General features: G+C 54.7%; 402 protein-coding genes, 1 tRNA gene, 12 pseudogenes and 1 other annotated feature (1 of these 416 running past the window's edge). Of the genes and pseudogenes, 223 read left to right on the forward strand and 192 right to left on the reverse strand.

All coding sequences use genetic code 11. The features are described 5' to 3' along the window. Together thpD and HALO_RS00840 are read left to right on the forward strand one after the other, a co-directional pair. Positions 1–220: the final stretch of an ectoine hydroxylase gene (gene thpD / locus HALO_RS00835; RefSeq protein ID WP_050712843.1), read on the forward strand. Its footprint begins 692 nt before the window's first position; only the last 220 of its 912 coding nucleotides appear in the window; its start codon lies off the left edge, out of view; its stop codon occupies positions 218–220. 5 nt (positions 221–225) lie between these two features. Beyond that, positions 226–1,221 (forward strand): 2-hydroxyacid dehydrogenase, encoded by a 996-nt coding sequence (locus HALO_RS00840; RefSeq protein ID WP_035581986.1) that lies wholly within the window; start codon positions 226–228, stop codon positions 1,219–1,221. A 97-nt stretch (positions 1,222–1,318) separates the two neighbouring features. Here the strand turns inward: HALO_RS00840 and trmB are convergent, their stop codons facing one another. Genes trmB through thiS form a run of 3 tightly spaced genes read right to left on the reverse strand, consistent with a single transcriptional unit; the run spans position 1,319 to position 3,116 of the window. Further along, complete coding sequence (trmB, locus tag HALO_RS00845) at positions 1,319–2,089, reverse strand: tRNA (guanosine(46)-N7)-methyltransferase TrmB (RefSeq protein ID WP_050712844.1); 771 nt, start codon at positions 2,087–2,089, stop codon at positions 1,319–1,321. A gap of 15 nt (positions 2,090–2,104) precedes the next feature. Next, entirely contained in the window at positions 2,105–2,899 is a 795-nt protein-coding gene (locus tag HALO_RS00850; RefSeq protein ID WP_035581983.1) for a thiazole synthase, read from the reverse strand. A 10-nt stretch (positions 2,900–2,909) separates the two neighbouring features. After that, a complete protein-coding gene (thiS, locus tag HALO_RS00855) occupies positions 2,910–3,116 on the reverse strand; it encodes a sulfur carrier protein ThiS (protein WP_022521266.1) in 207 nt (68 codons plus the stop codon). A gap of 137 nt (positions 3,117–3,253) precedes the next feature. On the opposite strand from thiS, the gene HALO_RS00860 reads away from it, so the two are divergent. Together HALO_RS00860 and HALO_RS00865 are read left to right on the forward strand one after the other, a co-directional pair. After that, on the forward strand, positions 3,254–3,634 hold the full coding sequence (locus tag HALO_RS00860) for a DUF423 domain-containing protein (protein WP_035581980.1): 381 nt from the start codon (positions 3,254–3,256) through the stop codon (positions 3,632–3,634). A gap of 66 nt (positions 3,635–3,700) precedes the next feature. Further along, entirely contained in the window at positions 3,701–4,816 is a 1,116-nt protein-coding gene (locus tag HALO_RS00865; protein WP_035581978.1) for a metallophosphoesterase, read from the forward strand. On the opposite strand, the gene HALO_RS00870 is transcribed toward HALO_RS00865, so the two are convergent. After that, complete coding sequence (locus HALO_RS00870) at positions 4,797–5,090, reverse strand: NTP transferase domain-containing protein (RefSeq protein ID WP_231896785.1); 294 nt, start codon at positions 5,088–5,090, stop codon at positions 4,797–4,799. The two genes, HALO_RS00865 and HALO_RS00870, sit on opposite strands and share 20 nt — an antisense overlap. Further along, a complete protein-coding gene (locus HALO_RS00875) occupies positions 5,080–6,105 on the reverse strand; it encodes an XdhC family protein (protein ID WP_231896786.1) in 1,026 nt (341 codons plus the stop codon). Before HALO_RS00875 ends, HALO_RS00870 begins: the two co-directional genes overlap by 11 nt. A 171-nt stretch (positions 6,106–6,276) precedes the next feature. Between HALO_RS00875 and HALO_RS00880 the strand changes: the two genes are divergently transcribed. From HALO_RS00880 to paoC, 3 genes are read left to right on the forward strand one after another with little or no spacing between them, the layout of a single operon-like run. Then, positions 6,277–6,837 (forward strand): 2Fe-2S iron-sulfur cluster-binding protein, encoded by a 561-nt coding sequence (locus HALO_RS00880; protein ID WP_092490793.1) that lies wholly within the window; start codon positions 6,277–6,279, stop codon positions 6,835–6,837. Continuing rightward, positions 6,834–7,784 (forward strand): FAD binding domain-containing protein, encoded by a 951-nt coding sequence (locus HALO_RS00885; protein ID WP_035581974.1) that lies wholly within the window; start codon positions 6,834–6,836, stop codon positions 7,782–7,784. Before HALO_RS00880 ends, HALO_RS00885 begins: the two co-directional genes overlap by 4 nt. Positions 7,785–7,787: 3 nt before the next feature. Next, positions 7,788–9,971 (forward strand): aldehyde oxidoreductase molybdenum-binding subunit PaoC, encoded by a 2,184-nt coding sequence (gene paoC / locus HALO_RS00890; RefSeq protein ID WP_050712846.1) that lies wholly within the window; start codon positions 7,788–7,790, stop codon positions 9,969–9,971. A gap of 115 nt (positions 9,972–10,086) precedes the next feature. Here the strand turns inward: paoC and HALO_RS00895 are convergent, their stop codons facing one another. Together HALO_RS00895 and HALO_RS00905 are read right to left on the reverse strand one after the other, a co-directional pair. Further along, positions 10,087–10,842: a glutaredoxin gene (locus HALO_RS00895; protein WP_050712847.1), complete on the reverse strand. Its 756-nt coding sequence runs from the start codon at positions 10,840–10,842 to the stop codon at positions 10,087–10,089. 546 nt (positions 10,843–11,388) lie between these two features. Further along, entirely contained in the window at positions 11,389–12,579 is a 1,191-nt protein-coding gene (locus HALO_RS00905) for a glycosyltransferase family 9 protein (protein ID WP_035581963.1), read from the reverse strand. A 291-nt stretch (positions 12,580–12,870) separates the two neighbouring features. Between HALO_RS00905 and HALO_RS00910 the strand changes: the two genes are divergently transcribed. Both HALO_RS00910 and HALO_RS00915 read left to right on the forward strand, forming a co-directional pair. Beyond that, the gene (locus HALO_RS00910; RefSeq protein WP_035581962.1) at positions 12,871–13,533 is read left to right on the forward strand and encodes a response regulator; all 663 of its coding nucleotides are present in this window, start codon (positions 12,871–12,873) and stop codon (positions 13,531–13,533) included. Beyond that, positions 13,530–14,942 carry an ATP-binding protein gene (locus HALO_RS00915; RefSeq protein WP_035581959.1) on the forward strand — a complete coding sequence of 471 codons (1,413 nt, stop codon included), beginning with the start codon at positions 13,530–13,532 and terminating at the stop codon, positions 14,940–14,942. Before HALO_RS00910 ends, HALO_RS00915 begins: the two co-directional genes overlap by 4 nt. Positions 14,943–14,967: 25 nt before the next feature. Here HALO_RS00915 and HALO_RS22995 read toward each other — a convergent pair whose 3' ends face one another. From HALO_RS22995 to HALO_RS00940, 6 genes are all read right to left on the reverse strand, one after another. After that, positions 14,968–15,162, reverse strand: a complete 195-nt coding sequence (locus HALO_RS22995) for a hypothetical protein (RefSeq protein ID WP_157693146.1) — start codon at positions 15,160–15,162, stop codon at positions 14,968–14,970. Positions 15,163–15,171: 9 nt separating this feature from the next. Then, positions 15,172–15,942: a copper resistance protein B gene (locus tag HALO_RS00920; RefSeq protein ID WP_050712848.1), complete on the reverse strand. Its 771-nt coding sequence runs from the start codon at positions 15,940–15,942 to the stop codon at positions 15,172–15,174. A gap of 9 nt (positions 15,943–15,951) precedes the next feature. Further along, positions 15,952–17,799 carry a copper resistance system multicopper oxidase gene (locus HALO_RS00925; RefSeq protein WP_050712849.1) on the reverse strand — a complete coding sequence of 616 codons (1,848 nt, stop codon included), beginning with the start codon at positions 17,797–17,799 and terminating at the stop codon, positions 15,952–15,954. A 68-nt stretch (positions 17,800–17,867) separates the two neighbouring features. Further along, positions 17,868–19,202, reverse strand: coding sequence for an ATP-binding protein (locus HALO_RS00930; RefSeq protein WP_050712850.1), 1,335 nt, complete (start codon positions 19,200–19,202; stop codon positions 17,868–17,870). Then, on the reverse strand, positions 19,189–19,854 hold the full coding sequence (locus HALO_RS00935; protein WP_035581950.1) for a response regulator transcription factor: 666 nt from the start codon (positions 19,852–19,854) through the stop codon (positions 19,189–19,191). The genes HALO_RS00930 and HALO_RS00935 overlap by 14 nt, the downstream gene beginning before the upstream one ends. Before the next feature lie 14 nt (positions 19,855–19,868). Further along, a complete protein-coding gene (locus HALO_RS00940) occupies positions 19,869–20,366 on the reverse strand; it encodes a cupredoxin domain-containing protein (protein ID WP_035583658.1) in 498 nt (165 codons plus the stop codon). Positions 20,367–20,561: 195 nt separating this feature from the next. On the opposite strand from HALO_RS00940, the gene HALO_RS23000 reads away from it, so the two are divergent. Continuing rightward, on the forward strand, positions 20,562–20,711 hold the full coding sequence (locus HALO_RS23000; RefSeq protein WP_157693147.1) for a hypothetical protein: 150 nt from the start codon (positions 20,562–20,564) through the stop codon (positions 20,709–20,711). Then, entirely contained in the window at positions 20,708–21,151 is a 444-nt protein-coding gene (locus tag HALO_RS00945) for a DUF411 domain-containing protein (protein ID WP_035581948.1), read from the forward strand. The genes HALO_RS23000 and HALO_RS00945 overlap by 4 nt, the downstream gene beginning before the upstream one ends. Positions 21,152–21,163: 12 nt before the next feature. On the opposite strand, the gene HALO_RS00950 is transcribed toward HALO_RS00945, so the two are convergent. Then, entirely contained in the window at positions 21,164–21,580 is a 417-nt protein-coding gene (locus HALO_RS00950) for a PaaI family thioesterase (protein WP_035581946.1), read from the reverse strand. Positions 21,581–21,648: 68 nt separating this feature from the next. Continuing rightward, positions 21,649–23,823, reverse strand: a complete 2,175-nt coding sequence (locus tag HALO_RS00955) for a malate synthase G (RefSeq protein WP_050712851.1) — start codon at positions 23,821–23,823, stop codon at positions 21,649–21,651. A gap of 232 nt (positions 23,824–24,055) precedes the next feature. Between HALO_RS00955 and HALO_RS00960 the strand changes: the two genes are divergently transcribed. Next, positions 24,056–25,027: an alpha/beta hydrolase gene (locus HALO_RS00960; protein WP_050712852.1), complete on the forward strand. Its 972-nt coding sequence runs from the start codon at positions 24,056–24,058 to the stop codon at positions 25,025–25,027. 165 nt (positions 25,028–25,192) lie between these two features. Here HALO_RS00960 and HALO_RS00965 read toward each other — a convergent pair whose 3' ends face one another. Continuing rightward, entirely contained in the window at positions 25,193–26,503 is a 1,311-nt protein-coding gene (locus HALO_RS00965; RefSeq protein WP_050712853.1) for an esterase-like activity of phytase family protein, read from the reverse strand. Between the two features lie 219 nt (positions 26,504–26,722). On the opposite strand from HALO_RS00965, the gene HALO_RS00970 reads away from it, so the two are divergent. Beyond that, positions 26,723–27,301, forward strand: coding sequence for an NADPH-dependent FMN reductase (locus tag HALO_RS00970; RefSeq protein WP_035581937.1), 579 nt, complete (start codon positions 26,723–26,725; stop codon positions 27,299–27,301). A 22-nt stretch (positions 27,302–27,323) separates the two neighbouring features. Here the strand turns inward: HALO_RS00970 and HALO_RS00975 are convergent. Further along, positions 27,324–27,986: pseudogene (locus HALO_RS00975) on the reverse strand (ATP-binding protein); the annotation flags it as partial. A 141-nt stretch (positions 27,987–28,127) separates the two neighbouring features. On the opposite strand from HALO_RS00975, the gene HALO_RS00980 reads away from it, so the two are divergent. The 5 genes from HALO_RS00980 to HALO_RS01000 all read left to right on the forward strand — a co-directional run bounded on the left by HALO_RS00980 (position 28,128) and on the right by HALO_RS01000 (position 34,118). Continuing rightward, positions 28,128–28,808, forward strand: a complete 681-nt coding sequence (locus tag HALO_RS00980) for a heteromeric transposase endonuclease subunit TnsA (RefSeq protein ID WP_050712855.1) — start codon at positions 28,128–28,130, stop codon at positions 28,806–28,808. Then, positions 28,801–30,729, forward strand: a complete 1,929-nt coding sequence (locus HALO_RS00985) for a Mu transposase C-terminal domain-containing protein (RefSeq protein WP_050712856.1) — start codon at positions 28,801–28,803, stop codon at positions 30,727–30,729. The genes HALO_RS00980 and HALO_RS00985 overlap by 8 nt, the downstream gene beginning before the upstream one ends. Further along, positions 30,726–31,610: a TniB family NTP-binding protein gene (locus HALO_RS00990; RefSeq protein WP_050712857.1), complete on the forward strand. Its 885-nt coding sequence runs from the start codon at positions 30,726–30,728 to the stop codon at positions 31,608–31,610. The genes HALO_RS00985 and HALO_RS00990 overlap by 4 nt, the downstream gene beginning before the upstream one ends. After that, positions 31,610–32,698, forward strand: a complete 1,089-nt coding sequence (locus tag HALO_RS23695) for a TniQ family protein (protein ID WP_092490795.1) — start codon at positions 31,610–31,612, stop codon at positions 32,696–32,698. Before HALO_RS00990 ends, HALO_RS23695 begins: the two co-directional genes overlap by 1 nt. A 514-nt stretch (positions 32,699–33,212) precedes the next feature. Continuing rightward, the gene (locus tag HALO_RS01000; RefSeq protein WP_016916423.1) at positions 33,213–34,118 is read left to right on the forward strand and encodes a hypothetical protein; all 906 of its coding nucleotides are present in this window, start codon (positions 33,213–33,215) and stop codon (positions 34,116–34,118) included. Between the two features lie 126 nt (positions 34,119–34,244). On the opposite strand, the gene HALO_RS01005 is transcribed toward HALO_RS01000, so the two are convergent. Genes HALO_RS01005 through HALO_RS01020 form a run of 4 tightly spaced genes read right to left on the reverse strand, consistent with a single transcriptional unit; the run spans position 34,245 to position 39,565 of the window. Continuing rightward, a complete protein-coding gene (locus tag HALO_RS01005) occupies positions 34,245–35,288 on the reverse strand; it encodes a L,D-transpeptidase family protein (protein WP_016916424.1) in 1,044 nt (347 codons plus the stop codon). A gap of 53 nt (positions 35,289–35,341) precedes the next feature. Beyond that, positions 35,342–36,874 carry an apolipoprotein N-acyltransferase gene (gene lnt / locus HALO_RS01010; RefSeq protein WP_050712859.1) on the reverse strand — a complete coding sequence of 511 codons (1,533 nt, stop codon included), beginning with the start codon at positions 36,872–36,874 and terminating at the stop codon, positions 35,342–35,344. 4 nt (positions 36,875–36,878) lie between these two features. Continuing rightward, positions 36,879–37,382 (reverse strand): signal peptidase II, encoded by a 504-nt coding sequence (gene lspA / locus HALO_RS01015; protein WP_016916426.1) that lies wholly within the window; start codon positions 37,380–37,382, stop codon positions 36,879–36,881. Continuing rightward, on the reverse strand, positions 37,379–39,565 hold the full coding sequence (locus tag HALO_RS01020; RefSeq protein ID WP_050712860.1) for a heavy metal translocating P-type ATPase: 2,187 nt from the start codon (positions 39,563–39,565) through the stop codon (positions 37,379–37,381). The genes lspA and HALO_RS01020 overlap by 4 nt, the downstream gene beginning before the upstream one ends. An 86-nt stretch (positions 39,566–39,651) precedes the next feature. Between HALO_RS01020 and HALO_RS01025 the strand changes: the two genes are divergently transcribed. Continuing rightward, complete coding sequence (locus HALO_RS01025) at positions 39,652–40,110, forward strand: MerR family transcriptional regulator (protein ID WP_092490796.1); 459 nt, start codon at positions 39,652–39,654, stop codon at positions 40,108–40,110. A gap of 28 nt (positions 40,111–40,138) precedes the next feature. Here the strand turns inward: HALO_RS01025 and HALO_RS01030 are convergent, their stop codons facing one another. The 4 genes from HALO_RS01030 to HALO_RS01045 all read right to left on the reverse strand — a co-directional run bounded on the left by HALO_RS01030 (position 40,139) and on the right by HALO_RS01045 (position 43,727). Continuing rightward, the gene (locus HALO_RS01030) at positions 40,139–40,921 is read right to left on the reverse strand and encodes a ZIP family metal transporter (protein WP_027965781.1); all 783 of its coding nucleotides are present in this window, start codon (positions 40,919–40,921) and stop codon (positions 40,139–40,141) included. Between the two features lie 111 nt (positions 40,922–41,032). Continuing rightward, the gene (locus tag HALO_RS01035; protein WP_050712861.1) at positions 41,033–42,022 is read right to left on the reverse strand and encodes a M23 family metallopeptidase; all 990 of its coding nucleotides are present in this window, start codon (positions 42,020–42,022) and stop codon (positions 41,033–41,035) included. Next, on the reverse strand, positions 42,022–42,699 hold the full coding sequence (locus HALO_RS01040) for a DsbA family protein (RefSeq protein WP_022521292.1): 678 nt from the start codon (positions 42,697–42,699) through the stop codon (positions 42,022–42,024). The genes HALO_RS01035 and HALO_RS01040 overlap by 1 nt, the downstream gene beginning before the upstream one ends. 113 nt (positions 42,700–42,812) lie before the next feature. Further along, positions 42,813–43,727 (reverse strand): cation diffusion facilitator family transporter, encoded by a 915-nt coding sequence (locus tag HALO_RS01045; RefSeq protein WP_050712862.1) that lies wholly within the window; start codon positions 43,725–43,727, stop codon positions 42,813–42,815. Positions 43,728–43,932: 205 nt separating this feature from the next. Here HALO_RS01045 and HALO_RS01050 point away from each other — a divergent pair, with 205 nt between their 5' ends. Continuing rightward, the gene (locus HALO_RS01050) at positions 43,933–44,853 is read left to right on the forward strand and encodes a bile acid:sodium symporter family protein (protein ID WP_050712863.1); all 921 of its coding nucleotides are present in this window, start codon (positions 43,933–43,935) and stop codon (positions 44,851–44,853) included. Between the two features lie 110 nt (positions 44,854–44,963). Here HALO_RS01050 and HALO_RS01055 read toward each other — a convergent pair whose 3' ends face one another. Then, positions 44,964–46,733, reverse strand: a complete 1,770-nt coding sequence (locus tag HALO_RS01055) for a hypothetical protein (RefSeq protein ID WP_128082404.1) — start codon at positions 46,731–46,733, stop codon at positions 44,964–44,966. An 80-nt stretch (positions 46,734–46,813) separates the two neighbouring features. Beyond that, a pseudogene (locus HALO_RS01060) lies at positions 46,814–47,026 on the reverse strand (ATP-binding protein); the annotation flags it as partial. Between the two features lie 64 nt (positions 47,027–47,090). Here HALO_RS01060 and HALO_RS01065 point away from each other — a divergent pair. Then, on the forward strand, positions 47,091–48,632 hold the full coding sequence (locus HALO_RS01065; protein WP_050712865.1) for a recombinase family protein: 1,542 nt from the start codon (positions 47,091–47,093) through the stop codon (positions 48,630–48,632). Between the two features lie 621 nt (positions 48,633–49,253). Here the strand turns inward: HALO_RS01065 and HALO_RS01070 are convergent. From HALO_RS01070 to HALO_RS01115, 10 genes and pseudogenes are all read right to left on the reverse strand, one after another. Further along, on the reverse strand, positions 49,254–49,508 hold the full coding sequence (locus HALO_RS01070; RefSeq protein WP_035581936.1) for a hypothetical protein: 255 nt from the start codon (positions 49,506–49,508) through the stop codon (positions 49,254–49,256). A 560-nt stretch (positions 49,509–50,068) separates the two neighbouring features. Further along, a complete protein-coding gene (locus HALO_RS01075) occupies positions 50,069–50,638 on the reverse strand; it encodes a recombinase family protein (RefSeq protein WP_050712866.1) in 570 nt (189 codons plus the stop codon). A gap of 181 nt (positions 50,639–50,819) precedes the next feature. Continuing rightward, on the reverse strand, positions 50,820–51,416 hold the full coding sequence (locus HALO_RS01080) for a hypothetical protein (protein WP_152561143.1): 597 nt from the start codon (positions 51,414–51,416) through the stop codon (positions 50,820–50,822). Positions 51,417–51,428: 12 nt separating this feature from the next. Next, positions 51,429–51,713, reverse strand: a complete 285-nt coding sequence (locus tag HALO_RS01085) for a hypothetical protein (protein ID WP_035581929.1) — start codon at positions 51,711–51,713, stop codon at positions 51,429–51,431. 130 nt (positions 51,714–51,843) lie between these two features. Then, positions 51,844–52,491: pseudogene (locus tag HALO_RS01090) on the reverse strand (magnesium chelatase domain-containing protein); the annotation flags it as partial. A gap of 119 nt (positions 52,492–52,610) precedes the next feature. Further along, a complete protein-coding gene (locus tag HALO_RS01095) occupies positions 52,611–53,507 on the reverse strand; it encodes an ABC transporter substrate-binding protein (RefSeq protein ID WP_035581926.1) in 897 nt (298 codons plus the stop codon). A gap of 173 nt (positions 53,508–53,680) precedes the next feature. Continuing rightward, positions 53,681–55,801 (reverse strand): TonB-dependent siderophore receptor, encoded by a 2,121-nt coding sequence (locus HALO_RS01100; protein ID WP_050712867.1) that lies wholly within the window; start codon positions 55,799–55,801, stop codon positions 53,681–53,683. Between the two features lie 153 nt (positions 55,802–55,954). Beyond that, positions 55,955–56,938 (reverse strand): helix-turn-helix transcriptional regulator, encoded by a 984-nt coding sequence (locus HALO_RS01105; protein ID WP_035581921.1) that lies wholly within the window; start codon positions 56,936–56,938, stop codon positions 55,955–55,957. 61 nt (positions 56,939–56,999) lie between these two features. Continuing rightward, a complete protein-coding gene (locus HALO_RS01110; RefSeq protein ID WP_231896787.1) occupies positions 57,000–59,153 on the reverse strand; it encodes a TonB-dependent receptor in 2,154 nt (717 codons plus the stop codon). A gap of 167 nt (positions 59,154–59,320) precedes the next feature. Beyond that, on the reverse strand, positions 59,321–59,653 hold the full coding sequence (locus tag HALO_RS01115; RefSeq protein ID WP_035581918.1) for an accessory factor UbiK family protein: 333 nt from the start codon (positions 59,651–59,653) through the stop codon (positions 59,321–59,323). Positions 59,654–60,011: 358 nt separating this feature from the next. Here HALO_RS01115 and HALO_RS01120 point away from each other — a divergent pair, with 358 nt between their 5' ends. From HALO_RS01120 to glnK, 3 genes are all read left to right on the forward strand, one after another. Further along, positions 60,012–60,350 carry a P-II family nitrogen regulator gene (locus HALO_RS01120; protein ID WP_050712868.1) on the forward strand — a complete coding sequence of 113 codons (339 nt, stop codon included), beginning with the start codon at positions 60,012–60,014 and terminating at the stop codon, positions 60,348–60,350. 45 nt (positions 60,351–60,395) lie between these two features. Next, entirely contained in the window at positions 60,396–61,643 is a 1,248-nt protein-coding gene (locus tag HALO_RS01125; RefSeq protein WP_035581916.1) for an ammonium transporter, read from the forward strand. A 190-nt stretch (positions 61,644–61,833) separates the two neighbouring features. Beyond that, positions 61,834–62,172: a P-II family nitrogen regulator gene (glnK, locus tag HALO_RS01130; protein WP_007112362.1), complete on the forward strand. Its 339-nt coding sequence runs from the start codon at positions 61,834–61,836 to the stop codon at positions 62,170–62,172. 153 nt (positions 62,173–62,325) lie between these two features. Here the strand turns inward: glnK and HALO_RS01135 are convergent, their stop codons facing one another. Continuing rightward, the gene (locus HALO_RS01135; RefSeq protein ID WP_035581911.1) at positions 62,326–63,102 is read right to left on the reverse strand and encodes a ferredoxin--NADP reductase; all 777 of its coding nucleotides are present in this window, start codon (positions 63,100–63,102) and stop codon (positions 62,326–62,328) included. Between the two features lie 179 nt (positions 63,103–63,281). Here HALO_RS01135 and HALO_RS01140 point away from each other — a divergent pair, with 179 nt between their 5' ends. Then, the gene (locus tag HALO_RS01140; protein ID WP_009286188.1) at positions 63,282–64,208 is read left to right on the forward strand and encodes a LysR family transcriptional regulator; all 927 of its coding nucleotides are present in this window, start codon (positions 63,282–63,284) and stop codon (positions 64,206–64,208) included. A 4-nt stretch (positions 64,209–64,212) separates the two neighbouring features. Here HALO_RS01140 and HALO_RS01145 read toward each other — a convergent pair whose 3' ends face one another. The 6 genes from HALO_RS01145 to phnD form a co-directional block, all read right to left on the reverse strand. Then, on the reverse strand, positions 64,213–66,072 hold the full coding sequence (locus HALO_RS01145; protein ID WP_035581909.1) for a methyl-accepting chemotaxis protein: 1,860 nt from the start codon (positions 66,070–66,072) through the stop codon (positions 64,213–64,215). Positions 66,073–66,197: 125 nt separating this feature from the next. After that, positions 66,198–66,626: a host attachment protein gene (locus HALO_RS01150; RefSeq protein ID WP_035581907.1), complete on the reverse strand. Its 429-nt coding sequence runs from the start codon at positions 66,624–66,626 to the stop codon at positions 66,198–66,200. 91 nt (positions 66,627–66,717) lie between these two features. Next, entirely contained in the window at positions 66,718–67,527 is an 810-nt protein-coding gene (phnE, locus tag HALO_RS01155; protein WP_050712869.1) for a phosphonate ABC transporter, permease protein PhnE, read from the reverse strand. After that, entirely contained in the window at positions 67,521–68,333 is an 813-nt protein-coding gene (gene phnE, locus HALO_RS01160; RefSeq protein ID WP_035581902.1) for a phosphonate ABC transporter, permease protein PhnE, read from the reverse strand. The genes phnE (HALO_RS01155) and phnE (HALO_RS01160) overlap by 7 nt, the downstream gene beginning before the upstream one ends. Then, positions 68,320–69,117, reverse strand: coding sequence for a phosphonate ABC transporter ATP-binding protein (gene phnC / locus HALO_RS01165; protein WP_035581900.1), 798 nt, complete (start codon positions 69,115–69,117; stop codon positions 68,320–68,322). Before phnC ends, phnE (HALO_RS01160) begins: the two co-directional genes overlap by 14 nt. 57 nt (positions 69,118–69,174) lie before the next feature. Then, on the reverse strand, positions 69,175–70,167 hold the full coding sequence (phnD, locus tag HALO_RS01170; RefSeq protein WP_035581898.1) for a phosphate/phosphite/phosphonate ABC transporter substrate-binding protein: 993 nt from the start codon (positions 70,165–70,167) through the stop codon (positions 69,175–69,177). 173 nt (positions 70,168–70,340) lie between these two features. Between phnD and HALO_RS01175 the strand changes: the two genes are divergently transcribed. Then, the gene (locus tag HALO_RS01175; RefSeq protein ID WP_035581896.1) at positions 70,341–70,940 is read left to right on the forward strand and encodes a histidine phosphatase family protein; all 600 of its coding nucleotides are present in this window, start codon (positions 70,341–70,343) and stop codon (positions 70,938–70,940) included. Between the two features lie 53 nt (positions 70,941–70,993). Next, positions 70,994–72,451, forward strand: coding sequence for a sensor domain-containing diguanylate cyclase (locus tag HALO_RS01180; RefSeq protein ID WP_050712870.1), 1,458 nt, complete (start codon positions 70,994–70,996; stop codon positions 72,449–72,451). 29 nt (positions 72,452–72,480) lie between these two features. On the opposite strand, the gene HALO_RS01185 is transcribed toward HALO_RS01180, so the two are convergent. The 7 genes from HALO_RS01185 to hemE all read right to left on the reverse strand — a co-directional run bounded on the left by HALO_RS01185 (position 72,481) and on the right by hemE (position 79,492). After that, complete coding sequence (locus tag HALO_RS01185; RefSeq protein WP_035581893.1) at positions 72,481–72,873, reverse strand: RidA family protein; 393 nt, start codon at positions 72,871–72,873, stop codon at positions 72,481–72,483. A 125-nt stretch (positions 72,874–72,998) separates the two neighbouring features. Then, positions 72,999–73,775, reverse strand: coding sequence for an amino acid ABC transporter ATP-binding protein (locus HALO_RS01190; RefSeq protein WP_197671965.1), 777 nt, complete (start codon positions 73,773–73,775; stop codon positions 72,999–73,001). Positions 73,776–73,835: 60 nt separating this feature from the next. After that, positions 73,836–74,936 (reverse strand): amino acid ABC transporter permease, encoded by a 1,101-nt coding sequence (locus HALO_RS01195; RefSeq protein ID WP_050712871.1) that lies wholly within the window; start codon positions 74,934–74,936, stop codon positions 73,836–73,838. A gap of 15 nt (positions 74,937–74,951) precedes the next feature. Further along, the gene (locus HALO_RS01200; RefSeq protein WP_035581889.1) at positions 74,952–76,142 is read right to left on the reverse strand and encodes an amino acid ABC transporter permease; all 1,191 of its coding nucleotides are present in this window, start codon (positions 76,140–76,142) and stop codon (positions 74,952–74,954) included. Positions 76,143–76,229: 87 nt separating this feature from the next. Next, positions 76,230–77,255: an amino acid ABC transporter substrate-binding protein gene (locus HALO_RS01205; protein WP_035581887.1), complete on the reverse strand. Its 1,026-nt coding sequence runs from the start codon at positions 77,253–77,255 to the stop codon at positions 76,230–76,232. 258 nt (positions 77,256–77,513) lie between these two features. Beyond that, positions 77,514–78,380 (reverse strand): polyamine aminopropyltransferase, encoded by an 867-nt coding sequence (gene speE / locus HALO_RS01210; RefSeq protein WP_050712872.1) that lies wholly within the window; start codon positions 78,378–78,380, stop codon positions 77,514–77,516. Continuing rightward, positions 78,380–79,492 carry a uroporphyrinogen decarboxylase gene (hemE, locus tag HALO_RS01215; protein ID WP_035581883.1) on the reverse strand — a complete coding sequence of 371 codons (1,113 nt, stop codon included), beginning with the start codon at positions 79,490–79,492 and terminating at the stop codon, positions 78,380–78,382. The genes speE and hemE overlap by 1 nt, the downstream gene beginning before the upstream one ends. 262 nt (positions 79,493–79,754) lie before the next feature. On the opposite strand from hemE, the gene ribA reads away from it, so the two are divergent. The 3 genes from ribA (at position 79,755) to cheZ (ending at position 82,020) form a co-directional block, all read left to right on the forward strand. Then, complete coding sequence (gene ribA / locus HALO_RS01220; protein ID WP_050712873.1) at positions 79,755–80,390, forward strand: GTP cyclohydrolase II; 636 nt, start codon at positions 79,755–79,757, stop codon at positions 80,388–80,390. A 44-nt stretch (positions 80,391–80,434) separates the two neighbouring features. Then, positions 80,435–81,109 (forward strand): PAQR family membrane homeostasis protein TrhA, encoded by a 675-nt coding sequence (gene trhA, locus HALO_RS01225; RefSeq protein WP_035581881.1) that lies wholly within the window; start codon positions 80,435–80,437, stop codon positions 81,107–81,109. Positions 81,110–81,333: 224 nt separating this feature from the next. Then, positions 81,334–82,020: a protein phosphatase CheZ gene (gene cheZ / locus HALO_RS01230; RefSeq protein WP_050712874.1), complete on the forward strand. Its 687-nt coding sequence runs from the start codon at positions 81,334–81,336 to the stop codon at positions 82,018–82,020. Between the two features lie 85 nt (positions 82,021–82,105). Here cheZ and HALO_RS01235 read toward each other — a convergent pair whose 3' ends face one another. The 5 genes from HALO_RS01235 to HALO_RS01255 all read right to left on the reverse strand — a co-directional run bounded on the left by HALO_RS01235 (position 82,106) and on the right by HALO_RS01255 (position 86,715). Continuing rightward, positions 82,106–82,729 carry a glutathione S-transferase family protein gene (locus HALO_RS01235; protein ID WP_035581879.1) on the reverse strand — a complete coding sequence of 208 codons (624 nt, stop codon included), beginning with the start codon at positions 82,727–82,729 and terminating at the stop codon, positions 82,106–82,108. Positions 82,730–82,813: 84 nt separating this feature from the next. Next, positions 82,814–83,578: a co-chaperone DjlA gene (gene djlA, locus HALO_RS01240; RefSeq protein ID WP_035583646.1), complete on the reverse strand. Its 765-nt coding sequence runs from the start codon at positions 83,576–83,578 to the stop codon at positions 82,814–82,816. A 31-nt stretch (positions 83,579–83,609) separates the two neighbouring features. Beyond that, the gene (gene dxs / locus HALO_RS01245) at positions 83,610–85,535 is read right to left on the reverse strand and encodes a 1-deoxy-D-xylulose-5-phosphate synthase (protein ID WP_050712875.1); all 1,926 of its coding nucleotides are present in this window, start codon (positions 85,533–85,535) and stop codon (positions 83,610–83,612) included. A 2-nt stretch (positions 85,536–85,537) separates the two neighbouring features. Next, entirely contained in the window at positions 85,538–86,431 is an 894-nt protein-coding gene (ispA, locus tag HALO_RS01250; protein ID WP_035581876.1) for a (2E,6E)-farnesyl diphosphate synthase, read from the reverse strand. Continuing rightward, complete coding sequence (locus HALO_RS01255) at positions 86,425–86,715, reverse strand: exodeoxyribonuclease VII small subunit (RefSeq protein ID WP_035581875.1); 291 nt, start codon at positions 86,713–86,715, stop codon at positions 86,425–86,427. The genes ispA and HALO_RS01255 overlap by 7 nt, the downstream gene beginning before the upstream one ends. Before the next feature lie 237 nt (positions 86,716–86,952). Between HALO_RS01255 and serA the strand changes: the two genes are divergently transcribed. After that, on the forward strand, positions 86,953–88,197 hold the full coding sequence (serA, locus tag HALO_RS01260; protein ID WP_050712876.1) for a phosphoglycerate dehydrogenase: 1,245 nt from the start codon (positions 86,953–86,955) through the stop codon (positions 88,195–88,197). A 71-nt stretch (positions 88,198–88,268) separates the two neighbouring features. On the opposite strand, the gene HALO_RS01265 is transcribed toward serA, so the two are convergent. Beyond that, positions 88,269–88,958, reverse strand: coding sequence for a pirin family protein (locus HALO_RS01265; RefSeq protein ID WP_035581873.1), 690 nt, complete (start codon positions 88,956–88,958; stop codon positions 88,269–88,271). A 183-nt stretch (positions 88,959–89,141) separates the two neighbouring features. Here HALO_RS01265 and trhO point away from each other — a divergent pair, with 183 nt between their 5' ends. From trhO to ybiO, 5 genes are all read left to right on the forward strand, one after another. Continuing rightward, positions 89,142–90,104 (forward strand): oxygen-dependent tRNA uridine(34) hydroxylase TrhO, encoded by a 963-nt coding sequence (trhO, locus tag HALO_RS01270; protein WP_035581872.1) that lies wholly within the window; start codon positions 89,142–89,144, stop codon positions 90,102–90,104. A gap of 70 nt (positions 90,105–90,174) precedes the next feature. Next, entirely contained in the window at positions 90,175–90,981 is an 807-nt protein-coding gene (locus HALO_RS01275) for an enoyl-CoA hydratase (protein ID WP_050712877.1), read from the forward strand. Between the two features lie 164 nt (positions 90,982–91,145). Continuing rightward, positions 91,146–91,967 (forward strand): IclR family transcriptional regulator domain-containing protein, encoded by an 822-nt coding sequence (locus HALO_RS01280; RefSeq protein ID WP_035581870.1) that lies wholly within the window; start codon positions 91,146–91,148, stop codon positions 91,965–91,967. Between the two features lie 17 nt (positions 91,968–91,984). Then, entirely contained in the window at positions 91,985–92,416 is a 432-nt protein-coding gene (locus HALO_RS01285; RefSeq protein ID WP_035581868.1) for a YqaA family protein, read from the forward strand. A gap of 171 nt (positions 92,417–92,587) precedes the next feature. After that, complete coding sequence (gene ybiO, locus HALO_RS01290; RefSeq protein ID WP_050712878.1) at positions 92,588–94,987, forward strand: mechanosensitive channel protein; 2,400 nt, start codon at positions 92,588–92,590, stop codon at positions 94,985–94,987. 89 nt (positions 94,988–95,076) lie between these two features. Here ybiO and HALO_RS01295 read toward each other — a convergent pair whose 3' ends face one another. Further along, positions 95,077–95,823, reverse strand: coding sequence for an SDR family NAD(P)-dependent oxidoreductase (locus tag HALO_RS01295; protein ID WP_050712879.1), 747 nt, complete (start codon positions 95,821–95,823; stop codon positions 95,077–95,079). A 165-nt stretch (positions 95,824–95,988) separates the two neighbouring features. Between HALO_RS01295 and folK the strand changes: the two genes are divergently transcribed. Both folK and HALO_RS01305 read left to right on the forward strand, forming a co-directional pair. Next, positions 95,989–96,435 (forward strand): 2-amino-4-hydroxy-6-hydroxymethyldihydropteridine diphosphokinase, encoded by a 447-nt coding sequence (gene folK, locus HALO_RS01300; RefSeq protein WP_050712880.1) that lies wholly within the window; start codon positions 95,989–95,991, stop codon positions 96,433–96,435. Between the two features lie 72 nt (positions 96,436–96,507). After that, complete coding sequence (locus HALO_RS01305; protein ID WP_035581862.1) at positions 96,508–97,329, forward strand: flagellin N-terminal helical domain-containing protein; 822 nt, start codon at positions 96,508–96,510, stop codon at positions 97,327–97,329. A 28-nt stretch (positions 97,330–97,357) separates the two neighbouring features. Here HALO_RS01305 and HALO_RS01310 read toward each other — a convergent pair. Beyond that, positions 97,358–98,925, reverse strand: a pseudogene (locus tag HALO_RS01310) (BCCT family transporter). Between the two features lie 385 nt (positions 98,926–99,310). On the opposite strand from HALO_RS01310, the gene HALO_RS01315 reads away from it, so the two are divergent. The 3 genes from HALO_RS01315 to HALO_RS01325 all read left to right on the forward strand — a co-directional run bounded on the left by HALO_RS01315 (position 99,311) and on the right by HALO_RS01325 (position 101,977). After that, positions 99,311–100,354: an ABC transporter substrate-binding protein gene (locus tag HALO_RS01315; RefSeq protein WP_035581860.1), complete on the forward strand. Its 1,044-nt coding sequence runs from the start codon at positions 99,311–99,313 to the stop codon at positions 100,352–100,354. A gap of 2 nt (positions 100,355–100,356) precedes the next feature. After that, the gene (locus HALO_RS01320; protein ID WP_050712881.1) at positions 100,357–101,139 is read left to right on the forward strand and encodes an ABC transporter ATP-binding protein; all 783 of its coding nucleotides are present in this window, start codon (positions 100,357–100,359) and stop codon (positions 101,137–101,139) included. Positions 101,140–101,206: 67 nt separating this feature from the next. Next, positions 101,207–101,977 carry an ABC transporter permease gene (locus HALO_RS01325; RefSeq protein WP_035581856.1) on the forward strand — a complete coding sequence of 257 codons (771 nt, stop codon included), beginning with the start codon at positions 101,207–101,209 and terminating at the stop codon, positions 101,975–101,977. Between the two features lie 13 nt (positions 101,978–101,990). On the opposite strand, the gene HALO_RS01330 is transcribed toward HALO_RS01325, so the two are convergent. Further along, positions 101,991–102,713, reverse strand: a complete 723-nt coding sequence (locus HALO_RS01330; RefSeq protein WP_050712882.1) for a DUF481 domain-containing protein — start codon at positions 102,711–102,713, stop codon at positions 101,991–101,993. A 147-nt stretch (positions 102,714–102,860) separates the two neighbouring features. On the opposite strand from HALO_RS01330, the gene HALO_RS01335 reads away from it, so the two are divergent. The 10 genes from HALO_RS01335 to urtE all read left to right on the forward strand — a co-directional run bounded on the left by HALO_RS01335 (position 102,861) and on the right by urtE (position 114,932). Continuing rightward, complete coding sequence (locus HALO_RS01335) at positions 102,861–104,615, forward strand: ATP-binding protein (RefSeq protein ID WP_050712883.1); 1,755 nt, start codon at positions 102,861–102,863, stop codon at positions 104,613–104,615. Between the two features lie 11 nt (positions 104,616–104,626). Continuing rightward, the gene (locus HALO_RS01340) at positions 104,627–105,370 is read left to right on the forward strand and encodes a response regulator (RefSeq protein WP_050712884.1); all 744 of its coding nucleotides are present in this window, start codon (positions 104,627–104,629) and stop codon (positions 105,368–105,370) included. A gap of 190 nt (positions 105,371–105,560) precedes the next feature. Next, positions 105,561–106,559 (forward strand): tripartite tricarboxylate transporter substrate binding protein, encoded by a 999-nt coding sequence (locus tag HALO_RS01345; RefSeq protein ID WP_050712885.1) that lies wholly within the window; start codon positions 105,561–105,563, stop codon positions 106,557–106,559. A gap of 107 nt (positions 106,560–106,666) precedes the next feature. Then, the gene (locus tag HALO_RS01350; RefSeq protein ID WP_035581842.1) at positions 106,667–107,149 is read left to right on the forward strand and encodes a tripartite tricarboxylate transporter TctB family protein; all 483 of its coding nucleotides are present in this window, start codon (positions 106,667–106,669) and stop codon (positions 107,147–107,149) included. A gap of 54 nt (positions 107,150–107,203) precedes the next feature. Then, positions 107,204–108,706 carry a tripartite tricarboxylate transporter permease gene (locus tag HALO_RS01355; RefSeq protein WP_050712886.1) on the forward strand — a complete coding sequence of 501 codons (1,503 nt, stop codon included), beginning with the start codon at positions 107,204–107,206 and terminating at the stop codon, positions 108,704–108,706. Positions 108,707–109,135: 429 nt separating this feature from the next. Then, entirely contained in the window at positions 109,136–110,497 is a 1,362-nt protein-coding gene (gene urtA, locus HALO_RS01360) for an urea ABC transporter substrate-binding protein (protein WP_050712887.1), read from the forward strand. Between the two features lie 105 nt (positions 110,498–110,602). Beyond that, the gene (urtB, locus tag HALO_RS01365) at positions 110,603–112,216 is read left to right on the forward strand and encodes an urea ABC transporter permease subunit UrtB (RefSeq protein ID WP_050712888.1); all 1,614 of its coding nucleotides are present in this window, start codon (positions 110,603–110,605) and stop codon (positions 112,214–112,216) included. Between the two features lie 3 nt (positions 112,217–112,219). Next, positions 112,220–113,392, forward strand: a complete 1,173-nt coding sequence (urtC, locus tag HALO_RS01370; RefSeq protein WP_050712889.1) for an urea ABC transporter permease subunit UrtC — start codon at positions 112,220–112,222, stop codon at positions 113,390–113,392. Next, positions 113,389–114,225, forward strand: a complete 837-nt coding sequence (gene urtD / locus HALO_RS01375; RefSeq protein WP_035581829.1) for an urea ABC transporter ATP-binding protein UrtD — start codon at positions 113,389–113,391, stop codon at positions 114,223–114,225. Before urtC ends, urtD begins: the two co-directional genes overlap by 4 nt. Beyond that, complete coding sequence (urtE, locus tag HALO_RS01380) at positions 114,225–114,932, forward strand: urea ABC transporter ATP-binding subunit UrtE (protein WP_050712890.1); 708 nt, start codon at positions 114,225–114,227, stop codon at positions 114,930–114,932. Before urtD ends, urtE begins: the two co-directional genes overlap by 1 nt. Positions 114,933–115,029: 97 nt before the next feature. Here the strand turns inward: urtE and HALO_RS01385 are convergent, their stop codons facing one another. Genes HALO_RS01385 through HALO_RS01400 form a run of 4 tightly spaced genes read right to left on the reverse strand, consistent with a single transcriptional unit; the run spans position 115,030 to position 118,830 of the window. Beyond that, positions 115,030–115,950 carry a metal ABC transporter permease gene (locus HALO_RS01385; RefSeq protein ID WP_050712891.1) on the reverse strand — a complete coding sequence of 307 codons (921 nt, stop codon included), beginning with the start codon at positions 115,948–115,950 and terminating at the stop codon, positions 115,030–115,032. Beyond that, the gene (locus tag HALO_RS01390; RefSeq protein ID WP_035581820.1) at positions 115,947–117,053 is read right to left on the reverse strand and encodes a metal ABC transporter permease; all 1,107 of its coding nucleotides are present in this window, start codon (positions 117,051–117,053) and stop codon (positions 115,947–115,949) included. The genes HALO_RS01385 and HALO_RS01390 overlap by 4 nt, the downstream gene beginning before the upstream one ends. Positions 117,054–117,056: 3 nt before the next feature. Further along, the gene (locus HALO_RS01395) at positions 117,057–117,839 is read right to left on the reverse strand and encodes a metal ABC transporter ATP-binding protein (RefSeq protein WP_050712892.1); all 783 of its coding nucleotides are present in this window, start codon (positions 117,837–117,839) and stop codon (positions 117,057–117,059) included. A 22-nt stretch (positions 117,840–117,861) separates the two neighbouring features. Then, positions 117,862–118,830: a metal ABC transporter solute-binding protein, Zn/Mn family gene (locus HALO_RS01400; RefSeq protein ID WP_035581816.1), complete on the reverse strand. Its 969-nt coding sequence runs from the start codon at positions 118,828–118,830 to the stop codon at positions 117,862–117,864. Positions 118,831–119,209: 379 nt separating this feature from the next. Here HALO_RS01400 and HALO_RS01405 point away from each other — a divergent pair, with 379 nt between their 5' ends. From HALO_RS01405 to ureG, 8 genes are all read left to right on the forward strand, one after another. Beyond that, complete coding sequence (locus tag HALO_RS01405; RefSeq protein ID WP_050712893.1) at positions 119,210–120,601, forward strand: diguanylate cyclase; 1,392 nt, start codon at positions 119,210–119,212, stop codon at positions 120,599–120,601. 201 nt (positions 120,602–120,802) lie between these two features. Beyond that, positions 120,803–121,687 (forward strand): urease accessory protein UreD, encoded by an 885-nt coding sequence (locus HALO_RS01410; RefSeq protein ID WP_035581812.1) that lies wholly within the window; start codon positions 120,803–120,805, stop codon positions 121,685–121,687. Between the two features lie 37 nt (positions 121,688–121,724). After that, positions 121,725–122,027 carry an urease subunit gamma gene (gene ureA / locus HALO_RS01415; RefSeq protein ID WP_050712894.1) on the forward strand — a complete coding sequence of 101 codons (303 nt, stop codon included), beginning with the start codon at positions 121,725–121,727 and terminating at the stop codon, positions 122,025–122,027. A gap of 153 nt (positions 122,028–122,180) precedes the next feature. Next, positions 122,181–122,501, forward strand: coding sequence for an urease subunit beta (locus tag HALO_RS01420; RefSeq protein WP_035581808.1), 321 nt, complete (start codon positions 122,181–122,183; stop codon positions 122,499–122,501). Continuing rightward, entirely contained in the window at positions 122,498–124,213 is a 1,716-nt protein-coding gene (ureC, locus tag HALO_RS01425) for an urease subunit alpha (protein ID WP_050712895.1), read from the forward strand. Before HALO_RS01420 ends, ureC begins: the two co-directional genes overlap by 4 nt. Positions 124,214–124,368: 155 nt before the next feature. Next, positions 124,369–124,902 (forward strand): urease accessory protein UreE, encoded by a 534-nt coding sequence (ureE, locus tag HALO_RS01430; RefSeq protein WP_035581804.1) that lies wholly within the window; start codon positions 124,369–124,371, stop codon positions 124,900–124,902. Beyond that, positions 124,892–125,605 (forward strand): urease accessory protein UreF, encoded by a 714-nt coding sequence (locus HALO_RS01435; RefSeq protein ID WP_035581801.1) that lies wholly within the window; start codon positions 124,892–124,894, stop codon positions 125,603–125,605. Before ureE ends, HALO_RS01435 begins: the two co-directional genes overlap by 11 nt. Before the next feature lie 12 nt (positions 125,606–125,617). Continuing rightward, entirely contained in the window at positions 125,618–126,274 is a 657-nt protein-coding gene (gene ureG, locus HALO_RS01440) for an urease accessory protein UreG (protein WP_035581799.1), read from the forward strand. An 84-nt stretch (positions 126,275–126,358) separates the two neighbouring features. On the opposite strand, the gene HALO_RS01445 is transcribed toward ureG, so the two are convergent. Together HALO_RS01445 and HALO_RS01450 are read right to left on the reverse strand one after the other, a co-directional pair. Beyond that, entirely contained in the window at positions 126,359–127,123 is a 765-nt protein-coding gene (locus HALO_RS01445) for an SDR family oxidoreductase (RefSeq protein ID WP_050712896.1), read from the reverse strand. Between the two features lie 69 nt (positions 127,124–127,192). Then, positions 127,193–128,119: a YihY/virulence factor BrkB family protein gene (locus HALO_RS01450; protein ID WP_035581793.1), complete on the reverse strand. Its 927-nt coding sequence runs from the start codon at positions 128,117–128,119 to the stop codon at positions 127,193–127,195. A 387-nt stretch (positions 128,120–128,506) separates the two neighbouring features. On the opposite strand from HALO_RS01450, the gene HALO_RS01455 reads away from it, so the two are divergent. After that, the gene (locus HALO_RS01455; RefSeq protein ID WP_050712897.1) at positions 128,507–130,294 is read left to right on the forward strand and encodes a methyl-accepting chemotaxis protein; all 1,788 of its coding nucleotides are present in this window, start codon (positions 128,507–128,509) and stop codon (positions 130,292–130,294) included. A gap of 100 nt (positions 130,295–130,394) precedes the next feature. On the opposite strand, the gene HALO_RS01460 is transcribed toward HALO_RS01455, so the two are convergent. Genes HALO_RS01460 through HALO_RS01480 form a run of 5 tightly spaced genes read right to left on the reverse strand, consistent with a single transcriptional unit; the run spans position 130,395 to position 136,411 of the window. Further along, positions 130,395–130,640, reverse strand: coding sequence for a formate dehydrogenase subunit delta (locus HALO_RS01460; RefSeq protein WP_035581789.1), 246 nt, complete (start codon positions 130,638–130,640; stop codon positions 130,395–130,397). Positions 130,641–130,651: 11 nt separating this feature from the next. Further along, positions 130,652–131,479 (reverse strand): formate dehydrogenase accessory sulfurtransferase FdhD, encoded by an 828-nt coding sequence (gene fdhD / locus HALO_RS01465; protein ID WP_035581787.1) that lies wholly within the window; start codon positions 131,477–131,479, stop codon positions 130,652–130,654. Next, entirely contained in the window at positions 131,476–134,367 is a 2,892-nt protein-coding gene (gene fdhF, locus HALO_RS01470) for a formate dehydrogenase subunit alpha (protein WP_050712898.1), read from the reverse strand. The genes fdhD and fdhF (HALO_RS01470) overlap by 4 nt, the downstream gene beginning before the upstream one ends. After that, positions 134,364–135,920: a formate dehydrogenase beta subunit gene (locus HALO_RS01475; RefSeq protein ID WP_050712899.1), complete on the reverse strand. Its 1,557-nt coding sequence runs from the start codon at positions 135,918–135,920 to the stop codon at positions 134,364–134,366. Before HALO_RS01475 ends, fdhF (HALO_RS01470) begins: the two co-directional genes overlap by 4 nt. After that, entirely contained in the window at positions 135,917–136,411 is a 495-nt protein-coding gene (locus tag HALO_RS01480; protein ID WP_050712900.1) for a formate dehydrogenase subunit gamma, read from the reverse strand. Before HALO_RS01480 ends, HALO_RS01475 begins: the two co-directional genes overlap by 4 nt. 129 nt (positions 136,412–136,540) lie before the next feature. On the opposite strand from HALO_RS01480, the gene HALO_RS01485 reads away from it, so the two are divergent. Further along, positions 136,541–137,596, forward strand: a complete 1,056-nt coding sequence (locus HALO_RS01485) for a substrate-binding domain-containing protein (RefSeq protein ID WP_035581779.1) — start codon at positions 136,541–136,543, stop codon at positions 137,594–137,596. A gap of 247 nt (positions 137,597–137,843) precedes the next feature. Here HALO_RS01485 and HALO_RS01490 read toward each other — a convergent pair whose 3' ends face one another. The 3 genes from HALO_RS01490 to dctP form a co-directional block, all read right to left on the reverse strand. Beyond that, on the reverse strand, positions 137,844–139,127 hold the full coding sequence (locus tag HALO_RS01490) for a TRAP transporter large permease (RefSeq protein ID WP_035581777.1): 1,284 nt from the start codon (positions 139,125–139,127) through the stop codon (positions 137,844–137,846). Next, positions 139,124–139,630, reverse strand: coding sequence for a TRAP transporter small permease (locus HALO_RS01495; RefSeq protein WP_035581775.1), 507 nt, complete (start codon positions 139,628–139,630; stop codon positions 139,124–139,126). Before HALO_RS01495 ends, HALO_RS01490 begins: the two co-directional genes overlap by 4 nt. A gap of 62 nt (positions 139,631–139,692) precedes the next feature. Beyond that, positions 139,693–140,718: a TRAP transporter substrate-binding protein DctP gene (gene dctP / locus HALO_RS01500; protein WP_035581773.1), complete on the reverse strand. Its 1,026-nt coding sequence runs from the start codon at positions 140,716–140,718 to the stop codon at positions 139,693–139,695. 554 nt (positions 140,719–141,272) lie between these two features. On the opposite strand from dctP, the gene HALO_RS01505 reads away from it, so the two are divergent. Beyond that, positions 141,273–142,325: a GlxA family transcriptional regulator gene (locus HALO_RS01505; RefSeq protein WP_035581771.1), complete on the forward strand. Its 1,053-nt coding sequence runs from the start codon at positions 141,273–141,275 to the stop codon at positions 142,323–142,325. Between the two features lie 99 nt (positions 142,326–142,424). On the opposite strand, the gene HALO_RS01510 is transcribed toward HALO_RS01505, so the two are convergent. Genes HALO_RS01510 through HALO_RS01520 form a run of 3 tightly spaced genes read right to left on the reverse strand, consistent with a single transcriptional unit; the run spans position 142,425 to position 145,204 of the window. Next, entirely contained in the window at positions 142,425–143,687 is a 1,263-nt protein-coding gene (locus HALO_RS01510; protein WP_050712901.1) for a TRAP transporter large permease, read from the reverse strand. Next, positions 143,684–144,208 (reverse strand): TRAP transporter small permease, encoded by a 525-nt coding sequence (locus HALO_RS01515; RefSeq protein WP_035581766.1) that lies wholly within the window; start codon positions 144,206–144,208, stop codon positions 143,684–143,686. Before HALO_RS01515 ends, HALO_RS01510 begins: the two co-directional genes overlap by 4 nt. Then, the gene (locus tag HALO_RS01520; protein ID WP_050712902.1) at positions 144,209–145,204 is read right to left on the reverse strand and encodes a TRAP transporter substrate-binding protein; all 996 of its coding nucleotides are present in this window, start codon (positions 145,202–145,204) and stop codon (positions 144,209–144,211) included. It lies immediately after the preceding gene. Between the two features lie 144 nt (positions 145,205–145,348). On the opposite strand from HALO_RS01520, the gene HALO_RS01525 reads away from it, so the two are divergent. Beyond that, positions 145,349–145,425: transfer RNA gene (locus HALO_RS01525), tRNA-Arg, on the forward strand. Between the two features lie 869 nt (positions 145,426–146,294). On the opposite strand, the pseudogene HALO_RS01530 reads toward HALO_RS01525, so the two are convergent. After that, positions 146,295–147,178 (reverse strand): annotated as a pseudogene (locus HALO_RS01530) (DMT family transporter). A 217-nt stretch (positions 147,179–147,395) separates the two neighbouring features. On the opposite strand from HALO_RS01530, the gene dsbD reads away from it, so the two are divergent. Genes dsbD through dsbG form a run of 3 tightly spaced genes read left to right on the forward strand, consistent with a single transcriptional unit; the run spans position 147,396 to position 150,932 of the window. Next, positions 147,396–149,303, forward strand: coding sequence for a protein-disulfide reductase DsbD (dsbD, locus tag HALO_RS01535; RefSeq protein WP_231896788.1), 1,908 nt, complete (start codon positions 147,396–147,398; stop codon positions 149,301–149,303). Further along, positions 149,300–150,124 (forward strand): TlpA disulfide reductase family protein, encoded by an 825-nt coding sequence (locus tag HALO_RS01540; protein ID WP_050712903.1) that lies wholly within the window; start codon positions 149,300–149,302, stop codon positions 150,122–150,124. The genes dsbD and HALO_RS01540 overlap by 4 nt, the downstream gene beginning before the upstream one ends. A 25-nt stretch (positions 150,125–150,149) precedes the next feature. Next, the gene (dsbG, locus tag HALO_RS01545) at positions 150,150–150,932 is read left to right on the forward strand and encodes a thiol:disulfide interchange protein DsbG (RefSeq protein ID WP_231896789.1); all 783 of its coding nucleotides are present in this window, start codon (positions 150,150–150,152) and stop codon (positions 150,930–150,932) included. Between the two features lie 10 nt (positions 150,933–150,942). On the opposite strand, the gene HALO_RS01550 is transcribed toward dsbG, so the two are convergent. Together HALO_RS01550 and HALO_RS01555 are read right to left on the reverse strand one after the other, a co-directional pair. Continuing rightward, a complete protein-coding gene (locus HALO_RS01550; protein ID WP_050712904.1) occupies positions 150,943–152,250 on the reverse strand; it encodes an ATP-binding protein in 1,308 nt (435 codons plus the stop codon). After that, complete coding sequence (locus HALO_RS01555) at positions 152,247–152,924, reverse strand: response regulator (RefSeq protein ID WP_039857579.1); 678 nt, start codon at positions 152,922–152,924, stop codon at positions 152,247–152,249. Before HALO_RS01555 ends, HALO_RS01550 begins: the two co-directional genes overlap by 4 nt. Positions 152,925–153,277: 353 nt before the next feature. Between HALO_RS01555 and HALO_RS01560 the strand changes: the two genes are divergently transcribed. Continuing rightward, positions 153,278–154,114 (forward strand): L,D-transpeptidase family protein, encoded by an 837-nt coding sequence (locus HALO_RS01560; protein ID WP_331710099.1) that lies wholly within the window; start codon positions 153,278–153,280, stop codon positions 154,112–154,114. A 689-nt stretch (positions 154,115–154,803) separates the two neighbouring features. Here HALO_RS01560 and HALO_RS01565 read toward each other — a convergent pair. Continuing rightward, positions 154,804–156,123: an IS1380 family transposase gene (locus tag HALO_RS01565; RefSeq protein ID WP_050712906.1), complete on the reverse strand. Its 1,320-nt coding sequence runs from the start codon at positions 156,121–156,123 to the stop codon at positions 154,804–154,806. A 64-nt stretch (positions 156,124–156,187) separates the two neighbouring features. Then, positions 156,188–156,811 (reverse strand): GntR family transcriptional regulator, encoded by a 624-nt coding sequence (locus HALO_RS01570; RefSeq protein WP_050712907.1) that lies wholly within the window; start codon positions 156,809–156,811, stop codon positions 156,188–156,190. Positions 156,812–156,946: 135 nt separating this feature from the next. Here HALO_RS01570 and HALO_RS01575 point away from each other — a divergent pair, with 135 nt between their 5' ends. Both HALO_RS01575 and gabT read left to right on the forward strand, forming a co-directional pair. Then, complete coding sequence (locus tag HALO_RS01575) at positions 156,947–158,401, forward strand: NAD-dependent succinate-semialdehyde dehydrogenase (RefSeq protein WP_050712908.1); 1,455 nt, start codon at positions 156,947–156,949, stop codon at positions 158,399–158,401. Positions 158,402–158,520: 119 nt separating this feature from the next. Continuing rightward, a pseudogene (gene gabT / locus HALO_RS01580) lies at positions 158,521–159,808 on the forward strand (4-aminobutyrate--2-oxoglutarate transaminase). A gap of 279 nt (positions 159,809–160,087) precedes the next feature. Here the strand turns inward: gabT and HALO_RS23005 are convergent. Beyond that, positions 160,088–160,252 (reverse strand): hypothetical protein, encoded by a 165-nt coding sequence (locus tag HALO_RS23005; RefSeq protein ID WP_157693149.1) that lies wholly within the window; start codon positions 160,250–160,252, stop codon positions 160,088–160,090. A gap of 55 nt (positions 160,253–160,307) precedes the next feature. On the opposite strand from HALO_RS23005, the gene HALO_RS01585 reads away from it, so the two are divergent. Continuing rightward, the gene (locus tag HALO_RS01585) at positions 160,308–161,396 is read left to right on the forward strand and encodes a flavin monoamine oxidase family protein (RefSeq protein WP_050712909.1); all 1,089 of its coding nucleotides are present in this window, start codon (positions 160,308–160,310) and stop codon (positions 161,394–161,396) included. A 20-nt stretch (positions 161,397–161,416) separates the two neighbouring features. Here the strand turns inward: HALO_RS01585 and HALO_RS01590 are convergent, their stop codons facing one another. Then, positions 161,417–162,304 carry a LysR family transcriptional regulator gene (locus tag HALO_RS01590; protein ID WP_050712910.1) on the reverse strand — a complete coding sequence of 296 codons (888 nt, stop codon included), beginning with the start codon at positions 162,302–162,304 and terminating at the stop codon, positions 161,417–161,419. A 129-nt stretch (positions 162,305–162,433) separates the two neighbouring features. Here HALO_RS01590 and HALO_RS01595 point away from each other — a divergent pair, with 129 nt between their 5' ends. The 5 genes and pseudogenes from HALO_RS01595 to HALO_RS01610 all read left to right on the forward strand — a co-directional run bounded on the left by HALO_RS01595 (position 162,434) and on the right by HALO_RS01610 (position 169,429). Beyond that, positions 162,434–164,029: an NADH-quinone oxidoreductase subunit L gene (locus HALO_RS01595; protein WP_092490800.1), complete on the forward strand. Its 1,596-nt coding sequence runs from the start codon at positions 162,434–162,436 to the stop codon at positions 164,027–164,029. Beyond that, positions 164,026–166,404, forward strand: coding sequence for a putative inorganic carbon transporter subunit DabA (locus HALO_RS01600; protein ID WP_050712911.1), 2,379 nt, complete (start codon positions 164,026–164,028; stop codon positions 166,402–166,404). Before HALO_RS01595 ends, HALO_RS01600 begins: the two co-directional genes overlap by 4 nt. 274 nt (positions 166,405–166,678) lie before the next feature. After that, complete coding sequence (locus tag HALO_RS01605) at positions 166,679–167,857, forward strand: M20 metallopeptidase family protein (RefSeq protein WP_050712912.1); 1,179 nt, start codon at positions 166,679–166,681, stop codon at positions 167,855–167,857. A gap of 65 nt (positions 167,858–167,922) precedes the next feature. Then, a pseudogene (locus HALO_RS23595) lies at positions 167,923–168,186 on the forward strand (AbgT family transporter); the annotation flags it as partial. Between the two features lie 97 nt (positions 168,187–168,283). Beyond that, positions 168,284–169,429, forward strand: coding sequence for an AbgT family transporter (locus HALO_RS01610; RefSeq protein WP_269449318.1), 1,146 nt, complete (start codon positions 168,284–168,286; stop codon positions 169,427–169,429). A gap of 2 nt (positions 169,430–169,431) precedes the next feature. Here HALO_RS01610 and HALO_RS01615 read toward each other — a convergent pair whose 3' ends face one another. The 9 genes and pseudogenes from HALO_RS01615 to HALO_RS23700 all read right to left on the reverse strand — a co-directional run. Next, positions 169,432–170,328 (reverse strand): LysR family transcriptional regulator, encoded by an 897-nt coding sequence (locus HALO_RS01615; protein ID WP_050712913.1) that lies wholly within the window; start codon positions 170,326–170,328, stop codon positions 169,432–169,434. Between the two features lie 142 nt (positions 170,329–170,470). Beyond that, positions 170,471–171,187, reverse strand: coding sequence for a response regulator transcription factor (locus HALO_RS01620; protein ID WP_050712914.1), 717 nt, complete (start codon positions 171,185–171,187; stop codon positions 170,471–170,473). A gap of 64 nt (positions 171,188–171,251) precedes the next feature. Beyond that, positions 171,252–171,605, reverse strand: a complete 354-nt coding sequence (locus HALO_RS01625; RefSeq protein WP_050712915.1) for an Hpt domain-containing protein — start codon at positions 171,603–171,605, stop codon at positions 171,252–171,254. Positions 171,606–171,834: 229 nt separating this feature from the next. Next, a complete protein-coding gene (locus tag HALO_RS01630; RefSeq protein ID WP_050712916.1) occupies positions 171,835–173,154 on the reverse strand; it encodes an IS1380 family transposase in 1,320 nt (439 codons plus the stop codon). 453 nt (positions 173,155–173,607) lie between these two features. After that, entirely contained in the window at positions 173,608–176,703 is a 3,096-nt protein-coding gene (locus HALO_RS01635; RefSeq protein ID WP_050712917.1) for a molybdopterin dinucleotide binding domain-containing protein, read from the reverse strand. Next, positions 176,696–177,925, reverse strand: coding sequence for an NrfD/PsrC family molybdoenzyme membrane anchor subunit (gene nrfD, locus HALO_RS01640; RefSeq protein WP_039857574.1), 1,230 nt, complete (start codon positions 177,923–177,925; stop codon positions 176,696–176,698). The genes HALO_RS01635 and nrfD overlap by 8 nt, the downstream gene beginning before the upstream one ends. After that, complete coding sequence (gene dsrO / locus HALO_RS01645) at positions 177,909–178,685, reverse strand: sulfate reduction electron transfer complex DsrMKJOP subunit DsrO (protein ID WP_039857572.1); 777 nt, start codon at positions 178,683–178,685, stop codon at positions 177,909–177,911. Before dsrO ends, nrfD begins: the two co-directional genes overlap by 17 nt. A 292-nt stretch (positions 178,686–178,977) precedes the next feature. Further along, positions 178,978–179,052 (reverse strand): YgaP family membrane protein, encoded by a 75-nt coding sequence (locus tag HALO_RS23655; RefSeq protein ID WP_083868688.1) that lies wholly within the window; start codon positions 179,050–179,052, stop codon positions 178,978–178,980. A 4-nt stretch (positions 179,053–179,056) separates the two neighbouring features. Then, positions 179,057–179,275: pseudogene (locus HALO_RS23700) on the reverse strand (transposase); the annotation flags it as partial. A gap of 167 nt (positions 179,276–179,442) precedes the next feature. On the opposite strand from HALO_RS23700, the gene HALO_RS01655 reads away from it, so the two are divergent. The 6 genes from HALO_RS01655 (at position 179,443) to HALO_RS01680 (ending at position 184,074) form a co-directional block, all read left to right on the forward strand. Continuing rightward, positions 179,443–180,357 (forward strand): MBL fold metallo-hydrolase, encoded by a 915-nt coding sequence (locus tag HALO_RS01655; RefSeq protein WP_050712918.1) that lies wholly within the window; start codon positions 179,443–179,445, stop codon positions 180,355–180,357. Between the two features lie 20 nt (positions 180,358–180,377). Then, complete coding sequence (locus tag HALO_RS01660; RefSeq protein WP_039857569.1) at positions 180,378–180,824, forward strand: TIGR01244 family sulfur transferase; 447 nt, start codon at positions 180,378–180,380, stop codon at positions 180,822–180,824. Between the two features lie 7 nt (positions 180,825–180,831). Further along, on the forward strand, positions 180,832–182,598 hold the full coding sequence (locus HALO_RS01665; RefSeq protein ID WP_050712919.1) for a SulP family inorganic anion transporter: 1,767 nt from the start codon (positions 180,832–180,834) through the stop codon (positions 182,596–182,598). Positions 182,599–182,603: 5 nt separating this feature from the next. After that, a complete protein-coding gene (locus HALO_RS01670) occupies positions 182,604–183,065 on the forward strand; it encodes a YeeE/YedE family protein (protein ID WP_039857566.1) in 462 nt (153 codons plus the stop codon). Beyond that, entirely contained in the window at positions 183,062–183,475 is a 414-nt protein-coding gene (locus HALO_RS01675; protein WP_039857564.1) for a DUF6691 family protein, read from the forward strand. Before HALO_RS01670 ends, HALO_RS01675 begins: the two co-directional genes overlap by 4 nt. 137 nt (positions 183,476–183,612) lie before the next feature. Beyond that, the gene (locus tag HALO_RS01680; RefSeq protein WP_039857563.1) at positions 183,613–184,074 is read left to right on the forward strand and encodes a DUF2892 domain-containing protein; all 462 of its coding nucleotides are present in this window, start codon (positions 183,613–183,615) and stop codon (positions 184,072–184,074) included. Between the two features lie 812 nt (positions 184,075–184,886). On the opposite strand, the gene HALO_RS01685 is transcribed toward HALO_RS01680, so the two are convergent. Next, complete coding sequence (locus tag HALO_RS01685; protein ID WP_039857561.1) at positions 184,887–185,222, reverse strand: hypothetical protein; 336 nt, start codon at positions 185,220–185,222, stop codon at positions 184,887–184,889. A 120-nt stretch (positions 185,223–185,342) separates the two neighbouring features. Between HALO_RS01685 and hsdR the strand changes: the two genes are divergently transcribed. From hsdR to HALO_RS23290, 7 genes are all read left to right on the forward strand, one after another. Beyond that, complete coding sequence (gene hsdR, locus HALO_RS01690; protein ID WP_050712920.1) at positions 185,343–187,787, forward strand: EcoAI/FtnUII family type I restriction enzme subunit R; 2,445 nt, start codon at positions 185,343–185,345, stop codon at positions 187,785–187,787. A 90-nt stretch (positions 187,788–187,877) separates the two neighbouring features. After that, positions 187,878–189,374 carry a type I restriction-modification system subunit M gene (locus tag HALO_RS01695; protein WP_050712921.1) on the forward strand — a complete coding sequence of 499 codons (1,497 nt, stop codon included), beginning with the start codon at positions 187,878–187,880 and terminating at the stop codon, positions 189,372–189,374. 155 nt (positions 189,375–189,529) lie between these two features. Further along, entirely contained in the window at positions 189,530–191,080 is a 1,551-nt protein-coding gene (locus HALO_RS01700; RefSeq protein ID WP_172821647.1) for a restriction endonuclease subunit S, read from the forward strand. Continuing rightward, positions 191,077–192,090, forward strand: coding sequence for an Abi family protein (locus HALO_RS01705; protein ID WP_009286131.1), 1,014 nt, complete (start codon positions 191,077–191,079; stop codon positions 192,088–192,090). Before HALO_RS01700 ends, HALO_RS01705 begins: the two co-directional genes overlap by 4 nt. A gap of 122 nt (positions 192,091–192,212) precedes the next feature. Beyond that, positions 192,213–192,341 carry a hypothetical protein gene (locus HALO_RS23600; protein WP_269449319.1) on the forward strand — a complete coding sequence of 43 codons (129 nt, stop codon included), beginning with the start codon at positions 192,213–192,215 and terminating at the stop codon, positions 192,339–192,341. Next, entirely contained in the window at positions 192,320–193,027 is a 708-nt protein-coding gene (locus HALO_RS23285) for a hypothetical protein (protein WP_009286130.1), read from the forward strand. Before HALO_RS23600 ends, HALO_RS23285 begins: the two co-directional genes overlap by 22 nt. Further along, positions 192,979–193,320 carry a hypothetical protein gene (locus HALO_RS23290; RefSeq protein WP_197671966.1) on the forward strand — a complete coding sequence of 114 codons (342 nt, stop codon included), beginning with the start codon at positions 192,979–192,981 and terminating at the stop codon, positions 193,318–193,320. Before HALO_RS23285 ends, HALO_RS23290 begins: the two co-directional genes overlap by 49 nt. 248 nt (positions 193,321–193,568) lie before the next feature. On the opposite strand, the gene HALO_RS01715 is transcribed toward HALO_RS23290, so the two are convergent. Further along, on the reverse strand, positions 193,569–193,814 hold the full coding sequence (locus HALO_RS01715; RefSeq protein ID WP_039858018.1) for a helix-turn-helix domain-containing protein: 246 nt from the start codon (positions 193,812–193,814) through the stop codon (positions 193,569–193,571). A gap of 151 nt (positions 193,815–193,965) precedes the next feature. Between HALO_RS01715 and HALO_RS01720 the strand changes: the two genes are divergently transcribed. From HALO_RS01720 to HALO_RS01735, 4 genes are read left to right on the forward strand one after another with little or no spacing between them, the layout of a single operon-like run. Further along, entirely contained in the window at positions 193,966–194,205 is a 240-nt protein-coding gene (locus HALO_RS01720; protein WP_231896791.1) for a hypothetical protein, read from the forward strand. Further along, positions 194,198–195,361: a site-specific integrase gene (locus tag HALO_RS01725; RefSeq protein ID WP_039857559.1), complete on the forward strand. Its 1,164-nt coding sequence runs from the start codon at positions 194,198–194,200 to the stop codon at positions 195,359–195,361. Before HALO_RS01720 ends, HALO_RS01725 begins: the two co-directional genes overlap by 8 nt. 9 nt (positions 195,362–195,370) lie before the next feature. Next, positions 195,371–195,691: a hypothetical protein gene (locus HALO_RS01730; RefSeq protein WP_050712923.1), complete on the forward strand. Its 321-nt coding sequence runs from the start codon at positions 195,371–195,373 to the stop codon at positions 195,689–195,691. Further along, positions 195,682–195,966 carry a hypothetical protein gene (locus HALO_RS01735; protein ID WP_039857557.1) on the forward strand — a complete coding sequence of 95 codons (285 nt, stop codon included), beginning with the start codon at positions 195,682–195,684 and terminating at the stop codon, positions 195,964–195,966. Before HALO_RS01730 ends, HALO_RS01735 begins: the two co-directional genes overlap by 10 nt. Positions 195,967–196,052: 86 nt before the next feature. Here HALO_RS01735 and HALO_RS01740 read toward each other — a convergent pair whose 3' ends face one another. The 3 genes from HALO_RS01740 to HALO_RS23010 are packed head-to-tail and all read right to left on the reverse strand — an operon-like array spanning position 196,053 to position 202,221. Next, positions 196,053–199,337 carry a tyrosine-type recombinase/integrase gene (locus tag HALO_RS01740; RefSeq protein WP_231896792.1) on the reverse strand — a complete coding sequence of 1,095 codons (3,285 nt, stop codon included), beginning with the start codon at positions 199,335–199,337 and terminating at the stop codon, positions 196,053–196,055. Beyond that, a complete protein-coding gene (locus HALO_RS01745; RefSeq protein ID WP_009286127.1) occupies positions 199,334–201,718 on the reverse strand; it encodes a DNA breaking-rejoining enzyme, catalytic core in 2,385 nt (794 codons plus the stop codon). The genes HALO_RS01740 and HALO_RS01745 overlap by 4 nt, the downstream gene beginning before the upstream one ends. Before the next feature lie 20 nt (positions 201,719–201,738). Then, positions 201,739–202,221, reverse strand: coding sequence for a hypothetical protein (locus tag HALO_RS23010; RefSeq protein WP_152419212.1), 483 nt, complete (start codon positions 202,219–202,221; stop codon positions 201,739–201,741). Between the two features lie 550 nt (positions 202,222–202,771). Between HALO_RS23010 and HALO_RS01750 the strand changes: the two genes are divergently transcribed. The 3 genes from HALO_RS01750 (at position 202,772) to HALO_RS01760 (ending at position 205,130) form a co-directional block, all read left to right on the forward strand. Beyond that, the gene (locus HALO_RS01750) at positions 202,772–203,137 is read left to right on the forward strand and encodes a hypothetical protein (protein WP_050712925.1); all 366 of its coding nucleotides are present in this window, start codon (positions 202,772–202,774) and stop codon (positions 203,135–203,137) included. An 840-nt stretch (positions 203,138–203,977) separates the two neighbouring features. Then, positions 203,978–204,184, forward strand: a complete 207-nt coding sequence (locus HALO_RS01755; protein ID WP_039857552.1) for a hypothetical protein — start codon at positions 203,978–203,980, stop codon at positions 204,182–204,184. A 676-nt stretch (positions 204,185–204,860) separates the two neighbouring features. Then, a complete protein-coding gene (locus HALO_RS01760; protein ID WP_050712926.1) occupies positions 204,861–205,130 on the forward strand; it encodes an MbcA/ParS/Xre antitoxin family protein in 270 nt (89 codons plus the stop codon). Between the two features lie 299 nt (positions 205,131–205,429). Here the strand turns inward: HALO_RS01760 and HALO_RS01765 are convergent, their stop codons facing one another. Then, positions 205,430–206,845, reverse strand: coding sequence for an amidase (locus HALO_RS01765; protein ID WP_009286126.1), 1,416 nt, complete (start codon positions 206,843–206,845; stop codon positions 205,430–205,432). Between the two features lie 187 nt (positions 206,846–207,032). Here HALO_RS01765 and HALO_RS01770 point away from each other — a divergent pair, with 187 nt between their 5' ends. From HALO_RS01770 to HALO_RS01790, 5 genes are read left to right on the forward strand one after another with little or no spacing between them, the layout of a single operon-like run. Continuing rightward, the gene (locus HALO_RS01770) at positions 207,033–208,217 is read left to right on the forward strand and encodes an ABC transporter substrate-binding protein (protein WP_050712927.1); all 1,185 of its coding nucleotides are present in this window, start codon (positions 207,033–207,035) and stop codon (positions 208,215–208,217) included. 33 nt (positions 208,218–208,250) lie between these two features. Then, the gene (locus HALO_RS01775; protein WP_231896793.1) at positions 208,251–209,138 is read left to right on the forward strand and encodes a branched-chain amino acid ABC transporter permease; all 888 of its coding nucleotides are present in this window, start codon (positions 208,251–208,253) and stop codon (positions 209,136–209,138) included. After that, entirely contained in the window at positions 209,135–210,088 is a 954-nt protein-coding gene (locus HALO_RS01780) for a branched-chain amino acid ABC transporter permease (protein WP_050712928.1), read from the forward strand. Before HALO_RS01775 ends, HALO_RS01780 begins: the two co-directional genes overlap by 4 nt. Further along, positions 210,066–210,782: an ABC transporter ATP-binding protein gene (locus tag HALO_RS01785; RefSeq protein ID WP_039857548.1), complete on the forward strand. Its 717-nt coding sequence runs from the start codon at positions 210,066–210,068 to the stop codon at positions 210,780–210,782. The genes HALO_RS01780 and HALO_RS01785 overlap by 23 nt, the downstream gene beginning before the upstream one ends. Further along, the gene (locus tag HALO_RS01790) at positions 210,782–211,507 is read left to right on the forward strand and encodes an ABC transporter ATP-binding protein (RefSeq protein WP_050712929.1); all 726 of its coding nucleotides are present in this window, start codon (positions 210,782–210,784) and stop codon (positions 211,505–211,507) included. Before HALO_RS01785 ends, HALO_RS01790 begins: the two co-directional genes overlap by 1 nt. 559 nt (positions 211,508–212,066) lie before the next feature. Here HALO_RS01790 and HALO_RS01795 read toward each other — a convergent pair. The 4 genes from HALO_RS01795 to HALO_RS01810 all read right to left on the reverse strand — a co-directional run bounded on the left by HALO_RS01795 (position 212,067) and on the right by HALO_RS01810 (position 217,094). Next, entirely contained in the window at positions 212,067–212,552 is a 486-nt protein-coding gene (locus HALO_RS01795) for a MarR family winged helix-turn-helix transcriptional regulator (protein ID WP_050712930.1), read from the reverse strand. Positions 212,553–212,603: 51 nt separating this feature from the next. Next, the gene (locus tag HALO_RS01800; protein WP_092490801.1) at positions 212,604–213,791 is read right to left on the reverse strand and encodes a Gfo/Idh/MocA family oxidoreductase; all 1,188 of its coding nucleotides are present in this window, start codon (positions 213,789–213,791) and stop codon (positions 212,604–212,606) included. A 15-nt stretch (positions 213,792–213,806) separates the two neighbouring features. Next, the gene (locus HALO_RS01805) at positions 213,807–214,796 is read right to left on the reverse strand and encodes a PDR/VanB family oxidoreductase (RefSeq protein ID WP_009286122.1); all 990 of its coding nucleotides are present in this window, start codon (positions 214,794–214,796) and stop codon (positions 213,807–213,809) included. A 1,081-nt stretch (positions 214,797–215,877) separates the two neighbouring features. Beyond that, positions 215,878–217,094, reverse strand: a protein-coding gene (locus HALO_RS01810; RefSeq protein WP_092490802.1) for an IS3 family transposase whose coding sequence is annotated in 2 segments (ribosomal slippage) — positions 215,878–216,809 and positions 216,809–217,094 — 1,218 coding nt in all. Because the reading frame shifts where the segments join, the coding sequence is not laid out codon by codon here. Then, positions 216,703–216,819, reverse strand: a sequence feature (AL1L pseudoknot). It overlaps the preceding gene by 117 nt. A 273-nt stretch (positions 217,095–217,367) precedes the next feature. Between HALO_RS01810 and HALO_RS01815 the strand changes: the two genes are divergently transcribed. From HALO_RS01815 to HALO_RS01835, 5 genes are all read left to right on the forward strand, one after another. Further along, the gene (locus tag HALO_RS01815) at positions 217,368–218,666 is read left to right on the forward strand and encodes a Rieske 2Fe-2S domain-containing protein (protein WP_050712932.1); all 1,299 of its coding nucleotides are present in this window, start codon (positions 217,368–217,370) and stop codon (positions 218,664–218,666) included. Between the two features lie 35 nt (positions 218,667–218,701). Then, positions 218,702–219,754 (forward strand): ABC transporter substrate-binding protein, encoded by a 1,053-nt coding sequence (locus HALO_RS01820; RefSeq protein WP_197671967.1) that lies wholly within the window; start codon positions 218,702–218,704, stop codon positions 219,752–219,754. A gap of 99 nt (positions 219,755–219,853) precedes the next feature. Continuing rightward, positions 219,854–220,849 carry a TAXI family TRAP transporter solute-binding subunit gene (locus HALO_RS01825; RefSeq protein ID WP_009286120.1) on the forward strand — a complete coding sequence of 332 codons (996 nt, stop codon included), beginning with the start codon at positions 219,854–219,856 and terminating at the stop codon, positions 220,847–220,849. 36 nt (positions 220,850–220,885) lie between these two features. After that, positions 220,886–222,799, forward strand: coding sequence for a TRAP transporter permease (locus tag HALO_RS01830; RefSeq protein ID WP_050712934.1), 1,914 nt, complete (start codon positions 220,886–220,888; stop codon positions 222,797–222,799). A gap of 84 nt (positions 222,800–222,883) precedes the next feature. Beyond that, positions 222,884–223,780 (forward strand): DMT family transporter, encoded by an 897-nt coding sequence (locus tag HALO_RS01835; RefSeq protein WP_009286118.1) that lies wholly within the window; start codon positions 222,884–222,886, stop codon positions 223,778–223,780. 169 nt (positions 223,781–223,949) lie between these two features. Here HALO_RS01835 and HALO_RS01840 read toward each other — a convergent pair. The 4 genes and pseudogenes from HALO_RS01840 to HALO_RS01855 form a co-directional block, all read right to left on the reverse strand. Continuing rightward, positions 223,950–224,997, reverse strand: a pseudogene (locus tag HALO_RS01840) (IS3 family transposase); the annotation flags it as partial. Positions 224,998–225,217: 220 nt separating this feature from the next. Continuing rightward, the gene (locus HALO_RS01845; RefSeq protein ID WP_009286117.1) at positions 225,218–227,152 is read right to left on the reverse strand and encodes a TRAP transporter permease; all 1,935 of its coding nucleotides are present in this window, start codon (positions 227,150–227,152) and stop codon (positions 225,218–225,220) included. Between the two features lie 4 nt (positions 227,153–227,156). Then, positions 227,157–228,113 carry a TAXI family TRAP transporter solute-binding subunit gene (locus HALO_RS01850; protein WP_009286116.1) on the reverse strand — a complete coding sequence of 319 codons (957 nt, stop codon included), beginning with the start codon at positions 228,111–228,113 and terminating at the stop codon, positions 227,157–227,159. A gap of 76 nt (positions 228,114–228,189) precedes the next feature. Continuing rightward, positions 228,190–228,936 carry a class II aldolase/adducin family protein gene (locus HALO_RS01855; RefSeq protein WP_197671968.1) on the reverse strand — a complete coding sequence of 249 codons (747 nt, stop codon included), beginning with the start codon at positions 228,934–228,936 and terminating at the stop codon, positions 228,190–228,192. 118 nt (positions 228,937–229,054) lie between these two features. On the opposite strand from HALO_RS01855, the gene HALO_RS01860 reads away from it, so the two are divergent. After that, positions 229,055–229,969 carry a LysR family transcriptional regulator gene (locus HALO_RS01860; RefSeq protein WP_009286115.1) on the forward strand — a complete coding sequence of 305 codons (915 nt, stop codon included), beginning with the start codon at positions 229,055–229,057 and terminating at the stop codon, positions 229,967–229,969. Here HALO_RS01860 and HALO_RS01865 read toward each other — a convergent pair. Together HALO_RS01865 and HALO_RS01870 are read right to left on the reverse strand one after the other, a co-directional pair. After that, entirely contained in the window at positions 229,966–231,708 is a 1,743-nt protein-coding gene (locus HALO_RS01865) for a thiamine pyrophosphate-binding protein (protein ID WP_050712935.1), read from the reverse strand. The genes HALO_RS01860 and HALO_RS01865 overlap by 4 nt on opposite strands. A 9-nt stretch (positions 231,709–231,717) precedes the next feature. After that, complete coding sequence (locus HALO_RS01870; RefSeq protein ID WP_050712936.1) at positions 231,718–233,175, reverse strand: aldehyde dehydrogenase family protein; 1,458 nt, start codon at positions 233,173–233,175, stop codon at positions 231,718–231,720. A 342-nt stretch (positions 233,176–233,517) separates the two neighbouring features. On the opposite strand from HALO_RS01870, the gene HALO_RS01875 reads away from it, so the two are divergent. Further along, on the forward strand, positions 233,518–235,467 hold the full coding sequence (locus tag HALO_RS01875) for an FAD-binding monooxygenase (protein ID WP_050712937.1): 1,950 nt from the start codon (positions 233,518–233,520) through the stop codon (positions 235,465–235,467). 159 nt (positions 235,468–235,626) lie between these two features. Beyond that, entirely contained in the window at positions 235,627–236,127 is a 501-nt protein-coding gene (locus HALO_RS01880; RefSeq protein ID WP_050712938.1) for a MarR family winged helix-turn-helix transcriptional regulator, read from the forward strand. A 394-nt stretch (positions 236,128–236,521) separates the two neighbouring features. Here HALO_RS01880 and HALO_RS01885 read toward each other — a convergent pair whose 3' ends face one another. After that, complete coding sequence (locus HALO_RS01885) at positions 236,522–237,424, reverse strand: LysR family transcriptional regulator (RefSeq protein ID WP_050712939.1); 903 nt, start codon at positions 237,422–237,424, stop codon at positions 236,522–236,524. 111 nt (positions 237,425–237,535) lie between these two features. On the opposite strand from HALO_RS01885, the gene HALO_RS01890 reads away from it, so the two are divergent. The 10 genes from HALO_RS01890 to HALO_RS01935 all read left to right on the forward strand — a co-directional run bounded on the left by HALO_RS01890 (position 237,536) and on the right by HALO_RS01935 (position 249,135). Continuing rightward, entirely contained in the window at positions 237,536–238,294 is a 759-nt protein-coding gene (locus tag HALO_RS01890) for a 5-oxoprolinase subunit PxpA (RefSeq protein ID WP_050712940.1), read from the forward strand. Positions 238,295–238,365: 71 nt separating this feature from the next. Continuing rightward, a complete protein-coding gene (locus HALO_RS01895; RefSeq protein ID WP_050712941.1) occupies positions 238,366–238,614 on the forward strand; it encodes an acetyl-CoA carboxylase in 249 nt (82 codons plus the stop codon). After that, a complete protein-coding gene (locus HALO_RS01900) occupies positions 238,611–239,999 on the forward strand; it encodes an acetyl-CoA carboxylase biotin carboxylase subunit (protein WP_039857529.1) in 1,389 nt (462 codons plus the stop codon). Before HALO_RS01895 ends, HALO_RS01900 begins: the two co-directional genes overlap by 4 nt. Next, positions 239,989–240,885, forward strand: coding sequence for a 5-oxoprolinase subunit B family protein (locus HALO_RS01905; RefSeq protein WP_197671969.1), 897 nt, complete (start codon positions 239,989–239,991; stop codon positions 240,883–240,885). The genes HALO_RS01900 and HALO_RS01905 overlap by 11 nt, the downstream gene beginning before the upstream one ends. After that, a complete protein-coding gene (locus HALO_RS01910; RefSeq protein WP_039857528.1) occupies positions 240,875–241,846 on the forward strand; it encodes a biotin-dependent carboxyltransferase family protein in 972 nt (323 codons plus the stop codon). Before HALO_RS01905 ends, HALO_RS01910 begins: the two co-directional genes overlap by 11 nt. A 237-nt stretch (positions 241,847–242,083) precedes the next feature. Beyond that, positions 242,084–243,433: a purine-cytosine permease family protein gene (locus HALO_RS01915; protein ID WP_050712942.1), complete on the forward strand. Its 1,350-nt coding sequence runs from the start codon at positions 242,084–242,086 to the stop codon at positions 243,431–243,433. A 267-nt stretch (positions 243,434–243,700) separates the two neighbouring features. Further along, positions 243,701–245,746 carry a hydantoinase/oxoprolinase family protein gene (locus HALO_RS01920; RefSeq protein WP_050712943.1) on the forward strand — a complete coding sequence of 682 codons (2,046 nt, stop codon included), beginning with the start codon at positions 243,701–243,703 and terminating at the stop codon, positions 245,744–245,746. Then, positions 245,743–247,716, forward strand: coding sequence for a hydantoinase B/oxoprolinase family protein (locus tag HALO_RS01925; protein ID WP_050712944.1), 1,974 nt, complete (start codon positions 245,743–245,745; stop codon positions 247,714–247,716). The genes HALO_RS01920 and HALO_RS01925 overlap by 4 nt, the downstream gene beginning before the upstream one ends. A gap of 113 nt (positions 247,717–247,829) precedes the next feature. Then, positions 247,830–248,819: a helix-turn-helix domain-containing protein gene (locus tag HALO_RS01930; RefSeq protein ID WP_050712945.1), complete on the forward strand. Its 990-nt coding sequence runs from the start codon at positions 247,830–247,832 to the stop codon at positions 248,817–248,819. Between the two features lie 28 nt (positions 248,820–248,847). Beyond that, positions 248,848–249,135 carry a cupin domain-containing protein gene (locus HALO_RS01935; protein ID WP_039857523.1) on the forward strand — a complete coding sequence of 96 codons (288 nt, stop codon included), beginning with the start codon at positions 248,848–248,850 and terminating at the stop codon, positions 249,133–249,135. Positions 249,136–249,197: 62 nt separating this feature from the next. Here HALO_RS01935 and HALO_RS23430 read toward each other — a convergent pair. The 14 genes and pseudogenes from HALO_RS23430 to HALO_RS02010 form a co-directional block, all read right to left on the reverse strand. Then, positions 249,198–249,493, reverse strand: a pseudogene (locus HALO_RS23430) (transposase); the annotation flags it as partial. Between the two features lie 985 nt (positions 249,494–250,478). Continuing rightward, positions 250,479–250,763, reverse strand: coding sequence for a hypothetical protein (locus HALO_RS01945; protein ID WP_035581547.1), 285 nt, complete (start codon positions 250,761–250,763; stop codon positions 250,479–250,481). Between the two features lie 205 nt (positions 250,764–250,968). After that, positions 250,969–251,367, reverse strand: a complete 399-nt coding sequence (locus HALO_RS01950) for an SMI1/KNR4 family protein (protein ID WP_035581545.1) — start codon at positions 251,365–251,367, stop codon at positions 250,969–250,971. After that, a complete protein-coding gene (locus tag HALO_RS01955; RefSeq protein WP_050712946.1) occupies positions 251,367–252,101 on the reverse strand; it encodes an HNH/ENDO VII family nuclease in 735 nt (244 codons plus the stop codon). The genes HALO_RS01950 and HALO_RS01955 overlap by 1 nt, the downstream gene beginning before the upstream one ends. Then, positions 252,098–255,280: an ATP-binding protein gene (locus tag HALO_RS01960; RefSeq protein WP_050712947.1), complete on the reverse strand. Its 3,183-nt coding sequence runs from the start codon at positions 255,278–255,280 to the stop codon at positions 252,098–252,100. The genes HALO_RS01955 and HALO_RS01960 overlap by 4 nt, the downstream gene beginning before the upstream one ends. 4 nt (positions 255,281–255,284) lie before the next feature. Further along, a complete protein-coding gene (locus tag HALO_RS01965; protein ID WP_035581543.1) occupies positions 255,285–255,923 on the reverse strand; it encodes a hypothetical protein in 639 nt (212 codons plus the stop codon). Continuing rightward, entirely contained in the window at positions 255,913–257,910 is a 1,998-nt protein-coding gene (locus HALO_RS01970; protein ID WP_157693150.1) for a dynamin family protein, read from the reverse strand. The genes HALO_RS01965 and HALO_RS01970 overlap by 11 nt, the downstream gene beginning before the upstream one ends. Before the next feature lie 355 nt (positions 257,911–258,265). Further along, the gene (locus HALO_RS01975; protein ID WP_231896794.1) at positions 258,266–258,433 is read right to left on the reverse strand and encodes a hypothetical protein; all 168 of its coding nucleotides are present in this window, start codon (positions 258,431–258,433) and stop codon (positions 258,266–258,268) included. A 40-nt stretch (positions 258,434–258,473) separates the two neighbouring features. Beyond that, on the reverse strand, positions 258,474–259,508 hold the full coding sequence (locus HALO_RS01980) for a helix-turn-helix transcriptional regulator (RefSeq protein WP_035581540.1): 1,035 nt from the start codon (positions 259,506–259,508) through the stop codon (positions 258,474–258,476). Positions 259,509–259,548: 40 nt separating this feature from the next. Beyond that, complete coding sequence (locus HALO_RS01985) at positions 259,549–260,163, reverse strand: DUF2201 family putative metallopeptidase (RefSeq protein ID WP_035581538.1); 615 nt, start codon at positions 260,161–260,163, stop codon at positions 259,549–259,551. A gap of 1,038 nt (positions 260,164–261,201) precedes the next feature. Continuing rightward, positions 261,202–261,759, reverse strand: coding sequence for a hypothetical protein (locus tag HALO_RS01990; RefSeq protein ID WP_035581535.1), 558 nt, complete (start codon positions 261,757–261,759; stop codon positions 261,202–261,204). Positions 261,760–261,874: 115 nt separating this feature from the next. Further along, entirely contained in the window at positions 261,875–262,723 is an 849-nt protein-coding gene (locus HALO_RS01995) for a hypothetical protein (RefSeq protein ID WP_035581533.1), read from the reverse strand. A gap of 93 nt (positions 262,724–262,816) precedes the next feature. Further along, positions 262,817–263,440, reverse strand: a complete 624-nt coding sequence (locus HALO_RS02000; protein ID WP_035581531.1) for a HEPN domain-containing protein — start codon at positions 263,438–263,440, stop codon at positions 262,817–262,819. Between the two features lie 959 nt (positions 263,441–264,399). Continuing rightward, positions 264,400–266,574, reverse strand: coding sequence for a TonB-dependent receptor (locus HALO_RS02010; protein ID WP_050712949.1), 2,175 nt, complete (start codon positions 266,572–266,574; stop codon positions 264,400–264,402). A gap of 247 nt (positions 266,575–266,821) precedes the next feature. Between HALO_RS02010 and HALO_RS02015 the strand changes: the two genes are divergently transcribed. Beyond that, positions 266,822–267,679: an ABC transporter substrate-binding protein gene (locus tag HALO_RS02015; RefSeq protein ID WP_050712950.1), complete on the forward strand. Its 858-nt coding sequence runs from the start codon at positions 266,822–266,824 to the stop codon at positions 267,677–267,679. Between the two features lie 59 nt (positions 267,680–267,738). Here HALO_RS02015 and HALO_RS02020 read toward each other — a convergent pair whose 3' ends face one another. Genes HALO_RS02020 through HALO_RS02040 form a run of 5 tightly spaced genes read right to left on the reverse strand, consistent with a single transcriptional unit; the run spans position 267,739 to position 273,320 of the window. Then, positions 267,739–268,962: an ABC transporter substrate-binding protein gene (locus HALO_RS02020; RefSeq protein WP_092490803.1), complete on the reverse strand. Its 1,224-nt coding sequence runs from the start codon at positions 268,960–268,962 to the stop codon at positions 267,739–267,741. Further along, on the reverse strand, positions 268,955–269,998 hold the full coding sequence (locus HALO_RS02025; RefSeq protein WP_050712951.1) for a CobW family GTP-binding protein: 1,044 nt from the start codon (positions 269,996–269,998) through the stop codon (positions 268,955–268,957). Before HALO_RS02025 ends, HALO_RS02020 begins: the two co-directional genes overlap by 8 nt. A gap of 41 nt (positions 269,999–270,039) precedes the next feature. Continuing rightward, positions 270,040–270,342, reverse strand: a complete 303-nt coding sequence (locus tag HALO_RS02030) for a hypothetical protein (protein ID WP_035581522.1) — start codon at positions 270,340–270,342, stop codon at positions 270,040–270,042. Positions 270,343–270,381: 39 nt separating this feature from the next. Beyond that, positions 270,382–271,746, reverse strand: coding sequence for an amidase family protein (locus HALO_RS02035; RefSeq protein WP_050712952.1), 1,365 nt, complete (start codon positions 271,744–271,746; stop codon positions 270,382–270,384). 53 nt (positions 271,747–271,799) lie between these two features. Next, positions 271,800–273,320: an NCS1 family transporter gene (locus tag HALO_RS02040; RefSeq protein ID WP_050712953.1), complete on the reverse strand. Its 1,521-nt coding sequence runs from the start codon at positions 273,318–273,320 to the stop codon at positions 271,800–271,802. Between the two features lie 346 nt (positions 273,321–273,666). On the opposite strand from HALO_RS02040, the gene HALO_RS02045 reads away from it, so the two are divergent. From HALO_RS02045 to HALO_RS02070, 6 genes are all read left to right on the forward strand, one after another. Beyond that, entirely contained in the window at positions 273,667–274,698 is a 1,032-nt protein-coding gene (locus HALO_RS02045; protein WP_197671970.1) for a GntR family transcriptional regulator, read from the forward strand. A gap of 429 nt (positions 274,699–275,127) precedes the next feature. Next, on the forward strand, positions 275,128–276,009 hold the full coding sequence (locus HALO_RS02050; RefSeq protein WP_027957865.1) for a polysaccharide deacetylase family protein: 882 nt from the start codon (positions 275,128–275,130) through the stop codon (positions 276,007–276,009). A gap of 55 nt (positions 276,010–276,064) precedes the next feature. Further along, on the forward strand, positions 276,065–277,423 hold the full coding sequence (locus tag HALO_RS02055) for an MFS transporter (protein ID WP_050712954.1): 1,359 nt from the start codon (positions 276,065–276,067) through the stop codon (positions 277,421–277,423). Further along, positions 277,420–278,208, forward strand: coding sequence for an SDR family NAD(P)-dependent oxidoreductase (locus HALO_RS02060; RefSeq protein WP_050712955.1), 789 nt, complete (start codon positions 277,420–277,422; stop codon positions 278,206–278,208). The genes HALO_RS02055 and HALO_RS02060 overlap by 4 nt, the downstream gene beginning before the upstream one ends. A gap of 63 nt (positions 278,209–278,271) precedes the next feature. Next, positions 278,272–279,012, forward strand: coding sequence for an SDR family NAD(P)-dependent oxidoreductase (locus HALO_RS02065; protein WP_035581516.1), 741 nt, complete (start codon positions 278,272–278,274; stop codon positions 279,010–279,012). 18 nt (positions 279,013–279,030) lie between these two features. After that, positions 279,031–279,828, forward strand: a complete 798-nt coding sequence (locus tag HALO_RS02070; RefSeq protein WP_035581514.1) for a hypothetical protein — start codon at positions 279,031–279,033, stop codon at positions 279,826–279,828. Positions 279,829–279,870: 42 nt separating this feature from the next. On the opposite strand, the gene HALO_RS02075 is transcribed toward HALO_RS02070, so the two are convergent. The 6 genes from HALO_RS02075 to HALO_RS02100 form a co-directional block, all read right to left on the reverse strand. Further along, entirely contained in the window at positions 279,871–280,803 is a 933-nt protein-coding gene (locus HALO_RS02075) for a hydroxymethylglutaryl-CoA lyase (protein ID WP_035581512.1), read from the reverse strand. A 77-nt stretch (positions 280,804–280,880) separates the two neighbouring features. Next, positions 280,881–281,393: a TRAP transporter small permease gene (locus HALO_RS02080; RefSeq protein ID WP_035581511.1), complete on the reverse strand. Its 513-nt coding sequence runs from the start codon at positions 281,391–281,393 to the stop codon at positions 280,881–280,883. Positions 281,394–281,404: 11 nt separating this feature from the next. Next, positions 281,405–282,451 carry a TRAP transporter substrate-binding protein gene (locus HALO_RS02085; RefSeq protein WP_050712956.1) on the reverse strand — a complete coding sequence of 349 codons (1,047 nt, stop codon included), beginning with the start codon at positions 282,449–282,451 and terminating at the stop codon, positions 281,405–281,407. A gap of 110 nt (positions 282,452–282,561) precedes the next feature. After that, positions 282,562–283,851, reverse strand: coding sequence for a TRAP transporter large permease (locus tag HALO_RS02090; protein WP_172821648.1), 1,290 nt, complete (start codon positions 283,849–283,851; stop codon positions 282,562–282,564). A 13-nt stretch (positions 283,852–283,864) separates the two neighbouring features. Then, complete coding sequence (locus tag HALO_RS02095) at positions 283,865–285,082, reverse strand: CaiB/BaiF CoA transferase family protein (RefSeq protein WP_050712958.1); 1,218 nt, start codon at positions 285,080–285,082, stop codon at positions 283,865–283,867. Between the two features lie 39 nt (positions 285,083–285,121). Next, positions 285,122–285,814: a GntR family transcriptional regulator gene (locus HALO_RS02100; protein ID WP_050712959.1), complete on the reverse strand. Its 693-nt coding sequence runs from the start codon at positions 285,812–285,814 to the stop codon at positions 285,122–285,124. 260 nt (positions 285,815–286,074) lie between these two features. On the opposite strand from HALO_RS02100, the pseudogene HALO_RS02105 reads away from it, so the two are divergent. Together HALO_RS02105 and HALO_RS23175 are read left to right on the forward strand one after the other, a co-directional pair. Beyond that, positions 286,075–286,368 (forward strand): annotated as a pseudogene (locus tag HALO_RS02105) (IS30 family transposase); the annotation flags it as partial. 37 nt (positions 286,369–286,405) lie between these two features. Next, positions 286,406–286,582, forward strand: coding sequence for a hypothetical protein (locus HALO_RS23175; protein WP_172821649.1), 177 nt, complete (start codon positions 286,406–286,408; stop codon positions 286,580–286,582). 72 nt (positions 286,583–286,654) lie between these two features. On the opposite strand, the gene HALO_RS02110 is transcribed toward HALO_RS23175, so the two are convergent. The 4 genes from HALO_RS02110 to HALO_RS02125 form a co-directional block, all read right to left on the reverse strand. Beyond that, complete coding sequence (locus HALO_RS02110) at positions 286,655–288,277, reverse strand: BCCT family transporter (RefSeq protein ID WP_035581503.1); 1,623 nt, start codon at positions 288,275–288,277, stop codon at positions 286,655–286,657. 352 nt (positions 288,278–288,629) lie between these two features. Beyond that, a complete protein-coding gene (locus HALO_RS23015) occupies positions 288,630–288,851 on the reverse strand; it encodes a hypothetical protein (RefSeq protein WP_152561139.1) in 222 nt (73 codons plus the stop codon). 18 nt (positions 288,852–288,869) lie between these two features. Beyond that, positions 288,870–289,289, reverse strand: coding sequence for a hypothetical protein (locus tag HALO_RS02115; protein WP_035581501.1), 420 nt, complete (start codon positions 289,287–289,289; stop codon positions 288,870–288,872). Between the two features lie 645 nt (positions 289,290–289,934). Then, on the reverse strand, positions 289,935–290,789 hold the full coding sequence (locus HALO_RS02125) for a sensor domain-containing diguanylate cyclase (RefSeq protein ID WP_050712960.1): 855 nt from the start codon (positions 290,787–290,789) through the stop codon (positions 289,935–289,937). A 228-nt stretch (positions 290,790–291,017) separates the two neighbouring features. Between HALO_RS02125 and HALO_RS02130 the strand changes: the two genes are divergently transcribed. The 10 genes from HALO_RS02130 (at position 291,018) to HALO_RS02165 (ending at position 298,475) form a co-directional block, all read left to right on the forward strand. After that, entirely contained in the window at positions 291,018–291,305 is a 288-nt protein-coding gene (locus HALO_RS02130; RefSeq protein ID WP_231896795.1) for a cation transporter dimerization domain-containing protein, read from the forward strand. Between the two features lie 101 nt (positions 291,306–291,406). Then, positions 291,407–292,084 carry a DsbA family protein gene (locus tag HALO_RS02135; protein WP_035581494.1) on the forward strand — a complete coding sequence of 226 codons (678 nt, stop codon included), beginning with the start codon at positions 291,407–291,409 and terminating at the stop codon, positions 292,082–292,084. Then, positions 292,081–292,221, forward strand: coding sequence for a hypothetical protein (locus tag HALO_RS23180; protein ID WP_157738118.1), 141 nt, complete (start codon positions 292,081–292,083; stop codon positions 292,219–292,221). Before HALO_RS02135 ends, HALO_RS23180 begins: the two co-directional genes overlap by 4 nt. A 182-nt stretch (positions 292,222–292,403) precedes the next feature. Then, positions 292,404–292,571 (forward strand): hypothetical protein, encoded by a 168-nt coding sequence (locus tag HALO_RS23185; RefSeq protein WP_172821650.1) that lies wholly within the window; start codon positions 292,404–292,406, stop codon positions 292,569–292,571. A gap of 169 nt (positions 292,572–292,740) precedes the next feature. Further along, complete coding sequence (locus HALO_RS02140) at positions 292,741–293,697, forward strand: SctD/MshK family protein (protein ID WP_050712961.1); 957 nt, start codon at positions 292,741–292,743, stop codon at positions 293,695–293,697. Between the two features lie 16 nt (positions 293,698–293,713). Further along, positions 293,714–294,127, forward strand: coding sequence for a hypothetical protein (locus HALO_RS02145; RefSeq protein WP_035581490.1), 414 nt, complete (start codon positions 293,714–293,716; stop codon positions 294,125–294,127). Continuing rightward, entirely contained in the window at positions 294,124–294,486 is a 363-nt protein-coding gene (locus HALO_RS23020; protein WP_035581488.1) for a tetratricopeptide repeat protein, read from the forward strand. The genes HALO_RS02145 and HALO_RS23020 overlap by 4 nt, the downstream gene beginning before the upstream one ends. Further along, the gene (gene sctV, locus HALO_RS02155) at positions 294,483–296,651 is read left to right on the forward strand and encodes a type III secretion system export apparatus subunit SctV (RefSeq protein WP_035581486.1); all 2,169 of its coding nucleotides are present in this window, start codon (positions 294,483–294,485) and stop codon (positions 296,649–296,651) included. Before HALO_RS23020 ends, sctV begins: the two co-directional genes overlap by 4 nt. Positions 296,652–296,730: 79 nt before the next feature. Then, on the forward strand, positions 296,731–298,026 hold the full coding sequence (locus tag HALO_RS02160) for a type II and III secretion system protein family protein (RefSeq protein ID WP_050712962.1): 1,296 nt from the start codon (positions 296,731–296,733) through the stop codon (positions 298,024–298,026). Positions 298,027–298,043: 17 nt separating this feature from the next. Next, a complete protein-coding gene (locus tag HALO_RS02165; protein WP_050712963.1) occupies positions 298,044–298,475 on the forward strand; it encodes a hypothetical protein in 432 nt (143 codons plus the stop codon). A 5-nt stretch (positions 298,476–298,480) separates the two neighbouring features. Here the strand turns inward: HALO_RS02165 and HALO_RS02170 are convergent, their stop codons facing one another. Then, positions 298,481–299,296, reverse strand: a complete 816-nt coding sequence (locus HALO_RS02170; RefSeq protein WP_050712964.1) for a tetratricopeptide repeat protein — start codon at positions 299,294–299,296, stop codon at positions 298,481–298,483. 169 nt (positions 299,297–299,465) lie between these two features. On the opposite strand from HALO_RS02170, the gene HALO_RS02175 reads away from it, so the two are divergent. From HALO_RS02175 to HALO_RS02250, 16 genes are all read left to right on the forward strand, one after another. Continuing rightward, complete coding sequence (locus tag HALO_RS02175; protein WP_152561138.1) at positions 299,466–300,053, forward strand: type III secretion protein; 588 nt, start codon at positions 299,466–299,468, stop codon at positions 300,051–300,053. 34 nt (positions 300,054–300,087) lie between these two features. Continuing rightward, positions 300,088–300,279: a hypothetical protein gene (locus tag HALO_RS02180; RefSeq protein WP_035537911.1), complete on the forward strand. Its 192-nt coding sequence runs from the start codon at positions 300,088–300,090 to the stop codon at positions 300,277–300,279. Positions 300,280–300,356: 77 nt separating this feature from the next. Then, entirely contained in the window at positions 300,357–300,791 is a 435-nt protein-coding gene (locus HALO_RS02185) for a hypothetical protein (protein WP_035581483.1), read from the forward strand. A gap of 3 nt (positions 300,792–300,794) precedes the next feature. Further along, a complete protein-coding gene (sctJ, locus tag HALO_RS02190) occupies positions 300,795–301,619 on the forward strand; it encodes a type III secretion system inner membrane ring lipoprotein SctJ (RefSeq protein ID WP_081899104.1) in 825 nt (274 codons plus the stop codon). Between the two features lie 9 nt (positions 301,620–301,628). After that, on the forward strand, positions 301,629–302,288 hold the full coding sequence (locus tag HALO_RS02195) for a hypothetical protein (protein ID WP_035581480.1): 660 nt from the start codon (positions 301,629–301,631) through the stop codon (positions 302,286–302,288). Then, the gene (locus HALO_RS02200) at positions 302,285–302,872 is read left to right on the forward strand and encodes a FliH/SctL family protein (protein ID WP_035581478.1); all 588 of its coding nucleotides are present in this window, start codon (positions 302,285–302,287) and stop codon (positions 302,870–302,872) included. The genes HALO_RS02195 and HALO_RS02200 overlap by 4 nt, the downstream gene beginning before the upstream one ends. Continuing rightward, on the forward strand, positions 302,869–304,206 hold the full coding sequence (locus HALO_RS02205; RefSeq protein WP_035581476.1) for a FliI/YscN family ATPase: 1,338 nt from the start codon (positions 302,869–302,871) through the stop codon (positions 304,204–304,206). Before HALO_RS02200 ends, HALO_RS02205 begins: the two co-directional genes overlap by 4 nt. Beyond that, on the forward strand, positions 304,203–304,685 hold the full coding sequence (locus HALO_RS02210; protein WP_035581474.1) for a hypothetical protein: 483 nt from the start codon (positions 304,203–304,205) through the stop codon (positions 304,683–304,685). The genes HALO_RS02205 and HALO_RS02210 overlap by 4 nt, the downstream gene beginning before the upstream one ends. Beyond that, the gene (gene sctQ, locus HALO_RS02215) at positions 304,682–305,761 is read left to right on the forward strand and encodes a type III secretion system cytoplasmic ring protein SctQ (protein WP_035581472.1); all 1,080 of its coding nucleotides are present in this window, start codon (positions 304,682–304,684) and stop codon (positions 305,759–305,761) included. Before HALO_RS02210 ends, sctQ begins: the two co-directional genes overlap by 4 nt. Continuing rightward, positions 305,754–306,413 carry a type III secretion system export apparatus subunit SctR gene (gene sctR, locus HALO_RS02220; RefSeq protein ID WP_050712966.1) on the forward strand — a complete coding sequence of 220 codons (660 nt, stop codon included), beginning with the start codon at positions 305,754–305,756 and terminating at the stop codon, positions 306,411–306,413. The genes sctQ and sctR overlap by 8 nt, the downstream gene beginning before the upstream one ends. 1 nt (position 306,414) lies before the next feature. Continuing rightward, a complete protein-coding gene (gene sctS / locus HALO_RS02225; RefSeq protein WP_035581470.1) occupies positions 306,415–306,684 on the forward strand; it encodes a type III secretion system export apparatus subunit SctS in 270 nt (89 codons plus the stop codon). Positions 306,685–306,702: 18 nt separating this feature from the next. Next, on the forward strand, positions 306,703–307,530 hold the full coding sequence (gene sctT / locus HALO_RS02230; RefSeq protein WP_050712967.1) for a type III secretion system export apparatus subunit SctT: 828 nt from the start codon (positions 306,703–306,705) through the stop codon (positions 307,528–307,530). 163 nt (positions 307,531–307,693) lie between these two features. After that, entirely contained in the window at positions 307,694–311,257 is a 3,564-nt protein-coding gene (locus HALO_RS02235) for a hypothetical protein (protein ID WP_035581466.1), read from the forward strand. 15 nt (positions 311,258–311,272) lie between these two features. Continuing rightward, positions 311,273–312,322 (forward strand): EscU/YscU/HrcU family type III secretion system export apparatus switch protein, encoded by a 1,050-nt coding sequence (locus HALO_RS02240; protein ID WP_050712968.1) that lies wholly within the window; start codon positions 311,273–311,275, stop codon positions 312,320–312,322. 110 nt (positions 312,323–312,432) lie between these two features. After that, on the forward strand, positions 312,433–312,897 hold the full coding sequence (locus HALO_RS02245; protein WP_035581462.1) for a hypothetical protein: 465 nt from the start codon (positions 312,433–312,435) through the stop codon (positions 312,895–312,897). Between the two features lie 352 nt (positions 312,898–313,249). Next, entirely contained in the window at positions 313,250–313,735 is a 486-nt protein-coding gene (locus HALO_RS02250) for a flavin reductase family protein (protein WP_035581461.1), read from the forward strand. Here HALO_RS02250 and HALO_RS02255 read toward each other — a convergent pair. The 6 genes from HALO_RS02255 to HALO_RS02280 all read right to left on the reverse strand — a co-directional run bounded on the left by HALO_RS02255 (position 313,732) and on the right by HALO_RS02280 (position 318,874). After that, complete coding sequence (locus HALO_RS02255; protein WP_050712969.1) at positions 313,732–314,520, reverse strand: SDR family oxidoreductase; 789 nt, start codon at positions 314,518–314,520, stop codon at positions 313,732–313,734. The two genes, HALO_RS02250 and HALO_RS02255, sit on opposite strands and share 4 nt — an antisense overlap. A 55-nt stretch (positions 314,521–314,575) precedes the next feature. After that, a complete protein-coding gene (locus tag HALO_RS02260) occupies positions 314,576–315,274 on the reverse strand; it encodes an SDR family NAD(P)-dependent oxidoreductase (protein ID WP_050712970.1) in 699 nt (232 codons plus the stop codon). Between the two features lie 33 nt (positions 315,275–315,307). Next, entirely contained in the window at positions 315,308–316,813 is a 1,506-nt protein-coding gene (locus tag HALO_RS02265; RefSeq protein WP_035581456.1) for a tripartite tricarboxylate transporter permease, read from the reverse strand. After that, positions 316,813–317,283, reverse strand: a complete 471-nt coding sequence (locus HALO_RS02270; protein WP_081899103.1) for a tripartite tricarboxylate transporter TctB family protein — start codon at positions 317,281–317,283, stop codon at positions 316,813–316,815. The genes HALO_RS02265 and HALO_RS02270 overlap by 1 nt, the downstream gene beginning before the upstream one ends. Positions 317,284–317,287: 4 nt before the next feature. Continuing rightward, on the reverse strand, positions 317,288–318,262 hold the full coding sequence (locus HALO_RS02275; protein WP_035581452.1) for a Bug family tripartite tricarboxylate transporter substrate binding protein: 975 nt from the start codon (positions 318,260–318,262) through the stop codon (positions 317,288–317,290). Between the two features lie 87 nt (positions 318,263–318,349). After that, positions 318,350–318,874, reverse strand: a complete 525-nt coding sequence (locus HALO_RS02280; protein WP_050712972.1) for a 2,4'-dihydroxyacetophenone dioxygenase family protein — start codon at positions 318,872–318,874, stop codon at positions 318,350–318,352. Between the two features lie 137 nt (positions 318,875–319,011). Here HALO_RS02280 and HALO_RS02285 point away from each other — a divergent pair, with 137 nt between their 5' ends. Then, a complete protein-coding gene (locus HALO_RS02285) occupies positions 319,012–319,794 on the forward strand; it encodes an IclR family transcriptional regulator (RefSeq protein ID WP_035581448.1) in 783 nt (260 codons plus the stop codon). Between the two features lie 494 nt (positions 319,795–320,288). On the opposite strand, the gene rnk is transcribed toward HALO_RS02285, so the two are convergent. From rnk to HALO_RS02300, 3 genes are all read right to left on the reverse strand, one after another. Beyond that, entirely contained in the window at positions 320,289–320,702 is a 414-nt protein-coding gene (rnk, locus tag HALO_RS02290; protein ID WP_035581445.1) for a nucleoside diphosphate kinase regulator, read from the reverse strand. A 109-nt stretch (positions 320,703–320,811) separates the two neighbouring features. Next, positions 320,812–322,164 (reverse strand): NADP-specific glutamate dehydrogenase, encoded by a 1,353-nt coding sequence (gdhA, locus tag HALO_RS02295; protein WP_050712973.1) that lies wholly within the window; start codon positions 322,162–322,164, stop codon positions 320,812–320,814. Positions 322,165–322,496: 332 nt separating this feature from the next. Continuing rightward, the gene (locus HALO_RS02300; RefSeq protein ID WP_035581441.1) at positions 322,497–322,973 is read right to left on the reverse strand and encodes a LabA-like NYN domain-containing protein; all 477 of its coding nucleotides are present in this window, start codon (positions 322,971–322,973) and stop codon (positions 322,497–322,499) included. Between the two features lie 231 nt (positions 322,974–323,204). Between HALO_RS02300 and HALO_RS02305 the strand changes: the two genes are divergently transcribed. Then, positions 323,205–324,527 (forward strand): MFS transporter, encoded by a 1,323-nt coding sequence (locus HALO_RS02305; protein ID WP_035581439.1) that lies wholly within the window; start codon positions 323,205–323,207, stop codon positions 324,525–324,527. Between the two features lie 191 nt (positions 324,528–324,718). Then, positions 324,719–326,866 carry a 5-histidylcysteine sulfoxide synthase gene (ovoA, locus tag HALO_RS02310; protein ID WP_035581437.1) on the forward strand — a complete coding sequence of 716 codons (2,148 nt, stop codon included), beginning with the start codon at positions 324,719–324,721 and terminating at the stop codon, positions 326,864–326,866. A 28-nt stretch (positions 326,867–326,894) separates the two neighbouring features. Here ovoA and HALO_RS02315 read toward each other — a convergent pair whose 3' ends face one another. Next, positions 326,895–327,983: an ADP-ribosylglycohydrolase family protein gene (locus tag HALO_RS02315; protein WP_035581435.1), complete on the reverse strand. Its 1,089-nt coding sequence runs from the start codon at positions 327,981–327,983 to the stop codon at positions 326,895–326,897. Between the two features lie 99 nt (positions 327,984–328,082). Between HALO_RS02315 and HALO_RS02320 the strand changes: the two genes are divergently transcribed. Both HALO_RS02320 and HALO_RS02325 read left to right on the forward strand, forming a co-directional pair. Next, positions 328,083–328,313 (forward strand): hypothetical protein, encoded by a 231-nt coding sequence (locus tag HALO_RS02320; RefSeq protein WP_035581433.1) that lies wholly within the window; start codon positions 328,083–328,085, stop codon positions 328,311–328,313. A 126-nt stretch (positions 328,314–328,439) separates the two neighbouring features. Beyond that, a complete protein-coding gene (locus HALO_RS02325) occupies positions 328,440–330,188 on the forward strand; it encodes a sensor domain-containing phosphodiesterase (RefSeq protein WP_035581431.1) in 1,749 nt (582 codons plus the stop codon). Between the two features lie 48 nt (positions 330,189–330,236). Here HALO_RS02325 and HALO_RS02330 read toward each other — a convergent pair whose 3' ends face one another. Together HALO_RS02330 and HALO_RS02335 are read right to left on the reverse strand one after the other, a co-directional pair. Further along, positions 330,237–330,800 carry a flavin reductase family protein gene (locus HALO_RS02330; RefSeq protein ID WP_035581429.1) on the reverse strand — a complete coding sequence of 188 codons (564 nt, stop codon included), beginning with the start codon at positions 330,798–330,800 and terminating at the stop codon, positions 330,237–330,239. Between the two features lie 22 nt (positions 330,801–330,822). After that, complete coding sequence (locus tag HALO_RS02335; RefSeq protein WP_035581427.1) at positions 330,823–331,443, reverse strand: LysE family translocator; 621 nt, start codon at positions 331,441–331,443, stop codon at positions 330,823–330,825. Positions 331,444–331,637: 194 nt separating this feature from the next. Between HALO_RS02335 and HALO_RS02340 the strand changes: the two genes are divergently transcribed. Further along, a complete protein-coding gene (locus tag HALO_RS02340; RefSeq protein WP_035581425.1) occupies positions 331,638–331,883 on the forward strand; it encodes a hypothetical protein in 246 nt (81 codons plus the stop codon). Between the two features lie 168 nt (positions 331,884–332,051). Here HALO_RS02340 and mapR read toward each other — a convergent pair whose 3' ends face one another. Then, positions 332,052–333,461, reverse strand: coding sequence for a GntR family transcriptional regulator MpaR (gene mapR, locus HALO_RS02345; RefSeq protein WP_035581422.1), 1,410 nt, complete (start codon positions 333,459–333,461; stop codon positions 332,052–332,054). 219 nt (positions 333,462–333,680) lie between these two features. Between mapR and ccoG the strand changes: the two genes are divergently transcribed. The 8 genes from ccoG (at position 333,681) to etfB (ending at position 344,898) form a co-directional block, all read left to right on the forward strand. Continuing rightward, positions 333,681–335,132 (forward strand): cytochrome c oxidase accessory protein CcoG, encoded by a 1,452-nt coding sequence (ccoG, locus tag HALO_RS02350; RefSeq protein WP_035581420.1) that lies wholly within the window; start codon positions 333,681–333,683, stop codon positions 335,130–335,132. A 291-nt stretch (positions 335,133–335,423) separates the two neighbouring features. Next, a complete protein-coding gene (locus HALO_RS02355) occupies positions 335,424–336,566 on the forward strand; it encodes a GlxA family transcriptional regulator (protein ID WP_035581418.1) in 1,143 nt (380 codons plus the stop codon). Positions 336,567–336,801: 235 nt separating this feature from the next. Beyond that, positions 336,802–337,779: a dipeptidase gene (locus tag HALO_RS02360; RefSeq protein ID WP_050712974.1), complete on the forward strand. Its 978-nt coding sequence runs from the start codon at positions 336,802–336,804 to the stop codon at positions 337,777–337,779. A 229-nt stretch (positions 337,780–338,008) separates the two neighbouring features. Continuing rightward, positions 338,009–338,554 (forward strand): DUF5943 domain-containing protein, encoded by a 546-nt coding sequence (locus HALO_RS02365; protein ID WP_050712975.1) that lies wholly within the window; start codon positions 338,009–338,011, stop codon positions 338,552–338,554. Between the two features lie 24 nt (positions 338,555–338,578). Continuing rightward, a complete protein-coding gene (dgcA, locus tag HALO_RS02370) occupies positions 338,579–340,663 on the forward strand; it encodes a dimethylglycine demethylation protein DgcA (protein WP_050712976.1) in 2,085 nt (694 codons plus the stop codon). 83 nt (positions 340,664–340,746) lie between these two features. After that, positions 340,747–342,765: a (Fe-S)-binding protein gene (locus tag HALO_RS02375; RefSeq protein ID WP_035581411.1), complete on the forward strand. Its 2,019-nt coding sequence runs from the start codon at positions 340,747–340,749 to the stop codon at positions 342,763–342,765. Then, positions 342,762–344,066, forward strand: a complete 1,305-nt coding sequence (gene etfA, locus HALO_RS02380; protein ID WP_050712977.1) for an electron transfer flavoprotein subunit alpha — start codon at positions 342,762–342,764, stop codon at positions 344,064–344,066. Before HALO_RS02375 ends, etfA begins: the two co-directional genes overlap by 4 nt. After that, complete coding sequence (gene etfB / locus HALO_RS02385; protein WP_035581407.1) at positions 344,056–344,898, forward strand: electron transfer flavoprotein subunit beta; 843 nt, start codon at positions 344,056–344,058, stop codon at positions 344,896–344,898. The genes etfA and etfB overlap by 11 nt, the downstream gene beginning before the upstream one ends. 61 nt (positions 344,899–344,959) lie before the next feature. Here etfB and HALO_RS02390 read toward each other — a convergent pair whose 3' ends face one another. Both HALO_RS02390 and HALO_RS02395 read right to left on the reverse strand, forming a co-directional pair. Further along, a complete protein-coding gene (locus HALO_RS02390; protein ID WP_050712978.1) occupies positions 344,960–345,847 on the reverse strand; it encodes a DMT family transporter in 888 nt (295 codons plus the stop codon). A gap of 66 nt (positions 345,848–345,913) precedes the next feature. Then, positions 345,914–347,494 carry a BCCT family transporter gene (locus tag HALO_RS02395; protein ID WP_050712979.1) on the reverse strand — a complete coding sequence of 527 codons (1,581 nt, stop codon included), beginning with the start codon at positions 347,492–347,494 and terminating at the stop codon, positions 345,914–345,916. A gap of 244 nt (positions 347,495–347,738) precedes the next feature. On the opposite strand from HALO_RS02395, the gene fdhA reads away from it, so the two are divergent. From fdhA to fdhF (HALO_RS02410), 3 genes are all read left to right on the forward strand, one after another. Further along, positions 347,739–348,929, forward strand: coding sequence for a formaldehyde dehydrogenase, glutathione-independent (gene fdhA / locus HALO_RS02400; RefSeq protein ID WP_050712980.1), 1,191 nt, complete (start codon positions 347,739–347,741; stop codon positions 348,927–348,929). 124 nt (positions 348,930–349,053) lie between these two features. Continuing rightward, positions 349,054–350,772, forward strand: a complete 1,719-nt coding sequence (locus HALO_RS02405; RefSeq protein ID WP_035581402.1) for an NAD(P)H-dependent oxidoreductase subunit E — start codon at positions 349,054–349,056, stop codon at positions 350,770–350,772. A gap of 11 nt (positions 350,773–350,783) precedes the next feature. After that, positions 350,784–353,669, forward strand: coding sequence for a formate dehydrogenase subunit alpha (gene fdhF, locus HALO_RS02410; RefSeq protein WP_231896796.1), 2,886 nt, complete (start codon positions 350,784–350,786; stop codon positions 353,667–353,669). On the opposite strand, the gene HALO_RS02415 is transcribed toward fdhF (HALO_RS02410), so the two are convergent. The 3 genes from HALO_RS02415 to HALO_RS02425 form a co-directional block, all read right to left on the reverse strand. Then, positions 353,666–355,702 (reverse strand): oxidoreductase, encoded by a 2,037-nt coding sequence (locus HALO_RS02415; protein WP_035581400.1) that lies wholly within the window; start codon positions 355,700–355,702, stop codon positions 353,666–353,668. The genes fdhF (HALO_RS02410) and HALO_RS02415 overlap by 4 nt on opposite strands. A 157-nt stretch (positions 355,703–355,859) precedes the next feature. After that, positions 355,860–356,495 carry a TetR/AcrR family transcriptional regulator gene (locus HALO_RS02420; RefSeq protein WP_035581398.1) on the reverse strand — a complete coding sequence of 212 codons (636 nt, stop codon included), beginning with the start codon at positions 356,493–356,495 and terminating at the stop codon, positions 355,860–355,862. Between the two features lie 133 nt (positions 356,496–356,628). After that, the gene (locus HALO_RS02425; protein WP_035581396.1) at positions 356,629–357,915 is read right to left on the reverse strand and encodes an aromatic ring-hydroxylating oxygenase subunit alpha; all 1,287 of its coding nucleotides are present in this window, start codon (positions 357,913–357,915) and stop codon (positions 356,629–356,631) included. 354 nt (positions 357,916–358,269) lie between these two features. Here HALO_RS02425 and HALO_RS02430 point away from each other — a divergent pair, with 354 nt between their 5' ends. From HALO_RS02430 to HALO_RS02465, 8 genes are all read left to right on the forward strand, one after another. Then, positions 358,270–359,376 carry a hybrid-cluster NAD(P)-dependent oxidoreductase gene (locus HALO_RS02430; RefSeq protein ID WP_050714112.1) on the forward strand — a complete coding sequence of 369 codons (1,107 nt, stop codon included), beginning with the start codon at positions 358,270–358,272 and terminating at the stop codon, positions 359,374–359,376. A gap of 259 nt (positions 359,377–359,635) precedes the next feature. Beyond that, complete coding sequence (gene glyA, locus HALO_RS02435) at positions 359,636–360,946, forward strand: serine hydroxymethyltransferase (protein ID WP_050712981.1); 1,311 nt, start codon at positions 359,636–359,638, stop codon at positions 360,944–360,946. Between the two features lie 12 nt (positions 360,947–360,958). Further along, the gene (locus tag HALO_RS02440; RefSeq protein WP_050712982.1) at positions 360,959–362,209 is read left to right on the forward strand and encodes a sarcosine oxidase subunit beta family protein; all 1,251 of its coding nucleotides are present in this window, start codon (positions 360,959–360,961) and stop codon (positions 362,207–362,209) included. Positions 362,210–362,231: 22 nt separating this feature from the next. Then, positions 362,232–362,573 carry a sarcosine oxidase subunit delta gene (locus tag HALO_RS02445; protein ID WP_035581389.1) on the forward strand — a complete coding sequence of 114 codons (342 nt, stop codon included), beginning with the start codon at positions 362,232–362,234 and terminating at the stop codon, positions 362,571–362,573. Then, on the forward strand, positions 362,570–365,629 hold the full coding sequence (locus HALO_RS02450) for a sarcosine oxidase subunit alpha family protein (RefSeq protein WP_035581387.1): 3,060 nt from the start codon (positions 362,570–362,572) through the stop codon (positions 365,627–365,629). Before HALO_RS02445 ends, HALO_RS02450 begins: the two co-directional genes overlap by 4 nt. Next, positions 365,622–366,254 carry a sarcosine oxidase subunit gamma gene (locus tag HALO_RS02455; RefSeq protein ID WP_035581385.1) on the forward strand — a complete coding sequence of 211 codons (633 nt, stop codon included), beginning with the start codon at positions 365,622–365,624 and terminating at the stop codon, positions 366,252–366,254. The genes HALO_RS02450 and HALO_RS02455 overlap by 8 nt, the downstream gene beginning before the upstream one ends. 62 nt (positions 366,255–366,316) lie before the next feature. Further along, complete coding sequence (purU, locus tag HALO_RS02460; protein WP_035581384.1) at positions 366,317–367,183, forward strand: formyltetrahydrofolate deformylase; 867 nt, start codon at positions 366,317–366,319, stop codon at positions 367,181–367,183. Between the two features lie 312 nt (positions 367,184–367,495). Continuing rightward, positions 367,496–368,878, forward strand: coding sequence for an L-serine ammonia-lyase (locus tag HALO_RS02465; RefSeq protein ID WP_035581382.1), 1,383 nt, complete (start codon positions 367,496–367,498; stop codon positions 368,876–368,878). A 61-nt stretch (positions 368,879–368,939) separates the two neighbouring features. On the opposite strand, the gene HALO_RS02470 is transcribed toward HALO_RS02465, so the two are convergent. From HALO_RS02470 to HALO_RS02500, 7 genes are read right to left on the reverse strand one after another with little or no spacing between them, the layout of a single operon-like run. Continuing rightward, positions 368,940–370,223, reverse strand: coding sequence for an MSMEG_0569 family flavin-dependent oxidoreductase (locus HALO_RS02470; RefSeq protein ID WP_035581380.1), 1,284 nt, complete (start codon positions 370,221–370,223; stop codon positions 368,940–368,942). Between the two features lie 41 nt (positions 370,224–370,264). Further along, a complete protein-coding gene (locus tag HALO_RS02475) occupies positions 370,265–370,549 on the reverse strand; it encodes an MSMEG_0570 family nitrogen starvation response protein (protein WP_035581378.1) in 285 nt (94 codons plus the stop codon). A 2-nt stretch (positions 370,550–370,551) separates the two neighbouring features. Then, positions 370,552–371,553: a sll0787 family AIR synthase-like protein gene (locus tag HALO_RS02480; RefSeq protein ID WP_035581376.1), complete on the reverse strand. Its 1,002-nt coding sequence runs from the start codon at positions 371,551–371,553 to the stop codon at positions 370,552–370,554. After that, the gene (locus tag HALO_RS02485) at positions 371,550–372,158 is read right to left on the reverse strand and encodes an MSMEG_0567/Sll0786 family nitrogen starvation N-acetyltransferase (protein WP_035581374.1); all 609 of its coding nucleotides are present in this window, start codon (positions 372,156–372,158) and stop codon (positions 371,550–371,552) included. The genes HALO_RS02480 and HALO_RS02485 overlap by 4 nt, the downstream gene beginning before the upstream one ends. A gap of 33 nt (positions 372,159–372,191) precedes the next feature. Then, complete coding sequence (locus tag HALO_RS02490) at positions 372,192–373,286, reverse strand: MSMEG_0568 family radical SAM protein (protein WP_035581372.1); 1,095 nt, start codon at positions 373,284–373,286, stop codon at positions 372,192–372,194. Beyond that, on the reverse strand, positions 373,279–374,271 hold the full coding sequence (locus HALO_RS02495) for a Nit6803 family nitrilase (RefSeq protein ID WP_231896797.1): 993 nt from the start codon (positions 374,269–374,271) through the stop codon (positions 373,279–373,281). The genes HALO_RS02490 and HALO_RS02495 overlap by 8 nt, the downstream gene beginning before the upstream one ends. A gap of 14 nt (positions 374,272–374,285) precedes the next feature. Beyond that, entirely contained in the window at positions 374,286–374,768 is a 483-nt protein-coding gene (locus tag HALO_RS02500) for an MSMEG_0572/Sll0783 family nitrogen starvation response protein (RefSeq protein WP_022521498.1), read from the reverse strand. A gap of 359 nt (positions 374,769–375,127) precedes the next feature. Between HALO_RS02500 and HALO_RS02505 the strand changes: the two genes are divergently transcribed. Continuing rightward, positions 375,128–376,525, forward strand: coding sequence for an aminotransferase-like domain-containing protein (locus HALO_RS02505; protein WP_022521499.1), 1,398 nt, complete (start codon positions 375,128–375,130; stop codon positions 376,523–376,525). Positions 376,526–376,820: 295 nt separating this feature from the next. Then, positions 376,821–377,462 (forward strand): hypothetical protein, encoded by a 642-nt coding sequence (locus tag HALO_RS02510; RefSeq protein ID WP_035581369.1) that lies wholly within the window; start codon positions 376,821–376,823, stop codon positions 377,460–377,462. Here HALO_RS02510 and HALO_RS02515 read toward each other — a convergent pair. Continuing rightward, complete coding sequence (locus HALO_RS02515; protein WP_050712983.1) at positions 377,459–378,526, reverse strand: zinc ABC transporter substrate-binding protein; 1,068 nt, start codon at positions 378,524–378,526, stop codon at positions 377,459–377,461. The two genes, HALO_RS02510 and HALO_RS02515, sit on opposite strands and share 4 nt — an antisense overlap. Positions 378,527–378,644: 118 nt before the next feature. Here HALO_RS02515 and HALO_RS02520 point away from each other — a divergent pair, with 118 nt between their 5' ends. From HALO_RS02520 to HALO_RS02535, 4 genes are all read left to right on the forward strand, one after another. After that, positions 378,645–379,388 carry a metal ABC transporter ATP-binding protein gene (locus HALO_RS02520; protein ID WP_050712984.1) on the forward strand — a complete coding sequence of 248 codons (744 nt, stop codon included), beginning with the start codon at positions 378,645–378,647 and terminating at the stop codon, positions 379,386–379,388. Next, complete coding sequence (locus HALO_RS02525; RefSeq protein WP_035581362.1) at positions 379,378–380,211, forward strand: metal ABC transporter permease; 834 nt, start codon at positions 379,378–379,380, stop codon at positions 380,209–380,211. Before HALO_RS02520 ends, HALO_RS02525 begins: the two co-directional genes overlap by 11 nt. Positions 380,212–380,271: 60 nt before the next feature. Continuing rightward, on the forward strand, positions 380,272–381,174 hold the full coding sequence (gene folE2 / locus HALO_RS02530; RefSeq protein ID WP_035581359.1) for a GTP cyclohydrolase FolE2: 903 nt from the start codon (positions 380,272–380,274) through the stop codon (positions 381,172–381,174). 111 nt (positions 381,175–381,285) lie between these two features. Further along, positions 381,286–382,560 (forward strand): O-acetylhomoserine aminocarboxypropyltransferase/cysteine synthase family protein, encoded by a 1,275-nt coding sequence (locus HALO_RS02535; RefSeq protein ID WP_050712985.1) that lies wholly within the window; start codon positions 381,286–381,288, stop codon positions 382,558–382,560. A gap of 59 nt (positions 382,561–382,619) precedes the next feature. Here HALO_RS02535 and speB read toward each other — a convergent pair whose 3' ends face one another. After that, a complete protein-coding gene (speB, locus tag HALO_RS02540; protein ID WP_050714115.1) occupies positions 382,620–383,522 on the reverse strand; it encodes an agmatinase in 903 nt (300 codons plus the stop codon). A gap of 174 nt (positions 383,523–383,696) precedes the next feature. On the opposite strand from speB, the gene HALO_RS02545 reads away from it, so the two are divergent. The 6 genes from HALO_RS02545 (at position 383,697) to katG (ending at position 393,162) form a co-directional block, all read left to right on the forward strand. Then, on the forward strand, positions 383,697–384,620 hold the full coding sequence (locus HALO_RS02545) for a LysR family transcriptional regulator (RefSeq protein ID WP_050712986.1): 924 nt from the start codon (positions 383,697–383,699) through the stop codon (positions 384,618–384,620). 190 nt (positions 384,621–384,810) lie between these two features. Beyond that, positions 384,811–386,382: a Re/Si-specific NAD(P)(+) transhydrogenase subunit alpha gene (locus HALO_RS02550; protein WP_050712987.1), complete on the forward strand. Its 1,572-nt coding sequence runs from the start codon at positions 384,811–384,813 to the stop codon at positions 386,380–386,382. A gap of 16 nt (positions 386,383–386,398) precedes the next feature. Then, positions 386,399–387,841, forward strand: a complete 1,443-nt coding sequence (locus HALO_RS02555) for an NAD(P)(+) transhydrogenase (Re/Si-specific) subunit beta (protein ID WP_035581351.1) — start codon at positions 386,399–386,401, stop codon at positions 387,839–387,841. A gap of 146 nt (positions 387,842–387,987) precedes the next feature. Beyond that, the gene (locus HALO_RS02560; protein WP_035581350.1) at positions 387,988–389,754 is read left to right on the forward strand and encodes an ABC transporter transmembrane domain-containing protein; all 1,767 of its coding nucleotides are present in this window, start codon (positions 387,988–387,990) and stop codon (positions 389,752–389,754) included. Between the two features lie 28 nt (positions 389,755–389,782). Next, entirely contained in the window at positions 389,783–390,781 is a 999-nt protein-coding gene (locus tag HALO_RS02565) for an aldo/keto reductase (protein ID WP_035581348.1), read from the forward strand. Between the two features lie 227 nt (positions 390,782–391,008). Then, entirely contained in the window at positions 391,009–393,162 is a 2,154-nt protein-coding gene (gene katG, locus HALO_RS02570; RefSeq protein ID WP_050712988.1) for a catalase/peroxidase HPI, read from the forward strand. A 191-nt stretch (positions 393,163–393,353) separates the two neighbouring features. Here katG and htc1 read toward each other — a convergent pair whose 3' ends face one another. The 4 genes from htc1 to HALO_RS02590 form a co-directional block, all read right to left on the reverse strand. Further along, entirely contained in the window at positions 393,354–395,339 is a 1,986-nt protein-coding gene (gene htc1, locus HALO_RS02575; protein WP_050712989.1) for a methyl-accepting chemotaxis protein Htc1, read from the reverse strand. A 234-nt stretch (positions 395,340–395,573) separates the two neighbouring features. Continuing rightward, positions 395,574–396,185 carry a nucleotidyltransferase family protein gene (locus HALO_RS02580; protein ID WP_035581339.1) on the reverse strand — a complete coding sequence of 204 codons (612 nt, stop codon included), beginning with the start codon at positions 396,183–396,185 and terminating at the stop codon, positions 395,574–395,576. Then, positions 396,175–397,143 carry an XdhC family protein gene (locus tag HALO_RS02585; protein WP_035581338.1) on the reverse strand — a complete coding sequence of 323 codons (969 nt, stop codon included), beginning with the start codon at positions 397,141–397,143 and terminating at the stop codon, positions 396,175–396,177. Before HALO_RS02585 ends, HALO_RS02580 begins: the two co-directional genes overlap by 11 nt. Beyond that, a complete protein-coding gene (locus HALO_RS02590) occupies positions 397,143–399,413 on the reverse strand; it encodes a xanthine dehydrogenase family protein molybdopterin-binding subunit (RefSeq protein WP_050712990.1) in 2,271 nt (756 codons plus the stop codon). Before HALO_RS02590 ends, HALO_RS02585 begins: the two co-directional genes overlap by 1 nt. Positions 399,414–399,622: 209 nt before the next feature. Between HALO_RS02590 and HALO_RS02595 the strand changes: the two genes are divergently transcribed. Continuing rightward, the gene (locus HALO_RS02595) at positions 399,623–400,102 is read left to right on the forward strand and encodes a MarR family winged helix-turn-helix transcriptional regulator (protein ID WP_035581334.1); all 480 of its coding nucleotides are present in this window, start codon (positions 399,623–399,625) and stop codon (positions 400,100–400,102) included. Between the two features lie 44 nt (positions 400,103–400,146). Here the strand turns inward: HALO_RS02595 and HALO_RS02600 are convergent, their stop codons facing one another. The 4 genes from HALO_RS02600 to HALO_RS02615 are packed head-to-tail and all read right to left on the reverse strand — an operon-like array spanning position 400,147 to position 403,630. Next, on the reverse strand, positions 400,147–400,812 hold the full coding sequence (locus HALO_RS02600) for an N-carbamoylsarcosine amidohydrolase (protein ID WP_027957174.1): 666 nt from the start codon (positions 400,810–400,812) through the stop codon (positions 400,147–400,149). A 50-nt stretch (positions 400,813–400,862) separates the two neighbouring features. After that, positions 400,863–401,639 (reverse strand): maleate cis-trans isomerase family protein, encoded by a 777-nt coding sequence (locus HALO_RS02605; protein ID WP_009286021.1) that lies wholly within the window; start codon positions 401,637–401,639, stop codon positions 400,863–400,865. A 15-nt stretch (positions 401,640–401,654) separates the two neighbouring features. Beyond that, on the reverse strand, positions 401,655–402,473 hold the full coding sequence (locus HALO_RS02610; RefSeq protein WP_050712991.1) for an alpha/beta fold hydrolase: 819 nt from the start codon (positions 402,471–402,473) through the stop codon (positions 401,655–401,657). Next, positions 402,470–403,630: an FAD-dependent monooxygenase gene (locus HALO_RS02615; RefSeq protein ID WP_035581328.1), complete on the reverse strand. Its 1,161-nt coding sequence runs from the start codon at positions 403,628–403,630 to the stop codon at positions 402,470–402,472. The genes HALO_RS02610 and HALO_RS02615 overlap by 4 nt, the downstream gene beginning before the upstream one ends. Positions 403,631–404,094: 464 nt before the next feature. Here HALO_RS02615 and HALO_RS02620 point away from each other — a divergent pair, with 464 nt between their 5' ends. From HALO_RS02620 to HALO_RS02640, 5 genes are all read left to right on the forward strand, one after another. Further along, positions 404,095–404,583 carry a (2Fe-2S)-binding protein gene (locus HALO_RS02620; RefSeq protein WP_050712992.1) on the forward strand — a complete coding sequence of 163 codons (489 nt, stop codon included), beginning with the start codon at positions 404,095–404,097 and terminating at the stop codon, positions 404,581–404,583. Then, the gene (locus HALO_RS02625) at positions 404,576–407,584 is read left to right on the forward strand and encodes a c-type cytochrome (protein ID WP_231896798.1); all 3,009 of its coding nucleotides are present in this window, start codon (positions 404,576–404,578) and stop codon (positions 407,582–407,584) included. The genes HALO_RS02620 and HALO_RS02625 overlap by 8 nt, the downstream gene beginning before the upstream one ends. 21 nt (positions 407,585–407,605) lie before the next feature. Continuing rightward, the gene (locus HALO_RS02630; protein WP_035581314.1) at positions 407,606–407,794 is read left to right on the forward strand and encodes a hypothetical protein; all 189 of its coding nucleotides are present in this window, start codon (positions 407,606–407,608) and stop codon (positions 407,792–407,794) included. Then, the gene (locus tag HALO_RS02635) at positions 407,787–409,295 is read left to right on the forward strand and encodes a sodium:solute symporter family protein (protein ID WP_022521541.1); all 1,509 of its coding nucleotides are present in this window, start codon (positions 407,787–407,789) and stop codon (positions 409,293–409,295) included. The genes HALO_RS02630 and HALO_RS02635 overlap by 8 nt, the downstream gene beginning before the upstream one ends. Positions 409,296–409,424: 129 nt before the next feature. Continuing rightward, the gene (locus tag HALO_RS02640) at positions 409,425–410,456 is read left to right on the forward strand and encodes a leucyl aminopeptidase (protein ID WP_050712994.1); all 1,032 of its coding nucleotides are present in this window, start codon (positions 409,425–409,427) and stop codon (positions 410,454–410,456) included. 53 nt (positions 410,457–410,509) lie between these two features. Here HALO_RS02640 and HALO_RS02645 read toward each other — a convergent pair whose 3' ends face one another. Genes HALO_RS02645 through HALO_RS02655 form a run of 3 tightly spaced genes read right to left on the reverse strand, consistent with a single transcriptional unit; the run spans position 410,510 to position 412,922 of the window. Then, entirely contained in the window at positions 410,510–411,460 is a 951-nt protein-coding gene (locus HALO_RS02645) for a biotin-dependent carboxyltransferase family protein (RefSeq protein ID WP_092490807.1), read from the reverse strand. Continuing rightward, positions 411,457–412,161: a 5-oxoprolinase subunit PxpB gene (gene pxpB / locus HALO_RS02650; RefSeq protein ID WP_050714116.1), complete on the reverse strand. Its 705-nt coding sequence runs from the start codon at positions 412,159–412,161 to the stop codon at positions 411,457–411,459. The genes HALO_RS02645 and pxpB overlap by 4 nt, the downstream gene beginning before the upstream one ends. Before the next feature lie 8 nt (positions 412,162–412,169). Beyond that, the gene (locus HALO_RS02655; protein ID WP_035581307.1) at positions 412,170–412,922 is read right to left on the reverse strand and encodes a 5-oxoprolinase subunit PxpA; all 753 of its coding nucleotides are present in this window, start codon (positions 412,920–412,922) and stop codon (positions 412,170–412,172) included. Positions 412,923–413,269: 347 nt separating this feature from the next. On the opposite strand from HALO_RS02655, the gene HALO_RS02660 reads away from it, so the two are divergent. The 4 genes from HALO_RS02660 to HALO_RS02675 all read left to right on the forward strand — a co-directional run bounded on the left by HALO_RS02660 (position 413,270) and on the right by HALO_RS02675 (position 417,410). After that, positions 413,270–414,250, forward strand: a complete 981-nt coding sequence (locus HALO_RS02660) for a LysR family transcriptional regulator (RefSeq protein ID WP_050712995.1) — start codon at positions 413,270–413,272, stop codon at positions 414,248–414,250. A 56-nt stretch (positions 414,251–414,306) separates the two neighbouring features. Next, positions 414,307–415,290 carry a TRAP transporter substrate-binding protein gene (locus tag HALO_RS02665; RefSeq protein ID WP_050712996.1) on the forward strand — a complete coding sequence of 328 codons (984 nt, stop codon included), beginning with the start codon at positions 414,307–414,309 and terminating at the stop codon, positions 415,288–415,290. Positions 415,291–415,446: 156 nt separating this feature from the next. After that, positions 415,447–416,028, forward strand: coding sequence for a TRAP transporter small permease (locus HALO_RS02670; RefSeq protein ID WP_035581296.1), 582 nt, complete (start codon positions 415,447–415,449; stop codon positions 416,026–416,028). A 77-nt stretch (positions 416,029–416,105) separates the two neighbouring features. Beyond that, on the forward strand, positions 416,106–417,410 hold the full coding sequence (locus tag HALO_RS02675) for a TRAP transporter large permease (protein WP_035581294.1): 1,305 nt from the start codon (positions 416,106–416,108) through the stop codon (positions 417,408–417,410). 89 nt (positions 417,411–417,499) lie between these two features. Here HALO_RS02675 and HALO_RS02680 read toward each other — a convergent pair whose 3' ends face one another. Further along, positions 417,500–418,618: an HDOD domain-containing protein gene (locus tag HALO_RS02680; RefSeq protein WP_231896799.1), complete on the reverse strand. Its 1,119-nt coding sequence runs from the start codon at positions 418,616–418,618 to the stop codon at positions 417,500–417,502. 196 nt (positions 418,619–418,814) lie between these two features. On the opposite strand from HALO_RS02680, the gene HALO_RS02685 reads away from it, so the two are divergent. The 9 genes from HALO_RS02685 to HALO_RS02725 all read left to right on the forward strand — a co-directional run bounded on the left by HALO_RS02685 (position 418,815) and on the right by HALO_RS02725 (position 429,945). Beyond that, a complete protein-coding gene (locus HALO_RS02685; RefSeq protein ID WP_050712998.1) occupies positions 418,815–421,490 on the forward strand; it encodes a bifunctional diguanylate cyclase/phosphodiesterase in 2,676 nt (891 codons plus the stop codon). 79 nt (positions 421,491–421,569) lie between these two features. Then, positions 421,570–422,295 (forward strand): HAD family hydrolase, encoded by a 726-nt coding sequence (locus HALO_RS02690; protein ID WP_035581285.1) that lies wholly within the window; start codon positions 421,570–421,572, stop codon positions 422,293–422,295. Next, positions 422,288–422,998, forward strand: a complete 711-nt coding sequence (locus HALO_RS02695) for a UTRA domain-containing protein (protein WP_050712999.1) — start codon at positions 422,288–422,290, stop codon at positions 422,996–422,998. Before HALO_RS02690 ends, HALO_RS02695 begins: the two co-directional genes overlap by 8 nt. A gap of 116 nt (positions 422,999–423,114) precedes the next feature. After that, positions 423,115–424,152, forward strand: coding sequence for a putative 2-aminoethylphosphonate ABC transporter substrate-binding protein (locus HALO_RS02700; RefSeq protein ID WP_050713000.1), 1,038 nt, complete (start codon positions 423,115–423,117; stop codon positions 424,150–424,152). 46 nt (positions 424,153–424,198) lie between these two features. Further along, entirely contained in the window at positions 424,199–425,323 is a 1,125-nt protein-coding gene (locus HALO_RS02705; RefSeq protein ID WP_081899102.1) for a putative 2-aminoethylphosphonate ABC transporter ATP-binding protein, read from the forward strand. Next, positions 425,320–427,014 carry a putative 2-aminoethylphosphonate ABC transporter permease subunit gene (locus HALO_RS02710; RefSeq protein ID WP_035581279.1) on the forward strand — a complete coding sequence of 565 codons (1,695 nt, stop codon included), beginning with the start codon at positions 425,320–425,322 and terminating at the stop codon, positions 427,012–427,014. Before HALO_RS02705 ends, HALO_RS02710 begins: the two co-directional genes overlap by 4 nt. 74 nt (positions 427,015–427,088) lie before the next feature. After that, a complete protein-coding gene (locus tag HALO_RS02715) occupies positions 427,089–428,237 on the forward strand; it encodes a 2-aminoethylphosphonate--pyruvate transaminase (RefSeq protein WP_035581276.1) in 1,149 nt (382 codons plus the stop codon). After that, positions 428,237–429,055, forward strand: coding sequence for a phosphonoacetaldehyde hydrolase (gene phnX, locus HALO_RS02720; protein WP_035581273.1), 819 nt, complete (start codon positions 428,237–428,239; stop codon positions 429,053–429,055). The genes HALO_RS02715 and phnX overlap by 1 nt, the downstream gene beginning before the upstream one ends. Next, a complete protein-coding gene (locus HALO_RS02725; RefSeq protein ID WP_035581272.1) occupies positions 429,052–429,945 on the forward strand; it encodes an EamA family transporter in 894 nt (297 codons plus the stop codon). The genes phnX and HALO_RS02725 overlap by 4 nt, the downstream gene beginning before the upstream one ends. Before the next feature lie 11 nt (positions 429,946–429,956). Here HALO_RS02725 and HALO_RS02730 read toward each other — a convergent pair whose 3' ends face one another. The 4 genes from HALO_RS02730 to HALO_RS02745 form a co-directional block, all read right to left on the reverse strand. Further along, a complete protein-coding gene (locus tag HALO_RS02730) occupies positions 429,957–430,748 on the reverse strand; it encodes a sulfite exporter TauE/SafE family protein (RefSeq protein WP_231896800.1) in 792 nt (263 codons plus the stop codon). Positions 430,749–430,802: 54 nt separating this feature from the next. Beyond that, positions 430,803–431,609, reverse strand: coding sequence for a 5-deoxy-glucuronate isomerase (iolB, locus tag HALO_RS02735; protein ID WP_035581269.1), 807 nt, complete (start codon positions 431,607–431,609; stop codon positions 430,803–430,805). Positions 431,610–431,695: 86 nt separating this feature from the next. Beyond that, a complete protein-coding gene (gene iolG / locus HALO_RS02740; RefSeq protein ID WP_035581267.1) occupies positions 431,696–432,691 on the reverse strand; it encodes an inositol 2-dehydrogenase in 996 nt (331 codons plus the stop codon). 43 nt (positions 432,692–432,734) lie between these two features. Next, entirely contained in the window at positions 432,735–433,598 is an 864-nt protein-coding gene (locus tag HALO_RS02745) for a MurR/RpiR family transcriptional regulator (RefSeq protein WP_035581265.1), read from the reverse strand. Between the two features lie 238 nt (positions 433,599–433,836). On the opposite strand from HALO_RS02745, the gene HALO_RS02750 reads away from it, so the two are divergent. From HALO_RS02750 to HALO_RS23190, 10 genes and pseudogenes are all read left to right on the forward strand, one after another. Further along, complete coding sequence (locus tag HALO_RS02750) at positions 433,837–434,787, forward strand: sugar ABC transporter substrate-binding protein (protein ID WP_050713001.1); 951 nt, start codon at positions 433,837–433,839, stop codon at positions 434,785–434,787. A gap of 54 nt (positions 434,788–434,841) precedes the next feature. Next, positions 434,842–435,972 (forward strand): ABC transporter permease, encoded by a 1,131-nt coding sequence (locus HALO_RS02755; RefSeq protein WP_035581260.1) that lies wholly within the window; start codon positions 434,842–434,844, stop codon positions 435,970–435,972. Position 435,973: 1 nt separating this feature from the next. Then, positions 435,974–436,864 (forward strand): ATP-binding cassette domain-containing protein, encoded by an 891-nt coding sequence (locus tag HALO_RS02760; RefSeq protein WP_035581258.1) that lies wholly within the window; start codon positions 435,974–435,976, stop codon positions 436,862–436,864. Positions 436,865–436,873: 9 nt separating this feature from the next. Next, positions 436,874–437,671: a TIM barrel protein gene (locus tag HALO_RS02765; RefSeq protein ID WP_035581256.1), complete on the forward strand. Its 798-nt coding sequence runs from the start codon at positions 436,874–436,876 to the stop codon at positions 437,669–437,671. Between the two features lie 100 nt (positions 437,672–437,771). After that, positions 437,772–439,730, forward strand: a complete 1,959-nt coding sequence (locus HALO_RS02770; protein WP_050713002.1) for a bifunctional 5-dehydro-2-deoxygluconokinase/5-dehydro-2-deoxyphosphogluconate aldolase — start codon at positions 437,772–437,774, stop codon at positions 439,728–439,730. A gap of 1 nt (position 439,731) precedes the next feature. Next, positions 439,732–441,579, forward strand: a complete 1,848-nt coding sequence (gene iolD / locus HALO_RS02775; RefSeq protein ID WP_050713003.1) for a 3D-(3,5/4)-trihydroxycyclohexane-1,2-dione acylhydrolase (decyclizing) — start codon at positions 439,732–439,734, stop codon at positions 441,577–441,579. Between the two features lie 31 nt (positions 441,580–441,610). After that, a complete protein-coding gene (gene iolE / locus HALO_RS02780; RefSeq protein ID WP_035581250.1) occupies positions 441,611–442,513 on the forward strand; it encodes a myo-inosose-2 dehydratase in 903 nt (300 codons plus the stop codon). 28 nt (positions 442,514–442,541) lie between these two features. After that, a complete protein-coding gene (locus tag HALO_RS02785) occupies positions 442,542–444,044 on the forward strand; it encodes a CoA-acylating methylmalonate-semialdehyde dehydrogenase (RefSeq protein ID WP_035581246.1) in 1,503 nt (500 codons plus the stop codon). A 74-nt stretch (positions 444,045–444,118) separates the two neighbouring features. Next, positions 444,119–445,240 (forward strand): Gfo/Idh/MocA family protein, encoded by a 1,122-nt coding sequence (locus tag HALO_RS02790; protein WP_035581243.1) that lies wholly within the window; start codon positions 444,119–444,121, stop codon positions 445,238–445,240. Between the two features lie 34 nt (positions 445,241–445,274). After that, a pseudogene (locus tag HALO_RS23190) lies at positions 445,275–445,397 on the forward strand (IS30 family transposase); the annotation flags it as partial. Between the two features lie 72 nt (positions 445,398–445,469). On the opposite strand, the gene HALO_RS02795 reads toward HALO_RS23190, so the two are convergent. Then, the gene (locus tag HALO_RS02795) at positions 445,470–446,483 is read right to left on the reverse strand and encodes a zinc-dependent alcohol dehydrogenase family protein (RefSeq protein WP_035581240.1); all 1,014 of its coding nucleotides are present in this window, start codon (positions 446,481–446,483) and stop codon (positions 445,470–445,472) included. 177 nt (positions 446,484–446,660) lie between these two features. Between HALO_RS02795 and HALO_RS02800 the strand changes: the two genes are divergently transcribed. After that, positions 446,661–447,038 (forward strand): winged helix-turn-helix transcriptional regulator, encoded by a 378-nt coding sequence (locus HALO_RS02800; RefSeq protein WP_035581237.1) that lies wholly within the window; start codon positions 446,661–446,663, stop codon positions 447,036–447,038. A 186-nt stretch (positions 447,039–447,224) separates the two neighbouring features. Here HALO_RS02800 and fabF read toward each other — a convergent pair whose 3' ends face one another. The 5 genes from fabF to HALO_RS02825 all read right to left on the reverse strand — a co-directional run bounded on the left by fabF (position 447,225) and on the right by HALO_RS02825 (position 455,148). Then, positions 447,225–448,490, reverse strand: coding sequence for a beta-ketoacyl-ACP synthase II (fabF, locus tag HALO_RS02805; RefSeq protein WP_035581235.1), 1,266 nt, complete (start codon positions 448,488–448,490; stop codon positions 447,225–447,227). Between the two features lie 214 nt (positions 448,491–448,704). Continuing rightward, positions 448,705–450,210, reverse strand: coding sequence for a dihydrolipoyl dehydrogenase (gene lpdA / locus HALO_RS02810; protein WP_092490808.1), 1,506 nt, complete (start codon positions 450,208–450,210; stop codon positions 448,705–448,707). A 53-nt stretch (positions 450,211–450,263) separates the two neighbouring features. Beyond that, positions 450,264–453,317 (reverse strand): efflux RND transporter permease subunit, encoded by a 3,054-nt coding sequence (locus HALO_RS02815; protein ID WP_035581233.1) that lies wholly within the window; start codon positions 453,315–453,317, stop codon positions 450,264–450,266. Further along, positions 453,314–454,450 (reverse strand): efflux RND transporter periplasmic adaptor subunit, encoded by a 1,137-nt coding sequence (locus tag HALO_RS02820; protein ID WP_035581229.1) that lies wholly within the window; start codon positions 454,448–454,450, stop codon positions 453,314–453,316. The genes HALO_RS02815 and HALO_RS02820 overlap by 4 nt, the downstream gene beginning before the upstream one ends. A gap of 80 nt (positions 454,451–454,530) precedes the next feature. Beyond that, on the reverse strand, positions 454,531–455,148 hold the full coding sequence (locus HALO_RS02825; RefSeq protein WP_035581226.1) for a TetR/AcrR family transcriptional regulator: 618 nt from the start codon (positions 455,146–455,148) through the stop codon (positions 454,531–454,533). A 90-nt stretch (positions 455,149–455,238) separates the two neighbouring features. On the opposite strand from HALO_RS02825, the gene HALO_RS02830 reads away from it, so the two are divergent. Genes HALO_RS02830 through HALO_RS02840 form a run of 3 tightly spaced genes read left to right on the forward strand, consistent with a single transcriptional unit; the run spans position 455,239 to position 458,145 of the window. Continuing rightward, the gene (locus tag HALO_RS02830; protein ID WP_035581223.1) at positions 455,239–456,738 is read left to right on the forward strand and encodes an efflux transporter outer membrane subunit; all 1,500 of its coding nucleotides are present in this window, start codon (positions 455,239–455,241) and stop codon (positions 456,736–456,738) included. A gap of 15 nt (positions 456,739–456,753) precedes the next feature. Further along, positions 456,754–457,539, forward strand: a complete 786-nt coding sequence (locus tag HALO_RS02835) for an SDR family NAD(P)-dependent oxidoreductase (RefSeq protein WP_035581219.1) — start codon at positions 456,754–456,756, stop codon at positions 457,537–457,539. 51 nt (positions 457,540–457,590) lie between these two features. After that, a complete protein-coding gene (locus HALO_RS02840) occupies positions 457,591–458,145 on the forward strand; it encodes a PaaI family thioesterase (protein WP_035581217.1) in 555 nt (184 codons plus the stop codon). Positions 458,146–458,410: 265 nt separating this feature from the next. Here the strand turns inward: HALO_RS02840 and mgtE are convergent, their stop codons facing one another. The 3 genes from mgtE to HALO_RS02855 form a co-directional block, all read right to left on the reverse strand. Further along, on the reverse strand, positions 458,411–459,766 hold the full coding sequence (gene mgtE / locus HALO_RS02845; protein ID WP_035581214.1) for a magnesium transporter: 1,356 nt from the start codon (positions 459,764–459,766) through the stop codon (positions 458,411–458,413). Between the two features lie 68 nt (positions 459,767–459,834). Beyond that, positions 459,835–460,176 carry a DUF6482 family protein gene (locus tag HALO_RS02850; protein WP_035581211.1) on the reverse strand — a complete coding sequence of 114 codons (342 nt, stop codon included), beginning with the start codon at positions 460,174–460,176 and terminating at the stop codon, positions 459,835–459,837. A 129-nt stretch (positions 460,177–460,305) separates the two neighbouring features. Beyond that, positions 460,306–461,322: a 1-aminocyclopropane-1-carboxylate deaminase gene (locus HALO_RS02855; RefSeq protein ID WP_035581208.1), complete on the reverse strand. Its 1,017-nt coding sequence runs from the start codon at positions 461,320–461,322 to the stop codon at positions 460,306–460,308. Between the last annotated feature and the right edge of the window lie 51 nt (positions 461,323–461,373).

The raw sequence follows: 461,373 nt of genomic DNA on the forward strand, positions 1-461,373 counted from the left end.
CGAAGCTCCCAAGGGGCCTGCCGGTTCGCTGGTGATCTTTGAATGCAATACCATGCACGGCTCGAACATAAATATGTCTTGCTGGCCGAGAAGTAATCTGTTCTTTGTTTACAACAGTGTTGAAAACACGCTGCACGACCCTTACTGCGGTAACCGGCCCAGGCCGGAATTTCTAGCTAATCGTTCGGATTGGGAGCCGCTAAAACCGCTCAACGAGTAAAGCCCATGCGCATCGCCGTGTTTAGTGCTAAACCCTACGACCGCACTTTTCTTACACGCGCCAACTCGGGGCAACGCCACCACTTAAGCTTTTTTGAGGCGCGTTTAACTGAAGACACGGCGACCTTAGCCAACGGTTTTGACGCGATTTGCGCCTTCGTGAATGACTGCCTTGATGCCGCCGTGTTAGAGCAACTGCATAACGGTGGCACAAGATTAGTGGCGCTGCGTTCGGCGGGCTTCAACCATGTTGATTTGGCTGCCGCCGAACGGTTAGGCATCACAGTGGTACGGGTGCCTGCCTACTCCCCCCACGCAGTGGCAGAACACGCGGTCGCCCTAGTGCTGAGCCTTAATCGCATGACTTATCGCGCTTACAACCGTGTGCGGGAGGGTAATTTTGCCCTGGATGGCCTGCTGGGGTTCGACCTGCACGGTAAAACGGTAGGCATTATTGGAACTGGGCATATTGGGCTGATTTTTGCCGATATTATGCACGGCTTTGGTTGCCGGGTAGTGGCCAGCGACCCGTTTCCCAGCCCGGATGCTAAATCCTTTGTTGAGTACGTGCCGCTAGCAACGCTGTTTGCCAGCGCCGACATTATCTCGCTGCACTGCCCGTTGACGCCTGAGACTCACCATTTGATTGATGCCGATGCCATCGCGCAAATGAAGGAAGGCGTCATGCTGATCAATACCGGCCGCGGAAGGGTGGTCGATACCCAAGCCGTCATAGCAGGCCTGAAAAGCGGCAAAATCGGCCGCTTAGGGCTGGATGTCTATGAAGAGGAAGAGCAGCTGTTCTTCGAAGACCTCTCTCAAGGCGTGATTAACGATGACCAGTTTATGCGCCTGACGACCTTCCATAATGTACTGATCACCGGACACCAAGCCTTCTTCACCGCCGAAGCGCTAACCAATATCGCCGAGACGACGTTGGCTAATATTGACGCTTTTGAAAGTGGGATGGGAGAGATTTATCGGGTCGTTTTAGCGAAATAACACTGCTCTAAATCTACTCAGCGACGGATTGATGAAGACCGTCGCGAGCATTGTGATGAGAGTGCTATAGCTAACTAGCACCAATTGGCAGAACGGTTCAGCCTTCCCGCTGATAAATCAAATCCCAAACCCCATGGCCGAGTTTCTCGCCGCGGGCTTCAAACTTGGTCAATGGGCGGAACGCCGGGCGCGGCACATACGGGGCGGTTTCCGCGCTGGCGGTATTGGCATAGCCGGGGGCCGCTTCCATTACCTCGGCCATCCACTCTGCGTAGGCTTCCCAGTCGGTGGCCATATGGAAGGTGCCGCCAGGCATCAGGCGAGTGCGGATCAACTCAACAAAGGCAGGCTGTACGATGCGCCGTTTGTGGTGCTTCTTCTTCGGCCAGGGGTCGGGGAAGAATAGCTGTAGCGTGGTTAGCGAGCCTTCGGGCAGGCACTGCTCAAGCACTGCCAGGGCGTCCTCGCGGTAAACGCGCAGGTTAGTCAGGCCGCGCTTATCAACTTCATCGAGCAGTTTGCCAACGCCAGGAGCGTGGACTTCGATGCCGATAAAGTCGGTGTCTGGGTGAGTCTCGGCCTGTTCTATCAGCGAGKTGCCCATGCCAAAACCGATTTCCACTACCCGCGGTGCCTGACGGCCAAACAGCGCGTCCAAATCTTGGCGGCCGTCTGCGATGGTCAGGCCAAAACGCGGCCAAATATCTTCTAAGCCACGGTTTTGCGCCTGGGTCATACGGCCCGCGCGGATCACATAGCTTTTAATGCCGCGGCGATGCAGCGGTGCATCCGTACCTTCCGGCCCTGTGGTGGCGTTGCTTTCGGGCGCGGCGTGACGTTCGGGTACGCTATCGTTGGGTTCAGTCATGGGGTCTCGAATCAATTAACCGTTAATACGGCCAGCGAAAGGTGAAGAAGGATCGGCGGATTGGCGGCGCGGCATACGGCCGGCTAGAAACGCATCGCGGCCGGCTTCCACGGCCAGCTTCATGGCGTTGGCCATGCGCAGCGGCTCGCGGGCGTGGGCAATGGCTGTATTGAGCAGTACACCGTCACAGCCTAGCTCCATCGCCATGGCAGCGTCTGACGCCGTACCAATGCCCGCATCCACTAGTACCGGTACCTTGCTCTGTTCAACAATCAAGCGCACGTTGTGTGGGTTTTGAATGCCGTGGCCAGAMCCGATCAGCGAGCCCAGCGGCATGATGGCGCAGCAGCCCATGGCTTCCAGCTCGCGTGCCACAATGGGATCGTCGCTGGTGTACACCATGACGTCAAAACCGTCAGCCAGCAGCGTTTCCGCAGCTTTGAGCGTCTCAACCACATTGGGGTAGAGCGTGTGGTCGTCGCCGAGGACTTCCAGCTTGACCAGGTTGTGGCCGTCGAGCAGCTCGCGGGCCAAACGGCAGGTGCGCACGGCATCTTTAGCGGTGTAGCACCCGGCGGTATTGGGCAGCAGGGTGTAGCGCTCGGGGGAGATGGCGTCTAATAGGTTGGGCGCGTCGGCGTCCTGACCTAAATTAGTGCGGCGTACGGCAAACGTGACGATTTCAGCGCCGCTTTGGGCAATGGCGGCGCCGGTTTCGGTAAAGTCTTTGTACTTGCCTGTGCCAACCAGCAGGCGCGAGTGAAAATCGCGCCCAGCAATGGTTAACGGTGTATCAGTTAGTTGGGTCATAGTATTTCCTTTAGCCGCCGCCAATCGCGTGGACAACCTCTACGTGGTCGCCATCGACCAAGCGGGTGTCGGCGTGTTGGCTGCGGGGGACGATCTCTTCGTTAATTTCGACGGCGATACGACGACCACTAAGGCCCAGCTGTTCAACTAAGTCAGCGGCGGTGAGGCCGGTGGACAGCGTATGGGGTTCACCGTTTAGACGTATCTGGATAGACATAAATAGGCGCGTCTCATTCGTCGTGGCAGTTCGTGCTCTCAGGTATTCTCTATTGTAGCGGTTTCGCGCCGCGCAAGGTAAGCCGTAGCAGCAATCAGCGTGATGGGTATCAACCATAATCGGAGCAGGAGAGCAGCGTGCAGCGGACAGATAAAGTGTGGTGGTGCGTAGCGGCGCTGTCTGGCGCCATAATGGTGATGCTGGGTGCCTACGCGGCCCACGGCTTAGCCGCGCACACGACTGAGGCGATGGTAAGTGCCGTGGAAACCGGCGTGCGTTACCAAGCGTGGCACACGCTAGCCATGATGATCGTACTGGTGTGGCGTCAAGTAAATCCGCTAGCGGGTCAGCGTTGGGTGTTGGCGCTGTGGACGCTGGGGGTTGTGGGCTTTTCCGGCTCGCTCTACTTAATGGCCTTGGCGGGGCTAAGTCTGGGTATTGTGACGCCGATTGGCGGCGTGTTGCTTATGGCCGGGTGGCTGGCGCTAGCTGTCGTAGTACTCATAGCCAAGGAATAAGCACCATCCCCTAGGCCGAAAATACGCGTGGCTGTGCCGCGGTTCTCCCATTTTACGAGCATCTCTATGTTTCATTTTGTCGTTGCAATACCCTGCCTAATTGTCATTTTCCGCTATTTAATACCCCTTAAGTGGCCGCTCTGGTTTAAGTTCCTGCTCAGCGCTGTGCTGCTGTTTGTTGCTCAGCACCATTTGTTGACGTTACTGGCATTTGGCTCGATGTTTTCTCCCGAGGTGCCAAGAGTCATCGTGCTGGCCGTTAATTGGATTTTCGGCACGATGCTGTTTCTAGCGGTACTCCAGATAGCCGTTGATCTGATAGTGCTTATGTTGATGGTGTTTAAGCGGCGGCGTATCGCCATCCCTCCTGTGCTGCGTTACAGCATGGGAGCATTGGCGTTAGGCGTGGCTGCTTTCGCTGTCAGCCAAGCAGCGCGGGTTCCTGCGGTTAAGGATATCGAGGTGGCCATTCAAGGGCTTCCAGCGGAGTTTGATGGGTATGAGATTGTGCAGTTAACCGATCTGCACATCAGCCGGCTGTTTGAAGCTCCTTGGGTTGAAGCGGTGGTAGCGCAGGCCAATGCGCTTGAGCCAAATTTAATTGTCATCACCGGCGACCTGATCGATGGCGACCTTGATGTGCGTCGCACAGATGTGGCGCCGCTTCAAGCGCTCTCAGCGCCAGACGGTGTCTACACCATTCCGGGTAATCATGAGTACTATTTTGGTTACCCGCAGTGGATAGAGCATTACCAGACGCTCGGCATGCAGGTATTGGCGAATCAACACGTGGCAATTGAAAACGAGGGGGCGAATTTAGTTCTGGCGGGGGTTACAGACTTTACAGCAGGCAGGCACGCTTTTCCTGCGCCAAATGTAGAGGAGGCGATAGCAGGGGCGCCGGATGACGCACCGATTATTATGTTGGATCATCAGCCCCGAAACGCAGCTGTTGCGGCCGCCGCCGGGGTGGATCTTCAGCTTTCCGGGCATACCCACGGGGGGATGATCGTGGGCTTTGATCGGCTCGTTGCCCGTGCCAATAATGGGTTTGTGTCTGGTTTTTATGATGTCCAGGAAATGGCGCTTTACGTGAATAACGGCACAGGATTATGGCCAGGGTTTGCGCTACGCCTCGGCAAACCATCAGAGTTAACCCGCATTACGCTTCGTCAGGGGTAGCGTTGGGTGCCGCCTCGGCGAGGCTTGCCCCCAGCCCAAGATGCGCCTGATGAAGCCGAATCAGGGGCGTGTTGTCTGCAAGGCCTAGCAACGTCGCATCATCCTCTTCACGTATCGCCACGCGCAGTAACGGAAAGGCTTGCTCCGCATTCGCGACAGAGGCGGCCAACAGCGAGCGTCCGTCGACTAAGGGGGCGCAGCGCTTGTCACTTTCGCCAAAGCGGCGTGAGTAGCCAGCGGCCATCACCAAGGCGACGACATTACTAGAGCTCATGGAGTGCTTTTCCGTGCTGCACCCGTACGATATCCGCCATGATCGAGAGGGCAATTTCCGCTGGGGTCTTGCTTCCTAATGCTAGACCAATCGGCATATGCAGTCGGTCGACTTGCTCTTCGGTCAGCCCCCCTGAGCGAATCAGCCGCTCTACCCGTTCCGCTGAGGTGCGTCTTGATCCCATCACGCCTATATAAAACGCGGGCGTGCGCACCGCTTCCATCATGGCTAAGTCATCAATACGCGGGTCATGGCTGAGCGCAACAATGGCGGTGGCGCCGTGGCAGCCGTTGGCAGTTAGATATAGGGAAGGAAGTTGCGTCTTGACCGTAACCCCCGCAACGCCAAACGCTTGGCAGGCGGCCTCGTCGGGGTCGCAGACAATCACCTCAAACCCTAACGTGGCGGCAAACGAGGCGCAGGCGCTGGAAACGGGCGAAATGCCGGCGATGATTAGCCGCCGCGCGGGCGCAAGCCGCATGCTTACCCGATCTGGTGTGCCCTCTTCACGGGGCCAGATCACGCGAGGCCCCAGCGTGGCATCGTCGGTAAAGTAGCGGGTGCCCGTCTGAATATCGACATGGCGCATCAGCTGGTGATGGCCTTCAAGCGTCGCCTTCAGCGTGCCAAGGTGCTCCCGTATCTCCTGCGTGGCGGGTAGGCGCTCAACCAGCACCTCAAGAATGCCGCCGCAGGGCAGCGTGATATGCCCGGCCTGCGTATTGTCTGCATCGCCGTAGCGTATAACGACCATTGGGTTTTCAAACTGCCCCTCTGCTAGGCGCTTGATGAAATCATCCYCCACACAGCCGCCAGAAAGCGACCCCAGGTGGCTGCCGTCCCTGATTACCGCCATCCAGGCGCCGGGGGCGCGGGGCGATGAGCCAAACGTGGCGAGCACGGTGCACAGCCAGACCGTTTCGCCCTCCCGGGACCAGGTAAGCGCTTGATCGATAACCTGCAAGTCCAAATGCTGCATTTCAAACGATTCCAGTAGTGAGCAAGCGGCATCCATTGCCTCGCTTGCATGGATAGACGTGTCATAGCGTAGCGCACCTGAGGTATGTAGAGGCTTTGTTTTACAGGGGTTGGTCAGAGATTTGGGCTGCCTGGGGTAATCGTGACTATGCTAAAGGTCTTATGGCACTAAATAAGCGATAGCAACGCGCAAGGAAGGCATATAGCAATGAACTCCTCTAATAATGTCGAAAGACACCCCAAGACCGAGAACCCTGATAGCAGCACCTTTACACTGACCGTCAATGGTGAACACCATCCGTTAACGCTGGATAACCGCACAACGCTTTTGGATGCCCTGCGTGAGCACCTGCAACTTACAGGCTCCAAGAAAGGCTGTGACCACGGTCAATGTGGTGCCTGCACGGTGCTGGTGAACGGCGAACGCATCAACGCCTGCTTGTCTCTTGCGGTGATGCATGAAGGCGATGATATTGCGACTATCGAAGGGGTGGCTGAGGKCGACCATCTTGATCCCATGCAGCAAGCCTTTGTCGATCATGACGCTTTCCAGTGCGGCTACTGCACGCCGGGGCAAATCTGCTCGGCCAAGGCAGTGCTTGACGAGATCCAGGCGGGGCTGCCAAGCCACGTTACCAACGATCTGAATGCGCCTATTGAGATAAGCGATGCGGAAATTCGCGAGCGGATGTCGGGCAACCTTTGCCGCTGCGGCGCCTACGCCAACATTCTCAAGGCCATTAACCAGGTGGCGGAGGCGCGCTCATGAAAGCTTTTTCTTATGAACGCGTCAGCGACCCGGCCCAGGCGGCAGCGCGTGCGGCGGAAGTGCCGGGCGCCAAGTTTATTGCGGGCGGTACTAACCTGCTGGATCTGATGAAGCATGAGATCGAAACCCCCGGGCACCTGATCGACGTATCGGGCACGGGTCTTGACGATATTACCCCGACGGATGAGGGCGGCCTGCGCATTGGTGCGCTGGTCAGCAACACCGCGCTCTCGGCGGATGCCCGGATCCGCAAGGATTACGCGGTGTTGAGTCGGGCGCTTGTCTCGGGTGCTTCGGGCCAGCTGCGCAATAAAGCCACGACCGGCGGCAATCTTTTACAGCGCACGCGCTGCCCCTATTTTTATGACACTGGTATGCCCTGCAACAAACGTTCGCCTGGGGCTGGCTGTGCAGCACTGGGTGATGGCGCAACGTCGCGTCAACTGGGCGTCATCGGCACGTCAGACGCGTGCATTGCCACGCACCCTTCGGATATGGCCGTTGCCCTGCGCGTGCTGGATGCCGAAGTGGAAACCGTGACGTCATCGGGTGAAACGCGCCGCCTGACGCTGGATGAGTTTTACCAGTTGCCCGGAGATACCCCGGAGATAGAGAACGCGCTGCAAGCAGGTGAAATGATCACCGCCGTGCGGCTACCGCCCCCTGTTAAAGGTCGCCATGCCTACTACAAGGTGCGCGACCGGGCTTCTTACGCCTTTGCGCTGGTATCCGTTGCGCTGATTCAAGCCCCCGATGGCACCGGGCGTGTGGCACTGGGGGGCGTGGCGCCCAAGCCTTGGCGCCGTGCTGAAGCCGATGCGCTGTTACCCCAGGGCGCATCCGCCGTCATGGCCCGCTTACTGGACGGGGCTCGTCCAACGCATGAGAACGCCTACAAGCTTACCCTCGCAGAGCGAACGCTCGCCGCGCTGCTGGCTCAGGAGTGACCCATGGATTTTAATCAATCAACGGAAGATAACCTGTTCGACCGTGCCCGTATTATCGGCAAGCCGCATGTACGAATCGACGGGCTCCTTAAGGTAACCGGCAGCGCGCCCTACGCTTACGAGCGGCATGCCGTCGTGGCCAACCAGCTGGTGGGTTATCCCGTGGGCGCAACAACTGCCCGGGGAAAAATCACCCATATGGACGCCTCGGCCGCCCGCGCCGCTCCCGGCGTAGCCGCCGTTATCACCACTCTGGAGTTTGAGCCGCTGGCGCGTGCCGACAGCAATGTGGCCCACCTGTTCGGGGGGGCCACCGTTGAGCACTACCACCAAGCGATTGCTGTAGTGGTCGCCGACACCTTGGAGCAGGCGCGTGGTGCGGCGTCATTGATCGACGTGCGCTACGAAGAGGCGCCGGGGGTGTTCGATCTTGAAGATGCCTGGACGCGTCTGCAAAACACTGGTGAGCCGATCGCCAACGTAGGCGATGTGGATGGTGCGTTTGACGCCGCACCGGTGACGCTGGATGAAACCTACCGCACTGCTTCGCAAAGCCACGCCATGATGGAGCCTCACTCTTCCATTGTTGACTGGTCAGACGGCGGGCAGATGACGGTATGGACCTCGAACCAGATGATCGAATGGACGCGCCAGGCGCTCGCTACCMCCTTTGATATCGACGCCGACAGAATCCGCCTGGAAAGCCCTTACGTGGGCGGTGGCTTTGGCGGCAAGCTGTGGCTACGCGCCGATGCGGTGCTGGCGGCGCTTGGCTCGCGCGCGACCGGCCAGCCGGTCAAGGTGGCTCTGCCGCGGCCAATGATCTTCAACAACGCCACGCACCGCTCCGGCACCATTCAGCGCCTGCGCATCGCGGCCGGGTCAGATGGCAAGATTACCGCCTTCGACCATGCCGCCGTTTCCCATACGCTGCCCGGCGGCAGCGGTGAAGATGCGGTCAATCAGACTCGTTGCTTCTACGCGGGCGAAAATCGTCGCATGGCCCACCATCCTATCGATATGGGCCTTCCTGAATCGGCGGATATGCGTGCCCCTGGCGAAGCCTCGGGGCTCGCGGTGCTGGAGATCGCCATGGACGAGATGGCGGAGAAGCTCGGCATGGACCCGGTGGAGTTCAGAGTTCTCAACGACACCCAGGTCAATCCCGAAGAGCCATCAAAGCCCTTCAGCGAACGCCACTTTGTGGAGTGCCTGCGAAAGGGCGCCGACACCTTCGGCTGGGCTGAACGTAATCATAAACCGGGCGGCCAGCGCGAAGGCCAGTGGTTGATTGGCCACGGTATGGCCGGTGCCTMCCGCGGTGCGCCCMCCCTGACCTCGGGCGCGCGGGTGCGCTTGCAGAATGGGCGACTGATTGTAGAAACCGATATGACCGATATCGGCACCGGTTCCTACACCATCCTGACCCAGACAGCCGCAGAAACCATGGGCATGGAGATGCAGGACGTAGAGGTACGCCTTGGCAATAGCGCCTACCCGACCTCCTCCGGCTCAGGCGGGCAGTTTGGAGCAGCGAGCTCTACCGCTGGCGTTTACGCCGCCTGTGTAGCGCTTCAGGCGAAGATCGCCAAGCACCTGAACGTTGACGAGGCGCGCTTTGAAAATGGCCGCGTTGCCGCCGGGCAGATAGATCTGGCGCTGGCCGACGTGGCCGATGGCGAAGAGATTATGGCTGAAGATTCGATCAACTTTGGCGACTTTAAGGACAAGCTGGAGATTGGCACCTTCGCGGCACACTTTGTTGAGGTGGCCGTGCATGCCTATACCGGGGAAACCCGCGTGCGGCGTATGCTGGCCGTGTGCGATGCAGGGCGCATCCTCAACCCCATCACGGCGCGCAGCCAGGTGATTGGCGGTATGACCATGGGCGTGGGGGCTGCCTTGACCGAGGGCATGAGCGTGGATACCGAGCGCGGTTTCTTCGTTAACCACGACTTGGCAGGCTACGAAGTGGCGGTGCATGCGGATATCCCCGAGCAGGAGGTCATCTTTTTAGACACCACCGATGCTGCTTCATCGCCGCTAAAAGCAAAAGGTGTTGGGGAACTGGGCATCTGTGGCGTAGCCGCCGCGATTGCCAACGCGATCTACAATGCTACTGGTGTTCGGGTGCGCGAATACCCGATGACATTGGATCGAATAATTGCCCAGTTACCTGCCGCGTAAAACCTCAGGGATGTGGCTGCTAGTCTGAACTCTATGCCGAGGGTCGGAAGCATTTGGATCCTCGGCACGATCCTAAGACCTTTTTATGCCACGCGTTGCTCTGCCATTTTGCTATTTATGACAACAACATCCGTAGCGGCATCCACAGCCCCATGGCGATCATTACCAGGTTTTCGGTTAGCGACACAAAACCCAACGGCACATTGCTGTTACCGCCGACGCAGGCGCATTTAAGCTCACGCTTGTCGATATACACGGCTTTAAACACGGAGACCGCCCCCACCGTACCGACAAACAGCGCCAGCGGCGCGGCCAGCCACATCAACGCCCCGGCCAGCATTAAAATACCTGCAAGCGTCTCGGCGTAGGGGTAAAAATAGCTATAGGGGACGTAGCGTTGAGCTAACAGGTCGTAATTCAAAAACATACTGCTAAAACTTTCGACATCTTGCAGTTTCTGCAATCCCAGCAGCACCATGGCCGTAGCAACGGCATACTCCGGCATGCGTGCAGTGAACAGTGTGCCCTGGGACGCCCAACTAATCGCCAAACCGATCAGTAGCGCAGTAGCAAAAATGGCAATTACCGGCCGATAAGTGGTTTCTTTTGCATTGGGAMCACTCATTCCCAGATGCTCACGCAGCTCTTCGTAGCCGCCGATGCGTTGGTCACCGATGAACACCTGAGGCGTAGTGTCGACATTTTCCTGTTGCTTGAACGCGTCGATCTCATCGCGGGACGTTAAGGTGTGGTCGTCGACCTTAAAGCCCTTGCGTTTGAGTAGATCAACCGTCTTCAGGCCAAACGGGCACAGATGCTCGGCGGKTTTCATCCGGTAAACCCGCGCGCTTTGCTGTGTTGATGATGCCATGGCAACCTCCCTTTTTTGCCTTATCAAGGCTAACAGCGTAGTACCTGGGGTCGCCTATAGGTCAAGTGTTGGTATATTTTCCATAGCCGAATAAATCAGGTAGTGGCCTTCGCAACGAGCGATTAGGCTAAAAGATATAAAACAACCAAAGTCCCCACGCCTGCCATACCTATCGCGTCCAGCGTATCTAAAACCTCGCGCTCTTCAGGATGAAGGAGGTGACACATAGCGGTTCTTGCACTGCTTAACCTTAATAGTTGAGAGGTACTGCTGATCCCCATGCTGAAAGTAGCGATAATGATTTCGATGGTCTCTAACCCAAATAGCACAAGGAAAATGGTTAACAAGGTAGTTAAAAATAGGCATAGCCGAAAAGAAAACCATTGCCAGTCAATGAGACTCTTATTACCAAGCGGCATCCAACTATCAGAAGCGATCTTTTTTGTTGATAAGAGCGATATGCACATTCCGATGCACCCGAATCGTGATGAGGTTGAACCTATCTTGTCACCGAATACTTAACGAACAGTTATGTGCTTTCATTCATTAGCTGGCGTACGTATGGGTTGTATTAGGGGAAGGTGTTAGGCACTGTTTTGGTTGGCCTGCTGCCGAGTTCGCATGAACGGGTGTCGTTGAGGCTCGACCCTCAAGATTAGCTTGTATGGCTTCTACTATGGTGCTGATCTCTGGACGCCACAGGATCGTGTCATAGGGTTCTCGTGGTACGAAGGCGAGTGATTTTTTCTGACGTACCAGGGAAATGGTGGCGACATCGAGTGCTGCTGCTAAGTGCATCGGCCCTGAGTCGGGTGTCACGAGTAAACTCGCACGCTCTAAAACCGCAGCAAAGTGACGGATAGGAAGCGGTGGGCATAAGCTGCCATACTGCGATGACATCAAGCGCTGCTCAATCGGTGCTAGAAGCCTAAACTCCTCCGGCCCAAGGAAAACGACATAACGTATTTTGCAGGCTTCCATGGCATCGATGAGCATTAGCCAAAATGCCAACGGCCAACGTTTGTTTTGATGCCCGCCTACGAAGATCGCAATAAAGTCTGTATCTGATGAGTGGTCGCTATGCAGACTGAATAGCTGTCGTATCTTCGTGATGGCTTGATAGCGTTCCTGCTCCGTTAGCTGGAGCAGTGGCCGATTACGGCAAGTAACGCCAAGCGGGCGTGTCAAATTGACGATGGCATCATAGGCGTGTGATGACTTACCTTCAGCCTCAATGCTGTACCACCGCTGGTGACCTTTGCGCGACCCCATGCTGTACCGCGCCCCTATTAACCGGGTCACTATAAAGCCGCTCGTTGATCCTCCGCTCACTTGTACCGCCAGGTCATAGCGTTGTGCTCGTAAGCGGCGTAATAGTGTCACACACTGCCAGGGACGGAGAATGGCGGCTCTCGACAGTAAATGGAAATGATCAACAGGACGTTGCTGCAATAGTGGCCATGTTTTATCAGTTGCTAAATAGTCTATGCGCGCGGAAGGAAAGCGTTTACGAAAAGCATCGATGACCGGGGTGCTGATTAGTGCGTTGCCCAGACGAAAATTGGGGCGAATAATTAAAATTTTCTCTATGCCCACAAGGCTATCGATGGTTTCTGGTGCCGGTGCTTTGAGGATATAGCGTATGCCCCCCAGTAAATATCGCTTCATTCTTTTTTCTAAAAAACGGGCCATTATTTTTAAATAATAGTTTGTTCTAATAAGTGTTAGTAAGTGCATACTATGGCGCTCTGTTCAATTAATAGACAATGTTCTGCCCATGGCAGCGACAAGGCAGATTCAAAATGACCGCCATTGAAGGCGCTGCTTTGGCTTTGCCCATGGCGAAAGAGGCAGCTTGAGCCTAAATAACTTAAAGAAGAGTTAAGCTGCGTAAGAGGTTTGCAAAAAAGGTGGCTGGCTTACTGGTTGAGTTCAGATGCGTATGCTTTTTGGGGAATAAGTTGCCGTATTTAAGAAAAGCTTAAGTTTTGGTAGCGAAGATAGCGGTTTGTAGTTTGAGGGAGCAGCATGCGCGCACTGCTGATAGAAGATGATCCCCTGCTTGGGGATGGCATTAAAACGGCACTGGAACGCGAGGGGTACACGGTCGATTGGTTTATGCTTGGCCGCGAGGCAATCCGCGCTATCGGAAGCGAGACCTTCAGTGTGATTATTTTGGATCTTGGTCTGCCTGATATGGACGGCATGCGGGTACTGCAGTTACTCCGTCAGCAATCCACTCTACCTATTCTGATTTTGACGGCCCGCGATGCGATGGAAGACCGTATTGGTGGTTTAGATGCGGGGGCGGATGACTATGTACTCAAGCCATTTAATTTGCAGGAGTTACTTGCCCGTTTGCGTGTCGTAATGCGACGCGCTGAGGGACGCGCCTCGCAGATATTGACGCTGGGGGCACTGAGTATTGATGAGGCTCGTCATGTGGTGAGTTGGCGAGGCAAAGACGTAAAGTTGGGCCGACGGGAGTATGCCTTGTTGTTAGAGCTAGCTAGGCATCCCGACAGAGTGCTATCTCGTCCACGTTTAGAAAGTTTGCTTTACGGCTGGGGCGATGAGATAGAGTCCAATGCGGTGGAAGTTCACATTCATCATCTGCGTAAAAAACTTGAAAAACATGTGATCATTAATGTGCGCGGAATTGGCTACCGGCTGGATAGCCAAGCACGATGATATCGATACGGCGTTATCTACTTCGTACCCTGGCCATTACCATGGTTGTCGCCGGGGGAGTCGCGGTTACCGCGGCCTACTTAATTACGGATCACGAGCTAGAAGAAATTCTCGATACACAGCTTAGTCTGCATAGCCGGATTGTGGCTGGCCAACTCGATCCCAACGCGACCATTGACGACTATGCTCGACTGGCTTCGCGTATGGGCCTTCCAGAACATCCGGCTCAGCTATATCGCGACGGTAGCACAGTGCCCGACAGCAGCTTTGAATCAGGTATCAAGCTTTACCACGAGGAAGAGCTTAAATTAGTACTGGGTTTTTGGAATGCCGATGGCTCACCCAGGCTTCTAGGGGGCAAATGGAATGATGCCGGGCCTTTCCCCGCGCCTTTAGAAGAGGGGTTTCGCTGGGAAAGCTACGATGGTCATCGTTGGCGAGTGTTCAGCATGTTCGATGTTGCCAGCGATACCTGGATCAGCATGGGGCTGCGAGGTTCGTTTCATGATGAAGTGGTGGAGCGCATCACCTGGAACAATTTATTGCCGATGCTCTTTTTGCTGCCACTCCTCCTTTGGCTGATGAGTCGTATTATTCGGCGAGGTATTGCGCCCATTCAAGCGCTTTCCAACCAGGTACAAGGCCGCTCCGCCCACGACCTGCGTAAAATTGATGACCCGGTTCCTCAAGAGCTTAATGAATTACGCCAATCGCTAAACGACTTTATCGCCCGGTTGAAAGCAACGTTAGAGCGCGAGAGGCGCTTTACAGCAGATGCGGCCCATGAGTTACGCACGCCCTTAGCAGCGCTAAGAATTCACCTAGATAACGCGCAGGCGGGGGGAGAGCAATCACTACAAAAGGCTTATGTCGGGGTGGAACGGCTTCAGCGTGTGGTAGAACAGCTGCTTATTTTAGCGCGTTTGGATCAAGTGGCCACAACCTCACCAGCGACAATCGATCTTTACCCGATTATTGCTGAATTGGTAGCCGAGCTGTGGCCCCTCGCTGAAGAGCGAGATCAGCACCTGAGGCTAACAGGGTTAACCCGGCTGGAGGTTCGCGCCGACGAAGTCGAAGTGGGGATTCTCTTTCGTAACCTACTGGATAACGCCTTGCGCTATACCCCGGAAGGCGGTCATGTAGAGGTAGAGTTGGCACTTTGGGAGGGAGCGCCTCAACTTATTGTGAGAGACACTGGCCCTGGACTGCCTGAGACACTACTGGATAAAGTCACTGAACGCTTTAGGCGCGCGTCTGGTCAGGGCACTACTGGCAGCGGATTGGGTTTGTCGATTGTTTCGGAGTTGGCTCAGCGCCAGGATGCACGCCTTACACTTAGTAACCGCATGCCCAATGGGCTAGCGGTAAGCGTTACGTGGGAACAAAACCAGCAACAAGCTCACTGATTAGCTTGCTTGGCTTGTCTTCGGATCAAGACCTCGAATCTAACAGCACTTCCACCGTTAGATGCACCAGAGAACCGCACTGTTGTTGAATGCTCTGCCGGTAAATGTCAGGCGATTCTGGGGTGCCCGGCAACAGTGCGGCAATCGCTGCATTGAGGTTGGGCCAATCGATCCAATGTGTAAGCTCGCCCCTGCGCAGACTGCGAAGGGGCAGTCGCACTTATCTTCGTTAAAACATCAGCTTCACACCAGCAACGACCCCCGCGTCTTCCGTGTTATCGCCGCTAGCGCGGGAGAGATCCGCCGTGTCGCCATACTCTTTCTCCCAATAAGCACCGACGTAGGGGGCGAAGCGGCGGGTGMCTTCATAGCCTAGCCGCAGGCCAGCACGAACCGAGTTAAGCCCTTCACCGACGCCAAATTCTTCCACTTCACTGGCGGCCACGGCGATTTCGGTGCGCGGCTGTAGGTAGAGCCGCTGTGTGAGTCGCAGATCGTATTCGCCCTCAAAACTGGCAGCCACGTCGCCATCTTCACTCACTTGCATGGCAACGTCGGTTTCAATGCCGTAGGGCATCACACCTTGCAGGCCGACCACCCCATAGGTGCGTTCGGCGTGGTCATCGGAGAACACACCGCCTTGATAACCGATACCCCCTTGTAACTCCCAAAAATCTGCCACTAGGCGGCTATAGAGTAGTTCCAGGGACTCGAACTCAGCATCTTCACCGTCGCCCTGGACGTTTTCGCCCTCTGACTTCAGGTAAACGCGGTTGATATCACCGCCGTACCAGCCTTGAAAGTCCCATACCACAGCGTCTTGGCCTTTGTCGGGCACGGTGTATTCAAGCCGGTCGAACAGCCCCATGCCCATGTTGTGTTCCATCGTGGGCGCTGGCCAGTTGTCTGGAGCCGCATAGCCATCGTCGGCCTGAGCGGTAGTAGCGGCGGCCACGCCGAGGGCCACGCTGGCGAGGGTTAAGTAGTGCTTGGTTTTCATACTGCCTCCTTAAGAAACCTGAACAACGCGGAACATGCCGGCATCCATGTGATAGAGAAGGTGGCAGTGGAACGCCCAACTGCCCTCGGCGTCTGCGGTGATCAGCGCAGACACGCGCTCGCCGGGCTTCACATTCAGGGTGTGTTTGCGCGGAATCAATTCACCCTGGCCGTTTTCCAGCTCCATCCACATGCCGTGGAGATGAATGGGGTGCTCCATCATGGTGTCGTTGACGAGGATGAGGCGCAGCCGCTCATCTTTCACAAAGTGAATAGGGCCGGTCACTTCGCTAAACTTCTTACCGTCGAACGACCACATGTAGCGTTCCATGTTGCCGGTCAGGTGCAGTTCAAGCTCACGGCCTGGTTCGCGGCGGTCAGGCCATGGCGTGAAGGCTTTAAGATCGCGGTAGACGAGTACTCGACGTTCGTTGGGGTCGATGCCTATGCCTGCCTGGTCGTAGCGAGAACCGGGCTGGGCTTCACCGGCAACGAGCAAGCCATTTTCGCCGATTTTCGCCTGCTCGCCCGACATGCCGCCCATATTAGAGTGATCCATACCCGCCATGTTGGAGTGATCCATGCCTTGCATATTCGACATGCCAGAATGATCCATCCCCGCCATATTGGAGTGATCCATACCTTCCATATTKGACATGCCTGAGTGGTCCATCCCTGCCATATTGGAGTGATCCATACCGCCCATACCGTGGGCAGCCATGGCTTCCATRCCGCGGTCKGCAATTTGACGGCGTTCAGGAATSTCSGCCTGCATGCCTTCACGYGGWGCYAGSGTRGCGCGKGCRTAGCCGCTGCGATCCATGGACTCGGCGAAGATGGTGTATGCCCGGTCGTCTTCAGGTGAAACAAGCACATCGTAGGTTTCCGCCACGCCAATGCGGAATTCATCAACGGGAACGGGTTGCACCGGCTGGCCATCAGCGGCTACCACGGTCATCTTCAGGCCGGGTATACGGACATCGAAGAATGACATGGCTGAGCCATTAATCACGCGTAGCCGTATCCGCTCTCCTGCCTTGAACAGCGCGTTCCAGTTTTCCTGGGGGGRGTGGCCGTTGAGCAGGTAGGTATAAGTGCTGCCAGTGACATCGGCGATATCCCGGGAGCTCATACGCATTTGGGCCCACATGCCGCGCATTTCGGCGGTTTGTGCGAAACCTTTTTCGCGAACATCGGCGAAGAAGTCAGCAATCGTGCGCTCTTGGAGGTTGTAGTAGCCTTCCATGGTTTTCAGATTACGGAACACCGACATGGGGTCTTCAAAGGTCCAGTCGGTGAGCAGTAGCACGTGCTCTCGGTCGTAGCGGAATGGCTCGCGTTCGGCGGCGTCAATAATTAACGGCCCCGCATGGCCAAGCTGTTCCTGCATACCTGAGTGGCTGTGGTACCAGTAGGTACCGTTCTGACGAACAGGAAAGCGATAGGTAAAGGTTTCACCAGGGGCGATACCTGCAAAGCTAACCCCAGGCACGCCATCCATTTCCGGCGGTAGGATGAGGCCATGCCAGTGGATAGAGGTGGGCTCATCCAGCAGGTTAGTGACGCGAAGCACTGCGTCCTGCCCCTCTTGCAAGCGAATCATCGGGCCTGGGCTGGTGCCATTGATGGTGATGGGGGTCGCATCTTGACCATCAATAGGGTGTGACTCGCGGCGAATGGCTAGCGATACCTCGGGGCCTTCTTCGACGCCCTGCGCATAGACATTGGTGCGGCCCCAGGGGGTTGCCCAGGCGGGGGTTAGTCCCATTGCGGCAGCGGAACCTAAGCCTAAGGCAGCGCCGCCTTTTAGGATCTGTCGGCGAGAGAGCGGGTGAGAAATGATGCTTGAGCGTGCCATGTGGAACTCCCATCAATGATGAATGGCACCATCTTGATGGAAGAAGCTGAAACAAAGCTGAATAGTGATTAATTAGCCATTTCACCCGCCAGTGGCAGGATAATCGTAACGCGCAAGCCTCCCAGTGGGCTGCGTTCAAAATGCGAGTGTCCTGAGTAGCGGGCAATTAGCTGCGCAAGAATCGAAAGGCCTAAGCCATAGCCGGGACGGMGTTCATCCAGCCGTGTGCCMCGCTCACCCAAACGCGAAAGATCCTCTTCTGCAACGCCGAGTCCGTCATCATCAATGGTGAGCGTGAGTGTGGTAGCGGAGACGGCAATATCGCAATGAACGCGCCTACTCGCCCATTTGCCAGCGTTATCGAGCACGATGCCTACTATTTCAGAAAAGTCGTGAGCCTCAATAGGCACTTGGTCTTTCTCGTGTGCCGAGTGGGTGAGGTTGAACATACGCTCAGGGTAAAGGCTGCGGAACATCTCGATGAGTCGTGAACTATCTCGCGTGACGTTGGCCATTCGACCCGCGTTAGGGCCTGCAATACGCGAACGACGCAGCTCCGCATCTAACTGGGCGTTAATAGCCTCAATACGGCTGAGCAGTTTCTGTCGTCGGTTTTCATCAATAGGCCGGTTGCCGCGCAGTACTTGGGTAACCGCTGCCAACGGAGTTTTTAAGGCATGGGAAAGGTTGGCGAATGACTCTCGAGAGCGCTGTAGACGCAGGTCGATGTCATCCATGAAGCGGTTAAGCTGTGCGACCAGGGCGTCCAGCTCGGCTGGCGCGGTTAGCGAAAGGCGCTCGCGCTCCCCCGCTTGCAGTTCGGCCAATTGCCCACGCAGTTGCCATAAAGGCGTCAGGCTACGGTTAACGGCCAGCATGTTGAGCGTGATTAGCATTACTAAAAGCCCTGCGGCAATGCCGCCTACCCACCAGTGCAGTGTAGCCAGGCCTGCTTCAACCTGGGAAAAATCCTCCCCCACCAGTAATACGCCGTTAGAACCCTGCCACTCAAAATGGCGGCGGTAGACCAGCAAGTGCTGATCGCCCTGTTTAACATCTAAAAGAGCATCGCCGTTTTCTTCCAGCAGCGGCGCCAACTGTTGCTGCCATTGGGGATTAGAGGCGCTCACCGAGCCGTTAAGGCGCAGCACGTATAAATGGTGAAAGACTTGATAGCCACGGCTAACCGAGTCAAGCGCGGCAGGCATGGCGGCTTCMCCTTGCTCAAGCTGGGTGACGGCATGGTCGGCTTCGCGCTGGAGACGCTCACTCAAGAAATCCCGAGCAAGGTTCTGCAGCAATATTCCATGTAGTAGCCAGGTCGTCATCACCACGAATAGCGCCACGCCACCTAGCCAGGCGAGTAGTCGAAAACGTAAGCTGCGCCGATCAATGTGAAGCAAAGTAATACCCCTGACCGCGGCGAGTTTGGATAATTGATTTGCCTAGATAACGGCGCAGACGAGCGACATAGACTTCGACCAGGTTGGGCGCGGCAGCATCCTGCTCCAAGGCATACAGCTGCTCTAGTAGCTGCTCTTTAGAATGAATGCGATCCGGATGCAGCATTAAATAGCGCAGTAGTCGAAACTCAGTCGCCGTGAGCGAGCGCCACGCTTCCCCTTCTTTGAAAACCCGTTGGCCTCCCCCATCCAACGATACGCCGTTAAGCGTGACCACCTGCGATAACTGACCAGACTGCCTACGCAGTAGGGCCTTCAAGCGGGCCATGAGCTCGGCTTCATGGAAGGGTTTGGTCAGATAATCATCGGCTCCTGTTTCAAGACCAATGACTTTATCTTCCCAGGTGTCGCGGGCCGTCAGAATCAAAATAGGGGTGGCGCGTTTTTGCTTGCGCCACTGGGCGAGCAGATCCAGCCCCGAGCCATCGGGCAAGCCGATATCCAAGATAGCCAGCTCGTAATGCTCGGTTGCCATAAGCGACTTGGCCGCTTTCAATGAAGCGGCCAAATCAACCAGGTAACCGTTGTCTTTAAGACTCTCTGCCAAGCTTTCTGCTAGCAGGTCATCATCTTCGAGTAGCAACAGTTTCATGGGTAAACATCAGGTTAGAAAGAAAAATTGCCGTACATGCCGGATTCGTAATGGCCGGGGATGTTACAGGCATACTCTAGCTGGTTAGCATTATCAGGAACACTCCATAGTAGAGTCCCTGTCTCACCAGGCGCAATGGTGACGCCTGCCATGCTCATGTTGGCCATATCGTGGCTTTCACCGTGTGCCATATTAGACATATCGTGGTCACCATTGGCCATATCTAGCATCATTTGACGATGCTCTTCCTGGGCTTCTTTACTGCCAATCACAAATTCATGCTCTAAATTACCGGTGTTGGTGATTTCAAATCTAACCACCTCCCCAGCAGCCAGCTCTAGCTCTTCAGGGTCGAACCACATATCGCCAGCCTCAAGGCTGATCGTGCGGTCGACGTCAGCCTCGGTTAGGTTATTGCCACCACCGCCGTGGCCGGGTGCAGCCAGCGCCGCGCCCGTGATCAGACTTAATGAAAGGGCAAACAAAGACGTTGTTAAAAGAGTGTAGCGCATGGTCATTTACCTCAGAGGTTATTGTCACCCGTTCTTTATACGGTGTTAACCTGAAACGAGCCTGAMCCCAGCGGTCAAAACATGATCTGTAGCAACCTTACTGTTGTCCGCAAGGTTGCAAGGCTTGACCTGAGGGTAGCCCCAGAGTTGTAAGCTTAAAGCGTTATTGCTAGCTGACTTGGTAGGAGGCTTACCATGATGAACGCAGATTGTTTTGCTTTTATGAGTTCGATGGGTTGGTTGGCTTGGTTAATGCCGCTAACTTTTTTACTGTTGATAGGGCTGGTTATTGCCTCGCTGGGCAAGTATTTGTTTAGCCACACACCTCAAGGAGACCGCTCATGAAGCGTTTTACCGCTACGGTTTTATCTAGTGCTTTACTCCTAGGAGCCGCCTCGGCTCAGGCTGCGTTGCCGGATGAAGCCACGCTGTACAAGAATCCGCAGTGCGGCTGCTGTGACGAGTACGCCCGCCACCTTGAAGAGCAGGGTGTGGATGTAACGATCGTTGATGACGTTGAGCTAAGTGAGATCAAACAGCAGGCAGGCGTCCCCTATGGTTTAGGGTCGTGCCATACCATCGAAATAGGCGACTACTGGATTGAAGGCCATGTGCCGATGGAAGCGGTTACCAAGCTGTTTGAAGAGCAGCCTGACATAGATGGCATTGGCCTGGCGGGGATGCCCATCGGTACGCCGGGTATGCCGGGGCCTCAGAGTGAGCCCTATAACGTTTACGCCTTTAGCGACCAGCAAGATGAGCCGTTTATGACGTTGGCACCGTAAGTGGCGTTCGCTTCAAGTCTTATCCGGCAGCGCATAGCTGGCGGTGACGTGCACCACGGGGCGCGTTTCATCGCTGGCTGAGAATAGCTGTACTTCGCCCACCGCTAAGCGGCGGCCGAGTTTGATCAGCTTGGCGTGGGCGATAATGTCGTGATCGCCGGAGGCTGCGCGGAGGAAGTGGCAGTTTAAATCGCTGGTCACCGCCATCGGCTCTGGGCCAATTTGCGCTAAAATAGCCACGTACATAGCCACATCCGCAAAGCCCATCATGGTGGGCCCGGAAACCCGCGGGCCGGGTCGCAGGTGCTCGTTGCCTATCTTCAAGCGCAGGGTGGCCGTCATTTCACCCACGCTCTCTATCTTACCCATCCGCTGTGGAAACACTTCGTCTAAAAAGTGTTCGATTTGCTCGGCAGTCATGACGGTCATTGTTTTTTTCCTTTCATAAAAAAGCCCCGAGGCATAAGCCTCGAGGCTGATTACACCGTAAAACGATCTTACTTCGCTTTATGCACCTGGCGCCACTCGTGCAGTAGCGGCTCGGTGTAGCCGGAAGGCTGGACGCGGCCTTTGAAGATCAGGTCGGAGGCGGCTTTGAAAGCGGTGGAGCCTTCAAAATCGGCGCTCATGGCGGTGTAGGTGGGGTCGCCTGCGTTCTGCTCATCCACTACCTTGGCCATGCGCTTGAGGGTCTCTTCCACCCGCGGTGCATCGACAATGCCGTGGAGCAGCCAGTTAGCAATGTGCTGGCTGGAGATACGCAGCGTGGCGCGGTCTTCCATCAAGCCCACATTGTGGATATCCGGCACTTTCGAACAGCCCACGCCGTGCTCTACCCAGCGTACTACGTAGCCGAGAATACCCTGGCAGTTGTTATCCAGCTCCTGCTGCTTCTCTTCATCGGACCAGTTGGCGTTTTCCGCCACCGGCACGGTGAGTAGGTCATCCAGGTAGTCAGGTTCACCTAAACCTTCCAGCTCGCGCTGAACGTCGGTGACGTTGACCTGATGGTAGTGCAGTGCGTGCAGCGCCGCCGCCGTAGGAGAGGGCACCCAAGCAGTGTTGGCACCCGCTTTCGGGTGGCCAATTTTCTGCTCCAGCATATTGTGCATCAGGTCAGGCATGGCCCACATGCCTTTACCGATCTGAGCGCGTCCACGTAGGCCGCAAGCAAGACCCACTTGCACGTTGCTCTTCTCGTAGGCCTGAATCCACGCGGCGCCTTTCATATCGCCCTTGCGTACCATGGGCCCGGCTTCCATGGCGGTATGCATTTCGTCGCCGGTACGGTCGAGGAAGCCGGTATTGATAAACGCCACCCGTGAAGCGGCCTCGGCAATACACGCCTTGAGGTTAACCGTGGTGCGGCGCTCTTCGTCCATGATGCCCATTTTCAGGGTATCGCGGCTCATGCCTAGAATATCTTCGACGCGTCCAAACAGTTCGTTGGCGAAGGCGACTTCTTTAGGGCCGTGCATCTTCGGCTTGACGATATACACAGAGCCGGTGCGCGAATTGCGCGGCTGGTCMGCGTCTTTCTTGAGGTCGTGCAGCGCGAGCAGCGAGGTGRCCACCGCATCCAGGATACCTTCCGGTAACTCGTTGCCTTTCTCATCCAAAATCGCTGGTGTGGTCATTAAGTGACCCACATTACGCACGAACATCAGCGAACGGCCGGGTAGCGTGACGCTGCTGCCATCGGTGGTTTGCCAGGTGCGGTCGGCGTTAAGTTTACGAGTAAACGTCTTGCCGCCTTTTTCGATTTTCTCTTCCAGATCGCCCTTCATTAGACCCAGCCAGTTGCTGTAAACACCGACCTTGTCTTCTGAGTCCACGGCGGCAACGGAGTCTTCGCAATCCATGATCGCGGTTAGAGCTGCTTCTACCACGACATCTTTAACGCCTGCCGGGTCGGTTTTGCCGATGGAGTCGCTGGGGTCAATCTGAATTTCCAGGTGCAGACCGTTGTTACCCAGCAGAATCGCGTCGGGTTTGGCCGCTTCGCCGCTAAAACCAATCAACTTGCCGGAATCCTTAAGGCCGGTTTCACGACCGCCTTCCAGCGTCACTACCAAGTGCTCGTCACGAATGGCGTAGTTCACCGCATCACGGTGCGAACCAGTCGCCAGCGGTGCCGCGCGGTCAAGCACGCCCCGGGCGTAGGCAATCACTTTGGCGCCGCGCTTCGGGTTGAAACTGGTGCCTTTTTCGGCGCCGTCGTCTTCGGAAATGGCATCGGTACCGTACAGGGCGTCGTAAAGGCTGCCCCAGCGGGCGTTCGCCGCATTCAGCGCATAGCGTGCGTTGCTAACCGGTACGACCAACTGCGGGCCTGCCTGAACGGCGACTTCCCGGTCAACGTTGGCGGTGGTCGCTTTGACGTTAGCCGGCGCTTCTGCCAAGTAGCCAACCTCTTTTAAGAAGCGGCGGTATCCCGGCATATCGGTCACCGGGCCGGGGTTTTCCCGGTGCCATACGTCGAGTTTCTCTTGCAGCGTGTCGCGCTCTTCAAGTAATTGACGGTTTTTCGGGGTCAAATCATGAAACAGGGCATCCACACCGGCCCAAAAGGCATTTTCATCAACGCCTGTTCCCGGTAGCGCCTGCTCATTGATAAAACGATCTAAATCGGCTGCCACCTGTAAACGGTGGCGCGTGATACGCTCGCTCATGGGGTTTCTCCTGTGAGGATGCCCGTGGGCACTCTGTTCTTTAGAACATGGTTGGCCACGGGCAGATTAAAATGCATTTATGGAAAATAATTCCACACCTGCTCGGGCATGTAAACAGCGTAGACCCTAATGCGCTAAAATGCTCGACCAAATGACTAGGCATTAGGTGTTGGGAGCGCGACCCATCTGCCGCGCCTAGGCCAACGGACAATGGCGTTATGGAGAAACAACGATGCGTGATTTCCAACATCTGGAAGGCTTGTTTCGCCACGCCTCGGGCGATACCGCCCTTAGCCGCTTGTTGCCAGGGGAAATATTGGCAGACGCCMTGCAAGGCTATTTCCACCACTATGGCTTAGAAGCACTGCTGTTAGATACCAGTGAAGTGCACGCAGGCTTTATCGATACGGGACGCTTTGCGCTGTGGTGCCAGGTGTGGAGCCCCTCGCAGCCAGTGGGTACTGCCTTTGTGGTGCACGGCTATTTTGATCATATGGGGTTATATCGCCATTTGCTTGAACGCCTGCTGGCTAAGGGCTGGCGGGTGGTGCTGTGGGATCTTCCCGGTCACGGCCTTTCCAGCGGGGCGCGGGCGGAAATAGAAGACTTCGATGATTATCAACACTGTCTGGCCCATCTGCAGACGACCCTAAAGAGCCAAGGCATGGCGCCTGAGCCGTGGTTAGGCGTGGGCCAGAGTACCGGTGGGGCGATTCTGGCCACCGATGCGCTCACTCGCCGTGAGGCTTCCGGCTGGTCAGGTTTGGTGCTGCTGGCGCCCCTGGTGCGGCCTTGGGGATGGAGCCAAACAAGCTGGTTGCACTTGATTGCCAGCCCGTTCTTAAAAGAGTTGCCGCGCAAATATCGACCTAACTCCACCGACGAGCAGTTCACCGAGTTTCTACGCGAAGGTGACCCGCTGCAGCCCGAGCGATTAAGCGTTGCCTGGGTAAGTGCGATGCGCCGCTGGATGCCCCGGCTGCTGGCGCAGGAGCCCAACCCACTGCCTACCCTGATACTCCAGGGCGAGCAGGATTTGACCGTCGATTGGGAGTGGAATTTAGCGATTCTGGCGAAGAAGTTTCCCAATGCCGAAATTCATCGCCACCCGGAAGCTCGCCACCACTTGGTGAATGAGGCAGACCCCATCCGTGAAGTGCTGTTTGAAGCGCTGGATGCGTTTGTAGACAGCTTTTGTAAGTAGTTTTTGTAAGTAGTTTTTGTAATTCGTTTTTGTGAGGGATTGTTGCCAAAAGGGGGTATAAAACACATTGGTGAGATGAATTCCTAGACGTCACGAGCACTGAATAAATTCCGCTATGGATTTATTCAGTGCTTTCACCTTCCGATGTGCACGTTTCCCCGTATATTACTGAGCGTTCAAGAATGCCTCCACATCGAGCAGTATCAGCTCATTATCATCGGCGCGCCCCTGCTGGCGGCCAATAGAAAACGGGTAGTTATTGTCGTTGGCGACCACGATGGTGCGCTCATCGACACGATCCACGTTCTCAATGGTCACAAAGGGAAAGTTAAAGGTGCCGTTGATCGTGCCCCGCGGTGCAAGGCCCTCTGGATCCTGGATGTCCATCAAGTCGATATAGGCGATTTTCTCAAGCACACCCTGCTCGTCCGTACGTTCGAGATCGACGAGATAGATGCGTTTGAATTCGGCAGGATTGTCTGCCCACTCTTCTCGCGGGTCGCCCTGGSGGCTATCACGCTCGATGATTAAGCCGCGAGTTCCGCCAATGAGGTTGAAATCGCCGATGGCGTGATCCGCTGATTCCAAGGGGTAGTAGCGGGTTGTGTCGCCCCATTCGCCGGTTTTAGTGTTGAGCTCGAACATTCTTAATACGGGGGTGCCATCAATCGTTTCCGGGGCGTTGGCGTTGCTATCCCAGATGGGCTTTTCCAGTAAGGGGTAGAGGGTTGTTTGGTCTTCGGAGAGCGCCATGCCCTCATAACCACCGGAGCGAAACACTCTCACATCATCAGCGAGAGGCGCGCCAGGGTTCGGGGTGAGGGCAAAGGCATTGTCGGGGGAGCGCATCAGCGTCCCACCAGGATTGGTGGCCAGCACTTGCAGCACTTCGCCCTGATTATCGACCTGGATAATCCACGGGCCAAACTCATCGCCAATCCAGTAGCTATCGCCCACCGGCTGTATCGATTCAATATCGAAATCAGCCCCGGTTAAAAAACGACCAGGAGTGGCTTCATTCATAATCGGGAAGGGCACCTTGCGGTTTGGATCCGAGAGTTGAACGGTTTCCTCAATGATGACACGCCCAGTGTCCCAGTCGGTCTTTATGATGTTAAACATCAGAATGACGTCGGAGGAGTTCGCCTTGGAGCCAAAGCCGTTATCGGTCAACACCAGGAAACGGTCATCGCCAAGCGAGCGAATACCAGAAAAACCCTGCAGAGGCTGGCTGGGGAAGGGTAGCGCTAAGCCGGTGGCTTGCATATTCGTATATAACTGCTCAACACGGCCCTCTTGGCCAGTAAAACGGCCGGAGACGTTGTAATGCTCAGCGGCGCCGGAAGGAGCCGCCACAAAGGTGCTGCCGGGTAGCTGGGCATGGCCGGACAATGTGGCGGGAAAGCTCTGCTGGGCGTGTGCCGCACTGGTAAACGCAAAGGCGAGTAGAGCAGTCGCTAGTAACGGCTTTGTCATCACTATTTCACCATTTAGGAAGAAAAATTAGAGCAGGTGCAGCTTTTGCTAATTTTCATCCGTAATAGTGATAGTTGAATGACAAAGAGCAGACGTTTTAATGGCAGCAGGGTTTCACGTCGAGTCTGGCCCTGAGTCGTAAAATACGTCTTGCTCAACAGGCGTAAATATTAATAAATAGTGTGGCTTTCAAATACATTATTCAAAGAGGAAATGACAATGGGATCATCGGTCAAAAAGGTACTGGTCTTTGCAGGCAGTGCCCGAGAAGCGTCACTGAACAAGCAGCTAGCCAAGCTGGCCGCCAAGCGTATTGAGGCGCTTGGCGGGGAAGCAACCTTTATCGATTTAAAAGATTACCCCTGCCCACTGTTTGATGAGGATATCGAAGCCCAGGGCGTGCCGGAGAATGTGCTGAAGCTGCGTGAGATTCTGGCGGATCACCAAGCGGTGATGATCGCTTCGCCGGAGTACAACGGCTTTATCACGCCGCTGCTGAAAAACACGCTGGACTGGCTATCACGTCCCTATCAGGATACGCCGGGGCTCAAGTTATTTGCCGGTAAGTGGGCAGCGCTGGTATCGGCTTCCCCTGGTGGGCTAGGSGGCATCCGTGCGCTGCCCCTTGGTCAGCAACTGTTAGCCAATCTGGGGCTGATCGTGCTGCCACAGCCATTGTCGCTGGCGAAAGCGGGCAGCGCCTTCAATGATAGTGGCGCGTTACACGATGAAACCACGGGGCAGAAGCTGGATGCGCTGTGTCAGCGCCTAGTGAACTCATTGGCCTCCACCCACTAACCGTCCAGTGGCTTTCGGGGGCTTACGCCCCCTTTAGCATCCGATCCAGCTGTCGGTAGCCAATTGCTTCAATCAGGTGCGGTTGGGTGGGCTTGGGTTCGCCCTGAAGGTCGGCAAGGGTAAGGGCTACGCGCAGTACGCGATGATAGGCGCGGGCGGAGAGCTTGAGCTTTTCCAGCACGCCCGCCAGCCAAGCGCGCTCTTCATCGTTAAGCGCGCAGGCGGCTTCCAGGGCTTTGCCGCTTAGCTGGCTATTCAGCGCGCCACGGGCCATTTGGCGTTCTCGGGCGGCCATCACCCGCTCGCGCACTGCTTCTGACGACTCGCCTTGGGTTTGTGCGGTGAGCTGCTCTGGCGGCAGCGCGGGCACTTCCACTTGTAGATCGATACGGTCTAGCAATGGCCCGGAAAGCCGTGCTTGATAACGCTGGATTTGGCTGGCGGTACACTGACAGCGCTGGCGTGGGTCGCCCAAGTGGCCGCAGGGGCAGGGATTCATTGCGGCTACCAATTGAAACTGAGCTGGGTATCGGCGTTCATGGCTGGCGCGAGCTAAATGAATTTCTCCAGTTTCTAGCGGTTGCCGAAGTACCTCTAGCACGTGGCGGGAAAACTCCGGCAGTTCGTCCAAGAACAGTACGCCGTGGTGAGCAAGGGATATCTCGCCGGGTTTGGGTTTTGAACCGCTGTCATTTTCAGCAATTAGTGCGACCCTCAGGGCGTAATATCGGGCTATTATGGTAGTCTGTACAGGATTGAGTGCGACAGAATTAATAGCAATTGATGCGACAGGTCTTGTTTTATTCAACATTTGGTGCGACTGCCCATGCCACTGCCTACATCCGTTCGTAAAATCGGCCCTACCCGACGAAGTGTGTCTGGCTACTATGCCTTTCGCGGGGAGGAGTCTATTGCGTTCGAGTCGACGCTCGAACGTGATTTCCTCATCAAGGCTGACTTTGATGTGAGCGTCCTTGGTGTGATATCCCAGCCGTGCGAGATCCCGTTTCATCATCCCGTGACCGGTAGGCGCTACACCTACACACCTGACTATTTGGTTTATTACCGTCTCGGTAACCGTCATTACAGGGATTACCCAAAACCTCTCCTGGTGGAGGKCAAACCACGGGAAAAGTGGCAAGCACATTGGCGTGAATGGTCGCCTAAATGGAAGGCGGCGATACGGCATGCCAACAATGAGGGCTGGGCGTTTCGCATTCATGATGAAAGCCGCATTCGTGATAAGACCTTGGACAACATTACCTTCCTAGCGCGCTACAAGCGGATGGTGTTTCCCTCTGTCGAAAGCCAGGCAGTCCTCAACACGGTGAGGGAAATGGGGGTGGCGACCTTGGATTACCTGCTTTCTCGGCACTTTATGGGCGATATTTACCGGGCAGAGGGGATTGCGCATTTATGGCATCTACTGGCGACTCGGCAGTTAGATTGCGATATGGCCCAATCCTTCAGTCCTCTATCGGAGGTATGGGTACCCGATTATGAATAACCATCGTGGCAGCGCAACTGAACCCAATAACGGCGTCGCCCAAACACGCCAACACTTGCAGATTATGGTGGGTGAGCAGGTTCAGAAAGATGGCACCGTTTACCGAATTTCCCAGGTGCTCGATTTTGAGACAGTCATTGGCATTGCCGTTGAGTCCGGGCGTAGTTGCCCGCTTCGCATCAAAGAACTAGCGCCTCTCAATAGCGGGTCCGTATCCCCTGAGCAGGATATGTCCGAGATTGGGGATGCCGATTGGCGGGAGGCCGAGCATCGCTTTTCCATCATTAAGCCCTTGGTGGATCGCCATACGGTGGGGCGGGATGCAGCGGAGGAGCGTGCGAAACAAACGGGGGTTGATACGGCTACGATCTACCGTTGGTTGAAGCGGTATAAAGCGACGGGCTCGGTGCTCGCATTGATTCCTCAAAAGCCAGGGTGGAAGAAGGGAAAGTCGCGTATTCCCGCGCATGCCGAGGCAGTGATTCAGGAAGTCATCAAAGAGGTGTATTTGACGCTGCAGCGTCCGTCCGCACAAAAAGCGGTACAGGAAGTCATGCGGCGCTGCCATGAACGGCGCATCGACCCGCCGAGCCCTGGTACCGTTCGTGCTCGTCTGCGTGATATCCCAGAGCGTGACCGGTTGCGTGGCCATGGTTTTAGAGACAAAGCCATTAACAAGTTCCAGCCGGCTGCCGGAAAATTTCCCAATGCGGACTATCCGTTAGCCGTTATGCAGATTGACCACACGCCTGCCGATATTATTTTGGTCGATGACGTGTATCGCAAGCCGATTGGTCGCCCATGGATTACGTTGGCCATGGACGTGTTTACTCGCATGGTCACGGGGTATTACTTGTCGTTTGACCCGCCCTCTGAAACATCTGTCGGCATGTGTGTGGCGCACTCCATGCTTCCTAAAGATGAGTGGTTGCTMCTGCATAATGTGGAGGCTGAGTGGCCGGTATGGGGCACACCCGCCACGATTCATGTCGATAACGGCCCAGATTTTCGCTCTGAGACGTTTCGGCGCTCATGCCTAGCCTATGGGGTCAACCTTGAGTTTCGGCCTGTTAAGCAGCCTCGTTATGGTGGCCACATTGAGCGGGTACTGGGCTCTCTTCTAAAGGAAATCCATAACCTGCCTGGGACGACCTTCTCCTCCATTAAAGAGAAAGAGGGATACGATCCAGAGAAGCACGCGGCCATGACGAAAAGCGAGTTTGAAGAGTGGCTGGTGACGTTGATTTGCAAGGTTTACCACCAGCGCCTTCATTCTGGGATTGGTATGTCGCCGATGAAAAAGTGGGAAATTGGTGTGTTTGGCAATGCGGATGTGCAGGGAGTGGGATTAGCGCCGAGGCCTGCTGACAGGCTCTCTGTATTGCTCGATTTTTTGCCCAGCTTTCAGCGTACGATCCAGACCTTTGGTGTGACCATCGATGGCATAAACTATTACGATGAAGCGCTAAGACCTTGGATCAATGCCAAAGATCCAGACATGCCAGACAAGAAACGCACCTTTGTTTTCCGGCGCGACCCTCGCGACATTAGTGTCATTTGGTTCAAAGACCCGGAGCTCGGGCACTATTTTCGCGTGCCCTTTGCCAATCTTGCCCTCCCCYCGATGAGTGTTTGGGAGTATGCCCAAGCTAAAGCGCGCCTTCGGCAGGAAGGAAGAAACTCGGTCAATGAGACTGAAATTCTACGCGCTATTAGTGAGCTGCGAACCCATGTGGAGGAGTCGCAAGCACGTACTAAGCGAAGKCGCCGTCAGGCACAACGACGTAAAGAGCATGAGAAGAAGGTGACGCCTGCAGATCCCCTTTTACATGCGCCCTCAACTGCGGCCCCTAAAGAGACACCCGCTCAAGGGGACGGTCTTTTAACGGGTGATATCGATGTGAACTGGGACATAGCATGAGCACACACCTTCATCCTGATCTTCGTCACGTCTTGGGGCTGTCCGCTAAAGAGCGAATGGAGTTTATGGATCAACCGCGCTGGTTGGGCTATCCATTGGCCAATCGTGTCATTGAGGTCATGCGTGGGTTGATGGAGAAGCCCAGTCGTCCTCGTATGCCTAACCTCTTGCTCGTGGGTGACTCCAACAACGGAAAGACAACCATCGTTCAACGGTTTCGTAAGCAGTACGGTGAAGGCTACGTGAATGAAGACGTAGAGCCCGTGAAGCCTGTTGTTGTCACTCAGGCTCCCCCGAGTGCCGATGAGAAAAGTCTGTATATCGCAGTGCTAGAGAGKTTCTGGGCTCCCTACCGGCCTACAGATCCTGTTCCCAAGCTGCGCTACCAGGTGATTCATCAACTGCGTGCTTGCCATACGCGCTTACTGATCATCGATGAGTTTCACTCTCTGTTAACCGGTGGTGCTGTTAAGCAGCGCGAAACGATGAATGCCATTAAGCTTTTATGCAATGAGCTAATGATTCCCATCGTTGGTGTGGGGACGCAAGATGCTGTGCGTGTGCTGCATTCAGACCCACAGCATGCGAGTCGCTTTGATGTGGTCGCGTTACCAAAGTGGGAGCTCAATCAGGAGTTTCAGAAGCTGCTCGCTGGCTTTGAGAAGATATTACCTCTCAAACATCCTTCCCAACTGCATGAGCCCCAATTGGCGACCCAGCTCCACGCGATTTCTGGCGGTAATTTGGGTGACCTGCACCGGCTGCTGATTGAGTGTGCAAATGCCGCTATTTTGTCTGGAGCTGAGTGCATCGATGAGAAAATTATTCAGAGTAAATCATGGGTGCGGCCCACCCGTGGCATTAGGGAAGTGATGCTGTAATGACCTGGGCGCTGAGTGTGCCCCTGCTGCCTGAGGAGTCCCTTTCATCATGGCTCGTTCGGGCGGCGTTGCGACAGGGGTGTGATCCTTTGKCGCTCACCGGGGCTATTTGGCCAACATGGCGTATATGGACGAGGGACATTGATAGGGAAATACCCCTCGCAAGAATGCGCCCATTAGTGAATGCCTCGGGGATATCTTCCGCTAAGTTTCAGAAAGCGGGGATGCGGGACGATTGTGAGAAAGTGGTCGGTTACTCGTTACCGGAAACCCGGACTTGGCCCTGGTTGTTGGCACTCGGCAGCCGAAATCGAACCCGCCATGGAGGACAACAGGTATGCACGTTGTGCTTGGCAGAGGACTCAACCCCCTACTTGCGCCGGCACTGGCGATTCGCTTGGCACACTGGGTGCCGCTTTCATGGGGTGCAGCTGGTAGATGAGTGCCCAGCATGCAAGGCCCCTATAGAGCCCCATCGCCTGACAGCGGAAGATCAACATTTAGCTCAATGCAGCCGGTGTCATAACGATTTTAGAAAGGCGGTATGCACGTCGCCTTTACCTGAAGCGTTCAGTGTTCAAGTGATGGCTGATCGTGTGTTAGAAMAGGATAAGGTGACGTTTAGGCAGGCCTCTATCGCACCCGCCGATTGGKTTTCTATGGTGGCCTTTTTTATTGGCGTTATACGGCGTGCAAGTCGGCGGCCTGTGTCACCCCTGGCCGATGCGCTTCTTTCATTGGGCATTTCGGTTACGGATTGCCGAATGCCTGTGTCTGGCCTGGCGTTTGAGCTGCTGGCTGTCAGCGAGCGTAGTGCCTTATTGGTAGCGTTGGAACGCTTGCTCAGTATGGGCCTTGAAGAAACGTTCAGCGTTCTGGTCGCGTGCAATGTCAAAACGAGCGCGCTTCATGATCCCCGAAGGTCGCCCCCCGTTGTGTTGTTGCCGCTGCTATCACGGTTATCTCACCACCCTCATGGGCCGCATCGCCGCCGTGTTCCCCCGGCTTGTCGCCCCATGTCGGAACGCGCTGTTAGAGCCTCATGGGCGCGTTTAAAACGCAGAATGAAAGCGGAGCCAACCTCTTGAATCAACACCAAACGGTCGACTGCGATGAGTGTGGCCGAGAAGTCTCCAAATTGTGGCGACGCCATAAAGGGCACGGCTACTAACTTGCTATGCTCGTGTGTTTAAGCGGCGGATGTGCCCACGATGTGGTGAGTTAGCCCGTCTGCCTAAGAATGACCCAGACGCCGTCTGTCGTCAGTGCAACGTTGACAAACCGTGTGCACGATGTGGAAAAGCCAGTTCAGACTACAACATCGGCAAGGTCACTCCCTACGGCCCTGTCTGTATCGCCTGCGCTCCCTATTTCAAAGAACCAGAGCCCTGCGAGGCGTGTGGGAAAGCATCTCAACGTCTTACCCGAGTGGCGCGTATGGGGCATGATCATCGCTTATGTCCACGCTGTTCGACAGCAGACCACGGTACCTGTTCTGCATGTCGTCGACATCGTTTATTGGTGGTGGCACCCAACGGGGATGCGTTGTGCAAAGCCTGTAATGAGCAAGGGGAAATTGCCTGCCCATCGTGTGGTAATCCCATGCCAGCGGGTCGAGGTGATGCCTGTGAGCCCTGCTATTGGACGCGAACATGCCGTAAACGCATCACCATTGGCCAAGCCGGTATCACTACCAAAGCGTTAAGTGAGGCCTTTGGGGAATTTGGTGAATGGCTGATTCGTATCACTGGGCCGCATAAGGCTGCCCTCAAGATCAATCATTTCTTCTCGTTCTTCCTTGAGCTCGACCAGGCATGGTCACGGATACCGAGCTATTCGGAGCTACTTCATCACTTCGGGGCGGAGGGCTTGCGGCGTGTGAGGCTTCCCATGCGATGGTTGCATGAAGAGCAAGGGGTAGAGCCGGATCACCAAGCAAAGCGGATCGACTCAGAGAAAAGACGTATTCAAGCGTGTCTCAGTTCTATGCCGTTCGCTTCGCTATCAGACCAAGTGCTGCAAGCCTATTGGCTGCAATTGGAAACCCGTATAGAGGCGGGCAAAACGTCCCACACCTCCGCACGACTTGCACTAAGAGCGGCAGCCGCATTGCTMCTCGCTACTGACCGGGAGGGGCAGCGACTGCCTCAACAGGGCGATGTGGACAACTATTTGCATGCGGTGCCCGGACAAGCAGCCTCGGTCACGGGGTTTACTAATTTCTTAAATCGCCAACATGCCACCACGTTGGCTCCTCGGGTGGATGTAAAACGGGCAAGAAAGCGGCGAAAAGAAACACTAGCCCGCACCCTGATGACGATGGCCCGGTGTGCTGATCAAGGAGAGGCCTGGAGGGAGGCATGGATCGTTGCTGCCATGGAGTATTTCCATGACACAAAATTAACGCAGAAAATGCTTCGACAACAGACCGTAGAGCGGACGACAGACGGGATACAGGTGGTAGTGGGTGGCGTTACCTACTGGCTGCCTCTGGATATTGAGTGCTAAGACACTGATAGCGCGCAGTCACTTGGAGGGCCCCGCGACTCTGTAGGCGAATGTCGCCCCGCCGTTTGGACGGGGCTATGGCTCTCTACCTATATGCCAGGGCTCAACGGGGTGCCAAAAGGCGTGTCATGACCGTTGAGATGACGTCAAAACCAGGTCTTCATAAATGCCCTTGATAGCCTTCTCTTCTGGGCTGTGGCGCTGTGGCTCCTGTTCCTGCTTTGGATGTAGTGGGGTTATAAGCCCGTTAGAGAGTGACAGGACATCGCTGAGCTGCTCGTAATCGAGGTTTACGTTATCGACATTGTATTGGTTAAGGCGTGTCATGGTCTCTGTGAGTGCGGTCATACTGTGCTCTTCTTCTCCAAGCGGCGGAAAGGCTTGAATCAGCGGCTGACCGCCTTCCCAACCTATCTTGATCGGCTGATTGATGATGTTGACTTGGGTGCCGGGTGGAATGCGGTCAAATATAGATTCGATGTCTTTGGGTAACATGCGGATACAACCTCGGCTTGCGCGCATGCCAATGCCATCGGGCTGGTTGGTGCCGTGAATCAAATAGCCATCGAAGCCTAGGATGATGGCATGGTCTCCTAGCGGGTTATCGGGGCCGGGCGGTACAACGCTTGGTGCGGTTTCGCCGCGTGCTTCCGCTTCACGTTTTACCGACTCAGGCGGGTACCATGCGGGGTTTTTAATGTTCATGGTGGTCTCGGTCACACCAAGGGGTGTATCAAACCCTTCGCGACCGATGCCGATAGGATAGGTCTCAACGCGCGGTGTCTCACCGGTTTTGACATCTGGGTAGTAGTAAAGCCGCAGCTCGGCGATATTGATGACGACCCCAGTACGCTCGACATTCGGCAGGATGAAGCGTCCTGGAATGGTTACTTCAGTACCCACTCCGGGCACCCAAATACTGACCTCTGGGTTAGCACGTACAATCTCCTGGTAGCCAAGGTTGTGACGTCTGGCAATATCAATCAGAGTATCCTCGTAATTCTTCACGATGAAGGTGTCAGCCTCTCCGATAATATTGCCTTCCTCAGGTAGCGGGTAATGCCCCTTGGGCCATTCCGTCTCCTGGGCAGTGGAAGGTTGTGCCGCCATGGCGACAGGGAGCCATGCCAGAAACGAAACCATCACACTCACGATGAAGCCGATCTGCATTGGCCATGGGAGGAATCTCTTAAGTATTGCTGCGTTCTTTGCCAAGAGCATCGCTAGGTTCCTTTTTCATCTAATGCGTCGTTTTTTGATCGAGATAAGTTCAGTTGTAACCCGAGCAGTGTCAGCACCGCAGCGAGTATCCAAGCGGGGCCACTACCGGTGCGTGTGAAAGGAGTTAGGCCCTGCATCGGGGTCACCTCGCCCGTTAAACTGGCCTGTTCAAACTGTGGGGCACGGGCTGTGACGTGACCTTGTGAATCGATGATGGCCGTCACGCCATTACTGGTAGCTCGAAGTAGGTGACGACCATTTTCTAAGGCACGTAGACGCGCCATTTGAAGATGTTGGTGTGGGCCAATGGAGCGCCCAAACCACGTATCGTTGGAAACCGTTAATAGCAGCTCGGCATTACGCGCCTGTTGGGCGACATGGTCGGCAAAAATGATTTCGTAACAAATGGCATTGCCAATGGKGGCTCCAGCCACGTGTAACGGAGCCTGTTCGCCTGACCCTGGGGTCAGGCGAGGTACTGGCAAGTCGAAAAAAGCAAGGGTGCCAGCGAGGAGACTTTGGAATGGCAAATACTCGCCAAAGGGCACCAAGTGCGCCTTCTGGTATTCGCCCTGCACATCATTTAGCCCTATGACGCTGTTATAAGAGCGCCCTTCACTGTCGCGTTGCAAAATGCCGGTCAACAAGGCGGTGTCAGGCCCCAGGTCGGACGCTACTTGCTCAAGTATTTGCTGTGCTTCCTGCTCAAGCATGGGAAGGGCTGCCTCAGGCCAAACGATGAGATCGATATCCCTTGCTTGCTCCCGTGTCATCGTCGTGTAGATACTGATCGCTTCGCGCTGCCCTTGGGCAGTCCACTTAATGCGCTGGTCAAGATTCCCTTGCAGCAATGCCACCCGGATGGGCTTGCCAGCCGGGGTTGTCCATTGGGCGGGCAATAGGAATGGAACGATCCACAAGGCGGCCATTGGGACAAGGAAACTCCAGCGGCGACGCAGTACCTCTACCCCTAACGTACCTGTCAGCGCGGTCATGAGTGACAGCAAGTACACACCACCAACGGGCGCCCATGGGGCTAGTGGAGAATCAATCTGAGAGGTGCCCAGCAATAACCAGGGAAAGCCGGTGAGCATCCAAGTGCGTAGCCATTCGCTCACCACCCACATACCGGCAAAGCTAAGAAAGGCGAACCGTGGCCCCGTGATGCGTCGATAGAGCCCAAAGGGGACTGCAAAGAAGAGCGCCAGGACGCTGACAAAAAGAGTGGTGAGGAGCATCGCCACCAAGGCCCCGGTGCCACTGAAATCGTGAATAGCAACGAAGACCCACGACGTGCCTGAACCGAACAGGCCTACCCCATAGCACCACCCACGCAGGGTGGCCATGGCGGGCGTTAGCGACGCTATTCTCCAATAGACCAGTGCCACGCTCACTGGGCCAAGCCACCATAGGGAAAAGGGGGCGGCACTCAAGGTGGTCAGCACCCCAGCGGCGAGCGCTACAACGCAATCGACTATTGGTGAGGAGCGCCCAGCAAAAAGCGTATATTCTTTATCTTTATCGACCACATCCATAGCGTTACTCAGAGCGCTTAAAAGCAGGACTTTCACGCCATAACGCCACCGCGAACATCAATACACCGGCAAATAGCGCGATATCGGCCATGTTAAAGGCGGGCCAATGCCATTCGCCCCAGTAAATGTCCAGATAGTCGACGACGTACCCTCGCGCTAAGCGATCAACAGTATTACCGAGCGCGCCGCCAAGAATCAGGCTGTACGCACAGGCCTCCAAGCGCGACAGGGGTTTGCATAGCTGCACAACCAATACGACGACCACCACCAACGCTAAACCAAGAAAGAGGTAGCGCTGCCAACCCCCTGCTTCTGCGAGAAAGCTGAAAGCGGCTCCTGTGTTCCCGGTATAAACCCAGTTAAAAAACGGCGTTAGCGGAATGACTTGGCCAAACGACATCTGGGCATGCACAATTTCCTTGACCAGTTGATCGGCTAGAGCCATCACGCAAGCTAATGTGAACCATGGCCAGCGACGTGAAGGGCTATCGTTTGGCGCTGTTCTCATGACGTTGTTTTTCCTTGTGACAGGCCTGTCATTGCGGTACTGGGCGAAAAGCGGKAACCCAGCAGTCGCATGGCGTTCAACGTCACCAGGACGGTAGCACCGGTATCGGCCATCACCGCAATCCACATGCCGGTAATACCCAGCGCCGTTGTAACTAGGAAAATGGCTTTTAAGCCAAGGGCGAGAACAACGTTGGTTTTCACATTGCGCAGCGTGGCACGAGAGAGGTCTATCAGCTCAGCGATGCCGGTAACGCGGTTCTTGAGCAAGGCTGCATCGGCGGTTTCCAACGCCACATCCGTGCCACCCCCCATCGCGATACCCACATCTGCTGCCGCGAGTGCCGGTGCATCGTTGATGCCATCGCCTACTTTACCGATGGGGCCACGGCCTGCCGCTTGCCAGTCTCGAACATACGCTGCCTTGTCTTCAGGCATTAGTTCGCCGTACGCTTCAATGCCTAAGCGACCCCCCGTGGCAGCGACGGTGCGGGCATTATCACCGCTGAGCATGACCGCCTGTACGCCTAAACGGGATAGCGCCGCTAGGCCTTCCATGGCATCTTCGCGTGGCTCATCGCGAACCGCGATCAAGCCCAGTAAACGCTCGCCTTCGACGAGGAGAGCGAGGCTCTTACCGGCTTCTTCTAACGCGACAATCCGAGCACTGAGACTTTCCTCAAGGATGACTTTCTCGTGAAGGTGACGAGGCGTCATTAAGCTCAGCTCGCGACCCTCCACCTGGCCGGAAACACCGCGCCCCGCCAGAGCGCGGCCGCCGGTGACGGTGGGGAGGTTGATGCCCGACTGTCGGGCATGCTCAACGATAGCCGTGGCGATAGGGTGACTGGAATCCCGCTCTATTGCGGCGGCGAGCCGCAATACGCTGTTATCGTCTTCCTCAGCAATCCAAGACTCCACATCTGTGACTCTTGGGGTACCCGCAGTGAGGGTGCCCGTTTTATCTAATGCCACCAAGCGAAGCTTACCTAACTGTTCAAGAACGGCTCCCCCTTTGATCAGTAGTCCGCGCCGAGCTCCCGCCGAGAGACCGGCGGCGATGGCGGCAGGGGTGGAAATGACTAACGCGCAGGGGCATGCGATTAACAGCAATGCTAACGCACGGTAAATCGACTCCGACCATGCCATGGTCGATACCAGCGGTGGCACTATCGCCATCAGTAGGGCGAGTAAGACGACGGCGGGCATATAGTAATACGCAAAACGATCAATAAAGCGTGCTATCGGTGCCTTGGCGGCCTGTGCTTCTTCAACCAGACGAATAACGCGTGCGATCGTATTGTCATCAGCGCCTCGTGTTACCTCCACCTCCAGGGCGGCATCAAGATTCACTGTGCCAGCAAAAATGTCATCACCAGGCGCTCGCGAACGAGGTATGGACTCGCCGTTTACCGGCGACTCGTCAATGTCGGAGGTGCCCACCAGGATGCGTCCATCGCAGGGTACGCGATCACCGGGCCGCACCAGCACACGCTGACCGGGTTTAAGTGACTCCGCCGAGACATCACGCAGATGGCCGTTGTCCATCAGCCTCGCCGTTGAGGGTGTTAAGTTTGCCAAGGCTGAGATACTGCGGCGCGCCCGTGACGCAGCTACCCCTTCGAGTAGCTCACCTACGGCGAACAAGAACACGACCATCGCAGCTTCAGCAGCAGCATTGATGGCCAATGCGCCAACCGCAGCGATGCACATCAGCATCTCGATGGTAAAGGGGTTGCGCATTTTGAGGGCGCCCCAGGCACTCTGCGCAATGGGCATTAAGCCGACCAGCGTGGCCAGAATGAACGGCACATTACCCAGCGCAGGCCATGCTAAACGAAGCGCGAAGGCTACGATCAGCAGATTTCCCGTGATAATGACCAAGCGCCCTTTAGCGGTTTGCCACCAAGAGGATGAAGCACCAGATGCGCGTGTTTGGCCAGCAGGGGAAGTCACTTGATAGCCTAGTTCGTTCAGGATGCCCTCAATGGTCTGTTGCGAGGGGCCTCCATGATCGCGCTGGTGAATCTTCACCGATCCTGTGACGGAGCTTGCCGTGACTTCCTCAATGCCGTCCAGCCGCTCTAGCGCCGACACAACCTTGCGCTCACAACCGCCGCAGTCCATGCCTTCAACACGCAGTGTCAAGACGGTAGGCGCTGTCGCCTGCGTTGATGTTTTCATGGTGCCTCTTCTCCCAATGAGCTATGGTTTTGAAGTGTAAACCTTGTAGCAACTACAGCTTCAAGCCCTGCGTAAGGAGTTTTACCATGTCGATGATGGGGCAAAGTATCAGCATTGGTGAGTTAGCACGACGAGCCGATTGCAAACCTGAAACGGTTCGCTATTACGAGCGTATTGGGCTGTTGCGCGATGCGACACGAACCGGCGGAGGACAGCGCCGCTATGGAGACGACGCTGTGCGGCGCTTGACCTTTATTCGTCATGCCCGTGACTTTGGCTTTTCGGTGGAGTCAGTGCGAGAGCTTTTGGCCATGTCAGATCAACCTGATATGCCTTGCCAAGAAGTCGATGCCATCGCCACGCATCACCTAAAGAAAGTGGAGTCCCGCCTTCAACGACTGTCCATACTGCGTGAGGAGCTTCAACGGATGGTCACACAGTGTGCCGGTGGTAAAGKGGAAAGCTGCCGAATCATTGAGGTCATCAGTGATCATCAGCTCTGTATCACTGAAAAATCGCACGGAGGGGCTCACGACTTGGGTTAGCACTAACGCTACGCCCCACGCCCAATGGTTAGCCCAGCGAAACATCCAAAAACAGCATGAGTACCAATCCGATGGAGAGGCCCAGCGTGGCCTTTTTTTGGTGCCCGCTCCGATGAGTTTCGGGAATAATCTCATGACTGATCACATACAACATCGCCCCCGCTGCAAAGGCCAACCCCCAGGGCAGTAGCGCTTGTGACATGCTGATGACTCCAGCGCCTAATAAGCCACCCAACGGCTCAACAAGCCCCGTAAGGGCGGCAATCGTCCATGACCGCCAACGTGAATAGCCCACGCTTAGCAGTGATACTGCTACGGCCAGTCCTTCTGGGGCATTCTGAAGTCCAATGCCAATCGCTAGCGGCATGCCTCCTTCGCTTCCCCCTGCGCCAAAGGCCACGCCAACGGCCAGCCCTTCTGGCAGGTTGTGTATCGTAATGGCAATAATAAACAACCAGATACGGCGTAGTGAGGCAGCCTCTGGCCCTTCTCGCCCCTGTTCGAAGTGCTCATGAGGTAAGAGCTCGTTCAGTAGTGCGACCATTCCAATCCCTAGCAAAATGGCCGCACAAGCAATGGCAGCAGGTACCACGCTACCGCCATAACGCAGCTCCGAGGCTTCTAAGGAGGGTATGATCAGTGAGAAGAAAGAGGCCGCTAGCATGACACCAGCGGCGAACCCCAACGCTAAATCGCGAACACCACGATTCGGTGTTTTGGTAAACAAGACAGGAAGCGCCCCTACAGCCGTCATCAAGCCCGCCGCAAGGCTTGCCAATACCCCCATGGTGACGGGAGAAACCTCTTCCATACCGATTACCTGTGTTGTGATAGATGAGTGATTACACGGCTTGGGTTCCATAACGAGACAAGCGCACGTTCACGTTACTAACCCCCATGCAACGTTGTTAAGCACGAGTGGTTACGGCTCGTTAAACGAGATCAAGTCATAAAGTGACGCCGTACCGATAGCTTKTTCTAAGCGATCTCTTGCCTCGTAAAGTGACGCTTGATATTCACTTTGAGTCGGCTGTTCGCCTAGCATGATGCGTTGACCTTGACCAAGGGGGTCAACAGGCTGGTTATTGACTCTCACTTCGTAATGTAGGTTGGGCCCCGTGGCGACCCCAGAGGCACCTACCTCTCCGAGCGACTCTCCCGCATTGACTAAATCCCCAACCACTAGCTGTGGGGAAAATCGGCTAAGGTGTGTGTAGCGACTGATTGCCCCTGTGTCGTGCTCCACCTCGATCACCTGCCCATATCCCCCTTGGCGACCCATAAAGGATACGCGCCCAGGTGCGGTGGCAATGACCGGCGTTCCTGTCGGCGCAGCCAAGTCAATTCCATTATGAGGACGCATCCCTCCATACACAGGATGTCGCCGATTCCCAAAGCGAGACGTTAAGCGGGCACTAAGCACGGGCAACCGCAACGTGCCTAGCAGGGTGTCGCTTTTGAAAAGAGCTACGTCCCCCTTTTGGGTGACCGGCCATATGACCTCCAAGGGCTCTGCCTGATCAGGCAGAGCGGCATAACTGAGGCGTGGTGGCCCAACACGGGCGCCGTCCTGGCGTCGATCTTCCTCCCACACTAATTGAATACGTTCACTGCCAGAAAACTCCAGCGGCGCTGCGATAAACTCGCTGAGCAGTGTTTCCAGTTTAGTGGCGAAACGCGTTGGGACACCTTCTGCTGCCAAGGCCTCGTAGAGGGTGGTATCAATGACGACATCACGCCCAAAGGTTAGGKTATCAACGCTATCGAGCGGTAATGTGCCTTCTTGCTCGCTAGCCGCCTGTAACTTGACAGGGCTAAGTTCAGACGGAGGCAATGACAGATGCGTTTGCCAATTGGCTTCGGCTAGCAAGGGGTAAAAGCCCACCAAGCCTAGTAACCACCAGCGCTGCATCACTGGCCATCCTCTTCCCCAGAGATCTCCGCTACTTCACTCTCGACGGCATCAATCAGCTCTTGCATACCAAAGGGGTCTAAAGGCTCGCCATTGACAAAAAAGGTAGGTGTTTGGCGAATCTGATTGGCTCTGACATCCGCCATGTCTTGGTCAATCACCGCCTGCACCTCAGCAGAAGTCAGTTGCTCTTCGGCAGCCGCTAAATCAAGGCCTCCTTGGCTCGCGATATCGAGGATAGCGGATTCATCAAAACTGCCATGTGAAGCCCATTGATCCTGGCGAGCCAGCAGCCTCTCCAGTACCGGTTCAAAGACGCCCTGACGACGAGCAACTTCTAATACCCGAATGGCCTTGTCCGATACGTCGCCGTGGAAAGGAGTGTAGCGCACGATGAGCCGCACTTTTTCTGGGTAGGTTTCCAGAATACTTTTTGTCAGGGGATAGAAAGCACGGCAGGCTTCGCAAGCCGGATCGAAGAATTCCACAATCGTCACCGGCGCGTCTTCTCGTCCCAAGATGGGGGAGTGTGAACGCACCAAGGAGTCCTCGGCCTGGACACCGCTCTCTTTTGCTGCCTGAGCTTGCATGTCTAAGAGGGCAGGCTTCGATACGGCGACGATCGCAGCGGTCAGCATTAACGTACCGGCCAATATAAAAGACGCTTTTTTGAACATGTTTCTCTCTCTGTCTCAACGATGGGGTGGAAAAGTAGGGTTGAAAAATAAGCCAATCGCTATGGGAGTAAGCTGCTCGCTATCTACCTGAGCTGGGAGCCGGCCTCGGTCTGTCACTCATGCCCATATAGATTGGCATTTTGATGCGCGTGGTCACTATGCTCAAACTCTAGGCTGGAATGAGCAATACTGAAGCGCATTTTAAGCTGCTCCTTGATCTCTGCTTTGACGGATTCAAGCKGCTGCCAGCCGGTTTCTGTCAGAACCACGTGGCAGTCAAGGGCTGCCATGTTTTCCTGCATCTGCCATAGATGCACATGGTGAATATCCTGGACTCCCTCGATATCTCGTACGGTCTCAACGACTGCCTGCCCGTCAATGTCCGGGGGAGATCCCAGCATTAGCGTACGGATAGGGCCGCCAATTTCAGAGAAGGCTAGGTAAAGAATATATAGCGCAATCCCTATCGTGATCGCGGGGTCTACCCAGCGCATGTCGTACAGTAAAATAAGCGAACCACCGATAATCACGGCGATGGAGGCAAACGCATCCGATAAGTTATGCAGAAAAAGGGCGCGGATATTGACACTCTCTTTTTGCATTGACCACGTGAGCATGGCGGTAAGGGCATCGACGACGAGCGCGACGCCACCAATAATCACGATCGTCCATCCCTCTATCTCAGGGGGATCGACCATCCGCATAGCGCCTTCGTAAATCAGGTAGACACCGACAATAATGAGGGKGGTGTAATTGATGAGTGCTGCCACTATCTCGATGCGGCCATAGCCAAAGGTCATATGCACATCGGCAGGCCGYCTGGCGATTTTACGAGCAGCAAAGGCAATGACTAATGCTGCCATGTCAGAAAAGTTATGTAACGCATCAGCGATCAGCGATAGGCTCCCCGCCATAATGCCACCGACGATTTGAGCGATGGTTAAGAGCCCATTGGCCCAAATGGAGATGCTGACGCGCCGGTCGCCAGAGGCAGGATCAATGTGGGGATGATCATGATGATGTCCCATCTGTTACCTTCTCTCGAATTATCTGTTCTTGGTACTATAAAACCTCTAGCAACTAAAGCTTCAACCCTTGAGCATTATCTATTTGCATCGCTGGATTGGGAAGCACGTCCCTAGCTACCAAGCGAGCCATGGCGCGCTGGGCCGAAGGTGATCATGTTTTAGGTGCGGGGCTCAATCCACTTCAACCGGTAACGTCTAATCCACCATGGGTAGATTCATTTATTTTGTCGAGGCGCACCTTGTCTGGTTTGTAATCGTCGTCGCGGGGGGAGGCTTACTCTTTCCGGCCACCGGAATAATGCTTAAGTTCGCGATTGGGCCATTACTGGCATTACTGATGTTGATTATCAGCCTCACATTCGATGCGCATGCAGTGCGCATCGTGTTCCGAAAGCCGTCACGGCAGTTGTTGGCATTGGGGCTGGTCTATGGGCCTATGTCGATTGCCGGGTGGCTAACGGGCCGTCTATTTTTTGGAAGCGGCCCGCTGGCTGCTGGCCAAACCTTGCTCGGCACGCTGCCGACAGATGTGTCCTCTCCTCTTTTGGTACTGATGGCAAAAGGCAATGTGGCGCTTGCCGCTGTTTTCAACGCAGTCAATACCGCGTTATGTCCGTTTATTGTTCCCTTCCTGTTTTTATGGCTCACCGGCCTTCAGTTAGACGTGCCGCTTGGATCAATTATTCTTGAATTAACACTAATCGTGCTTCTTCCTACCGTGATTGGGGTCAGCTTGCGTACAAAGTTCTCGGCTTTCTTTGCACGGCATGATTCAGCGTATGCAGGGATAGGGTCGATTCTGTATCTGCTGATCCTACTCGCCGTGGTCGGGCCGAATGCCACCACGATCATTGGCTATGGCTGGTATGCGTTTGTGATTGCGGGCGCGGCCCTGTGCCTCAATTTKATTGGGTACCTGGTAGGTATGTCCTCACGGTTACTCACCTCTGATCGCAAAGAGGTGATTACCTATCTTTTCACGGTCAGTAAAAAGGAATTCAGCATCGCTGCAGCGTTTGTCGCTGTTTCCGGCTTGCCATCAGAGATCGCGATTCCAGCCGCTTTTTTTGCCGTGATTCAAATGATCACTTCGCCCATCGCAGCGAAGATCCTCGCCCGCCACTGAAGGGATGGCCGTATCGGCTCTTCGTCAGAAGAGCAACCTGCACACGGGGTGTACAGGTTGCTCTTAGCGACAAAACAGACACCGCTACTCATAAAGGTGGCAAATAGTACCTATGCTAAGTCACTGCGACCAATACTGACCTTGCTAAAAGCATTTAACACAGAGGCTTCGCAGGGTATCTGTTCCTTTTTGGATTTAGGGTGCTTGAACGTATCGGCGAATCCTGGGCAGTGACCAACTAGTTTTTGGACAACACCTTCTACGTGCCGCACGTTAGACAGCACTTGGCGTAACCACTGCTCGAAGCTGCCTTGGTGGCTCAGCGTGAAGACTAAACCTTTATAGGAAGGAGGCTTGGATGCCTCCTCGCTACCGCCAGCTCTGGGTTTTGGAGGGCGTCGTTGGATCTCCATGAGATAGAGCGTTTGATCTAACACATGCACCCGAACGACGAGCACCCCGCGAGGTACCTTGGTCTGAGTATCAATGTAAACCCAATTAGCGACTGACGTTTCCACCTCCTCGTCTATTTCGAAAGGTTCGAGGCTGATCAACCGAGGGTCGGGGGAAGTGCTAAAGCCGTCTTCAAAGGTAAACCAGCTAACGCCACGAATCGTTTCGGGATAGGCCGATTGCAAATAGAGAAGCGCATTCCACATATCACGTAGAAAGCCCTGTGATTCCAGTGTAATAGGAGCATGAATAGAGGCCTGTCCGACCCCTTTTCCTGATCCATGCGGCTCCCCAGTGGAGAAAATAGTTTCGTCACCCGGAACGGGGACGCCTCGTGTATCGGGCACATTTTTTCGAGTATATCGTTTATCCAAGACGGCGCGAGGCTTACCTAAAATAACGAATTCGTCCTCAGGAAGGTCTAGCCAAGAAGAGCCATGGTCGGGCTCTTCATCATCCGTCAGGTCAATGACATCGGGGATGTCTTGAAGCTGATGATAGGGAAATTGAGTGGGAGCATCATCGCCATCGGTGGCTGGTACTGTCGTTGACTTCTCTCTTTCGCGGTGGATCGTGGCACCATCGGGCTGCGTACAGCCTAATATCTGCAAGCCTAGGAATGTGTTGCCACCATCAATTGGAACGCCAGAAACAGAGATTTCCCCGCTGCCTTGAAACCATGGGGTGGCTTTTAAAAGCATCTCATCTGGCGTGGAGCTGGTTTCAAATTGTGAATATATATATTTTGCAGCGCGCTTGGCATACGGATCGTACAACATATGCGCGAGCAAAATGGCATCGTGTTTATGAACATGATAGGTAAATTTGACAGGCCACGTACCTGGGGATGCAGGCGCATCAAGCGGTCGATAAAGACGTTTTTTGACTTCTTCCCAAGGGTAAGTGGCGAGCACTCGCTTGATTTCAGAAGATCGGCCGTAAACGCGAATAAAAAATTCTGTGCAAGGGATGAGCAAGTGTTTGCCATCTGGAAGGTCAAATTCAATCAGGTATGTTTTGTGCTGATTTTTCTGGGGTAAGTAGTTCGAGTCATGAAAAGCGGTATAGAGGCTTCGTCCTGATTGTCGTAAATCATCTAAGGTGACAATTCGCCAGCCGCCTGGAGAAAAAGAAACGGAGAATTTTCTTTCCTCGTAGGCAATACGCGAGCTACTCACGCCCTTTTCCCATACTGACCCTATTCTCAATAGCCCAAGATGCGTTAAGACAGTCTCACGTCTCATCACGCCTCCTAAGTTATTTTCATGGTCGATGGTTCTTAAGAAGATATGGATTTTAGGGACGCTTCGTAAGCGATTGTTCTTAAATATAGGCCCGTACCACCAAACGACCAAGCGCTCTGCCTCGTTTTTTAGGGTGCCATCATGGAAGCTAAAGGTTCTGGATTGTTTAAGAGAAACGGTCACAAAGGCGCACTCTATGTAAACTCAACATAGAGATTGTCGCAGCAATTATTGTTTAGTCGCAACAATTGTTGGAAATGACAACCGCCACCGACTAAGGCCGCAGCGCTGGCGCTGTGATGGGGTTGCCTAAACGGCCTTTTACCCCAGTCCGCTTCCAGCGGTAATCCGCAAACCGAGCGCACGGCGGCGACTTCCAAAGCATCCTCCTCAGAAAGCGGCGGCAGAATSCCCGGCAGGCGGCTGGCCAGCATGGTTTTGCCGGTGCCCGGCGGGCCGGCAAATAACAGGTTGTGTTATTGAAGACCCACAAGCTATGCTGACGCTTCTAAACGGATACAGACAGTGAGAGCCAGAGACATGGAGAACCAGCAGCAAAGGCCAAAGGCGTACAGCTACCTTCGTTTCTCTACCCCTGAGCAGAGGCAGGGAGACAGCACTAGGAGGCAAGCACAGCTAGCACGAGATTACGCCGAGAACCATGGACTGGAGCTGGACGAACACAGCTTTGACGACTTCGGGCTGTCTGCGTACCAAGGCCGGAACCAAGAGACAGGCAAGCTACGCCTATTCCTCCGTGCTGTGGAAGATGGGAATATAGCATCGGGCTCTTATCTGCTGGTTGAGTCGCTGGACAGGATTTCCCGGCAGTCTGCTAGGAAGGCATCAAACTTGCTGGGTGAAATCTGCGACATGGGCATAACGGTAGTCACCCTGTTCGATGGCAAGGCTTATGATGCCGACAGCCTAGACAGTGACCCGGTGGCCTTCATTATGGCTATCCTGATCTTTCAGCGCGCTCATGAGGAGTCGGCAACCAAGGCTTACCGCCTTCGCTCGGTCTGGCAAGAGAAGCGAAAGAAGATAGCATCTGGAGAGCCTGTCCGGCTGACATCTCGCGGCCCTCAATGGCTTCGGCCTGCTGGCGATGGAGTCTCCTTCGAGATCATTCCAGAAAGGGGGGAGGTAGTCCGACGTATCTTCAAGGCAGCTTTGGAAGGAGTAGGTAAGAAGGCCATTGCTGAAAGGCTGAACTCCGAAGGCGTACCTGTATTTGGTCGCGGTAAGTACTGGCACTCTAGTTATGTTGCCAAGATACTAAGTAACCCTGCTACTTATGGCACCCTTACACCTTTTACCAGTAGACCAGAGAGAAAGTCTGACAGAGAAGCCTGTGATCCTATAGAGGGTTATTATCCTCCTGTCATCGACAAAGAGACCTTCGCGAACTTCCAGTCTTTACTGAGCAGCAAGTCACCAAGGAGAGGAAGGCACTCCGATAGTCAGGTGCAGAACATATTAGGAGGACTGGCTACCTGTCCTCTATGTGACAGCACTATGGCTAGGGTATCCAAGAATAAGGCGAAGGGCTGGGTCTACCTTGCATGTCAGAGAGCAAGGCAGGGGGCAGGCTGTAAGTACAATTCTGTTCGCTATGACAGTGTTGAGCCAGTGATCCACAGTAAGATAAATAGACTCATAGATGCCTGCCCTTCTGGCGATGATTCATTAGATGAAAAGATCACTGAAGCCAAGCAACAACTTGAGTCCAATGAACASAGTGTTGAAAGAATAATGCTTACAATAGAGCAAGGCATGCTCACTGAGGACACACCTTTCGTAAAGAAACAGCTTTACAAGCACAAGAGCGAAGAGGACAAAGCAAAGGCTAGGCTTACCGAGCTGTACCAGCAACGGAACATGCTAAGCACTGAGTTAGCTAGGCATCGTGCAGAGAGTCTAAGAACTGCTGTGCTTGAGCATCCAGAAGACAAGACACTGATTAACACAAAGATGCGCGAATGCTTCTCCAAGGTGGTTGTAGATTTCGAGTCTGCTAAGCTGGTATTCCACTGGAAGCAAGGAGGCTGGACTTCCTTAAGGTACAAGGCTAGTAAATGACAGCAAGGCTGGGCTGGCTAGGACAGATACCAAGGGATGCAAGCCAGCTAGCAAGACCGACTAGTCATACCCCCCTTTGCTTTCATCGAGCCTAGGGCAACGGGGAAGAGAGCACCTTCAGGAAGCGAAGATACCTACACAGGATTTCTTACAGGATTTTGCATCTGGTATCTTTAACTGCAAGTCCTTGCGTCCCTGCTGGCGCAACTGCTAGGCCTGCACAGCCTCTCTGCTGGACGATCTACCCTTTATGCGCCCATCTATACTGCTATGTTCTGTACAGGCTGAGGAGGGTGCACAGGGCATATAGTGCTTGTAGCCTACTTCCTGTATTCCTTTTGAGTTGTTGATAGGCATTATCATCTAAGCGCCAGCATACCTAGCCTGTGCTTGAAATCCACAGGGCATAGCCCCTGCAAGTGCTGTACTTTTCAAGGAGAGCCGCCTTCCTGAGCTACCGGATAGGGTTACTGAGTCCTGATAGGGCTATTCCACATGTCGATAATAATTCTCATCTAGGCAAAAGGAAGCCCCACCAATTAAGGCAGGGCTGAGAGATTCTGTGCCAGTCGGTACAAGCGCTTGCAGGCTTTTATAGGTCGGTACACACTGGCAGGCCTACTAGGCCGGGGTAATGTCACTTGTACTGTCACCGCCAGCTAATACCCATGTATCCGTACTTGCTGAGCCAGTAGCGATGTACAGGGCGTAGTCGTCACCAACGACACCAGCACCGTCTTGCTTGCCAGACAGGTAAGCCTGATTGACCGGATGGCTTGAATCACTGAGGTCTACTATAGCTATCTTGGTGTACGGGAAGGCAGTAGCAGTAGTATCGAATGACTTGTTCTTAGTTAGATCACCAGTTAATGGCATGGTTATTCCTCCTTGGTTGATGCAAAGCTATTCAAAGCTGTTAAGGCTGACACGACCTGACAACCAGAAGGAAAGGGCTACCTTCGACATATAGCCCATTTCTTACCTTTGGTTATACCAAAGTGGCAAGACTAGAACTTCCTTGGACGTTACAGGACATCCCTTTTCTAAGGAGAGAAAAGGTAAAGGTTCCTATAATTCTATAATGAGTTGCATCAGGATGGATTTTATGGTAATTGCAAAAGCACCCCCTGTGACGTCCTAGTATTCCTGTGACGTCCTAGTAATCCTAGGACACCCTATGTTGTCTACCGGAGGTAGGAAGTAGGGCTGGCATCGCTCCAATGATCTAGGGACAAGCCCCTGAGTCATCATCGCTTCTATAGTCCGGGTTAACCCTGCATCGCCCAGAGCGCCTGCACAGGCTCCCTAAGGGACTGCACTGCCATAAGTGCTACCCGTGCTGCATCAAGGCTTGCAATGCTCTGAGAGGCGCACAGAGCTTTATGAGAAGGGTGAGGGCTACTAGGACTATACCCTGCCCTCGATAGCTTATGCTCTTAGCTGGCCTCCTTCACTGCCTGACAGGCTCGTTTKACCGATGCCGGGGAGATACCGAAGTGCAGGGCTGTAGCCTTGATGCTGGCGCTGTTCTCCTGACGCCACAGAGCTACATCGCTGTCATTGATGATCTTCTCTCTTCCTAGAGCCTTGCCCTCTGCCTTGGCTCTTTTGATGCCCTGCATCTGACGTTCCTTGATGTTGGAACGCTCTAGCTCTGCCATAGCAGACAGCATAGTTAGCATGGCCTTGCCCATCGGTGTACTCATGTCGAAGCCTTCACGGAGAGACAGGACAGCCACTCCCTTAGAACCAAGAGCCTCGACAGTCTCCAGAACGTCAATGGTGTTACGGCCTAGTCGGTCGATGGCGTACACGATGACGGTATCCCCCTCTCTGACATAGCCCAGTAGCTCACTGAGGCCTTTCCTACCCTTGGCCTTGATGGCCCCTGAGGKGGCTTCATCGCAGAACCAACGGTCTACCTTATGACGTTCCTCGATACAGGCACGCTGGGTACCAGTTGACTGGTCTTCTGTGCTGACCCTGACATAAGCAATGCAAGCCATGATTTCTTTCTCCTAGGTGGCTCAATAAGCATGGCTCATAATATGAGGGGTGGCTCAAAGCAAGTCAACAGTAATGATCCACTCTGAGCGCCAGCCACTTGCATAGCTCACAGGGTACACCTTGCGAGCTGCCCAACACTCTAGAACTGAAAGCTATATGCATCCTTTTTATCTATCAGCTTCAATAGGAATATCCAATGCCATCATCACGACCGAACTCATCCATAAGCCTACAATCGTTCCAGTTATGACTCCCACTGCCCACAAGCTTATCATCATAAAAGTCAGCTGTAGTTTCTTCTAGAGTTGGTGCACCTCCCTCTTCCGCAACAATTTTCCAAGACCCGTGAGTAAAGAAATCACCAACAAATCTAAGCAGACCGCTTTCTTTAGTAGCATCTACATCTATATCAATGTTGAGAACTTCTAAGTCTTCGTTTCTCATAGCAGAAACACTTATGACACTATCCCCACCTTGAGACTCATCCATCAGAGATAGTCTACTTTCATCGTCGTGCCAATGGTGAGGCTCATCAGTAGTAGCCGAGTAACGGAGGTGACTTAACTCATAACCATCCCACTTCAAATAAATAAATTCATTCCACTCGCTTTCAATACTACCCAAAGATCTTTTAAATGGGCCCTCAGAGCACCTAATAGAAAAATAGGGATATTCCACCACCTTCCAAGAGTCGTCTTCATTTGCAACTACACTGCTCGCCACCAGGAAAAGCTGAAAAAGACAAACAGCCATTAATAAATGTAGAAATCTATGCACCTCAAACCCTCCTCACTCACTTTCCTTAAATTTCTTAATTTTAGCTTTCTCTTCCAATGCCTTTCTTTGCATATATAAGGTAAAAATATTGTCTCTTTTATACTTAGCCTTATCTTCTTTACTCCTCACTTTTGAAGAAGCTAAAGCAGCGATACTCAAGACTGGAAGAAGGAGAAGCAAGGCCATAAACACTTGGTTTTCTATACTCCTACCAAACCCACGATCAACTAATTCAATTAAGACAAACCCTAGGAGTGCGAAGTTTGCAATAAAAGCCATCCCTCTAATAATTACCATTTCTGGCTTCCCTTTCCGTATATTTTTGCATGTTCGTTGTGAGCGCCTTCAGTATGGCACCGACTGTACTAGCATACCAATAGACCACGTATCTCTTTGATTCTTATATAGGTCTCTAAATCCATGACGTTAACAGGTTATGGCCACCGGCCGCTGCGACTTCCAGCGCCCGGCGGGCCTGCTGCTGGCCGCGCACATCGGCGAGGTCTTCCACTGGGGCGGTGGTTTTCACCGAGGCGCTGAGCTTGTGTGGGGGTATCTTCTCTTGGTCGAGTAAGTGAGCCACTACCTGCCAGAGAGTATCGGCAGGCAGCACCGGCAAATCGCCTGCCAGGGCGGCCTCATCTGCGCAGTCGCGGGGAATGATCAGTGCTTTTTTCGCCCGCCGGGTGGCTAGAGCAAAAGGCAGTATGCCCGGCACCGCGCGCAGCTTGCCATCCAGGGCCAGCTCACCAGCACACTCCATGCCCTCTAGCGCTTCCACGGGAATTTGCCCGGAGGCGGCGAGGATGCCCAGGGCAATGGGCAGATCAAAACGGCCACCCTCTTTAGGCAGGTCAGCGGGGGCGAGGTTTAAGGTAATTCGGCGGGTATTGGGAAAATCAAAGCCCGCATTCACTAGCGCACTGCGCACCCGTTCGCGGCTCTCTTTTACTGCCGTTTCCGGCAAGCCCACTAGCGTTAGGCCCGGCAAACCGTTGGCCAGATGCACCTCAACATGCACCGCCGGTGCATCTAAACCTACGCCTGCACGCGTGGATACGATGGCTAGCGTCATTGCACTCCCTCGCTGTTGTTTGCTAAGAGCTCTAACCCCAATGTAAGCGAACTCTACTTTACCTTAAGTGCCTAACCTATCGTAATTAAGAACGCTTTGGTAGCTTCACGCTCTTCTACTCATTGCCTTCGATGGGTAACCGCTGGCGCTGCCTCTAGCGCCATCGTCAGCTCACGGGCAAAGCGCTGGGCGGAGGGAAGTGCGCCGAAGCTCCACACCGGCGGCAGGCGAACTCCCCTGTCGTGCCTGACGCTGGGGAGCTGCTGCCATAGGCCGCTTTTTGCCAACTGCTCTTCGACCCCAGCGGGCAGTGGGTCGATGATCACCAGCGTTGCTTCTGGGTAGCGTGCCAGCGCTTCAATCCCTACCAGCGCAAATCCCCAGGCATTCGTGGATTGATCCCAGGCATTGGGGAGGTCGAGCTGCTCCAGCACGGCGTTATATAAGCTGTTCTCCCCAAACACGCGCACGTGGCGGGCATCCATAAACTGCACCATCAGCAGCGGTGAGATTTCGGATTGTGAGAGGGGCCGGGATTCACGCAGTGTGGTCATCAAGGCTTGGGTGTCTTCAATAAGCTGCTCGGCCTGGGACTGGTGCTCGGTTAGCTCACCCAGCTCACGGGTCAGGGTTTGCATCTCCTGCCAGGTATCGGCGCCAGGGGAGTAGAGCGAGAACAAAGTGACCGGCGCAATTTTCTCCAAGCGTGGCGTTAAACCCGCGAACATGGGCGAAATCAGCGTCTGCTCTGGTGGCACCTGGGCTAGCAGCTCCAGGTTGGGCTGGGTGCGCAGCCCCATATCGCTAACATTATCAGGAATGCGCGGTTCGCCTACCCAGGCACGGTAGTCACTCTGCTGGGCGACGCTGCTTACAGGCGCGTCAATAGCCAGCAAGGTTTCGGCGATCGTCCAGTCGACCGTGGCCCACTGGGCCTGGGCGTTAGAAATGCTCAGCAGGCAGGCGGCAAACAGCCCGCAGCGCGCGAGCAAACAGAACAGGGAGGTGTGGCGCATGGTGGTGAGAGGCCATCCGGAAAAATAAGAGATACATTTAAACGATAATATTTATTGTTTGCAAACGGGCATTTAAGTAAAAAATGCCCAGGCGTAGTGGCCTGGGCAGGTGAGATCACGATTACTTAACGATGCTTAGCATAAGGACTTGTAAAGAGCCTTAGAATCGGCGCTTAGAAACGGTAGTGAACGCTGGCGGKTACGCCGCGCTCGGCACCGAAGTAGCAGTACTCCAGGGAGTTGCAGGAGGCCACGTACTCTTTGTCCAACAGGTTGTTCACGTTTAAGCGTGTTTCGACGCCTTCAACGCCGAGTTGGGTTAGGTCGTAGCCAATGGTGGCATCCACCAGGGTATAGTCGGGCACGGTTTCGGTGTTGGCCCGGTCTGCGGCGATATCTGCGTAGTGGCGTACGCCCACACCCATATCTACGCCGTTTAGCCAGCCCTTGTTGGCCTGGTAGTGGCCCCATAGCTGCACTTGATGGCGAGGGGCGTAAATCGCGTTGTTGCCCTGGTTACCATCATCGCTTTTGGCGTAGGTGATGTCGGTGAAGCTATAGCCTGCCTGAAGCGAGAGGGTATCCGTTAGCTGGGTTTGCGCTTCCAGCTCCAGCCCTTGGGATTCGATCTCCCCCACGGCGCGGTAAGGATCGGTGGGCTGCTCTTTGGTCGCCACATTCTCCTGGCTGATATGGAAAAGTGCCGCGCTGTACTGGCTGGCGCTGCCGTGAGGCTGAACCTTCAAGCCCGCTTCCCACTGTTCACCTTCCATTGGGGATAGCAAATCGCCGCTTTCATCCACGAAGCTGGTGGGGGTGAAGGCGGTGGAGTAGCTCAGGKAGGGAGCAACGCCGTTATCAAACAGGTAGACCACCCCGGCGCGGCTACTGAACTGGGTATCGCTGAGGGAGCTGATGTCACCGCTATCGCGGTTGGCGTTGTCGATATTGACCCAGTCGTAACGGCCGCCCAGGGTGAAGCGCCAGTTATCCATGGCTATCTGGTCCTGCAGGTAGACACCGGTCTGGTCGATCTCATGGCGTTCGCGCACGGGGGCGTAAAACTCGATGGGGTCGCTGCCATAAACCGGGTCAAACGCATTGAGCGGCTGGAAATACCCCGTGGGCCACGACACGTCGTTTTTCCGCTGCTGGTAATCTGCCCCGAACAGTAGGGTGTGATCCATAAAGCCACTGCTGATGTTCGCTTCCAGCTGGTTGTCGAGGGTCCAGGCCTCCAGCGATTCATTGCTGCCGGAGTAGTAGCGGGTGAGTTCGTCAGAGTCCGGTGATACCCAGCCATAGCCGTAGACCTGATTGAGCACTACGTCTGAATTGAGATAGCGCATCAATTGACGGCCGGTCACCTGGTCGTTGAAGCGGTGTTCCAGGCTGTAGCCGAACATGCGCTGGGTGCGCTCGTAGGTGTCGTAATCCTCTTCACCATCAAAGAAGTTGTTGCTGATCTTGCGGCCATTATGGGCGACCACGGCCCCCTCATAGGGTACGCCGGAGTGGTAACCGCCTTCGGGTTCATCCTGTAGGTAGGCTTCTAAGGTGAGGCTGGTGTCATCGGTGATATCCCAGGTGAGCCGGGGCGCAATGGCATAGCGTTCCTCTTCTGCCGGGCCAAACTGGGTATCCGCGGCGCTGGCAATACCGGTCAGGCGAAAGGCCACCCGTTGCTCTTCGCCAATAGGCCCGGTGAGGTCAAAAGCGGCGCTGCGTTGGTTGTTATTACCCACTCGAAAGCGCAGTTCCCCGCCCTGTTCAAATTCCGGACGCTTACTGTTTAAGGCGACCACACCGCCAGGGGAGGCGCGCCCATAGAGCACCGAGGCGGGCCCGCGGACGACTTCTATGCTGTCCAAAAACCACGGATCGATGCGCATACTGCTATGGGAGTTGGCATCGCCCATGACTTTCAGGCCATCCAGGAAGGTATTGCTCAAGCTACCGTCAGAAAAACCGCGCAGTACCAGGTAGTCGAAGCGATTGGAGGCGCCTACCTGATTGCTGTAAACACCGGGCGTGTAGTCGGTGGCGCGCTGCACGGTACTTACGCCGCGGTTATCCATCTGTTCGCGGGTAATGGTGGATACGCTCTGGGGGATTTCGATCGTCGGCGTTTCTACCTTGGTGGCAGCCTGCTGGGCGGTGACGGTGACCGTTTCCAGTTCGGTACTTTCCTGAGCGTACAGCGGGGAAACGGCCAGTGAGGCGATAATGGCGGCTCTGATTGGAGAGCGTAAAAAGTGTGGCGAGCGTAGCAAGCGATGATGGGGGATGAGCATGGGGAGCACCTGCAATAAGAATCAATTAACCAAAGTGTTAATGAGAATTATTGCGCTTATTCGCCTGTGAAAGGTATGTGCAATGATAAAAGGCGTATGCGCGCTGCCAAAAAGCGTCAATCAAAGGAACTTACCGCTGCTACAGCAGCGACCTTAGTGGCGGTTGTGCACCTCATGGGGCGCGATACCAAAGGCGCGCTTAAAAGCGGTGGCAAAGTTGGTGGCGTGGCGATAACCGCAGGCGTGAGCGGTTTGCTGCACGCTGTAACCTTTGCGCAAGTACGCCTGCGCTTGGGCCAGACGGCAACGGCGTAGATAGTCGAATATTGAGCAGCCGTAACAGCGCTGAAACTTGCTGCGTAGGCTACTAGGGCTCATGGCGGCGTTGCTGGCCAACTGCTCCAGCCGATACGCCTGGTTGGGGTACTCTTCGAGCTGCTGGCGCAAGCGTTCCAGGCATTGTTGGTCGCGATGGGAGAGACCCGATGGGAAGCTGACTGCTTGCTCTTCGTCGTTGGGCGAAAGGCAAGCGGCAGGCAGCCCATGTGCTAACAACTGTAGCGCTAGACCCTGCCATAACAGGCGCTGCCGCTCTGCAGGCCAGTTCGAAGCCAGTGCCGTCTCCAGGCTATGGTGAAGGAGCTGCGGTACTTTCCAGATATGCAGCATGGGGGCTGCTGGAGGCGCAACGTTGATGGGCAAGGAAGAGAGAGGCCCGGTGGAAGCGAGTATCGATATATTCAGGATGCGCAAACGCTGTGGTGCGGGCTGGAAGACCTCAAGCCCGGTCTGCTCGTTGAAATGCGCGCTGAAGGCGTCGCCAGCCTGCAACTGAAACGACTGGTGACCGAGTCCCACTTGGATACGGCCCTCAAGGATGACACTGAGAAACCACGCAGCGGAACGCCGGGAGGTGGAGGCGTAGGCGTGCAGGACGTCAAGGTCCGAGTGGGTCACCCGCAGCGAGGGGTTTATCTCGACATCCATCACCCGACCGCGGGCCACGCACGGCGCTGGCTGGGCGCGGTCGGGCGCTTCGGGAAAGCGGTAGTCAATCCCGAAGCGCTGACCAAGCGCCAGCAGGTCATGGGTGGTGAGTGGCGCGCCATAGGACGTTATCGAGTCTGGTGCTGCCATTCCCACTTCCATTACCATTATCTCGCCCTTGCTCGGTTATCAGCGGTTAGTGAACCAGTGCTCAGTAAGCCATCGACCAGTTCAGGGTGTAAGTACGCCCGCGGCCCTGGTAGTCGTAGAGGTATTCTGGGCCGTAGTAGGGTGAATAAAACATCGCGGCTCGCTGGCCCCAAACGGTGGAGTACTGATCATCCAGCAGGTTCTGCACGCCCAGGCTTAGGGTGCCGAAGTCTGTGTCTTGACTGAGCGATAAATCGAGGGTGGTATTGCCATCGATCTCGCGGTCGGCATCGTCTTTCAGGTCGAAGTTATGGTTGGCCTGCAAGCGCGCCGAGCGAACATAATCTGTCCAGCCGATAAAGGCGGTGGCAGAAGAGAGCGATGCATAGCGGGCGTCACGCTTCTCCCAGTCACCCTGATCGTTTTCTTGCTCAGAACGCACCAAGTGCAGCGTGCCCCCGGCCTCCAGGCCATTATCGAAGTAACGGGTCACGGCGGTTTCCAGGCCGAAGTCGCGTTTCTTTTCGTCCACTACGCTAACGCTTAGATCCTCGGCGTTCTCAACTGCTTTGTCCGACCAAGCGTAGTAAAGCGCCGTTTGGGCCGTCCAATTGCCCCCTTGGTAGCGCCAGCCGAGCTCTACCTGGTCCGTCTCGATGGCAGACAGGGGGTTATTGTCGACACTCACCTCAGGGCTCTTGCCGTAGTACTTGGCGGGATCTGGCAGTTCGAAGCCCTGACTAAACTGCAGCCAGTTCTGGTGACCGTTGCGGTGATCATAGAGGGCGCTGGCATTGAAGAGGGTTGCTTCGTAGTCATTTTCGCCGCCAGGGATCCCCTGGAACTCATCCACTTGGACATCCATGTGCTGCTGACGTACACCGGCAGAGAGTTTGAGTCCCTGAGTGGCTTGCCAGTCGCTCTKCACAAAGCCTGACAGCCCGTCCACCTGATAACCGGGGTAGCGAGGCTCAACTCCCGATGCCTGCTGAACCAGGCCGCCGGAGGCGTCCGAGATGTCGGTATCGAACAGCATCTGGCTGGCATCGAAGGTTTCTCGATCCATATCGAGGCCGTAGGTTAGCGAAACGTCGTCACCCAGGCGCGACTCGAAGAGCGCTTTAATGCCACTTAAATCGGTGTTTTGTTGCGATGCGCGAAATTGCAGGCCGTCGTCGACAGGGTAGGGAAAGGCCTGGAAGCTGGATTCCTCCTCGCGGTGAAACGCCTGTAAGTAGAAATTTTGCCCCCATAGGTTGGCGTGATGATAGTTGACGTTGACCAACTTGCGGTCGGTTTCTGGGTCGCGTTCTGAACGGTAACCGTCGCGAATCTCGGCATTGTTCAAGTTGGGAGTCGCCGCGTCGAGGTTGGGAAAGKAAACGCCGCGATCMCCCTCGTAGCCGGAACGATACAGCTGGGCGCCCAGCTCCAGGCTCTGTTCATCGCTCAATTGGAAGGAGAGGTTGCCCAGTACATCAATGCTGCGATTATCCTGCAGGTCGGTTTGGGCGATATCGGGGAAGATCTCTTGGCCGCTGCCGTCATACTGGCGGCCATTATCCCCAATGGCAGTGCCCAGGTAGCCTTGAACCCGCTCGTTGCCGCCGCTGATCGATTGCGACAGGCGCCGATCCATATCATCGCTGTTGTTGAAGCCGGTGGTGATGCCGGCTTCGGTGCGCCAGTTAAGGCCTTCTTCGCCCTTGCGGGTAATGATATTGATCAACCCCCCGGTAGCGCCGCCGCCATAAAGACTGCTGGCGCCGGAGAGGACTTCCACCCGCTCAATGTTAAAGGGGTCGATGGCGTCGAATTGGCGTGAAAGCCCGCGGGAACTGTTCAGCGACACACCGTCGATAAGCACCTGCACACCACGACCGCGCATATTTTGCCCATAATTGGTGCGCCCTTGCGGTGCCAGATCTAGCCCCGGAACCAGACGCCCCAATGCCGTCTTGAGGTCTGCACCATTGCGGGTCTGTTGTTGCAGCATCTCTTTGTCAATTACCCATACCGCACCGGGGATTTGGCTGATCTGGGTGGGCGTACGAGACCCCACGACCACCATGGTGTCGCCTGCGCCCGCCCCAGAGGAGGCGTTTTGGGCGAAAATGCTGTTGGAGAAACCCAGTAACAGGCCGGTGCCAATAAGCGCAGCAGTTGAAGACGGTGACTTGGGAAAAGGCGATGTTGAAAAGGGCAGCGCGTACATGGTGAACAATCCGCGAACAGTGAGGAGKTAGGAGGCGGAGAGTATCACCAGGAAACACAAAGTCAACGATAGTGATTCGTGTTTATGCGGAGGTCAATGTTTGCTGATAATTGCAGCAATAGGCCATTGCCCTATTGCTGCTTATGAAGCCAAAACGTTAAGCAGGCTTATTCTTTTTGCTCTGTACCTGTATCTGGTTCGGGAGTAGACACCGGCGGCACTTCTGCTTCTACCGGTGTGGCAGTGGAGGTCGTTGACGCTTCAACGGCGGCTTCAAGGTTGGCGACCTGGCGCTCTAATGCCTCTACCCGAGACCGAGTGCGCTGCAGTACGTCCATTAAAATGTCGAAATCTTCCCGTGAGACAAGCTCCAGGCGATCAAATGCGCCGCGCACGACTTGCTGCACGCCCTTTTGAATATCTTCCGGTGCCTGGGAGGCGTTTTGTAAACGGTCGCCAATCTGCTGGGCCAGTCGGCTAATGCGGTCTTGAGGCGCCATCGCTGCTCTCTCCTTAATAACTCGCTAAATGAACATCTATAAAAATTGCTTACCGGTAAGGATACGCAACAGTTGGCGAATTCGCATGCGCCGCGTGCATTTCCTGTTAAGCGCGTGGTTTGCATCGAAATAGAGCAGGCGACTTTTGCTTACGCTCTTTTTTGGTGCAATAGCCGTGCTGAGAGAATGAGTTTGCCCAGATTTAGCGCTGTAGTGCGCTTCAATTGTTGGCTAATAAGCTGACTTATAAGAAAAAAAAGTCAGCTGGCACAGTATGCGCATTATCGGTTCAGGTGCTTATTCTGGCGGCTGTGCCGCTACCAATCTAGCAGGACTTATCCAGCAGGGGAGATCCGGGATGAAACTCATCACCGCTATCATCAAGCCATTTAAGCTCGACGACGTCCGTGAGGCATTAGCCGACAACGGCGTTCAGGGCATTACGGTCACTGAAGTTAAAGGTTTTGGCCGTCAGAAAGGGCATACCGAGTTGTATCGTGGCGCGGAATACGTCGTCGACTTTCTACCCAAGGTAAAAGTGGAAGTGGCCGTGGACGATGCTCGCCTAGAGAGCGKGCTAGATGCTATTTGCAGTGCGGCTAATAGCGGCAAGATCGGTGACGGCAAGGTGTTTGTGACACCGCTTGAAGACGTTATTCGGATTCGGACAGGCGAACGCGGTGCAGACGCCGTTTAAAGCTGTTTTTTCGGATCATTTCTATAGTTCAACGGGGAACTTACAATGAATGAGTTGACTGATCTGAGCTACGCGCTCGATACGTTCTACTTTCTAATATGTGGTGTGCTCGTCATGTGGATGGCCGCTGGCTTCTCCATGCTAGAAGCGGGCTTAGTACGCTCCAAGAACACCGCTGAAATCCTCACTAAAAACATCGCGCTGTTTGCGATTGCCTGCACCATGTATCTATTGGTGGGCTACTACATCATGTACTCCAGCAGCGCGGGCGGCTTCCTACCCAACCTGGGTTTCCTGATTGGCGCTGAAAACAGCGTGGATGCGGTGACCGCAGGTGGCGACGACGCACCTTACTACTCCATGCGTTCCGACTTCTTCTTCCAGGTAGTTTTCGTTGCGACCGCTATGTCGATTGTGTCGGGCGCGGTTGCCGAGCGTATGAAACTTTGGGCGTTTCTKGCCTTTGCTGTGGTCATGACCGCGGTTATCTACCCGGTGTCTGGCTACTGGACCTGGGGCGGCGGTTGGTTGTCTGAAGTGGGCTACTCTGACTACGCGGGTTCAGGCATTGTGCACCTTGCCGGTGCGGCTGCAGCGCTAGCAGGTGTGATTGTGCTGGGCCCACGTAAAGGTAAATACGGTAAAGATGGCTCAATCCACGCTATTCCAGGCGCCAACATGCCGTTGGCAACGCTGGGTACTTTCATCCTGTGGATGGGGTGGTTCGGTTTCAACGGCGGTTCTGAGCTCAAGCTGGCGGCGGTTGATTCTGCTAACAATGTGGCGCAAGTGTTTGTGAATACCAACGCTGCGGCGGCAGGTGGTGTGATTGCCGCACTGATTCTGGCCAAACTGTGGTTCCGTAAAGCCGACCTGACCATGGCGTTGAACGGTGCACTTGCTGGTCTTGTAGCGATTACGGCTGATCCGCTCTCTCCGACCGCACTGGGTGCCACTATTATTGGCGCGGTTGGCGGCATCATCGTAGTGGCTGCCATCGTGACGCTGGATAAAGTGAAACTGGATGACCCGGTCGGTGCGATCTCAGTACACGGTGTTGTGGGTATCTGGGGTGTGCTGGCGGTGCCATTGACCAACGACGGTGCATCATTTGGTGCTCAGATCATCGGTATCGTAGGTATCTTCGCTTGGGTTTTCCTGGCAAGCCTGGTGGTATGGCTGATCTTGAAAGCCATCATGGGCATCCGGGTTAGCGAAGAAGAAGAGTACGAAGGCGTGGATATCGCCGAGTGCGGTCTTGAAGCCTATCCCGAATTCGGCATTAAGAAATAAACAGCGGTATGAAGAAATAACTTAATGCTGATCAAGTGAGCTGGCGTGCTCCTTACGGCCTCCCCTTAGTGGGAGGCTTTTTTATTCTCTGCCAATAGCGGTGTATGCTGGTAGTTAGCGGTCATCGGTTGCGACACGCGCAGCCATGCAACCCGACCCCATCATGGCCACCCAGTTAGAGGATATGGTAATGAAATTGATCACAGCTATTATCAAGCCGTTTAAGCTCGACGATGTGCGCGAGTCGCTCTCTGATATCGGTGTACAGGGTATTACGGTGACGGAAGTGAAGGGCTTTGGGCGCCAGAAAGGGCATACCGAGCTGTATCGCGGTGCTGAGTATGTGGTGGACTTCCTGCCTAAAGTGAAGCTGGAAGTTGCTGTGGACGACGATATGGCCGAGCAGGTGATTGATGCCATCACCCAGGTAGCTAACACCGGTAAAATCGGCGACGGCAAAATCTTTGTGATGCCGCTAGAGCAGGTGATCCGTATCCGTACCGGCGAAACGGGCAAAGATGCGGTTTAGGTTTGTGAATTGTGAATTGTAAGGCGTAAGTCGCACAAAGCCCCTGTGGATCATCTCCAGCAGGGGCTTTGTATTAGTGATACATCACTATAGCGGCTAAAATTTTTCCACTCACCACTCACCACTCACCACTCACCACTCACCACTCACCACTCACTTCTCGACAAACGCACGCTCGATGACGTAGTCGCCTGGCTCGCCCATGCGCGGCGAGATGTTCAGGCCCAGCTCGTCGAGCAGTGCGCTGGTATCGTCCAGCATGGCGGGGCTGCCGCAGATCATCGCACGGTCTTGGCGCGGGTCGATGGGCGGCAGGCCAGTGTCTTCAAACAGCTTGCCCGTACGAATATGGTCGGTCAGGCGCCCCATGGTATGGAACTCTTCCCGGGTAACGGTCGGGTAGTAGACCAGCTTTTCAGCGATGTCTTCACCCAGGTACTCATGGGCTGGCAGCTCTTTGGTGATAAAGTCGGCGTAGGCTAATTCAGAGACTTCGCGCACACCGTGAACCAGCACGATTTTCTCAAAGCGCTCGTAGACTTCCGGGTCTTGGATCAAGCTCATAAACGGTGCCAGGCCGGTGCCGGTTGAAAGCATGTAAAGGTTACGACCCGGCAGTAGATCATCGCATACCAGCGTGCCAGTGGGCTTGCGGCTAACCATAATCTGGTCGCCCACTTTCAGGTGCTGAAGGCGCGAAGTGAGCGGGCCATCGGGCACTTTAATGCTGAAGAACTCCAGGTGGTCTTCGTAGTTGGGACTGGCAATAGAGTAAGCGCGCATCAGCGGTTTGCCATTCACTTCCAAACCAATCATCACAAACTGGCCGGTTTTGAAGCGCAGGCTACGCTCGCGGGTAGTGCGGAAGCTAAACAGGGTCTCGTTCCAGTGATGAACGCTAAGCACTTCTTCCAGAGCAAACTTACTCATGCCATTGTCTCCATTAGCCGATGCTGGCGCTGATCGCATCGGTCATATTCTTAAAAAGAATAAAAATGATTAAATCTGTTGCCAGCAAGTCTAAGCAAAGGGTGGTATATCTGTTAAGCGAATTATATTGATAACGGTTATCTGAAAAATAGATATAGATCAAATAAAGGTCAGACGCTATGCACTATACTCTGCGGCAGTTGGAAGTCTTTGTGGCGGTCGCCCAGCACGAGAGCGTCTCCCATGCGGCGCGGGCGTTGGCCATGTCGCAATCAGCGACCAGCACGGCGCTTGCGGAGCTTGAGCGGCAGTTCGACTGCCAACTGCTGGACCGCATCGGCAAGCGCTTAAAACTCAACGCCTTGGGTTTTCAGCTGTTGCCCAAAGCGGTCGCGTTGCTTGACCGTGGTGAAGAGATCGAAGAGCTTCTACGTGGGCAGAAAGGGGTGGGGTCGCTGGATGTCGGCGCCACGCTGACCATCGGTAACTATTTGGCCACACTGCTTATCAGCGACTTTATGCAGCGCCACCCCGGTAGCCGGGTGCGCTTGGCAGTGCGCAATACGCGCCATATTATCGAAGGCGTGCGCCAGCACTCGCTGGATCTGGGGTTGATTGAAGGGCAGTGCGACGATGACATGATCATCAGCCAGCCCTGGGTGGAAGATGAGCTGTGCGTGTTTTGCTCGCCACGCCATCCGCTGGCGGGCCGTGAGCATCTTGAGTTAGAACAGTTGCTGCGTGAGGATTGGATTATGCGCGAAGAGGGCTCTGGCACGCGCATGACCCTGGAGCACGCCGCCCGCCACCGCCGAAGCCGGTTTAACACCCTGCTGGAACTAGAGCATACGGAAGGTATTAAGCGTGCTGTGGAGTCAGGGCTTGGGATTGGCTGTGTCTCGCGTTTGGCGCTGCGTGATGCCTTCCGGCGCGGCAGCTTGGTGCCGCTGCCCACGCCGGAGTTGGATCTAAAGCGTCAGTTCACGTTTATCTGGCACCGGCATAAATACCTCACCACTGGCGTGCGCGAGTTCCTGCGGCTGTGCCGTGAAATGACCGCAGGAGCCAAGCGCAGCGACGATATTGCGCTGCCGCCAATTCCTTAAGCGGTTAAAATGATGGTAACGCCTTGGCCGATTTTGAGGTTAGAGGCGCGGGCGGATGTTGAGACAGCTTGAAGCTGCTAATCGTGCCTGCCAGGTGGTCGGCCTGCTCTTTTAGCTGCTCGGCAGCGGTTGTGGACTCTTCGACCATGGCCGCGTTTTCCTGGGTCATGCGATCCAGTTCTGCGACGGCAATATTGACCTGATTAATGCCATCACTCTGCTCGCTGGTGGCCGCATTGATTTCTTCCAGCACGTCGGTCACACGGGTAATGTGCGCCACGATATCCTGCATAGTGTTTCCGGCATTACGCACCAAGTTGGTGCCGTTATTCACTTTGCTTTGTGAGTCTTCAATCAGTTTTTGAATATCGTTGGCGGCATCACTGCTACGCCCAGCCAGCTTGCGTACCTCATCGGCCACCACGGCAAAACCACGGCCATGCTCGCCAGCCCGAGCGGCTTCCACTGAGGCGTTAAGCGCCAGCAGGTTGGTCTGAAACGAAATACTGTTCATCAAGGTGACAATCTCACCGATCTTATCCGAAGCGTGGGTAATGTCTTCCATGGTGGTCACCACATTTGCGACAACCTTCCCACCTTCGTTGGCTACCTCTGAGGCGGTTTGGGAGAGCTTGTTGGCTTCTTTTGCGGAGGCCGCCGTGTGTTGAACCGTGCTGGTGATTTCCTCGATCGATGCAGAGGTCTGCTGCAGGCTAGCGGCAGCGTTATCGGTACGACGAGACAAATCCTGACCACCCATGGCGATCTCGTTGGCCGCGTGGTGAACCGACTCGCTGCTGGTGCGTACATCGATTAATACGGCCTCCATTTTACCTACGAAACGGTTGAAGGCCTTGGCAATTTGAGTGACTTCATCATTACCCTCTTCGGGCAAGCGTCGGGTTAAATCGCCCTCTCCCGAGGCGATATCATCCATCGCATTACGAACTCCCAGCAAGCGGCGTAGCAGCAGAGAAAGCAGCAAACCGAAGACCACTGCCGTGATTGCGGCCACAATCAGTAGCGTGACTATCGATGTAGTGGCGATGGCGCGCAGGCCCGCTGTTGCCTCGTGTTCGTCCAGTGCCACAATCAACTGCCAGCCACTGCTACCACCCACGTTATTGCCCATTAGCAACGTATCGCTGTTTTGCAGTGAAAGTGATTGGGGTTCATCGGCTTGGGCGATTTCGCTAAGTCGGGTGTTGGTCAGTTCATCGCTCAAACGTGTGGAAGGTTCGAGCGTCATGTCAGCGTCAGGATGCGCGATCAGGGTGCCGTCTTCTGTGGTTAAAAAACCAAAACTGGAAGGCGTAGGGGCAATGCCGGTAACAATTTCGATCACATCCTCGATGGTAATATCCGCACCAATGACTGCGGCCAGCTGCCCATTACGGTAGAAAGGGCGTGCAAAGGTAACGATTAAGCCCCCCGTTTGGGCATCCGTGTAAGGTGCCGTAATAATGGTCTCTTGCGCTTCGGCTGCGCCTTGGTACCAGGGCCGCTGACGCGGGTCGTAATCGCTGGGGGGCTGCCATCCATCGGAAAAAATAGCGTCTGGTGTGGAAGGGTAAGCAATGTAGGCTGTCATAAAGCTGCCTGAGCCAGCCAGTTGGCGTAGTGCGGCAAGTGGGTCATCGCTATTGGCTGCATCATCCATGCTGGAAAGCATGGTATAGCGTGCGTTAAACCACTCGTTGATAGCTTGCGTATTACCGTTAACCACGGCGCTAAGATTGCGCGTTATTTGCTGGCTATTATGGTGTTTTACGGTGGTGTAACTGGCAATGCCGTTAATCACTAGGGCGAGGGTAATCGCCACTAGAGCGGCTAATAGTATGCGTGCTCGGAGGGAAGATAACATGGTCGCTCTCGACGTCGAAGTGCATGTCGGTACTCAGGGGGAAGTACCGTTTATAATAGCTTCTAAATTATCGGCGAGAGCGACCATTACTTTAGGATAATTAATAGGTTATAAGGTTAAAACGACTAGCGTAAATCGCTCACGGCAGTTTGAATATCTGCCAGCGAGGCTTTACTTAGGTCTTTCGAAAGGGAGTGAATGACTAGTTTTTGCGTGGGGCCATCGAGTTTGTCACGTAGCAGGCCCAAAAATTTGGGTGGCGCTACCATGATTAGCTTCTCCATGCTGTTACCTACTCGCGCGCTATAAAGACGCTGAGCGACTTCTTTCGCGAACAGCTCGTTTTCATGTTTAGTGGCAGTTCCCTCTTCGCCTGCCGAGCGTGCCGTGCTGGACATCGACTCGTGCACATCGCCTCGGCCGTCGGTGATCAAGTCACCTTCATGCAGTCGCCCTTCTGCGTGAACCAGACTCTCCTGCTCCGCCAGCGTTAAGGCATCACGAGTAAAGATACGTGCGCGAGCGGCGTCGGCTACCACGATATAGGTTGTCATCGCTGTGCATACTCCATGTCGTTGATGGTTCATTAACCATGGCAAGCGTTTGGCGTTAGGTCAAACACTTGCCACGGTTTAAGCCACGGGGTTAAAGCACCTTACTGCGCAGCAGGCTGGTAATGGCTTCGCCGATCAATACCAACACAATGATAGCGATCAAAATGGTCGCCACGGTTGGCCAGGCGAAGGTATCAATCGCACCCTGTAGGATGACCCCAATACCCCCGGCGCCCACTAAACCAAGCACGGTCGATTCGCGGATATTGATATCCCAGCGTAGGATGACAATGGCAAAAAAGGCCGGCATCACTTGCGGCACAATCGCGTAGGCGACCMCCTTGGCCTTGGAGGCCCCGGTGGCTTCCATCGCTTCCACTGGGTTACGGTCAATCTCTTCAATCGCCTCTCCCATCAGCTTGCCGATAAAGCCAATCGAGCGAAATACGATGGCGAGGATACCCGCTAGTACCCCAGGGCCGAAAATCGCCACGAACAGTAGCGCCCAAATAATCGTGTTGACTGAACGGCTGGAGACCAGAATGAAGCGCCCCAACCATAGGCAAGCACGGTTAGGCGTGGTGTTCTGAGCCGCAATATAGGCTACCGGTAGCGCCAAAAATATCGTCAGAAAGGTGGCTAGAGTGGCGATATGCACGGTCTCAATCAGTGCGGCGATAATACCGTTAAGCCCCGCTGCACTGGGTGGCCACATGCGAGCCCCAAGCCCGGAGATCTGATTCGGTGCATCCCATACCCAGGGCCAGAAGATATCAATGTCGCGCACCGCCCATACCACCACGATCAATGTGACTAAAAGTACGGCATAACGGATCAGGCGCTGTGTGCGGTCGTAGCGTTGCCAGACCCGGTCGGCGAGTTGCTGTGCGTGATCTACCATATTTTTTTCCTTACCCAACCGCTGATACCTTCGCTGAGCAAAATGACCGCGATGATAATAAGTAGAATCGCAAAGGCGAAGTCGTAGTCGTAGCGGCCAAAGGCGTTCATCAGCGTGCCGCCAATGCCGCCCGCCCCAACAATCCCGACCACTGCGGAAGCGCGCAGGTTGCTGTCCAGTTGGTACATGGAAAGCCCGACCTGGCGAGGCAATATCTGTGGAAATACAGCGTAATACAGAATTGCCACATAACCCGCGCCAGCGGCTTTCATCGCTTCCACTTGCCCCCAGTTAATCTCTTCGATTTCTTCGGCAAGCAGTTTGCCGACGAAGCCGATTGAGTAGAGCGTTAGGGTAAGAATACCCGCTAAGGGGCCAAAGCCCACGGCGGCCACAAACAGAATCGCCACAATCACCGGGTGGAAACTGCGCGATATGATAATCACCGCCCGGCCAATAATATAAATTGGCATGGGAGCAATATTACGCGCAGCCATCACAGCAAATGGAATCGACAGAAAGACCCCCAGTAGCGTCGCCAAAATGGCGATTTGGAAGCTCTCTTTAAAGCCTGTTAACAGTAGCTCGTAGCGCTCCAGATTGGGCGGGAAGCCGCCGCTAAAAATACGTGCGGCGCGGGGCAAACCTTCAGAGATACGCGCCCAGTTGAACGGCAGTGATCCGAACGCCCAGACCAAATAGGCCCCTGCGACGATAATCAGCCCGTAGCGCAGTAGCGGGTTGGCAATAAACGGCGGCTTTTTCCAAGTACGGAGTGCTGTGGAATGAGCGTCAGGTGGAGTCATGGGTGTGCTCCTCCGCTGGTGTATCCGTGATTGCATCGTCCGGTGCGTCAATCCCCCCGTAGATGGCATCCAGCGCGTCTTTATTGAAGTCCTTGGGTAGGCCATCAAAGATCATCTTGCCGTGGCGTAGGCCTACAATGCGCTCGGTATAGGTTTTGGCCTGAGCGACGTTGTGGATATTAATCAGCACCGGCAGCGAGAGCTCGCTGGCCAGGCTTTGCAGCAGAATCATGATCTGCTCAGAGGTGCGAGGGTCAAGCGAGGCGGTGGGCTCATCGGCAAGCAGCACCTCAGGCTCTTGCATCAAGGCGCGCACCACACCTACCCTCTGGCGCTCGCCACCGGAAAGCTCATCAGCGCGCTTGTTGGCGTAGTGAGCGATGCCCACGCGCTCCATCAGCACGAACGCACGCTCAATATCAGCCTGGGGGTAGCGGCGTGAAATCGCCTGATACAGGTTTACGTAGCCTAGCCGCCCGGCGAGCACGTTCTCCATGACGGTTAAGCGATCCAGCAGGTTAAAACCTTGGAATACCATGCCGATTTTGCGTCGCGCGCGGCGTAATTCAGCGCCTTTAAGGTTAACCAGCTCATTGCCATTGAGTTTGATAGAGCCGGACGTTGGTTCTACCAAGCGGTTAATGCACCTCAGCATGGTGCTTTTACCAGCGCCTGAAGCGCCTACGATAGAAACAACGCTGTTTCCCTCTACCCTGAGGTCGAGCCCTTTCAGCACGGCTTCATCGTGGCCATAGCGTTTGACCAGATTGGTAATTTCCAGCATGTGTTCGCTTCCATCGTCGAGAAAATAATCGCACCGCCGAAAGCGGTGCGCTACGTTTTACTCTTCCAAGTTTTCGGGCGTATAGCTCACGTCATTGGCTGCTTGGATGGTGCGAATCACCTGCCAGTTATCTTGGTAGTTGATGGGTATGAATTTTTCGACGCCTTCAAACTCTTCACCTAGCTCGGTGCCAACAAAATCAAAGCTGAAAAAGGCCTCTTCGATTTTTTCGACCAGATCTGGGTGTAAGTTGTGCGCGTAGTTATACGAGGTAGTCGGGAAACGGTCTGATTCGTAGATCAGGCGCACGTCTTCTTCATCGTAAAGACCGCGTGCCGCCATCCGTTCGACCACTTCGGAAGCGACCGGAGCAGCATCGTAATCTTGGGCCACGACGCCCAGCATGGATTGGTCGTGGCTACCTGAGTAGACCACTTCGTAATCCTCGTCGGGGGTAATGCCGAGTTCAGGCAGCAATGCGCGGGGGGCTAAGTTGCCCGAGTTAGAGGTGGGTGAGGTGTGAGCAACGCGTTTGCCTTTGAGATCCTCAACCTCATGAATGTCAGAGTCAACGTGGGTAAACAGTTGCAGTGTATAGCCAAATTGACCGTCATCAGAACCCATTAACGCAAACGGCACTGCACCGGCCAAGTTCACCGCAAACGGCGTGGGGCCAGTGGAGAAACCGGCGATATGCAGCCGCCCGCTGCGCATCGCTTCTACTTGGGCAGCGTTAGACTGCACTGCAAAGAAGCGCACATCGCGCTCGGTAACTTCAGACAAATGATCGATAAAGGGCTGCCAGATATCTGAATAGATCGCCGGGTCTTCGACCGGGGTGTAAGCAAAGATAAGGGTGTCGGGGTTGTCCCACTCGGATTCATCGGCGGGGCGGTCAGCGACCATGTCACCGTTTTCATCGCAATAAATGGTATCTAAGTCACCACGTTCACATTCCGCATAAGCGTGGGAAGAGAGCAGAGCGAGCGGTAGCAGAGATGCAGCGGTAAGCATCGCAAGCGGGCGCTTGCGGAAGAGCGAAGTTGCCATGGTAAGCCTCGTTTGTGCGTTATTGTTGTGTTCTTTCTATGCATCGAGCTGTGTTGCCTTTGCTGCGTTTTGCCACTACTGAAAACAAAAAATGTTTCGTAAGTGGACATTCCGCGTCCAGGATGGTTATTTTCGAAAGCAGACACCTTCAATCTAGGGTTTGTGACAAACTTATGTCAAATACTTTACGGCCACTCTCCGACCATTGGCGCAACCGCTATTTACTAATGCGCCACGGCCATAGCCAAGCCAATCAGCAGGGCGTGATTGTTAGCTCGCCGGAGCGCGGTGTGGCGGACTTCGGCCTTTCCGAGCTGGGCGAGCAACAGCTTGTCCAGAGGGTGGCCGACTGGCAGTGGCCGACACCAACGCTTGTCGTACACTCGGATTTTCTGCGCACGACGCAAACGGCTGCCCACATCGCCGCCGCGTTTGGACTCACCCCAAGCGTAGAGACGCGCTTGCGAGAGCGTTATTTTGGCGAGTTTGAGGGGCAGAGTGATGATCGCTACTCCAGCATATGGGCGTTAGACGCTGAAGATGCCGAGCACACTCACCATCGGGTAGAAGCAGTAAGCGCGGTAGCCACGCGTATGCAGGCAGTGATTGATGGGTGGGAGCAAAAGGCCAGCGGTGAAACCATTGTGCTGGTCAGCCACGGCGATCCGCTACAGATTCTGCTTACCGCGCTGGCGGGGAAGTCGCTGGCGACCCATCGTGAGCAAACCCCGTTAGCGCCCGCGAGCATCACGCTTTATGGGAGTAGCGTGTAATCCCCTAAGGAGACTGTGTGGTAACCTCAAAGAAAAAGTAAAGGGACCCTACTATGCCTGCTCCTTTCTCGCCGGATGCGCCGAGCCTGCTAAAAGCCCTCTCTATAGGCAGCAGTGCCCTAATTGACGAGCATTTTTGGAGCGATGGCGTCGATCAACTACTGGCAGCGCTAGGKGAAGCGTCGGGTGTCAATCGCGTGTGGATATTTCAAACCATAGAACGCAACCCAAGCGGTGTCCTGCAGGATTTTGTTTTTGAGTGGGCATCCTCATCGCACTATCGTGAGCGAACGCAAAAACGCTTTCGCTTTTTTACCACGCTGATCGATGATGACGAATATGAGGAAATGGTCAATCGTCGCGAGCGAGGTGAGTCGCACACCTGTATTACCTCGCGGGTGGCTCTTGGTACGCTGCGCGACAATTTAGAAAGCCAGTCGATTCAGTCGATGGTCACCGTGCCCATTATGGTGGATGGCCAGTGGTGGGGCACGCTGGGCTTTGACGACTGTGAGCGAGAAGTCGATTGGGAAGGTGCTGGGCTGCAAGCGCTAGTGATCGGCGCTGAGCTGATCGCCTCGGCTATTTATCGTCAGCAGCTTACCCGCAGGCAGCGTCAGGTTGATCTACTGCAGCAGGTCGCCGCCTGTGGTACCTGGGAGATCAATGCGCGCAGCGGTGCTACCTGGTGCTCTTCGGCGTTGCTGCTCTCGCTGGGTTATCCTGGCGATTACGCTAGGCTCCCGTTGCGTCGCTTGCTGGCGCATGCCATGCCCGCCGACCGGTTACGCGTGTTTGGATTGATACGCGAGTGCCAGCAGCGCCTGCAAACCCAATGCCGTATTGATGTGCAGCTCAGGGTAGCGTCGGGTCATTGGCGCTGGCATGAACTGGTGATGGAGRGCTACTACACCGCTGATGGGTATTTGGCGCGGATCGGCGGCTTGGTCATCGACATTAGCCAACGCAAAAAAATCGAAGAGCAGGCCTGGGTGGCCGCGGAGTTCGATGCCCTGACCGGCACGCGTAACCGGCGTGGTTTGGCTAATCACTTAGCGCAACTCCATGAGTGTCAGGCAGAGGCTACCCATTATGTACTGATGATTGATATTGATTACTTCAAGCATATCAATGATCGCTACGGCCACCCTGCGGGGGACGCCCTGTTAGTGGAAATGGCTAAGCGTGTCCATGAGGTTCTGCGTCCTGAGGATTGCTTAGCGAGACTAGGCGGAGAAGAGTTTGCCGTTACGGCGGGTGAGTTATCCCACCAGCAGGTGGTGCAACTGGGTGAGCGTATTCGCGAACGCATCGCCCAGCAGCCGTTTTACCTGACGGCGGGGGATTTGCAAACGCCGACGATAGTGACGCTCACTGTGAGCATTGGCATTGCGCCGCTGACGCTCTCCAGTGATTTAGACCACAGTCAGGCAGTGGCTGTCGCCCAGGCCGACCAAGCCCTCTATGCGGCCAAAGAAGCGGGGCGCAATCGCGTCGTGGCGTACTGGTAAGCTTGAAAACAACGACTGGTAAGCGCTATCTATGTCTGAGACGGCGGAATCCAGGCGATCATATCGACTTCCACATCGGCGCCGCCCGCTAAGCCGGTCACCCCAATGCAGGTGCGGGTAGGTAACGGCTGTGGGAAGTAGCTGGCGTAGACCTTATTCACCTCCTCAAAGTGGCCCATATTGGTAATAAATACCCGAGACTGAACCACATATTCGAAGGCGCTGCCGACTTCTTCCAACACAATCGCCAGATTCTGCATCACCCGGTGGGTCTGTTCGGTGAAGGTACCCAAGAGCATCTCGTTAGTTTCTGGCACCGTCGGCATTTGCCCGGTGATAAACACCAAGTCGCCTACGCGACAGGCGTGGGAAAACGGGGCGATGGGCTGGGGTGCGCGGTCAATAAACAGCTTTTCAATCATACGTTTATCCTTTTTTGGCTGTTTTTAATAGCTGTTATTTTTAAAGCCTATTCAACATCATGGGCCTCAAGTGAGGCCCATGATGACGTACTTATCCACAGCTACTTTTCTGCTGGGGCTGTGTATTAATGCCCCAGAATCTGGCTTAGGAACAGCTGAGTACGCTCGGATTGTGGGTTATTGAAGAAGGGCTCCGGTGCGTTCTCTTCAATGATCTGCCCCTGATCCATAAAGATCACCCGGTCAGCCACTTTCTTGGCGAAGCCCATTTCGTGGGTGACACAGATCATGGTCATGCCTTCTTCCGCTAGCTCGACCATAACGTCGAGTACTTCCTTGATCATCTCGGGGTCGAGTGCGGAGGTGGGCTCATCGAACAGCATGACGTCGGGGTGCATGCAGAGTGAGCGGGCAATGGCCACGCGCTGTTGCTGACCGCCTGAGAGCTGCCCTGGGTACTTGGTCGCCTGTTCGGCAATGCGTACGCGCTCCAGATACTCCATGGCCAGGGCTTCGGCCTCTTTGCGGGGCTTCTTTTGCACCCACATTGGCGCGATACAGCAGTTCTCCAGCACCGTTAAGTGAGGGAATAGGTTGAAGTGTTGAAACACCATGCCAACGCTGCGACGAATCTGCTCAATGCGCTTAACGTCTTGGGTCAGCGGTACACCGCCCACCACGATTTCACCTTTTTGGTGCTCTTCAAGGTGGTTAATGCAGCGAATCAGCGTTGATTTACCCGAACCCGAAGGGCCACAAACCACGATCCTCTCGCCGCGTTTTACCTCCAGGTAAATATCACGCAGTACGTGAAAGTCGCCGTACCACTTGTTTACGTTGCGCATCTCGACCATCAGGTCAGAAGTACTGGTGCCAGCGGTGTTGGTGGCTGCTTGTGTCATGTTGAAGTCCTACTCAAAACGTAAAGAGATTCGGCAATCGTACATAAGCGAGTACTTGAACTAGTGCTTATGGCCGGTATTTAACTTGCGTTCCAGGTACTGGCTGTAGCGCGACATGCTGAAACAGAAAATCCAGAATATGAACGCGGCAAATACATACCCCTCAATAGAGAAGCCCAGCCAGCGCGAGTCGGAAAGCGCCGCTTGCACAATGCCCAACAGGTCAAACAGCCCGATGATCATCACCAGGGTGGTGTCTTTAAATAGCGAGATAAACGTATTGACGATACCCGGAATCATCATTTTCAGCGCCTGGGGCATCACGATTAATCCCATACGCTTCCAGTACGTCATACCCAGCGCCGCAGCGGCTTCGTCCTGACCTTTGGGAATGGCCTGTAAGCCACCGCGAATAACCTCGGCCATATAGGCACTCTGGAACAGTGTGAGGCCGATCAAGGCGCGTACCAGGCGATCCACGCTGAGTTCTGAAGGCAGGAACAGCGGCAACATCACCGAGGCCATAAACAGAATGGTGATGAGTGGCACGCCACGCCAGAACTCTATAAAAATCACGCAGAAGGTTTTGACGATGGGCATGTTCGAACGACGCCCAAGGGCGAGCACGATGCMAATCGGCAGTGCGCMAATCATGCCCACGCTGGCCAGTAGCAGGGTCAGCATTAAGCCGCCCCAGCGGTGGGTGGAAACCCGCGGCAAATCAAAGTAGCCGCCGTGTAGTAGCACGTAGGCGATCACCGGGAATATCAGTAAGGCAAACACCACTACCCACCGCTTGAAGGGTAGGCGGGGAATCACCATCCAAGCGATAATCGCTGCAAACATGCCAAACACGATATTGGCGCGCCAATACTCCTCACTGGGGTAAAGGCCGTACATAAACTGGGAAAACCGCGCGTTGACGAATACCCAGCAGGCACCCACTCGTGAGCAATCTTCACGGCTATCGCCCACCCAGTCGGCATCAATAAATGCCCACTGAACCGTTGGCACCACCAGCAGGTACAGTACATACAGGCCCAACAACGTGAAGATGCTGTTGATTGGGCCGTTAAACAGATTGCCGCGCAGCCAGGCAACCGGGCCAATGGTGCCTTTAGGGGCCGGGCGCTGAGGTATGGTTTCTTTGTTGTGAATCATGGGGTCGCCTCCGGCCTAGCGTTCGACCAGCGCAACGCGAGCGTTGAACCAGTTCATAAACATGGACACCAGCAAGCTGATGATCAGATATACCGCCATGGTCATGGCAATCACTTCGATTGCCTGACCGGTCTGGTTGAGCGTGGTGCCGGCAAAAACCGAGACTAAGTCGGGGTAGCCGATGGCGGTGGCCAGTGACGAGTTTTTAATCAGGTTAAGATATTGGCTGGTGAGCGGCGGAATGATGACGCGCATGGCCTGGGGGATGACCACCAAACGTAGGACTAATTTGCGCGGCAAGCTCAATGCCTGGGCAGCTTCCGTTTGGCCATGGGGAATAGCCTGGATGCCCGAGCGCACAATTTCCGCAATGAAAGAAGCAGTATAGATAGACAGCGCCAGCCACAGGGCCAAAAATTCGGGGATGATGGTAATACCACCGCCGAAGTTAAAGCCGCGCAGTACCGGCATCTCCCAGGTGACCGGGACTCCAGTGGCCACCAATATCAGCAGCGGCAGGCCAAAAATAATCACTAGCGACATCCAGAAAACCGGTAGACGTTTACCGGTGGCCTCGTGGCGACGCTTATTCCAGATAACCAGTGCAATGCTGGCAATGATTGCCACCACAAAGGTGAGAGGGATCAATCCAAACCCTGACTCGAAAAGCGGTTGAGGTAAGTACAGCCCGCGAACATTGAGGAAAATGGCTTCGCCAAACGCCATACTTTCCCTGGCACTGGGTAAGGTACGCAGCACAGCGAAGTACCAGAAGAAGATTTGCAGCAGCAGCGGGATATTGCGAAACGTTTCGATATAGGCGTTGGCAAGACGAGCGATCAGCCAATTGGGCGATAGCCGCGCGATACCGACGATAAAACCAATAATCGAGGCAGCTAACACCCCCAATCCACCGACGAGCAGTGTATTGAGCAAGCCAATTACAAAGGTGCGGCCGTAGGTACTTTGGGAGGAGTACTCGATTAAGCTTTGTCCAATACCAAAGCCGGCTGTGTTGCCCAGGAAGCCGAAGCCTGTGGTGATGCCGCGGGCGTTCAGGTTGGCTTGGGTATTGCCGATAATATAGATCAGGAAAGCCGCTACAACGGCGACTAAAATGAGCTGGAAAATAAGTGCGCGCTTAGCGCGGTCTCGCCAAAACGGCGGCTTGTGGCCGGCGGGGCGAACGTTAGGTCTTACAGACATGGATGGCGTCTCCGCTATACGGAAGGTCAATCAGATGGCCCGCCATCCCCTGAAAACAGGGTGGCGGGCCGGGGTCAAGCGAGACGCTTAGCGAATCGGCGGTGCGTACTGAATGCCACCTTCGGTCCAGAGCTCGTTAATACCGCGCTCAATTTCCAGCGGTGAATCCATACCTACGTTACGGTCAAACGTTTGGCCGTAGTTACCAACTTGGCTGATGATGTTGTAAGCCCAGTCAGCTTCTAAGCCCATCTCTTCGCCATAGTTGCCGTCTTGACCCAGCAAACGAGCGATATTGGGATCTTCTGACTCAAGCATGTCGTCGACGTTATCGCTGTCTACGCCGTACTCTTCAGCGTTGATCATGGCGAACAGCGACCATTTCACAATGTTGAACCAGGTGTCGTCGCCTTGACGAACCACAGGGCCTAGTGGCTCTTTGGAAATAACGTCAGACAGAATCATCGATGCTTCAGGATCATCTAGCTGAATACGTAGCGCTGCCAGCTGAGAGGTATCAGACGTTAGCACGTCACAGCGGCCGGCTTGATAGCCACCCACGGTTTGCTCAGAGGTATCAAATACGATCGGGTTGAATTCCATGTCGTTAGCACGGAAGTAGTCAGCCAGGTTCAGCTCGGTAGTGGTGCCAGACTGAATGCAGATGGAGGCGCCGTCGAGTTCATCAGCACCGGTAATACCCAGGTCACGGGATACCATGAAGCCCTGGCCGTCGTAAAAAGTAACCCCGGTGAAGTTCAGGCCCAGAGTAGTATCGCGGGTAGTGGTCCAAGTGGTATTACGTGATAGAACGTCGACTTCACCTGATTGCAGGGCGGTGAAGCGCTCCACGGCGTTGAGTGAAATATAGTTGACGGCTTCTGAGTCGCCGAGTACCGCTGCCGCTACAGCGCGGCATACATCAACGTCGATACCTTGCCAGTTACCGTCGTCGTCCGGAGCTGAGAAGCCCGGCAAACCATCGCTCACACCACACTGAACGGCGCCACGCTCAATGGTATCTTCCAGGGTGTCGGCTTGAGCAGTCGCCATTCCCGCCAGGCTAAGTGAGCCAGCGGACGCTAGAAGCGCTAGGTGTTTTTTATTGAACATTTAGTTTCCCTCGAAGTTCTTGAAATTGGTTATTGAAATCAGTGATTGAAATCTTTGTGCATGCCGTAGCATGTAACTAAACCTAGCAAGGAAGATGCCAACAAGGGTACAGGCGTTAATTCAGCGCTTTTCAACGCTACTCAACGAATTCGAGACGAAGGTATAGGTGCAAGAATGGTAATTGCCCACCCCGCTTTGCACCTTTATAGGGCAAGCTGAGGTGGGCGGTGACTAAAGGCGGGCAAAGCGATAGTGCGTTTACTCGGTCGCAAAGGCCTTGCGCATAAACGGCGGTAGGGCGAGAGCGCCACGATGGGCTTCAACGCTGTAGTACTCAAGCGGCAGGTCGTGGCCGGCGGCTGCCTGCTCGCGGAAGGTATTCACGTCGGTGGCTTTACCCGCCAATGTCACGCTCCACCAGCCTGAGGGATAAACCGGCTGCGGGAAGGGTAGCGTTGCAACGCTGTCAAAACCGGCTTTCAACATGTCGTTGCGCAGCTCACGGATGATTGTGCCGCTGTGGTAAAGCGGTGATTCGCTCTGCTGCACCATGACGCCGCCGCTTTTCAAAATACGGTGGCAGCGCTTTAAAAAGTCGGTTTTAAATAGTCCTTCAGCAGGCCCAACCGGGTCGGTGGAATCGATAATCAGCACATCGATGCTCTCATCAGGTGCATCGTCCACCCACTTGACGCCATCGGCGAACAGCAACTCGGCGCGCGGGTCGTGATTCGATTCTACCAACGACGGGAAGAAACGCTCAGACGCCTTGGTAACTTCTTCATCGATATCAATCTGAGTAACTTTCTCAACGCCTGGGTGGCGCAGCACCTCTTTTAAGGTGCCGCAGTCGCCGCCGCCGATGATCACTACCCGCTTGGGGTCTTGATGGGKGAACAGCGCCGGATGGGCGATCATCTCGTGGTAGAGAAAATTATCGCGATCGGTCAGCATCACGCAGCCATCCAGCACCATTAAGTTGCCGTAGGTCTCAGTGGCGTAGACCTCCAAATGCTGGTATTGGCTCTGTACATCCAGCAGCTTTGCAGAGATTTTCAGTGAGAAAGCGCTGCCGTGGCTATCAAAGACTTCGGTAAACCACTGGTCGTCGCGTAATTCGCTCATCAATTGGCTCCTGAATGCGGTGTATGGGTGTGCGTCGGTATATCCCGGTGATACTGCGGGCTTAGCTCGTGCAGCGCCTCCATAAAGGCGGTGACGTTATCGGGATTGGTAAACTGGCTGATACCGTGGCCTAGGTTAAACACGTGACCAGAGCCGTGGCCGTAGCTTTCCAGCACCCGGGCCACTTCGGCGCGGATGGCGGAGGGGCGGGCAAACAGCACATTAGGGTCCAGGTTACCCTGTAGCGCTACTTTATGGCCGACTCGGGCGCGAGCGTCTGAAAGCTCGGTGGACCAGTCGATACCCAGCGCATCGGCACCAGCGCAGGCAATATGCTCAAGCCACTGGCCGCCATTCTTGGTGAACAAAATCACAGGTACCCGACGACCATCGTGCTCGCGAATCAGCCCGGAAACGATCTGCTCCATATAGCGCAGCGAGAACTCAAGGTAAGCCGGGGTAGAAAGCGCGCCGCCCCAGGTATCGAAAATTTGCACCGCCTGGGCGCCGGCACGAATCTGCGCGTTCAGGTAGTCGGTTACCGCATGCGCCAGCGTATCCAGCAACTGGTGCATGGTGTCCGGCGTATCGTAAAGCATGGTTTTCAGATGGCGGAAGTCTTTGCTGGAGCTGCCTTCGACCATATACGTCGCTAGCGTCCAGGGGCTGCCGGAGAAACCAATCAGCGGCATACGGCCATTCAACTCCCGGCGAATGGTCGACACTGCGCGCATCACGTAATCCAGGTCGCGCTCGGCGTCGGGGACGCTGAGTGCGGCGACCTCTTCTGGGGTGCGCACGGTTTTGCGGAATTTAGGGCCTTCGCCGGTTTCAAAATAGAGACCCAAGCCCATGGCATCAGGGATAGTTAAAATATCTGAAAACAGAATCGCCGCATCTAGCGGGTAGCGCTCTAGAGGCTGCAGGGTAACTTCGCAGGCCAGGTCATGGTTGCGGCACAAATCCATAAAGCTGCCTGCATCGGCCCGTCTGGCGCGGTATTCCGGCAGGTAGCGGCCCGCTTGACGCATCATCCACACCGGGGTGCGGTCGACGGGCTGGCGCGCTAGCGCACGAAGGAATCGATCATTTTGCAAAGGTGTAGTGGTCATAGGCACTTGCTCTTAAGAAATTTGCCCGCATCGTACTTAAAGCCGTATCGGGTATCGTATGTGCGCAATTGTACTTGAAGATAGCCGCTAGGGCGGCGTACTGGATGGCAAAAATCGTCGCACCCAGTCAATTTTTCTCGCCTAATTAGCCGATTTTAGCTTCTTTGCCAACGTGAGGCGTGCGCCGCTTCCTGTTAGAATACTGGCCCACTTTGCCAACACTGGTGTGGTTAACTGGTTTGGTCAATCAGCGAGGTAACCTGTGACCATTCGCTTCATTGCCGCTTCCCGGCTGCCCACGCCCTGGGCAACATTTACTATGCATGGCTTCGAAGATGAGGCCACCGGCAAGGATCATATCGCCCTAACGCTGGGTGATGTGACCGGCGACGAGCCTGTGTTGGGGCGGGTGCACTCCGAGTGTTTGACCGGCGATGCGCTGTTTTCCATGCGCTGCGACTGCGGCTACCAACTGCAGGAAGCGCTTAAACGTATCGCTGAAGAGGGCCGCGGCGTGCTGTTTTACCTGCGCCAAGAAGGACGCGGTATTGGTCTGTTAAACAAAATTCGCGCTTATCACCTGCAGGATCAAGGCGCCGACACGGTCGAGGCTAACGAGCAGCTCGGTTTTGGCGCCGACATGCGCCGCTACGATCTGTGCGTGCCAATGCTCAACCATCTGGGGGTGACATCGCTTAGGTTAATGACCAATAMCCCGCGCAAGGTGGATGCCCTCACCCGCGATGGCGTGAATGTGGTCGAGCGCCTACCGATCACCACCGGCCTGAATCCCCATAACGAGCAGTATCTGTCTACCAAAGCAGGCAAGCTCGGCCATATGATGGCGTTGGATGATTTCACCCACGCCAGCGATGTGGATATTGAGCGTAAGGGGTGATAGAAGGAGTGCTATTAGGAGGAGTTCGTAAGGAGCGCTCTAAAATGAAAACCGCATGTGAAGAGCAGGGCGAATTTAGCGTTGTCGAAGAGTGGCTGCACAGTATCACCCACGGTATCGGTGCTGTGCTCAGTCTGGTGGGGATGGTGGTACTGCTGGTGGCCGCGAGCTACGCCGCCCATGTAGACCCTTGGAAAATTGTTAGCCTGAGCCTTTACGGCACCACGCTCGTCCTGCTTTATACCGCCTCGACCCTTTACCACGGCATCCCTCATCGGCGCTGGAAGCAGCGTTTTCAGCTACTCGATCACTGTGCGATTTATTTACTCATCGCGGGTACTTACACACCTTTCTTACTCGTCAATATGCGCGGCACTACAGGCTGGGTTTTGTTTGCCGCCGTGTGGTCGCTGGCGTTGGTGGGGATCGCCTGCATACTGCTATGGCCCCAGCGCTTTTCGGTATTACGCGTGGCGATTTATCTGCTTATGGGCTGGATGATCGTGCTGGCGTCAGGAGAGATGGCGGCGAGTTTATCGAAAACTGGCATCATCCTACTGGCCGCAGGGGGCATCACTTATACGCTAGGGGTGATCTTCTACGCCGTGCGTGCTATTCCCTACAACCATGCGATCTGGCACCTGTTTGTGGTTGCCGGCAGCATCTGTCACTACTTTGCCGTTTATAGTGCCGTTTTGCCCCATGCTTCGCCTGTGTAGTCGCTAAGCCCCCTTGGGAACGCTATCAGTGACAGAAACGTAAGCGATCTCTTACAAAATTGAGTGAGTAACATGAATTGGTGGTTAATAGCTTGCCTTTACCGCTAATCGACACTTGAACAAGCAGGCATAATGTTGGCTTTATACGTTTGTATATGTATAGATAGCGACTGTAAAAAGTAAACAAGCCACATTCAATAAGATTTTCCAACAAGAGGATTGTCATGAGCACTGTTAACAACGCCCACGACACGACCATGCCGTCGGTACTGGGCAAAAAAGACAGTACTGATGAGATGGTGCATCGCATTGGCCACTTAACGCGCCTGCTGCGGGACAGCATGAAAGAGCTGGGCTTAGATCAGCAGATTACCCAGGCGGCGCAAGCGATACCGGATGCCAATGACCGGCTTAACTACGTTGCCTCAATGACGGAGCAGGCCGCAGAACGGGCATTGAACGCCGTTGAGCGGGCGCAGCCGGTGCAAGATAGCCTTGAAGAAGAAGGCGCGGCTCTTAATAAGCGCTGGCAGGCAGCGGCAGCTAAGCTCGCCGCGGTAGAGGGTGATCCTCAGCTTGTCGAGGATACGCAGCGCTTTTTGAGCGATAAGCTGCCCACAGCAACCGGGGCGACGCAAAAAGAACTGCTTGAAATTATGATGGCTCAGGACTTCCAGGATCTCACTGGCCAGGTGATCAAGAAAATGATCGAAGTCATCAAGCTAATCGAAGAGCAGCTTGTTCAGGTGTTAGTGGATAATGTGCCTAACGTCMCCGATGGCGTTAAGCTTGAAGATGACCGCGATGAGCATGCCAAACTGCGTAATGGGCCACAGGTGGGCAAAGACAAAACAGATGTGGCAACAGGGCAGGATCAAGTAGACGATCTACTTGATGAGCTTGGTTTTTAAGGGCGCTTAGCCTGGAACAGCAAGGAACCGTTGCCTCGCATAACTAGCAACGGTCTTGCAGGCGCTTAGGTGCCGTTTGTTTTGATTAGCCCTTCGCTGCCGCCTGCTCTTTTTCCATTGCCTTTGCCATCGCGGCACGCTGAATATGGCGTGCGCGATAGGCCATCAGCGGTTCGGGTAAGCGGTGCTTCATGCCAATCGCCCAAGACAAGGTATGGGTTAAAAACAGATCCACGAGAGTAAAGGTATTCCCCACCAAGGTTTCTTGACCGTTATAGCGGCGCTCCAGGGCACTTAACGCACGCTGAAACTCCCAGGCACAAACCGGTAGCACAGCGGGAACGCGCTTATCTGCAGGTAGGGCAAATTTATGCTTGGCCTGGTTCCATAACGGCTGTTCAACTTCGGTGACGATAAAGCTGAGCCACTGGTCAACCTGAGCGCGGGCGGCAGGGTCGCTGGGGAGTAACGTGCCATCACCGTACTGCTCCGCTAGGTAACGGCAAATCGGCGCCGACTCAAATAGCGTTAGTGCTCCATCTTCAAGAACTGGCACCTTGCCATCCGGGTGACGCGCCAAATGCGCGGCTGTTTGCCCCTCGCCTGTATCCAGCGCCACATGCTGGCACTGATACTCTAGGCCTAACTCTTCAAGCGTCCATGCCGCTCGCAGCGATCGGGATTGGGGGAAAGTGTACAGCGTGATCATGGCATGCTCCCTCTTGTCAGCAACAATTGCAGCGTCAATCTAGCGGGGCGTTAGCGACGCTGTCGATTTTTATATGCACCATTCTTAAGTGCTACCCCGCGCCTCACGAATCCGCTCGTAAGCGTTGCCGATTTCGCTGGTGCGCGCCTGGGCGACGTCGCGCATGCTTTCGGGCAGGCCTTTGCCAGCCAGTTTGTCGGGGTGGTTTTGGCTCATCAGGCGGCGGTAGGCTTTTTTGATCTCGCTGTCGCTGGCATCTTCAGAAACCCCTAGCACGCGGTAAGCGTCTTTAAGCGCTTCTTCGCTGGCGCCTTGGGAGTTGGCGGCGGCGCCGTGCAGCATCGCTTCGATCTGCTGCACTTCAGCGTCGCTGCAGCCTACACCGCGGGCAACGCGCAAAATCATCTCGTGCTCGGCGGGGTGAAGCACGCCATCAGCAGCGATAGCCGTGAGCTGAACCTGGATAAATACCTGGCGCAGAACCGGCTGGCGCTGAGTGAGGCGGTTAACGTTGGCCAGCTCCGCCTCCAGATTAAAGTCATCGGCGCGGCCACGCTCGAAGGCGGCGCGAGCCTTGGCGCGCTGTTCGCCCTGGAGGTGCATTTGATCAAACAGCTTTTCGGCAACGTCCAACTCGCCGTCGGTCACTTTACCGTCGGCTTGGCATAAGCAGCCCATCACCGAGAAAATCGACTCCAGAAAGCCTTCCTGGATGCGCATCCGCGCGATATTCAGGCGGCGGCTAAGCCGTTTACCTAGCCACCAGCCCAGGCCACCGCCAATCAGGAGGCCCACAGGGCCGCCAAATGCAAGCCCGATCAGGCCGAAAATAACAATAAGCAATAGCATAGCAATCTCAAAGTAGTTTAAAAGTAATGGCTTATGGCAGCCGGGCACGAATGGCGCGCTCGATGCCTTCGATGTCCAATTGGCAGTCGGTAAGCAGCTGTGCAGGCGTGCCGTGCTCTACAAAGGCGTCCGGCAGGCCGAGGTTAAGGACCTCTACCTGAACGCCTTCGGCGTGGAGCAGCTCATTCACGGCGCTACCTGCGCCACCGGCAACCACGTTCTCTTCCAGGGTCACCAATAGTTCGTGCTCGTCGGCAGCGTGCAGCACCGCATCGCGATCCAACGGCTTAATGGAGCGCATATTGATGTGGGTCGCATTGAGTCGTTCGGCGACTTCAGCGGCGGCACTGTTGAGACTGCCAAAGGCGAGTAGCGCAATACGCACGCCGTCGTTGGCGGCATGGCGGCGTACCTCCGCTTTACCTATGGTCAGCGGCTCAAGGTGTGTGGGAATGTCTACGCCTGGGCCAGTACCGCGGGGGTAGCGCACCGCGGCGGGGCCGGGGTGATGATAGGCCGCACTCAGCATGGCGCGGCACTCGGCTTCATCCGCCGGGGCCAGAATCACCATGCCGGGCACGCAACGCAGAAAGGAGAGATCCATGCTGCCGTGGTGCGTGGGGCCGTCTTCGCCCACTAAACCCGCGCGATCAATCGCAAAAGTGACGTCCAGATTCTGCACGGCGACGTCATGAATAAGCTGGTCGTAGCCGCGCTGCAAAAAGGTGGAGTAAATCGCCACCACCGGCTTCATGTCTTCGCAGGCCATCCCCGCTGCCAATGTCACCGCATGCTGCTCGGCGATTGCCACATCAAAATAGCGTTGCGGGTACTCTTTAGAGAAGCGAATCAGGTCGGAGCCTTCGCGCATGGCGGGGGTGATGCCCATTAGGCGCGGGKCGGTGGCCGCCATGTCGCMCAGCCAGTCGCCAAACACGTTGCAGTATTTTTTCTTGGCGGCAGCTGCTTTGATGATGGGCTTTTTGGCGCCGCCGGTGKGGGCAACAGCGCTGGGTTTTTCCAGCTTGGTGATGGCGTGGTAGCCAATCTGATCCGCCTCGGCGGGTAGGAAGCCTTTGCCTTTCACCGTTTTGATATGCAGAAACTGCGGGCCGTCGAGGTCACGTAGGTTCTCCAGCGTCTCGGTCAGTGCATCGAGATCGTGGCCATCAATGGGGCCTACGTAGTTAAAGCCCATCTCTTCAAACAGTGTGGCGGGGCTGACCATGCCTTTCATATGCTCTTCGGTGCGCCGAGCAAGCTCTAACGCGCCAGGCAGATGCGAAAGCACTTTTTTGCCCTCTTCGCGTATTTTGAGGTAGGGCTTGCTGGAGAGCACCCGGGCAAGGTAGGTCGCCATGCCGCCGACGTTTTCGGAAATCGACATTTCATTGTCGTTGAGCACTACCAGTAGGTTGGCATCTACGTGGCCCGCGTGGGCGAGGGCTTCAAAGGCCATGCCGGCGGTGAGTGCACCGTCGCCAATAATCGCGCAAACGCGGCGCTTATTGCCCTGTGCCTTGGCTGCCAGTGCCATCCCTAGCGCCGCCGAAATCGAGGTGCTGGAGTGACCGACGCCGAAGGTGTCGTACTCGGACTCGGCACGGCGGGGAAACGCCGCCAAGCCGCCATGCTGGCGAATACTCAACATCGTTTCGCGGCGGCCGGTAAGAATCTTGTGTGGATACGCTTGATGGCCAACGTCCCAGACTAAACGGTCGTGGGGCGTATTAAAGGCATGGTGCAGGGCAACGCTCAACTCGACCACGCCGAGCCCGGCGCCAAAGTGGCCGCCGGAAACGCCCACGCTATACAGCAGGTAGGCGCGCAGCTCGTCGGCCAGTTGGTCGAGCTGTTGGGTATTCATGGCCCGCAGGGCGGCGGGGTGATCAAAAGAGKCAAGCAGCGGCGTCGCTGGGCGCTCGCGGGGAATCTCGTCGAACAGCTTCATGGGCATCTTTAGTGGTCGCGCTCGATCATATAGTGGGCTAAGTCGGCCAGCGGTGCGGCACGTTCGCCCAGTGGGGCGAGCGCGGCAATGGCCTCGTCAATCAGGCTGTGCGCTTTGCGTTGAGCGCCCTCTAATCCCAGCAGGCTGGGGTAGGTAGGCTTCGCGCGTGCGGCATCGGCGCCTGACGTTTTGCCTAGGGTAACGGTATCGCCGGTCACATCCAGGATGTCGTCGTGAATCTGAAAGGCTAGTCCAATGGCGCGAGCGTAGCGAGTAAGCGCATTTAAACGGGGGTCATCGTCGGCGACCGCAACCAGGCCACCCAGACGCACGGCGGCGACAATCAGAGCGCCGGTTTTATGAGCGTGCATGTGTGCAAGAGCGTCGACATCCGGGTGGCCGCCGACGGCGTCTAAATCCAGCGCTTGCCCGGCCACCATGCCATCCCGGCCAGAAGCCGCCGCCAAGGTGTGCACCAAATGGCCCAGCCGTGGATGAGCGTTGCTGGCCAGCACTTCAAACGCCAGTGCCTGCAGGGCATCGCCGGCGAGAATCGCGCTCGCTTCATCAAAGGCTTTATGCACCGTGGGCTGACCACGGCGCAGGTCGTCGTCATCCATAGCGGGTAAATCATCATGGATCAACGAATAGGCGTGGATTAACTCAATGGCGGCGGCGGGGGCGTCCAGGGCGTCGTCGTTAGCCCCTAGCGCGTGCCCAGCCATATACACCAGCAGCGGGCGCAGGCGTTTGCCACCGGCCAGCAGGCCATGGCGCATGGCGGCTTCAAGCCTGGGCGCTACCGCTGGGCGGCTATCAAACAGTGCCGCTAGCGTAGCGTCCACGCGGGCATTGCTGGTCTGGCGCAGGGTGGCAAGCTGGCTAGGCTGCATGGCTACCATGGGGGCGTCTCCTTGCTTTCATCCTCGGCCGCATCCTTGGGGTCGTCGGGGCCAGCGAAGGGCGCTACATTTAAACGCCCTTCGCTGTCTTCACTCAGCGCCCGCACCTTAAGTTCGGCGCTATCCAGACGCTGCTGGGCATCGCGGGTTAGCCGCACGCCCTGTTCAAACGCGGTCAGTGCATCTTCCAATGAGAGCTCGCCTGACTCAAGACGTTCAACGATGGATTCAAGTTGCTCAACCGTCGCGGCAAAGTCCTGCGGGGGTGGTGTCGTGTCGCTCATTGGGGGTGCCTACAAACCGGTATTTTTTAAAATAAGCCCACAGTATACACCGAGGCTGGGGGGCGGCGTCTGCCCTCTTCAATACAGCTTGTTGCGCGACTTGCGGTTCATTCATCGTCAGCACGCAGACTTTTCATCATTCACACCCGGCCTGAACGACGCGGGCTGTGCTACGATATGCGCCTCCCGTGAACCGATACACGGCGCATGCCGCCGACCATAGAGGTTGATTCAGCCATGGCCAAAACGTCCCTGGACAAGAGCAAGATCAAGATCCTGCTACTCGAGGGCGTCCACCAAAGTGCGGTGGACAATTTTCACAACGCCGGTTATGAAAATATCGAGCACCTGCCCACATCGCTTGATGAAGAGGCGCTGATCGACAAGATCCGCGATGTTCACTTCATCGGTATTCGTTCCCGCACCCAGTTGACGGAGCGCGTGTTCGAGGCGGCGGAGAAGCTGGTAGGCGTTGGCTGTTTCTGTATCGGCACCAATCAGGTCGATTTAACCGCTGCGCTTACCCGCGGCATCGCGGTATTTAACGCGCCGTACTCTAATACTCGCTCAGTGGCCGAGCTGGTGCTGGCAGAAGCGATTATGCTGCTGCGCGGTATCCCTGAGAAAAACGCCCGCGCCCATCAGGGCGGCTGGCTGAAGTCCGCGAAAAACTCTCATGAAGCGCGCGGTAAAACCCTGGGTATCGTTGGCTACGGCAGCATCGGTGCGCAGCTTTCGGTACTGGCCGAATCGCTGGGCTTTAACGTCATTTACTATGATGTCATCGCCAAGCTGGGCATGGGTAATGCTAACCAGGTGGGAAGCCTTGAAGAGCTGCTGGGCCGCGCTGATGTCGTCAGCCTGCACGTGCCCGATCTTGCCTCTACCCGCTGGATGATCGGTGCCAAACAGATTGCCGCCATGAAGCCCGGCGCGATCTTTATCAATGCCTCCCGCGGTAGCGTCGTTGAAATCGAACCGCTGGCCGAAGCGCTTAAAGCGGGCAATCTCAACGGCGCGGCGGTAGMCGTCTTCCCGGTCGAGCCGAAAGGCAACGACGAAGAGTTTGAGAGCCCGCTACGCGGCCTGGAGAACGTGATTCTGACGCCGCATATCGGTGGCTCTACCCTGGAAGCCCAGGAGAACATCGGTATCGAAGTGTCAGAAAAACTGATCACTTACTCCGACAACGGCACCACCGTGACCTCGGTCAACTTCCCCGAGGTGGCGCTGCCCGCTCACCCGGACAAGCATCGTTTGCTGCATATTCACGACAACGTGCCGGGGGTGCTGTCGCAGATTAACCGTGTGCTGTCTGAAAACGGCATTAACATCTCTGGTCAGTACCTGCAGACCAACGAGAAAGTCGGCTATGTGGTCATCGATGTGGATAAAGCCTACGGCCCTCAGGCGCTGGAAGCGTTGAAGCAGGTCGAGCACACGCTGAAAATTCGTGCGCTCTATTCGGCGCAGAATAGCTAAAACGCTGTTAGCAACAAAAGCGGTAAAAAACGGCGCCTCTTAGGAGGCGCCGTTTTAGTGAGTGCAGGTGATCAAGCAAGGTCAAACAGCAGCACTTCGCCGGCTTCTTTACCCGTCAGATTGAAGGCCTCTTCCGGCTGAAACGCTGCGGCATCGCCTGCGCTCAGTGTCTCGCCGTTAACCTCCATTTCGCCGTTCACTACATGCAGCCAGGCGTAGCGCGAAGGGGGTGGTGCTATCTGTTCGCCCGCGCTAAACAGGCCTGAGTACAGGTTTAGGTCCTGGTTAATACTCACAGACCCATCGCGCCCTTCTTGAGAAGCCACCAGCCGCCACTGGCCTTGACGCTCGGCGGTAGGAAACGCTTTCTGCTCATAGCTGGGCGTGATACCGAGCTGCTTGGGTTCAATCCAGATCTGCAGGAAGTGCAGCCCGTTCTCCTTCGAGTGATTGAACTCGCTGTGCAGCACGCCGGTGCCCGCCGACATGCGCTGCACATCGCCTGGGCGCATCACTTCGCCGTTGCCCATGTTGTCTTTGTGCTCCATTTCACCTTCAAGCACATAGGAGATAATCTCCATATCCCGGTGAGGGTGGGCGCCGAAGCCGTGGCCACCCGCCACGCGGTCTTCATTGATGACGCGCAGGGCGCGGAATCCCATATGCTTGGGATCCATATAGTTGGCAAATGAAAAGGTATGAAAAGAGCGTAGCCAGCCGTGGTCAGCAAAGCCCCGCTCATTAGAACGACGAATAATCATGGTGTTCTCCGCGAGTTGCGTGAGTGAATAGTGACAATATACGCCTCACAGCGGCTGCGTGGGGTGAAGCTTTCAGTACGGTTCTGTCGAATAAATCGACGTTTTCCGGCGCGGATTGCGCTAAAATGTGCGCGTCTTTTAACCCGGTCCGCCCTTTACGAGGGTGACTACCAGGAGCTTTACATGTCAGTACCCACTGCTATGCCTAACCCAGTGCCACCCATCGTGGTCGCAGCGCTGTACAAATTTGTCACCTTGAACGACTTCGAAGCGCTGCGCGAGCCGCTGCGCCAAACCATGCTGGATAACGGCGTGAAAGGCACCTTGCTGCTCGCCAAAGAGGGTATCAATGGCACGGTGGCGGGCAGCCGCGAGGGCATTGACGGATTATTGGCATGGCTCACCGCCGACCCGCGTCTCGCTGATATTGACCATAAAGAGTCCTACTGCGAAGAAACGCCGTTCTACCGCACCAAGGTCAAACTCAAAAAAGAGATCGTCACCCTCGGCGTGCCCGATATCGACCCCAACGACACCGTAGGCACCTACGTTGAGCCGGAAAATTGGAACGACATCATTGCCGACCCGGAAGTGCTGGTGATCGATACCCGCAACGATTACGAAGTGGCGATTGGCAGCTTCGAGCGGGCGATCGATCCTAAAACCACCACTTTCCGTGAGTTTCCCGAGTACGTGCGCGAGCACTACGACCCGGAAAAACATAAAAAAGTGGCGATGTTCTGCACCGGCGGCATCCGCTGTGAAAAAGCCTCCAGCTTTATGCTTAAAGAGGGCTTTGAAGAGGTCTACCACCTGAAAGGCGGCGTGCTGAACTACCTGGAAAAAGTACCGGAAGAGCAGTCGCTATGGAAAGGTGAGTGTTTTGTGTTCGATAACCGGGTCACGGTGCGCCACGATTTGAGCAAAGGTGAGTTCGAACAGTGCCACGCTTGCCGCATGCCCATCTCCGCAGAAGATATGCAGTCTTCTGCGTACGAACCGGGCATTAGCTGCCCCCACTGCATCGATTCGCTGCCGGAGAAGACTCGCGCGGCGGCCCGCGAACGCCAACGTCAAATTGATCTAGCGAAACAGCGCGGCGAACCGCATCCGCTAGGCCGCGATACCCGGCTAATGAAAAAATGAGACAGCACATTGTAAGTTGATCGTGTGCGCTAGACTGATGGGCAACGTGTTACTCACCCAGGAGTTCACCATGCCCATTACACCTGAAAGCCTATCTACACCTTCCACTATCCTGCAGCGTCTTGMCCACCAAGGCGTTGTGACGCTGACGATGAACACTCCAGAGCGCTTTAACGCGCTCTCGGAAGCCATGCTGGAAGCGCTTCACGATGCGTTAGCCGATATTGCCGACGATAGCAGTGTGCGCTGTGTGATCATTGCCGCCGAAGGGAAAGCCTTCTGCGCCGGGCATGACCTGAAGCAGATGCGCGCCCACCCCGATAAAGCCTACTACCAAGCGCTGTTTACCCGCTGTAGCGAAGTGATGCAGGCCATTGTGCATTTGCCGGTGCCAGTGATTGCCAAAGTGCAAGGTATCGCCACCGCCGCGGGCTGCCAACTCGTCGCGAGCTGTGATCTTGCCGTCGCCGCGCGCAGCGCCCGCTTTGCTGTTTCGGGTATCAATGTTGGCCTGTTTTGCTCCACCCCGGCGGTAGCGCTCTCTCGCAACGTTGCCCGTAAGCGTGCCATGGAGATGCTGCTTACCGGCGAATTTGTCAGCGCCGAGCTGGCCGCCGAGTGGGGCTTGGTTAACCGCGTGGCAGAAGACGATGCACTGGATGAGGCAATTCAAGAGCTGACGGCCAGTATTTGCGCTAAAAGCGCCGTTGCGGTGCGTACCGGAAAAGCCATGTTTGCCCACCAGCTTTCCATGCCGCTCGACGAAGCCTACGCCTTTGCCGGGGAAACCATGGCCTGCAATATGTTAGCCGAGGATGTGAGCGAGGGGATTGATGCGTTTATCGCCAAGCGGCCACCGCACTGGCGGCATCGCTGACGTACCATCGCTGAATGAATGGAATTCGTTTCCGTAAACGCGACAATCGCCGTGCTGTCACGTTATCCTGACGCCCTTTGTGTTTTAGGGAAGGCGCCGTCAGCAAGGGCGCTTTCAGTAAGTAGTAGGAGCGCTTTTGGGAGCGTCTTTTAGGAGAAAGCCAGGTGAGTGAAGCCAAACGCAGGACGGTCGGTCGTCCGGCGAGTACCGCCAAAGCTAGCGGAGGCCATAGCCAGTCGCTGGTACGTGGCTTAACGCTGTTGGAGTACCTAGCGGCCAGCCCGCTTGGGTTAGCCCTTTCAGAAGTGGCAGAGATGGCCGAATTGGCGCCGTCGACCACCCATCGGCTGTTGCAAGCCTTGCAGAGCCAGGGATTTGTGACCCAGGAGAACGAGCAGGGTCTGTGGCGTATTGATGTCAAAACCTTCCGTATCGGCAATAGCTTTCTTGAAGCCCGCGACGTGGTGGCCACTAGCCGTCCCTTTCTGCGCCGTTTAACCGCGGAAACCGGCGAGACCGCTAATTTAGGTATTCGCGATGGGGCGACCGCGGTGTTTCTCGCTCAGCACGAATCCCCGCAAATGATGCGCATGATTACTCGCCTAGGCTCCCGCGCGCCGCTGCATGCCTCTGGGGTAGGTAAAGCGCTGCTGGCGTGGATGCCCGATGACCAGCGCGCTCAATTGCTGGATGGCCAAGCGCTTGCCAGAGTGACAGAAAATACGCTCTATCAACCCGATACCTTACAAGAGGAAACGGAGCAGATTCGCGTCCAAGGCTTTGCCTGCGATCGGGAAGAGCATGCCGTTGGCCTGCACTGCGTGGCCGCCTGTGTGTTCGATGAGCACGGCGCGCCGCTGGCGGCGATTTCGGTTTCAGGGCCCGTAGCGCGAATTCCGGAAGCGCGTTTACTAACCCTGGGGGCGCTGGTGCGCCAAATGGCCGATGAAATAACCCAGCAGTTGGGTGGGCAGGTGCCACGTTAACGTGGGTCGCTGAGGTTATGGTAAGCCTGTTTTTTGTCGCCCTGGTCAGCGCAACGCTGCTACCCGGCGGGTCGGAAGTGTGGCTCGCTCGGCTGTGGTGTCTCGGCGAGCCGCCCTTGGGGCTGTGGTTGGTGGCCACGGCGGGCAACACCCTCGGCAGCATGATCAACGTCGCCATGGGGCGCTACGCACGCCAGTTTCAAGGCCGCCGCTGGTTCCCCGCATCGCCACGCAGCTTGGCGCGCGCAGAGGGCTGGTATCACCGCTTTGGCGAACTGAGCCTGCTGATTTCCTGGGCACCGATTATTGGTGACCCGCTTACCGTGCTGGCCGGTGTATTCCGGCTGCCCTGGTGGCGGGCGCTGGCTTGGATCGTAGTCGCCAAAGGCGCGCGTTACGCAGTAGTTATACTGCTGGCACAGCAGTGGCTATTGCCGCTGTGCCAGTAAAACGCCTTATGAATCAAGTCATGTTAACCTGTACAACTTTTTAACAAGCTGCCTTGTTAGTATAAAGTGTCCGTGTAAAGTGTAAGCAATATCGGGAGCCTAATGTTAGCTTGCGTAAAATCAGGCAGCCGTTAGATTGAACACAACACTCACCAAAAAGGAGGTTGAGGTGTGAAGCCACTTCGTTTATTACCCTGGCTAGGTGTCTGGCTGTTGGCAATGATTGCCATCATGGCCACGCCAGCAATGGCGCAGAGCACGCCGAGTGAATCGGCTAGCGCGGAAAGCTCAGAAACAACAACAGAGGCGGCGCCTACTTCTTACGAGGCCTTGGCAAACCTGTTGGCAGATGAGCAGTCACGACAAGAATTGATTGAGATATTGCGTAATCAGGCCTCGGCGCTACCCGACGGCGTCGCCAGCGACCTCTCGCCAGAAGCCGCCGCTCAGGGCAGTGAGATAGCGCCTGAAGATGTCTCATTGCCGCGCCAGTTAGCTGAACTCACCAGTCGTGTAGTCAGCGATGTGGGGGGGCAGTTTGAGCAAGTGGTTAGCATCGTGGGTGGTCTGTTCTCTGGTGGGGAGGCAGACAGTGTCTTTGATATGGCAGCGTTCATCAGTGCGGCGATCAATCTGGGTATCGTCATTGTCGCCACCTTTGCGATGTTTATGCTTTTCCGGCGCGTCGCCAAGCCGCTGTTTACCAAAATCAGTGGCTGGTCCCTACATGGCAATAATTTAACACCTGTCCTGCGCTTKATTGCCTGCGTAGCGATTGCGGCGGTCATCGATATACTGCTCGTCGGTTTGGCCTATGTGGGCGGTAATTTGGTGGCAACGTTTGCGGTTGGGGAAACCGGCGAGCTTTCGACCCGCGCCTCGCTGTTTCTAAATGCGTTCTTAATTATTGAACTGCTTAAAGCCGCTGTGCGGATGCTGTTCTCGTCGCGCTACGAAGGGCTGCGTCTACTGCCTATTTCTGCTCAAGAAGCGTCTTACTGGAACCGCTGGTTAGCGCGTTTGATCGGCATGGTCGGTTACGGCTTGATGGTGGTCGTACCGCTGGTCAACTTCTATGTGGCGGCCTCGCTGGGTCAAGCCGTTGGCACGCTGATTATGCTGTTGGCGTTTATCTACGCGGTGGTTGTGGTGCTGAGAAACCGCACCCGCCTGCGCGATAACCTGAACGAAATGGCGGCAAAAACAACCTTAACCGCCAGCCGCGTCTCGCTGCAGCTGTTTGCGCGCACCTGGCATTTGTTTGCGCTGCTGTATTTCTTGATCGTGTTTGTACTGACGCTAACCCGCCCCGGCGATGCGTTGCCGTTTGTGATGTACGCCACCCTCAAGTCGCTGGCCGCGATTGTGGTTGGGCTGTTGGTATCGTCTTTTCTTACCCAGACGATTGGTCGCCGTATCACGCTGTCGGACGACCTGCGGCGCAAGCTGCCCCTGCTTGAGAAGCGCTTGAACAGCTATGTGCCTAATGCGCTACGCGTGCTGCGTACGATCATTCTGATTGTCGTTATCATGGTGGTGCTGAACGCTTGGGGCGCCTTTGATCTCGCTGCCTGGTACGCCTCTGAAGGCGGTGCCACGCTGGTTGGTAATCTCTCCAGCGTTACGGTGATTTTGATTGTGGCGCTAGCCGTTTGGCTGGGTCTGGCGAGCCTGATTGAGCACAAGCTCAACCCGGAGACCGGCTACGGCGAACCGTCGGCACGAGCGAAAACCTTGCTCAGCCTGTTCCGCAATGCGCTGGCAATCGCCATGGTGACCATTACCGGCATGATCGTGCTGTCGGAAATTGGCATCAATATTGGCCCGCTGATTGCCGGTGCCGGTGTGTTGGGTCTGGCGATTGGTTTTGGCGCCCAGAAGCTGGTGCAGGATGTGATCACTGGGGTGTTTATTCAGGTAGAAAATGCCATGAACACCGGCGATGTAGTCACCGTAGGCGGCGTGACGGGAACCGCCGAACGGCTCAGTATCCGCTCGGTGGGGATTCGCGATCTATCCGGCACCTACCACATCGTACCGTTCTCGAGTGTCGACACGGTGTCTAACTACATGCGCGAGTACGGCAACCATGTGGGCGAGTACGGCATTGGCTACAGCGAAAGCATCGATGAAGCCATTGAGCAGCTCAAGCTGGCCTTTGAGGACCTCAAAGCGAGCGAAGAACATGGTACCAAGCTGCTAGCCGACCTGACCGTGGCGGGTGTGACCGCACTGGCGGATAGCTCTGTGAATATCCGGGTGGTCATCAAAACCACGCCCGGTGACCAGTGGGCCGTTGGCCGTGCCTACAACCGCTTGGTGAAACTGCGCTTTGATGAGGCGGGTATCGAAATCCCCTTCCCGCACACGACGCTCTACTTTGGCGATAATAAAAATGGTAATCCMCCGCCTGCCCATGTGCGGGTACTGGAATCGACCGCTAAAGAGAAGAAAGTGGAGGAGTCCGCGGTAGTGACACCGGCGGCTAAGAGCGACACCCCGCAAGGGGTGCAGCAAACCAGCGAGCCGGATCACCTGAAGCCCGACCACGATGATGTCGATGAAACCTAATATATCGACGTCATGATGTGGTTGTTATCAAAAGCTGCAGCGGGGCCGCCTTCGGGCGGCCCCGCTGCGTTTCAAGAGGGTTGTTTTATTTAATGGCTATAGTTTTCTGAGTGCCGACCTTCCAGATTGATGGACTCACCGCCATCCACAAACAGAATTTGCCCCGCCACAAAGGGGTTGTCCAATAAATAGTGCAAAGCTTGTACAAGATGCTCGGGAGCGCCCTGGCGCTTTAGCGGAATGCCATCAATACGCCACTCAATATAGTCGCTGGTGCGCTGGGAGGCAGGCAGCACAACGCCAGGGGCGATGCCATTAATGCGAATGCGCGGGGCGAACTCCAGTGCTGCCATGCGGGTCATCTCCGCCAGGCTGTTTTTCGACAGCAGATACGCTGCGTAGGGGTACTGGTGATAGGCCACCTTGTTATCGATGATATTGATCACCTGACCCTCTTGTACCGCCTCGGCAAAGTGGCGTGTGAGCAGCAGTGGGGKAAACATATTGACCCGAAACTGAGTCTCCAACATCGTCAGTTCGGTCGCCGCAATCGGCGCTGGCTCATAGGCGGAAGCGCTGTTTAGCAGCAGGCTAAGCCCAGGAAAACGGCGCTTCGCTGACTGAATAAAGCCGTTTAAGTCGTCGTGTAAAAAGTCGCAGGAAAATATTTCACACTCCCGCCCTTTGACGCGGATACCGCTGGCGACCTCTTCAGCCTCCTCCCGCGAGCGATTAACGTGTAGAGCAATGTCGTAACCCGCATCGGCCAGGGCTTCGGAAAAGTAGCGTCCCAAACGGGTGGCACCGCCGGTTATCAGAGCAGCTTGTTGGTGCATACAGCGTTCCCTATTATTTTATTGGTATAGGAAGACTTTCTGCGTGAGTGCAGCGTTTGTCAATAACTTATACAGAGCTTACGCAAAGCGCTAGATTAGAGAGGTTAAAAGAAGTGTCCTATGCCAGGGCGGTTCTAAAGACGTCACTTTGAACAGGATGTCGCTATGCCACCACCGACGTTGTCTGCCCCATACTCTGCCGCGCTCCATGAGTGCTTAATCTCTCTAGGTTCTAACATCGATCCCGACCACTATGTGGTTCAAGCGCTTGATATTATTAGTCGAGAGTGCAATTTATTAGCCCGTTCCAAAACGATTCGCACCAGTCCGGTGGGGTATCAGCAGCAGCCCGACTTTCTAAATGCCGCCCTGTTGGTGAGCACACCGCTTGAGCGTGAAGCGTTTCGCACTTACCTCAAAGGGGTGGAAGATCGTCTGGGGCGTGTTCGGGGGGCGATTAAATCGGGACCGCGTACGATGGATCTGGACATTGTGGCCTGGGATGGGGAGGTCGTTGATGACGGCTACTTTAAGCACGACTATGTGAAAAAGCCCGTCGACGAAGTGCTGGCGAGCAGTGGTCGCCGTCTTGAACTTCAAAAGTATTCATGATTTTGGCGTTTAGGCCGATAGTAACGTTGTAGCCGCCGTCCATCGGCGCGCTAACTTCCCTGGAGGCGTGCGTTGCTCAGCCTAAATACCAATTTAATGTCGCTAACCGTGCAGAACAATCTGCGTGGCAGTCAGCAGGCCATGCAGACCGCGATGCAGCGCCTCTCTTCTGGGCTGCGCATTAATAGTGCCAAAGATGACGCCGCTGGTCAGGCGATAGCCAATCGCATGACGTCACAAATTAAAGGCATGACCCAGGCGATCCGCAACACCAATGATGGCATCTCCATGGTGCAGACGGCGGAAGGCTCACTCAATCAGATTAACGATAACCTCCAGCGCATCCGTGAGCTGAGCGTACAAGCGGCTAACGGCACCAACTCTTCTAATGATCTTGCTTCGATCCAAGCCGAGATTGGCCAGCGCATGGAAGAGATTGACCGCGTTGCCGGGCAGAGTAAGTTCAACGGTATTGGGCTGTTGAACGACACTCAGTCATTGAATATCCAGGTGGGCGCGAACGCGGGTGATAGCATTGCCGTTCGCTTTGATGCCATGAATTTACAGGGGTTGGGGCTGGAAGGCCTAACTGTATTGGACGATGGCACTGGGACTGGCAACCCTATCGATATGGTGGATGACGCGATCAAACGGTTAGATCAACAGCGCAGCTATTTGGGCGCCGTGCAGAACCGCTTTGAAAGTGTGATTGATGGGCTTAATAACAGCATTGTTAATACCTCCGATGCCCGGTCGCGTATCCAGGATGCCGATTACGCTAAGGAAGTTTCCAACCTTATTCGCGCGCAGATCCTTCAGCAGGCAGGCATTGCTATGTTGGCCCAGGCCAACCAGCAGCCGCAAATGATTTTGCGCCTGCTGGAAAGTCTATAGGGTAGGCAGAAGCTATAGCGCACCGCGTTTAATCAATAATGCCCTGTTCCCGGGCCATGGCGTAGGCCGCTTTAGGGCCATCCCACAGTGAGGGCAATAGAATAAACGACACCGGGATGGCGGTTATCACAATAAATTGTTGAAGGGCCGAAATTTGGCCAGCGCCCATATATAACAGCACCGCCGCCATAATCGCCATGGCGATTCCCCAGAAGGCGCGAATATAAGGGCTTGGATCGTCGTGGCCCGCCCCCACAACCGCAATGGCGTAGCTCATCGAGTCACCGGTGGTAGCGACGAATATCGTTGTCAGCACTAAAATGGCTAGCGCATCCAGGCGCCGCCCGGCAATGCCTGGGCCACCGTCAGGGTTGCGACATCAAACTGGAAGTTATTAAGCGCCTCGGTTAGCTCAATGGCGCCCGTCATTTGGTAGTAAATACCTGAGCCACCGAGCAGGGTAAACCACACGGTGGTGGCAATGGGAGCGAGAACCGCTACTGCGACGATCATCTCGCGGATGCTGCGGCCGCGGGAAATMCGCGCCACAAAGATCGCCACCAGTGGGCCAAATCCGATAAACCACGCAAAGAAGAATACCGTCCACCACTGCATCCACCAGGCGGGAGCGGTTTCTGCTGTGATGGTCGCCATGGGGAAGAAATCGTTAATATAGACGCCCATACTGGCTACGTAGCTGTTGAATAAAAACAGCGTCGGGCCAAACACCATAATCACGGCACCCACGGCGAGGGCCAGGAATACATTGAAACGGCTAAGTATCTGCATACCTTTATGTACGCCGCTCATCGCTGATAGCACGTACATACTGGCTAACACGGCCAAGATGACCAATTTACTGGTGTAGCTGTTGGGCAGGCCGAACMCTTCATGCAGGCCAAAACTGACCTGAGTCGCTAAAAAACCAATCGGGCCCACGGTACCGGCCACGACGGCGATGACACAGCACGCATCAATGATCCCACCCAAGGGCCCACGCATTAGTCGCTCTCCCAATAGTGGATAGAGCAGGGTGCGTGGTTTCAACGGCTGGCCTTTCTCATAGTGAGCATGGGCAAGCACGATAGCGGTTAACGATCCTAATACCGCCCAGCCAATAAACCCCCAGTGCATAAACGACTGCCCCAAGGCGTTGGAAACGGCTTCTGGCGTGCCTGCTTCGCTATTAAAAGCAGGCGGCGTTACGAGGAAATGGTAGACCGGTTCCCCGGCGGCAAAAAACACCCCGCCTCCCGCCAGCAGCGTGCACAGAATGATCGACAGCCATTTAAATGTGCTCATTTCTGGTGCATCTAAATTGCCGATTTTGGCTTTTGCAGCCGGTGTGACCGCCAAACCCATCGCGATAAAGAAGGTAAGTAGCAGCAGCAGTTGGAAGTAACTACCCAAGGCTAATGCCGTCCAAGCAAAGCCTTTACTGATCGATTCAGCGACCAGCGTTACGTCGTAAAGCGATAGCGCCAAAAAGGCAACGATAAAGCCGATGCTCAAGATTAAAACAATAGGATCGCCGAGCGAAAGCCGCCCAGAACTGTAAGTGTCAGGGGCTTCGCCGGTAGAGGCGGGGTGATTCATGTTGAATACCTTGTAGGGGCAGGGCTGGCTAAAACAGCAGCCTATCAACGCCTTGTGTTAAGCGGCGATGTGCTGATTAATGTGCCAAATAACGGATAAAAAAAAGCGCCATTCAATGAATGGCGCAAGGACAGGAAACTGAGCATAGTATACCGCCAATTTAGACTAACGTCTAACATGATTTATCTTGGTGCGTTGGCAGGGTGCAAATGCACCATTTTGGATAAATTAAGTTACGAGTGGCAGCCGAAAAAATTGTCTAACAGTTTGATAAACCATTAAAAAACTCAAAATGGCAGCATTGCTGCAAAGCTAAAGCATATTTTGTATACAAGGTATGCTCACAATGACGACGCCCGCTTCAAGACTAAATTTTTCGACTGCAATGCCCGTTTTTTCGACTCTGCGCTGGCTAACGGGCTGCGCTGTCGCGTTGGTTTTAATACCGGCTGTCAGCCATGCCGATGACACTCCAATACGTTTCCAGTTGGACTGGCGCTTTGAAGGGCCTTCCGCGCCGTTTTTAATGGCCGCTGAAAAAGGCTACTTCGCCGAAGAGGGGCTGGACGTTCAGATCGATTCGGGCAGCGGCTCAGCGGGCGCGATTAACCGCGTGGCGTCCGGGGCCTACGAAATGGGCTTTGGCGATCTTAATGCGCTGGTCGAATTTCTCGCCGAAAACCCCGATGGCCCCGGCATTCAGGGCGTCTATATCGTCTACGACGGCACCCCAGCGGCGGTGTTCGCCCGTAAAGAGAGCGGTATCGAAAGCCCGGCTGATTTAGCCGGTAAAACCATCGCGGCGCCCGCCTTTGACACCGGTTACCGCGCCTGGGGCGTGTTTGCCGCCGCTAATGACATGGAAGCCGACGCAGTAGAGTGGCAGAACGTCGACCCCACGCTGCGTGAAACGCTGCTCACTCGTGGCGATGTGGACGCGATCACCGGCTTTTACTTTACTAGCCTGCTCAATCTTGAAGAGCGCGGTATGAGTGAAGATGAACTGACGATTATGCCGTTCCCCGACTATGGCGTGCCGCTCTACGGTAACGCGATTATTGCCAGCGAATCCTTCGCCGAATCTAATCCAGACGCCGTGCAGGGCTTTCTGCGCGCCTTCAATAGGGCCCTGGGCGAGACCATTGCCGACCCAGAAGCTGCCATTGAGTACGTCAAAAACCGTGACGGTTTGATCGACGTAGAGATGGAAACCCGGCGTTTGAAGCTCGCTCTGGAGAGCGTCGTGGATACCCCTGATGCCCGTGAGAATGGCGTAGGCGGGGTGGATGAAACGCGCCTGCAGGAAGCCATTCAGCTTGTTGCCGACGCCTATGACTTACCCTCTGTGCCGTCTCCAGACCAGGTGTTTAATGCAAACTACTTACCACCCCAGGAAGAGCGCATGCTGTTTTCGGCAGAGGACGAATAAGCATGTCGGCAGCGTTCGTCACCTTCGATGACGTTAGCCTTGCCTACGATGGATCAGGCAACGCCATTGAAGATATCAACCTGAGCATCCACGAAGGCGAGTTTGTCGCCTTCGTGGGGCCTTCAGGGTGCGGAAAGTCGACCTTTATGAAACTCTGCACCGGTTTGCATGCGCCCACGACCGGGGCTGTTCAGGTGGATGGAGAGCCGGTCACCGGGCCGCTGAAGATCTCTGGCATGGCGTTTCAAAACGCCAACCTGCTGCCCTGGCGCACTACCTTGGATAACGTCTTGCTGCCGCTGGAAATCGTCAAACCTTACCGCCATCAGTTTCGTAAGCGGCGCGCAGAGTTTGTCGGCTGGGCGCGCAAGCTGCTCAAGACCGTTGGGCTTGAAGGCTACGAAGAGCAGTACCCGTGGCAGCTTTCCGGCGGCATGCAGCAGCGGGCGTCGATCTGCCGGGCGCTGATTCMCCAGCCGCGTTTACTAATGCTGGATGAACCCTTCGGTGCGCTGGATGCCTTTACCCGCGAAGAGCTGTGGTGTGTGCTGCGTGACCTGTGGGAGGCGCAGCGTTTTACGGTAGTGCTGGTGACCCACGACCTGCGCGAGGCAGCGTTTCTGGCCGATACCGTCTACATCATGAGCCGCCGCCCAGGCCGAGTAATCGAGCGCCGCCAAATCGAGCTGCCGCGACCCCGCGCACTGGAAACCACCTACCAAAAMCCCTTTATAGATTTGGTTCAGGAGCTACGGGCACAAATTGGCGAAGTACGTAGTACTTGATAAGAGTCCGGGGCACTTGATACCTGCACTTAATAAAAGCTCTCAGCACCTGATTAAAGGCGCTTACATGATTAAAAATAGCAAACTGATTGAAAGGCTCGCGCCGTGGATCGCGGTGGTGGCACTGGTCATCATCTGGGAAGTCACGGTGCGGGTGTTTGATGTGCCCAGCTTTATCTTCCCGAGTGCATTGGAAACCGCCCAGGCGCTGGTAACGTATTCCGGGCCTATCGCTATGCACTCCTGGCAAACCTTCTGGACCACGCTGATTGGCTTTGGCCTGGGTGTGGCCGTGGGGCTGGTGTTGGGCTTTATTATCGGCTCGTCACGCTTTCTGTATAACGCCTGCTACCCGCTGCTGGTGGGCTTTAATGCTATTCCTAAGGTCGCCTTTGTACCCATTCTAGTGGTCTGGTTTGGGATTGGCTCGGTACCGGCGATTCTCACCGCCTTTTTAATCTGCTTCTTCCCGATTGTGGTCAACGTGGCCACCGGTTTGGCCACGCTAGAGCCTGAAATGGAGGATGTGCTGCGGGTGCTGGGCGCGCGGCGTATGGATGTGTTGCTGAAAGTCGGCCTGCCGCGCTCGCTGCCCTACTTCTTTGCTTCACTGAAAGTCGCCATTACCCTGGCGTTTGTAGGCACGGTGGTGTCAGAAACCGTCGCTTCGAACCAGGGCATTGGCTATCTGATGATGAGCGCTGGCTCGCAAATGCGCATGGGGCTGGTCTTTGCCGGGCTGCTGGTGATCAGCGCCATGGCCATGGTGATGTACGAGCTGTTTGCGCAGTTGGAAAAGCGTATGACCGGATGGGCGCACCGGGGGCAGAATCGCTAAGCCAGTATTGGACTTACCAACGATAGAGCAGCGAAGCGCTAGTGGTGCTGTCGGTGCGCGCACTGGTGTCATCGGGCGGCTGGGAATTGTGCTTTATTTCGTGGGATAAGCGCAGCGACAGCTTCGAGTTAAGCCGGGCAGTAAGCGCCGTTAGCGAGCGGGAGGTGGTGTTCTGGTTGGTATACTCTACCGACATTTCCTGCTGAATATCGGCGTAGCTGGAAAACCCCCAGCGATAATCCAGCGCGGTGTAGGTCACCATCAAGCGTTCATCGTCGTACTCGCGTAGCCGGTCATGACGATAGCCAGGGCCCGCTTCTAACGACAGGGTGTGGGTGTCGTTCTCCAGAATCTGGCGCCCGTACCCCCCAATCGCGGACAGCTGCTGGTCATAACCGGCAAAACGATCCTTCTCCCAGCGAGCAAAGCCAAATAGATAGTGTGGGCCGTCTAGCTCATAGCGCTCGCGTCCGGCGACCAGGTACTGCTCGGCGCTGGTTTCGTTATCTTTACTCACCGTGCGCACTTCACCGCGCAGTGAGTAGGTAAAATTACCGGTTAACCATGTCAGCAGCGTTTTGCCGATCAGCGTTTGGCTATTGGTATTGCCCGAAAGGTGAGTAAAGCCCAGCTCGGCATCGCCACTGAACACCGGCGCATCTTCCTGGGGAGGCGGTGGGGCGTAAAACGGGTTGGCATAGGCAGCGCTTAACCACAGCGGCCAGCAGGCCAGCATAATAATCCATCTAACGATTGCCACTACATCCCTCCTTGGTTTAGGCCGAGGACTATTATATCAGCGAACGATCACATGAGTGATGGCAATTAACGTCGTTTGCTGGCGCGTGCCATAATGGTGCGGTCACGCATTTTGAGTCTACCTATGAGCGTTTCTCGCCCCCGAACATTAGCCGATCTGCAGCGCTGGCGTCGAACCCGCGCAAGGCGCAGTTGGTATAAGCGCAGCTTTCGCCTGCAGGTGATGCTGTTGGTCGGGCTGCTATTAGCGGGCATGCTACTGGCACAGGGCACCTATCTCAATCACCGCAAGGCGGAAATTATTAGCCAGCAGATGGGCGAACGAGCGCTGGCGGTGGCCAAAACGGTGGCCTCGATGCCGCAAATTATTAATGCCTTTGCGATCCCCGACCCCGCTTTCATTATTCAGCCCCTAGCGGAGCGAATTCGCCATGAAACCGGTGCTCGCTACGTCGTTGTGGGCAATGCCCGAAGTATTCGCTACTCTCACCCGGTGCCCGAGCGGATAGGTAAGCCAATGGKAGGCGGGGATAATGATCAGGCGCTGATTCATGGTCAATTTTATGTCTCAGAAGCAACCGGCTCATTGGGTACTGCCATTCGTGGCAAAGCGCCCATTTGGGACGAAGAGGGCAATATCATTGGCTTGGTCTCCGTCGGTTTTATGATGGATCGCGTGGCCATGGACGTAGCCCGCTACAACAGCTTTGGCTGGGCGCTGGTGGCGCTGATGATTTGTCTCGGCTTTGCCGGTGCCTACTGGCTATCGCAGCACCTCAAGAAGGTTATTCTAGGCTTGGAGCCCTACGAAATTGCCCGCTTGGCCATGGAGAAAGAGGCCATTTTGCAGTCGATCCACGAGGGCATTCTGGCGGTTAATCGTGAAGGGCATATTACCCTGGTGAATCAGCAGGCGCGGCGCTTTCTCAACTTAGACGATGAGCATGTGCTGCTGGGGCAGCCCATCCGTGAGGTGGTGCCCAATTCGCGGCTACTGGAGGTGCTCCGGCGCGGCGAACAGGAGTTCGACCAGGAGATGTGGCTGGGCGATCACCCGGTGGTGGTCAACCGCGTGCCGATTCTGCACGAGGGAGAAATTGAGGGCGCCGTGGCGACCTTCCGCAGCCGCCGCGAGATCGTTGATCTCTCCCACGCGCTAACCCAGGCCAGCCGCGACGTGGATATGCTGCGCGCTCAGGCCCATGAGTTTTCCAATAAGCTCTACACCATCTCTGGGTTACTGCAATTAGAGCGCATCGAGGAAGCCTTGGCGCTGATCCATCAGGAAACCGAGCGTGCCCAGGCGCAGATGAGCTTTTTAATGCGCAATGTAGCCGACGCCGTGCTTAGCGGCACCCTGCTGGGTAAACTCACCCGCGCCCGGGAACTGGGCGTGACGCTGGAAATCGATGAGCAAAGCTCGCTCTCCTGCCCGCTAACACCCACCGGGCAAGAGGTGATGATGAGCGTGGTGGGTAACCTGCTGGACAACGCCTGCCACGCAGCGCTGAATGGGCCGACTAACGAGCCCAAAGTACGTCTGTTTTTTACTGATTTGGGCGAGCAGCTGTTGATCGAAGTGGAGGRCAACGGGCCCGGAGTGCCTGCCCAGTTCGCTGAGTCGATTTTCCAGGAAGGCTTTTCGACCAAAACGGGCAAGCACCAGGGCATTGGCCTGGCGCTGGTGGCCAGGCTCTGCCGTCAGCACGGCGGCGCCGTGACTCTGGAAGAGAGTGAACTAGGCGGGGCGTGCTTTATCGCGGTGCTCGATCGCTCGCTCTGCGCGCAGCCAGACCAGCATCAGTCTCAACAACGCTATCAACAGCGCTCTCAACAACAATTCCAAAGCAGTACCAAAAACAGTGACCACGACAGCTAGGGAGGCAGGCAATGTCTGATGGGCAGTACGGTATTTTGGTCGTTGAAGACGATTTTCGCATTGCCGATATTCACAGGGCCTTTATTGAACAGAGCGATGGCTTTTATGTGGTTGGCATGGCGCGCAATGGCAGTGAGGCCAAGGCCATCATGGCCGAGCAGGCCGCTAGCATCCATTTGATTTTGCTCGATGCCTACCTGCCTGATGTTGAAGGCTTGGAGCTGCTATGGGCGATTCGCCGCGACTATGTGCATGTGGATATCGTCATGGTTACCGCCGCACGAGAAGTGGAAACCATCAGCGAGGCGCTGCGTGGTGGGGTGTTTGACTMCCTTATTAAGCCCATTGAAGCCACACGCATGACCCAAATGCTGACCCGCTTTCGTCGCGAGCGTGAAGCCTTGGCCAACCGTGCCGAGATGAACCAAGACGAACTGGATACCGTGCTGGCGCGCTTACAGCCCGGCGATCCGTCGCGGGCTAAATCGCATGCTCAGTCTCAAGCCCTGCCCAAGGGCATTGATCGGCTGACGTTGCGCCGGGTAATTGATGCCCTGGCAGACGCCTCTGACTCCCTTACCGCCATGCAGATGGCGCGCACCATGGGTGCCAGCCGCTCTACCGCGCGACGCTATTTAGAGTTTTTGGTCGCCGAGCAGGCAGTCAGTGCCGAGCTGGGCTATGGTGATGTAGGGCGGCCCGAGCGTCGCTATCGGCTGTKGGRGGCGGCACACAAGTGGCTAGACTCTCTATAAGTGCATGCTATAAGTAGCCAGTGTGAACAAAATGAACAAAATGCCCATAAAGAACTTTTTGTCTTTTATGCGCACAAGCTTGTCGGTCAGGGGCATGGTCTTCTAACGTTCGCGGCGTGCAGTCTCACAATAAGAAGCTCTACATAGCAACATCATCACACAACAACACTGATACGTGGAGAACGCCATCATGACCTCGCTTACCCTCAAGCGTTTATCTGTAGTTGCGCTACCCCTCGCCGCTTTTGCCGCCATGACGACCGCCGCACAGGCGCAAGAGTGGACGCCGAGCCGCTCCATCGAATTCGTCGCACCGGCTAACCCCGGCGGTGGTTGGGACACCCTCGTGCGCACCATGTCACGGGTGATTCAGCAAGAAGAAATGGCCGATGAGAGCTTTGCTGCGATCAACGTTCCCGGTGGCGGTGGTGCCGTGGCCTGGGCGCAAGTGGCGCGCGATGAAGGCAACCCGCACAAGCTATTTGCCACCAGCCCGCCGATGATTCTGGTGCCGCTGGCAGGCGCCTCGCGCTATGACCACACCGACTTTACCCCGGTCGCGCGGATTAACACCGACTACTCAATCATTCTGGTCGCGGCGGACTCCGAGTATCAAGATCTTGAAGATCTGCTCACCGCGCTGAAAGAAGACCCCAGCCTGAGCGTGGGTGGCGGCAGTGCCCCAGGCTCCATGGATCATATCGCCATTGCAGGCCTTGCCTCGGCGGCGGGTATGGAAGCCTCAGCAGTCAACTACATCCCGTTCTCGGGTGGCGGCGACGCCATGACTAACCTGATGGGCGGCCACATCGAAGCCGTTGTCGGCGGTGCCGGTGAAGCGGTTGGCCAATTAGGCGAAGGCAGCCAGCTGCGTGCGCTAGGCGTCTCTTCTGAAGAGCGTTTGGGTGGCGGTTTGAGCGAAGTGCCGACGTATCAAGAGCAGGGCTTCGACTACACCTTCGATATCTGGCGCGGCGTGATGGGCGCTCCCGGTATGCCTGAAGAAGCAGTCACCTACTACGAAGATCTGTTCGCCGAAATGTTGGAAACTGACGCATGGCGCGAAGCAAGCGACCAGCTGGGCTGGATCGACGCCTATCAAAACAGCGAAGAATTTGGCGCCTTTCTGGATCAGCAGCAAGAGCAGTTCAGCGATGTGCTGAGCGAGCTTGKCCTACTGCGCCAGTAATCCCACTCCTGTATCACCCAGCCGCCCAAGCGCGGCTGGGAGTCTCCGGTCGTTAACCACGTGTTGTTAACCGCTGGAGGCGTGTTGGCTCCTTCGGAGAGACTCCTATGACTCGTTTAAATACCAATCAGTGGTTAGCACTGGTATTTGCGGTATTCGCTACTGGCTATATCGCGATGGCGTGGCAAATCCCTACTTTCCCCCTGCCGCGTCCGGTCGACTCTGACCTTTTTCCTAAAGTATTAGGCTTCGCGCTACTGATCCTGTCGGTGTTTCTGTTTTTCGAGAAACCTACTCCGATAGCCGGTGCCGATGAGATAGATCATGAGGCCACCCAAGGCCCAAGGCTGTTTACGCCATGGGCGCGGGTCATCGTGACCTCGCTAGCGATTGCCGCCTATGCGTTTTTGCTGGTACCGCTAGGGTTTGTACTCGCTTCAACGCTGCTCTGCGTTGGTCTGACGGCCTACTACGGTTATCGCCGCCATGGGGTCAACCTCGCTACGTCGCTGGGGGTAGTGCTGGCGCTCTACCTGACCATGACGAAGGTGATGGATGTTTACCTGCCCACTGGCGTGCTGCCCTTCTAAACAAAGCCTTGTTAGCAGGTCTTTCCGCTAGCAGTTCTTGAGAGAGTAATTCCCATGGATGCCTTCAATAATTTGATGTACGGCTTTGGCATCGCGCTTGAGCCAATCAATATTGCCTACGTATTTGCCGGCGTATTTGCTGGCACCATTATCGGCATGCTGCCGGGTCTGGGCCCTATCAGTGCACTTGCCTTGATGATTCCTATCACCTTTGCCATGGAGCCTTCATCGGGCTTGATCCTGATGGCCGGGGTTTACTACGGCGCCATCTTTGGTGGCTCCACGTCGTCGATCCTGCTTAACGCCCCTGGCGTGGCGGGTACCGTGGCGACCTCCTTTGACGGCTACCCGATGGCTAAAAAAGGTCAGGCGGGTAAAGCGCTGGCGATTGCCGCCTACGCTTCCTTTATCGGTGGTACCATTTCCGTTATTTTCTTGATGCTGATTGCCCCGCTGCTGTCGAAAGTAGCCGTGAGCTTTGGCCCTTCTGAGTATTTCGCCTTAATGGTGCTGGGCTTAACCGCTGTCGTTTCGCTGTCGGATAAGTCCCTGGTTAAAGGGCTAATTGCCGCCGTGGTGGGGGTGATTATTTCTATTATCGGTATCGACATGCAGACCGGTACTGAGCGCTTTACTTTCGGTTCAGTGCAGTTGCTGGATGGCATCGACTTCCTGGTCGTAGCCCTGGGTATTTTCGCCCTTGCCGAAGTCTTTTACATGCTGCTGCGTGGCGGCGGTGGCAAAGAAATGCCGCGCAATGAGATTGGCTCGCTGAAATTGTCACGTAGCGAAGTGAAAGAAATCGCTGGCCCTATTGGTCGTAGTTCGATATTGGGTTTCTTCACCGGGGTACTGCCAGGCGCGGGCGCGACCATCGGTTCGTTCCTGGGTTACAGCATGGAAAAGCGCATTGCCAAAGATGGTCACACCTTTGGGCAGGGCAATATCAAAGGCGTGGCGGCGCCGGAAGCAGCCAACAACGCTGCCTGTACGGGCTCCTTTGTACCGCTGCTGACGTTGGGTGTGCCGGGTTCAGGCACTACCGCTGTCCTGCTAGGCGCGTTGCTTGTCATGGGGGTTAACCCCGGCCCGATGATGCTAACTGAGCGCCCGGACGTGTTTTGGGGCGTGGTTGCCAGTATGTATATCGGCAATATCTTCCTGCTGGCACTTAACCTGCCGCTGATTCCCTATATCGCTAAAATTCTCGATATGCCTCGCCCATTGCTGCTATCGCTGATTCTGATCTTCTGCATGATCGGTGTTTACGGCATGAGCTTCAGCGTATTTGATCTGCTGCTACTGCTTGGCTTCGGCTTKGTGGGCCTGGGCATGCGCCTGTTTGGCTTCCCCGCGGCGCCGCTGATTCTAGCGCTGATTCTGGGCAACATCATGGAAGAGTCCATGCGCCGCGCACTGCAGATTTCCGGTGGTGACTGGATGACCTTTATCGACAAGCCCATCTCCCTTGGTTTGCTGGTCGTCGCTCTGCTGTCGCTTGGTCTGCCGTTGCTGAAAAAACGTCGTAAGAAAGTCCCACCCGACGTGGCTGTTTAACGCCTCGATTTGAAGGGTGAATAGCGAGGAGCCTTGGTGATGCCAAGGCTCCTTTTTTAACTGCTTTTTAACTGACAACAAAGAGTGAGGTTGTAACTAATAAGTAAGTGTTACGTTACTGATCTGTATTCAAAAAGCTCAAGTACTTAGTTGGTGCACTGTATCTTGTTGGTGCATTGTGAGGGTGCCTTAGCCGCGTTCTTGCGCTTTATTTTGGTGCATTCGGTGAATGTTGAGATTTTCTGATGATTATTAAGTGGCTGATTAAAGAGCTATAAGACAACTTTGTGTCAATCTGGCGCATCCCTTGCAGGTGTTAATGGCTAGTGGACGTATTGGGGASCTAACACAACAACCCCAAGTGCGAAGCCAATCATCAAGCCTCGGTCATAACAAACCMCAGCCATAAGGGGTGCAAGGAGATTAACAATGAACACACTCAAACGCTCGACACACTCCCGCCCATTCCTATCACGTGGCCGTTTCGCGACCGCTTTACTCACCGCTGCCATCATGAGTGCTAGCACCCAGGCCGCCGCCCAGGACGATGACCCGATCAAAGTCGGTATCCTGCACTCTCTCTCCGGCACCATGGCGATTAGTGAGACCGTCCTCAAAGACACCGTCGAAATGCTTATCGAGCAGCAGAACGAAGCCGGTGGTTTGCTGGGCCGTCAGTTAGAGGCCGTGGTGGTCGACCCGGCGTCTAACTGGCCGCTGTTTGCTGAACGCGCCCGGGAGCTACTAGACCAGGAAGAAGTGGACGTTATTTTCGGCAACTGGACGTCGGTTTCGCGTAAATCCGTTCTGCCCGTCGTAGAAGAACTCAACGGCCTGCTGTTCTACCCGGTGCAGTATGAAGGCGAAGAGTCTTCTGAAAACGTCTTCTACACCGGCGCAGCGCCTAACCAGCAGGCGATCCCTGCGGTTGAATACCTTATCAACGAAGTCGGTATCGAGCGCTTTGCGCTGGTGGGTACCGACTATGTCTACCCGCGTACCACCAACCGTATCCTTGAAGCCTTCCTCAAGGACGAACACGGCATCGCGGAAGAGGACATCATGGTTAACTACACGCCGTTCGGTCACTCCGATTGGCAAAACATCGTGGCGGAAATTCGCCGCTTCGGTGAAGAGGKTAAACCGACCGCCGTAATCTCGACGGTTAACGGCGACGCTAACGTGCCGTTCTATACCGAGCTCTCCAACCAGGGTATCGACGCTGCCGATATTCCGGTCATCGCCTTCTCCGTGGGCGAGCAGGAGCTTACCGGTATTGATACCGGGCCGCTGGTAGGCCACTTGGCGGCATGGAACTACTTCATGAGCGTCGATAACGATGACAACTACGACTTTATCGATGCCTGGATTGAGTACACCGGCGACGATATGGCGGTGACCAACGACCCAATGGAAGCGCACTACATTGGTTTCAACATGTGGGCCGAAGCGGTTCGCAAGGCGGGCACGACAGACGTCGATACGGTGAAAGACGCCATTATCGGTGTGACCGTACCTAACCTCTCCGGCGGTTATGCGGCGATGATGCCCAACCACCACATCACCAAGCCGGTGCTGATCGGTGAGATTCAGGACAACGGTCAGTTCGATATCGTTTGGCAGACGCCGTCTACCGTGGCCGGCGACGCCTGGTCTGACTACCTGCCTGGCTCCCGTGACCTGATTGCCGATTGGCGCAAGCCGATGGAGTGCGGCAACTTCAACGTCGTGAACGGCTCGTGCGGTGGCAGCACCGCAGCAGAAGAAGCCGAAGCGGCGCTCGCTGAGTAAAAGCTCCTGTAGTGAGTAATACTGATCCCTCGTCCCTAGGCTGAAGCCCAAGTGGCGAGGGAGCACGCTAACTCCCCCTCTTTAGATAACCAAAGGAAGAACCCCATGAGGCGTTTCCTTTCCTTAGGGCTGCTGTGCCTACTGTTGTTAAGCATCACAGTGACCGCCCAAGCACAAACGAGCTCCACGAATACTGCCGACGATGACGCCGCGCTCGAGTTGTTAGAGGCGCTGGACGTTGAGTCTTACGCTGACAAAGGCGACGCGATCACCGCCATTTTGCAAAGCGATGACGAACGCGCCCGAGACTGGCTGCAGGCTTTGCTGGATGGCCGCTTGCAGCGTACCGAAGATGGCCGGTTCGTGCTGGTGCTCGAGAACCGCGGCCGCGACTGGCCGGTGGCCGATGTACTGACCGGCGAAGCGCTGGGCGAGATGTCCCGTCGTGATCTGGAGCGTATCGGCATCAACAACAACCTGCGTAATCAACTGCGTAGTGCCATCGCGGTAGTTGMCCTCTACTCGCCTAACGTTGAACGCCGCCGCACCTCGGCCGAGCGCCTGTTAGGTGAAGTAGATGGTGAGCTGGTGCCCACCCTTGACGACCTGATCGAACAGGAAGAGGACGAGCAGGTGCGCTACCGGCTGACTCAGGCCGTGGCGATCTACCGTGCCGAAGCGGGCGAAATGGCTGGGGTCGAAGCGCTGGACGGCAGCCTTCACCCCCGCTCCCGCGTGGCGTTGAGCCGGGCAGCCACTGGGGATGATCCCGTCGTCGCCAACGCCGCTGCCGCTTCCCTGTTGGGTATCGAGCAGCAGCTCAAAATCAATCGTGGTCTGGAAACGCTCTATTTCGGCTTGAGCCTCGGCTCAGTGCTGGTGCTAGCGGCCATTGGCCTGGCGATCACCTTCGGGGTCATGGGCGTGATCAACATGGCCCATGGCGAGCTGATGATGCTGGGCGCCTACACCACCTGGGCGATGCAGCAGCTGCTGCCCGGCCAGCCTGGGCTGGCGTTGATTCTATCGATTCCCGCGGGCTTTATGGTCGCCGCTTTGGCTGGTGTGGCGATCGAGCGCGGCGTGATCCAGTTCCTCAAAGGCCGCCCGCTTGAGACGCTGCTGGCGACCTTTGGTATCAGCCTGATTCTTCAGCAACTGGTGCGCACGGTGATTTCACCGCTTAACCGTACCGTCATCACGCCTGAGTGGATGAGTGGCTCATTGGTGGTGAACGATGCGCTGTCGCTAACGCTCAACCGCATGTACGTACTCGGCTTTGCGCTGGTGGTGTTTGCCGGGCTGATGCTGATCATGCGTCGCACGCGGCTGGGGCTTGAGGTGCGCGCCGTGACCCAAAACCGCGCCATGGCACGCTCCATGGGCATTCGTGCCACTCGTGTGGATATCATGACCTTTGCGCTGGGCTCCGGTGTGGCCGGGCTTGCAGGTGTCGCGCTCTCCCAGCTCACCAACGTCGGCCCTAACCTGGGGCAGAACTACATCATCGACTCCTTCATGGTGGTGGTGTTCGGCGGCGTGGGCAACCTGTGGGGCACGCTGGTTGCTGGCCTATCGCTGGGGGTGATCAACCAGGTGCTGGAACCCTGGGCAGGCGCGGTATTGGCCAAAATTATCGTGCTGGTGTTTATCATCCTATTCATTCAGAAACGCCCGCGTGGACTCTTCCCGCAGAAGGGCCGGGCTGCGGAGGGCTAAGCGATGTCTTTAACGACCGAATCATCGACGAATTTTTGGCTAACACGACCCTTCAGCGAGCGCTCCACGCAGATTTTTCTCGGCGTGCTACTGGCCGCGCTGGTACTGGTCACCATCTTGCACGTAGCGGTGCCGCCGGAGAACCCGCTACATGTGGGGGCTTACACGGTCAATCTGTTTGGTAAGTACTTAAGCTACGCGCTGCTGGCCGTGGCGGTGGATCTAGTGTGGGGCTATCTGGGTATTTTAAGCCTCGGCCACGGCGCCTTCTTCGCCATCGGCGGCTACGCCATGGGCATGTACCTGATGCGCCAGATTGGCGATCGCGGTACCTACGGCCATCCGGTACTGCCCGACTTTATGGTGTTCCTCAACTGGGACAGCTTGCCGTGGTTCTGGCACGGCTTCGATATGGCCTGGTTTGCCTTCGCCATGGTGCTGCTGGCGCCGGGGCTGCTGGCGCTGGTGTTCGGCTTTTTKGCCTTCCGCTCACGGGTCACCGGTGTATATCTGTCGATTATCACTCAGGCACTGACCTTTGCCTTGATGCTGGCTTTCTTCCGCAACGAGATGGGCTTCGGCGGTAATAACGGCCTGACTGACTTCCGCGAGATCGTCGGTTTTGACCTGCGCAGCGATGCCACGCGCCTAGGGTTGTTCCTGGCCACCGGCGTTGCGCTGGCGCTGGGATATATCCTGTGCCGTGCGATTGTGACCAGCAAGTTGGGGCGGGTGAGCGTGGCCACCCGCGACGCCGAAGCGCGTACGCGCTTTCTCGGCTACCGGGTCGAGCGCTTTCAGCTGTTTGTGTTTGTGGTCTCGGCGATGCTCGCAGGCCTGGCGGGCGCGCTCTACGTGCCGCAAGTGGGGATTATCAACCCCAGTGAATTCTCGCCGATTTTCTCCATCGAGATTGTGCTGTGGGTAGCGTTGGGCGGTCGCGCCACGCTATATGGCGCGGTGATAGGCGCCATTTTAGTTAACTACGCCAAAACCATCTTTACCGGCGTAATGCCCGATGCCTGGCTGTTTGCCCTGGGCGCGATGTTCGTACTGGTCACGGTGTTTCTGCCCAAAGGGGTGGCGGGGCTGTTTCGCTACCTCAAGCGTCGCAAGCGCGAGGAACAAACGACGGATCCTGACCATCAACAGACGTCCAAGGAGGCCTCCGCATGAGCTTTCTGCAATCGCTGACACAGCGTGACCGGGTGTTCGATTTTATGGCGCCCCAAGCCTCGCCGGTGGACGTTCGCCATGGGCCGATTCTTTACATGGAAGATGTCACCGTGAGCTTCGATGGTTTTAAAGCCATCAATAACCTCAACCTAACCATCAACGACGGTGAGCTGCGCTGCATTATCGGCCCCAACGGGGCGGGTAAAACCACCATGATGGATATTATTACCGGTAAAACCCGGCCCACCAGCGGCAGTGTATGGTTCGGGAGCCGCCATAACCTGCTGCACATGAACGAGCCCGATATTGCCAGCCTGGGCATTGGCCGCAAGTTTCAAAAGCCCACGGTTTTCGAAGCGTTGTCGGTATTTGAAAACCTGGAGCTGGCCATGGCGGCGGACAAGCGGATTTTTCCTACCCTGACTGCCCGCATGACCGGCGAGATCAAAGACCGCATCGATGAAGTACTGGAAACCATTGGCCTGACAGCACTGCGCCATCAACCTGCAGGCATTCTTTCCCACGGCCAAAAGCAGTGGCTGGAGATCGGCATGCTGCTAATGCAGCGCCCGCGTCTACTGCTGGTGGATGAACCGGTGGCGGGCATGACCGAGCAGGAGATGGAGCGCACGGCCGAGTTGCTCACCGGGCTGGCCGGTAAACAGTCCGTGGTGGTGGTCGAGCACGATATGGGTTTCGTGCGTTCGATTGCCCGCCAGGTGACGGTCTTGCACCAGGGCAGCGTGCTGGCGGAAGGCACCATGGATCAAGTCTCCAGCGACCCTAAAGTAATCGAGGTCTACCTGGGTGCCGATGACGAGGAGGCTGCCTGATGCTAGCCATTGAAAAGCTCAACCAGTTCTACGGCGAAAGCCACACCCTCTGGGATCTGGATCTTGAGGTGCCCGCCGGTCAGTGTACCTGCGTGATGGGACGCAACGGCGTGGGTAAAMCCACGCTGCTGAAAGCCGTGATGGGTGAAGTGGCCGTCAAAAGTGGCGAGCTGCGCTACACCGCCGAGACCGGCGAGATCGAGCTGACTAAAAAAGCCGTTGAGGCGCGCTCGCGGTTGGGAATTGGCTACGTGCCCCAAGGGCGGCAGATATTTCCGCTGCTGACCGTAGAGGAGAACCTGCGCACCGGCCTTGCCGCCCGCAGTGACGGGCTAAAAAAGATTCCCGAGCGGGTCTATGAACTGTTCCCCGTGCTCAAGGAGATGAAACACCGCCGTGGCGGCGACCTTTCCGGTGGGCAACAGCAGCAGCTGGCGATTGGCCGTGCGCTGGTCATCGAACCCAAACTGCTCATTTTGGACGAACCGGGGGAGGGCATTCAGCCCAATATCGTCGCTCAAATCGGCCAGGTGATTCGTCAGTTGATCAACGAGGATGGCCTTACGGTACTACTGGTGGAGCAGAAGCTGCCCTTTGCCCGCAAGTACGCCGACCGCTTTGTGATCATGGATCGCGGCCGCCCGGTGGCCAAAGGGAAGATCAGCGAGCTCTCCAATGAGCTGATCAAGCAGCATCTGACGGTGTAAGTTATCCACACCCGGTTACCGCCTGCCCGGCCAAGCGGTTGTCGAAAGGCGGTCGCTTTTTTGCGCGCGGATGAGCGGTGTTTCCAAAAGCTGGGCTTCAAACGCTGGGCGGCGGTTCCACCGGCGCCCAGCGTGCCCGTTGGCGTTTGACCAGTTGGGTAATCACGCCGTAGCGTGGCCCTGCCAGAAAGGCGAGCATCAGGAATACGCCGGTCATGACGGCCATCATGCCGCCAATGGAGACGTTGAGATACACTGCGAGGTAGTAGCCAGAAATACTCGAGGCGATAGAAATTAGCGCACCGATGATAAACATCATCCACAGCCGGTCGGTCAGCAAATAGGCGGCGGAGGCGGRAACAATGGCAAAGGCGATAAACAGCACCGCGCCTACCGCATCAAAGGCCGCCACGGCAGTAGAGCTTGTTAGCATTAGCAGCACATAGAAAAGAATCGAGGGCATAAAACCGAACGTTTTGGCCAGCGCCGGATCGAAGGTGGCCAGCTTCAGCTCCTTATAAAAGAGTCCGATAAACGCGTAGTTGAGCACCGTCATCACGCTCATCGATACCAGCGCCTGGGGGATGGGCAGGCCGAAGATGTCGAGTGTATCCAGCCAGACAAAACCGATCTCCCCGAGCAGCACGGTATGTGTGTCGATATGCACATCATTGGCATAAATATTMAACAGCAGCACGCCGATAGAAAACAGCGCAGGGAAGACCAAGCCGATAGCGGTATCCTGCTTGACCCGTTTGGTGCTCGCTAAGGCTTCGGTGAGCAGGACGGTTAACAGCCCGGTGAAGGCGGCCCCGATCAGTTGTACCGGCCCGCTCTGTTGCTTGGTCAGCAGCCAGACGATGACGATGCCAAACACAATCGAATGGCTGATTGCGTCGGATAACATGCTGTTGCCGCGCAGCACTAAAAAGGTACCCACCGCCGAGGAGGCGATGCCTACCATCGCGCCCACTAGCATAATGGGCAGGGCAGTTGTGGTCAGTAGCTCTGCCATCATGATGCTAATTCCTCAAAAGCCGCGATCACTCTTCTAGCCTCCGCCTGGCCCTGTGCCGTTAGCCCCCAGCCGTCGTCGCTTGGGGTGGCACCGCGTGGAGAGCGGGTTAGGTAGCCTTGCTGCTTAAGCTTGTTGAGCATCCTGCGTGAACCGAGCGTTGAAGGGGCGCATGAGGGGTCACCCGAGTGTTTATATAGCGTATAAAGTAGCTGCTGTTTCTGCAGCGCTGACTTCTGGCGATAGTGCTTTATCACGCCCCACAGCAGGCCACGGCCGGGCGCCAAGGCCAACGATATAAGCACAATGACGGTTGCGGTAAGGACAATCAGCGGGCCGGTTGCCAGGCCACGCGATAGGGTGCTGATGGTCGCCCCTGAAACACCACTGACAATACCGACGCCTGCGGCGATGGTGAGCATGCCGCCTAGGTGGCGGCTCCACTGTCGCGCGGCGGCCGCGGGTGCCACGATCATGGCGGCCATCAAAATCACACCGACCATCTGCAGGCCGACGACGACCGCTAGCGCAACCATAGCGGTGAGCGATGCTTCAATCACGGTGATAGGCATGCCGAGTGTGCGGGCGTACTCCGCATCAAAGGTGACCAGCTTGGCCTGTTTCCAGAAGACGGCAAGCAGTAGCAGCGTGACCAGCGTAATGCTGCCCATCACCCATAAATCGGAGCGCAGCGTCGCGGCGGCCTGGCCGAAAAGAAAGGCCTCAAGACCGCCCTGGGAGGCGTTATTGGTACTCTGGATATAGGTGAGCAGAACGATGCCCACGGCAAAAAAGATACTGAGGCAGGCGCCCAGGGCTGCGTCCGTTTTCAGGCGACTTAAGCGCGTCAGCATCAGCATAATCAGCGCGGCGGCGGAGCCGGTGATCAGTGAACCAATAATAATTCCGCCAATATCCCGGCTGCCGGTGATGATAAAGCTTAAACAGATGCCGGGAAGGGCTGCGTGGGAAATCGCGTCTCCCAGCAGGCTTTGGCGACGCAGCACCGCAAAACAGCCCAGCGGGCCGCTGATCAGCCCCAGCAGCGAGGCGCCAATGACTACATTCTGAAAGGTGTAGTCAGATAAAAGCTCAAGCCACACCATGGGTTACTTCACCTTTGAGGCGGCGAACATTAACGATTCATTGTCGTTAAKTAGCGCGATTTGGCCGCCGTAAGCCTGGCGCAGGKGATCGATCTTGAACACCTCCTCGGCCTTGCCGCTGGCGATGACTCGCACGTTGAGTAGCAGTAGCCAGTCAAAGTAGGTGCGAACCGTTTGCAGATCGTGGTGTACCACAATCAGCGTCTTACCCGCGTCGCGCAGGCGGCGCAGGATATCGATAATGGCCCGCTCGGTGGTGGCATCGACGCCAGCCATGGGTTCATCAAGAAAATACACATCGGCTTGCTGCACCAGCGCACGGGCCAAAAATACGCGCTGCTGCTGGCCACCTGAGAGCTGGCTAATCTGGCGCTCAGCCAAGGCACTCATACCGACCATTTCAAGTGCTTCCTGCGCCTCGTGGCGCTCTTTTCGTCCCGGTCTTTTGAGCCAACCTAAACGCCCGTAAAGCCCCATGGTGACCACATCCAGTGCAGTGGTGGGGAAATCCCAGTCAACGCTTGAGCGCTGGGGCACGTAGCCCACTCGTTTACGCTGCGTGGCGTAAGGTCGCCCATGCACCATCACCTCTCCTGACAGCGACGGCACCAGCCCCAGGAGGCTTTTGATCAACGTGCTCTTGCCCGCCCCGTTAGGGCCGACAATGCCCGCCATGACACCGGCGGGGATATCCAGATCGATATCCCAAAGCACGGGCTGGTTATGGTAGCTCACCGKCAGGTTTTTAATGCTCAGTGCGGTGTCTGTAAGGTTGGATGTCGCCATGGATCACTGCCTTATCGAATGCTTATTGAGCGAGTTGCCACTCGCTGGCCCAGTCATCTAGTGCCTTTGGCAGCGGGGCCAAGGAACCGCCTAGCGCCTCGACAATGTGCTGGGTGTTACGGTAGATCATGCCCATATAGGTACCATCTACCGTGCCTTCATCGCCCATGGCGTCGGAATAAAGCTGGCCGCCGATGGTCACATCATGGCCGCGCTGCCTTGCAGCATCGATCACTGCCTGAATGGTGCGTGGGTTGATGGTGCTCTCGACAAATATGGCGGGCACGTTACGGGCAACAACGCTATCCGCCATGCTGCGAATATCGGCGATCCCGGTTTCGGTTTCGGTACTGATGCCCTGAATCCCTTCCACCTCAATGTCATAGGCACGGCCAAAGTAGCTGAACGCGTCGTGGGCGGTGACGAGAATACGCTGCTCTTCGGGGATGCTGGCAATGCTCTCTTTAACCCACTCATGCAAGGCTAGCAACTGAGCCTGATAACGCTCGGTATTGGTTTCAATCGTCGTGGCGCACTCAGGGCGTGCTTCGCTCAATGCATCGCTCAGGGTGGGCAGTGTTTGGGCCCATAAAGAGACATCCATCCACAGGTGAGGGTCGACTCCGTAGACATCCTGAGCGGTGATCAACGACGCCGGATCAATGGAAGCGGGCGCCACGGCAAGCGTGGGTGTTCGTGCCGAGAAATTCTCCAGCACACTCCCCAGCTGCCCTTCCAATGAGTAGCCTGAATAGAGAATGTGTTCGGCGCCCCGCAGCAAGGCCACGTCGCTAGCGCTTGCCTGATACAGATGGGGGTCTACGCCGGGGCCCATCATGGCTTCCACATTAACGCATTCGCCGCCTACCTCCTGCGCTACATCGGCAATCATCCCAATCGTTGCCACCACGTTTAAGGGCGTTTCATCGGCAGTTGCCAACGCACTAAAAGGCAGCGTTCCCAATAGAATCACGGCATATTTTGTTGCCATTATTTAGCTCCAGACTCGTCATGAGGTAGATGGGTTGAAGTTGCTTTGTGTAAACTGGTTGTCCTAGGGAAAGAAGTATAGCCTTGGCTAAGTTTGTGGCGCTATTGATGAAATGTCAAGTGGATAAAAGACGCTGAGGTGGGCTGAAAGGGGAACCTGAGTTATGGCGGAAGTAAGCTGTAAGGCATCAACAGGCCTTGGTTATGTTTTGGAGCGTCACTCGCTTACCGATTGGCCCTATAGTATGGCGAGGCACCGCTGCCGCGCCGCCATGCGAGCCGCTTGTGGGTTTATTCGCTAAAACCCTGTTCTGTGTTCGGTTGAAGGCGATTTTTTGCCTGTAACATTGATTGTTTTAGCAATAAGAAGCAGGTGGGGTATGCGCTATAAAGATAAACATCAGCTCGCCGCCGAGTGGCAGACGTTATTAGAGCGCACGCCTAGGCCACTGCGCCAGGCGGTGGAAACACTGGTAACGCAGCATTGTGGCTACTTTGCCGACCACTTTTACAGCGTAATGCTGGAAGACCCGCATGCCTCGCTGTTTCTCTCCAACGAACAAGTGGAGCAGCGTTTAAACCCCTCAATGCGGCGTTGGCTGAAGGCCATGTTTGCCGTTGAGCATGTCGATTTTGAAGCCTTGGTTGAGCAGCAGGAGAAAGTAGGGCAGGTGCATGCTCGCATCGATATTCCGGTCAATCTGGTGCTTAGCGGGGCGCGACAGCTTAAGCAGGCGTTGTATCGGCAGCTTAGTGCTTCGTTCAAAAGCCCGCTCTCCCCGGGGGAKGCCTCGGTGTATGTCTCCGAGCATATTGATATGGCCATGGAAATCATGAGCCACGCTTACTCAGTGGCCAGTGACCGTAATGCGCGCACCGAAGAGGCGTACAAGCTATTTTCCCTTACTCAAAGCATTGGTGATGAGCGTGAGCGCCAGCGTTCGGCGCTGCTGAACTGGGAAAACGCACTGATGTTTGCCGTCGCCGCCCAGCAGGATATCGCCACGCTGCCGAAGTTAGCCAATTCCGACTTTGGTTTGTGGTACTTCCATAAAGCGTGCCATGCGTTTGAGGGTGCGCCAGAGATTGCCACTATTTCACGGCATATTCAGCAGGTGGATCGTGAGTGGCTGGAGGTCCTGCTACATGAAGAGGCTAGCCAACGGCTTAAGGCGCTGGGCGAGATTCGAGACGCCGCCCGCACGGTGTTGATGCTGCTTGACGATGTGTTGGAGCGCGCCTCTGGTTTAGATGCTGGTCGCGATAGCCTAACCCGGTTGCTTAACCGTAAGTTTCTATCGGTGGTGCTTAGCCGTGAAATCGATATTGCCCGCCACTCGGAGCACTGCTTTGCGCTGTTGATGGTAGACATCGACCACTTTAAATCGATCAACGATACCCATGGCCACGACGCCGGCGACACCGTGCTGCAGCAGGTGGCAAGCATCCTTGACCGCTCCACTCGCGGGGGTGATTACGTGTTCCGCATGGGGGGGGAAGAGTTTTTAATCGTGCTAGTGGATACCGATCATGACGGCAGCCGCTTATTTGCTGAGCGTTTGCGTCAGGCGGTGGCTAAAGAGCCGATGCTCGCGGGCGCCGATACGTTGCTTAATGTGACGATTAGCGTGGGCGTTACGCTCCACGATGGCCACCCCGACTATAATCACTCTTTACAGCGGGCTGACCAAGCGCTTTATCAAGCAAAGCGCGGCGGGCGGAATCGAGTTGTGGTGCATGAGGGTGTGGAGAGTGAGCATAAGTTGGGTTGAGTTTAAATCAGGAGTGACTGCATTTATTTGGTGCATTCAGGGTCTGGCGTGGTTCTATTTTGGTGCGAATGGGCGTGTGGCGCTGCAAGCTACTTGCGTTAATCCCTACCATTGATCGCCCTGTAGGGTTTTTCACCATTTTGGCGCATTAATTGCTTCTAGTAAGTTAACGGCTTAGTGAAAAGGAAGCGATAGCGACCCATGATTCTGTGCGATCTCGCAAAACCGCAAGTTGCCTCTGGCCACCGCTTCGATGCAGGCCGCCACTGGGCGGCTTCGTTGGCGCTACGCTTTGCCAACCGCGACGGCGCCACCCGCATGGTGCAGGCGCGCCACTCGGGGCCACTACGGGTGCAGCGCCCGTTTTATCCGGAAGGCCGCGGTGAGGCCTGCCATGTCTATGTGCTTCACCCGCCGGGCGGCCTAGTCAGTGGCGATGCGCTCTCCATTAGCGCCCATGTCGAGAGTGGTGCCCATGTGCTGCTCACCACCCCCGCCGCTAATAAACTCTATAAAGCCGACAGCCAGGGCGTTGCCTGGACCCAGCATACCCGGTTGAGCGTTGAAGATGGCGCGGTCCTGGAATGGCTGCCTCAGGAGACCATCGCCTTTGATGGCTCCAAAGGCGAGCAGCGCACCCAGATTGACCTTCACGGCAGCTCCCGCTGCCTGGGTTGGGAAGTGATGGCATTGGGCCGCCCAGCCAGCGAGTTACCTTACATCTCTGGGCGTATTGAGCAGCACTTTCGCTTAACCCTGGACGGCAAGCCGCTGTGGCTAGAGCGCCAGCCGCTGGATCCGCTTCACCCACGTTTCGCGGGTCGCTGGGGCCAAGGCGGCGCCACGGTGCAAGCCACGCTGTGGGCGGTGGGCATTAGCGACGCACCTGCGGCTATTGAGGCCCTGCGTGAAGCGCTGCCGGATAACCCGCGCTGGGCGGTCACCGTTCGCCATGGCGTAGTGTTGCTGCGCTATCTGGGTAACTCGCGTAACGAAGCCTGGGCGCTGTGTGAACAGGCCTGGCACCTGCTGCGCCCTCGTTGGATCGACCGCGCCGCGCATACACCAAGAATTTGGCTAACCTAATAGGCATCACTGTGATGCACTGCTGGAGACACGTTCCATGGAATTAACCCCGAGAGACAAAGACAAGCTACTGCTGTTCTCCGCCGCCCAACTGGCGGAGCGCCGCAAGKCGCGTGGTTTAAAGCTCAACTACCCGGAAGCGGTGGCGCTGATCAGCTTCGAGATTATGGAAGGCGCCCGGGATGGCCGCAGCGTGGCGGAATTAATGAGCTATGGCCGCGAGATCCTGAGCCGTGAGGATGTGATGGACGGCGTCGCCGAAATGGTCGACGAAGTGCAGGTGGAAGCCACTTTCCCCGACGGCACCAAGCTGGTCACTGTGCATACGCCTATTGTGTGAGGGGTTAAGTGTGAGGAGTGAGGGGTGAGGAGTGAGGGGTGAGGAGTGAATAGTTAGGGGTGAGTAGTAGTGGGTTACGCACCCCTCACACCTCTCTCTTTACACCTCACACCTCTCGGCTAACACCTCACAAAAAAACAAAGGAGCAACCAAATGATTCCTGGTGAATATCAGTTAAAACAAGGKGATATCGAGCTTTGTGTGGGGCGGGAGCGCATCACGGTTGAGGTGGGCAATACCGGCGACCGGCCGATACAAATTGGCTCCCACTACCACTTTGCCGAAGCCAACCCCGCACTGACCTTTGACCGCGCCAAGGCGCGGGGTTACCGCTTAGATGTGGCCGCAGGCACGGCGATTCGCTTTGAGCCCGGCCAGACCCGCGAAGTCACGTTGATTCCCTTTGTCGGCAAGCGCGAAATTTACGGCTTTCGCGGCGATGTGATGGGCGCGCTGGATGGAGGTAAACAATGAAACCCGTTAACAAGATCAGTCGGCAAGCCTATGCCGATATGTACGGCCCCACGGTGGGCGACCGCGTGCGCCTGGGCGATACCGAGCTTTGGATTGAAGTCGAAAAAGACGCCACCCACTACGGCGATGAAGTGAAATTCGGCGGCGGCAAAGTCATACGGGATGGCATGGGCCAAAGCCAGCGCGCTGACGACACGGTCATGGATACGGTGATTACCAACGCACTGATTTTAGACTGGKGGGGTATCGTCAAAGCCGACGTGGGCATTCAAAACGGCCGCATCGCCGCGATTGGCAAAGCGGGCAATCCTGACGTACAGCCCGATGTTGAGATCGTGATTGGCCCCGGCACCGAAATTATCTCCGGCGAAGGCAAGATATTGACCGCGGGCGGCATTGATTCTCACATTCACTTTATCTGCCCCCAGCAGGTCGAAGAAGCGCTGATGAGCGGCGTCACCACCATGCTCGGCGGCGGCACCGGCCCGGCCACCGGTACCAACGCAACCACCTGTACCCCCGGCGCTTGGCACATCGGTAAGATGCTGCAAGCGGTGGACGATATGCCCATGAATATCGGCTTTCTAGGCAAAGGCAACGCCAGCCTGCCCGAGTCTCTGGAGCTCCAGCTCCAAGCAGGCGCCATGGGCCTCAAATTGCACGAAGATTGGGGCACCACGCCTGCCTCGATCAATAACTGCCTTAACGTCGCCGATGCCTATGATGTGCAGGTGGCGATCCACACCGACACCCTAAACGAATCGGGCTTTGTGGAAGACACCCTGGCCGCGTTCAAAGAGCGCTGCATTCATACCTACCACACCGAGGGGGCAGGCGGCGGCCACGCGCCGGATATCCTAACCGCCTGTGCCAAACCGTACGTGCTGCCGTCGTCCACCAACCCAACGCGGCCCTACACGGTCAACACCATCGACGAACACCTCGATATGCTGATGGTGTGTCATCACCTCGACCCCAATATTCCCGAAGACGTGGCCTTCGCCGACTCGCGCATTCGCCGCGAAACCATCGCCGCGGAAGATATTCTCCACGACCTGGGCGTGATCTCGATGATCGCTTCAGACTCCCAAGCCATGGGGCGGGTAGGTGAAGTGGTCTGCCGTACTTGGCAAACCGCGCATAAAATGAAGGTGCAGCGCGGCCTGCTGCCGGAAGATGAAGCCCTGGGCGCCGATAACTTCCGCGCCAAGCGCTATATCGCCAAGTACACCATCAACCCGGCGATCACCCACGGGATCGCTCATGAAGTGGGTTCGATAGAAGTCGGTAAGCTGGCGGATCTGGTGCTGTGGAAACCGGCTTTCTTTGGCGTAAAACCAGCCATGATGATCAAAGGCGGCATGATTGCGGCGGCCCCCATGGGCGATCCTAATGCCTCGATTCCGACTCCCCAGCCCGTGCACTACCGCTATATGTTTGGTGCTTTCGGCCGTGCGGCCAGCCAAACCCGGCTCAGCTTTGTCAGCCAGGCCGCGCTGGATGCGGGCATCAAAGAGAAACTGGGGCTAAATAGCGAACTCGCGGCGTGCAAAAACGTGCGCCAAGTGCGCAAGCAGGATATGAAGCTGAACGATGCCTGCCCCGATTTGACCGTCGACCCGCAGACTTATGAAGTGCGCTGCGATGGCGAAATTTTAACCTGCGAGCCTGCTACCGAGCTGCCACTGGCCCAGCGTTATCATTTGTTTTAATTGAGCTATTTCATTTAGGTAGAGGTGACGGGGGTAGGTCGTAGAGAGGGTCTTTTGCCATGGATGGCAAAAGTAGCGTACAGGGAGGTATTCACAGCGCCCTCTCGTAGACCTACCCTCGGCACAGCCTCCTAGATAGCGAAAGGACGGTAGAGATGCTGAAACTGATAGAACGTTTAGGGCCAGTGGAGGAAAGCGCGGCGAGCGACACACTCACGCTGCCCTTTGAGCTACGTATTCGCGGGCGCTTAAAAGCCCAAAGCGATAGCGGTCGCGAGTTGGGGTTGTTTCTGGATCGCGGCCCGGTGCTGCGCAGCGGCGAAGGCCTTAAGGCCGAAAGTGGTGAGATAGTACGCGTCTGCGCCGCAGTAGAACCGGTGGTTACCGCGCGAGTAAGTACTGGCTTACCGCTGGCGCGGCTGGCCTACCACCTGGGCAATCGCCACGTGCAGCTGGCGCTGGGTGAAGACGAAAAGGGCGCCTGGGTGCGCTTCCCGCCGGATCACGTGCTAGAAGAACTCGCCGAACTGCTGGGGGCCAAACTGGAGCACCACAACGCCACCTTCGACCCCGAGCCGGGCGCCTATAACCAAGTAGGTGGCGGGCACTCTCATTCACACGGTCATGGCCATTCGCACGATCATTCACACGACCACGACCACTCACATGAGCATCACCATGCCCACTGAGGTAACTGCGCAAAACAGCCAAAGCGATGAACTGGCGCTGCTAGGCTTGATGCAACTGGTCAGCCCTGCGCTGCCCATCGGCGCTTTTGCGTTTTCCCAAGGCTTGGAAAGCGCTTTTGAACTTGACTGGGTACGCGATGAAGCAAGCCTTGCCGAGTGGCTAAGCGGTGTATTGGAGGATGGCTTAACCCGTTGCGAGTTACCCGTGTTGGCGCGGCTGCATCAAGCCATTGGCGAAGGCGACATCGATACGATTGCCCAGTGGGACGAGTGGCTGGCCGCCACCCGGGAAACCGCCGAGCTGGCCGCGGAAGATAGCCGCCTGGGCGCCTCGCTTAAGCGCCTGTTGAAAAGCCTAGACTTGATGCCAAGTGAGGACTTACTACTGCCCTTGCTTCCGCCTCATGCTGGCTATGTGACACTCTTTGCCTATACGGCGCACACTCGCGGCGTATCCGTTAGACAAACCTTGCTGGGCTTTGCCTGGGCGTGGCTGGAGAACCAGCTGGCGGTGGCCTGCAAGGCCCTGCCGCTAGGCCACACCGCCGCCCAGCGCGTTATAGAACAGCTGCGGCCAGCGTTAGTGGCTGCCGTTGACCAAGCGCTGACATTAGATGACGACGAGCTAGGGCCCGTGCTGCCCGGCTTAGCCCTGGCAAGCGCCCTACACGAAACCCAGTATTCACGACTGTTTAGAAGTTAGGAGATATTCATCATGACGCACTGTTTACGTATTGGCGTGGGCGGCCCGGTGGGTTCCGGCAAAACCGCGCTACTCAAGCAGCTCTGTTCAGCACTGCGGGATTACTACGATATCGCTGTGGTCACCAACGACATCTACACCCGCGAAGACGCCGACTTTTTGCTCAAGCACGATGCGCTGCCGGCGGATCGTATTCTAGGCGTAGAGACCGGCGGCTGCCCGCATACGGCGATTCGCGAAGACGCCTCGATGAACCTGGCGGCCATCGACGAGCTACAGGCGCGACATCCCAAGCTGGAACTGGTCATGGTGGAGTCCGGCGGCGATAACCTCTCGGCAACCTTTAGCCCTGAACTTTCCGACCTAACCCTCTACGTCATCGACGTTTCTGCCGGGGACAAAATTCCCCGCAAAGGCGGCCCCGGTATCACCAAGTCAGACCTGCTGATTATCAATAAGATGGATATCGCCGAGCAGGTGCATGCGTCGTTAGACATCATGGCGCGGGACTCCAAAAAGATGCGCGGCGAACGGCCCTTTGTGTTTGCCAATCTTTATGACGGCGTGGGGCTCGAGGAGATCATCCGCTTTATTCTCGATAAAGGCATGCTAGAGGAGCGGCGCCCACAGGCTGATACCGTGGCTTCCGCGGATACAAGTGCCATCTAGGAAGTTCTCGGTGTACAAAGGCCGCCAAATGTTGGGCGGCCTTTTAGTGGTAGCTGGCTGACTGATGCACTAAGCGCCGTGGCGTTAAATAACGGCCAACATGCCGCCGTCGACATAAATGATCTGTCCATTAACGTAGCTTGACGCCGGAGAGGCGAGGTAAACCACGGTGCCGACAAGGKCTTCAGGCACTCCCCAGCGTTTGGAAGGGGTGCGATTAATCAGCCAGTCATTGAATTTTGGGTCATCGGCCAGCGGCTTGGTCATTTCCGTGATCATGTAACCTGGGCCGATAGCGTTGGTCTGAATGTCATGCTCGGCCCATTCTGCTGCCATGGATTGGGTCAATAAACGCACCCCGCCTTTGGAAGCTGTATAAGCCCCCACGGTTGACCGCGCGACAGAGCTCATCAGTGACCCAATGTTAATGATTTTGCCGCCCTTGCCGCGTTCAATCATTTGCCTGGCAACATTACGTCCCAGTAGAAACGTGCTGGTCAAGTTAGTGTTAATGACTTTATCCCATTGGTCGAGTTCGACCTCAAGCAGAGGGCGACGGAGCTGCATGCCAGCATTATTGACCAGTATATCGATACTGATCCCATCGTCTTTCAGCGCTTTAAGTGCCTGCTCAATGGCGGCTTCGTCGGCAACATCAAACGATGTCGTAAGCACTTGATGGCCCTCCTCGGAGAGCGCGTGCCGTGCGGCTTCTAGTTTGTCATGATTGCGCCCATGGATAATGATTTGAGCGCCTGACTGCGCCAGCCCGCGCGCCATCGCAAGCCCTAACCCGCCAGATGAACCGGTAATTAGCGCCGTGCGGCCTGTTAGATCGAACAACGTCATCGTTCTCACCCCCTATATCATGGTTTTGCGATAAGCGTCTAAAGACTAGCTCAGCCACGCTCGGGTTGCTCAATCCACCCGCGTAATCGGCTGACGATTGGGGTCGACGTACCATGGAAGGCCAAGGCGGGTATTGCGCTCCAGCTCGGCAATCACCTGGGCGCCCAGCAGTAAAATGACGGCCCCCACTTCCAGGCTGATCAGTACGATCACCAGCGCCGCCAGCGAACCGTAGACGGCGTTCACGAACGACAGGTTGGCGAAATAGTAGACCAGTAACAGCCGAACCCCCTCCCACATGAGTGCCGCAACGAAACCGCCTACGATTGCCCGGCGTAAAGCGATGCGCACCACCGGCAGCACTTTGTAGATAGCGCTGAAGAGCAGAAATACGCCGATAAAGCTGGCGAGGTTAAGCACCGGTTCTGACAACCCAGCCAATGGCAGCTCTCGGTCGAAAATGGCCATGACCAGCGCATTCAGCGAACTGGCCAGGGTCACCACCAGTGTGAGCACCATCAGCGCCGCCCCGAGTACCACCATAAAGGCGTAGGGCAGCATCACCGATACCCAGGCGCTGCGCTTGATGTGCGGGCTATCCGGGGCATGGAATATGATCGCTAAAGCATCTTCCAGCATACGAAAGGCGAATGAGCTGAACAGTAACAGAATGGGGAAACTCAGAATGCCGATGACATCCCGGGAGTCCAGGAGGCTGCGCACGGCCTCAACCAAGACTTCGGCGTGGGCGGGTGCCATATGGCGTGCTTGTATCGACAGCACATTGAGAAGGTGCTGCTGATCCACCACCTGGGTTAATAGCACAACCAGCACGGCAAAAAGCGGCACAATAGAGAGCAGAATATTGTAGCCCACGCCACCTGCAAGCAGGATGCCGTGATTTTTCAGGAAATTGCGTAATACACGCCAGGCAAAATGAGCCAACCGGGGGAGCAGGAGCAAGACAGCGCTAAAAAATGAGTGGTTTCGAACCATGCTTGCCGTCCTCCTTGTACMCTAGCGACATGATACGCCCAAGGAGACGGCAAATAACAATCGGCAAGAACGATTACAAAGTACGAGGAAGGCACATAAAACAAAAAGGTCGCCCTGACCAGGCGGTAGGGAGGTCAGGGCAACCGAAGATTGTGGTTTAGCATCGTGCTAAAACGGGCCATCCCTGGCCACCACATCCCCACCTTGGACGTTTATTTCATGCATAACCTTAACTTAGGTTATGAACCTAACTATTAATTGCTAATTATTTGAATATTAAGTTAAAAAAACCAAAAGCTGGTTAAAGTTTGCTCATTTTAGGTCGATAAGCCCCTTATAACTATTAAAAACTTTTCCCTCAAGACAGACTCTGGAACTTGCTCACAAATGACTACTTCTTCTCCCAAACGAGCCCTGGGTTTACAGACCAAGGTGCTGATGCTTGTACTGCTCCCCCTTCTGTTAGTAACGGTTACGCTGGTTGGCTTTAAAGCCTATAGCAACATCCAAGACACCCGTAACGTACTGGCAGAACAGCGTGAAATGCTTATTGAAGAGCGCCGCCATGGGGTACGCAACATTGTCCAGATGGCGACTTCTGCCATCGAGCCCATTTACGAACAAGCCGGTGCCAACGATGAGGCCGCCAAGCAGCAGGTAGCTGAGCTGGTGCGTTCGATGCGCTTTGAAGACAACAACTACATATTCATCTACGACTATGACGGTAACAATATCGTCACGGCGCCTGCACCGGAGCGTGAAGGCACCAACATGATCGACGCGCAAACCCCCGATGGCACCTACCTGATTCGCGAGATCATTAAGGTCGCCCAGAGTGGCGGTGGCTTCTACAGCTATATGTGGGATTACCCAGGTACCGACAGAATAGAACCCAAGCACTCCTTCGTTGACCGCCTTGAAAAATGGGACTGGCTCATTGGTGCTGGCGTTTACGTTACCGATGCTGACGATGCCATTGCCGAACTTGAAGCCGCGGCTGCCGCCGATTTGCGCCAGGGCATTATATTTGCCTCCTTGTTGGGTCTGGGTCTATTTGTTGTGATTGCACTGATCGCGTATGGCCTGGTGCGTCGCACGCTGGGGCCGATCAAGCGCACTACCGCGGCGATGCAAGACATCGCTCAGGGCCGCGGTGATTTAACCCGTCGCTTGGCCGTTGAAAGCGGTGACGAAATTGGCGAGCTTAGCGTTCAATTCAACGCCTTTGTAGCGCGCATGCAGAACACTCTGCGCGATGTGCGCAGCAGCACAATGAGCGTGCACCAGGCGGCGGGAGAGATCTCACAAAGCTCTGATGAGCTTGCCACCCGTACCGAGCAGGCGGCGGCCAATCTCCAGGAAACCTCGGCTTCCATGGAAGAGATCACTTCGACTGTCAACCACAGCGCCGACAACGCCCAGCAGGCCAATACGCTGGTGCTTTCCACCGCCGACGTAGCCCGTGAAGGCGAGACCTCAATGGGGCAGGTCGAAAGCACCATGCGCGATATCAACGACTCCGCATCGCGCATCAGCGACATCATCACCATGATCGACGCGATTGCCTTCCAGACCAATATTCTGGCGCTTAACGCCTCGGTGGAAGCCGCACGGGCGGGCGAGCATGGCCGCGGCTTTGCCGTGGTGGCGCAAGAGGTACGGGTGCTGGCCAGCCGTTCGAGCGATGCTTCCAAAGAGATTCGTGCGCTTATCGATACGTCCGTTCAGCACACTGAATCGGGCGCGAAGCTGGTGCGTAGCGCGGGCGACACCATGCGCGAGATTGTCTCCAGCGTGGCGAAAGTCACCGATGTGATCGGTGAGATCACCGCGGGCGCTAAAGAGCAGAGCAGCGGTAKCGGCCAGATCAACACCGCCGTGGCCGAAATGGACACCATGACCCAGCAGAACGCTGCCATGGTGCAAGAATCGACCACCGCCGCTGCCAATATGCGCCGCCATGCAGAGCATCTTAATCAGCTAATCAACTCCTTTGTACTCGGCGAAGATGAGCCCACGCAGCAGCAGGCGCTGGCCTCTCCGGCCCCTCAGCAGCGTGGTGGTGATAAAGGCCTGAAACGCCCCGCGCTTTCATCGCAAGCCTCGTCACAGCCATCATCCAAGCCTTCACCGGCAACGGCAAAGCACGCTGCAGATGAGTGGGAAGAGTTCTAACGTTGATGAACAGTGTTGGTGATACCTGCAGTTATGAGCGATGGGTATAAAAACGGGGCTTGCCAGATGGCAAGCCCCGTTGCGTTAACACCTGTGATGTTTATCCGCTATGGCGCCTGGCCAATCTTTCCGCCAGCAAGGTGACGGCTCGCTTTGCCAGTGGTGAAAGCGCGGTATCCTCGCGCTCCAGCGTGGCTATTAGGCGATGCTTCATAGACCGTGCCCAGAAGGTCTCCAAGTGGCGGCAGGTGGCCGCGGCTGCCGTGTCCTCATCGCGACCGCCACCTAGGTTAGCGGCGATCTGGTTGGTCATGTGAATCAGGTGAGTATCTTGGCTCAACGACATTGCGTGCCTCCTTAGCCATGGGCCATCGCCGCCGACGTGGGGCGATGGTAAATCAAGTGGCGGCCGGGCCGCGCAAAGCCTGCCAGTAGCAGTCCCGATGTCTGGGCCTGCTCTAGTGCAAGCGCTGTGGCCGCCGAGACCGCCACCAGGGCGCCAATGCCGACACTGGCACATTTGTGCACCATTTCGTAGCTGGCGCGACTGGTGACCAGCGCAAATCCTTCTCCGAGTGGCAGGGCCTCGCGGGCAAGGGCACCAATCAATTTGTCCAGAGCGTTATGGCGTCCAACATCCTCGCGGAGCCGTTGGATGCGCCCCTGGGCATCGCACCAAGCGGCACCGTGGCTAGCGCCAGTGGCTGCCAGCAGTGGCTGGTGGGCGGCCAGTTCCTGCAGGGAGCGCTGAATGGCGGCATCGCTAAGCGAAGGTGCCACGACAGAGGGGATCGGACGAATGGCCTGTTCCAGGGCTTCGGTGCCGCACAGGCCGCAGCCGGTTCGCCCCGTCAGGCTGCGCCGCCGTTGTTTGAGCTCAGCCATCCGCTGGCTGGCAATGGTGAGGTGAACGGTGAGGCCTTGGGGCGCTTCGTGGATATCGAGGTCATAGCACTCATCGGTATTTGCCAGAATGCCTTCGGAAAGGCTGAAGCCGAGGGCAAAATCCTCAAGGTCGGCGGGGCTTGCCATCATCACTGCATGGGAGATGCCGTTGTAGACCAGTGCCACCGGCTTTTCCAAGGCCAGTAGATCCTCTTGGGTATCGGTGTGCCAGCCGTTAGCGCCACGGCGCACCTCCACCGGCTGGCGCGCTACCGCGTCGCGCGTGTGGTGGGTGCTCATGGCGCCTCCTGATGAGCGTTGGCCMGGTGGTCACGCTGGACGAGGTCGAAAGTGCTAAAGCGCTGCTGCCAGGCAGAGGGTTGGCTGACTTTTTCCACCTGTACCGCCGTGACCTTATACTCTGGACAGTTGGTGGCCCAGTCCGAGTTGTCCGTCGTGATGACGTTGGCGCCGCTGCCAGGATGGTGGAAGGTGGTGTAAACCACCCCCGGCTGCATACGCTCGCTGAGCCGGGCGCGTAGTACTGTCTGGCCCGAGCGACTGGTGATGCCTAGCCAGTCGCCGTCGCGGATGCCGCGCAGCTCGGCGTCAGAAGGGTGTAGCTCCAGCACGTCCTCGTCGTGCCAGCGCTGGTTGTCGGTGCGCCGGGTCTGAGCTCCCACATTGTACTGACTAAGGATCCGTCCGGTGGTGAGCAGTAGTGGGAAGCGGCGGTTAGCGCGCTCTTCAGTGGCCACGTACTCGGTAATCGCAAAGCGGCCCAGGCCAATGGGGAAGTCAACCTCGTGCATGGTCGGCATGCCCAGCGGGTACTCGGCGTTGCAGGGCCACTGCAGGCTGCCGCGCTCCTCCAGCTTGGCGTAGCTGACGCCCGCGAAGCTTGGCGTCAACTGGGCGATCTCGTCCATGATCTCGGAGGGATGGGTATAGTGCATCGGGTAGCCCAGCGCATTGGCCAGATCCTGGGTGACTTCCCAGTCTTCCTTGCCGGCTACTGGTGGTGTCACCTTGCGTACCCGGTTGATGCGCCGCTCGGCGTTGGTGAAGGTGCCGTTCTTCTCCAGGAAGCTTGAACCCGGCAGCAGCACGTGGGCGAACTTGGCCGTTTCGTTGAGGAATATATCCTGCACGATCAGGCAGTCCAGCGACGTGAGCGCCGCCTCAACGTGCTGGGTGTTGGGGTCGGATTGGGCGATATCTTCGCCTTGCACGTAAAGCGCTTTAAAGGTGCCTTCGATGGCGGCATCGAACATGTTGGGAATACGTAGCCCCGGCTCGTCATCGAGCTTCACGCCCCACACGGCCTCGAAGCGGCCACGGGCAATCGGGTCGGCCACGTGCTGGTAGCCCGGCAGCTCGTGGGGGAAGGAGCCCATGTCGCAGGAGCCCTGGACGTTGTTCTGGCCGCGCAGCGGGTTCACGCCCACGCCTTCGCGGCCAATGTTGCCGGTGGCCAGGGCCAGATTGGCAATCCCCATCACCATGGTGGAGCCCTGGCTGTGCTCGGTCACCCCCAGCCCGTAGTAGATCGCGCCGTTGCCCGCCGTGGCGTAGGTGCGCGCCGCCTGGCGCACGGCCTCGGCGGGTACGCCGGTAATCGCTTCGGTGGCTTCCGGGGAGTGGCGTGCTTCGCCGATAAAGTTGCGCCAGGCTTGGTACGCCTCACTGTCGCAGCGCTTGGCGACGAACGCCTTGTCTTCCAAACCTTCCGTCACCACCACGTGCCCCAGCGCGTTGACCAGCGCCACGTTGGTGCCCGGGCGCAGCGGCAGATGTTGGGCCTCGCTCATGTGCGGGGTCTTTAAAAGGTCGATGCGGCGAGGGTCGGCGACGATCAGTTTCGCCCCCTGGCGCAGGCGCTTGCGCATCAGCGAACCAAACACCGGGTGAGCGTCAGTAGGGTTGGCGCCGATCACGATAATGGCGTCCGCCTTCATCACCGAATCAAACGTCTGGGTACCGGCGGATTCGCCCAGCGTGGTTTTCAGGCCGTAGCCGGTGGGCGAGTGGCAGACCCGCGCGCAGGTGTCGGTGTTGTTATTGCCGAACGCCGCGCGAATCAGCTTCTGCACCAGATAGGTCTCTTCGTTGGTGCAGCGCGATGAGGTAATACCGCCGATGCTCTCGCGGCCGTGCTCGGCCTGAATCGCCTTGAGACGGTTCGCGGCAAAGCCGATCGCCTCCTCCCAGCTGACTTCGCGCCAGGGCTGGTCGATGCTGTCGCGAATCATCGGCGTGGTCAGGCGATCCGGGTGGGTGGCGTAGCCGAAGGCAAAGCGCCCCTTTACGCAGGAGTGGCCGTGGTTAGCATCGCCGCCCTTGTAGGGCACCATGCGCACCAGCTGGTCGCCCTTCATCTGGGCTTCAAACGAGCAGCCCACGCCACAGTAGGCGCAGGTGGTGACCACGCTATGATCCGGCACGCCGTGGTCGATCACGCTTTTTTCCATCAGCGTGGCCGTGGGGCAGGCCTGCACGCAGGCCCCGCAGGAGACACAGTCCGAGTCCATGAAGGCGTCGTTCTGGCCCGCCGACACCTTGGAGTCGAACCCGCGGCCATCGATGGTTAGCGCGAAAGTACCCTGGACTTCGTCGCAGGCGCGCACGCAGCGTGAACAGAGGATGCACTTGCTGGGATCGAAGCTGAAGTAGGGGTTAGAGTCGTCCTTGACGGATTTCAGGTGGTTCTCGCCCTCAAAACCGTAGCGTACTTCGCGCAGGCCCACGCTACCGGCCATGTCCTGCAGTTCGCAGTCGCCGTTGGCGGGGCAGGTCAGGCAGTCCAGTGGGTGGTCGGAGATGTAGAGCTCCATCACGTTGCGGCGCAGCTTGGCCAGCCGCTCGTTCTGGGTGGTCACCTTCATGCCTTCCACGACCGGTGTGGKGCAAGCCGCAGGCAGACCCCGGCGCCCCTCCACCTGCACCGCGCACAGTCGGCAGGAGCCGAAGGGCTCCAGGCTGTCGGTGGCGCACAGCTTGGGAATGTTGATATCCGCCAGCGCCGCCGCGCGCAGTACCGAGGTGCCTTCCGGCACGCTGATCGTCACGCCGTCGATATCAAGGCTCACCGAGGCAGTGCCGACGGTCTGAGCAGGGAAGGGCGTGCCGAGGTCTTTGCTATGCCCGGCGTTGCTGGCATGCTGGCTGGGGTCGAAGTGCTGAATCATGATCTGTCTCCGTTCGCCGCTCGCTGGAAATCGTCGGGGAAGTGTTTCAGGGCGCTCTGCACCGGGAAGGGGGTCATGCCGCCCATGGCGCAGAGCGAACCGTCGACCATCGTTTCGCAAAGATCGCTCAGCAGGGCGAGGTTGGCCTCGCGATTGTCGTTGGCGCGAATGCGGTCAATCACCTCCACGCCACGGGTCGAGCCGATACGACAGGGCGTGCACTTGCCGCAGGACTCCACCTTGCAGAACTCCATCGAAAAGCGCGCCTGCTCGGCCATATCGACGCTGTCGTCGAACATCACTACGCCGCCGTGGCCCACCCCTGCGCCGACCTCGGCGAAGGTTTCGTAATCCAGCGGCATGTCCCATTGGCTTTCGGGCAGGTAGGCGCATAGTGGCCCGCCCACCTGCACGGCACGTAGCGGGCGGCCGCTGGCCGTGCCGCCGCCGAAGTCTTCCATCAGCGTGCGCAGCGTAGTGCCAAAGGCGAGCTCCACCAGACCGCCACGCTTGACGTTGCCCGCCAGCTGCAGCGCCAGGGTGCCCCGGGAGCGGCCCATGCCGTGGTTGGCGTAGGCCTCGGCTCCTTCGGCCAGAATGAACGGTACGGCGGCCAGGGAGAGCACGTTATTGACTACGGTGGGGCGGCCAAACAGCCCCTCGATGGCAGGCAGCGGCGGCTTGAAGCGCACCAAGCCCCGCTTGCCCTCCAGGCTTTCCAGAAGCGACGTCTCTTCGCCGCAAATGTACGCTCCGGCGCCCAGACGCACTTCCAGATGAAAGGTTCTGCCGCTGCCGCGGAGGTCGTCGCCGAGATACCCGGCCTGTTCGGCGCGGCGGATGGCCTCGTCGAGGATCTCTTTCGCTAGCGGATACTCCGAGCGCAGGKAGATATAGCCTTGGGTGGCGCCCACCGCGAGGCCGGCAATCGCCATGCCCTCGATCAGCATGTAGGGGTCGCACTCCATCMCCAGACGGTCGGCGAAGGTGCCGGAGTCGCCCTCATCGGCATTGCAGACGATGTACTTCTGTTCTGCTGGCGTATCGAGCACCGTCTGCCACTTGATGCCGGTAGGGAATGCCGCCCCGCCGCGTCCGCGAAGCCCCGAGGCTTTGACTTCCTCGACGATATCCTGGGGCTCGCGTTGCAAGGCAGCCTCCAAGCCGCAAAAACCGTTATGGGCGCGATAATCCTCAATCGATAACGGGTCAGTGATGCCGATACGCGCGAAGGTGAGGCGCTGCTGGCGGGCGAGGTAGTCAATCTCTTCCGTGGGGCCCAGTGCCAGTGGGTGGCTGACGCTGCCTTCCAGCAGGCCGCTATCGAGCAGCGCGGTGACATCGCTGGGGGCTACCGGGCCGTAGGCGAACCGGCCGATGGGGGTGTCGACTTCCACCAGCGGCTCAAGCCAGCTCAGCCCGCGGGAGCCGTTGCGTACCAGGGTGATTGACTGGCCGCTTGCGGCTGCCTCCCTCTCCAGTCGGCTGGCGATCGTATCAGCGCCCAGCGAGAGCGCGGTAGTATCGCGAGGCACATAAACGCGAATGCTCATCCCACCACCTCCAGCGGCCGGGTTTGTAGCTCATCCATCAATTCATCGAAGGCTTCCAGAGTGACGCGGCCGCGTATGCTGTCGTCCACGCGAATCGACGGGCCACAGGCGCAGTTGCCCAGGCAGTAAACGGCTTCGAGGGTGATTTCGCGATCCGGCGTGGTTTGGTGGTAGTCGACCCCCAAACGCGCTTTTGCGTGGGCTTCGAGCTGGCGCGCCCCTACCGACTGACACGCCTCGGCGCGGCAGATCTGCACGACGTGGCGCCCCGGCGGCGTGGTGCGAAAGTGGTGGTAGAAACTGATGACGCCATGCACCTCGGCACGTGTTTGGTGGAGGGCATCGGCGATGATGGGTACCGCTGCCTCTGGGATGAAGCCGATGCGATCCTGAAGGGCGTGGAGGATCGGCAGTAGGGCGCCGGGCTTGTGCTTCAGGGCGTCGMCCTCGGTTTGAATAGCCTGCGGCGCCCACTCCTGGGAATGGTTCATGGTGCCTTCCTCACGACTGCTTATTATGTTTTAAATATGCACTACTTTTCATATTTAAAAAGTCGTGCATCACGGTTAAGACAAAGCTAGCATCAAGTTATCGACTTAAAAATATGAAATAGTGTGCCTATGAAACGAATCAAGGTAACGCCCACCTGGTGCTTTAGCGATGAAGAGGGGCACCGTCTCGATACCAACCTTCTGCGCCTGCTGGGGGCGGTTCATCGCCATGGAAAGTTGACCCATGCCGCCCAGGAAGCGGGGATTTCCTATCGTCACGCGTGGAATTTACTGCGCCAGGGCGGGGAGTTTTTTGGTGTCACTTTGGTAGCAATGGCGCGTGGGCGAGGGGCGCGGTTATCGCCGCTGGGTGAGAAGCTGCTGTGGGCTGAACAGCGCGCCACCGCTCGGTTAAGCCCGCAGCTTGATAGCCTGAGCTCCGAGCTGAATCTTGCCATTCAGCAGCACCAGGAAGGCGTGCACCCCGTTCTTCGCCTCCACGCCAGCCACGGGTTTGCGATAGAGCTGCTGCCACAGCATTTGGGCGAGCTGCAGCTTGACCTGCAGTACTGCAGCCCGCTGGAAGCACTGGCGGCCCTTAACCGCAATGGCTGCGACCTGGCGGGCTGCCATCTGCCCAGGGGGGCAGTGGGTGAAAAGGCACGGCGCAAATACCGCCGCCTGCTCAAACCCCGCTATCATCGGCTGATAGGATTTATCGCCCGCCAGCAGGGGCTAATGGTGGCGCCGGGTAACCCGCTGGGCATTGATGGCGTTGCCGCACTGGCTGACAGGCCGGTCACGTTTATCAACCGGCAGGCGTCGTCGGGAACCCGGGAACTGCTGGATAGCTTGCTGGCCGAGGCAAGCATTGCTACATCCAAAGTGAACGGTTACGAGATTGAGGAGTACACCCACTCAGCGGTAGCGGCCTATGTGGCAGCGGGAATGGCGGATGCAGGTTTTGGTGTCGAGGCCGCTGCGCAGCGGTTTGGGCTTGATTTTGTGCCGCTGGCCACCGAAGACTATCTGTTGGCCTGCCACAGCCGCTCCCTGAAAGAGCCTAAATTTGCCGACTTTTTGCAAGCGCTGCGCAGCAACTCATTCCAGGAGGCGGTTCAGCGCCTGCCGGGTTATAGCCCCAGCCAGTGTGGCAGCGTGATCGAGATTGGCAGTTTTTTATAAGGTCGGCGCTGGTTGGAAGAGCGCCTCCCACTAACCATCCGATCAGCTCAGCCACCGCGGGACGCAAACGACCAATAGCAGCACGCCGATCAAGCCCAGTAATACGGCGCGGGTCTGGGTGATGCGCGCCAGGAGTAGCTACGTCGGTAGGGGGCTCATGAGTATGGCATTTAAACTACTATAGGCTCTCTCTTTAGCTAGAGAGGGCCTATAGTTCAGCAATATCATTTAGTGGGTTGAGGTTGTTCTAAAAGGTAGTGACCCACAAAATGATATTAGGGAATAGCGTAAAGACTCCTATGGCGCCCAGTAAAATAAGCCAGTAAGGAAAGGAGGCCTTTGCGGCAGATGTTAAATTAACTTCATTTTTAGAAATGGATGATAGAACAAAGAGGTTGAGTCCTACGGGCGGCGTTATCATACCGATCTCTATAAGTAGCGTGACAATAATACCGAACCAGATGGGGTCGAACCCTAAGCTTGTGATCATCGGGAAGGTGATAGGAAGTGTCATGAGTAGCAGTGATATTCCATCAAAGAAACACCCTAGCACGATATAGACGATGACGATCATCAGCAGTATGCCATACGGGCCTAGCCCAAAGTTGCCAATCGTTTCGACTGCAGTGCGGGGAATGCCTAGTAGGCTGACGGCTTGAGAAAGGATCACTGTACCAATCAAAATCATACCGATAGCGGTAAACATGATCGAGGCGTGCTTAAACGCCTGCCATAGTCTTTTGAAGGTTAAATCGCCCCATGTTAAACCTAAAACGATACTGGCCACTACGCCCAAAGCCGCCGACTCCGTAGGCGTCGCGATCCCCAGGTAAATGGTTCCCAGCACGAAGAAAATAAGTACGGGAAGAGGCCATATCTCCTTGAGCCCCGTTATTACGTGCTTGAAGGTCACTTTCTCTTTAAACGTAGGGGTTACTGATTCGCCAATTTTAGAACGGATCATAATCCATGTGGAAAAGGCGGCAGCAATGAGTAAGCCTGGCAGCATGCCAGCGATAAAGAGTTGGCCGATAGAGACGTTTTGAGTCGCTCCGTAGATGATTAATGCCAAACTGGGGGGAATGAGAAGCCCAAGGGTGCCCCCTGCAGCTAACGTGCCCACCACTACACTTGGTTTATACCCACGTTTTGTCAGTTCAGGATAGCCAACTGCGCCTATGGCGGCTGCGGTAGAGGTGCTTGACCCGCTAACTGCACCAAACAGCGTGCAGACGGCGATGTTGGTATGGAGTAATTGCCCTGGAACACGCGCGAACAGAGGGGTTAGGCCGTTATAGACGCGTTTTGACACGCCGCTTGCGAGAAGTATTTCACCTAAAAATATGAAAAGAGGAACAGCGCTTAGCGTAAAATCCGTTAGCATGTTCCAAGTTGCGTTAATCGCCAAGGGGGTGGCTCCGTTAGCTTGAAAGTGAAGCAGGAGTAAACCCGTAAGCCCCAGCGCCGCCCCTAGGATTGCGCCACTGGTTAAAAATAGAACTAACGCTCCGCTCAAGAATAACCAGCTCATATCGCATCCTCCACTGAAGCAACATCTGTCGTGGGCTGTCTAAAACCATGGCTGAGCTGAACCAAGATGCACAGCAACATGGAAAAAGGCATGATGGCCATCCACGGCCATAAGAGAATGCTACTGATATCCGTACGCGAATTGAGCGAGAACGAGAAGTTCATGAAATTCCAGGACTCAAAGGCGAAGATGACGCAGAACGTGAGTAATACGACGACGCCTATAAAGTCCATTATCCTCGCGATACCTGCTGGCATCAGGTTGACGAGTATCTCTATGCGTATGTGGCGGCCCTTATTGAGCACATAAGGTAGACAAAGAAAGGTCAATGTTAAGAACAGCAGCCCCGCCAACTCATCGGAAAAACGCAAAGGATGACCGCCCAGATAACGCATCAAGGTGCTGACGAATATCAGTGCCGTCATTGCGATACCGCTCATGACGCCCAATAGAAAGAAGGCGTAGGCGGTATGGTTCAGTACAGTGTTGATTTTTCTCATCATCACGACTAGCTCCAAAAAGAAAGAGCCAATATGTATTGGCTCTCGATTGGKTTATGTACCTATTACTCTTCGGAGATCGCTTGAGTGACTGTTTCGTAGTAGCGTGTGCCGTCCTCGCCTGCGTTTTCCGCCATGGCTTGCCACGCCTGCCAAGCGGCGTCTACAAAGGTTTCAACGTCATCATCTGAGAAGTCGGGAAGCATGGTGATTCCCAACTCTTTACGCTCTTGACGCGCCTGCGCTTCGCGCTCTGGATCAACAGCAGTGGCGCGGGTCTCGTTCCAAATCTCTTCACCGGCTTCTTCCAGAGCCTGAAGTTGGTTGTCGTTGAGGCGGGATAGCGCTCGTTCACTGATACCAAAGAGCCATGGGGAGGCTGCCCAAGGGTGTAAGTAAGACTCGTACTCGGTGACTTCTTGAAGCGAAACGGTGGGGGCTACGGTAGATAAGTAATAGGCACAATCTACAACGCCTGTTTGAAGTGCCATATACATATCGTTTTGCGGAATGACTTGAGCTGAAATGCCCAATAATTCAAAAGTATCCACAAGGTGTCTGGACCAGACGCGGACTTTTTTATCCTCTAGGTCTGCCAAGGAGTTTACCGGCTCTTTGCAGTGCAAACCTACATCGAAAATAGGAGCAACGACGCCACCAACGATTTGAATATCCCAATCTGAAAAGCCGTCTTCATAGAGTTCCCTGATTACATCAAGAATTTCGTCATGTTGGGAAGATTCCGTAATGGCGCCCTGAGCATATACAGATGCCAAGGCTGGCGCATCACGCGTGTAATATTCACCATACAGTAGTGCCATATCTACCATGCCCTGCTGCAATACTCTCAGCATGTCGGCTTCTTTAAGGCCTAAGGCGCCTGCATGGTAGACTTCGATATCAAGCTCGCCATCTGACTTTTCACTCACTAAGCTAGCGAATCTGTTGATCTGCTCTGCTTCAGGGCGAGATTGTGAAAGCCCGCTATGGAATTTCAACGAGATGTTTTCTGCCTGGACACTCCCCATGGTTGTTAAGGACAAAAGAGTCGCAGCGCCCAAAGTAACTTTTTTGCTTTTAGGATTATTCATAAGTTTATTTCTCAGAGGAGGGGAAGTGGATTTTCATCTTGAATCAGTTACTACTTTCGAAAAGGTATTTTTTGCGACACTAAGGGCCTAAATAGCGACATTTGATGAACTTTTAAAAAGTACGTGGCGGTGGGTATGTTTTTGTTATCTGGCGAAGTAAGGCGAGAGGAAGGTTCGCGCCGCGGGACGCTAGAGGCTAAGGTTGTGTTAGTAGTAGGCTCATGAGTGAAAATGACAAAGCCATCTCTACTCAGTGCGATATCGAAAAGTCCAGTGAAAGCCGACTGATGTAATACTCCATTGGCTAGTAAGGCTGAAATTCGTACTTTTACTATAAGGTTTTTAAATAATATAACTATTTTTTTCTCTTTAACCAGTCATGTAGGGTTTGTGTAAGTTGTTCAACTTGACACAAGGTCGGGCAGGTTTTACATGATTGAGTTTGAGGTCTTGTGGTGTTGGTGAGTTTTAATAATACTGATTTTAATGTCTTGTTTTTAAAATGGCGCGATTTTTGCTTAAAATAACTATAGTTCAAAAAATTGAGGTTCATCATGAAGGATAGATTCTCAAGCATATTGAAAAATAAAAACATGGCTTATATTTCTTCGACTGACTCTTCAGGGAAGCCTAAGATAACAAAAAAAGTAGCTTTTATACTGCTAGAGAATTTTTCAATGATGGCTTTCACTGGCGCTGTGGATGCACTTGTTACAACGAATTTAATGCAATCTACTACGATGTATGAGGTCTTGGTGGTGGGTAGCGAGGCACCTGCAACGGTTTCTGACTTAGGTATTGAGGTGGCCACGGATTATTCGTTAGACAAATTCGATGCTACAAGCCTCAATATTGATGTGTTGATTGTATGCGGTGGCCTGCGTGTACTTCCTAAAACAACCCTCCTACTGCGCAGCAAACTGAGGCATGCTGACAACAAAGACGTGATGTTAGGAGGATTATGGAACGGTGCCTATTTCCTTGCAGAGGCGGGATTATTGAACGGCTACCAGTGTGCTTATCATCCTGATGGCCGCGCGATGATGGCAGAGCAGTTCTGGGATGTATCGGTATCTAGCCGTAGCTTTATTGTGGATCGTAATCGTATCAGCTGTGCCGGGGCGAGTAGCTCATTGAGCATGATGCTTGAAGTAGTCAGAACTGATTGTGGCAATGAGGTGGTCAGTGCAGTTGAAGAGATGCTTAGCTGTGATAAGGGCTTAGACTCCCCAGATATTTCAACGATAGGTGTCGATCAAAACCTCACTCTGCCAGAAAAATTGAAAATATCGCTGCAATTGATGAAAAATAATATTGAAGAGCCTTTATCCATATCCGAAATAGCTAATTGGGTTAATATTTCGAGACGTCAGTTAGAACGTATGTTTGGTAATTACGTTAATGCTAGCCCTTCTCGATACTATATGGAACTTCGTCTAACGCGTGCGCGACAGCTTCTTCAGCAAACTAACAAGCCCGTTGCCGAAGTGGCAGTTGCCACCGGTTTTGTGAGTATCTCTCATTTTCGCAGCTGTTTTTTCCAGCTCTTTGAAGTAACACCGGGACAGTTTCGAAAGTCGTGCCAAGCTGGCGAACATTCAATGTGAACTTCTTATTTGAATTCACGATGAATGCACTGAGACTAGATAAGCGCCACCTTAAAAAGAGAGCCAATAAGGCTCTCTTTAAAAAGTGCAAACGCTGGTTTAACCACCTGACCAACCCAACATAATCGGCACGTAAACCACTAACAGCAGCACCCCGATCAGCCCCAGCAGGTAAGGGATGATCGCGCGGGTAATGCGCTCCAGCGGCAGCTGGGTGATTGATGAAGCCACATAGAGGTTGATCGCCACCGGCGGGGTAATCATGCCGATGGAGAGCCCCACCACGATAATCAAACCAAAGTGAATCGGATCAATCTCCAACTGCAGCACCAGCGGTAGCAGCACCGGTGTGAGGATAATCAGCGCACTGGCGGTTTCGATAAACACTCCGGTGAGCAAAATAATCCCCACGATCAGCAGCATGATCACGTAAGGGTTGGTAGAGAGCGACAGCACTGCCTGGGCAATCGCCCCCGGCACCTGCCAGCTTGAGAGCGTCCAGCTCAACACCGCCGACATGGCAATCACCAGCATAATCACCGCGGTGGTCATCGCTGAACGGATCAGCAGCTTATAAACCTGCGGCAGCGTCAGGTCACGATACACAAACAGCGACACCAGCATGGCGTAGTTCACCGCCACCACGGCGGCCTCTGAAGGCGTGAAGATCCCCGAGAAAATACCCCCAAGGATAATCACCGGCGTCATCAGCCCCCAGCTGGCATCTTTAAAGGTCGCCCAGATGGTCGCCAGCGACAGCGGCGTGCCCTTGGGGTACTGGCGCTTATACGCCTGAGCAATGGCAATGGCCATTAACCCTAGCCCCATCGCTAAGCCCGGCAAAAAGCCGTTTAAAAACAGCTTGGAAACCGACTGCTGGGCGATCACCGCGTAGATGATCATCGGCACCGAGGGCGGAATCACCACACCGATGGTGCCGCTGGCGGCGATCAAGCTGGCTGCCGATGCCGGGTCATAGCCTTTACGCTTGAGCTCCGGCACCAGACTGGAACCCACCGCTGCGGTGGTCGCGGCGCCAGAGCCGGAGATTGCCGCAAAGAACATGCCCGCCATCACCGAGACCACCGATAGCCCGCCGCGCATAAAGCCGACTAACGAATCGGCAAAGCTGACCAGCTTTTCGCTCACCTTACCCTGGGCCATTAAATCCCCAGCGAGGATAAACATCGGGATCGCGCCCAGGGCAAAGGAGTTAATGCCTTGGAACATCTGCTGGGTGACCACCATCAGCGGCACGCCGGATTGATAGAGCGCATAGAGCGTGCTGGCGCCAATCGCAAAGGCAATCGGCACGCCCAGCAGCATAAACAGGAAGAACAGCCCAAACAGCAGCAGCGTCATAGCGACTCCTCCTGGGGCTGGGAGGTTTCGCCGTTAATCAGCAGTTCGATGATATCGACCAGCGCGTACCAGGCCATAATCGCCGCACAGATCGGCATCACCGCGTAGACGTAGGTCATTGAAAGCCGCAGCGAGGCGGATTTCTGAAAGCTCTGTACCTGCATATAGCGGTAGCCGATAACGATCAGCGCGATCATAAACGCCAGCACGATCAGCAGGGCGGCAATGCGGGCGATTTGGCGCAGGCGGCCGGGCAGGGCATCCACCACAAAGGTCACGGCAATGTGCCGCCCGCGCTGAAACGCCAGCGTGCCGGCCAAAAAGGTGATCCACACCAGCAGAAAGCGGGCGACCTCCTCAGTCCAGCCCACCGCGCTGAACAGCACCCGGGAGACGATCTGCAGGGTAATCACCCCAATCAGCGCCGCCATGCCCGCAAAGACCACGGGCTGGATGATCGCATCCAGCCCGCGCTCAATTCGCCGCAGCAGCCTTAACAGCGGTTGAGTCAGTGTGGTCACTTACTTAAGCGCCTCCTGAATACGCGGCAGGTAATCACCGAACTGTTCGCCGTACTTCTCATACACCGGCGCAACGGCAGATTGGAAGGCTTCCATATCTGGATCGTCGTTGATCTCCATGCCCGCATCGCGCAGGGCCTGCAACTGTTCGCTTTCCATCTCTGCGTTCACCTGGCGCTCATGCTCCGCTGCTTCCTGGGCTGCCGCTAGGAGTACCTCTTGGGCGTTTTCAGGCAGCTGGTTCCAGGCGGGCATACCCATCACAAAAATTGCTGGGGCGTAGGTGTGGCGGGAGAGGGTCATGTAGTTCTGGGTTTCATCCAGGTTGAACGAGTGAATCACGTTCACCGGGTTCTCCTGGCCGTCGATAGTGCCCTGCTGCATGGCGGTGAGCGCTTCAGTCCACGCCATGGGAATCGCGTTGGCGCCCAGCTCGCGGAAGGTGTCGGTGTAGACCGGGTTCTCCATTACGCGGATGCGTAGGCCGTCCAGATCTTCCGGCGAGTTTACGGCACGCTCGCTGTTGGTCAGGTTGCGGAAACCGCGCTCGGCGTAGGCCATGCCTTTTAGGTTCACCTCAGAAAGCTTATCGAGCAACTCCTGGCCGATCGGGCCATCGAGCACTTCGTAAGCGGCTTCCGGGGAGGGGAACAGGAACGGCAGTTCAAATACCGCCATCTCTTCGACAAAGTTGGCGACTGGCCCGKTGGTGATCACGCCCATATCCACGGTGCCGATCTGCATGCCTTCCAGCAGCGTGCGTTCGTCACCCAAGGTGGCGTTGGGGTAAATTTCGATATCCACCTTGCCGTCGGTGCGCTCTTCTACCAGCTCTTCAAATTTGGTGGCGGCAATGTGGAAACCATCCTGCTCGTTGACCACGTGGGCCAAGCGCAGAGTAACCGGATCCATATCAGCAAAATCAGCGGCGTTCGCGGCGCTTACCAGCGCCAGTGAGATGCCCAGTGCCAGCGTGCTACGTGCAAATGTTTTCATATTATTGTGTTCCCAATGGACTAAGGTGCAGAAGTGCTCCCAAAGCATGCACCACACCAGGGAAAACGGTCAATTGACTAAAGGTACTCAAGCGCCATACGGCTGGACACAGCGCCCCTGCACAGTTACGATACGCACACACAAGCGCCCGTAGCTCAGTTGGATAGAGTATCGGCCTCCGAAGCCGAGGGTCGCAGGKTCAAATCCTGCCGGGCGCGCCATAATTTCAAGGGCTTACGTTAATGCGTAGGCCCTTATTTTTTGTCTGTGACCACCCTGTGACCAAATCGTGGCCACAATCTCTTAATTACCTTATTAATACACTTATTCAGTTATGACCTTTGGCTTTTACTTGTCACAAGAGTGGTCACACGCTTTATTGGCGCATCCCAACCCATTTCGCTAATGTTGATTGGCCTTTATTCGTTGGACTTGCAATAAGGCGCTATCAAATAGCATATCCACGGAGGCTGAAGAGGTGGCTAGTGAAATCGCGACGGCAGCTTCGTCACGAAACTGATGACAGACCGAGCTATTGTCATCGAGATATTGCCACCAGTGCAAAATGTCATGTTTAGCCTTTTGCATTACCTGAGCGGCAGGCGGTCGATCCGATTTGGATTGATTGGCTTTTTCAATGGCAGGTATGTCTGGCGCTGACTCACCAGTTGGCGAACCTGCTGTTTATCACTATGACTTTCCTGTCACTGCTAGGCAAGATGCAATGTACAGGTATCGTAGGAGTACGCCGTCGCAGTTGGAAATTGAGCAGCCGTTATGCCAAAGCTTTGGTAAGCAATAATCAGCCAATATTTTTACCATACCAGTTTCCTGCACGTTTGGTGTTGGGTGGAACTGAAAACTTCATCTATCGGCCAATAGCGGAAATTTAGTAAGTTTTGATATAATGGGTAGTTTGAGCGGTTTGGCTACTCCGCGCCTTCTGTAATATTTAGTTAGGCAAATATCAAATAAGCCAAGAAAAAACTCGTTACCTTTCTCTGTTCACCCTTCGCAAGTCGTCAATACCTACAGATAGCTGTAATCACAGCGTTGGATCCTAGATCAGAACGATAACCAGCTAGTGATTCTATCCGGAGGGTGGCCGTCCAGAGCTTGAAAAGACGCTCAGCGCGGTCACTGTGACTAATATCAGTCCCATACCCAGAATTTGCGGCCCTACCAGGGTTTCGCTTAACACCACGACGCCGAACAGCGTCGCGGTGACCGGTTCGACCATTGCGACAACGGAGGCCACGGCCGGGGCAGTATGKTTCAAACCAATGATATAAAGAACAAAAGACAAACCTGCGCCGAGTACACCGAGTACTGCGAATAGCGGCCAATCCGGCGTGCTCAGGACAGCAACCGTCTGGCCAACATCACTCGGCCAGATAAGAATACTGGCAAGTACCATAAGCGCGATAGAGAGAATAGCCTGCGGGCTACCGTGTGGCGCCGCATACTTGAAGCCGAAAATGAATATTGCGTAGGACAGTCCGGCAAGCAGACCAGCACCTACACCCATCGCCGTAACGCCACTCGCACCGACGTCATAAATCAGTGTAAGCAATACGACACCAAGAATCACTACTGCGATCGCGGCCCACTTCAGCGGCGTGGGACTTTCGAGCCTTAGAGCGAAGGATACGAGATATACGAAGACTGGGGCGCTGTACATCAATGTAGCCGCAACAGCAACGCTACCGTGCGCAATGCTTAAGAAATAGAACGAGAAGTTACCCCCTACGCCGACACCGGCGATGACTGACCAGAACCATAACCGGCGTTTTGTCAGGCCACTACTGTGTGGACGCAGTATTAGCCAGATGAGGACGCACAGTAGTCCGATCGCACCCGGTAGAAGGAAACCACGAACGCGTCCCAACCGTCGGCTATAAGGATTCCGCCGATCCCGCCAGATAACCCCCAGAAAAGCGCCGCCAGCACCACAAAAATTGTACTCGCACCCATCCTGTAACCTCGCTTCTCGTGTTGAACTAACATCGTTGACGGCGGGGAAGGGCGTCATGGGACCCTGCTCCGGGCCGCTGAAAGCAGTGCGTCGGTCACTGCCCGAGTATCAGGTAGGGCCGTCTGTACGCCAGCCAAGCCACTAGGCAGGAAAACCTTCATTTTCAGTTAATCCCCATAAGCCATCCTATCCAGCATCGAATCAGGAGTGCTGGAAATGCGAGCTATGAACAGGCCGATACAAGAGGCCATGTGCTTTAGGCTGGTGCAGTGGGTACTATTACTGGGGTTGCTAAGCGTTACCACAGTAGCCACTGCACAATCTTTTTTTGGCCAGCAGGAGAGCGTTCTTCCTCCAGAGCAAGTCTTCAAGCCAACACTTAGCCATGATGGCGAATCTCTGGAGATTGATTGGCAAATCGAGCCCGACTACTACCTTTACCGCCACCGTTTTTCTGCCGAAGCCGAAGGGCGTGAGCTATCGCTGAATATCCCTGACGGGGAAACTATTGAGGACGAGTATTTTGGTCGCTCTGAGGTCTATCGTCATTCGTTGAGTATGACTACTCAGCCTGGCAACGTTGAGACGATCACTCTTCGCTGGCAGGGCTGCGCCGATGCGGGCCTTTGCTATCCACCTCAGGAACAGACCTTTGACTTAGCGTCTGCTGGCCAGGACATATCCAAAACCGACGAACCATCGGATGCCACGAACGAATCCTCATTTGAAGAAAACCCTACTTCTGACCCAGAAATTACGATGGCAGAAGACCAGCAACTGGCGGCGCAACTGGCCGGAGGTAATTGGTTCTGGACGCTGGCGGCATTCTTCGGCATGGGGCTGTTACTGACGTTCACGCCTTGTGTGTTGCCGATGATACCGATCCTTTCGAGCTTGATCGCGGGGCGACGAGAGGTGGGCGAGAGCCACCGAGCGGCAGGCTTCGTGATGTCTACTGCCTTCGTCCTGCCCATGGCGGCCACCTATGCGTTACTCGGCGTGGCCGCTGCCATGGCAGGCGCCAATCTACAGATGCTGTTTCAGAACGTCTGGTTTATCGGCCTGTTCTCGCTACTGTTTATCGTTCTCGCCTTGGCCATGTTCGGCTTATTCGAATTAGAGCTGCCGAGAGCGCTTCGCCAGCGGCTTGATTCAGGCATGTCGCGTCAACGTGGTGGTCGCTTGAAAGGGGTTGCCATCATGGGCGTGCTCTCTGCACTGCTGGTGGGTCCCTGCATGACCGCGCCGTTAGCGGGAGCGCTACTGTTCATCGCTGATAGTGGCAACCCCTGGTTGGGCGGCGCAGCCCTGTTATCGCTTGGACTCGGAATGGGCCTACCACTAATCCTGATCGGCACCGTGGGTAGCCAGCTTCTACCTAAGCCGGGTGCCTGGATGATTCGCATCAGAGCGCTTTTCGGCTTTGTATTACTGGGGATGGCGATTTGGTTTGTGGCTCGCGTAATACCTGATGCCATCGTTCTCGGCCTTTGGGGCGCCCTAGCACTTAGCTTTGCGATATCCCTCATGACGCTTGCTCGTAACAACGGCCATAGTAGCATCACGCCTCAAATCTTGACCGCCAGTGCAGCGAGCATAGCCATATGGAGCGCGCTAATGTTAATCGGTGCTGCCGGCGGTGCCTCTGATCCCTGGCGTCCGCTAGCGATTTTTACATCCACTAATGGAGGTTCAAACACAGCAGATTCGGTGTTAAACGATGAACAACCGCTTACCTTTGATGAGGTTGAAGATCTAGCCACGCTAGACGCCCGTATTGCCCAGACCGGGGTTAGCGGCCAGATGACGCTCGTCGAATTTACGGCCGACTGGTGCATCTCTTGTAAGGTGATCGAACAGGAAGTTTTCGCTGACCCCACTGTTCAAGCCGAACTGGAGAATGKGCAACGATTGAGCATCGACGTAACTAACTACGACGCATCTGACAAGGAGATCATGGAGCACTTTGGCATCGTTGGGCCGCCAACGCTAATGTGGTTCGGCTCTGACGGCCACGAGCGGCGCAGTGCGCGCATTATCGGCGAGCTAGACGCTGACACATTTCTGGAGCGCTTCGATCAAGCCAAACAAACCGGCAGTAGTACCACTGGAGGTGGTTCATGAGTCCCCTGGATCGCMGCCTCGCCATCGGCCCGTTAGGCCTAAGCGTGGGGCAACTTTTGCTATTGCTTTCGATAGTTGTCGCACTGATCGTCGGAGGTTTGATAGGCCGCCGTCGAAATGTCAGCGTGGGCGATGGCATCTTCAATGCCGTGTTCTTCGGTGTAATCGGGGCGCGACTCATTTTTATCGTCCAATATGGTGAAAGCTACGACACGTTCTGGTCGTGGCTCGACATACGCGATCGCGGTTTCGAGCCGCTAGCGGGCCTTGTCGTCGCCTTGGTTTATCTTGTCTGGCGGCTATGGCGCCAACCTCGTGAGCGTAGACCGCTCGGGATAGCCGTAATATCAGGGGCGCTGACCTGGTCGCTGACGGCGGGGGCACTGGCACTCATGGTATCTCAAGGTGCTAGCATTCCTCCGACGCCGTTAACCACGCTTGAGAATGACGAAGTGACACTTCCCACTATGCTAAGCGAAGCTGATCGCCCCATGGTGGTCAATCTTTGGGCCAGCTGGTGCCCGCCGTGTCGTCGCGAAATGCCTGTATTTGAGCAGGCTCAACAAGAGCGAGACGACGTGACGTTCGTGTTCGTCAATCAGGGCGAGAACCTCAGCACCGTTAACGCCTTTTTACAGCAAGAGTCACTCGCGCTCGATAATGTCTACCTTGATCGGAACAATGCGCTCGGCCACGAAGTGGGCGCTATGGCCATGCCCACAACGCTTTATTACAACGCCGATGGCACGCTTATAGATACTCACTTTGGTGAGCTCTCTCGCGCCACCCTCAACCGCAGCCTTGAGCGTTTCAGCCCCTAACTGACTCACTACGGAGATGACACACATGTTCGCTTTCTACCCCTGTATGACAACGCTACGCCTTACACTAACTCTTGGGGCTAGCGTCGCTCTGGCAACAAGCCTGCATGCGACTGCGGATGAGTGGCCTGCCCCTATTCAAGAGCTCGAACAGCAAGGCCTTACGATTCATGGTGAATTCGATGCACCTGACGGACTTACTGGGTATGCCGGTAGTGCTCGTGGTCAGACTGTCGCAGCATACCTCMCCTCAGGAGGCGAGCATGCTGTAATAGGTACGCTGATTAATGCCGAGGGTCAGGACGTATCAGCTGAGCGGCTAGAGCAGCTCGTCAACGGCCCAAGAAACGCCGAGCTATGGCAAGAAATGGCTGATCAACACTGGGTGCGCGATGGCGATAAAGAGGCACCCCGCATCGTATATACATTTAGTGACCCCAACTGTCCTTACTGCCGACAACTGTGGGAAGACGCCCAACCCTGGGTAGAAAGTGGCGAAGTTCAGATTCGTCATTTGATGGTAGGTATTCTCAAAGCAGACAGCCCTGAAAAGGCAGCCGCGATACTCAATGCGGATAATCCTGGCGAAGCGCTGGCTGAGCATTACCGCAACGGTGCCATGCCCGAAAATCAAGGTGATGACCAAAGCGAGCAGTGGGTTAGTGAAAACACCCAGCTAATGCGCGATGGCCAACTCTTCGCAACGCCAGCGACCTTTTATCAGGATGATAACGGTGACGTGCACAGTGTGATGGGTGCTCCCTCGCCAGAAAAGCTTCGAGCCATTATGGGGAGTGACACACCTTGACCTAAACGGTTCAACCCGAAGGCAATTGAAGCGTCACCTTTAGCCCAACACCATTGCCAGACGCGAACGTCACCCGGCCTCCTGCCCGGGTGACAATCGCCTCGACGATCGAAAGACCCAAACCACTGCCTTTAGGATGATCTCCCCGGTGAAAGCGCTCCGTCAGTCGAGAGAGGTGTTCGGAAGCAATGGTTTCACCTTGACTAGTAATATCGATGACTGCCATTCCCTCTGATTCCTGTACGGAAATCTCTATCGGCGCACCGAGTGCGCCGTGACGCATCGCATTTTCGAGCAGGTTGCGTAGAACCGTCACTAGAAGCGACTCAGTTAGGGCGACATGTACTTGGTTAACGCCTTGGGGATAATGACAATGATCGCGGCTACCGGTTTCAGTCATCGCAGTCACCAGTGCCCCCCCAAGAGGAGTAGGGTCAGGACGACGGGCAAGTGTGATGTCCTCMCTTTCCATTCTCGCCAATAGCAAAAGCTGACCAAGCGTTTTCGTTAGTCGATCTACCCCAGCTTCAGCTTGCTGCATCGCTTCGTACTGCTGGTGACCGTCAACACGCCTCGCGATTTGCAGATGTGTGCGAATGGCAGTTAACGGTGTTCGAAGTTCGTGGGCGGCATCGTCGGTAAAGCGCTGCTCCAATTCGAGCATACGACGCGTTCGTGCCAGTAGCGTATTGAAACTATCGATCAGCGGGCGGATTTCACCAGGCAACCCATGAAGAGGTAGTGCCGAAAGGTCATTGTGTTCGCGCAGGATAAGTCGTTGTTGTAACTTGGCAAGCGGCGAAAGTCCTCGTGTTACCCCCCACCATAGCGCAACAAGACTGCCCACCAGCGCCAGTAGAAATGGGTAAAGCGCGGCCCGGCGAACCTGCTGCAGCAGTGCTTCTCTCTCTTTCAGACGATCTGCCACCGTAATACGCTTGTCGTTATCAACTAACGTGTAAACTCGCCAGCGCTGCCCGTTGTGCTCGCGATAACGATACCCCTCAGCCTCGACAGCAAGTACATCGTTCATCTCAGGGTGCGTACCCGCCACCACTTGGCCACGAAGTGACGATACCCGACAAGCAAGACCATCGAGTGAGGGAATAGCTGACGTTCCATCTTCTTCACTGTTCCAAGACGTTGTAGGCACGCGATCCAACAAACCAGCCACCATTCGCGCCGATTGCGCCAGACGCTGGTCAAGTGAATGCTCAAGCTGGGTCGACAGGTCGCGCATTGACCATGCTGCCGTAATACCCCACAGCAGCGTTAACGTAATTCCAAGTGTAGCAACCAGACGTAAGCGCAGATTCATGAGGTCGCATCACTGTTGTATTTGCCAAGTCGATAACCCACACCTCGCACGGTTTCGATCACGTTGCGCCCCAGCTTGCGACGCAGTTGGTAGATGTGCACATTAAGCGCATTGCTTTCGATCTCATCATCAATACCGTAAAGGCAGTCCTTCAATTGATCGGCGCTCAGAATTCGCCCGCGAGCTCGAATCAGTGCTTCCAGCAGCATTAACTCGCGTCGTAATAGGACGACGGGTTCTCCATCAAGCGTGACGCTACGTGTAACGGGGTCTAATGCCAGGCTACCGTGACGAATGGCGTGATCCACTTGCCCTGCCGAACGGCGTAAAAGCGATTGGAGCCGGGCCGTTAACTCGTCAAGATCAAACGGCTTGATCAAATAGTCGTCTGCGCCTCCCTGAAGGCCCTCGACGCGGTTCGCTACCGCATCTCGAGCCGTTAGCATCAGCACTGGCGTCGCCACGCTCGCATGACGCCAATGCTTCAATAACGTCAAGCCATCTCCATCGGGCAACCGACGGTCGAGAATAACAGCATCGTAGTTAATTGTGGCTAGCGCACCTTTCGCAGCATCCAGGGTGGTGACGGTATCAACCACAAAGCCGCTCAGCGCCAATCCTGCTTCGACGCCAGCCGCTACCGGGGCATCATCTTCGACCAGTAATACCCGCATACTTACTCCGCAAAGGCATAGAAAGTGTTTTCTATCAGCAGTATGCCATTCGGGGATGAAGTTAATATGAGGCAGCCTCCATTTTACAGCCGACAGATCGAAACTGTTCAAACCATCAACTAGACGGCATCACTCAACGCGAACAGCCGCCATTATCAGCGCTTCATTTACAGTTAATGTTCATCATGCCTAATGAGTTTTTAGTCGTATAGTGAGTAACGTTTCTTATGAGCTCTTGCTTTGTAAAAACTACATGCGGTGGTCGTCTGCTTCGCTGCGCATTCATGATGGCATTGTGGCTTATTTCATTATCGGCTGTAGCCGAGACATCACGACCACTAGGGCATTMCCCTTTGCCTGAAGCCGGTAACATCGTGGGTGAGACCTACACTGTCAGTGTAGAGGACGAGGCGGATATCCTGCTCGATATTGCTCACACACACGGTGTCGGCTACGAAGAAATTCGAAGGGCCAATCCTGACATCAGTCTTTGGGTTCCTGGGAAAGGAACGCAGGTTCAGATTCCGGCGCAGCACATACTGCCAGATGTGGAGCGTAAGGGAGTGGTTATCAATATCGCGGAGCTGCGGCTTTACTACTATCCCGAGGTGCAAGATGGAGAAACACCTCGCGTCGAGACCTACCCCATTGGCATTGGCCGCGATGGATTCGATACACCATTGGGGATTACTAAAACCACTATGCGCCTTGAGGATCCCGCTTGGTATCCACCCGAATCCGTTCGTCAGGAAGCGGCTGAACGCGGCGACCCACCGCCTGACGKTGTTCCGCCAGGGCCCGACAATCCCCTCGGTCAGCACGCCATCTTATTGGATATTCCTGGTTATTTAATTCATGGCACGAACCAACCAGATGGCATTGGCATGCGCGCCAGTCGAGGTTGTATCCGTATGCACCCCGACGATATTAAAGCCGTATTTGAGCAAATACCCAACGGTACCCAGGTCAATATTATCGATGAGCCGATCAAGCTTGGCTGGGACGCCGACCACTTGCCGTACTTGCAGGCATTTACTTCGCGTAATGAACAAGAAACGAGCATAAGCGACTTGCTGAATATCGTTAACAAAGCTGACGAACTGCCGGAACAAAAGCGCTCAAACATTGATTATGAAGTGATGCAGAAAGCGCTTAAAAGAGGTAGTGGACGTATAGAGCCGCTAATTTAACCCACTTTTTAGTAAATTTTAGCGGTTGTTATGGGTTCAATGTGGCCAAGGGCTTTCATAAGTGATGCCGTCACGTCCGTCGCAGGGTTTACTGTATCCTGGGATTCCCCTGCCATCCATACAAGGCATCATTTACAGCGTTCTTCAGGAATAAATGGGGCATTCAAAGGGAATAAAGTATGGTGGTAAGCAGCGAGAAACTCTTTGCAGAGTGTTAGTTAAAATTAGGCTTTAAGACAGATCATCGCGTGTAATTTCAACTTTGCTAAATGCATTAAGCACGGAGGCCTCACAAGGTACACTCTCATTGTTTGATTTAGGATGTTTGAAAGGATCGGCAAGCTCTAGGCTATGGCTAGTCAATTTTTGAACGACMCCTTGGACGAGCCGAACGCTCCAAAGCCCTAGAGAAGTCACAGTAGCCAGCCCAGCACTGTAACCAGCTCGCTGACTATTCGTGCTGGCTGCTTATGGGAGTCTGGGCTGGATGAGCCGTGTACTTAAAGATGGTTCCCTATCTAGCCCGGATGTTGCATCGGGTTGGTCAGCAGCACCCAAATGCCAGGTTTGGTGGCGATGATGCCGCCCAGAGCTGGAAGTTGGCTATATATTGATCAATTTCCTGAGCTCAAGGCGCATTTCCCCCTACCCCCATGTGTTTTCTGTGCCGGGGACAGCACGCCGCGGCGCTATCCCGGCACCAGCTTGCTGGCCAGCTTCAGGAAGAGGTCCTGCTCCGGGTACTGGCTGCTCAACATCAGCCGAATCGTGCGCGTGTTGCGGGTGATGACAGCGCCGATCTTCAGCAGCTTCAGGCGGAGGGTGTTGACCTGGGCCTGGGCGAAGGCGGTGCGCTTGAGGTAGACCCGGCGCAGCCGCTCCAGCAGCAGGTAGGCCAACCCCGACAGCAGCAGTCGGTACTGGTTGGGCCACCATTCGTGGCAGCTGGTGCGGTCGGAGAACAGGAACTGCTGCTCCTTGATACGGTTCTCCATCTCGCCCCGAGCACAGTAGCGGTGGTCATAGAGCCACTCGGCGCTGCAGCCGCGCAGGCTGGTGACCACATAGCGGGTGTTGAAGCCACGCCGGCTGGTCTCGGACTTGACGATGACCTTTCGTCGACGCTCCTTCCAGCTCTTGGCAGCGTACTCGATGAAGCCGAAGACACGCTCCTTCTCCCAGGTCTTCTCGAAGCGGATGGCCGACGCGTAGTCGATGTTCAGAGCCAGCTTGGCCAAGCGCTTGTTGCCGGCGAGGCCGATGATGTAATCGACGCCGTGGCGGTCACACCAGTTGAGGATCAGTGGACGGCAGAAGCCGCTGTCGCCTCGGAAGACGATCTTCACCTCAGGCCACGCCTGGCGCAGCCGCCGGACCAACAGGGCGAGGATGGCACCGGCGTGGTGAGCGGCATCCAGCGAGGCCGGACGCAGATAGCTGACCAGCAGCTGGTCGCCACAGAATACGAACAGCGGCAGGAAGATGTAGTGGTTGTAGTAGCCGTTGAAGTGCCGCCCGAGCTGCTGGCCATGCACCCGATCGTCGGTGGCATCGAAGTCGAGGTAGAGCGGTTTCTTGGGTGGCCGCCGGAACGAGCGGATGAACTGCTCGATCATCTCTTCGTGGATGGTGATCGCCCAGTCCCGGTCGGCTTGCTGCTCGAAGCGGCACAAGGTGGACTGACTGGCCAGCACGCCATCGGTATCGACGGCGGTCTGCAGGGCGATATCGTGACGCAGGGCCTGGTGGTCATTGAGATCCTCATAGCCCAGCGCCAGGCCGAACACGCGCTGCCGGACCAGGGTTTCGGTGCGATGCAGGCAGCGCTGAGCGTCGCGCTCGTCGCTGAGCCGGCGAGCGACGGCGCGGGTCAGGCCCATCTCGCGATCGAGCTGCCGCAGCAGCAGGATACCGCCGTCGGAAGKGAGATCACCGCCATCGAAACGGGCGATGACCTGACGGCCTTTGCAGCGTGGAAAGGAAGCGGACGGCGTGGTACATTTTGTCATGGCGGCTGAGGCGGTTGGTTCTTGTGTAGGAGCTTGAATTATAACCGATTTTCAGCCGCCTTTTTCATGTCTTATGCAATATCCAGGCTAGCGCGCATAGCTCAATACCGTTGTGGGTGCCGTCAGTAATAATAATTTGGTCAGTATCGCAGGCTAGGCGGCGCCAGCGCCACAGGAAATCCCGAATAGCGCGCTTGAGTGGTCCATACCCCCCGCCGGAGTATGACAGTAGCAATACGTTGCGCGGTACGGTGACACTGGCGTATAGCTCTCGCCATTTGGCCATGGGGAACTGTGTGATATCTGGAATGCCGGGCATAAAAGCGCCGCTTTGAATGGTGCTGGCGCTGTGCGCTTTAAGAATTTTATTTGCCCGTAACGATAGCTGCGCGGTATCTAACGAACGAGTAGGGCGGGTTGAAGCGGGGCGCCGCGTCCAGGTGCCTTGGCCCTGACCTGTGATGACGAAGCCCTCTTCGATGAGTACCCGCATGGCTTGCGCCAAGGTGTCTCGTGCGACGCCCAAGTAGCTGCATAGGATACGGTGGGCCGGAAGTCTGCTGCCTTCTGGCCAGTCATTAAGTATCGCCAGCCGGAGCGCCTGTTCGATTCGTACACTTTTACCCAGCCGCTCCGGTTGAAGGCTGAAATACTCCAGCAAGGGAGCAAGAGGCAGCGTATCAGGCATGGTTTGCCCCTTTCAAAAGAAAAAGATTATGCCGTGGACCGAACACATTGGTCCAATCGGCCTGAAAATTGGTCCATAGGGCGTCACCACAAGTGATGCTAGCGTGCCCGCTGATAATAATATCAGGAGGCCGCCATGACACTGTTCAACGCATTATTGACTGAGGGGACTGCCGCTGCGCTGATAGGCGGACGCTGGCACATCGGTACGACGCATTTTCCGGTCACCAATCCAGCAACCGGTGAGCTGCTGGCTCACGTGGCCGACTTGGGGGAGCAAGAAGCGCGTGACGCTGTTGCCGCCGCCCACGCTGCGTGGAGTGGCTGGAAAACGATGCCCGCCAAACAGCGCGCATCCATCATGCGGGCTTGGTTTGAACGTGTCCATGACCATGCCGAAGAACTCGCTGAGCTGATGACCCTAGAGCAGGGTAAACCGCTGACTGAAGCTCGGGGTGAGGTGGTTTACGGCGCCAGCTTTATCGAGTTCTTCGCGGAAGAGGCCAAGCGCATGTCCGGTGAAACGCTGCCGACACACGCCGCTGACAAACGCCTGTTGGTGCTACGTGAACCGGTTGGGGTTGTGGCAGCCATCACGCCCTGGAACTTCCCTATGGCGATGATCACACGTAAGTGTGCCCCCGCCATTGCTGCTGGCTGCAGCGTGGTGATTAAACCCGCCGAGGCGACACCGCTAACGGCCCTTGCTCTGGCTAAGCTGGCAGAAGACGCCGGTATGCCCGCAGGCGTTATCAACGTGGTGACCGCGTCGACACCTGCCGCTATAGGCGAAGTGCTAACTACTGACCCACGCGTTCGTAAGGTGTCGTTCACTGGTTCCACCCCCGTGGGTAAGATGCTGCTCGCGCAGTGCGCCAGCACGGTTAAAAAAGTCTCCATGGAGCTTGGCGGTAACGCACCCTTTATTGTGTTTGACGATGCCGATATAGACGCAGCGGTTGCAGGGGCAATTGCCTCTAAGTACCGCAACGCGGGACAAACCTGTGTATGTACTAACCGCTTCTTGGTTCAGGACGGTATTTATGACGCCTTTGTTGACGCGCTAGCTGAGAAAGKGAAGGTATTAACCGTGGGTGACGGGCGCGAGCCAGGCACGCTGATTGGACCACTGATTAATCAGGCGGCAGTCGACAAAGTGCAGCGCCATGTGGATGACGCGATTGCCAAAGGAGGCCGCTTAGTCTGTGGTGGCCATGCCCATGAACTGGGCCATAGTTTCTATGCCCCTACGCTGATTGCCGAGGCGACGCCTGATATGTGTGTCGCAAGCGAGGAAACCTTTGGCCCCTTAGCACCGGTGTTCCGCTTTAAAGATGAACATGAAGCGATCGCCATGGCTAACGACACGCCCTTTGGCTTGGCAGCCTATTTCTACGCCCGCGATTACCGCCGCATTTGGCGAGTGATGGAAGGCCTTGAGTACGGCATGGTGGGCGTTAATGAGGGGCTGATCTCAACAGAAGTCGCACCGTTTGGCGGCGTTAAAGAGTCGGGTCTTGGACGTGAGGGCTCTCACTACGGCCTGGAAGACTTTACCGAGCTTAAATACGTTTGCATGGGTGGGCTCTAATGTAGCGCGCTGCACCTACTCGTTTTCATTCTTTTTTCACGCTGTTAACGCGCTATGCCATTAGCCCGAGTTAGCAGCCTGTTTCTTAGCTTATAACATCAGCTAGTTAGGATTTTGTCATGACCCATAACTTCACCAATGCTGAGCTAAATGCGCTCAAACAACGTTATGTTGCCAACGGTGCGGCAACCCCAACCGAGCAGTTTGTCGCTCGCGCCGAAAATGCCGAGCTGTGGGATGAGGATGGCCGCCGCTGGATTGATTTTGCGGGGGGCATTGGTGTTTTAAACCTTGGACATCGCCATCCTCGTATCGTCAAGGCCGTACAGGAGCAGTTAGAGCGCGTAATGCACACGTGTTCGGMGGTAATTTCATATGCACCGTATGTTCAGCTGTGCCAGCGGCTATGCGAGAAAGCGCCGGTGAAAGGGCCCGATCGTAAAGCGATGCTTGTTAACACAGGCGCCGAAGCTTTAGAAAACGCAGTTAAAATTGCGCGTGCAGCGACCGGCCGTTCAGGGGTTATCACTTTTGACGGCGCCTTCCATGGCCGTACTATGCTCACGCTTGCAATGACCGGCAAAGTGTTGCCGTATAAAAACGATTTTGGCCCCATGCCGGGCGACGTTTACCGTGCTCCTTACCCTAATCCCTTGCACGGAATTAGCGACGAAATGGCGCTTGACGCAATAGAAAAGCTGTTCAAAACGGATATTCCCGCGCACCGAGTAGCGGCAATTGTCATTGAGCCAGTTCAAGGTGAAGGTGGTTTTTATATTGCCTCTCCCAGCTACTTAAAAGCATTACGTGAACTGTGCGACCGCCATGGCATCTTGTTAATTATTGATGAAGTTCAGTCGGGTTTTGCTCTAGGGCAAACTGTTTGCCCTAGAGCATAGTGGTATCGAAGCGGATCTGTTGACTACCGCTAAGTCGTTGGCGAACGGCATGCCGCTCTCCGCGATTGTTGGTACCGCCAAGGTCATGGATGCTTCTGGCCCCGGCTCGCTGGGCGGTACCTATAGCGGTAATCCGCTTTCCTGCGCCGCAGCGCTAGCGGTGTTGGATACGATTGAGGAGGAAAATATCCTGGCTCGTAGCACCCAAATGGGCCGTCTACTCGCTGAGCGCTTTGCTGTCTGGCAGCAGCGCTTTGAGATGGTGAGCCACCCGCGTAACCTTGGCGCCATGGCCGCCTTCGAGCTGCTGGACGCACATGGCAAACCGGATGCCGCCATGGCTCAGGCTCTGTGTGCTAAGGCGCGCGAGCAAGGTCTTATCCTGCTCTCCTGCGGTTTTTACAGCAACACCATTCGCGTTTTAGTGCCGATCACCGCCCCTTCTGATGTGCTGAAAGAGGGGCTTTCCATTATCGAGCGCTCGCTTGAGATGCTGGTCAGCCAATAAATAACGTTTAAACGTTGTGCTCTTTTGCGGGCGGAGCGCTGCTAAATAGGTGGCGCTAGCAGCGAACCCAGTAGCACAATGAACGCCGGGGCCTTGCTTAATAACGGTTAAGTAAGGCCTTTTTTTATTGGGTGATACTGCCCTATTCGCCCTATTCGCCCTATTCGCCCTATTCGCCCTATTCGCCCTATTCGCCCTATTCGCCCTGTAAGCCCTTTGCCTGAGGCGTGTTATAAACTGTAGTCAGGGCGCTCCCTGCTTTTTGTTAGTATAAATCGCTTAGACTTGACGAATAAGCTGCTCAAACTCAACGGCAATATCGGTATCGTAGGTGAGCGTTAGGCCCAGGCGCTCGCATCCCATGCGTAACTGGKCGCGAATACGCACCTCCAGCTCTTGGCGACTCTGCAGCACACTGTTGCCAAAGCTATACCCGCATACCATGCAACCTATTATATCCCTGTAGGATTTTGAGTCTTATTAACTGGTGAGAGTTGCCATGCACGCATCACGTATCGTTATTGTAGGCGCTGGGTTGGCGGGGCTGTATGCCGCGACTTTGTTGGAACAGCGGGGCATCACGGATTATGTGGTGCTGGAAGCGCGGGAGCGGGCGGGAGGGCGTATTGCGTCGTTAGTGCCTGATGAGGCGCGCACGATGGAGGCGTTTGATTTGGGGCCTTCGTGGTATTGGCCGGGGTTTCAGCACGCGCTAGGAGCGCTGGTGGCGTCGCTGGGGCTTACGTCGTTTGCCCAGTATGAAACGGGCGATATGGTGGTAGAGCGCTCCCAGCAGCTTCGGCCTGTGCGCATGCAGGGTTTTGTGAATCAACCGCCGTCTATGCGGCTGCGAGGCGGTATGCAGGCATTGATTGACGCGTTGCGCCAGCGCATCGATGCTGCACGACTTCACACCGGGCAGGCGGTTCAGTCGATGTCGCTCACCGCCAACGCCAGCGTAGTACTTAAGTGCGCTAGTGGGCAGCGTTACAGTGCGCAGCATGTGCTGCTGGCGGTGCCGCCCAGGTTAGCCGCGCAGGCGGTGACGTTTTCGCCGCCGCTACCGGAGCAGCTGAGCCATCACTGGGCAAATACCGCTACCTGGATGGCGCCTCACGGTAAATATGTCGCCCTGTATCCCACCCCGTTTTGGCGAAAGGCGCAGCTTTCGGGCGAGGCGCGCAGCTTGATCGGCCCGCTGGGTGAAATTCATGATGCGTCCCATCCGGATGGCGTCGGGGCGCTGTTTGGCTTTTTTAGTTTGCCTGCCAGCGCACGGGCGCAGATCGACGATGAGACGCTGCGCCAGCACTGCCGTGCGCAGTTGGCCAGGCTGTTTGGCCCGGAAGCGGCGAACCCAAAGCGGGATGTGATTAAAGACTGGGCGCTGGAGCCGTTCACGTCCACCCACGCGGATCAACTGCCCAGCGAGCATCATGGCATGGCACCGCCCGTTCACGCTGCCGATGGCCCTTGGCAGCCCTGCTTAACCGGGATTGGTAGCGAGTGGGGTAAGCAGTATGCCGGTTATTTAGCAGGGGCCATTGAAGCGGCCGAGCGCGGCGTGGCAGCGGTGTTAGCACGGTAAGGCGTTTGCTTGTCTTGGCGCTAATCCAATAGCGATTCGCCTGTTCGCGTTAGCAGCGCTTTTAGGCTGGGGGATTCAAACCGCCGTTGCAGGGTAATGGCATAAAACTCCTCCCATACGCCGGGCAGTGCACCGTAATCTTTTAGCGTGCCATTGTTCAGCTCGTCACGCACAACCACCGGCGGCATCACGGCAATGTGCTGAGTGTCCCTGGCCAGTAGGCGCATCATGGCCATGTCGTCTACCTCGGCGGCCAGTTTAGGGGTCAAGCGGTAGTGGCTACAAAGCTGGTCGAAGGCGTGGCGGGTGGCGTTTTCAGCGCCCGGTAGAATAAAGGCGTGGCCGCTTAGCCCGTGCGGAAATGCCGGGGGTGGTGAGAGGCGGGGGGATGCAATCAAGCTCACCGGCTGGCGCGCTAATCGCTGAGAGCGCCAGGGGTGCTCACTATCGCCGCGCACGGGCTGGTTCGAGAGCACCACGTCCAGCTTGTGGGCAGAAAGTCGTCGMAAGAGGTCATCTAGCCCGCCGCTTTGCAGTATCAAATCCAGGTCGTCTCTGCCCAGCAGCGGCCTTACAAAGCCTTCCTGAAAATTACGCGATAGCGTGGCCACTGCCCCTACGCGCACCACCTCCCGGTGAGCGTGGCCGCCTTCAGCAAACAGCGCGCTCAGCTCCTCGCCTTGGGTGAAGATGGTTTCCGCATAGTCAAACGCCAGCCTGCCCGCTTCAGAAAGGTGGAGTTGACGCCCCTCACGGATAAAAAGCGCTTGGCCCAAGCGCTCCTCTAACTGACGAATTTGCTGCGAAAGCGACGATTGAGAGACGTGCAGCGCTTCGGCTGTGCGAGTTAGGTGGCCCGCTTTTGCCACTTGCCAAAAATAGTAAAGGTGGTGGTAGTTGAGCTTCATAGCGGCGGAACCTCAGGCAGCGTGTTGGCTATACGTTCTGTTTTAAAGAACGTTTTATAAAAAATAAACTATTTTTTATATCGTAATGAGCGCGGCATAGTCGTTTACACACGACAAAGGGGAAGGGCTATGCCAAATTTTGTTGATATAACGGTGTTGTCTCTACTGGCGCTTTGGTTATTGGTTCCGGTATCGCTGCTGGTGATGGCGGGCGTTAGCGCGCGGGCCAGCGCGCCCGCATCGCTGCAGCGCGCTTGGAAAATAGGCCGTTGGTTAACGGCAAGCGCGCTGGTAGCAAGTCTAGCGGTGGGCGGGCTGCTGGTGCTGGATGCGTTGGGTGTACCCACCGGCCTACCGGAAGCCGCTCAGCCGCTGGGCTTATATCCAGATGGTTTGGCCGTGTGGATGGCGCTACTCATCAGCTTGTTAGGAACGGTGCTGCTGCGCTTTGCGGAAGGTTACCTAAAAGGTGACCGTGGTGAGCGCCGATTTTTACCCTGGTGCTTGGTTGTGCTGGCTAGCGTGATGCTGCTGGTCTTTACCCACCATTTGGTTGTGATGCTGATTGCCTGGGTCGGCGTGAGCGTGGCGCTTCACCATCTGCTCACGCTTTATCCTGAGCGTGTAGAAGCCCAGCGAGCAGCGTGGCAAAAATTTGTGGTAAGCCGTATTGGAGATGCCGCGCTAATCGCGGCAGTGGCGCTGCTTTATGCTCGTTTCGGCACCTTTCAATTACCCGAGCTGTTTGCCGCAGCCGCCGCTACCTCCGGCAACTGGCAGGTGGAGGCCGCCTCAGTGGCGCTGGCCATCGCTGCGCTGTGTAAGTGTGCCCAAGTGCCGATGCATGGCTGGCTGATCAAAGTCATGGAAGCCCCCACGCCGGTCTCCGCACTGCTGCACGCGGGGGTGATTAACCTGGGGGGCTTTGTGTGGCTGCGTCTGTTTCCGGTGTTTGATGGCGTAACGCTGGGGCACTACCTACTGATAGTGGTGGGTGGCTTCACTGCGCTGGTAGCGGTGATGACGATGCTGACGCAAACCTCCGTCAAGCATGCCCTGGCATGGTCTACCTGCGCACAAATGGGCTTTATGCTGTTCGAGATTGGCGTAGGGGCGTACACCCTGGCGCTGGCCCACCTGCTGGCGCACTCGCTCTACAAAGCCCACTCCTTCTTAGCGTCTGGCCGAACCGTGCGGGCCTCGCGCTGTGAACGCTTGCCGCTTGCGCCACTGCGTCAACGTCTCTCCCTTGCGCTGCCTGCAGCGGCCCTTGCTGCCGCCGTGCTGGCGCTATGGCCTGCATTGGTCAGCCACAACCCGCTGCTGGGCGCACTGCTGAGCTTAGCGGTGGGCAGCACGCTGTTAGGTATGCCGGTGGGCATGGCCAAACCCAAGCGTTTAGCGCTGGTAGGAATGGCGCTGGCACTGGTGCCGCTCTATGCCTTGCTGCACAGCGTGCTGGCACCGGCACTGCCCAGCGCCTACACGCCCTTAACCCTTACGGCAGGCTTACTGGGTGCGCTGATGCTAGCAAGCCTGGTGCTGGCCGCTGGCGCCGTTACGCTATTTCCCCAGGCCGCTTGGGTAGCGCGCTGGCGCGTGCACTTTAGCCAAGGGCTTTACTTGGCACTGCCGTTTCAGCGCGCGGTGGATGCCGTGGCTCCCATCCGTGCCTGGTCGCGTCGCTCATCGCTGGCCCCCGGTTTAAAAGGAGAGTGGTCATGAGTCAGCCCGCTGCACTGGAAACATCGACATCTTCACCTCTTTCATCAGAGCCGTCGCCAAAGCACTACCGCGATGCGCTGAAACGCGCGACCGACGCCATCGCACCGGTGTGGCCGCTGGATCAGTGGATTGCGGTGAACCCCTGGKGGGGCCTGAAGCACCAGCCTATTGAGCAAGTGAGCTATGCGCTAAGCCGTCGTGCTGGGCAACCGATGACGATGCCCGCTGAGTTTTATCGCAACGCATGGGAAGAGGGACGGATTACTTCGCAAGACCTGCAGCAGGCGCTGCGCCAAGGTAGCTACGCTTATAGCGAGCAGAGCCTTCTGGGCTACTTGGCATCACCCCTAAAGCCTGTAGCGCCGCTACGTAGCGCCTGGGACATGCTCGAAGAGCATGTGGGGTTTGATCCGCTCGCGGAGAGCTGTGCGAGCTACTTCGACCACCACCAGCAGCGCTGGGMAAGCCGTTCTGTGCCTTCGCTTTATCACTTCTGGAAAACGACGGCACAGCACGATCTGCGCTGGTCTAAAGCGCAGCGCCAGGCGCTACAAACTCTGCCAGATGACCCCGCCGCAGCGGTTGAGCAAATAGCCGCAGATTGGGCGCTCACCCCAGAAGTGTTTGAGGTGCTGGCCCATACGTTGTTACTGCGCGTTAATGGGTGGGCCTCTTGGTGCCAAGGCATTGGCTGGCATACCGCCCACCAGCAGGCAGAAGCGGGTATTACCCAGCTTGCAGCGATGGTGCTGGCCTGGGAGTGGTTAGGAATGAACCAGCTAACCCGCCTCCAACAGAGCGAGTGGTTTGCCCAATGGGAAACCGCCGATGCCGCCGCCGATTCTACTCAGAATGAGGCGCTATGGTGCTGGCAGCACGCCTATGAGCTGGGCTATCAGCGGGCGCTAGCCACGACGTTAGCCACACCTAATACCGAGCATTTCTCTGCTCCCAAGGTGCAGGCCGCGTTTTGTATTGATGTGCGCTCCGAGCGGTTTCGTCGTCACTTAGAGGGCGCCGCGCCCACGGTAGCCACGCTGGGCGTGGCGGGATTCTTCGCCATGCCGGTGACCGATGCGGCTACGGGGCCTGAACGTGCCCAGCCCCGCGTGCCTGGATTGTTGAAACCCACGTATCGGGTGGGCAGCGCAGAGCCTCAAAAACGGGGCGTGCAGCGTTACCAGAAAGAGAGCCAGCGCCAAAGCGTTCGGCACGCAAAGTACGCTCCGCTGTCGACCTTCACCCTGGTGGAGACCACCGGGATTGCCTGGGGCTGGAAGCTGATCAAGGACAGCCTGCGCAAGCAGGCGGCGGTGCCCCAGTGTGATGCGCCTGCTGGGCTTTTTCACACCTACGACGGCGAACCCATTACGCGCCATGAAAAAATTACGCTAGCGAAAAACTTGCTAACCCTGCTGGGCAACCCAGCCGCGTCGCTGCTGGTGCTGGTGGGCCACGATTCGCAAAGCGAAAATAATCCACACCACGCTGGGCTAACCTGCGGCGCTTGTGGCGGGCAGGGCGGTGGCATGAATGCGCGGGTGGCCGCTGCGCTGCTGAACGATCTGGAGGTTCAGCAGGCCGTTCGACAGGCGGGTATCGCCTTACCCAGCCCCTTTTATGTGCTGGCAGCGACCCACTGTACGCTCACCGACCGGGTGCATGTGTACCGGGATGAGCAGATGCCCAAAACGCTGGAAGGCGCGTTGGCTGAATTTGAAAACGGCACCCAGCGAGCGGGTGAAGCCACCCGGCAAGAGCGTGCTCCTGCCCTAGGGGTGAACGACACCGACCACATCAAGCGCCTGCAAACCCTAGCGATGCGCGGAGCCGACTGGGCTCAGCCCCGGCCTGAGTGGGGACTGGTGAATAACGCCGCGCTGATTATAGCGCCACGGGCGTGCACCCAAGGGAAAGCGCTGGAAGGGCGCGCATTCTTGCACGACTACCACCCCGATCAAGACCCGGATGGCAGCGTATTGGAAGGGCTAATGATGGCACCGATGCTGGTCGCCAGCTGGATCAACCTGCAGTATTACGCGTCTACCGTGGTGCCAGAGCTATATGGAGCGGGCAACAAGCTGCTGCATTCAGTGGTGGGTGGTCATATAGGCGTCATTGAGGGTAATTCGCCTCAGTTGCGAATTGGCCTACCGGAGCAGTCGCTGCGTGATGGCGAGAAACTCCACCACGAACCGCTGCGCTTAACGGTGGTGATCGACGCGCCCAAAGCGCGCATCGAGGCGATTATTGAACGCCAGCCGGTGATCGCAGATTTAATCAATCACCGCTGGCTGTGGCTCACCCGCATGGGAGAAGGAGGCTTAGAGCGCTACTCGCCGGAAGGCTGGCAGCCAGTCATCGCGTGCTGTTGAGGAGCCGCTGCCTGTGTATGAGTAGCGTAGTGGTCGCTTGTTCAGGATACTTTGTAAACGCGATTGAGACCGCCGAACACTGCGTGGCGGCTGGTGGCAACCTGGGTTATGAATGGCCGAATAGAGCGAGCTGCCAACGGCCTTTCTAACCTTCTAATGTCTCATCGTTGCTTTTAAAGCAACAAACTCACCATTTTAAGCACTCGTTCCTGCCTGCTAAGTCGCTTAGCGTTACCTACGCCCATAACGACACTGACAATGGCAAGGACAGGATATGTTTTCATCTCCCTTTTTCATCCCAAAGCAAATCGGCGATGCGGTCGCCATACGCCACCAGTTACACCAGAACCCGGAGCTGAAATTTGAGGAAACCGATACGGCTATGCTGGTGGCCAAGCGGCTAAAGGCGCTGGGCTATCAGGTCACAGAAGGCATTGCTACGACCGGTKTACTTGCCGAGTTAGACACCGGTCGCGAAGGCCCAGTGGTAGCGTTTCGGGCCGATATGGATGCTCTCCCCATCAAAGAAACCAACGATTTTGAGCACCGCTCCCAACGGGAAGGTTTGATGCATGCCTGCGGCCACGATGGCCATACCGCGACGCTACTGCTTGCCGCTGAAGCCATTATGGCTAAGCGCGACCAGCTCTGCGGTTATATCAAACTGCTGTTTCAGCCTGGTGAAGAAGGCGGTAACGGTGCCGATAAGATGGTGAAAGCGGGTGTGCTCCAAAACCCGCAGGTAGACGCCATTTTTGGCTACCACAATCGCCCCGGCTTTCCCGAAGGGCAGCTTTTCGTCAAACCTGGCCCTGCCATGGGCGGTAACGACACGTTCAAAATCACTATTGAAGGAGTCTCCGGCCATGCGGCTATGCCACATTTAGCAGTCGATCCTATCTATGTGGGAGCTTCGCTCGTTCAACAGCTGCAAGGGCTGGTAGGCCGCCATAAATCACCGCTGGAAGCAGGAGTGATTACTGTGGCGGCCTTTCATGCGGGCGACGCCGCCAATGTGATCCCTGGTCAAGCGGAACTGCTAGTGAATATTCGCAGCGACCGGGAAAGCTCCCGCGCCGCGTTGGTTGGCAAGCTGGAGCAAGTCGTTAACGGGGTTTGCACAGCCCACGGTGCTTGTTTCCATTTAGAGCATCAGCACCAAATTCCTCCGCTCGTCAACGACGCCGCTTGGTCAGAACGTGTGTTGGCGATTGCGACAGAGCAAGGCGTCAGCGCTGATATTCAGCAGCTAGACTACATGCCCACCATGGGCGCGGAGGATTTTTCGTTCTACCTGCAAGAAGTACCGGGGTGTTTCTTCTTTGTGGGTAACGGCGACAGCGCCTATCTGCATAACGAACGTTACGACTTTAACGATGCCGTTCTGCCCGTCGCAGGCGGCATGTTTGTGGCGCTCGCCACGTCACTGCTGAAGCGCGGTCAACAGCGCTAGCCGCCACGCTAAGTGGCATAAAAACACAACCTTTAACAATAAAGCTTCTTACTAAGGAAACTGTCATGCAAGGTGTACTCGCATCCATCGAGCGGGTAGGCAACAAGCTGCCTCACCCGTTTATCCTATTCGCTATTTTGGCCGCCCTGGTGGTGGTTATTTCCGCTATTTTAGCCACGCTAGGCGTCTCGGCGATCAACCCACAAACCGAGGCCGAAGTGACCGTTCGCAGCCTGCTCTCGGCGGATGGCGTCGAGTTTATGCTGACCAGCGTGGTCAGTAACTTCGTCAACTTCCCGCCTCTTGGGCTGATTTTAGTGGTGATGTTTGGTATTGGGCTTGCTGATAAGGTGGGGCTAATGTCCACGCTGATGCAGGTTAGCGTCGCAAAAGCCCCCCCCCTCCATGCTGACATTTTGCGTTTTCATGGCCGGTATTTGCGGCAGCATCGCCTCCGATGCCAACTACCTCATCCTGATCCCGCTGGCGGCGATGGTGTACTACTCGGTGGGCAGGCACCCCGTGGCCGGGGCCGCTGCTGCGTACGCAGCAGCTGGCGCAGGGTTTGATGCCAGCTTGTTTATCACCGTCGGCGATGCACTGTTTGCCGGTATTACGACCGATGCCGCTCGCCTAGTGGACCCGGATGCTTATATCTCGCCGGTAGATAACTACTACTTTGTGGCCTGCTCGGTATTTGTGCTTGCCACAGTTGGTACATTAGTTGTCGATAAGTTAGTAGAGCCAAGGCTGCAGCGCACACTCCCCATGGGCAAAGATTTCAAAACCGAGGTCGTCACGCCAACGCTGACGGAAGCCGAAAAACGTGGCCTTAAGCGTGTAGGGTTGGCAACGCTGGCCTATATTGCCTTGATCCTGCTGGTGGTGATCCCCGAAGCCTCGCCACTGCGCAACGAAGATGGCGGTTTGATTCCTTCGCCGTTTCTGCGCTCGCTCGTGCCGCTGATGTTTATCTACTTCGTCACCATTGGGTTGGTGTACGGCATCACCACCGGCAAGATTACTAGCAGCCGCGATGTGCCCCAGCGTATGGCGGAATCTGCCAGCGACCTTGCGCCTACCTTGGTGCTGTTCTTCGCGATCTCACAGTTTATTGCTTACTTCCGCTGGTCGGAGCTTGGCCAGTTTATCGCTATCGAAGGCTCGAACGTTCTGCAAAGCACTGGCTTTACCGGGCTTCCCCTCGTCGGGGCGTTTATCGCTATGAGTGCGGTGCTGAACGTCTTTATGACCAGCGGCTCGGCGCAGTGGGCGCTGATGGCTCCGGTGTTTKKCCCCATGCTGATGATGATCGACTTCGATCCCGCCTTCGTGCTGGCGATGTTCCGCATTGGAGATTCCAGCACCAACATCATCTCTCCCATGAGCCCCTACTTCTCGTTGGCTCTGGTCTACATGCAGCGCTACAAACCGGATATGGGGCTGGGCACACTGATTGCCACCATGCTGCCTCTGGCTATGGGCTTCTTGCTGGCTTGGTCGGCGTTTCTGATGTTCTGGCTGATGATGGGTTGGCCCATTGGCCCCGGCGTTTACATGATGGCGAACTAGCGCTACTGCATCGCCATCATTAACTTCCATAAATAGTCGGCAGCGGGCGACAGCCTTCTGCCGACGCGCCGTACCAAGTTGCCCTGGCTGGTGGCCGCCATGGGATGGCTGATCGGAATAGCTCTTAACAGGCCCGCCTCTATTTCACTGCGTGCAGCGGCTGCTGTCATAAACGACACACCAATGCCCGCACTCGCCATACGCCGCGAGACGGAGTGCAAATTACAGCGGTACGCCGGTGTGGCAGGCTGCCCCGCTGCGCCAAATAACGCATTCACAAACTGCTGAGAGCCCGACACATCGGGCAGAAAGATCAACTTATGCTTCAGTAGTTCAGCCACGCTCACGCACTTATGCCCTGCCAACGCATGGAAAGGAGCGACTAGCGCACACAACGGCCCTCGTTCAAACGAGTGCACCACCAAGCGCGGATCGGAGATCGGCCCATAGGTAATGGCAATATCTACCTCGTCGTTAGCCACCATCTCATGGGGTTCACGGGGGTAGTAAATGCCAGTTTTGATTTCGATGAGTACATCTGGGTAGTGTTCAGAAACCCGCTTCATCACATGGTTAATAAAGCTATCCACAAATCCATCACCCACCGATACCACCACCTTTCCAGCCTGCAAGTTACGCAGCCGCGACAGCGTATCGCCTAGCTCAGAGCTCAGCCGCCGCTGGGCTAGAAAGCCATCCACCACCAACTGCCCCGCCTCTGTGAGCATGACATGCCGTCCCTGACGCTCCAGAAGCGCCATACCCAGCGCCTGTTCCAACGAGCGGATCTGGCGGCTCACCACCGACGGATTAGTATGCAAATGCTCCGCCGCTGCGCGAATACCGCCGCAACTGCTGACTTCGAATAGGTAGAAAGCACGTTTGTCTAATAAAGTCATTGATCGATGGCCACAAGCAAAATGCACGTTAAGCGTGCTAACGAGTACGTGTTGGCTATCGTAGCGCTGCCAAACTTGGCTGGTCGAGAGCTCAGCGCTGTGGTGGGAGATAGCAACTTGATGATTAACCAGAGCAAAGCCACTAGACCTCTGGTTTGTCTGCCTCTTTATGCTCTAAGCGATAGCCGTACTTATAGACGCTTTTGAGCTGCAGCCCATAAGTGCCGTCAAACGATAACTTCTTCCGCAGGCGGCTAATATGCGTGTCGATTGTGCGCGTGGCGAGGTCTGCGCGCACCCCCCACACCATTTCAAGTATGTTTTGCCGGGAAAAGAGCTGACCAGCGTGGGATAGAAAGAGCGCGGCAAGTTCATACTCTCGTGCGGTAAGTTCGACCGGTGTGCCGTTAACGGCAATGCTGTGATGGCCAGGCGTTAGTGTGTAAGCGCCAAACGCCTGGGTGTTGCTGCCGACATCTTTGTTAAGCCCTGTACGGCGTGCCAGCGCAAAGATACGGGCGCGCAATTCAGCCGGGCGAATTGGCTTGGTGAGAAAGTCGTCGGCGCCGCTTTCAAGGGCAACAACCACGTCATTTTCACCTTGGCTTGCGGTGATAAAAAGCACCGGGCCAGGCCAGCCAAAATCCTGTCGCAAGCGCTTCACGAGTTGCATTCCGTCGGCATCGGGTAGGTACCAGTCAATGATCAGCAGGTCAAAGGTCTGCTTGCTCATTGCTTTCAAAAACTCGCTAGCCCGTTCAAAGCTAACGCACTGGGATCGTGGCCCGTCCCAGTCGTTAAGTGCAGAGACCAAGAAGCGTCGCTGAATGGGATCGTCTTCTAATATGCCGATATGCATTGCAATACCTTTAATCGCAGGCAGCGTGAAAAGCACCGCCGGGCTGGTTAGCGTGAGCCTAGGGTTATAAGGCGCGATTAAGCGCCTGAACCGCTGCGATTATGGCGCTGTTGAGCTTTTCCAGCAGGGTGGCATCAATAGCGGAGGCTTCCTCTTTGATGCGCTGGTCTATCGTGTTTGCCGCCGCCTCGATCTGCTTGGCGCCTACAGAGCTAGCAGACCCCTTTAGCGTGTGAACCTGACGTGCCGTCTCGTCGGTGATAGGAGCAGACAACTGCTGGGGTAGATTCGCAAACTCTGTCACTAGCTGCTCATGAAACATCGCCAGCACCTCAAGATAAAGCTCTTGATCGCCATCGGCGTACATAAGGCCGGTGTCGATATCAAATTCTTGCAAGGATTCTAGTAGTAGCGTCACAAGGGCAGCTCTTTTCTCGACGGTGTTAGGAGGAGCCGGTCAAAAAGTATTAACCGCGATAGCCCGGATGTTGCATCGGGTTGGKCAGCAGCACCCAAATGCCAGGTTTGGTGGCGATGATGCCGCCCAGAGCTGGAAGTTGGCTATATATTGATCAATTTCCTGAGCTCAAGGCGCATTTCCCCCTACCCCCATGTGTTTTCTGTGCCGGGGACAGCACGCCGCGGCGCTATCCCGGCACCAGCTTGCTGGCCAGCTTCAGGAAGAGGTCCTGCTCCGGGTACTGGCTGCTCAACATCAGCCGAATCGTGCGCGTGTTGCGGGTGATGACAGCGCCGATCTTCAGCAGCTTCAGGCGGAGGGTGTTGACCTGGGCCTGGGCGAAGGCGGTGCGCTTGAGGTAGACCCGGCGCAGCCGCTCCAGCAGCAGGTAGGCCAACCCCGACAGCAGCAGTCGGTACTGGTTGGGCCACCATTCGTGGCAGCTGGTGCGGTCGGAGAACAGGAACTGCTGCTCCTTGATACGGTTCTCCATCTCGCCCCGAGCACAGTAGCGGTGGTCATAGAGCCACTCGGCGCTGCAGCCGCGCAGGCTGGTGACCACATAGCGGGTGTTGAAGCCACGCCGGCTGGTCTCGGACTTGACGATGRCCTTTCGTCGACGCTCCTTCCAGCTCTTGGCAGCGTACTCGATGAAGCCGAAGACACGCTCCTTCTCCCAGGTCTTCTCGAAGCGGATGGCCGACGCGTAGTCGATGTTCAGAGCCAGCTTGGCCAAGCGCTTGTTGCCGGCGAGGCCGATGATGTAATCGACGCCGTGGCGGTCACACCAGTTGAGGATCAGTGGACGGCAGAAGCCGCTGTCGCCTCGGAAGACGATCTTCMCCTCAGGCCACGCCTGGCGCAGCCGCCGGACCAACAGGGCGAGGATGGCACCGGCGTGGTGAGCGGCATCCAGCGAGGCCGGACGCAGATAGCTGACCAGCAGCTGGTCGCCACAGAATACGAACAGCGGCAGGAAGATGTAGTGGTTGTAGTAGCCGTTKAAGTGCCGCCCGAGCTGCTGGCCATGCACCCGATCGTCGGTGGCATCGAAGTCGAGGTAGAGCGGTTTCTTGGGTGGCCGCCGGAACGAGCGGATGAACTGCTCGATCATCTCTTCGTGGATGGTGATCGCCCAGTCCCGGTCGGCTTGCTGCTCGAAGCGGCACAAGGTGGACTGACTGGCCAGCACGCCATCGGTATCGACGGCGGTCTGCAGGGCGATATCGTGACGCAGGGCCTGGTGGTCATTGAGATCCTCATAGCCCAGCGCCAGGCCGAACACGCGCTGCCGGACCAGGGTTTCGGTGCGATGCAGGCAGCGCTGAGCGTCGCGCTCGTCGCTGAGCCGGCGAGCGACGGCGCGGGTCAGGCCCATCTCGCGATCGAGCTGCCGCAGCAGCAGGATACCGCCGTCGGAAGTGAGATCACCGCCATCGAAACGGGCGATGACCTGACGGCCTTTGCAGCGTGGAAAGGAAGCGGACGGCGTGGTACATTTTGTCATGGCGGCTGAGGCGGTTGGTTCTTGTGTAGGAGCTTGAATTATAACCGATTTTCAGCCGCCTTTTTCATGTCTTATGCAATATCCAGGCTAGGGCATTTAGGCTCCACCACTTTTGGACCTTTGAACCTCGTCATCTGATGACACAAGATCATGCCTGTGGCTACGGCCTAATAGGCCAACAATTCCTCCGAGCACCCACTCATGAATGAATATAACGACCATATCGCCAGCAATTAGCAGATAAGTGACAGTTAAAATGTTGCGTTTCTAGTCAAGTTGATAAGTGTCCGAACCAGGCAGAGAAAAAATACTGAGTTAACTATAAACCGTTGGCCAGTTTTAATTGACCACTACAGCCTTAGCGGACACCCTTAGAAGCTCATGAGGGCGTCCTTGTTTTTTTCATTCCAAATTTGTAAAGCTAGCTGTATATATTCTATTGCTCTGCATTGGTTAGACTCGTCTAACTTTTACTGGTAAGCCTTGGCGCACGCTGGCCCCACTGATTGGCTCTAGCCAAGTGCCATCTACTTTCCGTGTGGGGTCTTGAAAGCCTAGGTCATTAATATTGATACCTGCACGCATCCAGGGCATATCCGGCTGGGATACCCCGTCGATGACATGTGGCGTGGCACCTAAATCCTTGTGGCCATAGCCGTGCTCAATGCCCAGGGCGCCAGGTATTACGCTTTCACTGACTAGTGCCAATCCCACAACGCTTCCGCCAGGGCTTTCTATGCGAATGGTATCACCGTGCTGGATACCAAAGCGCTCGGCGTCTTGGCGGTGCATTTGTATCGGGTTATAAGGCTTGATCATACGTAGCCGCTCACTCCCAATGGCGTAAGAGTTCATCAGATTGGATTTGAACGAGAAGGCTAGCAGCGGCCACTCCTGCTCAGAAAATATCTCGCGCATAGGTTGCTTGTTCGCCATCTGAGGCAGCTTATGGCAGGGGACGCCGCTATTGGGCAGGCCATTAGTGGTATCAATACTGGTGCCTACCGATTCGTTGTAAACACACAGCGTTTGCTTCCACTGGTATTTCAATTTTTCACCGATGAAGTGCTCGCTGGCATCTTCAAAGCGTCCACCCCGGGCATAGAGATAGGCAACTCTAGCGCGTTCATCAGATTTTAGCGTTCTTGCGATTTTAGGCAGCAGTGGGGCAATGCCTCCATGAGCAATATCAGCGTCATCTGCTTCTGGCAGTGGCTCTTCTTGAAAAGCGATATTGGCCGCGGCTCGCAGGTAGTAATCCTCAGCGCGATTGAGCGGGTGCAGATTTCCTTGGGCATCGGGAATTGCGTTGTCGCCAAAGCCGGGCAGACCCAGGCGCTTGGCCACGGCAATAAAGAAGCTGTCCATTGACACCGGTTCTCCCTCGGCGGTTTTTTGCTGGCGTGGCTCAACTACGGGCCAGCAGGCGGTGGTTAGTTTGCCGAGGGTGCCTTTCCACGCGCCAGTAAACCCCCACACCTCGTACATCACGGAATCAGGCACGATGTAGTCGGCGTAGCGGTTGGTTTCATTGATAAAGCCATCCACGGCGACAAAGAGCCCTAGACGCTTAGGGTCCTTCAGCTTGTCGACAATGACGCTTTTCAGACCGGCCTGACCATAAATCGGGTTGGCCATACAGCCAATCACCGCTTTGATGGGGTAAGGATAGCTATCTAGTGCAGAGGGTAGGTGCTCTGTGAGTGTCGGCGGTGCCAACGAGCGCCACGGCGCTCTAGCCGGGTAAGGATTTTCGCCTGCGGCGACTTTGCGCTGATACTCGGAAGACTTTTCGTAGGGGAAGCGCGAGCGGGATAGAAATACCCCCTGAGGTGCGCGCTTACCAGGAAAGTTGGCTAAGTCGTAGCGTGGGCCCTCGCCGGTACCGCTGTAAGTGCCGCCGCCCACGGCGCTGCCACCCTTCATGTTGTAGTTGCCCGCCAGTAAGTTCAGCATTTGCACGCTGAACGCGGCGTAGAAACCGTTACCCGACATCATGCCGCCGTGACAGTTAACAGCGGCTTTTCTGCCATGGCTGGCATAGCGGCTGGCCAATTCAATAATCGTCGCCTTKGGAATGCCACAATGCTCGGCATAGGTGTCTAGGTCGKACTCGTGGGCAGATTCGCTTAGCAACGTCAGGCTGCTTTTGACGGTCACGGTGGTGCCATCGGCAAGCTCAACCGGACGTTCGGCAAAGAGCTCGGCGGTCATCACCTCTTCGCTTAGCGCGAGTTCGCCATTGGCGACTACCATCGGCGAGTCAGCATCGTTATCCGCTTCCGCTAGGCCCAGGTCGCTGGCGCGAAGAAAATAACCTCTGCGGGGGTGTTCATAGGTGTCAATCACCAAATGAGTGGCGTTGGAGTGGGTGGTTTCGCCCGCTGCATTGGCGGCGGCTTGGCCGGGCAGAGCTAGGAAGTCACTAGCATAGCCTTGGTTGTCGAGTAGCCACTGGATGATTGCCATGGCAAAAGCGCTGTCTGTCCCAGGACGAATAGGCACCCAGCGGTTGTTGTCGGCTGCGTGGGAGGTGGCGGCATTGAGCGCTGGGTCGACCACCACGTACTCCAACGTACCGGCTGCACGGGCTTGGGCAATCAAGCGGCCTTGGCGTTTAAACGGGTTGCCCGCTTGGCTGGGCGCACAGCCGATATACATGATGAAGCGTGCGTTTTGGATATCTGGCTTAACGTGGGCGTTGGTGACAATATTGTTCATCACCGCGCCAGATCCCATGCGGAAAGCCAAACCACAGTAAGCGCCATGGTGACCATAATTGCGGGTAGCAAAGGCATTGAGGGTAAAGCGCTTGAGTAGGTCTGAACGCCCGTAGTCAGTGGCTTCCATCACCATTAATTGGTTGGCCTTGGGGCCATATTCAGGGTTGTCAGGGTCAATCAGGGTGTCGTGATCGCGAATATCGCGCAGTCCATCAACGTGGCCTTCGTTAAACAGGTCGCCGCCTTCGCAGATTTCTTCAATTAGCTGCTCAAAGGAGATTTTCTGCCATTGACGGCTACCACGTTCACCTACTCGTTTCAGGCAGTTGTCGACTCGGAAAGGGTTGGTAATTTGGCTCATCATGGCGTTGCCACGGGCGCAGGCGGTGGAGCGGTTTATCTGACCCTGTTCACCATAGGCGCTAACACTACGCAGTGCATCCGCCACCGGTGTACGCATAGGTAAATGGTCGTCGGCGGACAGCGGGTGGTAGGGATTGCCTGATACCCGCAGTACTTCGCCAAGGGTGTCATCGACCCTCACTCTCACGCCGCATCGAGTAGTACAGCCGTAACAAATAGTGAAGGCGACTCGCTGGCCGGGGGTTAAGGTGAGTTCGCCAGTGTCTAAATCGACGCGGTATTCTGGGGTCAGCGAGTTGCCATGAATATTGTGCCTGGGTTTTTCACCCGCGCTACCGGTAATGCCCTTGGCCATTTTTGCCAGTGGGTCGGCATAGCCCACGGCAAAGGTGGCTGCACCACCAGCGGCGGCAGCGCCTTTTAGAAAACGGCGGCGTGACGGGTCTTGAGCAGACTTAGACATGACTAGACGCTCCTTTTTTAGCGGTGAGAGGATGAGTAGAAGCATCTTGGGCAGCGTGGGTTGGCATTGCTATAAGGCCGCCTTGTTGGGCCTGTCGCCAGGGAATAAACAGTTCAATCAGGAGAATAACGGCGAGCCAGAGACCGAAGGTGCCAACAATGCCTAAAATGCCGGAAGAGCCGGCGGGAATACCATAGTGGTGAAATCCGGCACTATTGCGCGCCACATGCTGAACATCCATCAGTACCACCCAGCGAAACATCCAGCCCATGTGTATGGCGACGAGGCCTAGCAACCATGCCCAGGCAAACAGTGCTGGCTGGCTAGAGGTTGGAGCGCCGCTCGGCCCGGGCTGGCGCAGGGTAGGGCGAGTCAATAAATACAACACGGCGGCAAACAGCGCGATGCCGGTAATGCCTCCCCAGAGGGCAGTGTTGCGCCACGAGGCGCTATGGCGCACGGATTCCAGCGCGGTGGCGACTGAGCCTACGTGGGCATTTACGCCATCTAAAAACCAGCTAAGCGCGATCAATCCTGCTAGCGCACAGGCCACTAGCAGCACATACAGCATCTGTCGTATAGCGGTTTGCGAACAAAGCCCACTAACCCTGTTCAGCACTAACACCAGACCGGAGGCGGCGATAAATCCGGTGGTCGCCAGCATGGGCGGTAGCCACACGGTGTTCCAAAGCGGACGGGCCTTTACGATTGCTAGTTCCGCACCGGTGTAAAGCATAATGCCGCTGGAAAGCCCCAGCGCAGCCAGACCTACCACCGCGACTATTGCTCGTGGCGTTGTGCCACTGCCCAGTGAAAGCCAGGTGGCTAGCATGCCACCGAGTCCTGGAGTGCCGCACTGTGCCTGCAGCGCGGGCCGCCATGCCAACCAAGCAAGGCCAAGCACGCTAACCAAATAAAGCGGCAGAACAACGCTGCCAATCGACATCCACGAGTGGCTATTGGCGTAAGCGTAGAAGTGCCAGAACCGCAGTGGCTGGTGCAAATCCGCGAGTAACGCAACGGGCGCCACTAGCGTAGTGCTAACGCAAGCGATTAGCGCCAGACGTGCGGTAGGCAGCCAGGTTTTTTTACCGAATACCAGTGCTGGGGCGGCTAGCCATAGGCTGGCGTAGGAAACCGCAATCATAAAAAAGTACTGAACCGCCCACGGGTACCAGGCGATGTCATAGCGCGGTGCCAGTAGCTCAATGGTGGAATTCATAGCCCATCTCCTGACCGTGGGGGTCGAGTACTTCGAGCGCAACGGGCTCGGCCTTAGGACGCGTGGTGAAGCGCTCATCCATGCCTAGGTAGAACACCTGAGGAAGGGTGTTTTTTTCTGGTTGTAGCACCATCAATGCATCGCGATGTTCATGAATCATGCGGCTGATTTGGCTTTGAGGATCGCGCATATCTCCAATCACGCGGGCACCGCCTACGCAGCTCTCAACGCAAGCGGGCAATAGTCCGGCTTCTAGACGATGGGCACAGAAGGTGCACTTGTCGGCGGTTTGAGTGCGTTGGTTAATAAAGCGAGCATCGTAGGGGCAAGCATTGACGCAATAGGCACACCCTACGCAGCGGTCGCTATCGACCACCACAATGCCATCCTGCTGCTGGTAAGTGGCTTCTACAGGGCAGACCGGGACGCAGGGTGGGTTTTCACAGTGGTTACACAGCCGGGGCAGCATAAAGGTGGCTAATTCGCCGCTTTCCTGATGCTGTACTTCATACTGGGAGACCGTGGTGCGAAACTGTCCCAGCGGTGCAGCGTTTTCGATATGACACGACACCGTACAGGCTTGGCAGCCGATGCACTGGCGTAAGTCGATAAGCATACCGTAGCGTTTAGTTGGGTCGCCTTCGCGGCGGGCAGGTTGCTGATTAATGCCAGCTTGGGCAAGGCTTGAAAACGGCATCAGCGCAGCGCCTGCACTTAAGCGTGCCATTTGACCCAAGAGCGAGCGACGTATTGCGTCCATAGCGCCTCCTTGGCGAATTAAACGGCATTCGCAGGGCGAATGTCGGAATACCCTTAGATTACGCCTTTGCTCAAGGTAGAAAGTTGATACGTGTCAATGTGTTATGATATATCGCTTAATGCTCTCTTAATGTTAAATGACTAAGTAGCTGTTCTGTATATGGAATTTCATCTAGCATTAAGTAATTAGCTTGTTACATGGGAATTTTTTAGCGCGCATATGTAAAAAAGCGCTTGCCCCAATAAACATGGCAAGCGCTTTTTCTATGGTTTTGTTTGCTTAATAGGCACTATTAAATTTTACATGTATTAATGCCTATTAATTTATAAGCTGGGCAGAAGTTAAATAGCCCGGTGGCTAGCGGCAATCATCTCCAGTAGCGACTCAGTGAAAAGCTTCTTTAATCTTGTCTTCGCGACTTCGAGTTCGTTGAGTCGCTTGGAATCTGGCTAGCTCATTCCACCCAATTCGCTGCACCATAAGTAATAACTTGCTTCCGAGAAACCATGCCGACGGTATGGCTCATTAATAGGCAGCCCCGCATCTGCTTCACCCAAGAGACCTATGAACTGTTGTGTGCTAACGCTCATGCATGTCCGTGCTCCTTGCTAGTAGGATCGAAATCTAAAGTGTAGCGCAACCCAATCAGAGGGGGAGATGTCACTTTTACTTGATGTTTGTATAAACATGTTTCATTGTTTTCTTGTTATTCCAATATGGTCTAGGCTTGTAACTAAAATGGAGAATGAGGAAGAATATGCGTAATTTCCGACMCTCACCAGGCAGGCCGGACGTGGCCGGCTTTTACGATCAAAGAACCTCAAGCGTTCAATATATTATCAGTGMCCCTGCGACACGGCGCTGTGCCATCCTTGACCCTGTCCTGGACTTTGATGAGAAGTCAGGGACCACTGCAACCCACCATGCTGATGAGTTACTAGATTACGTCGCACGGGAGGGGCTCATCGTTGACTGGATACTCGATACGCATCCACACGCCGACCATTTTTCGGCAGCACAGTATCTTAAGGAAAAGACAGGGGCACCAACGGCTATAGGAGCTTACGTTACGCAAGTGCAAGCGCTATGGAAGGATATATACAACTGGCCCGACTTTCCGGATGACGGCCGACAGTGGGACCACCTTTTTGTAGAGGGCGATACTTTCCACGTGGGCGAGATAGAAGGCCGGATTATGTTCTCGCCCGGCCATACCAAGGCGTCGATCACCTACGTCATCGGCGATGCGGCGTTCGTGCACGACACGCTGTTTCAGCCGGATGGTGGTACGGCCCGTGCCGATTTCCCTGGGGGCAATGCTCACAAACTGTGGGATTCCATTCAGGCCATCCTGGCACTGCCGGACGACACTCGGCTCTTTACCGGTCACGACTACATGCCCGGCGATCGCGAGCCAGAGTGGGAAAGCACGGTGAGTGTCCAGCGCGAAACCAATATTCATCTCCAAGACAGCCCGACAGCGGAAAGCTTCATCGCTTTGCGTAACGAACGTGACGCCAAGCTGCCCATGCCGAAACTGATCCTGCACGCTTTGCAAGTCAATATCCGGGGCGGCGACCTGCCAGAGCCAGAGGATAATGGTCGTCGTTACCTGAAGATTCCCCTCGATGCTCTACCGGGGGCCGCCTGGGATGATGAGGCGCGTTCCTAAAGCGACCAAGGAGGTAACCTATGGATATCAAACCACTCGATGATCGCCTTTACGTGGCAGCACAACCTCGCCTCGACGAACTTGAACAGCTTGCCGAACAAGGGTTCCGCACCATTATCTCCAATCGCCCGCGCGGGGAAAGTGATGACCAGCCGGATCCCGATGCCCTCAAGGCTAAGGCCAAATCACTGGGCATGGCCTGGCATGAAGTTCCCGTAAAGCCTGGGGAATACGCAAAGGCGGACATCGACGCCTATTCAGATGTGCTGCATTCTGCAAAGGCCCCCGTGCTCGGCTTCTGCCGAACGGGAAAACGCGTGGCCCATTTGTGGGCATTATCACTCGCCCCGCAGCGTCCGGTATCCGAGCTGATCGGATCAGCCAATGCGGCTGGCTATGACTTGGAGCCCTTGCGCGACAGGCTTGAACAACAAGCCCATCAGGCAAAGGGTGATTCTGGGTCGTGAGCGTGCTATGGCCAACCTGAAGCATTATCTGCCCATCCTCCAGTGGCTACCCGGCTATAGACGCGATACGTTGGCCAGTGACCTGTTGGCAGCGGTAATCGTGACCGTCATGCTGATCCCGCAGTCGCTAGCATACGCCATGCTGGCGGGCCTTCCCCCCGAGGKGGGGCTTTATGCAAGCATCGCTCCGCTGTTCGTTTATGCTATTTTCGGGACCAGCCGCACCCTTGCCGTAGGGCCAGTGGCAGTAGTCTCACTGATGACAGCGGTGGCCATCGGTCGCGTCGCCCCGCAAGGGTCGCCGGAATACTTGGGTGCTGCACTGGTACTGGCACTGATGTCTGGTTTGCTTCTCATCCTCATGGGGGTGGCGCGACTGGGCTTCTTGGCCAATTTTCTCAGTCATCCCGTGATATCCGGATTCATCACCGCCTCGGGGCTGCTCATCGCGATCGGTCAGGCCCGACACTTACTGGGGGTGGAAGCCTCGGGTCACAACATGATCGAATTGCTGGGCGATCTGTGGGGAAACGTAGGAAGCCTCCATGGCATTACTCTTGCCATCGGTTTAGGTGTGCTGGCCTTTCTTTATGCTGCCCGGCGTTGGTTAAAGCTAGGGCTCCTGTCGCTAGGCCTGCCGTCACGCTCAGCGGATATGCTGTCCAAGGCAACACCGATTCTTGCCGTGGCGCTGACCACCCTAGCGAGTTGGGCCTGGCAGCTCGACCAGCACGGCGTAGCCGTCGTGGGCGAAGTACCGGCCGGTCTACCTCCGCTTACCTTACCAGGTATGGACCTTGGGCTATGGCGTGAACTGTTAGTAGCTGCCTTGCTGATAAGCGTGGTCGGTTTCGTAGAGTCAGTATCGGTAGGTCAGACCTTGGCCGCCAAGCGTCGGCAACGCATCGAGCCAAACCAGGAACTGATCGGTCTTGGCACTTCGAATATTGCGTCTTCCTTCTCTGGCGGCATGCCGGTGACGGGTGGCTTTGCCCGTTCGGTGGTCAATTTCGATGCCGGCGCTCAGACTCCGGCGGCAGGTGCGTTCACGGCCATAGGCATCACACTGGCCGCGTTGCTGCTGACACCGTTGATCGCCTATCTCCCCATCGCCACGCTCGCCGCAACCATTATCGTCGCCGTCCTATCATTGGTGGATTTGGGCGCGGTGCAAAAAAACTGGACCTATTCCCGCAGTGATGGCGTAGCCATGTTGGCAACCATCATCGCCACCCTGGGCCATGGAGTGGAAAGCGGTATCCTGGCCGGCGTAGGGCTGTCGCTCGCCTTGCATCTCTACCGTACCAGCCGCCCCCATAGCGCCGTGATCGGCCGAGTCCCGGGCAGCGAGCATTTCCGAAATGTCCTGCGCCACGACGTTGAGACCGATAAGCGTCTGGTCATACTCCGCATCGACGAAAGCCTTTATTTCGCCAACGCCCGTTACCTTGAGGATACCGTGATGGCCTTGATTTCCCGGGACTTCGAATTGCAGCATATCGTGCTGGCGTGTCAGGCAGTTAATACCATCGACGCCTCGGCCTTGGAAAGCCTAGAGGAGATCAACGCTCGGTTGAAGGATGCCGACGTGGCGCTGCATCTGGCCGAGGTCAAGGGGCCGGTTATGGACAAGCTTCGTGGCTCCGATTTCATGAAAGCGCTCGGCGGCGAGGTCTTCCTCAGTACCTACGATGCTTGGCGCAGCCTGCATCAAGAGAAAACGTCGTTGGCTCAGGCAACCAACACCCAACGGGTTCAGCAAACTAAGGAGTAAACGAAGTGGATTGGACTTCAAATCTGCAAGGACTGGCCGGCGGTATACTCATCGGCATTTCCGCTACCTGGTTGATGGCCACGCTAGGACGTATCACCGGTATCAGCGGCATCGCCGGCACGCTGGTGACGACGCGTCCAAAGGGCGACAGTGCTTGGCGGGCCGCGTTCTTGGTTGGCCTGGTCACCGGGCCTGTTGTGCTCGTTCTGGTGGGAGGCGGTCTGGGAAACGTGGTGGGACAGCCCAATGAGGTTATTGGTGATCCCGCCGGTGGCGTGATGCTGATGTTGATTGCGGGGCTGTTGGTGGGTGTCGGGACAGGGCTCGGCAGCGGCTGTACCAGTGGTCATGGGGTATGTGGCCTGTCACGTCTATCGCCGCGTTCGATGGCGGCTACCGTCACGTTTTTGCTGAGTGCCATGGCAACCGTCTATATCACCCGACATGTGATAGGAGGTGGGGCATGAGAACCTTAATGGCTTACGCCGCAGGGCTCTTGTTCGGACTCGGCCTCGCCATTTCAGGCATGACCGATCCGGCGCGTGTTCTCGGCTTTCTGGATATCGCCGGCGAATGGGACCCTACCTTGGCCTTCGTACTGGGCGGGGCCGTCATCACTACCTTCATCGGCTACCGGTTGGTATTGCGTCGGAGCAGCCCTTTTTTTGGTGATAAATTCCACCTACCAACCAAGCGTGAACTCGATAGCCGCTTGCTCGGTGGGGCGGCGCTCTTTGGCATTGGCTGGGGGCTTTCGGGCTACTGTCCAGGTCCTGCCATCGCCTCGGTCGTCGGACTGAGCACGCCTCTCGTCGCGATGCTTGTGGCAATGATTGGCGGGTGGTGGTTAGCAAAGCGGTTCTCAGGCAGCCGCTGACCAGCGCTTGAGCTTAAACCACCGCTTGCTAAGAGTGAATTATAGAACTAAAAGTGTAGATCTAGATTAGCGTTAAGATTGTTAGCTCTTGGTTAAAGATATCTTTGGACATGTTAACTTAAGGATAAGGAGGTCACATGCTGCCTTCAACGACTTCACGCGTTGAGCAGAATACTGCCGAAAGCATCAACCAGCATATTCGGCGGCGCACCGAAGACAACATCGCGTACTTTGCCCAACATCGCCATGAAATTGAACAGCGTCTGAACGAGCTCGACCATGAGTGGGATATTGAACGCACTCTGGAAGCGAACGCGGCTACCCTGAGCTTGGCTGGAGTGGCCCTTGGGGCGTTAGTCGATAAGCGATGGCTCCTGTTGCCTGCGGCGGTAACCGGCTTTCTGCTGCAACACGCATTGCAAGGATGGTGTCCACCCATTGTTATCTTCCGTAAACGTGACGTACGCACTTCAAAAGAAATTGACCAAGAACGCTATGCGCTTAAAGCCTTACGTGGAGATTTTTCCCAATTAGAAAGCGTTTCGCCGGCAAGCCCGCATGACCGCATGCATGAAGTGCTGGACAGAGTAGAACGTTAAGAGCGCTCCCGCTTATCCAAGCGAATGCTCGTCAGGCCAAGCAAGTCCGACCCTTAGCGGCAGGACCAAAATGTACATGCCAAATCACCGCTCTGCTCTCCTTTATTAAGAGAGCAGAGCTTATTTCTGCACGCTACACCTCCCCCCAGTGTCTTTCAGTCCGCTGAGTAATGTACTTACCCTGCTCAAGGTTTATGTTTACGTGCTAAAACAGCTGTTCCTGGCACAACTAGAAAGTGGAATACTGCGCAATCATGCCAAACAACGTAGCGCTGTTTGGGCAGAGTTGTATGAGTGGTAATATCCACGAACAATTATTCCACAGTGTTTGAGACTGTCTCGAAACGTTGCTTGGTTGCTTGGATTGCTTCGTTTGAAATACCTAGAACACTAAAATTCTGATAGCCAAGTTTGAGAAGATCATCGGCTAACGCAAATTAACCGCCGCCCACGTCGATAAATAGCCGCACTGCGATCTGGTGCAGCTTGTTGAACGAAATGCAATGACTGTGCAAGGTGTGAACAATGCCAGCTGACTTTTCAACGCCCTCTCAAGATTCATAGTGTCGTATGCTTAACAGGTATAAGACTGCCAACTCATTTATTGAGTTGACCCGCTGGCACGTTCATTTGGGTTATACCGCATTTCATTCACGATCTATACCCTTGAAATCACGTGAAACTAAATACAGCTCGGCAGCAAAGCATCAATATCGTACCGGCTGCATAACACTGTCGAACCAACATGCCTAATTGGCCGCAACTTCCGCTTTGGGTCGTCAGCTGTCCCTTTGCAACAATGCATGATGCGATTATCTATCTGCTGTCTTGCTATCTTGATCACGGAAATAGTCATCGGTAGCCACTAAACCCAAGTTGCCATCCGCTTTCACTACCTCAGCACAGCCATCTTCGCTGAATAAGTTTTGCACACGGCGTTCCTGCTTAAAGTAAGCCAAGGTGCTGAAGAAACAGCTTTCACACAGATGCAATTCGTAACGCTCTCCATCGTGTTGAGACCCGTAGCCCCACTGTGCTTGAAGCGTGGCAAATTCAAGCCCTTCATCCGCTACGCGGGTTGAGGAAAGGCATACATCACAGACCACATCGGTGACGGCATCCACTTCTACTTTTTCGATAACTTTCATTTTTCCCTCCCAAGGCCCATCACCTTAGTTTACGTCAGCCTAGCACGGGATGCTTAAGTCGGCTGAGTATCGTAAGCTTGAGTTTTCAACGCCCAACCCGCGAGACGAGCAGGATCTGCTATGGATAAGAAGGCCCTCAGTGAGCGCGATATTTGCACCAAGTTTATTACCCCTGCACTAGAGCAGACTGGGTGGGACATCCAAACGCAGATTCGCGAAGAGGTGACCTTCACTGCCGGGCGGATTATCGTTCGTGGTCGGATGCATACGCGGGGTAAAAAGCGCCGGGCGGATTACCTGCTGAGCTATCAGAAAAATCAGCCTATCGCGGTCATCGAGGCAAAAGACAACCGCCATCGCGTGGGTGATGGCATGCAGCAAGCGCTAGCTTATAGCGACGCGCTAGACGTGCCCTTTGTGTTCTCCAGCAACGGCGATGGCTTTCTTTTTCATGACCGGACTGGGTTGAGCGAGCAAACCGAAACCACGCTCACCATGGCTGAGTTTCCTTCACCGGAAACGCTCTGGGAACGTTATTGCCAGTACAAAGGCATTCAGCCAAACGCTCGCCCTATTATTGAGCAGCCTTACTATGATGACGGCAGCGGGCGAACACCGCGCTACTACCAGCGCGTAGCAATTAACCGTACCGTCGAAGCCGTAGCACGCGGTCAAAATCGTATTCTACTTGTCATGGCAACAGGCACCGGCAAAACGTTTACCGCTTTTCAGATCATTTGGCGACTATGGAAGTCGCGCCAGAAGAAGCGAATTCTGTTTCTCGCCGACCGTAATATTCTGGTCGACCAAACCAAGAACAATGACTTTAAGCCCTTTGGCCAGGCGATGACCAAGGTCACCAATCGCACAGTTGATTCGTCGTATGAAATTTATCTTTCGCTCTACCAAGCCGTGACTGGTAGTGAGGAAGAGCAAAACATCTACAAACAATTCTCACCGGACTTCTTTGATCTGATTGTTATTGATGAGTGCCACCGGGGTAGCGCGGCGGAAGATTCCGCTTGGCGCAAGATTCTGGACTATTTCAGTGCGGCGACCCATATCGGCCTTACCGCCACGCCTAAGGAGACCAAAGAGGTCTCCAATATCGACTACTTCGGTGCGCCGCTATATACCTACTCGCTCAAACAGGGTATCGAAGACGGCTTTCTCGCACCTTACAAAGTAGTACGGGTAGATATCGATAAAGATCTGCAAGGCTGGCGCCCCAGCAAGGGTCAGCGGGACAAGCTTGGCCAAGAGATTGAAGACCGCATCTATAACCAGAAGGATTTTGATAAACAGCTAGTACTGGGAAAACGCACCGCCTTGGTGGCCGCCAAAATTACCGAGTTGCTGGAAAGTACTGACCCGTATCAAAAAACCATCGTGTTCTGCGAAGATATCGACCACGCCGAGCGGATGCGCCAAGCACTGGTAAACCTAAACCCCAGACGCGTGGCCGAAAATCGCAAGTATATAATGCGCATAACCGGCGACGAGCAGGAAGGCAARGCCGAGCTGGATAACTTYATCAAYCCGGAAGARCGCTACCCGGTSATTGCCACCACCAGCAAGCTGATGACCACMGGSGTRGATGCCCAGACCTGCAAGTTGATCGTGCTCGATCAGCGCATTCAATCAATGACCGAGTTCAAACAAATTATTGGTCGTGGCACGCGTATTAACGACGACTATCMCAAGCACTGGTTCACCATTCTCGACTTCAAAAAAGCCACCGAGCTGTTCGCCGACCCCGACTTCGACGGCGAGCCCGTTCAGGTGTATCAGCCCCACTCGGATGACGCGCCGATCGTGCCTGAAGACGAGCAAACCGATGTGTATGGGGTTGAAGAAGAAAGCACTGAGGATGAGACAAACACCGAAGGCGTAGAAGCGGGCTGGGCAGAGTACGAGGTGGACGACAACGCTATCTGGGAATCGGATGACGGTGACGGTCGCGGTACAACCGAGAAGCCAGAGCCACGGCGTAAATATGTGGTAGATGACGTAGAAGTCAGCATTGTTGCCGAGCGAGTCCAGTACCTGGGGCCAGATGGCAAACTGATCACAGAAAGTTTGCGCGACTATACCCGTCAACAGGTGCAAGCGCAGTACGCCACGCTCAATGATTTTTTACGCCGTTGGCAGCAAGCGGAACGCAAGCAGGCCATTCTTGATGAACTGGCAGAACAGGGTGTTTTCTGGGAAGAGCTGACGGCCGAGCTAGGCAAAGCCTGGGGCGCTGAGCCAGATCCCTTCGATGTTATTTGCCATATTGCCTTTGATCGCCCCCCGCTTACTCGTCGCGAGAGGGCCAACGAAGTCAAGAAGCGCGATATCTTCACCCGCTATGAAGGCCAAGCACGCGAAGTGCTTGAGTCGCTGGTAGAAAAATATGCCGATGCGGGCATTGCACCCATTGAAGACCCAAAAGTGTTAACGCTGGCGCCCTTTAGCCGTATCGGCGCTCCGATGGAGCTAGTGCAAGCCTTTGGCGGTAAACTAGGTTACGACCAGGCACTGTTTGAATTAGAAAACGCCCTTTATCGGCCAATTGCCTAGTCTGGACTGGTATCCTTCCCATTTTCCCGACCTGCGCCGTTCGCCGCGCAGGTATGCTTGTGTCACTTTAATAATAGGTAACGATTCACCATGGCCATTAGCACCACGATTAAATCCATCCAAGACATTATGCGCAAAGACGTTGGCGTGGACGGTGACGCTCAGCGTATTGGTCAGTTGGTGTGGCTGCTGTTTCTGAAGATTTTTGACGACCGCGAGCAAGAGTGGGAAATGTTCGATGCCGCCTATCGCTCGCCCATTCCTGAGCCGCTGCGCTGGCGTAATTGGGCTGCCAACCCGGAAGGCATGACCGGCATTGAGCTGAAAGACTTTATCGATAATATGCTCTTTCCTGGCCTGCAGCAGTTACAGCCCAGAGGAGATGACTACCGTGGCGTGGTAGTACGCAACGTGTTTGAAGACGCTTACAACTATATGAAATCTGGCCATTTACTGCGCCAAGTGATCAACAAATTACAGGACGGCATCGACTTCAATAAATCCACCGAGCGCCACGAACTCGGCGGGATGTACGAGCAAATTCTCAAAGACCTGCAAAGCGCCGGCAACGCCGGCGAGTTCTATACACCACGTGCGGTGACCGAATTTATGGTCAACCGAGTAGACCCGAAACTGTATGAAAAAGTGATGGATCCGGCCTGTGGCACCGGAGGCTTCCTCACCTGCACTATCGAGCACAAGCGCAAGCATTACGTGGAGACGACGCAGGACGAACAGACCCTGCAGAAGAGCATTCATGGGGTCGAGAAAAAGCCCCTCCCGCACCTGTTGGCCACTACCAACATGATTCTGCATGGCATCGAAGTGCCGGATCAGATTAAGCACGACAACACCTTGGCCCGCCCGTTGATTAGCTGGGGGCCAAAAGAGCGGGTGGATGTCATCGTTGCCAACCCGCCTTTTGGTGGCATGGAAGAAGATGGCATTGAAACCAATTTCCCCAGCGCCTTTCGCACCCGGGAAACTGCTGATCTGTTTATGACTCTGTTCATTCATCTACTCAGGGACGGAGGCCGCGCAGCCGTGGTGTTGCCGGATGGCTTTTTATTTGGCGAAGGCATGAAAACCCGCCTCAAAGAAAAGCTGCTGGAAGAGTGCAACCTGCACACTATCGTGCGCCTGCCCAACGGCGTGTTTAATCCTTATACCGGCATCAAGACCAACCTGCTGTTCTTCACTAAGGGTAAGCCTACGGAAAGCGTGTGGTATTACGAACMCCCCTACCCGGAAGGCGTGAAGAACTACAGTAAAACCCGGCCCATGCGCTTTGCCGAGTTCCAGTCCGAAATCGACTGGTGGGGCACCGAGGATAATGGCTTCGTCAGCCGCGAGGAAACCCACCAGGCTTGGAAGGTCTCTATCGAGGAGATCAAGACTCGTAACTACAACCTGGATATCAAGAACCCCCACAAAGGCGAACAGGYCAGCCACGACCCAGACGAACTGCTGGCTAAGTACGAACAGCAACAGGCCGAAATCCAGGAAATCCGCCACCAGCTTCGGGACATCCTGGCCGATGCGCTCTCTCACAACAGCGATGAGAACACCGGCGGAGGTGCGGCGTGAGTGCTCGGGAGCTGATTACCGAGCATCTGGATTTGTGGACCGGGGCGGTTWCTAAGAAGTCCAGCAGTGGCCGGGGGAATAATGGTAAGGTTGAGCTGACTGGGATTAAGAGACTCCGAGCCTTGATTCTAGAGCTCGCTGTGAGAGGGCAACTTGTGCCTCAATCTCCCGAGGACACTTTGTTCAGAGAACTTCTGCTGCAGCTGCGAGGAAACCATGCGCCCATCAAAACACGGAGCCGGAGAACGATATCGGGCGAAGTGGAAGAAGATGAGAAACCTTTCAGCATCCCGAAAACTTGGGCATGGACAAGACTCGGAGAAATCGTTGATGTCCTAGACAGCCAGCGGAAGCCAATAACAAAGACTGCTCGGAAGGCAGGCCCCTTCCCATATTATGGTGCCTCCGGAATCGTTGATTATGTTGACGGCTATCTATTTGACGAGTCATTGGTGTTGGTTGGAGAGGATGGTGCAAAATGGGACAAGGGCGAAGCGACTGCCTTCTCTATTTCAGGTAAGAGCTGGGTTAATAATCATGCCCATGTTTTAAGGCCAATAAGAGAAGCTGTTACCGATGAGTATTTGGTGTACTTCTTAACTGCAGCGGACTTGAACCGGTTTATCACAGGGATGACTGTTCCGAAGCTTAATCAAGCACGACTGTCATCGATACCTGTCGCGACTCCTTGTCTTGAGGAACAACACCGCATCGTCCAAAAAGTCGATGAATTGATGGCCCTCTGCGACCGGCTTGAGCAGCMCACCAGCGACCAACTCGACGCCCAAGAAACCCTCGTGGACACACTGCTTGGCACCTTAACCCAATCCGCAAATGCTACCGAACTGGCCGACAACTGGGCCTGCCTCGCCGCCCATTTCGATACCCTGTTCACCACCGAACAGAGCATCGACAAGCTCAAGCAGACCATCCTTCAACTGGCCGTGATGGGGCGGTTGGTCGAGCAGGATGAGAGGGATGGGTCTGCCATCGACTTACTAACTCAAATTCATACAAGAAAAACTAAACTAGCTGGCAACAAAATAATCAAGCGGCCTAGACCCCTGACTCTACTGGGCGATGCTCAGCACAGTTACATAGCGCCTTCACACTGGGCTTGGGCTTCATTTCAGGATGTTGCTGACGAGATATCGACAGGGCCGTTTGGCTCCATGATTCACAAGCATGACTATGTTGAAGGTGGAATTCCTTTAATTAATCCGTCGCATATGATCAAGGGCCACATCAAAGAAGACTCATCAGTGAGTGTCTCCATGGCCAAAGCCGACGAACTATCTAGCTATAGACTAGCCACTGGCGACATTGTGATGGCTAGACGGGGTGAAGTTGGGCGTTGCGCAGTAGTGACAGAAAAAGAGGCTGGGTGGTTATGTGGCACTGGCAGCTTCGTACTCCGGTTTCACCCCTCTATGAACAGACAGTTCATTCTGCTGTTGTTTTTAACGGACACGGTTAGAGAGTACCTAACTGGCAACTCCGTCGGCACGACCATGACAAACTTAAATCACGGCATCTTAAAGAAAATGCCGGTTGCCCTGCCGTCTCCAGAAGAACAACAGCGCATCGTTCAAAAAGTCGATGAATTCATAGCCATCTGCGACCAAATTAAAGAACGCCTGAACCAAGCTAGCAAAACCCGCTGCCAATTGGCCGAAGCGGTGGTAGAGAATGCGGTGGCAGAATGACCGATTACTCCAAGCCTTGGCTCAGCCATCTTGAGCAATTGCAGCAGCTCAAAGATCGTGGCCTTACGGTCACAGATGACCAGCGTGGGTTGGCTCACCTCCAACGAATTGGTTACTACCGGCTAAGCGGGTACTGGTTCACTTTCCGGCAGCGTTCAGGTGCCTGCACGCCTTTAAATAAACACGGCAAGCCGCTGCTTAAAAAGGGCAAAACGGATCACCTAGCATTAGATACGTTTAAACACGGCACGACTTTTCAGCAGGCTGTTGACCTTTATGTGTTTGATAAACGGCTGCGTCTTCTCGCGCTGGATGGCCTTGAGCGTATCGAAGTTGCGCTGAGGGTAGATATTGCCCATACGCTGGGGCGATTAGATCCGTATGTTTATTTGAACCCTGCACTGCTGCACGATGAGTTTGCCTATAAAATCGATCAGAAAACAGGCGTAACACGTCTGCACAAGTGGCAAGAAAGTCACGCGCGTTTAATTAACCGTTCTCGGGAAACGTTTATTGAACACCATAAAAAGAAGTATGGCTTACCGTTACCGATCTGGATTGCCAGTGAAGTATGGGATTTTGGCACGCTTTCGCATCTGTTCGGTGGAATGAGAGAGGAAGAGCAGGATGCCATTTCCGTCCGTTATGGTATTAGCAATGGCCGCGTATTCGCTTCTTGGCTGCGCAGCTTGAATTATTTACGCAATGTCTGCGCCCATCACAGTCGATTGTGGAATCGCAATATGACTGACCAACCACGAAAACCCGGCAATAACGAAGCCACCTTGTTTTTCCAGGGCTGGCAAGATTCGCACGTTCAGGCACGCCCATTCTTACTGCTATGCATTGTTCAGTATCTATTGATGACGATTAACCCGACGAGCACTTGGTGGGCTCGCTTATCAGGCTTGTTAGGCAGTTTCCCCGATTTACGCGAAGCAAGCCTGGATTTAAAAGGTATGGGAATTATAGAAGGTTGGGAGCAGTGGGAGTGGGAAGCAAGGCAATAAAAAACCCCTAAGCAATGCTACTGCGTGGCAGTCTCACCGATAGGGGCCGTGTTGCAGTAAATACTAGGCCCCCACGTTTCGAAATACAACACTTTTTAACACCTGTAAGATAGCGAATTAACATGGCCATCGAACAAGGCATCTGGAAACTCGCGAGCACTCCTGGCGCGTTGCTGCAAAAGCTGCGCCCAGCGGGGCTGGCGGATGAAAGCCTGCTGGAAGAGCGGTTATGCAGGATGTCTCGATTCTAAATCAGGACTGGCTGCTGATTGGCCGCCAGGTGCGCACTGGCTTCGACAAGTTGATTGATCTTCTTACTGTGGACGCCAATGGCTCTGTCATCGTGATTGAGCTCAAGCGCGATAAGACACCGCGTGATGTGGTGGCTCAGGCTATCGACTACGCCCCCTGGATCGTGACACTAACGGATTACCAGTTAATCGATATTTACCAACAGTTCGCTGAGCGCTATGCGCGCCCTTACGCCACGCTGGAAGAAGCCTTTGAGGCCAAATTCGGTATATCACTAGACGGTGTCACGCTCAATGAAAACCATCAGTTGGTGGTGGGCGCCACGCAGCTAGATGCCAGCAGCGAACGGATTATCAACTACCTCAACGAGCATGCTCAGCTACCGATTAACGCCATGTTCTTTAATGCGTTTGAGGATAACGGCAATCGTTATCTCAGTCGCGCTTGGATGATCGACCCGGACGAGCCGACTAACCCCATAGACAGAAAAACCAATAAAGACCCTGGAACGGGGAGTTTTACGCCTCCTTTGGCGATGAAAGACCATGGGAGCAAGCGCGGCGTTTGGGCTTTATTGCAGGCGGTGGCGCCGCGTGGTATTCCAAAACTCTCTCAATGCTCTCAGAGGGCGACCGTGTGTGGGTCAATATTCAGAAAACGGGCTATGTGGGGGTCGGTGAGGTAATTGGCGAGCGCTTCCGTGCTACGGAGTATCACTTCGACACAGAAAACGGTGCTAAAACGCTGTTAGAGCTTGCTTCGGCTAGCGAGTACCCACACCTTTATCGAGAGTGTGATGATGAAGAAGAGAGCGCCGAGTACTTGGTACCAGTGCGCTGGCTTTATACGGTAGAGCGCACCGATGCATTCAGCGAGGTAGGCTTGTTCGGCAACCAGAACACGGTCTGCAAACCCACCACGCCAAAGTGGTCGCATACCGTGGAGCGCCTGAGACAGGTCTGGCTACTGAAATGCTAAAGCAGGTCTTATTCTTTAGGGGCGGTTGTGTCGCTGCCTTATTAATATGGAAATAAATCCTCACCTAGTATCATAAAATCTGTGGAACCCTATCAAACTTCAATTCCTAAGCGGTTTACCTCTTCCTAGTATTACCCCTTGATAGTCTCTCAATTGTTATCGGTTTCACGAGCGTCGTTATAATATTTAGGCTTCTTTTCTTCCATGAGTCGAGATAAGTGGCATCTGAGTATTAGCCACTCCATCGGTTATGCTGTTGGTTCAGACTTATCAGGTATTGGGACGTGCTCGATGATGTCTTCGACCTTGCATTTAAAATAATCACATAGTCGATCAACATTTTCCGTTCCCGTGTTGTAACCACGCTGATTAGCGATTTTTGACAGCGTTGTGCGATGGATGCCTGTGGCCTGAGATACTTCATCAATAGTAACCCGCCTATTTTCTTGAAACCCTTTCTCAGCAAGTAGCTCTTTTAAGCGAAATCGAATCATGAAAGTAGCCTTTATCAATTGGCTGCATCCTATCAAATATTTTAACTTCCCGCATCTTATGTTGAGCAAAAGCTACAAAATGCGCTTGACAGCATCTTTTTAATGCCTATTATGTAGCGTGTAAGCTACATAAATCCACTAAAGAGCACATATGATGTCTATCCACTACTTAACTACGGGTGAGCTTGCAGAGCGCATCAAATACGATGCACGCACTATCCGTGAACGTTTAAAAGATGACGTTTTTATTGAAGGTATTCATTACATCCGCCCGTTTGGCGGCCGGAAGATTTTGTACCTTTGGGAGCCCATCGAGCGCGATATGCAGCTTCACTCGAAAGAGGAAAGTATTGGCGTACCAATGGCAGGGGGAGGTGTGTGCCATGGGTAAAATTGTTGCACGCCAGGAAACAGGAAAGCTGTACTTTGACTTCCGTTATTTAGGCAAACGCTGCCGAGAACAAACGTCACTAGATAACACGGCGGCTAACCGGAAAAAGCTAGAGCGGATTCTGGAGAAAATTGAAGCGGAGATTACGCTGGGCTCGTTTGATTATGGGCGCTACTTCCCGGATAGCCCACGAGCAAAGACGTTAAGCAAGCGGGCACTGACTACCTTAGGAGGTTATCAAGCGACGCCATTACTGCGCGGCTTTGCTGAGACTTGGTTTGCGGAGAAAGAAATCGAATGGCGCGAGTCACAGATCATCACCGTGCAAGGATGTCTGGATCGACATATTTTGCCAGCGTTAGGGCATAAGGAAGTCGGCAGCATCACCCGTGCAGAGATTCTTGAGTTCCGGGCCTCACTCGCCAAAGTAAACACCCGGAGCGGCAAGAAACTCTCTGCTAGCCGTATCAACCACATCATGACGCCATTGCGCATGATGTTGAATGAAGCCGCCGACCGCTATGAGTTTAGCTCACCGTACCGCGGGATTAAATCGCTCAATGTGCCACGTACCGATGTGGAACCGTTTTCCCTATATGAGGTGCAGCGGATCATCAGTAACGTCCGCGACGACTTTCGTCAGTACTACACCGTGCGCTTCTTCACGGGCATGCGAACGGGCGAGATTGACGGCTTAACCTGGGAGCATGTGGATTTCTCCCGACGTCAGATTCTAGTGCATCAAGCGATGGTGAACGGCAAGGTTGTGCCCACTAAGAACGATGGGTCCTTTCGTGCGATTGATATGTCGCAGCCGGTCTTTGATGCCTTGAAAGCTCAGTTTGAAGTCACTGGGAAGACAGGTCTGGTCTTCACGACGCGTAAAGGCACCGCGCTATCGCATCATAACGTCACTAAGCGCGTCTGGTATCCGTTGCTAGAAGAGCTTGGGATGAATAAGCGACGGCCTTATCAGACACGCCATACCGCGGCGACATTATGGTTGGCGGCAGGCGAGAGCCCCGAGTGGATTGCACGCCAGATGGGCCATACCACAACGGAAATGCTTTTCCGTGTTTACTCACGCTTTGTGCCCAACCTAACGCGCCAAGACGGCTCTGCGTTTGAGCGCATGCTTAACCAGAAACGCGCCTAGGAGAAGACGATGAAACAGCTCAATACTCTAAAATTGAACCGCGACGCTATCGAACACTCCATGCGCGTTACGGCAGCTATCCAATCTCAGCGACGCCTTGAACGGCGTTTGGCGGAGTCCTTGGCCGCCGCCACCAGCTTAGCTTCTGGCTGCGCGCTCGTAATGTGGCTTGGTGATGGGCAAGAGAACAGCAACCTTGATGCGCTAACGACCTGGGTAGGGCGCACCCTTCAACAACTTGGCCTTGACGCTAATCGCCAAGCGATCCCGCGTCTTCTTGCGGAATTAGAGCGCACATTGTGGGCCTGGGAGGATCAAGCATGGCAGTAACATCGCAGATAACTACTCAGAAGGCAGGACGTCAGTTTGAAGGTGAGGTTTACGTTGCTGGGGTCGAGGGGCCTGAATGGTTGATGCAGCATCAGGTTTGGTCGCTTTATTTGATTTGTGAAAAGGGGAACTGCCGTTTTTATCTCACAGATCGCCATATTACAGAGCAAGGTGTACCGCTAATGGGCCAGCGCATTCAGGTGACCGTTAAGTGGGCGAATTTCGCTAGTCAGAAGCTTTGTTTCATCACCTGTTATGAGGTGTTGGTCGGTTAGGGTTGGTACGGCTTTCACCATCCATTATTTAACTTATCCCCACCCCCTATTAGCAAAGGCGGTGGGGATAGTATTCTAATAAATATCTAGACATTAAACACTCTGAAACCACCCACCAGCATCATCATAAACACAGCAAATCTAAAGGCTTCCCATAGCGGCTGTTGACGATCTGAGTAATGACCGCGCGTGATTTTTAGATTGACATTGCCGTACCAGTACCTTGTGCGGCCGGAGGATGAAGATGTCGGTACAAGCTCGATACGTTTGTGAGGAATGTCAGTGGCATTAGACCAATAATTTTTTACCGGTTTATCTTTGGCCCCTTCTCCGGTTTCAACGATTAGGTAAGTGTGTTTCACACAGCGCAACGGCCGAAGAAGTTCCAGTACAGCGTTTATAGACTCCGCATCTGGGAGGGTGATATGTCCAGTACTTCGCTGCATACAATGGAACAGGTGAGTTGAGCCTACTTCAGCAATTGCTATGTTCTGTGGACACCAATCCATCAATTTGTGAAAAAACTGCCCAGCTTCTCGTAACACATGAGGTTTTATGGGCGGGGCCATGCAGCTGTTCAGTTCAGGCATATAGATGTTTTGGGATGCGATTAACTCACCTCGTTTAACGTTTTTATTGCGGCTGAATTTAGGATTACTTCGGCGAGTTGTTTGGGCCATAAGGTACTCCCCGCTTGCTATCCAACTTTGGAATTCTACAGGGTCGAGTACGAAACGTTTTGTAACTTGTGTTATTGCATCGCCCATGGACATCCCATGATGCTCTAGCTGTTCGAAGAGTCGTAGGCTCTGATAAATCGCGGTGACTTCAGGAAAATTACTACTTGTTTTCAGTACAATGTTCAATGGATTCTGGCTAGGTGCATGGTAGGGCTTCCACGCTGTCTTACTAAGAGAATCGGCCATAAAGTCATGCCATTGATCTTGTAGGTGCTGTAGTAACTCACTCCCGAGGGTGGGGTCTTTAAGCCCCCGCCGATGACGCCAACTTGTAAGCGCTGTTTTGGAGGGCAGGTTGAGTAGTGTGAGTTGCTGATCAATGCTTAGGGCTAGATCAAATTGTTGGTTTAGGGTTTTTCCTAGCGCCCAATCTAGTAAATGGCTATACGAACTGAGTGTTTCGTCGGGGCTGGCATGCCCCGCCCATAGTGCAAGTTGCCATAAGCGCTTACGGGAGGTTCGGTGCAAGGGCGGTAACCCTGCTAGGTCAGATATATCAACGCTGACATTGGGCAAAGCAATTTGGCCGTTATCATCGGTAGTCCACTCGCTGCTCAGCAGTTCGTCTGGTCTTCGTTCAAGCAATCGCAGTAGCGTAAAGGTGACGAAGCTGTGGCGAAGGTGGTGATAACGAAGATTCTTATCACCACTAACGGCTTTGAGGGCGATCTGAATCGGCCTGAAAAGCACGTTGTCTTCTAGCAATGAGTTACCGTCTCCACTACGGCAAAACAGTAGCTGCTTTTCGACGGAACGTGTCGTAACTTCGCCACGGCGCTGTTGTACCCAGTCGGTTAGCAGCGCTCGTTCTTCCGGCATCAATAACCATAGTGGTAGTCGTCGTGTTGCTGAGTAGCTTTTGCCGTTGTGAAATTTGTTCGCGCGTACGATGACGTCCCCTGACATTTCAGGTCTGTCCGGCAGATAGGCTATGTCATGTAAAAGCAGTGAGGCGCATTCATTGCGGCGAAGTCCTAGTCGATAACCAAGTATCAACGCAAGTTGTTGCATGGTTTTGAAACGTTGAGTCTGTTTAGACGATTCAATCATAGCGATCGCCCGACGGTATTCGGCGGGCGTAATAACATTCACATCTACGCGACGTTGTTGCTGGCCAGCTGCCTCAAACGCCATGGGCGGAACAGCATAGGCGTTGGATAAATAATGATGAAAATCGCGTAAACGACTTTGCGTTCTGATGCGGCTGGCCGATGTTTTAGCGTCATTAAGCACAGTCTCGTAAAGCTTTTCCCATTCATCGGTGGTGGCGATTTCCAACTCGTCAATCGTGTGTTCGTGAGTAATCAGCGGACGTGCAATAATAGAAAGGTAGGTGGCAACTGTACTGATGGTTAATGTAGATTTAACTCGACCTCCTTTACGGATCAGCGTTTTACACCAAGCCGCTAATAGCGTCATCATGACGCCGTTTTGCTCGGGTGTGGCTAAGAACGTGTTGATGTTGGCAATGGCCTTGGTTTTTCCTGTTTTTCGAGATGAGGAGGCTGCAAAACAGGCCTGTAGCTGTCTGTATCTCTTAAGCTGATCAGGGTACGAGCGACCACGCGCCGGGAATACAGTAAAGGCTGGATGAGTGTCTTCCTCGTCTTCGGTTACTTCATCTGTAGTAACGGACACTACCTGTCGGCTGACAAGTCGACGCCATGCGCTCGGTCGTAGCGATGAAGATGCGTCTGCGTGGCTAGCGTAGTGGGTTAAGAGAGGCGGCATTTCCATCGATGCCGATGTTTTTGCGRCGGAAAGAAGCGCTGTTAGCCTCACTCTAGCCAGTTCGCTGGAGAGGCGTTTTGCGTAATAAAGTAGACACGCTTCGGCGCTGTCAGACGGCGGCCAGCTGCGACCACGTTGCTGGTAGTAATTCAGTAGCAAAAGCTGACTCATAGGGCTCAGAAAGAGGCGTCTGTATTGGTAGTGTTGTTCATACTCCAAAATATTATCAGGTGACTCGTCAAGACAGGCTTTAGCCGAGTTGGTTTCCTTTTTGCTACCGGATCTTCCGGCTTGAAGTTCTTTTTTCAGCGTTAGATAGGCCATGTTCTTCTCAAACGCGATACCGTCAACGACGGCTGTAGGAACCTGTTTTAACCCCTCTTTATTGAGTAACGCGCCTTCGCGAACCAGCTGAAATAAAAAACGCCCCGCCAGCCATTTTTTTAATTCATCCTGCCGAAGGTTAGTGGGTGGCAATAATTGATCGTGCTTGTTTACAGCGGTATCCCAGCCGTGTAGCTGACTAAAAGAGTCCGTCGTGACTGGTGGCGATTTGCGTGGCAGCGTGACCATAGGGCTTGGAATACTCACTCGCCAATCCAGTTCTCGCGTGCCGCGCTCCAATCCTTTCACTAAAAAATTATGCTGTTGGCGTAGCTTTTGTGGGCTTGTGATCGTGTGAAGCGACTCAAACGCATCGCTGGTAGCTCGTTCAGGAAAGTCCAATCCAAGGCGTCCTTCCATGGCCCCCGGCACTCGAGCCTCTAGCTGATTTAGCGCTGAGGACAGCTCTTTGTATTTTTCGCGTGCGCGTTGATAGCGCCGCGACGCTTCGCCGTCAGTACTTGCTTGTATCGGAGGCGTTAATTTCCAGCCGGCCCAAATCGATTGTTCGCTCATAGCACCGCCCCCTCGATGGCTTTCCATCCCTGGTGCTGCATGATTGACTCGATGGCTGAGCTAATGTGCTCACGATACTCGAGTGGGCAAAATGTTGAATATTTTGCCCACGGCTCTTGGCCGGCATCCCAGTGGCCCATATAAGCATCGACTAGCTCGGATGAGCAGCCGCTTTCTTTAAGCTGTGTATGAAGAAAGTGGCGGTTGATGTTAAGTGGTGGAGAGCCTGGCCAGTCCAAGTGTTCCTGAAGTCTTTTAGGTGTGACCTGTTTGGGATGGCCGTATGTATCTAAAAATAGAAAAGGACTTTCCCACGCCTGCTGCAGATATAGCTGTAGGCGACTTACAATTGCTTCACGATGACGCAGGTAGTGTTGGAGTTGTTGCACCATGATACTTGGCAGCGGCAAAAAGCGAGCGTGGCTCTGTGCATCATCGGTTTTATCAGCGATGACCATCATGCGGCGTGACAACGATAGTTGGTTCCATTTCGGCAATGGGTCGCGAATGCTGCGATAACCGGTGCAGAACATCAGCATTGCCAAGGTGTAGGCCGTATAGCTGTTATGTACACTCACCGTCCGCTGAAACAGTGAACCGCTCTGATCGGCTGTCATTAACTGTTGTTGCATATGAGTTATCAGCTTCTCAACATACGCCGAGGTGGGAACTAACTGAGAGCCTACGTAGTGAGCTGTTTGCTGTTGTGAATCTGAAGCCACTGCTGTGTACTTAGAGTCAGCGGTTGTTTGCCCCTTTTCGGTTTTAGGTTTTGGCCACTGTTGCTGGATTACCCGCATGGCATCCTGGTAACGCTTTATCAGGTAGTGATTGCTAGGGGCGAAATAATACAATGATGCCTGCTGGCCAAAAGAGGGTACCCGGGCGGTTATCAAACAGGCCGCAGTTAGATCTGCATCACCGCTGTTCAACGTATTGAAGAGATGCATGCCAAGACGGTGTACCGTCAGTCGGGAACCTGTTTTCTTATTAGTGTTGGCAAGCAGTTTTTTAAGCTCGCTCGTGAATTGCTGTTTAAATTGGTCGGGAAATAAGGTAACTGCCCGCTTCCTTACTCGGTGTCCTCTGTGTCTAGTCAGTAAGTCTACGAGCGGTTGCAAAAATGCTGGAATCGGTAACACGAGATGCGCTTGTGTATTACGCATGGCGTGGCGCCACTGGCTGCTCAATTGGCGGCTATCCGGAGGTCTTATAACCCCAGTTATCCAGCTAGTCGAGTCAGACAATAAATAGAGTGACTGAGCATGAAGTGATGTTTTGGGTACTTGGTCAACGCGCTTTATGACATGCGCATCGAGTACGCTTTCCAAGCTTCGGCCGGTCATCAACATTAGACCAAGAATACATTTTAAGAAATCGTGGTTTTGCTCTGTACGATTTAGCTCAGCGTGTAGATGATGTAAATCGTATGCAGTGAGCTGCTCCCATCGGCCGGGTAAAAGCTGTGCCGATTTATCTAGATGCAGTTGCTGGGATCTGGCGCGAAAAACAGATTGAAGCGACGAATCGCCCTTCGCTAACGCTAATGGCTTGTCGCTCTGTATCAGTTCAATCGATGAGCGCTCTTCAATGGCAGAGAGGCCCGCTTTGCGTATGGTGCTGTAGTCTGCTGTTTGAGACGGGAAAGTGATTACTGAACTCGATAATGCTAACCATGGCTCATCGGGGTCTACGTCAAGGGGTCGAGTACGTTGAGGTAGTAAATAGTTATCGTTATCTGCTTGCTCAGCCCGGTAATTTTTTCGTGGCTGCCGATCATTGAGAGCGTACGCAAAAAAGCGCTCTAATTCTTGTACATAAACTTCACCGCCATCTGCCGTTCTTCCGGCAAGCGTTTGGCAGGATTTTAATAATTCATGAGTGGATTGATCCCATGGAGCAAACCGGGCCAACCTATCAGCATCCATACGTCGAGCAACTTTACAGGCTGCTTCAAGGTTTTTTTGATAAGTGGCCATGTTGAGACGTTTCTTATCATCGGCTGATAGCGATTGATGTTCGGCTAATGCCTCAATCTCTTTTCGCCATTGAAAAGCCGCGTTGATAATATGAGCGAGAAGCTGTAATCGATCTTCAGTGTCGATATGCTTAGATATATTATAGAGCGCGCCGTGGATCGGGTTAGTGCCGTAAATGCCTTTTTCGCCCTTACCTGACTCTACTTGAAACTCGATATTTTGGTTCTCAAGGGCGGAGATCAAATCTCTGATCGTTGTTAAATCCCAGCAGTCATCTCCAACAATAATAAGATGCTGAAGCGTGGCAATCAGAGCGGGAGAGAACTGTGAAAACGAGAAGTAGTCAGCGCGAGGCTGTATCGCATCTTCAAGAAGCAATGTTAGAGATACATTTAGTGTCACCTTAAAGGCCCTTATCTAGGTCAGTATTTTCTTCGGTTGAGGCCAATTGCTTCTAAAAACGATTTTTTAAATTGACACTTAGTCGATATTAACTCTAATACATCCGGAAAGTTGTCTTTCGTATGAGTTCGTAACTCTGAAAAATATGCACCTGCTTTAACTGGATCTAAAGATAAAGCCAAGTCGCTACTCATGTTTAAGGTTAGTGCAACTTTATTTATGTCGCTTTGCAACGGTGGCGCAATCAGGTTGATTCTGATTTTTGAAGAAGCAGGGAGACGTCTGGCAAGTTCAAGCGAACGAAAGTTACCAACACATATGTATTTCTTCCCTCTATTATCATTGTTCTTTTCATAAATTATAGGTGGTGAGTGAAGAACCGCTAGTTTGATGGCTTCCTCAGTCAGATCTCGCGCGTCTCTCAATAGCGGAGGGCGTAGCATAAGTGTTTTTAAAATATCGTGAGTGATATGCTCAGAGATTTCTATCTGAGACGCTGTCACAAGCTTTGAACCTAAGGGATTTATCATCAGTTTTAAGGTGCTTTGGCTTCAGGTTTTTATTTAATCTAACTGTGTTTTTGGTGAAAATCAAGACTATTTTTACATATAAAATTCACCTGTTAAGTTTGAATTTAGAAGTATCGGTATAAACTATATACGTAGTGAAATAGGAGTGCTTAATGAGTAGGTGTAATATACGTATTACTGATATTACACCTAAAAGAAGAGTGCTTAAGCCGGTTGGTAGTTCTTCTGGCTGCTAATCCGTCCATCCTCATGCGGAGTTAAATGAAGGTCCTACCGCCATGCTCAGCATGATTTGAAACAAAGATAGCTTCGCTCTATCTCAAGGAGGCTAGTGTCAGCGATTGATCGATCGCGATTGATTCATTGTGGAGGAGGGGGGCAAGTCTGTATTTGTAAGCTCAAATTTGCCGGTGGTGCGTATGCTGCAGGTGTGTGGGAGATTTGTGAGAAGGGAAGCGGTCGGCGCAAGAAGCGCACTATAATGTATGCTTAATGACGAATTCTGTTGAGAAGGAGAGCAGAGATGCCGGACGATCCTGTACTTAGCGTTTTTGCTTACCGGGCATTTGATCTGCGTGATCATTTTCCACAGCCATTAGAGACTTTCCGTGATGCGTTGGAATGTCTTCAAAGCGAAGATGCCTATTTGCCTGATATGACGGGTGAAATCGTAGCGTATCTGCGAGGCGGTAAAGCACTAACGATTCCAGATGAATTCTTTCTGCGCCGTTTGGACGGTGACGCATCCCTGGTTCACCCAGAAGAAAACGATGTTGTTTGTGATTCAGTGGAAAAATGGCTTCAGGAGACATTGAGTCAGACACAGCCCATTACAGAAGCGTATACCGCTTCATCGGCCTATCCAAGGCGGTTTGAGTTGACGAGCTGATGAGAACGTTGGGTCTCGCTCCAGAAAATGAATGGGCGTATCGTTTGATGAAGCTTTACTTGCCGTCAGTTTGAATGATGCTGCCTATTCACAACTGATAGCGGGCGTCGCCGCCTAATACCGCTGAGGCACAGAAGGTCAAATGAAACCCTATCCAGACAAGTTAATGCGTAAACTCAACCTTCCGCATACTGAGTCGGCGTTGGTTCAGCGCATGACGCCGTGTAGTGCTCATGCGGACGACCTCGCCCAGCTATCCACGAATGAACTGGTCCCAGAAAAAAATGACAGTATCTCTTCCCTGCACGACATGCATCATCATCGGAGAGAAAATTAATCATTACGCTTCAAATGGCTGTAGATGCGTTGATGAGTGTCATTATTAGCTACTACTGCGCGGGACATGTGCTTCGGCCCATCAAATAGGACAGCACATTGGGCTAGGTGGCGAGGCAAGTTTGTTTTGTCCTTTGTCAGTGGGAGTGACTATGGCCTGTACTTGTGGTGGAGAACTTATCAGACTTAATGGCACAAAGCCCGATTGCCATGCAGAGATAGTGTTCAAGAAATGTTTACGTTGTGGTTCAACTTGTTGTGCCGTGCTGTCCATCTATGGCAAAGCAGTGTCTTGGGATTATCAAGACCACTTGGTGGCGCAATGCTGGTTCAATTCATTGACGCTAAACCGCGCTGATGAGCTATATCGGTCTGTCACGGCACTACAGTCAGTCTTAGAGGTGCCTCCCGAGAGCTAGACACGGGGCTTATGAAAGCGTTGAAACCTCACTGTGAGTATCAATCTCTAAGATATATTGGTTCTTTCTAATAAGGCGGTATGCTATGAAAAGTCCTTTAGACACATTGCGAGGCAGTGTTAACACGCAAGGGAATGTTGTTGCTTTTGATAATGAAAATGATTGGGAAGCCTTAGGCGATTCACCCAGGTATACGCTCGAAGAGCTGCTTCATCAGTGTGATCCGTCAGCGCCTGAGGCTGCTGATATGATTGCTTGGCAGAATCTTAAAAAAGTAGGTCGAGAAGAGTGAGCCACTGTTGCTGATGGTATCGGCGCAAAGCGGAGAAGCTCGAGAAGCTGCGTACTAGGATTGAAGCGGATCGTGATTGTGCGGGTTCTGGATAGATACACGTTTGGCATGTGCATAGCACTCGTGTATTTTCTGCTATTATCTTAATCATGCGCGGCATTATTAGAGGTGAAATCATGAATGATGCGTCTCAATTTTGGATAGGTATATCGCCGATTTTGTTTATCATGATCGCTACATTAATTGCTGGCGGCTATACGGTATACAAGAATATTAAGCGCTCTAAGGGTAAATAAACGACTTTGTGCCTATGGTAAAACCTTATGAGCCCTGTGAACTTATTCCCTCAGTTAATGCTGTACTGAACTCATAAATTGAAGTTTCAATATGCCATATCCATCCTTGTTCACTTCTCACCTGTCTTTGTATCAAATGATATGGAGTCTTGTGGGCATTGGCTAAATTGGCAGAAATAGATTAGCCAGCTAGTTATAATTTCTACTGGTGAATGCAGGATCACTATTGATTAGATAGAGTGCATCATAAAAATTTAATTGCTTTAATTAAATTATATTTGTTCTACTCCTATAATGCTGAAAGCGAAAGCAAGCTTTCTTAAAAATTTAGTAGTTAATGTTGGACGAGGAGGGCTCTATGCAATCTAATAAAGAAGAGTATGGAAACCATGCCTGAACAATCAAGCACACCAGATGAAAACGATCAGACAGCCAAACTGGATTATCAGCTTGAGCGACTTATTAGAGTCGCAACTGTCAGCATGTTAGCTGCAGATGTGTGGGAGGACAAAGATGCCGCTGTTGCTTGGCTTTCTCGACCAAACGAATCGTTAAGCGGCAAAATTCCTATAGTGCTCTGTGAAACTGAAACTGGAGCGAAACAGGTTCAGCGTGTGTTAAATGCTTTGGAGTGGGGCGGCTCCGCATGAAGTGTTTTACATATGATGAATATCGTGTATGTCAGCTGACGGCCGAGGCTGTGTAAAAACGCTTGAAGAGTCTCGACCGGCCAAAAAATGATCAAAAATCTCGCTTCCTCGTTAAATTTGAGTCATCTTCATTGCGAAATTTCTCCAGATTTCGCGTACGGACGCTAACTTCTGGACGGCTTAACAGTTTTCACACAACCTCGGCCATGAGCTTACTTTAAGTGGATACTTGATGATGCACTGAATCGCCTCGAGTATTCTAGACACCCGTTAGGCTCTTCAAGTAACGCCTTTCATACTCAACGCATCGAATGGCCATGAAAAGGTTTGGGTTGTTGGACTGGATCCAGAAGGTTCTCCAAGGCGACGGCAATGGCTAATAGCCTCGAATCAGAGTTTCCTGGGCCATTTAATTGCAAGCCCAGTGGCAAGCCATCCGAGTTTGTTCCCATTGGTAGGGTAACGGCGCACCAATCAAAATAATTGGCGGGTTGGGTATTTCGCGTCATCCCCATCGCCGCCTGCATCGCCATGTCAGGATTTTCTAGTTCACTCAATTTCTGCGGTGGCGCCTGAGTGGTAGGGCTAACAATTACGACTACTTGATCAAACAAAGATTTCGCTGCCTCAATATGACAGTGCCGCTCTTCCGCCAGTGTTAGGTAGTGATGGGCTTTGATATCAATCCCCTTATCAATACGTGCACGAATAATGGGATCGACAAGCGCTTTATGGTCCAAAAAGAATTCTTCTCCCAGCCATGCGAGTAAGTGCGCAGGCATGGCAACAGGGAAGTAACGCTCACGTCCATCCACATCGGGTACATGTAGGGAAACCTGCTTTACACCACTCGCTTCAAACCCTGAAAGGGCATGTTCAAATGCGTTTTTCATTTCCGCATCGATGCCATCGAGGAAGTAATTGTCTGGCACGCCCAACGTGAGCTGACCAGGCGTTATCGAAGCATGATGAGTTTGTGATGACGGATTGATTCTGGCATTCAACGCATCGAAGGCAATGGCAGCATCCTGAGCAGTTCGAGTAAGTAAGCCGATGGAGTCGGTATTGGGCTCAAGGGGAAAGGCACCCTCAGTGGGCCATAGGCCTACCGTGGTCTTTAAGCCGAACAAGCCGCACATCGCTGCCGGCACCCTGACGGATCCTCCTGTATCGCTACCGATAGATAAGCCACATAAACCCGAAGCGAGCGCGACCCCGGCGCCTGAGCTTGAACCCCCAGGCAGCCGATGTTGCTGATCATCCCACGGATTCCAGGGCGTGCCACGAGAGACGGAGTGCCCCGTTATCCCAAGTGCAAACTCGACCATCCGAGTGGTTCCCAGAATTACGCAACCCGACGACTTCAACGCACGGATGAAGGTTCCTTCCTGCGTGCCCAGTTTGTCCTGAATAGGCAGATTGGAGCCCGCATGCGGGGTCATCCCATCGATAACAAATAGATCCTTAACTGAGACCGGCAGCCCCATCAGCGGACCTAAGTCGACTCCATTGGCCAACAGCGTATCCATGGCGCGTGCTGTGGCTAGGGCACGGCGGGCATCCACTGTTTCATAGGCACAGAGCAACGGATCCAATATGCCGATACGGGCTAAATACGCGCTCACCGCTTGCTCCGAAGTGATTTCACCTCTGCGCAGCGCGGCGGCAAAGCCAGCGATTCCGAGTGACGCTACTGGATCCGAAGGGATGGTCATGAAAACTCCTTAATTAATAAATGAGCGACCAGATTGGTACATGGCAGTGTAAGGGTGCGTACCGTTTAAAGATTTTGTCTTGCAGCCGTTAGCAAGCTTGGTCTATACATAATTAGTCGTGAATAATCGAAATGCCACTAAAAAATCGACATAAATGGTTTTTATAGATATTGATGGGAGACAAACAATGAAGAAATTGATCGCTGCCGCTTCCGTGGCCCCCTGGCTTCTGGCGGCCCCCGCTGTATTAGCTGATATCGAAGTTGGTGTCATTAATAGCTTGTCGGGTCCCTTCGCCGCCTTTGGTGAGCGCTATCAGGCAGGAATGGAAGTCGCGTTGGAGGAAATCAACGAAGGCGGTGGGGTGAGGGGAGAACCTCTGGAGCTGGTCGTGCAAGATGACCGCTCTGAAGCTACCAGTGCGTTGGCAGCGATCGAGTCACTTAATCGACAGGATGTTCCTTTGATTATGGGCTCCTATGCATCAAGCATTACTGGGCCGATGGCACAGMTAATGACCCGCCAAGAGATTCCGCTCATTGTACTCGGCAGCGCAGACAACAGTATTACCAAACCTGGCTCGCCCTGGGTATTTCGTGCCAAGCACAACTCAACGATTGTGGCTGAAAGCTATTTCGACTATTTCGATTTCCTACGTGAACAAGACGATAGCTTGGAAACCGTCGCCATGCTGTATGGCAATGGGGCTTGGCCGGAGTCTTTGGCCGAAGAGGGCGCACGTTTAGCCGAAGAACGGGGCTATGAAATCGTAGGAGACCAATCTTATGATCAAGGCACCTCTGATTTTCGCCCCATCCTCAACCGTTTCCGCTCCGAGGAGCCCGACCTGCTCTATGTGGTTGCCTACGCTGAAGATGGGGTCGCTATTGCGCGTCAAATGCGCGAGGTAAACCTCAATCCCAAGGCTGTGGCGATCGACACTGGCGCCGCCTTGCCTAGCTTCGTCGATCAGGTGGGTGATCTTGCCGAGTATGTGGCCACTGTGGTGAGTTGGAGCAAGGACGTTCAGTACGAGGGCGTGGAAGATCTCTATGAACGCCTTAAGGCCAAGACGGGCGAAGAGCCTACCTTCTACGAAGCAGAGGGTTATCTGGCACTTCGTGTTGCAGCCGATGCGCTTGAACGTGCCGACTCCCTTGAGCGTAGTGACGTCAGAGATGCGCTAGCCGAAACCGATCTGGATACACCGGTCACTCATGTTGTGTTTGAAAGCTTCGATGGCTTTCAAGGACAGAACCCGATTCGCAGCCTTGTATTACAGATCCAGGACGGTGAGCACGTCACCGTATTTCCAGCCGACCTGGCTGCTGAAGAAGTTCGGTACCCAACACCGGTATGGGACGAGCGCTAATCGGGACGCCTGCATGGCACAACTTGAGAGATCATGATGTTTGACTATGTATCCTTCCTGCAAAATCTGTCTAATGGGGTGTTGATCGGTGGGGTCTATGCGCTGATTGGGGTAGGCCTAACGCTGGTGTTCGGGGTAATGAAGATAATCAACTTCGCCCACGGGGACTTCGTTATTCTGGGCATGTATTGCGCCGTATTGCTCAACTCCCTACTTGGCTGGGATCCTTACCTTTCTCTACTTGTTGCCATGCCTCTTGGGTTTATGGCCGGGGCATTACTACAGCGATTAGTGCTCTCCCGATTAATGGAAGCACCGCCAGAAAGTTCGCTCCTGGTCACCCTGGGGCTAGCCTTGGTTATTGGCAATATATTGTTATTGACCTTTGGCGCCGAGCCCAAGTCCGTCAATGTGTCGTATGCTTCTAGTACGGTTTCCCTGGGGGATGTCAGCTTTTCATTGATCCTGCTGCTCGCGGGTCTGGCAACGATGGTGGTGATTGCCGGACTCTATACGGTACTCAACCATACGGAACTGGGCCGTGCCATTCGTGCCACTGCTGACAATCGATTAGGTGCCGAACTCGTTGGTATCAATACCCGTTGGATCGAAGCCGTGGTCTTCGGTATTGGCATGGCCCTGGCCGTTACAGCAGGCGTTGTACTGATTCCGCTGCTGTTTGCCACGCCGACATTTTCGGGCGCCATCTTCACGCTTAAGGCTTTTGTGGTCACTGTGCTAGGCGGGCTTGGGAACATCGGGGCTGCTATCGCTGGCGGGCTCCTGCTGGGGGTGGTAGAGGTGATGGGGGCTTCATATCTTACATCGGACTACCGAGACGCCTACGGTCTACTGGTCTTCCTGTTGATATTGTTGCTAAGACCTGAGGGCCTATTCGGGAAGACGGTGAAACGCGTATGAAAAAGCACTACATCATTTTTGCCGGATTAGTTCTGATGGGTATTTTTTATCCACAGATGTTCCCGGGCTATCTATCGGTGGCCATTACCTTGCTGTTATATGCTGGCTGGGCCMCCGCCTGGGACATTCTGGGAGGGTGGGCCGGTCAGGTGAGCTTAGGCCATGCGAGCTTCGTAGGACTTGGTGCCTACTTCGTTGCAGTGGGGACATCCCATTACGAAATTGCTCCTTGGTGGACGGTCCTGATGGTACTGTTCGCTGCCTCTCTGGTGGCCTACCTATGGGGTCGCCTGACTTTTAAGCTCAAGGGGCCTTACTTCACACTATCCACCATCGCCATCGCTGAGATCTTTCGACTGATCGCCATTAATGAAGGCTGGTTGACCGGCGGCGCGACGGGGGTCTTTATTATGACACTGCCGGAGCCCTTTGGGCTGGATCTCTTCTCTCGCCAGGTCAACTACTATCTGGCGCTGGCATTCGCGGCGATAACCGTCTTGGTAGTGATGCTTATATCGCGCAGCAAGTTCGGCTACCAGCTTCGCGCCGTGCGAGAAGATGAAGACTCCGCCATGGCGTCGGGCATAAATCCCACTACCGTCAAGCTGAAAGCGTTTATGCTCTCGGGGGCATTAACGGCACTGGGAGGAGGTATCTATGCGATTTTTCTCTCCTTTATCGAACCTCACATCATTTTTTACCTGCTGCTGTCGGTACAGATCGCTTTAACGGCCATCATCGGTGGGCGGGGTACCATCTGGGGGCCATGCATAGGGGCATTGCTGGTCGTGGGGTCGGGTGAGATATTCCGGACGACGTTCGCCGAGGCCAATATGTTGATTTACGGCTTGTTAATCATGGTCGTGGTTATCTTTATGYCTCGTGGCATTGTTGGCGAGCCAGCGCGTTATTTGATCAGGAGGGTTTATGCCAAGCGCGCTCAGAGCTGATGGTATCACCGTCAAATTCGGTGGTGTCGTCGCGGTAAATGATGTTTCGCTGGATGTCGAGCAAGGCAAAATCCTTGGATTGATCGGACCGAACGGAGCGGGCAAGACCACATTATTTAATGCCCTAACGGGCTTCGTTACTCCCCAGGCAGGCCGCATTTACTTACACGGGAAGGAGATCACCCGACTTCCCCCGTATATGCGCACACGTGTTGGTATTGGGCGTACATTTCAGACGGAAAGACCCTTCGAAGAACTGACATTGCTAGAGAATGTCCTGGTGGCGGCCTTCCTTAAGGAGCCCAAGCGCAAGAAAGCCGAACGATTGGCCATGGACGTCCTAGAAAAGGTGGGCTTAGCCGACCGATATGACCAACCCGCCTTGGATCTGAACTTGGCCAGACGTCGACGCCTCGAGCTCGCCAAAGCGCTGGCCGTCCAACCCAGTGTTTTGTTCCTTGATGAGATGATGGCCGGTCTCAATCCCCCCGCACTTAAAGGCATGATCGGTTTTGTGCGTCAATTGACTGACCAGAACCTGACCATCGTGATGGTGGAGCACATCATGGAGGCCATCATTGCCTTATCGGATCATGTGATTGTTATGGCAAACGGCAGTGTGATTACCGAGGGTTTACCAGGCGATGTGATCGAAGATCCACGCGTCATTACCGCCTATCTGGGAGAGGACTGATGTCAGATCAAGCGGATAATGTACTGAGTGTCCAGAATGTGGATCTCGGTTATGGTTCATTAAAGGTGGTCTTCGACGCCTCGCTGACGGTCAAAAGTGGTGAACTGGTGGGATTGATTGGCGGCAATGGCAGTGGCAAGTCGACCATCCTGCGAGCAGKGTCAGGGATGATTAAACCCTGGAAAGGAACCATTCACTTTGATGGACAAGAAGTTTCTGGGCGTAAACCGCATGAGATGGCGCGCTTGGGGCTCGCTCATGTACCGATGGGGCGTCAACTGTTCGGCAATATGACAGTACACGATAACCTGTTGTTGGGGGCCTCACTGCCCTCAGCACGTGAGCGTCGTGACGAAAATCTGGAGAAAGTTCTAACGCTCTTTCCTGATCTTAAAAAGTACGCCCGTGAAAAAGCAGTGCAACTTTCGGGGGGGCAACAGCAGATGGTGGCGATTGCTCGGGGGTTGATGCTTGGTCCTAAGATGCTCCTGCTGGATGAACCTAGCCTGGGATTGTCGCCCCTATTGGTCAAGGATGTGATGGCGGCAATACGCCGAGTAGCCGATACCGGCATGCCTATTTTGTTGGTCGAACAGAATGTTAAGCAGGTGTTACAGGTTAGTGATCGCGCATATGTGCTTGAAAATGGTTATCAAGTCTTAGATGGGCCTTCCAGAGTGTTGCAGGGAAATGAGATGATTAAGAAGGCCTACCTGGGGCTTTGAAAGGCAGTAACTAATCCCATTGGATATACTCAAAGAGCGGGCTAATGAGGATTTCATTGAGTCAGTGGCATTAATCTACGAGAACGGTCACGAGGCCCAGAGAGAAATTAAACGCTCGATATTTGCGTGGTCGTACTGCAAAAAGCTTTTTCTGGTGCTTAAAGTCTACAATACTATTGCACTTGAAATGTGAGGCAGCCACTTCACAATGGGTTAGATACTTTTTGAACATTATTTAACGTATAGAAACTCATATGGTGTCGACGAGATCTGGGAGCAAAGCTGCAGAAAAGAATTATTTCTCGTCGAGGATCGATAAATCGCAAGACATCGTCAATAGGCTGTTTGACACTAAGAGAGCGCCCTTTTCGGGATAGACCGCATGGTTTGCCGGCAAAGTAGGAGTTAACAACTGTCGAGAAGCGAAAAAAGCGCAGCGTTTAATTTGCCTACGGCAACGACCTATCCAGGACGCCTGCTTAGGAGAGGCCATGCAGGACGCTATGGCAGGCGAAGGGCAGTTGCAATTGGCGAGAGTAAAGCGGAATCTGATTAATATTTATTCACTAAMAATTGCTAAATTGCTAATGATTTTAAGGAGAGTTCGACGCGTAACTCTTAAATCTTCACACTCTACCCCCTCCACAGCAATATCGTTAACTTCCTCAGCAAGCGGTATCAAAGTTTTCTTGAGATCTCTTCCTTTCTGCGTCAGATAGATATGAATGTTTTTCCGGTTTCCATTCAGTTGCCGACGTTCGATTAGTCCATTAGCTTCCATCGCTTTTAAAGCGGTAAAAGTTGTAGGCTCCATAAGCCCTGCTTGTTCGCTAAGCTCCCGTTGAGTCAAGCCTTCAGTAACCCATAAAACACGTAAGAAAGACCAGTGGCCGAAGCTTACTGAATGCTCCGCCAAACGTGCCTGAAGACTTTTTGTCAACACTCGGCCAGCATCACGTATCAAGTGTGCCAGTCGATCATCTGGCACATCTTCTTGCCAATGAAGTAGAACGGATCGGGTTTCTTGGTTTTGAGTACGAGGCATCCTGGAATACTCCAAAGAATCTAAATCCTGCCAGCTATTATAACACACCAGTTAAGGCATAATTGCCTGGTGGGAAAGCATGATTTCGTGCCCATTCTGGGCTGAGTCTAAAATTGCCAAACAGACTTCCATCGTTGCCATTCCCCATTCCCCTGTGTGAATGGGTTGATGATTATTGCGTATGGCACCAATCAGTTCGTCCAAGACCTCACGCCGCGGGATCACAGGTGCTGGCAATGGTTCCAAATAGCGTCTTGTATGAGCATATACTTGCACCCCCTGCGGCATGGGACGAATATCAGCGTTATCACATGAAACAAGAACAAAGCCGAAATGATTATGCGCGCTGTCCTGTGGTCGGCTATTAGACAAACATAAACCTGAGCCATAGGTACGGGCATTTTTGAGGTCAGCCTCCTGTTCCGGACTGTCAACTTCCGCCAGCTTTGCCCTGGCAAAACCATACTGATCGGGGTCTCGAGGCTGCCCAAGCTCACCTGACCAACCACAGAGTTCATCGCTGTCAAAGTGAGCGAAGCCGCTATAGGTTATGTTAGCAAAGGCATCATTATTAAAGGTGAGCAGCGCACTGTAAGCGCCTTCTGTGGGGCGTGCAGGATCCCAACTTCCAGTGACGGCTCGAACGCTCTTGACGCTATCTCCGCCAAGAAGACGTACAATATCGACCTGATGGGCGGCCTGACTGAACACCACACCACCGCCCTGTATCGTGTCTAGCTCTTCAGGACGGCGAGGTCGGTAGAGAAAATCGGTGTAATTGAAGGCGCTAATCATACGTACCTTCCCGAAAGCTTGGCTGTCGATCATCTCGCGAGCCTTTAGATAGGGTGCGTCAAAGCTATGACTATGCCCAACAATTAACCATCGATTAGCACGTCGCATGGCATTGATCATAGCTTGGCAATCCTCAAGGGAGAGTGCCATTGKCTTCTCGACAAGGACATGCTTGCCATGTGCCGCCGCTAATTCAACATGCTTACGATGAAACTGATGGGGAGTAGCAATATATACCACTTCAACTTCGGGGTCGGCGCAAAGATCGGCGACCTCAGCGTAAGTGGAGGCATCGAAATCTTCACGAAACTGTTGGCGAGCCTCTGAGCGGGGGTCGGCAGCAGCCACTAAGCTAATGCCTGGATGGGCCGCAAGAGTGGGTAGCAGCAACATGAAACCGCGGCCCAATCCTGCGACGCCTAGTTTTAATTGAGGGTCTGTCACTGAGCACACTCCATATTAGCGTAAAGAATCATTTGGAAGGTCAATTACCAATTCTTCCGAACACGCACGTGAGACACAGACCATGATGTGATTCTGACGATCGGCTTCCGATAAGACTAAATCTCGGTGCTCCGCTTCCCCTTCCAATAGCTGTGTGCGACAGGAGCCGCAGGTTCCGCTTTCACAGGAATAAGGAACATGATGACCATTAGCTCTTAATGCCTCAAGAATTGAGACACCTACCGGAACCGGGATCGCCTCTCCAGTCTTGTGAAGGCGTACCGTGAAAGGGGTGTCATCTGCCGTGTTAACTGTTTGACTCGTACCAAAGTCCTCAAACCTCACACTCGATGGAGACCAGTGACCAGTCATGTCTTTAACCGCTTCCATTAGACCTCGGGGGCCGCAACAGTAGATATGAGCTCCCTTGGGTTGCTCAAGGATTGGCCATAAGTCATAAGCGTTTTCGGGGTCTCCATGATCATGATGGATCACTATCTTGCCCCGATATTCTGGAGCGCTGAGTTCTTTCAAAAAAGCGGTTTGAGACGGCTCACGTGTTAAGTAATAGAGCTTAAAGGGTTTGCCACTCGTAGCCCTGAGATGGTGAATCATAGAGAGAATAGGAGTGATGCCGATACCTCCAGCTATGAAGATATAGCGGGCTGGGTTGCCTTCAAGCTCGAAGTCGTTTTGAGGCACTGATACCTTGAGTCGGTCACCAAGCTGAGCCTCGTCCACCAAGCTCTTGGATCCGCCTTTGCCAGTATCTTCACGTTTAACGGCAATGACATACCTATCGTGCTCATCAGGAGCATTGCATAACGAATAGAAACGCTCTTGCCCGTTAGGAGTCTCAAGTCTTATATGAGAACCGGGGGTAAATTCGGGAAGTTCGCCACCATCAGGATCAACTAATTCAAAGCGGTGGATGCCGTCAGCGATCTCGTCCCGAGCGGAAACGATTAGCTCATGCATAAGAAGTTTGTCTGAGGGGGTAGACATAACATACTCACTATTGTTGTGGTGTTTTCGAAAAATAATTATATATCTAAGTATTTTGGCAGTGTAAATACAAGTAGGTGGCGTTCTACTTTAGTCGCATTTGGCGCTAATGAATTTTTTGCTTGCCGTTAGACCGTTCTGACTGATGCCAGATTATGCACTGTAGAAAGAGAGATATTTCAAACAGCCTCCCAACTTACTGAAGGGGAATACAGGTTCTAAGTGAGTATAAACGGTGGCAAAACCATCGTATGAATAGCAAGGCCGATACTTACAGAAAAGGATCAGCAACTCCGAAGAGGGATTGTAGTTGACACGGGGTTGGCTGAACGATGGGGTGAAAGTCGTTTTTGCCGCAGTGAACGGACTGACGTTGTTGGCATGCAMCACTAGAGACTAATCGACAACTAACTAACTCAGTCAGGAAGGCTTCCCAGCCGATAATAGACCGTCTGTAAATATCGAGCATCATCACTCGATAGTTAGTAGCACTCGCTCGTATCTAACGGCTAGGAGTCATGGCTTGGCAATTCGCATCTCGCGATTTCTGGTGCCCTAGATGCATGCCTTCATGTCGGGTATATGCTACTAGGCCACAACGAATCTTACTGGTCGATTCGTCGTTGCTCAGTCACTGAATCAGCCCTTCCTTATGTTCGCCAACGGGCAAGGGTTAGATGGCGCTAGAGACTCTCTCGTGACAGATACAAGCATCTGCAAAGCTGGCCATTATCATACTTAGCTTGCTCACGATTTGATCTGAAGACAAGTGTTCACTGCCCAACAGCAGCTTCCATTTGGAGCGACAGACAGCGCTTTGAGCGCAGTGTTGCGTCTGCACACGAACACAATAGGTACTCGATAGATTTTGGTTGCGTCGTTCTTCCCGGCTGAGAGTAGAGACGTAGAACGCCACAGCATATGAATAACCTAGCAGAAGCTCTTACGTGCAGGGTGATGCGCTCTTCGATACTGCATTCTCAATACAGCATAAATCCGTCACCTCCCTTAAATTTACAAGTGTTTCGCCCAGCTAAGTGTCTGAACCGCCCCGGTTATTCCGGAGACCGGTTTGTTTGAGTCAGGCAGCTTCACCCGACTCCTCCAATTGACGATAATACGTCCTTTCTCGTTCTGCTGGTGGAACGTTTCCTATGGGTTCCAGCAGTCGGCGATTGTTAAACCAGTCAACCCATCCCAGCGTGGCATACTCAACGGCATCTCGCCCTTTCCATGGTCCACGATGGTGAATCACCTCCGTTTTGAATAAGCCGATGATGGTCTCGGCCAGCGCATTGTCGTAGGAGTCACCGGTGGTGCCGACTGAGGCATCGATACCCTCATCAGCCATACGCTCTGTGTAGCGGATCGAGAGATATTGGCTTCCTCTATCACTATGGTGGATTAACCCTTGCCTGTGCTTTCGTGCCCACAGGGCTTGCTCCAGAGCGTCCAGTACCAATCCCGTTTTCATCGACGTTGCTACACGCCAACCCACGATACAGCGTGCATAAACATCGATAACGAACGCAACGTAAACGAAGCCAGACCAGGTAGCGACATACGTGAAATCGGCCACCCAAAGCTGATTAGGACGCATGKCCGTAAAGTCACGTTTCACTAAATCAGGTGCTCGTTTCTGGCCGGGATCACTGATCGTCGTGAAGGGGCGTTGGCCTCGCACCACGCCGCGAATTCCCAGGCGTCGCATGAGTCGCTCTACGGTGCAACGAGCAACATTAACGCCCTCACGGCGGAGTTGCCGCCAGACCTTACGAGCACCGTAGACGCAGAAGTTTTCTTCCCACACTCGCTGAATCTCAGCGGKAAGAAACGCATCCTGCCGATATCGATCTGCCCGCCGCTCAGGATCAGTCTCAAGTGCCTTGTGGTGGTAATACGTCGATGGGGCGATTGGCAGCTGGCTACAAATCGACTCGACCCCGAACTGAGCACGATGCTCGTCGATAAATGACACCATCAATTGGGTTTGCGGTCGAGCTCCGCCTGGGCGAAAAAAGCAGCCGCCTTGCGGAGAATTTCATTAGCGCGCTTCAATTCGACGTTTTCACGCTCTAGCTGCTTGAGTCGTTCATTTTCAGGCAGGTTAGCCGAGCTATCTTCCTGCGTGAGTTCTGAGCGTTTGCACCAGGCTCTTAAGGTCTCTGGTGTACAGCCAAACTTGCTGGCAATGGAGCAGATCGCCGCCCACTTGGACGGGTATTCGCCTTGCTGTTCAAGGACTAATCGAACAGCTCGCTCTCGGACTTCTGGGGAATATCGTTTTGGTGAGTTCATAACTCCATCCTCTCAAGATATGGAGTCTCCGGTAAAGCCGGGGCGGTTCAGTCTACGGCTAAGATCATTTTCGTTAAATATACAAATATTAGCTGTCACTAAAAAATATCTTTATCGCACTCAAACATAAAAAAACATGCGACTTTGGTCTGTTTGACATAGTGATGAAAGGCTCTATGGTTAGATATGTAAGTTAGATATCTAATTATATTCACAGAGCCATAAGTTCAGCTTGAAACTTATAAATCCAAACAAAAATGGAGACCGGGTCTTATGTTGACACAAGAAGAGAATGATTTACTTTGCCGTGTTGAAGGTGATGCGCCTATGGGTGAGATCATGCGCCGACACTGGCTGCCGGCCTGCCTATCCGAGGAAGKCGAAGAGCCGGACGGTGATCCGGTGCGGGTACGTTTGCTTGGTGAAGATCTAGTCGCGTTCCGCGATACAGAAGGAAGAGTAGGGATACTGGACGAGATGTGCCCGCATAGGCGTGCTTCGCTGGTGCTGGGTCGTAACGAAGAATGTGGATTACGGTGCCTTTATCATGGCTGGAAAATGGATGTCGATGGCAATGTTTTGGAAATGTCGTCTGAGCCACCAGAATCGAAGATGACAGAAAAGGTAAAACATAAGGCTTACCCAACCCATGAAGCAGCGGGTTTTATCTGGGTCTACATGGGGCCATCCGAGGAACAACCGGAGTTCATACCACCAGTTTTCCAGCCTAGCCCCGAAACCAAAGTGTCCATCTCCAAGGTGATCATTGACTGTAATTGGGCTCAGATTCTTGAGGGCGCAATAGATTCGGCACACTCTTCAAGCCTACATTCCACGGACATGGTTCCTGCCCGTAAGGATGGTGCCGAAGCGACTGATAAACTCTGGCTACGCCCCTCCACTGATAAAGCACCACGCTTGGAAGTGCAACAAACACCATTCGGCTTCAGATACGTAGCGCTTCGCCGGCCGATTAAAGATGCCAAGACGCATAATTATGTACGTACTACGCTCTTTATTGCTCCTTTTACCGTACAGATCCCTCCTAATAATCTCTACGATATCGCGATATTGCATGTGCCAATTGATGATACCCATACAGCATTTCACTTTATTGCCTGGGGTGATGCGAACACGACTCCAGATACAGAGTCTTGGCGTAAATTTCTCCACACGCAAGTTGGGCTCGACGTGGATAAGCACTTCCGTAAGTTTCGCACACGAGAAAACAACTACTGGCAGGATCGCCGAATAATGCAACTCGGCACCAGCTTTACTGGGATTGCGGGCATCCCTAACCAAGATATCGCGATGTGGGAAACCATGGGTCCTATCGCCGACCGTAGTCATGATCGTCTCGGAGCAAGCGACTTGGCTATTGTCGAGTTCCGTCGACAGATGGTTCAAGCCGCTAAAACCATGCAACAAGATGGAAAGGCTATCGGCGCTGAAGAGCCAAGAATTCCACACTACAAGCTCAAGTCGTTTCAAGGCATTGTCCCGAAAGAAGAAGACTGGCGTCAATTGGGTACTGCACCTGAAGAAGAGGAGTTATATGAGAGCTTACAGTAACCATCAAACTCTTAAACGATGATACCCATGAGTGCATGAGCGCATCTTTTCATGGTGATGAGCATTCCATTTTAGATAACCACGCAGGAACCCTGATGAACAAGTTGGAACTTTCGGTTGCGATTGGCAATTATGATCGTGTGAGGCCATTGATCGATGGGGAGGTTCAGATCGATGGTGTGGACTCTATATATATGTTGCATGACCCCGAAGAAATTTTCTTTCGTGCTTTCCGTCATGCCGACTTTGATATCACAGAGCTTTCGCTAAGCAGTTACACTGTGAAAACAGCTGCAGGTGATTGCCCTTATATTGGAGTTCCCGTCTTTCCCTCACGTGCCTTTAGGCATACCTCCATTTATATACGGACCGATCGAGGAATCCAAACACCTACGGATCTTCGGGGCAAGCGTATTGGGGTGCCCGAATATCAGTTGACTGCCAATGTTTGGGCGCGCTTATTCCTCGAAGAGGATCATGGCATTCGTCCACAAGACATGACATGGCTGCGTGGTGGTTATGAGGAGCCAGGTCGGGTCGAGAAAATCAACCTCAATCTTCCCGAGGGTGTTCATGTAGAAAATATTCCCGAAGGAGAAACACTCTCGGGAATGCTGGCTTCCGGAGAGCTTGATGCCGTAATGGGCCCTCGTGCTCCTTCTTGTTTTATGCAGGGACATCCACATGTCAGTTACCTCTATAGTGATCCTCAACAAGCAGCCTCGGATTGGTACCAGCGAACTGGCATTTTTCCAATTATGCATTTACTAGGTATTCGGAAAACACTGGTGGATCGCCATCCATGGTTACCGTTCTCGGTTTACAAGGCTTTTGAGCAGTCAAAGGCTAAAGCACTTGCAAAACTTAGTGACACTTCGGCGACCAAGGTAACTCTCCCGTTTGTTGAAGMCCAGCTGCTGGCGGCACGCCGCCTAATGGGTGAAGATTTTTGGTCCTACGGCTTTGCACCTAACCGAAACACATTGGAGCGCTTTTTAGTGCAACACCATGCGGAAGGATTATCTCAACGTCTCCTGAAACCCGAGGAGCTTTTCCACCCCGCAACACTGGAAAGTTTCAAAATATAATAGTGTTCGGTAGCAATAAGAGCACTCAACATCAAAGATACTTATAAAATAAACTAATCGTATTTTAACCAATAACAAAACTAGTAAAAAGGCTAAAAAATGAAAATTTCAATTAAAAAAACCGTGATTGCTATAGCCATTGTTGTTCCTAGCGTGATGAATGTCGCATCGGCTCAGGAATACAAACTCACCGTTGCTGGCGCCTCGCCAGGAGGATTATGGTCCCTGCTAGGTGCTGGTCTAGATAGCGCTTTAAAGGAGGAATATCCTGGATCAACAGTGACTTACCAAACATCAGGAGGTGGTATAGCGAATGTGGCAGTATTACAGCGTGGCGACGCTAACCTAGGACTTGTCGAGGATGCGGTTCTGCAGTTGGCTCGGGATGGAGAAGCTCCCTTCCGAGAGGCTGTTAATGATGACATTAGAGTGCTCTCTTATCTTTATACTTGGGCGCCGATGCAAGCCGTAATACGGAAGGAGTTTGCGGAGGAGCATGGCATAACTAGTTTCTCGGATATCGCTGATATTAAGCCGCCAATCACCATCGCCATCAATAAGCGAGGCAATATCGCGTCAGGTGTTGCCGAAGCTATGTTGGACTCTATAGGAGCAACCTCAGAAGAGGTCAAAAGCTGGGGTGGTAACATCATCTATGCCGCTTCTAGTGAGCAGTCAGGCTTAATCCAAGATCGACGCGTCGACATGTTATTAAATAGCTTATTTGTGGGGCAGAGTTCGATCATGCAAGCGGCCTCTAGTGTTGATTTGGATTTATTACCCCTTTCTGAGCAAACCATCCAAGAGGTTTCTGAAAATACAGGGACCAATCCTTTTACAATTCCTGCAGGTGCCTACGAATGGGAGCAGGAAGAAACACCCACCGTATCCATCAGCGCTACCTTAGCCGTGAATAGTTCCATGGATGATGAAATGGCTTATAACTTGACCAAAGCCTTCTATGAAAACTATGAAAAAATTGCCGGTGTTCACCCAGCTATGGAAAGTCTGACGCCAGAAGTCATGGCGGGTGTCGAAGTGGTTCCATACCATGATGGTGCTGAACGTTACCTCAAGGAAGTTGGCCTTCGCTAAGCGTTAAGGACAATATCAATACTGAGAGGTTTCTAGATGAATCACTTACTTCCGATTATAACAGGGACCGGCGCCAAGAGGTCGTTGACAGGCAAGCTAGGGAAGACTGTCCATGGAAGTGCAGCAATTGTGGCGCTTGGAGTTATTTACACTACGACGGTCGTGTATGTAGATCTTTATGCCATGATGGTTGTATTTCTATCTGCCATGCTGGCTTTGCTATTCCTTACTGTGAGCGCAGGACCAAATGGGCGAGTAGAACGTCCCAGCTTTGTAGACTGGTGCTTGGTAATAGCCAGTCTTGTTGTCGGTATCTATTTTTTGGCGGAAAATCAGCGGATTGTTGAGCGCATTACATTGCTGTATCCATTGGAAATGCCTGATTTGGTGGCAGCCAGCGTGCTTTTGGTGCTAACGATTGAGGCGACGCGTCGTACGGTCGGTTTTGGGCTGACTAGCGTTGTTCTGGCCTTTGTCTTTTACAATCTATGGGGGCACGGTCTACCCGGAACACTCGGTTTCAGGGAAGTTAGTTATAACCACTTCCTTGATATCATGATGTTTACGTCGGATGGATTGTTTGGAGTGCCCCTTCGAGTGGCTGCCACTTATGCCTTTCTTTTTGTAATGTTTGGTACCTTCCTTTCTAAAGCCGGAGGTGCTGAGTTTTTCTATAACCTAGCGTCCGCAGTGGCTGGCCGTAGAACGGGCGGCCCTGCTAAGATTGCCGTTATTTCCTCAGCGCTCTACGGTACCATGTCGGGAAGCCCAACCTCAGATGTTGTCACAACGGGTTCCGTCACTATCCCTATCATGCAACGCCTTGGCTACAGTAAAGCGCTTTCAGGTAGCGTAGAAGTAGCTGCTTCAACGGGCGGGAGCCTGTTGCCTCCAGTAATGGGTTCTGCAGCCTTCATCATGGCGGAGTATACGGGAATCGAATACCGCGATATCGCCATTGCAGGCATCATTCCTGCTTTACTCTATTTTTTGTGTGTTTACGCACAGGTGCATTTGCGCTCCCAGAAGCTTGGTCTGAGAGGATTAACGAAAGAAGAGACTCCGCCGTTAAAAGGTACTCTTAAGAACGGTGGCCTGTTCATACTTCCCTTGATTGCATTGTCATCTGCTTTGCTGATGGGCTATTCGCCCACTTATGTTGCAGCGGTATCAACTGTCGTAGTTCTGATGGTGTCTATGGKGCGTCGTTCAACACGAATGGGACCCATGGCAATATGGAATGCCTTGGCCGTAACTACGCTACGAATGGTATCCGTTGTTGCCGCTTGTGCAGCTGCTGGCTTGGTCATAGGGGGAATATCAATGACGGGGTTGGGCGGAAAATTTGCCGATCTTGTTTACTTGATGGCTGGCGATACCGCCTTTCTGGCCCTAATTATTTCCGCCGTGTTGGCCATTATCCTAGGGATGGGTATGCCAACACCCTCAGCTTTCATCCTGGCTGCTGTTCTGGTCGGGCCCACCTTGCTAGGACTTAATTTTAGTGTCCTTCAGACCAACATGTTCATCCTTTACTTCGCTGTGCTATCAGCTATGACGCCACCGGTCGCAGTAGCCGCGTTTGCCGCTTCGGCAATTGCGGATGCTAAGCCGCTGGAAATTGCCACCGGCGCGGTCAGATTAGCCATTACGGCTTTCATCGTTCCGTTTGCATTTGTATATGGCGAGGGACTTTTGATGGTAGGCGATCCTATCGAGATTATAGTTACCTGTGCTAGCGCAGTGATCGGTGTTTTGCTATTGAGCATCGCCGTGGAAGGGTACTGGCGAGGTCGAGTCAACGTGCTCCCAAGACTTGGTTTTGGAGTGGCAGGACTACTCTTTATTACACCAAACAGTTGGGCAGTTGCACTGGCTGTGATTATTGTCGCCATGGCAATTATCGGTACACCACATCTACGGTTACATAGCCAAAAATTGCCTGCATAAGGTAGATCACTTTTCTTCGTCATCTATGGAGGCAGAGTTATGGTAAAGACTCTGCCTCTATTCTTATTATAGCGGGAGAACATAGTGACAAGCTTGCAAGCAGTACCGATCTTGCTATCGCTTGCCTCTGCATTAATGTTTGCTGTCACATTTGTTCTCGTCAAAATAACTGGGCAAAACGTATCATCTCTTGCTGCTCTTTGTGTAACTCTCACTACTAATGTGGTAACTCTTTGGGGCTGGAGCTTGCTTAGTGCGCAGGAGAGTATTTCGATTTCGATTGAATGGGGCTACTTTGCAATAGCTGGTATTTTCGCACCTTTGATGGGGCGTTTTTTTCAGTTCCAAGGCATGGCTAAATTGGGCGCAAATATTACTACACCACTAACCTTGACTCACCCAGTTGTTACTGTACTTTTCGCGGTTATATTTCTAGGTGAAACCCTTAGAATTGAGATAATTGTCGGTGTATTAATGGTTTTGTTTGGAAGCTTACTTCTTGGTGCACAGAACGGAAACCATCCCAAGAATGTTTCTGAAGTCTCGAAAAAGTATTTACTATTTCCGTTAGCTGCTTCGTTTACTTATGGCGTTTCAGTGGTTTTCAGGAAAGCAGGTATTGATATCGGCACCGATGCAGTAACTGCCGCTGCAGTCACTACTACATCCTCCTGGCTCGTTTTGAGTATATACCTTGTGGCATTCAGACCTGCGCATGCGTTGATTCTTTGCCATACTGAGTTTGTAACACTTGTGATTGCCGGTATTTTCTCGAGTATTGGCCCCGTATTGCTTTATATGGCACTGCAGAAAGGTCATATTGCGATTATTGCGCCATTAGCAGCGACCACGCCATTCTTTGTACTACTTATTACTTTTTTGTTTATGCGTGATAATGAAACTTTCAGCGTGTGGATTATAATCGGAACTTTGTTTACTGTTTTAGGTTCAAGTTTTATGGCATATATTGGAATGTCTTGAAGTAATTTTAAAATACATCAAAAATAGTTGCTTATGCATAAGCCGGACGCTGAAAAGCTCAGCTCGAACTTAACGAAAAGTGTTTCATTTGCATTAATGAGATGTTAGAGCTGGTTATATAACTGACTGTCCCCTGGATTAGCACCACTCTCTCATGTGTCTCCACATATGCCGTTCGTTGAGCAAACTCAACGAACGGCAGGTAATTGAGTGAGCTGTGGGGGGGGGGGCGAACGTGATTGTAGTGGTCTCGCCCCGCATCAATTTCCGCTCTCGCCTCATTCATTGTTCTAAACCAGTGGCGGTTCAGGGATTTGTTTCGGAACTTACTGTTCAAGCTTTTCACCGAGGCATTCTGAGTAGGCTTKCCCGGCTAAATAAAGMCTAGTGTCACCGCCGTTTCTTTACTCCAGAAGAACATCGCTTTGCTCGTAAACTCTGTAATATAATCGCAAATAATTCTGTGAAGTTTACTTCTTGCTTCGCAAAGCTGCCCCATAAACTGAGCCACCTGACGTCCGTTAATCGATTCGGATACTAACTGGCCTACCATCTCCCGTGAAAAGTCGTCCACCACATTCAGCTCCCGAAGGCGCTAGCTGATCGGACACGAAGTCCATCGACCTACGCTCATTGGCCCTCGTTGGCACATTCAGCGGCTGCCGTGGCCGGTGGAGCTTCTGGCGCCGTTTGGTACGTACCTGCAGGCCTTCTTCGGTATAAATCCGATACGATCGCTTTCGGTTAGTGACCAGGCCTTCAGCTATTAACAGCGCATATAATAGCAGATAGCCATAGGCAGATTTCTGAGCGGCAAGCCCTTTAAGACGCGCTCTTAAGGCACCGTCTTGTTTATCCTACGCTTGATACCGATACGCTGTTCGAGGAGAAATGCCTACAAGTTGGCAGGCGGAACGCTCGTTAAACTGGTGATCATAAACCAGATGCCGAGCAGCCGCTTTTTGGGCTGTAGGCGTTACCACTTTTTTGACAGCACATCCTTCATGGCCTCGACTTCCAGGAGCTTGTCAGCCAGAAGCTTTTTGAGCCTATTGTTCTCTGTTTCAAGCTCCCGCAAGCGCTTCGCTTCATTCACTTCAAGGCCAGTGTACTTACTACGCCAGTTATAGAAGGTGCCGCTGGAAATACCCAGCTTGAGGCAGACAGAGGACGTCCACTTTGGCGCCTGCCTCATATTCCAGGATGGCGCCAATGATCTGATCTTCGGTATAGTGTGTCCCTTACATGTTGAGATCTCCGTCAAATAAGGGTTAGCGTGAAATCTCCTTATGTTCATAGCGATAGTTTTGGGAGACAGGTCACCCCTAAAAACGATTTTCCAAGTATGAATTAATTATTTGAGCTTCAACCCCCTTTATAGACCATCACCGCAACTTGAGTCACGAAAATTAATTGTCACTATAATTAAGGGCAAAACTAAGCTAGGGGAAGGACAGACGTTTTTTTACACAAATATTTATAAGCTATGCAAAAGCCAAAAACAGCTAAGCCTATAATATCGGTATAGAATCCACCAGAAAAAAGATCCGCTGGAATGAGTAGGAAAAGCCCTCCAAAAAGTAGTAAACAGCGAAACCATGTGCTCACTATACCGTTCATGTATCCAACGATTCCCGCCGTAACCATGTATATGCCTAATATTGCCGATCCTAACGCCAAAACTACCTCTATAAGACTGCCCTCTAATATAAGAGATGGGGCAAATAGAAATAGAAACGGTACGACATAGGCTGGCCAGGCCAGGCGCATTGCAGCAATACTCGTACTCCACGCTCCAGCACCAGCAATGTTAGCGGCCGCGAATGAAGCGAGGGCCACGGGTGGAGTCACCATAGAAAGAAGACCGAAGTAAAAGACGAAAAGGTGTGCCGAAATCACAGGTATACCGACCTCAACAAGTGCTGGCGCCACTAGCGTTGCGAGTAAGATATATACCCCTACAGTGGGCATTCCCATACCTAGCACAATACTAATTAGCGCGGTAATGAGAGCTAGCAGGAAAACATTCTCTCCACTTGCGTTGATAATATGAAGCGTGAGATTAAAGGCAAGGCCTGAAATATTGAGTACACCAATGATTAAACCAGCTGCAGCACAAACAATAACGAGCCCACACGCGGCTCCCCCTGCTGAAGACACAACCGGCCAAATATCACTAAGCGCAATGCGGCGTCCACGATACCCAAAAATTAAGCTTACAATTAACAGGGTGAGCACCGCCAAAACGGCCGCTCGTTCGGGGCGCATATTTAAAGCAAACAGTGCATAAAAGAGGATTAAAAAAGGAATTAGAAAATGCCAGCCTTGTTTTAACGAATGCCAGCCTGAGGGGATCTGGGAGGCTTCGACCGAGCGAATATTGCGCTTGGCGGCATAAAGATCAACGTTGATAAAAATGGCAAGGTAGTACAGCAGKGCAGAAGGCAGCGCTGCCATCATGACCGTTGAGTAGTCGACACCTATGAAGTCTGCCATGATAAATGCAGCCGCCCCCATTACAGGAGGTACTAGTTGGCCACCTGTAGAAGCCACTGCCTCTACCGAGGCTGCATAAGAAGGGGTGAAGCCTGCCCTTTTCATCATTGGGATCGTAACAACGCCAGTGCCAACCACGTTACCCACGGCACTGCCCGATATTGAGCCGAAGAGCCCCGAGGCGGTGACGGCAACTTTGGCTGGCCCCCCTCGAAATCGCCCCATGCCCGCTAAAGCGATGTCATTGAAAAAATCAGCTGCCCCGCAACGCGCCAGGAGCTGGCCGAAAAGCAAAAAAGGAATGACGATTATCACTGCGACTTTTAGTGCAGTCCCAAGCATCCCATTTGCATCGATCGCGAGATAGACCACCAGTTCCGATAACGTTGTCTCCCTGCTCTGAAGCTCCCCTGGGACGAGATGTCCAAATAGCCCGTAGGCTAGAAATATCAGAACAACCGATAGGATGCCAATACCGGCAGAGCTTGGCAGGTTAAATATAAGTGCGCTGAACAGGACTACGCTAGTCGCAATAAGCCAGCCCGGAAGATAGGGAGCCTCCATCGATATCATTGGATAGTAGAGGGAGACATACAGCCCAACACAAAATGTTAAAGCCGCACAGACAAAATCGGTTATTTTAAGAAGTCTTTTTTGAGAGTGCTCCGCCATGATCAAAAAACCAGCAGAGAGAGCAAGTGTTAGAACTAAGGCCAAGAGCTGTACATCGTAAACTGAAATGTTCAGCAGTTGATGCATGTTGCCGGCATAAGCGACCGGCAGCAGTACCATTAGTCCTCCTGCGAGCCTCTTCAACTGCTTGATCACACTAGTAGACATGTCAGGAACCATGGTGTCATCTTTGGACTCTAGCATGACGTTACTCCATCATCCCTACTTCATTATAAAAGCTAATCGCACCTGGGTGATAGCTTAACCCATTGAATTCAGGCGCCATTCTTTCAGGATCAAATTCCGCAAAGGTTCTGAGAATTCCACGCACTTTTTCAGGATTATCATGTAAAAGCTTCACAATTTCATAAACAGTTTCTTCAGGAACATGTGTTCCCGCCGTTAGCACGTAGTCGTAACCCATCATTGGTGTAGGCTCATCCACGCCTACACTGTCACTGCCCGGTTCGACCGTCTTAATATAAGAGGTGGGTACGAATTCCTGCATCGCTGCTTCGGCCTCGGGTGTATCGTTGACCGCAAGCCAGCGGATGCCTAGGGAAGCATCTGCCTCGCGTGTTTTACCCCCTTGTAATGCGAAGAAAGCTACATCTACGTTGCCCGTAATAAAGTCATCGACGCCATTTGGCACAGAAGGAACCATGTGCGCTTCCATATCATCAATAGACAGCCCCCCAGCAGCGAGAATGCCATCGACCTGAAATTTTAAGGTCGGCTGAGCTGTGTACCCATAGGTGATACTCGTGCCTTCAATATCGGAGACTTTGTAATAATCTGAATCTTCACGCACCATGAAGCCATAAGCTGAGGAGCTCAGCGAGGCAACAACTCGAAGGTTTTCCAGGGGCCTACCCTCGAATGGCTCCTGTCCCTGTACAGCAGCCGAAATATCGGGACTTGGTATTAATTGCAGGTCTAGACGCCCTGTATCAATCATTGGCATCGACTGTCCCGTTCCGCCATAGGCCTGAACACGCACATCTATACCCGCTTCATCAGATAGAAACTTCGCCATACCGGCATTGACGGCGTAGTTTTGTGAGCCTTGAGTTCCTGCGCCAATACCAAGCGACTGTGCGTTTGCACCGTTAGCCATAAAGAGTGTTGTACCGAGGAAAATTGCGCCCAGCATTGTTTTTTTCATGGTAATACTCCGTTGTTAATTTTATTTTTATCGATGATAAATAGCTTGTTTTTGTTGGGGKCAATCGCTTCCGTGCTTATATTCCACTATATCCAGCACGTGCCACCCAATAATCCCACGCACGTGCTAATGGCATAGGACTTAGGAGCATGGCGCTGGTTTTTTCTATCTCTCCGTCGGTCAAGTAGCTCAGTTCTCCGATCTGTAACGTGTCATGAATGAGCTTGGCATTATCCTTCAATCCTATAGAGACCATGCAAACCGCCTTAAGATTGTCAGCAGCACAGACACACCCATGCCCACGCAATAGAGCAACACGGCTTTCACCAAGTACCTTAGAAAGCGAGTGGCCCATCTCCATTGAATCTACAAGCATATTGGTATCGCCGAATTCGTCTTGGCTGTCCCAAGTTTCTATTGTTGAGCCTATTACGGCTGACATATGAAAGATCGGACGCAATGAAATGGCGTTCATGGTAAACGGCAGGATTGAGCGCGCATGATGATGCGTGACCGCGTTCACGTCGGGTCGATCCTTATAAATTGCGCCATGAATATGTCGCTCAGCATAAGGCCGACGATGGTCACTGCCGACCAACTCGCCATCCAACGTAAACTCCATGATATCGCCACGGGTCACTACCTCGGGACTGCGCGAGCGCGATAAGAAATAGCGATCAGGGTTCAGTGGGTTTCGTACGCTCACATGCCCAAAGTCATCTATTACGTCTTCACGAGCAAGAATGCGATTGGCAATGACTAGGTTGGTAATTGTCGTCTCAAGGATATCGTGCTCGAAACGTACGCTCATATTTTCAGACATTTGTTGGCTACTCCGCCGGAAGGGATTGGGAATGACTTCCTTCAGACTAGTTGTGTATTGTCACTTGAACTAATATATATTTATATGCTTCTTTATACTCTTAAAGGTATAGATTACTATGCGATCCTTTGTCTCCCAGCTCTCCATTCATAAGCTCGAGGTCTTTTGCATGGTCGCCGAGCTGAAGAGCATTTCTCGTGCTGCAGAGCGCCTTAACATTGCTCAGCCTGTCGTCTCAGCACATCTTAAATCGCTTGCGGACAAATTAGGGGTATCACTAACTGAACGAAGTGGACGTCGAATAGCATTAACCGAAGAAGGGGAACGTGTTTATCAATGGGCTCACGATGTTGTCATTCGCACTCATGAGCTTGAACGTGAAATAGCTGATACTCAGCGTGGACTGGCAGGGAAGGCTAAGGTGGGTGCTTCGATGACTCTGGGCTCTTACGTTCTGCCTAGTATTATCGCATCGATAAGGCAGCGTTATCCCCAAGGGGAAATATCAGTACAAGTAACTACCCCAATATTAGCGACGGATGCGGTGCTGCAAGGTGAATGCGACTTTGCTTTTACTATTCTAGACCCACGTCATGAAATCGCAGGTTTGGAAGTGCAGCGTGTGCGGGATGAGCAGTTAATCCTCGTTGCTTCTAATAATTCGGGGCTCAAGACAAAAAGCGTATCGCTTGAGGAGCTTGCTGAACTGCCTTTCGTCACTGCTCAGTTACGCACTCCTCGTCGCGAGATCGAGGAGCACTTGTTAATGGAATTTGGCGTGTCGCGCAACCAAATTGTAATGGAATTTGGACATGCCGAAGCAATTAAACAGGCAGTACGCGCCGGTGCAGGGGTTGCCTTCTTGTTCCAATCTTCGGTCAACGACGAACTTGCCTCGGGACTACTAAGAAGGCTCGATACATCAGGTATGGAATTACGTGTTCCGGTTTATCTGGTGCGTAGGAAACACAAGAAATTGGCCAAATTCCAGTCCATGATGCTGGATGAAATAACCCAAGCGCTAAGCAATTAGCCTGGCGATCTCATCGCMTTTTCCATCGAAGGTGCGTACCCCTTAGCGGCCTCAATCTCAACTACCGCTACACCGCCACTATCAAACACATCCAGAGCACCAATCATAGCTTTTTTCACTTCATCAGGTGAGTTTAACAGACCATAACTTACCGCCCCGAAGCCTTGAGCTATGGAACTGACATCAATATCTGGCCCGTTCATAACGATGCCAACATGCTTGTTTTCGACTGGGCGATTCCGCTCTCTAGCAACCGACTCCTGGTGTACTTCATCGTTGTAGAATGAATGGTTATTCACGACGACAATCAGCAAGGGGATGCTCTGGTTTACCGCAGTCCAAATAGCTGAAGCATTCATCAGAAAGTCTCCATCGCCCAGTACTGCCAGCGCGAGGAGCTTAGACTTCTCGTCACGTAGCGCTAAGGCTGCACCCACCGCCATACCGGGGCCAGATCCTATGCCGCCGCCTCCATCATAGCCCAGCGAGCCATAAGGATTGTCCACGGGCCAATCCGCACCTGTCCAACTGAGCGGGGCGCGGATTAGGCATGCAGAGCGCTTMCCAAGAGCGCTGCGCACTATTGCCGCTATATCTTGCGGAGTCATCGGTCCGTTCGCGATTTCTGCTGGTATGGGAAGCACAGGAACTGGATCTGGATCTCTTGCCTCTAGTGCTTCTACTAGTGCGGCTACTACTTGGTCAGGCTCATTAAGGAAGGCTACATCGGCCGGAGCGGGCGCCCCTCCATCCTTCACCCAGCCGCGATGGTTATGAACATCCAGCGTCGCTGAGATGATTTTCGCTGGAACCGGACGATCTCCAAAAACTGAACGCAGTGTGCCTCCGAAGTCCAGCCAGTCGAAATTGACTATAACGTCAGCTTCGGCGATGGCGGTTTTAGCTTGAGTGTCTGGAAAGTAACCTGCGCGTCCTACATTCGCGACATGAGTGCTGGGAAATGTCGCGCCGGTCTTAAAGTCAGTCACTACTTGCGCTCCCAGGCGCTCTATTAACGCAATGCGCAGCTTCCAATCCGTTGCAGAGCGCGACATACGGCCCATTAGAACGACAACTTTTTCTGCACCTGACAACAGCTTCGCTGCTACCGTTACTAAGTCGGGCGCGGGGGCGCCGGCCCTCGGTGCTCCTCGGCGGGCTATATCTATGTCAGGTAGCGGAGCATCTAGAGCCTTCTCTTGAAGTGCTGAATCGATATTTATATAGACTGGGCCGCGTGGCGCGGTTCCCGCATGAGAAACCCCTTCGACCAACGCGTGAAGAGTGGCCGTGACACCGCCAGGTTGATCGTCCCACTTTACAAAGTCTCGAATCAGTGAGCCTTGGTCTTGTGAGGTATGGATCCAGTCTATCCAGGAGCGTCTATGTGTGGCATCAACCGGCCCTGTAGCTCCAAGAACCAACATTGGCACCCGGTCGCACCATGCGTTATAAATGCCCATAGAACCATGCATTAAGCCCACATTAGAATGTAGTGCTACGCCCATGGCGCGCCCAGTTACTTTGGCATAGCCATGCGCAATGGCAACCGCCGCCTCTTCATGTACGCATAGCAACAGTTGAGGGTCATTGTGGGTGAAGTTTACTAAACTATCGTGAAGCCCTCGATAACTCGCTCCGGGATTGAGAGCGATATAACGAAGATCCAGTTCATTTAATGTTTTGGCGATCGCATCCGAGCCCCAGCAGGGGGTATTGTTTTGGGTCTTATGGCTCATGATTTCCTCTCAAGACAGCATGATGTTAATAGTTTTTGATTCGGTGTAGCTAAGCAGCTCTTCACGACCTTCCTCGCGGCCCMCGCCGCTTGACTTCATCCCGCCAAAAGGTACTCCCAGGAAGTGCATGCTTGAGCCGTTGATCCATATATGCCCCGACCGGATCTGCTTCGCCATCTTCAGAGCTGCGTTAATGTCATGCGTCCAAACGGCAGCGGTTAAGCCGTATTCTGTGCTATTAGCCATAGCTACTGCTTCATCAAAGTCTTTCCAGCGTCCAATCGCCATAACAGGCCCAAATACTTCCTGTTGCCATAAGCGCATGTCGGGCGACACATCAGCGTAGACTGTTGGCGCTACCCAGAACCCCTTAAGAAACTGTTTCCCTTCGGGCCGCGCGCCCCCTAGCATTCGACGCGCGCCATCAGCATCGGCATTGCCGCAATGAGCCAGGATACGCTGCATGTGCAGTTCAGAATTGACCGGTCCCACATCGGTTGCGTCACTCAAGGGGTCGCCAATGCGCAACGCGGCGACACGCTCAACAACCGCATTAAGTACGTGATCGTAGATATCTTCATGCACTAGCAAACGACTGAGCGAACCACAGGATTGGCCCTGCCATGAAAAGTTCATCCCAAACACGGCGGCGTCAGCGATCTTTTCAGGGTCGCAATCGGGGAACACGATCATCGGATTCTTGCCGCCCAGTTCCAGCGTTATATGCTTGACCCCGACTTCGGCCGCCGATCTTTGGATAGCCCGTCCGGTTTCGGGCGAACCGATGAAAGCGATCCGCTTGATCCCTGGGTGTCGAACGATTGCGTTTCCAACAACGTCACCTTCACCAGTTACGATATTAAACACACCCGGAGGTAAGGTATCGCGAGCGATCTCGGCGAGTACCATCGACGATAGTGGAGATGTTTCAGGGGGTTTTACGATCACGGCATTACCTGCCGCCAGCGCCGCGGCGGTACGTGCGACGGCGAACATGATCGGGTGGTTAAAAGGKGCAATTCGCGCCACTACCCCATAGGGTTCATGCAGCGTCAGGTGTAGATTCTGAGATGTCGCCGGAATGGTGTCGCCCCGCAGATCGGGGCCAAGTCCGGCGTAGTAGCGCAAACTCTCCACGGCGGTTGGCACGTCGATCATTCGCATTGGCCGAATCGTGTTTCCAGTATCGCTGACCTCGATTCGCAGTATTTCATCCGCACGGGCAGCAATAGCGTCAGCGAATCGGTTCATAGCTGCGGCCCGTTCCATCGGTGTTAACGCCGCCCAGGCGGGCCAAGCTTTTTCTGCAGCTTGTACCGCTCGATCCACATCTTCTGACGAACCTGCTGGTACACGACCAATAGGCTCTTCCGTTGCGGGATTTATAGATGTCGACCATTTGCCAGTAACGCTTTCAACCAGTTCACCACCGATCAGCATTCGCTCTGCTTCGCAGACACGTTCCATTTTGTTCTCCTTATTCGGATCTCAAGAAGTAAACAGTAATGAAGGCATCGGCAGCCTTCGGTCAAATATATAAACGATGCGACATCTATAGCTGATTAGATATATTTGGATTCTTTTTAACCATGTGGGCTATGAAAAATTTCTTAGGCATCGTGAGGGCACAAGGATATTCATCAGAGATTAAAAGTATTCAGACGGACATACCGTCAATCGTTTTCGTTGTTTTTTACTTAGGCTGAAGGTCAATTACCAAAAAGTATAATTGCAATCTCACCAATCAGTCACAACACTGATGATCACAATGCTGATCAATATTAATAATATTTATGATGAGGAATCGCCATGCAGTTTCATCTCAACGGCTTTCAGACAGGCGACCCAAAGCGCTATACCTCTGACAAGGCAATTGCCAATTCAGACCAATTACCTAAAGAGGTCGATGTACTTATCGTCGGCTGCGGCCCAGCAGGTTTAACGCTTGCCGCCCAGCTTTCACGCTTTCCTGAGATCCGTACACGTATCGTTGAGCAGAAAGACGGGCCCATCAAGCTCGGTCAGGCCGACGGCATCGCCTGCCGCAGCATGGAAATGTTTAACGCCTTTGGTTTCGTCGACAAAGTGATGAACGAGGCGTGTTGGATCAACGAGACGGTATTTTGGAAGCCAGATGAGACAACTCCTAAAAATATAGTGCGCCACGGGCGCGTACAGGATACTGAGGACGGACTTTCCGAATTCCCTCACACGGTACTCAACCAAGCTCGTGTACATGACTTTTTTCTTGAAGTGATGCGTAACTCACCGAGCCAGCTGGAGCCAAACTACTCACGCCGGGTGGTCGATGTAAAGATTGATTCTACGCAGGCCGATGTGGTCACATTGGGCACTGAAGCGTATCCGGTAACGGTCAAGCTAGAGCGCATAGATGATGCACACCAAGGCGAGACAGAAACAGTGCGTGCCCGCTACGTGGTCGGCTGCGATGGGGCGCGCAGTGCAGTGCGTCAGTCACTTGGTCGCGCACTAGTTGGTGATTCTGCGAACCAAGCCTGGGGTGTGATGGACGTGCTAGCGGTTACGGATTTCCCCGATATTCGCATGAAGGCGACTATTCACTCTGCTAACGAAGGCAATATTTTAGTAATTCCGCGAGAAGGCGGTTACTTAACGCGCCTTTACATAGAGTTGGATAAACTCAGCGAGAACGAGCGTGTTTCGAGCCGGAATATCACCTCTGATCAACTCGTGGCTGCAGCGCAACGTATTCTCCMCCCCTACAAGCTGGATGTGAAAGAAATTGCTTGGTGGTCCGTGTACGATATTGGCCAGCGCTTGTGCGATAAGTTTGACGATGTGCCCGTAGAAGCAGTTGGCAGCCGTATCCCCCACGTGTTCATAGCAGGTGATGCCTGCCATACACACAGCCCAAAAGCGGGGCAAGGCATGAATGTTTCCATGCGCGACACCTTCAATCTAGGCTGGAAGCTAGCCGCGGTGTTGCAGGGCAAAAGCTCTCCAGCAATATTGGATACCTATACTACCGAGCGCCAGACAGTGGCGAGAGAACTAATTGATTTTGATCGTAAGTTTTCTAAGATGTTCAGTGCCCCACCCAAAGGTTCGCCTGAAGATAAAGGCGACGGCGTGGATCCTAAAGAATTTCAAGATTACTTCATCAAGMAAGGGCGCTTTACTGCAGGCACGGCAATTCAGTACTACCCTTCGCTAATCTCAGCTGAACCGCTCCATCAGCACTTAGCTAAAGGGTTTGAAGTGGGCAAGCGCTTTCACTCTGCCCCGGTGGTGCGCCTGTCAGATGCTAAACCTATGCACCTGGGCCACACTATCGAAGCCGATGGCCGTTGGCGATTGTTTGCGTTTGCCGGTGCGGGCGACCCCACAGCGGCAGGCTCAGATATTGGCCGTCTATGCCGTTTTCTAGACGAGTCGCCGGACTCTCCAGTACGTAAGCATACGCCGAAAGATGAAGATATTGATGCTGTGTTTGATCTGCGCGCTGTTTGCCAGCAGGGCTTCCGCGAGCTTTCACTGGATGCTTTTCCAAAATTTCTGTGGCCGCACAAGGGAAAGTATGGTCTGCATGACTATGAGAAAGTATTCTGCCCAGACCTAAAAAATGCGGAAAATATTTATGATTTGCGTAGAGTTAACCGAGAGCAGGGGTGCCTAGTAATTGTCCGCCCTGATCAACATGTCGCCAACGTACTGCCGCTTAATGCGCACGATGAACTCGCTGCATACTTTGACCGCTTCATGCTGGTTGCCACCTGACTTACACTACGCTGACGGGCTCGCTAAAGTCGAGAACGCTGTTATACCGTGCATATATCTCACTGGATAGAATGTACAACTGACAATTCCATTGAATAGCAGCCGTGCCTCATTAACGGTCATGGCTTTTTTCATTCACTACTGAGTAAAAGCGAGAACATGGCCGGAACCCCGCTCTCCGATGCAAACGTGCTGCCAGGTAACCTACTTCGGCGCTGCCACCAGATCAGTGTTGCAATATTTCTGCGCAAGTGCGAGGCAAGCAACCTTACTCAATTGCAGTACATTATACTCTGTGCGCTCGAGGAAATGGGCCCGGTCGACCAGATCACCCTGGGCGGTTACACCGCCTTAGATCGCAATACTATAGCTGTGGTGGTTCGTAAGCTGGAAGAGCGCGGCCTTGTCAATCGACGCCGAAATCCAGAGGATCGGCGATCAATGTTTGTCAGTCTCACCGAACAGGGAGAGCAACTTCGCAACGACTCTGAATCAGCAGTTGCCGAGGKGCAGAAGGAGATTCTTGCCCCTTTGAACGAGAACGAACAGGAAGTGCTTTGCTCGCTGCTGAAGCGTATTGCTGACAGCAACAACCACTTGAGTCGTGTACCTATACGTCTTGGAGGTTTGCCCAGGTTACCAGCCAATCCAGATAAGTAATCTGCTTAAAAGCCATTGGCCTTAACTGAGCTGAGTGCAATACTTAGAATTTTTGATTTTTTGTCGGCTCATCAGTCCCCAATAACATCAGTTCATGAAAAAAATTTCCGTAACGAAGCTAAAAACCGAATTAGACGCTTTTATTATTTTATATCTGTACTAGGTAATATAGGATTAGGGCCAAAGAATTTTAAACATTTCATATTGGTTCACAGTGTGAGGAAATTGGTGCTGAAAATATAAATAGCAATACTGTGTATGAAACACCATGTCTCTCCCGTACCTGTCGAGTGATATAAAGTTGCTGTGGTAATTTAATAAAGCGAGAATTTTATAATTTATAAAAATGTAGGTTATACCATACTAATCCTATCTTAATTTTAATTTTTAACGGTTATCCAAGGAGCATTTCCGCTAAATTGCAAAACACTTTAGCAGGTGTGCTTAGTGGCCTATTTTTAGGCCACGAAATTCCTATTTCCATCGAGGGAATTGCACTGCTGAGTTCGATATGCTCGATCCTTTTACCATCAAGCGACCATGGCCGATAGACCATGTCGGAGAGGATAGTAATCCCTGTTCCATTAGCTACCATGCTTCGAACTGCTTCCACTGAGGATGTTTGAAACATTATATTTGGGGAGACTCCCTCAGGTTTCCAGTATTTGAGAGCTGTTTGATCCGCTTCGTCCACAGTCAACATGATATAGGGATGGTGGGCGATATCTTTCAGAGAAAGTTTTCCCTTGTTCAGTAGTTCATGATGACTGGCAACCCAGAGCCGTCGACGAGATTTGGTCAACGTCATCTTTTCTAACCAATGATGATGTTCAATATTGGATGTTAAAAAAATTGCCAGATCATACTCTCCTGACTTTAAACCTTGTTCAATTTCGGGTCTTGATACCTCGCTTAACTGAAGCTTTATCCCTGGGTAACGGCGTTGGAATTGCGCTAACAGTGGCGGAAGAAAATAGCCTGCCMCGGTGTAGGTCATAGCTAACCGCAAGTTGCCTTCCAACTTGGTGTGAGTATCTTGCAAGCTATCAAAGGCATCATCAAGCGCTTGGAAAGCATAGTTGACACGCTGCAAAAAACGCGTGCCTTCGCGAGTGAGTAGCATTCCACGGCTAGTGCGTCGAAACAGTGCTACACCTACCTGATCTTCAATTTCCCTTACCCCAGTAGTGATCGAGGACTGGGAGACATTCAAATCAATGGCAGCCTGGGTGACACGACCACTCTTAGCAACGGCTAAAAAGTAACGAAGTTTACGGAGCGAAAGATCTCGAGACATATCGAACTACCTACAGCATTCGGATTTTTTGATAACACTCTACAAAAATTAATATTATCAATATCTCTGCTTAGCTGCCATTAATGAAAGGAAGTCCTAAGGAGAGACTACATGACAACGACGATTGATCTGAATGCAGATATGGGAGAGAGCTTTGGTGCATGGACAATTGGTGACGGGGTTGACCCTGACATTATGCCATTGATCAGTTCTGCCAATATCGCGGCAGGCTTTCATGCTGGTGACCCCTCCMCCATGGTAGAAACGCTTCGCCTAGCATCTCGTCATGGGGTAAGCGTAGGAGTTCACCCAGGATTTCGTGATCTGGTCGGTTTTGGACGACGCCCCATCTTGGCATCAGCCGATGAACTAGTGAATGACGCGATTTACCAGTTGGGTGCATTTCGAGAGCTTGCCTGCCTGGAAGGCTTGGAGGTGAATCACTTCAAACTTCACGGCGCGCTATTTATGCATGCAGCGCAAGATGTGGAGTTTGCCGAAAAACTGAGTGCTGCGCTCGTAACAGTCGCTCCCACTCTGCCTGTTTATTGTCTGGCGGGCTCCGCCATTGATAAAGCGGCTGAAAGTGCTGGCCTGCCGAGAGTGCATGAGTTCTATGCAGATCGTGGCTACAACGATGAGGGCAGTATTGTTTTCGTGCGCAAGGTGCAGCGCCTAGACCCGCAGCAGGTGGCGCAAAAGGTACTACGCGCCTGCCAGGAGGGAAAGGTTGAAGCGGACAGCGGTCAGCAGGTAGCCGTTAAGTTCCAGTCCGTCTGTATTCACAGTGATACCCCAGGAGCCTTCTCACTGGTTAAGGCCGTGCGCGAGGTGCTTGACGACGCAGGAATTACGGTAGCTAAACCTTAAGTAAATTAGCATCACGTCCATGTGCTCACTTTGGGCGTACTTAAATTACGATAATTCACAGGAGTTGAATAATGMCAAAACCAGAGATTCAAGCCCCTTTCCCCGGTGTGTTCTACCGCAAATCTTCTCCAGATGCCCCCGTCTATGTTGAGGAAGGTCAAGTGGTTCAAGTGGGCGATGTTATTGGCTTAATTGAGGTCATGAAACAGTTTGTGGAGCTCAAGGCAGAAGTTTCTGGAACGCTGCTACATTTTTCAGTCGACAACGAAACAGTTCTTGAGGCTGGTGATGTAATTGCAACCATGGAGATGAACGAATGATTCGTCGACTGCTGATCGTTAATCGTGGCGAGATAGCATTAAGAATTGTTCGAGCGGCACAAGAGTCTGGTCTTGTCAGTATTATTGCTCATAGCGAGGCAGACACGGACACACTTGCCGTTCAGCGGGCAGATGAAGCTGTCTGCATTGGCCCAGCGCAGGCCTCCAAAAGCTATCTCAATATTCCCGCCATCATCGAAGCGGCAAAGGCCTGTCAGGCGGATGCCGTACATCCTGGCTACGGTTTTCTATCTGAAAGTGCTGATTTTGCTCGAGCGGTCAAAGAGGCTGGCATGGTCTTTATTGGCCCTGATGCTGAAATCATTGCACGCATGGGCGACAAGGCAATGGCTCGCCAGACGGCGATTGAAGCGGGTGTTCCTGTGGTGCCGGGTTCCCCCCATGCGGTCAAGGGTCTGGACGACGCATTAGCGGTTGTCGAGAGCGTCGGCTTTCCGCTGCTGATCAAGGCTGCCGCAGGCGGCGGTGGGCGTGGTATTCGCATTGCCGAAGATAGGGATGCCTTGGGCAAGCAGTTGCCACTGGCACAGGCCGAAGCACAGGCGTCCTTCGGTGATGGGCGTGTATATTTGGAGCGTTTTATTTCTAGCGCACGACATATTGAGGTTCAGGTATTAGGTGATGGAAAGCGTGCCGTCCACTTTTTCGAACGCGAGTGCTCATTGCAACGCCGCCGCCAGAAAGTATTTGAAGAGGCTCCATCCTCAGCGCTCGATAGCGCCACTCGCAAAGCGCTTTGTGAATCTGCCGTAGCGCTTACCGAACATGTGGGCTACGTAGGGGCCGGTACGTTGGAGTACCTTTTTGATGACACCACAGGKGAATTCTTTTTCATCGAGATGAATACGCGAATCCAGGTCGAGCATCCAGTCACGGAGATGATAACCGGCGTTGACCTGGTCAGGGAAATGATCCGTCTGGCCTGTGGCCAGGCACTGCGAATGACGCAATCGGACATTAGTCTGAAGGGGTGGGCCATCGAAATGCGTATTAATGCAGAAGATCCTGAGCGGGACTTTTTCCCCTCTCCAGGTACGGTAAAAAGGCTAATTTGGCCAGCTGGGCCGGGTATCCGTATCGATAGCGGCCTGTACGAAGGCTACAAAATGCCTCCATTTTATGACTCCCTAGTGGCCAAGCTCATTGTTTGGGATGAAGATCGCGAATGCGCATTGAAGCGTGCTGGCCGTGCGCTAGATGAGTTCCAGCTTGAAGGATTTTCCACCACTGCAAGCCTGCATCGCCGCCTAGTCGAAGACCCCCAGGTTAAGGAAGGGGCTATAGATACGACCTTTCTGGAGCGTTGGCTTGCCGAGCCAGCGTCAAGTCACGTCCATGCGAAGGAGGTCATCGATGAGCAATGAGATGACAACCACAGCCCGTTATAGTCAGGCGGGTGATGAGTTCTTGTTTGTTGAGCTGAATGAAGAAATGACCCTTGAGGCATTCTTTCGCTCAATTTCAATCACCCAGCGGCTACGTGACATGGCCCTGCCGGGAATCGTTGAGATCTGCCCGGCAAACGCGTCCTATCAAGTACGCTATAACCCTGATGTCATATCTGCAGGCCAGTTGCAGGAAACGTTGGAGTCGTTGGATCGTGAGGTGTCGACCCAGCAAGTGCGTACCCTTGAAACCCGAGTGATAGAAGTGCCCGTGCTGTACAACGACCCCTGGACCTATGAAACCCTGATGCGTTTTCGTGACCATCATCAGGACCCTTCCAGTACAGACCTGGAATACGCAGCCCGTATCAACGGCTACGACAGTGTCGACGCTTTCATTGAAGCACATAGCTCAACGTCCTGGTTTGTTTCTATGGTGGGGTTTGTTGCAGGCTTGCCCTTTATGTATCAGATGGTACCGCGAGAGCGCCAAATCCAGGTGCCTAAATACCTGCGCCCTCGTACAGATACACCCAAGCAGACGGTGGGTATCGGCGGGTGCTTCAGTGTGATTTATTCGGTGCGTGGCGCCGGTGGCTATCAGATGTTTGGGGTCACCCCTATGCCTATCTACGACCCCGCAGGCGATCAGCCGCATATTGATGATTCGATGATTTATTTCCGGCCGGGCGACATCGTAAAGCATCGTGCTATAGACCGTGAGGAATACGACGCCCTGTTGTCTGCAGCAGAAAAGGGGGMTTTCAAGCCACGGGTAGCATCGTTCACCTTTGATCTTGATGCTTTTTCACAAGATCCAGATGGCTACGCACGTCGTGTTAAGGAGGTACTGTATGAGCATTGAAGTCATTAAGCCTGGTCTGGCTTCGTCGATTCAGGATAAAGGGCGCGAAGGGAAGTACCACTTGGGTATCCCTCCGTCAGGCGGCATGGATCAGCGCTCCTTGATTGCCGCCAACCTGCTGCTCGGTAATCCGGAAGGTGCCGCCGTGATCGAATGTGCGCTGATGGGCCCAGAATTGCGCTTTAACGAGGCGCGTAAGGTTGTCGCCTGTGGCGCTGAGATGACGCCCCGCGTTAACGGCGAGGCCAGGCCCTTGAATGAGGTCTTCGAGGTACCAGCGGACGCAACGCTGAGCTTTGATTTCGTCAAGGCCGGAGCGCGCCTGTATCTGGCGATTGAAGGTGGCATTGATGTGCCAGAGCGGTTAGGGAGCCGGAGCACTTACACCCTGGGCTCGCTTGGAGGATTGAACGGCCGTAATCTGCAAGCAGGCGATGTATTGCACATTCTGCCTGCCCATGGTTATGCAACGCTAGGGCGTTGTCTTCCCGGTACATTACTTCCTGAGTTTTCCAAGCACTATCAATTACGGGTGATACCAGGCCTATATGCTCATCGCTTGATGCCGGAAAGCCATGCGCTTTTTTATGAGGAGGACTGGTCAGTAGCTTCGGAAGCCGATCGTATTGGCTATCGAATGAAAGGCGGCAGCCCGCTTAACTTTGTCGAGCGGGAGCCTCCTTTTGGAGCGGGTGATGACCCATCTAATATTGTTGATGCATGCTATCCAATTGGTTCTATTCAGGTTCCTAGTGGAAGCGAACCGATCATTTTGCACCGCGATGCGGTATCAGGTGGTGGTTACGCGATGATTGGTACGGTGATCAGCGCCGATATGGATACCGTGGGACAGATTCAACCTCACCAAAAGGTTAGGTTTGTCGAAGTGAGCCTCGAAGAAGCGTTAGCAGCACGTGTTAGCTATCAGCAAGAACTAGAGCGCTTAAGACAAATGCCATGATTCGCTAAAAAAGGGGTTCGGTGCACTTGACGTAAAGTGACAGTGCACCATACGCCAAACATTTACCCGATACACAGTCTATTGTGGATATGTATCTTTTTAGCTTTCAACAGAATAAAAAATAAGAAAATTACTATAAATATAATATTTAAGTTCGTCAGTTCACGTTTCAAAAAATGCGCCAAGCGCAAGCTTTTCGGCTGCCGGGCCTAAAACTAACTATTAAAGGAAAGTGATATGACACACCAAAACCAAAAAGAGGCAAAAGACCTCGATTATTCCGAACAGCCGGTCCCTCCTGAAGGACGTATGCCACGTATTAACTTAATGATGGCATGGTGGGCTGTTTGTAGCGCCATTTTTTACATGGTGGTAGCGGCCGCGATGGCACGTGCTTACGGTACAACCAATGCACTTATTGGTATTGTGCTAACCGTGATTGCTTATGGAATAATTAACGGCGTAATTAGTCGCTATTCAATGAAAACGGGTTTAACCGTTGCGCTTTTTTCGAAGATTTTATTTGGCCACTTTGGTGCAGTGGTTGCCACCCTAATATTTTTTGCAACAGCCCTCTATTATGCTGTTTTTGAAGGATATGTTATGGCATTAGTGCTCTCTGAATGGAGTGGCAATATGTCGATGGCGGTAGCAACAGGCATTGTGGTTATCTTTGGCATAGCACTTATTTTTGGCAGTGTTCAACATTGGCTCGRCAAGTTTAATGGTGTGCTACTACCTGTATATGTGATTGGTATGTTWATTGCTGTTGGTATGGCGATTAACGAGTTTGGTTACCCTTCCGGTTGGATCACACGTGTCCCTGAGGGCGGAGCTTCGCCTTGGGGGTGGTTGCATACCTTTGCCTWCTATATGGGTGTTTGGGTATTGATGATGTTTACCTTTGATTACGCTCGATTTGGACATGAAAAGGATACATCCTTCCACGCTCGTATTACTTTCGGTATACCATTCTATGCCATGACCTTTCTTTTTAGTGGCATCGTAGGGATATTGCTAGATTCAATGATACCTACTGATGGCCTATCGGAAGCCTCTATAGTGCTAGGTCTGCTTGAATTAATGGGGGTCGGTGGGCTGCTGTTGGTATGGGTAACCCAGAGCCGCATAAATACTGCTAACTTCTATCTGGCTACTGTTAATTTTGAGTCATTCATTCGTAAGGTTACGGGCATAAAAATGTCCAAGGTCGTTGCCGGTTGTTTAATTGGTGTGATCGCATATGTACTCATGATGGCGGRTGTATTTTCCTACATTCTTCAAGCGTTAGCTTATCAAGGTGTCTTCGTGGTTGCTTGGGTCGGTGTTGCGTTAGCTCATATTTTATCTAAAACCTATCAAGATCGTTTTAAAGGTCACGTTGAACTTGATAACTCCAATATTCCCGCTTTTAATCCTTGCGGTTTACTGGCGTGGTTCAGTGCAGCAATGACCGGAATTATTATAATGAACATTCCTGGTATTGCTGGATTTTCAGCGCCTGCAACATTTTTATGCGCGTATATTGTTTATGAACTAGGGCTTAGGTTTGCTAAAGATGAGTGGTATGTTGCCGGCCTTAGGTAAATTTAATTAGTTTTTTGGGTGCGAATTTATATCATGACTTTCTTTAAATAATATTAATAGCTGATAGTTGCGTTTTATTATTTGATAAATAATTATTTATGACCACAGCTTAATATTTTTTTGAATTAAGTCATGTTGATTATCATCCGAGGATTGTTATAAGTGCCTGCAAAATATTTATAAAGCTATTATTAAAAAGTTAGCTAAATAGTTGATGCGCTACTTCCGCGAGCTAGGTGCTATCTAAGTAAACAATGAGGAATACATATGCCTGATCTTCGAGTCGCCGTCGACGCTGGCGGAACATTTACAGACGTTTGTATTTACAATTCGTCTACTCAAGAGTTTCGCGTCACAAAAGTTCCTTCTACACCAAATAACCCCATGCAGGCTGTACTTGATGGTGTCAAGCGAGGCGAGATTGAACTTGCGGATGTCGACCTGTTTTTCCATGGAACAACAGTTGCCACAAATGCGCTGATCACGCGACGTTTTCCAAAAGCATCTCTTGTGACCACCAAAGGTTTTCGTGATGTGATAGAGATCCGTGATGGCACAAAAGACAATCTTTGGGACGCATACGCGGATGTTAGTGGCCCTTACATTCGCCGTCGCGACCGTTTTGAGGTCACGGAGCGGGTGGATTATGCAGGTCAAGTAGTAACTCCGCTTAACGAAGAGGAAGCTCGTGAACTCGCCCGTAAGCTAAAGCGACGGGGTACTACCACCATCGCTGTATGCTTCATTAACTCGTATGCCAATATGCAGAATGAGCAGCGCATGCGTGAAATTCTTGAAGAAGAAATTCCAGAGGCTAATGTTTCAACTTCTTCAGAAATTCTTCCAGAAATTTTTGAACATGATCGATTCAATACGGCAGTCGCTAATACGGTGCTCGGGCCATTAGTTTATGAATATGTCAAACAGCTAGATGACGAGTTGAGCGCTGGTGGCTATACCAACGACCTTTTACTTCTGCATTCAGGGGGCGGCTCAATGACCCCTGCGATGGCGAAACACTATCCTGTTCGTCTTGCGGCGTCGGGTATTGCCGCGGGCGCAATTGCAGCTAAACACATCGCAGAACAGTGTGGCTATCAAAATGCCGTGGGGCTGGATATGGGTGGCACCTCTACCGATATTTCTCTTATCCATGACGGTGAGCTACGGGTCACGAAACAGTGGGGCGTGGAGTACGGACATCCAATTGTCTTTCCAAGCATAGAGGTACTGACTATTGGAGCTGGTGGCGGTTCGCTTGCCCATATTGATATTGCAGGAGCGTTACGTAATGGTCCGCAATCAGCTGGCGCTGATCCTGGGCCGGCGTGCTATGAACGAGGAGGCGTCGAGCCAACCAATACTGATGCAAACCTGGCTCTCAATAGGCTTGGTAGAAGCCTAGCAGGCGGCGCGCTTGAGCTGAGCAGAGAAAAGGCAGAACATGCGATTAATGAAAAAATTGGACATTCGTTGGCATTGAATACTGCTGAGGCGGCGGAAGCTATTCTCAAAGTGGCCAACGCCAATATGGCGGATGCTGTGCGGTTGGTATCTATCCGGCGTGGCCTCGATCCACGCGATTTTGCATTAATTGCTTTCGGGGGCGCAGGGGSTTTACATGGCGCGGAAGTTGCTAAAGAGCTAGGTATACCTGCAGTTATCGTACCCCCTAATCCCGGCGTTACATCTGCATTGGGGTGTCTGCTTGTCGATATTCAGCATGATTTATCGATGATGTACACCGCCGAGGCTGGCAGTGCGGATATTGAAGACCTCAACCAACGATTTCGCTCTCTTGAAGATGAGGCGGCAGATCGACTTCGCCATGAAGGTGTTGCCGATAAAGATGTAGTGCTTCAGCGTGGCATCTCGATGCGCTACCAAGGCCAGTGGCGCTCATTGCAGGTGCCGATGGGCAGTGGGGTGAACTCTCTGCAAGATGCAATAGGTACTTTCCACCAAGAGCATGAACGCCAGTTTTCCTTCAGTCAGCATGATCAGCCTGTTGAAATCTATCAGCTACACCTACGTGCAGTAGGTAAAACACCTAAACCATCGTTTACTCCCTTTGATTTGGTGTCTGACGCGAAGGTAGAACCCCATGCTCGACGTGAAGTCTTCTTTGACGGTGATTGGTACGATACTCCGATTTTCGAAAGAGCTGCTTTGCCGCCCGGTTTTGAGCTAACGGGGCCTGCGATTATTGACCAACTAGATTCCACTACTGTTGTACCACCAAAGACAGTTGCATCCATTGATGAATGGAAAAATATCAAGATTCGGATCGTGCAGACAGGAGAGCAAGCATGAAAAGGGCACACGATATGAAGGATGGCGTTCTCGATCCCGTAACTTTCGAAGTGTTGAAAAATGCGTTTGCCACCAGTGTTGACTTGATGAGTGAGCAAATATTGCGCACGTGTTATTCATTCGTAATTTATTCGCGTGACTTCTCTTCTGCGCTGTGTGATGCAAAAGGCAATACAGTTATGCAGGGTAGCGGTGATATTGCAGTACATGTCGGCACGCTGCACTTTCAATGTAAAGCTGTACTGGAAGAGTTCGAAGGGGATATTCAAGCAGGCGATGTGTTTGCCATTAACGACCCTTACAGAGGCGGGACACACTTAAATGATGTAAGTTTTATTCGCCCTATCTTCGTCGATGATGAAATTATCGGCTTCGCTCAGAATAAAGGCCATTGGGCGGATATAGGCGGTAACGTTCCTGGGTCGTTTGATGTTAATGCTAGCACTCATTTTAGCGAAGGTCTGCGTATTACGCCGATACGGGTCTGGCGGTCGGGCMCCTTCCTACATGATGTAGCTCAACTTTTGGTCTCCAATACCCGTGCGCCTAGTCAAGCTATGGGGGACCTGCATGCGCAAGCCGAAGCTACTGCTGTCTGTGAACGTGAAATATTACGTTTAGTCGATAAATACTCGAAAGAGACTGTTGTTGCCGCTATGCAAGAAACTCAAGATTACGTTGAGCGTATTGTATTAAAGAGTTTGGCCGGTATGCCAACAGGTGAGTGGCAAACAGTTGATTATCTTGATGCCGACCCTGCGCTGGGAGAAGGGATGGTGCCTATTAAGATCAAGTTGAAGCTTGATGGCAACGGTATTCACTATGATTTAACCGGCTCGGCACCTGCTGTATCTACTTTTTTAAACTCTGGATATGGAACGACCCACTCAGCTATTTACGCTGGCACCAAAACTTTCTTCCCCGATGTGCCGCTTAACTCAGGTTTCTATCGAGCCGTAACGGCGAATATTGGTGAGGAGGGGACCGTTGTAAACGCAGGCTGGCCGCATGCAGTAACAGGATTCTGCTCGGGCCCTTACGAAAAAATCATGAATGGAATTTTTGAACTTTGGAGCGGCATAATGCCAGAACGTGCTATGGCATGTGCGTTTAATCTGGAGTACCTGCTCATCGGAGGCAACGATGTGCGTACCGAAAAGACTTCTTATTTCATGTGGTACGACTGGATGGCAGGTGGCTGGGGTGGGCGTCAAACAAAAGATGGCTCGTCAGCAACCTCTCCTGTCTTTGGCACGGGTTTAGCCGTTCAGCCTGTAGAAGGTCAAGAACGTTTAAATCCCGTGTTGACGATGTGTCATGAAATAAGCACTGATTCCGGCGGCCCGGGCCGCTTCCGGGGCGGCTGTGGCGTTGAGAAAGGGGGAGTCCTCACAGATGTTGACAAGACAGTGATGAGCTATTGCTGCGACCGCGGACGTTCAGTGACCTGGGGAATCGAAGGTGGTCTACCATCTGTGCCGCATGGCGTTTGGATTAACAAAGGAACAACTGAAGAGAAATACTTAGGCGCTACGTTCTCAAATGTTTCTGTGCATGCAGGAGATACTTTTACCCGTCCTTCAGCTGGCGGCGGCGGTTTTGGTGATCCACTTGAGCGTCCCGCTGAAGAAGTGCTGGAAGATGTGATAGATGGGTATGTCTCTGTGAAGAGAGCAGAGAGTGACTATGGTGTTGTCATCAATATAAATGATCCCGACGTGGATGATTATGACATTGATGTTGAGCATACCAAAAATGCTCGAGAGTGGATTCGCGCCCATCGTAAAGAGTGGCTTGAAGTGGCACCGCAAGAAGTAGCTGAGCAATACCGTGATGGCACGCTGGATGTACTAGATATTATTCGTCGCTACGCAGTGATACTTGATTGGGGAACAGGCGAGTTGTTAGAGAAATCGACTCAGCAATTCCGTGAATCCGTACGTCGACGGTCTTCGCATTATTGGACATGATCTCGATAACACTCTTATAACGATGATAACCCTCTGAAATTTCTGTTTCAGAGGGACTCTGCCATTTGGCATTACGCCATCCCAAACGTTGCGAATATCGTGGGGCAGATAACATGAATAAAGCTAATTTAATGTTAACGTCTAATTCACAGGGTCGCTGGACACAGCTCATTTCTCAAACGTATTTTCCGTTAACTCTCAATTACGGGAATCAGGAGGCTAAGTTTCAAGGATCCCTAAAAGTGTGGAAAGCGGAGGGAAGCGACTTTTCCTTATCGCGCCTTTGCTCCTATCAGGCTGAGTATTCAAGGTGTCAATCGCAGATTGCCCATGATGATCACGCGTCGTTCCTGGTTACCATTCCACTACGAACAAATGTATTTTTCTCTCAGCATGGCCGTAGCTTGGATTGCCCACCAGGGCACTTCATTGTCGAGCAGGGAGATGCCCCCTATCGTTTTGGTTATGAATCTCCGAATGATATGTGGGTTTTTAAAATCCCAAGTCAATCAATGAAGTACCGCATCCGACGGCCTGAACGATATTCCCAACACTGCTTTTCTGCTAAAAAAGGGATTGGCTGTGCCTTTGTTGAGTTCCTAATGATTTGCTCACAGCGTGTCAATGAGTGCAGCATTGATGATCAGAATTGTTTGTTTGAGCAGGCGCTAAATATGTTATCTCTTGTTCTAGAGCAGGATGAGAGAGTGCTGAGTAGCGACCAATCACATTTGAAAACCGCTCATTTGATGCGTATCGAGCGGTACATATCTGCCAATCTTGGTAATCCTGAATTAACCCCAGCTCGCATTGCAGGCTTTTGCGGAATTTCATTGCGCTATCTTCATAAGCTATTTTCCGGGTCTGGATATACTGTACGCGAGTGGGTGCGGGTACAGCGACTTGAGGCAGCTCATCGTGATCTGGAGGCATCGCCCAGTGGTATTAATATTGGTGAAATTGCCTACCGCTGGGGATTCACCGATCAAGCCCAGTTCTGTCGAGCGTTTCGGCAGCACTTTGGATACTCTGCGAGCGAACTACGCAGTAACTCTGCTAATACTAAATCCCCTGGAGAAAAAGCAATTGGCGTTTGGCATTAAAGCCAAACCAACATGAAAAGGTATTACCATGAAAAGAATGCAAGCCAGTAGCCATTTACAAATCGAAAACAGCCAAGTGATTGTGACACGCTGGGATTTTCCTCCCGGTTCTGAAACAGGCTGGCATCGCCATGAGCATAACTATGTCATTGTGCCGATCATAGGTGGCAAAATGCTGCTAGAAACCGAAGAGGGAAATCGTGAAGTTATACTAGAAGCAGGGGTTTGCTATAACCGCGAAGAAGGTACTGAACATAACGTGATCAATAATGGAAAATCGCCTTTTTCTTTTGTGGAAGTTGAGATTAAAAAATAGAGACGTATTGAAAGCTGATTTTTTTAAAGTCTTGGCGGATGCAGGCTCTGAGTGCAGCATACTCATTGGATGGTTGATGGGCTTTCATGGTATTTGCCCATCAGATTGCTCATCMCTTTTATCGGACATTTAAAACCTGAATTTAACTAATAAGTGCAGCACCTGCGGTTTCTAGTACTCCTGAGTATTCACCTAAGAACCCCTGTGCTGGGGTTCGGTATCCCAGTCGCTTTCTTGGTCTATCGTTTAGCTTAGTGATGACACTCCGTAGCTCGGTATTGATCACTTTTCGGAAGTCAGTACCTTTAGGAAAATACTGTCTAATCATGCCATTGGTGTTTTCATTGGTGCCACGCTGGGATTAGCGATACCCATTCAGCCATTGTGGCAGTTTATTACGCTGATAGGCGGGGGGATTAGGTGCTTATGCCAAGGTGGTCATCATGGTGAGTTAAGCAGTAAAGGTAAGGCGCTACCGCCAAAGGTCAAAACCGTCCGAAAATCGGACATCTTAAAATCACGCTATGTGTCCGCTTTGATGGTGACGATGGGCAGCGGTCGGTGTCAATCGGGATAAAGCGGAAAGAGTTATAATCCTTTATTTTGTAATAACTTATTGTTTTTAATAAAATAAATTGATATTTTTCGATAGGTGATTTTGGTGGGTAAACTCATCTATGATGCTTGGGATTAGCCTCCGAAGCCGAGGGTCGCAGGTTCAAATCCTGCCGGGCGCGCCAAAATTTCAAGGGCTTACGTTAACGCGTAGGCCCTTATTTATTTGCCTGTAACCACCATGTGACCAAATCCTGGCCACAATCTCTTAATTACATGCCTTGTATGTCTATTCGTTTAGGACCTTTGGCTTTTTCTTGCCACTAGCATGGTCACATGTGTACGTTCTCTTAGATTCACTAAAATTAAGCGCTGTGATAGCCTGAAATGACCTTCAGCCTGTGAGGTATGTTGGGCGTAGCGACATTCACTGTGATCGTCAAACTAGGGATGAGAAAACAACGTGCAGTTCAAACGATTACTAGACACTCTTGCTAGGGCGGCTAATTAAATAACGTATGTTAAAAATTTTAATGGATATTAATTCTTAAAGATAATATCCCCAAAGCAAATTTTATATCTGTAGTTTTGTAAGTTTTTGGCACGCCTTTCTTTGGAAAGTTGAGTCTCGGTTTGAAAACCGTATGTAATACCTTTTCTAGTTTTCGTATATTTTTTTTGCCCAATTTATTTGCATCAATTACCAATAGAGAGTATTCACCTATCTTTGATATAGCCTCTACATAACTACAGTATTCTTTAGAATCTAGTCCTAAATCATTAACTGCTCATCGTAGAAAAGTGTTCATTCCATATTTTGGTGACATGCCAAAATGGCTGCCTAGGCGATGCACAAAGTGGCTTGAACTACACATTCCAATATACATACATTCTCCTTTATCATCAAAAAATATATATACGCCGTGCCTAAGAGCAGTTTCTTTATCATTACTCAATAGTAGGTCGAAAAGCCGAAGATTTTTCAACGGCATCCTTATAGCAGAATTAATCGTGTCTATTGCATCTTCGACAGTCAAAACTGCTAAATCATCAATTCTTATAGCGAGTGTCATATATGTTATCCTTTTGTTCCGCTACACACTGCCAGATTAAAAGCGTATGAAAAAAACGGCGTGATTCATCGGAAAGACGAGCACTGTAGATCGGGCTGAAAAAGAGATGCCGCCTTTCGGTGCTCGCGCAATCAAACGAAGGTGCTACGACCGTTTTCAGTAAATGTACAATCCATTGATTATCAATTTTATGAAAACCAAAATTTTATTTGGTTCTACCAATGATGTAATCGTTAAGTGACTTTGCGATTTGCTTTGGCTGTGTACCTGGCGAAGTCTGGTAGATTAAACCACTGGTATCCTGCCAAATAATTACGCCATCGATTCCAGTACTCTCAACAACATACATTGTGTGGGGAACATTATTATTTAGGTCCCATTCTTGTTTAGTTACTGGAACTACATTTCGATGCTCTGATTTTGCAACTCCTGTCAGCTCAATGCCGTCTGCAATGATAGCCCCAAAAGTAGATAAGTATGCTTTGTACTCATCGGAGAAACGAATCCTAAGCTGTAGCTCAGCATCTGTTATTTCAGTGTTAGAAGCCGCTTTTAATGGCAGTAAATTAGGCAAGTTCTGAATTGTATATACGATTGAAGCCATTACTCATTTCCTCCTGAGCTTTGTTCTGAACGCGATTTCCAATGTGCTTTTCGCTCTTGATCCCATGTGCTTCCTTCGCCATGTACCTCTGTTTCAAGGGTGTTATCGTGCCACAGGCTTTGGTTCTTTTTTCCGCCTTCGTATTCACCAGTTCGGTGTTCTTCCGCTGTTAACTCAACTAGAGGTGAATCAGCCTTTTGTCCAAGGTGATGCAACTCAAGCGGCTTACCGGTTTTGCTATCCAATGGGGCAAGCCCGCGTATGATGCGGTCACGGTTGGAAATGCCATCGGCGTCGGTTTTATCAAGTTCTATCTTCACCTTAATAAGGCATTTCCGATCATTAATTTCTACTTCTTTCAAAGCACCGTTCTTGAGAATATCGTATTGCTTCATGTTTTGAATATTCTCAATGATATCATCAGACCAGTTGGTTTCTTCCTTTATTATTGCCTTTTCCTCATCACTTAATCTTTCTTTTGCAGTCACATCAGACTCAGAGATTTCCTCGTGACTGCTTATGCTGAATTCTAATCGACTAATCGCATGCTGCTCTATTAAAGCCGCTCGAGAAGTACATTCGATAAACTGAATGTCTGGTTTTTCGATTGTTTGATTAACAACATTTTCTAAGGAATTGGAAAAATTTTCAATAGAGGAGAACTCATCCTTTTTCGTAGTGTAAGCGCAGTGCTCGATGTTATCAAAAGCAATTTTTTTAATAATTTCTATCATGTTGAAGGTTCTCCTTTCACCAAAGAAACAATTTCACTGAGTGTGCTGGGAGAGACCTTTATAAAATAACCACTAATTGATGCACTAATATTAGAGCTGCTTTTAAGTGAACGCTCCGCTAGTAGTGCTACATTTTGTTTGGCAAATTTTGCTATATCTTGATTGTATAATTTTGCCAATCCGCCTTTTACTTTATAGATCTTATCTGGTGTAGGTAAAGATAACGCATTTTTCAGTTCGGAAAAAAATTCATCCGCGGGTAGTTCCTTTGCACAATAAACGCCTTGAACTAACATACCCAAAAGAACTTCAGTCATGTATTCAGCAACTATTGACCAGGTATCGCGGCACAGAATAAGTGAGATACCTCTTTGACGGAGCAAACTGGATAGTTGATTAAGAACCTCATTACATGAAACAGCAACATCTTCGGGTGATTCGACGAATAAAGTATTCAACAAAGCAAATATTTTACGCTTTGCTATATCATCCTCGCCAAGTACGCTGCGAATTGTCCCAATATTAATTTTGTAGAAACGATCACTATTGTGATTGTATAAACCCTCATCGCTCACAAAAACATCCAATTCTTTCTCGACACCATCATCATCTATAAAGGTTTCAGAAATTTTAACATTAGTTGGTAGTGACATGCCTTCTTTATGACAAAAAGCATAGCCTGCCTCAAGAGTGCCAAGTTGTAACGCATCTTTCGCAGATATACCAATTGTATTTGCTATAATTTGCTGATCATCGGCAGAGACAATACGTTGAACGATTTTTGTTGAGGAATTTTTAATCACATCAGGGGCAAGCTTAGTGGGGATTTGTTCAGAAACAATAACACCTTGTCCATAAGATCTCATTTCTGCAATCATATTGGTAAAATGTTCTACTGCTTTTCCTTTAGGGTTGCCCGCTGATTCAGTAGAGCGATCAGTATTAATATTCTTCAACAATCGGTGAGCCTCTTCAATAACGAGAAGATGTTTTAGCTCTGTTTTTTTGTAACCGCTTATCTCTTTAGCAATTTGCCTATATTCATTAATGAAGATAACCAAAAGACCCACGCTAAATGCTTTGTCTGAATCATCAGCTAAGCCTTCTAATTCAAAAACCACGTTTTTTTCTAGTAATTCCGAGAAGTCAAGATGTTCACAAGTGTTGAATGTAAAGCCTTTTGCACCCACACATAAGTTTTCGAGACGAACTTTTATTGCCGTCTTAACATTCCCTGCGACCTCTCCATCATATTTCAATTCTTTTTCAATATAACGAGCTATTTCATTCTTTAATTCCTGCATTGTGGGAAAAAGATATTTATGCGAGGCAAGAGCGTACTTTCGCTTCGTGTATTTTATGTTAAAAAAATTGGCTACGCTTTGGCTATTAGCCAGCATGGGATGATATCCAAGGGTTAGATCCCACCCTTTGTTTTTATATATAGTATGCAGACATTTTTCTAGTATATATGGCATAGGTCCATAAAAAGAAAATGAGGCATTAAAAAGATCTTTCAAATAGTCGATGTGCGTTTGTGGACTTACACCTGGCATTATATAGAATGGATTGATTTGTGGGCAGTTAAGCTCTGGCTTGCCGAGCGTGTAAACTGTAGTATCGATCGCCAAGTTACGATATTCTTTCTTAGCGGATTCAATTACTAAAAATGGTTTTTTAGCTTCTACGAGAATCTTTTTGACTGTTGTTGTTTTGCCACTACCTGTAATTCCGCAGACAAATGTATGTTTGTTAAGATCAGAAGGGCTTAGTGCGAAAGGCATGTTCTGTATGGCTTTTTTTCCATCAGCTACATAGCCAACTGTTACTGAGTCGGAGCCAATATAACTTCGAGATAAAGGGTAAGTTTTTTCAATACGCAGCTCAAAATCTGGTACGCTTTCAGTGGGCATTGTACACAATAAGCCAAGCTCAGAAGAGTTCATATATGAGCATAGAGGATTCTCATTATCGCGGCCTAAAAACTCAGGAATACGCAATATTTCCTCTTGAGATGAGGTGGGTTCAAATGATAATAGTGGCAATTTGTCAGGATCGGGTTTTGATAATTCACCACACAAGCAAGCCTTTATAATATTTCTTGAAACATCTGAATCAGCTGAGTATGAGATCGCTGTTTGCCAAAGACCACTATTCTGTCCAATTTTAAGTCGTTCTATTGCTTTGTCGGCGTAATTCATCAGTTCAAGCGCAAATCCATTTTGAATATCACCTGATATGGTATTTCCATCAGTTATGGCTTTAGAGACAGAGTCACTATAACCTTCCGAATGTGTTTTTCCGCCACCAACAACACTTCCGAGTAAAGTACCAAGGCCACCACCAACAAGAGCACCAGCTGAAGTGCCAATTCCAGGAAGAAATATTGTTCCTATAGCTCCGCCAGCAGTCGCACCGATACCTGCACCGACTTGCCCTGCAACACTGTTTTTTCCATCGTTCACATTTTTCGTATGTGTAGTCGTCTCAGAATAACTGTCTGAACGTGCCACATTCCGCTTACTTACGGCAAATGCTTTGTCTCTCACGGAAATTAAATCAGAGATATTTTGCGTTACACTTTGTGTGGTTATCGGTTTTGCAATAAACAATACGGTATAATCTTGCCCGTTTAGGCTTCGCATAATAGAGGAAAGACTGAAAGTTTGTTTTTGCTCTCGAAGATAAAGAGTAGGAACGCCCGAAAGAATGCCACAGCTCATATCTGAAATTTTGTTCTCAGAAAAATCAGGCGTATAGCTCTCCATTTCAATACCGGAAAGCATTCCTTGCGTAATTTTTTTTACACTTTCAACATCGCTACTCGAATATATACCAAGAACAAGATTAGTCACACCTTTACGACTGACTAACCCATAGCTAATGGGAATACCAATTGAATGCAAAGCGGTAAATAGCTTTTCGATTTTTGCATTCACGGTTTCAAACGCTTTCTCCACAGTATCTGCCGTACAGCAACTTATACGAAAATATGTCATCCCATCAAGCTGGAGACTACTTTCGTCATCCAATAGATTTTCTATATTATCTCGATCAACAAGATATGAAGGATAAACAAGTCGCAAAAATTCTTCAGTCTGTTTGCCAATGATGGCACTGTCATTATTAAATTCATTCTTCATAGAGAATTGCTGAGCTACTAAGGTATTGTTTTCCATTCTATCAACTCATATGCTGTTTGATTTCACCGGCGCGCCTGTCGAAATAATTTTCAACTTCATTAAACCAATTGTGGATTTGTTGTTGTGCTTCGCTGAGATATTTTTCTATAGCTAAATATAAATTTTTTTTGTTTCGATTTGGCTCAACGATAAGATAATTCGTCATCGCTGCTCCAAATGCCGCCGCAAAAAGTAAACCGACGGGCACTGGCACAAGGTTTGAAACCGAAAGTCCTGTCGCTAGTACAGCCCCTATTGTGCTAATGCCCCCAATAGCGAGAACTCCACCGCCAACTTTGGCAGCTTGCATAATACGAGGTGCTTCCTGATAGTCGACGGTAGTGTTTAATGTAAACTGGTATTTATTGAGAATTTCTTGACGTAAATTTAGTGCTAAAAACTCATTTTGCCGAGTTATGTGAGTAGCAAAAAACGGGGTTTCAAAAAGCGCATCATCCAACTCGAAAAGCATATCGCTCAATATATTTTTACTACGTGAAACCATTTCTGAACTAACGCGCTGGCTAATCCTATGCACCGAATCGTTAAATGAATTTGTCTCATCAAGGATTTTCGTCACTTCTGTTCTAAGATCGTTAAACATTTTATCGACTTTGGTTTTGATTTTTTTATTGTGCATTTTTTGCAATGCCTCCCTGTATTTTTGCCGCATCTGAATTCGCAGATGAAATACATTTAATTAAGATCGTTAGCTCTTTGATTATTTTTTTATTTTGTTCGGCTGTAATCTTTGCTTCCATAATGATATCCAACTCTTTTTTCTTGTTATCAGCATTTTCCGAAAGCTCTTGAATATATCGTGACCTGATGTTTTCTGTAAACTCGCCTAAGTTGTCGATTAAGGCATTCCTGATCTCATCGAGGCGAGATATAATGTTTTCCTTAATGATAGTATAGTGTCTTTTCTTTGAATATTCCGAATAATATTTAGTTTTTTTAAACGTCACGCCATCTTCATATGACTTTGTTTCTTCAGCTTTTGATTTGGTTGACTCGCGAATTTCGTCAAAAGTTTTTTCTGTAAAATCTGGCATCAATAACTCAAAAGGAATGGTGCTATTATCGCTAAGAGAAATTAATTCTTTGTCGAATTCAGAAACTACATCTTCTTGAAGTGACTTCGTTAATTGCTTAAATTCATCTATCTTTTCGATTGCTTTACGTTCCAATTCACTAAATGATTCGCTCGAATCCTCACTAATTGAAGACACTTGAGTCTTAAAATCTAATACGGCTTGATTGGCAGTTTTGTAAATTACTCCTTCGTCGCCTCGAAATCGACGCACCMCCGCATCGACGCCTTTGTACATTTTATTGTTGATAACATCCAGTTCTCCTTTAATGTTTGCAATCTTTTTTGCCAATTCATTAGGATCTTCACCTTTTTGACGAAACATATCCACTTGTAAATTTAAATCATTCCAAAGCTTCGTATAAATTTTGCAAATTGAATCAAGTAATGAACCAAGTAGAATATAATGTGCTTTTCTTCCAAAAACTTCTAGGGAATTGTAGATTTGCTCAAATCTAGACATTTCTTGGAGTTTTGTTATTAAATCACCCTTACCAAAAATACCATTTGTTTCGGTATAAGCTTTTACAACAAAATCATCTAGTGTTTCAGTCTCATTTAATCGACGTAGTTCGGCTTCGATATCATCAATTGCAGAGAACTTTTTGGCGTAAAGCTCTGCTTTACTGTCAACCAGAATAATATTTCTATGATCTAAACTGTTGAATTGTTTGTGTGCTTCTGATTCTAAACGACGCAAATCGTTGGGTGTCACATTTGTAGCGCGTGTCAGGACAAGAAAAAGCGCATTCTTATTGCGAGCTACGCTCGTATTACGCATGAATTGGTTAAACTGAGTGGACTCTAAAGCCTGGCCTGACACAGGCTTCAAGAAAATAATAGCATCGGCACTTTCGATATACTTTGATGTGATCTCGGCAACTCCTCCATGAGCACACACCCCTGGACTGTCAATAATTTCAATTCCACGCATTTCATCGCCAAAAGGAAACATTACTTCGATCTTGGTCACAATATTTTGCCAATTATTCTTCTTTTCTTGAATGTAATCCCATATTTTCTTTTTATATTCGTCAGTTGGTATATTATGAATATTAGCCTCTTGAACCTCAGGTGCGTTCAGCAGATCCTCCACCTCTCGTTTAGAGACGCTAATATTTGCACCCTTTGCGTGCGCTCTTAATCCGGATTTAACGAGAATTTCGCTGTTTATTGTAGGTACTGGAATGTCCCGATATTTATCATCTAAAGCGGCATTGTCTTTTAGAAATTGTTTTGCCGAAGAATTCTCTTTGATTTCTTCTTTACGCCCGTTCGCATAGGTTGCTCGAACATAAAACTCTTCTCCATTTTTTATTTCTATTATGGCACTCGTGCATTGTTTAACATCCGTTGGCAAGAGTTCAATACCAAGGTATGCATTGATAAAAGTTGATTTACCACTCTTTGACTCCCCGGCAATCATAAGATTGAAGCGGTCATCACGCACTTTTTCTGCCTTATTACGGATATCAAGCAGCAGTGATCCCAAGCGCTCTAAGGGATTTGGCATTCCTGCCCGTTCAGCATTCACGCTAATATCCTCTAACAACTGCTCGAGCTTTTCATACGAGTTCAATACCTCGTTCTTCCGTGACTTGTAGTCAGTTATCATTTTTTATGCCCTCTTTTGATTTTTGAGAATTTATTTTTCAAACGTATATTATATAAATATTATATTAAAGCTCTTTAATAACTCCTTGAAGGCCAGCGTTGCCCTTTAAATCGAGGCTCAGCTGGATTAATGACCTGCTTCATGTAGTAGCTCTAACCAGAAATGTGAGAGTGCCCAGATATCTTCAAGTCGACGCACTTTATGAGCATGGTTTGCCCCAATAAAACGTGATTAAACGTTCATCATTTGTTCATTCTTCCCCCGCACTGACAGTTCAGTGTGACCATGCAGGCACGATATCGCACTTGCCCAAGCCGCCCCCGCTACTCTGATGAAGCGCTAACCAAAACGCATGTAACAAGGCGGTGGTCACAAAGCGTGCCGGAATCCGCGCGGCTAAGCGCTGCGTCGACATATCAGATCCAAAAGCAAAGTAGAGCATGGCGATTTCCTTAACGTGAGTGTCTATCGGTAGCCAGTTTTTAGTTCGTATCGCTGGTGCCCGGAGTGTTCTGGTAATTCGCGAGTACCTGGGCTGCATTTGCCTTAAGGGTTTCACGCCACGTACTGGGCGCGAGCACTTTAACATTGGTGCTCATACCCATTAGCCACCATAGAGTTTGCTGATCATCGGGCACTAGGGCGGTCAGGCGATACCACCCGCTGTCAGGCAGGGCCTCTATCGTTTGCTGGTCAGACAACGGTGTTTCTTGCAGTAGCCAAGCGACCGGACGTGCGATTTCAGCCTCTAACACCACATCTTCGGGGCCTTGGCGATAGCCAAACGCACCGCTTTGGATATAGTGATCAATATCGAAATCGTCACGGGCTTGCCAGGTGCGCTGACTGAACGTCGCGTGTTTTATACGGTGAAGTGCAAACTGGCGTAAATCCTCAAACCCATCGACATGAGCGAGTAGATAAGTAGCGCTATGTCGGCTGACAATCCCTTGGGGATGAAGTGTTAGGGGCTTTTTTGTTCCAGACGTACGTGACAAATACGTAACATCAATTGCCTTTTGTTCTAGTAGTGCCTCCGCCACCGTCTGCCATGTCTCCTCATTTAGCTCTGCGGGTATTAACGCTTTGCCATTAGGAATAGCGCGGACGCAGCGGGCCCACTTGCTAAGACCGTTAGACGTCAGCCCATCGAGCAGCTGCCGAGCATCATTAAAATGGGCCGATAGCTGACCTACCACTACGGGGGGGAGAAGCCCTTTAAGGTACTCTTCAGCAAGAACAAGCGTTAACGCACTCGGAACATCCAGTGCGGGTAAATGACATTGGAAATCGCGATCAAAATACCAGCGGTAAGGTTTTTGGCTGTCGTCGCAGCCAATCGGAAATTGTGTCGAGAGTTTTTGACCTAAATCGCGCTGTAATGACCGCGTATCGATATGAAAACCACGATCAGCGAGTTTCTCTTTCAGCACGGGGGTGGAGATGCGCCCAGGGGAGCGCGGAATGAGCTGCAGTAGCGTCAAATAGCGGAAAAGCGTATCGCGCGCATCGGACATAGTGACGCCACCCCTGATAGTAATGATGAAAACGAAGAGTTTACCGTGCCTCACAAAACTTAGCGACTCTCTCGGGCAGCGCATCGGCTTCCCGTGAGACTAAATGGGCACGGTGACGCCATAGCGACACGGTGCTCTGTTCAGGTGCCGCATTAGGTATGTGCGCCCAGAGCGCGGCGGGATGTATGTCGACCGTTTTCTCTAAAGATGTATTGGGGTGTCCTTCAAGCCACCGATATACCTCCAGCGCGCTTCGCCCAACGCAGACGGGAAACAGCAGCGCATCAAAGGGGAGTGTAATTCCCAGCTCAAGCAACAGTGCGTTCACTTCATGATCACAGGCGAGGTGCCAGCGATGATGGTTAGCGACCAGCGGTGCCGTTAAGTGGCCCGCTACGCAATGCCAGATTAAATGTGCATGTAAAAAACGGCGTGATTCATCGGATAGACGAGCACTGTAGTGCGGGCTGAAATAGAGATGCCGCCCATCGGTGCTCGCAGAATCAAACGACGGCGCCACGACCGGCGTTAGGGTTAAAAGCTGGCTTAAAAAATTCATGATAGGGAGCGTGTTAGCCCAGGCGTCGCGATCCGCTTGCCACTTGGAGAGCTCTTGCTGGGTGGTCACCGAAGCGATTAATGAGCACATTTGCATATACCTACCTTCCCTGAGTGATGAAGGTAGTACGCTACGGGAGTGCTGCGACAACTAATGCCGCATGAAATAACAATGGATCAAAATGATGCGATGCATAGTGTTATCCTGCTCAGCCAGCCACTCCTTCTAGCAGCAATACTTTCCACGGTGTGATGGCCTCAATGGCACAAAGGTTTGGCAGTGATGGTTATGGATAGGCCCATGGTGCTTCTGAAGTAAAGCAGCATCTCGGGCCATATGCTCAGCACCCTAGCGTGTATTAAAAATGCTACCCGCCGGTCATTCAGTGTTTGCAGTCCTGCCGTAGATGTCACGCGATATAACGCCTTCATATACGCGGTGGCCAGTCGCTGTGTATCGCTCAGTATCTCTTTCAGTCAAGTACTTCCAAAGCCAAAATGGCTAGGCGTTAACGTGTCTTCAATCAGCAACAGCAAGCCCGGCCTGCATCCGCCGCCGTAATTCGCTAAGACAAATGCAGTATCACGTAAAGACCGGTGTGATGCCGTAACAGCATCGTTGGCGATATGGCGATATGGCGATATGGCGATATGGCGTTCGGGGGAGAGGGGGCGCTTTCCGAAGTGATCATCATGATGTGTTAAGAAGCACCGGTAAGGCACTACCGCCAAAGATCAAAACTGTCCTAAAACCGAACATCTTAAAATCACGCTATGTGACCGTCTTGAAGGTGGAGTTGGACGTCTGTCGGTGAAAGTGAAAAAGCTATTAGAGCCTTATTTTATTTTAAAATATTGATTTTAAAAGATTATATTGATGTTTATTGATAGGTTGTCCTGTCGGCTAAATTCATCAACATGGCTTGAAATTAGCCTCCGAAGCCGAGGGTCGCAGGTTCAAATCCTGCCGGGCGCGCCAAACATCAGAAAAGGGGCCTGCGAGAAATCGTGGGCCCCTTTTTTGGGCTGCTATCGGCCAGAAACGGTATTTTAGGTATTTCTGATATAACGCCACCAGAAGGCGCAGACAACACAAATCGAAGCGGCGTGTTGCCTGCCGCTCTGGCTGGGATTGTTATGACTCTGCATCTGAAGGTCTCTTCTTAAGGTCAACTTTGGCAACCTGTGTCTCTATCGTTTTATTACTTAGAAACACATCAATTTTGTGTAGACTGGGAAGCTCTGCCAATAGGCATTTTTCAAGTTGATCGCGAATGCGCGCAACTTCTCTGTACTCCTGCCGCCCTACCTCAACTAGATCTCCGGTTTCCTGAAATAATAAATGACAACGAAAAAACTCTCTGTTGAGATCGGTAGCCGCTTTTTTTGTCTCGTCAGAGATCCAGAACGAGTTATTTTGGCTAGATGAATGTGCAGTGAATCGACTAAAATCATCATAGTCCATAGAGAAAACTTGGTGGTACGTTCGCCTGTCTACGGACTCCGTATCTTGAATCGCAGTTTTTAACGAATTCACCACAGCATAAAGCTCTTCATGAGCAAGTAGACGCTTATCAATGAGCTTTTCAAAGTATTTGTCTTTGTATCCTAAACGGGAAATATAAATCGTCACTAGAGACGAAAGCACAGTTGCAACAATCGCGCTCGAGAGAATGACTCCTAAAATTTCCATTTAGTTTCCTCGAAAGTCATAAAGCTGAGTTAAACAACGGCCCGTCAGGGGCGTGCTGTGAAGGCAGTAGGCCGGTAAGAACTTAAGCGACTTGTTATGAGTGGCACTCATTGGACTATCCTATTATCCTATGACGGAACTCGTTAACTGCCTCTGCATGCTCTGGTTTAAGATCTGGAACTGTCCAAATAGCCCATTGGCTAAAGTTGTTGAATTTAGGCGATTCTTCGAGAATATCGGTAATCATTGATGTTGAAACTAGAACGCCAACTATTCTGCTAGACATAAAGTACTTATTGAAATGGCGCTCATGCCTGGCCAAAAAGTCCAAGTTGCGAGCATGTAACTTATCGCCTGCCTCGTCGAAGGTCGAGGCTTTTAGTAACACACTATCAGGGATCATGTCGTCAATATTCATTGCAACAATGCCAAACTCGTGCCTTTTCTCAATCTGAGACACCGCATTGGATAACACTTTCGGAACACCTTTTTCTGAAAATATTTTTTTGCAAGAAAGACCGATATTAAGTTGATTCAGCTTCACAACAACGTCTGGCTCATCTAGGGCTGTATCTGGAATCACTTTCTTAATCTTCGCAAAGGCCTCAAGCTCCCACAGAATGCTTTTTGCATGCGAGATACTTCTATCGAAGAAGTTCAGGGAACCGTTCAGTAGATCCCTCAAATACTTGTCCTTGTTGTTCTCAGACTCCAGCAACCTTACTGCGCTATAAATACGCTCAACATGCAGCGTGCAGAAGAATTTATTCATATTAGTTTCTTCGACGTTGCCTCTCGCCCACTCAGAGGCGACGTCCCTTGCGCTACTCAACAAAGAAAATAGTTGATGTCCACCATGAATCTGGATCTCAGATTTAGAGTATAAATCTTCAATGTAAGATATATGATCACTTATGCCCTCATGGTCGAATCTTTGTTTATCATTCCTTTCAATGGGATCCATATAATCTCTAATATGCTGAAGACGCTGCGAAAATTAGCTTACTCATAACGTCCGGGCCCGTAGGGCCGAATTGCTTGCGATTGTTATAAGTCGTTACACCCTGTTGCATAATATCTCGTCCATATTAGTGACTAGCAATTCGAGATGCTCTATTCGCTTGGCGATTTGATCTTCATCAATATCAATAATACGTCCGTGCCGATTATAGTCTCCAGCATGGGCAATTTGGTGTCTGCGTTCAACTAGCTTGCCGACTGATTTCTTGATCGATGGTTTCAGGCTTTTCCGCGCCGCGTTCTCAGTGATGTTCGCGAGACGGTAGGGCTTAAATATTTGATCAATAACATCAAACTTTTGGGTCGTGTATGATCCGTAGTAATTCTCTATAAGCGTTCTAATTCTTCGATATGGACGCTCCATACTTAGAAGAACAAGTGCTTCCTTGGTGTCCAGGCCAGACTTATACAAAAGATCAATTAATTCGTCGTCAGGCTTATACCTTTGAAGATAAGGAACAAGCTTTTCCGAAAAAGCATCAGTAACATAAGTATCTAGTGCAGCCACAGAGAGCACAACTGCCCCTCGTACGATATCTTTAGGTGTAGGAATCGCAACACCGTTCGCTTGGTCTATAGCCTGCAATTGCTTGTAGGCATCAACTAAGGACTCGCACCGCTTAATAGTTTTTATGAATTTGCTATGCGCGTTCGATGGCACGAACCCTCCTTAGACTTATAGCAGCGTATTAGGCTGACCATTCTATTATTGAATGAACACGATGGCACTTTTTCCGGCAAATGCAGCCCACCAGATTCTCCCAAGCCCATAATCCATCGGGCTATTATTTTCCATTAGGCCGTTTAGCCAAAATACCCGCGCTTGCTGTATTTCCAAGCACGGTCGTTTTCAGTCTTGGCTGCATAGCTATACGCTGCCTTTTAGCTTTCGGGCACGGCCCAATTCTTACTGAAACTAACCTAGCACAAGCTGCCGAAGTAGGCTGAGTCTCGTAAGCTTTTCTTTTCAACGCTCTTTCGTGGCCTGCTGATTGGGGCATAAATTTTTCTAGCGTTGGCGCGACGCAGTCTTGATTAGATGGGAGCTGGGGAGCAAACACTAACCCCGCGTAAGCTCTTGAAAGCCAAGAGGTGAGGTCATGTACTTATGGTCATCACACTGTTAGCTGCCAGTATGAGGGCTGAGGGCGAGAGGAGGCTAAATGCGAGATCAAGCACAATTCTTAAGCCGACATAAAGTCGTTCCAGCTCCTTACCAAATAGTTATGCTCATCCATAACAGTATTCCACACCGCGATGCGGCTCATTCTTGTCTGGTAGTCTCCGCCGTCGCGGATTTCGCCTCGATGAATCATATCAGCGGTGCCATCAGGGCCCGGAAGGCTCTTAGCGGCAGGTTTTCAGCTATACCAAAAGTCCCMCTCTGCAGTGGATAGGTGAGGGCGGGTCAGTTCTGGGGTGGAAATGTAATAGCCTTGGCGGGCCATGACGAATCCGGGCCATCCAGAAATCCACCAGTGGATGTAGTCATAAGCCGCATCTAGCGGGCGTCTAATCGGTAATACATCAAATTAAGCAAGTCTAAGGTAAGCGTGCCGCAAACAGTGAGGGSGCTTCATAGGAAGCGCCCTCATGGTAACGGTAAAGAGGGTGCGTTACTTAAAACTCGACGGTCGCCGAAAGCTTGAAGGTGCGCGGTTCGCCTTGAATCAAATAATTCGCAAAGGACGTCGAGGCGCCTGACCAGTAATTTTCGTCGGTAACGTTGTCGATGCCTGCGCGCCAGATCCAATCAGCGCCACCGACCGGTGTGGTGTAGCGCAGGCCAAGATCGAGGCGTGTCCAGGAATCCAGCTTCAAGTCGTTGGCTACATCGGCGTACTGCGAGCCCGTGTGCAGGACGCGACCAGTGGCAGTGAGACGCTCGATGAAGGTCGTGTCCCATTCGCCACCAAGCACAAAACGATACTCAGGAACGCCCGTGGCGTCATTTCCTTCGTTGCCATCCTGTGCTTTGGTGAGTTCGGCATCTATCCAGGTCGCGCTGCTAAACAGGCGCACTCCTGTCGTCGGCTCACCGTAAAGGCTTAGCTCCAGGCCGCGATTACGCTGCTCGTTATCCAGGTTGCCGACGCCATCGACGACCGCTGCAGAGGGTAGCTCGATCTGGAACAGGCTAATGCCACCGCCTAAGTTGCCGTAGTCGAACTTAGCGCCCACCTCTTGCTGCTCGGCATGGGCAATGCCCAAGTGCTGCCCAAAGTTCAGCGCTGTGGTATCGGTGACCGTGCCGCTATCCCGCAAAGCTTCGACGTAGTTGGCGTAGAGCGAGATATTATCCGTGGTCTTGAACACTGCGCCGACGGCGGGGGTTACCCGACGATCGGCATAGCGATTGCTGCTGCCGTCGTTAGGACGTTCGTCGATCTCGAGTTCCTGGTAGCGTGCGCCCAGCGTCAGCAACAGTCGGTCATCGATGAATCCAAGCGTATCGCTCAGCGTGACCCCTTGGGAGCGTGTGCGCGTCACGCTGCCCCCCACGAAAGGCGTGCCATCCGGGCGAGATAAATCGACAGGATCGTAGATGTTGGTCGTGCCTGCCGCGAGGAAATTCCAGTCCGTGTCGAACTTGCGATAGGCGCTAGAGTAGCCAACGGTGATGTCATGACTAACCGGGCCGGTTAACACATACCCACGAAGCCCCGCCTGGCTGGCGACGTTGTCGATATGGTTGTTGGTCTCGAAGTCGTTGACACTGGCATTACCCGCGTCATCGGTAAGGCTCGGAGTCGCCGACACGATGCCTTCCTGCGTGCGGTTACCCCCAAAGGCTGCGAAAGCGGTCCAAGTGTTGGTGAGGTCATATTCGCCCCTGACCATGCCGAAATCGGTTTCTAGTTCGGTTCCACCGAAAGAGGGGGTGTAGTTCAAAGAGGAGTCCGGCGCAGTGGGCACCCGAGTGGCCGCGCCGGTTCTGACACTTGAACGGCCGCCATCCAGGGTGAACTTTTGATGACCGACATCGAACAATATCCGGCCTTTATCGCCACGGTAGTCGAGCCCAACGACAACGGAGGTATCGCGCTGGTTTTCGTCATCAATGGCGGCGTCACCACGGCCGCGCGTGGCACTTACCCGTGCTCCCCATTGCTTTTGATCACCATAACGCTGGCTAGCATCGACGCCCACTTCGCCGTAGCCATCGGAGCGGTAGCCACTGGATAGATTGAGCATCGGGTCATCCCCTGCATGCTTGGGCTCGATGTTGATGGTGCCACMAATTCCGCCGCTCCCACCGATGGGAATGCCCGACGTAAAGGCGCTGGCGCCTTTGAAGACTTCGACGCGCTCGGCAAGGTCGCTATTGATGATTTGTCGTGGCAGTACACCGTAGAGGCCGCCATAAGCCACGTCGTCACCGTTCAGGTCAAAACCGCGCACTTTGTACGCTTCGCCATAGATGCCAAAGCCCAGCCCTACCGATACTGAGGCATCGTTCTGAAGCGTATCGCCCAGTGTCTGGGATTGTTGGTTCTCCATCAGCTCACTGGTATAACTGATAACGTTGAAAGGCACGTCCATCGCGTCCTTTTCACCGATCAGGCCCACTCGGCCACCCGCCGCGATTTGGCCACCGGCGAAGGCTGGAGGTGGCGTATCTCCATAGGTCGGTACGGAGCCCGTGACGGTGACGGTATCCAGAGACTGATTGTCAGCACTCGTTTGCGCCCAGGCGGTCGCGGGTGTGATACCCATCGCGATCAGCGTCAGCGCGCGCAGAAGCCGTGCTTTACGGCGCTTAGCCGCTGTGTTGGAGGTGTTCCCAAGAGACATAGTGTCGATCCTATCGTTTTTACAGCAGCGCCCAGCCGCCACGTTTTTATGAAACCGATGTAAGAAAGCGGAGGCTTGGCTGTCGTGCCATGATCACCTTTCCGGTATGGCTTTATATGATAAACAAAATGAGATGTATTAACATATGCGGATGACATTTTTCCGTACTGCCTTGCAAAAAATCCGCATTGACGTCTCAATGTGATTCCTTTTTTCTGATGCTCTCGCTGCTATGTGCCACCGGTCGATGCTCTCTTTCTTGGCTCGCTGCTGTTTAACGGCCGCTTGCTTGCTGCCCTTGTCGAGTGCCCMCGCGCAGTGGGCCACTATCAACTGGACCATTGCCGAAACGCTACTGGCCATTGACGCGCCGCTGAGTGGTACCGCTCAACAAAATGGCTACCATGAGTGGGTAGGGGAGCCAAGGATCCCCGACGGCGTTGCAGATCTTGGCCTGCGATCACAGCCCAACCTCGAACTCATGGCGCAATCGCCACCGACGCAAACGTTCACTTCGCCGATGTTCGCCAGTTTGACAGAGCGTCTGGAGAGAATTGCCCCCGTCACGTCGTTCTCCCCCTATTCACCCGGCACTCATACCTGGCAAGAGATACAAACACTCACCCGGCAGCTAGGTGAGTTGACCGGCCACCGGCTGCAGGCAGCGCAGCTAATCAACGAAACGCATGCGTTGATGGACACGCTTAGCCAACAGCGCCCCGATGCACCGCCGCTACTGATGGTGCAATTCATGGATGCCCGTCATGTCAGGATTTTTGGCGACAACAGTCTCTATAATGCGGTGCTTGAACGAATCAATTTGACCAATGCCTGGGATCGGCCCACCAACGCCTGGGGATTTTCACTCGTGGGTATCGAAGCGCTCTACGACTATCCTGAGGCCACTCTGGTCGTTGTCGAACCGGTGCCCGCTGGGGTCGAAGACACGCTGGCGAAAAGTGGTTTATGGCAACATTTACCCAGCGTTAAAAACGCCACTCTATTGCGCTTACCACCGGTATGGAGTTTTGGCGCGCTGCCTTCCGCTCAACGCTTTGCTCGGGAGCTGGTTTCTGCACTGACGTCGCGCACCCCCCTTGAGTAAGCGATTGCGCGCTTAATCCCATTTTTCGATCAGGCTAATTGCTAGATCAAGCACAAGGCTTAAGCCGACATAAAGTCATTCCAGCGCCTTACCAAATAGTTATGCTCATCCATGACGGTATTCCACACCGCGATGCGGCTCATTCTTGTCTGGTAGTCTCCGCCGTCGCGGATTTCGCCTCGATGAATCATGTCAGAGCTGCCATCAGGGCCCGGAAGGCTCTTGGCGGCGGGTTTGCCGCCATACCAAAAGTCCCACTCCGCAGCTGAAAGGTGAGGGCGGGTCAGTTCTGGGGKGGAAATGTAATAGCCTTGGCGGGCCATGACGGCACCGGGCCATCCAGAAATCCACCAGTTGAGGTAGTCATAAGCCGCATCTAGCGTGCGKCCTTTCACATGCCGCGAGATTGACATGCCGCCATACCAGGCGCGATAGCCCTCTGTTGGCGCCGCCATGCGCACCTGGATGTTGCGTTTTTTGAGATCCGTCATAGCGGGCGACCATAGGCTTTCGATGCCGACCCGGCCGCGTACCATATCTGAAGAGGCTTGATCCTGGTTGCTCCAGAAGGCGCGAAAGTGTTGCTGACGCTTGAGATTGATAAGGCAATCAATAAGGCTGTCGATCTCTGCCACGCTGAGATTGCCCAGGTCTTCGAACTCGACCAGCCCTGCTGCTTTGGCTGCCAGTGCGGCGTCTATTGCGCCGATGGCGCTGTCATTTTGCAGGCTGACCATGCCTTTCCAGCGCTTGTCCAACAACCAGCTCCAGCTCTCTTTGTTGATATCCAACCCTTTGGGGAGCATGTCGGTGCGATAACCGAAGCTGTCCACATTGTGGCTAACAGGAAGCATGGTGATATGCCCACTGGGGCGAGAACCGTAACTGCCATCGGGTTGAACATAGAGGAGGTTGACCGGGTTACTGCCTGCCCCCAGGGGGGCGTGGGGTGTCAGCCTACCTGTCTTGGGGAGGTCATTGATCATGTCCCAGTGTTTAATGCGATCCACCTGAATGGGTTGAATCGCATTAGCGGGCCAGACGAAGTCCACGTTGTGAAACCACTGGTCATAGATATCGAAGCTGTCAGGAGTTAGCACCCCCGCTTGCTGTGCGGCAACGCCATCGAGCACCTCAAAGGTGAGGCGAAGGCCCAAGTCTTCCCGAGCACGCTTGCGAATGCTTTCAAGCAGCGTCACCGAGGTGCCGAGCACCCTTAGGGTAACGGGGCCTCGCTGCACATAGGGCATGGCTAGCGGTTTGGGGGATGCAGCTTCATGCATGGAATATCCTGGGGCTTGGGTGGTTGCTAACGGCATTCATGAAGGTATTCAGCGAGTCTGTCACGCACTTGGCGGTGATGCCATGAGTGATGAAAATCAGCTCCGAGATGCGGTCGTCTTTAGGCCAGGCGTCTATGTGCTCTGGCGGGTGAATGGTGTGCTGAACGCCATGTATGATCACCGGGCGGGTATCCCCTTTGACATGCAGCACGCCTTTGACGCGCATGATGTGACTGCCATGGCGGTTGAGCAACATCGAGAGCCAAAGGCCAAAGCACGTCCAGTCCACTTCGCCGTCGAAGCAGAGGCGGAATGACTGAACATCTCCAAGGTGAGAAACCGCGTCAGGTGCTGGCGGCTTACGCCAGGGCCCAAGCCATGTTTTTACCTCTGAGTAGCTGTAGTGGTCAATATGCGGCCCACTGCCGAATAGCTCATCACTGGCCTGGTTTAAGGCTTCCTGCCCCAATTGCTGCGCTGCCGGGTTGATGGTGTCAATCAGGCTTTGAACCTCATCAAGCTGGGTTTGATCGACCAGGTCGACCTTACTGATGACGAGTTTGTCGGCGACGGCAATCTGAGATTCCCACACCGGCTGGAGCTTGCGGCTGGCAGTGGCGTTGAGGGCATCGACCAGAGTGAGATTGGTGCCTGGGCGCAGATGGTGCCGCAGTACAGGATCAGCGGTGATCGTTGAGGCAATGGGGCCGGGGTCGGCCAGGCCAGTGGTTTCCAGAATGATGCGTTTGAAGGGCGGAATTTTGCCKTCCTGCCGCTGTGACATCAGGCGCCTTAACGCATCAGACAGTTCGCCACGAATGGTGCAGCAGACACAGCCACTGGAGAGCAGCACGGCATCTTCGGCGATTTCACCCAGCAGGCGGTTATCTAGGCCCACGTCGCCAAATTCGTTGATCAGCACGGCGCTGTCGCCGAAGTCTTCACTGGCGAGTACCGATTTGAGCAAGGTGGTTTTGCCACTGCCCAGAAAGCCCGATATCACGTGAACCGGTAGCAGTGGCGTCTTGTCGTTCATTGATCGGCTCCTCTCTGGGGCAGGCTAGAAACATCTAAGCATTAGCTTAACGATGCCAGAAAATTTGCATCCAACGGGTCTATATCCCGCCCGGTCATCAGCTCGGCTTGGCGCCAGATGCCGCCCAGATCCTGCACAATCTCGCGTTTGCCTGTTGCGCTGGCAATCACAAAGCTGGACGCCTGAAAATCCTCGAGCACTAGACGATGTGGCTTGAGTACGCGGTTGATTAGTTCTGCCCGATAGGCCCTGGCACGGCGACGCTCGTAATGAGCCTGTTCAGGGTCTTCAATGTGAGTGCTCCAGTGGTTTTCACCGCCGAATACGCCGCATAATCCGCACATAACAGCTCCTTTAACAGTTGATTCAGAGTGGCAACGGGCCTATTGGGTGGCAACCGGGATGCCCAAGTGATCGCTGGCGGCAAGCGCTACTCTTATGAGTGCCTCATCTTCTCCGCAAGGCGCCGTTAGCTGGATGCTGGTGTGCTGCTGGTTCTCGTCCACACCGCTGGGCAGTGCGATAGCGGGGGAGTCCAGCAGGCTTGCCACCATGCTTAGCCGCAACGTGGCGAGATTCACTTCAGCGAAACGCTCTGGGTTATCTTCCAAAGGGGCAAGGAGGGGTGCCGTGTGAGCAACCGTGGGTGAGAGTAGCGTCGCCCCGGCGAGTTCACGGCGAAGCTGCGCTTGCAGTGACCTGCGCTGGCGATAAAGCGTCACTATGCTGTCCGGTGCCATCTTCTGCGCACTCAATAATCGCTGCCGAACCCTTGGATCCATAGCCTCTGCAGCGTCACTTTCCAACAGCTCACGGTACTCGGTGTAAGCTTCTGCTGCGCCCAGCCAGCCGTGATGTTGAATGAGGTGCAGGGTGTCGCTCACGCTGGCAAGCTTTCGTCTGACCAGGTGAAAGCCAGCATTAATAAGCTGCTTGGCGCTGCGTTCCAGGTTTTGCCGCACGGCTTCTTCGATACGCTCATCGTCCAGGTAGGCGGTATCCAGCACGATGACCGTGCGCTCGGGGTCAGCACCCTCCCGCGCTGTGACCTCTTCTCCTCGCATGACATCGTCGATGGCCAGGCAGTCTTCCAAGGAATTAGCGATGACACCAATGGTGTCCAGACTATGGGCTAGGGGAGTGACGCCTTGCCGACTATGGCGAGCCTGGGATGGGCGATAGGATGCCAGACCATTAAAGGCGGCAGGTACACGAAGCGAGCCTGCCGTATCGGTTCCGATTGCTGCAGGGACGATACCCTTGGCAACGGCCACTGCTGAGCCGGAGCTGGAGCCGCCGGGCACCCTGGGTTCTCCGGTACCCGGCGTATGGTGAGGCGTGCCATAGTTCGGGTTCAGCCCCAGGCCTGAGTAGGCCAGTTCAGTTAAATTGGTCTTGCCCAGGCATACCATGCCAGCCGCTGTCGCATGGCGAACCGCCGTGGCATCGTACGTAGAGGGCTTTTCGGCGAGCACTCGGCTGCCAGCAGTCGTCACTGTCCCAGCTATATCGAACAGATCCTTCCAGGCGATCGGGACACCATCGAGCGGCCCTAGCGAAGCGCCGTGCGCTTGGCGCCGAGCAGCGGCTTCGGCCTCGAACATGGCGCGCTCCGCAGTGAGCGATATAAAAACTGAGTCACTGTCTTTAGCCGCCACCAGGCATTGCCGCGTCAGCATGACCGGGTCGAGCTTGCCATGTTTGATGGCTTCGCCGATGGCAAGGGCAGTACTTGGATAATGGGCCATAAAAAAGTCCCCCGAGTTAGTCGATTGGCGCTGTAGCGACGATGAAGGCCAACTTAGCGATCTTCACGCTTAAGCGCAGAGGTCGGGATGTCGTCGGTCGTCAGGCGCTCGAAGCGTTTCTGCTCGGTGTAGACCCAATTAAGACCTACTGATGTCGCCAGAAAACGATCATCAAAATTGCTCTCTAGCTCTTCTTGAGGATAGCGACGCAGGATCCAGGTTTTCATCAGTATCACGTACACCACCAACGCGGTGATAAAACCAACGGCATAGGCGTACTCTRGGAATATGAGTGCCATGGCCCCGCCAGCCAGCCAGGCGATAATGCCAGCTGGATTGAAGCCGTTGAAAAAGCGGAACTGGCCTGCGGGATCGTACAAGGCGGGCACATTAAGGCGACGGTGCCGCAAAATATAGTAATCCGCGACCATGATGCCGCCGACAGCGGAGAGTACCGCGCCATAGTAGCTAAGGAAGGTAAACAAATTGTTCAGAATCAGCCAAGGCATGGAAGCGGTGCCGATGATACCGGCGATGACCAAGGCGACAGGATAGCTAATACGAGGTGCACCGGCATTGACGAAGGTAAGGGCGGCCGGAATCAGGTTGGCGGCATTATTGGTAGACCACTGAGCCAATATCACCATGGCTAATAGTGCCACCATGGTGAAGCCCCCGCCCTGGCCTTGAATGACGGTGACGGGGTTCCAGTCACCTGCCGCGATAAAGGACACGCCACCAATCAACGCAACCCAGGCCTGGGTCGCAGGTAAGGCCAGAAACTGTGCGACGAAGACGTTGCGATTGCGGGCGAAGAAGCTGCGTTGTCCTCCTGGCGTGCGTAGGAAGCGGGTCAAGTTGGGAATATCCACCGCTAGTGCTGACCAAAAAGCCATGTTGGCGAAGAACAGCGCCAAAGGCACTACTTGTTGATCGCCAACAAACGTCCAGATATTGATGCCGTTGGTCTCAGCTAACACGTTGAGCGTGAAGTACATCCAGACTGAGATGGCGACGATGCAGGGGGCGGCGATAGAGGCCAGTAATTCTACTGCGCGAATGCCGAGAGCGGTGTTGACGATCTGCACTACCGCGAAAAGCACATACCACAATACCCAATTATCAAACCCCCACAGGTACTCCACAATGCCGTTAAGGGCCAGGGCGCCGAGGTAAGTTTGTACACCGAACCAAATGGCAGCGACCACGCCCCTGGAGACCGCAGGAAGATGCGTGCCCTTGAGCCCAAAGGGGGCGCGTAAGTAGACGGCAAAAGAGAGACCGTGTTCTGTACCAATATCAGCGGTAAGACTCATGACGATGCCAAGCACAAGGTTGGCAAAAAAGATGATAGCCACGACCTGAATCAGTGGTAGGCCAGCAACACCCCCCGCGCCGAGTTGGAAGGTGGCAATGATGACGGCCATCCCAATCCACAACCATATAAAACCAAAGAATCCAATCGTTCGCTGGTTCAGCCAGACCGGCAAAATGGAGGCTTCCAGCAAGTTCTTGTGGCTATTGTCTGATCCAGCCGACGTTGCTGATTCGTTGATATGTTTTGTATGTCCCATTGCATTGTTCCCCTGAATTGTTGGTAGTCAGTTTTGGTGACAATGGCGTGCTCATTTTTAAAGTTATAAAATGTAGTATGGATACAAAAAACATTATCTGGCAAGTGGCGTGCTGTAATTCTACGGCGCAGACTGGCGTTAAATAATCTAATATTTTGTTTTGCATGGAAAAAATTACACGAAATCTTGGTGAGTATCAGTTTGAGGGTGTTTGGCAGGCTGTTGCCGGTTTTGCTCGGCTCAAAAGGCGGGGTGGGAAGTGTTAAGATATAACAATTTACGTGTATCTTTGCCTTGATGGTGGTAGCTAAGTAGGACTTGGTAATAACTAGGGAAGGATAAGTTTGTGGAGGATGTGGTTCTGACCATTGACGATAGTTCTAACAGCGTTCAAGAAGGGCAAGCTCCACGCTATGCCAAGATTCAAGAATCGTTACGCGATGCCATTCTGTCTCAGCGTTTGCCGCCCAGCTTGGTGCTGCTTGAGGGGCCGCTTGCGAGGATGTATGGAACCAGTCGTGGGCCAGTACGCAAGGCGCTTGAGCTATTGCATCAAGAGGGGGTGATAAGTCGCTTTGAGGGGCGTGGCTTTTTGGCGACGCCGGAGCCTGAAACGGTAACGCCGGAGCGTCAGACGCTGACACCGGAGATGTTGGGGCTAGCCCCTGACTATAAGTCCCAGATCGATGCCCGTCCGATATCTGATCGTATATATGCCGAGGTGGAGGAGGCTGTTGCTACTTGCTTAGCCTTTGGTCACTTTCGCATCGTTGAGACGACGCTGAGTGAATATTATGGCGTCAGTCGTACCGTCGCCAGGCAAGTGTTGGGACGCCTTCGTAACCAAAGGTTGGTAGAAAAAGATAATTACTCGCACTGGTTGGCGGGGCCCCTTACTGCCCAGGCAGTGGCTGAAGATTTCGAAATTCGTGCTCTGCTTGAGCCGGCGGCTCTTAGGGCTTCAGGCCCTCTGCTGGATAAAGCTGAACTAGAGGCCATGAAAGCAAACACTCAGCGCTTGATTGACCATCCTGAACTACAGAGTGCGGAATCGATCACACACCTTGAGCAAGATTTGCATCAGCGATGCCTGCGTCATTACCGAAMCCGCAAGGCTTGCGAGATGATTGCTCAGAGCCAACTGCCGGTCATCGTAAACCGTATGTTTTTTCAAACGGTCGGTGTGCCCCCGAACGAGCCCCTTTTGAGGGAGCATCAGTTGGTGCTTGATCATCTATTGTTTGGTGCTTTCGATGCTGCCGCTTCAAGTTTACAAGCCCATCTCCAGGCGGCTGCCGAGCGTACCCGGCGCCGGCTAAAGGTATTGTCAGTTTTTCCAGAGCCAGACCTCCCGCCTTACCTGCTCAAAATTTCTTGAGCCGCTCTCTTTGAACGCCCCTGTTGTCCTGTTAAAGCGCTAGCTACTTGCGATAAGGGCAGTTTCTAGCGCTTTGGGCTCTCTTCTGAAACGTAACCTGGATTTAAAAGTCAAAAAAATGCCCAATTTTGGGGCGTTTCCATAGTTTTCAGCTCTCCTTCAAAAATTTGCTGCACCATGCAGTCTAGGTTTTTGCTGTCAAAGTTCATGAATTTATCGAGCTTATAGCCTTATTTTCGGGTTTTTTAGCGATTTTTTGCCTTTTTGGTGCGGTTTGAAACGATGCATTGAGCATTTTTGGGTGTCGATAATACTTCATTGACAAAAATGACTGTTGTGTCCAATCTTCAATTTATGGCGTTTGGTGACAGTGATCATTCGCCTGCTGCAAGCACACCATGACCAAGTATTAATAACGAGGTGTTCAAAATGGCTAAAAAAGAGATTCTCTGCGCATTTGGTGTTGACGTTGATGCCGTCGCTGGCTGGCTGGGGTCGTACGGTGGTGAGGATTCGCCCGACGATATTTCCCGCGGTTTGTTTGCTGGTGAAGTGGGGGCGCCGCGTCTGCTTAAACTGTTTGAGCGATACAACCTGAAGACGACCTGGTTCATTCCCGGCCACAGCATTGAGACCTTTCCAGAGCAGATGAAAGCGGTCGTTGATGCTGGTCACGAGGTTGGCGTTCATGGCTATAGTCACGAAAACCCGATCGCCATGACGCGAGAGCAAGAGCGGGACGTGCTGGACTACAACATTGAGCTGGTCACCAAGCTATCCGGTAAGCGACCGACAGGCTATGTGGCCCCGTGGTGGGAGTTTAGTCCGGTCACCAATGAGCTTTTACTTGAGCGTGGCATTAAGTATGACCACAGCTTAATGCACAATGATTTCCACCCCTATTACGTTCGCGTCGGCGACTCCTGGACAAAGATTGATTACTCCAAGCCTGCAAAGGAATGGATGAAGCCGCTGGTTCGCGGCGAGGAAACCGATTTGATCGAGATTCCTGCCAACTGGTATCTCGATGACCTCCCACCGATGATGTTCATCAAAAAGTCGCCTAACAGTCATGGTTTTGTTAGCCCACGCCACTTGGGTGAAATGTGGCAAGACCAGTTTGATTGGGTCTACCGCGAGAACGACTACGCGGTGTTTACCATGACCATTCACCCTGATGTTTCGGGCCGCCCTCAAGTGCTGATGATGCTTGAGCGTCTGATTGAGCATATGCAGAGCCATGAGGGTGTGCGCTTCTGTACCTTCGATGAGATCGCTGATGACTTCGCTAAGCGCAGCCCGCGTAGTTGAAGTCGATAAGCATTATTAATAATACAAAACGATAATTGAAAAGAGGGTGAAGTCGATGGCCGAGCCAAATTCAAATACGACTTCCGAGGCAAGTCAGCACGCTGATGAGCCCTGGAATGCTGTCATCACTAAAAAACAGATCGGCTATGCCTCGCTGGTTTGTTTCATTGCCTGGGTGGCGTCGGTCTACGACTACACCCTGTTTGGAACATTGCTTCCTGTCATTGCTGAGGATTTTGGTTGGAGTGCGGCTAAAGCCACTGCCATTAACACCTTTGCAACGATAGGCGTATTTTTGGTTTCGCTGGTAGTCGGCTTCATGCTTGACCGTTATGGGCGCAAGAAAACGCTGATTTTACTGGTGATTGGTGGAGCAGTGAGTTCTGGGCTATCGGGTGTCGCCATAGGAGCGGCTTCGATGGTTATTATTCGCGCCTTCTCTGGCTTTGCGGTTTCAGAAGAGGTAGTCAACGCCGTTTATCTCAATGAGATCTATAAGAAGGCCAAGGGTCGGGGCTTCATGTACAGCCTTGTACAGAGTGGCTGGCCTGTGGGTGCTCTACTAGCTGCAGGTATGACCTCATTGTTATTGCCCATCGTGGGCTGGCGCGGCAGCTTCTTTGTTGCCGCTTGTGCCTCGATTATCGTGATCGTGATGGCAGTCAAGTTGCCTGAATCGCCCGTGTTTGCGGCTATTAAAGAAGTAGAGCGTCGTCGTAAGGCTGGAGACGCAGAAGGCGCAGCAAAGTTGGCTGCTGAGCAAGATATTGAGGTCGACACTGGAAACAATCTGGGTCTAAAAGGGGKTTTTTCACCAGAATTGCGCCGTCATACCATCTCGCTATCGTTGGTTTGGCTATTCAGTTGGATGGCAATTCAAGTCTTCGCTGTGCTGGGTACCACCGTACTAGTTGAAGCGAAGGGGGTTAGTTTTGAAAACTCTCTTTACGTGTTGATTCTGGCTAACGCCGTTGGCTTTGTCGGCTATCTGAGCCATGGCTGGATGGGAGATCGTATCGGCCGCCGTAACACCGTGCTGATGGGGTTCCTGCTGGGCGGTTTAGCCAGCATCGTTATGTTGCTTGGCCCAGCGGATGACAGCTTTATCTACATGATGTACGCCATCACACTGTTTTTCCTGCTTGGCCCTTTTGCGGCAATTCTGTTCTATATGGGCGAATCTTTCCCTGCGCACGTTCGTGGTACGGGGACTAACGTGGCTCACGTAATGGCCCCGGTAGGCGCGATTATTGGTTCCGGCTTGGTTTCCATACTGCTGACGATTGGCGTCAGTATGATTTGGGCAGCGATTTTGGCGGGCTCTTTGCCATTAGTTCTCAGTGGCTTGTTGATGTTCGGTACGCGCCATGTGGATCACCTCGAAAATGACCCAATAGAGGAGGCTGTGGCATGAGCGTATTAGCGCGCGACGATGGTTTGGCAGGCAAGGTGGCTATCATCTCAGGTGCCGCTAGCGGCATTGGGCAAGCCCTTGCCGTCAGCTATGCCAAGGCTGGCGTTAAGGTAGTGGCAGGCTACTACCCGAACGACCCCCATGATGTAGAGGAAACGGTTTCCGCGGTAAAAGCCATTGGCGGAGAGTGTGTGGCGGTTGCCTTAGATGTGAGAGATGCCAATCAATGTGATCACTTTGCGCAGCAGGCTATCGACACCTTTGGTGCCCTACACATCGTTGTTGCCGGTGCTGGCATTCTACGCCAGGCACCCTTAGGTGAGCTTACCGATCAAGCATGGGACGACATGCTATCAGTCGACTTGACGGGGGTAATGAGAGTCTTCCGTAGCGCTTCCAAGTTAATGCAGGAAGGCGGCGCTATGGTGGCTATTTCCTCTATCGCAGGGGGCGTGTATGGGTGGGATAACCACGCCCATTATGCGGCAGCCAAAAGTGGCTTAGTGGGCTTAGTAAAGTCTCTGGCAGTTGAGCTAGCCCCCCGAGGTATTCGTGTTAATACCCTGATTCCAGGACTGATCGAGACGCCTCAGTCTTTGGATCCCGTTAATTCGCTGGGGCCTGACGGCTTAGCGGCAGCCGGTAAATCAATTCCTTTAGGGCGTGTGGGGTATGCCGATGAAGCAGCCCGTACTGCGCGTTTTCTGAGCAGTGACGATGCAGCCTACGTAACAGGCCAGCAACTGGTGGTCGATGGTGGCTTGACCGTGCGTTGGCCGAGCTAATCGTTTGCCTATGAAGCGAGGAGACATCCTCGCTTCTTTTATTTAATAAGCTGGGTGATCCTTATGTCTAAAAAACTTCAGAGACAAGTTGCTCTTGTCGTGGGTGGTGCTAGCGGTATCGGCCGGGCTATTGCGGAGTGTTTTCATGCGGAAGGCGCCACCGTTGCTTTGGCTGATCGCAATCTTGAGGCATGTGAAGAAATAGCATTATTACTCGGGGAAAGTGCAACGCATCATGGTGTCGATGTCGCTGATGAAGCTTCTGTAAAGTCGATGGTTGATGAGGTGATAAATCATCACCAAGTTATCGATGTGCTGGTCAACTGTGCGGGCATTTTGGATGAAACGCCTTTCTTAGACATGTCTGCTGAGACGTTCGATCGAATGATCAGTATTAATCTGCGCGGTGCTTTCTTGGTGGGACGCTATGTTGCCGAGCAGATGGTGAAGCGAAAAAGCGGCCGGATCATCAATATTTCCTCCCAGCTAGCGCTCAAAGGGGGAGTGGGTTTATCTCACTATTGCTCAGCGAAGGCTGGGCTATTGGGGCTTACTAAATCGATGGCTAGAGAGTTAGCACCTTATGGGATTCTTACCAATGCCATCGCACCAGGCCCTATTTTAACCCCGATGTTAGAAGGGCTTAGTAAAGAGTGGGTGGCCAATAAAGAAGCCGAACTTCCTCTCGGTCGGTTTGGAACAGCAGAAGAAGTGGCGCCCACGGCGCTTATGCTCGCTGCCTCTCCCGATGGCGATCTTTACCTTGGGCAAACGCTCGGGCCTAACAGTGGCGACGTCATGTAGCGGGCTGAAAATAGACTTATGCTAAGCCTTATTCTTGTAAAGTGGTTTTCCACCACGTTGGTGGTGGTCTGCGTATCGCTTGCAGCCGTTCGCCTGGGCCCCAAGATCGGAGGTGTTTTGGCAGGTACGCCAATAGTGCTGGGCCCTGGCTTCTTTTTTATGATTCGTGAGCAATCTGACCCCTTCGTCGCTGATGCAGCACTGGGCTCTTTGCATGCTATGTTGGCGACGTTGATGTTCTGTCTTAGCTATGTGCTGCTGGCTAAGAGATTGGGGGCTTTTGCGAGTGTTGCTTGCTCTGCACTTATTTGGTTACTGGCTGCAGCAATAGCGGATCAGCTACCAGGAGGCGTTTTCTTCGCGTTGGCGCTTTTTGGTGCAACGTTACTTTTTTCGCGGGTTTACATTAATTCAATTGGGCTTTCTTCCAAAACCGTTTCGGCACCCGTACGCTGGGTAGACTTACTCATTCGCGGGGTATTAGCGGGAGGTGTTGTCTGCTTGGCGACAATTCTGTTGGTTAATGTCGACCCTGCTGTCTCGGGTATTGTGCTGAGTTTCCCCATCGGCATGTTAACCATTGCTCTGACTCTTCATCAGCGATATGGGGTTGAAGTAGCGCGTGTTACGTTAGCCAATACGCAGCTTGGAATGCTCAGCTTAGTAGCGTTTAGTGCTGTGTTGAGTGCAAGTGTAGAATTGTTTCCTTCCAGTTTTGCATTTTGGCTTTCATTGTTTTTATCTCTTTTCGTTAGCACTTTTCTATGGCTTTTTAGTAGATGGGGGGATAGTGGCAAAGTTGTTTGTAAGTCCTGAGGAGAAGCCCAACGTGGTGAGCAAGGCAATCCTGGGAACCCCTCAGCTCACTCGTTCCCTAGGAACCTGACGCAGATGGCTAGCCGTTTGTCCGCCAGGCAGGGCGGCAATCATATCAGCCGCTTCTAGCAGTTTCGGTAGGTCAATACCGGTGGCTACTCCGCCGCCATGTAGGGCATATAACAAATCCTCTGTGGCGGTGTTGCCCGTGGCGCCCGGCGCGAATGGGCAGCCACCAAGTCCTGCGCAAGCGGTGTCGACTGCTGTGGCGCCATGGCTTATGGCGAAAAGGGCATTCGCTACCCCCATGCCAAACGTATTATGGCCGTGGAAGGCCCAGTTCACTCCTGCCCTGGCATGTCGTTCGCGCAATTGCGTGAAATAGTCGGCTACTTGGTAGGGTGTGGCTCGTCCGGTCGTGTCACAAAGCGCTACCTCTAGGGGCAAGTCCCCAATAAGCTCAAGTGCGGCGCTGAGAATACGATCAACCTGTTGCCAGCTAATGGTGCCTTCGAAGGGGCAGTCGAAGCTGGTGCCAAGGTCAAGGCGCAGTCGGCTGCCTTCGGTGCGGCGCATACGCTCAATCACCCTGTTCAGTTCTTGTATCGATTCATCAGGACTGCTTCGTACATTGCTTTTGTTATGGGATTCCGACACCGATACGACATAAACAACCTCGCGAATGCCGTGCTCCAACGCTAGTTCTGCACCCTTGAGGTTGGGCACCAGGGCAGAGAAGCGCACATCTTGCCGGTCAGCAAACGCCTTTACTAACTTGCCGGTATCGGCCATTTGGGGAATGGCCTTGGGGCTTACGAAAGAGCCAATCTCCAAGCGAGTGACGCCTGCATCGAGTAGCGCCTGTATACAGCGCTGTTTATCGACAGTGGGCAGTATGTTGCGTATCGATTGAAAACCGTCTCGTGGTGCAACCTCGACAAGTTCAATACTGGATGGCGGCGATAGGGGCGTCATTATCTGTTCTCCGCTGGTTGCTCCAAAGAGTGACGAAGGCGATTAGCCATGCGAGGTTACCTCTTCATGATGGCTCTTTATGATGGCTCTTTATGATGATTAGGACGAAAGCGCTTAGCGGCACGGGCAGCGTCAATGAGGAATTGTACCCCCAGGGCGGCGAAGCCGATGGGTAGCAGTGCATAGGGGTAAACCATTGGCGTTCCTAGCGAGCTTGAAACACGTTCGCTGTACTCAAACGCCTGCATCGTCATGATGCCGCCACGCCATACGAGAATTATGCAAAACAGCATGCCCAACAGGCCCGTCGTCAGGTCGATGAAGGCGCGGATACGCGTTGGCAGCTTATCTTTAAAGAAGGTAATACGGATATGGGCGTCGTGACGCTGTGCTTCGGCGGCGCCAATCACCGCTAGGTAAACCAGGAGAAAGGAGTTGATCTCCAGGCTCCAGCTAGTGGGGGCCGCGAAGACATATCGCATGGTGGCGTCATAGCAGATAGACACCATCATGAAGACCAACACTGCCATGGATGTCCAGCGTAGAACGGCCAATAGGCCGTCCCAGCTACGCATTGCCATTGTTGTCATTTCACTCTCCCTTAAGCGTTGCCAAGGGCCAGCGCGATGGCGCGATCGCCGACCTCCTCACCGACTTCTTCCTTCCAGTGATCCCAGACGTCCTGGACGCCGGCATTGAAGGCTTCAAGGTCTTCATCGGAAGGCTCGATAATCTCCACCCCGGCCTCCTCAATCTGGGGCCAGTACTCGTTGGGATAAATGTCGTTGTTGCAGTGCTCAATGAAGTTCTCGTCGTACCAGTCAGCTGCCTGCTGTAGTACGGCGCGCGCCTCGTCGTCAAGGTTGTCCCAGGTGTCCCGCAGCATGAAGGGAGCAACCGAGAAACCGGTGATCGGCAGCTTGTAACAGACCTGCAACTGCTCCTGGAGGCTGCGGCCGATCACCGTTGAGATATTGAATACCCCTGCGTCTACGGTTCCCCGTTGCAGTGCCATGTAGGTCTCGGAAGAAGGAATACGGGTCGCCCCCACGCTGTAAGGCTCAAAGGCCTTGGTGGCCTCAAAACCGACGATGCGAATCTTCTTCCCGCGTACATCCTCAAGGCGGCGGATGGGGCTAGCCTCGGTGCTCCATAGATACTCCGGTTCAAGGATGCCGCCACCGGAGGTGAGCATGTAGAGGTTGTCCTCTGCCAATACCTCGTTGATCAGCTCCATCAGCGGGCTTCCCTGGCGCAGGCGCTCCGGATGGCGATAGAGCTCGCCCACTACCCCAGGCAAACCGGTGACGCCCAGTATCGGGATAGAGCGGGTGACGTAGGAGAAGGKATGGAACATGAAGTCGATGCTGCGCGCTCGCAGCGCTGGTAACTGTTCGTCTACCTTGAGCAGTTGACCGGAGTCGTAAAACTCCACCGAGAGGGTATCGCCTCCCTGCTCTTTGAGCATCTCCACGAAGCGATTGGAGCCATAGGTCAATGCTTTGTAGGAGTCGGGCAGGTAGGTGACGCCCGTCAGCGTGGTGGCGGCGTAGCTGCGGGGGGCCAGCAGGCTATGGGTGCCAAACAGCATGGCACCGGCGGTGGCGAAGGTGCCGTACTTTAGAACTTGGCGGCGAGACAGTGTCATGGTGAATCTCCTGATTGTTGTTGTAAGAATCTGCAGTAAGAGTCTGTTGTAAAGGTTTGTTGTGATGCACCTTTGTAACGTTGCACTTCACTGACGTTGAAACACCGGGGCTACATCAGCCCCGGCAACCACAGGCTGAGGCCAGGGAAGAACACAAACAGCATCAGCACGAGGAACTGAACGGCGACAAATGGCAGTGCGCTTTTGATGATTTCTTCCACTGAGAGCTCGGGGCAGACCCCACGCAGCGCGTAGAGGTTAAGCCCCACCGGGGGAGTGACCACGGCAATCTCAAGGTTGAGCACCATCACAATACCGAACCACAGTGGGTCGTAGCCTAGGGCGGTGACCAGTGGCAGCAGTACCGGGGTGGTCACCACGATCAGCGACACGGCATCGACAATCATGCCCAGTAGGATCAGCAGTAGCATTACCGCCACCAAGATCGCCCAGGCGGGCAGGCCGGTGGCGGTGAGTGCTTCGGTGAGGAGTTGCGGTACTCGCMCCATGTTGAGATAGTCGCCGAAGATCTTGGCACAGCCGATAATGAGTAGGATGGCACCGCTGACGCGCGCAGTCGTCGCCAGTATCTCCAGGAACTTGCGCCAGCTGAGACTGCGAAATATCAGGGTGGCGATCAAAAAGGCGCCAGCCGCGCCAATGCCCGCGGCTTCGCTGGGCGTGGCGAGGCCCGAGTAGATCGAGCCCAGCACAACCACTACCAACAGCGCGGCGTGCCAAATGTTAGCCAGGCTCGCCCAGCGCTCTTTCCAGGTAAAGCGCTCCTTACTGGCTGGCGCCTCCTCAGGGTTCAGCCACACTCGAATGTAGATGAACAGTGATAATGCTAACGCGAGCACAATGCCGGGAASGATGCCGCCGATAAATAGATCCGCCACAGAGACGCTAGAGACGGCACCATAGATAATAAAGGGCACGCTAGGTGGGATCAGCATGGCCAGGGCCCCAGCACTAACAACGGCACCCGCGGCTAATGATCGGCTATAACCGCGCTGGAGCATCTGCGGTACGGCAATGGATCCCACTGCCGCCACACCCGCTAGGCTTACCCCTGATACGGCGCCGAACATGGCCGAAGCCCCCACCGAAGAGATTGCCAGACTGCCCCGCAGCCAGTTGAGCCAGCGTACGGCGGCAGTGAAAAGACTCGACCCCACCGGTGTAGCTCCCAGGAAGTTACCCATCAGAATAAACAGTGGCAGGGCAATTAGCTCGAAGGCATTCAGCTGACCAAACAGTGATGTGGGGGCGAAAAAGAAAGCCAGTGAGCCGCGCGCCATATAGAGGCCGACTAACCCGGATAAGCCCAGAGCTAGAAAAATAGGGAAGCCGATGACAATCAGCCCGACTAAAATGGCAAGAACGATAATGGGATCCATGATGCTCTCCCCCTCAGATCACGTTGTCGGCGCGAAGAGCGTCGAGAGTATCGGCTGAGAGCGCCAGCCAGTCGGCGAGTACTGTATGGGTGTGTTCGCCCAGGGCAGGGCCGACGCTACGTACACTGCCTGGGGTGCTGGAGAGCCGTGGGAAAACATTTTGCATCGGCAATGGGCGGCCATGGCGATCAGGCACCTCTACAATCGATTCACGCGCCTGGARGTGTGGATCGTCCAGCATATCGGGAGCTCGGTAGACTAACCCTGCTGGCACTCCCGCCTCGGCGAGGATATCCACGATGTGAGAAGCGTCGTGCTGCTGGGTCCAGGCCGCAACAAGGTCGTCGATAGCCTGCTGGTTCTCCCCGCGTGCGCGATGGGTCGCGTAGTCAGGGTGGTCGGCTAGTCGAGGTTGCCCCATGGCCTCACAGAGGCGGCGGAAGACGGTGTCCTGATTGGCTCCAATAATAACGTCGCGTCCGTCACGGGCTGGGTACGCATTTGAAGGAGCAATTTTGGGCAAGAAGCTGCCGCTGCGCTCGCGGACTTTTCCCGCCCGGGCATACTCGGGAATTAAGTTCTCCATCATGGCCAGTACAGACTCAAATATCGAGCTATCGACCACTTGCCCTTGTCCGCTTCGCTCGCGCTGATGAAGGGCCATCATGGTGCCTAGCGCTGCGTGCAAGCCAGCCAGTGTGTCGCCGATTGAGATGCCGACCCGCACCGGGGGGCGATCAGGATAGCCGCTTAAATAGCGTAGCCCACCCATGGCTTCGCATACGGAAGCAAACCCAGCCCTGGTTGCATAAGGGCCATCTTGGCCAAAGCCAGTGACCCGCACCATGACCAGCTTTGGGTTGTGGCGGGAGAGTTCGTCGTAGCTTAATCCCCAGCGCTCCATGGTGCCGGGGCGAAAGTTTTCGATGATGACATCAGCATGCGCCGCTAATTGACGCAGCACGTCTTGCCCGCGTTGCTGACGAAGGTCGAGGGTCAGCGATTGTTTGTTGCGGCCAATAATGTTCCACCACAATGGATCGCCACTCTCCTGGTCGGCTTCTCCCCACTGCCGCATAGCATCCCCCTTACCGGGAGGCTCGACTTTCACTACCTCAGCACCAAAATCTGCAAGCACCTGGCCGCAATAGGGCCCTGCGATGAGTTGTCCTAGCTCAAGAACTTTAATGTTCTCAAGGGGAAGCGGGGAGGGCGTGTGTTGTTGTCTCATTGTTGTTCTTAGGCCTCTTTATAATCAATCAATGTCTCTTTAACCGGAGGGGGTATTGGTGTGCGGGACGTGCAATGCCTGTGCAGCCAGCAAGTGGGCGCGCATTACATTCTCAGCCCATTCGGGACTGCCAGCAGCAATGGCCTCCAGAATCTCGCGATGGTGACGCATGCTTCGGCGAAGGTTGGCAAGATCATAGTTGCCGAAGTTGCGATGAATGACCGATGTGCGAACGACATTTTCGAGCAAGTTAGCTAAACGTTGGTTGTTGCTAGCGAGAATCAGTGTTCGGTGAAATTCGTGATTAAGTGACGCAATGTCGCTGCGTGATTCAGTGTTTGTGTCGACCTGTTCGGTGAGGGATTCCATTTGGGTCGCTAGTATTTCTAAAGACTTAAAGCATGACTTGCTTATCTGTGTGGAGGCTAAGCGAACCGCTAAGGGCTCTAGCACCAAACGTAATTCGAATACTTCGCGCGCATCTTTTGCCGTCCAAGCCACCACGCGTGCGCCACGGTGGGGAATGGCTTCGAGCCAACCCTCCGAGACTAGCTCGCGCAGTGCCTCGCGCACGGGAGTGCGACTGACGTTAAGCTCGCTGGCTACGCTTGTTTCACGAAGGTATTCGTTCGCCTGGTAATGGCCATTTAGAATCCGCTTCTTAATTACCTCATGGACTCTAGCCGTGGCGGTCTGAACCACGCTTGATGAGTTTGCGGGTATAGCATCCATCGATTGTTCGCCCAAGATTGCATACAATTTATAAGGTAGATCACAATTTTATGAGTTAAAAACTAGACTTTAGTCTTTTTTGTATGCAACCGACGTAGGGCAATTCGGTCACTAGCGGTTGAAACCGGCCTTCGAAGCGAGGGACGCAGGCCCTTTTTGGTTGTGATCAAGTGGCGCTCCCCACGCCCATTTTTCAAACTTCGCGCGCTCAATAACTAAGTGCAACACCCTCGGAAATGCGCCAGACGTTCACCTAAGGTCAGGGGCGTGAGTTGGTGCGCCATGCCGAGATTACCCAGAAAACAGGGACGGCGATCTACTTCGCTGATCCACATAGTCCCTGGCAGTGAGCCGTCAACGGGAACACCAACGGCCTCTTACGTCAGTACATGCCTAAGGGGAAGGATCTGTCGGTGTTCAGTCAGGATGAACTGGATGCCATCGCCTTCCAGCTCAATACCCGACCTCGAAAGCGACTGGACTTCAAGGCACCGCTGGAGGTCTTTATGGATCTGATGAAGCGAACCCAGGAGGCGCCATCAGGCGTTCATTAATCCGGTGTTGCGCTCTTAGAGTTGGAGACCGCACATCATGAAAGCTATCAATATCGCAGCCGCTATCGCTTTAGCACTCTTCTCTAATGTAGTTCTGGTGGAAAGAAGTTCTGGTCAAGATAATAAAATCTCTTACCCTGAATCGTCGTCTCAGCAGCAAGTGAGTGATGCAGAGTACTTTATGCTATCTGAGCTACAGGATCTGAATCGGTAATAAGGCATGCAGTGCTAATGTTTTTAATTAACACAGTGCGGGCCAGCAATGGCCCGCMCCGTTGTGTATCGACTACTCTTCCGGCTTCAGCTCTTCCTGCTTGGGTGGGCTGCCTACTCGCACTTCGCTGAGCTCCTCATGGGAAAGGCCGCGGTACAGTGCGAACATCATGATAAACACCAGAATAAACATCGGCAGGCCGACCACGGTGATCACCTCCTGCAGGGCGGTAAGCCCGGCATCGCCCGCCAGCACAATCAGCATGGCTGCCAGCATACCTTCGGATACGCCCCAGAATACCCGTTGGTGCCAGGGGCCAGGGTCTGAGCTGCCGGTACACAGCATATCGACGACCAGCGAGGCGGAGTCTGAAGAGGTGGCAAAGAAGATGGCGACGATTACCACCGCTAAGCCCTGAATCAAGGTAGCCGCGGGGAAGTTGTCAAAAAACGCGAACATGGCAAGCGGAATGCTTTCAGCGACGGCAGCGGACAAAACACCTGCTTGATCGCCCATGGCTGCCCGGGCCTCTGGCCCAATCCCGTCAATTTCCATCGCCGACCAGCCGAAGATCGCAAACCAGATCAGCGTAAAGATGGAGGGGGCGAACAGCACACCCAAAACGAATTCGCGAATAGTTCGCCCGCGGGAAATCCGTGCGACAAAGATGCCGATGAACGGCGACCAGGTGACTGTCCAGGCCCAATAGAACACCGTCCAACTGCCTTGCCACCCCCAGGCGCCGCCTTCGCTTGAGTAGCGTGCCAGGGTGTCATTCCAGAAAGCCATGGGCAGCAGGTTGGTGATGTAGAGGCCAAAGGTTTCAACAACCGCACGTAAAAGGAAAACGGTCGAACCGGTAAACAGTACAAATAACAGCAGGCCAACGGCCATGCCGATATTGATGTTCGAGAGCCGCTTAACGCCTGAATCAAGCCCCGCCACGATAGACCCCACGGCGACAGTGGTCAGAACGGCGATGATCAGCACTTTCGTTATCACCGCATCCGGAACACCAAACAATTCCGTTAGCCCGGCATTAATCTGCTGGGTGCCCAGGCCGATGGAAACCGCCACGCCAAACAGGGTGCCGAGAATGGCGAAGATATCTAAAGCTTTGCCGATAGGGCCGTAAATGCGCTCGCCTAACAGCGGAAAGAAAACCGAGCTGAAACGCATCGGCAGGTTGTAGCGATAGATAAAGTAAGCAAACGCCAGCCCCGGCATGGCGAAAATCGCCCAGGTATGGAGCCCCAGGTGATAAATCGAAAAGCTCATGGCATCATCGGCAGCGGCGACAGTGAAGGGCTCAACATCTGGCCGCGGGGGAGCTGCGAAGTGGGAAATCGGTTCGGCCACGCCCCAGAACATCAATACCGTGCCGATACCGCCAGCAAACAGCATGGCAAACCAGGAAGCGTTGGTATAGGCCGGTTTGGCATCATTGCCGCCCAGACGAATCGCCCCGAACCGGCTGATCGCCACCCACAGCAGGAACGCCACCCAGCTGGTGACCCCGAAAATAAAAAACCAGCCAAGGTTAGTCACTATCCATTGCCGCCCCGCGCCGAAGGCTTCGCCTATTGGGCCCGGCGCGATCAACAGCGCCACTAAAAAGAGGATCATAATCCCGGCAGAGGTGAAAAATATGGTGGGATCCGTCTTGAGGCCCAGCTTTCGCGCAAGTGCATCCATCGTTACGTCTCCCTTTATTTTTACGACCCGTCTTTAAAACCTGCCTCTCTAAACAACGTAGGAGCTATATGCGGATTACGCCAAGCTGGGCGCAGACAAAAGGGATACAGACATTGAGAAGCAGCCTTGCGAGCCGGGATACTCTGCGGCTCTGCCAATGCCTGACGAGACCTGAGTAGAATGAGCCGAGGGCGTTATGCAAACAGGGGGGGTAGCTATTGCGGTTGCGGTTTTGCGAGGGGGGGCTAGGAAGCGTCATCGTCCAGGTTCGAAAATCCAGAAACCTCTAAAAGTAAGTAAAGTATACGTCGATTAGGGTGCGTCTCGAACCCTCAATGTTTATTTAATAGTTTTACCTTAAATAAACATCAATTATGTAATGACACTTAGGACAATTAAATCTTGAAGAATTTGCATTTATCGGCACGGCTACAGGACCAGCACCCTGCGAGGCCATAATAAAATCGGAAAATGCAACAACCTGAGCGTACAGTTTTCCGCATTCAACCTCTTCCAAGGAGCTCGCTCTTTCAGCAAATTCACGCATTAAATTCATAAACTGTTCGTCATGCATAGTAATTTACCTCATTCACTAAAATAGTCTGTGAAGATCAGGCCACCACTGCCAAGCATTTTCTAAAACTTTGACTCCACTTGCTTTTTTTGATGCAACCCTATCATGAAAGTCTTCCATGGTTTTTTCAAGGCCCATATCTTGCAAGATCTTCCACTCAATTGAGTCATTTTTTTTTAGCATGGCAATCAGGTTAAACCAGTCACCGTGCTTTCGGATATAATTCTCTTTCTCTTCTATTTTATAAGAGTCTAGAGTTAGTATATAATTTGCCTCGCCTACATCATGATAATTATCAAGGAAGTAATCTATCAATTGTAAAGAAAGCACATGCTTATCTCTTTTCTTCGAAAAGTAGATAGTTATCAAGGCGGCTGCAACACTACTGCCGGCCATTGAAGTAAATACGCTGATAAAGAGCATTGAAGTATTATTCATGTCTAATTCTCAAGTTATCTATGCTGAGCGATGCGTTGTTTAACCATCAGAACCCTTAAGTATTTTATAAAAAAAATAGGCTAATAATTCTCGGTCGTCTAGGCTCTGTAGTTTAAATCCGTTGGCTTAGTTTTTTCTGATATTTATGGCTAGTCTTTTTTTTGTATTAGATTGATTGCGTTTTTAGAAGTGTTTTTTGAATCAATAAAAATTCTAACTATATGGTAGATGAGAGAAATTTCTCGCTGAGAAAAATCAATAGAAACTAATCCATGATGTTGATGAAAAAAGTAGTGGCTTCCGAGAGGTGTGAAAAATACTACTAAATACTTATCCTGAATTAATCGCGCAATCATTCCCATAGCTACCGATTGGTAGCTTTAATAATCACAGAAGCGTTTAAATGAAAAATATTTACTCAGCGGCTCCATTCCCAAATCTTCCGCTAGGCCTTGGAACTATGCAAATTGGTATTGTTGAGCAACAAGACGGCGAAGATAGCGAGTTCCTTATGCGCCACAAGCTGGTCAATCTATTCGTTGACCGACTCGATGGTCGCGGATTCGGTAGCGGCGAGGCCGTTTGGTTTTCTTACTCGGCTGACTGCTGTGGGTTCATATTAGTTTTCTGCAAGCTTGTTGCTCGCTAACGGCTGCGCCTTTTGATCTGGTACATATGGCTATCGGCGTGGCTGAGTAGGGTATCGGCGTCTTCCCCATCGGCGGGGTAACAGGCCACACCGATACTGCAGGAGGGCATTCTGACTTTGCCAAATTCAGCGCCTAGCGGCTCGTTCATGACCATGAGGATCTGCTCCMCCTTGTCCGCAACGGCCCTCGTCGACTTGATGTCCGTTAATAGAACCGTGAATTCATCTCCGCCCATCCGGGCCACCGTGTCTGTTTCTCGCACACAGCTTTCCAGCCGTCTAGCTACCGTGCAGAGCACTTGGTCACCCGCGGCATGCCCATGAATATCATTGATACATTTGAAGTCATTAATATCTAGAAACAGCAATGCTAGGTTGTTCTGGTAGCGGTTGGCCGCATTTATGCCCGAGACCAGTCGATCATAGAATAGCGCTCGGTTGGTCAGTTTGGTCAGTGGGTCGTGATGGGCGAGGTAGCGTAACTCCTCCTCGGCCTGCATCAGGGCTGTGACGTTGCGCGCGACACCGATCCGCACCTCTTCTTCCTCGTACCAGCGGGCAGACCACAGAATATGTACGCTGGCGCCGTCCTTGCGGATATAGCGGTTGCGGAAATCCACGTGGGGCTTGCCGTCCATCACACGGTCAATGGAGTCCCGGGTGGCTGCTAAATCGTCAGGGTGCATATAGTTAGTGATCGGGGTGCCGATCAACTCGCGGGGTGCGTATCCGAGCAGTGACTCACAGGCATCGCTCACAAAGACGATCTGATTGTCCGCATCCACTACGAAGACGGTGTCCAGCATCAGATGAATCAGTTTGGGGTAGAGCGCTTGCAGGTCAACGGCCATAGGCTAGATACATCCGGTTAGCATTCCTCGACTATAGAGCAATCGCGAAGTGGACGATAAAGAATTCTGGAAATTTTGGGGGAAAGGTCACTCCCGTAATGACAAGCGCGTACCAGCCATAGCCAGGGTAGGCGTTGCCTCCCGAGGCGAGTGTCAACGGACGACATTCAGGGGTTGAAGCTTTAGTTACTCGCCTTTTCGGTGATTGGGGGGCCTATCCGCACACTGATGCTGGGCTCTCCCCCAGATATTAACGGTCAACTCGTCATTGAAGCCGTGCGTGGTGTCGAAAGTGTCCACGATATTCATCATGTGCACTTATGGCAGATGCAGGAAAACATGGCTGCTCTTGACTGCCACGTGGTCATTACGGAAGCAGGCTGGCAGCGGCTTGAGTCGATTAAGACAGAGATCAAAGCGCAGTTAAAAACGCGCTTCAACATTGTCCATTCCAGCTTAGAGTTTGAGCATATTGATCACGCACATCAGGATGCCAACCTTTATGGGCATGAGTAATACACGCTCACGCTGGTATACATAAGCAGTCATTTAGCTTGGTTTGTGCAATAAAATCTTGGCCTAAATTGCCAAATAATCACTGAAATCGAGAGAGAAAAATGTTCAAAAAAGCGACTTTTATGCTTGCGGGTACGTTGATGCTGACAGCTGCCATCGTGGTGGTATCGAAACCTGCACTATTGGACATGCAAGCTGAGGCGGCGAGTGAGGATGCTGCACAGGCCGAGAGCTCCTTGGTGCGTTCACACTCACCGATCCTGGGGCCGAAAGAGGCTCCTGTCACCATTGTGGAATTTTTCGACCCGGCCTGCGAAGCCTGCCGTGCTTTCTATCCTCTCACCAAAAGTATTCTGGAAACCTATCCTGAGCAAGTGCAGCTAATCGTGCGCTACACCCCTTTCCACGGTGAGGTTTCTGATACGGCCATTCGCGTGCTGGAAGTCGCTCGACACCAGGAGGTATTCGAACCGGTACTCGAAGCTCTGCTCTCTCGTCAGGATCAATGGGCATCTCATGGCCGTTTCGATGAATCAGCTATCTTGGAGATTGCCAGCCAAGCCGGTCTTGATCGAACTGCCGCTGAGGAGCAACTCAACTCAGCTGAAGTGCAAGCGGTGATTGACCAAGACATGGCAGACGTCAAAACGAATCAGATTCGCCAGACGCCAACCTTTTTTGTCAACGGTGAGCTGCTAGAACCCTTTGGTATGCAGGAGTTGATTGATGTCGTAAAGAGTGAAGTCGAGGAGATATCTGAAGAGGAAGAAGCCCAATGAATCAGCGCTGGTTGCTGATAGGGCTTGTGAGTTTAAGCCCTGCGCTGGTCGAGGTCAGTTGGCGAGAGCACCTATTTTTGGGTAAGCGCGGCCAAATTGACTGCCCAATCGGCGTTGTATTCGCCACAAGACAATAAGGCAAATCATTCAACTTTCATTTTACTGACATCGCCTCGTCACTTAATACCCGCAATCTGCTTAATGTTGGATCGTCTTCCTCCTTATGMAACAGCGTCGAAAGAACGATCGAACGGCTTGAGCCTCGGTGCCAAAGGCGCATCATTCAAACGACATTTCTCTAGGATTAAGGAGCAGTAAAATGGCCGATACTCCCCCAGTCGACAATGCTGGCGGCGGTGCTGATTCTGCAATCGCCGACATGAAAGCAGTGTTCGATCAGGCGATCGAGAAGTCCGCAGAAATCACCAAAGTCACGACAGAGAAGAAAACCGAGCTCGACGCTACCAAGCAGCGTCCGCAAAACTGATGCTCGGAAGTCGCGGGCGGCGTCAGCCGCTCGCGGCCTTGTTGTTGTTTCCTGTCCACGCATTCCTGGACGGTAGAGATTTCAAAACCTCGCCCGGATGAATGCCCCTTTATCGAGACATTCGACGGAAGAGCCCTCCAAGCTTCGTACGACACGGCGAGTTAAGTATATGACTTTATTCACCTCAGCTTCAGCGTCGGTACGCGAAGCCGTTACGACGCTCAAGGTTATCGCAGGCTTGCATCGCGGTGCCTCCATTACGCTCACTGAGCCGGTCTGCTGTATCGGTAGCGACGATTCTACTGATGTCATGCTCGGCGATCCGGGCACTGCACCACACCATATTGTGTTGAGATTCTATGGTCGTTATATCGCTATCGAGGCGCTTGGTGGTGACATTACCATTAATGGCCGTAGCGTCAGCCAGGGCACTGGTTTGCGCTGTGAATTGCCAGCGAAGCTTCATTYCAACGACGTGGCACTCGAGCTTTCACGCCCCCCAGCGCCTGCCATATTCCCAGGGCTGCCGACAGTTCCTGTGCGTTGGCGTAAGTGGCTAAATCGCAGCGCCACGCTCGCCGCACTGGTCGTAACGCTGGGAGTACTGGCTTTCTATGAGTTCATCGATGTCAATCAAGCCGACGCCAACATTGGCTATCATCCAGTTACGGCAATGCTCGATGAGCAGGCCCTGATGGACACTGCCCAGAGTAATCCCCCAGTGATGGATGAGGCTCGCCCGAGCCCGGTTCAAGCACTGCGTGAGCGCCTGGCGGATGCCGGACTTGCATCGCTGGAGGTCACCGACAGTGGCGACTATATCAGCGTCTCCGGTCACTACGACCCCGACCAGGCGGGCGCTTGGAACGCCACCCAGCGTTGGTTCGACCAGCATTACGGCAGTCACAACGTGCTACTTAATGAAGCTCAACAGAGTGAGGTGCCGGTTCGCCCCGACCTGCAGTTTCAGGCCGTATGGTTAGGCAAGAACCCGTACGTAATCGACGCTCGTGGCCAGCGTCTCTATCCCGGCGCGTCGCTGTCGTCTGGCTGGGTTATTTCCGCTATCGAAACGGRTCGAGTGCTGTTGAGCCGTGGCGATGACCAGTTTGCCCTGACCCTATAATCCGGCGTATATCGCGATGAAGATCACTGATCGTCTTGTTCCACGGGATCGTTATCACGTCGCTGACATTGACCCCGTCAAGCCTAGCGTCGTCGAGCAGCCGTCGCAGCAGGACGATACGTTCACGCAGGCTGTCAGTGAAGCCCGGCAGCGTGGCTCAAACCGTCCTGCGTGGACTGAGCGCCTCGAAGCGCTCGCGCGCCCGGAGGCCATTGATCCTGCCAGCTACGCTAACCTTCGCAGCATCGAGCTGCTCCAACACGTAGCTGACAACGTTCTACCTTCGCTGGACGCCGATGATGACATTATGGCGCTGGCGAAGGAGGTGATCGGTGAAGAGATTGATTGGCGCCAGGCATGGGAAGGCCGGATGAGTGAAGCAAACGCGCTGCCGCTGGACAACATCACCGATCAGGAGAGCGTGCCATGAGCGATACCGCTGATCGAGATGCCGTCGACCTACTGCATTTGATGGGGCACCTCTATCTCAAAAGTGGTCAGGTACAGCGCGGGTTGGTATTGCTGCTTATCGCGACACGCATGGCACCGAATCACACCGGCGTGCTGCAGGCGCTGTGCCAGGGGTTCCTTGCCAGCGGCAACGGTCAGCGTGCGCTTAATGTGCTCGACCGGCTCGAGGCCGCCGGTGAACAGGATGACGCCGTGCCACTCTTGCGTAGCCGCGCCCACTGGGTCAACGGTGAGCATGATACCGCTCGTCGCCTATGGCGAGAGTATCTCGAGCGGCGGCGTCACCCGGAATCCCGGCAGGGAGAGACCGTAACATGAACAAGCTCCTCGGCCGTCTCAATACCCTGGCTCGTCAGGCGTCCCAGCGCAGTGACGTGATCATCGCCGTTTTTATGGTGCTCTCGGTAGTGATGATGATCATCCCGCTGCCGACGGCAATGGTCGACACGCTGATTGGTATCAATATCGGTTTCAGCCTGCTGATTTTAGTGGTGGCGTTCTATATCTCGCACCCGGTGGAATTCTCCTCGCTGCCGCCGATCATTCTGCTCGCCACGCTGTTCCGGCTGGCGCTTTCGATCTCCACTACCCGGCTGATTCTGCTCGAGGGTGACGCTGGCCAGATCGTTTCCGCCTTCGGCAATTTCGTTATCGCCGGTGAGGTGGTCATCGGCATGGTGGTTTTCCTGATCATTACGGTGGCCCAGTTTCTGGTGATTACCAAGGGCTCGGAGCGCGTAGCGGAAGTGGCGGCGCGTTTTACTCTTGATGCCATGCCCGGCAAGCAGATGAGCATCGACAACGACATGAGAAACGGCGACATCGAACCCGCTGAAGCCCGTCGCAGGCGCTCGCTGCTGGAGAGCGAAAGCCAGCTCTATGGCGCAATGGATGGGGCGATGAAGTTTGTTAAGGGTGATGCCATTGCTGGCCTGGTGATTCTGTTCGTCAATCTTATCGGTGGGCTGTCGATCGGCATGCTCAAGCACGACATGCCCTTCGGCACGGCGGTGGAAACCTACTCGCTGTTGACCGTCGGCGACGGCCTGATCGCACTGATTCCCGCATTACTGATTTCGGTTGGCGCGGGTACCGTGGTGACCCGCGTTAGCTCCGATAACGCCAGCGATTTGGGCAGTGAGATTGTCGGCCAGCTTGGCAGCAACGCCAAGGCATTGGGTTTAACGTCGGCGGTGCTGTTCTGCGCGGCCTTCGTGCCGGGCTTCCCATCGACTGTCTTTCTGACGTTGTCAGCACTGCTGGGCTTAGCTGCCTTTTTCCTGCATCGCCGTCGCCAGACGGCCGATACCGAGACGGAGCAAGCAGCGCAAGCCGAGGTTATCACCGCGACCCCAGCTACTGAGACCAACGCCGTGAACGAGGCGGTGAACGAGGCAGCACCGCCCAATGCCGCCGATGACGATCCACGCCAGTACCGCGTGATGCTCTGCCTGGCTGCAGGGCTTGTCGATAAGCTATCACTCGACTTACTACGTGAAAGCGTTCAGGCCACCCGCGAAGGTGTTGAACGCGATCTGGGAATTGCCATTCCTCAGGTGGGAGTTCGCCTGGAACCCGCCCTCAGCGACCAGCGCTTCGCCATTGAGCTGGATGAAGTGCCGGTGCTCAACGGTGAACTACCAGACTCTTCAGTACTGCTCGACGACGATGCCGATGTTTTGGAATTGCTTGAGTTGACCGCCTTCACGCAACCAGCGCTCGTTGGCCGCGGCAGTTGGCAATGGCTTGCCGATGAGGACGCTTCAGCGCTGACGGAAGCCGGGATTCGCTATCGTACGCTGGATCAGGTGCTGGAGCGCTGTCTTGAGCGCACGCTAACGCGTTACGCCGGCGAGTTCGTTGGGATTCAAGAGGCGCGTGCCCTGCTTTACAAGATGGAAACACACTATGCCGAGCTGGTGACCGAGGCCGTTCGGGTGGTATCGCTACAGAAAATCGCCGAGATTTTACGTCGCTTGGTCAGTGAGGGCGTTCCGGTTCGAGCCATGCGCACTATCCTTGAAGCTATAGTGGCCTGGGGGCCGCAAGAGTCGAGCAGCGCTCGGCTGAGCGACCGCATACGCCTTGCCATGGCGCGGCAGATCAGTCACCGCCATGCCCGCAGCGATCGGGTTCTGCCTGCCTGGATCGCGACCCGGCCGCTGGAAGAGGCTCTGCGTACCGCACAGCGAAATAGTGAGAACCAGCCCGTCCGGAGCGGCATGCCGGCACCTCTTTCGCGGGCCTTGAACGGCTGGTTCCAGCAGCAGCTTGAAGCGCTCGATAGCGACCTTCAGCCAGTGGTGGTGGCGGCCAGTGACGTGCGCGCCGCGCTGCAGCAGTGGCTAAAGCAGCACGATATCGATCTTCCTGTCATGGCCTGGCAGGAGATCGCACCGGAATTCAGCCTGCAGGCAATCGCCCAGATACGCCTGCCCAAACCGATCCCACGCCGGGAATCGGAGGCAACCGCCAAGCTGTAACACGCTTGCGAAACAATGACGCCGTGTGTCGATGATTCAACACCCATGCAAATCGCTACAACAGGGATGAAGAATAACCGTGATCAGCATAAAACCCGTCGATAGAAACCCTCCCCAGGCTGTCCGGAATTCGACGCTTTGGGTATGGGCGTTACTGCTGTGGTTCGCGGTAATTCCTGCCAGTGCTGATGTTTCCGTGGACGCTTCCGGAGGTGCGATGACGCTGGAGACTGGGCAGGGGCGTATCCTGCGGTTCGACCAGGACGTTGCGTCGGTGTTCGTCGCTAACCCTGAGGTTGCTGATGTGCAGGTGGTTTCTTCCGGCGTCATCTATCTCTTCGGTAAACAGGCCGGTGACACCAACCTTATCGCGCTGGGGGCCGACGAGCAGAGCCAAGCCTCGTTGCGGCTGCAGATTCGCGACGATAATGCGTTGGCTTCTCAGGCGCTACGGGATATCGACGGCGACAGCCAGATCCGTTTGCGTATGGCTGGCAACCAACTGGTGGCCGAGGGTAGCAGCCCCACGGTCGAGAGCGCCATGGCCACGCAATCGACCCTTGATGCCCAAGCGCCGGCCGGCGGTAGCATCAACCGCTCCAGTTACGATGGCGCCACTCAGATCAACATTCGGGTGCGTTTCGCCGAAGTCGCCCGGGATGAACTGCTCAGCTATGGAGTCAGTTGGAATACGCTGATCAACAACGGCTCGTTCTCTTTCGGCGTGCTCACCAGCAACATCGCCCCCAGTCCCATCGGTGGGGGTACCGATAGCATCGACGGTTTACTCCAGGCGCTACAGCAGAACAACCTGTTGCAGATCCTCGCTGAACCCAACATCACCACCGTCTCGGGGCAGACGGCAAGCTTCCTTGCCGGTGGCGAAATTCCTATTCCGGTGCCGGTTAACAGCGAACTGGTGGGTATCGAGTACAAACAGTTCGGTGTCTCGCTACTGAGCACGCCAACGTTGCTGCCTAACGGCCGGATCTCAATGGAAGTGCGCCCCGAAGTCAGCAGCATTGCCAGCGATAGTGTCCGTATTGGTGGCTATGACGTGCCGTCTCTTCAAGTTCGGCGCGCCGATACCGTGGTCGAGGTGGGCAGCGGGCAGACCTTTGCTATCGCCGGCCTGTTTCAACGTCAGGCGAGCAATCAAATCGAACGAATCCCGCTCCTCGGTGATATACCGATTCTGGGTAATCTATTTCGATCAAGGCGGTTTCAGCGTAACGAGACCGAGCTGGTCATCCTGATCACCCCGTATTTGGTGGCACCATCCTCCGCGCCGACACCCAGAATGCCGTTGGATCGGGCACAGGTTAGTCGCAATCCTCAGCTCGAAGATGACCCTTTCGGATTCTATTTGCAATGAGGCTAAGCAACGTTCCTATGTCACAGCTATTTACCTATTGGACGCGCATGGCTTTMCGCCTTGGGCCTTGTTTAGTGGCGTTGCTGCTGGCCGGCTGCCAGTCCTCGATGGGGCCGATGAACTGGGACACCGGGTACCGGCAGATGACAACGACTGACGCTGCGCATGAATCAACGATCATGCCACGTCTCTGCCAAGCTGGGCCTGACGATGCAGAGCGAGCCGGGCTGCCACCTGGCTGCGCCAACGACTTCAATCTGCAGCAGATGATCGTTGAGCCACAGGATTTGGTAAGGGGAAGAGCAATGGGGCCCGCCATGGGCGCGCCGGTAGCAGATGCCGCGAATGAGTATCTAAACGGCCGCGAACGTGCCAACCAGCGTCGTTCGCTATTGGAGCAGGAAGCGCGCAATGCCATGGGCACCAACGCCACTACCAGTGATCTGTGACGGTATTAGTTAGAGGCTGATGCCAACCCGAGTGCCCGGGCGCGGGCGGCGGCATCGGGCAGCGTTGCTATGTGCTCGGCACTGGCTATCAGGGAAAGGCGGTTGGCCGCCGATAGGTCGGGGATATCGACTTGCTGTGCCTCATCGCTACGCCCAGCCAGAACCAGCACAAGAATCAGGTTGCGGAAATGGCGTTCCTCTGCCAGCGGGGAGTCCGTAATGCGCTGCATGTTCGCGATGGCCTGGGTGTTTTCGCCAGCCAACGCTTCGGATAGCGCCAGGTTGGCCTGAGCGTCGAGATCACGCGGCTCAAGTGCCACGGCGTTAGCAAACGCGCTGGCCGCCTGGGCGGGCTGACCGGCCAGCGCTTGGGCGGCGCCAAGGCGGCTCCAGGCCGCCGCGCTGTCTATTTCAGGAGCCGCCAGGGAAAGGTTGCGCAGGGCGCTTTCCGGTTGACCTAGGCGCAGTTGGGCTGTCCCGAGGCCGAGTAATGCTGGCGCTAAGTGGATGTCTTCGGCAAGCGCGGCACGAAACGCCTCAGCGGCTGCCTGGGGCTCGCCACTGGCAAGCAGTGCATTGCCCAGGCGAACCTGAATATCTGCGGAGGGGCCGCTCTGCTCCAGGGCGCGCTCGTACATCGCGGCGGCGGTCGCATGGTCGCCTTGCTGATCGACATCTTTGGCCAGGTTGAGCAGGCGACTTTCATCGATCTCGGAAGGCGTCGCAGCGCAGGCTGACAGTATTAGGCTCAGTATCAGGCTTGGCCCGGCGACGAGTGCAGGCCGGCTCATGCGGGGCAAAAACGTACAAAATGCCTTCATCCGTGACTCAGTCCAGAGGTTTAGGAAATGAAAATCAGTGTACCGGAGAAACCAGGCTTGGGGCAGCAGGGATATGGATGAAGCGTGATGCGTGTTTACCCCAGAAGGGCAAAAACTCAAAAAGACAGATTGCCGGTCACTCAACTGTCATCGGGGGGTGGGTAGGATGATGGCAGATAGGTGGAAGCACCCCTGGCTGGGCCATCTTGTGATGCTGGTGCTCGGTTGTTGTTTGCCAGACAGCCCCACGCTGGCCGCCGAGGCGCCTTGGGCGGATCGCGAATATCGCTATATCGTGATCGAGCAAAGCGTGCGTGATGTGTTGCAGGAGTTTGGTCGCAACCTGTCACTGCCCGTTGAGGTCAGCGACGTAGTGGATGGTGAGGTGCGTGGTGATATTCGCGCCAGCACCGCTGGCGAGTTCCTCGCACAGGTTTGTGAATCCAACGGTCTGGGGTGGTTTTTCGATGGCTATGTGCTGCATGTCGCCGCCCGCCAGGAGCTGAGTCGTCGGACGTTTGATCTAACCGATGTCGATATACCCCGCCTGCGCGCAGAAATTACCCAGGCACAGATCGGCAATCCGTTGAGCGCACTGATTCGTGCAGAGCACGACAGTCTTGAAGTGATGGGCCCGCCCGCCTGGATAGCGGACATAGCCCAACGGGTCGAAGCGTTGCGCCAGCCGAGTGCGCCGTCGATCCCCGCTGAAGTTAAGGTCTTTCGAGGCAGTGTGGCCCAGCCGCCTGGCTCGTGAGTGAGCAAGCGATGAAACCCACAGGAGGCAGTCCATGGCTATCGATCCCGTAAGCAGTAGTAACCCGGCAACAGAGTCGCTCCCCGATTCCCAGGCTTTCGACGACGCCGTCGATAACGCGAAGCTGCAGGAAACAATGGTAGAGGGAATGGTCAAGGTCGGCGGGCAGATGATTCTGATGCCGATGATGAACAATATTCTCAAGGAAGCACAGTCCGACGAGTAATGACGAGGGCGCGACCCCCATCGCGGTGTTCGCGCCTTTCTTAGCCGATGCTAGGGACTATTCCGACGAGGTGAATGATGACTCCCGTGACACCACCGGGCAGCGGTGCGCTAACTCCGACACCCATGCCAGAGGTTAGCACCGATACGTTGGCATCACAGAATATTTTCGAACATATGACACAGCAAGCCGGTTCATCTTTATCGGGGGCCAGCCCCAGTGAGCTGGGCTCAAGTCTGCTCAACAACCTTGATGGCTTTATTGACCGAGTCAATAACTTCGCTCAGCAGGCTAAGACTCCCGATGTGCAAACACCTGATCGTTTAGCTCAGGTGATGCCCCAGAGCGTGTCCGACGCTGGCGACACGCCACCCGCCTTAGGGGATGACAAGCTGGCGCAAGTCGTAGAATCGCTGGGGCGTGTTTTTGATCACTCCATCGAAACCACCATGATCGTTCGCGGCGCCACTCAGGTTTCGGGGTCGGCGAATACCTTGCTAAAAGGCCAATGACACTTGCACTTTAATAAACAATTCGACGGCAAGCAGCAAGTGTCACAACGCAGGTGGCGTAACGCCCTGCGGGGCATGGTGTTTCTGGTTATGGCGCTACTGCTTCAGGCCTGTGACACCGATCTCTACACTAATCTCGACGAGCGTGAGGCGAATATCATCGTGGCAACGCTGGCCCGCAACGGCATACCTGCCGCACGTCAGGCACAGGACGAAGGTCAAATGACCGTCACTGTCAGTGAGGAGCGCTTCGCCGAGGCGGTAGAGATACTCGATCGTGCCGGGCTGCCGGAACAGAAATTCGCCAATATGGGCGATATTTTCCAGGGTAACGGGCTGGTGTCGTCTCCCGTGCAGGAACGCGCTCAGATGATCTTTGCGTTGAGCCAGGAGCTCTCGCACACTGTGTCGCAGATCGACGGCGTACTCTCGGCGCGGGTTCATGTTGTGCTGCCGGACAATGATTTGCTACAGCAGAACAGTACGCCGTCTTCGGCTTCGGTCTTCGTGCGCTATATCCCTTCGCTGGAGATCGCTCCACTGATTCCACAGATCAAGACGCTGGTAGCCAATGGTATTGCTGGCCTCTCCTACGACAAGGTCTCGGTGGTGCCTGTTGTCTCTGCTATTCCCGAGGAAATGGACACGCTGCCGCAGCCGATGATGGGCTCATTTCTGGGTGTCGCGATGCCAGCGTCCAGCGTTTCCCGTATCGGCTGGATCATCGGTCTGCTGAGCGTTGCAGTGATCGGACTTGCCGCTACGGTCGGCTGGTTGGTCTGGCGTCAGCGGCGCCAGCACCCCTACTCATTGACGACAGCGCCATGAGAAAGCGCTATGAATAGTGCCTCTAAACGCGCTAGCGAATCGACCGCACCGGGCTCTGATATCGAACCACCGGTACGGGTTGCTCTCGACCACTGGGTTGACTGCCTGGACGGCATTGCCGCCGACGCGATGCTGCGCCGTTGGTGCACTCAGCCGCGCTTTCGCCAGCGCTTGCTTGCCCGCCTGCAGCGCCGTCATCAACTCACCTCTATCGCGGAACAGCCGCTAATGGATGCCGCCGACCAGGTGCTATGCCAACTGGACAGCGATGATTTTACCGCCTGCGCCCGTGCCGCTGGAGTGATCATTCACGCCAATGCCTTTGTGCGCGAAATTCATGCGCCGCGAGTTGCGGCACTTAAACAGCGTTTCGGCGCTGAGCTCTATTCCCTGGCGCTTACCCACCGTGACCACACCAGTGCCGAAGCCTGCGCTGAGGATGATCTCGACGCGCTGGAGGCCGCCGTCGAGCACGATGGTCGACGCTGCCTGGAGCGATGGTGGCAAGCTCAAACGGTGGAACTTCGAGACTGGCTAAGGTTGGGTTGGGCTGACCAGTTCGAGTTGCCTGAAACGATCGTGGCGGACGCCGCTGCTGTTGATATTGCACGGCTGGCCGCTACACATAGTTTTTTCCAAACCGACGATAAAGAACGAACCGAGATATGAACTCACTGCCGCCCCGCCCCGGTAAGGTCATCTTGCGCGCAGAGGAGGCCTGCGCCTGGGTCGATGGCTACGCTTTTCTCGAGCGGGCGTGTCAGCGAGCCGATGATCAAGAGGCCCTCATTCGTCGCGCCCGCGAAGAGGGCCATGCCGAAGGCTTTGAAGCCGGTCGCCGCGATGGTGAAGCCCGCGCCGCTGAGCTACTGGCCAGCACCCAGCGTGACGTCAAACGTTATCTCGACGGGCTCGGCCCCGAGCTGGCCGAGCTGTCGCTGACTCTGGTACGGCGTATTCTCGGCGAGTTCGACGATGTAGAACTCATCACTCGCTGCGTACGCCATGCCCTGAGCGAGTGGCGTCACGCACATCGGATTCGTATTCGTGTTGCACCCCCTCTAGAGTCTCGAATCGCCGAGTCTCTCGCCGCATATCCGCCTGCGACGGCCGACTATCAGGTCGAGGCCGACGCGCAACTGGCGCTAACCCAGTGTTTGCTGGTGAGCCCCATAGCGGTTATGGACATCGGCCTGGAAGCGCAGCTCGAGGCACTGCGGCGTGCCTTGCGGGATGATTGGGAGGGTGCATGAGCGCGAATGCGTTTGGGGATCTGCTGCCGCGGCTCGGCGAACGTTTTGCCCTAGCCCAAACTCGCCCCGTCAATGGCCGGGTACGCCGCATTCGCGGTTTGTTGGTTTACGCTAGCCTCGAAGGTGCTGGCATTGGCGAGCTTTGCTACCTGCGCGATCCCGTCAGCGGACGCCGTGTCGCCGCGGAGGTGATCGGCTTCGAAGAGGAGAACGTCATGCTCTCGCCGATTGGCGAGCTCCAGGGGCTGTCGACCCGCAGTGAAGTAATTGCCACTGGCGGTGCCCAGGGTGTGGCCGTGGGCGATGCTCTGCTCGGTCGCGTCATCAGCCCGCTCGGCGACTGGCTTGATGGTCGCACTGCACCAGCGCCCGGCTCGCTGCGCCATTACCCTGTTCATGCCGAGCCCCCCGCGCCGCTGTCCCGCCAGTTGATCGAGCAACCGCTGGCACTCGGGGTGCGTGCTATCGATGGCCTCAATACCGTTGCCCGCGGCCAGCGCGTCGGGCTGTTTGGCGAAGCCGGCGTCGGTAAGTCATCGCTACTTTCGGCCATCGTCCGTGGCAGTAGTGCAGAGGTCGTGGTACTGGGGCTGGTGGGCGAGCGCGGCCGGGAAGTCCGCGAGTTGCTTGATGTGCAGCTGGGTGCCGACGCGCGCCAGCGCACGGTATGCGTCGTGTCCACTTCTGATCGACCAGCGATCGAGCGTGCCCGCGCCGCCATGGTGGCTACCAGCGTGGCGGAATATTTCCGTGATCAGGGGCGCGATGTACTGTTGTTGGTCGACAGTCTTACCCGCTTCGCCCGCGCCCAGCGCGAGATCGGACTGGCTGCCGGTGAACCTCCGACGCGTCGTGGTTACCCGCCTTCACTGTTTGCGGCGCTGCCCCGTTTACTCGAACGTGCCGGGCCTGGTGGCGCGTCGGGAGGCACCATTACGGCAATCTATACGGTATTGACCGAGGGCGATGGCATGCTTGATCCGGTGGCCGAGGAGGCCCGGGCCATTCTTGACGGTCACATCGTTCTTAGCGCCGATCTCGCCCGCCGTGACCACTTTCCAGCCATTGATATCCTCGCCAGCCGCAGCCGCTTGATGGAAAACGTTGCCAACGCCGAGCATCGCCGTGATGCCGGCAAAATGCGTGAGTTGATGGCGCGTTATCGCGATGTCGAGCTGCTACTGCAAGTGGGCGAGTACCGGGAAGGTAGCGACGCCGCCACGGATGAGGCGATTCATAAACGTGCTGAGATTGAGGCGTTCCTACGCCAATCCCGCGACGACCACAGCGCCTTTGAAGACACCTTGAAACAGTTAAGGGAGGTCGTCCAATGACGTTGCAACGTCAGCTTGACCGGCTGATGCAGCTTCGGCGCCAGCGTACGCGTCTCGCCGAGGAAGCCCTGGCGGCAGAGCAACGCAACTGTCGGGAGTTCGAGGCTCACTGCCAGACACTCGGGCAGGCCCTGGAGCACCACCAATACCAAGCAGTTCAGCGCGAGCAGGCACTGTTCGAACAGGGTGAACAACGACCGCTGAACGCCGAGGATCTGGCCGGTTGGCAGCAAACACTTGCCGACGATGCCGCCCACCAGGAGGCATTGCTTGAGCAGCAGGCAAGCAGCATCCAGACCCTGCGGGCCGCTGAGCGAGAGCGCGAATCCCGCGCTACCGAATGGGCGCACCGGTTACGCGCCCAACGTGCGCTGGAACAACTCCAGACGTATCAGGGGCAGGCGCAGGCAATCGAGGCCGAGCGCCTAGCCGAACTGGAAATGGAAGAGAGCCGGATCGGCCGGGCAGGTGAAGTATGACTGCCTTCAGCTCAACCGTTCGCGCGGAAGTGACGCCAGTGCCGCTAACCCTGACGCACTATGATGCCGAAACGCTAACACTGCATAACGCGCTGCATCGTTCTCGACAGCCGCTGACTTTCGGTTGGCATGGGCGTTCTGCCAGCTTGTACCTGATGCCGGAAGCGGCGGAGGTCACCGCTGACATGACCGTCACGGTATGCCTCGGCAACGAGCAACTGGCCTTGAGCGCCAGTTGGCGCACATTCGACCATCTCAGTGAGCACCCTGATCGCAGGCGCTCTATGGAGGACGTCGATGCGGAGCTGGCCGCGATGTGGCTTGAGGCGGTGTGGCTAGCGTGGCTCGAGCCTCTCGAGGCGACCCTTGGTGTCGACATCCGTGTACAGCCCGCCCATCCACAAGGACGACCGGCAAACCCGATCCACATCACCCTGGCCTTCGAACTAGACGGCGAAGTTCACCCGCTGCGTGTGGGGCTCACGACGTCGACTGCTAAACAGTTGCTCCCCCTATTTGATCGCTATTTCCCCACGCAGCTTGTGATGGCGAGCGGCGTAATGGTGATGCTTAACCTAACGGCCGGTGCCCAAACATTGACCCTGGGGGAGTGGCGCAGCCTTCGTCCGGGCGATGTGGTTATGCTCGAGTCATTCGCCACTAGCGACGATCCCAATGGCGCAACGTTGAACGTTGGCGACCGGTTTAGCGTCGGCGTCAGCTTAAGCGCCGATAGCGTGTGCCTTAAAGGCCCGCTGACCTCTCTTACCTCTTCCCAAGCGTCGAACCCACCATTCGAGAACCTCATGAGCGAACCCCCCGTGGATAACCCAAACCTGGATGATCTGCCCGTCCGCCTGACTTGTGAAATGGGCAAACTGGAGATGTCGCTCGGCGAGCTGCGCGCGTTGGGCGAAGGCAGCGTACTGCCGATGCAGCGTCGACCTGAGCAGGCGGTTGACCTAATCGTCAACGGCCGCTGCATGGGGCATGGCCGCCTAGTGATGATCGGTGACAGCATCGGGGTGCAGATCGAGAGGCTCGCGCTCGATGAAGGGCACGCCGGAGATGAGTGAATTTCAGCCTAACTTGATCGCCATCATCATTGTCGTGGCGACCATCGGCCTGGTGCCATTGGCGGTGGTGRCCATGACGGGCTTTCTCAAAATTGCCGTGGTGCTGTTCTTGATCCGTAACGCCCTCGGCGTGCAGCAGACGCCGCCTAACCTGGTGCTCTATGGCATTGCCTTGATTCTTACCGTCTACATCACCACGCCGCTGGTCGGCGATATGCTTCATCAGTTCGAGCAGCGACCCGCAGGGATGGGCAGCGTCGAGGAGATCAAGCAAACCGGCGAGGCGCTGCGTGGACCCTTGCAGGATTACCTTTCTCGCTATGCCAGCGAACGCGAACGGGCCTTTTTCATTGATGCGACCCGCACGCTATGGTCGGAGGAAGCCCGCAGCGGCCTGCCGGACGATGACTTAGTGGTACTTATTCCCGCCTTCGTGAGCTCGGAGCTGACCCGTGCTTTCGAGATCGGTTTTTTGCTCTATATCCCGTTTCTGGTCATCGATTTGATCGTCTCCAATGTGCTGATGGCAATGGGTATGATGATGGTCTCGCCTACATTAATATCCACGCCGCTCAAGATATTTCTGTTCGTGGCCGTGGACGGCTGGTCACGGCTGATGCACGGCTTGATTCTTAGCTATGGTGGAGGCTGAGATGAACGACGATATCTTTCTCTCATTGATGCAGAACGCGCTGTGGACGGCGCTGTTGGTGTCGGCGCCAGCACTGCTGGTGGCCATTGTGGTCGGTTTTGGGGTTGGGCTACTGCAGGCGCTGACGCAGATTCAGGATCAAACGTTGCCGCAAGCCGTCAAGCTGGTTGCCGTGTTGCTGGTGCTGATCATCGCCGGGCCGCTACTGGCCGGGCCAGTCATCAGCATCACCGATCAGGTGTTGAATAACTTTCCAGCCTGGTCTCGTTGAGCCGGGCTGGCGTCGCTTATGCACTACGACGAATTCGCCCGCTTTCTGACCGACTTCGCTTACCCAATGATCGCGGCGGCAGCGGTCGGCGTGGCACGGGCGCTAGGCATGGTGTTGGTCACCCCAGCGTTCAATCGCCTGGGGCTGACCGGCATGATCCGCTCGGCAGTGGCGGKGACGATCTCTATTCCACTGATGCTGCCGTTATTCGATGCCATGGTGAATGCTGAACAGCTATCAAGCTTCACCCTTACCGGCATGGTCATCAAGGAGTTGCTGATTGGCGTCGTCATCGGGCTGGTCTTTGGTGTTCCGTTCTGGGCCGCGGAGGTGGCTGGCGAACTKATCGATCTACAGCGTGGCTCAACCATGGCGCAGATACTTGATCCCMTGGGCTCAACTGAGTCTGGCGTTACCGCAACGTTGCTGACCGTGACGTTGCTGGCGCTGTTCTTCATTACCGGCGGCTTCATGCTGCTACTTGATGGCTTTTATCGCAGCTACTCGTTGTGGCCGGCGGTGAATTTCACGCCACTGATGACAAAAGCATCGGCGATGGCGCTACTTGGCCTGCTCGACCAGGTGATGCAGATTGGTGTGTTGATGATAGCGCCGCTGGTCATCGCGCTTCTGGTCGCAGATTTGATGCTCGCCTACCTCGCGCGTATGGCGCCCAACCTGCACGTCTTTGACCTGTCACTGCCTATCAAGAACCTGTTGTTTGCATTCTTGATGCTGGTCTACGTCATTTTTCTGATCCCCTTTATGCTGGAGCACCTCGATGCCGCCAATCTCTATATGGAACGCCTGGAAGCCATATTGGGCGCTATGGGGGAAACGCGGTAACAACAGGGGGGACGCGGGGTACTTTGAAAAGAGGGTATCAAAGCAGCATCACAAAGTTGCCATTAGAGTGTCACGCAGTCTCTTCAGACTGGTTTTCCGTCAGTGAAATCGGGCTTCTCGTTGCCTGCCCCATCAGCTTGTGCTAACCGTGGAGGAGTATTCGATGCGTGTCGATCCAAAAACCAACCCCAAAGCAACACCGTTGACCAGCGCCTTTGGAAATTTTGGCGTTGTCCTCGACCTGGCAAAAAAGGCGGAAGCGGGCAAAGATACTGTGGACGCGGGCAAAAAGCCGTTGATGCCGGGCAGCCAGGATTATGAAGACACGCTGAATTCACTGGCAGTGGATATGGCGGATGGCATCGATATCGACAAGCGCAAGGTGTCCGCCCTGAAGGGAGACGCTGCGGATAAGTTCGAGGCGCTGGTCACCGCCGAGCTCAATGCGCAGCGCGCGGATGGCAAAAGCGCTGACTTGTCCAAGGCGATCGATAGCGCCAAGGACGCGCTGTTTGATCGCATCGGGCATGCCCTTGACAACGCAGATCGAAACGCCGACAAGGGCCTCGATGTCTTCGAGGGTTACTGGAAGCGCCATGGTGGTGAAGAGGCTGCGATCAACGCGGGCTATGACGCCTATGATGACTTTCTGGCCGATACCACGCTGACCGACAACCCTAGCTACGAAGATAACCTCAACGCTCTCGCTTCCGGGTTGGCTGGCGGCACGCTGACCGATCAACGCAAGATACTACATCTGGACTCCTCCGATACGCTGTCCCAGCTCTATAAGAATCTGATCAAGAGCAAGCTGGACGAAGGCGCCACTACTGAGGAAGCGCTGAGTCAGGTCAATGATGAGCTGCGCGACCGTCTCGAAAACGCTGGCGGCAAGAGTGTGGTCAATGTCTTCGACGGCTACTTCAAACGTCACGGCGGGGAAGAGGATACTGAAGAGCTGGCCGAAGAGACTTATCTGGCCAATCGTGACGAAGACGACATCGCCTATGACGATACTCTAAATTCGCTCGCCAGCGATATGGCTGAAGGCATCGACATCGACGACCGCAAGGTGAGACCGCTGACAGGAGACGCCAGCGATCAGTTCAGCCAACTGGTGGAGTACCAGCTTAACCAGCAGCGTGAGCGCGGCGATGCCCCGGATCTACAGGCAGCCATCGACGATGCCAAAGATGCCCTCTTTGACCGTACCGGCAACGCGCTGACCGATGCTGATAAGGACAGCAAGGACGGGCTCGATGTGCTCAATGGTTACTGGGAGCGTCATGGTGGCAAGGATGCTGCCACCTCCGCTGGCTTCGAGGCCTACGACGACTTTCTCGCCGACACCACCGTGACGGATAACCCGAGTTATGAGGATAACCTCAACGCACTGGCCTCTGGCTTGGCGGGCAGCACGCTGACGGGTTCGCGCCAGATTCTGCATATCGAAAGCTCCGAAACGTTGTCGCAGCTCTATCAGAACCTGATCGACAGCAAGATGAGCGACGGTGCCTCCCGCGAGGACGCCACTGCCCAGGTTAACGATGACCTTCGCGAGCGGATCAGGCACGCTGCTGGAGACGACGGCAAGGCGGTTCAGAATATCTTCGACGGTTATTGGTCGAGGCACGGTGGGGAGACCAACACCCAGCGTCTCGCCGACAATGCGGAGCTGGACACGGCGCGGCGCGATCACGATCTACCGGCCTTCAGCGATGTCGATATTCAGTCAATGGAAACCAGCGAGACAGATCCGGACGACAGCTCACGCAAGCTGACCGTCAGCGAGCTGACCTGGCAGAACTTGATTGAAGAGTGGAAGACGGGGATAGAGGACGGCAGTATCGATAAAAACGATGAGCGCGCCGAGTTTTACCGTGCGCTGCGAGCCCAGGGCGCGCTTGAAAACGGCCTGGATCTGGTCGGTCTCGATATGTCGGAAGGCTTGAGTCTTGACAACGTCACCGGCGAGGATCTCTCATCCATCATCGACGGTGAGAAGCTCGATGAAAGCCTAGGCGAGCTATTCGCTTCCGAGGCGGTGCAGGAGGATTACCAGGCGGCACAGACAGACGCGATCGACAAGGTCGCCAATAAGGATGCGATCGCTTCGCAGCTGGAGGAGACCGCCTTCAGCGAAGAGTACATCAACTACATCAATGACCTGCGCGAGAGCGGTCAGGGGGAACTCGCCGAGCAGGATATCTCGCGAACCTATAATGCACTCTCGGCGCTGTTCCCGGCAACGGAAGAGAGCGACAAGGCAGCCGAGTTCGCCCAGAGCCTGCAGCTCGACTCAATGATCACCGATCTTGATGATCTGATCGCCAACCCAGATCAGATCAATGATGCCAACACCGCGACGGCCACTCAGGATGTGGTCAAGATGGTACTGACCGCGCTCAAGCGTGCCGGTGTGGATATTCCGCGGCGTACGGCAGAGACGATCGATAAGTTTGTCAACGAGTTTCTCGACGATAAGCAAACTGCTAAGAACTTCGGTAAGGCGCTACAGGAGCTCGGGGATCGCTTCCAGAAAAATGGTTCGATCACCCAGTCGGATATCGACGGCCTGCTGAAGAACGGTGTCTACAAGGCGCTCAACGAGCAGACCAACGGCGGCATGATGGCGCTGATTGGCACGCTCAACAGCAACGGCGCGCTGGGCTCGACCGGCGGGCTGATCTCGCTCGCCTCGGGCATCTATCAGCTCGCAGGCGGCGCCAGTAAGCTGGCGGACAGCCACGAGGCGCGAATGGCCGTTGCCAAGGAGTTCATCAGCTTTCTGGGCGCCAGTCAGCACTTCGTCAACCTCGGCAGCAATATCTGGGACAAGGCCAAGGGCACCAACGTCAATGCCATGCTGGGGCTCGACAAGACGCTGCCGCAGATATGGGGCAATGACACTGCCAGCGGTGGCCCCTTTAATGAGGGTCAAGGCCTCAAGTTCGTCGAGAATATCGAGCAGATCATTGACGACGCCCCCGTCGGAGATCGCGAAAAGCTGAGCCAAATGCTGGATATTAGCGAGTCCGATACGGGCAAGATCGTGCAGGGTATCGAGGACGGATACGCCAAGAATCCGGCCCTGCCCAAAGCCACGACGACGACCCGCTCTATCAGCTCTTTCCTGCGCGTGCTGGATGGTGCTGCCAACGCCGCCACTGGTGCGCTGGACATTGCCCTCGGCGGGCTGATGATCAAGCGCGGCGTGGACAGCGGCGACGGCGCTACCATCGGTCAGGGCGCCGTCACTGTCGCGGCGGGTGCCTTCGGCCTTGCCGGTGGTGCATCATCGCTGGCGGCGCTCAAGGGCCTTGCCGTCGCCCGTGCCGTCACCGGACCGCTGTTTTGGATATCCGCCGGTCTGACGGTGGCGACGCTGCCATTCACTATTGTCCAGGATATCAAGCGCACCAACGCGTTGGAGGGGCATAAGGCTGACCTTAAGGAACTCTTCACGTCGCTCGATGAGGATGGCCTACTAACCGAAGATGGTCTGACCCGTTATGAGTTTCTCGAAGCGTACGTCCGGAGCTACGGTCAGCGCGATGCGCCGGACGACGAGAGCATTTTCGACTACCGCAGCGACGAGTATGAGTTCTACGTAGAGGAGGGCCATCTACCTAACTCATCCTGGGACGATTTCGAGCACGAAGATTACGCAGGTGATGGCAACAATCTCGATACGCAAATGGATAAAGGATCGACAGTAGGTTCATAGGGTCACAGCAGCGGCATGAGCCAACAGCCCTCTGAAGAGAAGTCGCTGCCGCCGKCGACGAAAAAACTTCGCGACGCACGCAATAAGGGCCAGGKCGCCAAGAGTGCCGACCTGGTCACTGCCATGACGATGTTAGCCTGCACGCTCTATATCGCTATCAGCGTGAATGACATCATTGCCCGCGTGCAGGGTTTGCTCGACTTAGCCGCACGACTCTACACCGAGCCGTTCGATACGCTGTGGCCACAGTTGATGACCCAGGCTGGCGAAGTGCTGCTGATGTCGGTGCTGCCGCTGGTCGGTCTAACGCTGTTGGTGATCGTGCTGACCAATATCGTGGTTATGCAGGGGTTTGTCTTCTCTACGGAACCGGTTCAGCCTAAGCCAGAGAATATTGATCCGGTTCAGGGGTTCAAGCGCATCTTTTCGATACGCGGGCTGGTCGAGTTTCTCAAGTCACTGTTCAAGATGGTGGCATTGGCCGTCGCGCTGATGATTGTCTACCGCCTGGGCCTGCAGTCGCTGATGGAGTCCTCACGCTGCGGCTACCCCTGCGTTCAGGGGACTTTTCTCGCCTTACTCCAGCCGCTGGTTATCACTGCACTGATTGCCTTCTTACTGGTTGGTGCTTTCGATGTGCTGCTCCAACGCTGGCTATTCGAGCGCGACCAGCGCATGACGAAGACCGAACAGAAGCGTGAGCGCAAGGATCAGGAAGGCGATCCGACAATGAATCAGGCGCGCCGTAAACAGCGGCGCGAAATGCATGAGCTGAACGCCAAGATCGGTGTTCAGTATAGCTCGCTGATGATCGGCACCGCAGACGGTTGGCTGGTCGGCATTCGTTACGTTCGCGGCGAAACGCCAGTGCCGTTGGTGACCTGCAAGGCCTCACCCGATCAGGCCGCTAGCTTGTTGGCCAGCGCTGCGCCTCGCCGAGTCCCGCGAGTCGCCGACCCGAGGCTGGCCGAACTCATCGCCAAACGCGCGGGCAATGGCGATCCGGTGCCTGATGGTACCTTTCAGGCGGTCGCCGATATGCTGGTGGCAGCCAAGCTGATTTAGCCATCACTCGGCTGCAATCGTTTGCCATGCCACATGATTCATACGAATGACATTAAACCGGGCAACAATAAACAGGCTGTCCAACCAAACCTCTGCTTGGGAGATATCCGATGTCTACTGTAGTGTCACCTACAAGCGTAAACGCCCCCACTCAAAAAACCTCCACCTCATCCTTCGACGACCAGTTGAATATTGCCAAATCCAGTCAGGTTCTAGTGGATTATCTGAAACAGCAGGGTAAGTCTGCGATCAATGCCGATGAGCTCGCTCAGCTTGCCAACAATTCGTCAGGCGGTGTCCCTGCTGAGGTTTCGGCAGCCGCCTCTTATATGACGCGCCACACCAGTGTTTATACGGCAATCGAAACCCATGATGTCCAGGGTAAAGATGGCCTTTCCGGTGTCTGGAATTTCGAGTGGGCGGCAGACGGTGGCCTCGAAGGCACATCGGTAGAGGCGATGGCGAACATGCAGGATGTCTTTGATCGTGCGATCACTAAGTCTGCAGAAATTACCAAGTTGACTACCGAAAGCAAAACCGGATTGGATGCCACCAAACAGCGTCCGAGCAACTGAGTTTGCTTGCACAATGAACAACTAGACGCATTAAATCGTTTGTCGAGTGCCGGATAATAAAGGCCTAGGCCTAATAAACCATCGGCGACGTAGCTGCACCAACGGGCTCATTCACAGCATGGGCTAGCGGCTCAGAGCGTGCCCAATGGGTACTGCTGGGAGGCGGTATCGGTATTACGCCCATATTGAGCCTGGCCCATGAATTGACCGGCGCAGGCAGTGACCCGGTAACGTTAGTGCAGAGCGTGCGCGATGTGACTGAGGCCCCTTTCGGCGAAGATCTACTCGACCTTGAGACGCGAGGACTGCGTTTGCAACGGCATGTCACCAGAACAGCAGCTGCCCCCAATGGATGGCAGGCCGGGTTTCACTGGGGCAGGTGTTTACCGATCAGGTGCTATCAGAAGTACAGCTGTACCTATGCGGCCTTGCCGCCTTTGTAGAGCGCTATCACCAGGAGGCACTGGAACTCGGGCTCATGCCTGGGCAGATACACACAGAAGCGTTCGGCCCCTCGGCGCTGACCCAAAAATACGCTGTGCCCGTCGCAGAACAAGCGGTAGAAGTTAGCTTTGCCAACTCAAACGTAGTCACCCACTGGCAGCCAGGCGAAAGCCTGCTGGAAACCGCCGAAAAATCGGGGCTACAGCCTGCCTATGGGTGCCGCAGCGGCAGCTGTGGCGAGTGCGCCTGCACGCTAGTGCAGGGGGAGATTACTTACCCAGATGGCATATCAGCCCCAGACGGGGAAATCCTGCTGTGCAGCGCCCGCCCAGCGGTAAACTCGGGAAGGGTAGAGATTACGCTGCCTACGGTTAATCGCGCCTCTATCGATTAGAAGGTTCCAGGGTAGGCACCGCCATCGAGCAGGATGTTCTGCCCTGTTAGATAGCCTGCATACTCGCTGCACATAAAGGCACAGAAGGCACCAAACTCCTCGGCGGTGCCGAATCGTCGCGCAGGAACCCCTTGGGCACGCTGCTCACGTACCTGCTCGATAGCTTGCTGATTCTTCTCGGCGATCTTCTTGAAGTTGCCGCGCAGACGGTCGGTATCGAAGGAGCCAGGTAGTAGGTTATTGATCGTAACGTTGTGCGAGGCGAGCTGTGGCTGGMGTGCAAGCCCCGCGACGAAGCCGGTTAGCCCACTGCGCGCTCCGTTGGATAACCCGAGAATGTCGATGGGGGCTTTTACCGCGCCCGAGGTAATATTGACCACGCGTCCAAAGCCGTTGGCGGCCATACGGTCTACCGTGGCCTTGATCAGCTCAATAGGCGTGATCATGTTGGCATCCACGGCCTGTATCCACGCCTCCCGATCCCAGTCGCGAAAATCACCCGGTGGCGGCCCGCCGTTATTGTTGATCAGAATATCGACCTGAGGGCAGGCGGCCAGCAGCGCCTCGCGCACATCCTCGCACCCGATATCCCCGGCCACGGGGCGAACCTCGATGGCTGGATTGATTGCCCGTAGCGCTTCGGCGGTCTTATCGAGCACCTCGGCATCGCGTGAATTGATCGCCAGATTGACGCCCTCTTTGGCCAGCGCTTCGGCGCAGCCTCGACCCAACCCTTTGCTCGCTGCGCATACCACGGCCCAGCGTCCCGCGATTCCTAGATCCATGCTGCTCACCCCTTAGGTTTTAGGATTCATATTTTAGAATTCATAATAGCCGGGCTCAGCGTGACGAGTAGCCACCATCCACCGGTAACACAATGCCCGTTACAAATTTAGCCCCCGGCGAGGCTAAGAACAGCGCTGGCCCGGCGAGATCGTTGGGTTCACCCCAGCGGCCCATTGGCGTGCGACCGACGAGTTCCGCCGAGCGCTCACTGTTCTGGGTAAGTGCCGAGGTGAGGTCGGTGGCGATCCAGCCTGGTGCAAGGGCGTTGACGCGAATGCCATCACTGGCCCRGGCAATCGCCAACGACCGCGTGAGTTGGKCCACACCGCCCTTTGAGGCGGAGTAGGCCGGGGCGTGGCCACTGCCAAAAAACGACAGCATTGAGGCAGTGTTGATTATGCAGCCACCGGCTACTTTGAGTGCCGCATGGGCTGCATGGCAGCAGCGCTGGGTACCGTTGAGGTTGATGTCGATAACTTGAGCGAAGCCTTCGGGGGTAAACTCCTTGCCGTCACGCTGGATGACCCCGGCGCAGTTCACCAGCACATCCAACTGTGAAAACGCAGCAAAGAAGCGTTCGATCTGGGCAGGGTCGCGCACATCTAGCTGGTGATGCCCGAGTACGCCTTCGACCTGCTGTTCGCTAGCGAGCTCGATGCCAGTAACGTGAACCTTGTCGCCTTGTGAGGCAAAGGCCTGGGCAATGGCTCGGCCTATGCCGGTGCTGCCGCCAATAACGATAACAGTGTTCATATCGCTCCTTATTAGATCGCCGAAACGGTTCGGTTAATGTGCAGTGGCGGATGCACGCGTGTGCCAGGCTGAACGAACGCTAGAGACGATAATGGCTATCCACACCAGTAAGGCGAGTCCGCCCAGCACGGCAGCAATAGGGCGTTCGAAGAGCACCAGCAGCTCGCCGTTGGCCTTGATCATTGAGCGCATAAAGTTGCTCTCCACCACCGGGCCGAGAATAACCGCTAGGATCATAGGGCCGATGGGGAAGTCGTTCTCGACCAGGAAATAGGCCAGCAGACCCAGCCCAAGCATCAGCCAGATATCGAGCAGGCTGTTATTGGCGGCGAAGGCACCGACAATGCAGAACAGTAAAATAAGTGGGTAAAGCACGCTGGAGGGCACTGCCAGAATATGGCGCGCGCCGCGTATAGCGAGCAGACCAAGTGGCAACAGCAGCAGGTTGGCCAGAATGAACACGATGAAAATGGCATTGACCAAGGTGGCGCTGGAGGTGAAAACGTCTGGCCCCGGCGTGATGCCTTTCATCATCAGGACGCCGATAATAATGGCGGTGATGGTATCGCCGGGAATGCCGAATACCAGCGCAGGGATGTAGGCACCCGATAGCGCCGCGTTATTAGCCGAGCTGGCCGCGACCAGCCCTTCGGGATGCCCAGTACCGTACTTCTCGGGCGTGCGTGAGAGCTTGCGCGACAGGGCGTAGCTGATCCACGAGGCGATATCGGCGCCCGCCCCGGGCAGTGCGCCGATTAGGGTGCCGAGCAAGCCACTGCGAGCGATGCCCCCTTTGTACTGCCACATCAGGCCACCCACACCGCTAAACGGTTTCTCTACAGGTGGAGGCGTTGGGAAATGGGTGTGGCCAATTTCTGGCATGCGCCGCAGCAGTTCGGCGACGGCGAACAGACCAATCAGCACCGGCAGGATAGAGATGCCGCTGAGCAGATCAGAAATGCCGAAGGTAAACCGGATCTGACCTGACACGGAGTCCATGCCCACCATGGCGATCAATAGGCCGATCAGCATCGAGATTGCGCCTTTGAGCGCATCCGCGCCGGACACCAGTACGGCGCAGGAGAGCCCAAGTAGGGCGAGCCAGAAGTATTCGTCGCTGGTAAAGCGAAGGGCAAAATCAGCCACTAGCGGGGCGAAGAACGCCAGAATCGCCACGCCGATAAGCCCGCCGACCACCGAGCAAGCGAGATTGACGCCGAGCGCCTGGCCGATTTTGCCCTGACGGCCCATCAGGTAGGCTTCGTCAGTGTAGGCGGCTGAGGCGGGCGTGCCGGGTATGCGTAGCAGAGCGCCGGGTATATCGCCGGCCACAATGGCCATGGCCGTGGCAGCCACGATGGCACTGATTGCAGGTAGCGGCTCCATGAAGAAGGTCACCGGAACGAGCAGCGCAGTCGCCATAGTGGCGGTCAGACCTGGTATGGCACCGATCAGCAGGCCAAACAACGAGGCGCCGAGGATGACGGCGAGGACATCCCAGGCGAACACCATACCTAACGCTTCGTGGAGTTCCGCCATTAGTAGATCACCTCTTCGAGAATGCCCAGATCGAGCGGTACGTGCAGCAGCAACGCGAAGACACTCCATACCACCGCACTCGCGATAATCGCGACGATAACAGCCATTCCCCAGCGGCCGCCTGAAAGCCAGCCAATCAAGAGAGAGAGCATTAATGGCGCGACCAGCGGAAAGCCGAGCAGAGGTGTTAGCAGCACGTAGCCCGCCACTGCTGCAACGACGGCGAACAGGCACAGTACGGTTCGCGATAGGGCTACCTGACCTTGCCAAATGAACAGGGCGCCGCGCTGCTGCCAGCCGCGTAGCGCCAGCAGCAGACCAAGGCCAATTAAAAAGGCACCGATTAAGGTAGGAAAAGTGCCTGCACCGTAGGGTTGGCGTGCCAGCGGGGCAAAATCCTTAGAGGCCCATATGGTAATGGCGCCGAGCAGCGCCATTACCAGCCCCATGACGAGGTCGTTGATGCGCATGGCGTTAGTTTGCGAGGCCTAACTTGTCGATAATTTCGGCGTTGTTTTTGTCGGACTCAGCCATGAAGTCGTGGAAGCCTTCCGGGCCTTCCCACTGCATACCAAATCCCTGATTGGTCATGAAATCCTGGAATGTGTCGGATCCATAAACGGCTTCAGCGGCCTCGGCCAAGGTATTGACGACATCATCGGGCAATCCTGCGGGGCCGATAAGGCCACGCCATGTGCCTGCAGCCCACTCATCGCCAGTGACTTCCTCGGCAGTGGGAATGTCAGGGAAGGCGTCAAGGCGCTCGTTGGCGAACACTGCGAGCGTTTTCACTCGCCCGGCGCTGCGCATGGATTCAGCTTCGGGCAGCGAAGAGAACACAAAGTCCACGCCACCGGCGGCGAGCTCCTGAAGGCCGGGGGCAGCCCCTTCGCTGGGCACTAACGAAACGGTATTAGGGTCGATGCCTTGCTGGTTAAGAAAACCAGCAAATGCCAAGTGGTAGGCGGCGCCCGGTGCCGAACCGGAGACAGTGTACTCGTTGGGGGTGGCCTCAATATCTTGCAGGGCGCTGTCGAGATCTTCCCAGTCCGACTCAGCACTGACGTTAAACGCCGCGGCATCAAGGTTAATCAGTGCAATGGGCGACAGATCCTCGTAGGACACTTGAGAGCTGCCGATATGGCGATAGGTGGTAATCTCAGCAGTAACTAAGCCGAGGGTGTAACCATCCGGTTCGGCGTTCGCCATGACCGTATGACCTACCACACCAGCGCCACCGGTGCGGTTGACCACATTGACCGTTTGACCAAGCTCTTCTTGCAGCCCGTTGGCCAGTTGGCGGGCCACAGCATCGGTACCGCCACCAGCGGACCAGGGCACTATCAATTGGATTGGCTTTTCCGGGTAATCAGCCTGGGCACTGCCAGCGTATAAAGCAAAGGCGAGCAAGCTGACAGATACGGCGAGCGGGGTTTTGTTAAAAATCATGAAGGTGCTCCTTGTCGTGTGTTTTTTGTTGTTGACGGTGGGGCTTTACATCGTTCTTTTCGTTAGGTTTTGATTAAACGAAGCGTTTTAGCGAATAAATCGATCAACGTAGTCGCGGCCTAGCCCGCAGGCTTCATAGTGCTTGCGACACATGTCGACCTTGGTGAAGACATCTTCGTAGCCTAAGTGCTTACCCCAGGGGTCAACGTAGTACATCACGCCGTTAACCTGGAAAAGAGTAATCATTTCCTCGACATCATCGTCGACCACCAGAGTGTGAGTCTCACCTGGAGGTTCGTAGACGTAGCTGCCCTCGGTAGCCTCCCAGTCGTGTTCCAGATAGCGCCATTTACCTTTAAGCACCATGCCATGCACCGGGTTAGGATGACGGTGGCGGCTGAGTACGCCGGACTTACGAACGCGTAACAGGTTGACCCAGTAGCCTTGCGAAACGTTGAGGCACAGCGGGCGGAAATGGACATTCTCCGCTTGAGGCACCCAGATACGCTCGTCCTGTGGAAGGGCGTGTGGTTCGACAATTTCCAGGGCGGCCTCTGGGGGTTGTGGATATTGGTAAGGCATCCGCTGATGTTCATCGGCTTGAACTKGCATCTTTCCYCCGTCCATAATGTGGATGTTAGAGTTATAATATGGACAATATGTTAACAAGGTAAAAGGCGTGGTGAAGTGCGTCAATTGACCGTGGATGTTTATTGATTAGACATTCGTATAGTTTGCGGAGGAGGCTTATGACGGCTAATGGCGAGGAACGAGCGAAACGGCCCCCCGTTCAAGGTGCTGCTGCAGTCACCAAAGGGTTGCGTTTGTTGCAAGCGATAGCTGAACTGGGCGACGACGCTACTATTCGCCAACTCCAGGCGCGACTAGGGTTGCCACGGCCGACGGTATACCGCTTGCTAAATACGCTGGAGCAGGAGCATTTTATTGAGCGCAATCCTCTGGGTGGGGAGTACGTGCTGGGTCGCGAGCTGCTGCGTCTCACCCATCAATCACTGGCGAGGAGCAGCTTGCAGGAGCGCGCTCGGGCCACTTTACGCGCTATCGGTAAGCAAACTGGGGAAACAGTCCACTTGGGAGTGCCGTTCGGCTGCCATATGACCTTCGTTGATAAGGTGGAATCGCCGGAAGCTGTCCGCATGGCCTCGTACATAGGTATGCCGGTGCCAATGCACTCTACCTCGGTGGGTAAGGCCTATCTTGCCGGCCTTGATGAAGCCATCTGCGAGCAGTATCTGGCTCAATTGACGCTAGAGCCCGTCACGCATCGTACCTGCACGACTGTTAATGCGTTGCGTCAGGAACTCACAGTGACGAGGGAGCGTGGCTACGCGATCGATGACGAGGAGAACGAGCTTGGTATTATCTGTTTCGGTCAGGCGGTTCGCGGCGCTGATGGCCGCGTTGAAGGGGCCATCAGTGTCAGCGTGCCTCGCTATCGTTTACCAGATAATGGGCAGCAACGTATCTTGGCGTGCATTCGTTCGCTATGCAGTGACGCTGGCTTGGTGTAGTGCTTTGGACTCAGGCTTAATGATCATTAATTAAGTAGTGTGTGGCGCAGTGGGCAGGTTAGATATCAAGCTGTCGTAAGCGGTGTGCAATTCATCGGCTAGCTAATACTGCACGAAGTAGAGCGCATCTTCTTCGTGCAACTGCCATTTCCAGCTACCATCTTCCAACAACTACGATGCCATCCAGCCGCTATCAACACATTTTTACAGGTGATTGTGCATGGTGGCGGGGCGAGTGGCTTATTCGTTAGTTTTTAAGGTAACTGCCCAATGTGTACATTATCACTGGAAGAATTGTGAAAAGTACCATGGCTATGACTAATAGCAGGGACAGTGTGTTTAATGCGATAAAGAGCCGTTTAGATATCGTCTTTCTAAGAGTATGTGAAAGATGAGAGCGCCCTGAACAAACTCCCTTTATGTGAAATAAGTGGGCGAAGATAATAGCTGGCTTAATCATGAGCTAGCGGAGCCAGCTCACTTTCTAGCGCGCCTTATCGGTGAAACTGCTTTTCGCGTTCGGGCTGCCAGTAAATGGCATCGATACGTAGCCGTGTCTCGGTATTGTTAGGTAGTGGCCATTCGATGATATCGCCCACTTTAAGACCGATCAATGCCGCGCCAATGGGCGCCATGACCGAAATGCCATCCGCTACGCTTTCCAGGGAGTGCGGGTAGACGAGGGTTCGAATCATCTTAAGCCCACGGGTGAGGTCGGTGAAGCGAACCTGGCTGTTCATGCTGACTACGTCATCCGGGATCTCCTCGGGGTCGCAGACTTCACCACGCGCTAACTCTTCCTCGAGTAGTTGAGCAACGGCCATGTCTTTATCGGATGCATTGTCGATTAAGCGCTGAAGGCGTTCGGCATCAAGACGATTAATAATAATAGCAGGACGTTGTCCCATGATTACTCTCCTTGGAAAGCAATAAGTTGAAACCAATAAAAAAGCCCTCCCCAATAAAGGAAGGACTGTGTGCTTTTTGCAGTATAAGCGATTTATAAAATAAAGACGATCAGGTCACCCCTTGTTCAATCATGGCGTCAGCTACCTTCCTGAAGCCTGCAATGTTGGCGCCTAGTACCAAATTGGTTTTATCACCAAACTCTTCGGCGGTGTCGGCACACTGGCGGTGAATATTTGCCATAATCTGTTTTAACTTCTGGTCGACTTTTTCCATTGACCACTGCTCCATGCTGCTATTTTGCGCCATCTCTAGCTGGCTGGTGGCGACGCCTCCTGCATTGGCAGCCTTGCCCGGTCCATAGGCAATGTTAGCGTTTAGAAACAGGTCGACGGCCTCTTTTGTAGAGGGCATGTTGGCCCCTTCACTAATACACGTAATGCCATTCGCGAGTAGGCTTTCCGCATCGCTTTCGGTCAACTCATTCTGGGTGGCGCAGGGGAAGGCTGCATCGGCTTGAATGCGCCATGCGGCATGCCCACCCTGGGGGTAATCGCGTGCAGAAATGTAGTGCGCGTCAGGGTGCTCGTGTAAGTAGGCTTCTAACGAGGTGCGCTGCACTTCTTTGAGCTGTTTGAGTAAGCCTAAATCAATACCGTTTTTATCGTGGATAGTGCCACGTGAATCGCTGCAGGTGATCGGCTTAGCACCCAGTGCATATAGCTTCTCAATGGTATAGATGGCTACATTACCCGCGCCGGAAACGAGGCAGGTCTTGTCGCGCAGCTCTTCTCCACGGGCAGCCAGCATGTTTTGCGCAAAGTAGACCGCGCCGTAACCGGTGGCTTCTTTGCGGCCAAGCGAGCCTCCCCAATTAAGCCCTTTGCCGGTTAGCACGCCTTCATAGTGGCCGGTGAGTCGCTTGTACTGACCAAAGAGATAGCCAATTTCACGCGTACCGACGCCAATATCACCAGCGGGCACATCGCAGTGCGGGCCAATATGGCGGTAGAGCTCGCTCATAAACGCCTGGCAAAAGCGCATGATCTCGTTATCCGATTTTCCTTTCGGGTCAAAATCGGCACCGCCTTTCCCGCCGCCGATTGGCAAACCGGTTAACGCATTTTTGAAAATTTGCTCAAAGCCGAGAAATTTGATGGTGCCCGAGGTAACGCTGGGGKGAAAACGTAAGCCGCCCTTGTAAGGGCCAAGGGCAGAGTTGAACTGAACGCGATAGCCTTTGTTGACCCGCACTTTCCCAGCATCATCTACCCAGCTTATCCGGAACATGATTTGTCGTTCGGGCTCGACTATTCGCTCAATAATGCTGTGGTCATGATAGTAATCACTCTGCTCGAGTAGCGGGCGCAGGCATTCGAGCACTTCTTCAGTGGCTTGATAAAATTCTGATTGTGCAGGGCTGCTTTTATTAAGTCGTGTCAGCGTATCGTGAACGTAGGGCATCGGAGTATTTCATCATGGTTATTCAACAGAGTAGTGGCTGGCCAGAGCGTTAGAATATTTAACTGGCAGCACGCTGCTGTGCATAGCCTATGCCGGTTCGGTATGGGCAAAGAGAGTGGGGAATTTAGACTAAAGTATGCGTCAGAGTCATTCGTTGCGCGTATTTTTCAAAACTCAGTAAACGATGGATAAACGTTTTTGAAGTGGTTGAGGTTTCTTTATCGCGCCGAGAGGCGCTGCCAGCCGAAAACCTGTCACGCTGATCTTTTGCGGTGGCCTGCTGTTGGAAAGAGTTATCAAAGGCAGCGTAGTTACTTTTTCATGAGTGTAATTTAACCAAGCAGGAGTCCTTTATCGATCGCGATAAACTCGCTGGCCTCATTGATGAGTGACGCTGCAGTAAGCTGGGGGACACCATAAACCTCGACTCTTTTTCCATGCTTAACACGGATTTTTTTGACCAGCAGATCAAAGTCGCCGTCGCCGGATACAAGCACAATAACGTCTGCCTGTTCTGCGTACTCCATGGCGTCGAGCGCAATGCCCACGTCCCAATCGCCTTTTGCGGAGCCATCCGCGCGCTGAATAAAAGGCTTTAGCTTTACTTCAAAACCAATCGCTCTGAGGATGTTTTGGAACTCTCGCTGCTTTTGGTCGCCTCTATCAATGGCGTAGCAAATTGCTTTCACCACGTTTCTATTAGCGGTGGCTTGGGCCCAGAACTTGTTGTAATCAAAGTTGCGGCGATACGACGCTTTAACTGTGTAATAGACATTTTGGATATCGACAAATATCGCGACGCTCGTCATAAAAAAGTAACCTTTTCCCCGTTAGTGATCAGGTTAAACGGTTTGAGTGGATAAATGTATCTACTTGCCATGAGTATTATCGCGACAGCAACCCCGATAACTTGCCGAACAACGCCGTAAAGCGCCCCCTCCGTATCCAATGTCGACACCGAGGTGTGCAGATAGCCATCGGGACAACTAGGCTGTCAGGGGATTTTCTTTTATGTAACACGCGGCCGAGGAGTCGTCAGTATGAGAACCTTGTCGAACATGGGGTTTGCCATCTTCGGTGCCGCGCTGGTCGCGATTAGTTACGGGCTGGCGCGCTTTGCGTTTGGTCTGTTTGTGCCCTCCATCAGCGCCGAGCTGGCGCTCACACCGTACCTCATTGGTATCATCGGGGCACTGCCATTTATTAGTTTCGTGCTGGCCACACTGGTTGCACCGCTTGCCGCTGATCGGCTCGGTGCGCGTAATCTGGCGATGCTTTCGGGTGGTTTTGGGGTGGGTGGTCTGGGGCTGATCAGTCAGGCGTCAGGCCCACTTGCACTGGGTGTTGGGGTGTTTATCTGCGGTATCTGCACCGGTTTGATGATGCCCGCACTCACCGCCGCGATGCAGGCGCTGGTGAGCCGGACGATGCACGGGCGTGTCAGTTCCATTATGAACGCAGGCACCAGCGTGGGGATTATCGTGGCGGTGCCCACGGTGGTATTTCTGGCCGACGCTTGGCGCCTGACCTACACGATCTTTGCCGTTCTGACCGGCCTGGGGGTGGCGGCGGCATGGTATTTCATCCCTTCAGTGTCACGGGTGATTCCCGCTAACGCGGCACCGCCGGCGCCCATCACCCGGTTGCAGTGGTCGCGGCTCATTCGGCTTACGTTATTCGCCTTCGCCATGGGCTTTGTGTCTGCCCCGTACTGGCTTTTCGCCCCCGACCTGGCGGTTACCCTTGGTGCGCTGCCCGCTAACCAAACCGGTTGGCTGTGGTTTGCGGTGGGTATCGCTGGGCTCGGCGGTGCCGTGGTGAGTGATTTAGCCGACCGCAATAACCCACCGATTACCCAGGCATTGATGCTGATGATGCTGTCTTCAAGCTTGGCATTGCTGGCCGCTAGCCCCAGTCAGTTACCGCTGGCCATGTTTTCCGCGATGGTCTTTGGGCTTGCCTATATGAGCTTAACGGGACTGTATCTGATGACGGGTATCCGGCTATTGCCGGGGCGGCTATCAATGGGGCCAGTACTGCCGTTTATGGCCTGTGCGCTTGGGCAGGCGGTGGGCTCTCCGGTGGTGGGTATATTGGTTGATGCCGTTGGCTATGCGGAGGCGTTTTCGATCTTCTCCGTGGTGGGCATCCTGGTTGCGGTGCTATCGCCCATCTATCCAGGCCATATTGATTACTGGGCAGACTGGACAGACGAAACGGTAGAAGAAGCACAAGAAGAGCAGCCGATAGTTGAAGATACTGGCCTTCAGGCAGCCTATGACCACCAATTGCTGGATGAAAATGGTGAACCCATTGAAGCCGAGCCCATTGAGCCTGAGGAAGAAGAGAAAGATACGCCTTGAGTGTCTTGTTGTTGGTCGCATTTAAAAGAATAGCGAGCGGTTTCGGCTGCTCCATGTGTCGTCGAAAAAGACAGTATTGGAAAGTTTTGTACAACAGATGGTAGCTTTTGTATGAGTTTTTGGTTTTTAATGTGATTATATATTTACCTATGCGAACCATCGCCGTTCCAAGATAAAAGGTGCTCTAACCTATGACTTCCACTAGCTCGCCATTGGGGCAACCAGAAGCGCTATCGTCCGCTCTTTTCCCCCGCACTGTGTATCTGGCTGGAAACGACCCTGAAGCGACGCGCAGAGAGATTGAGGTCTGCTTCACCGCCACCTTTGATCGCTATGAGTCACTGTTCACTACGCTGGCAAGCGAAGAAGCCTATGTTCGCAAGCCCATTGCCCTCAGGCATCCGCTGATTTTCTACCTGGGGCATACCGCGACGTTTTTCGTCAACAAGCTGGTGTTGGCAAAGCTATTGCCTGCGAGGATAGACCCCAACATGGAGTCTATTTTCGCCGTAGGCGTTGATGAAATGAGTTGGGATGATCTCAACGAAGCTCACTACTCGTGGCCGTCGGTCAGTGAGGTGATGGAGTACCGCGCGAAGGTACGGGCGGCGGTGCTCAATGTGATCCGTGAATTGCCAATTTCGCTGCCCATCGGTTGGGACAGCCCGTTCTGGCCCGTCATCATGGGCATCGAGCACGAGCGCATTCATCTTGAAACGTCGTCTGTTCTGATTCGTCAGCAGTCGCTTGAACTGGTGACGCCACAGCCTGCCTGGGCGCCTATTCGCACCACTGGCGAGCCACCGGAGAATTCACTGATCACGGTGCCGCAAGGCGAGGTGGTTCTAGGAAAATCTTTTGACGATCCTTGGTACGGCTGGGACAACGAGTACGGCCACCATCGCGCCGATGTGGAAGAGTTTAAAGCCAGCCAGTTTCTGGTCAGTAACAGCGAGTTTCTCGAATTCGTCGAAGCCGGTGGTTACTTAACCGATGCCTTTTGGTCGGAAGAGGGTTTGGGATGGCGCAAGTTTGCCAAGGCGACCCATCCCACCTTCTGGGTGTGGAAGAACGAATGGTTCCTGCGCTTAATGACCGAAGAGGTAGAAATGCCCTGGGATTGGCCGGTTGAGGTCAATTTTCACGAGGCCAAAGCCTTCTGTAACTGGAAAAGCCAGCAGACGGGCCAGCCCGTGCGCATGCCAACGGAAGACGAGTGGCATCGCCTAGCGGCAGAGGCGGGTATCTCTGAACTTGACAGTGACCAGCCGGCCAACGCCAACCTGCACTTGGATCACGGCGCCTCTTCTTGCCCGGTAACGCGCTTCCAGCACGGCCAGTGGTTCGATGTGGTGGGCAACGTTTGGCAATGGGTGGAGACACCGACCTACCCGTTCCCAGGCTTTGATGTGCATCCGCTCTATGATGACTTCACCACACCGACCTTCGACAATCAGCATAACCTGATCAAGGGAGGCTCCTGGATATCCTGCGGCAACGAAACCCGCCTCAGCGCTCGCTATGCGTTTCGGCGCCACTTCTTCCAGCATGCAGGTTTCCGTTACGTGGTATCGGATGCGGAGGTCAAGTTGCCCAGCGCCTATTACGAAAGCGATGCACGCATGGCGGAGTACGCGGAATTTCATTACGGCGATGAGTGGTTTGGGGTTGCCAACTTCCCGCAGGCCTTGGCCAACACGGCGCTAGCCGCCATGGCCGGTCGTCAGAAGAAACGCGCTCTGGATCTTGGCTGCGCCAGCGGGCGCGGCAGCTTTGAGCTGGCCCGCGAGTTTGAGCACGTCGATGGCGTGGACTTTTCGGCCAACTTTATCCGTCAGGGCGTGGAAATGGCGGAGCAGAAAGTGCTGCGTTATACCCGTACCGAAGAAGGCGAGCTGGTTAGCTACCAGGAACGCACCCTGGCCAGTATGGGCCTGGAAGAGGCGGCCGATCGCGTTAGCTTCCATCAAGGCGATGCGTGCAACCTCAAGCCGCAGTTCAGCGATTACGATTTGGTATTGGCCGCCAACCTGATCGATAGGCTGTATAAGCCCTCACAGTTCCTGCAAACCATTCATCAGCGCATCAATACCGGTGGCATCCTGATGATAGCGTCGCCGTATACCTGGCTGGAAGAGTATACGCCGATGGAGGAGTGGATCGGTGGGTTCAAGAAAAATGGCGAAAACTACAGCACGCTGGATGGCTTGAAGGAGCTGCTTGAGCCCCACTTCAAGATGATCAGCGATCCCGAAAAAGTGCCCTTTGTGATCCGCGAGACCATGCACAAATACCAGCATAGCCTCTCGGAAGTCACGCTGTGGGAGCGTCGCTCTTAACGAGGTGTTCAACGCTGGTGTTTAAAAGCTAGCTTTGCAAAGTAAGGCCCTCAATAGCCCGGTTAATCGACGCGTGTTCGGTTAGCCGGGCAAATAGGCTGCCCGCCTCCTCCCCATTGATTAAACCTAGCAATACGCCCATTACGGCACCTCTATGCACGCTATCGCCGCCAACCTCTGCGTTAATCTGTAAAGCCCTCAAAGGTTCTTGGTGGTGTTTGCAGGCAAGGTATAACACCGCAGGCCACGCGTCGGTAATGTAGCAAGCGGTGGATAGCTCCCTGCCTATTACCTCTCGTTCGGGGCGATTGCTCTCCACCAGCTTCGTTAAGTCCCGACGGGATAAGCCGCGGGTTGCCTTCAGCAGCAGTTCCTGCACATGGGTATCGTCATCGCGGAATATTAGCGCGTCGATCAGCTCAACGTAGGCATCGCAAACATCCGCTAGAAAGTTGTCCGGATGGGTCAAGGCCAGGTGGTTGCGGCAAAGCTTGCGGGTATCGGCCAGCGAAGAGCCTCTTAAGCGTTCGCCAATTGCCAACGGGGCAATAGTGATCAGGCCGCCAATGGAAGGCGTGTCGTGGGTAACGGCGCCGCATTTGTGAGGCGGCTGGCCTTTTTCAAGATTAGCGAAAAAGCCGCGATGGTAAGACTCTGCGTAGGTATCCGGATGGGACGGTATCTCTGCGGTCATTAGGCGGATATAGGCTCGCAGGAAGGTGTCGCGGTCATAGTGTTTATCAGGCGCGTCCATCGTTTGCATCAGGGTTAACGCACAATAGGCGTTAAGGGTGTTATCCCCTGGCTTCATGCCTTGGTGGTAATGAACGTTGGAGCGATTCCAGTACGATTGTTTTCCCTTAAGAATGACATCACCGATGATCTCGCTCTGCGATTGACTACCTGCACGCTTTCGCCCACCGCCACTGGTGGAGTGCATGGACATAATCGACGACGGATGATACTCAGGCGGCGCTTCAAACGTGGTGATCCCGCTTGGAAATGCACGGTCGATATCGTGAACGTTGTAGAACCAATGCACGGGCATCGCCAGTGAATCACCAATAAACAGGTTTCTAAGCGCGGCAATAGCTCTTGATGACACGTTATCTGTCATGGATCTGATCCCTATCGGTTTGTTTTGCCATCTTATGGGTAATTTTCAGGTTAGCGAACTGTTGGCAATAAACGCTTAACCAAAAAGGAAGGTAGAGGTATGTCATCACGACTGCGTAACCGTCATGTTTGGTTTGGGCTTCTGATTGGTGCTCTTGGGTTGGTGTATATAGCGAGTATGTCTAAAAGTGGATTGGCAGAACTGCCTCATGTGCTGGCGGCACTTACCGTGCTAATTCCGCTGACCATGTTCGGAGTAGTGCTACGAAGCCCCTGGCCGGCGGCAGCGGCGCTGATCATTTTGGTTTTTATCAATATAACGCTGAGTTAGAGCCACCCCTAAGCCCGCTAAACAAATAACAACATCAGAAAAATGAGCGTTATCAAATGCCATTTTTTTATGGGGCTGATATATATTATTAAAGAACCATGTTCATCTCGGCGTAGGGTTACGTACATGAATGCCCAGGAACAGGATCGACTGTTCGCGCTCCGCCAGCTAAATCTGCTGGATACCTCCCCAAGTGAGAGTTTTGATCGAATAACACGGATGGCTAGCCAGCTATTCGGTTTGCCGATCGCAGCCGTATCGCTCACCGACGAGAACCGGCAGTGGTTCAAGTCCAGAGTTGGGGTCGATCATTGGGAGATTCCCCGTGAAATGGCTCCCTGCGGGGAGGTCTGCGATGCTGCGGAAATCCTGGTCATTCCCGACCTGCTCGCCTCGGACTGCTACCGAAATAGCTACCTGGCAAAGTCAGGTATCCGTTTTTATGCGGGTGCACCGTTGGTCACGCGAGAAGGCCATACCCTGGGCGCGATGTGCGTGCTAGACACCCAGCCAAACGAGCTCTCTGAGCAGGAGCAAACAATGCTCCGTGATCTAGCCGCCATGGTCATGGCGCAGATTGAGCTGCAGCACGCTTTTGGCAGGGTCGACCCGTTAACTGGCCTTCCTAACCGAAACCAGTTTGCTGAAGACCTACAGGATATGCAGCGCGATTCGCCACACGAGTGGAGAGTCGTGCTGTTGACCGAGGTGGTCGATGTCAGTGAGATAAGTGCGCTTCATCGTACCCTGGGCCCCGCTTACCTTGATGGGCTAGTAAGGGTTTCCGCCCGCTGTTTGCAACAAGCCATCGGTTCGGGAATGAAAATTTACCATCTGGGTGGCTGCCAGTTCGTGCATCTGGTGAACCACGCTAGCGATGCGCACTTGCTCCAGGAGGCGCTGCGGCTTCGTCAGGCGCTGCTCGCGCTTGAATCTGCCCGCGCAGTGCCGGTATTGGTTCGCCCCACCGTGGGTATCGCACCATTTTGTTTAGGTAAGAGCGCGGTTGTGGATATTTTACGAAGTGCCTATGCCGCTTGCCTGGATGCTCGCCAAGCGAGAAAAGGGGCGGGGCTCTTTTCCTCGGAGCTGGATGCCGATTACCAGCGGCGTTATATGCTGCTGAACGACATTGGCCGGGCGCTGGAAAACGAGGATGAGCTTTACCTGGTCTTCCAACCGCGTGTCCGCCTTGATAGCGGCGAGTGTTCGGGAGCAGAAGCGTTGTTGCGCTGGCGCCATCCACTCTTGGGGGACTTATCGCCAGACGAGTTTATCCCATTGATCGAACATACGCCGATGGCTAAGCCATTCACCCAATGGGTGTTGCGGCATACCGTTAGTCAGGCAGCAGCGTGGCATCGGCAAGGCGAGATACTGCAGATTTCGGTCAATGTGTCGGCGACCAATCTTGAGGAAGAGCATTTTGCCCTACAGCTACTGGGTGAGATGGCGCACATGGCACTACCGAGAGCCAACCTGGAGGTGGAGCTGACTGAAAGCGCGCTGGTTGGCCAGGGAGACGTTGCGACTGACCAGCTTAAAGCGCTGATAACCGCCGGGGTGAGGATCGCCATTGATGATTTCGGTACCGGCTACAGCAGCCTCTCCTACCTGCACGAGATTCCCGCCCATACCGTGAAGATTGACCGTCGTTTCATCACCCATCTAGACGGTGATGAGCGTGCCGCGACGCTGGTCAACTCGATGATTTCAATGGCCCATGATCTGGGCTACCGCGTGGTGGCCGAAGGGGTAGAGAGCGATGCTGTTTACCGCCGCCTCGTTCAGTTGGGTTGCGACGAAGCCCAGGGGTATCTTATCGCCAGGCCGCTATCGCCAGCGGCGTTTGAAAAGTGGCTGCATCCGGGGTAGGTCGATAATGCGTAACCAGCCGGTCACTGGATGGTGTCGTGGTTCTACTCAAATAAGCATTGATGGCTTAAACAGTTCCGTACGGTCGATGGATTGACCCGACAGCATAAACTCTCCCATACCCCGGTAGTGCAGCGATTCTTCCTCATCTGCCGAAGGCGCGGTGTGGGCTTTAACGACCTCAAAAATAAACAGGTTGTAGCGTTCAATCATGGTGTCATCGTGCAAGCGGCACTCGAAAGACGCATAGCACTCCTCTACCCGTGGCGCTCCTACCTTTTCTGACTTGCCTGGGGTTAGCTCAAACGCTTTGAACTTGTCGACCTCGCTTCCTGAACAGTTACCGATACCCACGACCTTATCGACAAGTGATGCCGAAGGAATATTGATCACGCATTCACCGCTGTTGCACACCAGCGCATGGGAGTGATTCCCGGCATCAATAACACAGCCTAGGAGCGAGGGGGAGAACGCCATGACCATGTGCCACCCCATGGTCATGATGTTGGTTTGTTGTTGCCATTGTGATGACACCAGCACAATCGGGCCAGGTTCAAGAAAGTGCCTGACATTGGAGACAGGAAAATCCTTCTTCGCTATCGGGTGTGGCATAAATAATCTCCGATTAGATTAGTTAGGCAGTCGGGCGGCGCATTAAGGTCATCAGCACACCAGCGCCAATCAAACTACCGGCACCGCAGCGGTGTAGCAGGCGGCGAAACCTGGCGGTCATCAGTTGTCGGCTAGTGGTCGACAACAGTGTGTAGCCGAGATCTGAGATGACACCTATCACAAGAAACGTAGCAAACAGAATCGCCAACTGGGGCGCCAGAGGTTGGGTTTGGTTAATAAACTGCGGCATGAATGCCATGAAGAACAGAATGCTTTTGGGGTTTAAGAGTGTCACCCAAAAGGCCTTTGCAGTGCCCTGCTTAACGCTGGCGCCAGCGGCTTCCAGATCATTCAATTGGCCAGATTCACGCCACATCTTGATGCCTAGGTAAAGTAGATAGATGACTCCAAGCCACTTAACAAGCATGAATAGCTCAGCCGACGCCATCAACAGGGCACCTACGCCTGCAAACGAAAGAGACATAGCCACCAAGTCGCCCAAGAAAAAGCCGGGTAGCATCGCCAGAGCGGCCCTGCGACCTTGATTGATGCCGGTCATGACCAGCAGGGCAACAGCGGGGCCGGGGGACGCGATGACCAAAAACGAAGCCAACACAAACGATAGCCAAAGCTCAATCGACATAGCGTTAATCTTCCTGTTGTTGAATTATTAACTAAATCTCGCCATATAGTTGTAAGCCCTGAAGTGCCGCGTGGCAATTCTATCCGCTGATTGACTGCGCCATACATTGAATGCTTCGCTGTTTATACTGGAGCATCTTGGGGTGACGCACCCGCTGAAGGCTACCCAAAGCTCAGGACTCTTTAGCAGGCCGTATGGAGGTTATTTACCTTCATCCACTGGCCGAGCAGCTCATGGCCCAAGCCTCTTGGATCGAACCGGAGCTGCGCTTTTCTCACTACCGCGGTAAAGATCAAGTTGAGGTGGATCTCATCATTGAGCGTGGGCAGGCGCTTTGGGGGGCGAAGTTAAGCGCTCTGCCACCGTGCAGGCCAAGGAGGCCGCAGGGCTTGCTCGACTCGCCGATCAAGCGGGCGAGCAGTTTCGAGGTGGCATGTTGATTTATACCGGGCGCCACTGTGTAAAGCTGAAAGTACCCGGTTGCTTTGCTGTGCCTATCAGCATGTTGTGGGGGGAGTAGAGCAAATAGCTTGTCGTGTTGCATAACAGATTCAGATTTTTATTAAAAACCATATCAGTTGCTTTGGCATCTGGGTTGGAATAGCGGGTTAACAGAGGGTTAATAACCTGCCCAAGGTTTCCATGCCGCGTTCGCTGCGTGGCGTCCAGGGGTGGCCGTAGCTTAGCCGCACACAGTGGCGAAATTGTTGGGTGGCTGAAAAAATCGGGCCTGGCGCTATGCTAACGCCGTGGTCGAGCGCGGTATTAAATAGCCGCAGCGAATCCACTTCCTCCGGAAACTCTACCCATAGAAAATAGCCGCCCGCGGGGCGGGTGATGCGGGTGTTGGCAGGAAAGTAGCGATCCGCCGCCGCCAGCATACTGGCTTGCTGGGCTTCTAAGGCGTGGCGGAGTTTGCGCAAATGGCGATCATAACCGCCGTGCTGCAAGTAATCGGCAATCGCCGCCTGAGCGGGTACGGAGGGCGAGATGGTGGTCATCAGTTTTAGCCGCGAGATGGCCTGGGCATAGCGGCCGCCCGCTACCCAGCCCACCCGGTAGCCCGGTGCTAGGCACTTTGAGAAGGAGCTGCAGTGGATGATCAAGCCCTCGTCATCAAAGGTTTTTACGGGTGCGGGTGGGGTGCTGCCAAAGTACAGCTCGGCATATACATCATCCTCTAGCATGGGTACCTGGTGCTGTTTTAACAGCTGATAAAGGGCTTGTTTGCGCTCTTTGCTCAGGCTGGCGCCGATGGGGTTTTGCAGATGGCTCATAAACCAGCAGGCTTTGATCGGCAGTGTTTCCAGCCGCTCTTCCAGCACTTCTAGGTCGATCCCCTCCCGTGGGTGAACCGGAATCTCCACCGCGCGAAGCTTTAACCGCTCAAGCACTTGCAGGCTGGCATAAAACGCTGGTGACTCAATCGCTACCAGGTCGCCCGGCTGGGTAACACACTGCAGGGCTAGGTTAAGTCCCTCCATTGCACCATTGGTAATCACCAGCTCTTCCATCGGCAGTTGAATGCCACCCAGCATGTAGCGCAGCGCAATCTGCCGGCACAGGTCGATATGCCCGGTGGTCATGTCGGCTACCACCTGTTGAGGCGAAAGTGCGCGCAATCCCCGTGTCATGCTGGTGGCCAAGCGAGAAAGCGGAAACAGCTCAGGACTAGGAAAGGCCGATCCAAAGGGCACCGTTCGGTCATCCTGAAGCGAGCCAAGCACCGAGAATACCAACTCGCTGACTTCTACCTCCGCCGGGTCAGTGGGCTGCAGTGGCACGCGCGGTTCGTCCAGCAAGCGCCGGGCGTGTTCACGAACAAAATACCCTGAGCGCGCCCGTGCAGTGATAAGTCCTTGGTTTTCCAGTAAGTAGTAAGCCTGAAACACCGTGGAAGGGCTAATGCCATGATGACGGCTAGCCTGACGCACCGAAGGAATACGCTCCCCTGGGCCAAGCACGCCCTGGCGAATCAGCGTGGCTATTTCATCGGCAAATTGTTCGTAGCGTTTCATGGCATAAACCGTCGGTGCGTAGGGTGATAAACAGCTTCGATACTCTCAATTAAAATCATATCAGATAGAGCCATATTCGGCGGTAGCTACAAACTGATATGGCTTTTTTCTCTAAAACTGCGTCTGTTTTAGTTAACGGCTAGAAAGGCATAGTAGTGGCTAATTCGATGACGCCACTCGACCGTATAGACCTCTACTTCCTCTTTTCTGGATCTCGGTATGACGCAACGCATTCCACTGCAAGACCTGGCCACGGAGGCTGTGGTTGAGTACCAATCGTCCTCCTCTGAGCCTTCCAATAATAAACCTCCTAACTCTCAGTCGAATAAGCTAGGGCATATTTATGTGCGGGAAATAGACGGCTTTTTTCAGCGTATTCGGCGCCACTCAAACTGGCTGCTAATGGCGCTCTATTTCGGCTTGCCGTGGATCAATTGGGGCGATCGACCGCTGGTGTGGTTTGACCTCTCTGCCCAGGAATTTCACCTGTTTGCGGCGACGTTTTATCCACAGGACTTTATCTTACTCACCTGGATCCTGGTGCTCTGCGCCTTTGGTCTGTTTTTGATCACGGTGGTGGCTGGGCGCGTGTGGTGTGGCTACAGCTGTCCGCAAAGTGTGTGGACGTTTCTGTTTATCTGGTTTGAACATCGCCTGGAGGGGCCTCGCCACCGGCGCATTCGGCGTGATAAAGCGCCAGTTAGTTGGGATACGCGATGGCGAAAAACCGCCAAACATGCAGCTTGGCTGCTGATTGCGGTGGCAACGGGGGTGTCCTTCGTCGGTTACTTCTCGCCGATCAGAGAATTAGTGGTGGATGTTGTCAGCCTGGACGCGCACCCACTGGCGCTGTTCTGGATAGGTTTTTTTACCCTGTTTACCTACTTGAATGCCGGTTGGCTTCGCCATCAGGTATGCCTGCATATGTGTCCCTATGCACGCTTTCAGTCGGCGATGTTCGACGCCAATACGCTGATTGTTTCCTACGATGCCGCCCGCGGTGAGCCGCGCCGGCACCATCCTCACAAGGGCGTTGAGGCAACGCGAACCGGTGACTGTATCGACTGTGAACTCTGCGTTCAGGTATGCCCCACCGGTATCGATATTCGCGATGGATTACAGTACGAGTGTATTGGCTGCGCGGCGTGTATCGATGCCTGCGATAGCGTTATGGCGCGGGTCGATAAACCGCTGGGCCTGATTCGTTACACCACCGAGCGCGAGCTGGAGGGTAAAACGACCCGCTTTTGGCGACCTCAGCTGCTGGCTTACTCAGCGGCGCTACTCTCTATGGTGGTGTTATTGGTCGGTTTCTTGAATTCCCGTGTGCCCATCGATGTCGATGTTGTGCGCGACCGCCAGACATTGTTTGAAAGCACGGCCGAGGGTCGCATTATCAATTACTACAATGTGACGCTGCGCAATCAAGATGGTCAGACCCATCGCTATGCGGTATCGGCCAAGGGGTTGCCAGGGCTGCGGTTGCAGGGCGTGGATACCATAGAGGTAGTGGCGTCTGAAACGCGCAGCGTACGCTTAGCCCTTACCGCAGCTGCTGGTGATCTAACACAACCCAGCCATCCCATTGAACTGCATATCACTGCATTAGATGACCCTTCGATAACGACTGTTAACGAAACGCGTTTTTTGGGGCTCTCTAGGAAGAAGTAGTGGCTGTGCTATTGGTCAACTTATCCCCACCCTCTGTCTCAGCGAGGCGGTGGTCCTTCGCAAGCTAAAAAGGTTTCGGAAACGACCTCCAGTGTTGCATTTGCGACTGATCGCCAGATTCGTGTGATAGTGATGTCGCTTTCCGTCCTGTTCATGCCAATATACGACCAAAGAGCAATGCCCTCCTGACGAGCGAGTATTCACGCCAGTAAGGGGGAAACTAAAAGACACCAGCGACACCTATACTAATAAGAAAAAATTCATGATTGACAGGTGACGGAGGGTAAAACCATGACATCAAATCAAGCCAAAGACCCGGCGGCAGATACTAGCCGTGCGGGTGAACCGCAAACCCTGGGCTTTCTACTGTTAGATAATTTTACGTTGATCTCCCTGGCCTCCGCGATAGAGCCGTTGCGGATGGCCAATCAACTGTCCGGCCGCGAGCTGTATCGTTGGTATACCCTGACTCAAGATGGCTTGCCGGTACGCGCTAGTGATGGGCTACAGGTGACGCCTGATGCCTCTATGCATACCCCGCTATCGCTTGAGTGGGTGGTCGTTTGCGGCGGGGTAGGCCCACATCACAGTGTCACCCGCGAGCACGTGCGTTGGCTGCAGTCCCAGTCGCGCCAGTTAAGGCGTTTAGGGTCGGTGTGTACCGGCAGTTGGGCGCTGGGGCAGGCGGGGCTGCTTGACCACTATGAAACCAGCGTACACTGGGAGTGCTTGGCCGCTATGCAGGAGGCTTTCCCCAACGTCATTCTGACGCCGCATCTATTCTCTATCGACCGTGATCGATTCACCGCCTCTGGTGGCACCGCACCGCTGGATATGATGCTCAATCTGATTGCCCACGACTATGGGCGCGAGCTTTCGGCAGGCATCTCCGAGATGTTTATCTACGAGCGCGTGCGTAACGAGCAGGATCAGCAGCGTGTGCCGCTCAAACACGTGCTAGGTACTACCCAGCCCAAGCTGCTGGAGATTGTGGCATTGATGGAGTCCAATCTTGAGGAGCCGATCGAACTCGATGAACTGGCACGGTATGTGGATGTTTCGCGACGCCAGTTAGAGCGGTTATTTCAACGTTACCTACTTTGTTCACCGTCTCGCTATTATCTCAAGTTGCGCCTGGTGCGCGCGCGTCAATTGCTCAAGCAAACCCCTTTATCGATTATCGAGATTGCCTCTGTTTGTGGCTTTGTTTCTACGCCTCATTTTTCTAAGTGTTACCGCGAATACTTTGGTGTGCCGCCGAGAAATGAGCGCCTGGGTGGCGTTGAGCGTCAAGGCAATAACCCGAAGTCGCCACCTTTGCTCAGGCAATGGGGGAACGCATCTACTGCTCGTGAGCCCTCCTCAGGCGCTCAGCAGGCACTTGCCAATGCACAGGGAGAACCGACCTTTGCCAGCGTGTTGCTGCTGAACTGATACCTGCTGCTCAATCAATGCGTATAACGTGCTATCTCGCTTCGAGCCGCACGTTTTTTTATGACCGTGATTGCCAATTTCCCTGTTGGCCAACTGACAATAAGTGAACGAGGGCGGGTTGTTGTCGTATCCACGGCACAATGACGCTTTTGGAATTTCCACCGTCGTTTCCAAGAGCAGTCCAACCTAACGTCAGCGCTATGCTCGCTACATTAACTAATGTTGGAGCTTAGCCATGACCCCCTCTGAACTACACAATGATGCCATCGTTATAGATGGGCTGATCATCGCCAAATGGAACCGTGAACTGCTAGAGGACATGCGGCGCGGCGGCCTTACCGCGGCCAACTGCACTGTCTCTGTGTGGGAAGGTTTTCAGGCCACGGTCGATAATATCGTCAAGTCCAACCAGCTGATGGCGGAGTGTAGCGACCTGGTGCGCCCGGTACGGACGMCTGCTGACATCACTCGCGCAAAAGAAGAGGGCAAGACCGGCATTATCTTCGGCTTCCAGAATGCCCATGCCTTCGAGGATCAGATCGGCTATGTCGAGATCTTCAAACAGCTGGGCGTGGGTATCGTACAGATGTGCTACAACACCCAGAATCTGGTGGGGACCGGCTGCTACGAGCGTGACGGCGGCCTCTCCGGTTTTGGTCGCGAAATTGTCGCCGAGATGAACCGCGTGGGCATCATGTGCGACCTCTCTCACGTCGGTGCCAAGACTTCTGAAGAGGTCATCCTCGAGTCTAAAAAGCCGGTCTGTTACTCCCACTGCCTGCCCTCTGGCCTTAAAGAACACCCGCGCAACAAATCCGATCAAGAGCTCAAGTTCATTGCCGACCACGGCGGTTTTGTTGGTGTCACCATGTTTGCGCCGTTCCTCAAAAAGGGCATCGACTCAACCATCGAAGACTACTGCGAGGCGATCGAGTACGTCATGAATATCGTCGGTGAGGACGCTATCGGCATCGGTACCGATTTCACCCAAGGGCATGGTCAAGAGTTTTTCGAGTGGTTGACCCATGACAAGGGCTACGCCCGTCGCCTCACCGACTTTGGCAAGATCATCAATCCCAAAGGAATCCGCACCATTGGGGAGTTCCCCAATCTCACCGAGGCACTCCTCAAGCGCGGCTTAAGTGAGACCCAGGTGCGCAAGATCATGGGCGAGAACTGGATGCGCGTGCTCAAGGACGTGTGGGGCGCCTGAGGGTGCCGACATAGCGAGGGACGGGCGCCAAAGGTAAAACCGCAGTAGTGCCCTAACACGCGGCTTTACCGGCGATAGGCCTACGAGGGGGCGCTGTGAATCCCTCCCTGGACGCTACTTTTGCCATCCGTGGCAAAAGACCCCCTCTACGGCCTATCCCCGGTGCCGCTCCCCTTGCAGAACGGCTGCTTAGCTACTCCATAACAATCAAGATTTGAGGAATACAACCGTGACCAAACTGGCCCCCGCACTGCCCATCGAAGTGGATAGCGAAACAGGCGTCTGGACGACCGATGCGCTGCCTATGCTCTATGTGCCACGGCACTTCTTTATCAATAATCACGTAGCCGTAGAAGAGGCGCTAGGTGCTGAGAAGTATGCCGAAATTCTTTATCACGCAGGTTACAAGAGCGCCTGGCACTGGTGTGAGAAAGAGGCCGAACTACACGACATTAGCGGAGAGGCGGTATTTGAGCACTACATGACCCGCCTTTCCCAGCGCGGTTGGGGGCTATTCATTACTGAACAGATCGATCTCGACTCGGGTACTGCTCAAGTACGACTTGAGCACAGCGCTTTTGTTTACCAGCTTGGCAAAACCGGCAACAAGGAAGAGTACATGTTCACCGGTTGGTTCGCCGGTGCCATGGATCAAATCCTCGCTGCCCGCGGAAGTTCACTGCGTACCGTTGCTGAGCAGACCCAGAGWGCCGCCGAGCCCGGCTGTGATGTAGGCATTTTCGCCGTCAAGCCGCTAACCGACGAGCTCCGCTAGCCTGGGGAATGAGGAGAGATCATCATGGCATTCGACGCAATTTTCGAGCCGATCGAGATCGGTAAGCTGACCATCCGCAACCGTGTGGTCAGTACCGCTCACGCAGAGGTGCATGCCACCGACGGCGGTATGACCACTGAGCGCTACGTCAGGTACTACGAGGAGAAGGCCAAAGGTGGTTGTGGTCTATGTATTTGCGGTGGCTCATCGGTGGTGTCCATCGATAGCCCTCAGGGCTGGTGGAGCTCGGTAAACCTTTCCACCGATCGTATTATTCCGCACTTCCAGAATTTGGCCGATGCCGTGCATAAGCATGGTGGCAAGATCATGATCCAGATTACCCATATGGGGCGGCGCTCCCGGTGGGACGGTTTCGACTGGTCGACCCTGGTATCACCCTCCGGTATCCGCGAGCCGGTGCACCGCTCTACCTGTAAGACCATTGAGGAAGAAGAGATCTGGCGTATTGTTGGTGACTTTGCCCAGGCCGCGCGCCGAGCCAAGGAAGGGGGCCTCGACGGCGTTGAACTCTCCGCCGTGCACCAGCATTTGATCGATCAGTTCTGGAGCCCACGGGTCAACAAGCGTGAGGACGAGTGGGGCGGTAGCTTCGAGAACCGTATGCGCTTCGGCATGGAAGTACTTAAAGCCGTGCGTGCTGAAGTGGGCGACGACTTCTGTGTTGGCATGCGCATTTGCGGCGACGAGTTCCACCCGGACGGTCTTTCTCACGACGATATGAAGCAGATCGCCGCCTACTACGATGCCACCGGTATGGTGGATTTCTTCGGCGTTATCGGTTCTGGCTGCGACACTCACAACACCCTGGCCAACGTTATTCCTAATATGTCCTACCCGCCGGAGCCGTTCTTACACCTGGCGGCGGGGATCAAGGAAGTGGTGAACGTGCCGGTGATCCACGCCCAGAACATTAAGGATCCCAATCAGGCTCAGCGTATTCTCGAAGGGGGCTACGTAGACCTGGTGGGCATGACCCGGGCACATATTGCCGACCCCCACCTGATCGCCAAGATCAAGATGGGCCAGATCGATCAGATCAAGCAGTGCGTGGGCKCTAACTACTGCATCGACCGCCAGTACCAGGGCCTCGACGTGCTGTGCATTCAAAACGCCGCGACATCCCGGGAGTACATGGGGCTGCCGCATATCATTGAAAAAACCGAAGGCGCTAAGCGCAAAGTCGTCGTAGTAGGCGGTGGCCCCGGCGGTATGGAGGCAGCGCGGGTAGCCGCTGAGCGCGGCCACGATGTCACTCTGTTTGAGGCCGCTGACGCCTTGGGTGGGCAGATCACGATTGCCGCTCAGGCACCCCAGCGCGACCAAATCGCCGGTATCACCCGCTGGTTTCAGCTGGAGCTGGCGCGTCTTAAAGTCGATTTGCGTCTGGGTACCCGCGCCGATGAAGAAACACTGCTCGACCTGCGCCCGGATATCGTAGTGCTCGCCACCGGAGGCCAGCCCTTCCTGAGCCAGCACCCCGAGTGGGGCTACTCGGAGAGTGCTGAGGAGAGCCTGGTGGTCAGCACCTGGGATATTCTTTCTGGAAAAGTGGCACCCGGTAAAAACGTACTGATTTATGACGCCATCTGCGAATTCTCCGGCGTCTCTGCAGCAGATTTCCTCGCCGACAAGGGCGCCAAGGTGGAGATCGTCACCGACGATATAAAGCCCGGCGCGGCGGTGGGCGGTACCACCTTCCCCACCTACTACCGCAGCCTCTACGAGAAGGAGGTGATCATGTCCTCCGACCTGATGCTGCATAAGGTTTACCGCGAGGGCGATGGCCTGGTGGCGGTGCTCGAAAATGAGTACACCGGTGCTTTGGAAGAGCGCGTGGTGGATCAGGTAGTGGTCGAGAACGGCGTACGCCCTGATGAAGCGCTCTACTACGCCCTCAAAGAGCAGTCCCGCAACAAAGGGCAGGTCGACTTGGAGGCACTCTATGCCATCAAACCGCAGCCTTGCCTGGTTGATGAGAGAGGCAAGGAAGGGGATGGCTTCTTGCTCTTCCGCCTGGGTGACTGCACGGCGCCGCGAAACACCCATGCGGCTATCTACGACGCCCTGCGAATCTGCAAGGACTTTTGACTTAGGCAAAAGCCAACAATAATGCGGGGCGCTAGAGCAGCCCCGCCGCCAAAGCCAATGGCACCAAAGATGAGGTGAGCACCATGCTCGAAACGCTCTTGCCGATACTGATTTTCACCGCTTTGGCCCTGGCGGCGATCGGCGCCGTTCGCCGTATTCGCCTCTGGCGTCAGGGGCGCCCATCGCGGGTGAACCTGTTCAAGGGGTTGGTGGCCCTGCCGCGCCGCTATTTGGTAGATCTGCACCATGTAGTGGGGCGTGACAAAATGATCTCCAACACCCACGTGGCCACCGCCGGTGGCTTCGTGGCCGCTGCCGTGCTGATGATCCTGGTGCACGGTTTGGGGATCGCCAACCCATTGCTAGGCGGATTACTGCTACTGGCGAGCGCCTCCATGTTCGTCGGTAGCCTCTTCGTGGCGCGGCGGCGGCTTAACCCCCCAGCTCGGCTCTCCAAAGGCCCCTGGATGCGCCTGCCCAAGAGTCTGATGGCGTTTTCGATAGGCGTCTTCCTGATCACGCTGCCCACAGTAGGTCTGCTGCCCGAAGGTTTGCTTGAAGGGGGCAGTAGCTGGTTGCTGGCGCTGGTATTAGCGGGCGTCGTGGCCTGGGGCCTGGGGGAAATGTTTTTTGGCATGACCTGGGGCGGGCCCATGAAGCACGCCTTCGCCGGTGCCTTACATCTGGCCTTCCATCGCCGCGCCGAGCGCTTCTCCACGAAAAAAGGCGGCGCTGGTCGCTCAACGGGCCTCAAGGCGCTAAACCTTGAGGATGAAGCGGCGCCCCTCGGGGTAGAAAAGCCTGCCGACTTTACCTGGAACCAGCTGTTGGGCTTCGATGCCTGCGTACAGTGTGGTCGCTGCGAGGCAGTATGCCCGGCGTTTGCCGCCGGTCAGCCGCTCAACCCCAAGAAGCTGATCCAGGACATGGTGGTGGGCATGGCGGGGGGCAGCGATGCGGGCTATGCCGGTTCACCCTACCCAGGCAAGCCGGTAGGCGAGCACGCGGGAACGCCCCATGGGCCCATCGTGGCGCTGGAAGGAAAAGCGTTGGTCGACGCCGATACCCTATGGTCCTGTACGACCTGCCGGGCCTGCGTGGAAGAGTGCCCGATGATGATCGAGCACGTGGATGCGATTGTCGATATGCGCCGCTACCTGACCCTGGAGCGTGGCAAAACGCCCAATAAAGGCGCCGAGGTGCTCGACAATTTGATCGCCACCGACAATCCAGGCGGTTTCGATCCTGGCTCGCGGCTCAACTGGGCGGCGGATCTTAACCTACCGCTCATGGCGGATCTTAAGCAGGTCGATGTGCTGTTGTGGCTGGGGGATGGCGCTTTTGATATGCGCAACCAGCGCACCTTGCGCGCACTGGTCAAAGTACTCCGCGCTGCTGAAGTCGATTTCGCGGTATTGGGCACTGAAGAGCGCGATAGCGGCGACGTGGCTCGGCGTCTGGGCGATGAGGCGACGTTCCAATCCCTGGCGAAACGCAATATTGCCACCCTGTCCCAGTATCAGTTCTTGCAGATCGTGACCTGCGACCCGCACAGCTTTCATGTACTGGGCAACGAGTACGGTGAGCTGGGCGGTCCCGATTTTAATGCCAACTACAAGGTGCGTCACCACAGCACCTTCATCGCCGAACTGTTTGAAGCAGGCCGGTTGACCTTTGCCCCCTGGAAAGGTGGCAGCGTCACCTATCACGACCCGTGTTACCTGGGGCGCTATAACGGTGAATACGAGGCACCACGTAACGTGCTTAAGGCGCTGGGCATCGAGGTCAAGGAGATGGAACGCTCCGGTTACCGCTCGCGCTGCTGCGGCGGCGGTGGCGGGGCACCGATTACCGATATTCCCGGTGAACGGCGGATTCCCGATATGCGTATGAATGACGTCAAGGAGACCGGCGCCGAGCTAGTCGCAGTGGGCTGCCCGCAATGCACCGCCATGCTGGAAGGCGTGGTGGATGCCAGCGCCGAAGTGCGCGATATCGCCGAACTGGTGGCCGATGCCCTGGTAGGGCGTTCCGCTGACGATGTGTCCGGTGCATCCCGCCGAACCACTGCATCGACGACTGCTGAAGAGGTGATCGTATGAGTGAGATTATTCGCCGCGACCCACGTCGTGAGTGGATCGCCCGAAACCGTCTGCACCCCGACAACGCCGCGGTGCTGGCCGCCCTGGGTGTAAACAGGGGCGGCGGAGCGGTCAGCGAATGGATGGGCCCCAGCGGCGTGGTGCGCAAGGATCCTCGTGCCATCGGCTTTATCGGCCCCAATGGCGTCAAACGGATTGATCGTAGTGGTCTCCAGCAAGGGGGGCAGGCCACCGCGACCACCACGGCGGCCCGCGATAGCCGCCGCACGGTGACCATTGATCAGCCCGCCTTCCTGGTGGCCGTGGTGCCCGACCTGACCGGCGGGCGTCTCTCAGGTCACGACAAGGACCTGCTGGGCCTGGCCCGACGTGTGGCGGATGCCGACGGCGAACAGCCCGGCGCCGTGGTGGCGATCCTGTTTGGTGAGTATAAGGGCGAGGGGGGCGGCGAGCTTAAGGAGCGGGCGCTGGGCGAAGCCGGTATCGATCGCGTCGTGCATCTTGATGATGAGTTTTACGCGGGGTTTGCGCCTGAAGCGCGTTTGGCGGCTTTAAGCGCCGTCGAACGGGAGATGACGCCGCGCTTCTGGCTGCTGCCGGACTCACCCCTGGGCGGAGCCGATCTGGGGCGGCGGCTTGCCTTGCGCCTGGGTGAGCGCGCTGCCACGGGGGTGTGGCAGGTGGAAGCTGATAATGAGGCCTCTTTGGGTTGGCGCTGTACTGCCCGTGGTGCCGCTGGGAGCCTGGATATCCAGCGCCCTCTTCCGCGGGTTGCCCTGGCGCTGGCCGAGTGCGCCGAACCGGTGGACGAGACGCGGCATGTGGCCGAGCACCTGACCCTGGCAGCGTCAATTCCCACCACTCTATCGCGTATTGAAGATCTGGGGCAGGTGGCGGTGGATCCCGCCGGCGTGGCGCTGGCCGAGGCTGAGTTCATCCTCTCCGGTGGCAACGGCGTCAAGCAGKGGGACGCCTTCCACCATGCCGCGAAAGTCCTCGGCGCTACCGAAGGGGCCTCGCGTGTCGCGGTGGACGACGGCTTTATGGCCCGCGATCGTCAGGTGGGCGCGACCGGCACCTGGGTAACCGCCCGAGTTTATATGGCGGTGGGTATTTCAGGCGCTATCCAGCACCTGCAGGGCATTCAGCGCTGCGACAAGGTGGTGGCGATCAATCTCGATCCGGGGTGCGACATCATCAAGCGCGCCGACCTGGCGGTAATTGGCGACAGCACGCAAATTCTGGCCGCGCTAGTGGCCATGGTGGAACAGCAGCGGGGAGGGCAGCGCGATGCAGCCTGATCTACACCAGAAGCAACAACAACAGGGAATCGACGTGGCGGTGCTGGTCTCCATCGGCCGTCACCCTACCACCGGCCGTGCGAGGCGCGCAGAGCAGGATGCCCGGGGCCTGGAGCTTGCGCTGGCCATAGAGGCCGAGCTGCCGGGCACCCGGATCAGCATGCTCCACGCGGGTTCCCAGGACGATAGCAGCGAAGCAGCTCTGCGCGGCTACTTAGGTATGGCCACAGGCGTCGGCATGGGGCTTGAGTCCATGACCCTGCTAGAGCAGCCCGAGGGCAGTGACGCCATTCCTGCTCTGGCGAAACACCTGGCCGCAACCTCGCCTCAGCTAGTGATCACCGGCGCCCGCGCAGAGCGCGGTGAAGGCTCTGGGCTTTTGCCCTATGCGTTGGCAGAACATCTCGGCTGGCCATTGGTTAATAGTTTGGCGTCGGTAGAAAAGGTGGAAAATGGCGTGGTAACGCTGCTTCAGGCGTTGCCAAGGGGCCAGCGTCGCCGTCTCAAGGTGCGCTTGCCCGCCATCATCAGCGTGGATGAAGCAGCGCCGGTGGCGCGCCAGAGCGCCTTCGGCCCGGCGCGTCGAGCCACCTTTGCGATCACGCCCACTACCCCTGAAGCCGACTGCGAGCTGGCCCAGTGGCATCTGGCCCCTGCACGTAAACGGCCCAAGCGTCTGAAAATCGTTAAAGCTGCGTCGGCCAGAGATCGATTCAAGGCGGCAGCTTCGAAGTCGGAGGGCAAAGGCGGGCAGGTGCTCACCGATGTGTCCCCCGAACAGGGCGCCGAGGCGATCTACAAGCTGCTCAAGGAGGAGGATGTGCTGCGCTGAACTAGCCTGCGCATCACGCCGCTAATCATCACTCAAGCCCGCTTTTTTAAGGCGGGCTTTTCTATTGGCCGATAAAACCCGGATAAAGCCGCAGACGCTGCCTTTCCAGACGCAAGCCTATCCATGCATGCACTACCAGTATCAGGATAACCACACCACCACCGAGTAGCGTCGAGGKCGTGGGTGTCTCCGCTAACAACCACCATACCCACAGCGTGCCCAATGCGGTTTCGACCAAATAAAACAGCGCCACTTCCGTCGACGACAGGTAGCGGGTGGCGCTGTTGATCAGCACCGTGGCCAAGGGCATCTGCACCAGCCCCATCAGCGTCAGTACGCCATAACGCTGGGCATCCAGATCCAGCGGCGAGGCCATGGGCAGGGCAACCGCCGCCGAGAGCAACCCACCACCGGCAATCACCGTCATAGGATCAATCGCTGGATAGCGGCGCAGCAGGGTCAGGTTGCCGCCGATAGCTGCCGCGGCCGACAAGGCATAAAGATTACCTACCAGCATCCCCATGGCCCCCTCGCCCATGAACACCAGACCCATGCCCAGCATACAGACAGCAATGGCCACCAGTGTTCGCAGCGCGACTTTTTCACCCAGGAAAACCCGTGAAAACAGCGCAGCAAACAGCGGCGCGGTACTCAGGATCACCACCACATTGGCCACATTGGCGTTCATGACCGCCAGCACAAACAGGCTAGATATCAGACCCAACAGCAGCGCCGAGGCCAGTGAAGAGAACGGGTTGCTTCTCAGCGTTGTTAGCCGCTTGCCAGCCCAGCATAAAAGCCCCAGCACGCAGAACATCAACAAACCGCGCCAGAATACGATGGTCCAGCCGTTGGTGTGTGCAAGGCGTATCAGCAAACCGTCGAAGCTGAGAAACACCACGCCCAAGACCACCGTGAGTAGACCGCGCTGGTAAGAACTTACCTGCATCGTCTTGCCTCTCGATCGGCAGAAGAAGAAAACCGCCCGCGGAGTAGGCGGGCGGTTTAGAGATGATTAACTAGCGGTTTTTGGCACCGCGTTAAGTTCACGCCACTCCTTGTGAAGCCCCATATAGAGACTAAAGCACATCAGCAAGAGAACCAGCGTAAAGGGGAGCCCCGTGGCCACCGCGCCCGCCTGAAGTGCGCTGAGGGCGGTATTTCCCCCACCATAGAGCAGCGCACCGGCAATCACACCTTCCAGTGCGGCCCAGAATACCCGTTGGCCCTTGGGCGCATCGGTTTTGCCGCCTGCGGTGATATTGTCGATGACCAGCGAGCCTGAGTCTGATGAGGTAATGAAGAACACCAGCACCAGAATAATCGCCAGCGTTGACGTGATGCTGGTCAGGGGCAGCTGCTCCAGCATATGGAACATGGCCAGAGAGACATCGCTAATGCCGTTGGCCAGTTCACCCACGCCATTTTCAGCTTGATAAAGCGCCGTGCCGCCAAAGGCGCTCATCCAGACCAGTGTGACCAGCGTTGGTACCAGCAGTACGGCGATAAGAAACTCACGAACCGTGCGCCCCCGGGATACGCGGGCAATGAACATGCCGACAAACGGAGACCAGGAGATCCACCACGCCCAGTAAAAGATCGTCCAGCCGTGGTACCAGGTATCGTCCTCGCGGCCAATCCAGTTCGACAGCGGCAGAAGGTGGCCCACGTAGTCCAGCGCCGTGGTGCCAATGCCTGTCAGAATCATCAAGGKAGGCCCCGCTATAACCACAAACAGCAGCAGCGCCGCCGCAATGACCATGTTGATATTCGAGAACAACTTAACGCCACCGTCGATTCCCCGCCATACCGAGAACAGCGCGATCACCGTGACCACTAGGATGATCGCCAGCTGTGTGCCGATGGTATTGGGAATGTCGAACAAATAGGCGAGGCCTCCAGCTGCTTGGGTAGCGCCGAAGCCTAGCGAGGTGGCCAGGCCAAAGATGGTGGCCAGCACGGCAAGAATATCGATGATATGGCCTGCCCAGCCGCGGGTTCGCTCGCCAAGGATCGGGTAAAAGGCGGAGCGAAGCGTCAGTGGCAGGCCTTTGTTATAAGCAAAGAAAGCGAGTGAGAGTGCCACCACGCCATAAATGGCCCAGGGGTGCAGTCCCCAGTGGAACATGGTTGCCCCCATGGCGGCGCTGGCGCCCTCCGGCGTTCCCGCTGGTGTATTCAAGGGGGTTCCATACCAGTCGGTATAATAGGCTACTGGTTCAGCAACGCTCCAGAACATCAGGCCGATCCCCATGCCCGCCGCAAACAGCATGGCGAACCAGGAGGTGCGTGAGTATTCCGGTTTTGCATCCTTGCCGCCTAGACGAATCCGCCCGAGTGGCAAGCAGATCAGCACAAGACAAAACACCACAAAAATATTGCCAGCAATCATAAACAGCCAGTCGAAGTGTTCAATCGACCAGTTCTTGGCAAGCCCTAAGTGAGTATTAGCAGCATCTGGATAGACCAGCGCGTAGATAATAAACAGTAGGATGGCTAGAGCAGAAAGCGGAAAGACGGGGTTATGAAAGTCCAACCCCAAGATCTGTGTATTGTCCTGTCCGGGCGACAGAACCGGGTCGTCGTTGTTCTTCATCGGGTTTCCTTGGTGGCTCTTGTTAGGCGTCGGGTATGCGTCATCATCGCCGACGCCATGAATTGTTGGGCCTGTTTGAAAGGAGGAGTGTCGTGAAAGCGACCTCTAGCTATTCGTCTTGGCTAGGATGTCTTGAATAGATATGTGAGTGCCTTATTCGGGTAAGTCCTAAGGCGCGGAGGGGCTAGGGTGGGATAGCGCAATCAACCATTACGAACACAACAATAAACAGCAGGAGCCAGCCATGAATGCAGCCAACCGCGGCGTCGTCTACAAAGGGCCGGGTGAAGTCGCCGTCGAAACCATTGCCTATCCCGAACTCGCTATCGGTAACCGCAAGTGCGACCACGGCGTCATCCTTAAAGTGGTTACTACCAATATTTGCGGCAGCGACCAGCATATGGTGCGAGGGCGCACCACCGCGCCTTCGGGTTTGGTTCTGGGTCACGAGATCACAGGTCTTGTTGTCGAATGCGGTCGCGACGTGGAATTTATCCAACCAGGCGATTTAGTCTCAGTGCCGTTCAATATTGCCTGCGGCCGCTGCCGCAACTGCAAGGAAGGCCGCACCGGTATCTGCCTCAACGTCAATCCATCTCGCCCTGGCGCCGCCTATGGCTACGTGGATATGGGCGGCTGGGKCGGCGGCCAGACTGAATATGTCATGGTTCCCTATGCGGACTTTAACCTGCTGAAGTTCCCGGATGCCGATCAGGCCATGGAGAAGATCAAAGATCTGACCCTGCTCTCCGATATTTTCCCCACCGGCTTCCACGGCTGTGTGACCGCCGGTGTCGGCCCCGGCAGCACCGTCTATATCGCTGGTGCTGGGCCAGTGGGGCTGGCCGCTGCAGTTTCCGCTCAGCTGCTGGGTGCGGCCTGCGTGATCGTTGGTGATATGATCGAAGAGCGCCTGGCCCAGGCCCGCAGCTTTGGCTGCGAAACCATCGMCCTGACCCAGGATGGCGACATGGCCGACAAGATCGAGGTGATCCTCGGCGAGCGTGAGGTCGATGCCTTTGTCGACTGTGTTGGTTTTGAGGCCCACGCCTGTGGCTGCAATCACGGCAAAGAAGCGCCCGCCACAGTGCTCAACTCGGCGATGTCGTTGACCCGCGCGGGTGGGCAGATCGGTATTCCAGGCCTCTATGTGACCGAGGACCCGGGTGCGGAGGACGAGGCCGCCAAACAGGGTGCTCTGAGCATGCGCTTTGGGCTTGGTTGGGCCAAGTCCCACAGCTTCCATACTGGACAGTGCCCGGTGATGAAGTACCATCGACCACTAATGCAGGCTATTCTGTTTGGCAAGGTCAATATTGCCGATGCGGTGAATGTCCAGATGATCACTCTGGATCAGGCACCCCAGGGCTATGCCGACTTCGATGGCGGCGCTGCCAAGAAATTCGTTATTGACCCCCATGGCAGCGTGGCTTAATAACTTATTTAATAAGCCCTGATCCCTGCCTGAGGGTAGGCTAGTGCGACCCTAGACGGCGCCCCGCGGGGTGCCGTTTTTGTTCATCCGGTATAAAACCGATCAAGATAATAATGAGTACCCCATGACCGTCCAGACCGTGACCCCCAAGCGCCGCTTCCGCGGCAAGCCCCGCGGCCGTGATCTCGATCCCAGTCTTCTTGAGGGGTTGCGTGAACTGCTGGGTGACGAACGCCAGAACGCCACGTTGCGCCGCCGCGACCTACTCATTGAACATTTACACAACATTCAGGACACCCGGGGCCATCTGCTGCTGGCGGATTTGCGTGCCCTGGCGGCTTACATGAACCTGCCCATGGCGGCCGTTTACGAGACCGCCACTTTCTACGCCCACTTCGATGTCATCCACGACGACCAGCTGCCACCGCCCGCGGTGACTATCCGCGTTTGTGACTCACTGACCTGCCAGCTAGCCGGTGCCGAGGCGCTTAAGGCACAGCTGGAAGCGAACGTGGATATCGAACAGGTGCGGGTGCTGCGGGCTCCTTGTATGGGGCGCTGCGACACGGCCCCGGTAGTAGAGTTGGGGCATAACCATGTGGTGTTCGCCACTCAGGCGCGCATTGCATCGGTGATTGAGGCGTCGCACTTTCACCCTGACCCCATCGAGTGGCAGCGGCTGGACGGTTATCGCCACGAGGGCGGTTTCGCGCTGCTCCAGGCCTGCCACAGCGGCGAAGTCACGGTGGAAACGCTCATGGAGGCGATGCAGCAGGCCAATCTGCGCGGCCTGGGTGGCGCGGGTTTCCCTACCTTCAAAAAGTGGACTTTTGTGCGCCAGGAGGCTGGGCCCCGTTACTGCGCTATTAATGCCGACGAGGGCGAACCCGGTACCTTCAAGGATCGCTATTACTTGGAAAATTCGCCGCACCAGTTTCTTGAAGGTGCCTTGGTCAGCGCCTGGGCGGTAGAGGCCGAGGCGCTGTATATCTATTTGCGCGATGAATACCCGGCGTTACATGGCGTACTGCGCGAGGCCATTGGCGAACTGGAGGCCGCTGGTCTGGTGGCGCCGGGTTACATTGTGCTGCGCCGCGGCGCGGGGGCTTATATCTGCGGCGAAGAGTCGGCGATGATCGAGTCCCTGGAAGGCAAGCCGGGCAAACCCAGGCACCGCCCGCCGTTTGTGGCTCAGAAGGGGCTCTTTGATCGGCCGACGCTGGTCAATAACGTCGAGACCGTCTACTGGATACCCATGATCTGGCAGCGCGGCGCTGAGGCTTTCTCCAGCCAGGGTCGCCACGGCCGCGTAGGGTTACGCAGTTTCTCGGTCTCGGGTCGGGTCAAGCAGCCGGGTGTGTATTTGGCGCCTGCGGGGATAACACTACAGGAATTAATTGACGAGTATTGCGGCGGCATGGCCGACGGCCACCGCTTGGCGGCCTACTTGCCCGGCGGCGCCTCCGGCGGCATTCTGCCCGCTGCCAAGGCTGACATTCCCCTCGATTTCGACACCCTCCAGGAGCACGGCTGTTTTATCGGTTCCGCTGCGGTGATCGTACTCTCCGATCAGGACGATCTGCGCGGGGTGGCTACCAACCTATTGGCCTTCTTTGCCGATGAGTCCTGTGGCCAATGCACGCCCTGCCGGGTGGGCACGGAAAAAATGCTCACGCTGCTCGAGCGGAATGAGTGGGATGCCGGGCTAATGACGCAGCTCTCCCAGGTGATGATCGATGCCTCCATTTGTGGGCTTGGTCAGGCGGCACCTAACCCGGTGCTGGGGCTGCTCAAGGATTTTCGCGGTGAACTTGCCGCCCAGAATGTCATCGTCAGGGGGTAGGGGAGATGAACATGAGCATGAGCGAACAAAACCCAGGCACAAGCTTTACCCTGACGCTGGATGGTGTTGAGGTGAGTGCAAGCCCCGGTGAAAGCCTCTGGCAGGTGGCCAAGCGCGCCGGCGAGACCATTCCCCACCTGTGTTTTAAGGACACAAGCGGTTACCGCGCCGACGGCAACTGCCGAGCCTGTATGGTGGAAATCGAGGGCGAGCGTACCCTGGCCGCCAGCTGTCTACGTGAAGCAGCCCCCGGTATGGTGGTCAAGAGCGCCAATTCCGAACGAGCCTATACGGCCCGCAAGATGGTCATGGAAATGCTGCTGGTCGACCAGCCCGAGCGAGAAGAGAGCCCCGACCGCTCAAGCCACTTCTGGGCCATGGCCGACCAACTGGCCATTGATGCTACGGCGGTGCGCCGCAAACTGCCCAGGCGCGCAGAGCGCTCGGCGCCCACCGTTCACCATGTAGCTGACCGGGCGGATAGCCTGGCTCAGGACAGCAGCCACTCAGCCATGCGCGTCAATCTTGACGCCTGCATCGAGTGCAACCTGTGTGTGCGGGCCTGCCGCGAAGTACAGGTCAACGACGTTATCGGTCTGGCTCATCGTGGGGCGGCATCCAAGATCGTGTTTGATTTCGACGACCCCATGGGCGATAGCACCTGCGTGGCCTGCGGCGAGTGCGTTCAAGCCTGCCCCACTGGCGCGCTTATGCCCGCCACCCTGGTTAACGCAGAAGGGCGCGGCGATTCTGCGGTGGCTGACCGCAAGGTCGACTCGGTATGCCCCTACTGCGGGGTGGGTTGCCAGCTCACCTACCATATCAAGGACGATGAGATCCTTTATGTGGAGGGCCGCGACGGCCCCTCTAACGAGAACCGGCTATGTGTTAAAGGCCGCTTCGGCTATGACTATCCGCGCCATCCATCCCGACTAATCGCTCCGCTGATTCGCCGCGAAGGTGTCGCTAAAGGGATTGATCCAGACTTCGACCCCGCCCAGCCCCTGACCCATTTCCGGGAGGCTAGCTGGGATGAGGCCCTGGATTTTGCTACCAGCGGACTTGTCGACCTTAAAGCGAGCCATGGCCCTGACGCCCTGGCTGGGTTCGGCAGCGCCAAGTGCTCCAACGAAGAGGCGTGGCTGTTCCAGAAGCTGGTGCGTACCGGCTTTGGCTCCAATCATGTAGATCMCTGTACCCGCTTGTGCCACGCAAGCTCCGTGGCGGCACTCATGGAGTGTATTGGTTCAGGCTCGGTCACCGCCTCCTTTATGCAGGCCAGCCAGGCCGACGTGGTGATTCTTACCGGCTGTAATCCCGCGGTAAACCATCCGGTGGCGGCCACCTTCTTTAAACAGGCCGCCAAGCGCGGTACTAAGATAGTGATAATCGACCCCCGTGGTCAGTCGCTGGATGCCTACGCCCACCTGAGCGTGCGCTTTTCACCGGGCGCCGACGTGGCCCTGTTTAATGCCATGCTGAATGTGGTCATCAGCGAAGAACTTTATGATACGGCTTATATCGCCGAGCATACCGAGGGCTTCGAGGCCCTGAAAATTCATACCGTCGACATGACCCCCGAAGCGATGAGCGGCCTGTGCGGCGTTGAGCCCGAGACCATTCGCGAAGTGGCTAGGCTGTATGCCAACGCCGAGCGGGCGATGATTTTCTGGGGCATGGGCATTTCCCAGCACACCCACGGTACCGATAACGCCCGCTGCCTGATCTCGCTGGCCTTGGCCTGCGGCCAGACCGGTCGCCCCGGCACCGGCCTGCATCCTTTGCGGGGGCAGAACAACGTTCAGGGGGCTTCTGATGCCGGGCTGATTCCCATGGTTATGCCCGACTACCAGCCGGTCAATGATGATCAAGTTCGTGCGGCGTTCGAAGAACTGTGGAATACCAAACTGGATCCCACGCCGGGTCTCACCGTGGTGGAAATTATGGACGCTATCACCGCGGGCACCATTCGCGGCATGTATATCCAGGGTGAAAACCCGGCGATGTCCGACCCGGATCTGGCCCATGCCCGGGCCGCCCTGGCCAAGCTGGAACATCTGGTGGTGCAGGATCTGTTTGTCACTGAGACTGCCCAGTTTGCCGATGTCATTCTGCCTGCCTCCGCCTGGCCTGAGAAAAATGGCACCGTCACCAACACCAATCGGCAAGTGCAGATGGGGCGCGCGGCGTTGCCGCTACCGGGCCAGGCCAAGCCGGACTGGTGGATTATCCAGGAAATCGCCAAACGCTTTGGCCTGGACTGGGATTACCAGCATCCGCGGGACGTCTTCGCCGAGATGAAGCAAGGCATGGCCTCTCTCGACCATATTTCCTGGGAGCGTTTGGAGCGCGAGCAGTCGGTGACCTACCCCTGCCCAGCGGAGGACGCGCCGGGGCACGACGTGGTCTTCAGCGATGCTTTTCCCACCGCCAGCGGTCGGGCGAAATTTGCCCCCACGCGCCCGCTGCCGCCGGATGAGCCGGTTGATAATGACTACCCAACGGTACTGACCACCGGGCGTCAGTTAGAGCACTGGCATACTGGTTCGATGACCCGGCGCGCCAAAGTGCTTGATGACCTGGAACCGGAAGCCGTGGCGAGCTTGGCGCCCGCCGAGTTTATCCGACTCGGGATCGCCCCAGGCGATGATCTGACCATTGCCACCCGGCGGGGCTCCATCACTCTCAAGGCGAGGACGGATCCGGGGATGCCGGAGGGGATGGTCTTCGTGCCCTTCTGCTACGGAGAAGCGGCGGCCAACCTGTTGACCAACCCGGCGTTGGATCCTTATGGCAAGATTCCGGAGTTCAAGTATGCCGCCTGTCGCCTTGTGTCTGCCGGAAAAGAGCCCGTCGATGGAGGAGCAATGGAGGTGGAAAATAGGACGCCGTATTAAATGTCCTTGACCAACCTGAGCGCGTCGTAGATGGCCGCGTGGGTGTTCCGGGACTCGACGGCATCGCCGATCCGGAACAGCTGGAAATGGCCATCCGGATTGTTGATGACGCGCTGAGGGTTGCCCACGATCAGGTCATCGTAGTTCACCTCGCCGCCATTGCTGGCGTGCGGTTTGAGCTCGAAATAGATGTCGGCCATGGGCGTGATACCGTAGTTGACCACTACCTGGTCGATGCGCCGTTCGTGCTCCAGATCCATGTAGTCGCTGGTGATCTTGGCCAGTAGCTCGCTTCCATTACGCTGCACGGACTTCAGCCGGTAAGTGGTTGTGAAGGTGACGTTGGGGCGCTGCAGGGCACGCATGTAGGGCACCAGGTTCATGGCCATGATCTCTGCGGAGAAGGTGCGATCCGGCGTCATGATCTCCAATTCGCCCCCCGCGGCGGCAATGATCTCCGCCGCCTGCAGGGCGGCATGGTCGCCTGCATCGTCGAACAGCAATACCCGTTTGCCCGGCGGCACGTGCCCGGAGAGTATGTCCCAGGTATTGACGACTAAGTCGCTGCCGACCTCAGGCTGGTCTTCCATGGGGTAGCCGCCGGTGGCCACGATCACCACGTCCGGCTGCTCGGCGAGCACGTCCTCCACCTCGGCCCAGACGTTGTAGCGGATCTCGACACCCAGCGCTTCGCACTGCGCCAAGCGCCAATCGATTATGCCCAGCATCTCACGGCGCCGCTCGCTCTGGGCGGTGAGTCGCACCTGCCCACCGGCATCGCTAGCGGCTTCCAGCACCACTACCGAATGGCCACGCTCACCGGCAACACGTGCGGCTTCCAACCCCGCTGGCCCTGCGCCAATAATAATGACTCGCCGTTGCTGTGCCGCCTTTGAAATGGTGTGGGGCATGGTGGTTTCGCGCCCGGTGGCGGCGTTATGGATGCAGTAGGCGGCACCGCCTTGATAGATGCGATCAAGGCAATAGTTGGCGCCGACGCAGGGGCGGATCTCTTCCTCCCGCCCTTCGGCGATCTTGCGCACGATGTGCGGGTCGGCCATGTGGGCACGGGTCATGCCGATCATGTCGACCTTGCCTGAGGCGATGGCATAACGGGCAGTGGCAACATCCTGGATTTTGGCGCCATGGAAGGTGGGGAAGTCGATCTCACGGCGTATTTCGCCGGCAAAATCCAGGTGCGGGGCGCTGGGCATACCCTGGATGGGAATCACGTCGGTGAGCCCCGCATCGGTGTCGATGTGGCCACGAACCACGTTGAGAAAGTCGACCAGACCGCTGTCCTTCAAGCGCCGTGAGATCTCCATCCCGTCGCCGGAGGTCAGCCCGCCCGGCAGCATCTCGTCGCCGGTGTAGCGCACGCCGACGATGAGCGCCTCGCCAACCCGCTGGCGAATGGCGCGCAGCACGTCGAAGGTGAAACGCAGCCGGTTATCGAGATCCCCGCCATAAGGCCCCTCAAGGGTATTGGTCAGTGGCGACCAGAACTGATCCATCAGGTGGCCATAGGCCTGTAGCTCGATGCCATCGAGACCGGCGGCATGCATACGCTCGGCGGCATCGGCGTAGTCGCGGATCAGGCGCTCGATATCCCACTCCTCGACCTGCTTGGGAAAAGCGCGGTGGGACGCCTCGCGACGATGCGAAGACGATACCGCAGGCAGCCAGTCACCCTTATCCCAACGGGTGCGCCGGCCCAGGTGGGTCAACTGGATCATCACCGCAGTGCCGTGTTCGTGGCAGGCGTCGGTCAGCTCGCGCATCCAGGGCACCACTTCATCCTTGTAGGCGAGGATGTTGTTGAACACGGGTGGGCTGTCCTTGGCCACCGCCGCGGATCCAGCGGTCATGGTAAGGCCAAGGCCTGCCTTGGCGCGCTCGACGTGGTAGGCACGGTAGAGTGCCTTGGGCATCCCGTCCTCAGGATAAGCGGGCTCATGGGCTGTCACCATAAGCCTGTTTTTCAGGGTCAGGTGCTTTAGCTGAAAGGGCTGCAGTAGCGGATCGTTAAGCATGGACAGGACGCCATTTTGTTGTGTATTTGATAAATCTAGGCGCTAATGTTCATTGATGTCAATATAATGTTCATTGATGTACATTGAGGGGCGAGCATGTTCGACCGTTAGGACGGCGGCGCGGTAGGTGGCGTTAGCCGATTAGGCTTGCCGTGGACTAGCCGGTGCCGGCTGGAGAATTTCCATGGCGGGCATAGAAGCGTTGCAATTCCCTGGAACCAGGCGGCTGGCCGGTGAAAATTTCGACATAGGCGGGGATGCGCTGCATGCGCACTTCGAGGGGTTCCTGGGTCTTCATCGAGATATAGCCGATCTGGGTTAGGTAGATGGTGCGGCCCCGAACGTTGGCCGCCAGCGGATCATAGCCGTAGCGCTGGAACATGCGCGCCAGTGCTTCGATACGGGTGGCATCAGCTGCATCGATTTCACTCACTACTGACGCTGACTGTAGCGCCCAACTGCGCATGGCGAACTCTAGCGGGGAGTCGAACAGTTTAGGATCCAGCCAGCAGTCGAAGACATTGAGCATCGCCTCGACGATATTCTCGGCATAGGCTTCGGTCTGATTCACTAGCCCTTGGGTATTCTTTTCACGCCAGCGTGCGATCAGTGCTTCCAGCAGTGCCTCGCGATCCTTGAAGAACCAGTAGAAACTGGTTCGAGAAAGCTTTAGTCGCTTGGCCAGGGAAAGAATGCGCACGCTATCGACGCCCGATTCGAGTAGCAGCTCAAACGCCGCGTCGAGCCAGACGTCTTGGGAGCCTTTAGCGTTGGGCGTATCGGTGGGTGGCATTGAGCAGGTCTCTAAGAATAGTCTAGGAATAGTGTGGCAAAGTGTACACAGGTGTCTCTTATGTGTACACGTTGTCAGCTACTCTGGCTAAGTCCTAGTGACGGTAAACGTCGCTGCCTTGATCCTTCACGTTTTAACCTTGGGCTAAGTGTAACGTCGGCGCATCATATCCTAGGTTCTCAAGCATGCGGGCGGCGTACCAGTCGATAAAGTCGATAACGCCAAACTCATAGGTTTCAGAGTAAGGGCCGGGTTGGTAAGCCTTGGAGTTAATGCCACGCTGGTTCTCTTCGGCGAGTTGGCGGTCCTGGTCGTTGGTCGCGTCCCATACTCGGCGAAGCTGCTCGGGGTCGTAGTCAACGCCCTCTACGGCATCTTTATGAACCAGCCACTTGGTGGTCACCACGGTTTGCTGCGGGCCAAGCGGTAACACGCGAAATACCACCGCGTGATCGCCCATGAAGTGATTCCATGAATTGGGCAGATGCAGGATGCGCAGAGAACCCATGTCGGGACTTTTCAGGCGACCCATCAGCTTCTTGCAGCCGGGTTTGCCGTCCATTGTCATGGAGACAATGCCATCCAACAGCGGCGTGCGGGTCAGACGGTTCTGCTGGCCAAGCCGCGTCAGTTGGTAAGGCACCTGCTCCTGATCCCAGTCCGCCTGCTTGCGGGCCACTAGCTCCTTGTAAGCAGGTGTCGCACGGGGGTCGTCGGTATCATCAAACTCTTGCAATGAATTCAGCAGCTCAGGGTGTGCGCCGTTGCAGTGATAGCACTCGCGATTGTTTTCGATCACGAGCTTCCAGTTGGCTTGTTCGACAATGCTGGACTCGGTGGCGATCTTGACGTTGTCCATCTGGTACGGCTCAAGATAATGCTCAAGGGTTACCAGAAAATCGTCAATCGAGGTCGGTTCGTCGCTTAGGTTGATAAACATAAACCCACCGGCGGTGCGAACGCTGACCGGCTTGAGCCCAAATTGATCGAGGTTGAAGTCAGTGCCCATATCGCTACCGGCAAACAGCAAGCGGCCATCAAGCTCGTAGGTCCACTGGTGATACGGACAGACGAGTTTTGCCACCTTGCCTTTATCCTTTGTGCAAAGTCGCGACCCGCGATGGCGGCAGACATTGTGAAAGGCATGAATCGTGCCTTCACCACCGCGTACGATGACAATGGGATTATCACCAATATCCAACGTTATGAAATTACCTTTGGTAGGGATCTCGCAGGTCATTCCCGCGAACAGCCACTCTTTCTCGAAAACCTCCTGCATATCGAGGGCGAACAGGCGGGCATCGTTATAAAACGGCTGCGGAAGCGAAAAGGTACGCGCCCTTTCTTGCAGCATTTGGGCCGTTGACTCGCGAGCCGCAGCGAGTGGGTCATCCATCATATAAGAAACACTTTTTTGCATACCAGTATCCTCGTAAACCACCGCTTTTCCCTCAAGGGCTGCGATACGACCGTTAGTTAAGATTGGTTATTGTTCTGCTGCGTAACCTGGCGTTTTATTCAAATGTGGCTTCAGTCAGTCACCGATTGTGTTGCAGGCTAACCCCTGCCAGTTATCTGCCCGCGACATAAGGTGACGTAGTGGCGACTAAAACAGAGGTTTCTAAACGATAAAGAGTGGCACGAGGTAAGTGTGGGTCGCTGTCAGGTAAGTCGGTTAGCAGGCGCATCCCCAAAATGCAGATCAAAGTGCTGGCCGTATAGCGAATACGGTTCGGTGATGCAAAGCGATGAAGGCTGGTCAGGCAGAGGCAAAATGACAACTAATTTCTTTAATCCGGTCACGACCCAAACCTGGACCAACGGCCGTCATCAGGTGCGTTGCGTTAAGGTGATCCAAGAAACCCAGGATGTGCGCACATTCTGCTTTATGGCCGAGCAGCCTGTGCTGTTCTTCTTCAAACCTGGCCAGTTCGTGACCCTGGAGCTAGAGATTGATCATCAGCCGATCATGCGCTCCTATACGATTTCCAGTTCCCCCTCCATCCCTTATAGCTTTTCCATCACCGTTAAACAGATTCCGGGGGGCAAGGTTTCTAATTGGCTGCACGCCAATTTAAAGGTGGGCGACGAGCTGGTGGTGCACGGGCCGGTAGGCAATTTTAACTCTATCGATTTCCCTGCCGAAAAAGTGTTATTTCTTTCTGGCGGTGTGGGCATTACCCCCTTGATGTCCATGACGCGCTGGCTGTTTGATACCAATGCCGCTGTGGACGTTGAATTCGTGCATAGCGCCCGGGCCCCTCGCGATGTCATTTATCACCGTGAGCTGGTGCATATGTTTTCGCGCATTCCCGAGTTCAAGCTGCACATCATTTGTGAAAGCAAAGAAGATATTGGCGAGGCATGGGCTGGCTATCGTGGCTACCTCMCCCAGCCGCTATTTGAGCTGATAGTGCCGGACTTTATGGAGCGGGAGATCTTTTGTTGCGGTCCTGCACCCTATATGAACGCCATAAAAAGTATTCTGCGCCACCACAATTTTGACATGAGTCATTATCACGAAGAGCTATTTGGCGCCACGCCGATCGACGTGCGTGAGGATGTGCGTGAGTTGGCTGAGCAAGCAGAAGTAGACGCTGAAAACGTCGATAGCAGTGAACTGCACAGCATTGAATTTGCGTCTTCAGGGAAAAGTGTCCGCATTCAGCCGGGCGAAACCGTACATGCGGCAGCAGCGAAGCTTGGCCTACATATTCCCAAGGCCTGTGGTATGGGGATTTGCGGTACCTGCCGAGTAGCACTTAAGTCGGGTGAAGTGGAAATGGAGCATAACGGCGGTATTACGGATGAGGATGTTGAAGAAGGCTACATTCTGTCTTGCTGCAGTCGTCCAAAAGGCGATTTGATCGTGGATTTCTAGGTCAGGTAGATGTTTTTAATACTGATAGTAAAGCGCCCTTTATGGCTAATGCCGTAAAGGGCGCTTTKCTTTCTAAATCTTGCCGATGTCGCAAATACATCGCGTGGTGACGTCGCCGAGCATCTTGGGCCCGCACACCAACGATAGTATCGCGGTAAGAACGCGTTGATAGGGACTGTGGTTGAAAGCGACCTGGGTTTATCAGCATTAAAGAGTATGTCGAGCACTTAATAACAAAGTGACTAATGAGGAGGCGGTAATGCTTCACAATAATTTTTCCCCCAATGCCCGTTTGGCCAATTACGACAGTCTGCTTGCTGAAGCAATCGCTGAAGAAACGGTTCGCCAAGAAGCGCATATTGAGTTGATCGCCTCCGAAAATTACACCAGCAAACTTGTTATGGAAGCGCAAGGTACACAGCTGACCAATAAGTATGCAGAAGGCTATCCAGGCCGCCGCTACTACGGTGGCTGTGAGTTCGTTGATAAGGTTGAGGCGTTGGCCATTGAGCGCGCCTGCCACCTGTTCAGTGCCAACTATGCCAATGTGCAACCGCATTCTGGTGCCCAGGCCAATGCCGCTGTGTTTATGGCGCTGGTATCGCCGGGCGATACCGTATTGGGTATGAGCCTTGCCCACGGTGGGCACTTAACCCATGGGGCCGCCCCTAATTTCTCGGGCAAGCATTACAACGCGGTGCAGTACGGCCTCAAACCGGAAACCGGTGAGATCGATTACGACGAAGTCGAGCGCTTAGCCCGCGAGCACCAGCCGAAGATGATCATTGCGGGCTTTTCAGCCTATTCTCGCGTGGTGGACTGGCGACGCTTTCGCGCCATCGCCGACGAGGTAGGGGCCTGGTTAATGGTCGATATGGCGCATGTCGCTGGCTTAGTGGCCGCTGGCCTCTATCCAAGCCCGCTTCCCTTCGCTCATGTGGTCACCACCACCACCCATAAAACACTGCGCGGCCCACGGGGTGGTTTGATTCTCTCCGCCCATGGCGACGAGGCTCTGTACAAGAAGCTCAATGGGGCGGTTTTCCCAGGCCAGCAGGGCGGGCCGTTGATGCATGTGATCGCTGCCAAGGCGGTAGCGTTTAAGGAGGCCATGAACCAGGAGTTTGTGCGCTACCAGCAGCAGGTGATTGATAACGCCCAGGCCATGGCCAAAGTGTTTATTGAGCGCGGTTATGACGTGGTATCTGGCGGTACCGACGACCACCTCTTTCTGGTCTCACTTATCCGCCAGGGCATCACCGGTAAAGATGCCGATGCCGCACTTGGCCGTGCACATATCACGGTTAATAAAAACACGGTGCCCAATGATCCTCAAAGCCCCTTTGTGACCTCTGGTCTGCGTATCGGTACCCCCGCGGTAACCACGCGCGGCTTTGATGCTGAAGAGTGTAGCGAGCTGGCGGGTTGGATATGCGRCATTCTGGACGAGTTGACCACCGGAAGCGACACCGCCTCCATTGAAGCTGACGTGCAGGCCAAAGTGACCGACGTGTGTGCTCGGCATCCTGTCTATGCTGAAACCGTCGAAGCCGTCGAATCTATAGCTTAAGAGGAGCGCCCTATGCAACGCTATTCCGGCTTCGGCCTGGKCAAGCACGCGCTGAGCCACCATGAGAACTGGGAGCGCCAGTGGCGCAACCCTACCCCCAAGAAGCAGTACGATGTGATCATCGTTGGCGGCGGTGGCCACGGCTTGGCCACGGCCTATTACTTGGCTAAAGAGTTCGGCATTAAGAATGTGGCAGTGATTGAGAAGGGCTGGCTGGGTGGGGGCAATACTGCCCGTAATACCACCATCGTGCGTTCCAACTATTTATGGGATGAGGCGGCCGCCCTTTACGATCATGCGATGAAGCTGTGGGTGGGGCTTTCCCAAGMCCTTAACTACAACGTGATGTTTTCCCAGCGCGGCGTACTCAACCTGGGACATACCCTCCAGGACATGCGCGATATCCAGCGCCGGGTTAACGCCAATCGCTTGAACGGTATCTACGGTGAGGTGCTGGATGCGCGAGGTGTGCAGGAACTCGTGCCCATCATGGATTGTTCAACCAGCGCCCGTTACCCCGTTTTGGGCGCTTCCTGGCAGCCTCAGGCTGGTGTGGCGCGCCACGATGCTGTGGCCTGGGGCTATGCACGCGGCGCTGACGCCCATGGGGTGGATATCCTCCAGCAAACCGAAGTCACCGGCTTCAAAATCCGTGATGGCCGAGTCTATGGCGTCCACACCAATCGCGGCGATATTGAGGCCAAAACCGTGGGTTGCGTCGCTGCCGGTAATTCCGGGGTGCTGGCCAACATGGCGGGCTTTAAGCTGCCGCTGGAGTCCCACCCGTTGCAGGCCCTGGTTTCCGAACCGATCAAACCGGTTCTCGATACCGTGGTGATGTCTAATCAAGTGCATGGCTATATCAGCCAATCCGACAAGGGCGACTTGGTGATTGGCGCGGGTATCGATGGCTATAACGGCTATGGTCAGCGCGGCAGTTATCCCACTGTTGAGCACACCCTCCAAGCCATCGTCGAGATGTTCCCGATTTTCTCTAGAGTGCGTATGAATCGCCAGTGGGGCGGCATCGTTGATACCTGCCCAGACGCCTGTCCGATCATCTCCAAAACGCCGGTGAAGGGTCTGTATTTCAACTGCGGTTGGGGGACTGGTGGCTTTAAGGCTACCCCTGGTTCGGGGCATGTGTTCGCCGCGAGCCTGGCCAAGGGTGAGATGCACCCCATCGCTGAGCCGTTCTCCATGTTCCGCTTCCATAGCGGGGCGCTGATTGACGAACACGGCGCTGCCGGTGTGGCCCACTAGGGTTTGTACGAGGAGTATCCAAATGTTCTATATCTACTGCCCTTACTGCGGCGAACACCGTGAAGAAGAGGAGTTCCACCCCAAGGGCCAGGCGCATATTGAGCGACCTAAAGAGCCTGAGGCGTGTAGTGACGAAGAGTGGGGAAACTACCTGTTTTTCCGCGACAACCCCCGAGGTGTACATCACGAAATGTGGGTGCATGCGGTGGGCTGCCGTAAATTTTTCAACGTGACGCGCCATACCGTGAGCTACGACATTCTCGAGACCTACAAAATGGGCGAGCAGCCGTCGATTACCGCCGAGAGCCAGAGTCATCACCGCGAAGCCGCTGCGGTAAGCGATCAAGAAGAGGTGCGGGCATGAGCCAGTCCAAGCAGCATCAACAGCAAGCGTTTCGCCTTAACACGGGCGGGCGTATTGATCGCTCCCGCACGCTGAGTTTTACCTTTAACGGTCAGCATTACCAAGGGCACCCAGGCGATACGCTGGCTTCAGCGCTGCTGGCGAATGGCGTGGATATCGTTAATCGCAGCTTTAAGTACTCACGCCCCAGAGGCATCGTTGCCGCTGGCGCCGAAGAGCCCAATGCCATCGTTCAGTTGGGTAGCAACGAAGCGGCCCAGGTGCCCAATGTGCGCGCTACCCAGCAGGCACTGTTTAACGGCTTAACCGCCTGTAGCACTAACGGCTGGCCAAATGTTCAGCGCGATTTAATGGGCCTGGTTGGCAAGCTGGGCGGGCAGTTTATGCCGCCGGGCTTCTACTACAAGACCTTTATGGCCCCGGCGTCGATGTGGCTGACCTACGAGAAGTACATTCGCAAGGCGGCGGGACTGGGCCGCAGCCCCATGGAACCCGATCCAGATAGCTATGATCACCTCAATCAGCATTGTGATGTGCTGGTTATCGGCGCGGGTGCTGCTGGCTTAGCGGCGGCGCTGGCTGCCGCGCGCAGCGGTGCCCGGGTGATGGTGGCCGATGAACAGGAAGAGATGGGTGGCTCACTACTGGATAGCCGCGAAACTCTGGATGGCACCCCAGCAGCCCAGTGGGCTGCTGGGGTGCTGGAAGAGTTAGCCGGATGCGAGAACGTTACGTTGTTGCCCCGCACTACCGCTAACGGATACCACGACCATAATTTTGTGACGCTGCACGAGCGGCGTACTGAGCATTTGGGCGAAACGGCCCCTGTCGTCAATGGCCACCGCCCAGTGCGCTCCAGAATGCATCGGGTACGCGTCGGCCAAGTGATCCTGGCTACTGGCGCCCACGAGCGGCCGCTGGTTTATGCGGGTAACGATGTGCCGGGTAATCTGTTGGCGGGCGCTGTGTCTACTTACATTCGACGCTATGGCGCGGTGCCGGGGCGCCAATTGGTGCTCTCCACCAGCAACGACTATGGCTATCGCGCCGCCTTAGACTGGAAAGAGGCCGGCTGCGAGGTTGTGGCTATCGTTGATGCCCGTGAGGCACCAGATGGTGACTGGGTCGAGGCCGCACGCGCCCAGGGCATCAAAATCATCCCCGGCAGTGCCGTGATAGAGGCGAAGGGCAGCAATCGGGTTACCGCCGCGCGGGTGGCCAAGATCGATATTGACGCTTTCAAAGTGAGTGGCCCAATCCAGGAGCTGGCCTGCGATACCATCGCCAGCTCCGGCGGCTATAGCCCGGTGATTCACCTAGCTTCCCACACCGGTGCGCGGCCTACCTGGCGTGACGATATTCTCGGCTTTGTGCCGGGGCTGGTGAAGGGTGTTCAGGCGTGTGGTGGTGCTAATGGCACCTATGCCTTGTGTGATGTACTCGCGGAGGGTGTCGAAGCGGGCATCAGAGCGGCGGCCGCCACGGGGCACTCTGCCCAGCCAATCAGCCTGCCTAGCACCGAACGCCTTCAGCAAGGGCCAGCGGTAGCACTGTTTCAAGTGCCCCATGAAAAGCCCACCCTGCGCGGGCCTAAACAGTTCGTCGACCTACAGAACGACGTCACCGCGGCGGGCATCGAGCTGGCAACTCGGGAGGGCTTTGAGTCCATCGAGCACATCAAGCGCTATACCGCGATGGGGTTCGGTACCGACCAAGGCAAATTGGGCAATATCAACGGTATGGCGATTGCCGCCCGCTGTCTGGGGCGCTCCATTCCTGAGGTGGGCACCACGGTGTTCCGTCCCAACTATACCCCGGTCACCTTCGGCGCCATTGTTGGTCGCCACTGCCGTGACCTGTTCGACCCCGAGCGTTATACCGCGCTTCATCAGTGGCACGTTGAGCGCGGCGCTGAGTTCGAGGATGTCGGTCAGTGGAAGCGCCCCTGGTATTATCCACAGAAGGAGAATGGAAAAACCGAGACGATGCACGAGGCAGTGGCTCGCGAGTGTCTGGCCGTGCGCGAGAAGGTCGGTATCCTCGATGCCTCGACGCTTGGCAAGATCGATATTCAAGGGCCGGATGCGCGTGAGTTACTGGCGCGGATTTACACCAACAAGTGGGAAAAACTGGCGGTAGGCAAGTGCCGTTACGGTCTGATGTGCAAAGACGATGGCATGGTCACCGACGACGGTGTGACCAGCTGCCTGGCCGATAACCACTTTTTGATGACCACCACTACCGGTGGCGCGGCAGCGATCCTGGAATGGCTGGAGTTGTGGCATCAGACCGAATGGCCGGAACTGGATGTCTATTTCTCATCGGTGACTGACCACTGGGCCACCATGACCATCACCGGTCCGGAAGCACGCAAGCTGCTCGCCGAGATCAGTGATATCGATCTTGACCGCGAAAGCTTCAAGTTTATGGATTGGCGATCCGGGAAAGTGGCAGGGGTGCCTGCCCGAGTCTTCCGCATCTCTTTTACCGGCGAGCTGACCTTTGAGATCAACGTGCAGGCAAACTACGCCATGCATGTGTGGCAGACCCTGTTCAAGCATGGCGAGAAGTATGGTTTGACGCCCTATGGCACCGAAACTATGCACGTTCTGCGCGCTGAAAAGGGCTTCATCATCGTGGGCCAGGAAACCGACGGCTCGGTGACGCCGGAAGACCTGGGCATGCATTGGGCGATCGGCTATGACAAGCCCTACTCATGGATTGGTAAGCGGGCCCTGACACGCAGTGACACCAAGCGTGAGAACCGCAAGCAGCTGGTGGGACTCAGGCCGAAGGACCCGAAGGTGGTTCTCGAAGAGGGGGCCCAGATCGTGTTTGATCCCAAGCATGCGATCCCTATGCCGATGGTGGGTCACGTCACCTCCAGCTACTACAGCCCGGTTCTGGATTCAGGGTTTGCGCTAGCGGTGGTTAAGGGTGGCCATCAGAAGTTGGGCGAAACGGTTTATTTGCCCATGGCAGACGGCCAGACCCATGAAGCTGAAATCGTCAGCACCATTTTCTACGACCCCAAGGGAGAGCGCCAGCATGTCTAACGCGGCCACCTTCGACACCCGTACTGATACCGCTATCCCGGTAGAACCCCCGTTAGCCTATAGCTATCGTCACAGTGGCGCGCCTCGGGGCAGTGGTTACCGGCTTAAGCTACGCGAGCGGGCAATGCTTGGGCATCTGATCCTGCGGGGTGGCGCTATCGTTCTCGACGAGGCGGTGCGCGACGTGCTGGGCATCAGCCTGCCTGGACAACCCCAGGCGTTGGTGCACGATGCCAGCGGTGAACGTTCTATCCAGTGGCTTTCCCCGGACGAGTGGCTGGTGATCGTACCCGGAGGTGAGGAGTTCCCGCTGGAGACCAAGCTGCGTGAGCATTTGGGCAGCGCCCACTTTGCGATCAGCGATGTCAGCGGTGGGCAGACCCTCATAGAGCTTTCCGGCGAGGCGGCCCGAGAGTTGTTGATGAAAACGGTGATCTACGATGTTCACCCCAGCAATTTTCCAGTGGGGAAGGGTGTCACCACCGTCTTCGCTAAGGCGACCACGATTATTCGCCGCCCCAGTGAAGAGCGCTGGGAGTTAGTTGTGCGGCGCAGTTTTGCTGACTACTGCTATCGCTGGTTACTGGATGCCGGGTCAGAGTACGGCGTTAACGTAGAACAATAAGTTGGCAGGCCGGAACACTGTTTCGGCCGCTACGATCTGCCGCTAATAGAGATACATTCACTATGAGTCGAATGAGTGATACCTGGATACTTGCCGCCCAATGCCCTAGTCGCTTGGGAACGGTGGATGTCGTCACGCGTTTCTTGAAAGAGCAGCAGTGCTATATCACTGAACTCAACTCTTTCGATGATCGGCTGGGCGGACGCTTTTTCATTCGCGCCGAGTTTCGCCCCGAGCAAGATGAGTTTCATGAAGAGCGCTTTCACACCGATTTTTCAGCGCGGGCGAGCGAATTCGACATGCAGTTCGAGTTGACGGCCCCTGGCAAACGCACCGGCACCGTGATTATGGTTTCCAAGGCCGATCACTGCTTGAATGATCTGCTCTACCGTTATCGGACAGGGCAGCTTCCGCTGGATATCAAAGCAGTGATTTCCAATCATCCTGATCTGGAGCCGTTGGCAGCATGGCACGATTTGCCCTACCACTACCTGCCGATCACGCCCGAGACGAAATTGCAGCAGGAATCGCAGATACGCGACATCATCGCGGAAACCGACGCTGAACTGGTGGTGCTGGCAAGGTATATGCAGGTGCTTTCACCTTCCATGTGTGAGTTATTAGCCGGACGGGCGATCAATATTCATCACTCGCTGCTGCCCGGTTTTAAAGGCGCTAAGCCTTATCATCAGGCGTATGAGAAAGGGGTTAAGCTGGTCGGCGCAACGGCCCACTACATTAATAATGACCTTGATGAAGGGCCGATTATTGCCCAGGGGGTCGAGCCTGTGGATCACACCCACTACCCGGAGGATCTGGTTGCCAAGGGGCGTGATATCGAGTGCCTCACCCTGGCTAGAGCGATTAGCTATCATTTGGAACGCCGCGTGTTCTTTTATTCAGGGCGCACAGTCGTTTTTGGCAACTAGCTTTTTGGTAACTAGCTTTTTGGTAACTAGTCTTTTTGTAACCAATGCTTTTTGCCTAATGCTGTTGTTAATAAACGCAAACAGTTTGAGCGCGCTTTTATAACTGGGTTGCTGTCGTTGCTAAGCTTTTGCCAGAGCGATATGTAACCCCTTGTTATGTGTGATAAGCCGTGCCTAAAAATATGATTTTATAAATATAAAAATATCATCAATAAAAGATAGATTAGTTTTATTTATCATCACATCAATAACTTATTGAAATTGTCAGGCACCGCCTGACTTTCCCCTGTTTATACGTCAAGAGGTGCTCCAATGCCTATCAGTGTTTTCGACCTTTTTAAGATTGGAGTAGGCCCCTCCAGTTCCCATACCGTCGGGCCCATGCAGGCGGCTTTTAAGTATGTCACAACCCTGCGCGAAAACAGCCTGCTTGATGAGGTAGGGCATCTTGAAGTCCATCTTTATGGCTCGTTGTCCGCCACGGGTATCGGACATGCCACCGATAACGCAATTATTATGGGATTGATGGGTGAACGCCCTAGCACAATAGATCCCTCTATTATTGAACCAGCCATTCAGGCGCTTAAAGAGAGCCAATCATTACAGCTTGGCCGACAAAAAACAGTGAAGTTTGTTTGGGAGAGTGACCTCTATTTCCATGAAGAGAGCTTGCCGCATCACCCTAATGCCATGAAGCTGGCGGCTTTTACGCATCAGGGCGACTTGGTGTATCAAAATACCTATTACTCGGTGGGCGGCGGCTTCGTGGTTGAACAGGCCCAGGTGGATATGCCGCTGGACGATTTGGGTGGCGTTACCATTCCTTACAACTTCGATACCGCAGACGAACTCCTGGCGCTATGTAAAAAAGAGCAGCTCAGTGTCAGCCGGCTGATGCTGGAAAATGAGAAAGTATGGCGGACGGAGGAGGAGGTCAGAAACGAACTGTGGCGTATCTGGCAAGTGATGTGTGAATGCATCGACAATGGATTAACTCACGAAGGGATACTGCCGGGCGGGTTAAACGTTAAGCGCAGGGCTAAGCTGCTTCACCAGCATCTGCAAGCGGCAGAGCAGAATGATTGCCTGATAGCCTCAACGTTCTCAGCGATGGAGTGGGTGAATATTTTTGCACTCGCCGTTAACGAAGAGAACGCTGCGGGTGGGCGGATGGTGACGGCGCCCACCAACGGTGCCGCAGGTATCATTCCGGCCGTTTTGCACTACTACATGAAGTTTCAGCCGAACGCCTGCGAAAAAAACGTGGTGGATTTTTTGCTGGCGGCAGGCGCCATTGGCATTCTGTGCAAGAAAAATGCCTCAATCTCCGGCGCCGAAGTGGGCTGCCAGGGGGAAGTCGGGTCGGCTTGTGCCATGGCAGCCGCTGGCTTGGCTGATGTGATGGGGGGCACGCCCGAACAAGTCGAGCATGCGGCCGAAATCGGCTTGGAGCACAATTTAGGATTAACCTGTGACCCTGTGGGTGGGTTAGTTCAGATTCCCTGTATCGAGCGCAATGCCATCGCAACGGTAAAGGCGATCAATGCCGCTCAAATGGCACTGCGTGGTGATGGCACTCACTTTATCTCGTTGGACAAGGTAATTCGTACCATGCGCGATACCGGCAGAGACATGTTGGATAAATACAAAGAAACATCTAAAGGTGGCTTAGCTGTGAATGCTATTGAGTGTTAACAAGCCCTAGTAACGATGCAGCAACCCTCTGATAGCAACTCAATGGCTAGTGTGAATCGCGTCAGGCGGACGCTTTCTCCGAGAGCGGTTGTAACGCCGCATCCTGTTGTCGCTGATAAGCTTTGATGCGTTCAACCAAGTACTCAGCGTCAGCCGCCACGCCAGAGAACCTCCCAGAGCCCCAGGTATGCAGCCATGGCAGGCCAATAAAGTAGAGGCCGGGCTGTTGGGTGACACCGCGTTTGTGTATGGGATGGCCCTGACCATTGAATACCGAAGCATCAAGCCAGTGAAAGTCAGGGCGAAAGCCGATGCACCAGATAACGGCGCTAATCCCTGCGTCGACCAGATTTAGCTCGGAACGCTCTTGGTTCGGTTCCCAGCATGGCGTGTACTCGGGCGCTGGTGGGGCCTCGATACCCTGGGAAGCGATGTAGGCATCAATTCGCTGGTTTATGTTGCAGTAAACACTGTCGGCATGATCGAGGTTGGCTTTCAAATTATCGCGAAAGATAAAGTCCCCATTGCGGTACTCTTCTAATAGCCCGAATAGCTCCATACCTTCGAGAGCGAACTTGCGCAGGTCGATCTCCCGACCCCCGTCACGKCCTGTGACATAGTGGTTGGTGTTATCTCTTACTCCCTCACGTAATGGGTGCTGATCGACCGACATCTCGTAGTAGCCCATTTCATCAAGCCATTCGACAACATCTTTGCCGCGATATTGACGCGCCACGCGCGGGGCATCACCGGTGGCGAGGAAGACTTTTCGCCCAGCAATGTGMAGGTCTTCGGCAATCTGGGCGCCAGATTGGCCGGAGCCCACCACCAACACTGCCCCCTCGGGTAACTGTTCAGGGCTTCGGTATTCCGCGGAATGTAGCTGGAACAACCGATCGGGCAATCGCTCTGCCATACGTGGAATGATAGGGAGATGATAACCGCCGGAGGCCACCACGACCTGATCCGCGCTAAACTCACCCGCGGAACTCTTCACTTCGTACTTCCCATTGCTATTCAGACTGACGCGATTAACGGCAACGCCTTCGAGGGCGGGAGGCTGAACCTTGGTGGCAAAGCGGTCAAGGTAAGCGACGACGTCGTCTCGTTTCATAAAGCCTTTAGGATCATCCCCGTCGTAGGGATGATCGGGTAGCTGGCACTGCCAATTCGGCGTCACTAAGGTGAATGAATCCCAACGCGCTGTCTGCCAGCTATGCATTAAGCTGTGTTTCTCTATAACGAGATGGCCGATTGCCTGTTGTTGAAGGTAGTGGCTGACGGATAGCCCCGCCTGACCGCCACCGATGATAATGGCAGAATAGTGCTTACGTAGGTCTTTCATATCGCTCTCTCTTTGCAACGATTGATGAGATGTTTGATGGGCTAGTCGATGCGGATAATTTCGACCATGTCCTGCGGATTATTGCCAAACTGCTGGGCTTTGGCCTTGATGACCGTCGACTGATCAATGGCACTGGAGCAGAAGAAGCCGAATTTTTGTTCGACGCGCTGGCTGGCTGCCTCTAAGGCTGTGTCGGCGCGCTCCACAAAAGCATCGACGCTGAGACGCTCGCCGACCTGGAAGTACTCCTTTACGACGGTAGAGGGTGAGTAACACTGGTCTTCGCTGCCATCTGGCCAGCGAACGTGGAAGTGTATGGCTGGCATGCTCAAAGCTCCTGTTGGGGAATGGGCATTTGGGGGCGACTCAGTCCGGTTAATGGAGTCGTTGCAAGGTCATGGAACAACTGGCGATCATTGTCGGTTTCTACCCAGAGCTGAGGTGAGGAAACGATCTCGCCGATCTGCGCGGCGGCGATGCCACGGGCACGGAAGCGCTCTAGCAGCATGGGAAGGTGCTCATTATCCGTGGTGAGCAGGTAACCGAAGCTAGGGAAGGTGCATAACCAGTCTTCCCAAGTGACTTTCTCGGGTTTCGGGATGGCGTCAAGGTTAATGCTCACACCTACATCAGCGCTCTCCATGAGCATTAAGGTGGTACCGAGGAGACCGGCCTGACTAATATCTTTAGCGGCGCTAGCCAAGCCCGCTTCAGCAATACAGGGAAGTAGTTCGATGTCGCCACGCAAACGCTCAGCGGGCGCCGTTGTGGCCGCGTTCCAATTCAGATAGGGCGCTTGATAGGCGCCGCGCAGGTCGATAGCCGCCACTAATAGCTGCCCAGGCCGCGCCGCAAAACTGCTCAGCAGGCATTGGGCTCGACCCAGGATGCCGACCGCCAATTGCGGCTGATTGGAGCGAAGGTTGGTGTGGCCACCGACGATGGGAATGCGGAAGGTGTCGGCGGCCTCACGCATGCCTTTGGCAATGAGTTCAGCGCTTTCTGGGTCATGGCTCCATAGAGCATTGACGATTGCCTGGGGCCGCCCGCCCATTGCGGCGATATCACTGACGTTAACCATCACCGAACACCAGCCAGCAAACCAAGGATCCTCGGCGACGAAGGCGGTAAGTAGCCCTTCCATCGCCAACAGTGTGTAGCCTTCGCCGCTGGGAATGGCCGCGGTATCGTCGCCGTTGGGATGCCAGCCATCGGGCAGTGCTGTCAGGTTGGGAGCGATCCGCGCGATATCGGCCTTATGGGCAAGACCACTATAATCGTGCACTTTCTGGAGCAGTTCTGTTAGGTCGAGTCGTTGCTTTTGGCTCATGATGCTTGTCTCAGTGCGGGGGCTGAAAGGATCTTAAGCAGCCCAGGCGCCAGCTCAGCGAGAGGTTGGCGTTGACGCCCAGGCACAACAAAGCCGCTAAGAGGAGAGTGGCAAGGGGGGTAGTGGGTAAGGTCGGCCTCCATGACGACATGAGGTCGATCAAGGATTAACTCCTCTCCAATGCTTCGCCAGTGCAACTGTTGAAAAAGAGCCTCATTCTGGGCCTGTACCCGGGCCAAAAAGCGTTGGCAGCCCAATGCATGAGCGCTGGAGACGGCCAGCCGAATCAGCGTGGAGCCTAGGCGGCCTTGGGCGCGGAAGGCTGGGTCAACAGCAAGACGCGAACCATGCCAGAGTCCAGGTTCTGATTCGTGAATACGCACTGTCCCCACCACTTGCTCATACCATCCTCCTGTGCACCCTAAAGCGACGAGTAGGTGGGCTGAGTCATCGATGGCATCTCGGTCGTCCTGATCAAATATTGCCTGCTCATCGCAGAAAACGCGCCGCCGCAATGCCAGTGCTTCATCGGTTTCCCAAGGCAGGCTCGCCCACTTGATCCGGTAGTTGGAATAGGCCGAATAGGCGTCGGATGTTGACATCATCGGGCACTCCTCTATTAAGCGTTTCGCGTGCTGTTAGCGCTCGTACTCAGACAACGTTGAACAGGCACCGCAACGCCCGCAGCCCGCTTTGATATCGCTAGAGCGCAACGCTGCGAGCTTGAGACGTCTGCCCAACGGCGCCAGGATCGACTCCATAAAGTCGGCGCTGGGCGGCTTATGATCTTCTAATGGCGTGCCGTTAATCGGCACGAACGGCACTACAAAGGGATAAACGCCGATTTCGATTAGGTGTTGGCAGGTTTCCAGAATGGCCTCGCGGGTATCCCCGAGCCCGGCAAGAATATAAGTGCTGACTTGCCCGCGGCCAAAGACGTCAACAGCATCGCGAAACGCCTGCATATACTCTTCGATGCCAACCTCGGCCTTGCCTGGCATTAGCGTTTTTCTTAGCGAAGGTGTGACCACTTCGAGATGCATGCCCAGGCTGTCAATGCCAGCTTCCTTCATGCGGGCATACCAAACGGGATCCTTAGGTGGTTCGCACTGCCCTTGCAGCGGAAGATCCACGGCCGCTTTGATGGCCCTGGCACTTTCGCAAAGGACGCTGGCTCCTCGGTCAGACGTGGCTGGCGTTCCGGTAGTCATGACCATATGTTTGACACCGTCGAGCTCGACAGCGGCCTTAGCCACCTCGGCCAGTTGGTCTGGGGACTTATGCGCAATGGTGCGCCCGGCTTGGAGTGATTGACCAATCGAGCAGAATTTGCAGGCTTTGCGCCTGCTCTCATAGCGGATGCATGTTTGCAGTACCGTCGTGGCCAGTACATCGCGGCTATGCAAGGTGGCGATATGCGTGTAGGGGACGCCGTCAGCGGTTTGCAGGTCGTAGAAGTGGGGCGTATCTGCAAAGGTAATATCGGCCATAGGAATCGTGTTTTCAGTCAGCCTATGCCCTTCATCACCTGACACTACGCTAAACGGTGAACGCCATGCCGACTGGGTATAGACGGGCACCATCATAGTGATTCCATCGATGGTTATTGCCTGATGGTCAGAAGGGCCAGCGCCGCCCCGTCGGCTGACATGCTCTTGTGATGCATCCTGCAGGCGTACGCCATGGGTTTGAAGTTCGGTGAACAAGCGTGAGCGATCGGCGAGCTTACTCATCTTCATCTCCTTGGGCATTATGGCCCTGAGCGGAAGTGGCCAGTGGCTGGCAGCAGTGGGCGGGCATATCGTTAATGGCTAAGCTCAACAGTTCAGGGCGCGCATAGTGGCCCACCGAATCCATCATTCGCTTACGCTTGGTAATCAGGGCGAAATCCAGGTCGGCAATAACGATGCCTTCTCCTTTGCTCAGCGGCTCGGCCAAGTGCTTACCTTCTGGCGAGATAATGGCGGTGTTACAGCCATCACGCAGAGCACGTTGTAGCGTGGTGTCGGGGGTAATGGATTCGATTTGGGAGTCGGTTAGCCAGCCGGKGGCGTTAACCACGAAACAGCCCGCTTCAAGGGCGTGATGACGGATGGTTACCTCAATTTGATCCGCAAAGACTGGGCCGACCAGCGAGCCAGGAAACTGGCTGCAGTGGATCTGCTCGTGCTGGGTCATCAGGGCATAACGTGCCAACGGATTGTAGTGCTCCCAGCAGGCCAGGGCGCCAACACGGCCCACGGCGCTATCCACTACCTTCAAGCCCGAGGCATCGCCCTGGCCCCAAATCATGCGTTCGTGGTAGGTCGGCGTGAGCTTTCGGCGTTTCAGCAACAGACGCCCGTCGCTATCAAAGATCAGTTGAGTATTGTAGAGGGTGCCATGATCACGCTCATTAACGCCAAGCACGACGACGATGCTCAGGGTGCGAGCGCGCTCAGCGACAGCATCAGTGATCGGGCCTGGTACCACCACGGCCTGTTCATACAGCCGTAAGTGCTCGGCGCCACAGGCCACGGCGGGGTAGACAAATGAAAAGTACGGATAGTAGGGAACGAAGGTTTCGGGGAACACGATCAGCTCAGCCCCCTTGCTGGCCGCTTCGTCGATTGCATCCAGTACCTTGACCAGCGTGCCGCCAACACTCTCAAGATCGGGAGAAAGCTGAGCGGCAGCGGCCCGCACTATGGTCGTTCCTGTCATGTTTGCTTGTGCCATGACCGCTGCTCCCCTTAGACCGTCCAGGTATCGATGATCAGTGCATCGTCGCGCACGTGAAGCAGCTTGAGGTCAAGCACATCCAGTGGATTGATCGCGCGGATGCCCTCAATGAGTGACGGTTCGCCATGACCATAGAGKGCTTGAAGAGCAAAGCGGCAGGCGTAGACCTTGCCTCCCTCGGCCATAAACTTGGTCAACTGATTGTTGAAGTTCATGTGGCCGGGGAACGCTTCATCACCCAGGGTGGGGAAGCCCCGCTGTACGCCCAAAGTGACCCCGGGGCCATACAGTAAGATGGAGGTTTCAAAGCCTTTACGCAGCAAACGCGTTGCCTGCAGCATATTCACGAAGCCGATCGACCCCTCAAAGGCAACCGTATGAAAAGTTACCAGGGCTTTTTCGCCTGGTTTCGCTTTTACGTCTTCAAAAACCTTCTCTTCGTAGTCGACCAGAAAATCGCCTTTCTTGTTGAGTGGTTGCGTCACTGTAGGCATGTCTAAGCTCCGTTTATTGCGAGTGGGAGAGTCGTTAACCGCCGTGCTTACACAAGCGGTACGATCAATACGGAGCAATCGACGTGCCAATTGATATGCTTATTGATCCAATCAATTGTCGATCATGTAGGTCGCTCTAAGCCTAAAAATTGACCAAATTTTTAGGCTAAAAAAATAATAAAAGGCTAATGTTTCAAAAAAACTGTGTTTTTCACCTTATTTGTGCAATGAAAGTGTGTTTTGCACCATTAAGTACATATGCAATCAATTTTTTATTTGTGCAATCTTTAGCCCATCAGTGATAAGTTTTGGTCGATAAGAAGAGTAGGTAACAATGTTTATTTAACGACGGAGAAGATATGCATACATCTGAGCTGGAACGCTGGCGAAAACGTTTAGACAAGGAGGTCAGCCAGCCAGCTTATCGTCTGGTCGCTGAATTGATTGCTGAAGATATCGGTAGTGGTCGGCTGCAGCCCCGCGAGCGACTGCCCCCGCTGAGAGAACTGGCGGGGGCTTTGAGTATCAATTACACGACGGCGGCGCGTGCCTATAACGAAGCTAAGCTGCGAGGCTTGATTGACTCGCATCCGGGCTCGGGCACTTTTATTAAAGGTAAGGCAGTGTCAGTGAAGCCGAGCAGTGGTTATGAGATGACCATGAACCTAATGATTGAGCCCGCTATACCGACGTTGATTGAACGAGTACGCGATAGCGCTATCTCGGTGTTGGCCCAGCGTGATCTTTACTCACTGCTGCGTTATCAAACCTTTGGTGGCAGCCATCATGACCGTGTGGCTGCGCTCCAATGGCTGGATCGGCGGCTGGACAACACGACACTGGAACAGGTCTTGATATGCCCCGGTATTCACAGCGGCCTGGTTGGGCTACTGATGCAGTTGGTAGCCCCAGGTCAGCTAATTTGTGTCGAAAGCCTGGTCTACCCCGGCCTAAAGGCTATTGCGGCCCAGCTCGGGCTGACCCTGCATTCATTGGAGCGTGACTCCGATGGCCCTCTTGTTCGCTCCTTCGAGGATATCTGTAAGCAGGGTCAAGTGGCCGTTTTGTACATTAATCCCACCATCCAAAACCCCACGACGACGACTATTCCCTTGGGGCGTCGTGAAGCTTTGGCCGATGTTGCCTTGCGCTATAGCATCCCGATTATTGAAGATGATGCTTACACCATGCTCAGCGAAGAGAAGATCGTCCCTATTGCTAACTTGGCCCCTGAGCTCACTTACTATCTGACGGGGACTGCCAAGTGTTTTGGCCCCGGTTTGCGATCAGGATTCCTACACGCCCCCACCAAGCGACAGGCGCAGAGAACCGCTGGGGCGCTTCGAGCCACCTCGGTGATGTCCAGCCCGCTGATTGACGCCCTGGTCACTGAGTGGATAACCGATGGGACGGCAGATGCCATGCTTAAAGCGATCCGTATCGAGGCCATTGCCCGCCTTGAAATAGCCGAGAAGATTCTGGGACGTCAGCGCATCGTGTCTGCCAAAGGTGCTTTCCACCTATGGCTCAAGCTGCCCAAGCACTCTGGCTGGAACCCTTCAGAGCTGGCGGTGCAATTACGTTCACATGGCGTTAGTGCGGTTGCCAGCGCTGCTTTTAGTACCGACAACCATCCCCCTGAAGCTCTGCGCTTGTGCTTCGGTGGTCAACTGACAAGAGAGGACTGGGAGGAAAGGCTGCATTATGTGGCGGATATCATCGACCAGCCTGCCTATCTGTCATCTCTGACGATGTAACCTTGGTCAACTGTCCTCGTGACGGTTTGGTATTGATTAGCCAGACGAATAGTAAAAGCAGTTTAACGCCCATTATCTTCGGCGATAAGTGGCTAGGGGTTCTTATCTCCTTATTTTAATGCACGCTGTGGAGCACTACCACGGTTGCGATCCGTCGTCTGATCCGGCTTTTTTGAGGCTTTCTGAGCCTGTACTTGTCAGCTGTGCATAGGCATAGTCCTTAAGTTAGTTTGAACGCTAACAAAGCAATTTATCGCCTAGCTGGTTCGGTTTTGTTTAGGAGGTGCCCGTTAATATGTTGATATATATTGTCTTTTTGATGATCTTTGTGGGCGTGACCGCAGCTCTGTATCAGGTGTATGAAATTCATTACAACATCAACGTCGGCAACGATAAAAAGTTGTCGAAGGCTGATAAAAGCCACTTACAAGCGCTTTCTGACCAAGCCAAAACCGCCACGCAAACCCATGCCCGGCCAGACTTTGATCAAGCGGCAGCCAATGCCTTGAGCCCTAATCTCGATCGGGATATCGCACTGAAGGCTTTTGCTGAAGAGGAAAAAGGCGTCTACGCGATTCCTTTGTTGCGGCGTAAAGCGCGGTTGTGCTTTAACGGCGATAGCAGTGCGAATGTAAACAGCGTAAAAGTGCGTCACTTGCTGTTTTGGAAAACAACGCTGCCGCGTACCAATATACGCGCAGCGTTGATTACACTGGTCATTTTGAACTGTTTCTTGGTTCAGCTACTGGCTGCCATGAGTGTTTATACGCTGGGTTATCCAGTCTCGACACCTTGGCTGGCTTGGTTAAACGACCCCATGGCAGTAATGCTGCTGATTTATGCCTTTATCTTTGCTTCACTGCTTATTACGAAGTTTGATAGATATATGCACGACCTCTATCAACTCGGCAAGCTGTTTAAGAAAAAAGCTGTTTAGCCGTCGGTGCAGCGCGCAATCTCATTAGCCAGTTGTTCCAGCAACGCATCGTAAAGGCCAGCATCCAGCGTCAGACCCACGCCCAAGGGATCCATGACGCCGATATAAGCAGACGTATCGCCAAAGACATTATTAACCATCTGCGGATTGAACTGAGGTTCACTAAACACGCACTGGATATTTTCGTCATTCACCAGCGTCTGCAGTTCCTCAATACGCGCCGGGCTGGGTGACGATGCGTCGCCGATGGAAATGGCCCCTGCCGCTTGGACGTTAAAGGCCTCCTCGAAATACTGGTAAGCATCATGGAAAACAATAAAGCGTGTGTCGGCGCTGTTGGCCAAACGATCCTGAATATGTTCCTGAAGGCTGGTTAAGTCCTCTTTCCCCTGGGCGGCGTTGTCGCGATAGTACGCTGCGTTATCAGGGTCGATCTCACTTAACTGTTCGGCGATGGCATCCAGCCAACGGCGTGCATTGTCAGGATCCAGCCAGGCATGGGGGTTCATGCCGGTATGGCTGTGATTATGGCCGTGGTGGTCATGATCGTGCCCACTTTCGTCATGGCTGKCTGCATGGCTGTCTTCATGATGGKGGTGTTCGKGATCGCCATGATCATGCTTATTGTGGTCGTGGTCGTGGTCGTGGTCGTGGTCGTGGTCATGGTGCTCGTGACCGTGTTCATCCCCATTGTTGAGCGCAAAGGTCGCGCCTTCGCGGTATTCCAATGTCGTCGTTCCGGGCTCATCCAATAGCTCAAGGTGGCGTGCATCACCCGCCAGGTTGTCAATGGGGCCTGATAGCCAGGGCGTCAGCGCGTCGCTTACCCATACCACCAGATCCGCATCATCGAGGGATTGTGCTTCGGAAGGCCGTAGCGAATAACCATGCGGCGAAGCACCAGGCTGGATAAACAGCTCAGGATCGCCGCGATCCCCCATCACCTTAGCGACAAGCGAATACACCGGCGGAATATCCACCGCAACATGCGGCACTTCTGCGGCGGCAACCAGCGGGAAAGCCGCTAATAGCGGCCAAGACAAACGAGCTAAACGGTTATTCATCAGGGTTCTCCTCATCATCAACTATGGCTTTTCTGGGTTCGAACATAGGCATCGACACTCGCCTATGCGAGATAGACATGTTATAACATAACAAATACAGAAAAGACGACCTTCAATTATGCGGCTTKCTCAGCCTCCTGATCGCGATGCGATTCTGAACGTTCGCCAACTGAACGTTCGTTTCGGCGGACAGCATATCCTCGAGAACATCAATCTCGATTTATATCGGCAACAGGTGGTGACCCTGATTGGCCCTAATGGCTCKGGGAAATCCACACTAGTGAAAACGCTGATCGGTGCGGTAACGCCCACCTCCGGCCAGGTGACCATCGCCCCGCAGCAGCGCATCGGTTATGTGCCCCAGCGGCTTCACCTGGATCCTACCTTGCCCATGACGGTCAAGCGTTTTATCAACTTGCCCCGTCGCCTCCCCCATCGCAGTGTGCAAAAGGCGCTGGAAGATGCCGGCGCCGAGGCATTGATCAAGGCGGCAATGAGCGAGCTATCGGGCGGCCAGTTCCAACGCGTGCTGTTAGCCCGGGCGCTGCTGGCAAAACCCGATATTCTGATTCTCGATGAAGCGACACAAGGGCTTGATCACCGAGGTACCGCTGAGTTCTACCAGCATATCGAAAGCGTGCGCCGCAGCTACGGCTGCGCTGTACTGATGGKCAGCCACGACCTCCATGTCGTGATGCGTACCGCCGACCATGTGCTGTGCCTGAATCGCGTTATCTGTTGCGAGGGCAAGCCCGAGCAGGTGGCCTCATCGCCGGACTATCAGGCGCTGTTTGGCGATCAGACCGCCCAGACCTTAGCCCTTTACCGCCATCAGCACGAGGAGGCCGCCAATGCTGGATGATTTTATGTGGCGGGCGATGATCGCCGGTGTATTAGTGGCCATGGCCGCCGCCCCGTTAGGGTGTTTCGTGGTGTGGCGGCGTATGGCCTACTTCGGCGATGCGACCGCCCACGCCGCCATTCTGGGGGTGGCGTTAGCGCTGCTATTGAACGTCTCTATCTTCTTAGGCGTGCTGACGGTTGCCCTGGTGATGGCGAGCTGTGTGTCAATGCTCAGTGGGCGGGGCTATGCCATGGATACCCTGCTCGGGGTAATGGCGCACTCGGCCCTGGCCATCGGCCTGGTGGCGGTGTCGTTTCTTTCTGGGGTGCGCATCGACCTAAACGCCTATTTGTTTGGCGATATTCTGGCCGTCGGGAAAACGGATATCTGGATTATCGGCGGCGGTGTAGCGCTGGTGCTGACGCTGCTTTTCTGGCGCTGGTCATCGTTATTGACCGCGACGTTAAGTGACGAGCTTGCCTATGCCAGCGGCATCCAACCCCGGCGCGAACAGCTGGTTCTCACCCTGGCGCTTGCAGTGGTCGTCGCCGTGGCGTTGAAAGTCGTGGGCGTGCTGCTGATTGCCGCCTTGCTGATCATCCCGGCGGCCACCGCCCGGCCTTTTTGCCGCACGCCAGAAGCTATGGCGATTCTGGCCGCGGGGATTGCCATGCTGGCGGTGACGGCAGGGCTTAGAACCGCCTATGTGATGGATACGCCGACCGGCCCGACGATTGTCATGCTAGCCGCTGTGCTGTTCACCCTGGCCACGGTTGTGACCCAAGGCTGGCGCTTGTTGCGTCAGCGCCTCCAGCCCGCGTCCTGTCATTCCGGTAAATAGCGCGGTGGTTGCAAGGGCTGCGTTCGCTCACCGCTCACGTCTATCCCAAGAGGTAACGAAATGACTGTTTCAACCCTGCCTGATGTAGCCAGCCAAACCGCCCGCTCACCGGCTGCTTTGACCTGGGTGGGCATGGAGGGCATCGCACTCCCCATCCGCCTAGGCAGCCGCAGTGTGACGGCCACGCTCAATGCAGGGGTTAGCCTGGATGACGCTGATGCACGGGGAATCCATATGTCCCGGCTGTATTTGGCGCTGGCACCGCTTGAAGAAGCACCGCTGACACTTCAAGCGGTTAAGGACATATTGAACGCATTTTTAACCAGCCAAGATGGCTTATCGCAGCATGCTTATCTCAGCATCGAAGGCGAGCTTCCGCTTAAGCGGCAAGCCTTGATCAGCCCTTTAGCCGGGTGGAAAAGTTACCCCTTCACCTTGCGCTGCCAATTAACGCCCGCTGGCTTTCAGGCTGAACTCGACCTTACAGTGGGCTATTCGTCCACCTGCCCCTGCTCGGCGGCACTGGCAAGGCAACTGATTCAGCAGGCCTTTGAGGAAGATTTTGCGGAAATTCCGTTAACAAAGACGGCGGTATCTGCGTGGCTAGGCAGCGAAGAAGGGATACTCGCAACGCCCCATAGTCAGCGCAGCAGTGTCGAATGCAGTTTGCGTTTATCTGAAAGCGAAAACGGAGAATGGCCCCTCGCGGATTCGATAGAAAACTCGATTGACCGTATCGAGAGGGCACTCGGTACCGCGCTACAAACCGCAGTAAAACGTATCGATGAACAGGCCTTTGCCCTCGCCAATGGACAAAACCTGATGTTCTGTGAAGACGCGGCAAGGCGGCTGGATAAAGCACTACGGCAAGCGCCGGGGGTGTCAGGGTTTCAGCTTAAGGTTGTGCATGCTGAAAGCCTGCACGCCCATGACGCAGTGGCGCGCAGTGAGTGGAATTGGTGAGCGTGTGTGGGCTCGCCTAGCGCACTGAAGGCTAAACGATTATTGGCCTTCCCTTCAGTGCTTGTTTAGGATCACTAGCGGATCTCAATAACAAAATAGCGAGCCGTTCTCATGAAGCCAGAAACCATTGCTCTTCACCATGGCTATTCGCCTGATTCACAAAACGCCGTGGCGGTGCCGATTCATCAAACCACGTCGTTTTCGTTCGATAACGCGCAGCACGCGGCGGATCTGTTTGATCTTAAAGTGGAAGGAAACATTTACTCGCGCATTATGAACCCGACCTGCGCCGTGTTGGAGCAGCGGGTAGCCGCGTTGGAAGGCGGTATCGCCGGGCTAGCGGTGGCATCGGGAATGGCGGCGATTACCTATGCGATCCAGACCATTGCCGAAGCGGGTGATAACATTGTCTCGATCAGCGAGCTGTATGGCGGTACCTACAACCYGTTTGCCCACACCTTGCCGCGCCAAGGCATTCAGGTGCGTTTTGCCGATAAAGACGATATTGATGGCATCGAAGCGCTGATCGATGAGCGTACCAAAGCGGTTTTCTGCGAAAGCATTGGTAACCCCTCGGGTGGCGTGGTCGACCTAGCAAAGCTCGCCGAAGCGGCGCATCGTCATGGGGTGCCGGTAATAGTCGATAACACCACGGCGACGCCGTTCTTATGTCGGCCGATTGAGCACGGGGCGGATATTGTCGTCCACTCGGCGACCAAATATATCGGCGGCCACGGCACCACGGTGGGCGGAGTGATTGTTGATTCGGGCACCTTTCCCTGGGCCGAGAATGCCAGCCGTTTTCCGCTGCTCAATGAGCCTGATGTCTCCTATCACGGTGTGAGCTATACCCGTGATGTGGGCGATGCGGCCTTTATTGCCCGTGCCCGAGTGGTGCCACTMCGCAACATGGGGGCGGCGCTCTCTGCCCAGGCGGCCTGGAACCTGCTGCAGGGGTTGGAAACGCTGTCACTACGGATTGAGCGTATCTGTGCCAATGCCTTAGCGGTTGCCAAGCATCTGGAAAGCCATCCGTTGGTCACTTGGGTGCACTATGCTGGCTTGGAAAACCATCCCGATCATGCGCTGGCCCAGCGTTATATGAACGGCCATGCCTCGGGAATTCTTAGTTTTGGCATTGAAGGTGGGCAGGCCGCTGGTGAGCGCTTCTACGATGCGCTGGCGCTGATTCTCCGCCTGGTGAATATCGGCGATGCCAAAAGCTGTTCTTCCATTCCCGCCTCTACTACGCACCGCCAACTCAACGAGCAGGAACTAAAAGCCGCTGGTGTCACGCCGGATATGGTGCGCCTATCGATCGGCATCGAGCATATCGACGATCTGCTGGCGGATATTGATCAAGCGCTGGCGGCCTCTCAAGGGTAGTCTGTTTCGCCCCCGCCATCTCAATGCCATAAAAGCCAAGAGACGGCGGGGGCTAACTATCAAACGCCTTTGGACGCTGCCAGGGTATACAAAAACTCTAAACCCAGCGTTGCGGCGGCAAGTGAAGTAATGTCGCCGTGGTCATAGGCGGGGTTCACTTCCACCACGTCCATGCCAACYAAMTCCATGCCCACCATGCCGCGAATGACTTTTAGCATCAGGTCAGTAGACATACCGCCGCACACCGGTGTGCCGGTGCCTGGGGCGTAGGCGGGGTCGAGGCCGTCAATATCCAAGGTAACGTAGGCCGGGTGATAACCCACGCGGGCACGAATGCGCTCAAGCACGGCCGCGGCACCGTGGTCATTGACCCAGTCCGCATCCAATACCTCGTAAGGGTGGTTGTGGCGGTCATAGCTGGTGCGAATACCAATTTGCAGCGAGTGCTCGGGTACTACCAAGCCTTCCTTTAAAGCGTGGTGAAAAATGGTGCCGTGGTCAAAGCGGGTGCCTTGCTCGTAGGTGTCTGTGTGGGCGTCGAAATGGATCAGCGCCAGCGGGCCGTGCTCTCGGGCGTGGGCGCGCAGCAGTGGCAGGCTAATGTAGTGGTCGCCGCCCAGGGTAAGCATCTTTTTACCCGCTTTTAACCAGCGGTTGGCGTGGGTTTCCAGGTTATCGACCAGGCTTTCGGGCTCGCCATAGGCGTAATCAACGTTGCCCGCATCGCAAACCTTGAGACGGTCTTCCAAGGCGAAGTCCCATGGCCAGCGTTTGCCTTCCCAGATCAGGTTAGCGGTACTTTGACGAATAGCATTCGGCCCCATACGGGTGCCGGAACGACCTGAGCAGGCTAAATCAAAAGGAACGCCACTCACCACAACGTCGGCGTCGGTTGCCTTGGGATCCGTTGCTTTTGCTACGCCCATAAAGGTAGAAATCACATCGCCATAAAGACTGGGCATGGTTTGTGCAGACATAGCTTGTGGGTGGGTCACCGGTGTGCTTCTCCTTAGAGTGCTGGATTAACGCTGATAGTCGCTGGTGGGCGAATGAGAGGCAGACAATAAGCAATTTCTAGTAATAGATTAAATGAATGTTTAGAATTTAATCATTCGTGGTATGAATGATGAGAAGCTATGCGCTCGCTACGCCATTTCGACCTGAACTTGCTGCTGGTATTTGAGGCGCTGATGCGCGAGCGTCACGTTACTCGCGCGGCAGAAACGCTGCATTTAAGCCAACCCGCCTTGAGCCATGCCTTAAAACGGCTGCGTGAATCGTTGGATGATCCGCTACTAGTGCGTACCGAAAACGGTATGCAGCCGACACCCCGGGCACTCGCGCTGCTGCCCGTGGTGCAACAGGCGCTAGCGATGCTGCGACAAGGTCTTGCGCCCCCCGCAATGTTTACCCCTGCCAACAGCACGCGCCGTTTTACACTCGCCACCACGGATTACTTTGAAGAGGTCATGTACCCGCTCTTTTTAAGTCAGCTGTTGGCTTATGCGCCGGGCATTAGTTTTTCCATTGAACTTATAMCCCCGGACGTACTGAATGAGGGTCTGGAGCAGCGCCAAATTGATATGGTGGTAGGGTTGGATAGCCAAAGCGCGCTGCCCAGTGGCGTGATTCAGACTCCCTGGATGGATGAAGAACTGGTCTGCCTGGCTGCTACCCACAATGATCGCGTGGGCGATGTGCTAAATATTGGTCAGTTTGCGGATGCGCTCCATGTGGAGCTGGCGGATATTAGCGGCCTGCGCCCCAGTAATATCGATAGCTGTCTTGTTCAACACGGCTTAACCCGCGGGGTCATCTCTAAAAACCTCAACTATATCGCTGCAGCGCGGGTGGTGGCGCTGACGGAAGCGATCATGACGCTCCCACGTCAAATGGCTGAACGGTTCGTTGCTATGCTGCCGGTGCGTTTGGTGGAGCCGCCTAAAGAGCTTCCGGCGCTGAAAATGACCCTGATTCAGCATGGGCTCTATGCCAATGATCCTGCTAACAGGTGGCTCTACCAGGTGCTTACTGAGTTTGCTAACGACTTTAGACGTTAAGGGAACCATCATGCACACTAATGGATGTTGTAATTAAACAACGCTGTTGTATCAAAGGTTGAATAGTATCTGGCAGCCACCCCGTTAGATCCTAGACTGCTATTAAGGCGTTATCACGGACGCCGCTAAAGGTGCAGGGCCCATTGAGCAACTGCGGCACTGCAATAAGGTTAAGCAAGGGAGAACAAGAGTGAAAATAGGCGCACCGAAAGAGAGTGCCCGGGGGGAAGCGCGTGTCGCGCTGACCCCTGAGAGCGCTAAGCAGATCCAAAAACTGGGCCACGAATGCTTGGTAGAAACCGGCGCTGGTTTAGCGGCGGGTTTTAATGACGACACTTATCGTGATGCGGGCGTTACCGTAGTAGACAGCGCCGATGCGCTCTGGAACGACGCTGATGTGGTCATTAAAGYCCGCGAGCCCTCAGATGAAGAGGCCGAGCGCCTGCGCAAAGGGCAAACATTGATCGCTTTCTTCTGGCCGGCGCAAAACGAAGCGCTGCTGGAGAAGTGTAAGTCCCAGGGCGCCACCGTTATTGCCATGGATATGGTGCCGCGTATTTCCCGGGCCCAGAAAATGGATGCGCTCTCCTCCATGGCCAATATCGCGGGCTACCGCGCGGTGATTGAGGCGGGCAACAACTTTGGCCGCTTCTTTACCGGCCAGGTAACCGCTGCCGGTAAGGTGCCCCCCGCCAAGGTATTGGTGATTGGCGCTGGCGTGGCGGGTTTGGCGGCGATCGGCACGGCCACCAGCTTGGGCGCCGTAGTGCGCGCCTTTGACGTGCGCCCCGAGGTCTCTGAACAAATCGAATCCATGGGCGCGGAGTTTCTGTTCCTCGATTTCGAAGATAGCCAGGACGGTTCCGAAAGCGGTGGCTATGCCTCGCCCTCAAGCCCGGAGTTCCGCGAGAAACAGCTGGAGTGCTTCCGCGAGCAGGCAGCCGATGTGGATATCGTGATTACCACGGCGCTGATTCCTGGCCGTCCCGCGCCCAAACTGTGGCTGGAAGATATGGTTGCGGCGATGAAGCCTGGTTCGGTGGTGATCGACTTAGCCGCCGAGAAGGGCGGCAACTGCGATCTGACCAAGCCTGACGAGCGGGTAGTATCGGATAACGGCGTTGTGGTGGTTGGCTACACTGACTTCCCTTCGCGCATGGCCACCCAGTCATCGCTGCTTTACGCCACCAATATCCGCCATATGCTGACCGACCTAACGCCTGAGAAAGAGGGCGTTATCAATCACAATATGGAAGACGATGTGATTCGTGGCGCCACGGTGMCTCACCAGGGMGAAATAACCTTCCCGCCACCGCCGCCTAAAGTCAAAGCGATTGCTGCCGCTCAGCCGAAGAAGAAAGAGAAGGCGCCCACGCCAGAGGAGAAAAAAGCCACTGACCTGGCCACCTTCAAAGCGCAAACCAAACGCCAAGTGGGGCTGTTGGCCGCCGGTGGCGCGCTGATGCTGCTATTGGGGCAAGTGGCGCCGGTGTCGTTTATGCAGCACTTTATTGTCTTTGTGTTGGCCTGCTTTATCGGCTTCCAGGTGATCTGGAACGTAAGCCACTCGCTACATACACCGCTTATGGCGGTGACCAACGCAATCTCGGGCATCATTATTTTGGGGGCGATTCTGCAGATTGGCTCCGGCAGCGCCGTAGTGGGCGTGCTGGCGGCGATCTCGGTGCTTATCGCATCAATCAATATCGTGGGTGGCTTCCTGGTGACACGCCGGATGCTGGCCATGTTCCAAAAATCATAAGCGGCGGAGAGACGATATGTTAGGTCAAGGATTCGTATCTGCCGCGGCGATCGCGGCAAGCGTACTGTTTATTCTGTCGCTAGGCGGCTTGAGTAACCAGGAAAAAGCCAAGCGGGCCGTCTGGTACGGCATCGTGGGTATGGCGTTGGCAGTATTTTTTACCTCCTTAGGGCCGGGTATTGGCGGCTACTGGTGGTTAATTCCGATGATGGTGATTGGTGCTGGCATCGGCGTCTATGTGGCGGGCAAGGTCGAGATGACCGAAATGCCTCAGCTAGTGGCTGCGCTGCACAGTTTTGTCGGCTTGGCCGCGGTGTTTGTCGCCTGGAGCGCCGATTTAGAGCGCCGCCGTGTGCTGGCGGCACAAGCGGCCGATGGCGTTATGCAGGAGTTTTCTGCGTTTGCCGCGCTGGTCGCCACCAAGGCGCCTGACGAGCTCACCTTTCTGCAGATTGAAGTAGTGTTCGCTATCTTTATCGGTGCAGTGACCTTCACTGGTTCGGTGGTGGCGTTCGGTAAGCTGGCCGGTAAAGTGGATGGCAAACCTCGCCAACTGCCCGGTGGGCATATGCTTAATGCCGGAGCGGCGGTGCTGTCACTGCTGTTAGCAATCTTGTACCTCAATGGCGCGGGCTTCTGGACGCTGATTGTGCTCGCAGCGCTGTCGTTCTTTATCGGTTACCACCTGATTATGGGCATTGGCGGTGCCGATATGCCGGTAGTGGTATCGATGCTCAACAGCTACTCCGGCTGGGCAGCCGCCGCTATCGGCTTCACGCTCTCTAATGATCTGCTGATTGTCACCGGTGCGCTGGTAGGCTCCTCCGGCGCAATTCTCTCTTACATCATGTGTAAGGCGATGAACCGCAACTTCGTCAATGTGATTCTAGGCGGCTTTGGCGGCAGCCAAGGGCCTGCGGCCGAGATTGAAGGCGAGCAGGTGGCTATTGACGCCGGTGGTGTAGCGAGCGCTCTGAACGATGCCGACAGCGTCATCATCGTGCCGGGCTACGGCATGGCGGTGGCCCAGGCGCAAACCGCGGTGAGCGACTTGGTGCGTAAATTGCGCGCTGCCGGTAAAACCGTGCGTTTCGGTATCCACCCAGTCGCGGGCCGCTTGCCAGGGCATATGAACGTGCTGCTGGCGGAGGCCAAGGTGCCTTACGATATCGTGCTGGAAATGGATGAAATCAATGACGACTTCCCTACTACCGACGTGGTCATCGTGATTGGCTCCAACGACATCGTTAACCCCGCGGCTGAGGAAGATCCCAATAGCCCCATCGCCGGTATGCCGGTATTGAAGGTGTGGGAGGCGAAACAGGTGTTTGTCAGCAAACGCGGTCAGGGTACCGGTTACTCCGGTATCGAAAACCCGCTGTTCTTCAAAGACAACACGCGCATGTTTTATGGCGATGCACGGGATAGCCTGAATACACTGCTGCCGTTGATTGATTAGGCCTTTGCAACTTAGCTATACGCTAGGTTACTACTAGCCATTCACTACTGAGCCCGCGAGCAATCGCGGGCTTTTTAGTTTCTGTGCAGGGCACTGCTACTCCTGCTATGGTCGAATACCACCTTATGTGTTGAGCAATCGCTACTATGAATCAACGGCCCAATCCCCGAGTGCTACTGCGCTTGCTGGGTTTACTGCGCCCCTACCGCACGCGGCTAGCCCTTGCTGGCTTAGCGCTACTTATGGCCTCGGGAAGCGTGCTCCTGCTGGGGAATGGATTGCGTCTAGTCATCGACAGAGGCTTTCTCGCTGCTGATCAGCAGGCGTTGGCCCAAACACTGGGTTTAATGCTAGCCGTCGTCACGGTGCTGGCGTTTGCCTCCGCACTGCGCTACTACCAAGTTACCTGGATTGGCGAGCGCTTGGCCGCCGACCTGCGCCAGCGGGTGTTTGATCATTTACTCACCTTGGAGCCAAGCTTTTTCGAGAGCGCAAGCGATGGTCGAGCCGCCGGAGAGATCGCATCACGCCTGACGGCGGACACCAGCGTACTACAGAGCCTGTTTGGCTCCTCGGTATCGCTGGCGCTGCGAAATCTGTTCATGCTGGTGGGCGCCGTGGTGCTCATGCTGGTGACCCAACCGTGGCTCTCGGCGATGGTACTGATAGGTATCCCCGCCACTCTGCTACCTATCGTGTGGTACGGCCGCCGGGTGCGGCGGCTTTCGCGTACCAGTCAGGATCGCGTGGCCGAACTGGGACGCTATGCTGAGGAGGCGCTGAGCGGTATCAAAACGCTCCAGGCATTTACCCACGAGGCGGTGGATAAAAGCCACTATGGCCAGCGAGTTGAACAGGCCTTTGGCAGCGCCGTAGAGCGCACCCAGCAGCGCGCCTGGTTAACCGGTGTCGCTATGCTAGTGGTGTTTACGGCGGTTGGCTTAATGCTCTGGCAGGGCGGTCAGGCGGTGCTAGACGGCACCATGAGCGCGGGTGAGCTATCGGCGTTTATCTTTTACGCCGTGCTGGCAGCAGGGGCAATTGCTACCCTGGCCGAGGTGGCCGGGGATGTACAGCGTGCGGCAGGAGCGGCGGAGCGCTTATTGGAGCTGCTCGATACCCAGCCCGCTATCCAGTCGCCGGTAAATCCGCAGAGTTTGCTAAGCCCTTCGCGTGGTGAGATTACCCTGGAGAATGTCACGTTTACCTACCCCGGCCGGGAAACCCCAGCGCTTGAAGGGTTTGATCTGCATATTAAGCCGGGAGAACGAGTGGCTGTGGTGGGGCCTTCCGGGGCAGGTAAAAGCACTTTGTTGGCGCTGCTGCTACGCTTTTATGACCCCAGCCAGGGACGCATTACCTTGGATGATAGGGATGTCCGTGCGCTAGATCTTGCCGCCTTACGCAGGGCCATGGGGTTGGTGTCGCAAGAGCCGGTGCTGTTTAGCGGCTCGGTGGCCGAGAATCTACGCTACGGAGACCCCGAGGCTGATATCGATAGATTACGCATTGCCGCCCAGGACGCCAGCGCCCTCGACTTTATCGACGCGCTCCCTCAAGGCTTTGATACGCCCCTAGGCCCCGGTGGGGTGCAGCTCTCCGGTGGCCAGCGTCAGCGGCTCGCTATTGCCCGAGCACTGCTCAAAAATCCTGCGGTACTGCTATTGGATGAAGCCACCAGCGCCTTGGATGCAGAAAGTGAGCGGCTGGTGCAGCAGGCGCTGGATCGACTGATGGTTGGGCGCACCAGCATCGTGATCGCCCATCGGCTGGCGACTGTCATCGCCGCTGACCGCTTACTGGTGCTTGAGGGTGGGAAACTGGTAGCGGCGGGCACTCACGCGGAATTGCTCACCACCAGCGCGCTCTATCGTCATTTAGCCGCGTTGCAGTTTGGCGGTGAAACGTTATAAAACGGTTCTTTTAACTATGGGAATACCTATGTCGAGCTTCTTTCAGCGCCTTAACGCCGTTAATGCCCCTTCGATTGGCCTGGGCTGCATGAACCTCTCCCACGGTTACGGCAGCATGGTGCCGGAAAGCGCAGCCCTACGGGCGCTGGATGAGGCCTTTGATATGGGCTATCGCCACTTTGATACCGCCACGCTGTATGGCGCCACGGCCAATGAAAGTGTGGTTGGGCGAGCTTTGGAGGGTAAGCGGCATCAGCTCTTTCTGGCCAGTAAATGCGGCATGGCGATGGATCCTGAGTCAGGCAAGCGGGTCATTGATGGTCGCCCGGAAACCCTGCGCAAGCAGTGCGAAGCGAGCCTTGCACGCCTGCGTACCGACCATTTAGATCTCTACTACCTGCACCGCTTGGATCGCCAAGTCCCCATTGAAGAGAGCGTGGGTGCGCTGGGGCGTCTGGTGGAAGAAGGCAAAATCGGTGGCGTGGGGCTCTCTGAAATTTCTGCGCTAACGCTGCGCCGCGCGGTCGCCGAATATCCCATTGCCGCGGTGCAGTCGGAATACTCGCTGTGGACGCGCAATCCTGAAATTGCGTTGATTCATGCGTGTCGAGAATTGGATGTTGCTCTGGTAGCGTTTAGTCCGCTGGGGCGAGGTTTCTTAACTGGCGCTATCAAAGACCCGGCGCGCCTAGAAGAGGGCGATATGCGCCGACATATGCCGCGCTTTAGTGCCGAGAACTACCCACACAACCTAACGCTATTTGCCCGCCTGGTGGCGCTGGCGCAGGCCTTAAGCGTCACGCCAGGGCAACTGGCACTGGCGTGGTTGATGGCTCAAGGGGAGGATATTATCCCTATTCCAGGTACCCGCTCGCCTGAACATATGCGCGAGAACTTAGCAGCGGAAACGCTGCACCTTGATGTCACCAGCTTGTCTCAGTTGAATGCCATGATGACGCCAGACCAAGTGGCAGGCGCCCGCTACAGCGAGGCCCAGCAGGTAGATATCGACACCGAAGAATTTTAACCACTGTAGCGCTAGCAGACTGCCGATGTATAAAAGCTATTAGATCGGTCACTAAAAGCAAATTGTGCCTATGAAGGATCTGCTTTAAAACAGTACCAAGTGAGTGAAGCGCCCTTTCCCTGCACAGCAGGCAGAGCGATGGCACTATCGTAAGGGCGCTCACCGTCAGTTGACTTGGTAGCTTAAGATGAGTGCAACCAAGACAAAAGCAAAAAAGGGAGAGAGCTATGAGTGGTAAATGTCCTGTAATGCATGGTGGTAATACCTCCACGGGCACGTCGAACAAAGACTGGTGGCCGGAAGGGATCAACCTGGATATCTTGCACCAGCATGACCGCAAAACAAACCCGATGGATACTGATTTCGACTATCGGGAAGAGGTCAGAAAGCTTGATTTTGACGCGCTCAAGCAAGACGTCCATGCGCTGATGACCGACAGCCAAGCCTGGTGGCCTGCCGATTGGGGTCACTACGGTGGTTTGATGATCCGTATGGCGTGGCACTCCGCGGGTACTTATCGTCTTGCTGACGGCCGTGGTGGCGGTGGTACCGGTAGCCAGCGTTTTGCACCGCTCAACTCCTGGCCCGATAACGTCAGCCTGGATAAAGCGCGTCGCCTGCTGTGGCCGATCAAGAAAAAGTACGGCAACAAAATTAGCTGGGCTGACCTGATGATTCTGGCAGGTACCGTTGCCTATGAATCCATGGGGCTACCCGCTTATGGCTTCTCCTTTGGTCGCGAAGATATTTGGCACCCGGAAAAAGACATCTACTGGGGCGATGAGAAAGAGTGGTTGGCGCCTTCTGACGAGCGCTACGGTGACGTTAAAAATGCCGAAACCATGGAAAACCCGTTAGCCGCCGTACAGATGGGGCTTATCTACGTTAACCCCGAAGGCGTTAACGGTGTCCCTGACCCGCTGCTGACGGCTCAGCATGTACGCGAAACCTTCGCACGCATGGCCATGAACGACGAAGAAACGGCTGCGCTAACCGCCGGTGGACACACCGTGGGTAAGTGTCACGGTAACGGCGACGCGGCTGCGCTGGCTGCTGAACCAGAAGCCTCTGACGTTGAAAATCAGGGCTTCGGTTGGGGCAACCCCACCATGGGTGGCAAAGCGAGCAATGCGGTGACATCCGGCATTGAAGGCGCCTGGACCACCAATCCGACTCAGTTCGACATGGGCTATTTCGACCTGCTGTTTGGACACGAGTGGGAGCTGCGCAAGAGCCCCGCAGGCGCTCACCAGTGGGAGCCGGTGAACATTAAGGAAGAGGACAAGCCGGTTGACGCTAGTGACCCCTCTATCCGTCACAATCCGATCATGACCGATGCGGATATGGCCATGAAAATGGATCCGACCTATCGCGCCATTTGTGAAAAATTCATGGCGGATCCGGAGTACTTCAAGCAAACCTTCGCCAAGGCGTGGTTCAAACTGACCCACCGTGATTTAGGCCCGAAAGCGCGCTACATCGGCCCGGAAGTGCCTGCTGAAGACCTGATCTGGCAGGATCCCATTCCGGCTGGCAGCACCGACTACAGCGAAGAAGTCGTTAAGCAGAAAATCGCCGAGGCCGGCCTGAGCATCAGTGACATGGTCAGCACCGCCTGGGACAGTGCCCGCACTTACCGCGGCTCTGACATGCGCGGCGGTGCCAACGGTGCCCGCATTCGTTTAGCGCCTCAGAAGGATTGGGAAGGCAACGAGCCTGCGCGTCTCTCCAGCGTATTAGCAGTGTACGAGAAGATTTCTGCTGACACCGGCGCTAGCCTTGCCGACGTGATCGTTCTGGCCGGTAGTTTCGCCATTGAGAAAGCCGCCAAAGCCGCAGGCTACGACGTTCGCGTACCTTTCCTGAAAGGGCGTGGTGATGCTTCTGCTGAAATGACCGATGGCGAATCGTTCGAGCCGCTAGAGCCGCTGGCTGACGGTTTCCGTAACTGGCAGAAGAAAGACTATGTGGTGAAGCCGGAAGAGCTGKTGCTGGATCGCGCTCAACTGATGGGGCTGACCGGGCCGGAAATGGTCGTGCTACTGGGTGGTATGCGTGTGCTCGGTACTAACTACGGTGGCACCAAGCACGGCGTATTCACAGACCGCGAAGGCCAGTTGACCAACGACTTCTTCGTTAACTTGACCGATATGGGCAACAGCTGGAAGCCGGTGGGCAAAAATGCCTATGAGATCCGCGACCGTCAAACAGATGCTGTGAAGTGGACGGCTACCCGCGTTGACCTGGTGTTCGGTTCTAACTCGCTGCTGCGCTCCTACGCGGAGGTCTACGCCCAGGATGATAACGACGAGAAATTTGTCAAAGACTTCGTCGCCGCCTGGACGAAAGTGATGAACGCGGATCGCTTTGACGTCGCCTAATTACCAAGCGTTTTAGTTCTTGTAAGTAAGCCTGCATCTTCGGATGCAGGCTTTTTTTTATTAGGCTCTCACTAAAAGGCCTGAGTCCGGTGTAGTACCGAAATCAGGCCTTGGCCGCTGAGTTTTTCACTGTCCAAGTTTATGGGGTCAGCTCAAAGCGGGTGCCTTTTAGCCTTATTAATAATGAGAGATTAGAACTCTTCCCACTCCGCTACTTCATGCTTCTGCTGAGTGGCCTGAGGAGGGCGGCTAGGCGCTTGAGGTAGTGCAGAGCCAGTCCGGGCTTTATGTGCTGCCGTATAGGGTAGCGCAGAGTGCTCAGCGCCACCTTCACTAAGCACAAACTCGCTCATCAGTTGATCCAGCCGCTGCGCATTGTCGCGCATATTGGTGGCAAGCGTGGCGCTCTGGCTGACCATGGCAGCATTCTGCTGGGTCATCATATCCATCTCTGCCACTGCGGTATTGACCTGTTGGATGCCAGTGGTCTGTTCCCGGGCGCCGGCGGCAATCTCGGCGATTACATCCGAGACCTGGGTAACGCTGTGACGAATCTCATTCATACGTTCAGCCGCCGCCTTAACGATATCGCTGCCTTCTCTTGAGTGACTCACGGACATATCAATCAGCGCACGAATATCATGCGCCGCAGAGGCTGAGCGACTGGCTAGCGTGCGCACTTCGTTGGCGACCACGGCGAACCCACGGCCCTGCTCGCCGGCGCGGGCAGCCTCCACGGATGCGTTGAGTGCCAATATATTGGTTTGAAATGCAATCGAGTCAATCAAGCCAATAATGTCGCTTATTTTATTGGCCGAATCACTGATCGCGGCCATCTTGGCTTCCATTTGATTCATCGAATCGGTGCCGCGCTCTGAGGCACTGGCGGCTTCTAGCGCGAGGCTATTCGCCTGTTCAGAGGCCTGGGAGGTATGCGCTACCGTGGAGTGAATTTGTTCCATTGAGGCAGACGTTTCCTGGAGATTAGCCGCCGCTTGTTCGGTACGCGATGAAAGCTCATGAGTACCATCCGCCATATCGCTGGCATCGGATAATACCGTGCGAGCGTTTTGGCGCACTTCCTGAAGGGTAGACTGCATGCGCTCCACAAAGGCATTAAAGCCGTGGGCGAGGTCGCCAATTTCATCCTGGGTTTTGGCTTCTAAACGGCGCGTCAAATCGCCTTTACCTTTGGCAATATCCGCCATGGCACTGGCGGTATGCTTGATAGGAGCAAGTGAACGCCGCGCCGCATAGGCAACCACCACCAGCAGCAATACCAATAGCAGTCCCCCCGCCAGCAGCAGCGACTGCAGCAGGCTGTTAGTCACGGTGGTAAAGGCAGTGATGGGCACGGTGACCCCGACCACCCAGGAAGTGCCTTCCACCGGGCTCCACATGAGCACGGTCTGCTCACCGCTGGGCATGGTTATTTCACCGGAGCCCGCCGTGCCGCTGAGTATTTGCTGACTCAATGCATCCAGCCCTTGGTAGCCCTGCTGGTCGGCATCGGTGTAATTGAGCGACATGCGATACTCTTCAACCGGATGAGCAATGACTTGCCCTTGGCTGTCGATTAGCCAGCCGTAGCTGCCTTCGCCAACATTAATATCGGAGGTGATATCAGATACGGCGGCCATGGAAACGGTCATGCCCAGCAGTCCCGCTCGATTGCCACGCTCATCGAATACAGTATCAGCGACAATAGCTGTTGGCAGGCCGCTCMCCATGGAGATAACCGGGTCGCTGAGCAGACTATCCTGGGTGCCGTCCGTCACTAAGGCTTTGAAATAAGGACGTTCGGCTATCTCCAAGTTGACGCCTGCGTGAGTTAGGGTCGCTCCGGATGCGTCAGCAAAGAACAGTGACTCGATGGTGCCCCCCGGCGGGTAGCGCTTTTCGAGCCAAGCGCGGTGAGACGTAAGCGGCACGTCTTCCACCAACCGCTCATCCTGAGCAAGTACGGAGATCCAATTGCGGTACCCGGTAATCCAGCGGCTGATTTCATCTGCCCGAGCTTCTACCTGCCGCTTACCGGCATTATCGATTAACGCTGGAATAGCCTGGTTAAGCTGTTGATTGACCACAAAGCCTAAAATAACGGCTACCACTAAGAGAGGAATAGCGACAGCGACCAGCAGTTTCTGCGTCAGTGAGAGACGAGAAATTTTTTTCATTTGTTGCCTCGATATGTTGGCCAGTAGCAGAGCACAAGGATGTTGGCGAGTGTCATACTCTGGCTGTTTAATGGTTCCCTGGTTTTATTCTTACTGCCGCTACTCATTAGCGGCGAATGGTGCACTTGCTTTCATGATTGCTTTTTTAATATTTTTTTAAGCTAATATAGTAATGTTAAGCTAAGAACTTGTTTCAGCTTTTAGTGTAATTTTTGTTTGGTTGTTGTGTAACGTTTATATACCTTTTGTTTTTCTTTGCTGCTTTATTAAATCACCAGGGTAATCCACGTCAGAACATACCCCTGGGTCGCTGAGAGAGAAGTATATAACGCAGTCGCTATGCTTTTTGATGACAGTGTTTGCACCCTTGTCGTTTTCTAAAAGTGCCAGTTCGCTCCAGAATTTTCTTCCAAACACAACAGGATGCCCCGGATTTCCTTGGTGTAGCGGTTGTACAATACTGTCTGGAGTGGCCGCTTTTGTTAATACACTGCATGTTTCTTCGCTTACCCAGGGGAGGTCGGCCAACCATACTGCGGCAGCACGAAAATGATGTACGCTTTCATCGCTGCAGAGTTGTCTAAAAGCATCGCTAATACTGTAACCAAGGCCTAAATGACTGCGCTGACTAATAATAGTGTGATGTGTTGGTGTAAGGCCGAGTGACTGGGGAGTATCTTCGGGTTTAATAACAACGCGGCGATTAGAAAAATTTTTCTGAATAGTTCGTAAAGTGGAACTAAGCAGCGTTTCCCCATTGTCGAATCTGGCGACTCTTTTATCGCTGCCAAAGCGGTTTGATTGGCCTGCCGCCATCACGATGACTATGATATCGCTACAAGGCATGGCGTTCTTTTCCGCGAGAGAGGCGAACAATATCGGCCATCACGGCTAGCGCAATTTCAGCCGGTGTTTTGCTACCCAGATTAAGCCCAATGGGCATGGCAATTCTTGCTACTTGGCTTTCCGTCATGCCGCCAGAACGTAACAGCCGTTCGGCACGCTGCTGTGATGTCTGCTGAGAGCCCATAACGCCAATGTAAAAGGCTTCCGTTCGGACGGCTTCGATCATTGCTAAATCATCGATACGCGGGTCGTGGGTCAAGGCCACAACGGCGGTATTGGCATGGCAACCGCCCGAGGCGATAAACACGGAGGGCAGCACCGCCTGCACTTCCACGCCCGCGACAGCAAAATTTTGCCTAGCCTCGTCTCTGGGATCGCAGACAATCACCTCAAAGCCCAGCGTTTGGGCAAACAGGGCACATGGCGCAGAGATCGCGGAGATCCCCGCGATGATCAGCCGTAGCGCAGGGCCTATGCGAATATTGACGCTAGCTGTATCGAAGGTAACGGCGGGCTCGGTGTTATTCGAGAGGTTAAACCGCTTACCGCTGCCATCCAACTTGATACAGCGGATGAGCGGTTGGCGACCCAGTAGCGTGGCATGCATCACTTCTAAGTGAGTGAGGTTTTCGGTGTTGGGCGCTAGCCGCTCAACCAGTATTTCTAGGCTACCACCGCAGGGTAAGCGAATATTCGCTGAACCAGCATCCCCGCCATAGCGCACCCGTTGAACCGGTTCGTTAAACTCACCCTTTTGAAGCCTTGCGATAAAGTCTTCTTCGACACAGCCACCCGACAGTGACCCCAGATAGTCGCCTGTCGAACATGCTACCAGCATGGCACCTGGCTCCCGGGGGGCCGAGCCAAAGGTTTTCATAACTGTGCATAGCCAAACGGTCAGCCCCTGGTTGGCCCACTTCAGTGCCCGTTCGATAACCTGTAGATCAAGGTGGTGCATTAACTAGCCGCCTCCATGGGGAGTCGAAGGGAGGCTTTCAGTGCATCGCGAATGGTGTCAGGGGTAAAAGGGGGATGGGTAAAGCGTACCCCCGTGGCATCAAAAAGCGCATTGGCAATCGCAGGAGCACCGGGTAGTGAGGCAGACTCTCCAACGCCGAGTGGGGGCAGTGCAGGGCGATCAAGCAGCATGACGTCGATGGGAGGAAGCTCTGAGAAACGCAGAATGGGGTAGCCGCCCCMCTCTCTGCTGGTCGGTAAACCATCCTCAAAGGTTACCCGCTCCTTTAACGTGCGGCTGAGCATCTGGATCACATTGCCATGCACCTGATGGCGAACGCCGGCGGGGTTCACCATTAAGCCCGCATCCTGACCCACATATAAGTTCTCGACGACAACCCGCCCACTCTTCACATTGACTTTAAGTTCAATCACCCAGGCGGCAAGCGCGGCACCAAAGCCGGGAAATTTACTATGTACGTACTGGGCGTAAGCGAAGCCTCGGCCGTAGCGCCACTCGCCATCGCTACTCGGATTGGCGTTAGCGGTGCAGGGTTTCCAGTTCGCACGTTCGGCTAACGCTTCGACAAGCTCGCAGGCGCGGTTATCGGTTAAGTAGCGCAACCGATAGGCGACAGGATCTTCACCCGCCAAGTAGGCGAGTTCATCAATATAGCTTTCGTGGGCGAAGGTGCTGGGCAGCGCCGAGACGCCACGCAGCCAGGAGGCACGCACCAGGGTCGGGACGTCGTCGCACACTATTTGGCGATGAGGGTAGCTGTAGGGCGGCACCGACGTTCGATCCCCCATTTCAAAGGGGATATCAATAGGTGAGGCAGCACCGGTTAGCAGTAGTGCCAGGGTGGGCGCACTGTTAGAGGGGTAGCGCGTATTAAAGCGATAGCCTGCTGGGCTGCCATCTGCGTTTAAGCCGCCCTGAATGGCCATATACTGAGCAGCCCCTTTAGGCTCCCAGGTGTGCTCCTGCTCACGGGTTAGTTGCACACGAACAGGTCGACCCACCGCCTGAGAGAGCAGCACGGCATCGGCGCCAACGTCGTCGGCGCAGTTGCGGCCATAGCAGCCCGAGGTTTCCATGCGGGTAATGGTGATAACGCCTTCATCCAAACCGGTAAGGCGGGCGAGGTCGGCGCGCAGGCTGTGTGGATTTTGGGTGCCCGACCATACGTGAAGGCCATCTTCGTTGGCATCGGCGACGGAGCACGAAGGGCCGATAGAGCCATGCAGTTGGAAAGGCCACACATAGTGACGATTGAGCGGATGTTGCGCGGCGGCCAGAGCGTTATCGAGATCACCCTCTTCGAGGAGTATGCGCTGTTTGCTGGGCAGGTCGAGCAGTGCTTGCTCTATGTTGTCCAACTGAGGCAAGCCTTCGATTGGGCGCCACTGGATCTTTAGCTGTTTGGCTGCGGCAGCAGCCTGCTCTTCACGCTCGGCCACCACGCCAACAAAGTCACCGACCACCACGACGCTTACCACACCTGGCAAATGCGCCACAGAGCTTTCATCTACCGCGATTAAACTGTTGCCAATAAAGTCGCCGCTATCATGGCCTACATAAGGCGGGCGAATCACTCGTCCATGCAGCATGTCGGGCAGGCGTAGGTCGTGGATAAAGGTCAATTGCCCGGTGGCCTTGGCGGGTATATCCACGCGGGAGGTCGATTGGCCGACCAGGGTATAATGGCTGACCGGCTTAAGCGGCACCTCATCGGCAAGCTTTAATGCATGACGGGKGCCCTGCAGCAACTCCCCAAAGCTAACGGATGAGCGGTTATTATCACTTGGCGTAATAGCGCCGTTCTGGCAGCTAAGTAGTGAGCGCTCAGTGTCAAAGTGCTTTGCTGCCAGGGTTAATAGGTACTCCCGCGCCTGTGCCGCAGCTCGGCGTAGAGGCTCGGCAGTGATCTGAATCGATGCACTGGCTATGGTGGGGCCTTGGTTGGGGGCTTCAACGGAGTTGCCCAGCACCATGGTGACGCCGTCGAACGCGACGCTAAGCTCTTCTGCGACAATTTGAGCGAGCGCCGTGCGTATGCCAGTGCCCAGGTCTACGTGGCCGTTGAAAGCCACGATATGACTATCGCTCAGCACGGCAATGAAGATCTCAGGCTCATGGGGGGTGAAGTTTGAGTGTGTACCTGGCTGTCCGGGCGCGGGCTTGGGGGGCGTAACCGGGTCGCGATAGATCACCAGAACATCAGACCCATACAGCAGTGACTCTCTTGTATAGTCTGATTTATCAGCCATGTCTGCCTCCCACGCTCGCGTTTACGATGATCAGTGCGGATGAATTTTAGGTGATGAAAGAGCGATAACTAAGGTAAAATTATAGCGTGTACGCCATAAAAGCATGATGAATTGATCCAGCGCAAGCAGTATTTAAAGCGTTGATGCATCATTTTGTTAACCAGTGCCATACTCGATACACGTCGTCGCTAATAGATTAAGGATATGGAATGACAACGGATAGTGCGCTCAAACACTCGTCTTCCGGTGAGCACCCCACGCCTTCAGAGCAGGGGTATGATTTTTCTGAGCAAGTAGGGCATCTACTGCGTAAAGCCTACCAGCGGCATACGGCTATTTTTCAGCGCTACAGCAGCGATAAACAGCTCACGGCCATTCAATTTGTAACGCTGTGCACGGTGATGGAGCGCGGCCCCAGCTCGTTAACCGATATCGTCAACGCCACGGCGATTGATCCCGCCACTATCCGTGGCGTCATTAAACGTCTTAAAGCGCGGGGGTGGATCTCGCTAACCACCGACCCCAATGATCAACGTAAAGTCATGGTCGTGATCACTGAGGCCGGGGAGACATTAGTCGAGGCTATGGTTCCCAGTGCCAAGCAAATTAGCGATCAGACCATGAAAAATCTCAACCCGGCAGAGCGGGTTGCCTTAATGCATCTGCTGGAAAAAATGAACGCGGACTGATGACTCAACAGAGACGTCCGCTTCACCTGCGTTTTCGGATACTCCTAACGCTTCATTAAGTATCCCAGTGTTTCATCCAGTCCAATCACATCGCCATATTTGCTATCGATATCAAACAGGTTGGCTTCATGGGGCGCGGGGTGGCGATCGCCCACGCAATCACGTACCACCATCACCCGAAAGCCGTGCTGTACGCCGTCAACGGCGGTGGCGCGAATGCAGCCGCTGGTGGAGCAGCCGGTGATGATCAGCGTATCGATACCCATGGCGACCAGCGTGGAGGCGAGCGAGGTGCCAAAGAACGCGCTGGCATACTGCTTGGTCATTACCAGCTCATCTTCACGGGGTGCCACCTCGGAGCAGAACTCGGCGTAAGGGTTGCCCGCCACCATCGCCCGCATGACCGGCGCCTTCTTGACCCAAATGCCGCCATCGATTTGATCCGGGGCGTGATAAAGGATGTTGGTGTGGATAACAGGCGTGCCAGTGCGCCGTGCGGTATTGAGTAGCGGCGGCATATTGGCCACCGCATCCACCACGCCCTGGGCAAATAGCGGCGAACCTGGTGTGGTGTAGCCTTGCATAAAATCAACCACCAGCAGCGCGGGCCTTTTGCCAAAACCGATGCGCCCATCCCACACGCCTCGGTAGTTGTCCGTGGCAGTGTTATCGCTAACGCCATCGCTGTTATCAGTCGTGTGTGGCGACATGGTCGTCTCCTTAATCAGCACTCTATATCGTCAATAAGTACCTGATCTCGTTAGTAAGCCCCTGACAAGAGGGCGCCTGCGCCCGGTACGATGGGCTCCAGGTCGAGTGCCTTGAGCATGGCATAGGTGGTGGCGATAGCTGCGGTAACCACCGGCTTGCCGGTCAGGGCTTCGACCTTGGCGACGGCCGGCAGCGATGGCATTTGCACACAGGCTGACAAGACGATGGCGTCCACGTTACTTAAATCGAGACTGGCGACGATTTCGGGGAGATTGGCGGGATCGTGGCGAGCGACATCCAGGTTATTGGGGATCTCAAGCGCCCGGTAGTCGAGCACGTCAATGCCTTCCTGACGGATGTAGTCGACCACCATTTCGGTCAGCGGCTTCATGTAGGGGGCCACTACCACCACGCGCTTGGCTTTCATCACACCCAGGGCATCAACCAGAGCACCGGCGCTGGTGACCACCGGCGTGTCGCAGCCGTTCTCTTCGGTGCGGCTGCGCAGACGCTTTTGCGACTCTCGGTGGTAGCCGGGCCCCATCGCCATAATGGCAACCAGGCAGGCATACCCCATCACATCCACCGCTGCATCAGAAAGCTCCAGGGCGCAGCGATCCGACTCTGCATCCATGGCAGCCAGTTCGTCCTTGCTGACGTTCTTCATGCGCATGCGGCTGGAGTGAAAGGTAAAGCGTTCCGGGCGGATTAACTGCCGCGCCGTAAGCATGGCGGGTATTTCGGTCTCCATGGTGATATTGGAGCTGGGGACGATCTGGCCGATACGGTAGCTTTTGATCTCGTTCTTTATATAGTTGCTGGTCATGGTATTTGGCCTCTCTTAGAGCTCGCTGCCCAGGAAGTCTTCAAACGCGGCAAAAAAACCGTCGAAGTCATCCCAGGGAATCATGTGACCCGCTTGTTCCGCGGTAGAAATACGAACCGTCGGTAGAAGGGCGCGTATTTCGGCGCGATCTTCATCCTGGATAACACCGCCTTTGCCTGCACACATCAGCAGCGTGGGCACTTTGATAGCGGGGAAATCCTGGTGGATATCGACGCTGTGGAACTCTTCAAACGCCTGAACGATGGCTGGCTCAAAGCAAGTGTGTAACCACTCGGCGCGTAATCGCAGTTGCTCGTCGCTCCAGGTGGGGCAGTAGTGGCGCATGGTCTCGATATCGGCACCACGTGTGCAGTCGCGAATCGAATCCACGTACCAGGGCAGCTTGCTGGGGTACTCACGGCGTCCTGGCCCTGAAACCGGTGGGTCGATAAGTACCAGTTTGTCGATGCCCTTGGCGCCGCGACTCATGGCGCGTAGCGCAAAGCGCGCACCCATGGAGTGGCCCGCCAGAATGACATTGCTTAGACCTAGCACATCGATAAAGGCGATCACATCGTCGGCACAAGTGTCGGTGGCATAATCGAGCTCGGGCCCGGTAGACGMCAAGCCGCGTCCACGGACATCCAGCACATAAGTGTCGAAGTGCTGACCGAGCCGCTCGGCCACAAAACGCCAAGTGATGGCCGGGCTGGTAATGCCTGGTATCAGGACCAGCGGCTGGCGCGAGGTCTCGGCGCTGTCACTGAAGCGCAGGTAGTGCTGACGAATACCATTGGCGTGCACGTTGGCGCCATAGAGATAGGTGCTGTTCATGCTGGGCTCCCTTGATTGGTTGGTTGCTTCAGCGGTACTTCAAAGGGGTCATAGGCGAATACCCAGGCCGGATCTTCGTCTTCCCGTAACCAGGTATTGTCGTGGGAAACCTGCTGGACCCGCGAGGCGCGTTCAAAACGGTTGGTGCGGTAAAGTTCGAATGCCTGCTGGTAGTTCTCGGCGCCCACTTCCTCCAGGCAGCGTACCAGCATGGCGGCATCCTCGATGGCCATGGCAGCGCCCTGGGCCATGTGGGGCTTCATCGGATGGCAGGCATCGCCCAGCAGCACTAGCCGGTTTTCATGCCACAGTGGCAGTGGGTTGCGCTCCAGCAAGGGCCATTTGGTGACGGTTTCAGTGCAGTCAATCAGCGCTTGTACGGTGGGGTGGTAACCCTCGAATGCTTTGCGCATCTCTTCCCGTGAGCTGTCGACGAAGGAAGTGCCGTGGTTCCAATCGGGTTCAGGCACGCCGGTCACGTAGTAATACTCCTTCTCGTCGCCGGTCACGAAGTACACCATCATGTGCCGGTCTTCCGACCACCACTTCACGCAGGCTTCGAAATCCAGGTCGTATGCCTTGAGTTTTTCGGCAGAGATAATTGCCCGGTGAGCGACCCAGCCGCTATAGATCGGAGCCTCTGGGCCCAGCAGCTTCTCGCGCAGCCGAGAATTGACMCCGTCTGCGCCGATCACCAGGTCAGCCTCTTCCGTCGAGCCGTCAGCGAAGGTCATGACGACCTTGCCGCCGCTGTCGTCGACATCGACCAGACGCTTATCGAAATAGAGGTTGTTCTGGTCGAGCGTGCTGACCATCAATTCGTGCAGATCACCACGGTGTACGGTGATGTAGGCCGCCCCATAGTTTTCGCGAGCAAACTCGCCTAGCGGGATGCGAGACTGATACTCGCCGGTCATACCGTTGCGGCTAAACCAGTAATCGGGGTGTGAGCCCATGGCATTGAGCTTCTCCTCAATGCCGATCCGGCGCATCACTTTCATCACGTTGGGGCCAAGGTGAATGCCTGCCCCAAGGCGTGCAAACGCTGGTGCCTGTTCGTACACCTTGGTGGGGTAACCCGCTTGCTGCAGCAGCGCGCCTGCAGCGGCGCCGCCAAGGCCCGCGCCAATAACGGCGATGGTGGGTTTGTTGTTCATATACTGGTTTCCTCGCTGTTTTATTCGCCTATCACTCGTTTCTAAATGCGTTCGTGAATCTCTATAAAACAACGTATACACCATTTATTTTTTGGTCAAGAATTAGTTTCGAAATTATTTTTTAACGAAAACAGGGTGGTATTTTTAAATAAATATATGAATTTAATGGATTAATAGTCGTTTTTTTGGTTTTATGCAAAAACTTGAAAAACGCATCCATAGAGTGCTATACGTTTATTAGGCTTATTTTTATAGCGTACGCACCTTTAATGCTCGATGGGTATTGGCTCTGCACTTAGCTGGTGCAAGTCGATTGGCCGCATGTGAAAGGTAGATGAAAATAGGCGGGTTTAAGGTGCTACGAAGCGTGTTTGGCAGGCAGTATTTATTAGTAACATCTAAGTCATATCCAAGCCCTATCCAGAGCAAGAGTGCGGGCTTAACAATAACGATGATGATCCCCTATGACGCTAAAGCTAACTATCAATGGGCAAGAACATGAGCTGGCCGTGCCGCCGCAGACACCATTGCTCAATGTGTTGCGTAACGACCTGGCGCTCAATGGGCCCAAGTATGGCTGTGGTTTGGGTGAGTGCGGGGCATGCAGTGTATTGATTGATGGCATGGCAGCACGCACCTGCGTGCTGCCCGTGTCTGCTGCCGTTGGTCATGAGGTCACCACTCTTGATGGTCTTTCCCAGGGCGGTGAGCTTGACCCTGTACAACAAGCCTTTATCGATGCTCAGGCAGCCCAGTGTGGCTACTGTTTGAACGGTATGATCATCACTGTTCGKGCACTGCTAAATCATAATACCCAACCCTCTGCGCAGCAGATTCGCACCGCTTTAGAGCATAACCTCTGCCGATGTGGCACCCATGTTGAAATTCTCCAGGCAGCGGAGCGTGCCGTGGTCATTAMCGCGGCCGCGTTGCAGGAGGCTTCTCATGAGTGAAGGGTCGATGCTCCATGGCCAGCAAAAACAGGCCGGCATCCCCGCGCTGCTAGCGCAGGCACGTTTTGGTTTCGTCGTGCGTCCACCTTACTACCGGTGGAATGGCGAGCGTTTTGAGAGTGATCGCTTAGTGGGCGTCGATAGCAGCCGCATTGCCTCACTATCTGGATCTATTGAAGTCGTGGTGGAAGGGAATTTTGTGGGGGTGGTTGCCGATAGTTTGGCCTTGGCGACCGATGCCGCTAAACAACTGAAGGTTGAGTGGCAGGCCGTTCACCAGACGCCCGAAAAAGCGCCTGAAAGCGATCAAGCGCCCTCTGATTCACCTCTTGTGCCTAGCCAGTCATACATGCATTCGAACCATGGGTATGGCTGGCCGAGTCGCATGCGCTGGGGCAGTCACCCCAGCTGGGTAATTGCCGATTGTGGCGACCAACAATTGAGTGTGTGGGGGCAAACCGTCACCCCAGCGGCGCTTAAACAGGATCTAAGCCGGTTAACCGCGCTGAATATTAGCCAGATTGAGCTTTATAGCGCCGATGGTAAACACGCATCAAATCAGGCCTCAGGGCTGGGTCGCCATTGCGGTGACGATGCCGCCGTGGACGCGGCGTTGATGTCGCGGGCGGTGGGCGGCCCGGTAGCCGTTTGGCTCGATGCCCGCTACGCCAAGGATGTTCAGGCATTGGGCCAAGCGCAGCGAATTAGCCTAAACGCGGATATTGCCAGTAGTGGKGAGATAGCCCGTTATCACTATCAGCAGGCCAATCTCACTGGTGAGGTGGCTGCCGTAGGGTTGTTGTTAAGTGGTAGGGCCGCGATAAMAACGTCTAGCGCTGAGGCCACCGCCGGCGAGCAAGACACAACGCCGTTCTCGCCCTATGTATTTCGCGACCAATACCTTGCCGCACGCTCCCAGCCAGACTCGCTCTCCACCAATTCCACCTTGATGGGTATACAGCAGACATTCGCTCGGGAATCTTTTTTAGATGAGGTTGCCCGCGAGAGTGACCAAGACCCTGTCGCGCTGCGACTTCGCCACCTTGACGATGCGCGTGGTATTGAGCTGATTGAGTCCGTTGCTAAACGGGCCGAGTGGCAAAGGGCAGCCAATCCATCAGCAAACTCTTTACCTCAGGATCTAATGCGCGGGCGGGGCTTTGCCTACTCTCAACTGCCCGATCGGAATCAGCGCGTAGAATCGGGAGTGCGCTCTGCCTGGATTGCCGATGTGGAGGTTAATCGTGTTACCGGCGATGTCCAGCTTACCCGTTTGGTGGTAGGGCAGGACGCTGGCCCAGATGTGGATACTGATCGCCTTCAGCAAACGCTACAGGCCCGGGTATTGGGCGAGGCGCGCCCCCTTTTGGGGCAAGCGCCCAGTTTCGACGAGTGGGGTGACGGCAGTCGTGCGCTGACTAAAAGTGAATATTCAGCAGGATTACCAACCACCGCTTCTTCGCCGAGCCCTGTTGAGGGAGGTGTTAATCAAACCGTTGGTGAAGACGTATTAACCGGGGCGGAGCTATCGCCGGGTGTTGCGGTAATAGCCAATGCGCTTTTTGATGCCACTGGCCTGCGTTTTCGCCAACCACCGTTTACCGCCAAGCGTGTGCGCCAGGCACTCGAAGCTTCGTCCACCGAGGAGGCAGGGCGCCCATCTAAATTGAAACCGCCGCGGTCAACGAAACGGCGCTGGTTAGCCGCCGCAGCGTTCACCACCATTGCGGGCACTGCGGCCATGGCATGGCCGTGGAAAGGGGCCATTGCGCCTGTCTCTCGGCCAGCCGCCAACCTCTACTCCGCCGAGACCATTGAGCGCGGGCGACTCGTTGCGGCTGCAGGCGACTGCGCGGCGTGTCATACCACAGAAGGTGGCGTGACCAATGCAGGTGGGCGTGGGTTTGAGACACCTTTCGGGACGCTCTACAGCACGAACATTACGCCGGATGAGGCGACGGGGATTGGTCAGTGGTCTTACGCAGCCTTTGAGCGCGCCATGCGCCACGGCATTAGCCGCGATGGCAGCCACCTTTATCCCGCGTTCCCCTATACGGCATTTGCCAAGACCAGTGATGCCGATTTACAGGCGCTTTACGCCTACTTAATGGCCCAGCCAGCCGTCGCCGCTGAAAAGCCATCGAATGAACTCTCTTTCCCCTTCAGTGTGCGCGCCTTAATGGCGGGCTGGAACGCGCTTTATCACGATCCCAAGCCGTTCCAGCCAGACCCCATGCAGAGCGAACTGTATAACCGGGGAGCCTACCTTGCCGAAGGGTTAGGCCACTGCAGCGCTTGCCATAGTCCCCGCAATGCCATGGGCGCTGAGAAAAGCGGCGAGGCGTACTTTGCCGGTGCCTTTGTAGATGCTTGGGAAGCACCACCGCTTAATACGCTGTCGCGTGCGCCCATCCCGTGGAGTGAAACATCGCTTTACGACTATCTGCGCCACGGTGAATCTGAGCTTCACGGCGTTGCCTCTGGCCCTATGGCCCCGGTGGTAGCGGGGCTGGCTGAGCTGCCTGAATACGATGTGCGGGCTATTGCCCACTATGTGGCCGCCCAGATGCAGGCGCCCACAAGTAATAGCGATGCGGCCGTGGCAGACGCTACGCAGCGCGTGACCAGTGCAGCTGTTAGCTCAACAGAAATGGAGGCAGGGGAGCGGCTCTTCGAGGGCGCCTGTGCGGCGTGCCATGTCGATTCTGGCGTTCCTACCTTTTCGAGGGCGGGCACTAATCTGGCGCTGAATACCAATTTACACAGCGATCATCCCGATAACGTTATTCAGTCAATTTTGGGGGGTGTCCACGCCGAACACGTTCCCGGTATTGGTAGCATGCCAGGCTTTGCCGACAGCTTTAGTAATACCCAGGTCGCTGATTTGACGACCTATCTCCGAGCGCGTTTTGCCCCAGAGAAAGCGCCTTGGCAAAAAGTAAAACAACGTATCGCAGATATACGCCAGCCTCACCACAACAACACTCMCTCTACTCCCTGACGTAATAAAACGAGGTGGATTATGAAACGCAGTAAATGGATATGGCTAGTATGGGCAGTCGTCCTGCTGAGCTACTTGGTGCCTTACACCCTCTTGAGCGGGGTCGCGTTTTGGTACGGCAGCTTCCTGTTCTGGATGTTGGCAGGGCTGGTCATCATTGCGCTGAATGTGTTTATCACTAAAGATTTTGAGGAGCACAGCAATGACTGAGTCACTCATCTGGTGGTCCATTGCCATCTACTTATTGATCGCTATTGGCATTGCGATTATGTCTCGCCAAGGTCCTTCCGAAAGTATGTCGGGATACTTCCTGGGTAACCGACAAATGAACGGCTTTGTCTCGGCGCTGAGTTACAGTGCCACGACGTATAGCGCATTTATGATGGTGGGCTTGGCAGGTCTTACCTATGCCGGCGGTGTTGGCGCGCTCGGTTTTGAAATCATCTATTTCGCCGGTGTCTCTCTGGTGGCTGTTTTCGGTCCCAAATTCTGGGCAGTCGGCAAGAAGTTCGGCTATGTGACGCCCAGCGAGATGCTGGGCCACCGCTACAACAGCAAACATGTGGCCATGGCTGTCTCGATTGCCAGTTGTATCTTCCTGATTCCCTACTCGGCCGTTCAGCTCGCGGGTGTCGGTTACCTGTTGCAGGGGATTACTGATGGCGCGATTACCTTTACTACCGGGGTGGTGCTGGCCACGGTGATCGCCATCTTCTTCTCCTATATCGCGGGGATTCGTTCGGTGATGTGGACCGACTCGCTCCAGGCCATCATGATGATTGTTGCCTCAACCCTGGTGGCCTTCCTGGTGATCCAGGGCTTGGGTGGTTTCGGCGCACTATTCGATACGCTGGCAACGGAACATCCGCAGTCACTCACTGTGCCTGGCCCTGGCCTGTTCAGCTTTGTCACTTTCCTGGGGCTCACCATTCCCTGGTTCTTCTTTAGTATCTCCAACCCACAGGTCAGTCAACGCCTGTTTATGCCCTCCTCGCTGCGCTCCATGCGCCACATGCTGATTGGCTTTCTGGTGTTTGGTTTTATCTACACCATGGTCTCCGTACTGTGGGGTTTCTCTGCCTTAGCTGCTTTCCCAAGTCTTGCAAGTGCAGATTTAGCCACGCCCACGCTGCTGGCCTCGGAGTTTGTTCCGCCAGTATTAGGGGTGATCGTGATGATCGGCATCATGGCGGCCGCGGTCTCTACTATCGATTCGATCATGTTGACCCTGGCGTCCATGGTTTCCCGCGACGTCTATGCGAACGTTAAACCGAACGTCAGTGAAAAGCGCCAACTGCTGGTGGGCAAGTTCGTGGTGCCGGTGATTGCACTGATGGCGCTGGCCTTTGCCGAGCTGCAGCTTGACCTTATTGCGGTGCTGTCGGTGGCGGCCTCTTCGGGGCTGGTTGCCATGGTGCCCGCCCTTATCGGTGCCTTCTATTGGAAGCGCGGTACTGGCGTCGGTGCACTGGTAAGCGTGGTGGGTACCAGCGCCTTTGTACTGCTGATGTATGCCACTGGCAATTCACTGCTGGGCCTGCCCGCTGGCGTTTGGGGCATTGTGGTCGCGAGTGTGCTGTTTGTTGGCGTTAGTTTAGCCACCAAGCCTCATCAAGCCACCACGGATGCTTTCTTTGCGGCTATCTCTGAAGAGCTGAGCAAAAAGCGCAGTACTACCACCGATCAAGCGACGAAAGAGGCGGCTGCCTAATTGACGTTCAGCTTTGAACCGATAACACCATAGAGCGCTTGGTGTGCCCAAAGGCGAGCACGAGCGCTCTCAGCTAACACTTCCCAGTACGCTATAGCTGTGCTTTCGCCTGGGGAGTTAGGAGACTTTATGGATCACGCAAGCTTTGCCGAAATTTGCCTCCATCAGCTAAAAATGTCCGGCGTACATGAAGGCGAAAAACTCGTCGTACTGACCCAGGGCAGCGAACGCCTTGATTATGCGGATGCCTTTATGGCGGCGGGGCAGCGTTTAGGTGCCAATATGTACCACATGCGGTTACCCGCGCCGTTACCTACCGGTGGCTGGGCCGTGGGAGCAACGGGGCTTGCTAGCATGCCCGATGCGGTGGAAGCGCTTAAAAACTGCGACATGTTGATCGATTGTATTTTCCTGCTGTTCTCTCCCGAACAAATGGCGATCCAAGCCGCGGGCACGCGCATATTGACGGCGGTTGAACCGCCAGAACTGCTGGCCAGAATGTTGCCCACCAAGGAGCTAAGGGAAAAGGTCGAACTGGCCGCCGCGCTGCTGGAAAAAGCCAAAGTGATGCGCATCACCTCGCCCCACGGCACGGATGTCACCTACCAACTGAATACTTATGAGACGGTTGCTGAATATGCCTGTACCGACGAACCGGGGCGTTGGGATCACTGGCCCTCTGGCTTTGTGTTCACCGGCGGTGATGACGATGGCGTTGATGGCACCATTGTGGTGGCGCCGGGCGATATTCTGCTTCCCCAAAACATGTATGTTCGAGAGCCTATTACCTACACCATTGAGAAGGGCTGGATTACCGATATACGTGGTGGGCTCGATGCGGAGCTAGTGAAATCCTATATGGATAGCTTTAACGACCCGCGCGGCATGGGCATGAGCCACGTAGGCTGGGGCATGAACCCTAATGCCAAATGGCACCGCATGGKGCCGGGAGAGTTCCCGGGTGGCATGGGGATGGAACCACGCAGCTTCTATGGCAACGTGATGTTCTCCACCGGCCCGAACAGCGAGCTGGGCGGGTCTAACGATACTGCCTGCCATCTGGATATTCCCATGCGCAACTGCTCGCTCTTCCTGGACGATGAGCCCATCGTCATTGATGGCGATATCGTCGTTAAAGAGCTGCAGATGGCTAGAGGCTAATGCGCTTGAGACAAGAGATACTTATAAAGCCCCTGGTTCGGGGCTTTTTTAATTTAGCGCCAAACCGTTCGCTGATGTCGGTAATTATCTTGCGCTTGGCTGGCGCTGACAGGGGTTAACCAAACCTGGGTGCCGGGCAAACACTGGGCCAGCGTAGCGCAGGCGATGGGGGTGAGAGCGCCTAGGCGTGGGTAGCCGCCAATGGTTTGGCGGTCATTCATCAGCACTATAGGCTGACCATCCGGTGGAACCTGCACTGCTCCCAGCGGAATGCCTTCAGAAATAATCCCCGTCAGTGAGCCGTGTAGGGCAGGGCCGGTGAGGCGAACGCCCATACGGTCGGCGCGATTGTCCACTGTCCAGGGTTGGTTGAACGCTTGGAACAGCGCACGGCCGCTAAACGAGGCGATTTGCGAACCGAGTACGATGGGTAACCGACAGCCAGACGCAGGCATGCGCGGGCCCTGGCTGTCAGGGATGCGGCGCACCGCTGTAGCGGCGCCTTTCCAGGTTAAACGATCACCGACTTTTAGGGGTTTACCATCTTCATCCAGGCCACCCAGTTGCTCACGGACGGTGCAGGCACGGCTGCCCAGCACCTCAGGCGCATTTAGCCCACCGGGAAAAGCGAGATAGGCGCGCAGGCCGTGGCGCGGCTGGCGAAACACCAGGCGCTGGCCCGGCAGTAGCTTGAAATTGGTATTGGGTGCAAGCGGTTTKCCATCCAACTGGGCGTCTAGATCGGCGCCGGTCAACGCCAGACGCACTTCGCGTTCGGTTTCAAAGCTCAAGCCGCCGCCCATGACGATTTCCAGCGCAGCGCTGTTTAAAGCGTTGCCCAGCAGCCAGTTAGCCCAGCGAAAAGAGATCCAGTCGGCAGCGCCGCCCTGAGTAACGCCTAAGTGGCCGACGCCAAATCGTCCGGCATCTTGAATCAGCGTTAGTGGTCCCGCTTGCTTAACCACCAGCCCCTTGTGTGCTTCATTCATGGCGATGTGGTTCATGGGCGCTCCTCCATGGGCGTGGTATCGCCACCATCTGCTTCAAACTCTTCCCGGGAGATCGCTCTAAAGCGCACCTTGTCGCCGGGGCGAAACAGTGGATCGCCACGTTTGGCATGCTCGAATAGCGGCACGTTGGTGCGACCCAGAATATTCCAGCCGCCCGGCGAAAGCAGCGGATAAATCGCGGTTTGGCGATCAGCAATGCCCACGCTACCTGCGGCGACTTTGCGGCGCGGCGKTTTCAAGCGCGGCGTAGCGAGAGATTCGTCTACCAAGCCCATAAAGCCGTAACCGGGGGCAAACCCCAACGCAAACACGCAGTAATCGTGGTTGCAGTGCTGCTCAATAAGCTCGTCGACGCTCAAACCAGCGCGTTTGGCGACCAGTGGTAACTCGGGGCCCACGCTTTCGTCGTACCACACCGGGATATCGTGCAGCTCACCGGCTTGAGTATCCACAGGGGTAAGACCAGAAAGCGCCTTGTGAATAAGTTGAATCGCCTCGCTATGGGTTAACTGCTGGCAGTCGTAATGCAGCAGCAGCGTGGTGTAAGAGGGCACCAGGTCAATTAACATGCTTCCAAAGGCATTACGCAGCGCCTGATCGGCGGCGATTACCCAGGCCATATTGGTTTCGTCGATGGCGTCGAACAGGCGCACCATCAGGGCATCCATGGCGGCGGTTTCAATGCGCATTTCAATATTGGATTTCACGCCTGCTCCAGCGCCTGAAAGGCCTCGCGAATAGCGCGTACGGCGGCCACTGACTCGGGGTTGTCGCCATGAACGCAGAGCGTATCGCAGGGTAAATGCAGCGTTGTGCCGTCGAGTGCGGTGAGCGGCTCGCCTTTGGCCAGCTTGATGGCTTGATTGACGATGGTGTTCTGGTCGTGGTGCACAGCGTTAGGCAGCCGTCGTGAGGCCAAGTGGCCGTTACCGTCATAAGCACGGTCGGCAAAGGTTTCGAACCAGAGGGTAATGCCCATTTTGGCGGCCAGCTCGCGATGTGGTTCGGGGTCCGCGGTGGACATAATCATTAACGGCAGGCTGGCGTCATACGCACGTACCGCGCGCATGACGCCTTCGAGCAGCGCCGGGTTGGCAGCCATGTCGTTGTACAGCGCACCGTGCGGTTTGATATAGCTCAGTTGGGTGCCTTCGGCTTGGCAGATGCCCGCCAAAGCCCCCACTTGGTAGAGCACCATATCTTCCGCTTCTTCCGGCGAGCAGGCCATGGAGCGCCGCCCAAACCCCATCAAATCCGGGTAACCGGGGTGAGCGCCAATGCGTACGCCATTTTGAACCGCTAGCTTGACGGTGCGGCGCATCACGTGGGGGTCGGAGGCGTGGAAGCCGCAGGCGATATTGGCGCAATCGACGAAAGGCATCGCGTCGGCGTCCAACCCGAGACGCCAGTTACCGAAACTTTCGCCCATATCGCAATTAAGCAGGGGGATGGCCATAGCGACTCCTGTTAGTTATTAGTGCTTTCACTTGGCTGAAGCAAAACGCTAAGCCAACACCAATATATGAATACGGTTTGCTCAGTGCCAATCGTTTTTGTCGATACTAACTATCGGTCGCTCCTATCGTATTGTTATTTATTGAAAAATGGTTGACGGTGAGAGGCGATACGCTTATCACAGTATAGGCGTGGCGTGATAATAACGTTGGTCGCATTTCTCTGTCGGGAGTGGTCTCAAAGTTGCATAGTGACATGGTAGCTGTGTGTGATAGCCCTCGGCAGTAACGATGTAACAGCGCAATGGTGTTTTTTCCACTTAAGAAGGTCATGGGTAGGCGAGTCACTATGCTCGATTTTAAGGAACTTGAGGCGTTTGTATGGGCGGTAAGGCTTGGCTCCTTCCGTAAGGCGGCGACCCGCCTGCACCTTACCCAGCCTTCTGTATCTGAGCGTATTTCACGCCTTGAATCCACGGTGGGAGAATTGCTGTTAGAACGGTCTGCTCGGCCTATCCAGCCGACCATGCGCGGGCGTGAGTTCTTTGTCCACGCTGAGCGGATGTTGCACCAACGCGATGAGGCAATGAAGCTATTCGATAGCGAAGAGGCTTTTTCTGCACCACTTCGGCTCGGCACGATTGAAACCATTGCCCATAGCTGGTTTCCCGACTTTATGCGCAGGCTCACCGAGCGGTACCCGCGTCTCACCATAGAATTGACGGTTGATTATTCGCCAGTGCTGAATGAGCGGCTACTAGGCAATGAGCTGGATATTGTGCTGGCGATGAATGGCTATTCGCCGCAGAAGCAGATCGAGTACGAGTCACTGAGCCCCTATGAAATGGGCATGTTTGTCTCTCCCCGGCACGCCAAGCTGCTAAGTGAAAGTGCCGATACCTGGGGTAAGCAACTGCCATTCATTTCGTTTGGTAAGCAGGCGCGTCCTTATGCAGAGATGGTGAATTACCTGGCAGAGCAGGGCGTGGCCAGCCCGCGTATTCATAGCGTTAGTACCTTGATGACGATTGTGCGCATGACCACAGAAGGATTAGGGATCGGCGCGCTGCCAGTTGCCACTGTGCTGGATGAGKGGCAGCGGGGGGAGCTTTATCGCCTTGAGCTGCCAGTGCCATTACCGGCCATGCACTATGATGCGATATGGCGTAACGCTAATCATCCGCGCTTTTGCCGGGGAGTTGCCCGCTTGGCCCAGCAGTGTGCCTGCCGCTACGCTCAGGCGCGGCGTGCCGATATGACAACAACACTTTTCTCTGGGCGCTGGGTTGCTACCTGCGCCTCCTCTGGTACCACCGAAGCAATGCATTAGAAGCAACGCACTATTAGAAGCACCATACTATTAATAGAAATAAGAGGGTTCTTACGATGCGCAAGACAATCACGACTTCACTGCTACTGGCGACCGCCTGCGGTTTAACGGTGTCGGCTCACGCCGCAGAGTGGACGATGGCAACGCCTTACGGGGATGCCAGCTTTCATACTCAAAACAACAAACAGTTCGCTGAAGATGTAGCGGAAGCAACCGACGGCGAGCTGACAATTACCGTGCATAGCGGCGGTTCGCTGGTGTCACACGGGGAAATTAAGCCGTCGGTGCGTCGTGGCACTATTGATGCAGGTGAAGTATTCCTCTCGGTTCTTTCCAATGACGACCCGATATTTGAAGTTGATACGCTGCCAGGTGTGGCGGGTAGCTATGACGATGCCTATGCGCTGTGGGAAGCTACCAAACCGATGATCACCGAACTGTTTGCCTATGAAGGGTTGATTCCGCTCTACGCGGTCGCCTGGCCTGCACAAGGTATCTATACCTCTGAGCCTCTCACCGACCCCGAGCAGTTCGAAGGCCTGCGCGTTCGTGCACCCAATATTAATACCCAACGTTTTGTCGATAACCTGGGCGGCAGCCCGACTGAAACTGAAGAGTCTGATATCCCTACCGCGTTTAGCACCGGGCGTGTGGATGCCATGATCACCTCAAGCTCTACCGGCAACTCCATGGCGGCGTGGGATTACGTGACTGATTACACTGACGCTAACCTGTGGCTGCCCAAGAATATCGTCTTTATCAGCCAACGCAGTTTTGATGGCTTGGATGAAGCGACCCAGGAAGCACTGATGGAAGCCGCCGCTGAAGCTGAAAAACGTGGCTGGGAAATGAGKCGAGAAGATAACGATGCCAGTTTGGCGGTTCTGGAAGAGAACGGCATTTCAGTCTCTGAGCCTAACGAAGCCATTTCAGCGGCGCTTCAAGCAGCCGGTGATACGCTTTTTGAAGATTGGCAATCTCGTGCCGATGACGAAGCTAAACAGGCGCTAGAAACTTACCGCGAGCAGCAAGGCAGCTAATTTAAGTGCTGTTTAGCTAAGTGTTATTTATATAAGTTCTGGCGTGATCCTGTTTGTAGGGGCGGTGGTTTTGGCGCTGCCCCTGCTTTCCACACGCGCTTTTTCCTAAGTGCTTTTTCCAAGTGCTTTTCCTGAGTGTTTCGTGAGGCTGCGAACATGACGTTTAAATTCGATAAGCTCTATCGCCTGGGGGCTTGGGGTGCGGCGGCGTGCATGGTGGCTATTTGTACGCTAATAGCGCTTCAGGTGACCTTCCGCTTGGTAGATGCTCTGCTGGTGTTGGTTGGCCTCAGTCGCCTGGGCATAAGTATTACCGGCGTTTCGGAAATTGCCTCTTACCTATTGGTGGGAGCGACCTTCCTGGGGTTGGCTTACACCTTTGTGCATCACGCCCATATTCGCGTGACGCTACTAATTACTCGACTGCCACCGGCAATTCGTGTGTGGTTTGAAGTGTTTGGCCTCATTGTCGCCCTGGCGATCAGTCTGATGCTCAGTTACGGCCTCATTGGTTTGGCGAGAGAGAGTCTGCAATATAACGATGTGTCTTCAGGATTTGTGTCGATTCCACTATGGATTCCTCAGCTTGTACTCGCGACCAGCGTAGGGCTGCTGTGTCTTGCGCTGGCTGAAGCTCTGTTTATGGCGGTTCGCATTGCCATTCGTGACCCTGCGAGCTTTCGCGAAGCAACGAGCTTGCAAGACGACCAGTCCCCAGATGAAAGCGAGGGCCACTAAATGTCGATATTTACCCCGTCTGTTGTAACGACATCTCTGTTAATAGCGCCTCTGCCCTCTAAATCGGAGAGATCCTCGTGCTGCTACTAAGTCTCGCCACTATATTCACCCTCGTGGTACTCCTGGGGAGCGGGGTGTGGATCGCCTTTGCACTGATCGGCACTGCCTGGATAGCGTTAGAGTTCTTCAGCTCATTCTCGCCGGGTTCTATCCTAGCCTCAGATTTTTGGGGCGCCAGTTACGGTTGGGATCTTACTGCGCTACCGATGTTTATCTGGATGGGCGAGATTCTGTTTCGCTCCGGGCTTGCAGACAATATGTTTCGTGGCCTGTCGCCCTGGTTAAACCGCCTGCCTGGGCGTTTGCTGCATACCAATATCATTGGCAGCGGCATGTTTGCTGCGGTGTGCGGCTCTTCGGCCGCCACCTGTGCCACGGTAGGTAAAATGACCCTGCCGGAACTCGAACGGCGGGGCTACGATAGCAATATGGCGATTGGCACCCTGGCCAGCGCATCCACTTTGGGGTTATTGATTCCGCCCTCTATCGTGCTGATCGTCTACGGCGTGGTCACCGAGCAATCGATTTCCAGACTGTTTATGGCCGGTATTGGCCCAGGTTTGATGATCCTGGCGATGTTTATGAGCTATCTCATTTTGTGGGCGCTACTTAAAGGCAACCGCGAAGGGCTTACCGGTGAAGATGAATCCGGCATGAGCTTTGCTGAAAAGCTACGCAATACCTGGTCGCTGGTGCCTATTCTGCTGTTAATCGGCGGGATTATCTTTTCGATCTATGGCGGGTTGGCATCGCCCACCGAAGCCGCGGCAGTCGGTGTGGTGCTGTCGATTGTGATTGCACGCTTTAACGGTCATTTTAATCGCGACATTTTTAAAAGCTCGCTGTTTGCTGCCGTGCGTACCGCCTGCATGATTGCGTTCATTATTGCCGGTGCCTCGTTTCTGACCTCGGCCATGGGGTTTACCCAGGTGCCCATGAAGTTGGCAACGGCGATTGGTGAGATGGGGTTGTCGCCCACCATGCTGCTGATTGCACTAACGCTGCTGCTGTTAGTGATGGGGTGCTTCCTGGATGGTATCTCGCTGATTCTGCTGGTGACCGCGATCATTATGCCGCTGGTGAGTGCCGCTGGGTTCGATCTGATCTGGTTTGGTATTTACCTGGTTGTGGTAGTCGAAATGTCGCAAATCACCCCGCCGGTGGGCTTCAACCTGTTCGTGATTCAGGGGCTAACCGGTAAAGATATTCTGACCATTACCAAAGCCACGCTGCCGTTTTTCCTGCTCATGCTACTAGCGATTGCGTTAATGCATATCTTTCCTGGAATCGCCCTCTATCTACCTGAGGCGATGACGCGGTAAGGCGCTGATAAAAGGAAGAGTAGTAACGATAAACAAGCAGAAATGCTCTGGTCGGAGCGCTTGATGGCATGCATGTTCTGACCAGAGATTTAGGACTTAGAGCGGGGTTGGGTGTTGAGTTTTTTGAACGCAATGTCTTTGTTGAACTCGCCTGGGGCGCCATACCCTTTGCGTAGCATAGCAAGTGCTTTGGTTTGCGCTTCTCTACGGCTATTGAGTATCAGCGTATGGTTTAGCAAGAGTTGCTGAGCATTTTCAAGCAGTTCTTTGGGGTCAATAGCCGTGGGGGTGTCTAACATCAGTGTTTTGGCGATCAACTCCATTTTGGGCTGAACTTCTTGTAGCACGCTTTCAAATGAGAAAGAGGGCACGCCGGCTGTTGTACTTAAATCGTATAGGAGGACGGCGAGTTGCTCTTCTGGTGTGCTTGAGAGGCAGGCATCCGCCGCGGGGCCGGATATGCGAACACACATTTCCATCAAACTATCGCTTGTWCTATCGCTTTCACTATCMCTTGTCCTATCGCTTTTATAGGGGGCATGACTAAAGCGGATGGTATTGATTAGCGTGGCCGGGAGCCCCCATTTAGCGGCTAGCCAAGCCCCAATAACGGTGTGGTTGCACCCAAAGTAACGCTGCTCTTCTTCAATCAGGTGCGCATGGGGAATAGCGCTATCAATGTAGAGTTCGTCTACTTGTTCAGGGTACGTCGCGCTTAGCGCCAATATGCCAATATCCTGCAACAGTGCTGCCGTAAAAGCATGACCTGCCTGTTGAGGGCACGCTTGCTCGGCAAGCTGGCGCGCTATTAACGCAGACATAATCGACCGCTGCCAAATATGTGTATGCTGCGGCCCTTTACTGGAGTGCTGAAAAAGGTTGAAGCTCAATACCACCGTTAACGTTGCATCGAGTCCTAAACGCTGGACGGCCTCAAGGCACGTCTGTGTCAAATTGGCCGAGCGAGTATGGTGAACGCTATTCGCGAGCGATATTAACCGAGCGGTTAATGCCAGGTCATGCTCAATGGTGTCGGCAACATCGTTGATAGTCGCTGTTGAGGATTGCGTTAATCTGAGTATGCGTAATGCGATTGAGGGAAGCGAAGGTAAGCGTTGGCACTTTAGGAAGTCGCTGAGCAGAAAAGCTGGCAGTGCTTCAGTAAGCATTAGGTATAGCGCTTCATCTTTTTGTGATGTTCTAGTCACGTTATCTCCCGTGCACTTTGTAGCGTAGCTGCCAGCCACCATTGGGTAATGTCCTAATTTTACCATATACCCAGCGAGTGTTGACGTTGTTGTCGTTGGAAAAGAGCGGTTTATGCTTTGTAGGTCGCTATATATACTTAATGAGGTTAGTGGCAGGTGCTCCAACTGCTCCAGAATTAAAAAAGTGAGTGCAACCATGCACACAAAGAACGATGCGGCCGAGATATTTCGTCAGTTGGCAGAAGGCGTAGGGCACAGCGGGAGCCCCCGTTTTTATGCAACGCTGGTGGAGCGCTTAGCGACAATACTCGGCGTTGATCATGTGCTAGTGGCCGATGTTACGCAACGCCATCAGGCTGAGACACTGGCGGTCTGGTCAAATGGCCACTTGCTTAGCAATATCACTTACCCGCTAACCGGTACGCCTTGCGAAACCGCATTGGGGCGCGAGTGCTGCCTTTATGCCCGTGATGTTCAGTCACGCTTTCCTGACGATAAACTGCTGTGTGAGTTGGGAGCCGAAAGCTACTTAGGGCGGGCGCTCTATGCGGCGGATGGCGCGCTGATAGGCCTGTTAGCGGTGCTCAAAAATTCCCCCATGCAGATGGGCGAGTTAGCCAATGAAATACTGCAGATCGCTGCCGCTCAGGCGGGGGCGGAGCTGGGCCGACAAAAGGCGGAACAGGCATTAAGAAAAAGCGAAGAGGTCGCACGGGAAAGTGAACGCCGCCTGAATACGCTGCTCAATCACCTGCCGGGCATGGCCTATCGCAGTTTAAATGATAGTCATTGGACCATGCAGGTGGTTAGCCAGGGGGCCGAGGCATTAACCGGGTATCGGCCCGACGAGTTGCAAGATAATCGACTGACCAGCTTCGCTGCCCTGATTCATCCTAATGATCAGGACAAGCTCTATCGCGAGGTGCAGTTGGCCATTGCCAATAATCAGCCTTACCGCGTGATTTACCAACTGCGTCATCGTGACGGCGGCTACCGCTGGATGTGGGAGCAGGGCCAAGCCGTTAGGGATGAGGCAGGCGACATCGTCTGTTTAGAAGGCTTTATCTCTGATGTGACCGACCAGCAAGAGTCACAGCGGGTGCAAAACGCTGTGGTTGAAGTGGCTTCTACGGTCACCMCCCAGGTGGGCGACGGCTATTTTCAACAGTTGATTGCGACCTTGGTGAAGGTGCTGGAAGCCGACGCAGGCTTTATTGCGCTACTCCATACGTCCCCTCAAAGCGACAAAAAAGTCGTTGGACAGGCGACCACTGTCAGTATGGTGGTAGAGGGGACTCAACACGAACAACATGCCTTTGCGTTGCGGGGCTCGCCCAGCGAGCAGGTGGTGCTGGAGGGCGAAGCCGTCATGCATGACGGCCCACCACTGCTGTTGCCAGGCACCTTGCTATCAACAAGGGCATGGATTGGCCGACGCCTAGATAACGCCAACGGCGAAGCGATTGGTGTGATGATGGTGTTTTATCGTCAGCCGTTGACTACCAATGCCTTTGCTACCTCGGTGCTGAAAATTCTCTCTACCGGCGCTGCGGCAGAGCTTGAGCGCCGCCGCGACCATCGCCATATGCACCAGTTGGCCTATACCGATACCACCACTGGCTTACCTAACCGCGTCCGTTTTATGGAGCTGTTAGCGCAGATGTGGAAAGAGGCCCACCAGAGTGAGCTTGGTCTTTCGCTGCTGCTATTGGATATCCGCCGTTTTAAGGAGGTGAATGACCTGCACGGCCACCAGGTGGGAGATCAACTGCTGGTGACGGTGGCGGATCGTCTAAAGCAGATCAGCCACGCGCATGGCTCGCTGGCGCGCTTATCCGGGGATGAGTTTGCCTTGTTAGTCGCCGCTGCCGACCCCGTTGATATCGGCGGTCTTGTCGAGCAGCTACGCTCAGCGGTGAAGCAGCCGCTGTCTTTGCAGCGTCGCGTCTTTCACCTCGATGTCAGCATTGGTTTTGCCCATTACCCGCAAGATGTCGCTGAAGCTGGCGAATTATTTAATGCCGCTAGTATTGCCCTCCACCACGCCAAGCGGCGCGAAAACAGCACCTCTCCTTATACTCAAATTATGCGTCATGAGCTGCATCGACGCCAACTGATGAGCGAACGGCTCAGCGCCGCGATCACTGAACACAAGTTAGCGCTCAACTTTCAGCCCCAGGTGGACCTAACCAATGGCCGGTTGACCGGTGCAGAAGCCCTATGCCGCTGGTACGACGCTGAGTGGGGGTGGGTAAGCCCTGGCGAGTTTATTCCCCTGGCCGAAGAGCGCGGCCTTATCCGCGCCCTGGGGGACTGGGTGCTGGAAGAGTCTGCCAAGCAGTTAATCACATGGCGAAATCAGCCCGGTGGAGGGTTGCCAGGCAGGCTATCGATCAATATTTCCGCCCAACAGTTTGCCGACCCAGAGCTCAATAGCCACATAGCGCGCCTCACCGCTGGTGTTCCGCCGAGCGCGATCGCCCTGGAGCTCACCGAAAGCGATTTTATGCGCGACCCAGATCAGGCCGTTGAGATTACCCACGCCATGCGTCAAGCGGGATACTCGCTCTCCATCGACGATTTTGGCACCGGCTACTCCTCTCTCTCCTATTTGCGGCGCTTCGCCGCCGACGCGCTGAAAATAGATATCTCGTTTGTGCGTGAAATGCTCGAAAATAAAAATGATCGCACCATTGTGCAAACCATCATTGCCATGGCGCAGGCGTTAGAAATGAAGACTGTGGCAGAAGGTGTCGAAACCCAAGAGCAAGCTCATTTGCTTGCCGACATGGGCTGTAATGAAGCGCAAGGCTACTGGTTTGGCCGCCCATTACCGGCGGATGAGTTTGCGGCAGCGTGGTTGACCCCTTAAACCCTTATCATCGTCATCGTCTTGTCATCACCTTTGGCATACCCTACGCGCCGCCAACCCGCGATGAAAGGAGTGCCCCATGCGCCTGGCCCTGTTTGATCTTGACGACACCCTCCTGGACGGAGACTGCAGCGACCGCTGGAATTTATGGATGATAGAGCAAGGTTGGATCAGCGATGCCGAGGCCTTTATGGCTCGTGCCGAAAAGATGCATCTGGCCTATCACGCGGGCAAGCTGAAACTTGAAGAGTATCTGGCCATGACCCTGGCACCGCTGCGCGGACGCCGGGTGAAAGATGTGCAAAAAGAGGTCGAGCGCTTTGTGGCCACGCACCTGCAACCGCGTATTTTTGAACAAGCCTGGGCCTGCCTGGAAGCGCACCGCCAGGCTGGCGATACCCTGCTACTGATTTCTGCCTCGTCACGCCATCTGGTCGAGCCGATTGCCACCACCCTGGGGATTGAGCATGTGCTGGCGGTCGAGCTAAGCGTGGAGCACGGAGTGAATGAAGACGCGCGCTATACCGGCGGTAGCGAAGGTATTTTTTCCTATCGCGGCGGCAAGGTGCTGCGCTTGAAAGAGTGGCTGGCCGAACAGCAGATCACTGCTTGCCACACCACCTTCTATTCAGACTCCCGCAACGATTTACCGTTACTGCAATATGTCGATTGCCCCGTGGCAGTTAACCCAGACCCGGTACTGGCCGAGGTGGCTAGCGTTGAAGGTTGGCGGCGCTTAGACTGGCGGACGCCCTCAAGCGCTTCGTCGCCTAATGCTCTGCCAGGAAAATCGGCGCATGTCTGATGCCTACTATTTACAGTTAACCGAACAGCTTCGCACATTAATCGATCAAAATGCCGCCCTGTGGGAAGGCAAGCTTCCCGCCGAGCGGTCATTGGCCGAGCGCTTTGCCACCACCCGCGTGACCCTGCGCCAAGCGCTTTCTCAGCTAGAAGGGGAGGGKCTGATACACCGCAGCAATCGACGCGGCTGGTTTATTTCTCCCGCCCGTTTGGTTTACGACCCCACCCGTGACGCGGGTTTTAACGACTATGTGCGCGCCCAGGGGCGGCAGCCACGCACGGCCGTTTTGAAGCTGGAAAGCCGCGCTCACCCGCCCGCGGCTCGGGCGCTGGGGCTGCCGGATGACCAGCCGTTTCAGCATATTCGCCGCCGCCGCTACGTGGATGACCGCGCGGTGCTGGTGGAGTCGCTGTGGGTAGTACCCGAGCGTGCCCCAGAGTTGCTAGATATCTATAGTGGGCAATCGCTTTGGGGGCTGTTGCGAGAGCGCTGGGGGCACTACCTGGCCAATCGCTCTATTCGCATGGTCTCAGAAGCGCTTTCGCCAATGGATGCCGAAGAGCTATTCGTTGCACCCGGCACTGCCGGGTTAAATATTAACCGTGCCATTTTAGACGACCAGCAGCGCCCTATTGAGTTTGATGAAGAGCACTGGCTGCACGATTCGCTGTGTATCAGCGTGGAGCTATCCGGTCAGCGCTAGCGGAAACGACCTAGTCGCGGTCATCACCAGTTAAAAAAACGTTCAAACAAGCGTCATCGCAGTGTCATTTAACGCCTGCAAACTTCTGGTCTATACCAATCAGCCGGGAGACTATCATGATGATGCCACGCCGTTTATTCCCTTCAACGTTGTTAGCAGGTGCTGCTGCTGTTGCGCTTGCTTCCAACGCCCAAGCAACCGAATTAACGGTGTATACCGCCGTTGAGTCGGACGACCTGCAAAAATATGCTGAACGCTTCAACGCGGCCCACCCGGATATCGAGATTAACTGGGTGCGCGACTCCACCGGCGTGATTACCGCCCGCCTGCTGGCCGAGAAAGACAACCCCCAGGCTGACGTGATCTGGGGCCTGGCCGCTACCAGCCTGCTGGTGTTGGAAGAGGAGGGCATGCTGGAGCGCTACGCTCCCGCTGGCGTTGAGAATCTCGACCCCAAATTTGTCGATGTGGCCTATCGTGATGGTGAAGACCCGGCTTGGGTGGGTATGGACGCCTGGGTCGCTGCTATTTGCTACAACACCATTGAGGGCGAGCGCCAGGGCGTGCCGATGCCGACCTCTTGGGAAGACCTTACCCAGCCTGAGTTTGAAGGCCATGTGATCATGCCTAACCCCAACTCGTCGGGTACCGGCTACCTGGATGTAGCCAGCTGGCTGCAGCTATGGGAAGAGGATCAGGGCTGGGATTACATGGATCGGCTGCATAACAACATCGCCCGTTACMCCCATTCGGGCTCCGCCCCTTGTAGCCTGGCGGCGACAGGTGAAACCGTGGTGGGCGTGTCATTTGCCTTCCGCGGTGCGCGCTTGAAGTCCCAGGGTGCGCCTATTGAAGTTATCTTCCCTGAAGAAGGGCTGGGCTGGGATATGGAGGCCGCCGCTATTATGACTGGTACCGACAAGCAGGAAGCCGCGCAAACGCTTATGGATTGGGCAATCTCCCGCGATGCCAACGAACTCTATAACGAAGGCTATGCAGTGGTTGCCTACCCAGGTGTGGCACAGCCGATTGAAAACTACCCCTCCGATATTACTGATCGCATGATCGACGCCGACTTCCAGTGGGCTGCCGTCAATCGCGAACGCGTGCTGGCCGAGTGGCAGCGTCGCTACGATGGTAAAACCGAGCAATAAGCCGCGATCAGTTGCCCCGGCCAGTGTGCCGGGGCATGGAGATGTTATGCACACGACAATGACATCGCTGCTGGCGGCCGACGCGCCGACAGTGATGACCCCCACGACGCCCCATTTACGCATTGAAGCGGTGACCAAGCGTTTTGGTACCTTTACTGCACTGGACAACATTTCCCTGACCATTAACGAGGGGGAGTTTGTCTGTTTTTTAGGTCCCTCCGGCTGCGGCAAAACCACCCTGCTGCGCACTATTGCGGGGCTTGCCCGACAAACCGCGGGCACGCTTATTCAGCGTGACAAGGATATCTCCACGCTGCCCACCCAGGCGCGTGACTTCGGCATTGTGTTCCAGTCCTATGCGCTGTTTCCCAACCTAACGGTGTTTAACAACGTGGCCTATGGGTTGCGCAACCGGCGGGTAGAGCGGTCACGCATCCAAGCACGGGTGAGTGAGCTGCTCGCGCTGGTGAACTTGACGGGCAGCGAAAACAAGTACCCGGCGGCACTTTCCGGCGGGCAACAGCAGCGCGTGGCGCTTGCGCGGGCACTGGCCACCGAGCCYGGCCTGCTACTGCTGGACGAGCCGCTTTCGGCGTTGGACGCCCGGGTGCGGGGCCACCTGCGCAGCCAGATTAAAGCCCTGCAGGCGCGCCTCGGGGTGACCACCATCATGGTGACCCACGACCAGGAAGAGGCGCTCACCATGGCCGACCGCATCGTGGTGATGAACCACGGCGTGATTGAGCAAGTGGGTACCCCGGCGGAGATCTACCATCAGCCTGCCAGCGCCTTTGTGGCCTCGTTTATCGGCAGCATGAACTTCCTGGAAGTGACCGCCCAAGGCGATAATCAAGCGCTGCTGGGTATCACGCCCTGCGCTTGTCTGCCGCATGCCCTGGAAGTGGGCCAAGCCGCCCAACTGGCCATTCGGCCCGAAGCAGTGGCACTTAGCCGTCAAGCGGGAGCGCTGAATGGTGAGGTGATAGGTATCGAGTTTTTAGGGCCCTTTCAGCGGGTCACACTGCGCTTAACGGACGCTGACCAAACGCTCATTGCCGATGTGCCTAGTCGCGATAGTACCGACCTAAACCTTTACCAGGGGCAGGTGCTAGGTATTCACCTGCCCACCGAAGCCGCCCGTCTTTACCCAGCCGGGAGTAGCCAGCAATGATGGCCGAGAGCTTTGTAAAATCGGCGACCAAGCCATCGCTAGAGTCGCTGATCCGCTTGTTGGCGTTACTCGCTGGCGTTGCACTGCTGGTGGTGGGGCTGCTGTTCCCACTCGTGACCATGCTGATCAAGAGCCTGCAAGACCGTGCAGGCGACTTTATCGGCCTGGCCAACTTCGCGTACTATTTTCAAACCCCTGCGCTGGTCAATTCGATCGCCAACTCGTTGCGGGTGGCGCTGATGACCACCGGTGTGGTGGTCGGGTTAGCGTTTTTATGCGCCTACGGGATCACTCGAACCTGCATGCCGGGCAAGCGGCTATTTCGCATGTTGGCGATTTTGCCCATTCTGGCGCCATCGCTGCTGCCCGCGATTAGCTTGGTCTATCTGTTTGGCAATCAGGGGTTTCTGCGCGATTTACTGGCCGGCCACTCGGTTTATGGGCCTATCGGCATTGTGATGGGCATGAGCTTCTGGATATTTCCCCACGCGCTAATGCTGCTGACCACCGCGCTGACCAACAGCGATGCGCGGCTCTACGAAGCGGCCGAAGCGCTGGGTACCCCCAAGTGGCGTACGTTTTTGACTATTACGTTGCCCGGCGTGCGCTACGGGCTGATTTCCTGCCTGTTTGTGGTGTTTACCCTGGCGATTACCGACTTCGGCGTGCCTAAAATTATCGGCGGCCAATTCAGTGTGCTGGCTACCGACGTCTACCGCCAGGTGGTTGGGCAGCAGAACTTTCAGATGGGCGCGGTAGTCAGCGTGATTCTGCTACTGCCAGCGGTTCTCTCGTTTATCGTTGACCGTTGGATACAGCGGCGCCAGGTGGCGCAACTTTCGGCCCGGGCAGTGCCGTGGCAGCCTAGCCCCAGCCCGCTGCGAGATTGGATATTTACACTGCTTTGCTACGCGGTGGCGGGGGCCATTGTGCTGGTGATCGGCACCGCGGTGTATGCGTCGCTGGTGCAGTTCTGGCCCTACAACTTATCAATAACCTTTGAGCACTATACCTTCCAAGGCATGGCCGATGGTGGCTGGGGGGCATGGTTTAACTCGCTCAAGTTAGCGTTTAGCGTGGCCCTGGTGGGCACGTTAGTGATCTTCTTTAATGCCTGGCTAATCGAAAAGAGTGAAGGCTTCCGCCCGCTGCGCCAAGGGCTACACTTTATGGCCATGCTGCCTATGGCGGTGCCTGGCATGGTGCTGGGGCTTGCCTATATCTTCTTTTTCAATCAGGCGGGCAACCCGTTTAACTGGCTGTACGGCACGCTGATGATTCTGGTGCTCAATACCTTGATTCACTTCTACACCGTGTGCCATCTCACCTCCGTCACCGCGCTTAAACAGCTCGATCCCGAGTTTGAAGCGGTGGGGGCCTCACTCAAAGTACCGTTTTGGATCACGTTCAGCCGGGTGACGCTGCCGGTGTCGCTGCCCGCGGTGCTGGATATATCGGTGTATCTGTTCGTCAATGCGATGACCACGGTATCGGCGGTGGTGTTTCTCTATAACAGTGACACACGGCTGGCCTCGGTGGCCGTGCTGCATCTGGATGAGGCGGGCTACTTTGCCAGCGCCGCGGCCATGGCCGTGCTGATTTTCCTTACCTCGCTGGTGGTGAAGCTGCTGCATACAGCGCTTACCCATGTGTTGTTAAACAACGCCCAGCGCTGGCGTATGGCGGGCTAGGAGAGACGAGAACAGTCCTAGACAGCCCGTTGTACTTGCGACTAAAGTGTTTTAAATATCTGGTATAGACCAAAATGAACGATCAAAACGAAGCACTCTATCTGTTAACACCGGGGCCATTGACCACTTCCCCTGCGACCAAAGCCGCCATGCTGCGCGACTGGGGCTCCTGGGACGATGACTTTAACCAGGTCACTGCCGACATTCGTAGCCAGTTGCTTGCTATGGCGGAAGCCGCAAGCGATGAGTACGCCTGCGTGCCCATGCAGGGTAGCGGTACCTTCGCCGTGGAGAGTGCGCTGGCCTGCGCCACTGACCCCAGCGGTAAAGTGCTGGTGCTGATGAATGGTGCTTACGGTAAGCGCGCGGCGCAGTTGCTCCACATAATGGGCCGCCGTTACGTGACGCTGGATAAAGGCGACTACCTGCCACCCCAGCCCAATGAAGTGGCGGCGCTGCTGGAGCAATATCCTGATATTACGTCGGTATTTTTGGTGCACTGCGAAACCAGCTCGGGGATTTTAAACCCACTGGAAGCCATTGCCGAGGTGGTGCACTCCCATGGGAAAACGCTCATCGTCGATGCCATGAGCTCTTTTGGCGGCATCCCTATCAGCCTTGCGAAAACGCCTATTGATGTGCTGGTTTCTTCTGCCAACAAGTGCATTGAGGGTGTGCCGGGTTTTGGCTTTGTGATTATTCGCCAGGCGCTGCTTGAAGCAGGTGGAGGGCGCGCTCACTCGTTGAGCCTGGATCTCAATGCCCAATGGGAATATATGGAGCGCACCGGCCAGTGGCGCTTTACGCCGCCCACGCACACCGTGGTGGCCTTTCAGGCCGCACTTGCCCAGCACCGGGAAGAGGGCGGCGTGCCAGGGCGCTGCGCGCGCTATACCCGCAATCGTGATGCGCTGGTAAAAGGCATGCGCGCGCTAGGCTTCAGCACGCTATTAGAAGACGAATGGCTATCGCCGATCATCACTACCTTTTTAAGCCCTACCGACCCAGCATTTGAGTTTAACGCTTTCTACGCGGCGCTAAAGGCGCGCGGGTTTTTGATCTATCCCGGCAAGTTGACTGAAGTGGAGAGTTTTCGCATCGGCTGCATTGGCCAGCTAGGCACCACGGTGATCGCGCAACTGCTAAGCGCCATTCAAAGCACACTTACCGAGATGGGCGTTAGCCTTTTTCCACACCTATCTTCACAATCAGGGAGCGCCTAATGCAGTATCAATCTCCTCAATGCTTGCAAGCGGTTATCTGTGACTGGGCAGGCACGCTGGTCGATTTTGGCTCCTTTGCACCTACCCAGATATTTGTCGAAGCGTTTGCTGAGTTGGGCGTGGCGATTAGCCTGGAAGAAGCTCGCGGCCCCATGGGTATGGGTAAGTGGGATCATATTCGGACACTCTGCAATCACCCGGACATCGCCGAACGCTTTGTTCAGGCGGTAGGCCACGCGCCTTCTGATAACGATGTAACGGCGCTTTACGAGCGCTTTATGCCGCTGCAGATTGCCAAAATTGCCGACCACTCGGCGGTGATTCCCGGCGCGCTCGAGACCTTAACTACGCTGCGCGCCCAGGGGCTGAAAATCGGTTCCTGCTCTGGCTACCCGGCGGTGGTGATGGAAAAAGTCGTTGCTTTGGCTGCGGATAACGGCCTGCAAGTTGATCACGTAGTGGCGACGGATGAGGTGCCCAATGGCCGTCCGTATCCTGCTCAGGCGTTGGCCAATGTGATCGCGCTAGGCATCAGCGATGTGGCTGCCTGTATTAAAGTGGATGACACCACGCCGGGCATTCTTGAAGGGCGCAGCGCGGGAATGTGGACGGTGGCGCTTACCTGCTCGGGCAATGCGCTGGGGCTAACCTATGCGCAATATCAAGCGTTGAGTGATGCCGAGCGCCACGCCGCCCACGAGCAGGTGGCCGCGCAGTTTGCCCCCTCAGCACCGCACTACTGCATTGAGACCATTGCCGAGCTACCCAGCGTGGTCGATGCCATCAATACACGTCTTCAACAGGGAGAGCGTCCTTGAGTCCAGCCGCGCTTGCTCTGGTGCTGGTCTCGGTATGTATGCACGCCGGATGGAACGTGTTGGGCAAACGCAATGCGCCGTCGTTAGCCTCTTTTACCCTGGCTTACGGCGCGGGTGGGGCGGTGATGCTGCCGCTGGTGTTGCTTGGGCCGCCGCTCACTGCGTTACCAAGTGCATTCTGGGGCTGGTTGGCGCTTTCGGGATTATGCCAAATGCTCTATATGGGCGGCCTGGCCTGGGCCTATGCGCGGGGTGACGTCAGCGTGCTTTACCCCATCGCCCGGGCATTGCCGGTAGTGCTAGTGCCGCTGGTATCCATTGCGCTGCTGGGTAGTCGGGTGCTGGATAGATGGGACGGCCTTGGCATGGTGCTAGTCGTGGCAGGCGCGCTTTGCCTGCCGCTTAGCCATCCGCAGGCGCGCAGGATATCCACCTATCTCACCCCGGCCATGGGGTTTGCGCTACTAGCGGCAGCAGGCACCGTTGGCTATTCGCTGATCGACAAGCAGGCCCTCGGGCTAATGCAGGGGGCAGGGCACAGCGGCTTAACCGCCGGGGCGGTGTTTATGGTGTTGCAAGCGCTGATGACACTAACCTGGTCAGCACCGCTACTGGCATTGCTACCGGCAGAGCGACGCCGCCTGCCTGCGCTCCGCCAGCAGGGGCTGACCATGCTGGTCGTTACCGGGCTGATGATGACCTGCACCTATGGCTTGGTATTAATCGCCATGGCGCTTACCGACGAGGTGAGTTATGTGGTGGCGCTGCGCCAGCTGTCTATTCCTGTGGGCGTATTGATGGGCGTGCTATGGCTAAAAGAGCCTGCCTCCAGGGCGAAAGCCGTAGGCACGCTGGTGATGTTGGCGGGGCTGGTGTTGGTGGTGCTTTAGGTCAGCGATAACTATTTCAGCGCCTGCCAAATTAGATTAAAACCGACCAAAAACATGGCTAAAATCACCAATCGATAAAACAGCGCTTCGTTTACACGGCTTTGTAGCCAGAGGCCGTTGCGCACGCCGATCCAGGCGATGGGCACTAGCAGCAGCGACGCCCAAGCGCTGGTGACGTTGATCTCACCAAGCCACATATAAGGGGCCAGTTTAATCACGTTGACCACCGCAAAGGATACCGCGCAGGTGGCGATAAAGGTCTCTTTAGAGAGTTTGCGCGGCAGTAGATACACGTTTAGCGGCGGCGCTCCCGCATGGGCCATAAAGCTGGTAAAGCCGCAGACGCTTGCTGCGGGTAGGGCCCAACGGGAAGAAATGGGCTTTTTGGCGACGGGCTTGAGTAGCATGTAAGCGGCGAACAGCAAAGTGATAACGCCAAGTGTCAGGCGCAAGCCCTGCTCGCTCAGGCTGCCAAACAGCAGCGTGCCCACTGCCACGCCAATGAATAAGCCCGGCACAAAGCGCCAGACTTCGGCGTTTGATTGCTTGCCCCACCATGCTTTCACCGCAAACACGTCCATCACCAGCAGTAGCGGCAGTAGTAAGCCCGCTGCCTGGGCGGGGCTGATCGCCAGCGCCATTAGCGGTACCGAGAGCGTGCCAAAACCACCCGCAAAGCCACCTTTTGAAACGCCGGTCAGGTAAACGGAAAACGCAATTAACAACCAGGCGATGACGGAGTAGTCGGGGAGCATTGAGGCCTCTGGATACGCAAAAAAATGAACCACAAAAAAGCCCCGCATTAGCGGGGCTCATTAGCATAACATTAGATAAACGTTAGCGGGCGAAGTGTCGATCTATCCAGCGTTCATCAGCCATTCGTGGTCGGGGTCGTTGTGAAATTTCCATGCCCGCTTGGGCCCCGCCATCACATTTAAGTAGTAGAGCGAATAGCCATGGGAGGCGCCCACCGGATGGTAACCCTTGGGAACCAACACACAGCAGCCGTTTTCCACCGCCATGGTTTCATCAAGGCTGCGGTCATCGGTGTAAACGCGCTGGAAGGCGAACCCTTGTTCAGGGTTAATGCGGTGGTAGTAGGTCTCTTCCAGATGTGATTCGTGGGGTAAGTTATCCACATCGTGTTTGTGGGGCGGGTAGCTCGACCAATTGCCCGCGGGTGTGAATACTTCAACCACTAGTAGACTATCGGCGGGCTCGGTTTCCGGCAGAATATCGTGAACATGGCGGGTGTTGGTGCCCTGGCCACGGGTGCTTTGCTTGATGTTGTCAGGCGCGATGAGCCGTGGGGCATGGTTGCCATGCCCGGGGGCGGCGCACACCGCTAGCTCTAAGTCTGTGGTCGCTTCCACCGCGTAGCTAACATGGTCAGGCAGGTAAACCGCATAGGGCGGGATCTGTTCAAAGATATCCATGCGCTGGCCGATATCTTCAAAGCGGTGCTCGCCGCAGGTTACCGTGGCGCGACCGGTGAGCAGCACCAGGCAGATTTCCTGATCATCGCTGCTGGCCTCCAGGCGTTGGCCCTTGGCGAGTTTATGCACCCGAAAGCCAACGTGCGTCCAGCCAGCCGATTCAGGGGTCACGTCAATCACGGTGCCTTGGGCATCTGGGGCGGTGGGGCGTACCAGTAGGGAAGCCATATGTCGCTCCTTCTGATGGTTAGCTGCTCTGTTGGCAGCTAACCGTTAACGATATGAAGGGTCTCCACAGACCCGTTTGCGTCTGTTTAGATCGAGGCGTCGAGCAGAATTTTGCGACCTTCACGCAATGAACGCTCCGCTGCATCGGCTAAGCGCAACGCCTCTAGGCCATCCTGGGCACCTGCGAGTGGCGCACGTTTCTCCTTCCATGCGGCGACAAAGTCGCCAATTTCCAGTTGGTAGGCTTGGGCATAGCGCTCCAGGAAGAACCACTTGGGTTTGTCTTCCACTTGGCCTGCTTCACCGGTGAAGCGCAGCCGGGTGTCGCTCTCATTTTGGGCCTGCAGCATGCCTTGGCTGCCAAAGGCTTCGATACGCTGATCGTAGCCGTAGCAGGCACGTCGTGAGTTGCTGATTTGGCACAGCTTTCCACTGGCTGTGGTAAGGGTGACCATGGCGGTATCCACATCACCCGCTTCGCCAATCGCTGGGTCGATAATGCTACTGCCGACGGCAAAGACACTTTCGATGGGTTCATCGAGCAGCCAGCGCGCCATGTCGAGGTCATGAATCATCATGTCTCGGAACAGGCCGCCGGACTCAGCCACGTACTCGGCAGGCGGGGGAGACGGGTCGCGGCTAATAATCGTTAGCGTTTCAAGTGCGCCAATACGCCCTTCGGTAATCGCTTTTTTCAGTGCCGAAAACTGAGGATCGTGGCGGCGGTTAAAGCCTAACGCGCAGGTCACCGGATGTTCACTGAGTACCTGCAGAGCATCTCGTGTGCGGGCTAAATCCAGGGCGATGGGTTTTTCGCACAGAACAGCCTTGCCCGCGCGGGCGGCACGCTCCAGATACTCCGCGTGAGTAGGCGTGCTTGAAGCAATCAGTACGGCGTCAATGGTGTCATCCGCGAAGATTTCATCCACAGAGGCCGCTCGGCTGGCGTACTGCTCGGCCAACGCTTCTGCGGCAGGCTGATGAAAATCGGCCACGGCGGCCAGGGTAACGTTTGGGTGTGAATAAATGGCCTGGGCATGCACCTTGCCGATGCGTCCTGCGCCGATGAGTGCGAGTTTCATAAGCTCTCCTATTTTGTTTTTGCTGTTGGCTTGCTTTGGGTGTTTAGGCCTTACGTTTTTTGTCACGGCCCTTTTCTTTGTCGCGTGTTTTGTCTTGCCGCACGCCCAGGGCAATCGCCAAGGTCTGGGTCAAGCAGAGCGACGCGGTCAAACTCCGGAAACTTTTTACTTCGGCTTCGTTGACCACGAAGACGACATCCGCGAAACGGGCCAGCGGGCTAAGGTTCGAATCGGTAATCACTACACTAGGTAGGCCGCGCTGGTGGGCGTCTTCGCAGGCTTTTTGGCTCTCTTCGGCATAGGGAGAAAAGCTAATCGTTAGCAGAGCGTCGTGTTGGCTCATAGCGCGCAGCTGCTCGCCGTACATCCCGCCCAAACCATTGACCAGCAGCGCAGGTTTATCCACATGGGCCAATGCATAGGTCATGTAGCTGGCGACCATAAAGCTTCGCCGTGCGCCCATCACATGAATCGCATGAGCCTTTTCAAAAATATCCAGCGCCTTCTCCAGGCTCTCTGGATCGATACGGCTGGGAAGCTGCTCCAGAACAGCGCGATTGGCATCGGCGAACTCCCACAACAGCTGGGTGCTGTCGGGTGTTTCCCCGGTGGCGCTACGTACTGCGCGAATCCGTTCTGTGTAGTTAGGCAATTCATCGACTAGGCGGCTGCGAAACAGCTGCTGCATTTCGGAAAAACCCTTAAAGCCCAAGCTATTGGCCAAGCGGATTAAGGTGGATGGAGTGACATCTGCCTGCTCAGCAATTTTGGCCACGGTTGCCAGAGCAACCTCCTGGGGGTGATCAAGCACAAAACGAGCGGTTTGCTGTAAGCGTTTGCTTAGCGTGGCGTACTCGGCGGTGATCAGCGTTTCCAGCTCGCGGTAGCTTTGTGGTGGCTGTGGCATACAAATTCCTTCGCGTTAACTGATGTACCACTCATTCACTCATGTACGCCTGGGTAGTAGCGCTGAGCAAAGTGGCTGGTTGTTATGCAGTCTAGTTGATTGGAATAAATATTCCATTTATACCAAAGTATAGAATAAATAATTTGCAAGAATTGCTATTTGGAATCTATATTCCATAGCGCCAAGGCATTTAATGCCACTTCCCTACCAACAACGATAACGTTATGAGGAATTCTTTATGGCACGTCTATCTCAATGGCTTCTAGCCTCTGCCGCCACCACGGCATTAATGGCAGGTGCCSCACAAGCACAGGAACCGGAACAAGAAGCGAGCCGTTTCGTCATGGTGACCCATGGTGTCCCCTCTGATCCTTTCTGGTCAGTGGTGAAAAACGGCGCAGAGGCAGCCGCTGATCTCGTAGGCGCTGAGCTGGAGTACCGTGCACCATCGACCTTTGATATGGCCAAGATGCAGCAACTTGTACAGGCAGCGGTGGCATCGGATCCGGATGGCTTGATCCTCTCTTTTACTGACGAAAATGCCCTGGGCGGCGCTGTCCAAAATGCTGTCGATAACGGCATCCCAGTGATCACCATTAACTCCGGTGGCGACGTGGCGAGAGATTATGGTGCCCGGCTGCACATTGGGCAGAGTGAATACGAGGCGGGCAAACAGGCCGCCGAGCGCATGCAGGAACTGGGCGTTGAGAAAGGCGTCTGCGTTAACCATGAGCAAGGCAACCAGGGGCTTGATCAGCGCTGTGATGGCTTTGTAGAGGGCTTTGACGGCAATGCTGAGCAGCTAGCGACCACCTACGACCCCACCAATATTCGCAATGCCATTGTCGCTTACCTCAACGAGAACAGTGATGTGCGTGGTGTGCTGACCTTGGGTGCACTGGCCGCTGATCCGATGATTCGGGCCATGCGTGAGCAGGGGGCAACCGATATGTTCACTCTCGGCACCTTTGACCTTTCACCCGGTATTTTGGAAGCCTTGGATGCTGGCGAGCTGGACTTTGCGATCGACCAACAGCAGTACATGCAGGGTTATTTGCCTGTCATGTTCCTAGATCAGTTCGTCAAAAACGGCCTGCTACCCGCAGGGGATGTTGCCACCGGCCCAGGGTTTGTCACTCAAGAAAACGCTGCACAGGTCATTGAGCTGAGTAGCCAGGGCATCCGTTGATAACTACCTAATTGAAAAAGGCTCGACGGTGTCGGGCCTTGGGGGTCGATCGCCATGAATTCTACTGAAACGAAACAGTCGGTTGCGCCAGCAACCGCTCCTCAAGATGAGCGTATCCAGAGAGTCTCTTTCTGGAAGAAGGCGCTTAATCGCCCGGAGCTGGGGGCGCTGGCCGGTGCCGTGCTGGTGCTTGCCTTTTTTATAGCTGCTTCCAGCGGCACTGGGATGTTTACCCCAGCGGGTATTATTAATTTCCTCGAAGTCGCCGCTCAGCTCGGCATTATCGCCACGGCGGCTGCGTTGCTGATGATCGGCGGAGAGTTTGATCTTTCGATTGGTTCGATGATTGGCTTGGCAGGCATTCTGATTGCCATCCCTGCGGTGGAGTATGGCTGGCCGCTATGGGCCGCTATTTTATTGGCGTTCGCCTGTGCGGGCCTGGTGGGCTGGATTAACGGCAATCTGGTCAATAAAACGGGGTTGCCGTCATTTATCGTTACCCTAGGCTTCCTGTTCATTCTGCGTGGCCTGGCTATTGGTACTAGCCGGTTGTTGACGGGACGTACTCAGGTGGGGGGAGTGCAGGATCATATCCCCGGAGATTGGTTCGCGGCGCTTTTCTCTGGAGAAGTCGCTACGGGACTATTTAGCTGGATGGCGGAAAATGGCTGGATGGCGACCAACTTTGCGGGCAACCCCACGGTCACCGGTATCCCTGTCTCGATTGTCTGGTGGCTGGGTTTAACCGCTGTAGCGACTTGGGTGCTGCTGTGCACGCCTTACGGCAACTGGATCTTCGCCAGCGGTGGTGATGCCAATGCGGCGCGCAATTCGGGCGTCCCCGTCCACCGCGTCAAGATTTCMCTGTTCATGTTCACCGCTTTCTCCGCCACCATCTTTGCCTGCATACAGGTCATGGATACCGGTTCGGCGGACACCATTCGCGGCCTGTTAAAAGAGCTGGAGGCCATTATTGCCGTAGTAATTGGCGGCGCTTTGCTGACCGGCGGCTATGGATCTGCCATTGGTGCGGCCCTCGGTGCGCTGATTTTCGGCATGGTGCAAATGGGCATTTTTTACACCGGCGTTAACACGGATTGGTTCCAGGTCTTCCTGGGCGTAATGCTGCTGGTGGCGGTGCTATTCAACAACTACATGCGCAAAAAGGCGATGGAGGCTAAATAACATGACTACACGCACTCCAATGATTGAAATGCGCAGTGTCAGCAAACACTTCGGCAGCGTCATCGCCATCAGTGATATCTCGATGCAGGTCTATTCCGGTGAGGTTATGTGCCTGCTGGGGGATAACGGTGCTGGCAAGTCAACGTTGATTAAAACCCTTTCCGGTGTTCACCAGCCCACCCATGGCGAGATGCTACTGGATGGCAAGCCCGCTCGTTTCAAGTCCCCGGCTTACGCGCTCGACGCCGGTATCGCGACCGTTTTTCAGGATCTGGCGATGGTGCCGTTGATGTCGATTACCCGTAACTTCTTTATGGGCCGCGAACCGACGGTGGGGTGGGGGCCTTTAAAGCGGATTGATTGGAAGTATGCCGACCGGGTTGCCAAAGAGGAAATGGCTAAAATCGGTATCGATGTACGCGACCCAAGCCAGCCGGTGGGCACGCTTTCTGGCGGGGAACGCCAGTGTGTGGCGATTGCCCGTGCCGTCTATTTTGGCGCTAAAGTGCTGATTCTTGATGAGCCTACGTCAGCGCTTGGGGTTAAGCAGGCCTCTGTCGTACTGCGCTACATTGCCAAAGCCCGCGCGGATGGGCTTGCGGTCATCTTTATTACCCACAATGTTCACCATGCTTACCCAGTGGCCGATGCGTTCACCTTATTGTCACGCGGCGGCAGTTTGGGCTCATTCCGCAAAGAAGAAGTCAGCCGCGAAGAAGTGCTCAATATGATGGCGGGTGGCGCTGAGCTTGAAAGCCTGGATGCGGAGCTTGCGGAATTCCAGCGTGACGATAAAGCCAAGAAGGCCAGCTTAGCCGAACAAGACACTCAGCCTGCGGATGAAACAGGCAGCACTGAACCCCCTTCACCGCGAACGGCGAGCGGCTATTAAGGAGCCATGATGAATAAACCTACCCCATCATCCCCGTTCACGCTGGCCGTTTGCGCTGAAATGGTGTTCCGCCACTTGCCCGTGCTGGAGCGTGTTAAGCGTATTTCTGAACTGGGTTTTCAGGTCGAAATCTGGGACTGGACTAAGCATGACATTGACGCACTGGCCAATAGCGGGGCGACGTTTTCATCCATGACCGGCTATGTCACCGGCACCCTAGCGGATGCAGCCGGGGCAGATGAACTGCTACGCACCGCCGCGGAGTCGATTGAGGTGGCAAAGCGCCTTGGCATTCCGCGCCTTAACCTTCACGGCACCGGGCTAGATGGTAATGGGTTGCCCGTTCAGCCTTGCCAGCAGATGACTGGCGCTATGTGGCTAAAAGCCCGCGACACACTCAATCGGCTGGCGGATCTGGGCGAGCAGAACGACGTCACCTTTGTGCTTGAAAACCTCAATACCGACGTTGATCACCCCGGTGTGCCGTTTGCGCGCCTGGAGGATGTGCTTGCGCTGGTGGAGAGTGTCGACCGGCCTAGCTTACGCATCATGTTGGACGTTTATCACGCCCAAATTGGCGAAGGTAATTTGATCGAATTGATTCGTCGCTGTGGGCCGTACATTGGTGAAGTGCAAGTGGCTGATGTGCCTGGGCGCTGCGAACCGGGAACCGGCGAAATTAACTACCCGGCCATCGCCAAAGCGCTGAACGACATAGGTTATCGCGGCACCGTAGGACTGGAAGGCTGGGCCTCTGGGGATGACGACCTCGCGCTCGACCGATTCCGTGCCGCTTTCTCACTTTAAGCCACGGTTGATAAGCCTTATCGATTGCCAGCCAAGACACTTTTATGCCCAGTGCCATCCTGTGACTAGTACCACGAATTTGTGACGTGGGGAGACATTTATGCTGAATAACAATAGTCAACACCGACCGCTTGACCTGATTTGTCTTGGACGCGTGGCGGTCGATCTTTACGCCGAGCAGATTGGCAGTCGTTTAGAAGACGTGGCCAGCTTTGCCAAGTACCTAGGCGGCAGCTCGGGCAATATGGCCTACGGCACCGCTCGCCTCGGGTTGAAATCCGCCATGCTCTCGCGGGTCGGCGACGAGCAGATGGGCAACTTCGTGCGCGAAGAGCTGGAGCGGGTGGGCGTGGATACCTCCGCGCTTCAAACCGACCCCGAGCGCCACACCGGCCTGGTTCTGCTGGCTTTAAAAGACCGTGAAAGCTTCCCGCTGCTATTTTATCGCCGCGACTGTGCTGATATGGCCATTGACGCCGAGGCCATCGACCCTGAATTTATCGCCCGGGCCAAGGCGCTAGCGATTACCGGCACGCATCTTTCTACCGATACCACCCGGCGGGCGTGTCGCAAGGCACTGGACGCCGCCGCCCMTTATGGCGTGAAGCGGGTGCTGGACATCGACTATCGCCCCGTACTATGGGGGCTGACCAATCCCGGCGATGGTGAAACCCGTTTTATCGCCGATGAAAAAGTCACTACAGATCTTCAACGCTGGTTGCCGGACTTTGACCTGATTGTAGGCACCGAAGAAGAGTTTCATATTGCCGGCGGCAGCACGGACACCTTAGCGGCTCTGCGCGCGGTACGTGAGGTTAGCGAAGCCACTCTGGTATGCAAGCTGGGGCCCATGGGCTGTGTGGTGTTTGAAGGCGCCATTCCTGACCGTATTGAAGACGGCATTTTAGTTAAGGGCGTACAGGTCGAGGTGCTCAATGTGCTGGGTGCCGGGGATGCCTTTATGAGTGGCTTGCTACGCGGCTGGCTGCGCAATGAACCCTGGCAAACCAGCGCCGGTTATGCCAATGCCTGCGGCGCGCTGGTGGTCTCCCGCCACGGTTGCGCTCCTGCCATGCCCACCGAGGACGAGTTGTTTGATTATCTGGCACGCCGCGACGAGGTTTCCCGTCCGGATATCGATAAACGCCTGAATCATCTGCACCGGGTCACTACCCGAGTGCCTGCGCAGTGGCCCGAAGTGCTGGGCCTGGCATTCGACCACCGCCGTCAGCTCACCGACATGGCCCGCGAAGCGTATACCGACAGCGCGCGCCTGCCAGCACTCAAAAAACTCCTGGTCACCGCCGCCGAAGAGGGCGCAAAGCTGGGCGGTATTTCCACGCCCGCGATTCTGGTCGACGACGTGCTGGGTCAGGAAGCGCYCAATCAAGCCAGTGGAAAAGGCTGGTGGATTGGTCGACCAGTGGAGCTTCCTGGCTCACGACCTTTGCGCTTCCAGCATGGCGATGATTTAGGTGCCTGCCTGCGCAACTGGCCTAGAGAGCAGATCATTAAATGTCTGGTGTTCTATCATCCCGACGATGAACTCTCGCTGCGCCTGGAGCAGGAGGAGCGTCTGCGTCAGCTCTACCAGGCGGCCTGTGCTTATGGGCTGGAGCTGCTGATTGAAGTCATTCCGCCCGCCGACATGCCCAATGACGACACCACCTTGCCGCGCAGCCTTCAGCGGCTCTACAACCTGGGTATTCGCCCAGACTGGTGGAAGCTACCTGCCATGTCAGACGCTGCCTGGCAGGCGGTTGGCGACACCATTGAGCGGGAAGATACCTACTGCCGTGGGGTTGTGCTGCTTGGGCTAGACGCCCCCATGGACGACATGAAACGCGGTTTCGAAGCAGCGGCCAATCATGCCTGCTGTAAGGGTTTCACCGTTGGGCGCACGCTATTTGCCAGCGCGAGTCGTGATTGGCTAGCCGGGCGTATCGACGATGCCCGCTTGGTAGAGCGGGTCGCCCAGAACTATGCCGAGCTGATAAAGGCGTGGCGGCAATTAAGGCAGGCGCAGCCGCAAACGCTGTCTCACACGGAGGAGGCGTAAAATGAGCACCATTCGACTCACCATGGCCCAGGCGTTGGTCAAGTACCTTGCTGCACAACGTATAGAGGTGGATGGCCAAGAAGTGGCGCTGTTTGAAGGCGTGTTTGCGATTTTTGGTCATGGCAATGTGGCCGGAATGGGGGAAGCGCTTTACCACGTGCAAGACACGCTGCCCACCTTTCGCGCTCACAACGAACAGGCCATGGCCCACGCGGCGATTGCCTTTGCCAAAGCCAATAATCGCCAGCGCTTAATGGCCGCGACCAGCTCGATAGGCCCGGGGGCGACCAATATGGTCACCGCCGCAGCCCTCGCCCACGCCAACCGCTTGCCGATCCTACTGCTGCCGGGGGACACCTTTGCCACCCGCGAACCCGACCCGGTACTCCAGCAGGTGGAGCACTTTGGCGACCCTACCATTAGCGTCAACGACTGTTTTCGACCGGTGTCGCGCTACTTCGACCGCATTAACCGCCCGGAACAGCTGCTGACCAGTTTGCCCCAGGCGATGGCCACCTTGCTTGACCCGGAGCATTGCGGCCCTGCGACCCTGGCGCTGCCTCAGGATGTGCAAACCTTTGCCTACGATTATCCGGTGGCCTTTTTTGCTCCCAAGGTGCATCGCATTCGCCGCTCGCCACCGGATGCTTACGAGCTTCGCCAAACCATCGCCGCGCTGCAACAGGCCAAGCGCCCGCTGATCATTGCCGGTGGCGGCGTGCATTACGCCGCTGCCTGCGACGCCTTGGCCGAGTTTGCCAAAGCACGCGGCATCCCCGTAGCCGAAACCCAAGCAGGCAAAGGGGCGTTGGCCGATAGCCACCCTTGCGCGGTGGGGGCCATTGGGGTGACCGGCAGCGCAGCTGCTAACCAATTGGCGGAGCAGGCGGATGTCATTCTGGCGGTGGGTACGCGGCTGCAGGACTTTACCACCGGCTCCCGGGCGCTGTTTGAAGGCAGCGATAAAACACTGATTTCCCTAAACGTTGGCCGCTTCGACAGCCTCAAGCATCAAGCGCTGCCGCTTAGCTGCGACGCCTTGATCGGGCTGGGCCAMCTCGTCACGGCGCTGGGCGAATGGCGCGGCAGCGATGAGTGGCGCGAACAAACCGGAACGCTCAAGCGCGAGTGGGCCGAAATAGTGCGCAACGTGACCGACGATCAAGGGCTGGCGCTACCCACCGATGCCCAGGTGATCGGCGCGGTCAATCGCCAGGCAGGCAGCAATACCACCGTGGTATGCGCCGCCGGTGGCTTGCCCGGCGAGCTGCATAAACTCTGGCAATGCTCGGGCCCCGGCAGCTACCACGTGGAGTACGGCTTCTCCTGCATGGGCTATGAAATAGCAGGCGGGCTGGGCGTCAAGATGGCCMAGCCAGAGCGGGAAGTGGTGGTGATGGTCGGCGATGGCAGCTACCTGATGCACAACTCGGAGCTGGCAMCCTCGGTGATGCTGGGCCACAAGCTGATTGTGGTGGTGTTGGATAACCGCGGCTATGGCTGCATCAACCGCTTGCAGCAGGCCACAGGCGGCGCGGGGTTCAACAACCTTCTGCAAGATTGCCGCACTGTGGAGGCCGGCGCTCCCAAAACCGATTTTGCCGCTCACGCCAAAGCGTTGGGCTGTGAGTCTGAATCGGTGACCGGTATTGCGGAATTGGAGCAGGCGCTGGTGCGTGCTCGCAGCGCCACCTCGACCTATGTGATTGCCCTGGACACCGACCCGTTACCCAGCACCCAAGAAGGCGGCGCCTGGTGGGAGGTGGCCGTGCCCGAGGTTTCCGAGCGTGAAGCGGTCAATAAAGCCTATCAAGGGTACCGCGAAGCCAAACAGCTCCAACGCCATTAATACCAACAAACATAATCATAAGGAATACGCTATGCCAACGGTTACTTTAGGCATCAACCCGCTCACCTGGACGAACGACGACTTGCCCAGCCTGGGCGGCGCAACACCACTGGAAACCTGTTTGAAAGAGGGCCGCGAAGCGGGGTTTAGCGGCTTTGAATTAGGTAACAAGTTTCCCCGAACGCCTGACGCCTTGAATCAGGTGCTTAGCGCCCACGACTTGGCGCTTGTATCGGGCTGGTATTCCGCGCAGTTGCTGGAGCGCACGCCTGAAGAAGAGATTGACGCCATTCAGGATCACATGAACCTGCTCAAGGAGTGCGGCGCGAAGGTGATGGTGCTGTGTGAAGTCACCCACTGTGTACATGGTGATCAGGAGTGCCCGCTCTCCCAGCGTCCGCATCTATCCGAGCAAGAGTGGCAGCGCCTGCTGAGTGGTTTAGAGGTGGTGGGCGACTACCTGAAATCCCAGGGCATTCAACTGGTGTATCACCACCATTTGGGCACGGTGATCGAAAGCCAGGCCGACGTTGAACGCTTAATGGATAACACCGGCGAAGGCGTGGGACTACTGCTTGATTTTGGTCATTTGCGCGGTGCTGGCGGCGACCCGCTCGCCATCGCCAAACGCTACAGCCAGCGTATCCACCATGTGCACTGCAAAGACCTGCGCTTCCCGGTACTGGATTCGGTGCGTAACCGCGACAAAAGCTTTTTAAACGGCGTGTTAGACGGCCTGTTTACGGTGCCGGGGGATGGCAATGTGGATTTCCTGCCCGCCTTAACCCACCTGTGCGAACAGGGCTACCAGGGCTGGTTAGTGGTTGAAGCCGAACAAGACCCGGAAGTTGCCCATCCGCTGACTTACGCCCGCCTGGGTTACCGCAACCTACGCCAACTTGCCGAGCAGGCAGGCTTCGACGTTGCCAGCTAAACAGCACCGCTTTTAATCAGGAGCTTGTATGAAGACGCTATCCCACTATCTTAATGGTCAGCTCTCTGCCGGTCAGAGCCAGCGCACTTCGCCGGTTTATAACCCGGCCACCGGTGAGCAGAGCGCTCAGGTAGCACTAGCTACCGCCGATGAAACCCGCGAAGCAGTGCGCATCGCCGATGAGGCCTTTGTCGCCTGGTCTAAAACTTCGCCGCTGAAGCGCGCGCGTATTCTGTTTAAGTTTAAAGCGCTGGTTGAGGAGCACACCGATGAGCTGGCGCGACTGATCTCCAGCGAGCACGGCAAGGTATTTTCAGATGCCAAAGGCGAAGTGACCCGGGGCCTGGAAGTGGTCGAGTTTGCCTGCGGCATTCCCCACCTGCAGAAGGGCGAGCACTCCATGAACGTCGGCACCGGCGTTGATAGCTACTCGATGATGCAGCCGCTGGGCGTGTGCGCCGGTATCTCGCCGTTCAACTTCCCCGCCATGGTACCCATGTGGATGTTCCCCATTGCTCTGGCCTGCGGCAACACCTTCGTCATGAAACCTTCGGAGAAAGACCCCTCTACGCCGCTGCGCTTAGCCGAACTGCTTAAAGAGGCGGGACTGCCGGATGGTGTCTTCAACGTTATCAATGGCGATAAAGAGGCGGTGGATGTGCTGCTCACCGATGAGCGTGTTCAGGCAGTGAGCTTTGTGGGCTCCACGCCCATCGCCGAGTATATCTACGCTACCGCCTCAGCCCATGGCAAACGTGTTCAGGCCTTGGGCGGCGCCAAAAACCATATGGTGATCATGCCCGATGCGGATCTCGACCAAGCCGTGGGTGCCCTGATGGGGGCAGCCTATGGCTCAGCAGGCGAGCGCTGCATGGCGATTTCGGTAGCCGTACCCGTTGGCGAAGAGACCGCCAACCGCCTGCGCGAAAAACTGGTGGTCGAACTTGATAAGCTGACAGTCGGGCCTGGCTTGGTCGATGGCCCGGATAACGATATGGGGCCGCTGATCACCCGCGAGCACCGCGAAAAAGTGGCGGGTTATATCCAAACCGGCGTGGATGAAGGCGCAGAGTTAGTGGTCGACGGTCGCCAGACCACGATTGACGGCGCAGGCGATGGCTACTTTATCGGCGGCAGCCTGTTTGACCACGTGACGCCCAGCATGCGTATTCACTCCGAGGAGATCTTTGGCCCGGTGCTGGCGATTGCCCGCGTGGCCAGCTTCGACGACGCGGTCAGCATGATCAACGCTCATGAATACGGCAACGGCACGGCGATCTTTACCCGGGATGGTGATGCGGCGCGTCAGTACTGTGAGCAGATCCAGGTCGGCATGGTCGGCGTTAACGTACCAATTCCGGTGCCCATGGCGTTCCACAGCTTCGGCGGTTGGAAGCGCTCGCTGTTTGGCCCGCTGCATATGCACGGCCCCGACGGTGTGCGTTTCTATACCCGTATGAAAACCATTACCCAACGCTGGCCCAGCGGCATCCGTGAAGAGACCAACCACTTCACCATGCCGACCATGTAAGCAGTCTACGGGCACGACATCATTCAACGCCGGGCCCAGCCCGGCGTTATTGTTTTAAAACAGGGATAATCACAATGAAAACCCTCAACATTGGCCTAATCGGCACCGGCTTTATGGGCAAAGCCCACGCCATTGCTTTTAATGCGGCGTCCAGCGTTTTTGAACTGCCCGCTAAACCCGTTTGCGAACTGCTGGCGGATGTCGACCTCGCCACGGCAGAGAGCCGAGCGCGGGCCTGGGGATTTGCCCGCGCCACCGACGACTGGCGCGCCTTGGTGGAAGATAGTGAGGTGGACGTGGTGGATATCTGCGCGCCCAACTTCCTGCATAAAGAGATGGCCCTGGCCGCCATTGCCGCTGGTAAGCATGTCTACGCCGAAAAGCCGCTGGCGCTGAGCACGGCAGACGCGAACGAAATGGTCGCCGCGGCTGAAAAGGCGGGTGTCAAAACCCTGGTGGGCTTTAACTATATTCGCAATTCCGCCACCCAGCTGGCCCGCCAGATTGTTGCCAGCGGTGAAATTGGTGAGCTGATTCATTTTCGTGGGCGGCACAACGAGGATTACCTGCTCGACCCGGAAAAGCCCCACGATTGGCATACCAAGCGGGCGACCGCAGGTGCCGGTGCGTTAGGTGATGTGGGCTCGCATATTCTCAATATGGCCGAGTTTTTAACCGGGCAGCGCATCATCCAAGTATGCGGCCAGCTACAAACCGTTATTGCCACGCGCCCCAATGCTAACGGTAGCGGAATGGCCCCAGTAGAAAACGACGACCAGGCCCAGGCCATGCTGCGTTTTGATCAGGGGTTAATCGGCAATATCGAAACCTCCCGGGTGGCGGCTGGCCGCAAAATGGGCTTGGCCTACACGCTAACGGGTACCAAAGGCGCCATTGTGTTTGACCAGGAGCGCATGAGCGAGCTGCAGCTATATCGCCACGGCGATGCCCACGGCAGGCGCGGATTTACCACCCTGTTAGCGGGCCCCGAACACCCCGACTATGCGGCCTTCAGCCCCGCACCGGGGCACGGTCTGGGCTATAACGATCAGAAGATTATCGAGGTGCGCGATCTGGTCGAAGGCATCATCAACGACCGTCCCCTCTATCCAGACTTCCGCGAAGCCGCGCGGGTTAATCGCTTGATAGATGCCATCGAAAGGTCAGATCAGTCGGGGCAGTGGGTTCACGTATAATATCAGCAGCCCCGTGCCCTTGTGGGGCTGACTCCAGAACAATGCGCCCGCAGTAGACACCTTGTTAGAACTCAGCAGTGGCCATCTAATACTAGCTAAAATGGACGATGCCACCGTTACTTCAGCGGTGGCAGGCTTTAGTGCGGCCTTCCGTCAACCATCCAATGAGCGTGTTGCACTCAGATTGAGCCTTTCTAATTGGTCGTCAGTTCTTTAGAGGTTTTTGGGATTAATGCGCCACGTCAATCACGATCTTGCCGACATGACTACCGCTGGCAAGGCGCTGGTAGGCCTCACGGTATTCTGCGAACGGGTAAACCCGATCAATGACCGGCTTCACTTCATGCTGGCCCATCGCTGCGAGCAGCGCTTCGAAATTAAGCCGAGGGCCAATGGCCGTGCCAGCAACTCGGAGAGAGCGTGACAGTATGTCGATGGGAGGCAGACCACCGCCGACACCGCTTGTGAATCCAACTAACGCAATCTCCCCACCGATTCGACACGAGGCTGCAGATTTGACGATGGTTTTCTCACCCGCGATATCGACGACTTTGTCGACACCCTTGCCATTGGTCAGCTTGAGAATCTCGCGATCCCAGTCCGGGAAGGTGCTGTAGTTAACAACCGACTCGGCACCCAATGTCTTCAGTGTCTCGGCCTTCTCATCGCTAGACGTGATTGCCAGGACGCGCGCACCGAACATCCGTGCTACCTGGAGCGAGAAAAGCGCGACACCGCCAGTGCCCTGTACCAGAACGGTTTGACCCGGCTGAAGGGGGGATGACAGATTGAGGCCTGTCCAAGCCGTAACGGCTGCGCATGGCAACGATGCGGCTTCAATGTAGGATAGGGAGTCAGGCAAATGCACAACGGCATTTTCATGCATGAGAATATACTCGGACAACCACCCATCTGCCGATATTCCCAAGCTATTCAAATGATACTCCGCTTGCATGGGGCCACCGACCCAGTGTGGGTTGCAACTTGCGGATACCCGATCACCGACGTTAGCTCGGGTGACACTATCGCCAACCGCGACGACTTCACCCGCCCCATCAGATAGAGGGATACCGTTTTTCTTGGTTGGCCCACCATATTGACCATTCAAGATCACCTGGTCACGAAAGTTCAGCGAGGCAGCATGAACGCGAACGAGCACCTCATGGTTTGTTGGGGTCGGCGTTGGTTCGTCATGGTGTTCCAGGTCTGGCTTTTCAGCAGATGTCCATCTGACAGCTTGCATCTATCTTCTCCTTGCGTGGAATAATTGGATACATAAACACTTGAAGAGTGCCGGCCGCCTCAGCGCCGATTTTCATTCCTGTACCTAGCCTTCTAAGTTGCTTTACAGCAAAATAGAGACAAGCGAACATAAGCGCAAGAACCTACTAAAAAGTGCAATACCCACCATAAGGTAAGTATGACGGATCGAGATTGGCGTTGCGAAGACCCTGAACAGCAGCTCGTTTGGGCTTCCGCAACCAGCGAAGCCTTACGAGTGCTTGAAGGGAAATGGAAAATTGTCATTATTATTCAGCTGTTTGCGGCAAAGAAACCGTTACGTTTTTCCGAGCTGGAACGTCGTGTCGACGGTGTCAACCAGAAGATGCTCATCCAACAGCTTCGACAGTTGGAGAAAGACGGCATTGTTTCAAGGATGGTTTATCCGCAAGTTCCGCCAAAGGTGGAATATACGTTAACCGAGATGGGTATCGCGCTCGGCCCCTCTTTAGAGGCATTGATTGACTGGGCCTTTATGCGTCGCGAATCCCTTGGAGAGCAGGCTGAAAATGCATGACCAGAGCCGCTCATAATAGGGAACCTACCTGTAAAGGTTAGACAAAACCGTGTTTTTGATTTTTAACCTTGTCGGCTCGCAGGTACGATTAATAAAGAGGGAGCGTTGCTCTTTGGGGCAACGCTTTTGTTACGATTTCATCGATTTACAGTTCGCATTTGCTGCTATGTAAGAGAGCTTCTTGCATCATTTCCAATCCCGGAAAATGACGCTGGCGTTGACGCCACCAAAGCCGAAGCCATTGGATATAGCGTGCTCCATCGACATTTGGCGCGCTGACCCCCGCACTAAATCAAGCCCTTCGCTAGCAGGATCGGGATTCTCCAGGTTGAGGGTGGGCGGCGCAATCTGGTCACGCAGCGCCAGGATGGTCAGAATCGCCTCCAGGCCCCCGGCCGCTCCTAGCAAATGACCGGTCGCCGACTTGGTCGCGCTGACGGCCACCTTGTCACCAAAGGTGCTTTTGATAGCCGCGAGCTCTCCTTTGTCTCCTAATGGAGTAGAAGTGGCGTGGGCGTTGAGGTGCTGGATATCGACGGGTTGCAGTTTTGCCTGCGCGAGCGCGTTTGACATTGCTCGCTGGGCGCCACTGCCGTCCTCGGGGCCTGACGTTATGTGATAAGCATCCGCCGTGGTGCCATAGCCGACAATTTCAGCGAGGGGCGTCGCGCCACGGGCAAGCGCATGCTCAAGCTCCTCTATGACCAGAAGCCCTGCGCCTTCGCCCATCACAAAGCCATCCCGGGCGCTATCAAAAGGGCGGGAGGCCTGTGTTGGCGTGTCATTGAAATGGGTAGACAGCGCGCGAGCGGCCAAGAAGCCCCCCAGGCTAACTTCGTTGATGCAGGCCTCGGCTCCACCGCAGATGGCGACATCCACCTCATCGGCCCGAATCATTCTTGCTGCGTCACCAATCGCCTGGACGCTGGCGGCGCAAGCGGTTACCGGCGCCCCGATAGGCCCTTTGTAGCCATATCGAATAGAGACATGACCAGCAGCCAGATTGACCAAGAACGAAGGCACGGTAAAAGGAGACAGGCGACGTGCGCCTCGGGTGTCCGTCGTGCGAACGGCATCTGCAATGGCTGGAAAACCACCCACCCCAGATGCAATAACTGTTGCAGTACGCTCTTGCTCGTAAGCTTGCGTGGGATACCACCCGGCCTGGGCAACGGCTTCCTCCGCGGCTGCCAGCGCAAGCAGCATAAAGCGATCCATTTTGCGCTGATCCTTAACCGGCACAAAGTTATCGGCATTGAATCCGGCCTCTGGATCTTTCAGGTGATCGGGAATAATCCCGGCAATTTTGACCGCCAGGTCATCCGCCATTGTGTCAGGCAACCGTCTAATACCTGACTGGCCATTCAAAAGCCTTGACCAGCTAGCTTCCACTCCGACAGCCAAGGGGGAAACCAGCCCAAGGCCGGTTACTACTACTCGCCGTGTAGTCATACTGGACTCCTTATGAACTATTCGTGATATCTGCAGCGTTCTTGGTTCTGGCGAGGTGCCAGAGTCAACTTGTTGTAATATTGACTCGCATGCTGATCTTTGACAGAGATGCTGAAGAACGCTGTGTAGCTGCCAGAACCTGTCGTAAATTCTTGAATCGGTGCAGGTCTAATTGCACTTCGCGCTTGGATTGTCATTTCATATTCAACCACCTCTATCTAGAGCCTGTTGACTTCTTGCGTTGTGGCGGCAGGTCTGTGCAAGTGCCATCAGCGACTTCTGCCGCCAGGCCAATCGTTTCACCTAGCGTTGGATGTGGATGGATGGTTCTGGCGATATCGACAACATCGCAGCCCATCTCAATGGCGAGGCCTACCTCGCCGATCATGTCGCCTGCCGATGGGCCAACGATAGATCCGCCAATGATGCGATGCGTATGGGTATCGAATATCAGTTTTGTGAAGCCGTAATCGGCCCCGTTGGCAATTGCACGGCCAGAAGCGGCCCATGGATACTTGGCGACTTTGACGTGTCTTCCCTCCTTCTTCGCTTGCTCTTCCGTGTAACCAACCCATGCCACTTCCGGGTGGGTATAGGAAACAGCAGGGATAACCAATGCATCGAAGAAGGTTCTTTTGCCAGTAGCCACCTCGGCGGCTATATGTGCCTCATGCATGGCTTTGTGGGCCAGCATCGGCTGGCCAACGATATCTCCAATTGCAAAGATGTGTGGTACGTTGGTTTGCATCTGGGAATCGACCGGAATAAAGCCCTGATCATCGACAAAGACGCCCGCTTTGTCGGCGGCGACCTTGTTACCGTTCGGGGTGCGGCCTGCGGCTTGCAATATCATGTCGTACTTCAATGTTTCGGCGGTGGCGTTTTCACCCTCGAAGGTTACGTAAAGACCATCGTCTTTAGCTTCGGTCGAGGCTACCCTCGTCTTCAGCATAATCTTGCCAAAGCGATGCAGGTTCTGCCTTTCCCAAACTCTGACCGCATCGCGGTCAGGGCCCGACATCAATTCATCCGCCATCTCAACAACAYCTACCTGGGCGCCCAGCGATGAGTAGACGGTGGCCATTTCCAAACCGATTATGCCGCCGCCAATAACCAGCATTTTCTGAGGAACGAAGTGCAGTTCGAGCGCACCGGTCGAGTCGACGATGCGTGGGTCGTGAGAAAGGAAAGGCAAATGCACCGCCGCAGAGCCAGCGGCGATGATGCACTTCTGAAACTTGATGACTTTCTTGAGCCCGGTTCTGTTCTGGCCTTTTCCGTCGGTGCTCTCGACCTTAAGGTGGTGTGGATCGAGAAAACGACCGTAGCCGCGAACCACCTCGACCTGGCGACCCTTGGCCATACTGGTGAGGCCGTTGGCCAGCGTGCTGACGATCTTCTCCTTATGTGCTTTCAGCTTGTCGATATCTATTTGAGGCGCCGAAAACGTTACGCCGAGATCACTGGAAGACGTCGTTTCTTCGATCATCTCGGCGACGTGCAGCAGCGCTTTGGATGGGATACAGCCTACGTTCAGGCAGACGCCACCAAGCGTGGCATAACGCTCAACGATGACTGTCTTCATGCCCAGGTCAGCTGAGCGGAAGGCGGCGGAGTAACCGCCCGGCCCAGCGCCAAGAACCAGCATCTCGCACTCGATATCGACGCTATCGCTGCCGKCGCTAATCGTTGAGACTTGCCCTTCAACGCGATGATTCATGGTTTCTCTCCCTTTATAACGACACGGTGAAACGTCAATAGGCCCTAGACCTTTTAGCGGGTCGGCTTGATCTTGAACCAGATGGCATACATCGCCGGTAAGAACATGAGCGTCAGAATTGTCCCGGCGAAGGTGCCACCGATCAGGGTGTAGGCCAGCGTTCCCCAAAACACCGATTGGGTGAGCGGTATGAACGCGAGAATGGCGGCGAGCGCGGTCAGGACGACCGGACGAGCACGCTGCACGGTGGCCTCGACCACGGCGTCAAAGGGTGCGAGTCCTGCCTTCGCATTGTCGTGAATCTGGCCAATCAGGATAAGAGTGTTGCGCATCAGGATGCCTGCCAACGCAATCAGACCGACGAGCGCATTGATGCCGAATGGCTGGTTGAACACCAGCAAGGTAGGCACCACGCCGATGAGGCCCAGCGGTGCGGTGGCGAACACCATCGTCATCGCTGAGATCGAGCGAACCTGAAAGATGATCGTGATCAGCGTCAGCGCGATCATAATGGGGAAGACCGGTAGCAGGGCGCTATTGGCCTTGCCGGATTCCTCGATGGAACCGCCCATCTCTATCCGGTAGCCCGCCGGTAGTTCGGCGATGATCGGCTGAAGTTCTTCCCAAATGGCTTTGGACACGTCGGGCGGCTGCAAGTCTTCCGCTATATCCCCACGTACGGTGATCGTCGGCGTGCGGTCGATGCGGCGCAGAATGGGGTCTTCCATATGGACATCCACCGTGCCGACCTGCGATAGCGGAATCCGCTGACCGGATGCGCCTGTCAGGGTGAAATCTTGAATTTTGCTCGGATCAAGTCTTGTACTGCCGGCCGAACGCGCAACCACCTGCACCGAACGAATATCTTCACGCACCTCGGCAATGGGGATGCCACTCAACAGGAACTGTAGCTGCTGGGCTGCATCACTGGAGGTCAAGCCGAAGCTTTGCAGGCGATCCTGATCAAGCGAGAATCGCAGTGTGGGTATGCGCTCGCCCCAATCGGTATTGACCGTTCGCATCTTAGAAGAAGCCTGCATGACGGCACGCACCTGGGCCGCGATGTCGCGCAGCTCATCGGGCTCCGGCCCCATCACGCGGAAGGCCACGGGGAAGGGGGAAGGTGGGCCGAACACCAACTGGGTCACTCGCACCCGCGCCTCCGGCGCCAGATCATCGGCCACCGCCTGACGCAGCCTATGCTTGAGCGCCTCACGCGCCGACTGGTCATCCGTCAGGACGATGATCTTGGCGAAGGAGGGATCGGGCATCTCCGGCGACATGGCGAGATAGAAGCGGGGCGCGCCCTGGCCGATGTAGGACGTCACGATGCTGGCTTCCTCTTGCTCCTCCAGCCAGGCCTCGACTTTGGCGGTCGCCTCACTCGTTTGCTCGATCGAGGTGCCATACGGCATCTGCACTTCGATCAGCACCTCGGGCCGGTCAGACGTCGGAAAGAACTGCTTGTTGACCACGCCCATGCCTACGATCGCGAGGATGAAAGCACCGACCACGAACGCCGCCACTAGCCATTTGCGCCGGATCACCGAGCCTAGCAACCGGCGGAAACGCTCGTAGTTCGGTGTCGCGTAGATCGCCCCGTGGCCGCCCTCGCGCTTCTTGAAATCCGGTAGCAGCTTCACCCCCAAGTAGGGTGTAAACACGACGGCGACGATCCACGAGGTGATCAACGCAATGCCGACGATCCAGAACATGTTGCTGGTGTACTCACCGGCGGTGGACTTGGCAAAACCGTTCGGCATGAAGCCGATCGCCGTCACCAGGGTGCCGGAGAGCATGGGTGCGGCGGTGTGACTCCACGCATAAGCCGCGGCACGTACACGGTCGTAGCCTTCCTCCATTTTCACCACCATCATCTCGATGGCGATGATCGCATCGTCGACCAGGAGCCCCAGTGCCAAAATCAACGAGCCGAGAGTGATGCGGTCGAAGGCCATGCCGGAAGCTGCCATGACGATAAAGACGGCGGCCAGGGTCAGGGGAACTGCTGCCGAAACCACGATACCGGCACGCCATCCCATGCTGATGAAACCGACCAACATCACCACGCCGAGGGCGGCGAAGAACTTGAGCATGAACTCGTCGACGGCCGAGCTGATATTAACCGACTGGTCTGTGACCTTGGTTAGACTCATGCCAAGCGGCATATCGGCGTTGATAGCCTCTGCCTCCTCCTCCAATGCCTCGCCGAGGTTGAGGCCATTCCATCCCTCGCGCATGACCACACCGAGCAGCAAGGTGGGTTCGCCGTTGTTGCGAATGAGGAAGGTGGCGGGATCCTCGTAGCCCCGCTTCACCTCGGCGATGTCGCCGAGCTTTAGTGTATGGCCCTGCGCGACGACGGGCGTATTGCGAATCGCCTCAAGGTCGTCGATCGCCCCGTCCAGCCGGATGAATACCTGGGGGCCCTGGGTGTCAATCGAGCCGGCGGGCGTCATGACATTACGCCCATTGAGTGCCGCGAAGAGGGCTTGCGGGGAGACGCCAAGCGTGGCTAGACGATCATGGGAGAACTCGACGAAGATCCTTTCGGACTGCTCGCCGATGATATTTACCTTCTTGACGCCCGGTACGTGAAGCAAGCGCTGGCGCAGGCTCTCAGCCTCGCGGATGAGATGCCGATGAGGCTCGCCCTCTGCCTTTAGCGCATAGAGTGCAAAGGTCACATCGGCGTATTCGTCGTTCACCATAGGGCCAATGACACCACTGGGCAGACTACGGGCCTCGTCACCAATTTTCTTACGTGCCTGATAGAACTGCTCGGGGACTTCGTCGGGCGGCGTGCTATCGAGCAGATACACCGTGGTGAAGGCCAGGCCCGGACGCGTAAAGGTCTCGGTACGGTCATACCAGCCCAGTTCCTGCATGCGTTTTTCTAGCGGCTCGGCGACCAGTTCCTCCATTTCCTGGGCCGTAGCACCGGGCCAGGCCGTGGTCACGGTCATCTGCTTGATGGTAAAAGCGGGATCCTCCGCCCGGCCCAGCGTCAGGAAGGCCATAATGCCGGCAATGAAGATCACCACCATTAGAAACAGGGTGACCGAGCGCTCGCGTACTGCGAGGGCAGAGAGGTTGAAGGCACTCATGGCTGCTCTCCGCGATTGGCGGCCAAGCCCGTGATAACCTCACGCTCATCTAACCGCACCTGCTCGCCCTCATGCAGCAAGTGCGCGCCGAGCGCCACGATGCGATCGCCCGTTTCAAGATCGCCAACGACCGAGGCGGTTTCATCGCTGAGGCCAGTCACCTGCACGGCCTGCCATGTGACCTGGGGCGTTTCTCTTTCGGTCAGCCCTTCGATCAGCCATACGCCAGGCCCTTTACCTGGATCGAAGAGGGCGCCTATCGGCACCTGCAATAACGCTGAAGCGGAAGGATCGACCTCGATACCGACGGAAACGGTCGAGCCCAGTGGTGCATCGGCAAGATTACCTTCCAGTACATAGCGGGCTTCGAAGGTTCGCGTCAGAGGATTGGCGGCATCCGACAACTGGCGAAGCGTCGCAGCGCCCGTGAGCCCGTTGCCATAGAGGCTTGCACGGCCAGTGGAGCCGATCGCTGGGCGGAGCGTTTCGGGGAGGTCGATGAGTGCCTCGCGGGGCCCTGCATGGGCCACCCGCACCACGGGTTGGCCGGCAGCAACGACCTGGCCGGGTTCTGCCAGCGCTTCCACGACCACCCCGTCTGCATCGGCGAGAAGCACCGCATATCCGGTTTCATTGCGAGCAACGTCCGCGCGAGCCTCGGCCGCCGTAAGATCCGCCCGAGCCGTCTCGGCGGCTGCGCGGGCGCTGTCGTAAGCTGATGCTGACACCGCGCCTCGAGAGACCAGGTCGCGGTAGCGCGCCTCGTCCTCTGTGGTTTGACGCGCGCGCGCCCTGGCGGCAGCCACGGCCTCCTCCTGGGCGCGAGCGGCGAGTTCCAGATCCGTGGGATCGATGCGCATGAGTGGCTGGCCGCGCTCGACGGCCTGCCCCGTATCGACTAAACGCTCCTGTATCTTGCCCGGTACGCGAAAGCCGAGATCGCTCTGCACCCGTGCGGCAACAGTACCGGTAAATGAACGCTCGGCCTTTCCATCGGCCTCCACCTCCGCTACCCGCACATAGGGGGTCTGCGTGCGCGGGTCGCTTAAAGAGCTGTTGTCACTGCAAGCCGCCAGAGCGAAGGGCAGCAGACCGGCGAAAACTAAGGAATGAATATTACGGCGCTGAAGCATGGCGACCTCCAGGGATAGAAGGCCTTATGTTCTAACTAGTGACCAATGTTGTCAATAGTCACTATGTGTAAATTCGTCCTTCAGGGTGCCAAGCTACGCAATACCAGGTTCGAAAGCTGGGTTGGCCCCTCCTCGACAAGATCTAAATTGTGTTGAAGGAGAAGAGGGTTCACATAGGGGTGCATGACTAGAAAGATTGAATGCACTGTCTCGTCCAGCGGGGTTTTTCGCTCGAATTCGCCGCTCTCGCGTCCTTCGCGGATGATCTCCAACAGCATCTGTTTAATGTGCTGCGCATAGCCGCGAGCAGAGGGCCAGCCTTCGCCTGCGGAGTGTGCGGCGATGTCATACAGCTTGCGATCATTGAAGAAAAGATTTGATCCGGTATCTACTAATGCCTTGAACATCCTCCTAAATTTCTCCGTTGGCGTGGGTGCGTTCATCACGGCTTCTTCGATCGCCTCAATAATTGCGCTCAAGACTTTGGAGCAGATGGCTTCGCCAATGGTCTGTTTGGAATCGAAAAACTTATAGATATAAGCCTTGGAAAAACCAATCGATTTGGCTAAGTCAGAGACGGTGGTTTTCTCGTAGCCGTAGTGGCTGAAGTGCTCTTCGGCTGCCGCCACGATCTGTTCGCGAACACTGTGTTCGGCAGGGCCTCGTGACGGTGGTGTGGAAGGTGGTGTTTCAATCATCGGTCGTGTTGCCTCGTATTCTTTAGCTTGACAGATTGTGACCATAATGGATTATAGTCACTTTAACAATTTTACTCTCCGGAGATGCTTATGCTCACCCGCCCACGCTCTCTCGCCTTTCTGGTGAGTGCCAGTCTATTAACGGCCAGCCTGTTAACGGGATGTGCGGTCGGCCCTGACTATAGCTCACCCGAGCCCGCCTTATCGCCTCGTTTCCTTGGCCAGGAGGGTGTTGAAGAGCGTGAGGTTCAGAGCAAGGCAAACCTTCAGTCCTGGTGGGCCGCCTTCGATGATCCCATGCTAGCGCGTTTCGTCACCCTCGCTCTCGAGCAGAACCTGGATATCGCACAAGCCTCAGCCCGTGTCGCCCAAGCGCGTGCCTCATTGCGTCAAGCCGATGCAGTGCTGCTGCCATCGGCTAACGTGAGCGCCCAGGGGGCTGAAGTATATCAATCGGTCGAGACCCCGCTGGGGCAGGTGCTTTCTTCCATGCCCGACTTCGACCACTGGGGCAGCGCCTATGAGGCCAACCTTGATGTGGGCTGGGAAACTGATGCGTTTGGTGGCCTGCGGCGAGGACGGGAAGCGGCACGCGCGGAGTATGTGGCCTCTGAAGCGGGTGCCGCCGCGACACGGCTGGCCGTCGCTGCCCAAACGGCGGACGTATACGTCACGATCCGGGGCTTGCAGACGCGTATCAAGATTGCTGAACAGCAAGCTGAGACCCGTCGTGAACTGCTCGACACGATCAGATTCCAGTACGAGAAGGGGGTGGCTAGCGAGCTTCAGGTGAACCAAGCCGAGGGTGCGCTTGCTCAAGTCGAAGCACAGATTCCGGCTCTCGAGGCTGGCCTCGACTCGGCGATGAATGCGTTGGATGTGCTTCTCGGTGTACCGCCTGGAACCTACCGCAGCGACGTGAGTCAGGTGGCGTCGATCCCGGTGGTTCCAGGCCTGGCAGAAACCGGCACGCCGGCCGAGATGATTCGGCGGCGTCCAGATCTTATCGTGGCCGAGCAGCGCCTCGTTGCTGCTAATGCGCGCATTGGCATGGCGATTTCAGAGTACTACCCCAAGTTCTCGCTCGGGGCACTGCTGGGCAGCGCCACTACGATCTCAAGCAGCAACCTCTTCTCCAACGATGCCCGTCAAGCCCAAGGCGTGCTCGGGCTTCGCTGGCGCCTGTTCGACTTTGGTCGCGTCGAGGCACAAATTGCCGCCGCGCGCGGCCAGGAAGCAGAAGCACTCGCCGCCTACCGTCTAGCCGTGTTGCGCGCAACGGAAGAGGTGGAAAACGCCTTTTCCGCGCTTGTTAAACGCGAGGCCCAGGTCGACATTTTGGCGCGGGGTGAATCCTCTCTCGCCCGTGCCCGCGAAAACTCACTTGCCGCCTATGAAAGTGGTGTCGTTAGCCTGATCGAAGTACTCAATGCCGACGCCAACTTGCTGCAGATAAGCGACATGAAAGCACAGGCACAAACCGAAACCGCGCGTGCTGCCATTGCCTCTTTTAGGGCATTGGGAGGCGGGTGGGAAGCACCGCTCGCAAGCAACGACCGCCTCTACGGTGCCCTCTCTACTACCCACTAATGACAGGTAAGCGAAATGGTCTTAATAAACACTTCATGGGTACTCATCACGGGGGCATCAAGCGGTTTCGGTGAGGAGTTTGCCCGCCAATATGCCGAGCAGGGGCACTCGCTGGTACTGGTGGCGCGACGGCTAGATCGGCTGCAAGCGCTCGCTGAGACACTGCGCCACCAGTACGGTATAGAGGTGGTGACGGAGCAGGTCGATCTCTCAGACATTGCTGCGGTTACCCAGCTGCATCAGCGCCTTCAAGATCGGGGCATTGAGATCTACATCCTAATCAACAACGCCGGTCATGGATTGCAGGGCCCGTTCGTGGATAGCACGTTGGATGCGGCGCTGGCGATGGTGCAACTGGACGTGGCGAGCTTGACTGCCATTACTCACGTCTTTGCACGAGACATGAGTAAACGAGGGCATGGCAAGATATTGTTGGTGGCAAGCCTGCTGGCCTATCAGGGCGTGGAGAACTTCGCTGTTTATGCTGCCGCCAAGGCCTATGTATTGCGTTTAGGCGAGGCGCTACATCGCGAGCTTTATCGCGAAGGCGTCACGGTGACAACACTTTGCCCTGGTATGGCGGAAACCGGCTTTGCCACTGCGGCGCAGCAGAAAGTCACGCCCGTATTGAAGCAACTGATGATGCAGCCTGCACCTGTGGTGCGCGCCGGGATTCGTGCCCTGCAGGCCGGGCGTATCAGCGTCGTGCCAGGCTGGGCGAACAAGGCCCTTGTCATCCTTACCTGGGCGACGCCGCGTCGGCTGCACCAAGCTTTTTTATCACGTGCGATGAATGGGTGAGCTTCCACACTTTTATCGCAAGAAAAATATATAACTCAAGAGAGTGATGCCATGACAACGTCAATTGACACCCTCAGTCCAGAAGAAATACTTGCGCTCTGGCAGGCTGAAGAGACGGCCGTGCGAGAGCGTATCCAGACGGTTCCCGGCGTGGCGACGCCTGCTCAGATCGCCGGGCGCAGCGGATTGCAGATATTCGAGGCGCTTCTAGCCGGTGAGATCCCGCCGCCGCCCATGGCTAACACGCTGAACTTCACTCTGCTTCGTGTGGAGCCGGGATTCGCGCTGTTCCAGGGGCAGCCACGTTTCAGTCATTATAATCCGATGGGCACGGTGCATGGCGGCTGGTTCGCAACCATGCTCGATACAGCCATGGGGTGCGCCGTGCATTCAACATTGCCACCGGGCAGGGCCTACACGACCCTGGAATTGAAGCTCAATCTCGTCCGTGCACTCACCGATGCGGTGCCGCTAGTTCGTGCTGAAGGCCGATTGGTTCACGGCGGCCGCCAGGTGGCGACCGCGGAAGGTAGGCTCATCGGGCCAGACGGTAAGCTCTATGCCCACGCGAGTACAACGTGCCTGGTGTTCGACCAGGGGGCGTAGAAGAGGGGCTGGCGCGCCMCACCTGCTTTACCCCTCTTTGACGGAGCCTGAACCTTGTGCCGAGGATCGGCAAGTCATTGTCTTCGCTTATTGCATTTTTTGCTCAAAAGCAAAGTAAGCCTCTCCTGCCCATCAATAGAACGCATAGTCGATAAAATCTCAGTGCTTAAGGCAAGGTTAACTACGCTGCTGGTGTGATGTAGGTGCTTTTACGTCAAGCGCAGGTGACGCCCTATTAATGTTGCAGTGTTCGCCAGGAGAGCGTTTACAGAATAATCAGCGTCGCGAGCCCAAGGAATGATAAAAAGCCGACCACATCGGTCACGGTCGTCAAAATAACCGCACCGGATAACGCGGGGTCGATCTGCAGCTTTTTCAACACCATGGGGATGAGTACGCCGGATAAGTTGGCGAGACTCATATTGATAAAGATGGCCAGGGTGATCACCAGCGTGATCATGGCGTCGCCAAACCAGATATGGGAAATCAAGCCGACCACTAATGCCCAAACCAAGCCGTTACTCATACCCACCCACATCTCTTTGTTATACAGCCAGCGGATGTTGTTGCCCGCCAGTTGGCCCAGCGCCAGACCGCGTATAACCACGGTGAGGGTTTGACTACCCGCAATACCCCCCATGCTCGCCACCACCGGCATCAAAATGGCCAACGCCACAATTTGATCCAATGCAGCCTCGAATTGACCAATAACGAAGGCGGCTAAAAAAGCCGTTAACAGATTAATACCCAGCCAAATGCCGCGACTTTTCGCACTGCGTAAAACGGGCGTGAAGACTTCCTCTTCATTACTGACGCCGGACATATGCTTTAACGTCATGTCAGCGTCGTCTTGGGTGATTTCAAGTACGTCGGCGGCGTTTAGCTGGCCCACTAATAACCCATCGCTATCGCACACGGGCACAAAGTGTAGCTCTTTAGAGCGCAATAACGCCGCTGCATCACTGACTTTCATTTGATCATTTAGGGTAAAAAAGTCATTCATGTAATCATCAACCATCGCATCTTGTGGTTGCTTGATTAAATCAATCAGGGTCAAAGTGCCGAGTAAGCGTTTGTCTTTATCCGTAATCATGATCTGCTGCGACTCATCGTCGAGCAGATGGTGGATGCGGATATAGCGCTGTACGGCCTCTAACGACACGCCCTGTTTTACATTGACTGTCTCGGGATCCATGTAACGGCCAACCACGTCATCTTCATAGGCGTGAAGATTCTCAACCTGAGCGCGGATCTCTTGCTCTAGGCTAGCGTAGACGCTGGTTTTTATGGCTTCATCAGCAACATCTAAAACTTCAGCAACTTCTTGAGCATCCAAGCCTTTAACAATTTCTTCTACATCGCTGGCCGATAAGTCTTCGATGTAGTCAGCGCGGATGTCTTCGTCAACTTCGGCGAGAACCTCGCCGATAAAGTCGTCGGGAACATACTCCCAAAGGAAATCTCGCGTTTTAGCCGGGAAGGACTCCAGCGTTCGCGCGATGTCTAAAATATCGAGTTCAGAGAAATACGCTTTTAGTGCCGTTGTGTCTGGGTCATCTAGCAGGTTTTGAAGGTGGAGKAGCTGCTCTTCGGAATTGGTGTACTTTTCATCATCGCGCATAGAGTCCGTCCTTGTTGGAAGCTAAATATTAAAGAAGTGCAAACTCCTGGCGGCTCGCTTTATGAATGTTATAGACAGGTATGGTTGAACGCCACGCGAACACCATAGGCCATGCGCTGCTGGGCAGAAACGGGCGGTACGTCGGTGCCAATCATCTCATCATCGGCGTCGGCCCAGGTGAGCGTGCCGTGGGTGAAACCCAACGGCGCCAGCGTGCGGCCAATCCACTGCGTACCGGTAAAGCGTTGCGTCTCGCCATTCTGGTCGGTAAGCACGCTGATGGCGTTACCCTGATGCAGGCGCACGATGTACGAGCCCCTATCGAGCCCATGTACCTCAACCTCGGGCAGCGGCGCTGGGTACTGGGCAAGTTCGTCAAGGGTGAGGTGGGCGGGAAGCGTTGAAGACATGGCGTATCCTCATGAGTGAACATCTTATACGCCAAGACTAAAGGGTGTGCATTATTTGTACAGCAGTAACCGCCTGATCGGCGTCATTGAGGCGCTGTATCAGACGGTTTGAGGCAGGTATTTTATTCCTTATCCATTTCTAAACAGGAAACTATAGGCATTTAACGCAGGTACGCCGCCTAGGTGGGCGTAGAGTACTTTGGAGCCGGGCGGGAATTCGCCGTTGCGCACCATGTCGATCATGCCGTGCATGGATTTACCTTCGTAAACCGGGTCGGTAAGCACACCCTCCAGACGGGCACAGAGGCGAATGGCTTCTAGCGTGCCTTCGTTGGGCAGGCCGTACTCGGGGCCGCCGTAGCGGGTATCCAAAATGACATCGTCATCGCTAATGCCGCCTTCCAATTCCACCAACTCAGCCGTATTGCGCGCGATGCGCAGGATCTGTTCACGGGTTTGCTCAGGCTTGGCAGAGGCGTCAATGCCAATCACTCGCTGGGCACGGCCATCGGCGGCAAACCCCACCACCATGCCCGCCTGGGTGCTGCCGGTGACCGAGCACACCACGATATAGTCAAACGTGAAGCCTAGCTCTTTCTCCTGCTGCCGCACCTCTTCAGCAAAGCCCACGAAGCCCAAGCCGCCGTAAGGGTGCTCGGAGCAGCCAGCGGGAATCGGGAATGGCTTACCGCCTCGCTGGCGAACATCCTCCATGGCCTGCTCCCAACTGGGGCGAATGCCGATGTCGAACCCCGCGTCATCCAAGCGCACATCGGCGCCCATGATGCGTGACATCTCGATATTGCCCACGCGGTCATACACCGCGTCGGAGTAGTTGACCCAGTTCTCCTGCACCAGCACGCACTGCATGCCCAGGTGAGCGGCCACCGCGGCAACTTGGCGGGTCTGGTTGGATTGAATACCGCCAATCGATACCAGCGTATCGCAGCCTTTTTCCAGCGCTTCAGGAATCAAGTACTCCAGCTTGCGGGTCTTATTGCCACCAAAGGCCAGGCCGCTGTTGCAGTCTTCGCGCTTGGCGTAGAGCTCTACTTCACCGCCTAAATGTTCGCTTAGCCGCTTGAGCGGCGTAATCGGAGAGGGGCCAAAGGTGAGTGGGTAACGTGGGAAGCGTTCGAGGTTCATAGCAATCTCCAGCTTTAAAACATTGGATGCGATATAGGGCGGCTAAGGTTG

Source organism: Halomonas sp. R57-5, from assembly GCF_900070345.1.
GTDB classification, from domain to species: Bacteria; Pseudomonadota; Gammaproteobacteria; order Pseudomonadales; family Halomonadaceae; genus Vreelandella; species Vreelandella ventosae_B.

What these genes read in the sequence shown, in the direction of transcription:
- HALO_RS01095 (WP_035581926.1), bottom strand. Translation starts at nt 53,507, where the DNA reads ATGCGCCACACCTCCCTGTTCTGTTTGCTCGCGCGCTGCGGGCTGTTT.
- HALO_RS01105 (WP_035581921.1), bottom strand. Translation starts at nt 56,938, where the DNA reads ATGGCAGCACCAGACTCGATAACGTCCTATGGCGCGCCACTCACCACC.
- HALO_RS02275 (WP_035581452.1), bottom strand. Translation starts at nt 318,262, where the DNA reads ATGATTTTTAACAAAACCCCGCTCGCCGTATCTGTCAGCTTGCTCGCC.
- HALO_RS02830 (WP_035581223.1), top strand. Translation starts at nt 455,239, where the DNA reads ATGCTCACCCGCCCACGCTCTCTCGCCTTTCTGGTGAGTGCCAGTCTA.
- HALO_RS01680 (WP_039857563.1), top strand. Translation starts at nt 183,613, where the DNA reads ATGCTGCCTTCAACGACTTCACGCGTTGAGCAGAATACTGCCGAAAGC.
- HALO_RS01935 (WP_039857523.1), top strand. Translation starts at nt 248,848, where the DNA reads ATGAAAAGAATGCAAGCCAGTAGCCATTTACAAATCGAAAACAGCCAA.
- HALO_RS01750 (WP_050712925.1), top strand. Translation starts at nt 202,772, where the DNA reads ATGCCGGACGATCCTGTACTTAGCGTTTTTGCTTACCGGGCATTTGAT.
- HALO_RS02630 (WP_035581314.1), top strand. Translation starts at nt 407,606, where the DNA reads ATGAAACGCAGTAAATGGATATGGCTAGTATGGGCAGTCGTCCTGCTG.
- HALO_RS01505 (WP_035581771.1), top strand. Translation starts at nt 141,273, where the DNA reads ATGAAGGATAGATTCTCAAGCATATTGAAAAATAAAAACATGGCTTAT.
- HALO_RS02170 (WP_050712964.1), bottom strand. Translation starts at nt 299,296, where the DNA reads ATGAAGGCATTTTGTACGTTTTTGCCCCGCATGAGCCGGCCTGCACTC.
- HALO_RS02565 (WP_035581348.1), top strand. Translation starts at nt 389,783, where the DNA reads ATGTCGAGCTTCTTTCAGCGCCTTAACGCCGTTAATGCCCCTTCGATT.
- HALO_RS02210 (WP_035581474.1), top strand. Translation starts at nt 304,203, where the DNA reads ATGACGTTGCAACGTCAGCTTGACCGGCTGATGCAGCTTCGGCGCCAG.
- HALO_RS01205 (WP_035581887.1), bottom strand. Translation starts at nt 77,255, where the DNA reads ATGTTCAATAAAAAACACCTAGCGCTTCTAGCGTCCGCTGGCTCACTT.
- HALO_RS01235 (WP_035581879.1), bottom strand. Translation starts at nt 82,729, where the DNA reads ATGATCACGCTGTACACTTTCCCCCAATCCCGATCGCTGCGAGCGGCA.
- hemE (WP_035581883.1), bottom strand. Translation starts at nt 79,492, where the DNA reads ATGACCACTACACCTTTGCAAAATGATCGATTCCTTCGTGCGCTAGCG.
- iolB (WP_035581269.1), bottom strand. Translation starts at nt 431,609, where the DNA reads ATGGCTTCCCTACTGGTACGCCCCACCGCCCCAGATGCCCAAGGCACC.
- HALO_RS01660 (WP_039857569.1), top strand. Translation starts at nt 180,378, where the DNA reads ATGGATATCAAACCACTCGATGATCGCCTTTACGTGGCAGCACAACCT.
- HALO_RS02455 (WP_035581385.1), top strand. Translation starts at nt 365,622, where the DNA reads ATGTCTAACGCGGCCACCTTCGACACCCGTACTGATACCGCTATCCCG.
- HALO_RS01965 (WP_035581543.1), bottom strand. Translation starts at nt 255,923, where the DNA reads ATGCACAATAAAAAAATCAAAACCAAAGTCGATAAAATGTTTAACGAT.
- HALO_RS01980 (WP_035581540.1), bottom strand. Translation starts at nt 259,508, where the DNA reads ATGTCCGATGCGCGCGATACGCTTTTCCGCTATTTGACGCTACTGCAG.
- HALO_RS01735 (WP_039857557.1), top strand. Translation starts at nt 195,682, where the DNA reads ATGGCAGTAACATCGCAGATAACTACTCAGAAGGCAGGACGTCAGTTT.
- HALO_RS02285 (WP_035581448.1), top strand. Translation starts at nt 319,012, where the DNA reads ATGACGGCTAATGGCGAGGAACGAGCGAAACGGCCCCCCGTTCAAGGT.
- HALO_RS01860 (WP_009286115.1), top strand. Translation starts at nt 229,055, where the DNA reads ATGCGATCCTTTGTCTCCCAGCTCTCCATTCATAAGCTCGAGGTCTTT.
- HALO_RS02795 (WP_035581240.1), bottom strand. Translation starts at nt 446,483, where the DNA reads ATGCAAGCTGTCAGATGGACATCTGCTGAAAAGCCAGACCTGGAACAC.
- HALO_RS02320 (WP_035581433.1), top strand. Translation starts at nt 328,083, where the DNA reads ATGTCATCACGACTGCGTAACCGTCATGTTTGGTTTGGGCTTCTGATT.
- HALO_RS00870 (WP_231896785.1), bottom strand. Translation starts at nt 5,090, where the DNA reads ATGAGCTCTAGTAATGTCGTCGCCTTGGTGATGGCCGCTGGCTACTCA.
- HALO_RS02030 (WP_035581522.1), bottom strand. Translation starts at nt 270,342, where the DNA reads ATGTGCGGATTATGCGGCGTATTCGGCGGTGAAAACCACTGGAGCACT.
- HALO_RS02340 (WP_035581425.1), top strand. Translation starts at nt 331,638, where the DNA reads ATGGAGGTTATTTACCTTCATCCACTGGCCGAGCAGCTCATGGCCCAA.
- HALO_RS02355 (WP_035581418.1), top strand. Translation starts at nt 335,424, where the DNA reads ATGACATCAAATCAAGCCAAAGACCCGGCGGCAGATACTAGCCGTGCG.
- HALO_RS02035 (WP_050712952.1), bottom strand. Translation starts at nt 271,746, where the DNA reads ATGGCCCATTATCCAAGTACTGCCCTTGCCATCGGCGAAGCCATCAAA.
- HALO_RS01285 (WP_035581868.1), top strand. Translation starts at nt 91,985, where the DNA reads ATGGTAAGCCTGTTTTTTGTCGCCCTGGTCAGCGCAACGCTGCTACCC.
- HALO_RS02315 (WP_035581435.1), bottom strand. Translation starts at nt 327,983, where the DNA reads ATGACAGATAACGTGTCATCAAGAGCTATTGCCGCGCTTAGAAACCTG.
- HALO_RS01595 (WP_092490800.1), top strand. Translation starts at nt 162,434, where the DNA reads ATGCCAAATTTTGTTGATATAACGGTGTTGTCTCTACTGGCGCTTTGG.
- HALO_RS01390 (WP_035581820.1), bottom strand. Translation starts at nt 117,053, where the DNA reads ATGGTGTGGCTTGAGCTTTTATCTGACTACACCTTTCAGAATGTAGTC.
- HALO_RS01685 (WP_039857561.1), bottom strand. Translation starts at nt 185,222, where the DNA reads ATGAAAGTTATCGAAAAAGTAGAAGTGGATGCCGTCACCGATGTGGTC.
- HALO_RS01460 (WP_035581789.1), bottom strand. Translation starts at nt 130,640, where the DNA reads ATGTCGTTGAGCCAAGATACTCACCTGATTCACATGACCAACCAGATC.
- HALO_RS02790 (WP_035581243.1), top strand. Translation starts at nt 444,119, where the DNA reads ATGAAAACCCTCAACATTGGCCTAATCGGCACCGGCTTTATGGGCAAA.
- HALO_RS01490 (WP_035581777.1), bottom strand. Translation starts at nt 139,127, where the DNA reads ATGAGCTGGTTATTCTTGAGCGGAGCGTTAGTTCTATTTTTAACCAGT.
- HALO_RS01910 (WP_039857528.1), top strand. Translation starts at nt 240,875, where the DNA reads ATGAGCATTGAAGTCATTAAGCCTGGTCTGGCTTCGTCGATTCAGGAT.
- fabF (WP_035581235.1), bottom strand. Translation starts at nt 448,490, where the DNA reads ATGACTACACGGCGAGTAGTAGTAACCGGCCTTGGGCTGGTTTCCCCC.
- HALO_RS01325 (WP_035581856.1), top strand. Translation starts at nt 101,207, where the DNA reads ATGATTAAAAATAGCAAACTGATTGAAAGGCTCGCGCCGTGGATCGCG.
- HALO_RS01030 (WP_027965781.1), bottom strand. Translation starts at nt 40,921, where the DNA reads ATGGAAGAGGTTTCTCCCGTCACCATGGGGGTATTGGCAAGCCTTGCG.
- HALO_RS02270 (WP_081899103.1), bottom strand. Translation starts at nt 317,283, where the DNA reads ATGCGCATCAACGACCTCGTCATGGGGCTGGTAATGGCGCTGCTCGGC.
- HALO_RS01040 (WP_022521292.1), bottom strand. Translation starts at nt 42,699, where the DNA reads ATGTTCAAAAAAGCGTCTTTTATATTGGCCGGTACGTTAATGCTGACC.
- phnE (WP_035581902.1), bottom strand. Translation starts at nt 68,333, where the DNA reads ATGACTCCACCTGACGCTCATTCCACAGCACTCCGTACTTGGAAAAAG.
- HALO_RS01255 (WP_035581875.1), bottom strand. Translation starts at nt 86,715, where the DNA reads ATGAGCGACACGACACCACCCCCGCAGGACTTTGCCGCGACGGTTGAG.
- HALO_RS01725 (WP_039857559.1), top strand. Translation starts at nt 194,198, where the DNA reads ATGGGTAAAATTGTTGCACGCCAGGAAACAGGAAAGCTGTACTTTGAC.
- HALO_RS01450 (WP_035581793.1), bottom strand. Translation starts at nt 128,119, where the DNA reads ATGGTTCGAAACCACTCATTTTTTAGCGCTGTCTTGCTCCTGCTCCCC.
- HALO_RS02335 (WP_035581427.1), bottom strand. Translation starts at nt 331,443, where the DNA reads ATGTCGATTGAGCTTTGGCTATCGTTTGTGTTGGCTTCGTTTTTGGTC.
- sctV (WP_035581486.1), top strand. Translation starts at nt 294,483, where the DNA reads ATGAACAAGCTCCTCGGCCGTCTCAATACCCTGGCTCGTCAGGCGTCC.
- ispA (WP_035581876.1), bottom strand. Translation starts at nt 86,431, where the DNA reads ATGGTAGCCATGCAGCCTAGCCAGCTTGCCACCCTGCGCCAGACCAGC.
- HALO_RS23175 (WP_172821649.1), top strand. Translation starts at nt 286,406, where the DNA reads ATGAAAGCTATCAATATCGCAGCCGCTATCGCTTTAGCACTCTTCTCT.
- HALO_RS01150 (WP_035581907.1), bottom strand. Translation starts at nt 66,626, where the DNA reads ATGACAACCTATATCGTGGTAGCCGACGCCGCTCGCGCACGTATCTTT.
- HALO_RS01675 (WP_039857564.1), top strand. Translation starts at nt 183,062, where the DNA reads ATGAGAACCTTAATGGCTTACGCCGCAGGGCTCTTGTTCGGACTCGGC.
- HALO_RS00935 (WP_035581950.1), bottom strand. Translation starts at nt 19,854, where the DNA reads ATGAAACTGTTGCTACTCGAAGATGATGACCTGCTAGCAGAAAGCTTG.
- iolE (WP_035581250.1), top strand. Translation starts at nt 441,611, where the DNA reads ATGCCAACGGTTACTTTAGGCATCAACCCGCTCACCTGGACGAACGAC.
- HALO_RS01070 (WP_035581936.1), bottom strand. Translation starts at nt 49,508, where the DNA reads ATGCCATTAACTGGTGATCTAACTAAGAACAAGTCATTCGATACTACT.
- HALO_RS02450 (WP_035581387.1), top strand. Translation starts at nt 362,570, where the DNA reads ATGAGCCAGTCCAAGCAGCATCAACAGCAAGCGTTTCGCCTTAACACG.
- HALO_RS02585 (WP_035581338.1), bottom strand. Translation starts at nt 397,143, where the DNA reads ATGCACCACCTTGATCTACAGGTTATCGAACGGGCACTGAAGTGGGCC.
- HALO_RS02250 (WP_035581461.1), top strand. Translation starts at nt 313,250, where the DNA reads ATGGCAGGCCGGGTTTCACTGGGGCAGGTGTTTACCGATCAGGTGCTA.
- HALO_RS02080 (WP_035581511.1), bottom strand. Translation starts at nt 281,393, where the DNA reads ATGACAACAATGGCAATGCGTAGCTGGGACGGCCTATTGGCCGTTCTA.
- HALO_RS02180 (WP_035537911.1), top strand. Translation starts at nt 300,088, where the DNA reads ATGGCTATCGATCCCGTAAGCAGTAGTAACCCGGCAACAGAGTCGCTC.
- HALO_RS01005 (WP_016916424.1), bottom strand. Translation starts at nt 35,288, where the DNA reads ATGCAGATCGGCTTCATCGTGAGTGTGATGGTTTCGTTTCTGGCATGG.
- HALO_RS02325 (WP_035581431.1), top strand. Translation starts at nt 328,440, where the DNA reads ATGAATGCCCAGGAACAGGATCGACTGTTCGCGCTCCGCCAGCTAAAT.
- HALO_RS01785 (WP_039857548.1), top strand. Translation starts at nt 210,066, where the DNA reads ATGCCAAGCGCGCTCAGAGCTGATGGTATCACCGTCAAATTCGGTGGT.
- HALO_RS02050 (WP_027957865.1), top strand. Translation starts at nt 275,128, where the DNA reads ATGGCTAAAAAAGAGATTCTCTGCGCATTTGGTGTTGACGTTGATGCC.
- HALO_RS00840 (WP_035581986.1), top strand. Translation starts at nt 226, where the DNA reads ATGCGCATCGCCGTGTTTAGTGCTAAACCCTACGACCGCACTTTTCTT.
- HALO_RS01485 (WP_035581779.1), top strand. Translation starts at nt 136,541, where the DNA reads ATGAAACGAATCAAGGTAACGCCCACCTGGTGCTTTAGCGATGAAGAG.
- HALO_RS02070 (WP_035581514.1), top strand. Translation starts at nt 279,031, where the DNA reads ATGCTAAGCCTTATTCTTGTAAAGTGGTTTTCCACCACGTTGGTGGTG.
- glnK (WP_007112362.1), top strand. Translation starts at nt 61,834, where the DNA reads ATGAAATTGATCACAGCTATTATCAAGCCGTTTAAGCTCGACGATGTG.
- HALO_RS01960 (WP_050712947.1), bottom strand. Translation starts at nt 255,280, where the DNA reads ATGGAAAACAATACCTTAGTAGCTCAGCAATTCTCTATGAAGAATGAA.
- HALO_RS02065 (WP_035581516.1), top strand. Translation starts at nt 278,272, where the DNA reads ATGTCTAAAAAACTTCAGAGACAAGTTGCTCTTGTCGTGGGTGGTGCT.
- HALO_RS02265 (WP_035581456.1), bottom strand. Translation starts at nt 316,813, where the DNA reads ATGGCGGAACTCCACGAAGCGTTAGGTATGGTGTTCGCCTGGGATGTC.
- lspA (WP_016916426.1), bottom strand. Translation starts at nt 37,382, where the DNA reads ATGAGAACAGCGCCAAACGATAGCCCTTCACGTCGCTGGCCATGGTTC.
- HALO_RS01200 (WP_035581889.1), bottom strand. Translation starts at nt 76,142, where the DNA reads ATGTCTGTAAGACCTAACGTTCGCCCCGCCGGCCACAAGCCGCCGTTT.
- HALO_RS02185 (WP_035581483.1), top strand. Translation starts at nt 300,357, where the DNA reads ATGACTCCCGTGACACCACCGGGCAGCGGTGCGCTAACTCCGACACCC.
- HALO_RS02715 (WP_035581276.1), top strand. Translation starts at nt 427,089, where the DNA reads ATGAACGATCAAAACGAAGCACTCTATCTGTTAACACCGGGGCCATTG.
- HALO_RS02825 (WP_035581226.1), bottom strand. Translation starts at nt 455,148, where the DNA reads ATGATTGAAACACCACCTTCCACACCACCGTCACGAGGCCCTGCCGAA.
- HALO_RS02730 (WP_231896800.1), bottom strand. Translation starts at nt 430,748, where the DNA reads ATGCGGGGCTTTTTTGTGGTTCATTTTTTTGCGTATCCAGAGGCCTCA.
- HALO_RS02785 (WP_035581246.1), top strand. Translation starts at nt 442,542, where the DNA reads ATGAAGACGCTATCCCACTATCTTAATGGTCAGCTCTCTGCCGGTCAG.
- HALO_RS01350 (WP_035581842.1), top strand. Translation starts at nt 106,667, where the DNA reads ATGACTCGTTTAAATACCAATCAGTGGTTAGCACTGGTATTTGCGGTA.
- HALO_RS02600 (WP_027957174.1), bottom strand. Translation starts at nt 400,812, where the DNA reads ATGTCGCCACACACGACTGATAACAGCGATGGCGTTAGCGATAACACT.
- HALO_RS01990 (WP_035581535.1), bottom strand. Translation starts at nt 261,759, where the DNA reads ATGGAAATTTTAGGAGTCATTCTCTCGAGCGCGATTGTTGCAACTGTG.
- djlA (WP_035583646.1), bottom strand. Translation starts at nt 83,578, where the DNA reads ATGCTATTGCTTATTGTTATTTTCGGCCTGATCGGGCTTGCATTTGGC.
- HALO_RS02110 (WP_035581503.1), bottom strand. Translation starts at nt 288,277, where the DNA reads ATGGATGCACTTGCGCGAAAGCTGGGCCTCAAGACGGATCCCACCATA.
- HALO_RS23180 (WP_157738118.1), top strand. Translation starts at nt 292,081, where the DNA reads ATGAATCAGCGCTGGTTGCTGATAGGGCTTGTGAGTTTAAGCCCTGCG.
- dsrO (WP_039857572.1), bottom strand. Translation starts at nt 178,685, where the DNA reads ATGGACGCAATACGTCGCTCGCTCTTGGGTCAAATGGCACGCTTAAGT.
- ccoG (WP_035581420.1), top strand. Translation starts at nt 333,681, where the DNA reads ATGACGCAACGCATTCCACTGCAAGACCTGGCCACGGAGGCTGTGGTT.
- HALO_RS02760 (WP_035581258.1), top strand. Translation starts at nt 435,974, where the DNA reads ATGACTACACGCACTCCAATGATTGAAATGCGCAGTGTCAGCAAACAC.
- HALO_RS02580 (WP_035581339.1), bottom strand. Translation starts at nt 396,185, where the DNA reads ATGCCTTGTAGCGATATCATAGTCATCGTGATGGCGGCAGGCCAATCA.
- HALO_RS02420 (WP_035581398.1), bottom strand. Translation starts at nt 356,495, where the DNA reads ATGCCACCCACCGATACGCCCAACGCTAAAGGCTCCCAAGACGTCTGG.
- HALO_RS02480 (WP_035581376.1), bottom strand. Translation starts at nt 371,553, where the DNA reads ATGAGCCAAAAGCAACGACTCGACCTAACAGAACTGCTCCAGAAAGTG.
- HALO_RS01760 (WP_050712926.1), top strand. Translation starts at nt 204,861, where the DNA reads ATGGAAACCATGCCTGAACAATCAAGCACACCAGATGAAAACGATCAG.
- HALO_RS00915 (WP_035581959.1), top strand. Translation starts at nt 13,530, where the DNA reads ATGATATCGATACGGCGTTATCTACTTCGTACCCTGGCCATTACCATG.
- HALO_RS02605 (WP_009286021.1), bottom strand. Translation starts at nt 401,639, where the DNA reads ATGACCAGCAACTATATAAAGAACGAGATCAAAAGCTACCGTATCGGC.
- HALO_RS02475 (WP_035581378.1), bottom strand. Translation starts at nt 370,549, where the DNA reads ATGCCAGCCATACACTTCCACGTTCGCTGGCCAGATGGCAGCGAAGAC.
- HALO_RS02415 (WP_035581400.1), bottom strand. Translation starts at nt 355,702, where the DNA reads ATGCTTAACGATCCGCTACTGCAGCCCTTTCAGCTAAAGCACCTGACC.
- phnX (WP_035581273.1), top strand. Translation starts at nt 428,237, where the DNA reads ATGCAGTATCAATCTCCTCAATGCTTGCAAGCGGTTATCTGTGACTGG.
- HALO_RS01720 (WP_231896791.1), top strand. Translation starts at nt 193,966, where the DNA reads ATGATGTCTATCCACTACTTAACTACGGGTGAGCTTGCAGAGCGCATC.
- HALO_RS02765 (WP_035581256.1), top strand. Translation starts at nt 436,874, where the DNA reads ATGAATAAACCTACCCCATCATCCCCGTTCACGCTGGCCGTTTGCGCT.
- HALO_RS02300 (WP_035581441.1), bottom strand. Translation starts at nt 322,973, where the DNA reads ATGACGAGCGTCGCGATATTTGTCGATATCCAAAATGTCTATTACACA.
- HALO_RS01495 (WP_035581775.1), bottom strand. Translation starts at nt 139,630, where the DNA reads ATGATGAGAAAAATCAACACTGTACTGAACCATACCGCCTACGCCTTC.
- HALO_RS01175 (WP_035581896.1), top strand. Translation starts at nt 70,341, where the DNA reads ATGTCAAATACTTTACGGCCACTCTCCGACCATTGGCGCAACCGCTAT.
- sctQ (WP_035581472.1), top strand. Translation starts at nt 304,682, where the DNA reads ATGACTGCCTTCAGCTCAACCGTTCGCGCGGAAGTGACGCCAGTGCCG.
- HALO_RS00950 (WP_035581946.1), bottom strand. Translation starts at nt 21,580, where the DNA reads ATGACCGTCATGACTGCCGAGCAAATCGAACACTTTTTAGACGAAGTG.
- HALO_RS01950 (WP_035581545.1), bottom strand. Translation starts at nt 251,367, where the DNA reads ATGGCTTCAATCGTATATACAATTCAGAACTTGCCTAATTTACTGCCA.
- HALO_RS02505 (WP_022521499.1), top strand. Translation starts at nt 375,128, where the DNA reads ATGCATACATCTGAGCTGGAACGCTGGCGAAAACGTTTAGACAAGGAG.
- ovoA (WP_035581437.1), top strand. Translation starts at nt 324,719, where the DNA reads ATGACTTCCACTAGCTCGCCATTGGGGCAACCAGAAGCGCTATCGTCC.
- HALO_RS01410 (WP_035581812.1), top strand. Translation starts at nt 120,803, where the DNA reads ATGATTCTGTGCGATCTCGCAAAACCGCAAGTTGCCTCTGGCCACCGC.
- HALO_RS01945 (WP_035581547.1), bottom strand. Translation starts at nt 250,763, where the DNA reads ATGACACTCGCTATAAGAATTGATGATTTAGCAGTTTTGACTGTCGAA.
- thiS (WP_022521266.1), bottom strand. Translation starts at nt 3,116, where the DNA reads ATGTCTATCCAGATACGTCTAAACGGTGAACCCCATACGCTGTCCACC.
- HALO_RS01615 (WP_050712913.1), bottom strand. Translation starts at nt 170,328, where the DNA reads ATGACTTTATTAGACAAACGTGCTTTCTACCTATTCGAAGTCAGCAGT.
- HALO_RS02195 (WP_035581480.1), top strand. Translation starts at nt 301,629, where the DNA reads ATGAATAGTGCCTCTAAACGCGCTAGCGAATCGACCGCACCGGGCTCT.
- HALO_RS01850 (WP_009286116.1), bottom strand. Translation starts at nt 228,113, where the DNA reads ATGAAAAAAACAATGCTGGGCGCAATTTTCCTCGGTACAACACTCTTT.
- mapR (WP_035581422.1), bottom strand. Translation starts at nt 333,461, where the DNA reads ATGAAACGCTACGAACAATTTGCCGATGAAATAGCCACGCTGATTCGC.
- HALO_RS02525 (WP_035581362.1), top strand. Translation starts at nt 379,378, where the DNA reads ATGCTGGATGATTTTATGTGGCGGGCGATGATCGCCGGTGTATTAGTG.
- dctP (WP_035581773.1), bottom strand. Translation starts at nt 140,718, where the DNA reads ATGAATAATCCTAAAAGCAAAAAAGTTACTTTGGGCGCTGCGACTCTT.
- HALO_RS02075 (WP_035581512.1), bottom strand. Translation starts at nt 280,803, where the DNA reads ATGACGCCCCTATCGCCGCCATCCAGTATTGAACTTGTCGAGGTTGCA.
- HALO_RS02555 (WP_035581351.1), top strand. Translation starts at nt 386,399, where the DNA reads ATGTTAGGTCAAGGATTCGTATCTGCCGCGGCGATCGCGGCAAGCGTA.
- HALO_RS02235 (WP_035581466.1), top strand. Translation starts at nt 307,694, where the DNA reads ATGCGTGTCGATCCAAAAACCAACCCCAAAGCAACACCGTTGACCAGC.
- HALO_RS02375 (WP_035581411.1), top strand. Translation starts at nt 340,747, where the DNA reads ATGCTCGAAACGCTCTTGCCGATACTGATTTTCACCGCTTTGGCCCTG.
- HALO_RS02835 (WP_035581219.1), top strand. Translation starts at nt 456,754, where the DNA reads ATGGTCTTAATAAACACTTCATGGGTACTCATCACGGGGGCATCAAGC.
- phnD (WP_035581898.1), bottom strand. Translation starts at nt 70,167, where the DNA reads ATGGCAACTTCGCTCTTCCGCAAGCGCCCGCTTGCGATGCTTACCGCT.
- HALO_RS01135 (WP_035581911.1), bottom strand. Translation starts at nt 63,102, where the DNA reads ATGAGTAAGTTTGCTCTGGAAGAAGTGCTTAGCGTTCATCACTGGAAC.
- HALO_RS02485 (WP_035581374.1), bottom strand. Translation starts at nt 372,158, where the DNA reads ATGATGTCAACATCCGACGCCTATTCGGCCTATTCCAACTACCGGATC.
- HALO_RS02205 (WP_035581476.1), top strand. Translation starts at nt 302,869, where the DNA reads ATGAGCGCGAATGCGTTTGGGGATCTGCTGCCGCGGCTCGGCGAACGT.
- HALO_RS01315 (WP_035581860.1), top strand. Translation starts at nt 99,311, where the DNA reads ATGCCCGTTTTTTCGACTCTGCGCTGGCTAACGGGCTGCGCTGTCGCG.
- HALO_RS23000 (WP_157693147.1), top strand. Translation starts at nt 20,562, where the DNA reads ATGATGAACGCAGATTGTTTTGCTTTTATGAGTTCGATGGGTTGGTTG.
- HALO_RS01145 (WP_035581909.1), bottom strand. Translation starts at nt 66,072, where the DNA reads ATGTTATCTTCCCTCCGAGCACGCATACTATTAGCCGCTCTAGTGGCG.
- HALO_RS02405 (WP_035581402.1), top strand. Translation starts at nt 349,054, where the DNA reads ATGACCGTCCAGACCGTGACCCCCAAGCGCCGCTTCCGCGGCAAGCCC.
- HALO_RS02820 (WP_035581229.1), bottom strand. Translation starts at nt 454,450, where the DNA reads ATGCTTCAGCGCCGTAATATTCATTCCTTAGTTTTCGCCGGTCTGCTG.
- folK (WP_050712880.1), top strand. Translation starts at nt 95,989, where the DNA reads ATGCCACCACCGACGTTGTCTGCCCCATACTCTGCCGCGCTCCATGAG.
- trhO (WP_035581872.1), top strand. Translation starts at nt 89,142, where the DNA reads ATGTCAGTACCCACTGCTATGCCTAACCCAGTGCCACCCATCGTGGTC.
- HALO_RS01265 (WP_035581873.1), bottom strand. Translation starts at nt 88,958, where the DNA reads ATGATTATTCGTCGTTCTAATGAGCGGGGCTTTGCTGACCACGGCTGG.
- HALO_RS01585 (WP_050712909.1), top strand. Translation starts at nt 160,308, where the DNA reads ATGCACGCATCACGTATCGTTATTGTAGGCGCTGGGTTGGCGGGGCTG.
- HALO_RS02670 (WP_035581296.1), top strand. Translation starts at nt 415,447, where the DNA reads ATGACGTTTAAATTCGATAAGCTCTATCGCCTGGGGGCTTGGGGTGCG.
- HALO_RS01185 (WP_035581893.1), bottom strand. Translation starts at nt 72,873, where the DNA reads ATGATTGAAAAGCTGTTTATTGACCGCGCACCCCAGCCCATCGCCCCG.
- HALO_RS00910 (WP_035581962.1), top strand. Translation starts at nt 12,871, where the DNA reads ATGCGCGCACTGCTGATAGAAGATGATCCCCTGCTTGGGGATGGCATT.
- HALO_RS02815 (WP_035581233.1), bottom strand. Translation starts at nt 453,317, where the DNA reads ATGAGTGCCTTCAACCTCTCTGCCCTCGCAGTACGCGAGCGCTCGGTC.
- HALO_RS01115 (WP_035581918.1), bottom strand. Translation starts at nt 59,653, where the DNA reads ATGGCGCCTCAAGACCGCATTAGCCGACTGGCCCAGCAGATTGGCGAC.
- HALO_RS01805 (WP_009286122.1), bottom strand. Translation starts at nt 214,796, where the DNA reads ATGTCTACCCCCTCAGACAAACTTCTTATGCATGAGCTAATCGTTTCC.
- HALO_RS23600 (WP_269449319.1), top strand. Translation starts at nt 192,213, where the DNA reads ATGGCCATCGAACAAGGCATCTGGAAACTCGCGAGCACTCCTGGCGCG.
- fdhD (WP_035581787.1), bottom strand. Translation starts at nt 131,479, where the DNA reads ATGAGCACCCACCACACGCGCGACGCGGTAGCGCGCCAGCCGGTGGAG.
- HALO_RS01995 (WP_035581533.1), bottom strand. Translation starts at nt 262,723, where the DNA reads ATGGATCCCATTGAAAGGAATGATAAACAAAGATTCGACCATGAGGGC.
- HALO_RS01825 (WP_009286120.1), top strand. Translation starts at nt 219,854, where the DNA reads ATGAAAATTTCAATTAAAAAAACCGTGATTGCTATAGCCATTGTTGTT.
- HALO_RS02445 (WP_035581389.1), top strand. Translation starts at nt 362,232, where the DNA reads ATGTTCTATATCTACTGCCCTTACTGCGGCGAACACCGTGAAGAAGAG.
- HALO_RS01775 (WP_231896793.1), top strand. Translation starts at nt 208,251, where the DNA reads ATGATGTTTGACTATGTATCCTTCCTGCAAAATCTGTCTAATGGGGTG.
- HALO_RS01955 (WP_050712946.1), bottom strand. Translation starts at nt 252,101, where the DNA reads ATGATAGAAATTATTAAAAAAATTGCTTTTGATAACATCGAGCACTGC.
- rnk (WP_035581445.1), bottom strand. Translation starts at nt 320,702, where the DNA reads ATGGGACAACGTCCTGCTATTATTATTAATCGTCTTGATGCCGAACGC.
- HALO_RS23020 (WP_035581488.1), top strand. Translation starts at nt 294,124, where the DNA reads ATGAGCGATACCGCTGATCGAGATGCCGTCGACCTACTGCATTTGATG.
- HALO_RS01400 (WP_035581816.1), bottom strand. Translation starts at nt 118,830, where the DNA reads ATGGCAACAAAATATGCCGTGATTCTATTGGGAACGCTGCCTTTTAGT.
- HALO_RS01855 (WP_197671968.1), bottom strand. Translation starts at nt 228,936, where the DNA reads ATGTCTGAAAATATGAGCGTACGTTTCGAGCACGATATCCTTGAGACG.
- HALO_RS01985 (WP_035581538.1), bottom strand. Translation starts at nt 260,163, where the DNA reads ATGCAAATGTGCTCATTAATCGCTTCGGTGACCACCCAGCAAGAGCTC.
- HALO_RS02330 (WP_035581429.1), bottom strand. Translation starts at nt 330,800, where the DNA reads ATGCCACACCCGATAGCGAAGAAGGATTTTCCTGTCTCCAATGTCAGG.
- HALO_RS02855 (WP_035581208.1), bottom strand. Translation starts at nt 461,322, where the DNA reads ATGAACCTCGAACGCTTCCCACGTTACCCACTCACCTTTGGCCCCTCT.
- HALO_RS02710 (WP_035581279.1), top strand. Translation starts at nt 425,320, where the DNA reads ATGATGGCCGAGAGCTTTGTAAAATCGGCGACCAAGCCATCGCTAGAG.
- HALO_RS02060 (WP_050712955.1), top strand. Translation starts at nt 277,420, where the DNA reads ATGAGCGTATTAGCGCGCGACGATGGTTTGGCAGGCAAGGTGGCTATC.
- HALO_RS02130 (WP_231896795.1), top strand. Translation starts at nt 291,018, where the DNA reads ATGCTGGGCTCTCCCCCAGATATTAACGGTCAACTCGTCATTGAAGCC.
- HALO_RS02690 (WP_035581285.1), top strand. Translation starts at nt 421,570, where the DNA reads ATGCGCCTGGCCCTGTTTGATCTTGACGACACCCTCCTGGACGGAGAC.
- HALO_RS02800 (WP_035581237.1), top strand. Translation starts at nt 446,661, where the DNA reads ATGACGGATCGAGATTGGCGTTGCGAAGACCCTGAACAGCAGCTCGTT.
- HALO_RS01085 (WP_035581929.1), bottom strand. Translation starts at nt 51,713, where the DNA reads ATGGTAATTATTAGAGGGATGGCTTTTATTGCAAACTTCGCACTCCTA.
- HALO_RS01330 (WP_050712882.1), bottom strand. Translation starts at nt 102,713, where the DNA reads ATGCTGGCCTGCTGGCCGCTGTGGTTAAGCGCTGCCTATGCCAACCCG.
- HALO_RS02100 (WP_050712959.1), bottom strand. Translation starts at nt 285,814, where the DNA reads ATGGATGCTATACCCGCAAACTCATCAAGCGTGGTTCAGACCGCCACG.
- HALO_RS23285 (WP_009286130.1), top strand. Translation starts at nt 192,320, where the DNA reads ATGCAGGATGTCTCGATTCTAAATCAGGACTGGCTGCTGATTGGCCGC.
- HALO_RS00940 (WP_035583658.1), bottom strand. Translation starts at nt 20,366, where the DNA reads ATGCGCTACACTCTTTTAACAACGTCTTTGTTTGCCCTTTCATTAAGT.
- HALO_RS02175 (WP_152561138.1), top strand. Translation starts at nt 299,466, where the DNA reads ATGGCAGATAGGTGGAAGCACCCCTGGCTGGGCCATCTTGTGATGCTG.
- iolG (WP_035581267.1), bottom strand. Translation starts at nt 432,691, where the DNA reads ATGAAACTCGCACTCATCGGCGCAGGACGCATCGGCAAGGTGCATGCC.
- ureE (WP_035581804.1), top strand. Translation starts at nt 124,369, where the DNA reads ATGCTGAAACTGATAGAACGTTTAGGGCCAGTGGAGGAAAGCGCGGCG.
- HALO_RS02595 (WP_035581334.1), top strand. Translation starts at nt 399,623, where the DNA reads ATGACAACGGATAGTGCGCTCAAACACTCGTCTTCCGGTGAGCACCCC.
- HALO_RS01570 (WP_050712907.1), bottom strand. Translation starts at nt 156,811, where the DNA reads ATGCCTGATACGCTGCCTCTTGCTCCCTTGCTGGAGTATTTCAGCCTT.
- HALO_RS01510 (WP_050712901.1), bottom strand. Translation starts at nt 143,687, where the DNA reads ATGACGCTGCTGCTGTTTGGGCTGTTCTTCCTGTTTATGCTGCTGGGC.
- HALO_RS01715 (WP_039858018.1), bottom strand. Translation starts at nt 193,814, where the DNA reads ATGATTCGATTTCGCTTAAAAGAGCTACTTGCTGAGAAAGGGTTTCAA.
- HALO_RS02200 (WP_035581478.1), top strand. Translation starts at nt 302,285, where the DNA reads ATGAACTCACTGCCGCCCCGCCCCGGTAAGGTCATCTTGCGCGCAGAG.
- HALO_RS02745 (WP_035581265.1), bottom strand. Translation starts at nt 433,598, where the DNA reads ATGCCACAGCCACCACAAAGCTACCGCGAGCTGGAAACGCTGATCACC.
- HALO_RS02635 (WP_022521541.1), top strand. Translation starts at nt 407,787, where the DNA reads ATGACTGAGTCACTCATCTGGTGGTCCATTGCCATCTACTTATTGATC.
- HALO_RS01765 (WP_009286126.1), bottom strand. Translation starts at nt 206,845, where the DNA reads ATGACCATCCCTTCGGATCCAGTAGCGTCACTCGGAATCGCTGGCTTT.
- HALO_RS02655 (WP_035581307.1), bottom strand. Translation starts at nt 412,922, where the DNA reads ATGGCCATCCCCCTGCTTAATTGCGATATGGGCGAAAGTTTCGGTAAC.
- ureG (WP_035581799.1), top strand. Translation starts at nt 125,618, where the DNA reads ATGACGCACTGTTTACGTATTGGCGTGGGCGGCCCGGTGGGTTCCGGC.
- HALO_RS02425 (WP_035581396.1), bottom strand. Translation starts at nt 357,915, where the DNA reads ATGCAAAAAAGTGTTTCTTATATGATGGATGACCCACTCGCTGCGGCT.
- HALO_RS01705 (WP_009286131.1), top strand. Translation starts at nt 191,077, where the DNA reads ATGACCGATTACTCCAAGCCTTGGCTCAGCCATCTTGAGCAATTGCAG.
- HALO_RS01140 (WP_009286188.1), top strand. Translation starts at nt 63,282, where the DNA reads ATGCACTATACTCTGCGGCAGTTGGAAGTCTTTGTGGCGGTCGCCCAG.
- HALO_RS00905 (WP_035581963.1), bottom strand. Translation starts at nt 12,579, where the DNA reads ATGCACTTACTAACACTTATTAGAACAAACTATTATTTAAAAATAATG.
- HALO_RS02560 (WP_035581350.1), top strand. Translation starts at nt 387,988, where the DNA reads ATGAATCAACGGCCCAATCCCCGAGTGCTACTGCGCTTGCTGGGTTTA.
- HALO_RS01435 (WP_035581801.1), top strand. Translation starts at nt 124,892, where the DNA reads ATGCCCACTGAGGTAACTGCGCAAAACAGCCAAAGCGATGAACTGGCG.
- HALO_RS02145 (WP_035581490.1), top strand. Translation starts at nt 293,714, where the DNA reads ATGAAGATCACTGATCGTCTTGTTCCACGGGATCGTTATCACGTCGCT.
- HALO_RS02510 (WP_035581369.1), top strand. Translation starts at nt 376,821, where the DNA reads ATGTTGATATATATTGTCTTTTTGATGATCTTTGTGGGCGTGACCGCA.
- HALO_RS00885 (WP_035581974.1), top strand. Translation starts at nt 6,834, where the DNA reads ATGAAAGCTTTTTCTTATGAACGCGTCAGCGACCCGGCCCAGGCGGCA.
- HALO_RS02115 (WP_035581501.1), bottom strand. Translation starts at nt 289,289, where the DNA reads ATGAATAATACTTCAATGCTCTTTATCAGCGTATTTACTTCAATGGCC.
- HALO_RS02245 (WP_035581462.1), top strand. Translation starts at nt 312,433, where the DNA reads ATGTCTACTGTAGTGTCACCTACAAGCGTAAACGCCCCCACTCAAAAA.
- sctS (WP_035581470.1), top strand. Translation starts at nt 306,415, where the DNA reads ATGAACGACGATATCTTTCTCTCATTGATGCAGAACGCGCTGTGGACG.
- HALO_RS02305 (WP_035581439.1), top strand. Translation starts at nt 323,205, where the DNA reads ATGAGAACCTTGTCGAACATGGGGTTTGCCATCTTCGGTGCCGCGCTG.
- HALO_RS01730 (WP_050712923.1), top strand. Translation starts at nt 195,371, where the DNA reads ATGAAACAGCTCAATACTCTAAAATTGAACCGCGACGCTATCGAACAC.
- nrfD (WP_039857574.1), bottom strand. Translation starts at nt 177,925, where the DNA reads ATGAATTCCACCATTGAGCTACTGGCACCGCGCTATGACATCGCCTGG.
- HALO_RS00865 (WP_035581978.1), top strand. Translation starts at nt 3,701, where the DNA reads ATGTTTCATTTTGTCGTTGCAATACCCTGCCTAATTGTCATTTTCCGC.
- HALO_RS01975 (WP_231896794.1), bottom strand. Translation starts at nt 258,433, where the DNA reads ATGCTCTACTTTGCTTTTGGATCTGATATGTCGACGCAGCGCTTAGCC.
- HALO_RS02850 (WP_035581211.1), bottom strand. Translation starts at nt 460,176, where the DNA reads ATGTCTTCAACGCTTCCCGCCCACCTCACCCTTGACGAACTTGCCCAG.
- phnC (WP_035581900.1), bottom strand. Translation starts at nt 69,117, where the DNA reads ATGCTGGAAATTACCAATCTGGTCAAACGCTATGGCCACGATGAAGCC.
- HALO_RS23015 (WP_152561139.1), bottom strand. Translation starts at nt 288,851, where the DNA reads ATGCATGACGAACAGTTTATGAATTTAATGCGTGAATTTGCTGAAAGA.
- HALO_RS01620 (WP_050712914.1), bottom strand. Translation starts at nt 171,187, where the DNA reads ATGCATATCGGCATATTAGAAGACGATCCCATTCAGCGACGCTTCTTG.
- HALO_RS02135 (WP_035581494.1), top strand. Translation starts at nt 291,407, where the DNA reads ATGTTCAAAAAAGCGACTTTTATGCTTGCGGGTACGTTGATGCTGACA.
- urtD (WP_035581829.1), top strand. Translation starts at nt 113,389, where the DNA reads ATGAGCTTTCTGCAATCGCTGACACAGCGTGACCGGGTGTTCGATTTT.
- HALO_RS01755 (WP_039857552.1), top strand. Translation starts at nt 203,978, where the DNA reads ATGAAAAGTCCTTTAGACACATTGCGAGGCAGTGTTAACACGCAAGGG.
- HALO_RS23185 (WP_172821650.1), top strand. Translation starts at nt 292,404, where the DNA reads ATGGCCGATACTCCCCCAGTCGACAATGCTGGCGGCGGTGCTGATTCT.
- HALO_RS02465 (WP_035581382.1), top strand. Translation starts at nt 367,496, where the DNA reads ATGCCTATCAGTGTTTTCGACCTTTTTAAGATTGGAGTAGGCCCCTCC.
- folE2 (WP_035581359.1), top strand. Translation starts at nt 380,272, where the DNA reads ATGACTGTTTCAACCCTGCCTGATGTAGCCAGCCAAACCGCCCGCTCA.
- HALO_RS01555 (WP_039857579.1), bottom strand. Translation starts at nt 152,924, where the DNA reads ATGCGGGTATTACTGGTCGAAGATGATGCCCCGGTAGCGGCTGGCGTC.
- HALO_RS02840 (WP_035581217.1), top strand. Translation starts at nt 457,591, where the DNA reads ATGACAACGTCAATTGACACCCTCAGTCCAGAAGAAATACTTGCGCTC.
- etfB (WP_035581407.1), top strand. Translation starts at nt 344,056, where the DNA reads ATGCAGCCTGATCTACACCAGAAGCAACAACAACAGGGAATCGACGTG.
- HALO_RS01190 (WP_197671965.1), bottom strand. Translation starts at nt 73,775, where the DNA reads ATGACACAAGCAGCCACCAACACCGCTGGCACCAGTACTTCTGACCTG.
- HALO_RS01930 (WP_050712945.1), top strand. Translation starts at nt 247,830, where the DNA reads ATGAATAAAGCTAATTTAATGTTAACGTCTAATTCACAGGGTCGCTGG.
- purU (WP_035581384.1), top strand. Translation starts at nt 366,317, where the DNA reads ATGAGTCGAATGAGTGATACCTGGATACTTGCCGCCCAATGCCCTAGT.
- trhA (WP_035581881.1), top strand. Translation starts at nt 80,435, where the DNA reads ATGAAAACCGCATGTGAAGAGCAGGGCGAATTTAGCGTTGTCGAAGAG.
- HALO_RS02490 (WP_035581372.1), bottom strand. Translation starts at nt 373,286, where the DNA reads ATGAGTAAGCTCGCCGATCGCTCACGCTTGTTCACCGAACTTCAAACC.
- HALO_RS00945 (WP_035581948.1), top strand. Translation starts at nt 20,708, where the DNA reads ATGAAGCGTTTTACCGCTACGGTTTTATCTAGTGCTTTACTCCTAGGA.